The sequence below is a fragment of the Rhodobacteraceae bacterium IMCC1335 genome (genome assembly GCA_039640495.1).
Taxonomy (GTDB): domain Bacteria; phylum Pseudomonadota; class Alphaproteobacteria; order Rhodobacterales; family Rhodobacteraceae; genus Thalassovivens.
The window spans coordinates 346,030-807,402 of the sequence record CP046864.1 but is presented as its reverse complement, the minus strand read 5'-3'; the positions used below and the strand labels follow the sequence as shown (position 1 = coordinate 807,402).

Genomic DNA, 461,373 nt, shown 5'->3' with positions numbered 1-461,373 from the left:
CATGTCGATTTTGCGGCTTTGGTATCGAACCTAGCCTGCAAACACAGCCGGCTGACCCCGCAAGGCGTTCTGCTCGAGCGTCTGGGAATAACCGCCCGCGCGCAAGCTTTGGCCAAACGCTTAAGCGGCATGGCGCTTGATCAACATATCGCAGCGCATAAGCGCTTGACCCATCCTGCAGAAATGGGAAACCTATTCAAAGCGATCGCGCTATATCCATCTGCAACCCGCGCGCCTGCAGGATTCACTGAATGAATTTGAAACGCCTAACATCTCCGCTTTTATCAACGGTAAATCACGGGTTTTATACGCGGCTTGGCGGCGCCTCTTCTGGTATTTTTGAAGGGCTGAACTGCGGCACCGGATCTTCGGATCAAGCTAAAAGCGTGCAGATCAACCGACGCCGCGTGGCAGAAGATATGGGCGGTGATTTAAGCGATCTTGTCACAGTTTACCAAACCCATTCCGCAACCGCGCTGACAATCACCTCAGCCAGAGCCCCAGAAACCGCAGCAGATGCCATGGTTTGCGCATCGCCCAATATCACCTTGGCTGTGCTGACCGCCGATTGCCAACCCGTGCTGTTTGCCGACCCCAATGCCAAAGTCATTGGGGCTGCCCATGCCGGCTGGCGCGGCGCTTTGAACGGTGTGCTGGAGGCCACAATCGATGCTATGGAGGAGTTGGGCGCACAGCGCGAAAACATTCTCGGGGTGATCGGGCCCTGCATCAGCCAGCCTGCTTATGAGGTCGGTCAAGACTTTATCGAACGCTTCTTAGAAGCAAGCCCCGATAACCACTGCTTTTTTAGCAACGCCAAATCCCCCGAGAAATATCTATTCAACCTGCCAGTCTACGGACTTTTCAGAATGCGAAAAGCGGGAATAAAAGCAGCTGAATGGACGCAATATTGTACCTATTCAGACCCGAAACACTTTTTTTCATATCGGCGTGCCACGCATGCGAAACAGGCGGATTACGGGCGTTTGATTTCCACCATCCGGCTTTCTTGAACACACACCGCGTCTTTCAAAGCGGCGTTACGCTTTTTTGGCCAATCGCTCTTCTAAAACGTCAAAGGGTACGCCAGGTTCTTCCTTGGCGCCTCGAATAACCAAGGATGTTTTAACGCTTCCCACATTCTCTGCGGTGAGCAAATCCGAGGTCAGAAATGTTTGAAAGCTGCTCAGATCAGGAGCAACGCATTTAAGCATGAAATCTACTTCGCCGTTCAGCATATGACATTCGCGCACCAACGGCCAGTCAACGCAGCGATCTTCAAAAGCCCGTAGATCTGCCTCTGCCTGGCTTTGCAGCCCTACCATGGCAAAAACTTGAACTTCAAAGCCCAATTGCCGGCTGTCAACTTTGGCATGATAACCTTGAACAAAGCCCTGATCTTCCAATGCGCGCACGCGGCGCAAACATGGCGGCGCCGAAATTCCAACGCGGCGTGCCAACTCTACATTCGTCATTCGGCCATCGGCCTGCAACTCAGCCAAAATGAGCCTATCAATAGGGTCTAAACGGGTTAACGGCATTTAAATTCTCCACAAGCTACGTTTTTCTTACAGCAAGCAAGCTCTATGCGCAATAATATTTCAAAAAACCGCAAGATTGTTCCAACTCTTTAAATTATTGGTAACAGCGAGAGTTTTAAATATCTTGGGGGTTTTCCAGCCTAAAAGACACCGTTATACCGTTCCGAGCAGAATTTAAATGATATCGGAATCATCATGTCAGAGACCCGCCACACCAAAGTTTTGATCATCGGATCAGGCCCCGCAGGCTATACGGCCGGTGTTTATGCCAGCCGAGCCATGCTTGAGCCCATTCTGGTGCAAGGGATCGAGCCGGGCGGTCAATTGACCACAACAACCGAGGTGGAAAACTGGCCCGGCGATACGGAAGTGCAAGGCCCCGATTTGATGATCCGTATGGAGGCGCATGCAAAAGCGATGGGATGCGAAATTATCGGAGATATCATCAGCAATCTGGATCTAAGCCAACGCCCCTTCATCGCCAAAGGCGATAGCGGGGCGGTCTACACAGCAGATGCCGTGATATTAGCCACCGGCGCACGCGCGAAATGGCTTGGCCTACCATCAGAGGAAAAGTTCAAAGGATTTGGTGTATCGGCGTGCGCCACCTGCGATGGATTTTTCTATCGTGGCCAGGAAATTGTGGTGATTGGCGGCGGCAATACTGCGGTGGAAGAAGCATTGTTTCTCACCAATTTTGCAAGCAAAGTCACGTTAATCCACCGCCGTGATGAATTACGCGCAGAGAAAATTCTTCAAGACCGTTTGCTCAAGCATCCAAAAATCGAACCTTTATGGTTTCACCAATTGGATGAGGTGATCGGGACCGACAGCCCGCTCGGCGTTGAAGGCGTGCGAGTGAAGAACGTCAAAACCGGAGAGATCACGGAAATTGCGTGTAAAGGCGTGTTCGTGGCCATCGGGCATTCCCCCGCGACAGAGCTGGTTAAGGATGTATTGGAAACCCATAGCGGTGGCTATGTGGTGGTCGAACCGGGCAGCACCCGCACCTCAATCCCTGGCGTATATGCGGCGGGTGATCTGACCGATGATACCTACCGGCAAGCGATCACCAGCGCGGGCATGGGATGTATGGCCGCCTTGGATGCGGAAAAATTTCTGGCTGAAAACGGCTAAAATACTCCGCTTAGATTATGATATGACGCAGAGCGGGGCTCGATATCTGAATCTCAACTCTGCGCGTCAAAACGCGTATTACCGCTTGGCAATGAATATATAACGGGGCCTTGCCACGGCAAAATCGCCTGTCATAGGCCCAGCATGATCGGTCGCCTGATCTTCAACACATCTGCATAAAAAGCTGAGACGCGTGATTTCGCGTTGTCTTAGCGCCGCAAATCATCCCTCAACGCTGCGCCTATTTTCTCGCTTTGTGAATTTTAATCTTTTGCACAACGGTTTCAGGTTGAGTTTGCGTTAAATCAATATGCAGCAAACCATTTTCCATGAGCGCTTCGCCCACATCCACACCGTCGGCCAAAACAAAACTGCGTTGAAACTGCCGCGCCCCGATCCCGCGATGCAAAAACACCCGCGCGTCGCTTGTCTCTTGCTGCCGCCCCCGAATAAGCAATTGGCGATCCTCAAGCGTGATCGATAAATCTTCCTCGCGAAACCCCGCAACGGCAAGCGTAATCCGATACGAGCTGGCCGAGGTTTGCTCAATATTAAAAGGCGGATATCCTTCATTTCCAGATTTTGCCGCGCGCTCAAGCAAGCGTTCCAGCTGCTCAAACCCCAGCATATGCGGATAAGACCCCAAATTTAATTTTGCCATCGACACGTCCTTTTTAGAAGCGACAGTCCGTAAAAAGCCCCAATCTGGCGGCTCTTGCAGTAGATATGGGAAACCAAAATGATAAAGACAAGGGCTTTGCAGCCCAACGCCTTTCCGGTAAACTAGAAACGTAACAAGCCAGTAGATGTGAATGATCAATACCAGCGACCCCGCCTTAGAAAATGATGAGGTTTTACAGATCCAATTGGCGGTGTTTAAACGCGAACACCGCGATCTGGATGATGCGATCAGCGCTCTGGTTGAGAAGGGCACCGCAGATCAACTGACCCTGCAACGGCTTAAGAAAAGAAAATTGGCGCTTAAAGATAAAATATCGCGTTTAGAGGACCGTTTGACCCCTGACATTATTGCCTAAGCTTGGGCAATCCTTATACTGCGCGTTTGAAGCCAAGGACCAAAGAATGACACAGCCGGACATCGGAATAATTATGGGCAGCCAATCAGATTGGCCAACACTGCGCAACGCTGCCGAAATTTTGGATGATTTACATCTTCCCTATGAAACCAAAATCGTATCGGCCCATCGCACCCCAGACCGTTTGTGGACCTATGGTAAAACCGCGATCGATCGGGGTTTAAAGGTGATTATTGCCGGCGCTGGTGGGGCAGCGCATTTGCCTGGCATGATGGCGTCAAAAACCCCGTTGCCGGTGATTGGCGTCCCGATACAAACGAAAGCCTTATCCGGTGTGGATAGCCTCTATTCGATCGTCCAAATGCCAAAAGGCTTTCCCGTAGCCACGATGGCGATTGGGGCTGCAGGGGCTCAAAACGCGGGGCTGATGGCCGCTGCAATTTTGGCCTTAAGCGATCCGGAGCTTGCGGCGCGTTTGGCGCAGTGGCGCGCCAAGCTCACCGCTTCAATCGCGGATGAGCCCGTTGATGAATGAACCTTTAAAAACCGGCGCCGTGATCGGTATCTTGGGCGGCGGACAATTGGGCCGGATGCTGTGTATTGCCGCCAGTAGATTAGGGCTTCGTGGCCATATTTTTGATCCATCTTCCGCGCCTCCAGCCGCCGATGTGGCTTACGCCACCACCAGCGCCGCCTATGAGGATGAGGATGCGTTGCGCCGTTTTGCGGCCGAGGTTGATGTGATCACCTATGAGTTTGAAAATATCCCCACATCGGCTTTGGATATTTTAGAAAATCTTCGCCCAATTCGACCCGGGCGTGAAGCCTTGCGCATTTCCCAAGACCGATTGACGGAAAAAGATTTCCTGACGGGCTTGGGATTGAAAACAGCCCCCTATCGCGCAGTTGACACGCGCCAAGACCTGACCGAAGCCGTGGACGCGCTAGGGCTGCCCGCCATATTGAAAACCCGGCGCTTTGGCTATGATGGCAAAGGTCAAGCGCGCTTATCCACCCAAGAAGATCAGGCCACGGCAATCGCCGAAATGGCCGGGCAAGCGGCAGTTTTAGAGGGCTTCATTTCCTTTTCAAAAGAAATTTCAATTATTGGCGCGCGCAACAGCGCTGGTGATGTGGCGTGCTTTGATCCGGGCGAAAACATCCATCAAGCGGGGATTTTGCGCACGACCACCGTACCGGCGCAAATCAACGCCACCCAGCGGATGGATGCGGTGCTTTTGGCCGCGCAAATTATGAATGCGCTGGATTATGTAGGCGTTATGGGCGTTGAGCTTTTCGTCACTGAGCAGGGTTTAATCGTCAATGAAATCGCGCCACGGGTTCATAATTCAGGGCATTGGACGCAAAATGGCTGCGCGGTTGATCAGTTTGAACAGCATATACGCGCCATCGCAAATTGGCCGCTGGCTGATGGCAGCCGGCATAGCGATGTCACGATGACAAATTTGATCGGAGATGATCTTGACGCGCTTGAAGCCCTGTCTTCGCAAGCCGGCACCGCGCTGCATTTATATGGCAAAGCCGAGATAAAACCGGGCCGCAAAATGGGTCATTATAACAGCGTGCGGCCGAAAAGCTAACGCGCCGATGGGCGAAAGGCCGCTAGGAGTGCGCGTCACCTGACACGAGCCCCGTCATCCTTGCCGCCAAACCCCCTGTAAGATGTACAGGTCGACCCTGCGCAAACGTGCCTTCGACTGCATGACTGCGTCGATCCAAAACCACCATATCAGCCCGTTGGCCAAGGGCCAGATGCCCCCGATCACCGAGGCCCAGAATCTTGGCAGGCCGCGAGGAGATCAGCGCCCAAGCCTTGGCGATGCCAATATCAGCCTCTAAGCTTAGCGCCGCGTGGCAAAGCGATGGGTAATGGTAATCCGAGGCCAAAGCGTCGCAAAGCCCCTCTGCCAACAAGGTCGCAACGCTGATATTGCCTTTATGCGATCCACCCCGTAACAAATTTGGCGCACCCATTACCACCGGCGAACCAAGAGCATTGGCTAGTTTTGCAACCTCATAAGTTTCCGGAAATTCACAAATCGAAACGCCCATCTGCGCCCAATTCTGGCGCTGCTGAGCGCTGCGGTCATCATGGCTGCCCAGTATCGTATGCGCGCTGAGCAGCGTTCTTAAACGCAACAGCGCGGCAGGAACTTGGCCATGGGCGTCATGCATCTGCTTTAACAACGCCAGATGCGCATCTGGATTGCGGCCACTTTTTAAGGCCTGACCCGTCAATCGGGGGGGGCGTTTTCCTGCCGCCAGTGCCGCATGGGGAAGATGATCATTGAACACGATATAGGGCACTTGGAACCTAGTGCACAAATCCGCAAAACGCTCATAATGATCCAACATATGCGTTTCAAAGCGCAACTGCGCGCGCAAGGTTAACGGGCTGCTTTGTTGAAAACATTGCAAGGCCTGCAAGAATTTTTCAGCGAATTCGGGGCCGCGCATACCCCCTTCCCAGCTGTAAAACTGCGCCAGACACGCTGTGGTAATCCCATGCGCCGCCAATTCAGATTGCACGGCAGAAAATCCTGTTTGCAAATTTTTCACCGCACCCCGCCTTGGCGCAAGATGGCGCTCAAACCCATCGCCATGCAGATCAATAATCCCCGGCAGCACAAGAAATCCGTCAAGATCAAATGCAACGCTTTGCGGGGCGCTCGCCACGGCGCCCTTTTCAATGTGCAAAGGTGCCCGCGCCACGCCCGTTGGCGTTAAAATATCGGCATTGTAAAAAGAGAAAGAACTACCGCTCATAAATCAGCACGTTTTGCAACGCCTCAAGATCACTCATCTCAGGATCAAACCGGCCCGTTTCAAGATAAACAAGCGTTTGCGCCAAAACATTTGGGGTATTCATGATGAATGTATGCGTGACTGGCAGGATGATATGATCGCGCATCCCTTCAACCTTGGTAGCTGCAACCGATACTTTCCCGTCATCCGCCCCATCAATTAGCGCGGAATACGCAGGGTTTAGCGTGTGAGATCCGGCAATAATTCCCAAATCAAACGTGACCGCGGGCAAGCTCAATACCAAACCATCGGTCCCCAATTGCGCCCCCGCCGGGCCATTGATCCACTCAAAAGGCGGTAAGGGCCCCAAAATATCAACCAACTCACTGCCCTGATTGGGCGGTGCCAGCATAACCACGCGGCCAAGATTCTCGGGGGTTTGATGGGCCAGCCAATAACGGGCCAAGATGCCCCCCATGGAATGCGTTACCAAATGGGTTTTTGCGGTTCCACAGGCGGCAAACCCCTGCGGCAATGCATAATCAGACAAAGCCTGAATAGTTTGTTTTTTTGAGGGATAATTTACTTTTACCGTTTTATACCCGTGCCGCTGCAACACCTCTTCCAGCAACACCAGCGAAAACGCCGACCGTCCCAACCCATGCAACAACACCACACAATCTGCGGAAACCGGCTGTATGAACCCCATCGTAAAGAGAAAAAGATACCGGATCATTTTGCCCTCGTGGCGGTAGATACGCGATCACCGCCTTTGCCCTCTGCATCAAAAGACCAGGTTGCAAAGCCAATACCGCCCAAGACCACCACGCTAGCAAGGATAAACTGCCAAGTCACGGCTTCGGTTAAAAACACCATGCCGCCGAACGCTGCCAAAACCGGCACGCTTAACTGCGCTATCCCCGCCACTGCAGTAGATAAACGCGGCAATATTGAATACCAAAGCGCATAGCCCATTGCTGACGTCACCGCGCCGGAGGCCACCGCCAGAACACCCCCGTATAGGCTAATCTGCGCAGGAAGCAGATATAAGACGGCCGCCGCAAAAAACCCTGTATAAAAGAAATTAGCGCCGGTATCGGCCAAAGCATCAAGGCTTGCGCGCCCCAACAGCGAATACACCCCCCAGCCGATACCGGCTGCCAGCATCAGCGCAGCGCCCCATGGATCAATGCCAACGGGCTGCATCGGCCAAAGCAGCCAGACCAAACCCGTGCAAGCGATCGAAGCGCCAATCCATTTTCGCGCTGACAGATGCTCTTTTTTAATCAATGCGCCTGCAAACATCACAAGCTGGATCACGCCAAAAAGGATCAAAGCGCCAATCCCTGTTTGCAGCGAAATATAAGCCAGCGAAAATGCAACCGCGTATACGCTCAGGCTGATCACACCCCAAAAATTGAAATCTGGAATCTGGAACCGCTTATCGCGCCACCCAATCAACAGCAGCAAACAAAGCGCCCCCGACAGTAAACGTATCGCGGCAAAAACCCAGGGCTCAAGCCGCTCAGCTCCAAGTTCGGGCGCAAGCGCCGCTCGATTCAAAACTGAGTTGGCCCCAAATGCCAGCATCGTCACTGTGGTGAGTAAAAATAAACGCATCCAAGTTTTCCTCAACCGCTCAGCTTTATAGGCCCTAGCGCAAGTCGGGGCAAAAAAAAAGGCCCAGCTACATAGCTGGGCCCCATTCTTTTTTGCGTTTAAGCAGCTTACATCATGCCGCCCATGCCGCCCATGCCGCCCATGTCGGGCATGCCGCCTCCGGCGCCGCCGGCACCTTCTTTGGCAGGCTTATCTGCAACCATCGCTTCTGTTGTGATCAACAGACCCGCGATTGAAGCGGCGTCTTCCAACGCTGTGCGCACAACTTTGGCAGGGTCAATAACACCATAAGCGAACATATCACCATATTCTTCGGTTTGAGCGTTAAAGCCAAATGCCGGATCGCTGCTTTCGCGGATTTTGCCAGCAACAACGGCACCGTCAACGCCTGCGTTTTCAGCGATCTGGCGCAAAGGCGCTTCGATTGCTTTGCGCACGATCGTGATACCCGCATCTTGGTCAGAGTTTTCACCAGTCACACCAGCCAACGCATTAGCCGCTTGCACCAGCGCAACGCCGCCACCGACAACAACGCCTTCTTGAACCGCAGCACGGGTCGCATTCAGCGCATCATCAACGCGGTCTTTGCGCTCTTTCACTTCCACTTCGGTCATTCCACCAACGCGGATCACGGCAACACCGCCAGCCAATTTGGCAACGCGCTCTTGAAGCTTTTCACGATCGTAATCAGATGAAGTTTCTTCGATCTGATTGCGGATCTGCGTCACGCGTGCTTCGATTTCAGCTTTCGCACCGGCACCATCAACAATGGTTGTTTCGTCTTTGGTGATTTGAACCTTCTTGGCCGTGCCAAGCATGTCCATGGTCACTGATTCAAGCTTCATGCCCAAATCTTCGCTGATCACCTGGCCACCTGTCAAAATTGCGATATCCTGCAGCATCGCTTTGCGGCGATCACCAAATCCAGGCGCTTTCACAGCCGCGATTTTCAAGCCGCCGCGCAATTTGTTCACCACCAAAGTTGCCAAGGCTTCGCCTTCAACATCTTCTGCAATGATCAATAAGGGTTTTTGCGATTGGATCACGGATTCAAGCAATGGCACCATTGGCTGCAAAGAAGACAGCTTCTTTTCGTGCAACAAGATCATGCAATCTTCCAACTCAGAGGTCATTTTATCTGCATTGGTCACAAAGTAAGGTGACAGATATCCACGGTCGAATTGCATGCCTTCAACAACGTCGGTTTCTGTTTCCAAGCCTTTATTCTCTTCAACAGTGATCACGCCTTCATTGCCCACTTTTTGCATCGCATCCGCGATTTGGCGGCCGATTTCGGCTTCGCCATTGGCAGAGATTGTGCCAACCTGCGCCACTTCATCGCTATCTTTCACTTCGCGAGAAGCCGCTTTGATTGATTCAACAACTTTCGCTGTTGCTACATCAATACCGCGCTTCAGATCCATGGGGTTCATGCCCGCAGCAACTGATTTCAAGCCTTCGCGAACGATCGCTTGCGCCAAAACGGTTGCTGTGGTTGTGCCGTCACCGGCTTCGTCATTGGTGCGGCTGGCCACTTCTTTGACCATTTGCGCACCCATGTTTTCGAACTTATCTTCCAGTTCGATTTCTTTGGCAACTGACACACCATCTTTGGTGATCCGTGGCGCGCCAAAAGATTTATCCAGAACAACGTTCCGACCTTTTGGACCTAAAGTTACTTTTACAGCGTCAGCTAAAATATTTACGCCATTGAGCATGCGATTGCGTGCATCTGTGGCGAATTTGACGTCCTTAGCAGCCATGTGCTTTTCCTCGTCTTAATAAATTGAAATTAGGGGAGTGCGATTTAGGACAGAACGCCCAAAATATCGCTTTCTTTCATGATCAACAGCTCTTCGCCATCTACGGTAACTTCTGTACCTGACCATTTACCAAACAAAATTTTATCGCCATTGCTGACCGCCATTGCGATCAATTCGCCGCTGTCTTTGCGAGCACCCTCACCGCAAGCGATTACAACGCCTTCAGCAGGCTTTTCTTTTGCACTATCTGGAATGATCAATCCGCCAGAAGTTTTTTCATCGCCTTCAAGGCGACGGACCAGAACGCGGTCGTGAAGCGGTTTTAATGCCATCTCTTAGGCTCCTTACGCTCAAATTAGAGTTGACCTTCGCAGGCCATTAGCACTCACCTAGCGTGAGTGCCAACAGACGTCATGTAAGGAGCGACCTCTACAGAGTCAACCACGCCCACTACAAATTTTTATCCAAATTCAGGTTTTTTTTATACGCAGCGTCGAGCGCAATCGATTTTTGGCAAAACGCTTTCAAATTAAGGCTTTTGATACCAATCCGCGCCCCTGCAAAAGCGCTTGCACCCCCGGCAGACGCCCCCGATAGGCCTGATAAAGAAGTTCGGGATCTTTCGAGCCACCCGCGGCTAGGATATTTTCTTCAAGCGATTGCGCCAAACTTTGGTCAAACGGGTCTCCTTTTTCCTCAAACGCGGCAAATGCATCGGCATCCATCACTTCAGACCACATATAGCTGTAATAGGCGCTGGCATAATACCCCCCTGAAAATACATGGGCGAATTGCGGTGTTGCATGGCGCATTCCAATCGCTTTGGGCATATTAATTTGATCAAGAATATCTGTCTGCCGCCGCATGATGTCAGTTGGTATATCACCGGTATGATAAAACAAATCTACCATCGCAGATGCCACATATTCAACGGTTTGGAACCCCATATCATAGGTGGCCGCGGCCAAAACTTTTTCAAGCAAGTCTTGCGGCATTGCCGAGCCTGTTTCGGCATGCGTTGCAAATTTTGCCAAGACTTCAGGCACATCAAGCCAATGCTCATAAAGCTGGCTGGGCAATTCCACAAAATCTCGGGGCACTGAAGTGCCAGAAATCATCTCATAAGTTACGTTGGACAGCATCTGATGCAAAGCATGGCCAAATTCATGAAATAAAGTGCGCGCATCATCATAAGACAGCAACGCAGGATCGCTTTTGGCAAAATTGCACACGTTGATCACGATCGGCGCTTGCGCTTTTGGGAATTTTGCCTGAGCGCGCATCGCGCTGCACCAAGCCCCCGAGCGTTTTGAGCCCCGCGCAAAATAATCGCCAATGAATAGCGCCACATGCGCGCCATCGCGGCGCACCTCCCACGCGCGGCAATCCGAATGATAGAGCGGCAGTTTCACTTCTTCGAAACTTAACCCGAATAAACGGTTCGCGCAGTCAAACGCGGCGGCGATCATCTGATCCAGTTGGAAATAGGGTTTTAATTGCGCCTCGTCCAAATCGAATTCTGCACCGCGGCGTTTTTCGGCATAATAGCGCCAATCCCATTTTTCCAAATCGCCATTAACGCCTTCTGCGCGCATCATCTCCTGCAAAACGCCTGCATCCTGTTCGGCACGGGCCTTCGCCGGTTGCCAGACGTCTTTAAGCAATTTTAACACATTTTCTGGCGTCTTCGCCATTTCAGTCTCAAGTTTGAAAGACGCAAAATCAGGATATCCCAAAAGCTCTGCCATCTCTTGGCGCAGGACAAGCATTTCCAAGGCCAAGGATCGGTTATCATGAGCGCCGGCATGCGCGCCGCGCGCCGCCCAGGCCTGATAAGCCTTTTTGCGCAAGTCGCGCTGCGCAGAGAATTGTAAAAACGGCACAATAATCGATCGCGACAAAGTCACAATTGGCGCTTCAACACCTCGCTCAACGCCCGCGGCCTTGGCCGCATCAATCAAAAACTCTGGCAGGCCGTTTAAATCTTCAGGCCCCAATTCCAAATGCCAGCTACGCTCATCATGCAAAAGATTTTGCGAAAACTCGGTACCTATTACAGCCAAACGCGATTTGATTTCTTTCATACGCAGCTCGGCCGTACCGCTCAACGCAGCGCCGGCACGAATGAAATTGCGATGCGTCAGCATCAAGACGCGCTGCTGTTCCTCTGAAAGATCCAATTCGGCGCGGCTGTTCCAAAGCCGATCAATACGGCCGAACAGCGCTTTATTTGCATAGATTTCGGAACTATGCGCAGAGAGTTTGGGGGAAAACTCTCGCATCAACGCCTCGCGTTCAGCGTTACTATCGGCCCCTGAGAGGGTATAGAACACCGATAATACCTGATGTAACGCTTTGCCTGTTGCGGCCAATGCCTCAATGGTATTGGCAAAACTGGGGATTTGGGGGTTATTCGCAATCGCTAAGGTTTCAGCGAGATCTTCTGCCAAAGCCGTTTCGAAAGCTGGCGCAAAATCAGCATCAGAAATTTCAGCAAAAGGCGCTAGGCCAAAGGCGCCAGTCCAGTCAGATAAAAGGGGGTTGCTCATATTCTTTTTTCCTTCAAAAAATCATCGCAGCATAGACCCGGCGCCAAACCAAAGCCCCAATGGCGCGCGCGCTGTCGAGCAAGCATTTAACCACCGCAGATCGCGCAGTTCGTGCGGGGCGTCATTTTTAGCTTTCTCGTCTCACCATACAGCGCATCATAGATCAGCATATCCCCCCGCAGCGCCGTGCCAGCATCACTTAGCAGCTTCAGCGCCTCTGCGGCCATCATCGCCCCAACCACGCCCGGAAGCGGCGCGAAAACGCCAGCTTCTGCACAGCTGGGCGCCAAACCTTCCGCCGGAGCAGAGGGAAAAACACAAGCATAGCAGGGGCCAAAGGTTTTGGGATCAAACACCGCAACTTGCCCCTCCCATTGGCTTAACGCCCCAGAAATCAGAGGCATTCCCAACGCCACTGCCGTTTCATTGGCCAAATAGCGGGTGTCAAAATTATCGCTGCCATCCAATAGCAGATCAAACTCGCCGCATAACTCGGCAGCGATATCCTGGGTGAAGCGGCGGTGATAGGGGCGTATATCGATATAAGGGTTTTGCGCCAGCATCATTGTTTGCGCCGAAAACACCTTTGGCGTACCAATCGCGGCATCTTGGTGGATAACCTGTCGTTGCAAATTTGAATTTTCCACCAAATCATCATCAATCACGCCAATCGTTCCAACCCCAGACGCGGCCAAATATTGCAAAGCCGGTGCCCCCAGCCCCCCAGCCCCGATGACCAGGATTTTTGCTTGCTTAAACTTTTTTTGTCCAACACCGCCAATTTCGCGCAACATGATGTGACGCGCATACCGCTCTAACTCTGTGGCGTTAAACTTGTCCGATTGGCCAGGCGTGCTCGCCCCTGCGCTTTGCGCGCGTTCCGCGCGCCGCCGCAAGGCCCGCAATCCCAGCCGATAGATTAAAATAAGACCGATAAACCCACCCAACAAGGCTAAGGGAGCGACAGAACCACCCGTCGCCAGAATTAAGGGATGCTGATCTGGCAAAACCAAATGGGCAAGTATTAATGCCGCATAAAGCGCTGCAATCACCCAGAACCGCACTTCAGATGGCACTTTCAAGCGTGCGCCAAAAACCCAAAACCCCAGCGCTAAAATAATCAGCCAAAGCATCAGCTGCGCCCCGTAGACCCAAAGCCGCCCGCATTGCGCTCGCTGCCGGCCAGCTGGTCTACATTGACAAACCGCGCTTGTATGACGGGCGCCACGACCAGTTGTGCGATCCGATCTCCATGTGCAATCAGAAACGCTTGCGACCCGCTATTGTACAAAATCACACCGATTTCTCCACGGTAATCGCTGTCAACCGTTCCCGGTGCGTTCAAAAGCGTAATCCCATGCTTTAAAGCCAGACCAGATCTTGGCCGCAGCTGAACCTCAAAACCCGGCGGTATGGCAACGTGCAACCCAGTGGGCACAAGCAGGCGGTTGGCGGCCTTCAAAATCATCCCCGTTGCGCGCAAATCAGGCGCTAAATTAGCCCGAATATCTGCACCGGCTGCACCTTCAGTTTCATAGCACGGCGCGCCAAGCGTTTGATCTGCGCCCTCAGACCATGCAAATTGGACCTCAACCATGCGCCGTTGACGCCTTTTCAACATGGTCAATGATCTTTTGCACCAAACGCTCCGCCACTTGCGCCTTTGAAGCTCTGGGCCATTGATCCACCCCAGCCTGTTCAATGCACAAAATCGCGTTTTCGTCGCCCCCCATAATACCGGTTTTGGCTGAAACATCATTTGCTAAAAGCCAATCACAGCCCTTTCGCATGCGTTTTGCCTGTGCATTCTTCTCAAGCGCTTCGGTTTCAGCCGCAAAGCCGATCACCAAATCCGGGCGATTGTCGCGGCGTTGCGCCACCGAGGCCAAAATATCGGGATTTTCCACAAAGCTTAAGGTTGAAAGCCCCCCCGCCTGTTTCTTGATCTTTTCCTCGCCGGGCATGTCTACACGATAATCGGCCACTGCCGCCACAAAGATCGCGATGTTGCACGGCAGGGCTTGCTCAACCGCTTGCGCCATCTCTAAGGCCGTTTCAACGCGTTTGATCTGCGCGCCAAGGGGCGGGTCTGCTGCCGCCGGCCCCGAGATGAACACCACCTCAGCACCTTGATTGACCAAGGCTTGTGCAATAGCGCTGCCCTGCCGCCCTGAAGAGCGGTTCGCAATATAGCGCACGGGATCAATCGGCTCATGGGTTGGGCCGGACGTGAGCAGCACGCGCTGGCCTGTCAGCGGGCCGCGGGTAAAATGCATTTGCACAGCGGTCAGAATATCGACGGGCTCAGACATACGACCGGGCCCAAATTCACCACAGGCCATATCTCCGGCGTCGGGCCCGATAATTTTCACGCCATCGGCCTGAAGCTGGCGTAAATTGCGCTGCGTGGCAGAATGTTCCCACATCCGCACATTCATAGAGGGTGCAATCAGTACCGGCGTATCCGTCGCCAAAATAAGCGTAGAGGCAAGATCATCGGCCCGCCCCTGCGCCATTTTTGCCATCATATCGGCCGTGGCAGGCGCGACCAAAATAAGATCAGCGCTGCGCGATAATTCGATATGGCCCATTTCTGCTTCCGAGGTTAAATCGAACAATTCAGAATATACTGTTTCACCGGCCAGAGCGGCCACCGAAAGCGGCGTCACGAATTCTTTCGCCGAGCCTGTCAAAACAGGGGTCACAGCTGCGCCCGCCGCGCGCAATTTGCGTATTAAATCCAAGGATTTATACGCAGCGATGCCGCCCGTGATAATTAACAAAATGCGCTTTGAGCTTAACATTCACGCTCCAGACCTTAAAGATCTTTATGTAAAAGGTCTCTTGCGACTACGCAAGGGAAGCCACTCAGATAAAAATCACGGCAACTTTTTAAAACACAAAACCTAACCGCCCGCCACCTCACCATATAGCAAGCGCTGCGCAACGAAACGCCTAACAGACGCATAATAGGGGCGAATAGATCAGAAAAAGCTCACCACTTCTTGCGAGTTTTTTTCAAGAAATTTGCGCATTTTAGAAAAGGCCGCCGCCTCTAGCTGCCGCACTCTTTCTTTGGACAGCCCCAGCTCTTTGCCCAAACTTTCTAGCGTGCGCGGCTCTTCTTGCAACTTGCGTTCGCGCACGATGAACCGTTCGCGGTCATTCAGGGCGTGCAAGGCCTGTAAGAGCCACTGCCGCAATTGATCCGTGTCGTGTTCGTCTTCGAACATATGCTGGGTTTGCGCGCCTTCATCTTCGATCGTGTCAATCCACTCGCGGCCTTCATCCTCGCTGGACTGCGTGGCATTCAGCGAATAATCCGAACCTGACAGTCGGCCATCCATCATTTCAACATCGTTGAGCGGCACGCCAACTTCCGTCGCAATAAGTTGGTGTAACTGATGGCGATCAAGCCGATCACCGCGCTGCGATGCTTCGCGCTCTAGCTGCGCTTGTACACGGCGCAAGTTGAAAAACAATGATTTTTGGCTGCTGGTCGAGCCTGTGCGCACCATCGACCAGTTGCGCATCACATAATCCTGCACGCTGGCTTTGATCCACCACACGGCATAGGTCGAGAACCGCACGCCCCGATCCGGATCAAACTTATCGGCAGCCTTCATAAGGCCTAAACCTGCCTCTTGAATAAGATCATTCATCGGCGCACCGTAGCGCTTAAACTTTGCCGCCATGGAAATAGCCAATCGCATATAAGCGTTTATTAGCCGGTGAAGCGCTTGCTCATCTCGATGATCTCTCCACGCGTACGCTAATTTCAATTCAGTTTCCGCATCAAGCAATTCAGCCTTCATCGCACGGCGTGAAAAAGACATATCGGAGCCAGCATCTAAAGCCATTAAACTTACCTTTCCGAACGAAAGCGCTCTAAAGCGATCTTATATTGCGTTTACTGACAGAGTTACGCACGATGAGACCGTTTGGATCACTTTGGAAAATGAATGCAGCATCACATCACATTGATTATCGGCGGGGCGGCCTCTGGCAAGTCGCTTTGGGCTGAAAATTATACACTGAGCGTAACCAAGCGGCCCCTTTATATCGCAACGGCGCAGCCATTTGATACCGAAATGGAAGAGAAGATTGCCGCACATCGCGCGCGCAGAACCGCGCAGTGGGAACTCAAAGAAGCCCCGCTGGATTTGGTGGAGGCTCTGTCAGGCCTAACGTCTGAAAGCTGCGCTTTGATTGACTGTCTTACCATGTGGCTGAGCAATCATCTTTTGGCAGATACGCCTTTAGAACCTTTGGAAACAGATTTATTAAAGGCTCTGAGCATATGCCCAGCCCAGCTAGTATTAGTGACCAATGAGGTAGGATATAGCGTGGTTCCAGAAAACGCTTTGGCGCGTAAATTCCGCACCGCGCAGGGGCAGTTGAACCAAAGGCTTGCCGCAGCGGCGAATAAGGTAGTGTTGGTCACCGCTGGCTTACCGTTGGTTCTAAAAAGCGCGGATCCATGATGAGCAGATTGTTTCTGGTGCGCCATGGCCCGACCCATGTCAAAGCAATGGTTGGCTGGACGGATGTTAAGGCAGACCTCACGGATAGCGCGGCACTGGCGCGTTTGCGGGCGAGCCTGCCACAAAAGGCCCTGATGATTTCATCAGACCTGCGCCGGGCAATCGATACAGCCGATGCGTTGCAACTGAGGCAAAGGCGCCTGCCGCATGCAACGGGTCTGCGCGAGATGCATTTTGGCGATTGGGAAATGAAAACCTTCAATGATGTCAATGTCACCGACCCGGATGGCATTTTTGCATTTTACGACACGCCCGGGGATGTCGCCCCGCCCAATGGCGAAAGTTGGAATATGTTCTCGGCGCGCGTCGATACGGCCCTCGATACTTTGCGGGCCGAATATCATGGCAGCGATTTGATCATCGTTGCGCATTTTGGCGTAATATTGCGGCAATTTCAGCGCGCCAAAGCAATTTCTGCCTATCAGGCTTTTGGTCAAAAAATAGAGAACCTATCGCTCACAGAGATTGAGATCACGGACCATCTCTGGCGCGTTAACCGGGTGAATGCGCTTATTTAAGCCCTTTTGCCATTTTAAACCCAGTAGCCATTGTTTTTTGCAAAGCGCGCAACCGATTATGTTGTGACACGGCATCCCCGATCGCCCAGCACGGACAGTCGCGTTATACCACCCCACAAATGGCTCGAAGCGTATGGACAGCAGATGACCAGATCATAAGTCCGCATAGCCAAAACAAATCAAAATTCGCACCCTGCCGATGCAAGGTTGCATAAAAAATTTAGCCGGTATTCAAAGGTTTGATCCAACCCAGCGCGCGGCAGTTTCTTCAGCGCGTTGCAACAGGGCTGCCCAAAGAAAGAACAACGCCCGTCTCACACGCATAATTTTAATTCTTAAAAAGCCTTATGAAGAAACGGTCCAAACTCTTTTAAGGATTTGATAAGGTTTATCAAACACCATGGCCGCTTATGAGGAATCTGTAAGCGATGATTGCGCGGGTTGTTACAGTTGCGTTTTGTGGTCTGGATGTCCGCTCGGTTGAGGTGGAATGCGCTGTGGCGGCAGGGCTTCCGGGCTTAACCATCATTGGATTGGCCGATAAAGCCGTCAGCGAAGCGCGTGAACGCGTAAGATCTGCATTGCACAGCTTGTCTTTGGCATTGCCGCCGAAGCGGATTACCATCAGCCTTACGCCAGCCGACTTGCCCAAAGAGGGCGCACATTTCGATCTTGCAATCGCGCTGGCGATACTCAGCGCGATCGAGGCAATTCCCGGCGATTGCCTGCAAGAAACTTTAGCCATCGGCGCTTTGTCTTTGGATGGCAGATTGAACGCCGTGACCGGCGCGCTGCCCGCCGCGCTACATGCGGCCGAAAATGGGTTATCACTTTTATGCCCGCAAGCCTGCGGAGCAGAAGCGGCATGGGTTGAAACAACGCCTGTCATATCAGCGGATACATTGGGCCGTTTGATACAGCATTTGAACGGTCAAGCCGTCATATCCCCTGCGGCGCCTGGTTTGGTTTTTCTGCAAAACTCCACCACGGATTTTGCGGATATCAAAGGCCAAGAGCGCGCCAAACGCGCCTTGGAAATCGCTGCAGCCGGGCGTCATCATACCTTTCTGATTGGAACGCCCGGTTCGGGGAAATCAATGCTGGCAGCCCGGTTGACAGCCCTTTTGCCCGAGCTTAACGCCAAAGAAGCGCTGGAAACTGCGATGATACACTCGGTCAGCGGCTTACTGAAAGAAGGGGGTATTTCACGCTCTCCACCGTTTTACGCCCCCCATCATACGGCGTCTAAAGTGGCGCTGGTTGGGGGTGGGCGCAAAGCCCAACCAGGCGAGATTTCGCTTGCCCATAACGGGGTGTTATTTTTGGATGAGCTGCCCGAATTCTCACGCGAAGCGCTTGAAACCTTGCGCCAGCCGCTTGAAACGGGGGAAATTTGGATTGCCCGCGCCAGCGCACATATTCGCTACCCGTGCCGTTTTTTATTGATCGCCGCCGCCAATCCCTGCAAATGCGGATATTTGTATCAAGCTGAACGTGCCTGTAACAAGGCTCCCCACTGCGGCGCACATTATTTTCAACGCTTATCAGGGCCGCTTTTGGATCGCTTCGACCTTTGCGTGCATGTAGAAGCCACCTCATTCACCTCTTTGCAAAATCAAGATCTTGGTGAAACCACCGGCGATATTGCGGCCCGCGTGCGGGCTGCACAGCGCTGTCAGAGCCTTCGGTTTTCCGCCCATGACGGGATTCACACCAACGCAGATGCTCATGGCAAAGTGCTGACCCAAACATGCGCTCTTGCACCTGAAACCATCGGCTGGCTGCACAAAGCCTTGGATCATTTTCAACTTTCGCCGCGCGGCTATCATCGTATGCTGCGGGTCGCGCGAACCATCGCCGACCTAGACGGCAGCGACGCAATCGAAAAACCACATTTGAGCGAGGCCTTGGGTTTTCGCCCCTTCCCGGCGTCTGGAAAGTCGGCAAAGCAAGCAGGCTGACCCAGCTTGGCTGCCCAGGGCCTATGAACAACGTTGCGAAAAACCTTCGAACGGCATCTCATGCGCCGCTTCAAACGCGCTCTTCTTTGGCAACTCGGATCGGGCCTCACACGAGTTTGTATTCAATCGCCTGCCAGATTTTTGCAGCAATATTTATGCCATCAAAGCGCTCCAGCTCTTGAATGCCTGTAGGTGATGTGACATTGATTTCGGTTAAATACTGCCCGATCACATCGATGCCCACGAAGACCTGACCTTTTTCGCGCAAAAGCGGGCCAATACGCGCGCAGATTTCTAAATCGCGCGGCGTAAGCTTAATCTTCTCAGGCCGCCCGCCTACATGCATATTAGAACGCGTTTCGCCCGTAGCAGGCACCCGGTTAATCGCGCCCACTGGCTCTCCATCCACCAAAATCACCCGTTTATCCCCTTTGCTCACATCCGGCAGGAACTTCTGCACGATCAACGGCTCGCGCGAGAAACCGCTGAACAATTCATGCAAAGACGTCATATTGCGGTCATCTTCTTTGAGCAAAAAAACGCCTGCCCCGCCATTGCCGTAAAGCGGCTTTAAAATAACATCGCCATGGGCTTGGCGAAACGCTTTCAAGATTTCCAAATCGCGGGCAATCGCCGTTGGCGGCGTTAAATCCGGAAAATCAAGCACCAATAGTTTTTCGGGATAATTGCGCACCCAAAACGGATCATTTACAACGAGCGTTTGACCTTTTAACCGATCCAATAAATGCGTTGTCGTAATATAATGCATATCAAATGGCGGATCTTGGCGCAGCCAAACCACATCAAATTTTGCCAGCTCCACCTCTTGTTCTGGCCCAAAATCCACATGCGCCCCAGCAACCCGCTGTACGGTCATGGGATATCCGCGCGCAGTGATTTTTCCGTTTTGATAGGCTAGCGTGTCAGGTGGGTAATAAAACAAGCTATGCCCTCGTGCTTGCGCCTCTTCAGCAAGACGAAACGTGCTGTCTGCTTCAATATTAACCGCCTCAATAGGGTCCATCTGAAATGCGATTTTCACGGTGCGCTCCTGCGATATGTTTTCGGCTTTGATTACAACTTGAGCCGACTAAATAAAACCCATCTCTGAAGGTTCCTGAAAATCCTCTGAAAAAAATGCGTTTTCTACAATCAATATGGTGCCAAAACGATCGATCAAAGCAAGATCAAAGCGCATCGCCAAGCAGGGCGCAGATCGCACCTGCCCCATAAAAACCTGCGCGGCGGCAATAATGCGGCGTCTTTGAAACGCTGTTAACAGCTGTGCGGCTCTTTCATGATTTTGCGATTTCTTGACCTCAACAAAAACCCAAGAGACCGAGGTTTTAAAAATCAGGTCTATTTCTCCGGCCAAAGATCTCCACCGATGCGCCTCCAAGTGATATCCGCCTGCTCTATAGGCTTTTGCTATTTTGTGTTCAGCAGCTAAGCCTGAATAATAAGCCTTGTTTCCTTTAAGGTTTTCGCTCAATGTCCAAAGCCATCTGATAAATTTTGCGTTTCGCTACGCCATGCGCCTGTGCCACAAACTCAGCCGCGTCGCGCACCGACATTGATTGCAGCGCTGTTCTCAACTGCGCTTCTATATCACTTTCATTAACAGGAGATGACTGCGCCCGATCAATGATCACGACAATCTCGCCTTTGACGGGCCCAGTTTGCGCCTTGGCCAATAACTCTGCCAATGTTCCGCGTTGGATCTCTTCAAATTTCTTGGTTAATTCGCGGCAATATGCAGCCTGCCTATTTTCGCCATAAACCGTGCATGCATCCTGCAAAAATTGCACCAGGCGTTTAGGAGATTCGTAGAACACCAAAGTTGCTGGCACGTTTAACAAATTTTTCAAAGCGGCAAGCCGCGCCGATTTTGCGTTGGGAACGAAGCCTTCAAATAAAAACCGATCGGTGGGCAAACCGGCCAGCGTCAGCGCGGTTATCACCGCGGATGGCCCAGGCGCTGTGGTGACCAAAATACCCGCCTCAGCAGCTGTTTTGCTCAGATCAAAGCCCGGATCAGCAATCAGCGGCGTACCCGCCTCCGACGCATAGGCAACAGACCGGCCTTCTTGTAAATATTCCATTAATTTAGGCCGCATGCGCGCGCCATTGTGATCATGATAGGCCAATATCGGGCGTTCATTCACAGCCACGCCATGAATATCCATTAATTTGCGCAGGCTTCTGGTATCTTCAGCCGCTAAGATATCAACATGTGCTAGAATATCGAGCGCACGCAAGGTGATATCGCGCGCGCTCCCGATCGGGGTGGCAACAAAATAGAGCCCTGGTACCAAATGGATGTTGCGCTTACTCACGACTTTGCCTTTATCATTCTCAGCTTTCTTGTCGCACCGGCGAAAGAGCTGTGCTAAACCCCTGTCAAAGGAGCGTATGTATGAGAGTATCTATTTCATTTCGTCATAAAGGTCTACGCGCGTTGGCCGGGATCTCGCTGGCAGCTGTTATAAGCGCCTGCACACCTGACACATCAACCATTGGCACCGCTCCCAGACTGACTCCGCAAGAGCCCATTCCAGTCGCATTGTTGGTTCCAACATCTTCACGAAACGCCGCCGAGATCGCCGGGAGTTTAGAGCAAGCGGCGCGTATGGCGGTTTCTGATTTGGATCCGGTCAAAATTGACCTGCGCGTTTATGACACGGCAGGGCGCAGTGATATCGCCGCACAGCAGGCCCAAACCGCGGTTGATGAGGGCGCGAAAATTATCATTGGGCCGCTTTTTGCGGAAGCCGCAAATGCCGCGGGCCTGGCTGTCGCGGATGAAGGTGTGAACGTTTTAAGCTTTTCAAACAGCAGCGCCATTGCCGGTGGAAACGTCTTCCTGCTTGGAAAAACCTTTGACAATACGGCCGAAAGAGTGATCGCGTATCTCGCGCGATTGGGCAAACAACGCGCTGTGATTGTTTATCCGGATAATCTGGAAGGGGAGGCAGGGCGTAGCGCTTTGGAAAAAGCCGCCCAATATTCGAGCCTCAAAATCGCGCATAGTCAGGCTTTTGAGTTCTCGCAAGAGGGGGTCGTTGCCGCGATCCCGCTCATTCGCGCTGCCGTCGAGATTGAAGAGGCCGATACTATTTTATTAACCTCAACCACCGCCGGCGCTTTGGGGCTGTTGGTGCAATTGCTGCCCGAAGCTGGGATTGATCCCGCCAAAGTGCAATATGCAGGCCTTGCACGCTGGGATGTGCCGGCGCAAACTCTGGCGCTCTCAGGCGTGCAGGGGGGGCTCTTCGCTTTGCCCGATTACGCGCGGGCTCAAAGTTTTTCAACGCGCTATGAAGAACAGTATTCCAGCAAACCGCACCAGCTTGCGGGCCTGGCCTATGACGGCGTTGCCGCAATTGGCGCATTGGTCGCCCGTGGTACCAATAACGCGTTAGGCGCAGCAGCCTTAACCCAAACAGCCGGCTTTGAAGGCGTCGATGGTATTTTCAGGCTTAGGAAAGACGGCACCAACGAACGCGGTTTGGCTGTCGCAACGATCCAAGATAAACAGGTGGTGATTCTTGACCCAGCGCCCTCAGCATTCGAGTTCTTCAGCTTCTAATCTGTCGATGCTTCACTTCGACAAGCCCGATCTACCACTGATTTTGCCAGCTGAGATGATTTTTGACTCTGAAACTATGGTTGCGTTTATCAAAGCCAACCTAGCCACGGCGTCAGACAGCAAAAACATAAGGACGGCCTTGGCCACAGAGCTGAAAGCGCGTCAAATTGCGGGTATGGAACATATTGCCCATGCTTTTTCCAAAAGTCCGTTCAGCGCCCATGAAGTAACCAGATCTTACACTTACCTGACCGATTGTATCGTTAAAACAACCTGGTTTGTCGCCTCAACCTTCGTGCATCCCCTCGCCAATCCCACCGAAAGCGAGCGGCTTTCTGTTGTTGCGGTCGGGGGGTATGGCCGCGGCGAAATGGCTCCGTTTTCCGATGTCGATTTGCTTTTTTTAACACCGTATAAAATCACGCCTTGGGCCGAAAGTTTGATTGAAACGATGCTCTATATCCTTTGGGATCTTAAGCTGAAAGTGGGGCATTCATCGCGCACAGTAAAAGATTGTCTGCGCTTGGGCGCGCATGATTATACGATTCGCACCGCCATGCTGGAACAACGCAACCTTTGCGGTAATAAAAGCCTTGCCGACACGTTATCCGCCAAGCTTTGGAGTGATTTATTCTCGGGTAGCGAGAAAGAATTCATTGAGGCAAAATTACAAGAACGCGAGGCCCGGCATGAAAAGCAAGGCGGCCAGCGATATATGGTCGAGCCGAATGTCAAAGAGGGAAAGGGCGGCTTGCGGGACCTGCAATCGCTGTTTTGGATCACCAAATATGTATATCGATCCGCCTCAACCGCAGATCTGGTCTCGCTAAATGTTATCACGCCGGAAGAACATCAAATTTTCGTCAAGGCAGAGGCTTTTTTATGGGCGGTGCGCAGCCATTTGCATCTTGTAAGCGGGCGCGCGGTTGAAACTTTATCCTTCGATATGCAAATCGAACTGGCAGATCGCATGGGCTATCATGACCGCGCAGGCCGGCCAGCGGTTGAAATTTTCATGCAAGATTATTTCCGCCAAGCAACCAGCGTTGGAGATTTAACCCGTATTTTTTTAACGGCTCTCGAGGCACGTCATGTCAAAAGCGAGCCGCTTTTGGAACGGATTTTTCGCAAACGCCCCACCGTGAAATCCGATTATATGGTGCTGCACAACCGGCTGAGTATTTCCGCGCCTGATAAATTTCTGAACGATCCGCTTAATCTGCTGCGGCTATTCGAAGAAGCCCTGCGCACTGGCCTACTTATACATCCTAATGCGATGCGGTTAATCTCGGCCAACCTCCATTTATTTGACGAAACCCTGCGTCAAACCCCCGAAGCACAACGGATCTTTCTGGATCTGCTCTTGAAACATGGCAATCCAGAACGTGCACTGAGGCGGATGAATGAATTGGGGGCCTTGTCAGCCTTCATCCCCGAATTTGAGCCCATCGTCGCGATGATGCAATTCAATATGTACCACAGCTACACGGTGGATGAGCACACGATTCAATGTATCCGGAACCTTGCCCAGATCGAGCGCGGCGAATTGATCGAAGAATTACCTATTGCCAGTTCGATTTTGAAAGAGGGTGTGAACCGAAAGGTGATCTATGTTGCCCTTTTGCTGCATGATATCGGCAAAGGCCGCAATGAAGATCATTCGGTGATTGGAGCACAAATTGCGCGCAAGGTGGCTCCGCGGCTTGGCTTGAACAAAGCTGATGTGGAAACCGTAGAATGGCTTGTGAGATACCATTTATTGATGTCTGACTTGGCGCAAAAACGCGATATTGCGGATCCTCGAACGGTGCGCGATTTTGTCAAAGCCGTGCAAACCTGCAAGCGCTTGGATCTGCTGACCGTGTTGACCGTCTGTGATATCCGCGCTGTTGGCCCCAACACTTGGAACAATTGGAAAGCGGTTCTGATCCGGGCGCTCTATCGGCAGACCCGCCGCGCGTTAGAAAATGGCCAAGACGCTTTGAACCGCGAATCGCGTGGCACCGAGGGTAAGAAAAACCTACGTCTGCATTTAAAAGATTGGGATACCAAGGACCTAAAATCCGAAGTCGCGCGCCATTATTCTCCCTATTGGCAGGGATTACATGTCACCGCGCATGTGGTGTTTGCCGGTTTGCTCCGCGATTTAAAAGAGGATGAAATTGCCATCGACTTCTATGCAGATGGAGACCGCGCAGCAACCCGCGTGTGTTTTGCCTGCGTCGACCATCCCGGCATTTTTTCCAGTTTGGCAGGCGCTCTGGCACTGGTGGGGGCCAATGTCGTTGATGCGCGCACCTATACCACCAAAGATGGGTTTGCGACGGCAGCGTTTTGGATTCAAGACGCGGCGGGAAACCCTTATGAGCCGGAAAAGTTCAACCGTTTGAAACAAATGATCAATAAGACATTGATGGGCAAAGTGGTGGCGCGAATTGCGATTCAGGATAAAGACAAATTCAAAAAACGCGAAAAAGCCTTTAAAGTTCCAACCTCCATCAGCTTTGATAATGACGGCTCCGAAATTTACACGATCATCGAAGTCGACACGCGGGATCGCCCCGGCTTGTTGTTTGATCTGACGCGCACCTTGGCCAATACAAACGTCTATATCGCATCAGCAGTCATCGCCACTTATGGCGAGCAAGTTGTTGATAGTTTTTATGTAAAAGACATGTTTGGTCTGAAATTTTACAACCAATCCAAGCAAAAAATGCTGGAACGCAAGCTACGCGAAGCAATCGAGCTGGGCGTTGAGCGCGCCTCAACATGAGTGGGGCGCGACTGCTCAAAGGCATTATGACGGTCGGTTTTTGGACTTTGCTCAGCCGCGTGCTGGGCATGGCCCGCGAGGTTCTACTGTATATGTTGATAGGCGCAGGGCCGGTATTGGACGCGTTTGTGGTTGCGTTTCGTTTGCCCAATATGTTTCGGCGCTTCTTTGCAGAGGGCGCTTTCAACGCCGCTTTTGTGCCCTTGTTTTCAAAGCGCCTTGAAGCGCAAGACAATCCGATCGGATTTGCCAGCCAGGCGATGGGCGGGCTTGCCTTTGCGCTGGCGCTTTTGACGGCGCTGGCGCTGATTTTCATGCCAGCGCTTGTCTGGCTGACCGCGCAGGGGTTCATGGGCGATGCCCGCTTTGATATGGCGGTTGACTATGGCCGCGTGATGTTTCCTTATATTTTCCTTATCTCGCTCAGCGCTCTGCTGTCTGGTGCGCTGAATGCCCAAGGGCGCTTCGCAATGGCAGCCGCCGCGCCTGTCTTCTTAAATATCATCATCATTTGCGCGCTTTGTCTGGGATGGGTGATGAACCATGCGGTCATCTATTATCTGATTTGGGCGGTTCCAATTGCGGGGGTTGTGCAATTGGCCGCGCTGTGGCGGGCAGCACAGGCCGCCGGGCTTCCTATTCGTTTGGGGCGGCCCAGCTTTAGCCCCGAAATGCGACAGCTGGTGCGGATTGCGCTACCTGCAGCTTTGGCCAATGGCGTGCTACAAATTAATTTATTGGTCGGACAATTGGTCGCCAGCCAACATCCCGGCGCTGTCAGTTGGCTATATGGGGCTGATCGTTTGTATCAGTTGCCCTTGGGCGTGGTTGGCATTGCTGTGGGTATTGTGCTCTTGCCAGAATTGTCACGACGCCTGCAGGCAAAAGATCAAACAGGGGCAAAACAAGCCTTTGCAAGCGCAACCGAAATCACATTAGCGCTCAGTTTACCGGCTGCAATGGCGCTTTGCGTGGTGCCCTATCCTTTCGTCTCTGCGCTTTTTGAACATGGCGCAACCTCCCTCCATGACGCGCAAGCGATGGCGCTTGCAACCGCTATCTACGGATTGGGCTTGCCCGCTTTTGTGCTGCAAAAGCTCTTGCAGCCATTATATTTTGCGCGCGAAGACACGCGCAGGCCCTTTCGATTTGCGCTTGTGGGGATGGGGGTCAATGCCGCCTTAGCCGTCGGTCTTATGCCCTTTATTGGCTGGCTGGCCGCAGCCATCGCCACAAGTCTTTCGGCCTGGGCGATGGTCGGGCTGCTGTTTTGGGGCGCACGCGGCTTTGACGATATTTTGAAGCAGGACGCCGCTTTGAAGCATCGTTTGCTGCGCATGTGCATTGCCAGCCTTTTCTTGGGAGTTGCTCTTTACGGCATACAATTTTTCATCAGCCCCGCTATCACCAGCGTTTCTGGGCGAATTGTCTATGCGCTCTTCCTGGTAATTGCTGGCGCGGGATTATATCTTTGGCTGGGTGAAAGATTAAAAGCCTTCTCGCTGCAAGAGATAAAAGCCAGTTTTAAAAAGCATTAATCACGACGCAACGCTTGCGCCAAACGCGCAAGCCCGCCTGGAAGCAATAAAACAGATAAGGTGAAGCCACCTATAAATCCGGCCAAATCGGCGATCCACAATAATCTGCCGCTCAAGAATATTCCAAAGACAAGCTGGATCCCGATCAGCATCGCAATCATGTTAAACGCTTTGCCTGCCGGCGCCTGCTGCGCTTTTAACGACACCCAGAGCAGAAACGTATAGGCCCCGATTAATCCATAAATCCCTGGGAAAGCTCCGAATAACCATCCCGCCTCTGGCGAGATCAGGCAATAAACCAACGCGCCCAGCGCCGCTGGCACAAAAAAGAACAATAATAGGGCGGGGGCGGAAAACACGCTGCCAACCATTTTGCCCATCGCCAAAAACAACGCGCAAGCGATCGCTGCCTGCATAAAAGACGCATGCAAGAAGGAAAACGTAACGAAGCGCACCAAATGTTCCGCGCCGTAATCCTGAGTTTCGCGCATCCATGACACAAGCTTCGTGTTCATGCCATAGCGCTCAATCGCCAAAAACCGCCAGGAAGCGTCAAACCCCTCACCCAAAACCCCAATCGATGCTAAGGCAAATAGCGCCTCTACCCCCGCAATCATCAAGAAAAGCGCCATGACGACGGGCGGCATCGGGTTCAAGGCCGCAGCTTTGGGGGTTTCCGGATTGAAAGACATCGCATTCCCTTTGCTTGACGGGCCTTGAAGCTGCCGTTAATCGACACGCAGTAGATTGCCCTTTGGAGAACATTTATGTCGGATGCCGCTCAAACACCATCCCCAAGCCCATTTGAAAAGCGCGTTTTTTCAGGTGTTCAGCCATCGGGCGGATTAACGCTTGGCAATTATTTGGGCGCCGTGAAGCGTTTTGTCCATATGCAAAGCCCTCACCATGCATCTTTATATTGCATGGTGGATCTACACGCGGTGACCGTCTGGCAAGATCCGGCCAACTTGCGCAAAAACACCCGCGAATTGGCAGCGTTTTTTATTGCCGCTGGGCTAAAACCGGAGCAGTCAATTTTATTCAATCAATCCGCGGTTCCTGAACATGCCCAATTGGGTTGGATTTTCAATTGTATCGCCCGCATGGGGTGGATGAAGCGGATGACCCAATTCAAGGACAAAGCTGGAAAAAATGCTGAGAATGCATCGCTTGGTTTATTTGGATATCCCGCATTGATGGCCGCAGATATTTTACTATATCACGCAACCCATGTGCCCGTGGGCGATGATCAAAAGCAACATCTTGAATTAACCAGAGATATTGCAACCAAGTTCAACCATGATTTCGGGGTGGATTTTTTTCCAATTACCGAGCCGGTGATCGGGGGGCCTGCAGCCCGTGTGATGAGCCTACGCGACGGATCAAAGAAAATGTCAAAATCAGACCCTTCCGATCTGAGCCGCATAAATATGAGCGATGATGCAGACAGCATTGCCCAGAAATTCCGCAAAGCCAAAACCGACCCCGATGCCCTACCTTCCGAAGAAGCCGGATTGGAAAATCGCCCCGAAGCGCGCAATTTGGTGGCGATCTATGCCGCGTTGGAAGATCAATCCCTTGACGAGGTTCTAAATGACATTGGTGGCAAACAATTTTCCGAGTTCAAACCAATGCTGATTGACCGCGCGGTCGCCACGCTTTCACCAATCTCGGCTGAAATGAACCGGTTGATGCAAGAACCGGACGAGATCGACCGCGTCTTGGCCGATGGGGCCGAGCGGGCTCGAAAAATTGCTCAGCCCATTTTGAACCAAACCTACGATATTATGGGTTTGCTGCGCAGTTAAGCCCTGCCGCCTGCGCTTACGGAGCAAGCAGTCTCATAAACCTCTTAGTCTTGCTAAGGCCGCGCGAATAGGGTCGGGCAGGCTCTTGCATGCGAACCCGTCTTTTGTCAGGGTGCAACACAGAATGCCTCGTCCTGAGCCGGGGTATCCAAAAGGAGACCTCAATGGCGACGGGCAGCAACATCAAAACCTATTTCAACGGCCAATGGCATGATGACGATATTGCCGTGATGAAAGCCGCCGACCATGGGGCTTGGTTGGGCTCAGGCGTCTTTGATGGGGCACGCTATTTTAACGGTGTTGCGCCTGATTTGGAGGCGCATTGTGCGCGGGTAAACGCTTCGGCAAAGGCCTTAATGCTCACTCCAACATATAGCGTTTCTGAGATGAAAGCCCTGATCTGGGAAGGGCTTTCGCGCTACGCGACATCCGCCGCGGTTTATATTCGCCCGATGTATTGGGGCATCGATGGGGATCTGACGGCCATCGTTCCAAACGCTGAAACCACAGGGTTTGCCATTTCGCTTGAAGAAATTCCCTTTGCAGCCCCCAAAACCAGCGCAACCTTGGGCCGTACGCAATTTCGTAGGCCAATTTTAGAAAGCGCCGTGGTAAATGCAAAAGCCGGCTGTCTCTATCCCAATAATGCGCGCATGCTGGTAGAAGCGCGCTGCAAAGGATTCAGCAATGCGTTGGTTGCAGATGCTATGGGCAATGTAGCAGAAACCGCCACGGCAAATATTTTCATGGCGCGCGATGGCGAGGTATTTACCCCCGCGCCAAATGGCACGTTCTTAGCCGGTATCACGCGCGCACGCCACATCAAGCATTTAAAAGATATGGGCATTCCTATTCATGAAACCGTTTTGAGTTTTGATGATTTTTATGCCGCTGATGAAGTTTTTATGACCGGAAATATGCAAAAAATCACACCCGTCACAGCGATTGAAGAAACGCATTTTCAAATCGGCCCGATTGCCAGGCAGCTTAAAGAGGCTTATTGGGACTGGGCCGCATCAACCTCGGCCTAAGCGCCTTTGCGCAACAAACAGCAGGCTGCTGAAATCAACCTTGCGTTGGGTGACGCCATCGCGCATCATATACAGCTGAGGAGATCACATAGATGCGTAAGTTTTTGGTAATACTCGACGACAGTCAAGAATGTCTGAACGCAATGCGTTTCGCGGCAATGCGCGCTGCACGAACCGGTGGCGGCGTTGAAGTGCTGGCCGTGATCCCACCTGAAGAATTCAACCATTGGATCGGCGTCAGCGATATCATGCGCAGCGAAGCGCGCGAACGCATTGAGGTGCATTTTGAAGTCTTCGCCAAATGGATGCGCGATCGTCAGGGGATAGATCCTGAATTGGTGATACGTGAAGGTGAACCAATTCAAGAGATTTTGGCGCAGGTTAAAGATGATCCTGAAATTGGCGTGTTGGTTCTGGGGGCAGGCACGGATAAAAAAGGCCCCGGCCCGCTTGTAAGTCAACTGACCAAAAACGCCGGCTCTCTGCCCGTTCCAATAACCATTGTGCCGGGAGATTTATCCAAAGAGCGACTCGAAGCAATTACCTAAAGCCATACCGCGCCTAACCATCGCGCTCGTTGCAATTTTGCGTCCTGGTCGTCATTCAGACATCGTTTATATTTCAAAACCCTACTGTTTAAGCTGGTTCAAGGCGTGCTTTTAGCCCCTCTAAAGATTGCATGTTATTAAACCGCACCGCGCTTATGGTTACACTCTGCTGCTTTGGGTAGCCTCTACGCGTCAACAAAAAACACAAATCAACCGGCAAGGCGGCAAGCGCTTGATGTTGGTCGAACAAACGGATGATTTGATCGGCCCCTATGCGCTCATCCGCAACGCCACGGTTGATTTACCAAAGCTGCTTAGACCCGACACCAACGAAAAAACTGTGAAGTTTAAAGATATCTTTGGCACTGTCTAAATATTTACAGACCCATTATGAAATTAAATTAGAACGATTCTAAACATTGACGAACACGGGGGCTCTCCATATAAAGAGCGCAGAAGAGAGGCGTTCAAAATGTTTATCCAAACCGAATCCACCCCCAATCCTGCAACATTAAAATTCTTGCCTGGGCAAACCGTCTTAGAAGCGGGGACAGCTGATTTTCCCAGCAATGAGGGCGCCGAAAAATCGCCTTTGGTGCAGCGTATTTTTGCGGTAGACGGCGTAACAGGCGTTTTTTTGGGGCGTGATTTCATCACTATCACCAAAGAGGATGCGGTGAATTGGGATCACGTAAAGCCGGCTTTGCTGGGCGCAATCATGGAGCATTTTCAATCAGGTGATGCGGTGATGACGGATGAAGGGCTAGGCTCGGGCCATGCTGAGCATAGCGGAGAAGATGAAGTTATTGTAGGACAGATCAAAGAATTGCTGGACAGTCGCGTTCGCCCTGCTGTGGCGCAAGATGGCGGTGACATCACATTTTACGGATTTGAACGTGGGATTGTGTATTTGCAAATGCAAGGCGCTTGCGCGGGTTGCCCATCCTCAACCATGACGTTGAAAATGGGAATCGAAAATCTGCTCCGCCATTATATTCCCGAAGTCACTGAAGTGCGCCCTGTCGGTGGCTGATCAAACGGTTCTCGCTTTTGATACATCGGCCGCGCATTGCGCGGCCGCTTTGCTTTGCAATGGCGCAATCCTGGGCAGCACGTTTGAAGCAATGCAAAAAGGCCAAGCCGAAGCTTTGGTTCCACTTATCCAAACCCTTTTGGCCGAAACGCAAACCAGCTTACACAAAATTGGCCGGATTGGCGTCGGCCTTGGGCCTGGTAATTTTACCGGCATCCGTATTTCCATCAGCCTTGCTCGAGGGCTGGGCCTGTCTTTGGATTGCCCTGTGATCGGCGTCGACAGCTTCGAGGCCAGCATAGAGGGAAAAACCAAGGAAACCCTGATCGCGATACCCGCCACCCGAGATCAGTTTTATACGCGCAGCAGCGCAAATTTACAGGCCACCCCTCAAATGAGCGATGCGCCAACGCTGGCCACGAGCCCGATCCCAGTGCTCTATCGGCCAAAGCCGGATCTACTGGTCGCAAACATGGCCCGCATTGCCGCCCGAAGAGATGTAAAAACTGTAATGCCCCCTGCCCCTTTATACGTAAAACCGGCAGATGCAGCGCTGCGCCGCGATCCTGGACCAAAGATCCTGCATCCAAACGCATCCTGAATTTGACGGGCCAAATGCAACAGAATACCATCTTTCAGCCCGCAGATATGGCCAAACTTCACGCGCAATCAGGGCTTGACCAACGCCCTTGGACGGCGCAGGAATTCGCCCAGCTATGCGCTGCAGAAAATTCCCTACTGATCGAACAGGACTTTGGTTTTGCGCTGGGACGGGTAATACACACCGAGGTCGAATTGCTGCTGCTCATCGTATCACAAGCGCAGCGAAAGCAAGGATTGGGAAAAACCTATTTGCAGCTTTTTGAAGAAGCCGCGCGCCAGCGCGGTGTCAAAATCTGTTTTTTGGAAGTTGGCGCCGAAAACAAGGCAGCGCGCGCATTATATCAAAAAAGCGGTTACGTAGAGCAAGGCCTGCGCAAAGCCTATTACCACAAATTGAATGGCAGCCGCGAAGATGCTTTGGTTCTGGCGAAAACTTGGGCCTAGCGCATTTTATCATTGGTTTTATATCGGTTTGCATAAAAATCGGTTGACCCTAGCAAAGAGTTTCGTCCTTAATGATGGATGATCTTAGAGTAAGGCAACGCATTCCGCTTTTCCTATGGACACAAAACGCAAGATGGGGAGACATCCATGAAGATTATACAGAAATTTTTAGGCGCAACCGCAGCGCTTGCATTAACAGCTGGCGCAGCATTGGCAGATCCTGCGCTGATTTATGACTTGGGCGGTAAATTCGACAAGTCTTTCAACGAAGCTGCGCATAATGGCGCTGAAAAATGGAAAGCCGAAACCGGCGGCAATTATCTTGATATCGAATTGCAATCAGAAGCCCAGCGCGAGCAAGCGCTGCGCCGCTTTGCCGAATCTGGCGCCAACCCAATCGTTGTTACAGGGTTTGCCTTTTCATCGGTGCTTGCCGAAGTCGCCCCCGATTATCCAGATACAAAGTTCGGTATCATTGATGGCTGGGCACCCGCGGATAATGTTTTGAATATCGGCTTTTCCGAACATGAGGGCTCATTCCTTGTTGGCATGATCGCCGGCATGAAATCCGGCTCAGGCGTAGTTGGATTTATTGGCGGAATGGATATTCCTTTGATCCGCCGCTTTGGCTGTGGATATGCACAAGGTGTTGCGCATGCAAATGCCAATGCAAAGGTGGTTGCCAATATGACCGGAACAACCCCATCCGCGTGGAACGATCCGGTCAAGGGCTCTGAACTGACCAAAGCGCAAATCTCGCAGGGCGCGGATATTGTTTACGCTGCGGCGGGCGGAACCGGTGTTGGGGTTCTGCAAACCGCCGCCGATGAAGGTATTTTATCTATCGGTGTTGATAGCAACCAAAACTACCTGCATCCGGGCAAAGTGCTCACCTCGATGATGAAGCGCGTTGACGTGGCCGTTTATAATGCATTTTCAGATGGCGCTGATATGCAAAGCGGCGCGATCGGGCTGAACTTGGCCAATGAAGGCGTTGGCTATGCAATGGATGAGCATAACGCCGATCTGGTAAGTGCGGATATGGTTGCAGCGGTTGAAGCGGCCAAAGCCAGCATTATCTCAGGCGATCTGGCCGTGCATGATTACATGTCTGATAACTCATGCCCGGTTTTAAACTTCTAAAATGACCGAAAATGGCACAACGGGGCGGCAGGTTTCTGCCGCCCCAGCTATTGAGCTGGTCGGAATTTCCAAATCATTCGGGCCGGTTCAAGCAAATAAAAATATTTCAATTCGGGTGATGCCTGGAACCATCCATGGAATTATTGGTGAAAATGGCGCGGGAAAATCCACGCTTATGTCAATTCTTTATGGGTTTTATAAGGCTGATAAAGGCGACGTGCTCATCGCTGGAAACAAGATGCAAATCCCCGACAGCCAAGCCGCAATAGCCGCGGGTATCGGAATGGTGTTTCAGCACTTCAAACTGGTGCCAAATTTTTCAGTTTTGGAAAATATTATCCTTGGCGCGGAAGATGGCGCGATGTTGCGCCCCTCGCTGGTCAAGGCCCGCGAAAGCCTGCTCTCTTTGGCCCGCGATTACGAGATGAACGTTGATCCGGATGCCATCGTTGAAGAGCTTTCGGTGGGGCATCAACAGCGCGTTGAAATCCTGAAAGCCTTATACCGCCAGGCCAATATTTTGATCTTGGACGAGCCGACCGGCGTGTTAACACCATCGGAAGCCGATCAGCTTTTCCGCATTTTAAAACGCCTGCGCGACGAAGGCAAAACGATCATCCTGATCACCCATAAATTGCGCGAGATTATGGAGATCACAGATACGGTTTCGGTGATGCGCCGCGGCGAAATGACCGCAACGGTTAAAACAGCCGATACCAATCCCGAAAAGCTGGCCGAGCTAATGGTCGGGCGCAAGGTTTTGCTGCGCATTGATAAATCCGCAGCAAAGCCGGGCAAAGAGATGTTGCACGTTAAAGACCTGCAGGTCACAGATGAGGCCGGTGTGTTGCGCCTGAAAGGCGTCAGCTTTAATATCAGAGCCGGAGAAATTCTTGGAATTGCCGGGGTGGCCGGTAACGGCCAATCAGAACTTTTAGAGGTTTTGGGCGGCTATCGTACAGCGCAAGGACAGATATTAGTCAATGGCGCGCCCATTGATATCAGTGGTCAGAATGCTGATGGTCAAAGCCGGCGTAAATATGGCATTGCCCATGTGCCAGAAGATCGGCAGCGCGAAGGGCTGATTATGGATTTCGCCGCTTGGGAAAATATCGCCTTTGGCTATCATACCGATAAAAAATACCAATCGGGTGTTTTTATGAACAATGCGGCGATCAAGCAAGATGCCAGCGAAAAGATGCAGCGCTTTGACGTGCGGCCGCCCAATCATAATTTAACGGCAAAAAGCTTCAGCGGCGGCAATCAGCAAAAATTGGTTTTGGCGCGCGAAATCGAGCGGGACCCAGATATTTTATTGGTTGGTCAGCCCACACGGGGTGTGGATATCGGCGCGATCGAGTTCATTCACCAACAAATCATGACGCTGCGCGAGCGCGGCAAAGCGATTTTACTGGTTTCTGTCGAGTTGGAAGAGATCATGTCATTGTCGGATCGGATTGCGGTAATGTTTGACGGGCAGATCATGGGCGAGCGCCTTCCAAGCGAGACCAATGAAAAAGAATTGGGGCTTTTAATGGCCGGCATTACCGAAGAGGTGGCATGATGGAAAAAATGCCAGCTTGGGCTGATGTGGTATTGGTTCCGTTGATTTCGTTGCTCTTGGCAGCGACGATTTCTGCCTTGGTGATCATGGGGATTGGAGAAGACCCGGTGGCGGCGGTGAAAATGATGGTATCGGGCGCGCTTGGCTCCACCTATGGCTGGGGCTACACCTTATATTACGCCACAAATTTCATGTTTACTGGCCTGGCGGTCTCCGTGGCGTTTCACGCCAAAATGTTCAATATTGGCGGCGAAGGCCAAGCTATGATCGGAGGCTTGGGTGTGGCGTTGATGGCCTTATTTATTCCTTGGCCACATTGGTCATTGGCGCTGATATTCTGCACCATAGGCGGGGCTGTGTTTGGTGCGTTATGGGCCTTGATACCGGCAATTTTGCAAGCCAAACGCGGCAGCCATATCGTAATCACGACGATAATGTTTAATTTCATGGCTGCGGCTTTGCTTAATTATCTTTTGGTCAGTATTTTGCGCCCTGTTAAGTCGATGGATCCAGCAACAGCCTCGTTTCCAGAGCCGACGCATTTGCCAACCTTGCACGATATACTGATGCCGCTGGGCGTAGAATTTTCCAAATCCGCGCCAGCTAATATTAGCTTGCTGCTGGCCCTTGCCGCGGCGGTTTTTGTTTGGGTGCTGATTTGGCGCACCCGCTTGGGCTACGCGCTCAGAGCGTTTGGTCATTCGGATACGGCCGCGCAATATGCGGGCATAAACCCGGTTAAAATCACCATTCTAGCGATGCTTATCTCCGGGGGGTTGGCCGGTATGATGGCGGTAAACACCACATTAGGTGAAGCCGAAAGATTGGTTTTAAACGCCACCGAAGGCGCGGGCTTTATCGGCATCGCGGTCGCTTTGATGGGGCGCAGCCATCCTTTCGGGGTGGTGCTCGCCTCAATCTTATTTGGGTTCTTATATCAAGGCGGTGCTGAATTGGCGCTTTGGACATCGATCCCGCGCGAGTTAATCGTGGTGATACAAGCCTTGGTTATCTTATTCACTGGTGCGCTGGATAATATGGTGCGGATGCCGATTGAGCGGATTTTTATCGCCTTGCGCGGGTCAGGAGACCGGAATGGTTGATGTCTTAAATGATCTGCTCACAGTGCTGGATTCCACCTTACGGCTGGCAACCCCATTGCTTTTGGCCTGTTTGGCGGGGTTATTTTCAGAACGCGCTGGCATTTTTGACATTGGATTAGAAGGTAAAATGCTCGCAGCTGCCTTTTTCTCGGCCGCGGTTGCCGCATTAACCGGCTCAGTTTGGATCGGCTTGGCCAGCGGCATCGCGGCCTCATTGGCGTTATCCGCAGTGCATGGTCTGGCCTCGATTACGTTTCGGGGTAATCAACTCATCTCGGGGGTTGCTATTAATTTTCTGGCCGCTGGAATGACCGTGCTGATCGCGCAAAGCCTGTTCCAACAAGGCGGGCGGACGCCTTCGCTTTCTGGTCAGGCGCGGTTTAACCCGGTGCATCTGCCCTTTGCCGAGCATATAGAAAAGGTGCCGTTGCTCGGGCCTATCTATGCCGAGCTTTTTTCTGGCCACACAATTTTGGTCTATGCAGCTTTGGCCATGGTGCCCTTGACCTGGTGGCTTTTATACCGCACCCGGTTTGGCTTGCGCTTGCGCGCCGTTGGGGAAGCGCCCGAAGCCGTTGACACGGCGGGCGTTTCGGTCATTCGCCTGCGCTTTACAGCGGTTGTAATTTGCGGCGTTCTATGCGGCATTGCGGGGGCGTATCTGTCCACCGGGCTGCAAGCGGGTTTCGTAAAAGATATGACCGCAGGGCGCGGATATATTGCTTTGGCTGCATTGATTTTTGCCAAATGGCGGCCATGGTACGCGCTTATATCTTGCCTGCTATTCGGGTTTTTACAGGCCCTCGCCTTACGTCCTGACCTGATCGAGAAATATCTATTCTTCAAAGTGCAAATTCAGTTGCTGGATGCGCTGCCCTATATCCTTACAGTGATCATTCTGGCCGGGTTTGTTGGCAAAGCAATTCCACCGCGGGCAGGCGGCGAGCCTTATGTAAAGGAAAGATAGATCCAGTTTTGAGCTTTTCTTAAGGCCTAAGCTGCTAAAGTCGCAACGGATGTTGCAATTGCAGCAGAGAGTGGTTTAGGAGGGCACATGTTGATTTACCTTCCTATCGCTGAAGTTTCTGTAAACGCCTTTTTGCTGCTCGGACTCGGGGGACTGGTGGGCGTGCTGTCTGGCATGTTTGGCGTCGGGGGGGGCTTTTTGATGACGCCTCTGCTGTTTTTTATTGGTATCCCGCCGGCGGTTGCCGTGGCGACGGAAGCCAACCAAATTGTTGCCTCATCATTTTCTGGTGTTTTGGCGCATTTAAGGCGTAAAACCGTCGATTTTAAAATGGGTACGGTCTTGATGCTGGGGGGGCTTTTGGGAGCCGCAATCGGGATTGTGTTGTTTAACCATTTGAAAAGCCTTGGCCAAGTTGATTTATTGGTAAAACTTTGCTATGTGGTGTTTCTTGGCATTATTGGCGGGCTGATGTTTTTCGAAAGTCTGCGCGCCATCCGCAGAACGTCGCACAATGTGGCACCCCCTAAAAAATCACGCCAGCGCGGCTGGGTGCAAAAACTGCCCCTCAAGATACGTTTTCGCACGTCTGGCCTTTATATTTCGATTATCCCGCCCCTGATCGTGGGTGTGTTTGTCGGCATATTAGCCGCAATAATGGGTGTTGGCGGTGGGTTTATCATGGTACCCGCTATGATTTATATTTTGGGCATGCCCACAAAAGTGGTGGTCGGGACCTCGCTCTATCAAATCATTTTTGTCACCGCTTTCACCACATTGTTGCACGCAACAACAAACTACACCGTCGATGTCGCACTGGCCGTTTTGCTTTTGGTAGGCGGCGTGATTGGCGCTCAAATTGGAACCCAAATCGGGACCCGCTTGAAAGCCGAGCAGTTGCGCATTTTATTGGCCATTATGGTGCTGATGGTCTGCGGCAAGCTGGCCTTAGATCTGCTGATCCAGCCCAGCGAGCTGTATTCCATTGGATCGGCAGGGGGTCACTGATGCGCCTGTTCGTTTGTTCCGCCCTGATCATGCTTCTAACCAGCCCCTTTGTTCTTGCAGAGAAGGTTGTTTTGGGTATGAGCCAAGATGAGGTGGCCATCACGGCCACGTTCGATGGCTCAAATATTTTGGTTTTTGGCGCAATTCAGCGCGATGCGCCAATCCCTGAAACACCCATTGACGTGATCGTAACCATCTCGGGGCCCAGCGAACCTTTGGATGTGCGGCGCAAAGCCAAGCGTTTTGGGATTTGGGTCAATACCGATACAGTGCAAGTGGATGCGGCGCCCAGCTTTTATGCAATCGCGACAAGCGCGCCTTTGAGCGATATTTTATCCGAGACAGAGGACCAGCGGCATAAAGTGTCGATCAACCGCGCCATCCGCTCCGTAGGCGCACCAATGAATATTCTGGATGCACAAAGCTTTACAGATGCCGTGATCCGCATTCGAGAGGCAAACGGCCTCTACACATTGCAGGAAGGCTCTGTGTCAATAGATCAACAAACCTTGTTTCGGACCTCAATCAATATGCCCGCCAACCTCACCGAAGGCGATTATAGCACGCGCATTTTTATCACGCGCGATGGCGCTGTTGTGGATCAATTATCCACCAAGATTGACGTGCGCAAAGTGGGTTTGGAACAGTTTTTATTCTCGCTGTCGCGCGAGCAACCCCTGCTATACGGGCTGATGTCCTTGGCGATTGCGATTTTCGCAGGATGGGCGGCCTCGGCGGTGTTTCAAGTGATTAGAAACCGCTAGACGGTTTAGCGAGGCGCCATTCTGATTGCGCCATCAAGGCGGATCACCTCACCATTCAACATGTCATTCTCAACAATGTGGCCAACAAGGTTGGCGTATTCTTCCGGTGCGCCCAAACGCGAGGGAAACGGCACTTGTTGACCTAAAGACTCTTGAACCTCTTCTGGTAAGCCCTGTAACAAAGGGGTCAGAAAGAGGCCTGGCGCAATGGTGCAAACGCGGATTCCGCTGGCCGCAAGGTCACGGGCCATGGGCAAGGTCATCCCCACAATACCGCCTTTAGACGCCGCATAGGCAACTTGCCCGATTTGCCCGTCATACGCGGCCACCGAAGCGGTATTGATGATAACGCCGCGACCTCCATCAGCAGTGACAGGCACCGTTTTTGCCATCAGAGCAGCGGCCTGCGATGCGCAATTGAACGAGCCGGTCAAATTTACCCCGATCACCTTTGCAAACAAAGCTGGATCATGCGCCACGCCGCGCGAAACAGTTTTCGCCGCGGGGCCAATTCCGGCGCAATTTACCAGAATATGCAAGCCGCCCGCGCGCGCCTCCAGCGCGGTCATGGCCCCCGCCACCTGCGCCGCATCTGATACATCCACCCGCTGGAACTGACCAGAAACCTCTGCGGCGGCGGCCTCGCCCTGCGCCGCATCCATGTCAAAAATTGTGACCTGCGCACCGGCCTTCGCCAAAGCCCGCGCCGACGCCGCGCCCAGGCCAGACGCGCCCCCTGTCACCACAGCGATTGTCTTGTTGTTTATCTGCATAAAAATATCTTCAAGCTTTGTGACTGAAGCAGAGTAATGCGCTTCGCGCGATAAGGTCAATATTGCAAAGTTAACGCCGCGTTTGCTGCTCTTTTCTTCTGGCTCAATCTGCGCCAGACTGCGCCTTAGTCAGCACAACCGACGAGATGAAAATGCCGCGTACACCCCCTGCAGCTCGAAGCGCCTATCCAGCTTTTTACCAACTTCCCACGCGCTGGATGGATAATGATCAATATGGCCATATGAATAATGTGATCCATTATTCCTTAATCGACACGGCTGTAACACATTGGCAGCTTGAACAAGCGGTGTTTGATATGTCAGGGGCAAAAACGCGCTTCTTGGTCGTAGAAAGCGGATGCATCTATCACGATGAGGCTGGATTTCCCGATCTTATCCATGCGGGCATTCGTGTGGGTCATATCGGCACCTCTTCTTGGCGTTATGAGGTGGGTTTGTTTCGAAATCAGCAGCAAACCGCCTTTGCTGAAGGTTTTTTTGCGCAGGTGCAAGTGGGCTCCGAAAGCGGCGCTCCACTGCCTCTTGATCCTGAATTCCGCCGCTGTTTGGAAACGCTCCGCCCTGCGCAAAAGCCGCTTTAACCCGATCTATTAGATATGACAGCCTGCGAAAATGCTCTGGCATCCAGATGAAACCCTCTATTAACATTAATGCCAAACCCTAGAGCAATTTCATTATATGCTGGTGAGCCTTTACATCGCATACCCACACCCGGCATCGTGCATGAGAAAAAGAAGCAAATGACAAAAATCTTGAAATACAATCCAAAGGCAACGCTCCGGAAAGCCGCCTAGCCTGGCTCCAAAAGCGAAACAGTGCAGCAACCCGCCTTAGGAAAATCCAAATATAGTCTAGCCGCTGATCCCCAAGACTTGCTATTTCTTACCGAAGTTAAGCCGTGCTTAAACCCAGAGGCGCTGGCGGCCACATGAGTGTAATATGGTCGCGCCAAAGCGGCTGTGTTAAGCCGTTCAACACCCGACATGTTACTGGTAACCAGAACAAGTTATAAAGGTCTCTACCTGACAGAAAAGCGGGTTCTTTTAAACGCTATACTGCAAATCCAAAGGCTCTAAGGGCTTTCTTTTCAAAATAAAATCTGCCGCACGTGCCGCCATCATTTGCACTGGCGCATTCAGATTTGCGCTTACAATCCGCGGCATGGCGGATGCGTCGATCACGCGAAGCCCCCTAATCCCATGCACTTGAAACTGGCTATCCGTGACCGCCCGATCATCACCCCCCATCGGACAAGTGCAGCTTGGATGATAGGCCGTTTCAATTGAACCCCGCAACATATCGGTAATCTCTTGATCGGTTTGAAATTGGTCGCCGGGCTTCATTTCAGCGCCCCGAAACCCGTCAAAGGCGGATTGAAACACAAGCTCTCTGGCCTTTTTTACCGCATCAACCATTTCGATAAGATCATGCGGATGGTGCATATACCGAAAGGCAATGATCGGCGAGCGGTGAATATCAGCCCTGTCTAAACGCACAGAGCCGGTACTTTTAGGGCGCATCTGATCAACATTTAAGGAAAAAGCTTGCTCAACGTTTATTTTTCCATCCAAGACCGTAAAGCCAAGCGGCCCAAAATGATATTGAAGATTTGCATGGCTAACCCCGGGGCGCGAGCGGATCAAACCGCCCGCCTCCCAAATATTTGAAGCGGCCATACCGCGGCGCGTTAAGAGCCAAGCGAGGCCGTGTTTAAGTTTACTGGAAACCCTGCCTATATCGTGAAACGGCAACCGCTTTTTTGAGGCAAATTGCAGCCTAATTTTCGCGTGATCCTGCAGGTTTTTTCCCACCCCAGGCAAGTGTAATCGAAGCGGAATATCACAATCTTTCAAATGCGCCGCAGGGCCAATTCCAGATTTCATCAACAAGGCGGGTGAATTGATTGAGCCTGCGCATAACAACACTTCTTGGCCTGCAAAAGCTGTAATCGTTTCCCCTGAATGGGTAAATACCACCCCTTGAGCTTTGCCATTATTGAGAATGATATTCCGGCTTTCGGCCATCGTGATCAGCGTTAAATTGGCGCGTCCAAGCGCCGGCCGCAGATGGGCAGTTGCTGAGCTGCATCGTTTGCCATCCAAAATGGTACAATCTAGCCGTGCCAAACCTTCCGGATTAACGCCATTCAGATCATCCGATCGCCCCTGCCCTGATTGCGTTCCGGCCTCTAAAAATGCATCAAACAAAGGATCAGAAGAACAGGCTTGTTTTACGGCAAGTCTACCTGCATTGCCGCGCCATGGATTGCGCGCAGATTTATAATTTTCTCCCTGAATAAAATAAGGCAAACATTTATCGAACCGCCACTCAGGAAGGTCAAAATCTTCCGCCCATCCATCATAGTCAAAACGATGCCCCCGCATATAGACCATCGAATTTATAGAAGAGGAGCCGCCGACAACGCGCCCGCGCGGCGTGAAGATAGAGCGCCCATGCAAAGCGTTTTCATTTGCGCTAAAGTAATTCCAATTCAGCGAACGCTCTCGGAACACGCGATAAACGCCTGCGGGCATATGAATGAATAGGTTTTTATCCAGCGGGCCGGCCTCAAGCAGTAAAACCCGACAGCTGGAATCAGCGCTCAATTCATTGGCAAGAACGCAGCCTGCGGATCCCGCTCCTAGAATAATAAAATCAAATTCTAACTTTTTGTTCATGATGTCTTTCACAAAAGTATTACATTGCTGCGTCTATCTAAGCTTACTCAGAAAAGTGATTTCAAACACGAGGAATCTGTTATGCCAGGCGCGAAGGTTCAAACGGAGGCAAAGATGACATTAGCAAGACGGCTTGCGGCAGAAGGGTTAGGAACGCTTTCGCTTCTGACAACTGTGATCGGATCGGGTATTATGGCGGAGCGTCTGGCGGATGGAAATTTGGGCTTGCCTTATTGGGAAACACCATTCCCACAGGGGCGATCCTCGTGGTTTTGATCACTGTTTTTGGGCCTATTTCAGGCGCACAATTCAACCCCGCGGTTACGCTTTGCTTTTGTTTGCGCGGTGAGATGAAAAGGCAAGAGGCGTTATTTTACATATGCGCCCAGCTCGTTGGCGGAATTTTAGGTGTTTTTGCCGCGCATATGATGTTTGATCATCCCTTGATTGACCCCTCTACAACCACGCGCAGCGGGCTTGGCCAATGGATCGGTGAATTCATCGCCACTTTCGGCTTGATTGGCACAATCCTCATTTGCGTAACGCTCCGCCCCGCTACACTTGCCATGACGGTCGGGCTTTATATCACCGCTGCCTATTGGTTTACCTCCTCGACATCCTTTGCAAACCCTGCGGTGACCATAGCAAGGGGATTTTCGGATAGCTTTGCCGGAATTGCACCCTCTGACATACCAGCGTTCATTGCAGCCCAATTGATCGCCGCCGTCTTGGCGACGTTGTTTTTTGCTTGGCTGTTGCGCGGGTCAGAGACGCCAACTAGCCAGTGACCAAACAGACATCATCGAAGGCGTGGACCTATCAAAATCGATGGTTGAGCAAGCTGAACGAAAAAATATCTATGATAGGCTGATTATTTCAGACATTAATGCGTATTTAGCAAAAACCAGCTTGGATTTTGACTGTATCATGGTAGCGGATGTGTTCATTTATCTTGGTGATTTAAGCGAAACTTTCGAGCTGATAAAAGCCGGCAAAAAGCGGCCGGGCAAGCTTGCTTTTTCAACAGAGCATCTTGAAACGGGATCGTTTAAACTTGAACGATCGGGACGTTACGCGCATTCAAAACATTATATAATCTCGCTTTGCAGTCAATTTGGCTTCGAGCTGTCGCATTTCTCCACCATAAAGCTAAGAAAAGACAAAGCTGCCTTCCTCACTGGCGGGCTATATATACTTGATTTCTAACGTGGAGCGGGTGAAGGAACTCCGTTTGGCCAGCCAAGACAATTTCAGCGAATGTATTTAAAGTTGAGGCCCAGTTGATATTTTCTATAACTGCCCCTAGCAAACTTTATTAAGATGCATAAACTCTGCGGTTCATAAGAGTCATCAATGGGTCAACTCGGATGCCTAAATCAGCCCCTTTATCCACGCGCATTGACAAAGCGCGGGTCACATCTGCGCCAGAGGTAGCAGCGCGCGCAAAGCGCGGCATCGAGGCCTATACGCAAACAATGGCCCAAAATGGCACCCCAATGGCAAATATCATAGAGAAATTGGCAGATGGAACGGTGGCGCAGGGCATAGGCCAGATCGGCCTATCTGCGCTGAACCCAAGCGGTTTGGCTTGCGCGAAAGGCTGCGCATTCTGCTGCATTTTGAAGGGCGAAGACGGGGGCACGATCACGGAAATTGAAGCAATCGAGATATATAAAGCGCTTTCTGTTTTGCAAGATGATCCAGATGGGCGCAATTGGGCACCTAAAGCCTGCCCATCGCTGGATCCAGAAACCCTTGCATGCCGGGCATATGAAGCACGCCCTGTCATTTGTAGATCTTACATTTCAACAAGCGTCAAAGCCTGTGAAAAAGCGATCAAAGGTGAGGTGGCAACCGGACAGGGCACGCTGCCCCCCTATCACACATATCTTGCGGCGCATGGAATAAGCCGGGCTGCGCTGAAAGGAACCAAACGCGTTTCGACTTATTCCTTGTTTGAACTCGCGTCTCAGGCGATCGACGGCGCATCGCTCGAAACCGCCTTGGCCAGATCCAAACATTCTGCTTCAGAGCTAGAGGCCGAGCTCAAACGCAGTAAACAAGATCTCTCCCGCGCAAGATAATTAAACTCCATGTACAACATGGCGAAATAGAGCGCTGCATTTGTGAATGCTTGGTATGGCAGGTTCAAGCAGCCTTTTAATCTGTTCCAAAATTAAAAATCGCAACCCTAAACTGCTGCTAAACCAGAAAACCGCTAACAAGATTTTAACCCGGCAAACACCACAAACTTGCTTTTCAAAGTTTTGACCCGCGCCAAAGCTCGAGTTTTAAAACTACTTCATTGAATGATTTGTTTCAAAATCTGCCAAAATTCGTATGATATATCTGCAACATTAGGCGATGGCGCATTATATGGCAGACAATGAAAACGAATATGATCACATTGTAATCGGAGGCGGCTCAAGCGGCTGCGTGGCAGCAGCCCGCCTCGTCTCGGAAGGCGGGCGCCGCGTGTTGTTGTTAGAGGCAGGGCATTCACATCGCCATCCATTATTAGACATGCCACCGGGTATTTTTAAGCTCATCAATGGCAGCAAATATATGACCTATCATCAGACGGTGCCGCAACCGCATTTGGCAAATCGTGTGCATGATATTCCACAAGGCAATGTGCTTGGAGGCGGCTCTTCCGTTAATACGCAATGCTATATCAGAGGTAGGCCGTCCGATTATGATGAATGGGATCGCATAGCGCGCGGTAGCAATGATGGGGCTGATTGGACCTGGGACATGGTGCTGAAGCATTTTACGCGGATGGAAAACAACAACCGCCTGCAAAATCATCTTCACGGTGTTGAAGGCCCCTTACTGGTGTCTGATCCTGGGCATGTTGATGCGATCTCAAGATGGTTTGTGCAAACGGTTCAGGAAAAAGGCGAACCCTTTAATCATGATTTCAATGGCGAGACGCAGCGCGGTGTGGGATTTTATCAATTTATGAACCGCAGCGGAAAGCGCAGCAGCGCTGCATATGCCTATCTTGCACCCTTAGCAAAAGAGTCCAGAATTACAGTTAAACTTCGCAGTAAAGTGAGCAAAATAAACATTGAAAACGGACACGCGCGCAGCGTCACATATGTTGATAAAGCCGGAGTCCAAAAAACAGCTTATTCGAATTCGGATATTATTTTAGCGGCTGGCGCTTTGATTTCGCCTAAATTGCTAATGTTGTCTGGTTTGGGCCCTGCCGATCATCTTGCATCGCATGGGATAAATCCGATATGCGATCTCCCCGGCATCGGCCAAAATTTAATTGATCACCCAGAAGTACCTGTTCTCTCTTTGGCAAACGGCCCTTTTGGTTACTACAAGCAAGCCAAGGGCTGGCGTATGTTGAGAAATAGTCTGCAATTTTTGCTGTTCGGGAGCGGCCCAATCACAACCACAGGCTTTGAAGCCGGTGCGTTCATCAACCCAACAGATCCTGACCAACCCCCGTCAATCCAGGCGTTTTGCGTACCCGCAGTATATTTAGACAGAGACCTTTTACAAGTTTTTGATGAGGATTATGGTGTCACCATTACCACCGTATTGATGAAGCCGAGATCGCGCGGAACCGTTGCATTGCGCTCATCCGATCCAAATGACATGCCCCTCGTCTCACCGAATTTACTTAAAGATCCAAGAGACATGAACATAATGATCGACGGCCAGCGTTATTTTCGCGACGTGTTACAATCCGGGCAGCTTGGAAAGCGCATTAAAACTATTATTGCGCCCGCCGGACCAGATTTAAGCGATGCGGCAATGGCCGCGCATTGCCGAAAATTCGTCAAAACAAATTATCATCCAAGCGGGACTGCGCGTATGGGGGCCCATGATGATCCACTTGCTGTTTTAGACAGTCGGTTGTCCGTGCGCGGCATCGAAAATCTGAGAGTCTGCGATATGTCAGCTGTGCCGAACATTACGGCCGGCAATACAAATGCGGCCGCAATGATGCTGGGCGATCGCTGTGCAGATTTTATAATGGGCACAACTTAAAAGAAAAAAGACTTGCACCTTATTGAACAGATTTAATGCCGTAATAAGCGCGTTGGAACTTCCTATATTCTTCGTTAAAGCTGTCCGATAGTGAATAATCCGCCTCAATCACCTCACTGATCTGCAGCGCGCCCATTGCCTCTTCGCTGTCATACTCACCGCAGGCAACCATCCCAAGGCGAACCGGCCAAAGTGCAGCCCCGAATTCACCCTGTCTGGGCACCTCAAAAGGCACGCCAAGCACGGTGGCAACCAACTCCGACGTCCGACATCAAGCCACAATGTGCCCGCGCTATCAGACATATCAGCAATATATTCGCCGGTAAGGTAAAAATTCAAAAAACCAGCGGGCAAAACAAGCTTTGCAACTTGAGCGCAGATTTCAGGTTCATTTTCGCGCACCCAAACCAGCTTGGGCGCTGTAAACCCCAAAAATACAATATTGCCCGAAGGGTCTCGTATTCTTTTATGTGCATCAAGTTTGGCGGTTTGATGGTTTGATCGGGTGTCATTCCACAAAATGCACAGGTGTAAATCGATTTTCTGAATAGCGATAGTTGCGACTGCCTGCTTTCCGGTATTTTACAAAAGCTGGCCAATTGGACATTTTTCATGCAAATGGCGCCTCTTATATCGGCGGCGACTTAACCAAAATAAAAAACTCCACCGCGATAGATCAAATGCTCAATCTTAACCTCACCGCCATCATCCAAAATGTTCATAAGGTGAGGTCAGACATGATTGACCGCGGCACGGGCGATATTGTAGCCACCGCTTGAGTTACAGACCATTTCCCGATTCCATAGGAACCTGTTTATTCCGCGTCAAAAATGGGAAATTAAGTCTTTTATACAGACGCTGCGCCGCCAGCTTTTCAAATATGGTATGCGCGTTGGCTCTGTCTCACCAGGGCCAGTGGTCAACGCGTTGCTAGCCGGTTGGCCAGAAGAAAACCTAAAGAAAGCAAAAGAGAATGGCAGCTTGATCGATCCAAGCGAAGTTGCCAATGCCATCCTCTACATGCTGACGCGCCCGCGCACTGTTACGATCCGCGACATGGTGATTCTACCAACGCAATTTGATATTTAAGCAGACCGTCTTAGCAGGTTTTTATTCAAGGGATATCACGGTTCCTGACCAGAGCGGTCGATATAACCGAACCTCTCGATCTTCAAGCTGGGCGCCAAAGCCTGAATTTGTGGTATTCTTCCGCGCTCTCATTTTGGGCTTTATGCCTTGGTAAAATTTAAGCCCGCTTGGCGGCCCGACCATACGCTCACGTAAAGGCGTTCTGGCAAACCTCAAGTAGCTTAATAAATACGCCGCAAAGCGCCAGCTTTGCCCGTTGCGCTGAGTTCTCAGTAGATTAGGTTCTGCAGCCCCTGCAATATATTTGCGCAGATCCGTAGGATCTATAACGCTCAGAATACGAACAAAGCCTTTGCGGCTAGATTATTCGCGTAAGCCTGCTTTCTTTACAAAAATAGAGGTGGAAAAGCGTTAAATTTTAGGATGAACGATCTCGGCCTGGATAAAAGAACCGGAAATGAAAGTTTTCAGTATTGCCGCGAAATATCGTTTTTTGCTATATCCGTTATTATGGAAAATCTTGACACAATATTATCTTTTTTGCCAATGCGTTTAAAAAAGGCACGCCGTGCCAAAGGATTATCGCTTGACGCCGTGGCCAAACTATCTGGTGTCTCGCGCAGCATGGTCAGTCAGATCGAGCGCGGCGAGTCTTCGCCAACGATTTCAACCTTGTGGAATTTGACCAAAGCGCTGCAAGTAGATTTCGCCGGACTGCTTGAAGATGATCAGGAAAGCCGCATGGAAATTCTGCGCAGCAATGATGTCCCAACGATCGAGAATCATGGCAATGGGTGCTCTATCCGTATTCTCTCACCCCCCGAAGGTGCTGGGCGGCATGAAGTCTATGAGTTGCGATTTAGCGCTGGCGGGGCGTTGGACAGCCTGCCTCACGCGCAAGGAACGCGCGAACATCTAACGGTCATTGAAGGGCAGTTAAAGGTGACCAGTGGCGAGGCTGCCGAACAAGTATTCAAAGGTGACACCGCGCGCTACGCGGCGGATGTTGCGCATAATATCAGCGCTGATAGCGCTGCGTGCGCATTTTTGGTGGTGCATGGGAGTTGAGATTTCTTTCTTTACGGATTTTTATCCAATTTAACATAAATCCAATATTGCGGAATAATTTCTAATATGATATCCTCCATGCATAGAGAGGACGCTAAAATGACCGCATTTTTAAATCACATAACGGAAACCCTTTCGCATATTGATGCGGAGGGAATGATGAAGCGCGAGCGTCTTATCTCCTCACCTCAAGCTGGAAAAATTACAGCAAACGGTAAGTCAGTGATCAACCTCTGCGCCAATAACTATCTTGGATTGGCGGATCATCCTGACCTGATTGCCGCAGCAATAAACGCCATGGGCTCCAAAGGGTTTGGAATGGCCTCTGTTCGGTTTATCTGTGGTACGCAAGATTTGCACCGTGAATTGGAAAAGCAGCTCGCCCGTTACTTGAATAAGGATGACTCGATCCTATTTGCAACCTGCTTTGACGCAAATGCGGGAGTGTTTGAGCCCCTGCTCGGGCCAGAGGATGCGATCATTTCGGACGCGCTAAACCACGCTTCAATCATTGATGGCATAAGATTGTGCAAAGCCAGACGCTATCGTTATGCAAATTCTGATATGGCGGATCTTGACGCGCAATTGAAAGAAGCGAAATCGGATGGCGCTCGCTTTATAATGATCGCCACAGATGGCGTATTCAGCATGGATGGAACGCTTGCAAAGCTTCCCGAAATCACCAAGTTGGCGGAAAGATACGGCGCAGTTGTGATGGTGGATGATTGCCACGCCACAGGTTTTATGGGCCCAAAGGGGGAAGGCACCGCTGTGCATTTTGGCGTTGAGGTCGATCTTATAACCGGCACGCTTGGGAAAGCCCTTGGCGGTGCGATTGGTGGCTACATTGCTGGATCGCAACCCGTCATCGATCTGCTGCGCCAACGCGCGCGCCCCTATCTATTTTCCAATTCTCTGCCACCCTCAATCGTAGCAGCAGGCATTGAGGCCGTTCGACTGGTTGCAAAGGGCGATGCCTTGCGTGCACAACTTTTTGAAAACGCTGCCTATTGGCGCGCCGGTTTGACCCGCTTGGGCTTTGATCTGCTGCCGGGCGAACACCCTATCATTCCCGTAATGTTGGGAGAGGCGCATCTGGCGCAGGATATGGCCGCCGAGCTGTTTGAAGAAGGGGTCTATGTCAGTGGCTTCTTCTATCCCGTTGTGCCTCGAGGCCAAGCCCGAATTCGCACACAAATGAACGCTGCCCTGACAAAAAATGATCTCGAGCATGCATTAGGCGCGTTTGAGCACGCTGGCAAAGCGGTTGGAGCGTTAAAATGATCTCTGAAATGAGCGCATTGATTAAAGCCCACGCCTGCGAGGGCCTATGGCTACAAACGGCTCCAGTCCCGGAGATCCAAGCGGATGACGTGTTGATACGTATCCATAAAACGGGCATTTGCGGCACGGATATCCATATTTGGAACTGGGATGAATGGGCCCAAAAAACAGTTCCGGTTCCTTTGATCACCGGCCATGAATTTGCCGGAGAAATCGTTGAGATTGGGCGTAACGTCCGAGGGCTAAATTTAGGGCAAAGATGCAGCGGTGAAGGCCACCTTATCGGTAAACAATCGCGTCAAAGCCGCGCCGGTAAATTTCACCTCGATCCGGAAACACGCGGCATCGGCGTAAACGAGCAGGGCGCGTTTGCAAAATACCTGCGTCTGCCTGCATTCAACGTTGTACCTTTGCCAGATGACATCAGCGACGATATCGGCGCGATCCTAGATCCTTTGGGCAATGCCGTTCACACAGCCTTGTCGTTTGATCTGTTGGGCGAAGATGTGCTGATCACCGGCGCAGGGCCGATTGGTATCATGGCGGCGGCGATCGCACGGCATGCAGGGGCGCGCAATGTGGTGATCACAGATATAAATCAAAACCGTCTTGATCTTGCGGCAACACTCGCAGACGTGGTTCCCGTAAATGTGAGTAAACACGATCTGTCTGACATTCAGGCCCATTTAAAGATTGCGCAGGGCTTTGATATTGGGCTTGAAATGTCCGGCAATCAGATCGCTCTCACTCAGATGATTGAAGCGCTGGTGATGGGTGGGCGTATTGCTCTTCTTGGAATTCCACCTGGCAAAAGTTCTGTGGATTGGAGCCGCATTGTGTTTAAGGCCATCACGATCAAGGGTATCTATGGGCGCGAGATATTTGAGACCTGGTATAAAATGATTGCCATGCTGCAAAACGGATTGGACGTGTCTGGAATTATTACGCACCGGTTTAAAATGAAAGACTACGCCAAAGGATTTGCCACAATGAAATCTGGGCAATCAGGCAAGGTTGTGTTGGATTGGCGGGATTGCTGACGCGCTCAACCTTGCCTGCTGTATTCGCTTTTGGTTCAGAGCGCCTTGCCGCTTCGCTTTGGCTTTACAGGCACATGTTCTAACGCCCCCCTAGGCCCACTCACCGTTTCTAAAGACAGGGGTGGGATTATTCGCGCCATCAAGGCCATCTATATTCATGGATTGAGATCCGATCATCCAATCAACATGGATCATGCTGCTATTACCGCCCCGCTCAATAACCTCATCATTGGATAATTTATCGCCCTGCTGAAAACATTTTGAATAACATTGGCCAAGAGCAATATGGCAAGCGGCATTTTCATCAAAAAGCGTATTATAAAAAAGAAGGTTGCTTTGTGATATCGGCGACCCATGGGGCACCAAAGCCACCTCGCCAAGGCGGCGCGCCCCTTCATCGGTATCAAGAAGCTTCAAAAACACGTCTTCACCCTTGGAGGCGCTGGCTTTTGTTATAACACCATCTTTAAAAGTAACCGAGATATCTTCGATTAACGTGCCTTGATGCGAGAGCGGTTTGGTGGACCTCACATACCCGTTCACCTTCAACGCATGTGGGGTAGTAAACACTTCTTCTGACGGAATATTCGGATTACAGGTCACCCCGTTTCGGGCGGTGGATGCGCCTCCCATCCATTCGTGACCATCTGCCAGACCCACGGTAAGATCCGTTCCCTCCCCATAAAAATGAAGCGCCGCAAAGTTTTTTTTGTTGAGCCACTCGGTGCGTGCGCGCAAGTTTTTGTTATGCACCGCCCACGCTTCATTCGGGTCTGATGTATTCACCCGTGACGCCTTAAAGATAGCCTCTGCCAGAGCAATTTGTGCATCCGCATCGCTCATCTGCGGGAAAACAAGCTTTGCCCACTGCAGGCCGGGCCAGGCTATAATATTCCAGTTGATATCAAAGCGCGTAATTCTTTCTCGAAGCGGCGATGAGGCTTTCGACATCGCTTGGTTGGCCCGGCCCACATGTTCTGGATTTTGCCCAGAAAGCAGCATTGGATCTTCACCAACCACAGCAAGCCGTGCGGTATTTTTATCGAATGCAGCAGCCATTCCTTCAAAAAGCCAATCCGTCGTTTTGTCAAAAGACTCGGGGGCTGCGTGTTGATATCGGGCAAGGGTAATTTCCGGATCAGTATAAAAAGGGGTGACGAGCCCAGCCCCTGCTTTATAGGCATGATGCGCAAGACGTCTAACCAATGGCGCCGCTTCCATTGGAGCGGTTATCAACAGGTCTTGGCCCGGCTGCAGAGCAACCCCTGTTTTAATCGACAGCGCTGCAAGCTTATCGAGCGCCTGATTTTCATCCCAATTCATTTTTGTCATAACCCTCGCCCTTTCACCATTTAACCCCGCGCTGATAATGCAAGTTTCTCAAGGATGATCAACCGCTGCGAAATAGTTTCGCGCCTTCTTTGACCGCGTCTTTTCCAATCTTAGCGCAAATAAACATGATCTGCGGGTGATTGATAAAATGATTTAAGCTTTGCGCGTTGAGAGGTGACACGTCTGGGGCGGCGCTGCGTTGTACGTTTACACAGCTTTGATTGCTCTTCGTTCTCCCCCCGTCAGATCGGTGCCAAGGGCTTTGACGCAAAGCAAAGCATTGATTTTCAGGCGCGCAAGCAATTGGGAAACCCGCCACCGCTGGCCTTTGTGACCTCCAATTGCCACAGCCCCGCCGCGCTAGACTCCCCTGAAAAAGAACGCATTCATCACCGGTCTCGCCGCGCAGCCTCAAGGCTGGCGCTGCATGCCAGGTTTTGCGTGGCTATACCGATTTTGCGCCTTAGCCTGCGGCGATCTGTTTGGCTTTTTCAACCAAGACTTCGGCCTGACGGATCGAGGCATAATCGATCAGACGACCGTCAAGGGAAACCGCCCCCTTTCCACTGGCTTCAGCTTCTGCCATGGCATCCAAAATTCGGTTGGCGCGGGTGATCTCTGCTTCAGAGGGGCTCATAACTTCATTGGCCAATGCAATCTGACTTGGATGGATCGCCCATTTGCCTTCGCATCCCAAAACAGCAGCCCGTTTTGCAGCCGCGCGATAGCCGTCAGCATCTTGAAAATCGCCAAACGGGCCATCAATCGGGCGCAAGCCATTTGCCCGGGCGGCAACCACCATGCGCGCTAAAGCATAATGCCACATATCACCCCAATGCACGTTTCGGGATCCGTCTTGTGCCGGGTCAGTAAGCACCGAGTAATCCGGATTAACGCCCCCAATTATGGTCGTACGCGCACGCGTCGAGGCGGCGTAATCCGCCACGCCGAAATGCAGGCTTTCATTGCGCTTTGAGGCGGCGGCGATTTCGGATACGTTTTGCATGCCCAATGCCGTTTCAATTATATGCTCAAACCCAATACGTTTCTTATAGCCTTTCGCATCTTCAATCTGCGTGACCATCATATCAACCGCATAGACATCCGCAGCCGTTCCAACTTTTGGTATCATAATCAAATCCAACCGTTCGCCAGCTTGTTCAACTATATCCACCACATCGCGATACATGTAATGAGTGTCCAATCCGTTGATCCGGATTGACATCGTTTTACGCCCCCAATCAATCTCATTTAAAGCCGCAATAATATTTTTACGCGCCTGCTCTTTTTCATCCGGAGCCACCGCATCTTCGAGGTCAAGAAAAATAACATCTACATCAGATTTTGCAGCTTTTTCAAACATTTGAGCTTGTGACCCGGGCACAGCCAGTTCAGATCGATTCAGCCGCGCCGGAGCTTGTTCAACAGGAAAAAAAGACATGGTTCGAAACCTTTCGTTGTGAAATATTATTCCAATTATGGTTCAATAAGTGTAAAAAAATTACCCTGTCAATTAAAAATTAATCAAACGACCTTGGATAACTTTTGAAACTATTCGTCTATTTTAGATCGAGACACATAGTAGTGTGCGATCGCCTGCGCGCGATTGTTCACACCCAATTTGTCAAAAATATTCGACATATGAAATTTAACGGTATTAATCGAAAGTTCCAATCGGCTGGCAAGTTGCTTATTTGTCAAACCCTCTGCAAGCGAGTCAAGAATAAGCCTTTCCTTGCGAGATAAGGTGGTGATCGGATCGTTGCGCAGTTCTCGAATATCCAGGAACGGAAACACCATTTTGCCCGCCGCAACTTCAATGCATGTTTGCACCAGCGCGTCTATCGGTGCAGATCTTGAAACGAACGCGGCGGCCCCTGCCGCCATTGCTTGCCGGGGAATATCGCTGTCTTTATCATCGCCATAGATCAAGATCCGCGGCGGCGCGTTTTGGCTGCGCAAAACATCAATCAGTTTCGCCGCTCCCAAATCTCGTATGGTCCAGTCAATCACGCAAATCTGCACGTCGATGCGCAAAATAACCGCCAGAAAGCTTTCTGATGTGCCGCTGGTTGCCACCAATGAAAAACGATCATCATCTTCGAAGACTTCCGACATGGCGGAAAGCACCAACGGGTTTCCATCCGCAATCATTATATCGATTGGTCGCTCTTGTTCAGTCAACATAGTCTTCTCTTCCCTGAATTTACCACCCGTTTGGCGTTAAAATCAAAGCTTTAATCTAAATACAGTTATTATGGGTAGCTTATTTCCCATACTATTAGATGTCCAAAGGCAGGAAGTACTGATGTTTGTTTCCATTGTCAAACAAAATACTTTGCCCCCAACGCAATGCGAATCGGTTCTTTAGGAGGCATCATGTTAGAGACCCAAATTTTCAAAAAGTTAGAAATCCCAAATACAATCGCAGCGGGGCCCGGACCAGGAAATACCGACGAGCGCGTTCTGGCCGCCTATGCGGGCGCCGGGCTTGCAGACCATATGCATGCAGATGTGTTGCGCGGGATGGTCGAATGTAAAAAGATGTTGCGTCAGGTCTGGGGAACGCAAAACGTACATACTTTTGGCGTTGCTGGAACCGGATGGAGCGGTCTTGACATGATGTTCAGCGGCGTGCAGCCGGGCGATAAAGTGGTGATGTTCGTCAATGGAACCTTTTCAGGGATTGACGGATTAACAGCGCGGATGCGCGCCGCAACCGCCGAAGAGCTTGCGCAAAATCCGCTAGACCCTCAAGCTGCATCGGTATTTGTGGTAACCATCGAGCATGGAACCTCAGTGAGCAGTGATGTGATTGAAGCGGCATTACAAGAACATAAACCTAAATGGGCGGCTATGGCGCATTGGGAAACCGGATCTGGGCGGATCAATGATCTTGAGGGGTTCAGTGCCGCCTGTGAAAAATATAACGTACTGGGCCTTGTAGATGCAGTGTCATCTTTGGGGGTTGGAGCCTTCCGGATTGATGATTATCCGGGCATCCATGGATGGGCTTCTTGTCCGCAAAAAGGTTTGTCATGTTTGCCCTTGACCTATGCGCCTGTCTCATTCTCGGACAGATTCATTGAAACGCTCAATACCACCGGCACGCGCAGCTTTGTACATCATCCAGTGATGGAAGCCCGTCACTGGGCAATTATAGAGGGAAAAGATGTTGAAAAAGGCACCTATCATCGCACCCATTCCGCTTATGCCGTGGCCGCGTTTCATGAAGCGCTTCGGATCACGCTGAGCCAAGGTTTGACAGCCCGCGCGCAGGAATACGCCTATCACGAAGCAGCTTTGCGTATCGCGGTTGAAGCGATGGGCTGCGAGGTGACCTCGAACATGACATCATTGGTTGTGTTAAACCTGCCAAAGGCTTTGGCAGGGCGCGAAATGGAGCTTGTGCAACATTGCCGGGCGCAAAATTTTGGAATATGGCCCACGCTTTCTGAGCCAGTGCAAGTGCGTATTGGCATTTTAAACCTACTCTCGCAATCCGCAGTAACTGATATCGTGTTGCGTTTTGCGCAGGCGATCCGGGATTTGGGTGGCGAAGTGAATGATGCGCGCGTGATGGCGGCACTGGATGAATCCTATAAGCCAGCAGTCGCCGCCGAATAACACCCCACTCTGTTGCCCCAGTCTTAAGGAAAAGATCATGGATATCCACGAATACCAAGCGAAAGAAATCTTGGCAAATTTCGGCGTGGACATACCGCCGGGCGCTTTGGCGTATAGCCCAGAGCAAGCCGCCTATCGCGCCCGCGAATTGGGGGGCGAGTGTTGGGTTGTAAAAGCTCAGGTACATGCGGGCGGTCGCGGAAAAGCCGGTGGCGTAAAGCTTTGCCGCAGCGATAATGAGATCTTCACAATCTGTGAATCTTTGTTCGGTCATAAACTTGTGACGCATCAAACGGGCGCCGAGGGCAAAGGCATTTACCGCGTCTATGTCGAAGCGGCAGTGCCTATCGAACGTGAGATCTATCTGGGCCTCGTTTTGGATCGCACCTCGCAACGGGTCATGATTGTTGCATCTGCCGAGGGCGGTATGGAAATCGAAGACATTTCTGCGGAGCGGCCAGACAGTATCGTGCGGGCGACTGTAGAACCAGCCGTTGGCTTGCAGGATTTTCAATGCCGTCAGATAGCATTTAAATTGGGGATCGATCCGGCGCTGACGCAGAGCATGGTGCGCACCCTGAAAGGCGCTTATCGGGCCTTTCGGGAATATGACGCGACAATGGTCGAAATAAACCCTTTGGTGATTACGGGGGATAACCGCATTTTGGCCTTAGATGCGAAGATGACCTTTGATGACAATGCCCTTTTTCGTCACCCAAATATCAGCGAATTACGGGATAAAAGCCAAGAGGATCCCCGCGAAAGCCGAGCCGCAGATCGAGGCTTAAGCTATGTCGGGCTTGAAGGGAATATCGGCTGTATCGTCAATGGCGCGGGTTTGGCCATGGCCACGATGGATACCATCAAATTGGCGGGGGGTGAGCCGGCGAATTTTCTAGATATTGGTGGAGGCGCTACGCCCGAACGGGTGACCAAAGCCTTTCGACTGGTCTTATCGGACAACAATGTTCAGGCGGTGCTGGTGAATATATTCGCTGGCATCAACCGCTGCGACTGGGTCGCGGAAGGCGTCGTGCAAGCCTTACGGCAAGTCAGTGTAAACGTGCCCGTGATTGTCAGATTGGCGGGAACAAACGTGGAAGCAGGGCAAAAAATACTTGCAAAATCGGGGCTTCCGATCATTCGCGCAACAACTTTGAATGAGGCTGCCGAACGCTCCGTTGCTGCCTGGAAAAGCGGCAATTCGGATTTAAAAAAATTGAGGGCCGTCACATGAGTATTCTTATCGATCAAGGTACCCGCGTCATCGTTCAGGGCATTACCGGAAAAATGGCACGTTTTCATACGGCTGATATGCTGGCCTATGGCACCAATGTGGTGGGGGGCGTCGTGCCCGGAAAAGGTGGTCAAACCGTTGAGGGGCTGCCGGTTTTTGACACCGTAGAAGAGGCCGTTGCGCAAACAGATGCAGAAGCCAGTTTGGTCTTTGTACCCCCCCCCTTTGCCGCTGACAGCATAATGGAAGCCGCAGATGCTGGCATTAAATACTGCGTTTGCATCACCGATGGCATCCCTGCGCAAGATATGATTCAGGTCAAACGGTATATGTATCGATATCCCAAAGATCGGCGGATGGTCCTGACAGGGCCAAATTGCGCCGGCACAATCAGCCCTGGCAAGGCTTTATTGGGGATCATGCCCGGCCATATCTACCTACCGGGTCATGTTGGCATCATCGGGCGCTCTGGCACCCTGGGATATGAGGCTGCGGCGCAGCTAAAAGCCCATGGTATAGGAGTATCTACATCGGTTGGGATTGGCGGAGATCCGATTAACGGATCTTCATTTAAAGACCTATTGCAGCGCTTTGAGGAAGATGATGACACGCATATCATTTGCATGATCGGCGAAATTGGTGGGCCACAAGAAGCCGAAGCAGCGGCCTATATCCGCGACAATGTGAAAAAACCAGTCGTGGCATATGTGGCGGGTTTAACCGCGCCGAAAGGGCGCACGATGGGCCATGCGGGGGCAATAATCTCGGCCTTTGGCGAAAGCGCAAGTGAAAAAGTTGAAATCCTGTCTGCGGCGGGCGTTACGGTTGCCCCTAATCCCGCGGTTATCGGTGATACAATCGCAGATGTTTTGAAAGAGGTCGCGTGATGAGTGGAGGCTTAATCGTGAATAAAAAACCACGCGTTTTGGTAACGCGGCGTTGGCCATCGGCAATCGAAAGCAAATTATCGGTGGAATTTGACGCTGTATTCAACCGCTCAGACACCCCCCTTAGCGCAACCGATTTTCGTCAGGCGTTTTCGGATTTTGATGCAATTTTGCCAACGGTTACCGATAAATTGGGCCCCGAAGTGCTGGATATGGCGCAGGCGCGCACAAAAATATTGGCAAATTACGGTGTTGGCTATAGCCATATTGATATCCATGCGACCCAGAAATTGGGAATAACCGTCACGAATACCCCCGATGTTTTGTCAGATTGCACCGCAGATCTTGCGATGACGCTTTTGTTGATGGTTGCGCGGCGGGCCGGCGAGGGCGAGCGTGAAATCCGCTCTGGCAATTGGTCAGGTTGGCGCCCCACGCATATGATGGGGTCTAAGGTGACAGGAAAGACATTGGGAATTGTCGGCTTTGGCCGCATCGGACAGGCGATGGCGCAGCGCGCGCATCATGGCTTTGGGATGAAGATCGTGGTGCATAATCGCTCTCCGATTAAACAGGCGATTCTCAAACGGTATAATGCCACGCAAGTTGCGACGCTTGATGATTTATTGCCGCAAAGCGATTTTGTGTCCCTGCATTGTCCGGGCGGCGCTGAAAACCGCCATCTGATGAATAACCGCAGGCTCGAATTGATGAAGCCAGAGGCTTTTTTAATAAATACGGCCAGAGGAGAGGTGATCGATGAATATGCGCTCGCGCAATCGCTGATGTTTGGATGTATCGGCGGCGCAGGGTTGGATGTTTATCAAGGCGAACCAAAAATTTCATCCCATTTATTACAATGCGATAATTTGGTCGTACTTCCCCATTTAGGCAGTGCCTCAACCGAGACCCGCAACGAGATGGGAAATAGAGTGTTTCAAAATCTGATAGAATTCTTCAACGGCCGCGAACCTCTGGACAAAGTTGCTTAAAAGCTTTCAGGCGTGATCATTCAATTTAATCTATCAAGATAGAGTGCACCTGCTTATTTGAATTGCTCATAGCTGCGTTTTGCGCCCACATACCCAAGATCGGCAAAGAAGCGATCGCAACCAAAACGCAGCGCAAGCCGGTTCACGACAAGCACGTCTCGAATGGCCTCGGCCTCCTTGTCGAAGATTGCGTGCATGGCTTAGGTGCCCAGAGATTGTCTTGCCAAAAAGGTTTCGATTTCCAACGAATAGACGGCGCCGGGGATTCAAAAAATCAATTTCGAATCAGCTTGGAACTATCGAATTTCATATCCAGATTGTGCAATGGAAAACCTTTGCTACCATTCTCTCAACATTCTTCTAAAAATCCGACTTCGGCCGGGCGAAACAAGCAAAAGTGGTGACGATAAACGTTTCGCCTTTGCGCGCAAGCTCCTGCCTTTTCGAATTAACAATACTTGGCAGACACGCTCGATATTTCTTGAGAAAAAGTTTTTTCAGATGCGTTAAAGGTGAGCTTCGTTATTTGTCTATCTGGGGGTATTTCTGATGGCCAAACGCAATACGAGCATAGCCAATCAACGCAAGGAATTGCCTCTATCAATAGTCTGGCGGGTGAATGATAAAAATTGAGTGATAAGTTACTGTCACGCTAGCGATAGAGCATTCAAACTGCACCATGTTGCGCAGTATTTTCTTCAACCATAGTAGAAATTTGAGTGCACCTTATATGCTAGAGTTGCCTCAACGAAATCTGAACCGATCTCAAAAGCTATGTTGCAAACGGATAAAACATCCAAAAACATCACATAAAAATTTAAACCCAAGGAAACTTAATACTGTCGTAATCTGCACATAAAATTTAAGAAATAGCATTTATGTAGATTGGCCAGATTGGTGGTAATGGTCCTGCAGCAACTGATTTTTTTATCTGAGTTTAATACAGAAATTTGAAGCTGCGGATGCGAAACTGGACATGAGGATCGTTCATGCAGACGCTTCTACACTGATGAAAAACTTGATGCGTGATAATAAGGATGCACAAGCCGAGATATATGAAGGGTTAACCCAAAGACCAAAGCAAGCAGGTACAGATTGCATTGCCATCCCTTCAATTGCAGGTCACTTTTGCATTAAAAACTTTAAAGTGAAGTCGAGTCTTCCATCGTAAACATGCTATTTTGCATTCAAAAAGAGGTTAGAGAACGCGGCTATAATAAAATGGAAGTTTTGAGCACTTAACCTGTGATGAAAACCAAGTTTTATTCAGACATAACATCGGTAGAAGTCATCCTGCCTGAAGAAACCCCATTTGAAAATATGCATAAAGCATAGGTGGATATGGCAAAATTGGGTTCTGCGAAAGACGCACAAAAAGGTCTTTAACGCAACAAGCAACCAATTCATTCACAAAATTAAGGCAGAGGCAATTTCGTTACGTAGCGCGGATCTGGCATTGGTTTATCATGCACGCAATGTAGAATTTAAACGCGTAGATCATGCTGAAATTCAGGCGCAAAAGCTATTTGACTTTCATCAGAAATAGTTTCTTCTCCAGTGAATATTATCACTTGGGTGGCGGTGTTTTCTCAAAACTTGGAACATCTTTGGGTATGATGTGATACGGTTGTTGATCAATGCAAAAAATTGCTGCCTTCGGACTAAACCAAGAGTGATCGTCCAATGTGCCAATTTTTAAAACCAACATGCCCGGTCGAGGAGGGCTTTTGACACAGATATGCGTGCCACAATTTCCGCAAAAATACCTGATCCGCGGGGATTCTAGATCACGCCTTGAAAATGTTTTCAGTTCCCCCTTTGTGACACGAAACGTTTCTTCCAAAATTACGATAGAGGCATTTGCTTCACCGCCTGAAAGATAGCGGCATTCTCTGCAATGGCAGAGCAATTGAGACTGTATCGGATCCTCAAACTCAAACCGAATATCTCCACAATAACATTTTCCAGTATGGATCATCTAACCACCTTTTCTGCGTTTGGGTTCTTCAATTTTTGGGTCGTAATATGCAATTGTTTCATGGGTATCTTTTGCAATTATGTCTCCCACGAAATGTGCTTTGGAACGGGTGAATGCTTCTCTGTCTAATTCAAACCAAAATGTGGGTGGATCAAGCGTGCCTGCGGTTACCCCGGTTAATCCTGCTCTTACTTCTAGTTTGATAAAGACAGTTGTCGCGCAGGTATCGCAAAAGAATGTTTTCCACTGCGTACCACTTTCGCTCGTAAAGCTGTATTCCTTAGCTTTACCTGCGGTGATTTTAACGTTTTCATCTTTAAAATACGCCAGCGTGCCAAATGCTGATCCCGTTCGAAGTTGACAATATCGGCAATGGCATACGGCACCAATTTCAGGGTTTCCCATCACTGTATATCTTAGATCACCACAAAGACATCCGCCGCTATGTTCTGACATCGCAAAACCCCTCTTGGTCCAAAATTGCTTGGCCGAATACTCTGTTACACTGGGGATCATCCTAACCACTTTAATTGCAAGTTGAACACCCAGTTCTGCTGTGGGGCGGTTAAAACTATTCCGCATTTGTAACGTGAATTTTATATTATACCTTATACAGCACCATATTCATGCAGAGAGGTCTTCCGTCGGTCACCCCATAGTTGACTTTTTGACGCGCAGAAATTTCGGAAATCAATTCTCTAAATTCAGGATCACCTTCTAAATCATCAAGGTCCATAAATGACAGCAGATTAAAAACGGTTTCTTCCTAACCTGTTATGAGGGTGAACTTACCTTTTATGCTCTGGAAGTTCTGCAGCAGTTTCCCAATCTTTTCATCTATGATTGGTTGAGATAGGGCGACTGTTCATCTTTTTTTGTGTGAGACAGAGGCCTGCCATATTTAAAAGAGACGCTGCTGCATCTGTGTTGTTACTTGAACTCAAACAGTTGCCGACCAGGAACGCTCTTTATGAAAGCTCTTCAGAATTCCAATACCCTTTGACCACCGACAGGCGGGGAATGCGTGTATATCCAGATTACATGGAGGTGATTGGTATATAAAATGTCTTCTCCCTAGTTAAAGAAGAGAGATAATTGTGGAGGCAATACAGGTAAAAACAAAAAGTCTTCAGGGAATTTTACTAGAAAACTTTGTAAAAAATATCAGTCAAACTGCATTGAGTCAGCAGCGTCAAGCTTTTTGGACGGCTTTCAGGCCTGTTTGTGATCCGTGCATTTGAAAGCGGCTATCTTGACGCTAACGGGCGCCGCCTAATTCCAAGCACCCAGAGTGCTTGATTGAGAATTTATTTGATCTAACCGCTCTAAATTAACGATTGTAGATAGCATGAGCCTATCTTGACTCCAATCTCCTGAACGCTGGATCGCCACTGCACATAACAGCACAGACGCCACAAGCGGCACAATGAAACAGAGGGTCAAAATACGCGAGCGCCGCAGATGATTGGCATGAAGAAGCGACACGACTCGCTGTTCTAAAAAGCTTTTTCTACCTTCTCGCCAAGACAAACGATCTGCCGTTACCAAGGTGACCTTTGGAAACGCAATCAAAAAGCTGCGATCTTTGCGCAGGCTTCTTTGACAAACAGAGAGCAAAGTTTCGCAATAAGAAACGATATCAACCCGACCTTTTCTAAGCACTTCGCTGTCACAGCTTAATTCGCGCAAATGTTCAACTTGCCGCTTCCAGGCGTGATATGCTGGGTTCCAAAAAAAGATTGGTTTTAAAACTTCGAGTAAAATCTCCCATTCGATATCGCCTTGCCGCAAATGCTGTAGCTCATGTGCCAAAGATACTTTCATCTCATCCTTTTGGCCAAGCATATGGGACGGGATCACAATATAATAATTTCGCAAACCACGCGTTGAGAAAGGCACCAATATCCTGTCAGATAAACCGATTTTTATCCGCCCCAACTTACGCCACGCGTGGCTTTGACGCACTATTCTGTAAAGACAAAATGCTGAAAAAATCAGCCTCCAGACAGAGATCGCACACCCCAATAGAAACACAGCAATTATGCTTGACGCGCCCCATCCGACAGCGTTTGCTACATTTTCAGTCAAGGTGCCCCGGACTGCCAAAAGACGCTCTAGATCGGCCGCTTTCATATCAAATCCACCGCTTAAGTAATGCGAGACAATTTGATCCGAAAGATTGAATTTTAAATGCGCGGTAAACCCTTGTGTTTGCAGAGCATTCAACGTTAAAATCAAAGCGGGAGAAATAAGAACGGCCAAGAATAAGGCGTTCAACAGTTTCAAATGGCTTCGATAAGCATGCTGTAAGCCAAAGGTTTGCAATAGATAGCGACAGATCCACCACCCCGAAAATGCCACCAAAATCAGAATATTTAATGTGATGAACACATCTAAAATAGCACTAATCGATATCATTTTTTAACCTCTTATCCACAAGTTCACGGATTTGAGACAAGGCTTCTTCTGTCAGAGATTCGTCATTCACCAAACGTGCAACCAAAGAAGCAGGCGCATCGTCAAACAGTTTGGTGGACAGATCTTTTAGCGAGCGCGCTTGATAAGCATGTTTTGCCAAAGCCGGTTGATAAACATGGCTTTTGCCCTCTTTGCGGCTGGTAACAAATTCTTTTTGCTCTAAAATCCGAAGGATTGTTGCTGCGGATGTATAGGCCAAATCACGCTCATTCGGCAGTTTGTCCAGCACATCGCGCACGGTGGCTTCCCCTAGGGCCCAAAGCTTGTTCATAAATTCCAACTCAACTTCAGTCAGAAATTCATGTTTTTTCTTTTCTCTCATTAAATTCGGTCCTCGGGCTATGTACGCCTTGCTTCTAAATCAGTAAACACGAAACATCATTAATTCCAAAGTGAAATTTCAAACTTTCCAAAAACAGAAAACCATCCACCCAATACTTATCGCCACTGGCCACCATAATGGTTGCCCCATCAGGCCAAGCCACGCCAAAAAGATATAAGCTGCCCCCAATAACGAAATAAACAATCTATCACCGCGCGTGGTCGTTAAACCCAAGACACCGCGCCGCTCATCGCCACCCGGTCGGCGTATTTCCAAAACAGTGATCACTGCCATCGCTGAAAAGATTCCGCAAAATAATAGAAATGTGGCCGGTGTCCATGCCATCCAAAAATCTGGCCATAATGGGTCCGTCCAAGAAAGCCCAACCTCTTCTTTTTTTGCCGCCACTTTTCCCCAACCAGAGGCTAGCGCTTGATTCAATGGCAAGGCCAAGAATATGAATAAAAGAAAACGAAACATCACACCCTTCCCAGGGCAAAACCCTTAGCAATGTAATTGCGTACAAAATAGATAACGATTGCCCCCGGAATGATGGTCAGCGTTCCGGCCGCCGCCAGCAAACCCAATTCATATCCGGCAGAAGAAGCCGTTTTGGTCATCGTTGCCGCAATAGGCTTTGCCGCAACGGCAGTCAGCGTTTTGGCCAATAAAAGCTCGACCCATGAAAACATGAAGCAAAAGAAGGCAGCAACGCCAACTCCAGCTTTGATTGTTGGTAAAAAGATAGAGATAAAAAACCGCGGAAAAGAATACCCGTCAACATAAGCGGTTTCATCAAGCTCTTTTGGAACCCCCCCCATAAAGCCTTCTAAAATCCAAACCGCTAAGGGGATATTGAACAAGCAATGCGCCAGCGCAACGGCCAAATGGGTATCAAATAAACCAACCGAGGAATAAAGCTGAAAAAATGGTAGGGCGAATACAGCCGCCGGAGCCATACGATTTGTCAGCAACCAAAAAAACAATTGTTTGTCACCTAAGAACCGATAGCGCGAAAAAGCATAGGCCGCAGGCAGCGCCACGCTGACGGAAATAACTGTATTGAGCGATACATATAGGATCGAATTATAATAGCCCCAATACCAAGTTGGATCGGTGAAAATGACACGGTAATTGTCAAAGGTTAATGTTTGCGGGAACAGGCTAAACCCAGACAGAATCTCGCCCGTGGTTTTAAAGCTCATCGCCACCAACCAATAAATAGGCAACATCAGAAACAGAATATAGATAATCGGAATTAATGACCGTTTTCTCATTTTCGATCATCCTTTGTCATCAAAGTGTAGAACAGCCAGCTCACCAACAAGGTGATGGCGAAATATATTAAAGACATTGCCGCCGCAGGGCCCAGATCAAACTGACCAAGCGCTATTTTCACCAAATCGATCGACAGCAAGGTGGTTGAATTGCCCGGTCCACCACCGGTTAAGACGAAAGGTTCCGTGTAAATATTGAAGCTGTCCATGAAGCGCAGAAGAATGGCGATGGTCAACACCGTCTTCATTTTTGGCAATTGAATATAGCGAAACACTTTCCAAGGTGATGCAGCATCGATTTTAGCCGCTTGATAATAGGCGTCGGGAATAGAGACCAACCCAGCATAAGATAAAAGCACCACAAGCGAGGTCCAATGCCAAACATCCATCACAATAATGGTTACCCATGCCGCAAAGGGATTTTGCGTCATATCATAGGTGATGCCCAAAACATTGTTCATCAAATATCCCAAAAGGCCGATTTCAGGCAGGGTAAAAATATTCCACATGGCCCCAACCACATTCCATGGGATCAACATCGGCAACGCCATCATGACCAAGCAAACCGAAACCCAGATCCCCTGGCGCGGCATAGAAAGTGCAATGATAATGCCCAAAGGCACTTCAATAATTAAAATTGAGGCTGTGAATAAGAATTGCCGCCCCAACGCGGCTTGGAAACGCTCAGAGCGCAAGATTTGTTCAAACCAATCTACGCCCTGCCAAAAAAATACATTGTTTCCAAAGGTTTCTTGCACCGAATAATTCACAACCGTCATGATTGGAACCAACGCATTAAAGGCAACCAGCAATAAAACAGGCAAAACAAAAAACCATGCTTTCTGATTTTCAGTTTTCATGCCTGTGCCTCCGATGCGATCCAACCATCCCGATAAAGCCGCGTTTGATCTTGACGAAATGCCAAATTTACCCAATCGCCTTTCGCGGGCATCTGACCTGCACCAACGGCTTTGACATGACTGGAACCTACAACAACTTCTACGATGGAATGACGCCCAACATCAGAAACTTTATGAACTTGGCCCCGAATGCCCTGATCGTCAAAGGAAATAAATTCCGGACGTATTCCCAATTGAAGCTGGCCGCCTGATCCAATTACAGGGCCTTCCAACGCCATCACATGGTTTTCAAAAAGCACATCGCCATCTTTTAGCGTGACCGGCAGGATATTCATGCCCGGCGATCCGATGAAATGCCCTACGAAAACATGTTGTGGACGTTCGAATAATTCCACCGGGGATCCGATTTGTACAACCTCGCCCTCTTGCATCACAACCACTTGATCGGCAAAGGTCAAAGCTTCCGTCTGATCATGCGTAACATAAATCATCGTGGCCCCAACCCGCTGGTGCAGTTCTTTAAGTTTGGACCGTAATTTCCACTTCAAATGAGGATCAATGACGGTCAGAGGCTCATCAAACATCACCACATTCACATCTTCGCGCACCAACCCGCGCCCCATAGATACTTTTTGCTTATTATCGGGAGATAAATTTGACGCCCGGATATCGAGCATGTCTTCAACCTCTAACAAGGCGGCAATTTGCTCCACCCGGCTGACGATTTTTTCTTCATCGACGCCGCGATTGCGCAGCGGAAAAGCAAAGTTTTCGCGCACCGTCATCGTGTCATAAATGACTGGGAATTGAAAAACCTGCGCAATATTGCGTTGATCAGGTGGCAGATCGGTCACATCGCGATCGTCGAATAAAATGCGCCCCGATGAAGGTTTTAACAACCCCGAAATTATATTCAGCAAGGTGGATTTGCCGCATCCCGACGGCCCCAACAGCGCATAGGCGCCACCGTCTTGCCAATCAAGGTCGATTTCTTTAAGCGCATAATCCTGAATATTTGCAGGGTGAGGCAAATAAGAATGGCGCAATTTGGACAGCGTTATTTTGGCCATCAAGCAACAAGCCTCCCATCCGGGTCGAAGTAAAACGCTTGGCTCACATCCATGAAAAATTCATGCTCCTGACCCACATGATAGCGATAGACACCATGGGCAAGAGACACCCAGCTATCCGCCCCCATTTGGAAATGCGCACTGGAATCCGAGCCTGACAACTCTGTTACCAAAACGCGCCCTGGAACGGCGATGCTTTGCGCATCTTGGGCCGTAGGGGTGACGTGGTGGGGGCGAATTGCCATTGTGTAAGTACCATCGGGTAAAACTGCCGCATCTCCGCTTAGCGGCCAACTGGGGCCTTCATCGATTTGCGCCAAAGTGCCTTTTTTAACCACAAGGGCCGTGTTGATTGGAGGGTCGGAAAAGACCCGAGCTGCGGCAAGGCTTTGCGGAGAACGGTAAATTTCCGCCGTCGGACCGAATTGGGTTGTAACCCCATCATCCATAAGCACCGTCTTTCCACCCAACAGCAACGCCTCTTCTGGCTCAGAAGTCGCATATACCACCACAGCTCCGCGGCCGGCGAATAATTCAGGCAACTGTTCGCGCAGTTCTTCGCGCAACTTATAATCCAGATTTGCAAGCGGTTCGTCTAAAAACACCGTGCGGCTTTCCTTGGCAATGGCGCGCGCCAAAGCGCAGCGCTGTTGTTGGCCTCCGCTTAATTCATGGGGCCGGCGCGCCAACATTGGGCGCAGCTGTAAAATATCCGCCGCCTCTTCCACACGCCCAGCGATTTCTGACTTGGCCATACCCGCCACGCGCAGCGGAGATGCGATATTGTCAAAAACGGTCATATGGGGGTAATTCACAAAGAACTCATGCACCAAACTGATATTTCGCTTTTGCGTTGACAGCTTTGAAACATCTTCTCCATTCATCAATATTTGACCCGTTGCCAAAGGGTCCAAACCCGCCATCAATTTGATCATCGAGGTCTTTCCAGATCCTGTCTGACCAAGAAGTACGTTAAAGTGACCCGGTTCAAAAAGCAGCGATGTTGGTTTGATATGGGTGATCCCGCGGATCACTTTACTCGCCCCTCTGAGCTCTAAGGTCATTGGTTATCTTTCTGAATTCGATGTCTGTGTATCATTATGAAATGGCCAGAGCTTGGCAACAGCTCTGGCCTGAACCGGCCCCATTTAGGTGGGGCCAAGCCATGTTACTTATTCCAACGGGCTACGAGTTCATCATAGTTTACCGTCTGGCCTTGTGGTTTTTCGTTGTCCAGCTTCGCTTTCGCGCCGCCTTTACCCAACCACACAGATGGATCTTGCTCTTCATTCAACCGAGGACCACATCCACCATAGACATTGGCAGCTTCATCAGCAGCTTGCATCCGTGCCATGGTGATATCCATTTCTTCGGCCAAGCGATCCATCGCTTCTTGTGGCGTAAACGCGCCTGAGTTCACGTCTCCGATTTGCTGCCACCAAATTTGGGCCAGCTTTGGATAATCAGGAACGTTGATCCCTGTGGGTGACCAAGCGACGCGATCCGGTGAGCGATAGAATTCGACCAAGCCCCCCAGTTTCGGAGCCCGCTCAGTGAAAGAGGCATGATTAACCGAGCTGTCGCGGGTGAATGTCAGACCAACATGTGATTTTTTCACATCAACAGTTTTTGACGTCACGAATTGGGCGTAAAGCCAGGCTGCTTGCGCACGCTCAGATGGGGTGGATTTCAAGAATGTCCAAGATCCCACATCTTGATAGCCCACCTTTTGGCCTTTTTCCCAGTATGGGCCATGCGGAGAAGGTGCCATCCGCCACAAGGGGTTCCCGTCGCTGTCAACCGTGTTATTGCCTTCTGACCGTGGCTTCACCATATCGGCCGTAAACGCTGTATACCAGAAAATCTGCTGGGCCACATTGCCTTGCGCCAAGGCTGGCAAAGATTGGTAGAAATCGTAGGATGCAGCACCGGGAGGGGCATAGTTGCGCAGCCACTCATCCCATTTGCGGATCGCATATACCGCCGCTGGGCCGTTTGCCGCCCCGCCACGTGATACAGAGGCACCGGCAGGGTTACACGATCCCGCTTCCATGCGAATGCCCCATTCATCAATTGGCACACCGTTCGGCTCACCTTTGGAACCGGTACCCGCCATTGACAGCCACGCATCCGTCATCCGCCAACCAAGATCTGGCGCGCGTTTACCGTAATCCATATGGCCATAAATAGCGACGCCATCCACTTCTTTCACATCATTTGAAAAGAAATCGGCAATGTCTTCATAGGCAGACCAGTTTACTGGAACACCCAGCTCATACCCGTATTTTGCTTTAAACGCCGCTTTGTTATCGGCATCGTCAAACCAATCCTTGCGGAACCAGTACAAGTTGGCAAATTGCTGGTCGGGCAATTGATACAAATTGCCATCGGGACCCGTGGTGAATTGAATTCCCATAAAATCGTCTAGATCAAGCGTGGGTGAGGTTGTTGCAGCCCAGTCGCCGGCCATTTGTTCCGTTAAGTTATACGCCAATTGCAAACGTGAATGGGTTCCAATCAAATCAGAATCGTTCACATACCCATCATAAAGGTTGCGCTGCGTTTGCATCTGCGTTTGCACCGCTTGCACCACTTCACCTTCGCCCAGAATCTGGTGGTTCACCTTAATTCCAGTAATCTCTTCGAACGCCTTGGTCAGCACTTCACTTTCATATCCATGGGTTGGAATGCCCTCGGATAAAACATTTACTTCCATGCCACTATAAGGCTTTGACGCTTCGATAAACCAGTTCATTTCTGCCATTTGCTCGTCTTTTGACAAGGTCGATGGCTGGAATTCTTGGTTGATCCATTTCTGGGCTGCTGCCTGATCGGCAATAGCAGTCCCATGCCCTGCAATGACAGCCAAAGCCGCCGTTGCAGAGAGTAAATACTTACGCATAGTATATCCTCCCGAAAAATTTATAACCGGTCTTTGCCGGATATCGATATCGTAATATTATGGAAATATAACTGTCAAACTAAAAATTTAGTAGATTTAAAATAAAATTTAAATCAATAAAAAACAATAACTTAATTGGTTAATCTTCAAAGTTTTTTTAACTCTGCTTGGAAAATCAAAACAAATGAGTCGTCCGGTCACAACAATTGCCTACCCTATGAGCCCGCGATGCTCAGAACTGGGAAGGCGCTCACTCATACGTATCTTTGTTTTAGCAAAGCGCGGCAGTCAACCATACAAAACCTTAGCTGAAACCAACTGTTCAGATTCTAAACGAGACGAAGCTTAACGATGGTTTTGCCAAGCCATGAGCTGTAAAATCGCAATCCAACCCGGCTTTTAAAAGCACTTTGGAAAAACGTGTGAATGTTCATCAAGATCAGGCTTCTTGCGGGATGCAATGGCAGGTATCCAGCTGTTCCATTATCGCATCTGATGAGATTGGAAGGCGATCTTGGAATTTAGACGAGGCATCAACAGCATCGTTCATTTTAAAGCCTTTTCCTGATACTCGGCTCTACTGAGTTCATATCTCTTGCCCGTGAGCATGTCTTTCTTGAGCCTTGGCGTAAGATGGCTGTAGTGGCGCTCAATCATGCCAATGCTGGTGCCCATCTGTATGGCTAAGGCGTGAATATCCATACCATCGTTGATTAATGCAAATGTCGCGTAAGTATGGCGCAGGCTGTAGAGCGTTCTGTTAAGGCCTGTGCGTGGGCATTTGATCAGCTCGCTCTCTTTCATGAATGCGCGGAAGGTCTGGTGTATGTTCTTGCTCACAGTCCCATCAGGCAATCTAAATACTGGCAGATCTAAGCGCTCTTTCAGCAACTGCTCAAAGCTCATGTGATTGAGGTCTTCTGAGCGTTCATGGATGCGTGTGAGATAGTTGATCGTTCCGCTTCTGCAGATGATATCCCGCCTGCCCGTTTTCCCTGTCACGCTCATTTCAAGGTATTGAAGATCATTTTCCTCAAACAGCGTGATGTGTTTCCAGTTTAGGTTAAGTGCTTCAGTTCCGTGGCGCATCCCTGTGTTGGCCAATATGAGCACATAATCCCGCATGAGATATCGCATGTCGGTGGGTTTGCCTGCCTTACCCTGTTTGATCCAATGCGGCAGTTTGCGGATCATGGTTGCGTATTCTTCGCGCGTGAAGTCTGGACGCCGTTCGCTTTTCTCACCCTTATTCACAAGCATTGGCACATTCTTATGTGCCAGAAAGCCCCTTGCCACAGCTTCATCAAACACGCGGTTCATTGCAGAGTTATGTGTGTTGAGTGTACTTACTTTTGGCTCCCTGCCCATCTTAGCTCTGCGCCACTCATAGAAGCTTTGCACCTTCTCATAATCAACGGAGGTTACATACTGCTAACCAAAGTAGGGAATGAGGTAGCGTTCGATGCAAACGATGTAATCTGCATAGACTTTCTTGCCCAATCCAGCATCCAGCTGTGTGCGCATGTCGGCAATTGCCAGACGCGCTACATCTGAGAACTTCTTGGTAATCACAGGCAGGTCGTTCTTGTGTCTGAACTTATATTCTAGGTAGGTGTCGCGAGCGATTTCTTTGGCCTCATTAAGATCTTTTTTCCCAGTGCTAATGCGTATGGGCTTACCATCAATGCTGAATGCAGCCTGCCATCTACGGCTACGTTCGCGACGATAAACACGGACCTCTCCGTCCAAGATCAACACAGTATCATCTCGCAAGTGTCGCACGCCAATCTCCTTGCCAAATTATATGGCTCGCAACACTGACAAGTCTACCAAACTGTGTTTTTGATTAAGAGAAATCCAAAGACCAAAGACTCTGTTCATTCTTTTTAAACACAGTTTATTATTCGTGTTACTTTCAAAAATTCTTTTTTAAAACTCAAAATCTGACGCATCGTGCCTCTCAAGAAGTTGACTAGAAGGGTCGCCGGAAGTGCGGTTCACCATCCGCCCACGTTGAACTGCAGGTCGCTCGTTGATTTTCTCAGCCCACTCTAAAACATTCTTGTAACTGGCTACATCCAAAAATTCCCCAGCTTTATACAATCTACCAAGCACCAACTGTCCATACCAAGGCCAAATAGCTATATCTGCAATGGAATAGCTTGAGCCACTTACAAATTGTACTTGAGCCAGACGCTGATCGAGAACATCTAGTTGTCGTTTAGCCTCCATAGCAAAACGATCAATCGCATATTTTATTTTTTCAGGCGCATAACTATAAAAATGACCAAACCCTCCACCAAGGTAAGGCGCACTACCCATTTGCCAAAAAAGCCAAGATAAACACTCTGTTCTTTCAGTTGGGTTCTCAGGAATGAATCTACCAAATTTCTCGGCCAAGTATAACAGAATTGCCGCAGACTCAAAAACTCGTTGTGGGTTTTCTAAACTGTAATCCATTAGAGCTGGAATTTTAGAATTTGGATTAACTTCCACAAATCCCGATGAAAACTGATCTCCATCGTTAATCCGACAAACCCAAGCATCATATTCAGCTCCCGAGTGCCCCAATAACAATAACTCCTCTAGCATAATAGTTATTTTGACTCCATTTGGAGTTCCTTGAGAATAAAGCTGAAGAGGATGGCGCCCCACAGGTAAATCCTTCTCATGTGTCGCGCCGGCAGTAGGACGGTTAATGCTGGAAAATGTGCCTCCATTATCGCCAGCCATAGTCCATATTTTAGCAGGCTCATAGCCAGTTGGATAGCTCATGTTTGTTGTCCTTTGTTTTGAACTGAACCTTCTCCGACTAAAGTCGAAGAGTTCAGTCTTTAAGATCGCCTGCGGCGCACAGTAGGGTCTTTTCCGACTGAATTCGGAGGTTTTAAAGCAGATTTTAGAAAATAAACTTCTGTAACCGCCTAGATGCTAATTATGTTGCTATGACACCTCTACTAATCTTTTGTTCACGATGGAAAGTGTAAATACCCGTCATCACTATAATCACCGTCCCAGCTAAAGTTGGTTGATCAGGCCATTCGCCAAACATTAAAATCCCGAACCCTATGGCGCCAAGCATAGAAGTGTATCTGAAAGGAGACACAAAACCAATCTCTCCCGTCCGCATCGCCATTACACTGAGTAAAGTAGCAATCAAAACTGCGAAAGCTGCGCCTATGAGCAACATCCATGATGATGTACTTACTGCATGCCATTCTGCCCCAACCATCATGATTCCAGCAAATACAGCACTGCCGATAGCTGTCGATAGAACGACAGTAATTGTGGGCACTTCCTGCGCAAGTTTACGCGTCGCAATTTCTCTTATGGTAATGAAAATAATTGCTGCTAAAGCTGATAATGAATAAACATTAAAACCGTCCAGACCAGGTCGGACAACGATTAGAACACCCAGAAATCCTACGAGAATGGCGCTCCACCGCCGCCACCCAATGGGCTCTGCAAGAAAAAGCGCTGCCGCCATCGTTACGGCTAGAGGTAGTGCTTGTAAAATAGCTGTGACATTGGCTAAAGGCATATATTTAAGGGCTGTCAAAAAAGCGACCGTCGTGCAAATCTCAGCACCCACCCGCAACCATATTAGGCGTATGTCCTGTTTGGCTAAGTTTCTAAGTGTGACTTTGGTAACCCAGACCATCAGCAAAACTGGTGGAACTGTAATGATACTGCGTAAAAATACTGCTTGGAACAATGCGATCTCAGAAAATAAAAATTTCATAAAGGCATCATTGATAACGTAGGCAAATACGCAGCCAGTCATCAGAGCCGCGCCTTTCATGTTATTATTAAGACGCATCAATAATCCCAAATCATGTTTTCATTCTGTTTTGATGTTCAAACAATGCAATGCCACCAAATACAAAGATCATCGCAGAAAGGTGGTAAAGACTGAAAATTTCGCCCAAGAGTATCACCGCAATGACGGCGGAAAATACAGGTACTAGATTAGCATATAATCCAGCTGATCCAGAGCCTATCAGATCCACACCACGCATGAAAAATACCTGTGAAACAAATGATGGAACGAGAGCAATGTAAAGAATAATCAACCACCCCTTTGGTCCAGGCATGATGGTTCCATATACTGCGTTTTCAATTACCATTAACGGTATTGTCATCACGAAAGCAGCAATCGAGAAATAGCCCAACATAACCAGCCCTGAAACCTTTGGCCTGTTTTTCAGTCCGATAGCATACCCTGCATAAAAGACACATGCGACAAGCATCAACAAGTCACCAGTGCTAAAGGTTAAGAGCAATAGGTTTTCGATTGAGCCTTTAGACACCATTACAAGCACACCGATGAACGTTATTATAAGTCCGAAAATTTGTAATATATTTATGCTAGACCCAAATATGAAAAATGAACCAAGTAGGATCATGCCAGGCATCGTGCTTTGTATAATACCCAAGTTTACTGCGGTCGTGCTATGTGCTGCGATATAGAAAAGCGCATTAAACATGCTCAACCCAAAACCACCCATCAGAAAAACCCATTTAAGCCTATTACGAATGGCGGGCCATTCTTTGATCATCTCTTTTCCATGCAAAGAAAAGATTAGTAGAACAACTAGTCCCCAACGCAAGAAAATCAGCATCATGGGTGAAACTTCCCCAACCGCAAGGCGACTGGCAACGGCATTACTGCCCCAACCTAATGTAGCGAGACAAAGCACTATCGGAGCATTTGCATAAATACGAGAAACAAAGGAGACAGCCATATGTTGTCTCTAGATCATACGCAAGTTTGAGCAAGTTATTTTATAGTAAGTAACAATCAAAAGCATGCCCCACTGCTCAGATTTTTTTAAAGAACACGTTTACATACTAGTCGTTTTTTCACAATTCGTATGTCGTTTAAATTGGTGCGCGCACAGATTGGATGCTTACGCTGAGTATTGCCGATCGCGGAGAGTATGATGCCAGAACATTCCGAAACCTCATCAAATTCAAATTGGAATTATCATCCAGAGTTACCACTGGCCGATAGTTCTATATTCAAATGGCCTCCAGATCCAAGCTTTGCAGCCAACTGGCTCAGAACTAACTGGTTAAGCCTATCCGAACGTGTTCTGATGTTGCTGCTCGCCATTTTACTATGGATTTGGGTTTATCCAGATTTGGAAGCCGCTAAGGAATTTTCTTTTGGCTGGATAGCCCAAGTTTGGATAATCAACCTTGCCCTGGTGAGCAGTATTGCCGGAGGGCTGCATCTTTGGTTCATCAAGTACAAGAAGCAAAACAAGAGCCTTAAATTTGACCGTCGCGACCAAGGAAAAAATAACAAACTTTGGAGTTTCTCTGATCAGGTTAAAGACAATATGTTTTGGTCGCTTGGCTCAGGCGTTACTCAACTAACCGCCTTTCAAGCGGTTACAATGTGGATGATGGCCAATGGATATGCGCCTACCGTAACGCTAAGCTTAAACCCTGTTTGGTTTCTTCTGGCATTTCTACTGCTCCCGATATGGTCGGCCTTTCATTTTTATTGGGTGCACAGGCTGTTACATGTTCCGCTCCTTTACAGAAAAGTGCACTCTCTACATCATCGCAACGTCAACATTGGCCCATGGTCTGGATTATCCATGCATCCAGTTGAGCATTTTCTTTATTTGTCATCCCTATGCATTCACTGGTTTGTTGCCAGCCACCCAATACACTTGATTTTCCATATTATTTACCAAGGGCCTGGTGCCGCTATGACCCATACAGGTTATGAAGATCTGCTAATCAAAGACAAACGCCGATTAGCATTAGGGACGTTCTATCACCAACTGCATCACCGCTATTACGAATGCAACTATGGTAATCAAGAAATGCCTTGGGATAGATGGTTTGGAACTTTCAATGACGGAACCGAGGAAGCAACGCGTGTCACCCGTGAACGCAAGAAAACGATGCATACATAAACTACATCAAAATCTTAAACGCTTAGATTTTATATCCGTATCCAATCATAGGATATGCAATATTGGCAAAAAACCTTTCATAGTGGCACTGAAGGATCTAGCGGTTTTAAACTGTTGGATTTGTATGGGGAGTAATTGAACGGTGACCAACATGAATTCTCGAATAAATAGACCAGCAATGGGAATTGCTACGCTAGTAAGTTCTCAAAACAAAAGAACCTACTGGGAATTTCTGAAAACGTTTGAAGCTGGTAATTTGCAGGCAATAGAACTCGGTGTGAACGAAAATTTTAGTGAGGTCGCGGAAATAAATGGTAGCCATCCGATTAATGAAGCAGAGTCTGGGGTCGGATATTATTCAGATATAATTGCACCAATTGCGCAGTCACTGGATGGTTTTACCCGCCAAAATTACATTGTTCTTGCAGGGGAATACCAGGGCTCCGAGTGGGTTACTTCTACGGGCTATTTTTACGGGCACTTTCGAAAACCGTTGTTCGGTATTCCTCCGAGTAACAAAATGGCGTTTTTGCGTTTTGGCGAATTTCACAAAATGGAAGACGGGAAAATCACCGAAACATATGTGTATTTGGGTCTTGCAGAATTAATTATCGCGTTGGGTCGATGGCCATTGGCATCTAGCAGCGGATATGAGGGCCTCGTTCCTGGGCCTGCTTCGCATGACGGTATCTTTATTGAAAGTTCCGAGGCAGATATATCAAGAGCCAGCGCGGACTTGGTAGAGGGAATGCTTAAACGATTAGCAACCGAGGACGCTCAATGGAAACCTTATTGGAGCAATAATATGGTCTGGTATGGTCCTGGTGGAATGGGCACATACTCAACTATTGATGCTTTTGACACATTTCAGCGCCCATTCGAGAAAACCTTTGCAGGCTGGGGTGATGGGAAAAAAGATGGAATTACTGGGGTTAGTGCTGACTGCAAGGCAGGAGACGGCGAATACGCATTTCTCCATGGTTGGAAAATGATCACGGGTGTTCATGTGAAACCATTTCTTGGTATTGAGCCTACAGGCAACCGAGTATTCATGCGTGATTGTGATTGGTGGCGATGTTCAAACGGTAAAATAGTTGAGAACTGGTGCATGCTGGACACATTGCATCTCGCTTTACAGTTGGGCAGGGATGTCATTAGTGAAATATCATAACGACAGAATAGTGTCTTCGATAAACCCATCACCAAGAAAAATAGTCATCGAAGTTCCAGCAAGTCTATGGTCAGTTGTAATATCCTTATACAGAAGAAAGAACTGTGTCCTACCAATAGGGTTAAGACGTAGTGTTTGAGCCCGAAATCTAGCCCTACAAACACGCAAAAAAGTGTGTGTTTGGTGTGTTTTTGAAATACACACGCATAGCGTTAGTAGCGAAAAATTAAGTCATTGATATTACATTTAAAAGTGGTTCCCGGTGGCGGATTTGAACCACCGACACACTGACTAATAGATCTCAGGAACATTAGTCTTAGAGTCAAATACTGATTTGCAATCACTATCTTAACATACTTGGCAACCAAGTTGAGGCCACGGGTAGGAATATCATCAAAACACCATAGATAATTCCAACCCCAACAAAGAGTGGTACTTCTTTAAACGCTTTGGCAGGATCTTCTCGTATCACACCAGCTGCTGTATATATTCCAACACAAACGGGCGGTGTAATCATTCCAATACCTGCAAAAGCTACAAATACAACATAAAGATGCAAAAGGTTTTGATTTAAAGACAAAACAAGGGCGGCAAATACCGGAACTGTTAAGTAAAACACCGGAACGATTTCTATGAAAGTTCCTAAAATCAAACAGATTAAAGCTAAGGCAAACCAAAATACATATATACCAGCTCCCATATCAGTGAAAAAACTGATTATTTTTTGGGGCAATTGAGTATAGGTCAGCACCACGCTGAGAAAGGTTGCTGTAGCAATGATTGAAAAAATCACTGCCGTTATTGCCGCTGTCTCTTTTAAGCATTTCAAAAGGCCTTCAATTGTTAACTCACGATATATTATAAAACCCATAATGACTGCCCAAAGTCCTGCAATTGCCGCTGACTCAGAAGGCGTGAGTAAACCGGCATAAATCCCACCTAAAATGATAATTGGGGTGATTAACGCTGGTAACGCTTTTTTTGCTGCTTCGAGCCTTTCCATCCCAGTTGCTTTATCTGTACCCGCTATATCTCTGCATTTGATCAAAACAATCGCGATCATAAAAAGTAATAAAATCAACCCTGGAATAACACCTGCAGCAAAGGTTTGCGAAACGGGAACATTCGTCAGCGCACTGAATAAAATTGCGGCATTCGAAGGTGGAATAAGGGCCTCTAATAATGCCGCTGATGCAGCCAAAACGACGACGAAAGGCTTCGGGTACCCATGCTCTATCATTTTTGGCATCATAATTGTTCCAACCGCCGTTATAGCAGCCAAAATCGATCCACAGAACGCAGCAAAAAAGCCCATAGAAATAACCATGGCTATTGCCAGCCCACCGGGCCAATGACCTACTAGAGAAGTCGCAAAACTAACCAATCTCGTAGCGGCACCACCCCTGAGCATCGCTGTGCCCGCAAATACAAAAAGAGGCACTGCTATTAGTATATGTTTGGTGAGTGCACCGAATGACACTTGAATTAATACTGACCAAGGCAGGCTTAACCCCAAAATTGCTGCTATAGAGCTTCCAATCCCAAAAACTAGGAAAACTGGAACAGAAAAAGATAGCAAAACCAACGCTACTATAAATGCCAAAAGATACATTAATTAGCCTCTGACGCTCGAGGTTTCAGATCGGAAATTGCTTTAAATGTAAGCTCAAGTGCAAAAGAGCCTAAAATTAGGAATCCTATCGGAAAAGACAAATACATCCACCAAATCGGAATATCTAATTCTAATTCCATCATTTGGCCCAGATTATAATATAGAAGTGTGGCATCCAAACCCGCCTTAAAAAATATAATAGAAGCAAACAAAGCGGTTAGATTTATTAGGACTTTCAGTATTTTTGTTTGCTTCAACGATGCAACTGACGAAATGAAATCAACCTGTATATGATTTCCCTCTCTTAAAAGTGGTCCTAAAAGAGGGAAAACCAACCAGCAAACCAATACTGGAGGTAATTCAATTAACCAGTCATAGCCGGTACCTGATAAATAGCGAGTAATGGCACTAGTGCTAAGTGCCACTACCATTATTGCAATAATCGTCATACCCAAGAAGTAAGCAATTTTTGTTAGAATATTGTTGATCTTCGTTAAAATCGACATTGCTTATTTCCGTAACCGCCTCGTTAAAGAAACGGCTTATTGACGTGCAAACTTTTCTGCCTCTAGCAAAACTTCGCTATCGAACATATCTGCCATCGCAGGCATCACTTTATCGGCCATCATCGCGTTGAATTTTGCTTTTTCGGACCCACTCAGAGTAGTTACGATGCCACCGCGATCAACAAATTTGCTCAGTGTATTTTCACCGGCGTCCAAAATTGTATTCGTGGCAAGCTCTCCAACTTCAGCTCCAACTTCCATTACCAAGCTTTGAAGATCTTCTGGCAATGAATCGAACCAGTCTCGGTTGGCCATGATATATGCATCTGCAAAATATTGGTACGGCTTTTGAGCATATTCCAAATATTCCCACCAACTGTATGCTTCGATGCTTCCAGGAGGACTATTTATGGTATCAATCATACCCGTTTGCAAAGCCGTATAAACTTCACCAGTGGGTAATGAAACGGTATTTGCTTCATAGGCATCCCACATGGGACGTTCACTTTTCAAGAGAGCTCGGGCCTTAAGCCCCTTCATAACGTCAATTCCTGTTAGCTCACGCGCACTAGAAAAAGTCATTACAGGACCAACCGGATTATACATAATTAGCTTAGAATTACTCTTTTTTGTTAAATCTTCCCAAACCGCTTTGCCTGCTTCAGATTCTTTAAAGAAGGCTCGCTGCTGGTCATATGAAGAAAATAACCCTGGATAAGAAGCAACATTAAAGTTTTTATTAATGGGTGGAAAACTCACCACACCAACAACTCCACCCAACTCTACCGCGCCAGAGGTTATGGCTCCCATAACCTCTCGAATACCGAAAAGTTGTTTTGATGGATAAAATTGAATCGTCAATCGTCCATCCGAGCGTTTTGTCACTTCATCTGCGAAAATCTGTGAGTGAATTGCGCTCTGGTGCTTAGGACTCCAATGTCCGGACATCCTCGCTACAAAATTTTCTGCAAAGGCAGACGAAGTCAACGTTGTCAGAGCTATCGAAGCTAAAACGCCAAATGGCATGAAATCATATCGAGGACTTTTTCTTTTTGATAAAGCTTTAATCATCTTATGTTCTCCCTTTTTAAAACTATTCTCTCTCTGGAGAAGTTGACAAGCATGACACTATTAGAAATTAGGTTTTAAGGAAGAAAAATATTTCTTATTTCCGTAACGTAAACTGCAAACTCAATGAGTTCGAAATAAACCGAAGTTATGTTCAACAAGTGGTTTAGGCATACTTTGGACAGAAAAAGCGCGCTACTTAGTGCAAGTTCCAGCTAATTTTCTATGCATCTTAGCAGTGCCAAATACGGCCTGATCTTTATTCAATAATAGAAAAATGTTTTCTTAGAATTGTTCTGTCACTCAGCCGTTTCTTCAGTCATCTTCATACCAGAAGACGCAGGCATCGGTACACTAGAAGCCACCTCGATCTGAAGTTTGCGCTCTCGATACACAGTATAGACTCCACCAAATAGAATAAGAAGCATTCCAATCCAGGAAAGCGTATCTGGCCATTCATTCCATATGAAAATACCCCACAGAACGCTAACTGGTATTGCCACATATTCAAACGGCGCAATAAGAGATGCTTCAGCGTTTCTATATGCATAGGATGATGCAAAAGAGAGAAATAGCACTGCGAAGGCACACACAATAAAGAAAGCGCATTCTAAAAACGTCGGAAAAACTGTTTGCCTAAGCAAAAAATCTACTGATTGATTACCAGACTGCTCCCAATTTCCAGTTAAATTGTAAGCAAGAAGCGGTAACGCAGAAACCAGATAACATAAGTGCTGTATAGTTATCAGACCCGGTAGATCTCCCACCCCTTTCAATCGACGCGTAACAACTTGGAATATCGCGTAACTTACTGCAGAACCAAGCGCCAAAAGCATTTCCAATTTAAAAAAGCTTGTCCCTGGTCTCATAATCAGTGCAACGCCCAATAAAGCCAACACGACAGCAGTGATACGATGGGAACCAATCTTCTCTTTTAAAAAAACAGCGGATAACGCAGTAATTAGCAACGGTGATAGAAAGAAAATCGATACTACTGTTGAAATAGGCAAACTTGATAGCGCTAAAAAATAAAGATACATGGCTGCAACCAAACACATTCCGCGCAAAACAAATAACAAGATTGTCCTTGAATTCAGCGCTAACATGGAGCGTAATCCATTTGTGAAGACTGCCAAGATGGCGAGAGATATAACAGCTCGCATAGCCACAATTTCGGCTAAAGGCAGACGCTGACTCATTACTTTAATAAGCGCGTCGTTTAATGGAATAAATGACATGCCTAAAACTAGAAGCAGTATTGCTTTCAACGCATGTTCCTGTTGATTAGCTGCTTGTTGCAATTTGAATTATCCTAGAAAATAAGTTCAAATATTAGTGTGAACTCTTAACTATAGAATACTTTACCATATGCGACTGCTAGATGCGTCGCAATTCAATCAGGCACGAGACTATGTTCTCCCAATAGGGTTAAGACACAGTGTTTAAGCCCGAAATCCAACCCCAAAAACACGCAAAAAAGTGTGTGTTTGGTGTGTTTTTAAAATACACACGCATAGCGTTAGTATCGGAAAAATAAGTCATTGATCTTTTGTTGAAAATGGTGCCCGGGGGCGGATTTGAACCACCGACACGAGGATTTTCAGTCCACTGCTCTACCCCTGAGCTACCCGGGCACTGAAGCGCCTGAGCCTTCAGTGCGGCGGTTTTAGGACCTGTAGCACAAACTGTCCAGAGCTATTGCTATAAATTCTTGTTTCTAGATCAAATTTCTACCGCTATCCGATCAAATCAATCAAACGGCCCCGCGCCGAGGGTAAGCGATCAATCCCCAAATTCGCGCATACATGGCCTGCCAGAAAATACTCGGTGACGCGCAAGCCCGAACCAATCTCTTTATCCTCAAAAGCAGGTGCGCCCAACATCACGGGCGGCAGAGGCAATAAGCGCTGCGCCCAAGCGCCCGCCCCTTCGGCAGAGACTGCCCGCCCTGTTTTTGGAGAAACATAGATTAAATTTTCAAGCGCACCCGTGACCGCGCAGCGGCTAAGATCCAGTCCATAGCCAAGACTATCCAATAACAACATTTCCCACTGCAGATAGGCGAGCGGCCAAACATTGCCCTGCCCTAAAAGATCTAGCAATTGCTCGCTGCGCTGATAAAGCTCTGGCATGGCTTCACGCTCTGGCATCAAGCGCGACAGCAGGGCTGTAACCGCATTCAAGCCCGCCAAAGCCAATCGATCGCTCAGAGCCGCGGCGCTGCGACTACGCACAGGCTCGATTGTGAACTTTCCCAAATGCGTCTCTAACCTAGCCCGCCAATGAATATCAACTTGCGAACCGGGCTGCAAAACCGCCGCCATTTTGCGCGCCCGCCCGCCCGGCACAACCCCAGATGCCGCCCTTGGCTGGGCGTTAGAACATCTACAATGACAGAAGTTTCACCATGCAAACGGCGGCTTAAAAGGATTCCCGTATCGCGCCATTCCATTTTGATACCCTATCTCACCGCCGCCCCTTTGCGAAAGCTTAGCATAGCGGTCTGCGCTTTTACACATAGTCATCTAAAAAATGCCGGCCTGCACGGTCTTCAACTTCGATCACCCAAAGATCCGGATCAAATCCCAATTGCCGCTGCAGCGCTTTATCAATTTGTTCTTCTGTGCCTTGTTCCAGCTGTTGCCAGACACGATCGCCAGTTTGCAGATCAAACCCGCGCTGAAACAGGCAGGCCTCGCCGTCTAATTTTGCCAATTTAACGAGCACCGCGCCAGCGGTATCATCCCCATGGGCCAATATATAGGCCGGGATGTTTTCAAGCGTCAGACGGCGCAGATAGGCTTGCACCCAAAAGACAGCCGTCAGCCGGGTCATCCATTTCCATCCTTAAAATCCAAGCCCATTTCACTGTAGCGCGCCGCATCTTCCAGCCATTTCTGCCGCACTTTCACTTTGCAAAATAGATGGACGCGACGCTCTAGAAAGCCTTCCAGCTCTTCGCGCGCCGCTTTTGATACGGCCTTTATAGTTTCGCCTTTATTGCCGAGCAAAATACCCTTATGCCCATCACGCACCACATAGATCACTTGATCCACGCGGGCACTGCCATCGGGGCGCTCTTCCCAGCTTTCTGTTTCAACCGTCAGCTGATAGGGCAGTTCCTGATGCAATCTCAGCGTCAATTTCTCCCGCGTCATTTCAGCCGCAATCATGCGCAGTGGCAAATCAGCGATCTGGTCTTCCGGATAGAGCCATGGGCCTTCGGGCAGCTCTTGCCCCAGCCAGGCCCGCAAATCCGGCACACCATGTCCCCGCTCCGCAGAAATCATAAAGGTTTTCTCAAACGCAAAGGCCGCGTTCAGCTGCTGCGTCAAGGCTAGAAGCGCGTCTGATTTAACCCGATCAATTTTATTGATTGCCAAAATAACCCGACGATCCCCTAATTCTTTAAGCTGGTCTAAAATGCTCTGAACACCAGAGCTGATGCCGCGATGCGCTTCCACCAGAAGCACCACGATATCTGCATCCATCGCGCCGCCCCAAGCCGCCGCCACCATCGCCCGATCAAGACGCCGCCGCGGTTTGAAAAGCCCCGGCGTGTCCACGAACACCAATTGTGCGGACCCTTCCATACAAATTCCACGAATACGCGCGCGCGTTGTTTGCACTTTATGCGTAACAATCGATACTTTCGCACCAACCATTCTGTTCAAAAGCGTCGACTTCCCAGCATTGGGTTCACCAATCAGCGCGATAAAGCCTGCCTGGGTCACGTGTCCGCCTCCATTGTGTTTAAAAGGGCTTGCGCCGCTGCTTGTTCTGCGGCGCGTTTGGTGCCGGCTTTGGCCCGCGCCGACGGGCCGTCGGAAAGTTGGGCCTCGATTTCAAAGACTGGCGCATGATCCGGTCCATCGCGCCGCTTGGTTAGATAGGTTGGAGGCGGCAATCCGCGCGCCTGTGCCCATTCCTGCAGGGCAGTTTTTGCATCGCGGGTGTCCTGCCCGTCAACGGTTTGCAAACTGCGGTGCCAGAGGCGCAACACAAGCGCCTGCGCCGCCTCCATGCCACCATCAAGATAAACCGCCGCAATCACCGCTTCCATCGCATCGCCCAGCAAGGTTTGCTTGCGCCGCCCCCCCGTTATCATTTCTGATCTACCCAGTTTTAACACCGCTCCCAGATCAATATCGCGTGCGATTTCGGCGCAGGTTTCTTTGCGCACCAACGCGTTATAACGCAAAGCCAAAATTCCCTCAGACGCCTCTTGATCCTGCGCCAACAAAGCCTGCGCGATCACCAACCCAAGCACGCGATCGCCCAAAAACTCCAAACGCTGATAATCCCGGCGGGTGCTTGTGCCTTTTGAAGCATGCGTGACGGCTTCAATCAAACCAGACGGCTGTTTAAACCGATAGCCCAGCCGGGTTTGAAAAAGCGCCAGATCACTAGCGATTTTCACTGAACCGCCTTAAAAAACCGATCTGCGCGCCAGGTCCAAAAATACAACATTGAGCGCCCAGCCGAAGAGAACATGATGCGATCAGCGCGCCCAATTAAATCCTCATATTTCACAAATCCAACACCATTGCTGGCTTGGTGTACCCGGCTATCTGTTGAATTATCCCGATTGTCACCGATGAAAAAATATTCACCCTCTGGCACGGTGAAAATGCCTGTATTATCCAATGACTGTTTCCCGATATTCAGCGTTGTATATTCCACACCGTTGGGCAGGGTTTCAATAAAACGTTGCTTTTCACAAACACCGCCTAACCCGACGGCGCCGTTAAAACACCGCGGCCGATTTCCAAAGTAGCCTTGCGGCTCCATAATTTCCTTAAAAAGACCATCTGGTTTTTGATCAACGGCTTGCCCGTTGATCAACAGTTGGCCGTTTTTCATTTGCACTTTATCACCGGGCGTTCCGATCAAACGTTTGATGTAATCGCGCCCGGAAACCGGATGACGAAACACCACCACATCGCCTTGTTGAGGCGTGCCTCCAAACAAGCGCTTATTGTCGTTTCGGGTAAACCCGCAGAGATCTTTTGCATCGACGTTCAATCCCAAACGCGGAATGATCAGGCTGGGGCAAGATGCATAGGAATAGCCATAGGCCATTTTATTCACAAAAAGAAAATCACCGATCAACAGCGTTTCTTTCATAGACCCCGATGGGATCCAAAATGGCTGAAAAAATAAAGACCGAAACACCCCTGCAAGAAGCAAAGCATAAACAATTGTTTTTATCGTTTCAAAGATAGAAGCCAGCGGTGATTGGGCTTCAGTGGTCATGACGTTCTCCTGCATCCAAATTTTGGCTTAAATGGGCCTTTGACGCATGCGTGTCAAGGCAAGAGGCGAGCCTCAATCACCACGAAAGCTTGGGCCCAAGGATGATCATCGGTCAGCGTCACATGCACCACGGCCTGATGCCCCTCGGGAGTGAGGCTGTTTAACCTTTCAAGCGCCCAGCCAGATAATGCCATCACCGGTTGGCCCGTTTTCAGATTGCTGACGGCCATATCCTTCCAGCTTATCCCCATGCGCAAGCCGGTGCCCAGCGCTTTTGAGCAGGCTTCCTTTGCGGCCCACCGCTTGGCATAGGTGCCCGCTTCATCTTTGCGGCGCTTTGCCTTGGCTTGTTCGATATCGGTAAAGACGCGGTTGCGAAACCGGTCACCATGGCGTTCAAGAACCCCTGCGATACGCTCAATATTCGCAAGATCTGTTCCGATCCCCAAAATCATGCCGGCGCGCGCGCTGCATCCATCAGACGGCGCATTTCTTCAATCGCCGGTGCAAGCCCGCGAAAAATTGCCTCACCGATCAGGAAATGACCGATATTCAACTCTATAACTTCGGGAAAGGCTGCCACAGGTTGTACGGTATCATAGGTCAGGCCATGACCCGCATGCACTTCTAAACCAATACTATGGGCAAAGCTGGCCATTTCGCCCAACCGCTCCAACTCTGCATCGCGCTCCGCAAAGCGCCCCTCCGCGTGCAGATCGCAATACGCCCCGGTATGCAATTCGATCACTTGCGCCCCGATACGGTTTGCGGCTTCGATCTGCTGCTGGTCCGCGGCAATGAAAATGGAGACGCGACATCCGGCTTCGCGCAATGGCGCAATATAATGCGCTAGTTGGTTTTCTTCGCGCGCGACCTCTAGGCCGCCTTCTGTGGTGCGTTCCTCGCGCTTTTCAGGCACTAAACAAATGGCATGCGGCTTATGGCGCAGCGCGATTTCTTGCATTTCTGCGGTTGCCGCCATTTCAAAATTTAGCGGCACGCGCAGAATATCCATCAATCCATCAATATCCGCATCAGAGATATGCCGGCGATCCTCGCGAAGATGCGCCGTAATACCATCCGCCCCCGCCTCTTGCGCCAATTGCGCCGCCCTCAGCGGATCCGGATAGGCGCCGCCCCGCGCATTGCGCACGGTTGCAACATGATCGATATTCACACCCAGCCGCAGCTGCCCTACAGGCTTCATGCCGCTCTCCTTCGCTCTATATAGCGTAAACTAGTGCGGACGATGCGTTTCGTCATCAGATTTCAAAGCTTTTTTTCGAAGCGCAATTAATTTTTCACGCAAGGCACCTTTTCGGCGCTTTTGATAGGCCCGAATGATCGGCACGCTGAGATAATATCCAACCGCCCCGGTCACAACGCCCGGAAAAATACCACCCACCATATAGGGAAAGAAAATTTCGTTATAAAAGGTCATGAGATTGGTCCAATCAACCTCTTCCCCAGAATAACCTGCTAATAAATTATCTCTTAGATCGCGCCATGCATCTAAAAACTTACCCCCAAAGGAGCGGGTGCTTTCCACATTTTCCGCTCTGCTACCCAAGATGAAATGCCCGGTCTGCAAGGACACAAGCCCAATCGGGATATAGGTTAGCGGATTGCCGAAAAACGTCGCGAGCAACGCAGCCAGAGCATTGCCATTAAACACGCGCGCCAGAAGAATGGCGGCAACAAAATGCAAACCGTAAAACGGAGTGAATGTTGTAAAAACGCCAACCCAAATGCCGCGCGCAATGCGCTCGGGCGTATCGGGCAAGCGCCGAACCCGATGTTTCACGTATTGAAACGCCCGTGACCAGCCACCTTTGGGCCACAGCAAGTCGCGCATGATGTTTATCACCGCTCGCCTGTCACGTCGTTTAAATACCACTGAGCACCTCTGATTCTTCTTAGCTTTCGTTTACGCCGCGATGCGCAGCGCGTAAACGACGAACTGAGGCCACTTCACCTTCTGCCTGCAAAACCGTGGTGACCGCATGAAGATGTTCGATATCGCGCAGATCCACGTCAATATTCAGGCGATAAAAATCAGGGTTTCGATCGATAAACTCGAGATCCGAAATATTGGCCCTCTGTTCCCCGATCAACGTACAGACGCGCCCCAAAACGCCCGCATCATTGCCCAGCGTCATCTGCAGCGTCACCGGATACACAGCCGCGTGCTGCCCAGAATGCCAATGCAAATCCAGCCATAATTCGGGCAAATCTTCATAATCTACCAGCATTTGGCAATCAATTGAGTGCACTGCAACGCCATGTCCATGCGCTGCAATCCCGACAATCCGCTCTCCTGGCAGGGCCTGACAACAGGGCGACCGGTTGAAGGATTGCCCCGCCGATAAGCCGATCACCGCGCGGCGCATATCAACATCAACAGCTTCTTTTCCGCCCAGCTTAGGATAGACGCTGCGCACCACATCGCGGGCGCTGAATTCAGCGCTTCCCATCCGCGCCAATAACTCATCAAGATCGCCGACACCCATTTTCTTAGCCGCCGTTTCAAGCACTTTATCCGTGGCGCGCTTGCCCACATGCTCAAAAGCCGCGCGCGCCAATTCCTGACCCATCACGATGAATTTTTTACGATCTGCATCTCTGAGAGCGCGTCGAATGGCGGTTTTGGCTTTGCCAGTCTCGGCCATTTGCAACCAAGTGGGTTGCGGATTTTGACCTTGCGCAGTGATGACCTCAATCGATTGGCCATTGCGCAGACGGGTCCATAGGGGCACTCGCAGCCCGTCAACTTTCGCCCCCACGCAAGAATTGCCGATTCGCGTATGAATGGCATAGGCAAAATCAATCGGCGTTGCACCTTTGGGAAGCTTGATCACATCACCCTTTGGCGAAAAGCAAAACACCTTATCCGAATACATCTCGAGCTTTACAGCTTCGAGAAAATCAAAATGATCATGATCGGAATCAAACTGCGCGATCAGAGAGTTAATCCATTGAAAGGGATCCACAGTGAATGGATTTTCACTGCGCACGCCATCCCGATAAGACCAATGGGCTGCCACGCCGCTTTCCGCAACATCATGCATTTGCTGGGTGCGGATTTGTACTTCTACGCGCTTACCATCCCGCCCAGACACCGTGGTGTGAATTGATCGGTAGCCGTTGGATTTTGGTTGGCTGATATAATCTTTGAACCGCCCTGGTACGGCCCGCCAACGCTGATGGATAACCCCGAGCACGCGATAACAATCGGCTTCACTCTGGGTGAGAATCCGAAACCCATAAATATCGGATAACCGCGAAAAGGCCAAATCCTTTTCCTGCATTTTACGCCAGATCGAATAGGGCTTTTTGGCCCGCCCAAACACTTGCGTTGAGATATTGGCCTTGTCCAATTCATGGTTCATATCGCCGGTAATGCGCAATACCACATCGCCCGTTTCTTTTTGCAATTTGATAAAACGGCGCATGATGGACGAGCGCCCTTTGGCGTTCAACACTTTAAACGACAAATCTTCCAAATCTTCGCGGATCGATTGCATGCCCATGCGGCCCGCAAGGGGCGCAAAAATATCCATGGTTTCACGGGCTTTTTGAACCTGTTTAGCCGGGCGCATTGCGCGGATGGTGCGCATATTGTGAAGCCTGTCCGCCAGCTTAACCAAAATAACCCGCATATCCTGCGCAATCGCCATCAACAGTTTGCGGATATTCTCGGCTTCTTTGGTTTCAGTGGAACTGAGCTGCATATTGGTTAACTTAGTGACGCCATCCACCAATTTGGCAACTTCTGGGGTAAAGCGGTCCGAAATATCCTGAAGCGTTGAGCCTGTATCTTCAACTGTGTCATGCAATAGGGCTGTCACAATCGAGGCATCATCCAACCTCTGACCGGCCAAAATTTCGGCCACGGCGACGGGATGCGTAAAATACGGCTCTCCAGATTTACGCAGCTGCCCCTCATGCTTCATCCGCCCATAGGCATAGGCTTGCATAATCAGCTTTGAATTTGATTTAGGATTGTATTGAGCAACCTGTTCAGCAAGGCCTTCAGCAGACAGCATAAGCTCATGAACCCTTAAGGCAGATTACCCTTGGCCCTGAGCGGCCATCAAAGCGCGAAGCAGTTTTTCTTCTGACATATCATCATCCGCAGGCTGATCTGCTTCACCGCCCATCAGCAAGGCCATTGCGTCGTCTTCAGGCTCATCCACTTCGATCTGCGTCTGGTTTGATTCGATCAGGCGTTCCTTCAGGGCGCCGGAGGATTGCGTTTCATCTGCAATCTCGCGCAAAGACACCACAGGATTTTTATCGTTATCGCGATCAACCGTAATCGGCGATCCGGAAGAGATTTCGCGCGCCCGGTGAGCTGCCAGCATCACAAGGTCAAACCGGTTAGGAACTTTGTCGACGCAATCTTCTACGGTAACCCGGGCCATTCTCTACTCCGCTTCAATTTGATCAGAAAAAGTCTCATTACGCCCAGATGCCCCAAATTACAAGAGCCAATCAAAGGGCGCGTAATTCCGCGCGCAAAGCCTTTGGCAAAGCGCCAAACATCTGCGCCACGCTCAATCCCAGCACCGGATGACGCCATTCTGGTGCAATCTCCATCAGCGGGCCCAGAACGAAAGCCCGCTCATGCAGGCGCGGATGCGGTAAAATCAGGGTGTCGGGCGCTATGCTTTGTTGTCGCGCCGCGTCTAAGTTATACCAACGTTGAAATTCAGCCGTATTCGGCAAAACAACATCCGCGCAAAATAACAGATCCAAATCCAAACAGCGTGCGCCCCAACGCTTGATCCGGCGGCGCCCAAAATCAGCTTCCACTTTGTGTAAGGCACTTAAAAGACCCTCCGCAGGCAGGGGCGAGCGAATCAGGGTTGCAGCGTTTACGAAATCGGGGCCGCTGCCTGCGGGAAAGCTTGCTGTCTGGTAATATCGACTCACCCGCACGACCTCAATCTGAGGCAGTTGCGAAAGGGCCTTTAACGCCGCATTTAATAGCTCGGCCGAGGTCAGACCTTGCCAAGTTTCATTGCTTCCCAATGCAATCGCGCTACATTTCGAGAAGGGGTGATTTGACCAATCCTTTGGCGTGTCCATTTGACTTGCAAGCCCGTTGAAAATACTTAAGTTAAGCTACCGAAACGGCGACTTTGATGCGAAGGCTCACCGATATAAGAGCCGCTGTTTATTTGAAAGGAAATTAAATGTTTTACAAGGACGAACGGCTGGTGCTGTTCATTGATGGATCCAATCTATACTCGGCAGCAAAATCGCTTGGCTTTGACATAGATTATAAACTATTGCGCACAGAATTTATGCGCCGCGGCAAATTGCTGCGCGCATTTTATTACACGGCATTGCTTGATAATGAAGAATATTCGCCAATTCGTCCGTTGGTCGACTGGCTGAATTACAACGGCTTTACCATGATCACAAAAACCGCCAAAGAATTCACCGACAGCCAAGGCCGTCGCAAGGTCAAGGGCAATATGGATATCGAATTGACCGTGAATGCAATGGAACTGGCACCGCATGTCGATCACATCGTTTTGTTCTCGGGGGATGGAGATTTTCGGCCCTTGGTTGAAAGCCTGCAGCGCCAAGGGGTACGCGTGTCCGTTGTGTCGACGGTTCGCAGCCAACCTCCAATGATTGCCGATGAACTTCGCCGCCAGGCGGATAACTTTATCGAGCTGGAGGGTCTCAGGGATGTGGTGGGTCGGCCTGTGCGCGAAGACGATGGCACAGACGAAATTTATACGCCTGAATAACGCTTATTTCTGGGCATTTGGATCAATCGGGCCGCGCCAGCGGTCCACCATCTGCGCCAATTCCAACGTCGAAACAGGCTTTTGCAACTGCGCGTCAACCCCTTGCAAGACCGTCGCAGTGGCTGACGCGCTGCGGCCTACAGCAATCAACGCTGTTTGAGTTTCGTGGCGCTCCGATTGAAGCGCGCGTATCTCAACGATCACGCTCTGGCTGCTCGCGTCGATAAGCACCGCATCAATGAGGATCAGATCAAAGGCTTTATCTCGCAAGACTAGCAAAGCATCTTGAAAATGTGCAGCTTCGGCAACCACGCAGCCCAATTTTTCAAGCTGATGTTTCACAATCAGCCTGCTCACCTCATTTTGATCGATCAATAAAATATGTGCTTGTGCCGGCCCCTGAGTTGGGGTGATAGGTTTGATTTTTTGTAACCCTGACTGGGTGCGTGACAACTGCGCGGCGTGCATCTCAGAGAAGGCGCGCCACACCTCTGAGGGCAACATGGGACGGCGCGCAAGAACGCGACGCCCTGAAAATATCTTTTTAAAATCAGGATGCGCACGGGAAGCAAACGTCGCCACAGGCAGATCTGGGTCATGCATCGCTATATCACGAAACAACTGATCTTTTTGTAAATCTCCTAACCCAGAATTTGCAATTACAATAAAGGGCGGTGACGCGGTGGTTTTAAGAAATCCAAGCAACGCGCTCGGCTGGTCAAAGCTGTGCCAAATGGCACCTGATGCCCGCACATAGCGCTCAAATGCCCTTGGTGGTTTCCCTGGCTGGTGTAAACAAAGAACCTGTTCAGACTCCAAGCATGGAATATTCACTGACCCTTCCGGATTGACCATCGGCAGCGTAATTTCAAACGTCGCTCCACTGCCCTTCATGCTGTCAACTTTTATCGTCCCGTTCATTTTACTGACCAGTTGGTAGACGACAGACAGCCCCAACCCGGTTCCGCCAAAATCCAACCCTGCGCCGCTTTCCACTTGCAGAAACGGCTCGAAAATATCTTGATGATTTTTCACATCAATGCCAATGCCGTTATCCGACACAACAATTAGCAAATGATCCTTTTCATCCCGGGTTAAACATAACGAAACCGCCCCGGTCTTGCCCGCTAGGCTCGGTGTCGAAAATTTGATAGCGTTGGTGAGTAAATTCAGAATAATTTGCCGCAAACGACCAGGATCAACGTCAATTCTCTGGGGCAATTGAGGATCAAAATTCAATGAAAATTCAACGTTGCGAGATTGCGCAAAGGGCAGTATTCCCTCAACAATATTTTCAAATAGCTCTAAAAGAGCCGTCGGTTCAAGATTTAACGCAACCCGGCCCGCTTCAACTTTTGAACTGTCTAGAATTTCATCGACCAGCCGCAACAGCACCGCAGAGCTATCACGCATAACTTTGATCAACCGCGCTTGCTCATGATCAAGTTGTTTCGCTTCAAACAACTCTAAGACGCCCATGATCCCATTCATTGGGGTGCGGATTTCATGGCTCATATTTGCAAGGAACCTCGTTTTGGCAATATTCGCGGCAGAAGCCTTCTTATTAGCCTGATAAAGATATAGGCTGTAGGATTTACTGATCGTACCGACGGCATAATATTGAATAATCAAAATAATAAAAACCGACAGCACCGCCAATAGGTCTACATATCGCAGGGCCAACGGGTCAGACACGACCATTATGCCCAGAAGATCATCTTCCAGCCCCCAGCGGGTGATCCACGCCATTATGCTGATCAGAACAAAAAATATAATATAAGCGCGTTCTTTCTTTACCGAAAAAACTAAGAATGCCCCACCGGCAAAGCCGGTATAGAGAATGGCAGCGCTACTGTTCTTACTTACGAGTAAAATCCCGATCGTGACCGCAATCCAAGTAAACCCAACCCAGAGCAATCGCACCAAGAGATGAAAGCGCGTATTCAAAAAGACAACGGCAAGTAGCGATGCACATATCGTGATTGCCGCGGGAATATAAAAAATTAATTGCTGCAAAAAAAAACCCATTGCAGCCCACATGATCGATAAAACAAAGGTGACCCATGCGGATATTCGAACAATCTCAAACCGCCTTGCCTGGGTTAATTCTTCTATCTTCAAATCAATTTCTAAGGCATTCGCCATTTTAAATACTCAAAGTCAAAAAATCTTTAAAAAATAATTCCAGCTCGTATATCACAGTTGCACAAACATGCAAAATTTTCAGCCATCGCCGTGGCCGGTGAAATTAAATATTTACGCTGCGCTTAAGCTTAATTAATCTATGCCCAACAACAAAAAGATTTCTTTGGAAAAGGGATAGAGCGGTAATGCCGTTAAAGGATCTGACTTTATATCTTGCGGCACCCCGTGGATTTTGTGCCGGTGTGGATCGGGCAATTCAAATTGTTGAGCTTGCTTTGGGAAAATGGGGGGCCCCGGTCTATGTGCGCCACGAAATCGTGCATAATAAATTCGTGGTCGATGAATTGCGCGAAAAAGGCGCCATTTTTGTAGAAGAATTAGATGAATGCCCAGATGATCGGCCGGTTATTTTTTCTGCCCATGGCGTGCCAAAAGCAGTGCCAGCAGAAGCTGCAAAGCGGGAAATGATCTATGTCGATGCCACCTGCCCTTTGGTGAGCAAAGTGCATATTGAGGCCGAGCGTCATCACGCGGCGGGTTTGCAAATGGTCATGATCGGCCATGAAGGGCATCCCGAAACGGTCGGGACAATGGGCCAATTGCCTGAGGGAGATGTCCTTTTGGTAGAAACCTCCGAAGATGTGGCCAAGCTAAACATCCGAGACCCCGAAAAACTGGCATTTGTCACCCAAACAACCCTTTCTATTGACGATACGGCGGATATTGTTGCTGCCCTGAAACTGCGGTTTCCATCCATTGTAGGCCCCCATAAAGAAGATATTTGCTATGCTACAACCAACCGTCAAATTGCGGTCAAAGAAATCGCGCCTTTGGTGGATGCATTACTGGTGGTCGGAGCTCCCAATTCTTCCAATTCAAAACGCTTGGTCGAGGTAGCCTCGAAAGCCGGCTGCACTTACGCGCAGCTCGTTCAGCGCGACACCGAAATTGACTGGCGCGCTTTGGAGGGCATTCAATCGGTAGGGCTTACGGCGGGGGCATCTGCACCTGAGGTTTTGGTCAATGAAATCATCGAGGCGTTTGGTGCGCGCTACAAGGTGACGATTGAGCATGTTGAAACCGCGCAAGAAAACGTAAATTTCAAAGTTCCTCGCGTGTTGCGCGAAGCCGCCTTATGAGCGCTATTCAGCCCGCCCAAAATAAGGGGCTTCGAAAAGCTTCACCCTCTCGTTTAAAGCCGATGGCCAAGGCCAAAGCCCGAGATCCTCACAAATGGTAAACATCCCACGCTCCGCGTTGGTTTTGGGCTTGGCCGGCCTGCTGCCATTTTTCTGGGGCGTGGCAACGCTTTATTCTGATGCTTTAAGCCTTTGGACCCTGCGCACAATTGGTCCGCGGTTCAACGGCCCCTATGTGCAAGTTTATTACGGGGCAATTATCCTGTCCTTCATGTCTGGCGTACTTTGGGGCTTCGCGACAAAAACGTCCGGCCGACAGGCCACAATTGGCTATATATTATCTGTTTTACCCGCCTTATGGGCGTTTTTTATGACTGGCAATGGCCCGAGCTCGGCCTCAATAAACCTAATGACTGGATTTGCTGGCCTGCTGCTTTTGGATTGGTTTTTTTGGGCCCAATCTTTGGCACCGCCATGGTGGATGCGCTTGCGGGTGTTACTGACTGCTTTGGTGCTTGGCTGTTTGGGCTTAGGGGGTTTGTAATGGCAGCCGATCAGGAAACCATCGCTGTTTATGATTCCAAGATACAAGATTACGCCGCGTTGAAACCTGATCCTCAGCAGGATAAAGCAATGCGTGATTTTTCAGCTCAACTCCCTCCCGGAGCAAGGGTTTTGGATTATGGTTGCGGGCCCGGCGCCTTTGCTCGCGCCTTTGCAGATCAGGGCTTTGAAGTTGAGGCTTTTGATGCTTCAAAAGAGATGGTTGCACTGACACAAGCCGATCCAAGAATAAAGGCATGGCAGGCGCGTTTTGAAGAGTTTCAAGCGCTGCATCACTATGATGGGGTTTGGGCCAGTTTCTCCTTGTTGCACGCCCCTCGTGACCGAATGCCAGATTTGTTAATGGCCATTCAACATGCGCTTAAACCCAAGGGCTGTTTAACGCTGGCCTTAAAACTGGGTAGCGGATCGCGGCGCGATAGCCTAGGGCGGCTCTATACCTATTATAGCCTGCCAGAGTTGCGCGGCTTGCTGACAGAGGCAAAATTTGACTGGCTGAACCATATAGAGGGAAAAAGTATTGGGCTGGATGGCACCCAATCAGATTGGGCAATTGTCCATACGCGCGTTTTCGATGACTGAGCTTTTTGCCTATACCGATGGCGCCTGTTCGGGCAATCCGGGCCCCGGTGGATGGGGTGTTTTGTTGCAAGCGATCCAAGCCGGTAAAATCGTTAAAGAGCGCGAATTAAGCGGTGGCGATGGTGCAACAACCAATAATCAAATGGAGCTGATGGCCGCGATCATGGCGCTTGAAACGCTGGATCGCGCCAGCACGCTGACCATCGTGACCGATAGCACTTATGTTAAAAATGGTGTCACCCAATGGATTCATGGCTGGAAGCGCAACGGTTGGCGCACCTCGGCGAAAAAACCGGTCAAAAATGCCGAGCTATGGCAACGGCTTGATCTGGCGCAAAGCCACCACCAGGTAACATGGGAATGGGTCAAGGGCCATGCAAAGCATTCGCAAAATGAACGGGCGGATGAATTGGCCCGCGCCAGTATGGCCCCTTTTAAAATATGAGCAAACCTATCGTGCAAAAGGTTTGCCCTATTGTTTCACGATGCTCAAATGCGACGCCAGAAATCTTAATGCTCCGGCATCCGCTTGCCGGTATCCAGCTGGTCAAAGGCACCGTTGAACCGTCAGAAAGTCCAGAAGATGCAGCGCGGCGCGAACTCTTTGAAGAAAGTGGTATCGATACAAAACAGCCATTATTTTTCATTGGAAAAAACACCCGAATGGTTTGCGGACAAATTTGGTATTTTTATAGCCTCGATCTGCTTTGCAAACGAAATCAATGGATCCATTTCGCCCCAGATGATGGGGGCATCGAGCTGCAATTTTATTGGCTTGCCCTGCTGGCGCCACCGCCGCAAGATTGCGGCGCTTTATATGCGCGCGTGTTAAATTATGCGCGACCACAGTTACTCAGGCGGCTGCAGCTTTAGGGGCGTTTACGGCGAAAAACCGCGCGACTCCAGTTTTGGATGTGCCGCGTCATGCGCTTCGACAGCCTTTCCGGGTTGAGGGATGGCTTTGGCACTGGTTCATGCTTTTGGCGCGCCAGATCACTTGGATCAGCCGGCCTGAACATACGAAGCGCATTCTTACCCTGTAACAGGCGAAAATGCTCAAACATAACAACTCATAATTTAAAAGGGGCTCTGGCCTCTTAAAGGCAAATTAAGCGGAACGTTATCACCAACAAGCAGGGTAAAAAGCATCCAGGCTGGCGAACTCTCTCGAACATCGTTTGATCATGGTGCGCTCTCCATAGAAAGTTGAACAATACTATACCGATCACCGCCGAAATTACAACTATAAATAATAAATAAATAAATATTTCTACTTTAGGGTGAAATCGGCAAACTCGCCTGCGCCTTTTTCCGTGGTGAATCGTATCTTATCGCCATTCAATGCGACTGCTTGGCAATTATGCTCGAATGTTTTTCCACCCCAGTATAACACGCGGCAAAAATACCGATCTTCCCAAACCCAAGTGCCCGTCACTTTCATAGCCGCCGCTTTGCCCGTTATTGTTCCATCTGGCCTCACCTGCAAACTGATCAGCGGGCGCTTTAAGTCTTTTCCTTCAATGACAGATAAAAAATGATCACGCTTGGACAATACAACAAATTCGGCCCAGGCGCTGACCGGCAAAAAGAGCACCATACCGACGCTGGTAAATATTCCAAAAAATAAACCACGCATGCTGTTTACCCTGAAACGTTTGTTATGATGGTGACGTATTTCATTGATCCGATGAAGCAAATCACATTTGCGTGTTGCATGAGACTAAAGGCCCAAAACATCCAGCATATTATATTCACCTACGGGTTTATTTTGCGCCCATCGCGCAGCTTTCAACGCGCCTTTGGCAAAAAGCAACCGGTCAGTGGCCACGTGGCGCAGGGTGATCCGCTCGCCAGCCCCCGCAAAAAGCACATCATGCTCTCCAACAATATCCCCCCGCGAATGGCGGAAAACCCGATATGGCCTTTTTGGCGCGCACCGGTGATACCGTCGCGGCCGCTATCGCGCACCAGCGCCAGATCAATGCCGCGCCCCTCTGCAGCCGCTTCGCCCAGCATCAGCGCTGTGCCAGAGGGCGCATCGACTTTCTTGTTATGATGGGCTTCGATCACTTCAATATCAAAATCTTCATCTAACGCAGCTGCAACTTTCTTCGTAAGCTGCACCAACAGATTTACCCCCAGAGACATATTTCCTGCGCGTACAATCACCGTTGCTTCGGCGGCTTTTGCCACAACTGCAAGATCCTCATCGCTCAGCCCCGTGGTTCCAATCACATGGGCGGTTCCAGTTTGAGCAGCTTGCTTTGCAAACGCCACTGTTGCCGCAGGGCTGGTAAAATCAATAACAACATCGGCTTGGGCAAATATGTTTTCCGCGTTATCCTGCACAATCAAACCTGTTTCCGATTTCTGCATTACCCGCCCCAGATCTTGGCCAACCCATGGATGACCGGGCCGCTCTAAGGCCCCAACCAATCTAGCGGTGTCGCTGGCATGCACGGTTTCAACAAGCATTTGGCCCATACGCCCAGACACTCCGGTTATGGCAACGCCAATCAGATCTGACATAATACGCTCCTGTTTTTCTGACTTTCTTCCTCATAACCTGCCAAAGCTGGCTTGGCAAAGCCCAAGGAAGCGCGTAGAGCAAATCTATGGGAAAGAATAAATTTCATGATGGGCTTGGCCCGTCTCAACGGCAATTGCGCGTCGGCGAATTGATCCGCCGCACTTTGTCAGACATCCTGATACGCGGCGATATTCACGACCCAGACCTCAACAGGATGTCAGTGACTGTCGGCGAGGTCAGCACCTCACCTGATTTGAAAATTGCCACCGTTTATGCCTGCCCATTGGGCGGCAATGGAGGGCCGGAAATGATCGCCCTTTTGGCCAAAAATAAACATGAGATACGCCGTGCAATTTCAAAAAACCTATCGCTGAAATACACGCCGGATCTACGGTTCCGATTGGATGAAACCTTTGATCGGATGGATGAAACCCGCCGTTTAATGTCGCAAAACGCCGTACGCCAAGATCTGGAAGACGAATAGCATTTCGTAAAATGCCAGCATGATCCTAGGGCAAGAACCGCTATTCGCAATTGGTGTCTAGAGCATAGCCTGCCGCAATCCATATCCCATAACCCGACCGGCTTTGGGTTTGAACATAATGTCTTCGTTGTTTTTACGCGCCCGCGCCGCAATATGAAGCGTTGCTTTATCTATAATACGCGCGGTTTTGCAGCGCGCTGATCATCCCCCGCTGAACGACAAAGGGCCCCTAAAAGGCCCTTTTCAAAACATTTAGACCGCGCCATGGCATGGTTCATTTTTCACCTTGAGCACATATCAATTCAAAGCGGGGCGCGGCGCATTTGCCCCGTCACCCGAGGAAATTTCGATCCTGCGCGGCTTCAAAGCTTCTGGAATTTCGTGCTTCAATTCAATATGCAACATACCGTCGGTATGGCTGGCACCATTCACGCGGATATGATCCGCCAAATGGAAATGGCGTTCGAAAGATCGCGTGGCAATACCGCGATGCAAATAACGCCCTTCCGCCTCGGTCTGCGGCTTCTGTGCAGTAATGCTCAGTGTGTTTTCTTTAACATCAACGTTTAAATCCTGATCCGAAAAGCCGGCCACAGCCAAGGAGATCCGATAGGTTTCTGCATCGGTTTTCTCGATATTATAAGGCGGATAGCTTGATTGCGTGGTCTGATTTGAGGCCAGCCGATCCATAAGTGCGGCCATGTGATCAAAGCCAACGCTGGCACGATAAAGCGGTGTAAAGTCAAAATCTCTCATAGGTTGTCCTTTCTGAAGCAACAACGTGGGGCCCTGTCTTTTGTAGACCAGAGCGGTTAAAAGCAGGCCCTTTGCGGCGCCTGTGATGGATAAGTGGGAATGTACTTTTACAGTTTCAAGCCCCCCAGAAGCCAAAAAATAATCCGGAAAGTTATGGACGGGCGTAAAGCCGCGCATACATGCGCGCCAAAGCTGGCTGCAGCGCCGGGCCCAGCGCAACATCCCGACCATTCAATTGTGCTTTGGCAGAAATCAGCGAGACCATGGTAAAACGCCCATCGGGATATTTGTAAAAAACCGGGGCCCCAGAAGATCCGAATGTAACCTCGCAGGCCAATACAAGCATGCCAATTTGATCACCCGCTGCGCGGCAATTTTGTTGTATATGCGGCCCGTCAGATTCACCGCGTTGGTAAGAGACCAATGCCAAAGCAGCACCCAAAGCGGGGAAATCATCCACCTTGAACGGCATGGCTTCCCCGACAGGTACTGCCTCTTTCAATTCAAGCAGCGCAATATCGTTACGGATCCGGCGAGTCTCAAAAAACATATCTTCAAACTGATAATCCGGATGCGTAACAGCGCGCTTGATCGCTGTTGTGAAATAGGCTTTTCCTGCGCTCCACCCAGCCTGAAAGTGCAGTTTTTCTGCAGAAAATGGCTGCCCTGTGGCGCTGTCAAAAAGACAATGCGCGGCCGTTACAATGATTTTATCTGACACCAAAGACGCCGTACAAAACCCGTCACCCTGATCAATTGACAATCGCCCAACCGAGGGCAGAAGGGTCGCGATTTCTTTTTGCGAGAGCAGATGGCTTTCTTCGGCGTGGCTGGGCAGTGCCAGCCCAATATAGCAGATAAGGCACCACGCCAGCATCCAATAATATGTTGTTAAAAACCAAGAGCGCATGCACCCATGGCTAAACGATGATCGGAGGCTCCGAAAGGGCAAACTGCTCAGCGCAGACGTGGAATTCCATCACCATGCGAGGCATAGCCTTCCTGCAACGCCGCCGGTTGCGGCCCCCCGGTCGCCCAATCCAAAAGCTCAACGCTATGCACAACAGGCACGGCGGTTCCAGATCCAATTTGCATCATGCAGCCAATATTACCCGCAGCGATGATATCGGGTTGCAAGGCTTCAAGATTTGCCACTTTGCGCGTTTTCAATTGGCTGGATATCTCTGGTTGCATCAAATTATAGGTGCCCGCCGATCCACAGCATAAATGCGGATCTGCAGGTTCCAAAACCGTAAAACCAGCCTTTTGCAAAAGCGTTTTGGGGAATGTTTTGATTTGCTGACCATGTTGAAGCGAACAGGCCGCATGATAGGCCACCTTGATATTTTTCTGCTCTAGCTCGGGCATTTCAAGCTGCATCAAAAGCTCGGATACATCCATCGCAAGCTTTGAAATCTGCGCGGCTTGTTCCGCCAAATCACTGTCGCGGAACATGTGGCCATAATCTTTTACCGTGGTGCCACAGCCGCTTGTATTGATCACCACAGCGTCCAAACCGCCCTGGTCTATTTCGCCTTGCCAGGCCCGAATATTTTGCGCGGCTGCCGCATGGCTTTCGGTGGTTTTGCCAAGATGATGCGTTAAGGCACCGCAACACCCCTGCCCCTGCGGAATAACAATTTCGCAGCCCAACCGCTGCAGCAGACGAATGGTCGCATCGTTTATATCCGTATTCAGCGCGCGTTGTGCGCAACCAGTCATCAAGACAACGCGTTTCTTGCGCGCGATGCTTGGCGCAAAGCTTTGCGGATCATCATTGCGGCTGACAGGAGGGACCTGTTTTGGCGCCATCGCAATCATCGCGCGCAGCCGTGGATCGGGCAAAAACCGAGCAATAGGCCGCGCTATTTTCGCCCCCAAAAGAGCAAGTCTAAACCGCGTCGGATAGGGTAAAATTTTTACCAGAGCCCAGCGTAACAGGCGCTCAAAAAGCGGACGTTTATACTTGTCTTCGATATAAGCGCGCGCATGATCGATCAGATGCATATAATGCACCCCCGAGGGGCATGTGCTCATACAAGCCAGACAGGACAGGCAGCGGTCGATATGTATTACGGTTTTTTGATCTGGCACACGGTTGTTTTCAAGCATGTCCTTGATCAGATAAATGCGCCCGCGCGGACTGTCTAATTCATCGCCCAATACTTGATAGGTCGGGCATGTCGCAGTACAAAAACCGCAATGAACACAGGCGCGTAAAACCTCATTTGAGCGTTTAAAATCGGTTTCCAGCAACTGGTCTTCGTTGAAAAAAGTTTGCATATCTCAGTCCATCAAGCCAGTGTTTAAAATCCCGCGCGGATCAAATTTCTGGCGAATTTTTTTGCTCAGCATGGCAAGCTGGGGAGCCTCTGGCTGAAACCGGGGAAGCGCACCCTTTTGGCCACGGATGCAGGTCGCATGGCCCCCAAACCCCTGCAAAGCTGGGCGCGGATTGGCACCGGCCTCCAAAACCCCCCAGATCAACCCACCTGACCAATCCAAAAAGCCCTTCTGCAGGCCTGCTGCCTGACACACCGCAGGCGCATCACTAGGTTTGACAGAAATGCGCCAAATATCGCCTGGAAGATCGGCCAAGGCCTCAAGATTGCGTATAGAATGCCATAAATCAGCAGAGGCGTCTTTTGGCAGGCGCGATATCTGGGCGCCAAAACGACCCAACATTTCAAAAAGTTTTTCAGCCCGATACCCAACCGACTTCAAAAAACCTTCAATGCGGATATATGTTTTCTGAGCCATCATGTCATACGCGGCGCCAGACACATCATAGGGGGTGGCCAAAGCGCCAGTCATCGCTTTGACCGCCTGCTGACTATCAAGCCCTTCCAAAACAAAGGTGGTTTCGGTTTCTGAGGCGGGCAGCACTTTAAAGGCCACCTCGCTCAGCACGCCCAAAGTGCCACAGCTGCCAGAGAGTAATTTCACCAAATCATATCCGGTGACATTCTTCATCACCCGACCGCCATTGCGAATAACCTGACCCTGGCCGTCTACGCATTCGATGCCCAGCAAAAAATCCCGCGCCGCGCCCGTCTGAATACGCCGCGACCCACTGATATTGGCCGCGAACACCCCCCCGATGGTAGAGCTCTTTTGGCTGCCCAGTATTTTGTGATAGCGCATCGGCTCAAACGCCAATCGTTGACCCTGCGCAGCAAGCGTATCTTCAACCTCTTGCAGCGAGGTGCCCGCCCCTGCGACCATAGTCAATGCGCCCGGCTGATAGGCTTTGATTCCCGCCAAACCCGTGGTCTGAAGAGTCGCCCCCGCGTTGGGCGCAATGCCGCGGCTATCGCCGCCAACGATCCGCAAAGGAGCCTCTGCAGCGCGCAAAATATCTGAAAGATCAGCTGTGGTTTGCGGCGTCATAATCATGCTTCCAACGTTGGATTATTCAGCAGCAAGCTGCGCTGCGCGATGCGCCTGCGCGCTTTCAAGCGGAAAAACTTTGGCTGCATTGAGCAACCATTTAGGATCAAAAACATCCTTGAGCCACATTTGTGCCTCTAGATCAATTGGATCAAATTGCACATTCATCAAATCACGTTTTTCAACACCAACCCCGTGTTCTCCGGTCAAACAGCCACCAACTTCGACGCATAGTTTTAATATCTCAGCGCCAAAGGCTTCGCAGGTTTCCAGATCCCCCGGCTTATTGGCATCATACAAGATCAGCGGGTGCATATTGCCATCACCCGCATGGAAAACATTGCCAACGGCCAGGCCAAATTGTTGACTTAACTCGCTTATGCGGCGCAAAACATAAGGCAATTCGCTCACCGGAATTGTGCCATCCAGGCACATATAATCATTTATCTGCCCCATGGCGCCAAAGGCAGATTTACGCCCCAACCAGATGCGTGCGGCCTCATCCTGATCCCGCGCCTGCCGCAATTCTACCGGATTATGGCGGCTGGCAATCGCCGTGATTTTTTCCAATTGCTCTTCAATTTCCAAACCGCTGCCTTCGACCTCAACGATCAAAAGCGCTTCGCAATCAGGATAGCCGGCGCCGGAAAACGCATCGGTCGCTTCGATGCAGGGGCGATCCATAAATTCGATTGCCACGGGCAAAACCCCCGCCTGAATAATATCCGACACGCAGGCCCCAGCCACTTCATTGCTGTCAAAGCCCATCAAAACCGGCAGCGCGCCTTCTGGCTTGTGTAAAATCCGCAGCGTTGCTTCCGTCACCACGCCCAATTGCCCTTCCGAGCCACAAATCACCCCCAAAAGATCCAAACCGGCCGCATCAAGATGGGCACCACCAATTTCAATAATATCGCCTTGCATGGTGACCATTTTCACCCCCAGCAAGTTATTCGATGTCACGCCATATTTGAGACAATGCGCGCCGCCAGAATTCATCGCAATATTACCGGCAATCGCGCAGGCCAACTGGCTGGAAGGGTCCGGGGCATAAAAGAACCCTTGCGCCTCAACCGCGCCGGTCACGCTGAGATTGGTGCGCCCCGTTTGAACCTTGATAACGCGGTTCTCATAATCGGTTTCAAGCACGTCATTCATCCGCGCCACGCCCAAAATAAGACTATCTGCGGTTGGCAAGGCCCCGCCGGCCAATGACGTTCCCGCCCCGCGCGGCACAACGGGCACATTCATCTCGTGACATAGCTTTAAAACGGCAGCGACTTCTTGCGTGCTGCGGGGCAAGACCGCAGCCATAGGGGGGCACCGATAGGCCGATAACCCATCGCATTCATAGGCTTTGGTTTCCACAGGATCCGAGATCACAGAATCGCTTGGCAATAGAGCATGCAACCGGCGCACCAATTCAGCTTTGCGCGTCAAAACATCGGGATTTGGCCGGGGCATCTGCATAAAACTCTCCTTATTGGTAAGCTTTTATAACCAATTTTGGCTATTTACAATATGTTTGCTTAAAAAGAAAGCATCATCCGCTCTTCCCCGGCGGAGCTTCCGCTGAAGGTTTACGGGGTGGCGTAAAGATACCAGCACCAGATTAACATTGAGATCCGGTGCCGGCTGCGGCATGCGACAGATCAATCAGGAACGCATCGGCACAACAAAAAAGACTATGCGCGTTTTCGACCCTCGCGCAGCCAGGCCAGCACCCCAATTAAAGACACCAAAAACGCCGCCAGCCAGCCCGGAACCAATGAAAACTGGCTCAATTGTACATTTTCATAAGCCTGCCGGGGCGTGATCCCAAGCCAACCGCGCCCAGCGGCGGTACGCCCTGTATTCACGGCTCTTACCCGCGGCAGACCCTCCTGCAGCCAAAAAACGCCCCCCGAATTTTCTTTTATGATTGGCAACACCAGGCCGGCAGTGCTGAGCGGGTTTTCAAACTCTTTGGGGGTGGCGCTGCCAATCGCAAAAGCGCGCGCGAGCGCTCCGTCCGACATCTTAAAAAGCCCGGTTTGGGTGTTTTTATAAAGGCCTTGAAACTGACCCGGCGCGCGTTCTTCTAGGAAAAGCTTTTGAGAAATTCCAGACGGCGCAACAACTTCAACCGGATCTACCACGGCGTTTAGACTGCGTCGCGTGATCAAAACACCCTCCTCCAATTGCTCTGCAAGCAGCGCCTCCTCTTCCAATTCTGGCTCACTCATCAGCCAATGCGCCAAGCGGCGCAGCAATTCCTGTTGCGGCCCTCCCCCTTCGAAATTGCGATCCCACAGCCAGGCGTGATCAGAGGCCAATAAAGCCACGCGCCCGGCTTTAAACCGGTTTAACGTCAAAAGTGGTAGGCCTTGAACGCCCTTTAAAATCACATCGCCTTCAAGCGGCAGCAATTCAATCTGGCGCATCCAACGCCCCCAATCGCCAGTCTCTGGCAATTGCGCCGTCACCGGGTGGCGCTGCCCAAATTCGGTTAAAGCCGGCAAAAACCCGTTTTCAATCACCTGCGCGGTGGGTGCCCCCGGAAGAATCGGCTGCAAGGGAGATCGAAACAACGAATTGGCTGAAGCATATTCAGGCCCTGCCGCCACCAAAACAGCACCGCCATCGCCGACATAGCGCACAATATTCTGCAAATAGGCCGGTGGCAGGATACCGCGCCGCTTGTAACGATCAAAAATAATCAAATCAAAATCGTCAATTTTTTCTAAGAAGAGCTGGCGGGTTGGAAAGGCGATTAAGGATAATTCATCAACCGGCACACCATCTTGTTTTTCCGGCGGGCGCAGAATTGTAAAATGTACCAAATCCACCGAGCTGTCCGATTTCAATAGGTTGCGCCATGTGCGCGTGCCCGGATGCGGCTCGCCCGAGACAAGCAAAACCCGCAATCGCTCGCGCACGCCGTTCACGGACAGCATCGCTGCGTTGTTGCTTTCACTGACTTCTCCCGCCAAGGGCTCTACGCGAAATTCAAAAATATTTTCACCACCATGCAGGGCTGATAATTCCACATCAACCTCGGTTCCGACCGGCAGGTTAAACTGCGTTGGCGGCGCACCATCCACCGAGATGAAAACATCTGCGCGCGGATCGGCCCGGGTTACAGCCCCGCTCTCTTCAATTTTCAACGTCACCGTGACCGGCTCACCCAAAATAGCAAAAGCCGGGGCATTTTTAATCTCTAACTTGCGGTCAAACTCATCCTTTTCGCCCGTGAGCAGCATGTGAAAAGGCGCTGGGAAGGAAAATCCGGGCAGCGGGCGATCATGCACTTGCCCATCAGACAAGGCGATCACCGCGGCGATTTGGCCCGCGGGTTCTTGCGCCAAGGCTTCGCGCAACGCCGCAAACAGCGCAGTGCCCTCTTCTTTGCGATCCTCTATAGAAATTTTACGCACCTCGACGCCGAATTGGCGTTGAAGCGTCTGCTCTAAAACCGTTTCGGCCGCCTCTAAGCGCGCAATGCGGCCAGCCAAACGGTTCGAAGCCGTTTGATCCTTTAAAAGCAGCACAATATCGGGTTTCAGAATTCTTTCCTCGCGGAGCAATTGCGGGTTTAGCAAAGCCCCGAGCAAAAGCAAAAACGCAGCCATACGCCACGCCCAGCCCCGCAATCCCCGCAGCAAACCAATCCCACCCGCCAGCGCGCAGATCACCAACAGGCCGATCCAAACCGGCAGTGGCAATAAAGGATCAAGGAAAACGCTATAGCTCATTGCCCAAGCCGCTCAAGCAATGCAGGAACATGCACCTGGTCGGATTTGTAATTTCCGGTCAACACATGCATCAGCAGATTAATGCCAAAGCGAAACGCGATTTCGCGCTGTCTTTCCCCGATATATCCGCGGCCCACGGGGTATAAGGCGCGCCCCTGCCTATCGACCGCCCAGGCCGCGGCCCAATCATTGCTGCCAATCAATATCGGGGTCACTCCGTCATTGCGCACTTGAAAGGGCAAGCCGCTTTCACCAGCGTCACTCGCCATGCTTTTAGCCAGCCAAAGCGGGCCATTTCGAAACCGGCCCGGAAAATCCTGCAATAGATAAAAACTGCGCGTCAGCACATGCCCCTCTGGCACCGGCTCAAGCGCAGGCACATCCAAGATGCGCGCGAGGCGCCGCAACACGTGGTTTTCGCGGCTTTGGCTTGTGATCTGGCCAAGATCGGCATCGCGCGTATCGATAAACAGCACACCGCCCGTTTGCATAAATCCGTTCAATTTATCAGCCGCTTTAGCGCTCAGCGCTGGCTGATCGGGACTGATCAACCAGTATAAAAGCGGGAACAGCGCCAGTTCATCCTCGTCCAAATTCACGCCCCGCGGTTGCCCTGGCTCAACCGATGTGCGCTCGCCCATTCGGCGCGATAGCCCATCCAGGGCTTGAAAAGCCAAAAGATCCAGCTTTGAATCCCCCGTTATGACATGCCCCAACGTCACCGTTGAGCTGGCCGCTGTGACATCACTGGGCAGCCTGTCTTGGGCATGAACAGCGATTGGATTATGAACCAAAGTGACGGTGGCCAAAATCGCCCCCGCGATTATGGTGCGGCCACTCAGCGCCAAACTGGCCAAAACATCCACCGCCAGAGCAATAAGGGCCACGCTTAAAAACCACCCGCTGAGATCCCGTGTCTGTTGCGTGATATCCACTTTTTGTACCCAGTCCGGCCAGATCATGGGCACCAAATCTGCAGATTTTGGCTCAAGATTGTGAGACGCCAGCTGCCCCTTAAATTCATATAAGCCCGGCGGGCTAAGCGCGCCAAAGCGCCGCTGCTGTAACAACTCAGCAGCGATTCCTGGCAAGTAATCCGCATCCACTATTTCACCAAGGCCATCCAGAACCTGAACCGGGCTCCATACCGAGCCCGCCGCCAACGGCACCTCATCCTGCCAGCCCCGCGCCGCGTTCAGCCGGTTTAGCATATCCAAGAATAAACCACTTAGGGGTAAGTTGCTCCAGTCTGTATTGGCAGTGATATGCCAGAAGACGATCTGCCCCGAACCAGCTTCTTTGCGGGTGATCAGTGGCGTTCCGTCTTGCAACCGGGCGATAACGCGCGCGGCCAAATCTGGGCTGGGTTGCGCCAAAACCTGGGCCCTCACGCGAATATCAGGGGGAAGGGTCAAACCGGAAAACGGACCATCAAGCGCGAAGGGCTCAATTGCTTTGGGTTGGTCCCAACTCATTGCGCCGCCAAGCTGGCGCCCGCCTTGCCGCAACACGACCGGCAGCAAAGGATCTTCGCGCAAGGCCGCTGGATTTGCAGCCGCCAATCTTGGGCCCGCAAACCGCACCAATGTCCCCCCAGCTTTCACCCAATCCAGCAGCGGTTCAGGATCGGCCAAAGGCAGCATATCGGTCCAAATGATAAGATCAGGATTGGCCAGTAAAACCTGCTCTAACGCCCCTGTAATAAAGGCCACTTTTGGCGCCAACGCCTTTTGAACAAAATGCAGCGGATCTAAAAGATCCAAGTTTTCGGCGCTTGCCGGCCCGCCAAATAGGGCCACTTCGGCGCGCTTAATTTGATTGCCCAATAAATAAAGCGCCGCCGCATGATCTTGCCCCTCAATCTCAAACCTTTCAAGCCGTGATAAAATTTCTGCTGGCGCTTTAAACCGTATCTCCTGCTCTGTTTCGCCGGCGATCAGGTTAACCGTTTCGCGCAGCAAGACCGTTCTTGTTCCTGCAGGATCGCGGCCAATTCCCAAAATAGCCACCGACCGATCCGATCCATGCGCGCTCCGGCGCAGGCTAAGAGAGACCTGTCCTGCCGCGTATTGCAAATCGCCCAGCGCTAAAATTTCACTCTGCGCAGAGATCAAACGCACCGCGCCTGCCGCGCGCAACCGCTGCAGGATGTCTTGACGCGCGCCGTCATAGCCCAAACCATCTGACAGCCAAAGCGTGTCAAATTTGGCGCCTCTCAAACCCTCAAGCTGCGCGTTGACCTGCGCCCATTCTGGGGCATAGGGGCGCGGCTGCAGCGTTTCGACTTCATGCGCCAGCGCCTGCGCGCTTTGAAACGCAATCGGGTTTGGAGCGGTTGCCAGCATCACGCCAACCCGTTGCCCCGCCCGCGCAGCTTTGCGCAAATCGGCCTTTAACACATCCCGGTGAAACTCAAACTCGGGCGCTGAAGCCCATCCGCCATCCACCACGATCAAAAGGTCTGGACCGCGATCAAGCTGCGTTTGCGGATTGAGAATCGGGCCTGCAAACCCAATCAAAACCGCCGCAATTGCCAGGCTGCGCAAAACAAGCAGCCACCAAGGCGCATGCGCGCTGGTTTGGGTTTCATCTTCCAACCCCAGCAACAAACCCACCGCCGGAAACAACTTTTGTACGGGCGACGGCGGCAAAGCCCGCAGCAAAATCCAAAGCAGCGGCAGAAGCAGCAACCCCCAAAGCACCCACGGGGCGTTGAACGCGATGACACTCCAACCCGGCATCAGCGGCGGCGCCCCTCTTGGCCAAGCGCTTTATGCAATTGTAAAAGGGCCGATATTGGATTTGCATTGCTGACATAGCTGATCAGCTGCCAGCCTGCGGCTTTTGCCAAATTTGCCAACCCGTCGCGCCGCGCCGCCAGGCGCTCTAAATATTGCACGCGCAAATCTGCCGCCTGTAAACTGTCATGCTGCAGGCGTTTCAGCGGGCTTTGAAAAACAGCCCGCCCGCGATAGGGAAACTCAACCTCTGCGGAGTCTAAAACCTGCAATATCACACCATTAATTCCGGCATCGACAGCTTTGCTCAACGCCAGTTTTAACGGATCTAAATCTCCTAAGAAATCTGATATGAAAACCGCGCGGGCATTCGGTATGAAAGCCGGGTCCAAAGCTGTGGTATATTCTTCAAAGCCAGGTTTTAAAAAGGCATCCGCCAATCTGAAAATCTGTTTACGGCCGCGCGCTGGGGGCAAACCTGTGGTCGCCAAACCCACTTTTTCACCGGCTTTCTCAGCTGCAATCGCCAGCGCCAAAGCTAAAACACCCGCCTGCTGGAATTTTGAGGGGGCCGTTTGAGATGAAAATTGCATCGAGCGCGCGCTATCCACCCAAATCTGAAGCGCTTGCGCGGTTCTCCATTCTTGATGGCGCACAAAATACCCGTCACTTTTGCCCGAGCGGCGGTGATCTATTGCCTGCAGCGTATCCTGTTGCGGTTGATAGGGCCGATATTGCCAGAAATCCTCACCGATACCCGACCGGCGGCGGCCGTGCCCGCCCATCAGCGCGTTTTGCGCCAAGCGGTCAGCAGCCAACAGCAACGCCCCTAATGGGTCCGCCAATTGCCCCGCATTGCCATGAAGAGAGGCCGCTAAACTCATGCCGCAGCGCGCGCGTGATCAAGCTGATCTGCAATACGGCGAATAAGCTCCGGCAAATCCACACCATTGGCCTGCGCCGAATAGCGCAACGCCATGCGATGCGCCAAAACGGGAACCGCCAATGCCAGCACATCCTGCACCGAGGGCGATAAGCGGCCTTGCAAAAGCGCCCAGGCGCGTGCAGAGAGCATTAAAGATTGCGCCGCGCGCGGCCCCGGGCCCCACGCAACCGTCTCGCGTAACTCTTTTGACGAAGAAGCATCCTCGGGGCGACACGCGCGCACCAAATCAAGGATAAAGTTAACCACACTATTTCCTATTGGCATTTGGCGAACCACTTTTTGCGCCGCCATTAATCGAGCCGGATCAAACACCTGCGCAACCCCCACCTGCCCCACCCCGGTGGTTTCAAGCAAAATCTCGCGTTCGGTCTCGCGATCTGGATAATCCAAAGTGATTTGCAGCAAAAACCGATCCAGCTGCGCCTCTGGCAACGGATAGGTTCCTTCTTGTTCAATTGGGTTTTGAGTGGCCAAAACATGAAACGGCTGCGGCAGCGGGCGCGTTTGTCCGGCGATCGACACTTGCCCTTCTTGCATCGCTTGCAGCAAGGCAGATTGCGTGCGCGGGCTTGCGCGATTGATCTCATCTGCCATTAAAAGCTGGCTGAAAATCGGCCCCTCAATAAACTTAAATTGCCGCGTCCCATCAGGCTTCGTTTCCAATATTTCAGACCCTAAAATATCAGCCGGCATCAGATCAGGTGTAAATTGCACGCGTTGGGTGTGCAGCCCCAGCACATCCCCCAAAGTGTTCACGAGCAGGGTCTTTCCCAGCCCAGGCACCCCGACCAGCAATCCATGCCCCCCCGATAACAGCGCGGTCAGGCTTAGATCTATAACCGATTTCTGACCGATGAATTTCTTAGCAATTTCGGCCTTCATCTGGGCCAAATCTGCCGTTAGATCCTCTATCTGATCCGCAATATCTCGTGACGACGACATGGCTTTTTCCCCTTTGACAAATATATAGGTGTTATTGAGTGTATTGCGACAAAACAAAATGGCAAAACCAATGAGTGCAGAAAAAATGGCATCGCCCAGCGCCGAAGGGCTGGCGCAGGCTGCAAGAGCCGCCAGCGATGGGCGCAAATTGCCGCCCGTCCACTTGTGGAATCCACCGTTTTGCGGGGATTTGGATATGCGCATCGCCCGCGACGGCACCTGGTTTTATCAAGGCACGCCCATCGGCCGCTTCGAGCTGGTGCGGCTATTTTCATCCATCCTGCGCAAAGATGGAGATAGCTACGTCTTGGTTACCCCAGTTGAGAAAGTGGGAATCACCGTGGATGACGCCCCTTTTGTGGCTGTGGATTTTGAAAATATCGGCACCCCAGATAGGCCCGTTTTGTGCTTTGAAACGCATGTTGGTGATTTTTCGCAAGCCGGGCGGGAAAACCCAATTCGCGTTGAAAAGCACCCAGAAACTGGAGAGCCCGCGCCCTATATTCATATCCGAGCCGGGCTAGAGGCTTTGATCGATCGCAAAAGCTTTTACCGCTTGGTCGAGCGGGGCGAACAAGCCGAGCATCAGGGCCAAACCTGGTATGGTATTTATTCCGATGGGGTGTTTTTTCCGATCATTCTGGCGGATGAACTCAATTAACTTAGCTGGCTGCACACCGAAGCGGTTTTAACAAGGGCTTTTAGAAAGACCTTTTACCTTTTAGAGCGGAGGCAAGTAAATTTTATTCGTCGATTGGCACCAGGTCGAACTCAACAAAATCGTTCCAGCGTTCAAACCAAAGATCGAACAAAACAGAGCTCTACATCTCCATCAGCAGATCGCAGATCGCAGATCGCAGATCGCAGATCAACCAATCTTAATGTAGCCAAGAATTCAAATAATAAAGCCCATTCGGAAGCAATCGACCCTGCCTGTGAAACCTTTCATGGGCTGCGTCCCGACACCTCGCTTTAAACCGCTCTATCACCATATATTTTTGCATGACCACGCCTAAAACCCCCATATCTGCCAGTTCTTCCAGCCTGCGCAATGGAGGATAAAGGCCCGGCTTGCGAAAAAAAAGATCCGCCATTTTAACGCAGCGCTCTCAGTCACCTACGATCAAGGCGCAGCGGCTTGATCCAGCTCCGCTTGCCGGTGGTGTTTTTGTAGATTTTAAGCCGAATTATAAATTTCCCAAAAGGCTTACAAATGTTGGACCCGGTGATTAAACCTTAGCCCACTGAGAGAGATCGTGCTAAAATTTTATGTTTGCAAACCTTTTCCATCCTTAGGGTGCCAGAGGAAGACACCTAAATTTAGCCCTAAAAAACACTGAAAAACTTTAGCTTCGCATAATAGAAAATCTCTGGCTATAGGCGGTAAACTGCTTCTAAAACATAAGTCGAAAGACACGCGACCAAGTTTTCAAAACGCGATCCGCAGCCCATCATGACCCAGATAAAACGGACCATCCCATATCGGGCGAATGGCGGCCAGCCACTCAGCTTCGCCAAAATCTGGATCGTCCGACGGGATAAGGTGGTTCAGCGCCAAGGCTTTTACGTTGGCAGCCACCGCAATCTTTGCAGCCTCTGCCGCCGTGCTATGCGCGGCATAAAAATGCGCCCGCAAGCGTTCATCACCATTGCCAACCCGCGCCAGCAACGGCTCAATCGCCGCCTCCAGCATCGCCTCATGCACCAACAGATCAGCGCCTTGCGCAAAACCGGCCAAATCCGGAAAATAGGCCGTATCGCCGCTAAACACGATATGCGAGCGCGCAGTTTTAAACGACAGCGCAAACGTATCCAGTAATGGCGGATGGATATTGCGCAACGCCGAAACCTGAATATCGCCCAGTTGCACCACATCTGGTGTATCGATCCCATGAAAACGCACCAGCCCGCGCAAATCCGGGCGCCCTTCATCCGCGATCCGCAGATCGATATCCGCCTGCATCGAGGCCAGAAACCCCGCCCAATAGGCATCAAGCCCGACAGGTCCGTATATCTGCACGATGTTGCTGAGTCCGGCTGTCCAAGCCGTGTGCAACAAAGGGCCCAGTTCTAAATAATGATCCGAATGCAAATGCGTGATGAAAATATGACGGATATCTTTCAACGCCACGCCTTGATCGATCAAGCCCCGGGCCACGCCCAAACCGCAATCTATGATAATCGGGCAGCCCTCTAGGTGCAGAAGATGCGCGGTGGGCATTGTAGAGCCGGGGCGGATCGCAGGGCCACCTTTGGTGCCAAGTAACGCCAGATAATTCAAAGCAAAGCCCCCTTGTTTACATCCCCGCATGTGCGTTTCTTGGCCATCCAACCGCTTTTACCAGATGACCTATCCGCCAATTTTAAAGCGACTGCACAAAAACAGCGTGCAAACGGCTCTGTTGCAAATCAGAAACTACGCTTTAGCGCCAAAATTTTCCTGATAAAACCGATACCAGTTCTCGCCCATAATACCAGCCACTTCCGCTTCTGACATGCCTGTTTTGCGCAGCCCTTCGGCGATATTTCCAAAATCACGATTGTCTTGAAACCAGCTTGGCATTGGCGGAAATCCCGGCGCGCTGGCAGAGCCTTCGCCATAATCAATCGCTTTGCTCCAGCGGCCTACGCGCATCCATTCCACCACGCGATCGGGTTGATCTTGGCACAGATCAGAGCCAAGCCCCAAATGCTGCGCCCCATAGCGCGCCGCCGCCTCGGCGATCATCTGACAAAAACTTTCAAGCGTGCAGGCCGATTTATCTTTTAAATGATGCGGATAAAGTGAAAATCCGATCATGCCGCCCGCCTCGGTAACGGCTTTGATCACCTCAGGGCGCTTATTGCGCAACGCGGGCTGCCACTCATAAGGGTTGGCATGGGTGATGGTGATCGGGCGCGTTGAAATCTCGGCCGCCTCAATGGTTGAGCGATCCGCAGAATGACTCATATCCACCACAAGACCAACGCGATTCATTTCACCAATCACCTGCCGCCCCATACGGGTAATGCCGGGATCCGCCGCTTCATAACAGCCCGTGGCCAGCAGCGATTGATTGTTATAACTCAGCTGCATAAACCGCGCGCCCAAATTATGCACAATTTCCACTAACCCGATATCATCTTCAATCGGGCTGGGGTTTTGAAACCCGAAGAAAATAGCCGTGCGGTTGCTAGTGCGAGCGCGATCGACATCTTCAGCTGTCAAGCCTTTCATGATTAAATCGGGATAGGTCTCAAACCAACGGTTCCATTGCTCAAAATTCAAAACCGTTTCGCGAAAATTCTCATGATAGGCAATCGTGACATGCACCGCATCAACGCCGCCCGCCCGCATTTGGCGAAAAATCTTTTCCGACCAATTTGCGTATTGCAGATTATCAATGATCCTCATGCAGGCATACCCGAGGAAATATAGGCCGTTTTCACCGTTGTATAAAATTCAGCCGCATAACTGCCCTGTTCGCGCGGCCCGTAAGAGCTTTCCCCTCTGCCGCCGAATGGCACATGATAATCGGTGCCAGCGGTGGGCAGGTTTACCATCACGCAGCCAGTTTTGGCATTGCGCCTAAAATGCGTAGCCCGCGCCAAATTGGTGGTAACAATACCAGAGGTCAACCCGAAGCGCGTATCATTAACCACGCTCAGCGCTTCGTCATAGCTGCCCACTTTGATCACTGCCGCTAACGGGGCGAACAGCTCTTCGCGGTTGATCTGCATGGCATTGGTGCTGTTGATGAACAGCCCAGGAGACATGTAAAATCCCTGGCTTGCGCGCTCAACTTGCTGGCCGCCGCAGACCAATTCGGCGCCTTCCGATAACCCCAAGGCTACGTTAGCAAGGTTTTCCTGCAATTGCTGGGCACTCACCACAGGCCCGATTTGAGTGCCAGGCTCAAGCGCATGACCCACCACCATCGCCTGGGCACCTGCAATCATTTTTTCAACAAACGCATCGTGAATTCGCGCATGCACCACCAATCGCGAGGACGCAGTGCATTTTTGGCCGGATCCCCCATAGGCCCCGCCCAGCGCCAAAGAAACGGCCAAATCAAGATCTGCATCTTCCATCACCGCTAGCGCATTCTTTGATCCCATCTCCATCTGCACTTTCGTCAGGTTTTGCACTGCCGCCGCCGCAATGCCTTTGCCCACAGGCACCGAACCGGTAAAGGATATTGCGTTTACTTTCGGGCTTTCCACCAAGGCCTGCCCGATGCTGCCCCCGGCACCCATAACAAGGCTGAACAAGCCCTTTGGAATATCCTGGCGGGCAATAATCTCGGTCAGCGCCACGGCCGAAGCAGGGGTTAAATTCGCTGGTTTCCAAATCACAGCATTGCCATAGGCCAAAGCCGGAGCGATTTTCCAAGAGGCGGTAGCGGTTGGAAAATTCCACGGCGAAATGATCGCCACCACCCCAACAGCCTCGCGGCGCACGTCAATTTCAATGCCCTCGCGCACCGAATCTGCCGTATCGCCCATTTGGCGCAGGGTTTCTGCCGCATAATAAGTGAAGAACTGGCCGGCGCGGTACACTTCGCCCTTGCCTTCGGCGACGGGTTTACCCTCTTCGCGCGACAATAATGTGCCAAGCTCTTGGGCGCGCGCCATCATTTCGGTGCCAATCGCCATCAGCACGTTATATTTGCGCTCGATCCCATAGGCTGCCCATTCGCGCTGCGCCTGCTGCGCTTGCGCCAAGGTTGCATCCAATTGATCTGGCGATGCCTGCGCGAACAAGCCGATTAAATCCGAAAGATCAGACGGGCTTCGATTTTCAATTTCACTGCTGCCAGCAACCCAGTCTCCCGCGATAAAATTTTTATTTAACCCTGACATTCTTATCCCCTTTACAGATGACTGTTTTGCTTCAATGCGCTTCTGCCCAATGCGCCCCTTGCCCCGCATCAACGATCAAGGGAACGTCCAGCTTCACGATTGGATCTGCGGCGTTTTCCATAACCCCACGCGCAGCATCAATCAATTGATCCACCGCGTGGTGTTCCACTTCGAATAGCAGTTCATCATGCACTTGCAAAAGCATCTTCGCCGGCAAATCAGCGATCGAATGCGGCATTCGGATCATCGCTCGGCGGATAATATCCGCCGCAGTGCCTTGGATCGGCGCGTTGATCGCCGCGCGCTTGGCAAAGCCCGCGGTTGGACCTTTGGCATTGATCTCTGGCGTATGGATGACACGGCCAAACAGGGTTTCCACACGATTATTGGCTTTGGCGAAGGCAACCGTATCGTCCATATATTCTTTGATCCCCGGAAACCGCTCAAAATAGCGATCGATAAACCCTTGTGCCTCGCTGCGCGGAATGCGCAAATTGCGCGCCAACCCAAAGCCTGAAATACCATAAATAACGCCAAAATTAATCGCCTTGGCTTGCCGGCGAATATCCGGCGTCATCTCGTCCAAGGGCACATCAAACATTTCCGAAGCCGTCAGAGCGTGGATATCTTGGCCCTCCCGAAAGGCTTGCTTGAGACTGTCAATGCCCGCCACATGCGCCAGAATGCGCAATTCGATCTGGCTGTAATCCAGGCTGACCAAAACCTTGCCCTCTTCGGGAATAAAGGCTTCGCGAATGCGCCGGCCATCCTCACTGCGCACCGGAATATTCTGCAAATTGGGATCTGTTGAGGCCAAACGACCAGTATTGGCCCCGGCGATTGAGTAAGAGGTATGCACGCGGCCCGTTTCGGGGTGGATATGATCCTGCAGCGCGTCGGTATAGGTGGATTTGAGCTTGCTCAATTGGCGCCAATCCAGCACCCGCTTGGGCAAGTCATGAATGGTGGCCAAATCTTCCAAAATATCCGCGCCGGTGGCGTAAGCGCCCGTTTTACCTTTCTTGCCCCCCTCATAGCCCAACTTGTCAAACATAATCTCGCCCAGTTGCTTTGGACTGCCCACATTAAAGCTTTCACCCGCCATATCGTGAATTTCGGCCTCAAGACCTGCCATTTTCTGCGCAAACGCGTTGGACATACGTGACAACGTATCTCGATCCACTTTGATCCCGGTCATCTCCATCTGGGCCAGAACCGGAATCAAAGGCCGCTCAAGCCCCTCATAAACACGAGTCACTTTCTGAAGATGCAATTTAGGCTTCAAAAGCTGCCAAAGGCGCAGCGTGATATCAGCATCCTCAGCGGCATATGGTGTGGCCTCTTCAATCGGCACAAGATCAAAGGTAACCGCCGATTTCCCGCTTCCTAAAAGTTGTTTGATCGGAATAGGCGTGTGATCCAAATAGCGCTGTGATAGACTGTCCATGCCATGGTTATGCAAGCCCGCATGCAATGCATAGGATAACAGCATGGTATCGTCGATCGGCGCGATGCGAATGCCCTGCCGCTCAAGAATTTTGGCATCATATTTCATATTTTGGCCAATTTTCAGGATCGCCGGATCTTCCAAGATGGGTTGCAAAAGCCCAATCACCTGATCGATCTGCATTTGGCCCACAGCTAATTTTGACGAACCGAATAAATCATCGTTGTTGCCGTCTTTATGCGATATCGGAATATAACAGGCCTCCCCCGGCTCGACCGCCAAAGAAATCCCCACCAGCTCAGCGCGCATTTCATCCAGAGACGTGGTTTCCGTATCGATGGCCACGTAGCCACGCTGGCGGATTTTATCGATCCACGCTTGAAGAGAGGCAAGATCATGTAGCGAGTAATAAACGCTCCGGTCAAAGGCCGGCTGTTCGATACGCGTGGGCGTTTCAAGCGCAGTGGCGGTGGCAATTTGGGGCGGTTCCGCGCCCAGCTTGCTGGCGATACGCGCCGTTAATGTGCGAAATTCCATTTCCGCCAGAAAACCCAATAGGGTTTCGGGATAGGGCGCGCGCACTTCTAAATCATCCAGCGTGAAGTCTAACGGCGTGGCGCAATCCAGCTCGACCAATTGACGTGAGAGGCGAATTTGCGCAGCATGATCGATCAAGGTTGCGCGGCGTTTGGGCTGTTTGATCTCTTCAGCCCGCTCTAACAGCGTTTCAAGATCCCCATATTCATTGATCAAAAGCGCGGCAGTTTTCACCCCAATGCCTGGTGCGCCGGGAATATTATCCACGCTATCTCCGGCCAAAGCCTGTACATCCACAACCCGCTCGGGGAAAACACCAAATTTTTCAAACACACCATCGCGGTCAATATGGCGGTTTTTCATCGCATCAAACATATCAACGCCGCCGCCAACAAGTTGCATAAGATCTTTGTCTGAACTGATAATCGTCACCCGCCCACCTGCATCGCGCGCCTGAACCGATAAGGTTGCGATGATATCATCGGCCTCATAGCCTTCGACCTCTTCGCAGGCGATATTGAACGCGCGCGTTGCGGCGCGCGTCAGGGGCATTTGCGGGCGCAGATCTTCGGGCATTTCATCACGATTTGCTTTGTATTGATCATAAAGATCATTGCGAAACGTATGGCTGCCCTTGTCAAAAATCACCGCAACATGGGTGGGCGCATCGGGACCAGTATTGCCTTCAACATAGCGCTGCAGCATGTTGCAAAACCCGCTCACCGCGCCCACAGGCAATCCATCTGATTTACGGGTTAAAGGTGGCAAAGCATGATAGGCGCGAAAAATGAAAGCCGAGCCATCGATCAAGTGCAAATGGTGCCCTTTGCCAAAATTCATGCTGGGTTTTCCTTTTTGAACAAATATTTTTACAAGAGGATTACATGAGCAACGGCAGCTTGACCATCATCTTTGTGATCCTTTGAACATGCTCTCCACTTGGCCTGCGTGCAAAAGAATGGCCGCCCAGCGCCCGCTTGGCGGAAAAAGCAAAACCGCGAGGCAGGAAGGAGCCGCAAACGAGAACCTTCTTATTATCTTATAGGCACCGCCCGCAACCAAGCCAAAGCGACCGGCTTCATTCGCGCCGCCCGTAGGCGCTAATATATTGCAGATTTAAAACCAGAAAGATGCATTTCGGGCTGGTCGGCTTTGCCCCTGGTAAGGCCCGGCCGGGGGCAAGCCTCAGCTTGTCTGGTTTGCAAAAGCCAATACCATTGCCCTTTGGGCATAGTCGCTTTTAAGATGGCGCCGTTGCGCAATTCAGAGGCGGGTAAAATTAAGCGACATTACTTTGAAAGATATGTCCCGCGTTAAAAGCAATTCAGACGCAGAACCTGCGCCGCGCTTCTGATGGAGAGATCCCTCAGCCCCCATCTTGGTGACCCCTGGGCGGCCAAGGTCGCGCCTTATCCCAGCGTCGCCTCTGCAAAATCGCGATGTATGATTTTACAATCGCAATAAGGGCATTCTACCCATCCGGTTTCTTTGGGTATCTGCAGCCAAACACGCGGATGGCCAAGCGCCCCTCCACCGCCATCACAGGCGATGCGAAACTGATCTACCACTCTGGTTTCTGGTGCGTCTGTTGTCATTTCCCATTCCCTTTTTTTCGTGCTTAGGCTACCTGCCTTATGAGCGATCATGGATCAAAGGGTCAAGAGCATGTTACCACATACCGCAGTGGAAATTTCTGGGCTGTCAAAAATTTATAACGCATATAAGAACCAACCAGCTCGGCAAGCCCTTTATGATTTAGATTTAGCAATCCCGGCGGGAGCCGTTTTCGGGTTACTGGGCCCGAACGGAGCGGGCAAGTCAACCTTAATCAATATTCTGGCCGGTCTTGTGCGGAAAACCTCGGGACAGGTGAAAATTTGGGGATTTGACCAAGACAAGAACCCAAGGCAATCGCGCGCGGCGATCGGTGTTATGCCTCAAGAGCTGAACCTTGATCCCTTTTTTACCCCACGCGCCGCGTTGGATGTGCAAGCCGGACTTTACGGAATTCCAAAATCGCAACGTCGTAGCGACGACATTCTTGCAATGGTCGGCCTTAGCGAAAAAGCCGATGCCTATTCGCGGTCATTATCCGGTGGCATGCGCCGGCGCCTGCTTTTGGCAAAAGCCTTGGTGCATAGCCCACAAATATTGGTTCTGGATGAACCCACAGCCGGCGTTGATATCGAATTACGGCAAACACTTTGGGACAATGTCCGCCGATTGAACCAAGAAACCGGCATGACGATCATTCTGACCACGCATTATTTGGAAGAAGCCGAAAAAATGTGCGATCAGATTGCAATTATGAACCATGGAAAATTAATCGCGCAAGACAGCACGCCAAATCTGCTGGCGCAGCTCGATGGCAAAACCATGCATATTCAGCCCGAAGAGCCGGTTCAAACGCTTCCAACCCATCCGGATATGACCAGCGGCCTGAATAAGGATGGATCTTTGAATATTCGCTACAGCGCTACGAAAACCTCAGCCGAAGAGGTGTTTCAAATGCTACGCCAAAATCAAATCGCCATTCGTGATGTCAGAACCTCGCAAGCCGATCTTGAAGACGTATTTTTAGAGCTGACCAAATCGGCTTAAACAAAAAATGTTCAGCTTAAAAGGCTGACAGCATCCGCCCCAAGCCATGCCCGCCCAAAATATGCAGATGCAAATGCGGCACTTCCTGCACCCCATCTGCACCGGCATTGGAGATCGCCCGAAAGCCACCGCCGCTTGGCAGATCCACCCCCATTTGCTGGCACACCGCCGCAATGGCGCGCGTGAAATCAACGATCTCATCGGCGCTGGCCGCCGCAGAAAAATGATCGAAACTCACATAGGGGCCTTTGGGAATAATCAGCACATGCACCGGTGCCTGGGGCTGAATATCTTCAAACGCCAAACTATGCTCGGTCTCTAGCACCGTTTTATTAGGGATTTCACCCCTCAGAATTTTTGCAAAAATATTATTCGGATCATATGTATAGCCCATTTCACCCCCATGGCTTCACTCTCAAAATTTGGGCAAATCCTAACAGGATGCGCAAAAGGGCAAAAGCGTTAAACGGGCTCTTTTAAGGAAAAATTAGTCAGGATCGGAGGCTACAACAAAAATACCGCGCGCAGGCTAAACTATGCTAGCCTGTTTTTATAGTTCGTTTTGAACCACCTTTGAATTTTTATATTGAGATTTTAGAAATGGATTTACCAGGGCTTTGGATGCCGAAAAGCGAAACAGCTTTATACCGCTCGCTGCCCAAATGCGCCTGTTCCAGCATCGGGCAATTGTTGTATTTTTCTGACCATGGTCACTTTTTAAAGGGGGAATTTCACAGGTTAACAACCGGCCTTCATAAATGGGATTTTGAGGCCAGTCGCAACATATTGATGACGCATGTGACAGCGCGGACAACATTCACATTCAGCTGCGTGAGAAATCCCTATGCGCGCATCGTTTCTGCATTTTTAGACAAAATTTGCAGCCCACAAGATGATGGCATGTTTTACAGTCAAAAGATTCATGAGATCTTAAGCCAAAGCTATGGTCTTGATCCAAATATGATAGAGCGCGCGTTTTATGGCGACTCCGAGGCCCGGATCAAAGCCTTTCGTCGCTTTTTAGTCTTTGTCCACGATTGTACCCGCAGTGATGGCCCGGGCCAGCTTGATATTCATTGGCGCCCAATGGCCACGCATCTCGGTGACTTTATTCGGCAGGGCGGGCGCTTTGATAAAATCATCTGGGTTGAGTATTTTGATCATGGTATGAGTTATATTTTTGATCACCTTTCACCAAATCATCGGCCACAACACGTATCACATATCAAGTTTAACAAGGCAGCGACCGCCTCAAACCTACCGATAGAGGCCTATTTTGATCAAACAGCCCTTTTCCTGATGGAACGCATTTACCAGCAGGATTTTGAGCTTTTTGGCTATCGATTAAACGATCCCAAAAACGCGAGTCCAGAGCGCGAAATCTATTTAGACCACCTGCATACCACCCTCTTGGGAAACCTGGGGTAAGCTTACAACAGCGCCGCCGCCTTAAACAAACCACGCACCGAGGTTTCGGGCCGGGCGCCAATATGGCGAATAACCTCGCCTGCCGCGATGCATCCCATTTTACAACAAATATCGATGGGCTGTTTTGTCACCAATCCATAAAAAAACCCAGCGGCGAATTGATCGCCCGCGCCCGTCGCATCCACCGGGGTGATTTCATCAACCGGTACATCCACGCGCACATCATTGGCGATCACGCTCACGCCTTCACCGCCTCTGGTGCAAACTACCAGCTCGCAAATCTCTGCAGTTTTCGCCAGCGCCGTTTCAAGATCATCAGTTTGAAACAAAGATTTAATCTCAGCATCATTGCCAATCACGTAATCCAACTCATGCTCGATCAAATCCAGAAAATCCGCGCGGTGCCGTTCAACGCAGAAGGGATCGGAAATCGCGATTCCGGCCTTGCCACCGGCTGAACGACAAGCCCGCGACAGCTCAACAAAGGCTTGTTTGCCCTTATCCTTATCGAACAAATAGCCTTCCAAAAACACATATTCAGCCTCTTGTCCCACGCTGCCTGAAACATCTTCGGGGCCCAGCTCGGAAGAAATTCCCAAATAGGTGTTCATCGAGCGTTCCCCATCGGCAGAGGTGAAGATCATCGAACGTGAGGTTGGTAGATGCGCATTCTGAACTGGTGGGTTCACAAAATCGGTTCCACCTTCCTGCATGGCTTGCGCGTAAAACCGCCCCAGCTCATCATCTCTGACGCGCCCCACAAACGCCGTTTCAAGGCCCAGCGCGCCCAAACCTGCTAACGTGTTCGCCACCGCGCCACCCGCCGCTTGAACGCGGTTTTCCATTGCATCATAAAGCGCTTCCGCACGCTCTTTTTCGATCAGTTGCATAATGCCTTTTTCAATACCCATCCGCTGAAGAAACGCATCGCTCGATTGGCTGATCACATCAACCACGGCATTGCCAATACCCACAACTTTGTATTTTTTCACAAAAACTGCTCCTTAAGCATTATAGATCTTTTTCTTCATAGGCGCATAGGTCGCGGATCAAACAGGTTGCGCATAAGGGTTTACGCGCTTTGCAATGATACCGGCCGTGTAAAATCATCCAATGATGCGCGTGCAATTGAAAATCAGCGGGAATATGATCCTCCACTGCCCGCTCGACATCCTCCACGGTTTTACCAGGCGCAATTTTTGTTCGATTTCCAACGCGAAATATATGCGTGTCAACGGCCTGCGCCGGATGCCGCCACCACATGTTTAAAACCACATTCGCCGTTTTACGCCCCACGCCGGGCAAAGATTGCAGGGCCGCGCGTGAATTGGGCACCTGGCCGTCATACTCCTCAACCAATATCCGGCTCAGTTTGATCACGTTCTTGGCCTTATTGCGATAGAGGCCAATTGTTTTGATATGCTCAATCAGCCCCGCCTCGCCCAATTCCAGCATTTTCTGCGGCGTGTCAGCGCTTTTAAACAATGCCCGCGTGGCTTTGTTGACCCCCGCATCGGTGGATTGCGCGCTCAGCGCCACGGCGACGACAAGCGTGTAGACATTCACATGATCAAGCTCGCCCACAGGCGCGGCATCAGCCGCTTGAAACCGCTGAAAAATTTCCCGAATGGTTTTATAATCAAGCTGCTTTACCATATCGAAGGCATATGCCGTTTAATCGCCCGACTCACAAGAGCTTTGCAACATTTTAGGCAAGAAACGGGTCGCCTTTCGGCCCGAAGGTTTCTACTCTGAGCGCATATAGTGACAAGGTACCGCATGAGCAAAAATTCTACAGCCTATTCATATCGCGTGATAGAACGGGCGTTAACCGAAATAGACGCGGCGGATCACCCGTTGAACCTGACAGAATTGGCGCGGCGGCTGCAATTAAGCCCGGCGCATTTTCAGCGATTATTTTCAGAATGGGTGGGCGTTTCGCCCAAAAAGTATCAAGAATATCTAACGCTGGAACATTCCAAGCACTTGCTGGCAACGCGCCACAATCTGCTGGAAACCAGCCTCATAACGGGCTTATCCGGCACCAGCCGACTGCACGATCTTTTTATCCGCTGGGAAGCCATGACCCCGGGCGAATTTGCTGCAGCCGGCGCCGCTTTGGAGATTACGTATGGTTGGGCTGCGTCTCCGTTTGGCGATACGTTGGTGATGCGCACAAATCGGGGGATCTGCGGCCTTGCATTTGCCACTGATATTGGTCGAGAGGCTGCATTTCAGGATATGGCCACGCGCTGGCCAATGGCTGCTCTAAGAGCAGATCAAACGGGTCTTTCAAGCGTAATTGAGGATCTGTTCAAACCCAAAAGCAGCGCCAAGCTGCACTTAATCGGGGCCCCGTTTCAAATCAAAGTGTGGCAGGCATTGCTGCAGATCCCCTCGGGGCATGTTTCAACTTATTCCGATATTGCGCGCGCGATCCAAGCTCCCAAAGCCGTTCGGGCCGTTGGCACAGCGGTCGGCCGCAACCCGATAAGCTGGTTGATCCCCTGCCATCGGGCGCTGCGCAAAACGGGTGCTTTGGGCGGGTATCATTGGGGTTTGCCAGTCAAACGCGCGCTTCTGGCCTATGAAGCCGCCCGCCAAGACAGCGCCGACCGCAGCGAGCGACCTTCATAAAGAGCCCTTTAAAAAGGCGACTGCCTGTGAACAGCCCATGAGCACAGCCCTGGAAGATTATGGCCGCTCAAGTGCAATCGCAGTGCCCTCGCCGCCCCCGATACACACAGCAGCAATACCCCGCTTCACATCGCGCCGCTCCATAGCATGCAGCAACGTCACGATAATCCGTGCGCCTGAAGCCCCAATTGGGTGTCCAAGCGCGCAGGCTCCACCATGAACGTTGATGATATCTCCGGAAATATCCAGCTCTTTCATGAAGGCCATTGGAACAACCGCAAAGGCTTCATTGACCTCCCATAAATCGACATCTTCCACCCGCCAGTTCAAACGATCTAACAATTTACGCGTTGCAAAAATTGGCGCGGTTGAGAACCATGCAGGCTCTTGCGCGTGGCTGGCATGGCCCAAAATACGCGCGCGGCAAGGCAAACCCGCCTGCTGCATATGCGTCTGGCTTGATAAGATCAGGGCTGCGGCCCCATCAGAGATAGAAGATGCGTTCGCCGCGGTCACGCTGCCATCTGCCCGAAAGGCGGGTTTCAGATGCGGAATTTTTTCAGGCTTTGCGTTTAAAGGCTGTTCATCCTGCATCACAGCATAATCGCCTTTTTTACGCGCCAGCTTGAGTGGGGTGATTTCATTCTCAAAGGCCCCTGAGCTTTGAGCCTCACGCGCCCGCATCAGCGAGCGCAACGCATAATCATCCTGAGCTTCTCGCGTGAATTGGTATTTTTCAGCGCAATCTTCAGCAAAACTGCCCATCAAGCGGCCTTTCTCATACGCGTCCTCTAGCCCATCTAAAAACATATGATCTGCCACTTGGCTATGCCCCAAACGGGCCCCGCCGCGCATCTTGGGCAATAGATAGGGGGCGTTTGACATGCTCTCCATCCCGCCAACCGCCATCACCTGTGTTTGGCCAAGCGCGATCTGGTCAAAGCCGATCATCGTTGCCTTCATCCCCGAACCGCACATTTTGTTCAACGTTGTTGCAGGCACCTGCGTGCCAAGGCCGGCGTGAAAACTGGCTTGTCGCGCCGGCGCTTGCCCCTGCCCTGCGCCAAGCACATTGCCCATCAAAACCTCATCCACCGAACTCAGAGAAGTTTGCAGCAAAGCCGCCTCTATCGCCGCGCCCCCCAGCCTTGCTGCGGGCACAGCATCAAACGCACCTTGAAACCCACCAATCGGCGTTCTGGCCGCGCCGCATATCACCACGTTTTCCATCAACTCTCTCGCTTTTTGCATAGGCATACAAAAAAGTAACCTTTGCCGTCTAGTGTTGCCGCAGCGCATAACACAGAAGTCAGCGATGCAACTTAAAATTATTGATCAGCCCGGATGCCTTTATCTGAAAGTTCAGGCAGAGCGGATTGATGCCGCCGCCGCGATTCAATTTAAGGATTTGGTGCGCCGCGCACTAAAGCCAAGCCTGCAGCGAAAGATCATCGATTTAGAGCAGGTGAATTTTATTGATTCTACGGGGCTTGGCGCGCTTATCAGTTTGCAAAAGACCCAGCAAAACGCACAGCAAAACGCGCCCAACCTTGCCATTTGTAGCCTGCATCCACAGGTGGCCAAAGTCTTCAAACTGACTCGTATGGACGAAGTTTTTGATATTTATGCCACTGCTGAAGCCGCGCTGAAAGCGGCCAGCGCATCGCCCGCTTTCAAGGCAGATGAGGATTGAATATCCGCATCAATTTTTCCTTTGATCAAAGGCAAGGGTTTTGGCCGGTCCGGGGTATATTAGAACGAATGGCCGAAAAGGTGAACGAAACGCAAGGCGCTGCATTTGCATTTTTCCCGATATCATTGGTTGTCGCAGAGATTTTAAACAACAGCATTCAGCATGGGATGACTTTTAAAAGCGCCGGTCAACTTAGGGTACGGCATCTCAGCTGCCAAAACTGCATTGAAATCACGCTGATCGATACAGGTTGCGCGTATCACCCCCCCAAAATGCCCTCGGGCACAGACCCGCTGAACCCCTCTGAAAGCGGATATGGATGGATGATCCTCTTCCAGCTTTGTACAAGGATCCAGTATCGCCATAAAAGCGGGCGAAATCTTTTGCGACTCTGCCTGCCCATCAACGCGCCTTGAGCGCAAAAGCCCTTCCTGCGACATCGCGGCACCCAAATAGCGCGGTTTCATGTTGTTTTAAAAGCCGACCACGTTACATAGAGTTACGGTGTGATAAAAAGGTGACCTCATGCGCGATTTCCATTTTCCCGGTCGTTCCGCAGTTTACGCAGAAAACGGCATGTGTGCGACATCACATCCTTTGGCTGCAAAAACCGCGCTCGAGATATTGCAGCGTGGCGGCAATGCCATGGATGCGGCGATTGCAGGGGCCGTCTTGCTGGGGCTTTGCGAGCCGCAGATGACCGGGCTTGGCGGAGATTGTTTTGTTCTCTTTTCACCCGCGGGCAGCGATGACATTCGCGCCATGAACGGATCGGGAAAATCACCGCAGGCGCTGCAAGCCCAATTGCTGCGCGACCAAGGTTATAAGGTGATCCCGCAGCGCGGCGTGGAGGCGATAACCATTCCCGGCGCCGTGGATGCATTCTGTAAGTTGAGTGATGATTGGGGTAAGCTTGGCCTTGATGCGCTGCTGGCGCCAAGCATTCACTATGCCGAAGCGGGCATTCCCGTCGCCCCGCGGGTTGCCTATGATTGGGCCGGCAGCGTGGATGTGCTGCAAGGCAGCGCTAAAGCAGATTACTTACTATCGGGAAAAGCGCCTCAGGCAGGGCAAAAAATTGCCTTTCCAAAACAAGCTGAAGTTTTGCGCGCCATCGCAAAAAATGGCCGAAGCGGCTTTTACGACGGCGCCGTTGCAGAGGATATCTTAGCCACGTTGACAGCGCTTGGTGGGCTACATTCCCAGGAAGATTTCAGCGATCAAATCGCGTTTTACACGGATCCGATTTCGGGCCATTATCAAGGAATGGATTTGGTTGAGCATCCGCCCAATGGTCAGGGCGCTACAGCCATTTTGCTGTTAAACATATTATCGCATTTTGATCTTGCCGCTCTGCCCCCCTTCAGCGCTGAGCGCACGCATATCGAAGCTGAGGCCACCAAATTGGCCTATGATGCGCGCAACCGCTTTATCGCGGATGCGCGGATGAGCGATGCCAGCGCGCATTTACTTGCGCCAGAAACCGCAGAAAAGCTGGCGGCTTTAATCAATCCAAATGCCGTAATTCAGGATGTGACAGCGATCAGCGAGACGGTTCATAAAGATACCGTCTACATTACGGTTGTGGATAAAGACCGCATGTCGGTTTCGTTGATCTACTCAATATTCAACACATTTGGCTCTGGCATCTCGAGCGATAAATTCGGGATTTTGATGCATAATCGCGGAGCAGGTTTCAACCTTATTCCCGGGCATCCCAACGAATTGCGGGGCGGGCACCGCCCGATGCATACCATCATCCCCGGCATGCTGTGCAAGGATGGAAAGCCTGTGATGCCCTTTGGCGTCATGGGGGGGCAATATCAAGCGAATGGACATGCGCGCGTTTTAACGAATATGCTCGATTACGGCATGGCGCCGCAGGCGGCATTGGACGCGCCGCGCAGCTTTGCTGAATTGGGCCATTTGAAAGTTGAGCGCAGCTATGACCCAAAAGAGGTGCAAAAATTAGCAGATATTGGCCATAAAATCGAACAAGATATTGAACCAATCGGCGGCGCTCAGGCGATTATGATGCATGAAAACGGCGTGCTAGAAGGCGCCTCGGACCCCCGAAAAGATGGCTGCGCGCTGGGGTATTAAGCCCGCGTTTTATCACGCGAAGGCGTCACTGACCCGGCGCTCTCGCAACGAATCAATTCAGTTGAAAATGCAGCGGGTATTGGCCATTTTCGAAGGGGCCGAAAAGATCGGGAATATCGGGGTGATCGACCGGTTCGCCGGAAGGGTCTTCCACAAGATTTTGTTCTGACACATAGGCCACGTAGAAACTGTGTTCGTTTTCTGCCAGCAAATGATAATAGGGCTGCTCTTTGACCGGACGATGATCCTCTGGAATCGACTCATACCATTCATCCGTATTGCTGAATTCTGGATCAACATCAAAAATCACCCCTCTAAAAGGGTGTTTTTTATGGCAAACAACTTGCCCGAGGCGATATTTAGCATTTTTCAAATACATCAGGCGTTCACTCTACGCGTTGCGCGTTCCGGCTTCAAGTGCCCAGCAGTAAATTTGCCCGCGCTTCGATCCAAGCGGTTTTCACGATTGCCAAAGCGCGAAAATCTTTTTTAGGGCCGCGCTGCAAAATATGACGCTGTTTAAATGTGCCAAATAGAGGCATAATAATGCGCTGGCGCCACTGGTTTGACCTTTTGAAACCACCCGAAATTTGATAACGTGCAAAAAAACAAAGTTGAGATGACCATGAGCAGAACGATCATCGCCATATGCCTGGTTTTTTCGCTGGGATCCTGCAGCATATTCAGCACCGGCGATGTAACGGGCAATCTTGACAATGCCTGCTCTATTTTAGATCAAAAACCGCAATTTGCCCGCGCCTTCAAAGCAACTAAGCGCCGTTGGGGCATACCCGTCAACGTTCAAATGGCAATCATCCATCAAGAAAGCCGTTTCAAAAGCAAAGCAAAAACGCCGCGAAAATATATTCTGGGCTTCATTCCAAATGGCCGCCAAAGTTCGGCATATGGCTATGCGCAAGCCCTAGATGGCACTTGGAGCGAATATAAAGATGATACAGGCCGGATCTTAGCCCGCCGCAGCAATATTCGTGACGCGTCTGATTTTATGGGCTGGTATATGACCAAAACAAAGCGGCGAAATGGGATCTCTCTGGCCGATGCACGCAATCAATATCTAGCCTATCATGAGGGGCAAACCGGATTTGCCCGTGGCAGCTATAAGCGCAAAAAATGGTTGATCAATATCGCGGACAAAGTGGCCAATCGCTCGGATATGTATAAGCGGCAATTGTCACGCTGCGGGCGGCTTTAACGCAGCTTGCGCTTTTCAATGTTGAGAAAAATGTTGAATATAGAATCTTTAAGCGAGACACCTTTCTGTAAATCCTCAAGCGCAAGTAACGTTTGATCACCTTCAGGCGTTTCAATAATCCATTGCGCCAACTCTAATGGGTTATGGCGCAACACAAGCGTGATTTGCCCGCGCTCGGGATGTTGGGGATGTTGCAAAGACAGAGTTGTTCGCTTCCCGTCATAACGATGATCCGTAATCAAAGCAGATTTTTGAAGATCAATCCTATCCTGCAAAATCAGGGAAAGCGGCGTTCCAGATGTTGTGAAACTGGTTGGCTCGCCATCACCTTTAGGATCAAAAATCGCCATTTGTCCGGCAGAGACCAGCACCAATACTTCCGATGGGGTTTGATATTCAAAGCGCAAGCGCCCTGGACGCTTCATAAAAAACTGTCCCTGCGCAGAGGATCCGTCAGCGCCAATTTGAACAAACGTCGCCTGAATGCTGCGCAAACTATTTAGGTGCGCAGAAATAGCTGCCAAAGAGGCTTTTTCTGCGTGACCAACGCCCGCTAACCCCAAAAAAATACCAAAGGAAATTGAAAATATACGTGTCATATATGCAGTCTAGTCATCCCAGAGGCCACCGCCAGCGAAAGTCGCGATTTTGTGACCGCCCGCGCGGAATTACGGTTGTTCTGGCACCAAAATATCACGCTTTCCAACGTGGTTTGCAGGGCTAACAAGGCCTTCCTCTTCCATTTGCTCAACCAAGCGGGCCGCCTTATTATACCCTATGGCAAGCTTTCTTTGGATGTAGCTGGTCGAGCATTTGCGATCCTGCAAAACGATGGCCACGGCTTGATCATAGAGCACATCCTCGCCCTCAGATACCCCGGTTAACCCCAGCACAAGGTCAATTGACTCAGATTTATCGTCGTCTGGCCCTTCAACAACACCGCTCTTGTAATCGGGCGGACCAAAAGATTTTAAATGGCTGACCACTTCTTCAACTTCAGTGTCGCTCACAAAAGGCCCATGGCAGCGGGTGATCTTTGAACCGCCCGCCATGTAGAGCATATCCCCCATACCAAGCAGCTGCTCGGCGCCCATTTCACCCAGGATCGTGCGGCTGTCGATTTTACTGGTGACTTGAAACGAAATCCGGGTGGGAAAGTTGGCTTTAATTGTTCCCGTAATCACATCAACTGATGGGCGCTGCGTGGCCATAATCAAGTGAATACCCGACGCACGCGCCATCTGAGCAAGGCGCTGAATGCAGGCTTCAATTTCTTTACCGGCCACCATCATCAAATCCGCCATCTCATCCACAATCACCACGATATATGGCATTTTTTCGGGCAGAAATTCTTCGGTTTCAAAAATTGGCTCGCCGGTCGCATCATCAAATCCGGTTTGGATGGTTCGGCTGAACATTTCGTTTTTGCCTAAGGCCTCCGCCACGCGCCCATTATACCCATCAATATTGCGCACGCCCATTTTTGACATTTTCCGATAGCGCTCTTCCATTTCGCCAACCACCCATTTCAATGCCACAACAGCTTTCTTAGGGTCGGTCACAACTGGGCTGAGCAAATGCGGAATGCCATCATAGACACTGAGCTCCAGCATTTTCGGATCGATCATAATCATCCGGCACTCATCGGGCGTAAGCTTATAGAGCAGAGACAGAATCATCGTATTGATCGCGACAGATTTACCGGATCCGGTGGTGCCCGCTATCAGCAGATGCGGCATTTTTGCAAGATTGGTCACCATCGGCTCGCCGCTGATATCCTTTCCCAGCGCCAATGGCAGGCGGTGGCTGCTATCGCCAAAGGCTTTGGCCGAAAGAATTTCGCGCAAAACCACTTTTTCGCGTATGTCATTGGGCAATTCTATCCCGATGATAGACCGGCCCGGTACCGTTGAGACACGGGCTGATAAGGCCGACATTGAGCGCGCGATATCATCGGATAAGCCGATCACACGGCTGGCTTTTAAACCCGGTGCCGGCTCTAATTCATACATCGTGACCACCGGCCCAGGCCGCACGCTGACAATATCCCCCTTCACCCCATAATCATCCAATACAGATTCGAGCAACCGCGCATTTTCTTCCAGCGATTCATCAGACAATTGATGCCGCGCCACGTTGATCGGGCTAGCCAAAAGGCCCAAAGGCGGCAATTCAAAATCGGTTTTGGGATCTTCAAATTTCAAGCTGGGCTGCGCTTCTTGCTGTGCGCGTAGCGATTGGGCTTGAGACACTTTTAGTGGCGGGTGAACGATTGTGCGCGCCTCGGGGCGGGGGATCGCAGAGCGCAAAGAAAGATTAACATCCTGCTCGCCATATTCGGGCTCTGGATAAAGCGGTGGCGCATCTTCATCTCCAGCACTTGAGGCCAAAGCTTGCCCTTCAGTCTGAAAGACTTGCGAAGATCGATCCGCCGAAAGCTGCGGCTCCCGGCGCAATCCGGTTAAAAGCGGCTCGCCCAGTGCAAATTGCGAGGGCATTCCAACGGCGCCTTCTGGCGAAGCGTCTTGAGGCTGAAACACGTGCGACTGAGCCTCAGATGCGGCATCCTCAAAGGCGGGTTCAACCCGTAATCGCGATTTCACAGCATCACTGATCCGCGCCTGCAAACGGTCTTCCGGGCCAGCCGGCGCAGAGCTTGGCGCATGGCTGTTAAGCGGTGGTTCTAAGGGCGAGGCTTCTTCTTCGCGCTTGATAAATCCAGGCAATCTGGAAAATAAACCCCGCTTTACCTCAGTGAGGGGCACGGCCAAATCTTGGGAAAACTCAGATGGGGCCTTGGGCACGAATGTAGCGGAATCTCCGCCTCGGCGGATAATATCCGAGGGTGCAGAGGCCTCACCCCTTTGGTCACGGGCTGCAAGCACGCGCAAACCTCCTCGGCCAAGACCCCTTGCGACTGCGCGTCCGGTTTGCAACACCCCCCCGCGCAGGAACCCCAGCGCATGGCCAAGCTCGCGCTTCGAGGCGCCCAGACAATACAGCCCGATCAATACTAAGGTGATCCCCGTTGCCAAAGATGTATAGGTTAAGGTGGGTTGCGCTGGCAAAGGTGACAGCCGCAAAAGCGTTTTCAAAACCATATCGCCAAACAAACCACCAAGGCCAAAATTATTACCCCAGCTGGCAGGTGGCACAAGCCCTGCGGCGTAAATCGCAAAAACCGCAACGCCGAAAGGCGCAAAAATCAACCGCCCCAACGCCCGATGCGCGCCGCAATGCAACAGGCAGCGCAGACCCCAGACGGCCTGTAGCGCAACCAGCGACCAAGCGGACAGACCGAAAATCAGCATGATCGGAGCCGCAATCATCGCCCCAAGCGAACCCAAGATATTTTGTACCGGTGCGTCAGAGGCGGAAAGCCAACTGGGATCTTCAGGTGCATAGCTGGTGAACATCATGGCGGTCAGCCCGCTTAGAACCAAAAGCCCTAGGCCCAAAACCTCTACCGCGCGCCGTTCCAGAGCGGCCTGCAACGCGCTGTCAAAAATGGGGGGTCTTACTCGTGCAGAAGGATATGCCATTGGGGCCTCTTAGGTGTAAAGACATGCATGCAGCCGCGTCAGCGCCTGCTCGGTGATTGATTTTGGGGCCACCAAGGCAACCCGAATGAAACCATGCCCGGGATTTCCATCGGCCGTGTCGCGCGCCAAATAGGCCCCCGGAAGAATGCGAATGCCGGTTTCACGCCATAATTTAAGCGCAGCCTGTTCTCCATCCTCAACAGGCAGCCAAAGAAAAAATCCAGCCTCTGGGCTGATATAACCGGGCACAGATCCGAAAAGCGCATCCGCTATATCGAATTTTTCTTGGTATAAGCCGCGATTTTCGATCACATGTTGCTCATCTGCCCAGACCGCTTCTGCCACCCGCTGCAATGGCAATGGCAAAGGCGCCCCCGAATAGGCCCGCAAATGTTTCATTCGCGCGATTGTTTGTGGCCCCGAAGCGGCAAAGCCCGAGCGCAGCCCAGGCAGGTTTGAGCGCTTTGACAGCGAATGGAAAACCACCACCCGTTCGGGGTCAGCCCCAATCTGCTTTGCAATCTGCAACGCCCCTGACGGCGCGCCGTTGCGATAAATCTCCGAATAACACTCATCCGCGAAAATTTTAAAATCGTAGGTTTCCGCCAATTCAATTAGAGATTTCAGATAGGCGGGCGGGGCCACCGCCCCCTGCGGATTAGAGGGCGAGCAAATATAGGCAATGGCAGTTCGATTAAGAACGTCAGGGCTTAAACCAGCATAATCGGGTAAAAAACCGTTTGCAGCACGCGCGGTCACTAAATGCGGATGCGCCGCGACCGAAAAGGTCGCCGCAAGATAGACCTGATAAAAGGGATTGGGCAGCAAAACCAATGGCGGTTGCCCAGCTTTGGCTTCTGGGCATAGCGCCATCGCGGCGTTGTAAAGCCCCTCGCGGGTGCCGTTCAAAGATAAAATATCCGTCAGCGGATTGACGCAAACGCCATATCGCCGCGCAATCCATGCCGCGATATTGCTAAGCAATTCGGGACTGCCATCATTGGGCGGATAGGCGTTGAATTCAGACATATGCGCGACCAAGATGTCTTGAATCCACGCAGGAAAAGCATGTTTGGGCTCACCAATTGACATGGCGATGGGCTCGCCACCTGCCGGATGCGAGTCTAACAGCGCGCGCAGGCGCGGAAATGCATAAGCGGGAAGGTTCGAAAACCGCTCAGGAAACGCCATATATGCCTCAATCAATCGGGATCATTTTGCCCCGTTATCTGGCAGACTACCGAAGCAAAGCGCTTTCGTCTACACAAAGCCAATAAAAATCAACAAATAGGGCAAAAAAACATTTTTTCCGCCTAGGGCGCGCTGTTTTAAGCCAAAATTGCCGCCTCAGCAGCCTGTGCAAGGCGCAAAAGACCCTCTTCTGCGCCCGGCCGGCCCATCAGCATCAGCCCACAACTTGGTATGCCACTTGGTAAGGTGATCGCGCATAATCCCATAAGATTGCCAATCCGTGTATTGCGCAGCGCCAACAGGTTTTCACTCACATAATAGTCGGCATCTTCCATCAACCGTGCGGCATTAGGCGGTAAAATCGGCGCTGTTGGGCATAAAATGGCATCATATCCAGCCGTAAGCGCAAGATAGTCCTGCCGCAACGCCGCAAGCATTTGCGCGGCAGCGATATAATCACACGCGGCAAAATCAGCCCCCCCCCGAAAACGATTTAAAATTTCTTCAAACATCACCTCGGGTTGCGCTTCAATCACCGTTTTCCACGTGCCATAGGCCTCTGCAGCGAACAATATCGGGCTTAGCGGCATCGCCTTGGCAACCGCTTCAATTTCAATATCCTCAACAATTGCACCCGCTTTGGTCACCTTTGCCAAAGCCGTTTCAAACCCTATAGCTGGGGCCTCTCGCAGCTCATCAAACGCAACCGTTTGCAATATGCCAAGGCGTTTGCCACGCAAACTGCTTGCGGTTAAATCCGCTGGGCTCCGGCCTTCCAAAGCCGCGAATAGCAACCCGGCATCTTCAACCGTTTTGCTGAGCGGGCCAACCGTGTCAAACGTAGCACATAGCGGCACCACCCCATGAACCGAGACCCGACCCGCTGTGGTTTTCAAGCCCACCAAATCATTCCAGGCCGCCGGAATGCGCACGGAACCGCCCGTATCCGATCCGATCGCTCCGGCGGCCAAATCACAGGCGATAGACGCCGCTGCCCCTGAAGAAGATCCACCCGCCACCGCCGCTGCATCATTAATACAGGCTGGTGTCGCGGTGACTGGATTCAAACCCAAACCACTGAAAGCCAGCTCTGACATATGCGTTTTGCCTAGGCAGACCAAACCTTGCGCCGTTGCATTTGCCAAAACCTCGGCATCATCCGCCGGAACCCGCCCTGCCAAGAGGGCCGAGCCCGCCTCGGTTGGATATTCTGCGCTGTCAAATAGATCTTTCCAACTGATCGGCACACCATCCAATGGCGATCTCAATCCGCCGGTTTTCGCCCGCTTTTGTGCCGCTTCAGCCTCAGCGCGCGCGCGCTTGGGCGTTTTGCAAGCATAAATGCGGCTTGTATCTGCATGCGCGTCCATCTGCTCAAGATAGGCCTCGGTGAGCTCAACCGGATCCAGACGGCCTGCGGCAATCGCTCTGCCTTGCTCTGCAGCACTCATCTTTAAAACTGCGCTCATTTTTTTATCCCCATCATATGTTAGCCCTAGATTAGCGTCATCACCGCACATGGACAATGCGTAGAAAAAGCCCATATTACATCGCATGAAGAAGAACGCAGATATCGCAATTGTAGGCGGCAGTTTAACCGGCGCCGCCACGGCCTTAGCCGCTGCGCAAGCCGGGTTTCGGGTGGTTGTTGTTGATCAGCTTGCGGCACAAAAGCAAATCGAGCAAGGCTTTGACGGGCGCTCTTACGCGATGGCTCTTACCTCTGTGCGTTTGCTTAAGGCCTTGGGGCTTTGGGCGGATCTTGCAGAAACGGCGCAGCCTATTTTGAAAATCAAAGTTGCCGATGGCAGCCCTAGCACAGGCCCCTCGCCTTTGTTTATGCAATTTGATCATGCCGAAATTGAAGAAGGCCCGATGGGGCATATGGTAGAGGACCGTTTCTTGCGGCCCCTGCTTCAAAAGACGATGGCACGCTATGAGACCATCGAATATATCGCTGGCACCGCGTTGATCGAGCAATCAATATCGGGTAGTGAAATGCAGCTGACCCTGTCAGATGGTTGCCAAATTTCAACCAGCCTTTTGATCGGGGCAGATGGGCGCAAAAGCCCCTCTGCAGGCCGCGCCGGAATCAAACGCATCGGCTGGGACTATGGGCAAACAGCGCTTGTTTGCGCAATAGAGCACGAGATCCCGCATGATGGGGTGGCGTGGCAATATTTTTTACCGGCCGGCCCCTTGGCGATCTTGCCTTTGACAGAAAACCGCGCATCCATCGTATGGAGCGAAACCGCGCAAAACGCCAAACAGATCATGGCGCTGAACGAGGCCGATTATCTGTCGATATTACAGCCACGCATTGGCGATTACCTTGGCAAAATAAGCATGGTCGGTAAGCGCTACAGCTACCCGCTTGATCTGACTTTGGCCCAAAGTTTTATTGCGCCAAGGTTGGCTTTGATCGGTGATGCCGCGCATGGCGTGCATCCCATTGCGGGCCAAGGTCTGAATGCGGGCCTGCGCGATATCGCGGCGCTTGTGCAAGTTCTGAAAGAAGCAAAATTGCGCGGCGAAGATATTGGGGCCAGCGCTACCTTGATGCGCTATCAAGAATGGAGGCGCTTTGACGCGACCAGCCTGGCTTTGGCAACCGATACATTCAACCGTCTATTCTCAAATGATAATAGCCTGTTAAGATTGGGGCGTGACATAGGGATGGCCATGATCAACGCGGTGCCTAAAGCCCGCCGCAGCTTCATCCGCGAAGCCGCAGGTTTGACAGGCACATTGCCCGATTTGATGCGCTGACAGAGCATCCTGAAACGCCTGTTTGAAAAACATTTTTCAAAGGCGCCCCACAGCCATAATCACTGCAGCTTGAGCCTTGAGGCAAGCATAGATCAAGCTTAACTCTAAGATTGTGGCTTGATTAAAATAATTTATAACTGCCATAGCCCAGCAACCAAACAGCGTGTTTCTTATGACCCAATCTGTGGACAAAACATTGCGCGATGCGGCCGCATTGCACAAAGCCGGCCGCATCGCTGAGGCTGTAAAACTGTATCAAGCGGTGTTAACAAAATTCCCCAAAAACCCGCGCGCATTGAATGCCCTTGCTCAGCTTAAAGCCGTATCAGCCCCTGCAAGGCCAGGGCAAATGCCCCTGGCAGAGTTCAATGCGCTCAAAGAACGGTATCAAAAAGGAAATTTCCTTGACTTGGCAAATCAGGCACAGGGGCTGGCGAATGCTTTTCCAAAAGACAAAGCTTTGCTCAACTTGCTTGGCTCTGTTTTCAACCAATTGAACCAAGCTCAAGCGGCCATCACATTGCTGAGTGGCGCTTTGCGCTTGGATAAGTTTTTTATCGACGCCCGATTCAATCTGGGCATCGCCCACCAAAAAAATCAGGATCTGGAAAACGCGATTGCCTGCTTTCAAAAAGTCGTCGAGCTTGCGCCAAATAACAGCGCGGCGCATTTCAAATTAGCCAATGCCTTTCGGGCAAGTTCCAAATTTGAAAAAGCGATTCTGCATTATAAAAAAACGCTTGCTTTGGAACCGAACCATGCCCCCGCGCATTGCAATTTAGGGCTCTCATTACAGGCAAGCGGCGAGATCGCGCAAGCCATCCGCCAGTATCAAGCAGCGCTTGAAATTGACCCCAAATTTGTTCCAGCGCAGGGTAATTTGGGCACTGCAATGATGGCTCAAGGCGCGTTTGAAAGTGCAATTAACGCATTTTTGAAAACCCTGAAATTGCAACCGGGAAATTATATCACCTTTTTAAACCTTGGCCGCGCCTATAAAGAAAACGGTGATTTCCAAGCTGCCTTTGACGCCTTTAGCAAAGTGATTTCGATGCAACCGGACTTTTCTGAGGCGCATAACGATCTTGGCTTAACGCTTTATGGCCAAGGCAAATTGGAAAACGCGCTTAAAAGCTATCAAAAGGCTGTGGATCTAAATCCAAATTACGCCGATGCCCATAACAATATGGGTGTTGCCCATCAAGAATTGGGCGCAGTGACGCGCGCGATTGAAAGTTATCAAAAAGCCATAGCGATAAACCCGAACCATCTCGTGGCATATGGTCAAAAAATGTTCCAGCAAGCCAGCTTATGCGATTGGAGCGCGTTGCAGCAAGACCGAGCGATGATTGCAACGCTGGGCGTGAACACACCCGATGTTACGCCTTGGAATATGTTGGGGTTTGAAGATCATCCAATGCGCCACTTGCAGCGTTCAAAACTTTTCGCTGAAAAAAAATATAATCGACAACCCCTTGCCGAAACCGCGCGCCCTGCACCGCGCGCTAAACCAGTACGTATCGGATATTTCTCGGCAGATTTTCATGATCATGCAACCATGTATTTGATGGCGGGCGTTTTTGAAAAGCATAGCAAATCAGACTTTGAAATATACGCCTATTCTTATGGGCCAAACACCAATGATTGCATGCGCAAAAGGCTTACAGCCGCCGTGGATAAATTTCACAATGTGCGCCAGTTGAGCGATTTTGACATCGCCGCTTTGGCGCGCGACCATGAAATTGATATAGCGGTCGACCTAAAGGGCTATACGCAAAATACCAGACTTGGCATTTTCGCCTTCAAAGCAGCCCCTATACAGATCAGTTATATCGGGTATCCGGGCAGCCTTGGAGCGCCTTTCATCGACTATATTATTGCCGATCCGGTCGTTATCCCTCGCGCATATGAAAGCGCTTATGCTGAGAAAATTATCTTTTTACCGCATAGCTATCAGGCCAATGATGATATGCGCCCAATCGCAAACACCGTGTATAGCCGATCCCAGCTTGGCTTGCCTGAAGACGCTTTTGTGCTCTGCTGTTTCAACAATTCGTATAAAATAACCCCGCGTGAATTTGACATTTGGATGCGCGTGCTATCGCAAATCGAGGGCAGCGTGCTCTGGCTGCTGGAGGCAAATAAATGGGTCTCGCAGAATTTGCGCAGCGCCGCCCAAGCCCGCGGGATTGATCCAAGCCGTTTGATCTTTGCGCCAAAGCTTGCCCATGACGAACATTTGGCCCGCCATAGCTGCGCGGATCTTTTCATAGATACGTTCAATGTGAACGCCCATACCACGGCCAGCGATGCGCTTTGGGCCGGCCTTCCGCTGGTCACAAAAGCCGGTAAAGGTTTTGCAGCGCGGGTTGCCGCCAGCCTGTTAACCGCCATCGGTTTGCCCGAGCTAATCGTAGAAACCGAGGCGGCCTATGAGGCGCTCATTCTTGATCTGGCACGCTCGCCCCAGCAGCTTCAGGCGGTTACAAAAAAGCTTGCGCAAAACCGCAGAACCAGCCCGTTATTTGATGCAGCGCTGCTTACCAACCATTTGGAAACGGGCTATCGTGCCGCGTATCAGCGCTGGGCTGAACAGAAACCACCCGCGCATATACGCGTTGGCCCCTGAGCTTTGGACAGATCCCGTGCAGGCTTACTTTGAGAGCAACCTAGCGGTTGCACGCGCTTGTCTTGCCGCCAGATAGGCTTGTTCTCATTTTACCGGCGCTTCGATTTCCGCGCCGAACCAGATGCATAATCTCGGCGCGCCGCGCGGCAAAAACCTCACGCCAAAGGCCGCGCTTCATCAAGCAGCAAGACCGGAATACCATCGCGAATTGGATAGGCCACGCCCGCAGCTTTTGACACCAATTCTTGACGATCGGGCAAATATTCAAGCCTTGTATGCGTTTGCGGGCAAACCAAGGCTTCGAGCATCCGCCGATCTGCCTGCGCTGCCGCATCAGTCATTGCAACATCTCATCAGAATTGCCACCGCGCATACTGTATTCAATCAAGGTGATCAGCGTTTCCCGGCGCGTCATCAATGAGGGGGCTTCGAGCAAGGCTTGCTTATCTTCGCTTTCAAACTCAAGCAGCATCGACAAAGAATTGATCAACAATTCATCATCAGCGTCTTTCAAGGTTTCCCAATCCGTCGATAAACCGCGATTTTCAAAGTAACGCTTCAACAGCTTGAAAAACGTTTGCCGTTTAAACCCTGGGTCTTTTTCAGATTTGGCAAGATCACCTTCAAAGCCCGCCCAAGAGGTTTCAAAGCGTCGATAAGGGGTAAACCCGTCTACTTCTGCGCCGATGCGATAGCGCGATACCCCGCTGAGGGTCACCATATAACGGCCATCTTCAGTTTCCGAAAATTGGGTCACGCGGCCGGCACATCCAATCGCTTGCATGCGATCCGAGGCTTTTTTTCCGCGGGGCTGTATCATACCAATCAAGCGATGCGGCGTTTTCAAAACATCTTCGATCATCGCAAGATAGCGTGGCTCAAAAATATGCAAAGGCAAACGCGATCGAGGCAGCAAAAGCGCCCCGGGCAGAGGGAATACAGGTATAATATCGGGAAGATCAGAAGTTTTTGTCATAAGCAAACAGTAGCGCCCGATACCGCTCAGGCAAATATCATCGAGCTTAATTTGCGTCGGCCCGCCAAAACGATCGGATCATTTGGCTTTAATGCATCAAATATGGTGAAAAGCTGCGCACGGGCGGCGCCCTCATTCCACTCAGAATCGCGGCGAAACAGCTCTAAAAGCTCGCTCACAGCCGGTTCAGCCTCACCAGCTGCATAGAGCGCCTGCGCAAAATCTAACCGCGCCTGATGATCATCCGGATTTGCCGCAACAGCGGATCGCAAATCCTCAAGTGGGCCGGCATTTTGACCCTGCTTGGCCAACTCAAGCTGGGCAAAGGCGGCTTCCAATTCAGGGCTCTGCGCAATTTCAGCAGGGGCTCCGTTCAACACAGCTTCTGCCTGGTCCAGATCGCCCAAGGCAATATGAGCACGCACCAAACCGCCATAGGCAGCTGGATTATTTGGCTCTTCCTCCAGAACGGCGGCAAAAGTTTGGGCCGCGTCCTCGGCAGAACCATCAGCCAGCATCTCTTCCGCCGCCTCGATCGCATCGGCCAAACCGCCCCCCGGCGCCCCATCGCCAGCCGCCACCACGCGCTCTACAAATGCTTTCACCTCCGAGGCGGGAACCGCGCCTTGGAAACCATCAATCGGCTGGCCTTTCCAAAACGCATAGACCGTCGGAATTGATTGCACCCGCAGCTGCTCAGACACCATCGGATTTTCGTCAACATTGACTTTTGCCATTTTTACCGCGCCATTGGCGGCTTTCACCGCCTCTTCCAATTGTGGACCCAATGTTTTGCAAGGCCCGCACCATGGTGCCCAAAAATCAACAATCACAGGAATTGTATTGCTGGCCTCGACGACCGCGGTCATGAACTCGCTTTCGCTAACATCAGCAATCACATCAGCCGCTGCCGGCGCGCTGGGTTGTCCTAATTCAAGCATTTGCTACCTCTTTAATTGTCTTAAACGTTTATATGGCGATTATAGCGCGAAATTCAAAGGTCAAAGCTGGCAAAAACCGGCGCATGATCACTGGGTTGCTGCCATCCGCGCACGTCGCGCAGAATTTTTGACGAATGTGCAAGCGGCGCAATATCTTTGCTGGCCCAGATATGATCCAATCTGCGGCCCTTATCCGCTGCGTTCCAATCCTTGGCGCGATACGACCACCAGCTATATAAAAGCCCCTCCGGGATATCTTGGCGGGTGACATCCACCCAATCACCCGCAGCTTGAGTTTCAGCCAGAGCAGCCACTTCTATCGGCGTGTGGCTGACCACTTTCAGCAATTGCTTATGGCTCCAAACATCATCTTCGCGTGGCGCGATGTTTAAATCCCCCACAAGTATTGATTTTTGCGGCTTGGCAGCGCCGAAATAATCACGCAAATCCGCCAGATAATCCAGTTTCTGGCCAAATTTTTCATTCACAATCCGATCTGCAACATCGCCGCCTGCCGGCACATAGACATTATGAATCGTCACCCCGTTTTCCAAACGCCCAGCAATATGACGGGCATGGCCCAATCCTGCGAAATCTTCCCCAGCAGCTTCTTCCATCGGTCGTTTGGACAAAATTGCAACGCCATTATATCCCTTCTGGCCCCGTGCAACCATGTAAGGATAACCAATTTTGGCAAAAACCTCGGCCGGAATTTTCTCAACCGGCGATTTACATTCTTGCAAACACAGCACATCCGGCGCCTCTTCTTGCAGCAGGCGTGCCACCAGATCAACGCGCAGGCGAACAGAATTAATATTCCAAGTGGCAAGCGTAAAAGACATCACAAGGCTCCTTTCAAATGTGCTAGAAGGCCTCTAGCACAGGGCCTGTTGATGCAACAGCGTTATTCAAAGGAATAGCTGACCACTTCATACTCAATGCCATCAAAATCATGAAAATAAAACCGCGACCCTGGTTCATATTCTGCATGGTCACGGGGTGTAAACCCCGCTTTTTTCGCGCGGGATTCGCAGGCCACAAGATCGCGCACGCAGATTCCAATATGATTCAATCCGCCCAAAAAACCATATGGATCAGACGGTGTTTTCTGCCAATCTGCAGGACAATACAGCGCCAGATACTGAGCGTCTGTTCCAACGTGAACCGTATACCCAGTATTTAGCGCCGGGCCCTGCCAGCGTATCCGCCAGCCAAAAACTGCTTGCATCCAAGCCGCGGTTTTTTCAGGGTCAGAAACCGTAATATTCGTATGCTCTAAACTAATATGTTCCACCTTATACCTCGCGCCATAAAAATACCTGATTCCTCGGATAGCGGTTCAACCATGGTTTAAGACAAATGGTTTTTGAAAGATGCAGGAAATTTCTATCCGCTTTTTGGCAAGGCGCACGGGCATTTCTGCCTCGGCATTGCGCTATTATGAAACGCGCGGCCTGTTAAAGCCGCAGCGCAACCGCGCCGGTCAACGGCGCTATCCCCGCTCGGATATCCGGCGCGTTTCAATTGTAATCATAGCCCAAAAATGTGGTTTCCGTCTGCGCGACATCAAAGAGTTGCTTGCAGCTTTGCCACAAAACCGATCTCCAACCGCCGCTGAATGGGCCTTGGTCTCGCAGGCCATGCGGGCCACATTGAATAAAAAAATCCAGCAAGCCACCAACTTACGGGATCAATTGGAAAGCTGCATTGGCTGCGGTTGCCTTTCGATGAACGCCTGCCATTTGCTCAATGCACAGGATCATCTGGCCAATAAAGGGGCCGGTCCAATGCGGCTTGCAATGCAGGCCGCGCCACTACCGGCATCCGATTCGGGTTAAAACCCACCAAACCGCTCGGCCGAATAGATCAGGCCACCAGCTTATATCCGCCCGCCGCTGTCACCAACAGACAGGCCTGCGATGGATCCACTTCAATCTTTTGCCGCAGACGGTAAATATGCGTTTCCAGCGTATGGGTTGTGACGGCCGCATTATAACCCCACACCTCATGCAATAATTTTTCTCGTGGCACGATCACAGCGCCGGCGCGCAGCAGGAATTTTAATATATTGGTTTCCTTTTCAGTCAGTCTGACTTTTTGGCCATCCGCAGCGGTCAAGATCTTATGGGAGGGTTGGAACGCGTAGGGCCCCAGCGTAAAACTTGCATCCTCTGACAACGCATGTTGGCGCAATTGAGCGCGCAAACGGGCCAAAAGCACAGCCATTTTGAAAGGCTTTGTAATGTAATCATTGGCCCCTGAATCCAAACCAAGGATCGTATCCGCATCACCATCATGGCCGGTTAACATCACGATCGGGCATTTCACATTCTGCTTTCGCATCACCTTGCACAGCTCGCGACCATCCGTATCTGGCAACCCAACATCCAGGATAATCAGATCAAAGCTTTTTTGCGCGATATGCTGCAGCGCCTCTTGCCCGTTTGCAGCCTGCGCCACCATGAATTCCTGCGTGACGAGCAGTTGATCTGAAAGGGCATCTCTCAGGTCATCCTCATCCTCAACCAATAAAACCGAACTCACCTGCGTCATTCAAACCATCCTTCTTCTGGCCCTTTAGACATGGGAAACTTTAAATCTTTATGCAAGACTTCTCTCGGGTTGTTCACGCGGACGTGTGGGATTGTGAGGGTTTTGCCGCCAAATCACCCAAAAATGAAACATTGACCCGCTTCTGCGTTTCCAGCACAACCCAAACGAAGCAATGTAAGGGGTTTGCAGGCGCAAAATGAGGGTCGCGTTAACAATCATAGAACAAATAGCGCGTGCGCGCACTGATTTGCGCATGGGCGTGCCCGTGATCTTAAGCGCAGGGCCTGCGCAAACCTTGCTGGTGCCCATCGAAACGCTGAGCCAAGCACGGCTAGATCAGATGATCGCGTCCAAACATCCCCTGCATATGGTGCTGACCAAGCAGCGCGCAGAAACGCTAAAAATTGCCGCCTATGACGGCGATCTGGCGCGGCTTGCGTTGCCTGCAGATCGCAATTTGGCCTGGCTTCGAAGCCTTGCGAACCCGGTCGATGACCTCAGTGTTCCGTTGAAAGGCCCGTTTCAAACTCTGCGCGGGGGAGAGGTTCAACTGGATCGAATTGCGCTGGCTTTGGTAAAATCGGCGCATCTTTTGCCGGCTGCGCTGATGGCCAGCCTTCCCGGATCAATAAGCGGGCCGGATCTTGCGATGCTGACGCGCTTGAACGCCCAGCAAGCCAAACCGTTTTTAGAGGCGCAAAGCGTGTTATCTTCGGTTGCAGCGGCGCACATCCCTACCGCCCCTGCAGCAAACACCCGCTTGCATGTGTTTCGACCTGATGACGGGGGTGAAGAACATTACGGGCTGGAAATCGGTCTTCTTGACCGTGCGCAACCCGTCTTGGTGCGTTTGCATTCGGCGTGTTTTACCGGCGATGTTCTGGGCAGTTTAAAATGCGATTGCGGCCCCCAATTGCAAGGGGCGCTGCAGCAAATGGGGCAAGAGGGCGCGGGCACTTTGCTCTATCTCAATCAAGAGGGGCGCGGCATCGGCCTGACAAACAAATTGCGCGCCTATGCGTTGCAAGATCAGGGCTTTGATACGGTGGAAGCCAATCACCGCTTGGGGTTTGAAGATGATGAGCGTGATTTTCGCCTCGGCGCTTCAATCCTGCGAAAATTGGGCATTTCGCAAATCCGCTTGCTCACCAATAATCCGGCAAAAGTGGCGATGATGGAGCAACAGGGCATCACCGTCGCAGAGCGCGTGCCCTTAAAGCGGGGCGAAAACCCGTTCAACGCAAGCTATCTGTCGACAAAGGCGCATAAATCGGGGCATCTTTTATGAGGGTGCGGCCAACAGATATGGTGCTCACCAAACGCGGCCTGCGGTTTCAGGGGCACTATTACCCTTGCAGCATTGGGCGCAGCGGCGTCAGCGATCGCAAACGCGAAGGCGATGGGGCAACCCCGTCTGGCCGCCATGAAATCATTGGCCTGCTCTATCGCCCTGATAGGTTGGCACCACCAACCGACTGGGCGCGCCCGATTGGCCCAAGCGATCTTTGGTCGGATGATCCAACCGATCAAGACTATAATATGATGGTGCGGGCGCCCTATTCAGGCGGCCATGAAAAGTTGATGCGGGCGGATCCGCTTTATGATCTGATAATCCTCACCAATTGGAACTGGCCCTATGCTGTAAAAGGCCGCGGTTCAGCGATCTTTTTGCACCAATGGCGGCGTCCGCATTATCCGACCGAAGGCTGTATCGGCCTGTCGCGCGCGAATCTGCGCCGCATCGCCAAAGGCCTTAGATTAGGCACTAAGCTGGTGATTGCGTAGCCGCTGGCACCCGGCTGCCAAAAATAGCTGATCCGACGCGGATATGCGTGGCGCCATGGGCAATGGCCAGTTCAAAATCTGCCGACATACCCATCGACAAGCCTGACAAACCGTTGCGCGCCGCCATATCGGCCAAAAGCTGAAAATGGGGGCCGGCCTCTTCTTCAACCGGCGGAATACACATCAGACCGATAATCGGCAAATCAAGCGCGCGACAATCGGCGATAAACGTATCGCAATCGGCGTTTAAAATCCCCGCTTTTTGCGGCTCTGAACCCGTATTAACCTGAATAAACAGCTTTGGACATTGCCCGAGTTCCTGCGCCAATCGGACCAAGGCGGCTGCCAGTTTTGGTCGATCAAGCGAATGTATCACGTCAAATAGCTGCATCGCTTGGCGGGCTTTATTGCTTTGCAATGGCCCCAAGAGGTGCAGATCTATGCCGGGGAACTCAGCGCGGAAATTCGGCCATTTTTGCGCTGCCTCTTGCACTCTATTCTCGCCAAAACACCGATGCCCCTGCGCCAGCACCGCGCGCACGCGCTCCTCGGGTTGCACTTTTGACACGGCGATCAATTCAGGAGGGGTTTGGATGCCCGCCACGGGCGGCGCAACCGCCTCAACCGCGCGTGTGATCCGTTGTTTAATCTGATCCAGGCTCATGCGCTTTTCTCTTCGCTCGTGGTTCATCCTTAATAGGATAGGGTTTTACGGGTGATTTCAACCTGCAACGCTGTTTTAAAACCTAAAGGCGCGCGCAAGATAGCCCGTATAACATGCCGAGCCAAGCTCAAGAGCCACATGCAATCAAACGGCGCATCGCGGCGTTACACAGGCGCCCTGCCGCGCATCACCCCGGGTAGAACCAGCCCGCACATTCAATTGCACCAAAAACTGAAAAGTAGGGCCTCCATACAAAAAAGAGCAGCCTTTGGGCTGCTCTTTCCATCCAAACCAAGTTGTTTAACTTAGAATGAGAATGCTGCTGAAACTTCTGTTTCGTCTTGGTCGTTGCCTTTGGCAACCAGTGTGATACCGCCCAAGTCATAAGTGATTGTTGTCAGCGTTTCGGCTTCATCACCAAACAACCCGTTGTCACCTGTGTCTTTCGCATAGGCAACAGTCAAAGCACCCATTGTGTATGACACTGAAAGCTCGTTTTCACCTGTCACACCTGATGCAGTAGATCCGTCGGCTTCTGAACGCGCTGTCAAAGACAGACCGCCAAAGGACGTTGAGATGCCTGCATAGTGGCTTTCGGATTCATCTGTACCAGCAGACAATACCGTGTCACCTATTGTATAGGTCACTTCGGCGTCATAATCTTGATCGTCTTGGTCATCTACATCATATGATATACCGATTGCACCCATTGTATAGCCAAGAGAAACGGTGTTTACAGTACCTAATGTTGGGTCCTCTCCGTCGTCATCACTCACTTCAAGACCAAGTGAAATTCCGTTTGCGCTATAACCCAAAGTGGTCAAATAGCGGCCTTCAACATCTTCGTCTACTTCGTAACCTGCTGAGAAGCCATTTCCTGCATAAGCGATTTTCTAATCACCCGCTGCTTCATCAAGACCATTGCCGTTGGCTGTTTCCAAGCCACCGAGGTCATTCGCGTCATAAGTGTATGACAAGCCGTTTGAGCTCATTGAGAACGCGCCCAAAGAGTTGCTTCCGCCGCCGTTGGCTGCGCCTGCGTCGCTTGAGCTTGCAGTGTTTTCGTCAATTGTCATGCTTGCTGAGTAAGAAACACCGCCAGCTTCACCTGAACCAGTTACAACGAAATCGAATGTGTCACTGTAGCCGTAGGCAGCGCCTGCTGTGTTTTGCTCACCAAAGTTGCCATATGACAATTTTGCTGAAGCGCTGTAAGATACGTCCGCTGCTGCATAACCTGCAGTCAACGCAATCGCTGTAGTCGCGAGAAGATGATATATCTTTCACGTCAGAGACTATGCAACAATGCTCATCAATGACCGCATATCTGTATTATCGGTCGCCCAGCTGTTCATATGACAGTACTGCTTGCGTATTCTATGCAGGAGTAAGAGATGTTGTCCTTTATAAAGCGTACGCAGCCTACTAATTCAAAGCATAATCGATTGCGCGAGAAGCTCACACTTAATCAGTTCTGGCGTACATTTATTACAAGCCTTGCCGACAAAGGCATAGGCGTACGTGTACTTGCAGAGCTTGCAGGAGATAGCAGTATAGCCGTCACTCAACGCTATATTGATGTTAATGATACTCAGTTAGCTCAAGCAGTAGAGCTTGTCTAATGCGTAAACTCTCACTGCATGCTTTACGCAAGCAGCTACGCAGCGAATATGCGCACGCACAGTGGCTTATAAAGCAGCGAGCTATGCACAAACAACTTACTGGCTGTGAGCTGCGTATAGCAAAGCTCTGTGTAGAACTTGATGCCACTAATGCGTCTGCACAAACAAAAAAAGAGCAGCCCAAAGGCTGCTCTTTCCATCCAAACTAAGTTGTTTAACTTAGAATGAGAATGCTGCTGAAACTTCTGTTTCGTCTTGGTCGTTGCCTTTGGCAACCAGCGTTACGCCACCCAAGTCATAAGTCAATGTTGTCAGCGTTTCGGCTTCATCACCGAATTTGCCTACATCGCCAGTGTCTTTCGCATAAGCAACGGTCAAAGCGCCCATTGTGTACGACACCGAAATCTCATTTTCGGCAGTAGCATACGGAGTAACACCGTCGGCTTTTTTCTTACCGTCTTGCTCACTACGCAAAGTCAAAGACAGGCCAGCTACTGACGTTGTCAAACCAACATAATGTGACTCTACTTCGTCTGTACCTGCTGACAGAACAGTATCGCCCATTGTATAGGTGATTTTTGCATCGTAGTGGTTACCCACTGGATTGTTAGCAGTGGTTGCTTTGTCATCTGAGTCGTATGAAATTGACATCGCGCCCATTGTATAACCAACAGACACTGTATTTACTGTTGAGCCTGCTCCACTACCGTCTGTGTCGGCTGTTTCCAACCCGACTGTTAAGCCCGCGCCAGTGTAGCCTGCACGCACGTAGTAAGGGTTAGTTGACGCTTGATCGCCCTCATAACTTGCTGACAAACCGTTGGCAGAATATGAAAGTTTATAGTCGCCAGCGCCCTCTTCCAAACCGTTTGAGTTATCAGCAACCAGATCGTCGAAGTCATCATCGCCATAGGCAAAGGTGAATCCGCCAGTAGACATTGACATTGTGCCTACAGTATTTGAATCAGCATCTTCGTCAATTGTCATGCTAGCTGTGTAAGCGATTCCACCAGCTTCGCCGGAACCAGAAACAACTACGTCGAATGTTTCAGACCATGCAAAACCAGCACCCGCTTTACCAGAAGCGCCCGCCCCGGTTTGCGTGTGGTCAGATTTGTTTGCACCTAATTTATTTGCACTACCTGCCTTCCACTCTTCACCAAAATTGCCATAGGCAAGTTTAGCTGAAGCTGAGATTGACATTTCCGCTGCTGCATAACCTGCAGTCAACGCAATCGCTGTAGTCGCGAGAAGAATGTTTTTCATCTTTTTTTTCCTCGAAGTTAAAACTTACATAGCCACGCCAATAGCCGGCGCAGCGTATATATTCCTCATGTCGTGTTTCGGGGGTGTTTTGCAAGCTTTGCCATGCGCAGCGGGCAAGAGCGGCTTCAATATGATGCAGGAATGCCACAGTTTGCCAAACCGGCCCAGCGCTGCATGTCGCGATTCTGCGTGCCTTTGCAAGGAACCACGGCCTGAGGCGCAAAGCCAGTAGATACCCGATCAAGCCCTTGCAAGAAAGCCCAGCGCAGCTCTGGACGCTGCGCGCCGAAACCACTATCACCATAACAACCGAAATGCTTGCAAGGAATTCCAAAAAGATGCGCTATGAGGCGGTTGAAATAGAAGCGAAATGGCAACAAAGCTGGGAAGAGGCCGGCGTCTTTACCGCCACGCGCGATCAAAGCAAACCGAAATATTACGTGCTTGAAATGTTTCCCTATCCTTCGGGGCGGATCCATATGGGACATGTGCGCAATTACACGATGGGCGATGTGATTGCCCGCCATAAAATCAGCACCGGGCATAATGTGTTGCACCCGATGGGCTGGGATGCGTTTGGTATGCCGGCTGAAAACGCGGCGATGGCAATAGGCGGCCATCCTAAAGATTGGACTTACAGCAACATTGCCGATATGCGCGCGCAAATGAAACCGCTTGGCCTGTCGATCGACTGGTCGCGCGAATTTGCCACCTGCGATCCGGAATATTATGGGCAACAACAAGCGCTGTTTCTCGATTTTTTGAAGGAAGATCTTGTTTATCGGAAAAACGCCGTGGTCAATTGGGATCCGGTGGATATGACCGTTTTGGCCAATGAACAGGTGGAAAACGGCCGCGGGTGGCGCTCGGGCGCGTTGGTCGAGCGGCGCGAGCTCACGCAGTGGTTTTTCAAAATATCCGAGCATGCCGAAGACCTTTTGCAAGCGATCGATGGGCTGGATGATTGGCCGGCCAAGGTCAAGCTGATGCAATCCAATTGGATCGGGCAATCGCGGGGGTTGGAATTTGCCTTTGATGTGATTGACGGGCCGACCGATCATGCGCAAATTGCCGTTTACACCACGCGCCCGGATACATTGCTTGGCGCATCTTTTGTCGGGATTTCGGCCGATCACCCGCTGGCCCGGCAGCTCGAGGCCTCAAATCCCCAGATTGCGGCCTTCAACAAGGAATGCCGGCAGATGAGCACTTCCGAAGCCGATATGGAAAAAGCCGATAAAAACGGCCTTGATACGGGGCTGCGCGTGCGCCACCCTCTCAACCCTGACTGGACATTGCCCGTTTGGATCGCGAATTTCATCTTGATGGATTACGGCACCGGAGCGATTTTCGCCTGCCCCGCGCATGATCAACGCGATTTGGATTTCGCCCGCAAATATGACCTGCCCGTAATCGATACATTCTTTGCGCTGGATGACGATAGGCCGGTTACAGATCAGGCCTTTGTGCCCCCCAAATCTGAAAAAGTGAAATGGGCAAATCATTTTGCTGGGCTGGATATAGCCACCGGGCAAGAGGCTGTGGATGCCACGATTGCCTTTGCCGAAGCGCAAGGCTGGGGCAAGGGCGTTACCAATTACCGCCTGCGCGATTGGGGCTTGTCTCGCCAGCGGTATTGGGGCTGCCCGATCCCCGTTGTGCATTGCGATGCCTGCGGCGTGGTGCCCGAGAAGAAAGAAAACCTGCCGGTGATCCTGCCCGATGATGTCAGCTTTGACAAACCCGGAAATCCGCTGGATCGCCACCCAACATGGCGCAATTGTGCCTGCCCCGCCTGCGGAAAACCGGCTTTGCGTGAAACCGACACGATGGATACATTCGTTGACTCGTCTTGGTATTTTGCCCGCTTTACCGCGCCGCATGCCGCGCAGCCCACCACGGCCGAAGATATCGCCTATTGGATGAATGTGGATCAATATATTGGTGGCATTGAACACGCGATTTTGCATTTGCTCTATTCCCGTTTCTTTTCACGGGCAATGCAGCTTACCGGGCATTTGCCAAGCCGCGCAAATGTTGAGCCGTTTAATGCGTTGTTCACGCAAGGCATGGTCACGCATGAAATCTATCAGACCCGTGATGGCAAGGGCCGCCCCGTCTATCATCTGCCCGAAGATGTGCGCGATGGAAAATTGGCAGATGGAACCGCTGTAGAAATTATTCCCTCAGCAAAAATGTCAAAGTCAAAGAAAAACGTGGTGGACCCGGTGCATATTATTTCAGCGTATGGCGCGGATACCGCCCGCTGGTTCGTGCTCTCTGACAGCCCGCCGGAACGCGATGTGGAATGGACCGCCAGCGGCGCAGAGGCCGCGCATCGCCATCTTAGCCGCGTTTGGTCGCTGAGTGAAAAGATCGCGCAAATGGATATGGCAGAGGCCGGAAAGGGCGATGAGGACCTGCTACGCGAGATGCATAAAGCCATCCGCGATGTCACGCTGGGTGTGGAATCATTTGGCTTTAACGCGGCGATTGCAAAGCTATACGGCTTTACCAACACGCTGGCCAAATCACAGGCGGGCGGGCGGGCGCAACGCGAGGCGATGCGGATATTGGCGCAGCTCATGGCGCCCATGACCCCGCATCTGGCAGAGGATATCTGGGCCCGGCAAGGCGGCGACGGCTTGGTTGTAAACGCCGCATGGCCGCAGGCGGATGAGGCCATGCTGGTTGAAACCACGCTCACGCTGCCGATACAGATAAACGGCAAGCGGCGGGCCGAAATAACCGTTGCGAAGGATCTCGCAAAAGACAAGATCGAGGCCCTGGCTTTGGCCGAAGAAGCGGTTCAGCGCGCCTTAAACGGGACTGCTCCAAAGAAAATTATTGTGGTGCCGGGGCGTATTGTGAATGTGGTGGTTTAGCCGCAATATCCTTTACAGCGCAAGCCTTTTGATAGGGCTGGCGCTTGCTGGATGTACGCTCGAGCCGCTCTATAAATCGGGATCAGAAACCGCAGATTTTCTACAAAATATCAAGCTTGATGCGCCCAAAGATCGTGACAGCTACGTGCTCTATAACCGCCTTGCAGAGCGGCTAGATGGCGGGCAAGGAACCCGATATCTACTGAGCATTACGCCGCGCAAAAGCGAAGCCAGAGCGGGCATCGCTGCAGATGGGCGAGCGCAACGCAAGATTGTAACCGGCTTTGCTGATTATAGCATTGTTCAAATAACCGATGGAAAAGAAGTGCAATCGGGCAGCGTAAAAGCGTTTACCGGCTATGCACAAAGCGCCTCTAATGTGGCAATTCTCGCCGCGAGCAATGATGCCTATGACCGGCTGATGATCCAGCTGGCCGATAAAATATTGGATGCCCTGATCTTGATCCAGGCCCAGGTCCAGGCCCAGCCATGAAATTGCCCGCGCGCGATATTGCCACATATTGCGCCAAACCCGACCCCAATCGGGCAGGGGTTTTGATCTATGGCGCCGATGCGATGCGCGTAGCGATGCGCCGGCAAAGCATGATCTTGGCGCTGTTAGGCCCCCACGGCAGCGAAGAAATGCGCCTCACACGCCTCTCTGGCGCAGACTTGCGCAAAGACCCGGCCGCCCTGATTGACGCGGTGAAAGCGCAGGGGTTTTTCCCGGGTCAACGGGGGGTATTTTTGGAAGACGCGGCCGATGGGTTGACCAAAACCATCGCAGCCGCTTTGCAGGATTGGCAGCAAGGCGACGCCCAAATTATCGTGACCGCAGGGCAATTGCGGGCCTCTTCAAACTTAAGAAAAACCTTTGAAACGCATCCCAATACCTATGCGATTGCAATTTATGATGATCCGCCCAGCCAAGCTGAAATAGCCGCTGAATTGCAAAAGGCCGGGCTACAAAATCTGGGGGATATCGGCCTGAAAGCGCTTAGCGCTTTGGCGCGCGAATTAGAGCCAGGCGATTTTCGGCAAACGCTTGAAAAGCTTGCGCTTTACAAACTGCATGATGCAACGCCTCTTGGGCTTGAAGATATCCAAAACTGTGCGCCAAATTCCCAAGAAGCTGCGCTAGATGATATTTTATGGGTGGTCAGCGAGGGGCGCGCAGAGGCGATCGGGCCCTTAATGCAGCGCTTAAAATCACAGGGATTGCAGCCCGTAACCTTATGCATAAGCGCGGTGCGGCATTTCAAAATTCTATTCAGCATCGCCAGCGATCCTGCGGGTGCCAGCGCGGGCATTTCAAAGCTTCGGCCACCTATCTTCGGCCCACGGCGAGACCGCTTTCAACGCAACGCGGCGCGCTGGACCCTGTCTAAATCCAAAATGGCGCTTCAAACTTTAACCGACCTTGATCTGCAATTGCGCTCGGCCAATCAACACGCGCCCGCTTTAGAGCTTGTTGAGCGCAGCCTCATCCGGCTGGCCATGGCAGTCCAAAAATAAAAAGGCCCGCCAAAAGCGAGCCCTTAACACTTATACGATATCGAAAACTTAGCGGGTGCCTGATAATCCCATTTGATCACCAACAGCCACCATATCCGACAGCATTTTAGCGGCATCATCAACAGGGCCGGGCTCGTTTACAAACGCTTCCTGCGCCTTCCCATAGGCAGATTTGGCCTCTTCAACCAAGGCCTCAAAGCCCTCTTGAGTCAGCTCAGCACTAAGCACCGCTTTTTCGGCCAGAACCGACACGCTTTCGCCGATTTCAGCAAAGCCGCCCGTGACAACATATTCCTCGCTACCGGCTGCGGTTTGAACCCGCAAAATACCGGGGCGCAAAGACGTGATCACCGGCGCATGACCCGGCATCGCCATCATATCCCCATCCGAGCCTGGAATCAAAACCGCTTCCACTTGCTGAGACGATAATAGCTTTTCTGGACTTACCAGATCAAATTGCATCGTATTCGCCATAAGAGGCTCCTTTAAGCCGCGCTTGCAGCCAGTTTTTCGGCCTTAGCGATTACTTCATCGATGCCACCAACCATATAAAATGCTGCTTCTGGAAGATGATCATATTCGCCAGCGACAACAGCCTTGAAAGAGGCAATGGTTTCGTCCAAAGGCACCTGAACACCATCAGAGCCCGTAAACACTTTCGCCACGTCAAAGGGCTGCGACAAGAAACGCTCGAGCTTACGCGCCCGGGTCACCGTCAGTTTATCATCTTCGCTCAATTCATCCATGCCCAAAATCGCGATGATATCTTGCAATGATTTATAACGCTGCAGCACCTGCTGCACATCAGTCGCAACGGCGTAATGCTCTTCACCGATGATCATCGGATCAAGCAAGCGTGATGTCGACCCCAGAGGATCCACCGCTGGATAAATACCTTTTTCCGAAATCGCACGATCCAAAACTGTGGTCGCATCCAAATGCGCGAAAGAGGTGGCCGGCGCGGGGTCAGTCAAGTCATCCGCGGGCACATAGACCGCTTGCACTGAGGTGATTGAGCCCGATTTCGTCGAGGCGATGCGCTCTTGCATCGCACCCATATCGGTCGCCAATGTGGGCTGATATCCCACCGCTGACGGGATCCGACCCAAAAGCGCAGACACCTCAGAACCCGCTTGCGTAAAGCGGAAAATATTATCAACGAAGAACAGCACATCAGATCCCGTATCGTCGCGAAACTGCTCGGCCAAAGTCAGACCAGATAAGGCAATCCGCATCCGCGCTCCGGGAGGCTCGTTCATCTGACCATAAACCAACGCGATTTTTGACTCTTCGAGATTGTCGGGCACAATCACGCCCGATTCAATCATCTCATGATACAGGTCGTTGCCTTCACGCGTCCGCTCGCCCACACCGGCAAAAACCGACACACCCGAGTGCACTTTGGCGATGTTATTGATCAATTCCATGATCAAAACGGTTTTGCCAACGCCGGCACCGCCGAACAGACCAATTTTCCCACCTTTTGTATAGGGGGCTAGAAGGTCAATCACTTTGATCCCAGTGACCAAAATTTCGGTTTCTGTAGATTGCTGGTCAAAATCCGGCGCATCGCCATGGATCCCGCGCGTTCCGGTTGATTTCACAGGCCCCTGCTCATCGACCGGATCCCCCGTTACGTTCAAAATCCGGCCCAATGTTCCATTGCCAACGGGCACTTGAATGGTGCCGCCTGTGTCAGTCACTTGCTGTCCACGCACCAATCCTTCGGTCGCATCCATCGCGATCGCCCGCACAGTGTTTTCACCCAAATGCTGCGCAACTTCTAAAACCAGATTTTTACCGTTATTGTCCGTGGTCATCGCGTTCAAGATTGGCGGTAAGTCTTCGCCAAATTGAACGTCGACAACGGCGCCGATCACCTGGGTGATTTTGCCTTTTGAGTTTGCCATAATTTCGTCTCCGGTCTTTAGAGCGCTTCTGCGCCCGAGATAATTTCAATAAGTTCATTGGTGATCACGGCTTGGCGTGACCGGTTAAACTCGATGGTAAGTTTGTCGATCATATCGCCTGCATTGCGCGTGGCGTTATCCATTGCTGACATGCGCGCGCCTTGCTCGGACGCACCATTTTCAAGCAAAGCGGAAAAAATCTGCGTTGCTACGCCGCGCGGAAGAAGGTCGCTTAAAATCGCTTCTTCGCTGGGTTCGTAATCATAAACCGTGCTATCCGCTTCGGCTTCTTCCTCAAACGCGGCTGGAATAACCTGCAGTGCTGTCGGCACTTGCGTCACCACATTTACGAATTTTGAATAGAAGAGCGTTGCAACATCAAACTCTCCGGCATCAAAGCGAATAACCAAATCGCGCGCGATGGCTTGGGCATCGCTATAGCCAACCCGTTTCACCTCGGTCAGATCAACATGGTCAATAAACGCAGCGCCAAATTCACGTTTCAACTGATCACGACCCTTTTTGCCCACTGTCAGGATTTTTACGGTTTTTCCCGCCTCCTGAAGCTTTGCGATATGGGTCCGCGCGCGTTTCGCAATGTTGGAATTGAATCCCCCACACAAGCCCCGCTCTGCGGTCATCACAACCAGCAAATGCACCCGATCTTCGCCCGTACCACGCAACAATTTTGGCGCGCCCTCGCTTTTGCCGACAGACGCTGCCAAACTCGATAAAACACCCATAAATCGCTCGGCATAAGGGCGCGATTGCTCGGCACTTTCCTGCGCCCGTCGCAGCTTTGCAGCTGCGACCATCTGCATGGCTTTGGTGATCTTCCGCGTATTTTTAACGCTGGAGATGCGGTTTTTAAGATCTTTTAGATTTGCCATCTAGCAGATCTCCTACGCGAAATCGGCGGCGAACTCATCAAGAGCAGCTTTGATTCTATCTTGGGCTTCGCCTTTGATCTTTGGATCCTCATCGGTGATGAAGGCCAATAGATCTGCATGCTTGCCGCGCAAATGCGCCAAAAGCCCTTTTTCAAAGCGACTAACATCGCCCACGCTGATCCCATCTAAATAGCCATTAGTTCCCGCGAAAATCACGCAGACAATCTCGGCATTGGTCAAGGGTGCATATTGGGGCTGCTTCATCAGCTCTGTCAGGCGCGCGCCACGGTTCAGCAATTGCTGCGTGGCCACGTCAAGATCCGAGCCAAACTGGGCAAAGGCTGCCATTTCGCGATATTGCGCCAATTCCAGCTTGACTGGGCCGGCGACTGTTTTCATCGCTGAGGTTTGCGCCGAAGATCCAACGCGTGACACCGATAGACCCGTGTTCACCGCGGGGCGGATGCCCTGATAAAACAGTTCGGTTTCCAAAAAGATCTGGCCATCCGTGATCGAAATCACGTTGGTTGGAATAAAGGCTGACACGTCGCCGCCTTGCGTTTCAATTACCGGCAGCGCCGTCAAAGACCCCGCACCATTGTCTTCGTTCAGCTTTGCAGAGCGCTCGAGCAGACGTGAATGCAAATAGAAAACATCGCCCGGATAGGCTTCACGTCCGGGTGGACGGCGCAGCAGCAATGACATTTGGCGATAGGCCACAGCCTGTTTGGACAAATCATCATAAATGATCAGCGCATGGCGGCCATTATCGCGAAAATGCTCGGCCATAGCTGTGGCTGAATAAGGCGCCAAAAATTGCAAAGGTGCCGGGTCCGACGCGGTCGCCGCAACCACGATTGAATAGGCCATCGCACCGGCTTCTTCCAGTTTCTTCACCAATTGGGCAACCGTTGAACGCTTTTGACCCACGGCCACATAGACGCAATACAATTTCTTGCTTTCGTCGTCGCCAGCCGCTTCATTATAGGATTTCTGGTTCAAGATCGTGTCCAGCGCAATCGCCGTTTTACCGGTTTGGCGATCGCCAATGATCAACTCACGCTGGCCGCGGCCAATCGGGATCATCGCGTCAACAGATTTCAGACCCGTGGCCATCGGCTCATGCACCGATTTACGCGGGATAATACCCGGCGCCTTCACATCCGCAACGCCCCGCGTTTTGGTTGCGATCGGCCCTTTGCCATCCAACGGGTTGCCGAGACCGTCAACCACGCGGCCCAAAAGCGCGTCACCAACGGGAACATCCACGATTGATTTGGTGCGCTTGACGGTATCGCCTTCAACAATATCGCGGTCAGATCCGAAAATAACCACGCCCACATTATCGGCTTCTAAGTTTAATGCCATGCCTTGGATGCCGCCGGGAAATTCAACCATTTCGCCCGCTTGCACATTATCAAGACCATGAACCCGTGCGATGCCATCTCCAACAGAGAGCACGCGCCCCACTTCTGCCACTTCGGCCTCTTGACCAAAGTTTTTAATCTGCTCTTTGAGAATTGCAGATATCTCGGCTGCTTGGATACCCATTTATCCGACCTCTTTCATTACGTTCTGAAGGGCGTTAAGTTTGGACCTGATCGACGTATCGATCATCTTAGATCCCACCTTAACAATTAAACCGCCGATAAGATCTTTATCGACAGCAGCATTAATTTTCACATCCTTGCCAATCTGCGCTTTTATCGCGGCAGTCAACTTGTCGGTTTGCGTTTTGGTAAGCGCTTTGGCGGATGTCACATCCGCCGTTTCTTCGCCCTTTTGCTCAGCAATCAGCGCGCGCAACTGGCCAATCAAGGCCGGCACAACAAACAAACGCCGCTTGCTGGCCATCAAAGCCAAGGTGTTTGACAGATCCTCCGACAGCCCCAATTTCGCGGCCACAGCCCCTATCGCCTGACCCTGCGCCCCACGGCTCAACAAGGGCGATTTGAGCATCGCGTTCAAATCCGCGCTCACATCAAGCGCCTCGGATAAAACATCAATGTTTTTTTCAAGCTCAGCGACTTGATCCGCCTCTTGAGCGATTTCGAAAACTGCCAACGCATAACGGGCAGCGATGCTGGACGTAAAAGAAGCTGGTTCGGACACTGTTATCCTTCCACTGTCAGGCCAGATCAGACCTCGCATCACGCGATCATCACTAAGCGTTAGAAGATCTGCGCAAAGCAAATCAATAAAATCGGGGCACGTTTAGCAGAGCCTTCAGCGCCTAGCAACCTCCCTTATTACATTTCCCAAGGTCAAAAAATTCAATAAAAACAAAGTGTTTTTTAAAAACACAAGCTATTGCCTATTTTTAAGCCAAAAAAATCACACCGTGATATCGAAAAACACGATTCCTCAGCCAAACTCAGCAGCCTTCTTTCGCCCGTTCTAAGGCCGGTTTCGGATCAGCGGCACGCAACCCTTCTAGAACGCGCAAGGGTCGGGCGCGCAAGGCGGGGGTTTTCAGCCCCGGCAGTGGCGGCGTGCGCGTTGAAACTTCCAGCATCAATACGCCGCCGGCAAGCCGCGGCAGGCGATTGCCAATACGTTCAAGAAACGGTCCCATTTTTTGCCAACTGCGCCGATTGGAGGGGATCTGAAACAGAGCAGCCGAGGCTTTTTGCGGCAAAAACCCGTGAAGCCGCAACTGTGTTTCCAGCTGGCTGGTGCTGTAAGGCCTGCCAAACCCCATTGGCGTTTTGTCACTGCGCGACCACAATCCGGCCCGGTTGGGCACGATAAAAAGCGCCCGCCCACCCGGCCCCAAAACACGGTAAGCTTCTTGTAACACGGTATTGGCATCCTCGCTGGTTTCTAATCCGTGTAAAACGATCAACCGATCCACATGCCCCGTTTCAAGCGGCCAAAACCGCTCGTCGGTCAGAACCGATACGTTCTGTGACGGGTTGGGCCAAGCCAGCACCCCCTGAGGGCCTGGCATTAAGGCAATCACGCGGCGCGCCTGGGGCAAAAAGGGCCGTAATAAAGGGGTTGCGAACCCAAAGCCGGCAATGGTTTGGCCGCTCAGATCTGGCCAAAACTGCAAAACTTTATTGCGCAATGCGCGCTGCGCGGCGCGGCCAAGCGGCTCACGATAATAAAAGTTTCGAAGATCTTGTACATCAAGATGCATTGCACCGACCTCTCGGATACGCCAAACTTAGATCAGTGTAGCAAGTGAAAGAAGGATTGCCTATGCCATATGAGCTGATAACCATCCCCTGCCGATCGGATAATTACGCGTTCCTTTTGCGCGATCACGCCAGTGGTGAAACGCTTCTGGTTGATGTGCCCGCCGCAGCCCCAATCCTTGCAACCTTGACAGAAAAAGCGTGGTCTCTCACGCATATTCTATTAACGCACCATCACGATGATCATGTTGCGGGCTTGGCAGATGTTTTGGCTGCGCATCCGGCGCAAGTGATCGGAGCCGCCGCGGATCAACATAGATTGCCCAGCTTGAACCGAGCGGTTGTCGCGGGGGATACGCTTGCTATCGGATCGCAAAGGGGGCGCGTGATGGATGTGCCCGGGCACACGGTGGGGCATATCGCGGTTTATTTCGAAGCGGCCAAGTTACTCTTCTCTGCTGACAGTCTGATGGCACTGGGTTGCGGCCGCTTATTTGAAGGGACGGCAGAGCAAATGTGGCAAAGCTTGGATGCGATGCGCAACCTGCCGGCAGACACGCTGGTATGCTCGGGGCATGAATACACGCTGGCCAACGCGAAATTTGCAATCACTATAGAACCGCAAAATACGGATTTGATCAAACGCCATGCAGATACGATCGCGGCCAATCAACAGGGCAAGCCAACGGTTCCTTCGCGTCTATCCCTAGAGCGCGCCACCAATCCATTCTTAAGGCCTGAAAGCCCCGAGATCCGAGAGCGGTTGCAAATGCCCGGCGCCAGCAATGCGAAGGTTTTTGCCGAGATCCGGCGTCTAAAAGATAAGTTTTAGTTATTAAATTCGCTATGAAAACGGGAAAAATGAACAAACTGGCACAGTTTTCGCAAAAAAAGACTTGAAGCCGCAAAAATAACGACCACACTTTAAGATAAAGCAATCATGTTGGGGTCGACCCTCGACGCAACTTAACAGGAGCACCCAACGTGCCTTCATTTTCAACCACGCTCGAACAGGCAATCCACGCAGCTCTTGGCTTAGCAAATAAGCGATCGCATGAATTTGCAACGCTTGAGCATTTGCTCTTGGCGTTGATGGATGAGCAAGACGCAGCGCGGGTGTTGCGCGCCTGCGACGTGGATACAGAAGAGTTGCGTGAAACCTTGGTTGAATTCATCGAGACCGATCTGGCATCTTTGGTGACCGAAGTGGAAGGATCAGAGGCGGTGCCCACTGCTGCATTCCAGCGGGTAATCCAACGCGCTGCGATCCATGTACAATCGTCGGGCCGCACCGAAGTGACCGGCGCAAACGTCTTGGTTGCGATCTTTGCTGAACGCGAATCCAACGCCGCCTATTTTCTGCAAGATCAGGAAATGACGCGCTATGATGCGGTTAATTTCATCGCGCATGGCGTGGCCAAAGACCCCAATTTTGGCGAGGCGCGGCCCGTCTCTGGCTCACCCGAATTCGAAGAGGAAACCAATGCGCCTGAAAACGTAAAAGAAGAAGAAAAGAAAGAATCGGCGCTGGCCAAATATTGCGTTGATTTGAACGCCAAAGCAGGAGAGGGCGATATTGACCCGCTGATTGGCCGCAGCCATGAGGTTGAGCGCTGCGTGCAGGTTCTGTGCCGTCGGCGCAAAAACAACCCGCTTTTGGTCGGCGATCCCGGCGTGGGCAAAACGGCCATCGCCGAAGGCCTGGCCCGCAAAGTGGTTTCCGGGGAAACCCCGCAAGTTTTGGCCAACACCACGATCTTTTCGCTTGATATGGGCGCCTTACTGGCCGGAACCCGCTATCGTGGCGATTTTGAAGAACGCCTCAAAGCGGTGATGAATGAATTGGAAAGCCATCCGGATGCGGTCTTGTTCATTGATGAAATCCACACCGTGATTGGCGCAGGTGCCACCTCGGGTGGCGCTATGGATGCCTCAAACCTGTTGAAGCCCGCGCTGCAAGGTGGAAAATTGCGCACAATGGGTTCGACCACTTACAAAGAATACCGCCAACATTTTGAAAAGGATCGTGCGCTCAGCCGCCGCTTCCAAAAAATTGATGTAAATGAACCCAGTGTCGATGATGCGGTGAAAATTTTACAAGGTATCAAAGGCTATTTTGAAGAGCATCATAGCATCAAATATACCGGTGATGCGATCAAATCAGCGGTTGAGCTGTCAGCGCGCTATATCAATGATCGCAAGCTACCAGACAAAGCCATTGACGTGATTGATGAAGCCGGCGCCGCGCAGCATTTGGTTGCAGAAAGCAAGCGGCGCAAAACCATAGGGATCAAAGAAATCGAAGCGGTGGTGGCGAAAATTGCGCGTATTCCACCCAAAAATGTCAGCAAAGACGATGCTCTGGTGCTGAAAGATCTTGAAACCAGCTTGAAACGGGTGGTCTTCGGGCAGGATCCGGCGATTGACGCGCTGGCCTCAGCAATAAAACTTGCGCGGGCCGGATTGAGAGAGCCGGAAAAACCCATAGGCAGCTATTTATTCGCCGGGCCTACCGGTGTTGGGAAAACAGAAGTTGCCAAACAACTGGCCGATAGCCTTGGCGTCGAGATGCTGCGCTTTGACATGTCCGAATATATGGAAAAACACGCGGTCAGCCGGTTGATCGGCGCGCCTCCGGGTTATGTTGGGTTTGATCAGGGCGGGCAATTGACGGACGGGATTGACCAACATCCACATTGCGTTTTGCTGTTGGATGAGATCGAAAAAGCCCATCCGGACGTATATAATGTGCTGTTGCAAGTGATGGATCACGGCACTCTCACAGACCATAATGGCCGCTCGGTTGATTTTCGCAACGTGATTTTGATTATGACCTCGAATGCCGGTGCGGCTGAACAGGCGAAATCGGCGATCGGATTTAACCGCGACCGCCGCGAAGGCGAAGACACTGCCGCGATTGAACGGCAGTTTACGCCCGAATTTCGCAACCGGTTGGATGCTGTGATAAGCTTTGCACCATTGCCGAAACCCGTCACCATGCAGATTGTTGAAAAGTTTGTTCTGCAACTTGAAGCGCAATTGATGGACCGGCATGTCTCAATCGAAATCACTGAAGCCGCCGCCGAATGGCTTGCAGATAAAGGCTATGATGAAAAGATGGGTGCCCGCCCATTGGCCCGGGTGATCCAAGAGCATATCAAAAAGCCTCTGGCCGAAGAATTGCTCTTTGGAAAGCTGGCCAAGGGCGGCTTGGTGAAGGTTGGCGTGCGCAAAGGCGAATTGCATCTTAAATTGGAAGGGCCGCAAAATCCGCGCCTGACAAATAATAAGCCGCCTTTGCTGACCGCAGATTAAAACAGCGCGCATCTGACCGGCGGGTTCAAAAGCGGCCGGTTATGCTGCCAAAGGCCCAAGGGCTTGGGCTAGCAAACTAGGCCGCGTTCTGTCTCTTTAGCGTTCGGTTAATTTCAGCTCAATGCGCCGGTTTTGGCTGCGGGCCTGTGCGGTGTTTGCCGTATTGACGGGTTGGAATTCAGCAAAGCCATTCGCCGCCAAACGGTCAGCCGGTATATTAAGCTGCGAAATCATGAATTTGACAACGGATAAAGCGCGCGCCTGGCTCAGCTCCCAATTGTCTTTGAATTCTCCCGTGCCGCTCAGCGGTTGGTCATCCGTATGCCCATCAACGCGGATAATCCAATCTATATTCTGCGGAATTTCCGACATAATCTTATTCAATATGCTGCCCACTTTTACGATTTCGCTCTGGCCAAGCTGCGAAAGCTCGGCCGCGCCGGGGGCAAATAACACCTCTGAAGAAAACACAAACCGATCGCCGACAATGCGTACCCCAACTTGATCCGCGAGCAATATGCGCAAGCTTCCAAAAAATTCTGATTTATATTTGGCCAGATCTTCGGCCTGGCTGGCCAAAAGATCGCGCTCGGCCTCTAGTTTAAGCTTTTCCGCCTCGAGCCTTTGTCGCTCGGCCTCTTCCAGTTTTAAACGGCGCCGCTGCTCGGAAGCGGCCCGCGCCAAAGCCGCATTGAGCCGGTTACCAAGGTTTTGCAGCTGCGCCTGACTTTCGATATCTTTCTCTTCGGAAATCTCCAATAAATCACTCACTTTCGCCAATTGCTGCCGCAATGCGGTAACCTGCTGGTTCAACGCGGCAGCTTGGCGCTCTGCCTTCAAAAGCTGCGCGTCGCTTTGTTGCAACTCTTGCGACGTGTCCAGCAAGGTCTGCTGGGCTTGCTGTAGCAAAATTTTCTGCTGTTCGCGCGCATCAAGCTGCGCGGCAAGATCCTGATCGGCTGCGAGTTTCGCCGCCAAGGCAGCCTTTAATTGCGCGGCCACTTTGTTCATATCGGTTTCGGCGGCCAATTTCGCGGCAAGCGCCGCCGCTAGGTTTTCTTCCAAGCTGGCTTTTGCCGTTTCAGCCTGCGCGATTTGAGCGGCCTGCGCGGCGGCTTGATTTGCCGCCTGGCTCGTCGTCGCGTCAAGCTGTTTTGTCGTCTCATCGACCTTCGCTTGCAGAAGCGCGCGCGCATCTTCTGCCTGCGCAACGGCAGCCAAAGCTGCGCTGAGCTGCGCCTGTAAGGCTTTTGCCAACTCAAGCGCGCTGGATTGATTATCTTGGCTTTCCGTTCGACTTTTTTCGCTGTTGGACAGCGCAGTTTGCAAACGTTTGATCGCATCCGCTTGCTGGGCCTGGGTTTGCGATAAAGTGCGTTCTTGTATTTCCAACTGCGCCCTTTGGCGCTGCAAGGCGGCGATTTGATCTTCCAACAATACTTGCCGCGCAAGCGCTGCGGCCAAAGCCACTTCGGTTTGATCCAGCTCTGCAGCGCTATCGGTAACCTTCGATTGCAGGCGCTGAATATCTTGATCGCGATCGGCCAGTTGCAGCTGCGCTGCATTTAACGCCAACACGCTGTCTTGCAGACGCGCCGCAACGAGTTCCTGCGCGGCTCCGGCCGCCGCCAACATGGTAAGCGTTTCTTCCGCTGCGCGGCGCTGTTCTTCCAAAGCCAAGCTCATCGCTGTTAATTCCGCATCGGCATTTTCAAGCTTTTTGCGCAGCGCCTGCGCCGTCGCAGCTTCCAAAAGACGGGCTTCCTCCTCGGCGCTTAAGCGCTGCTGGAGCGCTTGCAGATCCGCAGATTGCTGGTTTAAAAAACTTTTTTGATCGCTATTTTCGGTTTTCAGCGAAGCAATCAAGGCTTCAAGCGCATCGCGCTCTGCCGCTTTGCGGCGCGCTTCTTCCACCGATTTGTCAATTTCTGAGCGCGCCGTTGCAAGGGCCAAATTCAACGCCTCTTGCTGAGACATCAAAAGAGATTTTTCGCCTTCCAAATCGACAATCTGCGCGGTTTTCTCGCTTTGGCTTTTTAAAAGGCCGGCAACCTGCGCCTCAAAAGAGGTAATTTTCGCCTGCGCACTGACCAATTGTTGCTGCGTTGAATCGCGCTGAAAAGTCAGTTGATCGATCAAATTAGCCTGCGCCATCAATTCGGCTTGGGTATCGCTTAACGTAGAGGTCAAGGCGCCCACTTCGCCATTTAAAGCGCTCACTTTTTCTTGCTCAAGGCCAAGCGCTTCTGCAATCGCAGCGATCTCGGCACTTAGCAGGTTAAGTTCATTTTCTTGCCCTGTGATGGTTTCACGCAAAACGAATTGAACAACCATAAAAATGGTTAAAACAAACATCAGCACCAAAAGCAGGCCGGTCATCGCATCCACAAAACCCGGCCAGATTGAGGCTTGAAATCGATGACCAGTTCGGCGGGAAAGTGCCATAATCAGCCCTTATCATCAGAGCTGGTTGATGCGCCGTCACCCGATGGCCGGCTGGCGCTGGCATGCAAAATTGCAGCGCTCAAAGCGTTTATTTCTGCGCGCAACGCCACGGTGCTTTCCTGGCGGCCCGCGGCCATTTCTTCGGTCAGGTGCAAAAGCTGAACATCAATCGAGCGCAAACGCATGCGGCTTTCAGCATCCGCCGCCTCGCTATTTTCAATATTGCGCAAGACTTCAAGCAGCTTTTCTTGGCCGCCCGCCACCCGCAATAACGCCTCATTGCTGGGTGCGTTGGCCTCGATCCGAGCGGTCAACTGGTTCAGGCTTTCCGACAAGCCCCGCAACCCATCATCCACCATGGCCCGCCCCGCATCCGCTTGCGTAAACATCATTTGCATGGCTTCCATATTCTCGTTCATTTGATCCAGCACGGTGCCCAGAATATTTTGTTCATGGCTGGCTTCGCCATCCCCGTCACCGGACGAAAATCCCAAACGCGTGATCGATGAAAGCCATTCCTCCAATTCCCGGTAAAAGCGGTTTTGGCCGTGGCTGGCAAACAGCTCTAAAAGTCCCACCACCAAGGATCCAGCCAATCCCAGCAACGAGGATGCAAAAGCAATTCCCATACCGCCAAGCTGGCTTTCCAGCCCGTTCATCAACCGGCTGAAAACGGCAAAACCCGACTCGCCCGCTTTAGGGGCCAAAGATCGGATGGTATCAACCAAGGCAGGCACCGTGGTTGCCAACCCGTAAAACGTGCCCAAAAGCCCCAGAAAGATCAGTAGATTAACAATATAGCGGGTGATCTCCCGCGCTTCTTCGATCCGCGTTCCAACCGAGTCTAGGATCGAGCGTGTTGAAGAGGCAGCAATTTGCATCCGCGCGCCGCGATCACGCAACAAAGTTGCCAGCGGTGCCAGCAGCTGCGGGGCCTTTGACCCGGAAATACCTTGATTGCGCACAAAGCTTTCGATCCAGCGCACCGATGAGGCCAACTGAAACACCTGCACAAAGCAACTGATCACCCCGATACAAAACACCAAACAGATAAAGCCGTTCAGCCAAAGGTTGGATTGCACCACCGGCATGATGCGCGGCGCGGCAATGACCGCGCCAAAACCGGTTAAGCCAACCACAAGCAACATCAGCATACCTTGGCGTATGGGTCGCGAGAACTGAAGTTTGAGCTCTAGATCAGCTTTATGCATGATGTTTTACCTTGATTGGGAAACAGAGCCTATCCATGGCTGACACCGGGGGAGGCCCCCCGACCCTTTTCGGCAAGCCTTGCACGGACATTTTGTGCAAGCCATTGAAGATCAGCATCCTGGATCGACAACTTCTCCATTTGTTCAACCGTTTTAAACAGATATTCACTATTATCGCCACGCCCACCGCGCGCCGTTGCAATAATGCGAGCTTGCTCCTCCAATGACAAGCCTTGGCAGTATTGATCATTGGTTTGATCGATCACATAGGCCAAAGCCTCAAGCTGCCCGCCCTCTGGCAAATCTAAACGCACGGTTTTTTCGTAATACGCGGATGAGACCAGCTCGCGGTCTCTCAAATAGGCAAGAACTTGTGTTTCATCTTCGGGCGCGATGCGAAAGGCCAAACCATCACAAATCGCCGCGTTGGCAGCGTCTAATGCCAACACCAAACCGGGCATAGCAGGCGTGCCGCGATGATGGATCGACCGCATGCAAAAATTACGGCGATAGCCACTCAACCGCGCCAACCGCTTTTCCACATAGTCAAAGCCCGGGTTCCACAATAACGACCCATAGCCAAAAACCCACATCTGCATTTGTCTGGCCCTTCCAAGTTAGTGTCTGTAAATACTAATTTGCCGCGATCGGAAAGGGGCCAAGAATGCAACGTTTGATTATTCTCGTATTGGGTATCGCGATCCTTTGGTCCGGGTTTTGGTTCTGGGGGGCGGAACGCAACAAGGCCGCTATTGCGGCCCTGGTCGCGGGGGCTGAAAAGAGCGGATGGCAAGTTCAGTTTGACCAGATCAGCCAAATGGGATTTCCAAATCGCTATGATGTCACCTTGCGTAACCCGCAAATCGGCAATGCTGCGGGTACATTCGATTGGCAAGCAGCGTTTTTGCAAATCATGCGCCTGACCTACACCCCGACCCATTGGCTTATTATTTGGCCCGACATGCATGATTTAACGATTGCAGGTCAGCCCGTGCGCCTCAACAGTCAAACTTTGCGCGCCTCGGTAACCCAGAGCGAGGGCGCGCAATGGCGCGCAACGGCAACCGCCGAAAATTTAACCTTTACCGCCAGTTTAGGCTTAAGTTTACCCATTGAAAACGTACAAATTTCGATCGAACAACGCTTGGAGAAAACACGCGTTTACGCTAAGGGAACCACCGCGCAACCGCTCAGCCCCAACGTAGAGATGACGCTAGAGCTTTTCGCCGACCTGCCGGATATGCGCGACAATAAGACCACGCTATCAGCCCAAAATATTATTATAAAAATGAATGGGAAAACGCTTATTTCTGATGGTATGGTCAATTTTTATGGGGACATGCCGCCCCAAGGCTGGCTTGGCATTAAAGTGGCAAACCTAAACAGCGGCTGGGCCGTTCTAACCGCGCTAATGTTGCCCTTAAAAGCCCTTTTGGGCGATCAAGTGGCCGATATTTCTTTAAAATTTGATTTGGGCAGCTGAAACTTTTGGCGCCAAACAGATTTATTTTCTAGCCTAAGATAGAATTTTATTCCTATAGTTTAGCATAAGCTGCGCCGGTCAAGCCGCAGCATCTCAGGCCCATAGGGCCGATTTAATAGGGAGAGTAACATGCCAATCAAGACTGGAAAACTTCTAAGAATCAGCGCCGCAGCTTTGGCTTTGACGAGCGGCGCCGCTGCCGCCGCGCAAAGCGATCTCACCGTTGCCCTGCAACTCGAGCCCCCGCATTTAGACCCCACCAGCGCTGCCGCTGGCGCAATTGACAGCGTGCTTTATTCAAATGTGTTTGAGGGGCTTACCCGCTTTGCCTCTGACGGATCTATCATTCCCGGCCTCGCAAAATCATGGGAGATTTCCGAAGATGGCACCAGCTATACATTTTATTTAAACGCCGGCGTCACCTTTCATGATGGCACCAGCATGGATGCCGAAGACGTCAAATTCTCATTAGATCGGGCGCGCGGGGAAGACAGTGCCAATGCCCAAAAGGCGCTGTTTGCTGGCATTACGGATGTAAGCGTTGTTGATCCGCTGACCGTCAAAGTCAGTTTGGAGGCCGCCAATGGCAGCTTCTTATTCAACATGGCTTGGGGCGATGCGGTGATTGTTGCCCCTGAAACGATCGAAAATATCAAAACGAACCCAGTGGGAACCGGAGCGTTTCAATTCAGCAATTGGGTGCAGGGTGATCGTATTGAGCTGACCCGCAACGCTGATTACTGGGGAACCCCTGCGGCCCTAGAAAGCGCAACGTTTAAATTCATCTCCGATCCCACAGCGGGATTTGCAGCGATGATGGCCGAAGATGTGGATGCGTTCGTGAATTTTCCAGCCCCTGAAAACCTACCGCAATTTGAGGCGGATCCGCGCTTTCAAGTGATTGTCGGCTCCACAGAAGGCGAAACTATTCTTTCTACCAATAACAAAATGCCGCCTTTAGATAATGTAAAAGTGCGCAAAGCCATCGCGCATGCGATTGATCGCCAAGCGATCATTGACGGGGCAATGTTTGGCGTTGGCACTCCGATTGGCACGCATTTCGCGCCGCACCATCCAGACTATCTCGATCTGACGGCAAATTCGGCTTATGATCCTGATTTGGCCAAACAGCTTTTGGCAGAAGCCGGGTTTGAGAATGGCTTTGAAACCACATTGAAACTGCCGCCGCCCTCTTATGCACGCCGCGGCGGCGAAATCATTGCAGCGCAGTTGCGCGCGGTGGGGATTCAAACCCAAATCAGTAATTTGGAATGGGCGCAATGGCTCGAGCAAGTGTTCCGCGGCAAGGATTATGGGCTCACAATCGTCAGCCATACCGAACCGATGGATATCGGAATTTATGCGCGTCCGGATTATTACTTCCAATATGACAATCCGGCCTTTCAAACTTTGATGACCGATCTCAGATCACAAAGCGATCCGGCGACCCGCAGCGCAATGTTGCAAAAAGCCCAAACGATCATTTCCGAAGATTATGTGAATGGATTTTTGTTCGAACTGGCCGTACCAACCGTTGCCAATGCCAAAATCCGCGGTCTATGGGAAAATGCCCCTACGCAAGCCACAGATCTGACAGGGGTCAGCTGGTCGAATTAAACCGGCGCGAAAACAAGGCGCCAAAGGGGGCTTTACGGCCCCCTTTTATTTCGCTGGACCCGCGCATCGCCTGTGCCTAATCTGAGCCAATGATACCCTATATTTTCAAGCGGTTATTATCCTTACTGATCAGCCTATGCCTGGCCTCTATCGTGATTTTTACGGTGGTCGAAGTGGCGCCCGGAGATCCGGCCGCCTTCATGCTTGGAATCAACGCCCAAGACGATACCATTTTGGCGCTGCGCAAAGAGCTGGGATTGGATCAGGGTAAATTTGCGCGTTATCTTGCTTGGATCGGCGGGATGCTGAGCGGTGATTTTGGCCTCTCTTATACCTATCGCAGCCCAATCGCCGATATGGTGGGGGAACGTCTCTGGGTGTCGTTGCCATTGGCGCTTTATGCGCTTGGATTAAGCATTCTCATCGCTTTTCCAACTGGGCTTTATGCAGCAGCGCAGCGCGGCAAACGCGGCGATGCTATGGTCATGGGCGCCACGCAATTGGGGATTGCTATCCCGAATTTTTGGTTTGCGATGATCCTTGTGGTGATTTTTGCAATTAAGCTGCGCTGGTTTTCAGCCGGTGGCTTCGCCGGATGGGATGATGGTCTGTTCAGCGGGTTAAAATCGCTGACCTTGCCGGCGATCGCATTGGCCCTGCCGCAAGCGGCTATCCTGTCGCGCGTGATGCGCAGCGCGTTGATCGAAACCTTAGGCGAAGATTATATTCGAACCGCACGCGCCAAGGGCTTGAGCAAACGCGCCACGCTGTGGCACCACGCCCTGCGCAACGCCTTAATCCCGGTTTTAACGATTATTGGATTGCAATTTTCCTTTCTGATGGCTGGCGCCATTATTATCGAGCAAGTGTTCTTTCTGCCCGGGTTGGGCCGTTTGGTGTTTCAGGCGATCACACAGCGCGATCTGATCGTGGTCGAAAGCGTGGTTATGCTTCTGGTCTTTGCAGTGATCATGGTCAACTTTCTGGTCGATCTGGCCTATGCGGCGGTTGATCCGCGCTTGCGGAGCCAAGCATGAAACTGGGGGGCTCATTTCTCATCGGCCTACTGCTCAGCGCAGCTATTGCCAGCACCGCGCTGCTTTCTTTTATTTGGGTGCCTTATGATGTGACCGTGCTCTCCATCGGCGAAAAACTGCAGGGCGCATCACAAGCCCATTGGTTGGGCACCGATCATTTCGGGCGCGATTTGCTGTCAATGATCATGGTCGGGGCCCGCACCTCACTGGCAGTGGCATTGGTGGCCGTGGGCATTGGCATTGGGCTTGGCGTGCCCCTCGGGCTGGCAGCCAGCGCAAGGCAAGGCGGCTGGCTGGACGAGGTCATCATGCGGAGCAATGATTTGATCTTTGCCTTTCCTTCTTTGGTGATTGCGATATTGATCACCGCGCTTTTTGGCGCAAGCGCGGTGAATGCAATCATCGCGATTGGGATCTTTAATATCCCGGTCTTCGCCCGCGTGACGCGCGGTGGCGCGCTCAGCCTTTGGCAGCGCGAGTTCATTCTGGCCGCACGGGTCTGCGGAAAATCGCCCGGTCGCATCGCGATCGAGCATATTCTGCCCAATTTGAACAATTTGCTGATCGTGCAGGGCACGATCCAATTCAGCCTTGGCATTTTGGCAGAAGCCGGCTTGAGCTATGTGGGTTTGGGCGCCCAACCGCCCACGCCCAGTTGGGGGCGGATGCTGGCAGATGCGCAAACCATGGTCAGCTTCGCCCCGCATCTGGCGCTGGTGCCCGGAAGCGCGATCATCCTTAGCGTGATAGGGCTTAATCTGATGGGTGACGGTTTGCGCGACTTGCTGGATCCAAAACTGCGCGAGGCCTCCCGATGAGCCTTCTTAACGTACAGGATTTGACCCTAACGCTTTACGGGGCCCCAATTTTAAAACAGCTTAATTTCACCTTAGAGCCCGGCGAAATTCTGGCGCTTACAGGTGAAAGCGGCTCGGGAAAATCGATGACTGCGCTTAGCCTGTTGCAATTACTGCCCGATGCCGCAGGGTTGAGCGGAAACATTACCCTGGATGGTACAAACCTGTTGCGCCTCACCGAGCCGCAGCTTTGTGCCCAACGCGGCGGCAGAATGGGGATGGTGTTTCAAGAGCCGATGAGCGCGTTAAACCCCGTACAAACCATTGGAGCGCAAGTCGCTGAGGCGCTTCGACTGGATCCAAAGACAAGTGCGGCAGCGGCCCAAAACCGCGCCGGCGCGATCCTGGGCCGGGTTGGACTGGCGCCCGAACACGTGCCCCCAAGCCGCTATCCGCATGAATTATCAGGTGGTCAAAGGCAGCGCGTGGTGATCGCCCTGGCGATTGCGCGACAGCCAAAATTACTGATCGCGGATGAGCCGACAACCGCGCTTGATGTCACCACGCAAGCGCAGATTCTGGCGCTGCTCAAACGCTTGGTGCGCGAGGATGATATGGGGCTGATCATGATCACTCATGATTTGGCTGTGGTGGCCGATATGGCGGATCGCATCGCAGTGATGCATCGGGGTGAAATTGTGGAACAGGCCGCTACAAGCAAAATTCTAATGGCAAGCACGCATCCTTACACGCAAAAGCTGCTGCAAGCAGCCAGCCATATGGCGCGGCAACCGGGCGCCGAACACAGCCGTAAGCCGTTGCTAGAGGTGGCAAATGTCCAGCGCAGTTATCCGGCCAAGCGGCCATGGCCCTGGATAAAACCGCCCCGCAATATTGCCGTCAAGAATGTGAGCTTTTCGCTTCAGACAGGCGATCGGATGGGGTTGGTGGGGGAATCAGGCTGCGGAAAATCTTCGTTAACGCGGGCAATATTGGGATTAGATCCGGTCGAGAAGGGCACAATCACCCTGAATGGAAAGCCAGTTTGGGGCGCTTCATCCGCCATCAGGCGGGATCTGCAAGTGGTCTTTCAAGACCCCTACGGCTCTTTCAATCCGCGCCATAAAGTGGCCAAGCTTATTCAAGAGGCTTTTCATCTCTATGAGCGTCCACCGCTGCGTGAAGATCAAGAGCAACGCACCTGCGATGTCATGCGTGCGGTTGGCCTAAACCCGGATGATCGTGGCCGCTATATCCACGAATTTTCAGGTGGCCAACGCCAGCGCATCGCAATCGCCCGTGCCTTGATAACACGCCCGAAACTGGTGATTTTTGATGAGGCGGTTTCGGCGCTTGACGTCTCGGTGCGGGCGCAAATTCTTGATCTTATCGCAGATTTGGCCGAGCAATACGGCCTCAGCTATCTGTTTATCAGCCATGATCTTTCGGTTGTGCGCAGCATCACCGATACCTGTATGGTTATGAAGGAGGGAGAGATTGTTGAACAGGGGCCAACCGCCTTTATCCTGAACACCCCCACCCATCCTTACACCCAGCAGCTGCTCAGCGCAGCGCCAAAACTGCCCAAAATCTCGATAGGAGCTTAAGCCATGCCGCTTCCAAACTTGCCCTTTAACCCTGCTTTTTGCTTTATTGATGGCCAGTGGCAACCAAGCAGCACCGCTCAAACGCTCGCATTGATCAACCCTTCAAACGGGCAGGCCTTATCTGCGATTGCCGATGGCAGAGCTGAAGATATCGATTTGGCTGTGGTAGCGGCGCAGCGGGCGGCGCGGGGCGAATGGGGGCGCAGCAGCGCGCTGGAGCGCGGCCGGCTGCTCTCGCGGCTTGGCGCTTTGATCTTAGAACATGTCGAGCTGTTGGCGCAGATTGAAGCATTGGATGTGGGCAAACCGCTTAAGCAAGCGCGCGCGGATGCTGTTGCCATGGCGCGTTATATGGAGTTTTACGGCGGCGCCGCCGATAAGATCCACGGCGAAACCCTACCATATCTTGAGGGGTATACGGTTTATACATTGCGCGAGGCGCATGGCGTGACCGGGCATATCGTGCCTTGGAATTATCCCATGCAAATCATTGGGCGTTCGGTGGGGGCCGCCTTGGCGATGGGCAATTGTTGCGTTCTCAAACCGGCAGAGGAAGCCTGTCTTAGCGCGCTGATGTTCGCCGAATTAGCGCGGCAGGCCGGCCTACCCAGCGGGGTTCTGAACGTGGTGCCGGGGCTGGGCGCGCAAGCTGGCGCCGCGCTTGCGGCGCATGGCGGCATCAATCATCTTAGTTTCACCGGCTCGGTGGCCACCGGGCGGCTGGTACAGGCAGCAGCGGCGCAAAATGTTGTACCGGTGACCTTGGAGCTGGGGGGGAAATCTCCGCAAATCCTGTTTGAAGATGCAGATATCGCTGCAGCGCTGCCCTTTTTGATCAATGCGGGCATTCAAAATGCCGGGCAAACCTGCTCGGCCAGCAGCCGGATTCTTGTACAACGCGGCCTTTATGACGCGATTGTTGAGGCAATGGCCGCCCGCTATCAGGCGCTGGTTGCAAAGCCGGCGATAGAAGATGGCGATTTGGGGCCGCTGATTTCGCAGCGGCAAAAAGCGATTGTCGAAAACTTCCTAAGTCAGGGCCATGACCTAACTTTGGCGGCGACAGGTCAAATTTCAGACTCAGCCCCTGCCGCGGGGGCCTATGTCAAACCGCACCTGTTTTGCGATGTCGCCCCGAGCCATACGCTTGCCCAACAAGAGATTTTCGGACCGGTACAGGTTATCATTCCGTTTGACAGTGACGAGGACGCGCTAGAGATCGCCAATGGCACTGATTATGGATTGGTCGCCAGCCTTTGGACACAAAACGGGGCGCGCCAAATGCGCTTGGCCAAAACGCTTAAATCAGGGCAGGTCTTTATCAATAATTACGGAGCTGGCGGCGGTGTCGAATTGCCCTTTGGAGGCCGCGGCCTGTCCGGCCATGGGCGCGAAAAAGGCTTTGAAGCGCTTTATGGGTTTTCATCTTTAAAAACTGTGGCAAGCTATCACGGATAGTTGAAGAAAAAGGGAGCGGCCAATATGCGACTTGCAGGAAAAACAGCCATCGTAACGGGCGCAGCCTCGGGCTTTGGCTTGGGCATTGCCGAAAAGTTCTTGGCCGAGGGCGCCAAGGTCCTAATGGCCGATATCAATGGCGAAGCCGTGGCCGACCAGGCCTCGCGCTTGGGACAATTGGCGATTCCAATACACGCAGATGTGGCAAGTTCCGCGTCAATTGCGCAGATGCATGATGTGGCGCAGACAGCGCTTGGCGCGGTTGATATCATCGTCAACAATGCGGGCGTTACGCATCTACCCAGCCCGTTGGAAGACATCAGCGAAAAAGATTTTGATCGCGTCTTTGCGGTGAATTGCAAATCTATCTATCTGATTTCGCGCGCGTTCGTTCCAGCACTGAAGACCCGCCGCAGCGGCGTGATTTTGAACATCGCCTCAACCGCCGGTATCTCTCCGCGGCCAAATTTGAATTGGTATAATAGCTCAAAAGGCTGGGTAAACACCGCCACCCGCACGATGGCGGTTGAGCTGGCACCCTTTGGGGTGCGGGTGAATGCGCTGAACCCGGTGGCCGGGGAAACACCGCTTCTTACCTCATTCATGGGCGAAGACACGCCCGAGATGCGCGCAAAGTTCCTTTCTACCATTCCACTTGGGCGGTTTTCGACCGCAGAGGATATGGGCAATGCCGCCTGTTATTTATGCTCGGAGGAAGCCAGCATGGTAACCGGGGTCTGCATGCAGGTAGATGGCGGGCGCTGTATTTAACCATGACACCAGGACCCAAAAACCTGATCACAGATATCGCGGGCATAATGGTGGGCAATGCCGAAGACCAGCGGCTGAAATCCGGCGTCACGGTGCTGCGCGCCGCGCAGCGCTTTACCGCCGCTTATGCGGTGATGGGCGGTGCGCCGGGCACGCGCGAGACGGATCTGCTGGAACCGGATAAATCTTTGCAACAGATTGATGCTTTGGTGCTGTCGGGTGGCTCTGTCTATGGTCTGGATGCGGCCAGCGGTGTGGTCGAGCGTTTGCGCGCCCAGCAGGCGGGGTTTGCGGTTACTGGCACGCAGGTTCCAATTGTTCCAGCAGCGATTCTGTTTGATCTCAACAATGGCGGCGAAAAAGAATGGGCGCTATCGCCCTATCCCGCGTTAGGGCGTCAGGCTTTTGACAATTTGAGCGCGGAATTCCAACTGGGCAGCGTGGGCGCGGGATGCGGTGCCACCACAGGGCGCCTAAAAGGCGGCCTTGGCTCAGCCTCGTTCATTCTGTCAAATGGAATTCATGTGGGCGCAATCATGGCGGTCAACGCCGTCGGCAATGCAACAGGCGAAGATTTACGGCATTTCTGGGCGGGGCCTTTCGAGGCAAATGGTGAATTTGGCGGATTGGGCGGGCCACAAGCCGAGCCACAGGCGCATAATTTTAAGCTGAAGAACCTTGGCCCCTTGGTTGAGGGAGAAAATACCACAATCGGAATAGTCGCCACGGATGCTAGCCTCAGCAAAGCAGCAGCCAAACGCCTTGCCATCAGCGCCCATGATGGTGTGGCGCGCGCGCTCATTCCTTCGCATATGCCCCAAGATGGCGATTTGATCTTTGCAGCGGCAACGGGATCAGCGCAGAGGCAATTGAGTCCAACCGACATGGCCGAGCTGTGTCATGGCGCCAGTCTTTGCGTTGCGCGCGCCATCGCGCGGGCCATATATCATGCTGAAAAAGCGCCCAATGACCGTTTGCCAACATGGCAAGACTGCAATCGTTAATCAGCCTTTTTCGTGGAAAAAATCATAGATCTTCTGCGCTAAAGAGGCCGATACACCCTCAACCGCTTTCAGATCGGCCAAATTGGCACGCCCCACGGCTTTTGCCGATCCAAAATGCGCCAAAAGCGCCCGCTTGCGTGCGCCACCGACACCGGCAATTTCATCCAAAGGCGAGGCCCCAATGGCTTTGCTGCGTTTGGCGCGATGGCTGCCAATGGCAAAGCGATGAGCCTCATCGCGCATGCGTTGAATGAAGTATAAAACCGGATCATTGCGCGGCAAACCAAAGACTGGCTTGCCAATGCGGTAAAACTCTTCCTTACCCAAATTGCGATCAACGCCTTTTGCAACGCCGACCATCGGAATATCTTGCACGCCAAACTCGGCCATGATCTGCGCCACGGCCGAGACTTGCCCCGCACCACCATCAATCACCAGTAAATCAGGCCAATCCCCGCTTTGCCGCGCCGGGTCTTCTTTGACCAAGCGCTTAAACCGCCGCGTCAGCACTTCTTTCATCATCCCAAAATCATCCCCCGGCGTCAGATCATCGCCGCGTATATTGAATTTACGATAATTGTTTTTGGAAAACCCATCCGGGCCTGCAACAATCATCGCCCCAACCGCAGAACTGCCTTGAATATGCGAGTTATCATACACTTCGATCCGTTTTGGCGGGGACTCAAGCTCAAACAGTTCTGCAACACCACGCAACAATTTGGTTTGCATCGCTGTCTCGGCGAGTTTGCGCGCCAAACTTTCTTTTGCATTGCGCAACGCGCCAGAAATCAGCTCTTGCTTTTCACCGCGCTGGGGTACCAAAATTTCCACCCGCCGGCCGCGTTTATCGCTGAGCAGTTCAGTCATCAGATCCATATCGTCAAACCCATGCGAAAGCAGAATCTGCCGCGGCGGCTCTTTGCTGGCATAAAATTGGCCCAAAAACGCCTCTAGAACTTCATCATGGCCCATATCGGCGCTGATGCGCGGGTAAAAATCACGGTTTCCCCAATTTTGATTGGCGCGAATGAAAAACACCTGCACGCAGGCCTGCCCCCCCTCAAGATGCAAGGCGATTATATCGGCTTCGCTGACGCTGCGCGGGTTGATGCCCTGCGTGGTCTGCACCTGCGTTAAGGCGCGAATGCGGTCGCGCAGCGCGGCCGCTCGTTCAAACTCCATTGCCTCAGAGGCCTGCGCCATGCTAGTGGCGAGCGTTTCCTGAATTTGCGTTGATTTGCCCGATAAGAATTTTTGGGCATCCTGCACGGCGGCACCATATTCTTGCTTGGACACGCGCTCCACGCAGGGGCCGCTGCAGCGTTTGATTTGATATTGCAGACAGGGGCGGGTGCGGCTTTCAAACATCGCATCTGAACAGTTTCTCAACAAGAACACCCGTTGTAACTGAGCGAGTGTACGATTGACCGCCCCTGCCCCGGCAAAAGGGCCATAATACGCCCCCTTTTCACTTTTTGCGCCGCGGTGCTTTTTAATTTGGGGAAAATCATGCTCTGTGGTCACAAGGATGTTGGGAAAAGATTTATCATCGCGCAGCAAAACATTATAACGCGGTTTTAACTGCTTGATTAAATTTTGCTCAAGCAGCAATGCTTCGGTCTCGGTCTGCGTGGTTAAAAACATCATCTGCGTTGTTTCAGAGATCATACGCGCAATGCGCGCCGAATGTCCGGTTGGGCGCGCATAACTGGACACGCGTGCCCTAAGGTTGCGTGCTTTGCCCACATAAAGCACGCGCGATTGATCATCGAGCATCCGATAGACGCCCGGCGAGGTTTCCAGCGATTTTATATACTTTTGTATCAGCGCGTAGCCTGTATATGCCATTTTTATCGCCTTCGTCTGGTCTGGCTACCGATCTGGCCATGATTCTGTTTGTCCTGCAATGATCTGGCGTCGGTTTCAAGGAAAAAGCTGTCCACTGATCCTGTGGATAACATTGGGGTTAACTCTGGATTATTGGAAATTTTCCTTTGCTTTTTCGTAACTTCCCCTATTTGCCTAAAAAATAGGCATTTTTCTAAAGCATTGTTATCATTTGATATTTTAATTAAATTACATGCAAATGACTGAAAATAAACCATTTTTGTTAAAACGCTGTCACATTTATGAACCCACGTGTACAACTTTGGCCCCGTGGCTTACTCAACCCCAAGCACATCTGGCGTTTTCCAAGCCAAATGTTGGCCCCCATCTGCGCAAATCAACTGCCCCGTAACCGCGGAAGCATCCAAAAAATACCCCAAAGCGGCGGTGATATCAGACGCATTTGCGCCGCGCCCCAGAACCGTGTGTTTCCGCTGTTCTTGAAAATGATCCGCCGATTGGCGCGCGCCCTGCAAAGTCGGCCCGGGCCCAATCGCATTCACCCGAATATCAGGGGCCAAACCCTGCGCGGCCGTTTGCGTTAAAGCCCAAAGACCCATTTTAGCGATGGAATAGCTGGAAAATTCGGGCGTCAATTTGCGCACGCGTTGGTCCAACATATTGATCACCAAAGCCTGCGCCAAAGGCTCTCCTTGGTCATCCTGAACGGCGCGGGGGGCCTGTCGCGCAAAACATTGCGTTAATACAAATGGTGCCCGTAAATTGCTTTCAATATGGCGATCCCAACTGCGCCGCGTGGCGCTTGCCAGCGTGTCATATTCAAAAATAGAGGCATTATTGATCAGGCAGGTTAAATTGCCCCCAAGGCCGTGTACCGCCCGATCAATCAGAGTTTCAACTTGATCTTCTTGTAGCAAATCGGCCTGTAACGCGATGGATTGCCGGCCTTTGGCGATAATCTCATGCACAAGGCTCTTTGCGGCTATTTCAGAGCTGGCAAAATGCACAGCCACGTCATAGCCACGATCTGCAAGATAGAGCGCCATTGCGCGCCCAAGCCGTTTTCCTGCACCCGTTACCAAAGCCCGCATCATTCAAATCCCTTTGCGTTACATAACCACCAACCAAACATAGACCAGATATGCGGCAGTCAAGAGCGCGCCCACCAAGCGGTTGATCCGCAATCGGTAAACCACAAAGGGGGCAAGGCTCAAAGAGGCAGCCAGCATCACCCAAAGATCAACCGATAAAAGCTGCGGGGAAACCGGAATCGGGCCCACAAAAGCGGTAACGCCCATAATTGCCAACAGGTTAAAAACGTTGGATCCGATCACATTGCCAAGCGCCACATCCGCTTGCCTGCGTATCGCGCTAGCCAAAGTAGTTGCCAATTCAGGCAGCGACGTTCCCAAGGCAACCAAGGTCAACCCGATGGTGGTTTCGCTGATTTGATAGCTGCGGGCAATTTCAGTGGCATTATTCACCAAAAGATTTGCTCCATAGGGCAACCCAAGCAACCCGATGCCGATCAACCCTGTTATTTTCCAAGCCGGCAGCACTACATCTTGCGCGCCGCCGCCCTCAAGGCCGATTTCAGCCGCCTCTGCACGCATTGGCTCCTGCAGCGCATCGCGTAAAGCCAACCCCAGCACGACTGCCAGCGCCGTCAGCAAAATCATCCCGCTGCCATAGGAAAACACCCCAAGCGACGCCAAATAAATAAACAAGAGGCTGCCACCGATCATGAGCGCGTAGTTTTTTCTTAAATCTGTCTGTGCCGCATCAAGCCCAAACATCAATGCAGGCAACCCCAAAACCATCAGAATATTTGCTGTATTTGATCCCACCACATTCCCGATGGCAATTCCTGGCACCCCAGACAGCACCGCTTGAATAGAAATCAAAAGCTCGGGCGCTGATGTTCCAAAAGCCACAATGGTCAATCCAACGATAAATGCCGGAATCCCAAGCCGATCGCTGAGCGCAACGGCGCCTTTAACCAGAAAATCTCCAGACATCACCAAGATGATCAGCGCCAATGCAGAGAGCAGCCAGGTCATCAGGCCTGTCTATTTGGATCCGCAAGAGCAGCCGGATGCGCCCAATCGAAAGCGGCCACACGCATTGCATCTCATCGCTTCTAATTTGCTCTGTCCGGGCAGTTTGATCCGTCCAAACATCGCCAAAACGGCAATCCCAATCAAAAATAGGAAAACGATTTTTACGATCATATCACAAACCAAAGCGGCCAAACGCCGCCCTTTCTTCAAAATACAGATCCGCAGATTGGACAAGCGAGGATGAAAACCTTTGCAAGACGCCTTTTTTCTGCCCGTATGTTCGAAATTTCACGTTTTCGCCAAAACGCTGTTTCATCACCGGCACCAGATGGCCAAGCCCATCCGCTAGGCCGACGGATACAGCTTCTTCACCCACCCAAATTTCACCCGTAAACAAATCTTTATCATCGCTCAATTTAGCGCCACGCTGCTTGGTGACATGCGCGATAAAAACGCCGTGTATCTGCTCAAGTAGTTTTTTCAACCGATCAACATCTTCGGGTTTTTCCGGCTTAAAAGGATCCAATGTCGATTTTGAAGCGCCTGCGGTATAAACGCGCCGTTCAATCCCATAGCGCTGCAAGAGATCATGCGCTCCAAAGCCAGCCGAAATAACGCCGATTGAGCCCAAAATTGAACTGTCATCTACGTAGATTTCATCGGCGGTGACGGCCAACCAATAGCCACCTGAGGCTGCTACATCTTCCACAAAAGCAAACACTGGAAGGCTGTTTTCAGCCGCCAACCGGCGGATCCGCGCACCGATTAAAGACGATTGTACCGGCGAACCGCCGGGCGAGTTGATCACCAGCGCCACCGCATCCGGTTTGCCTTTGCTGAACGCTTTTTCCAAAACAGGCGCCAGCGCCTTATCATTCAACTGGCCGCGTGATCCACCCGAAATCACCCCAGAGAGATGCACCACAGCAACGGATTTTTTGGCTTTCACAAAAGGTAGTTTAAACTTCATACCCTCTATGTAGGGCCCTTGCCGCACGGGCACAAGACGCGCCGCGCAGGAAGGTTGCAAAATCCCTGCAAAGATGGCTTTTTAGCTGCGCACCCGCCAACCCGTTCTAAAAATCCACATAATCGCGGCAAAACACAATAAAATGAAGCCAAAAACTGCTAGCAAGCTGACCATGATGGGCACGTCCGCGGTTCCAAAAAAGCACCACCTAAACGCAGATACCAAATAGACCACGGGATTAAACAAGGAGATCGTCTGCCAAAACGGGGGCAGCATGGAAATCGAATAAAACGTTCCGCCCAAAAACACCAAAGGGGTGATGATCAGCATCGGTACCATTTGCAATTGTTCAAAATTACCCGCCCAGATGCCGACAATAAAGCCCAATAAAGCGAAGGCGATGCTGGTCATCACAAGGAAAAACAGCATGGCCAAAGGATGTATGATCGTCAGGTCAACAAATAATAATGAGGTCAACAGAATAACCAGACCGGTAAAGATCGCCTTGGTGGCCGCAGCGCCAACATATCCCACCACGATTTCCGCAGCGCTGATCGGCGCTGACAGCACCTCATAGATACTGCCAATGAATTTTGGAAAATATATTCCAAAAGCACCATTTGAAATGGCCTGTGTAATCACCGTTAACATGATCAAACCCGGCACAATAAAGCTGCCATAGGCAATACCCTCAACCTGCGAAATCCGGCTGCCCATGGCGGCGCCAAACACGATAAAGTAGAGCGAAGCGGATAAAACCGGCGAGACAAAGCTCTGCAGAATTGTACGAAAAAACCGCTGCATTTCAAATTTATAAATGGCTTTTACCGAGTGAAAATTCATGCCGCCTCGCTGACCAGCTGTAGGAAGATTTCTTCCAAAGATGATTCGCCTGTTTTAAGATCTTTGACTTTGAGCCCCAAGGCCAAAATTTCCGAAAACAGCTTTTCGATCTCCGGTCCAGCCCCCGTCAAATCATATTGGTAAATCAACGACAGACCATCCGCAGCCAAGGTCACACCCAAAGCCAAAAGCGGCGGCGGCAGTATTGGTAATGGGCGCAACAAATCGATCTGCAACTGTTTTTTACCCAGCCGCTGCATCAACGAGTCTTTTGCCTCGACCAGTTGCAACGCACCTTGATCGATAATCCCTATCCTATCTGCGATGGCTTCGGCCTCTTCGATATAGTGCGTGGTAAGAATGATCGTTACGCCGCTGGCGCGCAGCCGCTCAACCAGCGCCCACATATCTTTGCGCAATTCAACATCCACACCGGCTGTCGGTTCATCTAAAAACAACAGGCGCGGTTGGTGGCTCAAGGCCTTGGCAATGCTCAACCGGCGTTTCATCCCCCCCGATAAGGTTCGGATTTGGGCCGTTTTTTTATCAGATAATGACAACGCCTCTAGCAATGAAGACAGATACCCCTCATCTGGTGCTTTACCGAACAAACCACGCGAAAAGCGCAGCGTATTTTCCACCGTTTCAAAAGGCTCCAAGGCCAGTTCTTGCGGCACCAAACCGATCAAACTGCGCGCAGCGCGATATTGCTGCACGATATCATAACCGGCCATTTTTACCGAACCCGCGCTGAACCGCGAGATGCCACAAATTGTTGAGATTAAAGTGGTTTTACCCGCCCCATTCGGCCCAAGAAGCGCCAAAATCTCTGCCTCGTGAACGTTCAAATTTATATTTTTGAGCGCGTGAAACCCGTTCGCGTAAAATTTCGACAGGCCGCTGATTTGCAAAATATCCGACATTCATCTCTTTTCATGTCATCAAGCTACGGCCCGATGCCGGCTTTGGAGTCAGATCTAATCCAGAACGCAGAAATTACAAACACGGCTGTGCAAAATAACCGCCCTAACCTCAACCATTTTGCCCCTGACGGAACAGGCTTAACCAGACGCCCCTTCGCGCACGGTCTCGATCATCAACTTCACATTTTCTGGATCTGCGTCCGGTGTGATCCCATGCCCTAAATTGAAAATATGAGGCCCCTTGCCCAGCGCTTTTACGATTCGCCTCGTGTCATCAATAAGCTCTTGCCCCCCCGTCACCATATGCGAGGATTTCAAATTGCCCTGCACACAGCCATCAACTTGCACATGGCTGGCAGCCCATTCCGGTGTAACCGAATTGTCAATCGCCACGCAATCCGCGCCGGTTGCCTTTGCAAAACCGATATAATTATCACCAGCCTCGCGGGGAAAGGCGATCACCGGCACCTGCGGGTGACGTTGCTTTAGAGCTTGCGTTATGCGGCGCGCCGGCGCCAAAGCATAATGTTTAAAATCATCTCCGCGCAAGGATCCCGCCCAACTGTCAAAAAGCTTCACAACTTCGGCCCCTGCGTCGATCTGGGCACTTAAATACTCGATCGTCGCATTGGTGAGCAGGTCAATTAAGCGTTCAAACAATTCTCGGTCTTGGCGCTTCAGCGCATGTGCAGGCGCCTGATCTGGGGTGCCCCGCCCCGCAATCATATAGGTCGCAACGGTCCAAGGCGCCCCAGCAAATCCAATCAGCGTTGTTTCAGCAGGAAGCTCTTTTGACAGAATTCTCACCGTCTCATAAACCGGATCCAAGGTTTTATGAATTGCCGAAACCGGCTTCAGCGCATCAAATTCAGCGCTTTTGGTTAAGGTGGACAAGCGTGGTCCTTCTCCGGTGACAAACCACAGATCAGCCCCCAAAGCTTGTGGCAGCAGTAAAATATCGGCAAAGAGAATCGCCGCATCAAACCCATAACGGCGAATAGGTTGCAACGTCACCTCTGCGGCTAGCTCACTGTTATAACAAAGTGAGAGGAAATCGCCCGCCTCAGCCCGCGTAGCTCTATACTCAGGAAGATACCGGCCCGCTTGCCGCATCATCCAAATCGGTGGTGTTTCCAACACTTCACCAGCCAATGCACGCAGTATTTTTTTATTCTCAGCCATAAATTATCCTTCTTTCGTGCCTAGCTCACCACTTCCAACATTAATGTCAAGCATCGGTTCTTGTCATGTGTAGTTTACACTATTAAAACGATAATTATGACTCAGCAATACCCCACCCCCGCTTCACCGCTGCGCATAGGCACGAGAGGATCCCCTCTGGCGCTTGCCCAAGCCTACGAAACCAGAACACGCCTCTCTCAGGCGTTTGACATTGCAGAAGAGGCGTTTGAGATCGTTGTGATCAAAACCACGGGTGATAAAGTGCTCGACCGACCACTCAAAGAAATCGGTGGCAAGGGCTTGTTCACGCGTGAAATCGAAGACGACATGCTGTCAGGAAAAATTGACATTGCAGTGCATTCAATGAAGGACATGCCGGTTTTGCAGCCCGCTGGTTTGGTTTTGGAAACCTATTTGCCGCGGGAAGACGTGCGCGATGCCTTTGTATCGCTGCATCATGACGATCTGGCCAGCCTGCCCGCGGGCGCTTTGGTCGGCAGTTCATCATTGCGCCGCAAAGCCCAACTCACCCATCGGCGGCCTGATCTTGAAGTGGTGGAATTTCGCGGCAATGTGCAAACCCGTTTGAAAAAACTTGAAGCCGGCGTGGCAAGCTGTACGTTTTTGGCAATGGCAGGTTTAAACCGCTTGAACCTATCACATCTGGCAAAATCAGCGCTTGACGTCTCTGACATGCTGCCGGCGGTTGCACAGGGGGCGATTGGTATAGAACGGCGCGCGGATGATATGCGGGCCGCTGCGATGTTAGAAGCAATTCATCACGGGCCAACAGGGCAACGTTTGGCCGCCGAGCGGGCATTTCTGGCAGGTTTGGATGGATCTTGCGAAACCCCGATCGCGGGTCTGGCCGAGCTAAAGGATGGACAGGTGCATCTACGCGGCGAAGTCTTGCGCCCAGACGGGTCAGAAACCTTGGATGAGGCGATGAGTGCGCCCATCGAAGATGGTGCTTTGCTTGGGACAGAAATGGCCAATAGGTTGCTAGAGCGGGCCGGCCCCGGTTTTTTTGACTGGCGCCACGCATAATCGGATTTAATTCGCCGCGGGCACCACTTTGCCTGGGTTCATGATATTATTAGGATCAAGGCTGTGTTTAATCGCCCGCATTGCCTGCAAAGCCGCTTTATTTTTACGGCGCCGCATCGACGGTAATTTTGTTAAGCCAATGCCATGTTCGGCCGAAAAGCTGCCCCCCATGCTGAGCGTGACATCTTCAACCGCTTCGATGATATCATCGTGCACGGCTTTGTCGTGGCTTGCGGGCCAAACCGCATAATGCACATTACCATCGCCCAAATGCGAGACCACCAAAGCTTCAGCCTGCGGATCTATCGCTGCCAGACGTGTTTTCATCAGGTCTAAAAACGCCGCAACAGACTCGAGCGGAAGCGCGATATCATTATTAACCAATCTTGGATGGCTGGCCGTTACTTCTGCCGCCTGCTCGCGGCGCTCCCAAAATGCAACGCGCTGGGCTTGATTCTGCGCCACCACCGCATCAAGAATCGCACCCGCTTCAAGATGCGCTGCCAGCAGCGCCTCAAATTGTTGCATCAATTTGGACTGGCCCGCCGCATCCTGCGCTGCCAAATCCGCGCTGGTGCTGGCAAGCTCAATCAAAATATTGGTATCATGAACCTGTGCAAAAGGCTGGCGGGCATTTGGAAACAGCTTTTGGTGCTGCTCCATATAAAACCGTGGCATATATTCAAACGCCTCAACCGCGCCGCCCGTCGCGTGCTGCAGATCATTTAGCAGCGTCAGCGCGGATCCAAGCGATGTAGTAGCGATCATTGCGGTTGCATATACTTTGGGCTTTGCCTGCAATTTCATCACCGCAGCGGTGATAATCCCAAGCGTGCCCTCAGCACCGATCATCAAATGTTTCAAATTATAGCCAGAATTGTCTTTATGCAGCTCTGACATCAGGTTCATAATTTCACCATTGGGCAGCACAACCTCTAGGCCAAGGCACAGATCGCGCGTGTTGCCATAGCGCAAAACGTTTGATCCACCCGCGTTGGTGCTAAGAACCCCTCCAAGCGTTGCTGACCCGCGCGCCCCGAAAGTCAGCGGAAATAAAAGGTCTTCGGCATCTGCTGCGGCGTGAAGGTTCGATAAAATCACACCCGCCTCAACGATTGCCACTTTGGATTTGGGCCGAATTTCACGAATAGCGGCCATCCGCTCTAGCGATAGAACAAGCGCCGCCTCGCCGCAGGTGCCCCCGGCAAGGCCCGTATTCCCCCCCATCGGGACAAGTGGAATCTTCATCCGATTGGCCAGTTTCACCACCTCTGACACCTGCTCTGCGGTTGCTGGGCGAATGATCGCCCGGGGTTGCCATTTATATTGATGAAGCCAATCGCTGCTATAGCGCGCCATATCTGTGCCGGTCAAAACATGGCTTGGCCCAACGATCTGCCCCAAATCAGAAACCAGTTGATCCATCGTCACTGCCTCGCACAGAAAGAAAAGCAATCAAGCCCTTGCCAGGCGCATCTATCGTGTAGCTCCATAAGGCCTAATACCATTTGGCCACCGGCGGCAGACTCATCAAAACCGCATCCGCATCATGGCCGGTTGTCAGGCCAAATTTTGTTCCGCGATCATACACCAAATTATATTCTGCATAAAGCCCGCGATGGCGCAGTTGAGTCTCTTTGTCCTGCGCATCGAAGGCTTGCTGAAGATGTCTTTCAACCAGCGGAATATAGGCGGGCAAAAAGGCCCGACCGATATCTTGGGTCAAAGCGAAATCTGCAGCCCAATCCCCGCTATTGCGATCATCCATAAAGATACCTCCCACGCCGCGCGCCCGTTTGCGATGCGGGATATAAAAATACTCATCCGCCCAAAGCTTCAATTTCGCATAAAGCGCGGGGTCGTGAGGATCCAGATGCGCTTTTTGTGTGGCATGAAAATGCGCAGTGTCTTCGGCATATTCGATACAAGGGTTCAAATCAGATCCACCGCCAAACCACCAGGCATGCGGGGTCCAGAACATCCGTGTGTTCATATGCACCGCCGGGCAATGCGGGTTTTGCAAATGCGCCACCAGCGAAATCCCTGCCGCCCAAAACCGCGGATCCTCTTGCATGCCAGGAATGCCCATGCGCGCCGCCATGGCTTTTTGCGCTTCCGCCCCCAGCTGCCCATATACGGTTGATACATTGACCCCCACTTTTTCAAAAACGCGGCCATTGCGCATCACGCTCATCAACCCCCCGCCTGCATCCGAGCCATCTTCCGAGCTGCGTTTGGTTTCTGTCACATCAAATTGGCCAATCGGTGCCTCCGCAAAAGGCCCCGCCGCATACGCAGATTCAAGCGTTTCAAAGGCCGAGACGATTTGATCACGCAAGCTGCGAAACCAAGCGCTCGCCTGTTGTTTTTCAATCTCTGTAATATCGCCCATGATTTCTTATCCGCTGCTCTTGATGATTTGGTGCACACCATTGCCTGTGAGGCAGGCACCGTCAAGCAAAACACAAGGCATTTTGATCAGCTGCGGAGGTTAATGCGCGGGCACCTCAACGGGATCAATCAAGGTTCTTCCACCATCCACGGTAAGAATTTGGCCCGTCACAAAGCCAGAACTTTCGGAGGCTAAATATTGTACGGTTTCGGCCACATCTGAGGCGGGCGCAATCCGCCCCATCGGTGTGTGGTTTTCAATATCTTTGCGGAAGGATGGTTGTTCTTTTAGAGCCATTTGCAAGCTTGAGGACATCACCGAGCCAAAGGCAACCGCATTCACGCGGATCCGATGCGGCGCCAAGCCAACCGCCATCGAGCGCGTCATCTGATCCAGCGCCGCGGTCGACATGGAGTAAGCCAGCAAATCAGGATGTGCACGGCGCGCCGCGACGGAAGATAAGTTCACAATTGATCCCGCCTGACCCAACTCTTGACCCACGCTTTGCTTAATCATGCGCTTGGCCACCAATTGTGATAGGCGCAGGCTGGTCATAACATTTTGTTCCAGCATTGTTTCAACGGATCTATCATCTTGGCTCAGAACATCAGATGGCATCACCTGGCGCGATGCATTGACCAAAATATCCACTTGGTCAAAACTGTCTAAAGTAGCCGAGAGCAAATTTGCGATGGTCAATTTTTCGCGCAGATCCCCCGCGAAATATTCAACCTGAGCCCCATCTGGCACGGCGGCAACCTCTTTGGACAACCCCGCCTCGTCCATATCAGCGCACATCACATTTGCCCCAAGCGCCGAAAAATGCCGCGCAATAGCGAGGCCGATTCCATGTGCAGCCCCCGTCACAATGGCGGTTTTTCCATCAATTGAAAAAGACATGAGCGCCTCCGATTCTCTACGCATAGTACCGGATTTATCCCTGACGAGCGAGGGGCCGTTCTGCGGTAAGGACTTTAAACCCATTTGCCTGCGCCAGCGTCTGCCACTGCTTAAAACAGGTCGATAAAGTGATTTCGTAAGGCAATGACCGGTTCGCCACCAAGAACAAACGCCCCCGAGGGGTTAAATTGGCCGCAGCAGCGCGAATAAAATCTTGGCCCAGTCTTGGCTCAGCAGCGCGGCCAATATGAAAAGGCGGGTTCATGATCACAGCATCCAGTTTTCGTGGTGCCCGCCACTGCGCCACATCCTGCCATTCTGCCTGCATCCGCGGATCGGGGCAGTTTTTGTTCAGGCAGTCCAAAGCGGCACGATCTGCCTCAACGCAATACAGCGTTTTGAGCGCCGGCGATTGCAATAAATGCCGGCTTAAATACCCCCAGCCTGCCCCAAAATCTGCCACATGTCCTGAAATATCATTAGGCAACGTCTCGGCCAAAAACCGCGAGGCCCGATCAATCGCATCGGCAGAAAATACGCCCGGGCGGGTGACAAACCCCCCTTCGATGGGCTCAAACGCATCCGCCTGCCATTGGGGCAGACCGGTTTCTGGGCGAAACCATACCAGTTTACCATGGGCTTTAGAAACTGAACCCAAAAGGGTTTCATGCCCTTTCAGCGCTTTGATCAGGCTTTCGATGCCTTGGCTCTTGGACCCGTCAACCAGAACCACGCCATCTGGAGCGGCGCGGCTGGCCGCAAACACCAAATGCCGCGCCAAACGCTTTGAACGCGGCACATATACCACGGCCAGATCAACTGGCGCTTCAGGCCGCTCGCGCCATGTATAGCCTGCGGCTTCAAGGGCAGTGATGTGCGGTTTAAATCGGTGCAGGAATTGAAGATCCAACTGCTTCAAAGGGGCCAAATCCAGCGCCTGTTCCGGGTGCAAAGCTAAGCAACGGGCGCGCGCGGGTAAGCACAGGCCACCCTGCCCCAGCGCATGATCTAAACGGGAGTGGAACATAGAAAAAAGCGCCCTGTATTGGAATGTTTAGGCGCCGCCTACTCTTTTTCCATTGTGCATTGCAAGGGGTGTTGGTTTTGGCGCGCCGAATCCATCACTTGGGCAACTTTGGTTTCGGCCACCTCATGGCTGAACACCCCCACAACCGCCAAGCCTTTTTTGTGAACTGTCAACATTATATCGAATGCTTGCGCGTGATTCATGCCAAAGAAGCGCTCAAGCACCAACACCACGAATTCCATCGGCGTATAATCATCATTTAACAGCAAAACTTTATAAAGCGGAGGCCGTTTGGTCTTGCTGCGCGTATCAACCAAAACATTCTGATCTGTGTCATTCTCAGATGAAGCGATCACATCAAGATCAAACCCTATCATATCATCCTCGGACTAAAGCTGCACTGCGTGTGGTTAATATAACGTGTCCTGCTTAAGAGAAAAGGGGTGAGGCTTCTATAAAAAAACAAACCGAGCCCTCCCGTATATGCGCTCTGCTTCAATTTTATCGTACGGATAATTACAAATGAACCGTTTCTCGAACGTCACGCACATTATTTTGAAACCTACCCAACCAGATCCTACGCGCAAAATCCAAATCTTTAAAACCAAGACGGCGCCAACGACCCTAACGGCCTGCACTGCGTTTTTGAAGCTTCCTGATTTTAGCACAACAGGGTAGCGCAAAAGGATAGCCGCGCGGCTCCAGACCCTGCGCAGCCATTCTCTTAAATTTCTATTTTAACCATAGAATTGAAAGCTTTATTCGTAGAGTCTGATGTGTTACACATAAAAAAATATAAAAAGTCAGCCAAAAAATTGGCGGCATGAGGCAGATAAGGACGATCAGAATGGTAAGACGGCATAAAAAGCCGGCTCGTATCGGGCTATGTATTGCAGCAGCGATTTGGATGATGATCATCGTACCGCTCAGCGCCAGCGCCGCCCCTTACGCCGCCATGGTGATCGATGCCCGCACGGGCAAAACCCTACATTCAGAAAATGCCGATACGCGCTTACACCCTGCCTCCCTCACCAAGATGATGACGCTTTATGTGGTTTTTGAGGCCGTTGAGGCTGGCGAGATCTCGCTTGACAAGAAGGTGCGCATTTCGCGCGCAGCTGCCTCCGAGCCGCCCTCAAAACTGGGGCTTCGCGAAGGCCAGCGCGTGGCGTTGCGCCATTTGATACGCGCCGCGGCGATTAAATCTGCCAATGATGCCGCAACCGCGCTTGGTGAAGCGATCGAGGGCTCGGAAGCGGCCTTTGCGCGGCGAATGAACCGAACCGCAAAAGCCTTGGGCATGACCCGCACAACCTTCAAAAACGCCCATGGCCTGACCGAGAAAGGGCATTTGTCAACCGCCAGGGATATGACCATTTTGGGGCGACACTTATTTTACGACTATCCCGACTATTATCATTTATTTTCACGGATCACGCATAAAGCAGCAAATAAAAATGTGCGCAATACTAACCGTAAATTCTTGCGAAATTATAAAGGCGCCGACGGTATTAAAACCGGCTATACGCGCGCTGCCGGTTTTAATCTTGTGGCCTCAGCACAGCAAAATCAAGAACGGGTCATCGTAACCGTTTTTGGTGGAAAATCCACCAAGACGCGCAACGCGCAAGTGGCAAAGCTGATGGATTTGGGCTTTCGCGAAGCGCCAAGTAAAGCGCGGGTTTCAAAGCCCACCAAACCAACCTATGCGCAAGCGGGCCTTATCACGCGCCAGCACATGGCTCCAAAAACCAGCCTGCGCCCCAAAGCGCGGCCCATACTGGGCAACACAGGCGACAACCTTGCCAATCAAAACCTGCAAAAATACGTGCAAAAAGCCTTAGAAGAAGCGCAAAATCAGAGTGATGAAAACCCAGATGTTAAGCTAGCAGTCTTAGAGCCCAAACCGCGCCCAGGCGATACCAGTCAGAGCACACAGGGCGCGGCCGAAATCCGCGAAATTGTCACGCGCATTTCAGCCCAGAGCGGCCAGTCGGATTGGGCAATCAATATTGGCCGGTTCGCAAGCCGGTTCGCCGCTGAAAAGATGCTGCTACGAACCGCGCTCTCGGAAATGGCCACATTGCAGGGCACACAGCGCAAGATAATGATCCAAAAATCCGGTTATGATGCAAATTTTGTGGGTCTAACGCGCGAAGGCGCCGATCTGGCCTGCCGCAAGCTGCAGGCGCGCAACATCAATTGTTTGATGATTGGCCCGAGCTAAAGCGACCCGGTATCCAAGGGCATTTGGGCAGAAGATCCAAAGGCCGCTGCCATCAAACCGCGGGTATACTGAGTTTTGGGTGCCTCAAACACGTCAGAAACCGGGCCATGTTCGACCACGTCGCCCTCTTTCATCACGATCACAGAATGAGACATAGCGCGTACAACGCGCAAATCGTGGCTGATGAATAAATATGCCAGCCCATGGGCTTTTTGCAGATTACGCAACAGATCAACAATTTGCACTTGCACCGTCATATCCAGCGCCGATGTGGGTTCATCCAAAACAACCAGCTTTGGCCGCATCACCATCGCGCGGGCAATCGCAATGCGCTGCCGCTGGCCCCCCGAAAACTCATGCGGGTAGCGATGCTGCATCTCAGGGTCTAGCCCAACCTCCTGCAAAATCTCGTCCACCAGATCCTCTTGCGAGCTGCCGCGTGGCGTGCCATGCACCCCCAACCCTTCTGCAATGATCTGCGCGCAGGTCATTCGCGGCGACAGGGACCCGTATGGATCTTGAAACACGATCTGCATATCCTTGCGCAGCGCGCGCAAATCGCGGGTTTTCAGCGCGCCAATATCGCGCCCGTCAAACACGATCTTTCCCTGGAAAGAAATCAACCGCATGATGGCCATCGCCAAAGTTGATTTCCCCGAGCCACTTTCCCCCACGATGCCAATGGTTTCACCCGCCCGCAGCGTTAAGCTGACATCATTCACCGCCTTCACATGTCCAACGGTGCGCTTCAACAAGCCACGCTGGATGGGAAACCAAATCTTTACATTCTTGGCTTCCACAATCACAGATGCAGATGGATCAAACGGTTGCGGCGCCCCGACCGAATGCGCATTTAGCAATTTTTGCGTATAGGAATGCTGGGGGGCGTTGAATATATCTTTGGTAGGGCCGGTTTCTACGATTTTCCCATCCTGCATCACGCATACGCGATCCGCGATCTGACGCACAATTCCAAGATCATGGGTGATGAACAGCATCCCCATCCCATCCTGTTGCTTTAACAGCATCAATAAATCGAGAATCTGCGCTTGAATAGTAACGTCCAGCGCGGTGGTCGGTTCATCCGCGATTAAAAGCTCAGGTCCATTCGCCAAGGCCATCGCAATCATCACGCGCTGGCGTTGCCCGCCCGATAATTGATGCGGATAGGCACCCAAGCGGGACGCGGGATCGGGCAGGCCAACGCGCTCAAGCAAAGCGATAATCCGCGCCTCTATCTCTGCGCCTGTCAGGCTTTGACGCGGATCCTGATGCAGCTCGATTGACTCGCGCAATTGCTTTTCAATCGTGTGCAATGGATTTAAAGAGGTCATCGGCTCTTGAAAAATAAAGCTGATTTCATTGCCGCGCACTTGCTGCAGCAAATCCCGGCTTGCCCCAACCATTTGCTGGCCATTGTAGCGGATAGAACCCGTGACCTTGGCATTCGCCCCCAGCAACGCCACGCTGCTCATCGCGGTCACAGATTTGCCAGATCCGCTTTCGCCAACCAAAGCCACCACTTCACCGCGGGCCACCTCGAAACTGACCCCGCGCACCGCGTCAACCTGCCGCCCATCCTGCGAAAACGCCACGTTGAGATCTTGGATTTGCAGCACGGCGCTCATTGAAACGTCTTTCTGGGGTCAAACGCATCGCGCACCCCTTCGAAAATAAACACCAGAAGGGCGAGCATAATGGCAAAGGTGAAAAAGGCGGTGAACCCAAGCCAAGGCGCTTGCAGGTTTTGCTTGGCTTGCAACGTCAATTCGCCCAAAGACGGGCTGGAAGAGGGCAGGCCAAAGCCTAAAAAATCTAAACTGGCCAAGGCACCGATGGTCCCGGTCACGATAAAGGGCAGCAGAGTTAAAGTGGCCACCATCGCATTTGGCAACATATGGCGAAACATGATCGTCCAATTGCTGACACCCAGCGCCCGCGCCGCGCGCACATATTCCAAATTGCGCGCCCGCAAAAATTCAGCGCGCACCACGCCCACCAACCCCATCCAACCAAACAATACGGTCAACACCACAAGCAAGGTAAAGCTTCGCCCTAATATGGCAAACATGATGATGATGATGAATAACGAGGGTACGCCGCTCCAAATTTCGATAAAGCGCTGAAACAAAAGATCGGTCAAACCGCCAAAAAACCCCTGCACAGCCCCCGCTAAAATACCAAGCAGGCTGGACACGGTGGTGACGATAATCGTGAACACGATCGACAAGCGAAACCCATAGATCACCCGTGCCAGCACATCGCGCTTGGTGTCATCCGTGCCCAGCCAATTTTGCGCATTCGGGGGCAAAGGCGCCGCACCCGGCCGCTCGACAGACGTATCATAAGAATAAGGGATCAGCGGCCATAAGGCCCAACCCTTTTCAAAACCTGGGGTTTCGGGATCAAGCGCACCGCTTGCAATTTGCGCGATCACCTCTTCTGGCGTGTCAAAGCAAATCTCCAGCCCGCCGCTGCGGATTAAGCATTGCACCACAGGATCACTATAGACCGCTTCGGTTTTGAAATCGCCACCAAAGGCGGTTTCGGGATAAAAATTTGTAATCGGGGTGAAATATTCCCCGCGATATTGCACCAAAATCGGTTTGTCATTGGCGATCACTTCTGCAAATAGCGACAGCCCAAAGATCACGCTAAAGATCCAAAGCGACCAATAAGCGCGCCGGTTGCTTTTGAAATTGCGCCAGCGACGTTGGTTGAGCGGCGATAAACGGCTCATCCTTCGCGCCTTTCGAAATCAATCCGCGGGTCTACAAAAACATACATCAGATCGGATAAAATACCCACGACCAACCCCATCAAGCCAAACACAAATAATGTGCCAAAAATGACCGGGTAATCCCGCGCAACCGCCGCTTCAAACCCCATGCGTCCAAGCCCATCGAGCGAGAATATGGTTTCAATGATCAAAGACCCGCCGAAAAATACCCCAATGAACACCGCCGGAAAGCCCGCAATCACGATCAGCATCGCGTTTCGAAACACATGCCCCCACAGCACCCGGCGATCGCTTAACCCTTTGGCCTTAGCTGTAATCACATATTGCTTTTGGATTTCATCCATAAAACTGTTTTTGGTGAGCAAAGTCAGCGTGGCAAAGGCCGAAATGGTTGACGCAATAATTGGCAAAGTGATGTGCCAGAAATAATCCACGATTTTTTCGCCCAGCGAAAGCTGCTCAAAATAATCCGACGTGAGCCCCCGCAGCGGAAATATTTGTAAAAAAGAGCCCCCAGCAAAGAGCACAAGCAGCAAGATTGCGAATAAAAACCCAGGGATTGCATAGGCGATAATAATCACCCAGCTGGTCCAAGTATCAAAACGCGAGCCATCCAGAACCGCCTTCCTGATCCCCAATGGAATCGAGATCAGATAGGCCAGTAGCGTTGACCACAGCCCCAGCGAAATCGAAACAGGCATTTTTTCCAAGACCAAATCCACCACGCTGATCGACCGAAAATAACTTTCGCCAAAATCAAACCGCAGGTAATTCCACAACATGGTTAAAAACCGCTCTAGGGGCGGCTTATCAAAGCCGAATTCCTTTTCAAGCTCGGCGATAAATTCTGGGGGCAGCCCGCGTGCGCCAACGTAATCGCTGGTTTCACTGGCTTCTGCCACTTCGCTGCTGGTGCCTGAAAAGCTTTCAAACACATCCCCTTGGCCTTCCATATTGGCCAAAACCTGTTCAATCGGCCCACCGGGCACAAATTGCGTCAGCGCAAAATTGATCACCAGGATGCCAAACAAAGTCGGAAGCACCAATAACAGTCGCCGCGCGATATAAGCGCCCATGGATTACGTTACCTCAATACACCGGCCGATTTTAACGCGGCGGCTTTCTCTTCATTATACCACCAATAATCCAAGTACCCCAACGAATATGGCGCGATGATGTCGGGATGCTCATACATATCCCAATAGGCAACCCGATGCGTGGCGTTATACCATTGAGGGATCCAGAACCGGTAGGCCCGAAGCGCGCGGTCAAGCGCTTTGACCGCTGTGCGCAATTCAGCTTTGCTGCTGGCGGCGGTGACATGATCGATCAACGCATCAATGCCAGTCGATGAGATCCCAGCCGAGTTAAACACGGAGACATCCGCCGTTTCAGACCCAAAATACTGCTTTAAGCCTGCCCCGGGCTCTAAACTCATTGAGAATTGATCCGTGATAATATCAAAGTCAAAATTGCGCGTACGATCGGTATATTGTGCCGGATCAATGCGGTTATAAATTGCGTCTACGCCGGCGGCGCGCAGGTTTTCAACAAAAGGCAAAACCACGCGATCAAAGGCCGGGCTGCGTTCGATAAATTCGATCTGTAACGTCTCGCCTGCCGCGTTGCGCCGCAAGCCATCTTCGCCAACGATCCAACCTGCAGCCTCCAGCAAAGCTGAGGCTTTGCGCAGGTTTTTACGATCTGTTGCCCGCGGTCCCGACTTGGGCGCCATTACCGCTTCATCCGTTAAAATACCTTCCGGTAGTTGGTCGGCAAGCGGGGTTAGCAAGGCCAATTCATCGGCACCGGGAGGCCCCGAGGCAGCCATATCAGAATTTTCCCAAAAGGAATTAATCCGCGCATATTGCCCATAAAACAGCGATTCATTCGACCATTCGAAATTGAACAATAGGCTCAGTGCTTCGCGCACTTGTGGGTCGGAAAATTTATCTTTGCGCAGGTTCATCGCAAAACTTTGACCCGTGGCCATACCCCCGTCAGGCAAGGTTTTTTTGATCATATAACCGTCATCTAGAGCAGAAAAATCATAACCGGTCGCCCATGTTTTCGAGGAGTTTTCGATACGCACCGTGTAAGCGCCCGCTTTGAAAGCCTCAAAAGCTGCATTGCCATCTGCAAAATACTCAACGCGGATTTGGTCAAAATTGCTGCGGCCGAGATTGATTGGAAGATCTTTGCCCCAATAATCGGGGTTGCGCGTGTAAATCACGTTGCGGTTTATCTCATAGCGATCGAGCAGATACGGCCCAGAGCCGATCGCGGGCTCCATGCGGCTTTCATCCAGCCTCGCACCCGTGCGCTCAAACCACGCCTGCGACATGACCGGCAACCCCCCCACGGTGGGGATCCGATCGCGCAGCGGCGAGTCGGGCAAGAACGTGTATTGCACCGTCTTGCTGTCGAGCACTTCGACGGTTTGAACAAATTCACCCAGCACGGCGCGAAAGCTCACCAGCCCCTGCTCCAGAAACAAATCATAGGTGAATTTCACATCCTGCGCGGTTACCGCGCTGCCATCGGAAAACCGCGCTTCGGGGCGAATATGAAAACGCACCCAGCTGACATCTTCGGGATATTCAAGGCTTTCAGCCAGCAACCCATAACTCGCCCCAACCTCATCTGCCGTGCCCTCAAGCAAGCTTTCAAATGGCGCAGACGCCAAGGCCGCAGCGCGCCCTTTACGCGAATAAGGATTCATTGAATCAAAGGTGCCGAAGCCCCAAATCGAAATTTCACCACCTTTGGGCGCATCTGGGTTGACATAGGCGAGATGCTCAAAATCTGCTGGATAGTTCAATTCGCCAAAAAAGGAATAGCCATGGGTTTTTGTGCTATGGCTCCCTGCCCAGAGGCTGCTGGCCAAAAAGAGCGTTGCCCATCCCAGGCATAACCCAATCCAAACTCGGCTGTTTTGAACGTTCTGTGATTTAGCTTTTACCACCGTTTTGATTGAATTCCCTACCACGGGCCGCACCTCCATCCTACGCTTTGCATAAACATAGGCTACAACTCAAAATATCCAAGCCACAAAACAACACAAAGTTTTGATGGATAGATTTCATTGCGAACTGATACTTTCAGCCATTCTACAATCCTTCCTACAGGCTTTTTAAATATAAAAACGCTTGTAAAACTGATTCATTATTTTGATCATCGTCTTCCGATAAGAAAAATGTAAGCTCATAATAAGGCTTGAAAAAACTTTTGTTTTCTTTGAAAAAACCTACCTCATTTCTGAAACTAATGGTTAAGCTTCCACCTTTATTACTCTCATTATATGAAAAGCGACTATCTGTTTTTATACTTGCAATAAATTCTGTCTGGTCAATTTCCGCAATGTATCTATCAACAATTTCAGTAATGTCCCAGCTCCAATGACTTTTTCTTACCTCACTTAAATGGTTGGTATTCATTGGGTCGCTAACGAATACACTGTCGTTTAGATAGTTCAGAAACTCTTCGCTAACCGCATTTTTCTCCTCCGCTTTGGATGAAATGGGCAAACAAAAAAGAAAACCTAATAAGCCAACAAACGATATAGTGATTACAATTGATTTTATTGTCTTATTTAATAAGACTGCCATACTTCCTTCCTAAAATTGTCATCCCAATTTTTCGAAAAAACCTGTCGATGTTGGCAACATTTTTTCCAGATGTAACATGATAGAGTATCACATTCGCTCTTTGTTTTCGCGCCCAAACCTCAATACCACGCACAAGGCGAAGCGCAACTTTACCGCCAAGCACATCTGAACGGGCGGATTGATCCACATTGATTGTGTTTACAGTAACCCCTCTCGCACCCTCACCAATGAATTATCCACCAATATACGCATAAGAAAATCCTAAAATTTTATCACCAAGAAATACCTTGAGACCAAGATACGTATCAGGTTGATCAATCGTATTTTGAAAATATTTGTAAAATTTGCTCTTGGAAAAAGGGATCTAAGAAAAAATCCCCTCCTCGTAAACATTACGTGCCAGTGCCCATATCTCTTCCCCAAACGCACTGATAAAACGGTATTTCTGCGCAATATGCGCGCCGTGAAGCCTAAACCCTCACGCCGTTCACAGGCATAGAAGCGATTGCGCTGCGGCCTCCCGCAACGCATCAATGGCTCGTACAGGAATTGATACTTAAACGTTTACTGGGCAGCTTCGGCTAAATATGCGATCACATTGGCACGGTCTTGAACTTTCTTAAGACCCGCAAAGCCCATTTTTGTGCCGGGCGCATATGATTTTGGATTTTCCAGAAACCCGTTGAGGTTTTCGATCGTCCAAACATCCGCCACTTCGATCAAGGCGCCTGAATAACCATATCCATCTGCGGCGGCTACGTCGCGATCCACCACTTGATACAAATGCGGCCCAGTGCCATTGGCACCGTCTTCCAGCTTGTGGCAGGCTTTACATTTGCCAAAGACCTTGGCGCCTTTGCCAGTATCGGCCATCGCCACCAATTCGGCAAAATCAACTTCTTCTTCCTCTTCGGATTCCTCTTCAGCGGTTTCCACTTCGATGTAATAGCCAGCCGCGTGTTCTTCGCCGTGCCCACCCCCCATATGATAGACTTCCTCGGCAACCCAATTGCCAAGCAAAAACACCAACAATGCGCCGCAAAGGCTGCCCACAACTTTGGTAAGTGTCATCGTGTCTAGCATTGCGTGAACTCCATCTGAATATGCCTGAGCGCTTTCTAATCGCTTCCACTCGCGGTATGCAAGGTGTAGAAACCGCGACGAAACGACCAATTTGAAGAAAAGCAGAGAAAAATGACCGGAAAAATCGCATTTCAGGGCGAGTTGGGAGCGTATTCCCATGAAGCCTGCCAAGAGGCGCGCCCCGATATGACACCTTTACCCTGCCGTAGCTTTGAAGATGTGATCGAAGCGGTGCGCAGCCATCAAGCGGATTTGGCTATGTTGCCGGTGGAAAACTCAACCTATGGACGGGTGGCCGATATCCACCGCCTCTTGCCCGATTCGGGGCTGCATATCATTGGCGAAACGCTCACCCGGGTACGGATCAGTTTGATAGCCTTGCCCGGTGTGCCCTTATCCGCGATTACGCAGGCGCTGGCGCATCCGGTCTTACTGCCACAAGCGCGGCGCTTTTTAAGCGACCATGCGATTACGCCGGTCAGCGCGGTTGACAGCGCGGGCGCTGCGGCTGATCTGACGAAGAGCCAAAACCGTGAACGCGGCGTTTTGGCCAGCGCTTTAGCTGCCGAGATCTACGGTTTGAATATTTTAGCAAAAAATATCGAAGATCACGGCCATAACACGACCCGGTTTTTGCATATGGCCCGCACCCCAGATTTCACCCATCGTGGCTCTGGCAAGATGATGACCACGTTTGTCTTTCAAGTGCGCAATATTCCGGCCGCCCTGTATAAAGCGATGGGCGGGTTTGCCACTAATGGCGTGAACATGACCAAATTGGAAAGCTATATGGTGGGGGGCAGTTTTCAAGCCACCCAATTTTACGCCGATATTCAGGGACATCCCGAGGATGAGAGCGTGCAATTGGCCTTAGAAGAATTGGCGTATTTTACCTCAGAACTCAAAATATTGGGGACTTATCCGGCCGATACAGCGCGCTGAGCCTTTTAGCTTCTACTTTTGGAAGCGGGCCATGCGCCTGCTGCTTTAGGGCAGCGCTAAGGCCAAATTGATATAATGCTCACACCCGGCTTGAAAGCGCTTTTGGGTTTTATGCGCTGCCAGTTGGATCGCTTGCAAGCGCATAAACATGCCCAGGTTTAGCGGGCGAAGCGTACAGGAAATGCGCAAAAAGCTATGCGTTTCATCGCCCGCCTCAAGCGCCATATCACACCGAATGAATAATGCGGCCTCCTGCAGCTCAAAGCTCCAATCTTGCGGCGTATCAAAGCGCGGCACGCTGAGCTCAGGATATCGCATTTTACCGCGAAACCAAAATTCCAAAGCCCAGTTGCAAGTTACAGGTTTCTGCAAATCGCCCCGCCGATTCTGCAAAATGCCCTTCGCCTCAGCAAGCGTTTCAAAGCGTTGGAAATCTGTCAGCCTTTGGCTAACGAACTTCAACGAATGGTTCAATCTATGTCGCGCCGTTAAATGCATCGGCCTATGATGATTAAAATCAAGTTAGTCTAAACGATCTGCAAGCCAATGCTGTAAAAGAAAATGCGCAATAGATCCAGCCCGGGCGGGCAGAATATCGGTGCGGATCCCCGCTACGATATCATTCAGCTCAGCCTTGCTGATCCAAAGCGCATCCTGCAATTCATTGGGATCTATGGTGATATCAGTGTTCAGCGCCTCGCCATGGCAGCCAAACATGAGCGAATTTGGGAAGGCCCAGGGCTGTGATGCCAAATAGCTTACCGACCCCACTCGGATGCCCGATTCCTCCAAAACTTCCCGCCGCACCGCCGCTTCGATGGTTTCGCCAGGTTCCACAAACCCCGCCAAAAGCGAATACATCCCCTCGGGCCAATGCGGAGAGCGCCCCAAAAGGACGTTTTGTCCTGAGGTAATCAGCATGATCACAACAGGATCCGTGCGTGGAAAATGGCTCGCCGAACAGCGCGGGCACACCCGCTGCCAGCCCGATTGTGCGCTGTCGCTGGCCGCCCCGCAACGGGCACAAAACCTATGCGATGCGTGCCAATGAAACATCGCCTTTGCAGTTGCGGATAATTCTGCATCGCGCGGCGATAACGAGGTCATATATGAGCGCAGCTCGCAAAATCGAAGCCCTTCTGCCAATTCTGGATGATATTGCTCTGACGGATCGTTAAAGGCGCCCTCTGGCGGAAGGTCCTGATCGTTTGGCGTCCAGCTTGAAATATCAAACGCAAAGATACGCTGCCCTGCCTCTTGACCCAAAAAAATCCAAGGCGCGCCCACCGTTAAAGGCTGCGGCAGGCGCAATCGCACCAGGGGGTTTTCTGCGGCTTTATCAACCAGAATTTTACCCCGCCATAAAAGAATGACCTGATCGCCAGCTTGCGGTTGGCCCTGTGCGCTGCCCCGCAATTCTGCTGCACGATCAAGGGCCGACCCTCCAAATGTCACGGTTTCTGCCAGTTTCATTCTTTGCCCTCTCTTTGCCTAACCGCCCTGATGACATGATGATCAAGGCAGAGCAATCACCCGCGCGGGGAGGTTGCAGTTTTTTTTAAAATCCCCTAAAGGTGCGCCTGAGAGGTTGGCGCGGGCAGGCGCCTCGCCAACCCGGTCAGATCCGGAAGGAAGCAGCCGTAACGAGCCCCGCTTGGGTCGTTGTCCAGCCTCTCACTTTTTTCTCACTCTTCAAAGGCGGCGCGCGCCCAACGCTCTTGCTCGGGCGTTTCAATGGCACAGGGCCGGATAGCGCGCAGATGCGACAGCGCCACATCAGCGGATAGACCCATCCGGCGCATAAGCCGCAAAGCGACCATCCCCGAGCGACCGCAGCCACCGAAGCACTGCACCAAAACCCGCCCCCCTTGGCCAAGTATACGACCTGCCTTTGCCTCAACCGATTGCCATCGCTTGGCATGTTCCGGCTTTGGCGTTTGATAATCTAAAATTGAAAAATGGCAGCACTGGATGCCTTGGGCCTTTAAATCTGCCGGAAAATCTGCGGCGCCCAAAGGTTCCATTTCACAGCGCTCCGTCAGGCTCAGCACCAAATCCGGACGCCAGGCCAGAATCGCCGTAAAATCCTGCGCATAGGGCGAAAACCGCCCCGGAAGCGGGCATAAGGCCAGCGCTGCATCGCCAATCGCAAGGTCAAAAATTGAAAACATGCGCAGGCTTCCCTTTTTCGATCAGCCGCCTCTGCAGCCCCTAGACCTTCGCGTCACAACAGCTTAGCGTAGTAGATAAGAGTATAACCGAGACCCAGCATGAGCGAAACCCCGACCCAAGGCTATCAAGTTCTAGCGCGCAAATATCGGCCAGAAACCTTTACCGATCTTGTTGGCCAAGAGGCGATGGTGCGCACGTTGCGCAACGCCTTTGAGGCGGATCGGATCGCGCAAGCCTTCGTGATGACAGGGATTCGCGGCACCGGCAAAACAACCACCGCGCGGATCATTGCTAAGGGTATGAATTGCATTGGCGCCGATGGCCGCGGCGGGCCCACCACCGAGCCCTGCGGCACATGCGAGCATTGTGTGGCGATTATGGAAGGCCGCCATGTGGATGTGCTGGAAATGGATGCGGCCAGCCGGACCGGCGTTGATGATATTCGAGAAATCATCGAAAGCGTACAGTATCGCGCCGCCAGCGCACGCTATAAGATCTATATCATCGATGAAGTTCATATGCTGTCGACCAATGCGTTCAATGCGCTGCTGAAAACGCTGGAAGAACCCCCGAGCATGTGAAATTTATCTTTGCCACAACCGAAATTCGCAAAGTACCGGTCACGGTGTTGTCGCGCTGCCAGCGGTTTGACCTGCGTCGGATCGAGCCGGATGTGATGATCGCGCTCTTGAAAAAAATTGCCGCAGCCGAGCAGGCAGAAATTGCTGCCGATGCCCTAGCCCTTATCACGCGCGCCGCTGAAGGCTCAGCCCGGGATGCCACATCGCTTCTGGATCAAGCGATCAGCCATGGCGCTGGCGAAACCTCGGCAGAGCAAGTGCGCGCTATGTTGGGGCTGGCAGATCGCGGGCGGGTGATGGATCTTTTCGAAATGATTATGCGCGGTGATGCCGCCTCTGCGCTGAGCGAACTGGGCGGACAATATGCCGATGGTGCCAATCCTCTGGCCGTAATGCGCGATTTGGCTGAGGTTACGCATTGGATTTCGGTTGTGAAAATAACCCCAGATGCCGGAGAGGATCCAACCGTTTCTCCAGAGGAACAGATGCGCGGTTTGAGCTTGGCCAAGGCCTTGCCAATGCGCGCCCTGACCCGCATGTGGCAAATGTTGCTGACCAGTATCGAAGAAGTGTCACAAGCCCCGAACGCCATGATGGCGGCCGAAATGGCGGTGATCCGGCTGACCCATGTGGCAGATCTTCCCAGCCCCGAAGAGTTGGTGCGAAAATTACAAGACATGTCACCCCCTTCCGCAGGGGGCGGTTTAGCCAGCAGTTCAGGCGGCAGTTCGGGCGCTGGCGCGGGCGCCGGCGCGGGGCTGAGCGCAGAAACCGCTTTAACTGGCAGTACGGGCGCGATTACCACCACCTCTGCGGCGCAGTCCGGGCAAAGCCCCAGCGGCAATCAAAATATCTCGCCCCCAAGCGCTGTTCTTGGCGGGGCTGAACAGGCTTTGGCCCTCAATACGCAGCAGATGCTGGCCGCCTATCCCAGTTTCGATCATATTATAGATCTGATACGCGCGCAGCGCGATGTTCGGCTTTTGGTCGAAGTGGAAAATTGCGTACAGCTGGCGCGGTATCAACCGGGGCGGATTGAATTCGTGCCCACCGCTGATGCGCCCGCCGATCTTGCCCAACGGCTGGGTAGCCGGCTTCAATTATGGACGGGCCAGCGCTGGGCGGTGAGCTTGGTGAATGATGGCGGTGCCCAGACCATTGCGCGCATGCGCCGCAGCGCAGAAGAGGCCCTGAAGACAAAAGCCTTGGCGCATCCGCTTGTAAAAGCCGTGTTTGACAGCTTTCCAAAGGCGCAAATCATCGAAATCCGCACCCCTGAAGATTTGGTAGCTGAGGCGGAGACCGACGCGCTGCAGCCCGTCGAAGACGAATGGGATCCATTCGAAGAATAAGGCGAGTTGTCGTCTATTACAAAGTTTTAGATCCGTCCTGATAGGCTGAAAAAGGCGTTTGAGACGTCACCCAAGACGCTGCTCTAACACATGGCGCATGATCTTGCCGGTGGTGCTGCGGGGAAACTCGGATTCGGCGATAAAATGAAAGGCTTTCGGCAGCTTGTAGCGCGCAAGCCCTGTACATAGATGCGCCAGAATATCTGCCTCGCTCAAACTAGCATCTTTGCGGGCAATAAAAGCAATGGGAACTTCCCCCCAATGGCGGTGTTTCTGACGCACAACCGCGGCCTCTAAAACCCGCGGATCTGCTAGAATAAGCCGCTCGATTTCGGCCGGGTAAATATTTTCTCCGCCCGATTTGATCAGATATTTGCGACGATCGACAAAGCGCAATCCCCCCTCTGGGCTGCGCTTGAACATATCCCCCATATGAAACCAACCATTTCGGAAATCCTCTGCATTGGCTTTGGGGTTATTCCAATAGCCGCTGAACAATGCCGGGCTGCGGATCGCCAATTCTCCGGCCTCTCCTTCGGGCACCTCTTGATCTTGCGCATCAACCAATTTGATTTGGCAGAGCGCGCTTTGTTTTTTGTCCAAGCTGGTCGCAATGTCACCGATCCCAATATGGCCTGCAGATGCGGGGGCAAAGCCGGTTTCGGTGGCGCCGAATGTGTTTAAATAAGGCGCCTGAAAAAGCATTGTGACTTCGGCAATTTGATCCAGCGGCACCAAATCCGCCATAACGCCAACCCATTTCACAGATTTCACCCGCGACTCTTTGGCCCGCATCGCCGCAAGAAGCGGCGCAATCATTCCGGGCATCAAAGTCAATCGCCCCAAGTTTTCGGTGGCGATCAAATCTGCAAGATGATCCGGTTGAAACCCATCCACCACAATAACGGTTCCCCCAAGTATTAAGGTTTTAAACACCGTATCCGTTGAGACCATGTGGAACAAAGGCGCCCAAGCAATAAACGCATCCTCGGGATCTGCTGGCATATCCAGCATTTGCGTCGCGGCCCGCGCGATTTCCGCCCGATGGCTGATCAAAGCGCCTTTTGGCAGGCCGGTGGTGCCGCTTGTATAAAGAATGACGACGCCGTCTTCGGGCGTGGCACATTCCGGCACAGCGCTGCTGGAATAGCCCATCAAGGCTTTAACCCAAACATCATCGATCATTTGAACCGGCGCGATATCGGCCAAGCTTTCTGCCTGCGCCTGATTGCGCGGCGAGGCCAGCAAAAGTCGTGGTTCAACCAAGCTCAGGCAATGGCGCAGCTCGCCAAGCGTCAAACGCCAATTCTGACAGGCCACGATGGCGCCAATTTTAGCAGCGGCCAGAAACACTTCGATATATTCAATCCGGTTTTCTGATAAAATCGCGATACGGTCTCCGCGTGCGATGCCGCGCGCTGTGAAATAATGCGCCATGCGATTGCTGCGTTGATCAAGCTGGCGATAGCTATAGCCAGTGACGGCATCCTTCACAGCCAGATGATCCGGACGCAAGCGGGTTTGCACCTCAATCAAGGCGCTCAATGTCAGACCTGCCGCCTGAGCGGCCAGATTGGGATCAATCCCCGTCAATATTGCCTCTTGGCCCTGCATATCCCTCTTCTTCCTGGGCGGTTGCGCTCACCCATAGGCTAACGTTAAATCCTGCAAGAGTGGTTTGTAAATCACCTGCAGCGCAGATTGGCGATGAGCGGGGCTAGCGGCCCCGTCAAAACGCTTGTTTTTGGGCGTGACACTGCGTAGGAAAGAGCATCGAAGTCAAAGGGGAAAGAACATGTTCAAAGGCTTAGGCGGCATGGGCGATATGGCCAAAATGATGAAGGCTGCAACCGAAATGCAAGGCAAAATGGCCCAAATGCAAGAGGATATGCACAACATTATCGTTACCGGTGAAGCCGGCGCAGGCTTGGTAAAAGCCAGCTGCACGGCAAAGGGCGATTTGACCGGTTTGGATATCGATAAATCTATATTTTCGGGTGATGATAAAGAAGTTGTTGAAGATCTGATTCTGGCGGCGATCAAAGATGCCCAGCAAAAAGCGGCTCAGCGCGCCAAAGATGAAATGGGCAAAATGACAGAAGGCCTTGGCTTGCCCCCTGGGATGAACCTGCCGTTTTAAAAGGGCGCCATAGATTTTCAGACCATATCAAAAAACGGGTAAGCGCTTGCGATGAGCAAAACCAAAGATATTGATGCTTTGATAGAGCTCATGGCGAAACTGCCCGGCTTGGGCCCGCGCTCTGCCCGCCGCGCCGTGTTGCATTTGATCCGCAAGCGCGCCTTATTGCTGAGCCCGCTTGCCGACTTGATGCAAACGGTTGCGGTAACCGCGCAGGAATGTCTGAACTGCGGCAATATTGGGACCGAAGATATTTGCGATATTTGTCGCAACGAGCGGCGCGCCACGGGGGAACTTTGCGTGGTGGAGGATGTCGCCGATCTCTGGGCGATGGAGCGGGCGCAGGTTTTCAAAGGCCGCTACCACGTTTTAGGCGGATGCCTCTCGGCGCTGGATGCGATCGGGCCCGATGAATTGCGCATCCCTAAACTTATTGATCGCGTTAGCAGTGAAAATATCACCGAAGTGATCTTGGCGCTGAACGCCACCATCGAGGGGCAAACCACAGCGCATTATCTGGCAGATCAATTGGAAAGCCGCACCAAAGTCACCACGTTGGCGCAAGGCGTGCCCATAGGCGGTGAGTTGGATTATTTAGATGACGGCACCATCACGGCCGCCTTAAAGGCGCGCAAAGCAGTCTGATTCAAAAGCGTCGCAGCGGCATCCGGCGGCTTGGGCCGAATGCGCGCAGAGAAAAGCAATCAATCGTCCAGTTCAGGCTGATCGCCCTCGGGCAAATTGAAAAAGCTATCCGCATCCAAAAAGTCATCTTCTGGCGTGTCAACAGGCTCATCTTCGCGCAGCGAAAAGGATTCCAACCCTCCAATCGCAGCCGGGATTTTCGGTTCTGCCGGCATTGACAAAGATTGCTCAGTGCTCACCAATTTGCGACGCTCATCATCGTCCATAACGGGACCATCGGCGGCTTTTTTCGCAGCGGCTTTTTGAACAATCGCATCGAGTTCAGATTGTTTGCACAGGCCCAGCGCAACCGGATCAATCGGCTGGATGTTCGAGATATTCCAATGCGTACGTTCGCGGATGGCTTGAATCGTAGGTTTGGTTGTGCCCACCAGCTTGCCAATTTGCCCATCGGTTAATTCGGGGTGAAATTTCACCAGCCACAGAATTGACGCCGGTCTGTCCTGGCGTTTGGAGAGCGGCGTATAGCGTGGGCCGCGGCGTTTTTCTTCCCCCTGCGCGGCGGCGTTGAATTTCAGCTTCAACTTATGCAAAGGATCAGCCTCGGCCGCCGTAATCTCGGATTGCTCAAGCTGATTATTCGCAACCGGATCAAATCCTTTCACCCCAGTGGCCACATCACCATCTGCAATGCCTTGCACTTCGAGTTCGTGCATTTGAACAAAATCTGCGATCTGCTTGAACGTCAGCGTGGTATTATCGACCAGCCAAACCGCGGTCGCACGGGCCATAATTGGTTTTGACATAGGGTTACTCCTTGCTACATCTGGCGTCACGTAAACCTCTCCCGGTGCCTGAAAGTCAGGCTGCCTTGCATAAGGCGGGCTTCCGGTGTCGGGGAACTTGCTTATGCTATATATAAGGCATATCGAAAAGAAAAGAGGCCATGCAGAAGTTTATACAGATCCTATGTGTTGGGCTTTGGGTCTTTGCGGGCCATAGCGCAAAAGCGCAGACGTTTGATTATTACGTGTTATCGCTCAGCTGGTCGCCCAGTTGGTGCCAGTTAACCGGACTCAAGCGCGGTGCTGAACAATGCGATGCCACGCGTGACCTTAGGTGGATTTTGCACGGGCTCTGGCCACAATATGAGAATGGCTGGCCAAAATTTTGTAAAACGACGCAGCCCGCGCCAACGCCGAAAGAGCTTAAAACCATGCGCCCTATCATGGGCAGCGAGGGCTTGGCGTTGCATGCTTGGCGCAAGCATGGCACCTGCGCGGGCCTTTCTCCGGATGATTATTTTCTGGCCTCGCGCGCCGCGTTTGAGGCAATTCGAAAACCAGACCCGCTGGCCCTGCCGCTTTCCGAGCAGCGCTTTGCACCGGCCAGTCTGAAAGACAGCGTTTTGCGCGATAATCCCCAATTGCAACCCAAAAACTTGCTGGTGACCTGTCGAAAAGGGTTATTGCATGAGCTACGGATCTGTTTGGATAAAACACTATCCCCGCGCCACTGTGGACGGGATGTTTTGAACGGCTGCTCAGAGTCTTTTATCAGCGCGCCAACGCCGCCCTAGCCAAACGCGGCGCGGCGCAGCAAAACCAAGCCCATCACAAGCAAAACCAGCAGCGTAACCCGCCGAAACAGAGTTTGATCGATGCGCGTTTGAATCTGCACCCCAAGCCACATCCCAAGCGCCGCGGGCAGGACAAGAAGCGCCGAAAACTGCGCCGTTGCGAGGGTCAATATACCCGATCCTATATGCGCCACCACCAAGGCCACCGCGCCCAATCCGTAAATCACGCCTTGCACCCGCATTTGTTCGAATTTATTAGTATTCAAAGCGGTCAAATACGCCACAGTTGGCGGTCCCCAAATGCCCGAAACGCCCCCCAAAAGCCCCGCGATACTGCCAAAGATAATGCTGGCCTTAGGCCCCGCGCGCATCACGGGCAAGCCAAGGCCGCATAGTTGCAAAAGTGAGAAACATACGATCAGCCCACCCAAACTGCCCAAAAACAACATGTCTGGAAGCACCGAGGCCAGCTGAGCGCTGATCAAAACGCACACCAAGCCGGTGATCAAAAAAAGCCGAAAGCGTGTAACGGATTGCCAGGCTGCGGTGCGGCCCTGTGCAAAAGCCTGCCAGATATTGGTGATTAAGGTTGGCAGGATAAGCCCTGCCAAAGCCAATTCTGGTGGAACGATTAAGCTGAGCCCAGCGATGAACACCATCGGCATGGCAAATCCAACCACGCCCTTGATGAACCCCGCGCAGCATCCCACACCGATCGCAACGAACCAATGCCACTGCGACATATTGCTGACAATCACATCCATCATGGGGCTTTATCACAGGTAATTCAGAGCAGTTAGGGCAATAATCAAGTTTACTGCGAAATTTTTGAACAAATTTCAACATTATTTTGAATTTATATTGCGCTGCAGTTGCAAAAGGCTTATCAGAGGCGCAAGCAAAAGGAGCCGTGTCATGCCAGATGGATCGAAGCGCAATTTTTCAGATGAAAATGTAATATTGAAAGATTTGCTCACGCTGACAAAAGCCGCAACGCAACGCGTAGAGCAATTGCTGCAACGGGCCAAGGTACATTGCCAAAGTGTGATCTGTGATGACGGGCGCGTTGATCCAGTTCGGCTTGAAACCCATCAGCTCCAAGCGCATGGCTTGGCTTGGCTGGCCACCTATACCGAATCGCTGCGTCAAATGCACAATTGGGCCGCCTCTCTGGCAACTGAAGACCAGTTTTCATTGCCAAACCAGTTGATTTTACAAATTGGATTTGCCGAATATCTGCAGCAAATCATCGGCGGTATCCCGATGAGTCAAAACGAAATCTTGCGGCCGCAAGATATCGGGTTAACCCCAGAAGACGTAGGGGATTTTCAGCAAAGCGCTGTTGTGCAGTTGATGCAAAGTGGCAATAGCCAAGCCGCAAAAACTCTTTTGGTGACGCTGATGCAAGAGGATCAAGGCAATTTGATTTTCGGCAACAGCGGGCTTGATGAAGAGCTGGAAATGATCCGCGAACAATTTCGCCGGTATACTTTGGAACGCATCGAACCGCACGCGCATGACTGGCATTTGCAGGATGAGCTTATTCCGATGGAGGTTATTGGCGATTTGGCAGAGCTGGGTGTGTTTGGCCTGACAATTCCGGAAAACCTTGGCGGGTTTGGCCTCTCCAAAGCGTCGATGGCGGTTGTTTCAGAAGAGCTATCGCGCGGCTATATAGGGGTTGGGTCTTTGGCCACCCGCTCTGAAATCGCAGCTGAGCTGATTCTATGCGGCGGCACAGAAGACCAAAAAGCAAAATGGTTGCCCAAAATCGCCAGCGGCGAAACGCTTCCCACTGCGGTTTTCACAGAGCCAAATACCGGGTCTGATTTGGGCGCCTTGCGTACGCGCGCGGTAAAATCTGACGATGGCTATCGCATTACCGGCAATAAAACGTGGATCACCCATGCCTCGCGCACGCATGTGATGACCCTTTTGGCGCGCACCGATCCGCACAGCAGCGACCATCGCGGCCTGTCGATGTTTCTGGCCGAAAAAACCCCCGGCGACGATGCAGACCCATTTCCTACCCCCAATATGACCGGCGGCGAGATTGAAGTTTTGGGCTATCGCGGGATGAAAGAGTACGAACTCGCGTTTGACGGGTTCGAGGTGACATCAGAGAACCTGCTAGGTGGCGAAGAGGGTAAGGGCTTTAAGCAATTGATGCACACTTTCGAGAGCGCGCGCATTCAAACAGCGGCCCGCGCTGTGGGTGTGGCGCAATCGGCCTTGGATATATCGCTGCAATACGCGCAGGATCGCAAACAATTTGGCAAACCCATCATCGCCTTCCCGCGGGTTGCCAATAAATTGGCGATGATGGCGGTTGAAATTATGATCGCCCGCCAGCTGACCTATTTTAGCGCCTTTGAAAAAGACAATGACCGCCGCTGCGATGTAGAAGCGGGCATGGCCAAACTGATTAGTGCCCGCGTGGCCTGGTCAGCGGCGGATAATGGATTGCAGATCCATGGCGGCAACGGCTTCGCGCTGGAATATAAAATCAGCCGCATTCTTTGCGATGCTCGGATTCTGAATATCTTTGAAGGCGCTGCAGAAATTCAGGCGCAAGTGATCGCACGGCGGGTATTGGAAGCCGCCTAAAGCGCGGGCGCACCCAACTGCCATGTCTATAGGGTCGGCGGGATATCAATGCCGCCGCGCCAGGGCTTAATATCCAAAACCGGGGTGCCGTCAAACCCGTCGGTGGCATCGATTTCAAACCTGCCAGATGCATGATCAATGGCTAGGATTTGAACCGCCTCCATTGCGATTGGATTGGGGCGCACCGGGCTGCGCAGCGCAAAGGCACCGCGCAACCCATCGGCATGCGCCGGTGCTTGAAGAATAATATCACGGCGCGCGCGATAAAACCAAAGCAGCAGCCAAATCAGATCACCCACCGCCAACCCGGTTAGACCCGGGCAGAATTCTGGCTGTATTTCCACCACCGCCCGCCCCGCATCACGTAGGCGGGCTTGGGTTAGGTTTTTTGGACAATTTTCCCGCTGCCAGGGCGAACGGATCACCCCAATAAAAGCCAGAGTTGCATCCGCACGCTCGGCCGGATCGGGCATCAGCACCACTTCTTGTGGACGCAGCGTTGGGTTTGGCGGCATGCGAACCTCTTGGATGAATGCGCTCTCATATCAGTGTCAATAAATCTGAGCAAAAGTCAAAACATGCCGCAGCCGGTTTTTCGGCCAGAACGCACCCAAAATGTAAAATTCCGCCCCTTAAAACGACGCCTCTGGCCGAAAGGCCTCTGGAATATGATCTTGTTCCAATAGCATCAAATCCGCCATAACCTGCGCAATTTTGGGCGCCATGCCAAACCCGATCTTGAATCCACCATTGGCAATGAAGGCCTCCGGAAGCAAAGGATGCCGGCCCAAAACCGGAGCTCGACTACGGCTTCTGGGGCGCACCCCAGCCCAGCGCGCAATGACAGGCGCACCCGCGAGAGCGGGGAAAATCGCATAGGCTTTATTTAGCAAGGCCTCAAGCTGCGCATCCGTGCTGGTGGCGGCGCTGAATTCGCGCTCTGAAGTTGATCCGATCGCAAGCGTTCCATCTTCATGCGGAACAAAATGCAAAGCCTCTGCGAAAACCTGCGGATGCTCTGCACGATCGACCTGTAGCAACGCGGCTTGGCCTTTCACAGCGCCTCCGAATGAGCGGTTGTGCGCCGCGCTGATCCGCGCCAAATCATGCACGCCGCTGGCCCAGAGCACGCGGCCTTGATCAACCCCCTGCGTTGAAATGCTGGCCCCTAAGCGGCGCAACGCCTCGGCCAAAGCCAAACAAGCCGCATGCGGATTGATGCGGGCCGATAAATCATCAAAGATCCAATATCCAGACGCCGAGTCTGGCGCCCAACTGGGGCGCTCGTTAAGCACATGCCAGCCCGCTTGCCCCTGCCAGAGCTGACGCGCATTTTCGCCCCTCGCCAGGGCCAGATCAAGCGACGCATCCGCGGGCAAGGGTTGCACGCGGCCCAAACGCGCATACCCGGCTGATAGGCCAGAGGCAGCCTGCACAGAGGTCCAAAAGCTATCAGCCATCATCAGACTTTCAAATTGAAAGGCTTTTTTGGAATTCCAGTTTTCGGGCACATGCGGCGCCAATGCCCCAACAATGCCGCCGCTGGCCCCCGAGGCCACTCCATAAGGATCGATCACCTGCACAGAGGCGCCGCGCTGCAAGCATTCCCACGCGATGGACAGGCCCAAAATACCCGCCCCTCTGATCGTTACATCGAGCATTGCCAACCCTCATGCTTCTGGTGCATTGTCCCTATCGGCGCAGCGCGTCATTCACAAGGCCTCTGAAATGACACCCCAAGATCCCAAACTTGAATGGCGCGCGCAAAATGTGCCCGTCTCTTTGCAATTTGATGACCCCTATTATTCATTGGAAAGCGGGTTTGACGAAAGCAAGCATGTGTTTTTAAACGCCAATAGCTTGCCAGAGCGTTTGCATGACGGGTTCTCGATCGCCGAATTGGGGTTTGGCACAGGGCTTAATTTTCTAACCCTGTTAGAAAGCTGGCGGCGCATAGATCGCCCAGGCCGTTTGCTGTTCACCAGTTTTGAAGCCTTTCCGTTAAGCGCGGCAGATATGATCAAAGCGCAGGCTGCTTTTCCCATGCTGCAAACGCTGAGCGCAGAATTCGCACCGCTTTGGGAAACCCTTCTGACCACTGGACAAATTGAAACCACCGATATTACGCTCAGGCTTGTGCAAGGTGATGCACGGCTTAGCCTGCCCCTGTGGCAGGGGGCAGCGGATTGCTGGTTTCTTGACGGGTTTTCACCGGCTAAAAACCCCGAATTATGGCAAGCAGATCTTCTGCAAGCGATATATAACAAAACTCAGGCAGGCGGCAGCGCCAGCACCTATAGCGCCGCGGGCGAGGTACGGCGCAATCTTCAAGCGGCAGGGTTTAAGGTGGCTCGATTGCCCGGCTTTGGCCGCAAACGGCATATGAGCTTGGCCACCAAAGGATTGATTGATGCAGAATAACCCCAATTTTGGGATTTTTTTGATGATCCTGACCACCTTGGTGTTTGCGGTGCAAGATGGAATATCGCGGCATTTGGCAACGGAATATAACGTCTTGATGGTGGTCATGATCCGCTATTGGTTCTTTGCCGCTTTTGTCATCGCCCTCGCCAATCGCAAGCCCGGGGGGCTGCGAAAACAGGCCTATACCCGCCAGCCGGTATTGCAAATCTTTCGCGGAGCGCTTTTGGCGTTGGAAATCTGCGTCATGGTCAGCGCCTTCGAGCTGCTGGGTTTGATCGAAAGCCATGCCGTTTTTGCCTGCTATCCTTTGTTGATCGCCGCTTTGTCTGGACCGATCTTGGGCGAACAAGTGGGTTGGCGGCGCTGGATTGCGATATTTGTCGGATTTATCGGCGTTGTTATCATTCTCAATCCAGGCTCGGATGTTTTTTCAACCACCGCGGCGATACCGCTTTTATCCGCCATCTTATTCGCGCTTTACGGCCTGCTGACGCGCTATGCTGCCCGTCAAGACGCGGCGGAAACCAGCTTTTTTTGGACCGGAACAATCGGCGCCATCGTAATGAGCACGATCGGTATCTGGTTTTGGCAACCAATGGTGCAAACTGATTGGCTGTGGATGGCCGCGCTTTGTATCACTGGGGTTTTGGGACATTGGCTGTTGATCAAATGTTACGAAGTGGCTGAAGCCAGCGCAGTGCAGCCTTTTGCCTATTTGCAACTGGTCTTTGCCTCTTTGATCGGTCTAAGTGTGTTCGGCGAAACCTTAAAGCAGAATGTCCTGATCGGCTCAAGCTTGGTGATCGCGGCCGGTCTTTTCACCCTTTGGCGCGAGCGGCTAAAAGCCATGCCCTGAAAGCTCCGCCAGAAAGGCTTTTGGCAAAGGCGTTTTTCCGAGCCGCGCGCGGTAGACAGGCAGGCTTTCGGTAACCCGCATCACATAATTCCGAGTTTCTTGAAATGGTATCATCTCAATCCAATGAACGATATCCTGCCCTGGATTGCGCGGATCGCCGGACGCTCGGATCCAAGCATCCACGCGGCCAGGCCCGGCATTATATGCCGCCGCCACCAACACAATATTGCCATCATATTTTTTATTCAACTCTGCCAAATATGCCGAGCCGAGGCGGACATTATACGGCCAATCATCACGCGCCCGCGCGCTGCGGTAGCGCAACCCAAGCTTTCGGGCCATTTCGCGCCCGGTGAGCGGCATCACCTGCATCATACCCAACGCCCCAACGGGCGAGACCACGCCGGTCCGAAATTCGGTTTCTTGGCGGGCGATCGCCAGCGCCAGCTCGCCTGAACTGCCCGCAACCACAAGCTCACTCAACGGATGCATCGCAAATGTGGGGCGTGGAAAATAGCGGCCTTGGCTAGCGGCGCGCTTGCCAAGCATCACCAGAACCCGTGGTTTTTCGAGCTCTTCCAAAAAATCGGCCAAATATAAAATCTGCGGATCCGGCAGAGTTTCTGCCATATGCGTCAGAAAACGTTCGGCCAGCAGATCCTGCTGGGCGGCAAATAAAACGATGGACGCTTGAAAGACTGAGCTGCCTTGAAAAGAAGCGCCGCGCCAATCAGGCAAAGAGCTGCGCGCAAAATCTGGCCCGTTTAAGGCACGACCCGCCAATCCAGCGCTAAGCAATCCATAAAATGTTGTGGGGTAGCTGGCAGCGCTCTTGATGCTTACAGCCATGGCCTGATTGCGCCCCATTTGCGATTGTGCCAAGGCCAGCCAATAATGCCCGCGCGCCAAGGAAATTGGCGTTTCCACCGAGGTGAGAAAATCTTTGAAATGCTTTTCTGCAGCGTCCGGCTTTTCCAAGAATTTCAGCGCGGTATAACCAGCAAGCCAATCAAGCTCGGCCTTTTTACTGCCCGCGCTTAAATGGTGCTGCGCTGCGATTTTATAGGCGGTTGCATAGGCGCCCTTGCGCAATAAGTCACGCGCCAAATGCCGGCGCCTTTCGGCCCAAGCGGGCGGATCACCAAGCGTTTTTGCCGAGCTGCTTTGTTCTAAAATCAGCGCCAAGGCCGCATCCGCGCGCCCCTTTCGCGCGCGCCAAACAAAGCGCGCATGCGCCAATAGGGGATCCGATTGTAACGATTTTGGGACCTGGGCAATCAATCCGTCAACGCCCGGCTGCTGTTGCATCAACGCCAACCGCGCCCGCGCCAAAGCAGCCTCAGGCTTGGGCACCAAGGCCAGCATATTGCGCGCTTGCGAGTTATGATTATGCCAGAGCAACCAGCGCAATCGTGAGATATGCAAGCCAGATAGATCCGCTTGGTAACGCGCCAAAAACTGCGCTTGAACAGCTTGTGACATCGACAGCCCCAGCCAGGCTTCTTGCACCACCAGCCTTGCCGTCTCTGGGCGGTTCATCGCCTCTAAAGCCCGGGCATGTATCAAGGCGCCCTGGGCCGTTTGAGCGGCGGTCTGTTGAAAAAACGCCAGCACTTGCTCGGGGCTGGCATCGGCAAAACTTGCTTCGGCATTTTTACGCAAATAGGGCAGGCCCGGCCAATCCGGACGACGTTTCAAAAACGATAAGGCCGCAGGCGCCGTCCCCTTCCCGGCACGGTGCAAATGCCATTCAATCACATCCCGCGCAACCGGCCCTTCTTTTGCCGCAAAGCGCAGCGCCAGATCCCATTTTTCCGCCGCCATCGCCGTGAGGGCTTGGGAGAACGGGCGCGGCACGTCGGTCAGCGCAAAGGACGCGGCTGGTAAGAGCAAAAAAAACAGGAAGACACGCAACATTGCTTGCAACTTTTGCTCCAAAAAGGCTAGACACTGGCAGTGTAGCGCAGCCATCGCCCGAAACCAATTGCCTCTTTTACATCGGCGAAGCGTTGCCTAATATCAATCTGGGATCAAAGAGCCGATGCGCTGCCCGATCCAACCAGCTAGTCAAGGACGCCCGTCATGTTAAAAGGATCTATGCCCGCTTTAATCACGCCCTTCAAAAATGGTGCCGTGGATCTTGAGGGTTTGAAAGCATTGGTTGAGTGGCATATTGCTGAGGGAAGCCATGGTTTGGTGCCGGTGGGCACGACCGGAGAAAGCCCCACCTTAAGCCATGAAGAACATGAAGCGGTGGTCAGCGCGGTTGTCGAGGCCGCGGCCGGGCGTATTCCGATTGTGGCCGGCGCGGGCTCGAACAATACCGCCGAATCATTGCGGTTTATGCATCACGCCAAGGACGTGGGCGCAAGCGCCGCTTTGGTGGTTACGCCCTATTATAACAAGCCCACGCAAGAGGGGCTCATCGCGCATTTTAAAACATTGCATGATGCCTGCGATCTCCCGATTGTGATTTATAATATTCCGGGCCGCTCGGTGGTGGATATGTCACCCGAAACAATGGGGAAATTGGCCAAGCTGCCGCGTATTATCGGCGTCAAAGACGCAACGGGAGATTTGGAGCGCGTCTGCCAACAACGCATCACATGCGGGCCGGATTTTCTGCAGATCTCGGGCGAGGATGCAACGGCGCATGGGTTCAATGCGCAGGGTGGTATTGGGTGTATTTCAGTTACAGCCAATGTTGCGCCCGCGCTGTGCGCGCAATTGCAAGAAGCCTGTTTGGCAGGGGATTATTCCGCTGCCCTAACCCTCCAAGACAGGCTGATGCCGCTGCATCAGGCAATTTTCACCGAGCCTGGTTTGGTTGGTGCAAAATACGGCTTATCGCTTTTGGGCCGCTGCGACGATAGCGTACGTTTGCCGCTTACCCCACTGAGCGAGGCAACGAAAGCGCTGATCAAGCAGGCAATGGAGCATGCGGCACTGCTGAGCTAGCTTTCCGCTCGCTCTCCGAGGCAAGTGTAACCGCTACGGAATGTGAAACCACTCTCTTTTTTCTGGGCTGCGCTTACTGCAGCGCGACACGCAAGGGCATGTGCTCGGTGGCGTTTCGAAACCAGCGCCGAATTTGTGCACGTTCGCCCTCTTCCATCCATGTGACATTCGCCGGAGGCATCGCGTGACTGGCCGCCGATTGCAAAAACACGGCCCTGGCCTCTGCCGTGATGTCAAATTCGGTTTCCAGATATATGTGTTTAGGTGCGCGTCGGATCCCATCATAAACCGGCTCGCGCGCGTGGCACATCGAGCAGCGCCCCACCACGATATCATGAACCGCCGCATACCCGTCAGCATTGGCAAACAGCGTTTGCTGTTCAGACATCCCGCGACTGTCCAAATCTTCGTCCTGCCAAAGCGGCAGCCCTGACAGCCAAATCACGCAAATAAACAAAATAACAGTGGCCGGCCATGTCCAAGTTGGGTTCCCCGCGCGCGCATGGCGCGTGTTAAAATAATGGCGAATAGTGACCCCCATCAAAAATACCAAACCTGCTATCAACCAATTATACTGGCTGGCAAAAGCCAGCGGATTATGATTGCTCAACATCAAAAAAATCACCGGCAAAGTTAAATAATTATTATGGGTCGATCGCAGCTTGGCGATTTTACCATATTTTGCATCAGGGCTGCGCCCCGCCTGCAGATCTGCCACCACAATGCGTTGATTTGGCATAATTATAAAAAACACATTGGCCGACATGATGGTGGCAGTGAAGGCTCCCAAATGCAACAAAGCGGCGCGGCCGGTAAAAATCTGATCATAGCCCCAAGCCATCGCCACCAAAAGAATGAACAGTAAAACCATCAAAGCTGTTGGAGTATTTCCAAGCCGCGATTTGCATAAAGCATCGTAAATAACCCAGCCCACAGCCAAGGATCCAGCCGAGATCAAAATAGCCTGAACAACGCTGAGTTCAGCTTTTGCCAAATCAATCAGATACAGCTCAGCACCCGCCCAATATACCACCATCAGCAATGCCGCGCCCGACAGCCAAGTTGCGTAGCTTTCCCATTTGAACCAGGTTAAATGCGCGGGCATATCGCTGGGGGCCACCAAATATTTGCGCACATGGTAAAAGCCACCGCCATGCACTTGCCATTCTTCGCCATGCGCGCCTGCGGGCAAATCAGGTGCTTTGCGCAGCCCCAAATCAAGCGCGATAAAGTAAAACGAAGAGCCAATCCATGCAATCGCCGTGATCACATGCAACCAGCGCAGGGCAAATTCAAACCAATCCCAGATTAGAAACAGCTCATACATTCTTATTCTCCACAGATCTTGCTAGCTGCCGCGATAGGTTGAATACCCGTAAGGAGACAGCAATAACGGCACGTGATAATGATCGTCGCTGCGCATTTCGAATCGGATCGGAATCAAATCCAGAAAAACCGCAGCCTCCTTAACCTGCCCCTGCGCGCGCAGATACGCCCCCGCGTGAAAAATCAATTCATAACTGCCTAATTCAAAGGCATCTTGCGGTAAAATTGGTCGATCAGTGCGACCATCCGCATTTGTTATTGTGGTTTGTAATGGGATCGGGCCCGTTTCCGGCATATGGCGGATTAGCTCTATTTTCAGTCCTGCAGCGGGGCAGCCCCGCGCGGTGTCCAAAACATGGGTTGTCAAATAGCCTTGCATAAGTACTCTTTTCACAAATCAAATCCCAGCTATATTGGCTGAATTTTCGAAAGGCACAAGCCTGTGGGGCAACTGGCCCTAAGCAGAAAAAGACTTTAACATGTATTGCACCGGTCGGCCCATGATTGGCAGCAGTAAGGAGAGCAGAAAATGAACCGCTATACACGCGACATGCGCGGATACGGCGCCACACCGCCCCATGCCAACTGGCCAAATAACGCGAAGATTGCAGTGCAATTCGTGATTAATTACGAAGAGGGCGGCGAAAACTGCCTATTGCATGGCGATGCGGCTTCGGAAGCTTTTCTGTCAGAGATCGTTGGCGCTGCGCAATGGCAAGGACAACGCCATTGGAATATGGAAAGCCTTTATGAGTACGGCGCGCGGGCCGGATTCTGGCGCGTGCACCGATTGTTTACCGAACAGCAGATCCCAGCGACAATCTATGGCGTTGCCACCGCTTTGGCGCGCAATCCCGAGCAAATGCGGGCGATGCGAAGCGCAGAATGGGAAATTGCCAGCCATGGCTTAAAATGGATTGAGCATAAAGACATGCCGCGTGCAGAGGAACGCGCGCAAATCGCCGAAGCTGTGCGGCTGCACACAGAAGTGGTGGGCGAGCGGCCGCGTGGCTGGTATACGGGGCGCTGCTCAATGAACACAGTAGAGCTGGTGGCTGCGGAAGGCGGATTTGATTATATTTCGGATGAATACGCGGATGACCTGCCTTATTGGCGCAAGATTAACGGGCGTGACCAGCTGATTATTCCCTATACGTTAGATGCCAATGATATGCGCTTTGCCGCCCCCCAAGGGTTTAATTCAGGTGATCAGTTTTACAGCTATTTGAAAGATAGTTTTGATGCGCTTTACGCCGAAGGGCGCGCGGGCGCTCCCAAAATGATGTCAATCGGGCTGCATTGCCGGCTGATCGGACGCCCGGGGCGCATTATGGCGCTGCGCCGCTTCATGGATTATGCAAAGAGCCATGAAGATGTGTGGTTTGCCCGCCGCATTGAAATCGCCGAGCACTGGGCCAAGCATCACCCCCCGCAGCCGTTTGAGCGGCCCTCCTCGATGCAAAAGGATCAATTTATAGCGCAATATGGCGGGGTATTTGAACATTCGGCTTGGATTGCAGAGGGGGCGTTTGATCTGGAATTGGGGCCTGCGCATGACAGCGCGATCGGGATGCATAACGCGCTGGCACGGATCTTCAGATCCGCCTCTGCTGAAGCCAGGCTGGGTGTTTTGCGCGCGCATCCGGATCTGGCGGGAAAACTGGCCCAAGCAGACCGTCTCACCGCCGAGTCGACCTCAGAGCAAGCCTCGGCGGGCCTAGATGCATTAACCGAGGCAGAGGATGCCGAATTTACCCAATTAAACGCAGCCTATATGAAAAAGTACGGCTTCCCGTTCATCATTGCCGTGCGAGATTTTAGCAAGGCGGAGATCTTATCAGCCTTTCAAACGCGGCTGGCACATGACAGCGCCGATGAGTTTGAAACCGCATGCCGGCAGGTCGAGCGCATTGCCGAGCTGCGTTTGCAGCAACTGTTGCCATGAGCCAAGAGATCATCGCCCAGCCCCTTACGGCCACCGCATTTGCTCCATTTGGCGATATCTTAGAGGCAAAGGGCACAGCCGATAAAATCATCAATCAGGGGCTTTGCGGGCGCTTTCATGATTTGGCGCGTTTGGATTTTTCCGATGGCAGGGCCGGCATCAGTCTTTTTGACGCCACGCCCCGCAATCTGCCCTATCAATTAACGATGATGGAACGCCACCCGGAAGGCTCACAAGCTTTTATTCCGATGAGCATGAACCGCTTTCTAATTATCGTGGCTCCAGACAAAAACAACCGCCCCGGAGGGCCCCTTGCCTTCTTATCAGATCCCGGTCAAGCGATCAATTTCCGTCGTAATATTTGGCATGGGGTATTGACCCCGCTAGAGACTCCCGGGCTATTTGCGGTGGTAGATCGGATCGGATCAGGAGAAAATCTAGAGGAGATTTTCTTTGACATACCATATATAGTTGTACCACAACATCCCTAACCGCCCAAAAGAGGCGGTACTCTAACTATTGAATCAATAGGAGAACATGATGACTTCTACATCACATAACAGCTACAGCGATCCGAATATAACACCGCCGCTGGGGCAAGCTGTGCCGCTTGGCCTTCAGCATGTATTGGCAATGTTTGCCTCAAATGTCACCCCAGCGATTATTGTTGCCGGCGCCGCGGGGCTTGGTTTTGGCAGCCCAGAGCAAATCTATCTGATCCAAATGGCCATGCTTTTTGCAGGTATTGCAACATTGTTTCAAACCATTGGCATTGGCCCAGTTGGAGCGCGCCTGCCAATTATGCAGGGCACAAGCTTTGCCTTTGTCGGCGTGCTCGCTGGGCTGGCAGCCACGCAAGGGTTAAGCGTGGCGCTCACCTCCTGCATCATCGCAGGCCTGATCCATTTTGCACTAGGCTCGGTAATTAGCAGCATTCGCAGTTGGTTCCCGCCTTTGGTGACTGGCTTGGTGATTTTGGCAATTGGCCTTTATCTTATCCCTGTGGGGATTAAATACGCCGCGGGCGGCGCCGCAGAATTCCAGATGACAGCAGACAGCTTTGGTTCGCTGAAACATTGGTCGGTCGCACTGACGGTGATCATCGTGGCGCTTTTGGTTAAATTCCGTACCTCGGGCGCATTGTCCAATGCAGCAATCTTAATTGGCTTGCTGGCAGGCTATGCACTGGCCTATATGCTTGGCATGGTATCCTTTGGCGGGGTAGCCAAAGCCAGTATGATCACCAGCTTGCAAGTCATGCCCTACGGATTCGAGTTTAATCTTGGCGCGGTGATCGCGGTGACTTTGATCTCGATTGTCTCGGCGGTCGAAACAGTTGGCGATGCGTCGGCCACAACAAAGGCTGGCGCCGGGCGCACGGCAACAGATGAAGAAATTTCCGGCGCAACCTATGCGGATGGTCTGGGCACGGCGGTAGCCGGGGTCTTTGGCGGCTTGCCAAATACCTCTTTTAGCCAGAATGTTGGGATTGTTGGCATGACCGGCGTGATGAGCCGGCACGTGGTCACGATTGCCGGGATTATTCTGATCTTGGCCGGCTTGCTGCCGAAAATCGGAGCCATAATCGCCTCGATGCCAATGCCAGTTTTGGGCGGCGGTGTGATTGTGATGTTTGGGATGGTGGCCGCTGCGGGAATGAACGTGTTGTCTGAGGTGAAGATGACCCGCCGCAACATGATCATCATCGCCATCTCACTGACAGCTGGTTTGGGACTGAACTTGGTTCCAAGCGCGGTTCAGTATTTGCCAGGCGTTTGGAAAACACTGGCCACCTCTGCCGTTGCACCAACCGCTTTCTTGGCGATTGTGCTGAACCTGCTGATACCAGAAGAGGATTAAATCCCCCCATTTGGGATAAAATATTCCTATGTCCGCCGCCTTTGCGGCGGGCATAGATCTTAAAACTCTGTCTTAATATGAACTATTTTTTCAATTCAGTTCCAAACCGCTTGATTTCATGCGCAAAGGCAGCAAGATTTAAACCATGAACAGTATCACCGCCTTCCCGCAGGAGCGATCCAGCGAAACCGTATCCTTCCAACGTTTAGAGCTAAACATCATCTTATCGCTTTATGGCCGTATGGTGGCGGCTGGCGAATGGCGTGATTATGGCATTTCCGCGCTGCGCGATGTGGCAATTTTCTCGGTGTTTCGCAGAACCGCAGAGCATCCGCTCTACCGGATTGAAAAACGCCCCAAGCTGCACCAACGACAGGGCCAATATGCGGTGATTGGCATGGATGGTCAGATTTTGAAACGCGGCCATGATCTGGCAACCGTTTTGCGCGTGCTCGAGCGCAAATTAATCCGTGCCGTGGATTAACCTGAATGTGTGAAATGCGCCTCGATGTATAAAAACGGCATCACGCTTCTGGGCGGAGGTTTAATAGGAGCCAGCTGGGCAGCGCTTTTCCTAAGCAAAGGTGCCCGCGTTACGGTTTATGAGCCCAGAGCGACGGCCGAAGAAGAGATCACCGCCTATATAAAAACCGCCTGGGCAGATTTGGCGAAACTCAACCCGCTTAGCGCTGCAGTGCCTTGGGCGCAGCTGTCAATAACCACAAACTTAAAAACAGCCTGTCAAAACCCCGATTGGGTTCAGGAAAACGCACCAGACCGGCTTGATCTAAAGCAAAAGCTGTTGAAAAAGGTTGAAGCCTACCTTCCCGCTGATACCCCGATCGCCTCGTCAACAACAGCGCTGCTGCCCAGCGCTATTCAAGAAAAAATGCGATATCCAGAGCGGCTTTTGGTTGGCCACCCGTTCAACCCACCCCATTTGATCCCCTTGGTGGAAGTGGCAGGCGGTGCGCGAACCGATCCAGCGCTTCTGCAACAGGCTAAGCAGTTTTATGAACATTTCGAGCGCGAAGTGATTGTGTTGAAAAAAGAAGCTATCGGACATGTTGCCAACCGCCTCAACGCAGCGCTTTATCGCGAAGTGGTGAATATCGTGGCCAATGATATCGCCAGCGTTGAGGATGTTGACCGGGCGATGGTGCACGGGCCCGGCTTGCGCTGGGCATTTTTAGGGCCCAATCTGGTCTATCATCTGGGAGGTGGCGCGGGCGGCTATGCCCAATATTTGCAACATCTGGGGCCCAGCCAAGAAGCCCGCTGGCGCGATCTTGGAACGCCAGAGCTGTCAAACGACATAAAAGAAAAACTCGTGAACGGGCTTGAAAGCTGCCTAAACGACGCTTCTCCTGCACAATTAAGAGCCCAGCGTGATGCCGCTTTGGTGGCGCTGCTGCACCTTAAGAAACAGCTTCGTCCCCCTTCTGAAAACGCATAATGCGCAAAAGAAACAAACCTATCCAAATACACCCTAGAAATAGAACAAATAGTGAACATATAATGGGATATGTTCGCGGAACTCTCGATAACATCCAATTTCACCTTCCTCACCGGAGCCTCGCATCCCGAAGAATATATGGAGCGGGCGGCTTTGCTCGGCTATCCGGCGATCGCCATTGCCGATGTCAATTCGGTTGCGGGGATCGTGCGCGCGCATAGCCAAGCGCAAAAAATTGCGCGCCAAGTCAAACTCAGGCAAGCGGCGGATGTTTACGGGCCAGCGGCACCGGCTCAGGAGCAATTCTACGTTTCGGCAGCCATTTTAAATATACCGCGCGTATTGCCCGCCGCGCAATTGGTGCTGCAAAGCGGATTGCGCGCGACCACGCTTTGCCAAACCCGCCTTGGCTGGGCAAATTTATGCCGGATATTATCAAAGGGCCGATTGCGGGCAAAAAAGGGAGCCTGCCTTTTGGACGTAAAGGATCTGCTGGAACATAGCGCCGATCTCCATCTGCTGCTGCATCCGCCACAAGCGCTTCACCAGCAAGGCGGCGGGCAAGACTGGTGGGAACAAGCGCATCAGCTGACCCGCCGCTTTGACACCAGAATGCATATGCTCATGGCGCCGGCCTATGACGGGCAAGATACGCGTCGTTTTGCGGCCATCGCCGCCCTCGCCCAGCAGTTGGGCCTGCCGCTTTTGGCCAGTGCCCGCCCGATTTTGCACCATGCCAGCCGGCGCCGGCTGGCCGATGTTTTAACCGCTATTCGCAGCGGTAAAACTGTCGAGCAGCTGGGGCGCTCGGCCCTCGTCAATGCCGAGCAGCGGCTGCGCTCCGAGGCTGAAATGCAACAGATATTCCACGATTATCCAAAGGCACTTTCCACCTTGCCTGCGCTCTTGAAAACCCTGCAATTTTCTCTTTCAGAGTTGCGCTATGATTATCCCTCAGAGCGCGATGGCCATGAAACCCCCGATCAACGTTTGCGTCGCTTGGCCTATAATGGCTTGGCCTGGCGCTATCCAGATGGCGCCTCGCAGAAAGTAAAAACACTGCTTGAGCATGAGCTTAGCTTGATCGCAAAATTGGCGTATGCGCCGTATTTTCTTACCGTGCATGATATTGTAAAATTTGCCCGCGACCAAAATATCCTCTGCCAAGGGCGCGGCTCTGCGGCCAATTCCGTGGTATGTTATTGTTTGGGCGTTACCTCGGTCAGCCCGGAAATTGGCACGATGGTGTTTGAGCGTTTTGTCTCGGAAGCCCGCGACGAGCCCCCCGATATTGATGTTGATTTTGAACATGAGCGGCGCGAAGAGGTGATCCAGTATATTTACCAACGCTATGGCCACCACCGCGCTGGGCTTTGCGCCACGGTGGTGCATTACCGCGGCAAACGCGCCATTCGCGAAGTTGGCAGCGCAATGGGGCTCAGCCAAGATACGCTGGCTCTGATCGCCTCCCAGTTATGGGGGTTTTTCAGCAGCGAAGGGCCAAGCGCGGAGCGGTTGCGCGACATCGGGCTCGACCCGAGCGACCGCCGATTGCGTCAAACTTTGGCCTTGATCGAAGAGATTATTGGGTTTCCACGCCATCTCAGCCAGCATGTGGGCGGGTTTGTGATCACCGAAGGGCGGCTGGATGAATTGGTGCCGATTGAAAATGCCAGCATGGAGGATCGCACCGTCATTTGTTGGGATAAGGATGATATTGATGCCTTGGGTATTTTAAAAGTGGATGTGCTGAGCCTGGGCATGCTCAGCTGTCTGCGCCGGTCCTTTGAGTTGATCCGGCAGCATTTGGGCCAAGACTATACGCTGGCCAGCCTGCCGCCCGAGGATCCCAAAACCTATCAAATGCTCTGTAAAGCCGATAGTATTGGCGTATTCCAAGTGGAAAGCCGCGCGCAGATGAACTTTTTGCCACGGATGCAACCCCGCTGTTTTTATGATTTGGTGATCGAAGTGGCGATTGTGCGGCCAGGCCCCATTCAGGGGGATATGGTGCATCCTTATCTGCGCCGGCGTAACAAAGAGGAAACCGTTGAATTTCCCTCGGATGCATTGGGGGATGTGCTTGGCAAAACGCTTGGCGTGCCGCTGTTTCAAGAGCAGGCGATGCAAATCGCAATTATCGGAGCGGGGTTTAGCCCCGATGAGGCCGATCAACTGCGCCGCGCATTGGCCACGTTTAAAAAACACGGCAATGTTGGCGCGTTAAAAAGCCGGTTTTTAAATGGTATGCGCAAAAATGGCTATGAAGCCGAATTTGCCGAGCGCTGCTTTTCTCAAATCGAAGGCTTTGGCAGTTATGGCTTTCCCGAAAGCCATGCCGCCAGCTTTGCGCTGCTGGTCTATGCCAGCGCTTGGATAAAATGCCACCATCCAGGGATTTTTGCCTGCGCGCTTTTGAATTCGCAGCCCATGGGGTTTTATGCACCAGCTCAAATCATTCGTGATGCCCAAAATCATGATGTGGCTATCCGGCCTATTTGTATCAATACCAGCCATTGGGAAAATAAGCTGGAGCCGGATGGGCGTGGCGGTCTGGCTTTGCGGCTTGGCTTTCGCCAAATTAAAGGGCTGCGCGAAGAAGAGGCTGGCTGGATCGCCGCCGCGCGGGGCAATGGCTATCAATCTATCGAAGATATCTGGCGCCGCGCCGGCACCCCCCCACACGTCTTGACGCGCTTGGCCGAAGCCGATGTTTTTGCATCTTTAGGCCTCTCACGTCGCGCGGCGCTTTGGCAGGCAAAAGCCATCACAGCCCCCAATCAATTGCCGCTTTTTGCGCATGATATGGATGGTGAAGCGATCCAAGAACCGGCTGCCAATCTGCCTAAGATGGGGCTGGGGGAAGAGGTGGTCGAAGATTATATTGCCACACGCTTCAGCCTAAAGGCCCATCCCGTTGCGCTGATCCGCCCGCTTCTTACCCCAGAATACAAAGAAAACAATTGACCGATGCAGAGGAAACACCACGTATGTTCAGGCTGCTCAAGACCGGCTAAAAAGTTAAAACGGCGTGGGGCTGCGAAATTTCAGCCCTTTGCCCGTTTCAGGATGTTTGAGGCGAAGCTCTTCAGAATGCAGCATCATCCGCGGATATTCTGCCGCGGCGTCGCTGGCGTAAAACGGGTCGCCTAAAATCGGATGACCAAGCGCCAAACAATGCACGCGCAATTGATGCGAACGCCCGGTTTTGGGTTTTAAACGCAAACGGGTTTCCGTGCCTTTCGCATGCATCACCTGCCATTCGGTGAGAGCCGGCTTTCCGGTTTCATGGCACACCATCTGACGCGGCCGGTTGGGCCAATCCACAATCAGGGGCAAATCCACAATGCCCATTTTATCCTGTACCTGCCCAGCAACAAGCGCAATATAGGTTTTTTGGGTTTTACGCTGCTCAAATTGCAGCGATATATGACGCTGCGCATGTGCACTCAGCGCAAAGACCATCACGCCGGATGTATCCCGATCAAGCCGATGTACCAATAACGCGCTGGGAAACACCGCTTGGACCCGGGTGATCAGACAATCGGCCAAATGTGGCCCGCGCCCGGGCACGGATAGCAGGCCCGCCGGTTTATCCACCACAACGATCTGATGATCATCATAAAGGATATTCAACGGCTCAACAGGGGGAGAATACGCACTGCTCATATCAGGGGCATAGCGCGCGCGCTGCACCCTGTCTATCCCCAAGGCTTTGCGTTGCCATTAGGAAGGGATTTGCCCATCAATAACACAAAATATAGCAAAAAAGAGATCACTGCTGCCTATCCAGGTTTCAACACCCTGTTTGATAGATCAGCTGTTGCCCTCTGATCAGAACTTCACATGACCAATGAAATACCCAAGTCATGATAATAAACAAAGGTACCACTATCCCCTGCACAGATGCGATGATATTTATGATCCCAATAGGATTGACGCGTGCCACACCGACCAAACTGAATTTTTGAATAATTTTTAATATCTAAAACGTTTTCATAGATTTTTTTTTGAGTTCATGCAGCTTTTAAGTCTTTAGGTAAATTAGGCCTGAAATAAAGAACCAATACGGCGCTGAATATCCGTATTCAGACCGCCATGGTTGCGCAGCCAATCAAGGCCAAAACGGCTTTTGTAAAACAAACCCTGTTTGGAATTTGTTCCTCGGCTTAAACCCGCCAAATCTTAGCGTGCGAAAAAATGAAAAAAGGGTTGATTTTTTCATTAACGTCTGAAAAATGAAAAAATACTGATTTTTTTCACGGAGCGCCTATGGCCGCGGCAGTCGCATCATCACTTAAATCCTTAGGGGCGGATCTGCGCGCGCTGCGCAAAGCGCGCGGCCAAACTTTGGCACATTTGGCAGAACAGCTTGATAAATCAGTCGGATGGCTGAGTCAGGTCGAACGCGATATTTCGCAACCCTCTATCGACGATTTACGCGCGCTTGCAGCGGCGCTTGATGTATCAATCTCAGTGTTTTTTGGCCAAAGCGATCCCCCCACCGATGAGGCCGGTTTCATCGTACGCCATGGCGCGCGCCGGCCTTTAGGCTCGGGCGAGGCGGGCTTGGTAGAAGAGCTGTTATCGCCCGATTTGACAGATGATTTTGAAATGCTCCATTCTACGTTTGAACCTGGCGCTGCGTTAAGCGCCCCGATCAGCCGCCCCACGCAAGAAGTGGGGTATTTGCTATCGGGAAAACTGGATATGGTGATTGCGGGCAAAGCCTTTACCATCCACCCAGGCGACAGCTTTCGCATCCGCGGAGAAGCGTTTCAATATGCCAACCCCTATAAAACAGCGGCTATTGCGATCTGGGTGATCGCGCCGCCCGTCTATTGAGGCGCTGATGAGCTTTGAAGCCTGGATCATATTTGTCAGTTTTTGGGCCTTGTTTGTGACCACGCCAGGGCCAAACGCGCTGAACTGTATCACGGTGGCCCTGCATTACGGCTTTAACACCGCGCTTTTTTGCGTGCTGGCGATACTGACACAAGCGTCGTTATTTCTAACCCTCTCGGCCTTTGGCATCACCGCGCTCATCGCCGCCTCGCCTTTGGCATTTGAGTTATTCAAATGGCTGGGCGCAGGATTTTTGATCTATTTGGGTCTGCGGGGGTGGATCAGCGCGGCGCAACCCGTTGCTGCGCAAAAACCCGATCACCGTAAAGTCTATGTCAAAGCCTTTATGATCGCCACGATTAATCCCAAATCAATCGCCGGATATCTGGCGGCTTTCAGCCAATTTGTTCAGCCGGATATTCCGATATGGGCGCAAATGGGCACGATTTTTCCAACCGCGCTTTGCCTGACCACATGCTCTTACCTCTGCTATTGCGCCATCGGGGTAAAGCTAGGCCAAGCCGCAATAAATGCCGTTTTCAGCACAAATTTGCGCCGCATTATGGCGCTGTTTTTTGTGTTTTACGGGGTTCTATTGGGCAGTAGCCAAATGGGAAAAGGGGTTTGAGCATGAGCGCGCGCATCAAAGGCGCCTGCGGGTGCGGAGCAATCGAATTTGAAATTCACAAACCCTTGCGCGATGTCATCGCCTGTCATTGCGGCCAATGCCGCAAACTGACCGGCCATTACTGGGCCGCAACGGCAGTGCCGAAGGAAAGATTGGTTTTTCAATCCAATGCGCGCTTGCAATGGTATCAATCCTCGCGGCATGTTCGACGGGGATTTTGCAACATCTGTGGTTCAAATTTATTTTACGATCATGAACAGCGCCCTGAAATTGCCATCAGCCCTGGCGCGCTTGAAGACCAAGTGGAGCTGTCTTTAACCGCGCATATTTTCACCGCCTCTAAGGGCGTTTATTATAAGATTTGCGATCAATTGCCCCAGCATCAACAGTGGAGCGGTAGATGGTCAGACTAGCTCAAAAGGCTGCAAATAACCCCAATTCACAGGCACAAAGCCGCGCCATTCGGGAAGCAGCCCAGCAGATGTGCGCCCTCAACAGTCTCACATCACAGATCCTAATATTTGGCCTTAAGGAGTAAGGGGACCATGTCAGAATTTCCATCAACAGCACGCGTCGTTATCATCGGAGGAGGCGCCGTGGGCGCGTCATGCCTTTATCATTTGGCCAAAGCCGGCTGGCGCGATTGTGTTCTGTTGGAAAAAAACGAATTGACGGCGGGCAGCACCTGGCATGCGGCGGGCAATGTGCCCACCTTTTCAACCTCTTGGTCGGTGATGAATATGCAGCGCTATTCCACCGAACTTTATCGCGGGCTTGGCAAGGCTGTGGACTATCCGATGAATTACCATGTCACCGGCTCGATCCGGCTGGCCCATTCGGACGCGCGCATGCAAGAATTCCAGCGCGCCAAAGGCATGGGCAAATCCCAAGGGATGGAGCTGGAGATTTTGGGGTTGGATGAGATCAAAGCCCGCTATCCCTTTCTCGAAACGCATGACCTGAAAGGTGCGCTATACGATCCCAATGATGGCGATATTGATCCGGCGCAGCTGACTCAAGCCTTGGCCAAAGGCGCGCGTGATCAGGGGGCAAAAATTTTACGCTTCACCCCCGCCACTGGGGTTGCGCGCGAAAATAACGAATGGATTGTAAAAACCGAAAAAGGCGATATTCGCTGTGAATATGTGGTGAATGCAGCGGGCTATTACGCCCAGCGCGTTGGCGAATGGTTCAAACCTTATGGCGGACGTACGCTGCCAATGATGGTGATGAGCCACCAATATATGCTCACCGATGAAATCCCCGAGCTTAAGGCCTGGAGCGCTGACTCAGGTCACAAGCTGCCGCTGCTGCGCGATGTCGATAGCAGCTATTATCTGCGCCAGGAAAAACACGGGCTGAATTTGGGGCCTTATGAGCGCAATTGCAAAGCCCATTGGATAAACCCCGAAGATCCAATGCCCGAGGATTTCAGCTTTCAGCTATATCCGGATGATTTAGAACGCTTGGAATGGTATGTTGAAGATGCGATGGCGCGGGTGCCCTTGCTGGGCTCTGCCGGTGTGTCAAAAGTAATCAACGGGCCCATCCCCTATGCGCCAGATGGAATGCCTCTGATCGGGCCAATGCCCGGCGTGCCCAACGCGTTTGAGGCCTGCGTCTTTACCTTTGGCATCGCGCAGGGCGGCGGCGCCGGCAAAGTGCTGGCCGAATGGCTGACCGAAGGCCAAACCGAATGGGATATGTGGTCTTGCGATCCGCGGCGCTACACTGATTACACAGATCCAGATTATTGCGTGCAAAAAGGTATGGAAGTCTATGGCCATGAATATGGCATGCATTTTCCCTGGCATGAATGGCCCGCCGGGCGCGATAAAAAGCTTTCTCCCAATCACCAGAAAATTTTAGAGCTGGGCGGCGTTATGGGTGCCTATAACGGCTGGGAGCGCGCCAATTGGTTTGCCAAACCCGGCGATGATACCAGCGAAGAAACCACACAAACCTGGAACCGCGCGGGGCCATGGGAGGCGCGTATCCGCGAAGAATGCGAGGCCGTGCGCGATCATTGCGGCGTGCTTGACCTGCCTGGGTTTTCGCGGTTTTGGATTCAAGGCACCGGGGCTGATGCTTGGCTGCGCGGGTTTTGCACAGGCGCCATTCCAAAAATCGGGCGGATGAATTTGATCTATGTGGCGGATCGCCGTGGGCGGATCCTTACCGAATTATCCTGCATTCGGCTAGACGTGGATAATTTTGTGTTGATCACGGCCGCCACGGCGCAATGGCATGATGGGGAATTGATCAAGAACAGCCTGCCGGCCGAGATTTCATTGCGCGAAACCACAACCGAGCGCGATACACTCATCGTCACCGGCCCCAAATCGCGCGATCTCTTATCCACCATCAGCGATGCGGATCTATCGCGCGGTTGGCTGACCCATCAATGGGCAAGTGTGGCGGGAGAAAAAGCCTTTTTGATCCGCGTGTCTTTCGCCGGCGAGCTGGGCTGGGAGATCCATGCCGAAAACGCGGCGATTCCGGCAATTTATGCGGCCGTGCTGGAGGCCGGCGCCAAACCTTTTGGAATGTACGCGCTGAATTCCCTGCGCATCGAAAAAGGCTATCGGGCCTGGAAGGGTGATTTATCCACCGATTATTCGATGCTGGAAGGCGGGCTTGAGCGGTTTGTGAAATTTGACAAGCCCGAAGCATTCAACGGCAAAGCCGCACTTCTCAGCGAAAAACAACAGGGCAGCAAAAAACGTTTTGTCACTTTACGCGTTGATGCGGGTGCCTGCGATGCACCCTATATGTCAACGCTATGGCACAATGGTAAGATCGTTGGGGAAACCACCTCTGGGGCATGGGGCTATCGGGTGAATGCCTCGCTGGCCTTGGGGATGCTGCGCAGCGATCTATGCGCGGCGGGAACCGAAGTTGAGGTTGAAATTTACGGTGAACGGCGTAGAGCAATCGTACAAACGGATGAGCCAAGTTGGGATCCGCAAAACGAAAGGCTGCGTGCATGAAAGACATAACCCTATTGGACGGATCTATTGGCCAAGAACTGGTAAAACGCGCCGGTAAAAAACCCACAGCTATGTGGTCAACCGCGGTGCTGATCGATCAACCTAATCTGGTAAGAGAGGTTCATAACGACTATTTTTCAGCCGGTGCGAGCGTGGCCACGACGAATACATATCCGGTTCTAAAAGACCGGCTCGAGCGCGAGGGATTGGCCGATCAGATCGAAACCCTTTGGGCGCGCGCGGTGCAAACCGCCTGCGCGGCGCGCAAGGCCCATGGTTCTGGCCGTGTTGCCGGTGCAATTGGCCCTCTGGTGGCCTCGTATCGCCCTGACCTCTGCCCGCCCCCAGCAGAAGCAGAAACGCTCTATGCAGATATCGTTGCGGCGCTCGCACCAAAAGTAGATGTTTTTCTTTTGGAAACAATGTGCTCGACTGATCAAGCCGAGGGGCTGCTCAGAGCCACGGGTAAAACCGATAAGCCCAGCTGGCTGGCGGTTTCCGTGGATGATTTCAATGGCAAAACCCTACGATCCGGCGAGCCGCTCGCGGCTTTAAAACCCGTGCTCGACCGCCATAAGCCTGACGCCGTTTTGATCAATTGCGCGCGCCCCGAAGCGGTCAATGAGGGCCTTGAAATTCTAAAAGATTTTGGGCTGCCTTTTGGCGCTTATGCCAATGGATTCACCAAAATAACAGATGCGTTCCTGACCGAAGCACCAACTGTGGATGCGCTGCAAGAGCGGCAAGATTTAGACCCCACAGCCTATGCGGCCTTTGCAATGGGCTGGGTTGCTCAGGGCGCCAGCATCATTGGCGGCTGCTGCGAAGTTGGCCCAGCGCATATCGCAGAAATCGCAAAGCAACTTTCGCAACATGGCTATAGTATAATTTAAACCGCTGACTGCGCGCGCCTGGGCGCGCCCAAAAAACGAGGTCTCCGCATGACAAACCTTCCTTCTCACGCGCGTGTCGTCATCATCGGTGGCGGCGTCATCGGCTGTTCTGTCGCCTATCACCTGGCCAAACTAGGATGGAAAGATGTGGTGCTGCTCGAACGCAAACAACTGACCTCGGGCACCACATGGCATGCCGCCGGATTGATCGCGCAATTGCGCGCCAGCTCGAATATGACCAAACTGGCAAAATACACGCAAGAGCTCTACGGGGCATTGGAGGCTGAAACCGGCGTCTCTACGGGGTTTAAACGGGTTGGATCGATCACGGTTGCCTTGACTGACGAACGCAAAGAGGAAATTTTTCGCTCCGCCGCAATGGCGCGGGCCTTTGGCGTCGATATTGACGAAATCACCCCGACGGAAATCGGCGAAAAATACCCCCATCTTAACTTGGAAAACGTGAAAGCCGGCGTATTTTTAGACAAAGATGGCCAAGGCGATCCGGCAAATATTGCCTTGGCTTTGGCAAAAGGGGCCCGCCAAGGTGGCGCCCTGATCCAAGAACGCGTTAAAGTCAGCGCGATTGCCCGTCAAGGCCGGCGGGTGACCGGTGTTGACTGGCGGGCGGAAGATGGCAGTAGTGGCCATATCGCCTGCGATATGATCGTGAATTGCGCTGGTATGTGGGGGCATGAAGTGGGCCGTATGGCGGGGGTCAACGTACCGCTGCATGCATGCGAACATTTTTACATCGTCTCAGAACCCATCAAAGGGCTAAGCCAACTTCCCGTTCTGCGGGTGCCCGATGAATGTGCGTATTATAAAGAAGATGCCGGAAAGATGATGCTGGGTGCCTTTGAGCCACAGGCAAAACCTTGGGCGATGAATGGCATTCCTGACAGCTTTGAATTTGACCAATTGCCCGAAGATTTTGATCATTTCGAACCAATTTTGGAAATGGCGATCAACCGCATGCCAATGTTAGGTGAAGCCGGCATTCATACGTTTTTCAACGGCCCGGAAAGTTTCACGCCCGATGATGCCTATCATTTGGGCCTTGCACCTGAAATGGATAATGTCTGGGTGGCGGCGGGGTTTAATTCGATCGGCATTCAATCGGCCGGTGGCGCCGGTATGGCGCTAAGCCAATGGATGGAAAGCGGTTCAAAGCCCTTTGATTTGGGGGATGTCGATATCAGCCGAATGCAACCTTTTCAGGGCAATAAACATTATTTATTCGAGCGCTCAAAAGAAACGCTGGGCCTGCTTTATGCCGACCATTTTCCCTATCGTCAAAAAGCGTCTGCGCGCCATATCCGGCATTCCCCATTTCATTCAAAACTCGACGCTGATGCCGCGGTTTTTGGCGAAGCCGGCGGTTGGGAGCGGCCCAACTGGTTTGCCACGCCAAGCCAAGAGCGCTCCTATGACTATAGCTGGAAACGCCAGAACTGGTTTGACAATGCCGCCCAAGAGCTGGCCGCCTTAAGAACCGGCGTGGGCATGTATGATATGTCATCATTTGGAAAATTGCGCGTCGAAGGCCCCGATGCAGAGGCATTTTTAAACTATATCTGCGGCAATGATTTATCGGTTCCAATTGAAAAAATTGTATATACGCAGTTTCTCAATCACGCAGGGGGTGTTGAAGCGGATGTCACGGTCACCCGGCTCAGCGAAACCGCCTTTATGGTGATAACGCCCGCCGTAACACGCTTGGCCGATGAAACATGGATGCGCCGCCATTTGGACGGCCGCGCCGTGGTCATCACCGATGTGACCGCGGGCGAGGCGGTGATGGCGGTGATGGGGCCGCAAGCACGCCAGCTGTTGCAAGCCGTATCTCCTAATGATTTTAGCAATGAGGCCAACCCCTTTGGCACGATGCAAGAGATCGAGATCGGCCTAGGTTTGGCGCGCGCGCATCGCGTCAGCTATGTGGGTGAGCTGGGCTGGGAAATTTACGTCAGCAGCGATATGGCGCTGCATCTTTACGACACGCTCAGCGCAGCGGGCAAAGCCTTTGATCTAAAACCTTGTGGCATGCATGCGATGGATTGCGGGCGCATTGAGAAGGGCTTTCGCCATTTCGGCCATGATATCACTTGCGAAGATCATGTCTTAGAGGCCGGTTTGGGGTTTGCCGTTAAAACCAGTAAACCCGAATTTATCGGCCGCGATGCGGTGCTGCGCAAGAAAGAGGCGGGGCTGAACACGCGCCTGCTGCAATTTCAACTGCAAGATCCAGATCCGATGCTCTATCACAATGAACCCGTGCTGCGCGATGGCGAAATTGTAGGCTATCTCAGCTCGGGCGCTTATGGCCATTACCTCGGGGCCGCGATTGGGATGGGTTATGTGCCTTGCAAGGGCGAAACCGGACAGGATCTTTTGGCCTCGGCCTATGAAATTGACGTTGCTGGTACGCGCGTAAAAGCCACAGCCTCACTGCGGCCGCTCTATGATCCAAGCGCCACGCGGGTGAAAGCTTAACGATCCTATTACGAATGAAACCTTTCACTGATGCAGGCTATTACCCGAGCAAAGCCGTTAAAATGCAGTTCACGTCTGCATGACTGATAGTGCAGCTTAGGCTTTTGCGCCTTGCAAAACGAAGCTTACCATCGCGGTACATATGCAAACAGTAGATCACGTAAAATGGCTGGCCACAGCCGTTCAATTGGTGGGGTATGGTTTAACCGGAATGGGGATCACCCTTTGGAATATATATTTTTTTGCCAGTATTCCGCTTTGCTTCGCAGTGGCTGTGATCTGGGTGTGATGTGGAAAGATCGAGCCATCAAGCTGGTGCATATTGGGGCGTTCATCTCGCTTCTAGGCGGGTATCTCAGCGCCGCTTAAACCGTCAGTTTTTTTTGAATTTCTGTGCTCTCCCTTTGCGCCTCTTACAAATTTAACCCTATAATATTACGCGCTTTAAAAGCCGAGCACGGCTAAATCACACCAGCCAAAAATACCGGGAAATACCGAATACATAGAGGCAAAAAAATACAATATTGATCCATTTTAACTGCGGTTCGCTACGCAGCCACGCGCAATAAATCCAAATCGCACAAAAGGGCAGTGAAAAGAACATCGTATAGGGGTAAAAATCAAAAACCACCGCTGCGACGCTTAACAGACCAAACACCAAGGCAATATTTTTCAACCGTTGTTCGGCCGTTTCTGACACTTCAAACGCCCCGCGACGCACATCTTGCATAAGCAACTCCTTCTTCTTTGCTGCCGGCCTTTATAGGCAAGGCCAAGATTTCGTAAATAAAAGCGCCTAGCGGCGTCAATGATGACCGTGTCCAGTTTTAAAGGTTAGGGCACACTTTAATGCATGTTCTTTAACCGCACCCTATTGCTTAACTCATATGCAGAGACCCGATTATAATGTGCGACCGGCCACCCTCAAACCGCCATGGCCTGTCGCTATATCTCGCAAACCGCCCTCTTGCATGCTGCGGCAACACCTAGGATAACACAGCCCACCCCACATGTCTTCTGCTCTTAAAAAGCCCCACGCAAAATAGGCGTGCACGGGCTGTTTGAGCCTGCACAACGCGAGCTGCGGCTTTATGAAACCTGAAGCACAATCTTACCGATATGGGCGCTGCTTTCCATCCGCTCATGCGCGGCTGCAGCCTCTTCCAAAGCAAAGCTGCTATCCATCACCGGTGCGATCCGTCCCTTTTCCAGAAGCGGCCATACGTTGTGCAACAAGCTTTGGGCAATCCGCGCTTTTGCCAGATCAGACTGCGGGCGCAGCGTGCTGCCGGTTAAGGTTAAGCGCCGCGTCATCATCTGCACAAAATTCAATTCTAGTTTGGGACCTGCCAAGAAGGCAATCTGTACCAACCGCCCATCATCGGCCAAAGCTTTGAGATTGCGCGGGATATACTCGCCTCCAACCATATCCAAAATAAGATGGGCGCCGCCCTCTGCACGCAGCGCCGCCACAAAATCCGCCTCGCGGTAATTCACCGCTTGCTCAGCCCCAAGATCCAAACAGGCCTGACATTTTGCAGCGCTGCCCGCGGTCGTGAAAACCCGCGCTCCAAACGCATGCGCCAATTGAATCGCTGTGGTGCCAATACCGGAAGATCCACCATGCACCAAAAACCGCTCACCGGCCTGCAATCCCCCGCGCATAAATACATTTGACCACACGGTGAAAAAGGTTTCAGGCAAGCAGGCCGCCTGCTTTAAATCCATACCGGCTGGGATCGGCAAGCAATGCGCAGCAGGGGTGACCGCATATTCTGAATAGCCCCCACCTGGCAGTAAGGCGCATACCTGATCACCCAGCTGCAGATTATGCACGCCAGTCCCCAATGCGCAGATCGTGCCCGAGGCTTCTAATCCGGGCAAATCGCTGGCCCCTGCCGGTGGATCATAGAGACCCGCACGCTGTAAAGCATCGGGGCGATTGACCCCGGCATAGGCCAATTTGATCACCACATCGCCATAATTTGGTTGCGGCACAGGGCGGTTGCAGAGCCGCAGCATAGACGGGCCGCCCGGTTTCTCAATTTCAACGGCGCGCATTCTTGAAAGGGCCGCGAATGCCGGCTCCTGAACCGCGCTCATGATCGGCCGCGCCATTGACCAGGCAAAGAGCTCACTGCAGAAGAAGAGGGCGCTTTGATTTTGCTGAAAATCTTGCTTGGGCCAGCGCTTAAACGGCTGAATACAGGGTTTTCCCGCATCTTATGTTTGAAGCTTTCAAACTGCATGACATTGGCGATACGCCGCTCTAAAAAATCCCATGTTGCTTGATAATTGACGCTGTCATCGCCCAACCAATATAAAACGCAAGAGGTATAAACCGCGCTTAACGTTGCGCGTTTGCTATACCAATTGAGATCGCGCGAGCCATCCCCAATCGCCTGCCATATGGCATCGCTTGTGCCCCAGATTAATTTGGCGCCTTCAAGCGAGTTTTGTGGCAGAGCAAATAAGGTTGTTCCACGTCTGACCGCTTCTTTATCCGGCACCGCCTGCAACCGAGTTCGCACCGCATAGATGATTTTCTCGCGAATTTTCAATTCTGACAGATCCGCAGCCTGCATCGCCTCTAGCATCGCCTGATCGCCTGCACGATGAAAAGCAACCGCCAGATCCAGGGCCCCGCGTGGAAAATGCAAACGCGCCGCAGGCTCGGATATCTGGGCATCAGCACACGCCGCCCGGAAGCTGGTTTCAGACCAACCGTCAAAGGGCACATGCATCAACATTGCCGCCAGCAACGCTTGTGTTGCGTCATGTTGGGGGTCGTTCATATTCTTTACCGCCTTCTCTAAATGCCAACACTAGACAAAATAGCCGCGCCTTGCTAGGGGACCAGCTCCTGCGACTTTATGCAACTTTAATCTAGAAAGGTGGTGACAACCACATGCAGGTAAGTGTTCGCGAAAACAATGTTGATCAGGCGCTACGGGTTCTGAAAAAGAAGCTGCAACGCGAAGGCGTTATTCGAGAAATGAAGCTGAAGCAGCATTTCGAAAAACCGTCTGAGAAACAGGCGCGCGAAAAAGCTGAGGCGATTCGTCGTGCCCGCAAACTGGCCCGTAAAAAGGCCGAACGCGAAAATATGATGTAAAAGCCCAGATGTTTGGGCAAATGAGTTTGACCCCCATGATTAACGTCGTGGGGGTTTTTATTTTACCCGTGACGCAAATGGCGCCCCAGATTTACAATGCGGGATGAAAAAGCCCGTTGCCCCCCTTCCAACCTTGTGACCCCGGACTTGTGGCGCATATCAGCTTTGAGTAGATTTGCCCAAATTAGACAATCAAGGATATTACGATGGATTGGCCCAATCTTATAAAAAACGCGAGCGCCCGCGTGGCGCCCTATATTCGACAAACGCCAATTGTGACATTTGAAACCGGCACTCTAACACAGCCTGTGGCGCTTAAATTAGAGCAATTACAACACGCTGGCAGCTTCAAAACCCGCGGCGCTTTTAACACTTTGCTTGGCACAGCACCGCCCGCGGCCGGGCTGGTGGCGGCCTCGGGGGGCAACCATGGTGCCGCCGTGGCTTATGCAGCGCAAAGGCTGGGCTTTCCCGCCCGCGTGTATGTACCGGAAATTGCCGGCCCAGCAAAGATTTCCCTTATCCGCGCCTGCGGCGCAGATCTTCAGGTGGTGCCAGGGGCCTATTCAAACGCCTTAGAACAAGCCAAAGCCTGGGAAGAAAAAACCGGCGCGATGCAAATTCACGCATATGATGCTGAGGCCACGGTTGCAGGCCAAGGCAGCTGTTTCGTTGAATGGGAACAGCAGGGGCTAAATGCCGATACAGTGCTTATCGCGGTGGGCGGCGGCGGGCTGATCGCCGGCGCTTTGGGATGGTTTCAAGGGCGGTGTAAAATTGTTGCCGTTGAACCAGAACGCTGCGCGACGTTACACGCGGCACTGGACGCAAACGCCCCTGTTAATGTTGAGGTCTCGGGCGTTGCGGCAAATGCTTTGGGCGCACAAAAAATTGGCACGATCTGCTTTGATCTGGCGCAATCTACCGGCATAGAATCTGTTCTTGTTTCTGATGCTGCGATCACGCAGGCCCAGCGCAGGCTTTGGCAAGATCTCAGGCAGGTGGTTGAACCCGCAGGCGCTGCCGCTTTGGCGGCTGTGCTCAGTGGCGCCTATACACCTGAGCCAGACGAGCGTTTGGCGGTTTTGGTCTGCGGGGGCAATATTGCTTCAGACCCGCTTGCATAACGCCGCTCAATAGATCTTTGGCACATATAATTCATCGGGCAGCACGCGGCGTTCATAATCAGGATTAAACACCCGCTCTGGCAAAGTGATCTTTTCAGACGGCATATCTTGATAGGGAATCTTGCCCAGAATATGTTCAATACAATTCAGCCGTTCGCGTTTTTTATCGTTGCCTTCCACGATATACCAAGGCGCTTCAGGAATATTGGTACGGGCAAACATATCTTCTTTGGCTATTGTATATTGCTCCCAACGAATGCGGCTTTCCAAATCAATCGGCGAAAGCTTCCATTGTTTCATCGGATCATGGATGCGCATCAAAAACCGCATCTGCTGCTCTTCATCTGAAATAGAAAACCAATATTTCAAAACAAGAATACCCGAACGCACCAACATGCGTTCAAATTCAGGTACATCGCGAAAAAACTGTTCGACCTGATCTTCTTCAGCAAAACCCATCACCCGCTCAACACCGGCACGATTATACCAGGAACGATCGAACAAAACGATTTCTCCACCCGCCGGCAAATGCGGAACGTAACGCTGAAAATACCATTGCGTCTGCTCGCGCTCTGAGGGTTTGGGCAACGCCACAACCCGGGCAACCCGTGGGTTCAAGCGTTGCGTAATGCGCTTTATCACCCCGCCTTTGCCGGCGCTATCGCGCCCCTCGCAGATGATTAGGATTTTGGCACCGGTGGCTTCAACCCAATGCTGCAACTTGATCAGCTCCATCTGCAAGCGCAACAGGTTGCGATAATAGACCCGCCGATCCAGCATATCCGGATGCTTATCCTTGTAAATCTTGCGGATCTCTTCAGTTAGCATCGGTTCGCTGAACTCGTTTTCATAGAGCTCATCCAGCGTATCTTCCAATTCGGCTTCCAGCCAATCGCGCGGGGTTGAGGAGGTTTCGTTCATGCTCATTCCTTTGTAATGCCAACTATAATAAACACTGCAATGGCAGATGTCACTGAGGTTACAATTCTTGGCACGACAAGCGCGCTTGGCGCGGTTATTCTTGCGCTCCTGCGATCGTCAAAGCGTTGACAGTCTGCAATCCAACCCAAATACGCCAAACAGAGCCACCCACAGAAATCCCTCGGTTAATATGCAACGGGCTAGTTTTAGCTTGCGCGATCTTTAGAAAAAAAATACACTTTAAAAGTGTTTTATGGGTGTCGGTTTGCCCTTTAGGTTTTGCAGTGTATTTTTTTAAATTTCTAAAATCCGCGATACTTTCCTTGGCACTCGCGGTTTCAACCCAAGCCGTGTCGGAAAGCGCCGCGGATCTCGTTTCCACGATACAGCATCCGAATTTTCAACATATCTATCTCATCACCGATCGCGACGCGCGGTCTTTTGAGGCCAGATTGATTTTCCAAAACGGTGAATTAGACAACCCCTACGCTGAAGGACTTGCGCATTATGTCGAACATTTGGCTTGGCTTAACGTAACGCAAAGCAAAGATTTTGAGGCCCTTCGCCATTCTAATGCAGGGACCAATTTAACCAGCACAACCTATGTTACGCATAGTTCTGAAACGCGGTTAAACAAAGAGTTGCAGCGCTTGGTCGAGGTTAGCGCTCCCTTCACCTTGGCTGAACGCTTTATGTTGGAAGAGCGGGATATTATCCTGCGCGAATATGAGGCGAACGTTGCAGAAAACCCTTATTTCGAAATTGAACAAAATATAACTAAAGCACTTTACCCAAGCTCACCATGGGCGAGATCGGTACTTGGATCCCCGGCTGAAATAGGAAGTTTCAACTTAAGCAACGCTAAAAAATTACACCGTAAAAGCCATGAGTTGGGCAATGCCGTTTTAATCGTTACCGGGAATATTTCAAAGACCACCTTACAAAAAGCATTAAGAAACTTAAATTTTCCAAAACCTGCCGCTCCCATTGCGCCGTCACCTCTGCCCACTCCTGAGGTCGGAAACAAACGTGTCGCTGCGGATATACAAGTTGCAAGGCTTGGCAGCCCGACTTTATTCTATCGAAAACTAATTAAACGCCCCCCCTGCTCGGATGCGGCCTTTTGCGATCAAACAGTTCGAGTTTTACGCGCAGCGCTCGACTCATCTTTACCCGGCGGGATAGCCGGCCCTTTACGGTTTGATGATTTTTTCGCGCGCAGCTTCTGGTTTGATTTGCGCGCCATAGGGTCAAAGCATCTGCTAATTGAATTCACAGCAGAACCCGATTTGAATGTTTCTTTAAGCAAACTCGAAACCGAATTTGCCAAAGTTTTCAACGAAATCGTCCAGCAAGGTATCCCCGAAAAAACAATCAAACAGATCAAAAAGCGATTTCAAGGTCACCTTAACGACGTTTTAAAACGCAAAAATTACAGAAAAAACCTTCTTATTGATCGGGTGTCCAACCGTCAGCCTTATTACGGGCTCACAGCTGAACAGCGGGCTCTGCGAAGCGTCACCGCGCAAAAGATCAACGATTTGTTAAACGCCCTCGGCCAATCCGGACGCACAGTTATCTACCGGGCAAATGAATTATGAAAAAGGAAAGTCCAAGTGATAAGATATTTTCTAATTTTTGCGACAAGCATGCTTTTGAGCTGCCAAGAGGATGATCTAAATGCAGATGCCAGTGGCGAACCACGTCCAGCAGAATTCAAAATGTTACCAGAAGAAAACCGCAGCGTTATTTTGGCCACGACCCCGCGGGGGCATACATTTCATTTTATGCCGATCTATGAACCCGGTGTAACGGATATAACGATCACGATTGCTTGGCCTTCCAACTGGGCTTATGAGACATCGCGCAATCCGGCCGTTCCATATATTGGCACAGAAACCCTTTTAAGTGGAGGAACGGAAGATATTTCTCCAAAGGAATTGAATGAATTTCTATCGGACAGAAATTCAGGCGGATCGCTCATTCCCACTGCAGACTACGTGTATGGCGAAATCAACTTTCCGAAAGAATACCGCGAAGACGTCATTAAACTTGCTGCAGATGCGCTGCGCAGGCCACAATTCGATCCACGTTGGATTCACAGAATTAAGGGTTCAATACGCCAAAACATACAGTCTGCGCATTTAAAAACAGAAACAAAAATGTGGAATTTAGCTCGAAAAGCGAATTTGGGCGATAGCCCGCTATATCACTTTCTGACGCTGCCCGATCCTGGGGTGATTGATGATGTATCTGTGGATATGTTACGCCAATGGCATAAGCAAACCTTCACCCAATCAGGCTTAACAATCGTGGTCACTGGCGCCATTTCTCGGCAAGATGCTGGCAGATCAGTGGATACCTTGCTCTCTGATCTGCCCAAAGGGCCCGTATCTCAGCCGCCAGACATTAACGCAAAGATAAAACCGCAAAACCGTTTTTCTGCATGTACCAGAGGCTGAGAAAACAACAATCGGGATATTAGGCCGCCTTCCTCCCACCTCTCAGGGCAATGACTTAACCGACCTCTTAGCCTTATCGTATTTTTCGCAAAACGGGTCAGGCCCTTTATTTTCTGCTCTGCGCACCGAAAAGCGCGCGAGTTACGGCTTTCAGGCTGGATTTTTCGACTATAATCGCAAAAATAGGCTCCTGTTTATAACCGGCGCCGTTGCCGCAGAGCAAGCCGCAGACGTGGCGGCAGATATCCTCGAAATATATGAAGAATATCGCTTAGATCCCAATTTTGAAACCTTGGCAGATCTGCGAAATGGCATGGTTAATCAGACACAAAAAAATGTCACCTATGTAAATATCGCCGCCCGAACAATTTTAGAATTGGCCCTCGATAAACGCGATCCAAAAATCGCTCCAAAACTACATAACGAATTGGCAAAACTACATTCGCAAGATTTGAAATCAAGAATGAAAACAATATTTCCACCCAAAAGTGAATTGGCGGTTTTCGCAGCAGGGCCAAGCAAAATGGGCTGGTCGGATGCCTGCGTTATTTCAAAAATCGAAGCGCTTGATGACTGTTAAGGCTGAAAGAAATCTAGCAGATATTTTTCATCTCTCGATGCACAAATATTCCATAAAACCGCGCGGTCAGCACGCGCAAATTTACAAAGGCAAGGCCGTGGTTTTAAAAACAGTGCGCAGCGCGAACAAAGATTGCATCTGCGCCACGCCGGGCAGCCGAGCCAAAGATTGACGATGGATGCGGGCATAATCCTCTGTGCTATCAGCCACCACTTTCAGCAAATAATCAGCGCTGCCCGCCATCAGATGGCACTCTAAAACATCAGGTACCCGCGCAACGGCTTTTTCAAAGCTGTCCAAAATCTCATCCGCTTGACCCGATAAGGTGATTTCTACAAACACCGTGGTTGGCTTTTGCAATTTGCGCGGATCCAGCAAGGCGACATAATCTTTTATATAGCCCTCAGCCTCCAGCCGCTGGATCCGCCGATGACAGGCTGAGGCAGACAGGTTTACCCGTTCAGCCACATCCGCATTTGACATTCGCCCATGCCGCTGCAGGATAATCAAGATTCGACGATCCGTTGAGTCAATCTGCATAACTTGCAATAATCTTCTAATATTTTATCAATTAGTTACAGTATATTTGAAAAACACTGGAATTCAATCACAATCTTTTCAAGAAAATTGCGTGCGATACCTGTCATAATTTGTTCAAAGCAAAAAGGAGCTCAACATGCATATAGGATGTCCTACAGAAATTAAGCCGCAAGAATTTCGCGTTGGAATGACACCAAACGCGGTAAGCGAAGCCACGCGGCACGGGCATAATGTGATGGTTCAGGCAGGTGCAGGGGCTGGATCGGGCTTTTCAGATACTGAATATCAAAGCGCCGGGGCGCAAATTGTTGAGACAGCGGAAGAAGTCTTCGCCAGTTGCGATATGATCGTAAAAGTCAAAGAGCCTCAGGCCGTTGAGCGCGCTCAATTGCGCGAAAACCAGCTGTTATTCACCTATTTGCATTTGGCACCAGACGCTGCGCAAACGCAGGATCTTTTGGCCTCTGGTTGCACCGCAATTGCTTATGAAACAGTAACCGACCAAGCAGGCGGATTGCCTCTATTGGCGCCCATGTCCGAAGTTGCGGGGCGCTTGGCACCGCAAGTTGGCGCATGGACCTTGCAAAAAGCCAATGGCGGGCGCGGCGTGCTCATGGGCGGCGTGCCGGGTGTTTTACCGGCTAATGTCTTGGTCATTGGGGGTGGCGTTGTCGGCACACATGCCGCTAAAATTGCTGCGGGTATGGGCGCAGATGTAACCGTGCTTGACCGCTCTTTGCCACGCCTACGGTTTTTGGATGATGCCTTTGGCGGACAATTTAAAACGGGATATGCCAGTAGCGCATTGACCGCAGAGCTGGCCAGCGCCGCCGATATGATCATCGGCGCCGTATTGGTACCCGGCGCCACAGCACCAAAATTGATCACAAAAGATCAATTGAGCAGCTTAAAATCCGGGGCCGCATTGGTAGATGTGGCGATTGACCAAGGCGGCTGCTTTGAGACATCGCGGGCCACAACGCATCAAGATCCAATCTATCAAGTGGATGGGATCCAACATTATTGCGTGGCCAATATGCCAGGCGCAGTTGCGCGCAGTTCTACGCAAGCTTTGGGCAATGCGACATTGCCATTCTTATTGGCGCTGGCCGATAAAGGCTGGCAGGCCGCTTGCGCTGACGATCCCCATCTTTTGAATGGCTTGAATATTCACGCCGGAACGGTAACCCATGCCGCTGTGGCAGACGCATTGGGCTATGCACTTAGCCAGCCCAATCTAACGCTTAAAACAGCAGCCTAAAACTCAGACCTCCCGCTGAAGGGCCGTGCGAATATCGATCAACACATCTAATTCGCTCGGCCCTGAAGGCGCGGCAGCGGGCGCGATCTCTTCCGCCTGGCTTTGCACCTCTTTAAGCTTATTGACGTAACGCACCAGCATAAAAACCACAAAAGCAATGATCAAAAAATTGATCACAGCCATGATGAAAGCCCCATAGGCAAACACCGCAACCCCCGCCTCACGCGCCGCTGCAAGAGATACGAAATCGCCCTCTCCCCGCAGAACCACGAATAAGTTACTAAAGTCGACCCCGCCCAAAAATAGCCCAATCAACGGGTTGATCAAATCCCCTACCATGGATTTGACGATCGCTGTAAATGCCGCACCGATAATGATGCCAACTGCCATATCCATCACATTGCCTTTGGCAATAAACCCTTGAAACTCTTTCAGCATAACGTGCCTTTCAAAAATAAATTTTAACAATAAAATAAAAAATCAGCGCTCAGGCTGCGCGTCTTTTAAGGCATATTTAGCGCCCCTTGTATATTTTTAATTGCTTTTAAGGCCATAAAAAAGGGCCCAAAGGCCCTTGATCACTCTGCTTAAAATCCACTCCGGCGCTGTTAAGCCGGTAAATCACCTGAAAGAATATAGGTTAATATTGCAACGACTTGGCTGGGATCTTGCGCAACGGCCAGAGCCGCTGCGTCGACTTCTTTCAACGCATGCTGATGCTCTGCCCCATGCAGTACGATCAAAGATTTTCCCAAAGCGGCCGCATAGCCTGCATCAAAGGCCGCGTTCCATTGCTTATATTTCTCGCCAAAGCGAACCACCACAATATCAGCCTCTTCGATGCCTTTACGGGTGCGCATCGCGTTCAACTTTGCGCCTTTGTGATCGTGCCAAAACTTGTTGGATTCTGCGCCCAAAATGGCAACGCCGCAATCATCACTGGCGGCATGATCCGTGACCGGGCCGGTAAACACAACATTAAGATCCCGCGCACCATGCGCGATTTGATCGCGCCAATCTGTATGAATTTCACCAGATAAATAAACTGTTAGCATCATGGCCGTTTCCTCATCCAAAGGTTATACTTAGGCAAATTTGCAGTTTACACCCGTAAAACGCCGCCCGTTGCAGAGGCCACTTTGGCCACAATTTTGGACCCCACGGCTTCAATCTCGGCATCTGTCAGCGTCACCTTTATGGGCTGTAAGCGCACGCGAATAGCGATTGATTTTCGATCAACCCCCAAGCTGCCACCGATAAATTCGTCGAACACGCGCACATCGGTAATCAGCGTTTTATCCGCGCCTTGCGCCGCGTTTACCAAATCCATTGCCTCAGTTTTATGATCGACGACAAAAGCAAAATCACGCTCGACCGCTTGTAAATCTTTTAATTCCAGTGCGGGCCGCGTGGCCGAGCTGTTGCGCGGCAAAGGCACCTCATTGGGCCAAATGGTGAAGGCAACGGCCGGCCCTTTAATGTCAAAAGCCGCCAATATTTTGGGATGCAGCTCACCAAATACCGCCAATGTTTTTTTCGGACCCAAACAAATCTGACCATGCCGCCCCGGATGCCACCAGGAAGCCGCGCCGCGCCGTATCTGCGTTTTCGCAGGCGCTCCAATTGCACCAAGAATCGCCAGAGCATCGGCTTTAACGTCAAAAAGATCCACATCGCGATCAGAGGCATGCACGTCTTTGGGAGCGCTGCGCCCAATCAAAAGACCAGCAATTTGCAAATCTTGTTCCTCGGGTTCACCGCCGCTAAAGACGGGGCCAATTTCAAACAAGGCAAGATCTGCAAACCCCCGCGCTTGGTTGCGCCGGGCGGCAGCCAATAGCCCGGGCAACAGATCAGGGCGCATATGGCTCATATCCGCGCTGATCGGGTTTTCAAGCCGGGTTGCATCACTACCAGCGCCAAAAAGCGCGGCGGCGGCTTGATCGATAAATGAATAGCTTACGCATTCGTGAAAGCCCAAAGCCGCGCCTGCGCGCCGGGCAGCTTGCTCGCGTTTTTGCACGGGCGATAAAATCGGTTTGGGCACACCTGGTAAGACCCGGGGCAAGGGCTTGCCCTGCAATTTTGTTAAGGAGGCTATCCGCGCAACCTCTTCCACCAAATCCGCCTCGCCCAGAACATCCGGGCGCCAACTGGGCACATGCGCCGTTTTGCCATCCAGCACAAAGCCAAGCGCTGTCAGGCTTTGGCGCTGCGTAGCCTCGGGGATTTCCATACCAACCAAAGATTGAATACGATCCGTATCCAACCGATAGGCGCGCGCATGATCTGGCATCGCTCCCGCCATCACCACCTCAGAGGCTTCACCGCCGCATAAATCTAGGATCATCGCCGTGGCAGATTCAACGCCTAAGGGTGTCCAAGCCGGATCGATACCGCGTTCAAACCGATAACGCGCATCAGAGTTAATTTTCAACGCGCGCCCCGTATGGGCGGTACGCACCGTTTCAAAAAACGCCGCTTCCAGAAACACAGACGTTGTGCTCTCAGAGCAGCCACTATGCAATCCCCCCATAATTCCGCCCAAGCTTTCCACCCCGGCGGCATCGGAAATCACCGTCATACCTTCGCTCAAAGTATATTCTTTATCATCCAAAGCGGCGAAAACTTCGCCGCCCGTCGCGCGGTGGACACGCAAGGCTGAACCTTCAACCTTATCCGCATCAAACACGTGCAAGGGCCGGTTGTTATCATAGGTGAAAAAATTCGTGATATCGACCAGCGCCGAGATCGGACGCAGGCCGATCGCTTTCAGCCGATCTTGCAACCAGGCAGGGCTGGGGCCATTTTTGACCCCGCGAATAACCCGGCCAAAAAACACCGGGCATTGCGCTTGCGTATCCTCATCAATCGTAACCGAGATTGGGCAGGGAAACTGGCCCATAACCGGTTCGACCGGATAGGGTTTCAACGCGCCCAGCCCGCGGGCGGCCAAATCGCGCGCAATCCCCCGCACGCCCAGCGCATCTGGGCGATTTGGCGTGATCGCAATTTCAATCACTGTATCCACTTTCGATGGATCATTTTCAGCCAAATAATCGACAAAACTTTGCCCGACTTCGCCAGATGGCAATTCAATAATCCCGTCATGCTCGTCGCTTAATTCCATTTCGCGCTCGGAACACATCATGCCAAAGCTTTCGACACCGCGAATTTTGCCGACCCCGATCGTAGTATCTATGCCTGGCACATAGGTTCCCGGCGTGGCAACCACCACGGTGATGCCCGCGCGCGCATTTGGCGCGCCGCAAATAATCTGCAACTCACCCTGATCAGTGCTTACTTGGCAGACGCGCAGTTTATCCGCATCCGGGTGTTGCTCGGCCGCAATCACCTTGCCAATGCGGAAATCACTCAACCGATCCGCCGGGTTTGACACCTCTTCCACTTCAAGCCCGAGATCGGTCAAGGCGTATAAAATATCGTCTAATGCAGCATCAGTTTCCAGATGCTCTTTCAGCCAAGAGAGCGTGAACTTCATGACAGGCCTCCGTGTAAATTGGGCTGATCTAGGCTGGAAAACCCGTAATGACGCAGCCATCGTAAATCACTATCGAAGAATGCCCGTAAATCCGGAATTCCATATTTCAGCATGGCGATGCGATCGATGCCCATACCAAAGGCGAACCCCTGCCACTGCTCCGGATCGATGCCACCGGCTTGCAGCACTTTGGGATGCACCATGCCAGAGCCCAGAATTTCCAGCCAGTCATCACCCTCGCCAACTTTCAACTGCCCGCCGGCCCAACTGCAACGGATATCCACCTCGGCTGAAGGTTCCGTAAACGGGAAATGCGAGGCGCGGAATCGCAACTCAACATCCTCAACTTCAAAATAGGCTTTTACAAATTCTTCCAAAACCCATTTGAGATTGGCCATGGAAATATCTTTATCAATTGCCAAACCTTCTACCTGATGAAACATCGGGGTATGGGTCTGATCATAATCTGCGCGATACACGCCGCCCGGGCAAATCACCCGCACTGGCGCGCCCGTTTTTTCCATCGTCCGAATTTGTACCGGGCTGGTATGCGTGCGCAGCACGTGGGGGGGGCGATCATCACCCTCTGCGCGATGCATGTAAAACGTATCCATTTCAGCCCGCGCCGGGTGATGCCCGGGGATATTCAACGCGTCAAAATTATACCAATCTGTATCAATCCGCGGGCCTTCAGCCACGCCGAAACCCATATCGGCAAAAATCGCCGTGACTTCTTCGGTTACCTGCGAAATCGGATGGATCGTACCGCGGCGCTGATCGCGCGCTGGCAAAGTAACGTCCAACCATTCAGTGCGCAGACGCTCGTCCAACGCGGCATCAGCCAGCGCAGCTTTACGCGCCGTCAGCGCCGAATTCAGCTCTTCTTTTAACGCGTTCAGCGCCGGGCCCGCCACTTGCCGCTCTTCGGGTGTCATCTTACCCAATTCGCGCAGCTTCAGACTGACCTCGCCTTTTTTTCCAACTGCTGCGAGGCGGGTTTCTTCCAAGGCGCTTTCATCCTGCGCAGCCGCGATCGCCGCTATATATTTTTCGCGTAGACCATCCATAGATCTTCTCCATTTCCAGACGCCCTCTGCTATCATATTTGGAACCGGGTGCAACCCGCTTAGCAGCTCAGCCCCAAGCCTGGCAGGCTTTGTGAAATAAGAAAGCCTCCGATCAAATTGGTGGCCTTTGCCGACATAAAAAAGCACCGCAAACGCTGTTTGAAGTGCTTTGAAACTCGGTTTTTAAACGCTGGCTTAGGCCAAGGCCGCCTTGGCTTGCAAGACAATTGCCTCAAACGCTGCCGGCTCATGCACGGCCAGATCGGCCAGAACCTTCCGGTCAACTTCGATACCGGCCAGTCCAAGCCCATTGATAAAGCGCGAATAGGTCATCGCCTCATCATTGCTACGCACGGCCGCGTTGATCCGCTGGATCCACAATGCCCGGAAGTTGCGCTTCCGGTTATGCCGGTCGCGAGTTGCATATTGATTGGCTTTATCAACCGCCTGCGCCGCGACTTTAAACGTGTTTTTACGGCGTCCATAATAGCCTTTTGCAGCTTTTACGATTTTCTTGTGACGGGCGTGGGTTACGGTACCACCTTTAACGCGTGACATATCTTATCCTCCTCAGCGCGAATAGGGCATCATCGACTTGACGATTCTTTCGTCAGGCGTTGACATCACTGTTGTGCCGCGGGCGTTGCGGATAAATTTACGGGTCCGTTTGATCATTCCGTGGCGTTTGCCGGCTTGACCGGTTTTCACACGGCCATTCGCGGTGACTTTGAACCGCTTTTTGCAGCTCGATTTGGTCTTCATCTTAGGCATTTCCGTCTCCTGTCTTAACAAAGGTCGGTTTATACGCGACTCGGCATGCCCTTTCGGCCGGCCACGTTGAAGAGATGCCGATATAGGGCGCTCTTTCTATAAGCGCAAGTGCAAATCGGGCTATTCTGGATCGGTGGAATAAATCATCCGCTCATTGCACGGTGCCACACGCAAAATATTCGTGGTGCCCGGAATATTGAACGGCACACCCGCTGTTACAACCACCTGATCATTTTCTTCGGCAAACCCTTGTGACAACGCTGCCCGCACGGCGCTGACCACCGCTTCCTTAAAGCGTTCTTTGGGGCCTGAGCGCACACAATTGATACCCCAGCTTAGCGCCAAACGCCGCGACGTTCCGATTTCTGACGTCATCGCAATAATGGGCACACGCGGACGCTCGCGCGCGGTTAACAGCGCGGTTGTGCCCGATTGCGTATAGCAGCATATCGCCTTCACATCCGTGGTTTCGGCAATTTCCCGCGCCGCGGCGACAATCGCATCTGCCACCGTATGGCGTTTGGCTTTGCGCGAGGATTCCAAAATTTCAGTATAAGTTGGATCGCTTTCCACCTCGACTGCGACATTGTTCATTGTGGTCACGGCCTCAACTGGATAGCCACCGGCTGCCGATTCAGCTGATAGCATAATCGCATCCGAGCCTTCGTAAATCGCCGTGGCCACATCAGACACTTCAGCCCGCGTGGGCATTGGGCTCTCAATCATCGACTCCAGCATTTGCGTGGCCACAATCACCGGTTTCGCCGCTGCGCGACATTTGCGCACCAAACGCTTCTGGATCGGCGGCACATTCTGTACCGGTAATTCCACCCCAAGATCTCCGCGCGCCACCATAATGCCATCAGAAACTTTCAAAATCGCGTCAAATTGCTCAACCGCTGAAGGTTTTTCAATTTTTGAAAGCAAGGCCGCGCGACCGCGCACCAATTCGCGCGCCTCGGTTAAATCTTCCGGGCGCTGCACAAAAGACAAGGCCAACCAATCCACGCCCAAATCGCAGACGAAATCTAAATCGGCGCGATCTTTTTCTGACAAAGCTGCCAAAGGCAAAACCACATCCGGCACATTCACGCCCTTGCGGTTTGAAATCGTCCCACCGTTCAACACCCGACAATCGGCAAAATCGGCGCCGCACTCTTCCACTTTCAATTTGATTTTTCCATCATTCACTAGCAGATGAGCTCCCAGTTTAAGCGCTGAAAAAATCTCTTCATGGGGCAGTTGTACGCGGGTTTTATCCCCCGCCGCCGGATCAAGATCCACCCGGAACCGATCTCCTTCGACCAAATCTTCAGCGCCTGAGGCAAATTCTCCGACCCGCAATTTTGGGCCTTGTAAATCGGCCAAAATGGCGATCGGGCTGGACAGGTCATCTTCAACCTTGCGGATGATTTTATGACGTTCGGCGATCTCGGCATGCGTGCCATGGCTCATATTCAACCGAAAAACATCTGCCCCTGCTTCATGTAAAGCGCGGATCATGTCATAACTTTGCGAGGCAGGCCCCAGCGTGGCTACAATTTTTACATTGCGCAGGCGTCTCATGATGTATTCCCTTCAATCCCTTTGGCGTCTCTTATAATCTTGCGCTCCGCCAAGCCACCAGCAAGAAATTAAGATCAGAGATCCAGTTTGAGGCAAGCTGTTAGCGTTAACATTTCTGCTGCGCTTATGGCGAAGAATTTCAACAATCACAACCGTTATCCTTACTGCAACTTGCGACCAACGCTTTATTCAAAAGGCAGATCGCTTTAAAGCGCTTGCGAGCCAAGCGGGAACTAAGTTAGGAGATTGGGGAGGACGTACAAGAAATCGCGCATAATATGCCGCGTGTTTGGCAAAGGAAATGACCATGGATGATCAAACGCAGCTTGAATTAGACGCCGCCGCCTTTCGGGCTCTGCGCGCACATTTGATGGAAAAGCGCCCAGATGTTCAAAATATTGACCTGATGAACTTGGCAGGGTTTTGCAGAAATTGCCTTTCGCGTTGGTATCAAGAGGCGGCCCAAGACCGAGGGATTGAGATGTCAAAAGACCAAGCGCGTGAAGCGTTTTACGGCATGCCGATGGAGGTTTGGAAAGCCCAGCATCAAACCGATGCCAGCGCTGAAAAACAAAAGGCCTTCACGCAAGCTTTTGTAGAGAACGTCAAAGCCCCTGATTAATCAGACCTGCCACATATGCCAAACCCTACTCATTCAAGGCTTGGCGTTGATAACTTGCAGCAAAGGCAGCACGGCCGACATATCTGGCCCGTGGCTTTGCCCCGTTAAGGCCAAACGCAGCGGCATAAACAAGCTTTTGCCCTTGCGCCCTGTCGCTGCCTTGACGTCTGCGGTCCAAGATGACCAGCTTTGCGCGTCATAAGGGCCATCGGGCAAAAGTGCCATCGCTTGCGCTACAAATTCTTTGTCTTCTGGGTTGATTACTGGGGCTGCGCCTTTCGAAAACAACTCCCACCAGGCGGGTAAATCATGCAAAGTGGTGATATTCTCGCGCGTCACCTGCCAGAATTGCGCGGCCAGTTCATCCGGAACCCCCAACCGCTCGATCTGATCAGCCACATCTTCCAGCGGTAGCGTTTGTAGATAGCGCGCCGTCAACGGACGCAAATCCTGCACATCCAATTTGGTCGGCGCAGAGCCAAAATGCGCCAGCTCGAAGCCGGCGGCCACGGCAGCTAAATCGGTTTGCAGCTCAACCGGTTGGCTGGATCCCAGACGCGCCATCAAGCTGATCAAAGCGGCAGGGGCGATGCCCTCGGATCGCAAATCGCGCAAAGCCAAGGTGCCAAGCCGTTTTGATAAGGCTTCGCCAAGCGGGCCTGTCAGCAATGAGTGATGGCCAAATTTTGGGATATTCCCGCCAAGCGCCTGCATCATCTGAATTTGCGTAGCCGTATTGGTCACATGGTCAGATCCGCGCACCACATTGGTGATCTCCATTTCGATATCATCTACAACCGAGGCCAAAGTATAAAGATATTGACCATCGCCGCGGATCAAAACCGGATCAGACACGCTGGCCGCGTCGATTGAAATATCACCCAAAATTGCATCGGTCCATTCAATTCGCTGGTGCTCTAGCTTAAAGCGCCAATGCCCCTGCCCCCGTTCTGCGCGCAGCGCCGCTTTTTCAGCCGCGCTTAGGCCAAGCGCGGCGCGATCATAGACAGGCGGCTTGCCCATATTCAGTTGTTTCTTGCGTTTTAAATCCAGCTCGACCGGAGTTTCAAAACATTCATAAAGGCGCCCGCTATCTTTGAGGCGCTGCGCCGCTGCATCATAGGCGGCCAAACGCTCGGATTGGCGCTCGATACGATCCCATTGCAAGCCCAACCACGTTAGATCTTCTTTGATCGCCTCAACAAAGCTTTCCTTTGAGCGTTCAGGATCCGTATCGTCGATGCGTAAAATAAACTGGCCGTCATCTTTGCGCGCAATCAGGTAATTCATCAAAGCAGCGCGCATATTGCCAACGTGCAAATATCCGGTCGGGGAAGGGGCAAAGCGTGTGATGGTCATTTTGATCTCCTGTTGAGGGTCGTTTTTCATAGCGCCAAGGATTTGTCCAGCAAAGGCGGATTTTTTATAGAAGGGCGAAAAAACCATTGCACCCTGTAGCGAAATCCGAATTAGTCGGAACAAAGACAAAGGGAAATGGCAATGGGGCTACCGATTGTGGTAATTGGCGCGGGCATTTGTGGCGTGTCCAGCGCGCTTTGGTTGCAACGCAGCGGCCATAGGGTGATTTTAATCGATAAAACAGCGCCTGGAATGGGGGCTTCATTTGGCAATGCTGGGTTGCTGGCGCAATGGGCGGTAACGCCCGTCACCACGCCGGGTCTTTGGCAGGCGCTACCGAAATACGCGCTTAACCCGGCCAGCCCTTTATTCATCAAATGGCAATATCTGCCCAAATTGGCGCCTTGGCTGTGGAAATTCCTGCAACAGGCCAATGACAGCAGCGCCAAAGCTGCCAGCGCGGCTTTGGGCCCAATTGTATTGGATGCTGTCGACCAACATAAGGCACTGGCACGAGGCAGCTCGGCCGAAAGCTGGATCGCTGACAGCCAATTCAGCTACGCGTATCGCGATCACAAAGCCTTTCAAAAAGATCGCTATGCATGGGATTTGAAACAAGCGGCCGGTCTGGTGCCCGACGTTCTAAACGGCGCAGATGTGCAAGATGCAGAACCAGCTTTGGGCCCTGCCATTCAATGTTTGGCGATCTTGAAAGGCCAGGGGCATATTCTTAACCCTTTGGGATATATCACGGCTTTGGCCAAAGCCTTTGAAGCGCAAGGGGGCGTGTTTCGCCAAACAAGCGTCACGGGTTTTGAAAAACAAAACGGGCGCATACGATCCGTTTTAACCGAAGGGGGCCCGATTAACTGTGACAAAGCCGTGATCACTGCCGGCATTTGGTCAAAAGAGTTGATGGGAAAATTGGGGCTGAATATCCCCTTAGAAACCGAACGCGGATATCACGTGATGTTTAAAAACCCATCACAGATGCCGCGCAATCCGATGATGATGACAACTGGAAAATTTGCAGTGACCCCGATGCAAGACGGGTTGCGCTGCGCCGGTACGGTCGAGTTTGGCGGGATTAAACTGGGGCCCAGCAAAGCGCCAATTCAATTGCTGCGCCGCCGCATGGCAGAGGCTTTTCCACAGATGACCTATGACAGCAGCGAAGAATGGATGGGCTTTCGACCGTCAACCCCAGACAGTCTGCCGCTGATCGGAGAGCTGGCCAGCAGCGGGATTTACACCGCCTTTGGCCACCAACATGTTGGGTTAACCGCAGGGCCTAAAACCGGGCGATTGATCGCAGATTTGATCACTGGGCGTTTGCCAAATATCGATATGCGCCCCTATGACCCGGCGCGCTATGCGGCGATTGCGGCGCGCTAACGCGTGCAGGCGCGCGCCGACATCGCTACTCGTATACGCGTTGGTCTTCGATCACCAAACCGTCGCGCGGTAAGCTGCCGGGGGCCACAAGCTCAACATTGCCCGTCAGCTTAAGGTGACTTTTCACCAAACCGTCAAAATCAGAGGCCGCGGATAGGGTGGTTTCCAGCTGCACTATCATTTCATCCATAGCACCGTTTCGCCGGGCAATGATGCGCGCACGATCCAAAGCATGATGCGAGGCCACCAATGCCGCCACTTGTTCGGGGCGCACGAACATGCCCTTTATTTTGGTGGTTTGATCGGCGCGGCCCATCCAGCCCTTTATCCGCAGATTGCTGCGCCCGCAGGGTGATTTACCGGGCAATACGGCGCTAAGATCACCCGTTGCAAAACGAATAAGGGGATAATCAGGGTTCAGGACCGTAGCCACAACTTCTCCCACCTCGCCATCCGCGACTGGCGTGCCAGTCCCGGGCGTCACGATTTCCACCAGCACACCTTCATCAACGATCATACCCTCTTGGGCGGGTGATTCATACGCGATGTTGCCAAGATCCGCCGTTGCATAACATTGCAAACAGGCAATACCGCGATCGGTATATTCCTGCCGCAGCGCGGGGAATAACGCTCCGCCACCCACAACCGCTTTGCGGATTGATAAGCTTTCCCCCATCTCATCGGCTTTATCCAAAATAATCTTTAAATAATCCGGAGTGCCCGCATAGGCGGTTGTGCCAATATCGACCGCAGCGCGCACCTGCAGATCGGTCTGCCCGACGCCCGCAGGTAAAACCGCAGCACCGACCGCCCGTGCGCCATTTTCAAAAATCATTCCAGCAGGGGTTAAATGATAGCCAAAACAGTTCTGAACGATATCCCCCCGCCCAATGCCTGCCGCGTGTAAAAACCGGCCCATGCGCCACCAATCATGCCCGGTGCCGCCCGGTTCATAAAGGGGGCCCGGGGATTGGAATATATGGCTGAATTCGAAGAGGGGTTTTTGGACAAATCCGCCTAAAATATTTCCCGGCTTTTGCGCTTTGCTTAATTCTGATTTTCGCAAAATTGGTAGGCTTGCCAATGCGTGCAGATCCGTAATTTCGCTGGCCGTCACCCGCTTGAACCGATCCGCGTAGCCCGGCAATTGCTTGGCATGGGCTATTTGTGCGGGCAAAGCCTCCGCAATATAGGCGGCACGTTGCTCTGATGTTTGGGTTTCAAGGCCGTCGAAATAGCGCATCTTTACACTCCAGATCCCGGCCTGCGCTTTTCGGCAGGCCCAATCATGATAAATTTTACCAAACCGCACATTGGCTGGCGGCCCTACAATTGCCCCTTAAAATTGGGGTTAGTTTAGCCAACGCTTGCGCCGCCGATAGCTGCGCACATTGCGGAAGGATTTGCGGCCTTCATCCGACATGCCCAGATAAAATTCTTTTACATCAGGGTTTTCGCGCAATTCCGCAGCAGGTCCATCCATGACCACACGGCCAGATTCTAAAATATACCCATAATGCGCATAGCGCAGTGCTACATTGGTATTCTGCTCAGCAAGAAGGAAGGTCACCCCTTCCTTTTCATTTAAATTGCGCACAATTTGAAAAATCTCTTCCACCAATTGCGGCGCCAACCCCATAGACGGCTCATCCAGCAACACGGTTTCAGGTTGCGACATCAAAGCACGGCCAATTGCACACATCTGTTGTTCGCCACCAGAGGTATATCCAGCTTGGGATTTGCGGCGCTCTTTCAAACGCGGGAAATACGTATAGACCATATCCAAATCGGCTTGGATATCGGCTTTGCTATCGCTGCGCGTATAAGCGCCAGTCAACAGATTTTCTTCGACGGTCAAATGCTCAAAACAATGCCGCCCTTCCATCACTTGAATCACGCCACGCTTAACCATATCCGCCGGATCTGCGCCGTGAATTTCAGCCCCGCGATAGCTGACAAAGCCTTTTGTCACTTCGCCGCGCTCAGAATTTAAAAGATTTGAAATCGCTTTCAAAGTGGTGGTTTTGCCGGCTCCATTTCCGCCAAGCAACGCCACGATCCCACCTTTTGGAACGGCAAGCGACACACCTTTCAGAACCAAAATTACGTGATTATAGATCACCTCTATATTGTTCACGTCCAAAAGCACTTCTGACTTTTCAGTTTCAACAACCATTGTGTCACCTTTGTAAAGAATGAACGGCTGCAATACCTGCAGCCGTTCAACTGGTTTAGTTACATCTTTCGGAGATGTTATTTTCTTTGGCGAAGGCTTGTGAATCCGCTTGGATTAGCGGGTTGATCAAACCCATATCCGCCTCAAGATAGCCAGAAATCAGCTTCCATTTTCCTGCGCTTGCATCCCATTGCGACACAGCGCCAAGGCCGGGCCCACCATGGTTTTCGCATGATACAGAGAAGGCCGGACCAACATTGGCCAATCCATGCTCCGCCATCAGCGCGTCGGTGATGTCCAACGCTTCCATGCCTTTGATCATATCAGCCTGAGAAATATCTGCCGTTCCAGTGATTTCCTGCGCTTTCACAATCGCCATATGGGTCAAAAACGCCATGTAAAGCGACCGATTATACATCACGGTGCCCAGATTATCCCCCGCTCCTGCTGCCTTTCCGGCATCAACAACGTATTTTTGGATATCCGCATAGATGTCAAAATCGCGGCCTGTGTCATTCATCACCAATGACTTATAGCCATCTGCAACATCCCCTGCTGGGATCACATCATGTTCTGCGCCAGCCCACCAGTTTCCGATGAAGTTTTCCATCGGGAAGCGCACATTTGCCGCTTCTTGAATGGCAACTTGGTTCATCACGCCAAAGCCCCACATGATCACATAATCAGGGCGTTCACGGCGGATCTGCAACCATTGTGACTTTTGTTCTTGGCCAGGGTGATCAACCGGGATCAATGTCAGCTCGAACTTATGCTTTTTAGAAAGCTCTTCCAGCGTACGAATAGGCTCTTTGCCGTAGGCTGAGTTGTGATACAGCAACGCGATATGCTTGCCGTCAAGGCTACCAGAATTTTCATTCAGCAGATAATTCACCCCAGCTGATGCCGCCGTCCAGTAATTTGCTGGATAATTGAAAATATTGGAAAATATCTTCCCGTTTGCGGCAGATGTCCGCCCGTACCCCATGCTGTGCAGCGCGATACCATCCGCTGTTACTTTGGGGATCAGCTGATACGTAATACCGGTGCTTAAGGGATGATACACCAAAGAGCCTTCCGCTTTGGTTGATTCATAACATTCCACACCTTTTTCGGTGTTATATCCGGTTTCGCATTCCAGCAAACGAACCGGAACACCGCCAATACCACCATCGCGCTCATTCAGCAGCGTTAGGTAATCAGCATATCCATCCGCCAATGGAATACCGGCAACCGCGTAGGGTCCAGTACGATATGACATCCACGGCAAAACCAAATCTGCAAGGACCGGGGTTGCCATAGCTATACTGCTTGCTGCAGCAGCTAGAAGTTTAAATTTCATCGGTTTTCCTCCCATTTTTATCCGACGTTGGTCTTTTAGAGGCGAGAGCCTCAATGGTAATTTCTCCTTTGAACGCTCAATACGGAAACGGCCAAAGTCTCAGTTTTTCTTTTGCAAGCCGCCATAATTGAGCGATGCCATGCGGCTCAACCACCAAGAACAAAATGATCAAGCCACCGACGATCATAAACTCAAGATGCGTGGCGAGATCTGGTTGCCAGCCCAAACCGGCTACAAACAGATTTTTCAATAAGACCGGCAAAAGTACGAGAAATGCAGCGCCTGCAAAGCTGCCAAAAATTGATCCAAGCCCGCCAATAATGATCATGAACAGCACCAAAAAGGATTTATTGATCCCAAAGGCTTCGCCCACTTCAACAGCCCCCAGATACACCCCAAAAAACAACGCCCCGGATATGCCAATGAAGAAAGAACTAACCGCAAAAGCCGAAAGTTTTGCGCTGAGCGGGTTCACTCCAATGATCTCGGCCGCAATATCCATATCCCGGATCGCCATCCATTTTCGACCGATCGAGCCTCGCGTCAAATTGCGGGCGACAATGCCACAGACGGTTAAGATGATTAAGCAAAAGAGATAGGTCGCCCAGCTATCGGCATTGGCCCCGGTGACGGGTACGCCAAAAAATGTGCGCTCGGGCGCATTGATCTGCCCTGAGGCTGAATAATTATAAAACCAAGGAACCCGGTTAAATATCCAGACGAGGAAAAATTGCGCCGCCAATGTTGCGACGGCAAGGTAAAAGCCTTTGATCCGCAGCGAGGGCAGCCCAAATAACACACCCACACAAGCGGTGATCGCACCTGCCAGCACGACGTGGATCATAATACTCACATCTGGAAAAGCCGTCATTAATTTATACACCGCATAGGCGCCCACCGCCATGAAACCGCCAGTACCCAGCGAAACCTGCCCACAATACCCCACCAAAATATTCAACCCAATCGCGGCAATCGAATAGATCAGGAAGGGTAGGAAAATTGCATTCGCCCAATAGTCATTAATCCAAAACGGGATGATCAAAAAGGCCACGATCAAAACGAAATAATAGCGGTAACGGTCAAATTTGATCGGAAAGGTTTGGTTGTCTTCTTTATAGGTGGTTTTGAAATCACCGGCTTCGCGATACAGCATGATTTAAACCCTTTCGATAATTTTTTCGCCAAATAGGCCTTGGGGTCGAAAGACGAGAAACAACAGGGCCAAAACATAGGCAAACCAATTTTCGGTTGCTCCCCCGATCAACGGGCCAACCAGAAACTCAAACATTTTCTCGCCCACACCGATGATCAAACCGCCCACGATCGCCCCCGGGATTGACGTGAACCCCCCCAGCATTAACACCGGCAAGGCTTTCAACGCGATCAAAGAAAGCGAGAATTGAACCCCGGATTTTGTGCCCCACATAATTCCGGCAACCAGAGCCACAAATCCAGCCAGCGACCAGACCATTACCCAGATAAAATTCAAAGACACTCCAACCGACAAGGCCGCCTGGTGATCATCGGCCACGGCGCGCATCGCGCGGCCCTGTTTTGTATATTGAGAGAAGGCGACCAATGCCAAAACCAGAATAGCGGCAACGATGGTTGCAAAAATATCCAGATTGTCGATGAAAAAGCCGTAATCAAATATATTATACGTCGCTTCATCTATCCAAAGATTGATCCCTTGGGGAATGCCAACATCTAGCTTTTTAATCTCTCCCCCCCACATCAGGTCGCCGAAACCTTCCATGAAATAGGCCAGACCAATCGTTGCCATGAATAAGATAATCGGTTCCTGATTGACCAAATGTTTGAAAATGATTTTTTGAACAAGCCAGGCGAGCAAGACCATAATCGCCATGGTCAGCAAAATTCCGATAAGCGCGGGTAAATGCCAACCGAAATGATGGATATCGGTGCCAAACACAGCGTTGATCAAATGGCTGAAGGGCACTTGCCCGTTCATCATGCCCACCAAGGTCATGGCTGAAAACAGCGCCATAACGCCCTGAGCGTAGTTGAAAATGCCCGATGCTTTGTAAATCAACACAAACCCCAGCGCCACCAAAGCATAAAGAACGCCCGCCATCAGGCCGTTCAAAAACACTTCCATTCCAAAAATCAGCTGTTCTGGCATCAGATTGTCCTTTCAGACTTTGCAGATTTACGCATCGGTTTCATCGCATCCGATCGCGCGTCGGTCTCAATCATGGCTCACCCCTAAATACGCATCAATTACATCTTGATTGTTGCGCACCTCATCCGGTGTGCCATCGCCAATTTTGCGCCCATAATCCATCACGACAACGCGATCAGATAAATCCATCACCACGCCCATATCATGTTCAATAAGCGCAATCGTGGTGCCAAATTCATCATTCACATCCAGAATAAAGCGCGACATATCTTCTTTTTCTTCTACATTCATGCCGGCCATCGGCTCGTCAAGCAGCAGCAGCTTTGGCTCAGAGGCCAGCGCACGGGCCAGCTCTACGCGCTTTTTCAAACCATAAGGCAAACGCGCCACGGGGGTTTTGCGGATCGATTGAATTTCCAAGAAATCAATCACCTTTTCGCATATCTCTCGATTTTCCAGCTCTTCGCGCTCGGCGGCGCCCCACCAGAGCGCCTGTTGAAACACCCCCGATTTCATCTGCGTCAACCGGCCCGTCATCACATTGTCCAGCACCGTCATACCTTCGAACAACGCAATGTTTTGAAAGGTGCGCGCGATGCCCTGCCGGGCCACTTCATAAGGCTTCACCGCAGGGCGTTTTTCTCCATGAAACCACACTTCCCCATCCTGGGGATGGTAAAATCCAGAAATCACGTTAAGCATTGATGATTTGCCGGCGCCGTTGGGCCCTATAATGGCGCGGATCTCGCCTTCAAGAATATCAAAGGAAATATCCTTGATCGCCACCACGCCTCCAAAGCGCAGGGTGATATTTTTCATTTCCATCATGACACCGCCGATTTTACGCCCATCAGCCGTGGTTTGCGTTACCTGACTATCCAACACCTCTGCCCGCCTTATTCTGCTGCGATGCGGCCCGAGACCGCTACGGTTTTGACATCTCGAATTTCCAGAGTGGCCGAAATTTTACCTTTTCGTCCGTCTTCATAGGTGACCTCTGTTTCGGTAAAGACATTCTGAGCGCCGCTATACAGCGCCTCGACCAGATCCGAGAATTTTTCTGAAATCACCCTGCGGCGCACTTTGCGCGTGCGGGTCATTTCCCCATCATCCGCATCCAGCTCTTTATGAAGCACCAAAAACCGATGTACTTGGCAGCTCGACAACATCGCATCCTGCGCAATTTTAACATTCACCTCTTCGATATGGCCCTGGATAACGCGCAGCACCTCTGGATGGCCCGCCAATTCCTGATAGCTTGAATAGGCAATATTATTGCGCTCGGCCCAATTGCCAACAGCGGCCAGATCGATATTCACGAAAGCCATGCACCGATCTCGGCCCGCACCAAACACCACGCATTCCAAAATATTTGGGTAAAATTTCAGTTTATTTTCAACATATTTCGGCGCGAACATTGACCCATCAGTCATTTTAGCAACGTCTTTTGCACGATCAATAATTCTAAGATGGCCATTTTCAGGATCAAAAAAGCCCGCATCGCCCGTGGCCACCCAACCCTCGGGATCTTTCGTTTCGGCCGTGCTTTCAGGGCTTTTGTAATATTCGACAAAGGCCCCGGGCGAGCGATAGAATACCTCTCCACTCTCCGCGATTTTCACTTCAACGTCCGGCGCTGGCACCCCAACCGTATCGGAATAAACTTGCCCATCAGGTTGCACAGTTACAAAAACCGACGCTTCCGTTTGCCCATAAAGCTGCTTCAGATTGATCCCCATAGAGCGGAAAAAATCAAATATTTCGGGCCCGATAGCCTCGCCTGCAGTATATCCAACGCGTACCCGGCTAAGCCCAAGCGCGTTTTTAAGCGGGCTGTAAATTACCGCATCACCGATCAGATAGGTCAATCGATCCAAGGCCGAAACCGCGTTGCCATCCAGAATATCCTGACCCACCTTGCTGGCATGCGCCATGAAATATCGGTAAAGGCCTTGCTTAATGCGGCTTGCATCCTGCATCCGCAACACCACCGACGTGAGCATGCTTTCAAAAACCCGCGGTGGCGCAAAATAATAGCTGGGTCCGATTTCACGCAAATCAGACAAAACCGTTTCCTGGCTTTCGGGGCAATTTATGCACAAAGCCGCATAAAAAGATTGCCCGACCGAGAAAATGAAATCCCCCACCCATGCGATCGGCAAATAAGACAGCAAACTATCGGTTTCCTTCAGCCCATCAAATTCGCAGGCATTCTTCGCCGAAATGATGATATTTCGGTTGCTTAACACAACCCCTTTGGGCTTACCCGTCGTGCCAGATGTATAAAGCATCACGCATGTTTTCTCAAAGGTTTGCGCCTCAACGCGCGCATCAAGTTCTTTTTGCAACCTGTCCGCCGCGGCCAGACCACTTTGCTGCAGTGCCATTAAATCATGCAATCTGCTGTGATCATATTTGCGCATGCCCCGCGCATCGAGATAAATCAGATGTTCAAAATCTTTTAAATCATCCTGAATCTCTAGAACTTTATCAACCTGCTCTTGATCGCCTGCAATCACAAACCGAGCGCCACAATGTTCTAAAACATACAACATTTCTTCGGCCACAGCGTCTTGATAGAGCGGCACGGGCACAGCGCCCGCCATTTGAACGGCCACAAGCGATCCGTAAATATAGGGTCGATTGCGCCCGATCACCGCAACATAATCGCCCTCTTTGACCCCAAGCTCGATCAAGCCCAATGCCATATTCGTGATCTCGCGCTCTGCCTTCGCCCACGTCCACGTTTGCCAAATACCCAATTCCTTCTCCCGCAAGGCAGGGCGATCAGGAAATCGGCTGGCATTTCTGCGCAACAAATGGGGCAAAGAGCGCAGATCATGAAGCGCCTGTGACGTCTGTGTCAAATGTTTATCCTCCCATGCGAACAAGGCTGCGGCTTTTGCCATCTTTTCTGTTCAGATAGGAGAGTGCGCGACAATCGTTTCTTGATAATTTCTGAAATCTTACAAATTGTTTCAATCTGTAGTTTTTTTTTGAGCAGCCACTTGTTTTTTTGGCATGTTTCACGTTTCCCTTTGGGGCAACCGAAGGACATTGCCATGGAGCACCGCTTTACCGACCCCAATGCCATGACGCAGGCGGGACTAAATTTGATTCAACAAGCGCTATCGATCTATGACAAAGATCTTGAGCTTGCTTTATGCAATCAACGCCACGGGGAAATGTTTAACCTCCCTAAATCCCTAACAACACCGGGTGCCAAATTTGAAGACACGATCCGCTATTTGGTTGAAAGCGGAGAATATGGTAATGTGGAAGATGCCCAAGCCTTTATTCAGGAAAAAGTTGATATCGCAAAAGCCTTCGAGCCGCACTACGTAGAACGTATCCGCGCCAATGGGCAAGTGATCAGCATCGAGGGCGCTCCTCTGCCGCAAGGCGGTTGGGTCACCGTCTATACGGATATAACGCAAACAAAAAAGCAGGAAAACTTATTGCGCTTGCGCTCTGAAGAGCTTTCAGACCAACTTTTATCCTATTCAGAAGAACTGGCGGCGAAAAACCGCCAATTAGAGGCCAGTATTGCAGCGCTCGAAGAAGCCAAGCGCGAACTGACAGAAATCGAATCGCGCACCCGCCTGACAAGCGAAATGATTCCGGCCCATGTGGCGCATGTGGATCGCCAAGGGCGATATCAGTATTCCAACCGACGTCTATCTATGGTGTTGCCGGAAAGACCGAATGACATTATTGGCCGGCATATTTCCGAGGTGCTGGGCGCGCCCACCTATAACCAAATTTCGCCAAAATTACGCGAAGCGTTTTTGGGGACTCCAAGCGTACTGGAATTCACCGATGATCTCAGCGCCAGGCGCATTCGCGTGGCCTTCACGCCGGATGTAAAAGAAACGGGCATCGAAGGCGCCTATATTCTGTCAATGGATATCACCGAGGAAACGCAAGCGCGCAACGCCTTGCAACAGGTTGCCAAACGCGAACTTGCCGCCCAGTTGACCAGCGGTTTAGCGCATGATTTTGCAAATCTTCTTACCATTATTTTGGGCGCACAAAGCCGGCTCACGGGCCGCGTGCAGGATGCAGATTCGCTGGCTCTGATCGAGGCCACCAAAACCGCAGCAACCCGCGGCGGCAGCCTGCTGAACACGATTGGCGATATGACAGGAACCCGCAATTTAAACCCGACGCCAACCCATATTGAGGCACTTCTTGAAAAACTGTTTCCATTGGCCGAAGCTGCGCTGCCCAAAAGCATCACTTTGAAAATCCATAACACAGTGCCGGATGAAGCGTATTTTCTTGATGCTGGGATGCTTCAAGATGCGCTGCTCAATCTGATTTTAAACGCCAAAGACGCTTGTGGCGCGGGAGGGCGGATCAAGCTTTCGATCCGCCCTGTTGCGGATATCTGGCTCGATTTTATCGTCACGGATTCTGGATCTGGATTTAGCGCAAAAGCCTTAAAGCACGCTTTAGACCCGTTTTACACGACCAAAGGCTCCGATGGGAACGGGCTTGGCCTGACCATGGTTTATGACGCCGCCAAGCTCGCCGGGGGTGATTTGCGGCTTAGCAACAGCTTTTCTGGAGCCCGTGCACAATTGCGCCTACCGCTGCGCAAAGTGCCCGCAATGCCGCATAAAGCAATGGTCTTGATCGTGGAAGATGATCCCAGTTTGCGCAAAGATATGCGCGTCATGCTGACAGATCTTGGGCATTTGGTAATTGAGGCAAGCTCGGTCTGTGAAGCCTTGGACCTGTGCCAGAACCTGCCCGACATAGCGCTGATTTTATGCGATTTAAACCTTGAGGGTGAGGAAAACGGCACCGCGCTTGTCAAAGCGCACCCGCACCCATCGGCCGAATTGATTTTTATGACATCGCTGCCGATTGCAGATCCATTGCATCAAGAAGCTTTGACTTTAGCGCCCGTTTTGTCCAAACCGTTTTCACAACGCACCCTTGAAACTATTTTATCCGGCGGGCCCTCTTTATGACTCTTCCTTTGGTGTCTATTCTCGATGATGAGCCTGAAATCAGAGCCATGTTGGTCAAAGCCTTGGAAGAGGCCGGGTTTCGCACCATTAGTTTTTCGCGCGCCACCGAATTTGAAGCCGCGCTGCAAACGGCCACGCCCGATGTCTGCTTGGTAGATCTCAGCCTGCCCGACCGCGACGGGTTAACGCTGGTGCATCGCTTGGCGCTTGAACAAGGGGCGGTGGTGATCATTATTTCGGGGCGCGCGCAGGTTCAAGATCGGGTTACAGGTTTAGAGTTGGGCGCGGATGATTACATCATCAAGCCGTTTGATCCGGCCGAAGTGGTGGCGCGCATTCGCGCCCGCCTGCGTCAAGATCGCACCGGCGCGCATACAGGAACAAGCGCCTATTTTTCAACTTGGGTGGCGCATTTCGATCGCTATAGTCTGGAAGATGAAAATGGGCTTGAAACCCCCTTCTCACACGCTGAATCCGAAGTGTTACGAATGTTTTTACAAAGCCCCAAGCGCTTAATAAGCCGTGCCCAAATGCAGGAAACGCTGGGCGGCGGGGCCAGTGAAAGCTTCGATCGGGCGATGGATGTTCGGATCTCGAGATTGCGCACAAAATTGCGCGAAGACCCCAAAAACCCGCAGCTGATCAAAACCATCTACGGGGCCGGATATATTTTTTTAAGCGATGTCAAATGGGTGACGCAGAGCCCCAAGCCCGCTTAACGCAAAATCGGCGGCTTGGCGGGGTCGCGGCCCGGCGCCGATGGGTTTTGCGCCACCGCTGGCTCTGGCTGCGGTAAATCAAACCTAAGCCCATGCGCGGCTAAGGGTTTATACACTTTATCCTCCGAGGTGAAAAACCCCACATCGATGCTGCCCGCCTCGATACCGGAAAAGGTCAGCGCCTCTTGCGCCGCCGTTGTCAGCGCCGGCTCGGCCCCGGCAACCGCGTCAATAAACGCCAAAAGATGGCCCCTTTGATCCCCCGCATAGGTCACAGAGGTCAGCCAAACCTCTTTCACCAGACCCGCCGCAGACACCAATTTGCTATCCAAACTTTCCAAGACCGCTTGCGGAATATCGGCTGGCGTATAAAACGCCATAGGCTGCAGCGAGACTTCCTCAGCTGTTTGCGCCAATGTTTGCGACAACCAGCCAATCGCCTCGGGCGGCAAGAGCATTTGCGAGGGGGCCACGTCTAAATTCACCCCCAGGCCAAGCTTTTGATCCACCAGCATCGCGATAACCGCGCGCCCAGAAAGCGCCAAATAAGGCGAAATTTGGCCGGTAAATTCTGACAACCGGTCTTCACGGTCAAAAACCAAAACATAAGAGTGCTGCTGCAGATCGAAAACCTCTGGTTCTACATCCTCTCCAACCGGCGGCTGCGCCAGCAGCAAAAACAATTCGGCATCCGCCAGCCGCTCGTAAAAGCCCAACCGCGCCGCATCTTGATCAGATGCAGATTGCATCTTGGCATGCGCCCGATCAAGCGGCGTTTCAACGCTCATCGCATCAGCTCCTTCACGCGCCGCTGCAACTCGGGCAGCAGATCGGCTTCAAACCACGGGTTTTTCTTGAGCCATGCATTATTGCGCCAGGACGGGTGCGGCAAGGGTAAAATTGCCGGTAGCTCGCGGCGCCATTGCGCCATCACCTGCCCCAAACTGGCCTTGGTGTTCAAATGCCATTTCTGCGCATAGCCCCCACCAGAAGCTGCAGTTTGAGCTTTGGATAACGGGCAAGCATCTGCGCGCGCCACGTGGCCGCGCAGATTTTGGGCGGCGGCAAATCGGCGCCTTGCGCCGAATAGCCCGGAAAGCAAAACGCCATTGGCAAAATCGCAATACGCTCTGGATCATAAAATTGGTCGGGCGCAAGCCCCATCCATGCCCGCAAGCGATCACCCGAGGGATCGCTAAACGGAACGCCCGAGCGATGCACCCGCGCACCCGGCGCCTGCCCTGCGATTAAAATTTGCGCGCACGGATTACCCTGAAAAATCGGCCTTGGCTGATGCGCGCTTTGCGTAGCAGCAAAGCGGTCTGCACAGAGGCGGCAGCCAAGCAGCGCGTCAATCTGAAAATCCGTCGGGTCTTCCACGATAGCCTTACATATTCTGCGATAGATAAGAGACGCTATGTGATATCGCTAATTTCAATATTTGCAACCGGCGGGCTGGTGGGCAGCAGCGGCGGCGCGCAAGCGCTGGGCGGGATGAAGGTAAATATTTACAATCAAGCCTCGCATACAGAGGTTGAATCGCGCCCCAGCGCCGATGGCCAAAGCTTGGATATCACCATTTTGGATGTGGTAAAGGGCGGAATAATGGCGGGGCAATTGGATCGCCCGATGCGTCAGCATTTCGGGGCCAGTCCAAAACCGCAGGGCGGTTAAACCGGCTGGCCCCCAATTTTATACAAATAGGCTTGCGCATTATTAGTGTAATAAGGCGTATTATAGTCTTTGCGCCGGATCTGCCCCCTTGGCATTTGCAGCTGCATCCATTCAAGCATTTGCACATGCGTATCCGCGCCGCGTTTGATCAGATTAAATTGAATATAAACATGGATATCGCTGGAATGGCCCGTGCCCAGAAACGCGCGGCCCCAGTTTTTCACGCCTTCGGAAATATTTTCATCGCATTTCACGCGGGTTTCGGATTCTTCGACAATCGTCGCGCCAAGCTTAGCGCAATGAACAGCAAAGGTTTCGGATAATGATTTTCGGCTTTTGTTTTTAAAAATAGCCTCGGGCCAACCGGACGGTGTAATGGCCAAAGGTTCGATGACCTCTTTTTCCTCGCAACCCATTAATGCGCAAAGCGCCAAGATGAAAATATACCGCATAAACCACCACTCGTTAAAAACGCATCAGTTAAAGCAAAGAATAATGGCCGTTTTAGGGCAGGGCACACCGGCGCTTTGATATTAGCGCGCCTGAACACAGCGCACTGGGCCGTGAGTTTGCGCATTGCTGATTGGCAGAACCGCGCTAACTCGCCTCAAACATCAAAGCGAGAACCACAGTAACTCAGCCACATTTGGAATAGCCGCAACTGGCGCAGGTCATGCAGCCTTCCACCATGCGCAAATCATATTGCCCACAGCTAGAACAGGCTTTGCCCTTGCCCGAGGCCCCTGCCGGCATCACGGCCTGCGGATCTTGCTTGAGCCCCAGCCCTTCACCTTCCAGAAATCCGATCGCCACCATATGGGTTTCCAAAACACCGCCAATCGCCGCCAGGATCGAGGGGATATATTTGCCTTTAATCCAGGCGCCGCCACGCGGATCAAACACGGCCTTCAGCTCTTCCACCACGAAAGACACATCGCCCCCGCGCCGGAACACGGCGGAAATCATCCGCGTCAGCGCCACCGTCCATGCAAAATGCTCCATGTTTTTCGAATTGATAAACACTTCAAACGGGCGGCGGTGGCCATTCACCACCACATCATTCACCGTAAGATAAATTGCATGCTCGCTATCGGGCCATTTCAGCTTATAGGTCTGCCCTTCTAAGGCCTGCGGGCGGTCAAGCGGCTCGGACATATAGATCACCTCGGCGCCGTGATCGGTTTCGGGCGTTGCCTCGCTGCTTTCGGACACGCTCAGCACCGATCCGGTCACCGCGTTGGGGCGATAGGTCGTGCAGCCTTTACAGCCGCTTTCATAAGCCGCGCTATAGACTTCTTTGAAGGCCTCAAAGCTGATATCTTCGGGGCAATTTATGGTTTTCGAGATTGAGCTATCCACCCATTTTTGCGCCGCGGCCTGCATTTTCACGTGATCTTTTGGGGCCAGGGTTTGCGCATTGACAAAATAATCGGGCAGATCGGCATCACCGAATTTGTCGCGCCACATTTGCACGGCGTAATCCACAACTTCTTCTTCGCTGCGTGATCCGTCTTTTTGCAGCACTTTGCGCGTATAGGCATAAGCAAAAACCGGCTCGATCCCCGAACTGACATTGCCGGCATAAAGGCTGATCGTGCCGGTTGGGGCGATGGAGGTAAGCAAAGCGTTTCTAATGCCATGCCTTGCAATTTCGGCGCGCACATCCTCATCCATTCCCTGCATCGCGCCCGAGGCCAGATAAGGATCTGCCTCAAAGAGCGGAAACGCGCCTTTTTCCTTGGCCAATTGCACCGATGCCAGATAGGCGGCGCGCGCGATCGCGTGCAACCAATCTTCGGTTTGCCGCGCCGCTGCCTCGGAGCCATAGCGCAAGCCAAGCATCAATAACGCATCGGCCAAGCCGGTCACCCCAAGCCCGATCCGGCGCTTGTTGCGCGCCTCCAGCGCCTGCGCCTCAAGCGGAAAATTTGAGGCATCCACCACATTATCCATCATCCGCACGGCGGTTGCCACCAGATCCTGAAGCGCCGCCGCGCTCAAATGCGCGCCGCGCTCAAAGGGCGCCTCTACCAGACGCGCCAGATTGATCGAGCCCAGCAAACAGGCCCCATAGGGTGGCAGAGGTTGTTCTCCGCAGGGGTTCGTGGCTGCGATGGTTTCGCAATAGCTCAAATTATTGGCCTGATTGATCCGATCGATGAAAATCACCCCCGGCTCGGCAAACTCATAGGTCGATTGCATAATTTGATCCCAGAGCTTGCGCGCCGACAGCGTTTTGTAAATTTGCCCTTCAAACACCAAATCCCAATCGCCATCCGCCTTCACCGCCGCCATAAACGGATCCGTTACCAGCACCGAAACATTGAACATGCGCAACCGCGCCGGATCCGATTTCGCAGAAATAAAATCTTCAATATCCGGGTGATCACAGCGCAACGTGGCCATCATCGCGCCACGACGCGATCCCGCGCTCATAATGGTGCGGCACATACTGTCCCAGACATCCATGAACGAGAGCGGCCCCGATGCATCCGCAGCCACGCCCTTGACCAAAGCGCCTTTGGGGCGGATCGTGCTGAAATCATACCCGATGCCTCCGCCCTGCTGCATGGTCAGCGCGGCTTCCTTGAGCATATCAAAAATACCACCCATATCATCGGGCACCGTGCCCATCACAAAGCAATTGAACAGCGTGACTTTGCGCTGCGTCCCGGCGCCAGCGGCAATACGCCCGGCGGGCAAAAATTTAAAATCTTCCAAAGCGGCGTAGAATTTTTCCTCCCAAATACCAGGCTCTGCCTCAACGCGGGCCAGATCCTTGGCAACGCGCCGCCAGCTTTCTTCGACGCAAGCATCGATCGGTTCATCATCCGCCGTTTTCAAGCGATATTTCATATCCCAAATCTGTTCGGCAATCGGCGCAGAAAATCGGCTCATATCAGATCCTTTGGCTTATGTGCAGCCGCGCGTTCCAAAAGGGCAACGCGGCGGATGACTATCATTCACGGGGCCTCTAGCCTAAAGCGGCATCTGCGTCAGGTCAACTTGCCAAATCATCTGAAAAAGTTAACTTACGATTCAGGTATTTTTGGGAAATCAAATGGCAGGTATAATCCATCTTGTAAAATTGAGCGTTGGCAGCGAAGGCGTTGAGGATCTGCGCGCCTGGCAGGCCACGAAGCGCGCGCAAGCTGAAGATGGAGCGCCCCGCCATGTCACGCGGATGTGGCCCAAACGCGAGGCGGATTTGCTCAAAGGGGGCTCGATCTACTGGGTCATCAAAGGGCAGCTGCAATGTCGTCAAAAAATTTTACGCCTGGATGAAATATATCGCGAAGACGGCATCAGGCGCTGTGCCATCGTGCTTGACCCCGAGATTATCCGCACCCGTTTGGCGCAAAAGCGCCCCTTCCAAGGATGGCGCTATTTAAAACCCGAACAGGCGCCAGCCGATTTACCTGGCAACCGTCAAGACGAAGAGGATTTGCCCGTCGAATTGGCAGGGGCTTTGGCCGATATCGGAGTGTTTTAAAGCTGCAAGCGGGCTTTCAATGCCGCTAACGCCTCAGCCCTCTGCGCGTTCAATAACGTGCCGCGGGCGCGAAACAGCGTGGCCTGCGATTTCAGCACCAACCCGTCTTGCAAAATGCGCAAGTGATTGGCCCGCAGCGTTTCCCCACTCGAGGTTATATCGGCGATGGCCTCAGCCGTTTGATGCTTGATCGTGCCTTCCGTGGCGCCTTGACTGTCCACCAAACGATAATCAGCCACGCCGGCACCGCGTAGAAATTCCCGCACCAAACGATGATATTTTGTGGCGATCCGCAACCGAAATCCGTGGGTTTGGCGAAAGGCCGCGGCCGCGCCATCCAGATCATCTACCGTTTCCACATCCACCCAGCAATCCGGGACCGCGATGATCAGATCCGCATGTCCGAAGCCCAATTCAACCAGCGGTTCGACCCGCTGCTCCCAATTGACCAGCTTTTCGCGGATAAGATCGGTGCCGGTTACACCCAGATGGATGCGCCCGGCTTGCAGCTCTCGTGGTATTTCGCCTGCGGATAATAAAACCAATTCCAACCCGTCGATTCCGTGCACCTCGGCGGCATATTCGCGGTCGGACCCGCTGCGCGAGAGCATAATGCCATGCGCCCCAAACCAGGCGAAGGTTTTCTCCATCAGCCGCCCCTTGGAGGGGACTCCCAATCGCAAACTCATGCTGCACCTCGCAAGGCAACCACCAAATCTGGGCGGATAACCCCGCCAACTGCTGGCATTGTAACGCCCTTGCCAAGTTGCTTGGTTAAAGCATCATATCGCCCGCCACTGGCTATAGCGGAAAGACCATTCTGCCCATTTTGAGCATAAAACCCGAAGACAAACCCGTCATAATATTCCATCGAGCTTCGCCCATAGCTGGTCTCAAACGCCAATGAAGATACATCCACACCCTTCGCATCAAGCGCGTTCAAGCGCCGTGAAAACCCTTCCACCGCGGTTGAAATCGCCGGCATATCCACCACCAGATCGCGCAATTGTGCCAACGCATAGGGACAGCTTTCTTTGATTTTTAACAAAGCTTCCAGCAAATCCACTTCAGCTTGAGACAAAGCGGGGGTCTCAACCTCGTGGCGCAACGCCTGTATTCTCTGTTCAATTTCCCCTTTGCTGCGCAGGCCAATTTGGGGACCGCATTGCGCAAACGGATCCGAGGTGAACAATTTTTGTTTTTGCGCTTTGCGATCAGCAGACGCCAAGGCAAAACGTTTCAAAAGCGCCCGAAACCGTTGCGGACGCCATAAATGGCGCATCAAGGCGGCTTTGCGCGCGGCTGTTGTAGTCAACCCCCGCACAGCCGCGCTGAGCAGATTGATATCGCCTGTGGCAATCCGAAGCGGCAAATCAGACAGCGCTTTTGCAATCGCCAAAAACACTTCGGCATCAGCGACCGCAGGATCCCCCTGTTCGAACAGCTCATAGCCCACCTGAATATATTCATTCGGCCGCACGGCATCGCTTTCCTGCATCCGAAACACTTTGCCAGAATAGGTGTAACGCGCCGGCATCAAATCATTCGCCATATGTTGCTGCACCACTGGCACGGTGAAATCAGGCCGCAACACCATATCGCCGCGCAAGGGATCAGGCGTCACATAAGCGCGGCTTCGAATATCTTCTCCGTATAGATCCAGAAGTATTTCCGCCGGTTGCAGCACCTGCACTTGCGCATCTTGTGCCCCCAGCGCCTGAAAATACTGGTGTAGCCTTTGCGCTTCTTGCAAACTGTCTTGCGCGCTCTGCATCACCCTTGCCTCACCCTTGCCCAGCTAGAATTTCGCGGATCTTCGCCAGCATATCGCCGCGCGCAACCTCATATTGGCTGGGGCGGTCTTTCCATTCATCCAACGTGGCGCTTTTGGCAATCTGCGCACCCAGCACCAGGTCTTTGATCTGCACAACGCCGCGCTCCCGCTCATCCTGACCTTCAATAATCGCAATCGGCGCGTCGCGTTGATCGGCATATTTCAATTGATTGCCAAAGTTTTTGGGATTGCCCAGATAAACTTCGGCGCGCAACCCCGCGCTGCGCAACTCTGCTGCCAAAGCCTGATAGGCAGACATCTTGTCCCGATCCATCACCGTTACCACGATCGGCCCCCGCCCAGCGCTGGAAAGCCGCCCTTTTGCGCGCAGCGCGGCCAGCAAACGATCCACCCCGATCGAGACGCCGGTGGCCGGCACCGATTGGCCGGTGAAGCGTTTGACCAAATCGTCATAACGCCCGCCGCCAGAGACGGATCCAAATTGCCGCTTACGGCCCTTTTCATCCAGTATTTCAAAGGTCAGTTCGGCTTCAAAAACCGGTCCGGTATAATAGCCCAAGCCGCGCACCACCGAAGGATCAATTTCAATTTGCTCGGGTCCATAACCAGAGGCTGCAAACAGATCTGCCATTGTTTCCAGCTCAGCAAGCCCTTCTAAGCCAATCGCTGACCCGCCGATGGCGCCGCGCAAATTACGCAAAGTAGCCGCCCCATCTGCGCCTTTCGACGTTAGGAATGCCACCACCGGGGCCGCTTGATCAGCGCTTAATCCAACTCCGTCAATATAAGCCCCTGACGCGTCTAATCGGCCCTTTCCAAGCAGCTCTTGCACACCTGCAGCACCGATTTTATCAAATTTATCGATTGTGCGCAGAACAGCATCCCGATCTGCACTTTCGATCAGCCCTGCCGTTTCCAGAACACCATTTAAAATCTTGCGATTATTCACCCGCACGAGGTAATCGCCACGCGGAATCCCAACGGTTTCCAGCGTATCTGCCAGCAGGCTGCAAATTTCGGCATCCGCCGCCACATTTGCGGAGCCCACTGTATCAGCGTCGCATTGGTAAAATTGCCGAAACCGCCCGGGTCCTGGCTTTTCATTGCGCCAAACCGGGCCCATCGCATAGCGCCGAAACGGGCTTGGCAACTCATTGCGAAACTGGGCGTAATAGCGGGCCAAGGGCGCCGTCAAATCATACCGCAGGGCCAGCCAATCGCCTTCCTCTTCCTGCCATGCAAAAACTCCCGCATTGGGGCGCTCCACATCTGGCAGAAATTTGCCCAAAGCCTCAACCGTTTCCACCGCGCTAGTTTCAAGCACCTCAAACCCGTAGCGGTGATAAACCTCTGCGATTTGCCCCAGCATTGCATCGCGTTGCGCCACCTCGGGTCCCGCATAATCTCGAAACCCTTTTGGGGTTTGCGCCTTGGGGCGCGGGGTTTTCTTCACTTTGGCCATACGGTCCATCCTGATCTGGGCGTTTGATGCGCGGTGTAGCCCAGCCTCTAAGAATGAGCAAGCCAAAGGCCGCGCTTTGCCTACCCTTGAACTGCCCGTTCGCTCTTCTAGTTCATGCCCATGAACTCGATACTTTTAATTGGAAATAGCGGCGGTATAGGCCATGCGCTGCAAGGCGCGCTGGAAGCGCGTGGAGCCAGCGTTACCGGCCTGTCACGGCGAGATACCGGCTTAGATTTGAACGATGAGGCAAGTATAGAGGGGCAGTTATCCGCCCTGAGCGGGCCTTTTGACGCTATTCTCGTGGCCAGTGGTGCTTTGGAAATAAACGGCGCACGCCCCGAAAAAGCCTTGTCTCAGCTGACTCAATCCGCGTTTCTCGACCAATTTATCGTGAACGCCGCCGGCCCTGCATTGATTTTGAAACACGCGCCGCGCCTGTTGCCAAAAGACCGCCCGAGCCAGTTTGCAGCATTATCCGCAAGGGTTGGATCGATCGGGGATAATAAAATCGGCGGATGGTATTCTTATCGCGCGGCAAAAGCGGCGTTAAACCAAATTATCCATACGGGCGCCATCGAGTTGGCCCGGACGCATAAACAGGCCGTTTGTGTCGCCCTGCATCCGGGCACGGTGCAAACGCCCTTTACAGCCAAATATCTGGGCCGTCACCCTTCAGTTCCTGCATCCCAAGCCGCTCTTAACCTCTTATCCGTGCTCGAGGGCCTTGGCCCCGATAAGACGGGCCAGTTCTTTGACTGGGCAGGAAAACCCGTGCCATGGTGAAACGGCTCGTTGTTATTCTGGGCGACCAGCTTTCGCATAATATTGCGGCCCTGAAGCAAGCGGATAAAGCCAAGGATTTAATCGTGATGGCCGAAGTCAGTGATGAAGCCGGTTACGTGCCGCATCATCCTAAAAAGATTGTGCTGATCCTGAGCGCAATGCGCAAATTTGCGGCGCAACTCAGGCAAGAGGGTTGGCAAGTTGCGTATACGCAACTGGAGGATGCCCAAAATAGCGGCAGCCTAAGCGGCGAAATTTTGCGCCAAGCCGCTTTGGCTGGCACGGATCAAGTCGTGGTGACCGAACCCGCTGAATGGCGGGTTATTCAAGCCTTTGAGGCGCTGCCCTTGCACGTCACCCTGCTGCAGGATGATCGCTTTATCGCCAGTCATGCTGAATTTGATCGCTGGGCAGAGGGGCGCAAAGCCCTGCGGATGGAATATTTCTACCGCGATATGCGCCGCAAAACCGGGTTTTTAATGGAAGAGGGGCTGCCAGCGGGTGGCAAATGGAATTTCGACCATGACAACCGCAAAGCCGCGCCGAAAGACATCACCTATGCCGGGCCCGAAAAGTTCGAACCCGATGCGCTCACGCAACAGGTAATCGATCTAGTAAACCGGCGCTTTTCAGACCATTTTGGAACCACCGAGGGATTTTGGTTTGCCACAGATCGCAGCCAAGCCTTGCAGGCATTGGATCGCTTTATTAACAACGCTTTGGCAAGTTTTGGCGATTATCAGGACGCGATGCTGAACGACAATAAATTCCTATATCACGCCTTTTTATCGCCTTATTTGAATATTGGATTGCTGAGCCCGATAGAGGTGTGCCAAGCGGCTGAAGCGGCCTGGCAGGCGGGTTTGGCGCCGTTAAACGCCGTAGAAGGGTTCATTCGCCAGATCATCGGGTGGCGCGAATATATGCGCGGGATCTATTTTCATGAAGGGCCAGATTATACGGCGCGCAATGCCTTGAACCATTCTCACCCATTGCCCAAATTTTACTGGGACGGCGCAACAAAAATGAATTGCCTTTCAAAAGCAGTTGCTCAAACGCAGAGTGAAGGCTATGCCCATCATATTCAACGCCTGATGGTGACCGGCAATTTTGCGCTTTTGGCTGGCATTGATCCGCACGCGGTTCACGAATGGTATCTTGCGGTTTATGTAGATGCGTTTGAATGGGTCGAGGCCCCAAATACGATCGGAATGAGTCAGTTTGCCGATGCCGGCATTATCGCTTCAAAACCCTATGTCAGCTCGGGCGCCTACATCAATCGCATGTCAGATTATTGCAAGACATGCGCGTATAAGGTTGCGCAAAAAACTGGCGAATCCGCCTGCCCGTTTAACCTGTTATATTGGGATTTTCTTCTGCGGAACGAGGAAAAATTTGCCCAGAACCCTCGGATGGCACAGATGTATCGCACATGGGCACGCATGGATGAGACGCGAAAAGAAACCGTGCTCAGCGATGCCGCAGGCTTTTTAACGCGCCTGCGCAAAGGAGACCTTGTTTAACGCAAATATGCAGTGGCAGATCCGGGCCTGCGCCACCCTTTCGAAAAGATGGGCGCGCGCTGCTTGCTGAATGATCAAGCGCGCCGCACTCTTATGGTGAATATTTAATTTTCGTCTTCGATAACGCCGTCTTTATCCGTGGCAACCAAGGCGCCATTTTCCCATTCGCCCGTTTGTTCTTGGCCCGTTGCAAAGGTAATTGTGCCTTCGCCTTGCCGCTTGCCCTTCACAAAAGTGCCTTCATAGACATCCCCATTGGCATAGGTTGCCACACCGTTTCCGGTGATCTCGCCATTCTGCCAATCGCCTTCATAGGTAAACCCATCAGCAAGCGTTATTTTGCCTTTGCCATTGCGCTTCCCGTCCACATAATCGCCCTCATAAACCATACCATCAGCAAATGTGGCCTTGCCGGACCCGTGCCGCATACCCTCGTGCCACATGCCATCATAGGTATAGCCATCTGTATAGGTCATCACACCCATGCCATGATTTTTTGCGTTCCGGAACCCGCCTTTATAGGTGATGCCATTGGCGTAGGTGGCCACCCCCTCGCCTTCAATCACACCTTGGCTCCATTCGCCCTGATAGCTTGAGCCATCCGGGTAGTCGATTTTACCAACACCGTTTGCCAAGCCTGCTTCAAACGCTCCGACATAAACCGATCCGTCGGGATAAATCACTTTGCCTTCGCCTTTGATTTGGCCATTTTCCCAATTGCCATTATATTCGTAGCCATCTGTCCCGATAAATTGCCCCAGCCCTTGGCGCTGATCTGCTTCAAAATTGCCATCATAGATATCACCATTGGCATAGGTTACCCGGCCCGGGCCCTGACGGCGCCCCGCAACCAACATACCTTCATAAATATCGCCATTCGGCTGAATAAGTTTGCCAAGGCCTGTTATTTCGCCATCTTTCCAAATGCCATCAAAAATCAACCCCTCTGACATTTCCAACACGCCGCGCCCCTCGCGCGCCCCGCGCACGATTCCGCCTTTGTAAATGGCGCCATCCGGATATGTGATTTCCGCGGTACCTTCCTTTACACCATCTACCCAATCCCCTTCATAACGATACCCATCTGGATTCGTCATCACACCGCGGCCATGATGCATGGCGTTTCGAAAGGCACCTTCATAAATTGACCCATTGGCATAGGTCGCGATGCCGGATCCGGTTATTTTACCGTCAGCCCAACTGCCAGAATAGGTACCGCCATCGGCAAAGGTGATTTTACCTTGGCCCTCGGGCTTCCCTTGGGCAAAGCTGCCTTCATAGACCGACCCATTGGGAAAATTTGCCACGCCTTCGCCCAAGATTTCACCATTTGTCCAAGTGCCGGTATATTCATAGCCATTGGGCAGGCGATAGGTTCCGGTACCATGCTGCAAACCGTTCTTAAAGGTTCCCTCATAAACCCCGCCATCATCATATTGCTTGGTCACCACGCTGGTGCTCTGCGCCAAAACAGGGCTTAATAACCCCAATTGCACGCCAACCAGTGAAACCAATAGGAACCGATATTTCATAACGAGTACTGCCTTTTATCCCTTGTGGACATGTGGAACCTAAAGGACCAATAAAGATCTGACAAATAAAATTTGCATTTAATAATGTGGCGGCGGCCCATCCGCGATCACTTCCGCGCCTTGCGCCTCACGCTCCGCTTCACGCGCCGCGAGCATTTCAACCATACGAGTCAGGCGCGCCAAATCCTTTTGATGCTGCGCCACCATATCCGATAGATCCTCATTGGCCTTGCTAATATGGGCCAGATGTATTTCTAACCCTTCCAAACGATCCGCGAAGGCGGCAGCTTCTTGTTCCATCATTTTCCTTTTTTCGCACCATCCATACCGATATTTTAACCGCGCAGCACCGCTAACTAAAGGCCCGTCGGCACGCGGGCGCAGTATTTTCACAGCTTGCCGGCATCATGGCGTGCGTAAAAACGCAAACAGCTCATGTAATCTATGCCATGTTGCCTGATCGCAAGCGGCCAGCAAATACCCATCTTTATGGGCAGCGGAATATTCCCGACCATCAAGCATTTTCACATAACCACCGGCTTTCTGGCATATCAAGACCCCTGCGGCATGATCCCAAGGCTTCACGATTCCGGCCAGACAAAAATCAAAACTCCCTTGCGCCAGAAGACGGTATTCATGGCAAGAGCAGCGCAAATTTGACATATTGCCAAAATGCGGCAAGCACGCAGCAAGCCTTGCCTGTTTCCGGGCAGGCACTTGATAGAAATGGATGAACCCATTTAACTGGCTCAGCGCGCCCCCGGCTGAGGTTGCGAGTGCTTTTTTGGCACCGCAAGAGGCCACAAACCGCGCACCTTCCACGCCCTGCTCAGCGATCATGTAATCATCTTGCAACGGATCATAAAGCACGCCGAAGATAGGCTGCCCAAACCGCGTGGCAGCAACTATTACGCCAAAGGTCGCCAATCCGTTGGCATAATTCCACGTGCCATCGATGGGGTCTATAATAAAGCATAATGGGGCAGCTTCGATATCATCCAAAAGCCCGGGGCTGCGCGCAACGGCCTCTTCTCCGATAATGAGGGCATCAGGAAACAAAGCTGACAAAGCCTCTGTGATCAAAGCTTCAGACGCCAAATCGGCCGTTGTTACCAAATCCAACGCATCGGATTTTTGCGCAATCTGCTCTGGCTGCAAGGCGCGAAAATGAGGGAGGATTTCCTGCCGCGCCGCAAGCCGTATAGCTTGAATAATCCCATCCGTGATCTGTCGAGAAAAGGCCACGCTATCGCTGCGATCCGATTTTTCAGACATAAACGAGCCCTTTCATATTTAACACACATATATAGGACAGCTATCCTCATCTATAACATGCGATGGGCTGGCGCTAAACCTCAAACAGATGGCTTATTCAACACCCTATTCGTTAAGATCGCGATTGCGATGAAACGATCGCATCCCTGAAACTCGCGCTAGCCCACGCCTTCACATCAAGTTTCTCAAGGCTGTATGTTTCGATGTCCAGCTGCGTTGACACTCAGTGAAAGGCAAAAGAACCATTCGGTGCCGGTAGCAAAACATTCCGAAGCCGAGACGTTTAACGATAAAATGATGGGCGTAAATATAAAAAATTTAACAATGTGGACCACCGCCAGAAAAGCGATGTTTTTGAGCTTCAAAATACGCACGAGCGCCCTCACGGGCGCTCGGAATTCTCATCACTCTGCGCTTATGCGACAGAGATGTTCACCGCTGCCTCGCGGCCATCACGGCCGGGTTCGATGTCAAAGGTCACTTTCTGATTGTCGGCCAAGCCAGTCAGCCCTGACCGTTCTACCGCAGAAATATGCACGAAAACATCTTTGCTGCCGCCATCAGGGGCTATAAAGCCATAGCCTTTGGTGTTATTGAACCACTTTACTGTCCCAGTTGCCATTGGGTCATCTCCTAAATTATCTGCCCACATCATGCGGCAGCTCGGCTCAGTCAGAACAAGATCGAAAGACTGGCCGTTTGGAGCAGTAGGTCGATAGAAATAACGTCGCTGGGTGTGTATGCTGGGTTTTTTGTAATAAATCAAGGGCTTTTCCATATGGCGCAGCAAAGCACTTAATGCAAAGGCGCCGGTTGCGGTAAAGCGACGGGTCAATATAAAAACCGCCGATAAACCCTTTTTCAGGCGCAAAATAGGCCTGAATACGATGCGCTTGGGCAACATATCCGCGGCAGATGCGATTGAAGGCTTGAATTAAAGGCAAAATAGCTTCATTGGAAGGCGGCGCTCATTGCAAGGGCGCAGCGGATAAAAAGGAGAGACCATGGCCAAGGAAGATACGCTCGAATTTCCAGGTGTCGTTAAGGAACTCTTGCCTAATGCGACGTTTCGGGTCGAGCTTGAAAACGGCCATGAGATCATCGCACATACGGCAGGAAAAATGCGCAAGAACCGTATTCGGGTTTTGGCAGGTGATAAGGTGCAAGTTGAAATGACTCCTTACGATCTGACCAAAGGGCGCATCAACTACCGGTTCAAATAACAACCTTGCGGCTTATTCTTGGATCTGCAAGCCCGCGCCGCAAAGAGTTGTTGGCCCAAATTGGCGTGCGCGCGGATGCGATTATGCCGCCCGATGTGGATGAAACGCCGCTGAAAGCCGAGCTGCCTAGGGCCTATTGCCGCCGCATCAGCTTGCTTAAAGCCCAGGCGATTGTAGCCGATCCAAGCGATATCATTTTATGCGGCGATACAACTGTGGCGCTAGGGCGGAGGATCATGGGAAAGCCCGCAGACCGCACCGAGGCAGACCGGTTTTTATCCGCCCTTTCGGGGCGCCGCCACCGCGTGATTACCGCAATCACCCTGCGCAAAGGTGAAAAAATTTGGCAAAAAGAGGTGCAAAGCGCAGTCAAAATGAAGCCCTTGTCACAGCTTGAAAAACAGGCCTATTTAGACAGTGAGGATTGGCGCGGCAAAGCCGGGGGCTATGGCATTCAAGGGCCGGCAGCGGCCTTTATCCCTTGGATCAGCGGATCCTTCAGCGCAATAGTAGGCCTGCCACTGGCGGAAACCGCAGGGTTGCTGCACAGCGCCGGTTACCCGGTATATCAGGGCATATCATGATCGGGCGTTTGATTTTACTTGACCATTTAGGAGGTCAGCCCGCGGCCGCAAAACTGCTGGATGGGCGCTTAGAAGACCTGCTATTTGAGGGTATCGGCCCCGCCCCTGGCACGGTCTATCGCGCAATTGCGGACCGCCCTGTGAAAGGCCAAGGCGGTATGTTCCTGCGTACCCCCGATGGCTCTGCATTTTTGCGCCAGATAAAAGGGTTGGCGCCAGGCCAGGCGATAAATGTACAAGTGACAGGCTATGCCGAGCCAGGAAAAGCCATTCCGGTGACAGCCAAGCTCTTGTTCAAAAGCCGCTACGTTATTGTCACGCCAAAGGCGCCCGGATTAAACGTTTCGCGCAGCATTCGCGATGAGGACCGGCGCGAGGCTTTGCAGGCCCTGATACATGATGCATTGGGCCCTTTGGAAATGGGAATGATTTTGCGATCAGCCTGCGCCGAGGGTAACGATACAGATATTTTAGACGATGCCGAAACTATGCTGGCGCGCGCTCAAGAGATATCGGAGCAGACGTCAAGTACCCCGCTATGCTTGGCGGCCGCAGATGGCGTGCACCTGCAAGCCTGGCGGGATTGGTCAGAGCCAGCCGAGATTATCACCCATGATGGCTGTTTTGCGGAATACGGCGTGCTGGATCAGCTTGGCGACTTAACCAAAGCCGACACCCCCATCGCGCAGGGCCGATATTATATCGAGCAAACCCGCGCTTTTACCGCCGTGGATGTGGATACAGGCAGCGATGGATCACCCGCAACAGGACTAAAAACAAATCTAGCGATGGCGCGCGATTTACCGCGCCAGCTTCGGCTGCGCGGCCTTGGCGGACAAATCGTGATTGATCCGGCGCCCATGGCGAAAAAAGATCGCCGGCAAGTTGAAACTGCGCTCAAAGCCGCTTTGCGCGCCGAACCTATTGAAACCAATTTCGTTGGCTGGACCACGCTTGGGTTGATCGAATTGCAGCGCGCGCGGGTCCGTGCCCCGCTCAAAGCTGCGCAGCTGGACGCGTGGCTCAGCTAAGGCGCCCAGCTCCCCCCGACGGCATCAAAAAAGCGAGACGCGGGATGCTTTACTCTTTGCAAGGCGTCTGCGCGCCTTGTTGACATAAACCCCTTTTACGCGCCCGGCAAAGCGGATTTAAGACTTTGCCTGACTCCTTTGTCGGCCCAAAAGAAGCAAGAAAATCAGACTGATCAAAATTAAGCTGCCGCCCATCATCATATAGGGCGCAATTTTTTGCTCTAAAAATTGCAGACCAAGCAACGCCACCCAAAACGGTGTTAAAAATGTATAGGCGGTCAGTTGGCCGCTCGACAAATAGGCAGAGGCGTAATTCAAACAACTGAAACTGCAAATACTTGCGAAAACAGCCAGATATACCAAAGACCAATAAACTGGCGCCCCCAATTGTGTCACATCAAGCGCCAAAATCGGGCGCGGCGCCGCGATAAAAATCAACAGGGTTGCCGCCACCATCACGCCGAAGCTGAACACCAGCGCCGATTCTCCGCGGCGCAGCTTTGGCACCATCACCGCATAAAACGCATGCGCCGCCGTGCCTAGAAAAAACAGCCCCTCGCCGCGCTCAAGACTAAGCGCCAGCAGGTTGGAAAGCTCGCCTTTAAACACGACAATCAAGGCGCCCCAGGCGCCAAGCATCAAAGACAGCAGCAGCGGCCACCCTGCACGCTTGGCAAAAAATGCACGATCCAAGCAGATTGCGATGAAGGGCATCAACGTGAAAATGCTTGAAGTCGACACAGGTGTCGCGGTTTCCAGCGCTTCGAACATGAAAATAAAATAAAAGGAAAAGCTTCCCCCTAATAGAAGAAAGCGCCACAAAGGACGAAAATCAGCGCTTCGAAACGCGCCGCGCCAGGCTAAAAACGCGCCCAGCAAAACAGAGGCCAGCAAAAACCGCAGAAAGGTCAGCGCGATTGGATCGATCTGATAAGCGATCACTTGCCCGATCGGAAAAGACCCGGCAACCAAAAGCGAAAACAAAACCATGCTCGCATGCGCGTATAAGGTGGTTTTGTGCAAATTAACCTTCATTCCATTTTCGCTGCATCTGCGGGCAGCATAACCCAAAACAGCTTTGATTTCTCAATTTTTTTACCAATTGATAAAAATTTTATTATGTGCCACTATTCAGCGTTCGTTAGACTGAAGGAAAGAGCAGCATGTCACACTCGCATTCTGAATCCGGCATTGCAACACATCGCCTCAGCGCTGAGGCCTATCAACAGAACTTTTCTGATCTGCATCCCGCTTTGGACGGGCACGAGGCGCTGGTCGCCGCAGATCGCTGTTATTTTTGTTATGACGCGCCCTGCATAACCGCTTGCCCCACCGATATTGATATTCCTCTATTCATTCGTCAAATCGCCACTGGTACCGCGGATGCAGCGGCAAAAACCATATTTACGCAAAATATCCTTGGGGGCATGTGCGCCCGAGTCTGTCCAACAGAAACGCTATGCGAGGAGGCCTGCGTGCGTGAAGCCGCAGAGGGCAAGCCGGTCGAAATCGGGCGTTTACAACGCTATGCAACAGACAGTCTGATGATCAAAGGCACCCACCCGTTTAAGCGGGCTGCAGAAACCGGCAAAACAATCGCCGTGATCGGCGCTGGACCCGCCGGATTGGCCTGCGCGCATCGTTTGGCGATGCATGGCCATAAGGTCAGCCTATTTGACGCCCAGCAAAAAGCCGGCGGTTTGAACGAATTTGGAATTGCCGCCTATAAATCGACCAATGATTTTGCGGCTGCCGAAGTGGATTGGTTGCTTCAAATCGGAGGCATTCAGCTGCATCTGGGCCAACGGCTTGGTCAAGACCTTCAATTACCGCAGCTGCTTGAGGATCATGACGCTGTCTTTTTAGGCATGGGGCTTGGCGGCGTGAACGCGCTTGGGCTGCCCTCAGAGCATATTGATAACGTCGAAAATGCAGTCGAATTCATCCATGAATTGCGCCAATCCGAGAATTTGGCCGCGCTTGAAATAGGCCGCAATATCGTGGTGATCGGGGGTGGAATGACCGCGGTGGATGCCTCGGTGCAGGCAAAATTGCTTGGGGCAGAGCATGTCCATCTGGTGTATCGACGGGGGCGCGCACAAATGAATGCCTCACTGTATGAGCAGGATTTGGCGGCAACCAAAGGCGTGAATATTATCGCCAATGCAGAGCCCATCGCGGTGCATGGCAATGGCGCCATACGCGAAATTGAATTCGCCTATACGCGAAGTTCAGAAAACGGCCTTGAACGCACCGGTGAAACCTTTCGGCTGGCCGCAGATCAGGTGTTTAAAGCAATTGGACAAACTTTACATGACGCCCCCGCAGAGCTGACGCTTGAGGGGCGAAAAATCGCGGTTTCCGAAAATGGCCAAACCTCACATCCTAAAGTTTGGGCCGGAGGGGATTGCGCGGCGGGCGGCGATGATCTGACAGTGACTGCCGTGGCGCAAGGCCGCGATGCCGCCGAAAACATTCATCAAACGCTTATGGGCTGACGCCCTGAGACGCCGCTTTGAACACGCGGCAAAGAAAGGACATAGACGATGGCAGACTTAACCAGCAATTTTATTGGCATCAAATCTCCCAACCCTTTCTGGCTGGCCTCAGCGCCACCGACGGATAAAGAATACAATGTCCGCCGGGCGTTTGAAGCCGGCTGGGGGGGCGTGGTTTGGAAAACCCTCGGCTCAGAGGGCCCTCCGATTGTGAATGTCAGCGGGCCGCGTTATGGCGCGATATGGGGCGCGGATCGCCGCCTTCTGGGCCTCAATAATATTGAACTGATCACCGACCGGCCATTGGAAATCAATCTGCGAGAAATCAAATCGGTGAAACGCGATTATCCGGATCGCGCTTTGATCGTCTCGTTAATGGTGCCATGCGAGGAAGAGGCGTGGAAAGCCGTTTTGGCGCATGTCGAAGAAACCGAAGCCGATGGGCTAGAGCTGAATTTTGGCTGTCCGCATGGTATGGCCGAACGCGGTATGGGATCCGCCGTGGGCCAAGTGCCAGAATATGTAGAAATGGTCACGCGCTGGGTCAAACAGCATAGCCGGATGCCCTGTATTGTAAAACTAACGCCAAATATTGCCGATATATGCCAACCGGCGCAGGCCGCCATGCGCGGTGGCGCGGATGCGGTCAGTCTGATCAACACCATTACCTCGATCACAGGTGTTGATCTTGACATCATGGCCCCGACCCCAACGATTGACGGCATGGGCACCCATGGTGGCTATTGCGGGCCTGCCGTGAAACCGATTGCGATGAATATGGTAGCTCAGATTGCCCGCCATGCAGATACCCAAGGCCTGCCGATTTCAGGGATTGGCGGGGTTACAACTTGGCGCGATGCGGCTGAATTTATGGCTTTGGGGGCAGGAAATGTACAAGTTTGCACGGCGGCAATGACCTATGGGTTCAAAATCGTGCAAGAGATGATTTCGGGCCTGTCTGAATGGATGGATGAAAAATCTTACACCGCGGTAGATGACTTTATCGGCAAAGCCGTTCCCCAAGTCATCGATTGGCAATATCTCAACCTCAATCATGTGACCAAAGCGCGGATCAACCAAGAAGATTGCATTCAATGCGGGCGCTGCTACGCGGCGTGCGAAGATACCAGCCATCAAGCGATATCGATGAGTGCCGATCGGGTGTTTGAGGTTAAGGATGACGAATGCGTGGCGTGTAATCTCTGTGTGAATGTTTGCCCTGTCGAAGATTGTATCACAATGGAAACTCTTCCCGTTGGCGCTTTGGATGAGCGCACCAACCGGGTGATCACACCAGAACCTTTGAATTGGACACAACATCCAAACAATCCAAGCGCGCAGGCGGCTGAGTAAAAGAATTACGGGGTCAGGAGTTTTTGAAACACCTGATCCAAAAAATCTTCTGACCCATCATGCGGCTGCACGATATTAGGACCGCGCACCAAACGAATCTGGGCTTCAAAATCAGCATAATGCTGGGTCAGTGCCCAAATCGAAAAAATCAGGTGAAAAGGATCCAACCGGGTAAGCTTGCCTTCCTCCATCCAAGCTTGGATCACGGACGCTTTTTCATCAACCAAATCTCGCAGATCCCCCTTTAAAAATGCCTCCATACGCGGCGCACCTTGAACGATTTCATTGGCGAATAACCGGCTCTCACGGGGAAAGTCGCGCGACATTTGCAACTTATGGCGGATATAGCGCATCAATTCGGTTTTGGGATCGCCCTGCGGGTCAATCGCGCGCAGCGGATCCAGCCAGGTTTCCAAAAGCTGGCTTAGCAACGCCAAATGGATCGCTTCTTTGCCATCAAAATAATAGAGCACATTGGGTTTTGACAAACCTGCCTGACGCGCGATTTGATCCAGCGTGGTGCCCCGAAACCCATAGGTTGAAAACACATCGAGCGCTGCATCAAGAATGATCATGATATTGCGTTTTTGAATCCGCGTTTGCGGCTTTGAGGGAGAGGTTGTTTTGCTCATAAGCTCTGTTTGGGCTCCAAGCCGTTCCAAATCACCTCAAACACCGTCTCGCTGGCCGCCTCCCATTGCGCCTCGCTAAGCGGCGCATCCGCGTTCAAGGTTTCTATCTGATGTCCAAAATCAGCATAATGCTGCGTTGTCGCCCAAATCATATACATCACCCAACGCGGCTCGACCGGTCGAATTTTTCCCGCTGCAATCCATGCTTGAATACTTTCGATGCGTCCATCCGTCCAACTGCGCAACTGCGTTTCTAGAAAATCCTGGATTATAGGCGCGCCTTGCATCACCTCATTGGCCCAAACTTTTGATCCATAAGGATGCCGGCGGCTGATTTGCATCTTTTCATAAATATAGAGTTTCAACGCCTCTTTCGGTTCATCCGAATTTTCAAAACTACTGGCCGCTTGCAACCAGATCTCAAAAATTTTTTCAACCACACGGCGATATAATTTTTCTTTTGAATCAAAATAATAATGCAGATTGGCTTTGGGAAGGCCCGCCTGATCCGCAATCATTTGCATGGTTGAGCCGCGAAATCCGTGCTGCGCAAATATGCGCTCGCCTGCTTCCAGAATCAGCCGTTCATTTTCCGCTCGAATATGCGCTTTTGCCGCTTTCAAAATAAGCACTTTCTTAATTTGGAGCCCAAGTCATTCGCTGCAAAAGAAACAATCTTGACTAGATGGTCAACCGTGTTACGCTCTAGTTTAACAGAGCAATCGCAAATTAAAAAGTCTGCGAATTACCAACCGATCGGGGCTTTGGCACAATCAAGCCTTTGCTTGAAACACGCCAAAGATCGCGCATTTTGCGCAAGCTTGATCATAGATGTTCGAAACGGCTGTGATCAAGCTTGCGCAGCATGGCAAAAGGAGGCACAGATGGCCGCACCCGGAGAAAACCTTAAGATCAATGGCGACCGGCTTTGGAACAGCCTGATGGATATGGCTGAAATTGGACCCGGGGTCGCGGGTGGCAATAATCGTCAGACCCTCACCAATGAAGATGGCGAGGGGCGTCATCTCTTTCAAAAATGGTGTGTTGCAGCAGGCTGCAGCATGGGCGTGGATCAAATGGGAAATATGTTTGCCATGCGCCCTGGAACCGACCCCGATGCTTTGCCGGTCTATGTCGGCTCACATCTCGACACGCAGCCCACGGGGGGCAAATATGACGGCGTGTTAGGGGTATTGGGCGGTTTAGAGATCATTCGAAGCCTCAATGATCTGGGCATTCGCACGAAACACCCCATCGTTATTACCAATTTTACCAATGAAGAAGGCACCCGCTTTGCGCCGGCCATGCTGGCTTCGGGTGTATTTGCGGGGATCCATACGCAAGACTGGGCCTATGCCCGCACCGATAGTGACGGCAAATCTTTCGGCGATGAGCTCACCCGCATCGGGTGGCGCGGTGAAGAAGCGGTGGGCGCGCGCAAAATGCATGCGTTTTTCGAATTGCATATCGAACAAGGACCGATTTTAGAGGCTGAAGGGGTGGATATTGGCGTGGTTACGCATGGCCAAGGCCTCAGCTGGACGCAAGTGACCATCACTGGCAAAGACGCCCATACCGGCTCTACTCCGATGCCAATGCGCAAAAACGCAGGCCTTGGTATGGCGCGGGTCTTAAATTTGGTCGATGAGATCGCGCTGAGCCATGCCCCAGATGCTTTGGGGGCAGCAGGCCATATTGATGTGTTTCCCAATTCCCGTAATGTGATACCTGGGCAGGTTGTGTTTACCATCGATTTCCGCAGCCCAGATTTGGCGGTCATCGAAGATATGGAAACCCGCCTGAAAACCGGAGCGCAGAAAATTTGCGGTGACATGGGGCTTGAAGTCACGTTTGAAAAGGTTGGTGGGTTTGATCCAGTGGCCTTTGACGAGGGATGTGTCAGCACTGTGCGCAATGCCGCAGAGCGCTTGGGCTATAGCCACAGGAATATCATTTCGGGTGCGGGGCATGATGCCTGCTGGGTCAATCAAGTGGCCCCAACCGCGATGATCATGTGCCCTTGCGTCGATGGGCTCAGCCATAATGAAGCCGAAGATATAACAAAAGACTGGGCAACAGCGGGCGCCGATGTGCTGTTTCATGCGGTTGTCGAAACTGCCATCATAACAGAGTAGCCGCGCATAAAAGGAGAACCAAGATGAGCAAAGTGATCAAAGGCGGAACCGTTTGCACGGCCGACCGCGCCTGGAAGGCAGATGTCCTTATCGAAGGCGAGACCATCAAACAAATCGGTGAAGATCTGACCGGCGATGAATATATCGATGCCGCCGGCGCTTATGTTATTCCTGGCGGAATTGATCCGCATACGCATCTTGAAATGCCCTTCATGGGCACAACTGCGGCCGAAACCTTTGAAACGGGCACATGGGCCGCCGCCGTAGGCGGCACAACGATGGTGGTGGATTTCTGCCTGCCAGGGGCAGATGGGTCGATCAAAAACGCAATCAATGAATGGCACCGCAAATCCGCGCCGCAAATCTGTTCGGATGTCGGCTATCATATGGCCATCACCGGCTGGAATGAAGATATCTTCAACGGGATGAAAGATGCGGTTGATATGGGGGTCAACTCGTTCAAACATTTCATGGCCTATAAAGGCGCCCTGATGATCGAAGATGATGAAATGTTTGCCAGCTTTAAACGCTGCAAGGAAATCGGAGCACTGCCGATGGTGCATGCCGAAAACGGCGATTTGGTGGCCGATATGCAACAGCAAATGCTCGAACAAGGCATAACAGGGCCCGAAGGCCATGCCTATTCGCGTCCGCCTGAATTTGAAGGCGAAGCCGCCAATCGCGCGATCACCATCGCGGATGCCGCCGGCGTGCCGCTTTATGTGGTGCATGTCAGCTGCGAGCAGGCCCATGAAGCGATCCGGCGGGCGCGCCAAAAAGGCATGCGCGTCTATGGCGAGCCGTTGGCACAATTCCTAACCTTGGATGAAAGCGAATATTTCAAGGGTGATTGGATGCATTCGGCGCGGCGCGTGATGTCACCGCCATTTCGCAATAAAGAGCATCAGGCCAGCCTTTGGGCCGGCTTACAATCCGGCTCTCTACAAGTTGTGGCCACTGATCATGCCGCCTTTACCAGCGAGCAGAAACTGATGGGCAAGGATAATTTCTGCTTGATTCCAAATGGCTCAAACGGCCTTGAAGAACGTTTGGCGGTGCTGTGGACCGAGGGCGTTGAAACCGGGCGATTGACCCCCAGCGAATTCGTGGCCGTCACCAGCACCAATATTGCGAAAATTCTGAATATCTATCCAAAGAAAGGGGCAATTGTGGAAGGGGCAGATGCTGATATTGTGGTTTGGGATCCAAAAATTTCTAAAACCATTAGCGTCTCGAACCATCATTCAATCTTGGATTATAATGTATTTGAGGGCTTCAATGTCAGCGCACAATCGCGCTTTACGATCAGCCGCGGCGATGTGATCTGGGCCTGGGGTCAAAACAGCCAACCCAATCCCGGCCGCGGCCGCTTCGTGCCCCGCCCTGCCTTTCCAGATGCCAATGCGGCCTTGAGCAAATGGAAAGCCCTAACAGCCCCAAAACAAATCCATCGCGATCCAATGAATATTCCAGCCGGGATTTAAAAAAGCGTGGAGAGCAAGTCGAAAGACCAGCGAAAGGACAATATGTTTTTGCCACAAGTAGAAACCCCCTAAAATGGCGCAGGAAATAGTGATCTCTGCCAATGATTTATCCCTTACATTTGCAACGGGGGATGGTGCCGTTCATGCGCTGAAAAACGTGAGCCTTGATGTTAGGAAAGGGGAATTTGTTAGCTTTATCGGCCCATCAGGCTGCGGCAAAACCACGTTTTTGCGGGTAATGGCAGATCTCGAACAACCTACTGGCGGCAGCATCACCGTCAATGGCGTCTCGCCAAGCGCCGCGCGCCAGGCCCGCGCCTATGGCTATGTGTTTCAAGCCGCAGGCCTTTATCCTTGGCGCAGCATTGGCGGCAATATCCGCTTGCCGCTTGAAATCATGGGGTTCAGCAAAGCCGAACAGGCCGAGCGGGTAAAAAACGTTCTGGAACTGGTCGAACTGTCCGATTTTGAAAAGAAATTTCCATGGCAATTGTCAGGCGGGATGCAGCAGCGCGCCTCCATCGCCCGGGCCTTGGCTTTTGATGCCGATATCCTCTTGATGGATGAACCTTTCGGGGCGCTGGATGAGATCGTGCGGGACCATTTGAACGAGCAATTGCTCAAACTTTGGAAACGCACGCATAAAACCATCGGATTTGTCACCCATTCAATTCCCGAAGCTGTGTATCTATCAACAAAAATTGTTGTCATGTCGCCGCGCCCGGGGCGGATTACGGATGTGATCGAGAGCAGCCTGCCAGAGGAACGCCCGCTGAATATTCGCGATTCAGAAGATTTTATCGCGATCGCGCAACGGGTGCGCGAAGGCCTTCGCGCGGGGCATGACGCAGAATGACACAAAAGCTGCTGCCCATTCTAACGGTTATATTGGCTTTGCTGGCCGCTTGGTATGTGGCGGTGGTGCCCATGAATATAAAATCCGCCCTCACCACCGCCGAGCGCGCAGGGGCTGACGTGGTTCCGGCCGGTGCAAAAGAGCGGAGGGATCTCTCGGCTATTGGGCTTGTGGCGACGAATAGTTTCGCCATCGCGGCAACCTTTTCGCAAGACCGCCCGCGGCTTCCTGCACCCCATCAAGTGGCCAGCGAGCTTTGGAAAACCACGGTTGAGAAAAAAATAACCTCGAAGCGAAGCCTGGTGTTTCACGCATGGATCACCCTGAGCGCTACCTTGCTTGGCTTTGCAATCGGCACCGGCATGGGTATTTTGCTTGCCGTGGGGATTGTGCATAGCCGGGCGATGGATATGAGTGTGATGCCTTGGGCAATCGCCTCGCAAACCATTCCGATTTTGGCCATTGCACCGATGATCATCGTGGTGCTGAATTCTATAGGCATCCAAGGCCTATTGCCGAAAGCCTTTATCAGCGCCTATCTGAGCTTTTTCCCCGTGGTCGTTGGAATGGTGAAAGGATTGCGCAGCCCTGATCGGATGCAGCTTGATTTGTTGAAGACCTATAACAGTTCTGCGCCTCAAAGCCTGCTGAAATTGCGCCTGCCCGCCTCGTTGCCTTATCTTTTTGCATCGCTAAAAATTGGAATTGCCGCCAGTTTGGTTGGGGCGATTGTTGGCGAATTGCCCACAGGCGCCGTGCGCGGCCTAGGGGCCCGACTTTTGGCTGGGTCTTATTATGGGCAGACCGTGCAAATCTGGTCGGCTTTGTTCATGGCCGCGATTGTAGCCGCCAGTTTGGTGGCGCTGGTTGGATTGATCCAAAGACTAACGTTGAAAAAAATGGGAATGTCATGAGCATTGTTTTTTTCAGCATTGTGGTCTGGATCGCGGCTTGGGCGCTCAATGTCAAACTGGCCAATGGCACCGCCTCCGGCACGCGATTGGTCAAAGTGATCGTACCAACGTTGTTTGGCCTGACCTTATTGCTGGTTTGGGAAATGCTGGTGCGCGGCCTCAACGTGCCTTTGGTGATTTTACCACCACCCTCCTTGGTGGTCGACACTATGGCAGATAATCTGGCAATTCTTTGGAAAGACTTTGTACAAACCTTTCTCAAAGGCGCTCTGCGCGGATATCTGATTGGCTGCAGCGCCGCGATTCTCACCGCATTTCTGGTGGACCGGTTTGATTTTTTAAGCCGAGGGCTGTTACCCGTGGGAAATTTTATCGCGGCGCTTCCAATCATTGGTACCGCGCCAATTTTAGTGATGTGGTTTGGCTTTGACTGGCAATCGAAAGCCGCAGTGGTGGTGGTCATGGTGTTTTTCCCAATGCTGGTGAACACCGTCGCCGGATTGCGCGAAACCACAGCCATGCAACGTGATTTAATGCACACATACGCCGCGCGCCCGGCGCAAGCGTTTTTAAAATTGCGGCTACCCGCCGCGATGCCTTTTATGTTTAACGGGTTAAAAATTTCAACCACGCTAGCCCTGATCGGCGCCATTGTTGCCGAGTTTTTCGGCTCACCCGTCGTGGGTATGGGGTTTCGAATTTCCGCCTCTGTCGGGCAATTGGCGCTTGATATGGTCTGGGCAGAAATCGTGGTTGCTGCGCTGGCGGGAAGCGCATTTTATGGCGCCGTCGCAATAATAGAAAAGGGGGTCACCTTTTGGCACCCCTCGCAAAGAGGCTCGTAGCAGAGAAAATGATAAACCACCAAAACCAACTAGGAGAAAAATGATGAAAACCATTCTATCAAGTGCCCTGGCGCTGATGGCTGCAGCCGCAGCCACCACCGTGCAAGCCGCCGATGATGTGAAGCTGCAATTGCAATGGGTGACGCAGGCCCAATTTGCTGGCTACTACGTGGCGTTGGACAAAGGATTTTACGCCGCAGAAGACCTGAATGTCACAATTTTGCCAGGTGGGCCCGATATCGCCCCCCCGCAAGTTCTGGCCGGCGGCGGCGCTGATGCGATGCTGAATTGGATGCCCTCTGCTTTGGCAGCGCGCGAAAAAGGTCTGCCTGTGGTGAATATTGCCCAGCCCTTTAAAAGCTCAGGTTTAATGCTGACCTGCTGGAAAGATACAGGGATCAAAAGCCCCGCCGATTTCAAAGGCAAAACCATCGGTGTTTGGTTCTATGGCAATGAATACCCTTTCTTAAGCTGGATGAGCCAGGAAGGTATTTCCACCGAGGGTGGCGATAATGGGGTTACCGTGTTGCGCCAAGGCTTCAACGTGGATCCACTGTTGCAGCGCCAAGCCGATTGCATTTCCACCATGACCTATAATGAATTTGGACAGGTTTTGGATGCCGGAGTATCCGAGGATGAATTGGTCACATTTAAATATGAGGATCAGGGCGTCGCCACTTTGGAAGACGGAATCTATGCTTTGGAAGATAACCTGAAAGATCCAGCCTTCGCCGATAAAATGGTCCGCTTCGTACGCGCCTCGATGAAGGGCTGGAAATATGCGGAAGCCAACCCTGGTGAGGCCGCAAATATCGTGTTGGACAATGATGAATCAGGCGCCCAAACCGAGGCACATCAAGTGCGCATGATGGGGGAAATCGCCAAACTCACCGCCGGCTCAAACGGCACATTGGACCCGGCCGATTACGAGCGTACAGTGGCAACCTTGATGGCAGGCGGGTCAGATCCGGTGATCACCGCCAAACCAAGCGGGGCTTGGACGCATGCAATCACCGATAAAGCCCTTAAGTAAAACTTGAAAACACGCGGCCAGAAATGGCCATGCAAAGGTTTTTCACTTCGGCCAGCTGCGCATTTATAACGCGGCTGGCCATTTTTTATCAAATACAACGGCCAAGCAAAAGGGCAGCCGCGCCAACATGGTGCGCGTTCCTGCCTTCTCCTCTCAGGCGTATTTAACGCCTGCCCTGCGCTGATCAAGCATCTCAACACGCGCAAGCTCTGCAGTCCTGATCCCGCCGCCAGTAGAAAAATTTACATTTTTCTCATCCCGAAAGGTTTTCTGCTTTATTTTTGCTTTTTTCTTCTGTAAAATTCAGTTTTAGAGGTGTTTATTTTAGCCTCGTTCTAGTATTTTTTTTATTTTTTTAGGGTGACCAGTTTGAGACATTTCACACAATTAATTCATTTGCGCGCCATGATTAAAGATATGGAAAAGAATGAGGGGTTGCATACGCTTTCCCAAACCGAGCGCGATATCTTATATGCAGCAACCGACGTGGCCGGTGAAGATGGAGAGTTTGTCGCGCATGATCTTTCCCGCCATACTTTGGCGCGCGATATTTCGCATGCAACCTATCACCGTGCATTCAAATCGCTTTTGGGCAAAGGGTTTATGAAACCCGCTCGCGGTTTCAAAACACGAAATTATGTTTTGCAGGAAGTGCAGGCACAAGGCTGATGGCTTGGGCTCTGCCCATGAGCCGCAAAAACGCTTTGACAGCGGGCGGTCAAGAATGAGGCTTTTGCAAAACCACATAGGCCGGTCTTCCTACAAGACCGGCTTAATAAGTATAACGCTGCAGATATTGCAGCATAATACAAAGGATTGGGAGCTGGCTGTGGTAGGCAACAGGGCATTGACTTGGCAGGCGTGCGAGCCCCTTAGCCTCATGCGTACGCAGGGTCTGCAACATTTTGGGTCACTGAGCACTGAGCACTGAGCACTGAGCACTGAGCACTGAGCACTGAGCACTGAGCACTGAGCACAATTGTACGACAGATCAAGCTGTGTAAGTACCCTTAGATCGAGATCTGCTTTTTTTCTCGTACAATCGGACGCCATGCTCAAGGAGGTGGTAGCTGCAATTTATCAGGCACATCCTTACGAAGAGCCCGTGATGTTCAGGCAGAACTGCCTCAGAACATTGCATATACGCCGCCCCGACATCGATAATCTCAACCGGTTTTAAAATCGGCAGGATGTTGGCAGGCTGCCAAAAGCGGTCGACCAAAAGCATGAGCAGGTTTCAGGCGCCCTGCGATTTAGACAAATCGGTTAACGTAATTTTCCAAAACCTCTTGCCGCCCTGATTTCGGTTCTGGGTTGATACCCTCGTTAAAAACACGCGCGGTGATTTGATCAAAATCACTGGCCAGCATGTTTTGCGCCTCTTGCGTTTGCCAGCCCGCATAGCGCTGTTTCAAGGCCGTTTCCAATCCGCCATCTTCCAACATCGCCGCGGCGGCTTTCAAGCCGCGCGCGCAAATATCCATCGCACCGATATGGCTGGCCAGCAGGTCTTCAGCCGTTAAGGATTGGCGCCGTAATTTCGCGTCAAAATTCGTACCACCCGTGCTGAAACCACCGCTTTTTAGTATATGATAATAGGCCAGCGCCACTTCCGGGACGTTATTGGGAAATTGATCCGTATCCCAGCCCGACTGGTAATCATTGCGGTTCATATCGATCGACCCCAACATGCCTTCTGCCGCCGCCACAGCCAACTCATGTTCGAAAGAATGCCCCGCAAGGATCGCATGGCCTTGCTCGAGATTAAGCTTCACCTCATTCTCAAGCCCGTATTTGCGCAAAAAACCGATACATGTGGCCGCATCATAATCATATTGATGTTTCGAGGGTTCTTGCGGTTTTGGTTCCACCAAAATGGTGCCTTTAAAACCAATTTTATGTTTGTAATCGACAACCATGTTCAAAAACCGCCCCATATGGTCCAGTTCTGCGCCCAAATCGGTGTTGAGCAGGGTTTCATAACCTTCGCGCCCACCCCACAAAACGTAGTTTTCTCCGCCAAGTTTATGCGTGGCATCGATGCAGGATTTGACCGTTGCCACCGCAAAAGCGAACATATCAGGATCAGGATTGGTGGAAGCCCCGGCCATCCAACGCCGATGGCTGAACATATTCGCGGTGCCCCAAAGCAGTTTCGGCCCCCCCGCTAGCATTTTAGCGCCAATATAATCGGTGATCTCGTTCAAACTTGCCAAATTATCGGCAAAATTGCCTTGATCAGGGCGAATATCCGCATCGTGAAAACAAAAATAGGGCTGCCCCAAAAGCGCAAACATATCAAAAGCGATATCGGCTTTCAGACGCGCTTTTTCCATCGAATTTTGTGGGTGCCACGGCCGCTCAAACGTCGGGCCACCAAAGGGATCGCCGCCTTCCCAGGCAAAACTGTGCCAATAAGCAACCGCAAAGCGCAAGTGATCTTCCAGCCGCTTGCCCAGCACCACTTCATCGGGATTATAATGTCGAAACGCCATCGGGTTCGTGCTGTCCGGACCTTCATATTCTATGGGCGAAAACCCTTCAAAAAACGGATGTTTCATTGCAACTCCTTCACATATTCAAACCGGGTCGCGAAATGGCGATAGGCTTTCTCATATTCTGTTTGTAACGCCGCATTGGGCAGGATGCGGCGGGCAATTTCGGGTTTGGTCATCACCTGTTCAGGGGGTAGTTTGGTGATCCCCACGATGGCAAGTCGCGCCGCGCCAAGCGCCGCGCCAAACTCACCCGATTTAGGCAGATCAAGCGGCAGATTCAAAACGGTTGCCAGCGTTTGCAGCCAAAAATCGGACGCTGTGCCCCCGCCAATCGCCAGCAGGGATTGTGGATTCGCACCGGTTTTTCGCAACGCCTCAAGGCAATCACGCAATGCAAAACTGACACCTTCCAAAACCGCTTGCGTCATATCCTGCTGAGAGCTGCGGTGCCCAATCCCGGCAAAACCACCGCGAATTTGCGCGTCATTATGTGGCGTACGCTCCCCCGAAAGATAGGGATAAAATTTCACATCTGAGGGGCCTGTAAGCGTCTTACCCAAAGCCTGCGTCATTTTTGCAGGGCTGCAGCCCGTTATATTTGACAGCCAGTTCAAACTATCAGTGGCCGAAAGGATAACCCCCATCTGGTACCAGCGATCGGGCACCGCATGGCAAAACGTATGCACCGCCGAAGCCGGCAAAGGTGCATAGCCATCGCGCGCGGCCAGCAACACGCCCGAAGTCCCCAGCGACACAAAACCATCGCCCTCATCAAGCGCCCCGACCCCGCAGGCGGCCGCGGCATTATCTCCCGCTCCGCCAACAACATGCGCCTCTGGTGATAAGTGCAATTCGGCGGCGCGCGCGGGATCCAGCTTAGCCGCGCAAGCACAGCCTTCGACCAGCCGTGGCATCTGACCCAATGTCATGCCAGAGGCCGCCAAAAGCGCCGGCGACCAATCGCGCGCCCCCACATCCAACCACGCGGTACCAGCGCTATCTGATAGATCTGCCACGGCTTCACCGGTTAACCAAAAACTGAGATAGGCGGCGGGCAGCAAAACGCGCTTTATTTTGGCAAAGATCTCAGGCTCATGCCGCGCAACCCACATTAATTTTGGCGCGGTGAAGCCAGGAAAAACAATATTACCGGATAAGGCGCGCAGGTTTTCCACAGCGTCTAATGCGGCGGCCTCGGCATGGCTGCGCGTGTCATTCCATAAAATGCAAGGGCGCAGCACCGCGCCGGCCGCGTCAAGCAAAGTGGCGCCATGCATATGCCCTGCCACGCCAATACCAGCAACGCTGCGATACGCTTCTGGGAAGGCCTGCCGCAGCGCGCCCAAGGCGACTTGGCAGGCCAAAACCCAATCTGCAGGATCCTGTTCACTAAAGCCATCGGCCGGGTTTGAAACGCTATAATGCGCCTCTCCCTCGCCAATGATTTCACCCGATTTCGTGACAAGCAACGCCCGAAGCCCCGACGTACCCAAATCAATCCCAAGAAAGCATGCGTCCATCTGCGCCCCCAGATAAGTCTCAGCTTATGGAAACCACGTTCCCAATCAGGGTTCAAGTCTCTAACTGCGCCAGCAAAAATAAGGCACCATGCCGCCGCCAAACAAACAGTTCAGCGGCGCCAAGCGCGGGCTTGCAAAATCAAGGCCTTATTCTGCCGCTTGCGCATAATCTGACATTGGCGGGCAGGTGCAAACCAGATTGCGATCCCCGTAAACATTATCGACACGGTTCACCGGTGGCCAATATTTATCAACGCGGAACGCACCGGGCGGGAAGCAGCCTTGCTCGCGGCTATACGGGCGATGCCAATCGCCAATCAGATCATTCGACGTATGCGGCGCATTTTTCAGCGGGTTATTCGTCGGATCCATGCGGCCCGCCTCGATCTCGGCAATTTCGCTTCTGATCGCAAGCATCGCATCACAAAAGCGATCTAGCTCGGCTTTGGTTTCAGATTCCGTCGGCTCAACCATCAGCGTGCCCGAAACCGGCCAGCTCATCGTTGGTGCGTGAAATCCGCAATCAATCAGGCGTTTTGCAATATCGTCCACGCTCACATCGGCGCTATCGGCAAAGGGTCGTACATCCAAAATGCATTCATGCGCCACGCGGCCCGTTGGACCTTTATACAAAACATCAAACGCGCTTTCGAGCCGCTTGGCGATGTAATTGGCATTTAAGATCGCAACCCGCGTAGCTTGGGTAAGGCCTTCACCGCCCATCATCAAACAATAGGCCCAGCTGATTGGTAATAATGACGGCGAGCCGAATGGTGCTGCAGAGACCGGCCCCACCTCGCCTTCACCTTCTGGATGCCCTGGTAGATGCGGCGTTAAATGCGCTTTCACGCCAATTGGGCCCATGCCCGGCCCGCCCCCGCCATGGGGAATACAAAAGGTCTTGTGCAAATTGAGATGGCTGACATCACCGCCCAAATCACCCGGGCGCGACAGGCCAACCATCGCGTTCATATTCGCGCCATCGATATAGACCTGGCCGCCATGCTGATGAATGATCCCGCAGACTTCATGCACGGTTTCTTCAAACACGCCATGGGTTGAGGGATAGGTGATCATGCAACCTGCCAAATCCTGGCTGTACTGTTTCGCTTTGGCCCTAAAATCTGCAACATCAATATCGCCGTTTTCAGCCGAGGCGACGGGCACAACCGTCCAGCCCACCATTTGGGCGCTGGCCGGGTTAGTGCCATGCGCCGAGGTTGGAATCAGGCAGATATTGCGATGCCCCTCACCGCGCGACCGGTGATATTCAGCGATCGTTAATAGACCCGCATATTCCCCTTGCGCGCCTGAATTTGGCTGCATTGAAATCGCATCATAGCCGGTAATTTGGCACAATTTATCCGATAGATCCGCAATCATTTCTTCATAGCCCAGCGCCTGATCTTTTGGCGCAAACGGATGCAGCAAAGAGAATTCGCGCCAGCTTACCGGCATCATTTCAGCCGCTGAATTCAGCTTCATCGTGCAGGAGCCTAAGGGAATCATCGCCCGATCTAGCGCCAGATCACGATCGGCCAAGCGGCGCATATACCGCATCATCTCGGTTTCCGCACGATTCATATGAAACACATCATGTTCCAAATATTTACTGCGTCGATGCAGGGTCTCTGGCACCCGATAATCGGGGCTTAAATCATCATCTGCATGGGTGATTCCAAAGGCCCTCCACACCGCTTCAGTGGTGGCGCGGCGCGTCCGTTCATCCAGCGAGATGCCCACTTTATCCGCGCCCACGGCGCGCAAATTAACCCCTTCGGCCACCGCGGCCTGCATCACCGTTTTTTGCAGTACCCCGACATGCACAGTGATGGTGTCAAAAAACGCCGCCGGCTCTACTTTGAACCCCGCAGCTTCCAAGCCTTTGGCCAGCCGCACGGTTTTACGATGGATCCGCTGCGCGATCGCTTTCAAGCCTTCAGGGCCATGAAACACTGCATAGAAAGACGCCATCACCGCCAACAGCGCTTGCGCTGTGCAGACGTTTGAGGTGGCTTTCTCGCGGCGGATATGTTGCTCGCGGGTTTGCAAAGACAGGCGATAGGCTTTGCCCCCATGGCTGTCGATCGACACGCCCACAATGCGCCCCGGCATGGCCCGTTTATAAGCTTCTTTGCTGGCCATATAGGCCGCGTGCGGACCGCCATAGCCAACCGGCACGCCAAAGCGCTGCGTGCTGCCAACGGCGATATCAGCATCCATAGCGCCGGGCTCTTTCAAAAGCGTCAACGCCAACGGATCCGCGCAGATTATTCCGATGGCTTTTGCCGCATGCAAATCGGCAATCGCTTGCGTGAAATCATGCACATGCCCATAGGTGCCCGGATATTGAAAAATCGCGCCAAATACCTGATCCGCAACCATACGTTCAGGCGCATCTACAATCACCTCAATCCCCAGGGGTTTGGCCCGGGTTTGCATCACGGCTATATTTTGCGGATGGCAATTTTCATCCACGAAAAACGCTTTGACTTTTGATTTGGCAACGCGTTGCGCCATTGTCATCGCTTCCGCGCAAGCCGTCGCTTCATCCAGCAGCGAGGCATTGGCAATTTCAAGCCCGGTTAAATCGGTGACCATGGTTTGAAAATTTAACAATGCTTCCAAACGGCCTTGGCTGATTTCTGGCTGATAGGGGGTATAGGCCGTATACCATGCCGGATTTTCTAAAATATTCCGCTGGATCACCGGTGGCGTAACGGTGCCGTAATAGCCCTGCCCAATCAAGCTGCTAAGCACTTTATTTTTTGACGCGGTCAAGCGCATGTGATGCAAAAGCTCGCGCTCAGATTTGGCCTTGCCAAAATCAAGTGGCTGGCTTTGGCGGATCGATTTGGGCAGCGTATCATCGATCAACGCATCCAGCGTATCGCACCCAAGCAGCCCAAGCATTTTCTGCATTTCCTGCGGCGATGGGCCAATATGGCGGCGATTTGCAAAGTCATAAGGCAGATAGTCGGTTGGGGTAAAAGGCACGAGACACTCCAGTTTTCATAGGTTTCAGCAGCGGTGCCAAAACAGGTGAGGCACCACGAAAATTCATCGCGCACAGACCGCGCGCAAGACCTCAGCCGATCAGCTTATTATACGCGGCCTCATCCATATATTCATCCATTTGGCTGGGATTGTCCGCTTTGACTTTGAAAAACCAAGCGGCGCCCAATGGATCATCATTCACCATCGATGGTTCATCCATCAGGGCTTGGTTCACCTCGACAATCTCGCCATCAAGCGGAGATAGGATATCAGAAGCAGCTTTTACGCTTTCAATCACCACCACTTCATCATCCTTTGAAACGGTGGTGCCTTCTTCGGGAAGCTCAACAAACACCACATCGCCCAATTGGGTACTGGCATGCTCGGTGATGCCAACCACCACCACATCGTCTTCAACGCGCAGCCATTCATGCTCTTCGGTAAATTTCATCGTTATCTCTCCTCAATTTTTATCGTTTAAAATTGGCAGCCACAAATGGCAGGTCCACAACTTCAATCGGCAATCGTTTGCCGCGCATCTCACCATATAAAAGCGTTCCAACCGCGGCATGGGTAACGGGCACATAGCCCATCGCCACGGGGTGATTGAGGCTTGGCGCAAACCCGCCCGAGCTGATTTCGCCGAGCGCCGCGCCGCCTTCAGCGCTGTCATAGAGCGCTACGCCATGGCGCATCGGCGCCCGGCCCTGCGGTTTCAAGCCCACGCGTTTGCGCGCGATAGCCTGCGGAAATTCGGCCAAAATACGCGCTGCGCCTGGAAAACCGCCCGCGCGGGCACCGCCAGAGCGGCGCACTTTTTGAACCGCCCAGCCCAAAGACGCCTCAACCGGAGTGGTTTGTGCATCGATATCTTGCCCGTATAAACAAAGCCCGGCTTCAAGGCGCAGCGAATCGCGTGCACCAAGACCGATCAGCGCAACATCGCGATTGTCCAACAGCGCATTTGCCACATCGTGAACGGCGCTTTCTGGCACAGAAATTTCAAACCCATCCTCACCGGTATAGCCAGAGCGCGACACCCAGCATTCAGCGCCCGCCAAAGGCAAGGTTGCCACATCCATAAAAGCCATCGATGCAAACGCAGGGTGATGCTCGGCCAAAACCGCCTGCGCCAACGGGCCCTGCAAGGCAAGCAAAGCCCGGTTGGATAATTCTTTAAGCGTGACCTCCGGTTCAAGATGCTGGCGCATATAGGCAATATCGGCCTCTTTGCAGCCCGCATTGACCACCATGTAAATGTGATCCTCGCGATTCGCGAACATCAAATCATCGCGCAGACCGCCTTCCTCATTGGTCAACAGCCCGTATCGCTGCCGCCCCACAGGCAAGCCCAGCACATCCATCGGGATCAGTTTTTCCAGCGTCTTAGCAGTGGCCTCGTAACTTGATCCGCGCAAAATCACCTGCCCCATATGGCTCACATCGAAAAGCCCGGCCTTGCCGCGCGTATGAAGATGTTCTTGCATCACCCCCATCGGGTATTGCACGGGCATCTCATAGCCCGCGAAGGGCACCATTTTGGCCCCGTGTTTAACATGTAAGTCATAAAGCGCTGTGCGCCGTAATTCTTCGGTCATCGCAACCTTCTACGTGTTGACCGGCATATCATCTGCGTTGAAACGACCGGCATCCTGTGACGCATAGGCAAACCTGCCCATACCCTGATGCCCCCTCTGTCCTTTTGCCTGAGATCGCTATCCCTTCGGCCGATGCTTGCGCATCTCTCTCCAGAGTTCTGTTGTTCAGAGCGGTCCTGCTGCCTGAGAGTTTCCGGGGGCGGTTGCTCCTTCGGCACTGGTTTATCCAGTTCTCCCGTTCTGATAAAGACATCATAATCCAGCTGCGGCGACAGAACAAGCATTTACTTCACAAGCGTAGCCCGATCTAAACAGAGTCTAAACTTGCAACCGCCAAGGGTAAAGATACGCGTATGATACAAGATTATGTTTTTGGATATGGCAGCTTGGTAAACGCATCCACGCATGATTTTCTTGCGCCTAGCCCCGCGCGGCTCAGCGGATGGCGGCGATATTGGTGCCAAATAGAAGCAACAGATCACGCGTTTTTAAGCATTCGCCGCAGCGAGGGCGATATTATTGACGGGTTATTGGCACGGGTCGAGCCACAGCAATGGCCCGGTTTGGATGCCAGAGAAGCGGGTTATGATCGTTTAAGCTCTGTCGCCGCGATCTATACGGGCGATCACGCAGACCACGAAACCGCCTGCGCAGTTTATGCCGTGCCCCCAATCACATCCCCTACCCGCCCCTGCGACATGCCAATCCTGCGCAGCTATCTCGATGTAGTTTTACAAGGCTATTTGACCGTTTTCGGTCCGGATGGAGCCAAACGATTTATGGCAAGCACGGATTGGAATTGCGCCGTTTTGGATGATCGCACCGCACCGCTTTATCCCCGGCATCAGCGAATCAGCCCAGCCCAAAATTCGGTGATCACCGAACTGCTGCACAGTTTTCAGCTGACCCTTCTTTAGCTCGTAAACCTGTTTTTGAGCGCAGCGCGTGCTAATCTACGTTAAATCGTTTGTTTTAGGCTTTCTTCCAAATAAATCTCACGCAGCCGCGCCGCGATCGGTCCGGGCATGCCCGCGCCCAGCGCTTTACCATCGATTTCAACCACTGGCATCACAAAGGTACTGGCCGAGGTGACAAAAGCCTCATCCGCGCTTTGTGCCTCATCGATGGTAAAATTGCGCTCTACCAGCTCCATTTGCGCTTCTTGGGCAAAGCGCAGAACAGCGCTACGCGTGATACCGTGCAAAATATCATTCGACAGCGCCCGCGTGATGATCTGGCCATTTTTCACGATATAGGCGTTGTTACTGGTGCCTTCAGTGACGAAACCGTCTTGAACCATCCACGCATCATCAGCGCCCGCTTTTTTCGCCATCATTTTTCCCATGGACGGGTATAGCAATTGCACCGTTTTGATATCGCGGCGGCCCCAACGAATATCATCGATGCTGATCACTTTAATCCCGGTTTTTGCCACGGGACTATCGGCTAGGCCTGGTTTGTTTTGCGTGAACATCACTAAGGTCACGGGCGTTTCTTCGGGATCGGGAAAGGCAAAATCGCGATCGCCCGCCGAGCCCCGCGTTACCTGCAAGTAAATCATCCCCTCCTCGATCCCGTTGCGCGCAACCAATTCACGATGCACGGCAAGCAACTCATCAATCGGCATTGGCATTGCCATATCCAAAGCGTCTAACGAGCGTCTGAGCCGTTGCGCATGGCCCTCAAAATCGATCAATTTACCCTGTAAGACCGAGGTCACCTCATAAACGCCATCGGCCATTAAAAAGCCCCTATCGAAAATTGACACGGTTGCCTCTTGTTCGGGCATATAAGCCCCATTCACATAAACAATCCGGTTCATCTTACTCTCCTTTTCGGGTTATCCCCAAAGATCCGCTTGCGGGGGATGCAGGCCTTTTTCATCATAAATCAAAGCATTTTGTCGGTCTTCTGCCAAAAACAAAGACCCGTCAAGATCAATCATATCCGCATCTTGGGTCAACAAAGTCGCAGGGGCAATTGCCAATGAGCTCGAAACCATGCAGCCGATCATGATGCCAAACCCCTGTTTTTGCGCCGCCGCGCGCAAGGCCAAGGCTTCTTGCAGCCCCCCGGTTTTATCCAGTTTGATATTCACTATGTCATATTTGCCTTTCAACCCCGCAAGGCTGCGCCGATCATGGCAGGTCTCATCCGCACAAAGGGCAATCGGGCGCGGCAAATCGCGCAAAGCATCATCCTCGCCTGCGGGCAAAGGCTGTTCGATCAATCGCACCCTGGCAGCCTGTAACTCCGGCAGCAAAGCCAGATAGCCGTCTGCGCTCCAGCCTTCATTGGCATCAATGATAATATCAGATTGCGGCGCGGCCTTGCGCACAGCCTGAAGGCGGGGCAGATCCGTTTCAGCGCCCAGTTTAATTTTCAACACCGGATGATGGGCATTTTTTAGCGCCTGTTGATGCATAGCCTCTGGCGTATCAAGCGAAATGGTCATCGCCGAAATCACCGGTTGTGGCGCCGCTATGCCTAGCAAATCCCAAACCCGGCAGCCCCGCTGCTTGGCCTGTAGATCCCAAAGCGCGCATTCCACCGCATTGCGCGCGGCACCGGGGGGCAAGGCCTGCGATAAGCCTTCAAGCGCGATATCGTTGGGCAATGCTCGGATCTGTGCCAGAACCGAGGCCGGCGTTTCGCCATATCGTGCATAAGGCAGGCCTTCGCCGCGCCCGGTTACGCCATTCTTCTCAACATTTACCGTGATTACCTGCGCGCTGTCTCGTTGCCCACGGGCAATTCGAAACACCTGCGACAAAGGAAACCGGTCTTGCTGCGCTTTAATGACCTGCATTGATGCGCCCCCTATCGCGCGCTCAAAGGTTAAAAAATTTCACCCGCTTTTGCCAGCCATGATGCAGTTCTGAACCCGTATTTAAGCCCTGTAAGCGAAAAAACGGAATCGCTTTCCAGCGCGATCATTCCCATTATGCTGCTTCTGCAAAATAAGCTTGCAATATCAATGGCAACAAAATAACCAACACGGCGTATAAATTGAAATATCATTGCTTTTCCCGAGGTTGATATCATGTCATTTCGTTTGCAACCGACCCCCGTGGCCCGCCCCAATCGATGCCAGCTTTTTGGCCCGGGCTCGCGCCCGACGCTGTTTCCAAAAATGGCCAGCAGCGCGGCAGATGTGATCAACCTTGATCTGGAAGATTCGGTTGCGCCCTCGGATAAAGACAGCGCCCGCGCAAATATCATACAAGCTCTTGCTAACGTGGATTGGGGACAGAAAACTCTATCAGTGCGGATCAACGGCCTTGATACACCCTATTGGTATCGCGATGTGGTGGATCTATTGGAACAAGCCGGGCCGCGGCTTGATCAGATTATGATCCCAAAGGTGGGGAATGGCGCTGATATTTATGCCGTTGATGCTTTGGTCAGCGCGATTGAAACGGCGCAGGGCCGTGAAAAGCCAATCGGCTTTGAAGTGATTATCGAAAGCGCTGCGGGAATTTCAAATGTAAAAGAAATTGCCGCTGCCAGCCCGCGTTTGCGCGCCATGTCGCTTGGCGCCGCAGATTTTGCAGCCTCGATGGGGATGGCCACAACTGGCATCGGGGGCACGCAGGAAAATTATTACATGCAGCATGAGAATCAACGCTATTGGTCAGACCCTTGGCATTGGGCCCAATCCGCAATCGTGGCGGCCTGCCGCATGCATGGGATTTTACCCGTCGACGGGCCGTTTGGAGATTTTTCCGATGATGCCGGGTTCATCGCGCAAGCCAAACGCTCTGCCACTTTGGGAATGGTTGGAAAATGGGCGATCCATCCCAACCAAATTGGCTTGGCCAATCAGGTATTTACCCCATCCGAAGACGACGTCAGGGAAGCCCGTGCCATATTGGACGCCATGCAAACGGCCAAGGCCAATGGCGAAGGGGCAGCCGTTTATAAAGGCCGTTTGGTCGATATCGCATCGATCAAGCAAGCCGAGGTCATCGTCCACCAAGCCGAAATGATCGCCGCGTTTTAAAGCCATTATGGCCTGCATATGCCCGCTTCGGCGCGGCCCCTTTGAGCGCATGCAAATGCTTGAAACTTAGCGCAGGAGAATGCTAAAGCTCAAGCCAGCGGGTCTGGGCTGTCTGATTGATTGCTCTTGATTCGCGACATGTTTGCGCGGCTTTAGGAGAGCTGAATGACCCATTACCTCGAATTTGAAAAACCTTTGGCAGAAATTGAAGGCAAAGCTGAAGAATTGCGCGCTTTAGCGCGCCAAAATGAGGAAATGGATATAGAAGACGAAGCCCAAGCGCTTGATGCAAAGGCCGAAGCCTTACTGAAAGATCTATATAAAAGCCTGACACCCTGGCGCAAATGTCAAGTGGCCCGCCATCCGGAGCGGCCCCATTGCAAAGATTACATCAAGGCCTTGTTCAGCGAGTTTACGCCCTTGGCTGGCGATCGGAATTTTGCCGATGATCATGCCGTGATGGGGGGCTTGGCGCGGTTTGAAGACATGCCCGTGGTGGTGATCGGTCATGAAAAAGGCAATGATACGAAAAGCAGAATCGCGCGTAATTTCGGTATGGCCCGCCCAGAGGGATATCGCAAAGCCATCCGGCTGATGGAGATGGCCGATAAGTTTAATCTACCGGTGATCACCTTGATCGACACCCCGGGGGCCTATCCTGGGAAAGGCGCCGAAGAGCGCGGACAATCTGAAGCCATCGCCCGCTCAACGGAAAAATGTTTGCAGATCGGCGTGCCCGTGATTTCTGTGGTGATCGGAGAAGGCGGGTCGGGCGGCGCGGTGGCATTTGCCACAGCCAATGCTTTGGCGATGCTAGAGCATTCAATTTATTCTGTGATCAGCCCGGAAGGCTGCGCCTCAATCCTTTGGAAGGATTCGGAAAAAATGCGAGAGGCGGCGGAAGCCCTGCGTCTAACGGCGCAAGATCTCACCAAGCTGGGCGTGAATGATCACGTCATCGCTGAGCCAATGGGCGGGGCGCATCGTGATCCCGATGCCGCACTTGCCAATGTTAAAACCACGATCGCCAAAATTCTGAAAGATTTAGCCGGCAAAGATCGAAACGCTTTGATCAAACATCGGCGCGAAAAATTTTTAGCATTGGGATCCTCGCGCCTGAACGCTTAAGCCTTGAGCATCCTTAGGCCTTTGGTTACATCCGAGCGAACTGCAATACGCAAACTGGGCTCATCACCCGATTTTAACGCTTCCAAAATAACGCGGTGAAAATGGGGCGGCTCTTTGCGACGCAGGCGCCCGTACAGTGCGCGCATCGTGGGCCCCAATTGCAGCCAGACCGTTTCTGCCATCGCCAACATAGCCGGGGCCTGCGCGCGCAAATAAAGCGTGCGGTGAAATTCTAGATTGGTGCGAATATATGCCACCGCATCTTCTTGGATTACGGCCGCGGCAACGAATCCGTTGATTGCCTCCAAACGGTCAATCAACGCCAAATGCGCCCGCGGCAACGCCCGGCTCGCCAGCTCAACCTCGATCAAGGCGCGCAGCGCTGCAAGCTCTTCAATCCGCTCATTGCTCAATTCAGGCGTTGAAATACGGCCCGATGCCGAAATCGATAAGGCCCCTTCAGCCGCCAAGCGGCGAATGGCCTCGCGCGAGGGCGTCATTGACACACCAAACTCTTGCCCCACTCCACGCAGCGTCAACGGCGTGCCCGGGCTAATCTGACCGTGCATGATGCGGCTGCGAAGCCCGCGATAAACGTGCTCATGCGCGGAGGCGCCCGCATCAGTTTTTTGAAAAGCTTTCCTCATAGGTCTGTGTGATCACAAATAATCCAAAGGTCAATCAACAAATTGGAAGCGATGCAAACTGGCGCCCTGCGCCTTTAGCCAAGCGCGCGGCGCGTCATACTCACCATATAAATCACCAACCTGATTCCAAAACTGCGCCGAATGATCCATAAATTTCAAATGCGCCACCTCATGCGCCGCCACATAAGACAATACTTCAAAGGGCGCCAAAACCAATCGCCAGGAATACATAAGCGCTTTATCTTGGGTGCACGATCCCCAGCGCGACCTCGTATCGCGCAAACTTAACCGCGCATATTCTATGCCGAGACGCGCCGCAAACTTATCCGATTCTCCCACAAGATGATCGCGCGCCAAAGCTTTTAAATAGCCCTGCAACCGCGCGGCAGGCTTGGGCTTGTCAAAGGGTACGTGCACAACGCCATCACCATGAGTAACGCGATGGCTGGCGCCGCTAGCGATCTGATGCGCAACACCCAGAATGGGCAGGCTTTTGCCCAGCGCAATCGCGCTTGGCGCGGGCAGTTTATCTAAATTCTGGCGCAGCCAGACTTCTCTTTCCGCGATAAAGGCTTGTAATTGGCGTTCTGGTACTTTTGGCGGTGCGGTTAATGTAATCCGCCCATCTAACGAGGAGACCCGAAGGCTCAGCCGCTTAGAGCGCGCCGATCGTTTCACTTGGATAACAATATCGGACCGGCCAGACAGTATTATCGCACGCATATTTGACCCGTTTTTAACGAAAGATAACCTTTGTACCGCTTTTCGGGCTTAAAGCCTTTGACACGATGGCTTGGTTATGGCAGTTGCCCCAGATATTTCGCAAGATAAAAGTTTAGAAAGAAGAGCACATGCCAAAAGAAGAATGGGGTGTAAAACGTGTTTGCCCCACGACAGGCAAACGGTTTTATGACCTGAACAAATCGCCCATCGTCAGCCCCTACACGAATGAAGTTGTAGAGCTGGATCAAAATAAAAATCGCATGATCGCAGCGGATGCCGCAGATATGTCGACGCTGCGCGATAAAGAAGCAGATGTTGACTCAGAAGATATAGTTCTGGATGAAGATGAAGATGATGTAGAAGTTGATCTGGCGGATGACATCCTAGAAGATGACGAAGAAGATACGGTTCCTTTGGAGGACATCGCAGATATTTCATCGGACGACGATAATTAACAAAAAGAATATAGCAAGGGGCGGAATTTAGCCTTGATAACGCCCCCTGCTTTGCCTAGACAGCAGATAAACGTGTTTTAAACGGGGCCTTAGCTCAGCTGGGAGAGCGCTACAATGGCATTGTAGAGGTCAGGGGTTCGATCCCCCTAGGCTCCACCAAAACACCTGCTTTCAAAAAATTAAAGTTGCTTGCTAAGCGAGTAAATTCTTTGGGTTTGATTGGTTGATAGACCACAGCCAAACCATGTTCGTCCTGCCCATTATTCTGATGCAGGCGGCCCATTGAACCATCCGCGCCTGCGAGGGACGCGGCAGCTCATCACACTCAATTTTCTTCAACGCTAAAAAAAAGCAGCTTGCGCTTGATAAAGAACGCAGCCCGCATGATCGCGTCAATTTCAACACATCGGATTATCAGAGGGCGCGGTTCAAACCGCAGTTGCAACCAAGGCTTCTGACGCAGCCCAAACGCTAGAATAGATCATATAAAGCAAATCCACTTTATCACAGAGCGCTCTTGAAAGCGGCGGCGCCCTTTCCCCGCGCGCACGAGGATAGGCCCATCAAAAAGGTATTTCATCATCCTCAAAAGATCCGCTGCCAGATTGCGCTGGAGGATAACCATCTTGATTGTCAGAGCGTCCCAGGCCATCAGCACCCAAACCATCTTTGGATACTTTCCAGGCTTTCACGTCAGTGTACCAACGACCATTATATTCCCGGCTTTCAAGATCGATAGAAACTTCTACTTGGTCACCCATATTAATATTGAACTGATCAATTTTATCACCCCACGCCATAAAGCAAATCTTTTTGGGATAATTGGCGTCAGTTTCCAAAACATATTCTTGTTTGCGCCATTCACCATTGGCTGATTGCCCCGATTTTAAGGGCAATAATTCAACAATCTTTCCTTTAATTTCCAACGTCACACCTTTTGTAAAAACTTCAAGTTCCAGATTTTCGCAAACTTAATTTGATTGCCTAGGATACACAACGCCAGAGCGATAAATGATCCAAAATCTTAGCGCCGGCGTATTCTTTTTAAAATGTAACAAGGTCGTGTCTGAAAACGCGCGCTTTGGCAAAAGGTAAGGCTTCAAAAAGACGGAGATAAATATGAATTGCAATTGTGGTCGCTCACCAACTGGAAAATGTGTTGGTTGGCACAAGCTGGATGAAGATTAGTATCTTGAAAAGAAAGCTGCCTGGCAGGCGAAACAGGCCGCAAAGAAAGACGCGGCTTGAACCGACCACTCGCATCATCAACCCTATTGGACATAGCATGAACGAATATAGCAGCATAAAAAGCACAGAGGTTGTTCTAAAGCCTTGTTTCAAGAAAAATAAGAATACTGACATAAGTCAAGCGATGCATTGCAGGCGTTTATCCGGCTATTTTGACGAGACAAATGGACTGATGCGCTCGGGAAGATATCTAGCGCAATTTTTACGATTGGACTTGGCTCATGAGAGAGCCGGTTAAATGATTACAATCGACGCTTTTCGTGGATTTTCAGGACCAGATAAAACGCCTTGCGATTGCGGAATGTGCGCAGCGATTACAATTGATTGGAGCGCGCTGACAAGCACCGAAAAAATGGTGAAAGCCATCCTTTTAAAGGCCCAAATAACGGCTGAGTTAGAGGCCACCGCGCCGACCAAAACAGGAGATTTATGATGTTGAATTACACGCTATTGAATGAACGAAACGGCGATGCTTTTGATATGGCCTTTAAAAATGAACAAATACTTCAGCAATATCTTGAAGCGAATGAAAATATAAAAATCGTTGGCAGCAGCAAAGCCTATCTTCCAACCCGCCATATCAGAATGAAAAGCGAGCAGCAGATAGCCGAATGAGCTAGTCGCTCCAGACGCGTTGCAGATCAGCCTCAAGATTTTCCCAAAAGCCGCTACAACTGAGCGCAACGCATTGCTTAAACCATTTTTGAGAGAACTCTAAAGCGAGGTTTCGCTTTTCCTCAAAACCGCTCACCACCCTAGATTCATAGGCATCCGTGATTATTTCCAAAGCGGCCGGACTTCCCAGTTCTACGCGATCATAATAGCTGAAAGGTCTGGCGCTGTTTCTTTTTTCTATAACAAATTTTGCAAAGGCTTCTGTGTTGTTACACGTCTCCAAAGCCAATTCTAACGCATGCGCGCCCGCAAAAGCTTTGCTTGGCACGCATACAGGCAGCGACAGAGCGAGCGCCATCAAAAACCAGATGATTGGAGTAGGCATATTTTCTTAGCGATCTTCCATCTTTTCTAACATCGCCATCAGACGCTCTGCGATACCGCTATCCTCAAAACTTTCTGAAATGCATTGATCTGTTCCAAGAAATGGCAGCTTCTCTGATGTCCAGATTTCGGCTTTTGGCGACAGGTCTTTTGCTGTGTTAAAAAGCCCTAATGGAATGCCAACCATGCCTTCCATCACTTCAGGCGCAGGATGGGTTTTACAACGAACATGACAATTTTTACAAAAATGCGCCGTATTTAAATAACCACTGCCACCTTCAAACTGATAGGTAACCGTTTCACCTGATTGCGTGATCTCCGTAACCGCATATAAGCAGCCTAACTGATAGCTGCCCGATAATTTCCGGCAATTCATACAATTGCATTGAATAATCAACATCGGGTCTAAGTCGCTTTGAAATTGAAACTGACCACAAAGACAAGAACCTTGATGTTTCAAACTTTTTCTCCCTTGATGTTATACAACAATAGCCCAAAGCAGACCTATGTGAAATCAGAATTAACAATGGCCCCGGTTCAGCATATATAAAAGTAACACCAAGCACCCGTCACAGCGCCCCGCATCCCACCACGGGCCAAAACCCCGCCCGATCACCAGCGTGTAATTATAATGAGCGAAACCGCGTTGTTTATTTCTATGCAGGGCGGCATCCACAAAGAACATCTCATTTGCGCAATCCCTTCTGCTATCGCCACACAAAGCCCACCTGCGCCATTGAGAAGATCAAGGCTAAAGTCAGCAATGGGGAAGAAACAATAGCAACTCTAGCGCGCAAAACTGTTGAAACTTGAAATTAAAAGTTTCAAAAAACGCCGCTAAGAATATAGCTTGGTCAATCTAAACAGAGTATCTTGAGCGATGCCTCAAAGCAGAAACACGAAGAACATATGCGTGCGCAAAACACGTTCAGCGAGTTAGGCGGTCAAAACGCTCTCTGCCCATCACAGAATACAGGGCGCGAGATAGGTAAAATTACGTCCACCCATATTCATCGAAAATCAATGCCCAGCCATCTACTGCCAGCCATAGCGTGCAAGCGGTTTCACACTTTTAGACGATCTGGCGGGCGAAAAGATCACCACCCGTCATCCAGCCAAAAATACCTTTCGTCGGCATAAACCCAGGGCCCCGGCGTCGCGCAAAGCATTTCATTCACCTCCGCAATTGCAAAAGCTTGGATGGCCAGAAAATGAACTGCACGAAGACGATCTACATGTCTTGCGGTTTAAAATTATCCGCCTGTTCAGCATGGTTCAGGCGTCTGATTTCACGCGTTATAATATCTATCGAAGCGAGCAGGAATTGCGCATAAAGCTCGCCCTGCAGGGACTTTAAATATGAAGAGGAACCAATAGCTCGGGTTCGATCACCCGCGCATTTGAAACCGCCTTAATCAAATTATCCGCAGATTGTTCAAGAAATGGGAATGGTTTTTAGCGCAATGAAAATTTTAATTGTGATTTGAAGAAATTGGTTGATGTGAGGCAATTCTAAAAATTGCAGCTGTTGCATTTGAAATAGGTAAGTGGTTTGTAACATGGGATGAATATTTCGGGCTTTGACCTTACACATATTCTGGCCTTTGTTTTTGATTTAGACGGCACGCTGGTTCAGTCTGAACAAGTCTGGTCAAAAGCAAAACACACTGCAGCTCAAAAGAATGGACTAAAACTAACTGAGGCTGACCTTGACCCATTTGTGGGACGAAGTTTGTATGCTTTTGTCAGTCATTTTTTTATGAATTTTTCCGATGAACAAAAAAATCACCTAATCAATGAAATTCAAACAAATGCACTATCTTCTCTTGATTTAGAACTCAAACCAATCAAGGGCGCATCTGAGTTGATCAAAGAGATTTTTGAAAATGGCTTCAGATTAGCATTATGCTCATCAGCCTCAAGACAGGCTATTTTTCTTGCACTTCGCAAGCTTGAGGCACAAGAATATTTTGAAATTATCGTTTCAGGTGATGACGTACAGAATAGCAAACCGCACCCAGAGCCGTATGCGAGAGCTTTAGAGCAACTTCAAATTCGTGCAGATCAAGCCTTAGCAGTTGAAGACAGTCAATCTGGGTTCCAATCTGCAATCGCCGCAAAAATTCCAACAATTGTTGTTCATCAAAATAATCCCTATATTTTTAAAGAAGCGTCCTAATCGTTCAGAAAACTTAGTCAGATTAAATTATCTATTTGAAAATGATAATTTACTGATTTGCTTCATGCTTTTTGTGTAACTATCTTAGCTTGAATTCATTTTGATTTTTTAATTGCTGTTTTTGAATGAAAAAGTTGAGAGTGTTTCAGTTTCGGCAGTTTGCCAGGGCAGTTAAAAAACTGCATACAATCTGGAAGTGTGATTTTGACAAGGCCTGCAGGTTCTAATTCAGGATCACGCATTGGTGATCGTAAATCTAGAGATAGATGTGACGTTGGTGTGTACAAATTTAAAATGGTTAATCAGTTTAATCTTTTGGCTAACAGCTATGAAGATTAAATTTTGACACTGACACCGCTAGCTCTGGAGTCCCATGAGAATTTCTACCGAGATCTCTAGCAATCACTGTGAATTTTAGGGTGATATGTGTTTTCAGCCCTCCACTTGCATACATTGGTTTAAATAGACAGGAGCAGCCTAGGCAATTATTGGAGAGCTTACAATGAAGACTTTAAATTATAGGCTAATCGGAACCCATAAGCCCCTGATTAGCTGCGGCTTTCTATTTTACCGCGAATGCAACCAACGGCGGCCCGCGCTTGCCTTTGCTTCGCTCGCCCGCTACACCCCGGCGGATGCGCAAGTACCTCGACATCCCCCTCACGATCGCCGTGACGCTCACCCTGACCGTCGCGATGCTCTGGCCCATGGACCAGCCGCCGCCTGCGCCGGAGGGAAGCGACAAGCTGGTGCACTTCATAGCCTTCGCGGCGCTCGCCTTCCCGCTGGCGCGCACGGGCCGCATTGGCCTGCTCCCCGTCTTCATCGGCGCGTCTGCCTTCGGGGGCGCCATTGAATTCATCCAGCCGAGCTTCAACCGAAGCGCGGACGTCAATGACTGGGTCGCCGACGTCGTGGGTGTCGTGTTGGGGATTGGCTGTGGCTTGCTTTATCGGCGCATTCGCAAACGCTAAGCTTATTCTCCTTTCAGTTGTAATTTGAGTTCGTTTCGGGAATTTTGATTTTTGTCTTGGTGAAAGGTACACCAAGCCCTCAAGGCCTTCACGCGCTGCGCCCGCGCCTCGGCTGCGCTTGGTCCCTCCTAGTCGTCTCCTTTGTTATTCAAAATGACATTAAACCAGCGCGAGACGATGGCGTCACCGGGTGGCGCGTTTAGGCCGTGTTTGCGGGCATTCTGAGACGATGCCGCCTACCCGCTTTAGTGACGGGCCCGGTGGCGCCACGCAAACCCCTATTAAGCCTGCGAGACTGGAACGACATCGATTGGCCTCGCCTTCTGAACTTCTCGGTACTCTGCGGACAGCTGGCGGGCGGGTTTCTCCAAGTTGGGGAGGGTGTCCGAGTGGCGCCGATAGTTGAAATTATCAAAGTATTGCTGGCTGAGGATGAGCCGGGGATCGACACCAATCGAAATAGCCTCAGCTGTCGCTTTCCCGCTGGTTGGAGGATCTGCAGATTTAAGATAAATTACCAATTTATCAACACAGTAATTGGACTTGCTGTACCACTGAATCCACATATCGTATTGATTGTGCGAGTTCCAGGCGTTCGCGAAAACTTAGTAGCGGCGGTCGACCCTTTTGTTGTTCTATTGCTTCATCTGAAACTATACCAACAACCAGTCGTCCATCAGGTCCAGCAATAGCTTTTGAATTTTTAAGCATGAGTAAGTGACCTGTGTGAAGCAAGTCCATAACATAATAGGAATAAACGATTTTCATACAATCCTCCAATTGTGAGTAAGCCCCACTCAAATCGCCCACGAGCTTTTCGAAGGGGGGCGGATTTTGCCAAGGGTCTTGTTCGAGTATTGCCAATAGCGCTTGCGCCTTGGCTTTGAGGCCAGAGGACGCGAGTTTTTTCGCATCTTTCTGGGCCTGCTTTGTGTAGTGAAGCGTCCAAGTCACCACTCTAACTCAGTTGATGTCTCGTCGAGGTTTTACCTTGTCATAATCAGCTTGTGAGATGCTGGTGCTGGTGGCTTGAGGCATGCCACTGACAGAGTCCTGCGGCTTTGGTAAGTTGCTTGACTTTGGAATGGGAGGTGGCGCTGGTTTCGATGGCCCTATTCCCTTGCCCGACTTTGCAGGCTTTTTCTTCTTCACCTCGCCTGCCTTCAGCCTGCTATCGAGTTTGTTCGCCAAAAAGCTTGCCGTATTCGCAAAGGTCTTAAGATCATCGACTGCTTGCTCAATTGTGTTGGATCCTGCAGATTTTTCGATCATGTCAATAAGACGACGCATTTCTTCACGATCATCCATAAGCAGCTCCTTGGTTTACATAATGGGGTGATCCAAAATCACCACCCAGAACTGAGAAGTACTTCCCTAGAAAAAGCCGTAGCGCAGATTTTTGGGCTGCAGGACCCAATTCGAGCGGTGTCATTGCCCCATCCTTTCGGGCTGCATCCATTTATCACGCGCCTTTTGGTCGAGGGCGCCCTCACTTAATTTTTGATGTTTTCTGAGCAAGCGTGCGAGCGTTTGATGCTGGCGTTCGCCTGTGTGCTCCAAGCGCTCTGCGTAATACCTCAACTTGCTCGCAAAGGTTGAAAGTGCATCGGCACTGGGATCAATGTTTTGAATGCGCAAAGTACGCAGGTAACATTCGCTCTTTCCAAGCCAAGCGCGGCAAAACTCCGTGGAATGCTGCACAAGTCCTGCAGATATAAGCTCGCGGCGCGCTGTTTCTAAAATATGTCGTGACATCTAAAATTCCTCAACTGTTCGGTAGGAAGACCTGCCTCACAGTTATTTATCACTAAAGCATCTGTTTTTATGAGGATTACACCAAAAAGGTGTGCTTGGTTCTACTTATTGATGTGCAGGCAAACACTGCATGTTAACATGGCATTTATTTACAAATGACCAAACAGTACTGTTTGAACAAAATGGGCAAACAGTACTGTTGCAAACACAGTGTTTGATTAGCGAAGCTGTGGATAAAATACAATCTATGATTGTTTTTATGGTTTTAACGGCCCGCAGATTTTGGAAACTCACCCTTGCCCACATTCTCAATATACTGCCGTGCTGTGCGCAGATATCGACTGGTCTGATTTGCAATGCTTATGCGCGCACGGTGATTGTGTGTTTTGACCTGCATCGCCTGTTTGGTGCGTTGTTCACCGAATTTGGTTTCGGGCATGAGATTAGGCTTGAGGCCCGCTTTTATGCCCAAGTCATATTTTGACATGTCTGGATAACACAGGTGCAGATCCCAGAGCGTCAGCGTTTTGTGCAGTGTGTGCGAGGAGACGTTTTTATAGATTGGGTAAGCACATTCGAGCTTCCCACCTTCATTCAGCCAAACACAGACTATGAAGAAGATTATGCGGTTGCTCTTGTGCGCTGTCATGATGATGGCACAGGTACAATCGTCTATGGCTGCAACGAAGCAGGCGTGATTGATGCGGTCCTTATATATTCTGGCAAAGACCTCGATCAGCGTGCCCAGGACAGCAAAGCGCAAGTGGACGCAGGTGATCTTGCAGAAAGACGTGCACGCGATGTACGCGAATTTACCTCCAAAATGATCACTCTCGATTCAATGCCGAATGCAACTGTCAACGGCGGCGCATTACGTACAAATGGGGCTGCAACCCCGCATTACGGCTATTCGCTTCATTGCCACCACTAACCACAAGTCGCAGATACTTGGCGCCATTCTCAGTAGGTTCCGCGTGGTCGATCTTAATCCGCCAACACATCAAGACTGGGTGCCCCGCGCAAAAGCAATTCTAGAAGCGGAAGGCATGTCGCCAACCACACAGGACGTCGCACTTAAGCTATTGATATCATTTGAGGATAATCAACGCCACAAATGGACCTCACAATAAAATCTCACGATTTGTATTTAAAGCTAACAGAACATGAGATTTCAGCCGAATTGGCCTTACAAAATAAAGTGTTTCTTTGAGCAGAAACCGGTCGCCCAACCCAAACCTCAGACTTTATAATTAATATAACTAGATAATGAGATTTGAGGGTTTTACACCATGAGACACGCACAATCACTGAATGAAGCCCAGTTTCGCAAGGTCCTGCACTACTGTCGCACAAGACGTCACGCCAATCGTGACACGGCAACTTTCATGGTAAGCTTTTTTGCAGGACTTCGTGCTAAAGAAATAGCTGCATTAAAACTGGGTGACGTATTTGACGCTGAAGGTCGCGTACGTGAACAGTTTACACTTGAGAGTAACCAAACCAAAGGTGGGCAGCGGCGCAGCGTGTTCATCAATACGCACGCTGTCCCGCCCTTTATTCACCAGCACAGGGATCTGAGATTTATTCATGTATCCCCGTGCCACAGCTTCATCAAAGATCCGATTGAGTGCAGAGTTATGAGTATTCAATGTAGAGGCTCTGGCTCTCGACCTATCTTCTCTTCACGCCAGCGCGCAAACTTTTGCAGCATCTCTTAATCAATGCTGGTGACAAAAAGATCTCCAAAGAAGGAAACCAAATACTTATCAATCACAATGATGTAATCACGAAAGCTTTTCTTGCCTACACCATTCTCAAGTTGCTCTTTCATGGTTGCTCTACACAGTGCAGCCACATCTGCAAACCGCTTAGAGATAACAGGCAAGCCGTTCTTTTGGCGAAAGCGATAGTCTAGGTAAATATCGTGCGCTGCGTCTTTAGCATCCTGCAAGATGCGTTTTTTGGTGCTCACACGGACTTGTCGTCCGTCCATCGTAAAAACAACTTGCCAGACTGAGCTGTGTTTACGTTTAAAAAGACGAACCTCACCATCCATAAGCGTGGGCGTATTTGGGTTCAGTTTAGGCAATACAATCACCGTGTTTAACACTGTGATTCTGCACTCATAAATCTCAGAAAGCGAGAAAAAACTGTGCTAGGGGTGTGCTAAGCGTAAAACGCGTCAACCAAAAGATTAAGTCATTGATTTTAATGGTTTTTTGGTAGCGGAGAGGGACTTGAACCCCCGACACGCGGATTATGATAGTATTAATTATTAAAGAATTATTTAATTACAATGACTTATGCAGAAAACTTAGTGGTGTGCTAAAAAGTGCGCTAAACTACGACACTTGGACTAGACGATCTCCGTGTTCAACACCGTAATCATGCCCCTGCTAAACTCAGAACGCAAATAAATATGCTGTTTTCCAGCAAATTTTTGCGCTCCATTCCGATTGGAATTTCAACCTCAAGAATTTCAACTCTCTTTATTGGTGTGCACCCAAACACTGCATGTTAACATGGCATTTATTTACAAATGACCAAACAGTACTGTTGCAGCCTTGACCACATCAGCCGTCGCAGAATGCTTTTCTGGCAAAAGCGGATTGGGGATGCCATTGGGGAACGTTGCATCGGGCGTGTGATGCACTCGGATAAATTCTAAAGGGGCACCAAGCTCCGTCAATCGATCTGCGATTGCATCAAAAGTTGGACCCGCCGCCCCGTTGCCAGAGTTCACAACAATTTTCAGAGGCCGCAAGGATTTGACATCAACGAAATTGAGGAGACGATCCACGTACGCCTTGCGCGCCTCATCTGAACGATTCAGCTCTTTGCCGATTTCAGCACAACTCGACCACTCTTGAGAACCTGCCAGAGCCTTGATCACTTGAAAATCACCCGCGTCATCCAATGGGCGCGAGCGCGATTTGACTATTTTCATGCCGTTATAGTTGATCGGGTTGTGCGAGGCAGTGACTTCTAAGCTTGAAAGTACTGCGTTTAGAAAGTGACCTTTGAGAGTTGAACAGATTTTGAACCGAGGCGTGGATTGAAGCGAACTTTTGTATACTGTGCATGCGCCTAAATCTAAGCATTGCCCTTTCTCGTCGTCGAAAGGGTACCCGTGAGGCGCTCTGCGTGGCAGTGCGATCCAAAATGAATGCGAACGACGTTTTGGAGACACTGCACCCGCTGCTGATTAAACATGGTAAGCCAGAGTTTATTCGCTCTGACAACGGACCCGAGTTTATTGCCACGCATCTACAGGACTGGCTGAAGAATGTTGGGATCAAACCAATGCAAATCTATCCGGGCAGCCCTTGGGAAAATGGGTATAACGAGCGCTTTAACGGCACCTTGCGAAAAGAAGTCCTCAACGCTGAATGGTTCCACACCACACGGCAAGCCCAGGTCGCTATCAATGTTTGGCTCAGGCAATACAACCAGATCAGACCTCATCACGCATTAAACATGCGCCCACCCGTCCCTGAAACCCTATTAGAGAAACCAAAAATCAATGGACGAATTTAGGGGGCTAGACAAGGGCAAAGCCTATCCCGGTGAACATGATGCCATAATCGACGCGGACCTCTGGGATCGGGTCCATGCCATCCTGCAAGAAAGCCCCCGTAAGCGGGCCAACAACAGCCGCGCGCAGACGCCCGCGCTACTGAAAGGTCTGATATTCGCCGAAAATGGCGCCGCCATGACGCCAACCAGCACGAAGAAGGGCGCGAAGCTCTACCGCTACTATGTATCCATGGACGTGATCCGAAACCGCGAGACAGGCGACGAGACCGTGCTGATGCGGCTCGCCGCCGGAATGGTCGAGGACGCGGTCGTGACCGAAGTGCGCCGCATCCTGCAAACGCCGGAGGTGGTCACGCAGGTCTTGGCAGCTCTGAAACGCGATTGCGGCGGGACATCTGAAACAGACGCCATCGCGGCCCTTCACGAGTTCACGGCCCTCTGGTCGCAACTCTTCCCCGCCGAACAGGCCCGCATCATCCAGCTTCTGGTGCGGCGCGTGACGGTCACCGCCGCTGGGCTCGATGTCGATATTCGGCGCGAGGGGATTGCGGGTGTCATCCGCGAGATGGTAGTGCCCCGCAGGCTGGAGGCGGCGGAATGACCAAAGCCAACGATACGATCCGCGTGCTGATCCCGCTCAACGTGCGCAAGAAGAACGGGCGGCCGAAAATCCTGCCGCCCGCCGACTACCGTGCCAGCGAAGATCAGAGCCAAGACCCGCACATCCTGCGCGCCATCGGCCGGGCGTGGGGGTGGCGGCGGCGGGTGGAAGCGGGCGACTTCGCTACGATCCAGGAACTGGCCGAGGCCGTGGGGCTGGCCGAGCGCCATGTCAGCCGCCAGTTACGGCTGGCTTATCTTGCGCCAGAGGTGCTGAAGCGGCTGACCTGCGGGCGGGAGGCTTCATCGGTCAGCTTGTATGATCTGTGCTTTCTGGCGGGTGAAAGCTGGACGGAGCAAGTGGAGCGCGTGTTCGATTGACGGCTGGCTTTTGGCCTCAAACGAGGCAGGCACCGTTCCTGTTTCAGGTAGAGCGGACGTTCGTGCATTTTGGAGCAAATGCCTGGTGAGAGCCCAAACTGCACGTTCCTGCGGTAATAACTATCGACCGCTTTGCGCCTTAAGCCATTCCATGACGTCATCTGCGTTTCGGTCAGGGGGAAAGACTGGGTAGAATGTCTTGATTATCTCTCCGTCTCGAAGGATCAGCGCCATCCGCTTGAGTAGCGTCATACCCTCAACCTCGAAGGTCGGAAGCTCAAGAGCGTTTGCGAACGTAAGATCAGCGTCCGACAAGAGCGGAAAAGGCAGGTGCATCCGTTCTGCAGCTTCCACTTGATATTCTGTCGTCTGGGTCGAGAGACCAAAGAGATGATCTACCCCAAGAGCCTTCAAATCAGCGTAATGATCGCGGAAAGCACAAGACTGTGGTGTGCAGCCCCTTGCACCGGGAATGCCGTCCCAACCGTCCGGCAAAGGCACGTCAGGTCGACCTGTCATGGGGTAGATGTACAGGACGACTTGCCCCTGCAGGCTCGCGAGATCAACCTGAGATCCGTTGGTCGCCGGAAGCGGCAAATGCTTCAATGCAATACCAGTAAGGTGCGCCGCCGCGCCGTCGTCCTCTGGTCTCGGAAGCTGTGACCAATCGACTTCGTTCAGGTTTACCATATTATGCCATCCTCTCCGTTTCTTTGGTTCATTTAGTTCATCCAATTCTAGAAAGCCAACATTCACGTTTTCAGCATGAACGTAGGCTTCGTTCCGCATCTCGGTCCTTACAGCAAGCTGCAGCGAATGACTGGTCCAGGATCCATCGACCACTGTCGCGTGAGCAGTGTAGCCCGACTTGGTTGTGGCCCAACCTACCAAGGCCTTCTCATCACCTCGCACAACCACGCCGCCTTCGGGTGTCTCTGTTCGCACCGATAGCAGACGAACCCGCTTCAACTGCAGCGCAAAGCAATTTTCGTGAGGTGCTGAACGTCTTTAGCCGCGCTTGGTGGTGGCGGCGACGCATGGAACCTGGCGAACTTAGCAATATCCAGGAATTGGCTGAGGCAGTCGGGCTGGCCGAACGACATGTCAGCCGCCAGTTGCGGCTGGCATATCTCGCACCGGAGATACTGAAACGGCTGACCTGCGGGCGCGAGGCATCGGCGGTCAGCCTGTATGATCTGTGTTTTTTGGCCGGGGAGACTTGGGGGGAGCAGGAACAGAGCGTCTTCGATTGACCACTGACGTCTCGCCTTCAACGAAGCATGCCCCGGGCCTGTTTTTTGGTGGAGCGGACGTTCGTGCCTTCTGCAGCTAATGCCGGGTGAGAGCCCACCTTTCGGTTTTCTGTACCGCAGCTAAAGTCTGCTTTCAGGAAAGCAAAAGATCTTCCGCAGAAATCACGCCTCTCCCGGCAGAAATTCAGCGTCCTCGAGAGTTCACTCGCCCGACTCTTGAGAGCTGCCATTCGCTCAAAGTGCAGCATTCCGGATTCGTGGACTGCTCCATAGCCAGGCTTGCGGCCATTGCTCATGCGAAGATTGCGCTTACTATGTAGTCGGTATCCATGAGAACTGACCTGAAAAGGAATGGTCTATGCCTGCCATACCTACTTTGGAAACAGAGCGACTGATCTTGCGGATGCAAACGACTGAAGATTGGCCGGAATACTGTTCACTGATGATGTCTGAACGCTCGAAATTTATGGGCGGCCCTTTTTTGCGCGACGCCGCTTGGGGTTTGTTCTGTCACGATGTCGCGCAATGGACGCTTATGGGGCATGGTGCACTCATGATAGAAGATCGACGGTCAGGGCAGTGTTTGGGGCAGGTCGGCATCAATTACGGACCCCTTTTCCCTGAGCATGAACTTGGGTGGCTATTGTATCAACATGCGGAAGGCAAAGGATATGCCCACGAAGCAGCGCTTGCCTTGAGGCATTGGGCATTTCATGAACGAAACCTTGAAACATTGGTCAGCTATGTCGATCCACCCAATCTTCGTTCACGCACGCTCGCCGAAAGGCTAGGCGCAGAGTTGGACGAGAATGCAGCGCGCCAAGACCCGACGGATTTAGTTTACCGTCACCCAAAACGATAGGCCGCACTGAACTTGGAATTGACCTCTATTCAATCATCAGAGGTTTCCCGCAGTCTTGCCATGGCGACACCCGAGAAGTCAGCGCGTGCGATCTACGTTGCCTTGGAAGAAAACAGGGTTTGCCAAGCAATGCAGTGCGCCTGATCCATCACGTACTTCGATAGCCGCCCAATCATAATCCGGCTTTGGTTTAAATGGCACCAGGGCCCTACCGCGCGCGCCGTGCGCTATCACATCAGACCTGACCGCAGAACCGGGATCATCCGTGGGACGTTTGAGCAGGACAATTGCGTCCTCCGGGCAAGCGTGCCACTCGACCAACAAGCGGGTTGGTTTAATCGCCAGTTCCTGTCCCATGAGCGTTGTGTTTTCGCTGTCTGGATGCGTCACACCAAGCTTCGGGCCGGAACTGAGATAAAGCCGACCGGCTTGAATGGCGGCACAGATGGCATCTTGTGAAAGTGCCTCGGCCTGCACCACGTTGTAACCGGGGCGCTGATCCTTCTCGAAGGGAGCGTGGATGTCACTGCCCGCGGTCGCCACTAGCCGGTGGCCGAGGGAGAGCCAGCCGTAGTAAAGCGACAGAGCCGCATCGTTGTTCGCTATGCCCGACCAATCGCCGTTCCAGACCTCGACCACTTTCGCAACACCCGGCATCACTTCAGGGTATTTCCAGTCGCAGCCCGAACAATAGGGGAAGCCCACATGGGTGGGGTGCGCGATGATGAATAGCTTACCTTTGTCGATCTCTTCCGCGGCGATGGATCCTATGGTGCGATCCTTGCTGACACGCCAATCAACAAAGTCATGCTCTCCAATCGTCAGGCAATGGCCCCAGAATGTCGTCAGCTCGGTGCCACCCATGACCAGCAGATCGTCATCGGCGAGTGACTGGCATTCCGCGATGCCCGAGGGGGTGTTGTGGTCTGTCAGAGTTGCGAAATCGAGGTTCTGTTGCCGCGCGTAATCCACGAAGTCGAGGACGTCCCAAGGGGCATCGGAATGGAGCGAATGCCCATGCAGATCGCCGCGATACCAACCTGGCCCGCGCGGGTTGCAGGCTGCTGGGACGAAAGGGAGGGCGGGTGCGGTTTGCGGCGCGCTGTCGGTTCGGATCGAAAGGCGGTAGTCGACGCTGCTCGGTGGCATGATGCGGTGAACGTCGATGCTGACTGTCCATGTGCCGGGATGCAGGGGGCCGGGGACGTAGCCTTTGGAGGCCCCCATGTCTTTCAGAACGATGTGATGATCGGGATTGTTGTGCCGCGCGCCGCGTCCCGTGAAAGGATCATAGAGACTGAGGCTGACTTCGTTCGAAAACGAACTGCCAACAGGCGTTACGGGTGCATAGTCGAAGTCGATCTCGATCACCGTTGTGCCGGGTGGCACCTCGAATTGATGTTCGATATGGGACTGCATCTGATCGGGCGTGATCCTGCCGCTCTGACGCATGGCGATGCCGGCGTCCTGCTCCATCAGATCAATCCGTCGCCCTGTGCTGCCGCGAACAGGGCGCACTTGGTGCCGATGAAATTCTTGCCGCGTTGGCCAAGGAATGCATCTTCGATGATGGCTTCCGCTTCGGGTCGATCAACGCCGTAGTCCTTGAAGCTGAGGCCAACCCCCATGCCGCGCAACGCGGCGGCGAGTTGATCGGCGCCCGCATTTCTCTCTTGCCCGAATAACTCGTCAAGGGCCGTGTCACGGAATCCGCACAGTGGCGGCAGTGATCTCAGGATCGTCGGCAGGGTGAACGAGCAGGCAATGCCATGCGCCACGCCATAGCGCAGCGTGACGGGATAGCTGATGTTATGGGCAATCGCGGTTTTTGTGTTCGAGAATGCCAATCCAGCGCTAAGCGCAGCCTCGGCCATGCTGGTGCGTAAGGGCAAGTCATCGGGGGATGATAGCAGCTTGGGCAAATCTCGAAGGATCGTTCGTGCCGCAAAAACCGCATGGCGTGCCGACACCGGGTTGGCGTTCTTGTTCCAGATGCTTTCCAGGGCATGGGACAGGGCGTCAAGCCCGGTGGTTCGTGTCAGTTCACGGGATTTGCCAAGCGTGAGTGCTGGATCGACAACGGCGGTGCGAGGATAGAAATCAACATGGGCTAGCGAATATTTCGCACCCTCCGCCTCGTCCCAGATCGTGGCCCAGCAAGTGACTTCGCTGCCAGTACCCGCCGTGGTGGGCACGGCGATCAACGGGGGTGGTGACAGGTCGCCGGAAACCACGCCCGCGCGAACTTGGGTCATGAGCGCGTCAAATCCGTACCGTCCGGCGGCAAGCACTTTCGCCGTGTCGATGACCGATCCGCCGCCGATTGCTACGATCAGGTCCATGGCGCCTTGTAGGCCCCAAAACCGGTCTATCTGTGCTTTCAAGTTGCTGCAATCGGGATTGGGAAGCACGTCATTGACGGTGATCGCGGGCGCATGCGCCGCCTTGGCCAGTTGCCCCGTCAGACCTGCAAAAGACGGTTCGTCATAGGTCACCAGAGCATAACGCGCGGTGCCGATGCATTCAGCCAGGGTTGCTATCGCATCACCGCCAAACCTTACATCTACGGGGTTGTGATAACTCCAGCTATGAGTCATGTCGGGTGGTCCCTCTCAGCACGGGGGTCAGTTCCTGATTATGCACGCGGATCGGAAGCGAACTGTCCAACAGGCGATCACTCAAAAGCCGTATCACCGCTTCGGCCTGGGCTTCGATGTTCTGGCGGATGGTCGACAAGTTGTATGCCACCCAGGCGGCCTGTTCGATGTCGTCGTAGCCCAGAACCTGGATGTCCTTCGGCACATTCAGCCCGAGATCGGTCCGTAAACCGTCCAACGCGCCAATCGCCATCAGGTCGGTTGCGCAGAACAGCCCGTCTATACTTTTCAAATCGGCCCGGCCAAAGCGCGCAATGGATGATCGCGAGTCGTCGTAGGTTTGGTCCGTCGCCAGAATTTCCACGCAAAGAAGGTTCTGGGCTTTCGCCTCGGCGACGAATGCATCTGCCCGGCCGGACACCGAATAGGTTCGGTTCCGCGGCATCAGGCAGCCCAGTCGGGTCGCGCCGCATTTCACCAGAAGGTCAACCGCCAGCGCGCCGCTTTCCTCGTTGTTGGCAATCACGCGGTCCCCCCAGTTTGAAGCACCGGCCCGGTTCACCATGACGACCGGAAGTCCGAAAACGCGGCATTCCTCGATCAGAGCGCGGGGTGGAGAACCATCGGTCACGATGATGCCTGCAACACTGTAACCCAGCAGGGATTCGATCAGGCGTGCAAGGTCATCGGGCGTCTCGGCGGTGATCAGCATAGGTTTCAGGTTTTGACGGATCAGCGCCTCGCTCAACAATCGCACCTGCCGTGACCTCAGGGGCGTGTCGAGCAGTGAGCAGACGATGCCGACAATACCGGAGTGCTTTTGCTGCAATCCCCGTGCCAGAGAATTGACGCGATAGCCCAATTCTGACGCGGCTCGTTCAACCTTCTTGCGGGTTTCTGTCGAAATATGCGCGCCTGGCGTGAAAGCACGGGACACCGCTGAGCGTGATACGCCCGCCAGTTCTGCGACGTCAAACGACGTCGGTTTGCGATTGAAGGCTTTAGCCATCTCGAAGCTGGGATCGCACAAAACGGGCGAATTCAAACGGATGATTTAGGTTGAACCGGTTAGGGCGCATGGCCAGCATCTGGCCGAACACCTCCGGATCACTTTTCATATACGCGATCATCGAACGGATCTTGCTGCCTCGCAGGCTGGCGATTTCGGCTGGATTGTCGCCGGGAAGAAACTCGATCAAGTCGGCATCGAAATCAGCGATGCTGTCGGCCAGCGTCGGATAATCCTGCCGTCGCGACATTATCTGAGCGTCGGCGCTGAGATCACGCAACTCAAGCAGATAATCGCGGTTGAACGACCAGAAGAACACGCGATCCAGCAGGCCAGCCTCGATCACCTTGGCCAGAACCGGCCCCGGGGGGGCAGATTTGAATTCGAGGTAGGCACGCCCGTGATAGCGTTGCAGCAGAGCCAAGACCTCGTTGAGGATCGGGATCTTCGTGCCCGCGAAATGCGGATCGAACCACGCCCCGGCGTCCAGGTCGCGCAGTTCAGCCAACGAGCGGTCGCAGACCGGGCCGGTGCCGTTGGTGGTGCGGTCCAACGTCGGGTCGTGGATCACCACGATCTCTCCGTCCGTGGTGATGTGCAGATCGACCTCGATGAAATCGAACCCACCAGCCAGCGCGCATTCCAGCGCGGGCAGCGTGTTTTCCGGCGCGATCCGGTTTGCGCCGCGATGGCAGACAATCTCGAAAGGCTGATTGGCGGGCGCGCGAAACGGGTTCACCAGTTCTGGCATGTCCGAACAGATGCCAGTGACCGGTTTGGTGCGAATCGCGGCCATGCGATCCGGGTCTTCTTCGTGCCAAAGAACCACCCCTTTGCCGTCAGCGAAAGCGCGGTCGAACAGGGCCGGGGTCAGCGTGTCTTGCGGCCGCGGCAAATGCTCCCAGCACAGATGGATGATATCGGCGTCCGGCGCGTGCTCATGCAGGTCGGCCCCCATCGGCACCAGCCCGGCGACCGGATAAGTGCTGCCTGCGTCCTTCAGGGTCTGCACAATCTCGGGGCTGAAGGCACCGATGATGACCGGTTCGATTTTCGCATCCTGTAACAGGTGCAGCGTCGCCAGCGCCGCGTCGGCGTCCTTGATGTCCGCGTAAATGCCTGCGCCAAGCTCTGCTGCCAGCGCAACAACTTCGGTCAGGTCAGGGCAGTCGGGCATGGCGGTGCGCAACTCATCGCGGGTCATCTCGGCCAGTTTCGCGCCATCGGCGAGCGTCGCATCGTGATGCACCACGGGTTGCCCGTCAGCTGTGGCGCGAATGTCGACTTCCCACATATCCGCACCCAGATCGGCGGCCTTGCGGAAGGCGGCCAGCGTGTTGGCGGGCGCATAGGCCGAGGCGCCGCGATGCGCTATGGAATAGGGGCGTGGTGGGATCGGCTGGCTGGTCACAACCGTTGTCCGTCGGGCGCGAAGGCGAGGATGCGGTCGGTGGCGACGCCCCAGTTCACCCTCTGGCCGATCTTGAACGGTTCTCCGGTCGGCAGGATCGCGCGGATATCGCCGCCGACGTCCAGCCGCACATCGACCAGTTCTTCGCGGCCCTGCGGTTCGACAAAGATGATCTCTCCCTTCAGCCCGGACCCGTGTTGAGGGCCGAAGTGTTCCGGCCGGATGCCCAGAACCATGTCGCCCACTGCGTCCAGACCAGCAGGGCGGGCGAGCGTTTGTTTGCCGCCCAACGTCAGGGCTTCACCAGCCTCAGCCGATAGGAACGAAATCGGCGGGTTGCCCAAGAACCCGGCGACGAATTGCGACTGCGGGTTGGCGTACATCTGCTCGGGCGTGTCCAACTGGACAATCTTGCCGTCCCGCATCAGGGCAATGCGGTCGCACATCGACATCGCCTCGACCTGATCATGGGTCACGAGGATCGCGGTGATGCCCGTCTCTCGCTGGATGCGCCGGATTTCCGATCGCATTTCCAACCGCAGTTTCGCGTCGAGGTTCGCCAGCGGTTCGTCCAGCAGCAGAACTTCTGGCTTGCGGATCATTGCGCGGGCGAGCGCGACGCGCTGTTGCTGGCCACCGGACAGTTGCGCCGGGCGACGGGCCAGCAACTCACCGATCTGGACCAGCTCGGCCAGCCGGGCGACCTCCTTCTTGATCTCGGCCTTGGCGAGCTTCTGCACTTTCAGCGGAAAGCCGATGTTCTGTTCCACGGTCATATGTGGGTAGAGCGCATAATTCTGGAACACGACCCCGACCGAGCGCTGCTGCGCCGGCACCGAGGTGACGTCATTGTCGCCGAAATGAAGCGTCCCGCCCGACATCTTGTGGATGCCGCAGATCGCGAACAGCGTTGTCGACTTGCCGCACCCCGATGGGCCGAGCAGGGCCATCATCTCGCCGCTGTTCACGGTCAGATCCATGTCCTTGATAACCGTGACGTCGCCAAAGCTTTTGGTGAAATTGTCTAGCCTGAGTTCCATCAGCCCTTCGTGCCTCCGCCATAAATATTCATGAGCTGTTTCTGAAACAGCAGGTACACAACGATGACCGGGATCGAATAAAACATACCGATCGCTTTAAAGAGGCCAAAGTCAGCTGTGGTGTCGTCTTGGATAACCGCGTTCATGTAGGTGGCCAGCACCTGCGTGCTTGACCCCGGTGCCAGCACCAATGGCAGCACAAACTCGGACCAGCCCGACAGAAACGAGATGATCAGCAATGCGGCCAGCCCCGGTTTCACCTGTGGCAGCACCAACTCCCACCAGACGCGAAAACGGGACGCGCCGTCTTGTACGCCCGCCATCTCGATCTCCCACGGGACGGTGTCGTAGAAGCCTTTCATGATCCAGACGCCGAAGGGCAGTTCCAGCGAGGCTTTGACCAGAATGATGCCCAGAAGGCTGTCGAACAGGCCCATGAATTGCAGGATGATAAAGATCGCGATGATCAGGGTGATCGTCGGGAACGCGTGCAGGATGATCAGGCCACCCAGGAAGTAAGGCCGCCCGGGCATGTTCAGCCGCGACAGCGCATAGCCCGCCGTGGTCGACAGTCCGGTAACGCCGATTGCAGTCGCCGTGGCGAACAGGAAGGTGTTGAAGGTGACCTCCCAGATCGACGGACGCCCGGGGTCTATCCGCTCCCAAAGGAAGCGCCAGTTAGAGACATCGATTTTGCCCGGCCAAAGTGAACCGGCATCCGGGCGGGCGATGCTTTCGATGACCTGAAAGACATACATAATGACCAGCGGGGTCGAGAATACCGCGAGGATCGCGACCAGATGCCAGATGCGCGAATTGCCGGTCATTGCTCGATCCTCGGCTTGGCCAACAAGTCTTTGAAGTTGAACAGCCGCAGGTAGAGGGCCGACAGCGCGATGCCGATGAACACCAGCACCAGTGCATAAGCCGCGCCCAGCCCGTACTGCAGGTTGCCGCCGTAGTTATTGAGCGCGGTGTGGAAGGCCGCGAGCGCCCAGACTTCGGTTCCGCGCCCCGGTCCACCATCGGTGGCCAGCAGGATGTACTCGAACGAGGTCAGCAGGCTGAGTGTTTGGTACGAGGTCATGAACAGGATCGGCCAGCGCATTTGCGGCAGGATGATATGGCGCACCTGCTGCCAGCGGTTCGCGCCGTCCACTTCCGACGCATATAGCATCGAAGTCGGGATCGCCTTGATCGCCGAGGAAAACAGGATCATGCCCAGCGAGGCTCCGACAAATCCGTTGATCAGGACCACCACCGTCCAGGCGTGCCCGGTTGTCTGCATCATCCAGTTCTGCGGCGGCACTCCGAACCAGCCGGTCACGGTCGAAAGAAAGCCGGTGTCCCAGGTGAACCAATTCCACATCAGCACATAGAGGACCGGCGGCAGGATGCGCGGCAGGAACCAGATCGCGCGGAATGTATTGGCCAGTTTGCCCGGCAGATAAAAGGTCGAGATTGCCAGGAACAGACCGAACAGGATGTTGAACGCCAGCGTGCAGACGACGTAAAACGCCGTGTTCAAAGCAAATCGCAGTGTCGATGGCAATTCGAGCAGCAGTTTGAAGTTGTCGTTCGTCCAACCCCAGCCTGTATAGGCGACACCGGTCAGGGCATCATGGTCAGCAGCGTCGATCCCGGTTGAGGTCAGAGCTTCGCGAAATGCGACCTCGTCGGGATAGCGTTCGCCGACGATGGTGACCGCGAACAGATCGGCGGCGGCTTTGCGGTCGCGGGTGCGGCGGATCGGGTCGTCGAGGTCTTTTAGCAAGCGCTCTAGCTCGCGGCGCGAGCCGAAAGTCGCGTCCATATGATCGTCGCGCAGCTCGTCCGCTGCATCGTCGCTGAATTGGTCGGCCAGTGCAGTCAGACCCGCCTCGGTGATCTGAAACCCGGCGGATTCAAGTTTCTCGACCGATGGCGCGCTGATCCCGGCCTCGGGTAGGCTGCGCAGCTGGTCGGTATTGATCCGGTAGTCCCCACCCATGATCCCGGTCGAGGTCGACATATTGGTGAACGCGAACACCACAGTCAGCAAGACCGGCAGCAGGAAGAAGATGAACACGGCAATCAGTGCAGGTGCAAGAAAGCCGATCCCCAAAGCACGAGAGGTCATGTCGCTTGGTCCCCTGGATTAGGTGGAGTGGTTTGGCAGGCGCGTGTCGAATGGCAGGCCTTGTTGGGCAAGGCGCAGGTTTGCGCCTTGCCCGATGGGTTTAGATCAGCGAACGATCAGGTCGTCGCCAATGGTGGCACGCATCTGCGTCTCGACCTCGGCCACGGCTTCTTCCGGAGTTTGCACGCCGGTCCAGGCTGCTTCCAACCCACGGAACATCGCTTCCGAGAAAGCGCCATACTGCAGGTGGTTGGGCTGTGCATTGGCAGACCCAAGCAAAACCTCGGTCGCCTCGGATGCCCAGCGGTTGCCACGATACAGGTCAACACCTTCCTGTGCCTGCGCCACCGCCAGGTGGTTCGACTTGATCGCGTGCAGCGTGTTCAGGCGCGGCTCGGTTGCGATTGCAATCAGCTGTGCCGCAACTTCTTCGATCCGCTCATCTTCCTGGTTCATCACCAGATAAACCAGAGGATGGGTGATCGTGTTCGCACGTCCAGCGTCATTACCCGATGGGATCAGCGAAAACTGGATCGTGTTCCAGAAGTCGTCGTTGCCTTCACGCGCATAGCGCCCGAAGTGCCAGGTGCCGCCATGCCAGAAAGCTGCACGACCGTTGGCGACCTCGTTGTACCACTGGTCCCACTCGGTCCCGATGTGGTTCTTGCGGGTCACCCCTGCGGCAACGGCATCGACAAAGAACTGATAGAATTCAGTCATCGCAGCTTTGTCGAGCACCAGCTTGCCGCTGTCTGCATCCATCAACTCACCGCCAAAGGACTGATAGAACTGCGCATAGTCCGGGCCGTTGGAGACGCGCGGATAAAAGCCATAGCCTTCTTCCACAGCGCCCATATCGACCGCCTTCTTGGCGTCTTCTAGAACGTTGGCCAGCGTGTACTCGCCACTGGCAACCTTGCCGGGCAGAGCGTCGATGTCGTCTTCGCTATACCCGATCTGGGTCAGCGTATCGCGCCAGAAGAAGAACGGACGCGACTCGGCGTCCTGCGGAACACCCCACTGGGTGCCACCGGATGCGGCGATCTCCATCAGGTTCGGATAAACGTTGCTCAGCGGCCAGGCGTCGAGGTCTACGTAGTCTTCTACTGCGACGATATAGCCAGCCTGGCTCCACGGAGTGATGTCCAGGTGCGAGGTCACGACAATACTTGGCGCGGTGCCTGCTTCAGCGCCCAGTGTCACGCCCTGCTTGAATTCGTCCCAGCCGGTGAAGTCACGTCGGCCATCGACTGTGATGTTCAGCTCTTGCCCAAGGATCGCAGCTTCGCGTTCCAGAATGTCGGCGGCAATTTCGATCGCTTCGATGCGATAACTGTCCCCGTCGTTCGAGCCACCGGCCCAAACTGTAATGTTGATATCTTCTGCGCTCGCGACGCCAGCAAGCACCGACATGGCGCCAGCAAGTGCGATACTGTGTGATATGGTTTTCATTTCAACCTCCCTAGATGGCTATTAGCTGCACATGTGTGCAACAAGCTAGCAGATTCGGGTTGATCTGGGAAGACGTTCATTCGCACCACGCCGAATGTTTTTAATGTCGCGTGGTTCAACCGCCAGAGGTAGACTTCAAAAACCTGTCGTAAATGTCTGGAATGTCTATGTTAAAATGTTGGCATAACAGCCGGACATCGTGCCAATCCTTATCGTTAATTTCATAGCCGGTGTGAAATTGAACCAGCCATTCGGGCGGAACACAGCGAATCAGATGCCCCTGAATACGCCCCTCGCCCCTCAGGTGCTGCGCCTCGTAAGGCACGCCGCCTGCGCTGGTTTCGTCGTCATTCAGAATGTAGGAATGCACGTCGATACACCTGCCGGTGTCGTCCTCCAGCACAAAATTATGCGCCCAACTGTCCGGGCGATCCACTATGTGAAACCCGTCAGCGGTGAGCAGTGCCATTAATTCCGGCACCTGGTCTGCGGGCAGGGCGATGTCGAGATCGTTGTGTGGCCGGGTCTGACGACCCAGAAGCGCATCAACGGCCCAGCCCCCATCAATACAGATGTCCAAGCCTTTCGCGCGCGCGGCCTGCCAGAAGCTGATGACGGATGCGGCGTCCAATGTGAGCCCTCTCAAACTTCGTGCCCAGCTTTGTTTGCCCCAAGCGGTTCGCCAAGCATAGACAATCCTAGCGGTCCTCCAAAGCAACGTTCACTGAAATTCCTTGCGGCAGGAAAAATCCGGCCTTAGTCTTGTTGAGTTGAACCGCAGCCATTGCAGCCGGGAAGATGATAAACGGGGGGCACATTGAAATCCATTGTCCTGCGCCGCGACAGGTTGGCATGGCTGAAATCACAGCGCGCCCAGGCGGGCGAAAAGCCTGTGCATGGCCTCAAGCACCAACCGCCGTTCGATATCGGGGTCGCTTTCGTCGGCGGCATCAAGCTACAGAACAGGAACGTATTTGCGCGCGCGCTAACCTCAGGCGCGACTATCCGGCAGGCCAACTACGGCCATGGTCTCCGCATCACCCGCGTGCATTTTGATGCACTCCTTCACAGCAGATCCCTGGCGGCAAGCTAGCGTTGGAGATCGGCTGGATCACATTGGTGCTTTTGTCAGCAGCGCTACATCCGTTGCGCGATGTGGCGCTGAAGGGGGTTCTGTATCCAATTGCCGCATATATCGGGGTTGCGATCTGCTGGATTTTTCTCGCATTGATCCACAGCCAGATCGAGGGTCATGACCTTTCGCTTCCAGACGAGACTTGGGGATTGGTTGCGCTCTCTGCGCTCGGGCTGGTGATTTATTACTATGGAACGCTTTCGGCGCTCCGCCGAGGGGATCTTTCGGCATATTACCCGATCGTGCGCTCATCGCCTGCGGCCATCGTTGTCTTCAGCTTCCTGTTTCTGGATCAAACCTACTCTTGGATGGCGATCCTCGGCATCGCACTGGTGATTGTCGGAAGCCTGATGATCCAAAAGCCCGCGCGCGGTTTCGCCATGGATCGCCGTGCCCTGATCTTGACCGTGCTAGCGATGCTGGGTTCCGCCGCTTACACATTAACCGATTCCATCGCGATGCAGGACGTCCAGCCAGCCCTGTTTCTGTTTTACGTCTATATCATTGTGTCCGGCTTACTCTTCGCCCTCTGGTGTCGCGAAAACGCCGGACTGGCGCCCGCCTTGCGCGCAACGCTTGAGGGCTGGAAGCAGGCGCCGGTCAGAATACTTCTCGCAGGCACGATCTCATACCTTTCCTATGCGATGATCCTTTTCGCGTTTCAAAAAGGCGCAGAAGCCGCCGCCGTCAGTGCAGTGCGTCAGGTGTCGATACCAATCTCGGTCATTCTGGCCGCAGTCGCGCTGCACGAAACCCAAATTCCAAAGCGCCTCGGCTGGGCCAGTATGATTGCACTCGGGATCATTTGCATTGTGCCGCTTTGAAATCAGTGCGGCAACTGCACCGAGTTGAGCAAACACATACTCCGCATTCCCGACTGAACTCTCGAAAATGTGCCACAGCTGCCAACATCATCCGTGGTGATCGAAGGCAGGTGCCCATTGAATTCGCGACATCAACACGAATGACCGAGAGCGGCTCTGCTACAACGCTGAGAAAGGCGCGGTTTCGAAAACACCGGAATGCCGGCTTGCCGTTTGAGTCACCTCCACTTGAGCTTTCAACGAAAGCCAGAAATCCACCGAAAGCATTCTTTTTTGAAGCGCGAATCTTATTCAAGAAGCAGCCGTTGACCATGTGGACGGCAAGGTCGGGTTTGTCCGCATCTCGGTGGTCGCTGCAGACTGCAGCGAATGAGAGGTCTCGGATCCGGTGACCGCTGTCCCAGCGACGTCGCCGCCCGTTCAGGGTACTGCCTAACCCACTCAAGCCTTCGCACCACTCCGCACAACCACGCCGCCTTCAGGTGTCTCTGACCATTTCGATAGCGGTCGAACCAACCTCAACTGCGGCGCAATTCATTTTGGGCAAGCACCTGAAATAACGCGCATTTTTGAATGCGTCTCGATTTAAGTGAAGGGCGGGTGAATAGAGACGCGGGGCGTTCGGAGACCGATTTCGGCCAAAACGCCAGTCTCCGAAAGTCGGATGGCTCAGCTAAACCCCTTTGAACCAAAAAGAAAAAAGGCCCACGCTAGGGCCTCGTCTTGAGTTCGCAAATGGTTTGTGGCGGTGCTGTTAGACAAATCGGCTCAAGCATCAAAAGCCTTGAGAGCGTGCATTCTACTAAGCCATAAGAGAGCGCCACTCTGTTAGAACGGTATCTGTGTGTTTAGTCTCGTTATGCAATTTTCGTGATTGTACATTCCAGTTACAAACGCAGCTCTACCCGGCATTCAGATGGCGTTTGTCACACAGCAATGATTTAATCCCATGCCTTGGTGTGCGAAGCGATCGATATTCGGCATCTGATTTATACCGTAACCGTAAGCACTGATGGCTTTGGAAGCATGTTCGCCGGCCATAATGAAAATGATGTTTGGCGGTATTGCCCTGCTCGTCTCCAGCTGAAAAAGCCTCAAAAATCTTTCATTTGAGGTATATTTTTTATGCCCTTCAGGGTTGAGTCGATGCTCCGCTGATATTTACCTTCCCTTGGAGCACGGCCCCAGAGCTGACTTGCAGATTGGCGCTTTCCAAATTAGTCTTAGTTGTCGAGCCTTCTTTCAGATCAACACTTTTGGCGTGAATCTCTCCTGAAATACTTCCAAGGCTGACAAGATGATGCGCTTGTATGTTTCCTTGAATAAAACCACCCGAATTTATGGTCACATTTATGCAGCTGACATTCCCGACTACTCTTCCATCGACAGTCAAGTTTCCATCACTTTTAATGTCACCTTCAATAGTTAAATCTGCGCTTATTAGGGAGTCTGACATTTTTTCGATCCTTTATTGCTTTATCTTCTTGGTGAGCAAAAAATGAGCCAAAAATTCAATTGCCCAGCCATCTCCTCAACTACTACCCTGACAAATATAATAACTAGCTGCATAGCCGCTCGCCGGACTTCTAGCAGGCCATGACAGGTGTTTATAACTCAGCCAGAAGACTTAGCCGTCGTAAATTTGCGATCTAAATCGTTGCTGAGGTGCTGTCAGAATAACGAGCCCAAGCATGATTATTCATTTGACGTCTACGCATGCCCCCTGCTCTTCGCTTTTTAATTTCGCTTGCAAATTGAGAGCCAAACCTGTGCCACCAGTAGCGGACAGATTCATAGCTTACATCTACTCCACGCTCATGAGGCAGGTCCTCCACATTTCTCAAAGAGAGTGGAAATCTCACATAAAACACCACCGAAAGCTGGATGATCTCAGGGCTGGTTTTGAAATAGCGGAACGAAATTCGCATGCCTAGCCAAATAGCTAGTTACCTAGGATCGCCTCAACAAGGTGGTTTATTTTGACAGTGCAATGTCACAAAATGCATTTATTAACTTGGAGTCTTTTCGTTCTTTTAAATACGCCAAAAAATATTGAGTGCAAATTTTTACGTCATGAATAGGTATTGCACGTAGATTCGAATGGGGAATAAATTCAAAATCGGCAACAAACCCAATTCCAATACCTTGTTCTACTGCTTTCCAAATCCCCTCTCTACTACCAATTTCAAGCACCGCATGCATTGAAATTTGGTGTTCTAACAAAGCATGTTCAATCGCATTCCGAGTGGTTGACCCGAGTTCTCGTTGTATAACTTTTTGATTTTCTAGTTCCCTGATTGAAATGCTATCTTTCTCAAAAAAACAGTGGTCGGAATTTACAAAAGCCACGACATCGTGAGAGCTATATGGTATTGTTATGACATTAGAATCTGCCTTCACTTCTGCTATTATTCCCACGTCAGATTCATAATCAATTAAACGTTCAAAACTGCGTTGAGAGTTTCCTAATTGAATACTCAAATCAATGGATGGGTGTTGAGCTTTAAAAGCAGCAACCATATCCGTGGCATGAAAAGGCCCAACTGCTGCAATCCTCAAAGAGCCAGATTCCAAACCCTTGAATGAATTTAATAAATCTTTTGCTTCTGACTCATTTTGTATTAGCTGCAACGTTTTTTTGAATAGATTCTGGCCTGCAGGCGTTAATCGGCTTTGCCGCCCAACGCGCCAGAATAGTTCCACTTCATAGAAACTCTCCAAGGCCTTTACTTGCATAGAAAGTGTTGGCTGGCTGATGTTTAAAGCTCTAGCGGCAGATGAAAAACCCCCGTTTAGTGCTACAGCATGAAATGATCGCAACTCAGTGTAAAGCATAGATTTTTTATATATAAATTATTAAATTAATCAATTTGAAATATAGATTAGCTTAAGCAATAGTCTTCTTAATTCGATCCTACTATCGGATTGACCAAGGAAGATTATTATGTGGACTTATCAAAACCCGGTAGAAATGATATTTGGTAATGGAGCGTTTGCCTTGCTGCCAGAATTAATCGCCGGTCGCAGTTATGCCTTAATAACCTATCCAGACAAGTTCTTTGCTGACATTGCAGCTGAAATCAGCGCGAAAGCAGGCGATGCCCTTTTGACAATAAAGGATGTTGCCCCCAATCCAGATACAAGTCTTCTTACCGAACAATCAAAGCGATTTAAGAAACTGGCAAAAAAACCAGAGGTGATTGTTGCGCTTGGAGGAGGCTCGGTGATTGATTCTGCAAAAGTATTCGCGGCGTCCGATGGCGATTTTAATAAAGTCCTTAACATACTCCAAATGAATGATTGTGATGGTACGCTGAACACCATCCCTCTTATTGCAGTTCCAACAACTGCTGGTACTGGTAGTGAAGTGACTTGTTGGGCCACGTTGTGGAGCAGTGAAACTCAGCAGAAGTTTTCTTTGGCAGATAAAGAGCTTTATCCGGAAAAAGCGCTGATCGATCCGACATTAACACTGAAAAAGCCTCGCGATCTTACTCTTGTAACAGCACTTGATGCTTTATCGCATTCATTAGAAAGCATCTGGAACATTAATGCCAATCCTGTTTCGGCAAGATTTGCAGTTGAAGCAGCAAAAAGCATATTGCGTGATTTACCAACGCTTTTGGACAACCTAGACGATTTGGAGTTACGTACGAATATTGCGGAAGCTTCTTTAAATGCGGGTTTAGCATTTTCTAATACAAAAACGGCTATAGCCCATAACATGTCTTACCCCTTAACACTTGGTTGGGGAATACAACATGGGATCGCGTGCTCATTTACATTACCCTCTGTTTTGCAATCTGTAATTGGCATCGGTGGATTTCGTGAAAATAGCCTTAAGCAGATTTTTGGCGAAGATTTAGCCAAAGGTACTGATGACCTCACTACTTTCTTGAAGGATGTGGGAGTAGGACATCGATTTGCAGATCACCAAATATCTCCTTCAAGTTTTCAAGATATAATCGACGAAGCCTTTAAGGGTGATCGTGGTAAGAATTTCGTTGGATTAAAGGACAAACTTATGGAGGCAGCACGAGAAAGAGGCATGGTATAAAAAAGCCTTACAAATCGAGCATGATTAGAAGACTACAACTTATTTACAATTTGGGAGAAGGAAATGAATTTTTTTGTTAAAACCTTGTTGATCTCAATTGCCGTGTCGTTGCGGAAAGTGTTGAGCCGACAAACTCCTTCGGTGGAGCAAGCATCATTACGCAGATAGGACGCCTTTGTGCGGCTGCGGCACGGAAAGCTGGTGTTGTAAAAGATAGTGTGCGCTTTGCTGTAATCGGTGTGCCGGGTGTACACGACCCCGCCGATGGATCGGTGCAAATGGCACCTAATATTCCGGGCATCGACACGATTGATTTCCACTCCAGTGTAAGCGTTGAGCTTGGCTGTGATGTTGTTCTTGAAAATGATGTAAATCTCGCAGCCCTTGGCGAACAGTGGGCTGGATCCGGGATTGATTGCGATAATCTAGCCTTTATCGCAATGGGAACTGGGATCGGTGCTGGTCTAATTCTGAATGGCCAATTAATTAGGGGTGCTGCTGGAGCTGCCGGCGAATTGGGCTACGTGGCGTTTGGCGCGGACCCGTTTGATCCTGAGTCACTTCGGGTTGGCGCGTTCGAGCGCGAAGCGGGATCAATTGCACTAAAAACACGATATATGGCCTTGTCTGGCAAAAGTCTGGGCGTTCCAGAAATCTTCAACAAGGCGAATGAAGGTGATGAAAATGCGAAACAAGTGTTGCGCGATACTGCGCGGCTTGTTGCGCGTGGCATTGCCACGCTTGCTGCCATTACGGACCCAGATATCGTTGTGCTTGGCGGTTCAATTGGGCATCGATCAGAGCTGCTTATGGAAATACAAACGGCCCTAGCATTATGTTTTCCGCGCCCTCTACGCATCGAAACAAGTAAACTTGGTAAACATGCCGCCTTGATTGGTGGCGCGGCTCTTGGGCTGTCTCATTTGCATCATACGCTCTTTGCTGACGGCTTGGCTGGTGTTGATATTTCACTTCCTGAACTCCGCGCACCTGATTGGGAAGGCGCCGCGTAATGTCTGGTGGTCAACATCAAGGTATAGCGATTGCTCGCGCGACACATTGGGCGAACAAATTGATTCTCCTTAACGAACTAACGGCCGCGCTCGGCGTTGCTGAGACTGCAAGTCGGATGACTTTAGGGCTGGTTTTAAAGTAGAGAAATGGAGAATGTTTTATCATTAGAAAACGCTATAAAGTCGCTCATCCGATCTCAAGTAGTTTTCTCTGACAGTGCCCCTGCGCCACCATGATGGCTTCAGAAAAACCTGTGAAAGTTTGGGAAATGGCAAGTATGCTGAACTCTGCGCTGACTTCGGTAATGTTCACAAAAGAGATTTTTGAGCTTGGTGGACTGAACCTGCTGAATTGTTTGCTGAACCACCCATCAGACGTGTGTCGGTTAAACACAGTGTTTCACAAGAACAAAACACGCTAACAGTGTCCGTACCATTGGAGAACAAACTGCCTGTTTCAAGGAGGCAGATTCGGCGTGTGTTGGAGCGTCAAGTTCAAAAAGTGGCGCGCAAGAGAACGCAGAGTTTGGCTAGATATCCTATGGCTACGAAGCCTGTGTAAAGAACGCCACACGAGCATTTGCTTGTTTTGGATGCAAAGCAGCAGAACCCAACTGCGCAAGACAGTGGGTTAACCGATATAGCAGGTATTAGAGTAAATGAAGTTGTGGATAGTGAAACTATCGAGGAGCTAAGAGCAGAAGATTTGCCAACCAGAAATTTAGAAAGTGTGGTCAAGCGTCGAAAATAACTAGCTGTGCAGAGAAATATATCAAGAATGTTGTTTTAGGAGAGTTCCCAAAGAGGGACGGGTGATAAAATGTTTGCCTATTTCAAGGTCATGCTGAACATATTCCTGAACTAGTTCACGGCCGCTCTAGGAATATTTTTGGCAGATTTATAATACCCTCTCTCCAAAAATACTGTATTAGCTTCTGCTAGGGTGAGCAAAGTATGATCATAAACCTCAATGCCGTCCTTTGTCTGCAAGTTCGAAGAGTCCAATCTCATCGACCTTTGAAGATGTCGACTTTAGTCTCTAGCCACTTTCTCTGGGAAAAGTCTTTTGCAAAAATAAATTCTGGCTCAACCATAATGGGTGCGACATTCTGTCTGTAATGGTGAAGAAAGCGAGGCATCACATCATGGACGTCAAAGTATTTGCTTCTCGGGATATGACCGAAGCAATGTCCCTAAATGACTAGATAGATACAATCGGCGTGGTCGATATCTTTGCTGTGGATGATGCCCAAAAACCCAGCCTTTTCCCTAATCAGACAAATAATCAGGCATCCGGCCGGAAATTTACCGCGCAACCTGAGAGAGGTATAAAATTGCGGCTTGGTAAATTATGGCTGATTATTCCAGCCATTTCAGTTGCCAGCCTGTGGCTATCCAGCTGTCAGGGCGGCGGCTACTAGCCCTAATTATACATATGATTATACGGTATTTGCCGTCATATGATATTTCCCATTTTATTCCATACGTTTACCAGTTTTATCGTCAAAGAAATGCAGCTTGTCGGACGCCACATGAAACTGCAATTCCCGGCCCACGCGCAGCTTTACTTCTTCGGTAATTCTACTGGTTATCTCGCCAAAAGGTGCATTGCAAGTAACGATCGTTTCATGCCCCATTGGTTCGATTACCGAAGGGGTGACGGACACTGAAATAGCCGATTTCGGCTTGGTTGTAGTGCTGGCCAGTTGCATATGTTCAGGCCGGAAACCGACCGTCACACGCTTGCCCACCTTGGCCAGACATTTCGGCATCGCAATAACAGACCCATCATCCGTTTTCAGCGCCGTCCCGCGTCCAGCAGCCTCGACTATGCCGGTCACAAAATTCATCGCTGGCGAGCCAATAAACCCAGCCACAAATTGAGTTTTTGGGGTTTTATAAACTTCATCCGGCGTGCCGACCTGCTCAATCCGCCCGTTACACATAATCACAATCCTGTCGGCCAGCGTCATTGCCTCAACCTGATCATGCGTCACATAAATCGTGGTCGTTTGCACCTGTTGATGCAGCAGCTTCATTTCGGCGCGCATTTTGTGGCGCAACTTGGCATCAAGGTTCGATAACGGCTCGTCAAACAAAAACACTTTTGGCTTGCGCACGATGGCGCGGCCCATGGCAACGCGCTGTTTTTGCCCGCCCGACAGCTCGCCCGGCCGCCGCGCCAGCAACTCCTCAAGGCCCAGAATAGCCGCCGCCTCATTGGTGCGTTTCTCGATCTCCGGCTTGCCAAGCTTTTGAGCCCGCAACCCAAACGAGATATTATCAAAGACGTTCATATGAGGATACAGCGCGTAACTCTGGAACACCATCGCAATATCACGGCTTTTGGGGTGGACGTTATTGACCAGCTTGCCATCGATTACGATATCGCCGGAGGTGATTTCCTCCAGCCCCGCGACCATACGCAATGTGGTAGATTTACCGCATCCTGACGGCCCAACGAAAACCACAAATTCACTGTTCTTGATGGTCAGATCAAAATCCTGCACCACAACTGTATTTCCAAACTTTTTGGTCAGCTTGGTAATTTTTACCTCGGCCATGATTATTCCTTCCCGCCCGCCAGCTTGCGCGCCTGTTCAGTGCGATCAACATTCGCCCTGTCTATCTGCAAGCGAAGGCGTTCGATCTCATTCTGCAAGGTCTGCAATGTCACGCTGTATCCAGCCAGAGAAGCAGCCATTGGTTTTGCCCCCGGTCCGCCGGGCAAATCACGAATCTCAATAAAATAGGCAGCGCTTGTCGCCTGTTTCAGCTTGTCTTTTGATAGTGTAGGAAGTTTGCCAATCGCCGTTTCAAACGCATTTGCAAAATCCTGATAATCAACCTGATCTAGGGGAACCCCTTGGGCAAGTGAGCTTTTTGATAGCGCGTGCGCAACCCCGTGCGCCGCCCGAAAACTGATGCCCTCTTCGCGGACCAGCGTGTCGGCCAGTTCGGTAATCGTTGCCATCGAAAGCTGGATCCGGCGTTGGACGGACTCCCTGTTGATCTCCATCGCAGTGATGAAGTCGCCAAGCAAAGGCAGCGCGTGCGATAGCCTGTCAAATACGGCAAAACCGGCAGCCTGTGTTTCGCGCTCGGAATCATTCATGTCGGCAAAAGGTGTGTTATGCATCGTCTGCACAATCTGTTCCGCACCGCCCGCCGCCAGCGACAGCTTTAAACGCAGATGCTCCAGCGGCACCGGATTACGCTTTTGCGGCATGATCGACGATATCTGCACAAATCCATCAGGAACATCAATCTGGCGAACCTCAAAACCGGTCCATGTCACCAAATCCTGCACAAGGCGCCCAAGATGCAGACAGCCCAGCCTGATCGAACTGTAGCAACTGGTGATATGGTCGACACCGGCAATGGCCCCATAGGAATTTTCAACAATATCGGAAAAGCCCAGCAGCCGAGCAATCTCGGCCCTATCCAACGGAAATCCAGACGTTGTAATGGCGGCAGCCCCCATCGGACACAAATCTATATCGCCCAGCGCGCTGAGGATACGCCGCATGTCGCGCAAAACAAATTCAATCGCCGCACCCAGATAATGCCCAAGAACCGATGGCTGGGCCGGCTGTCCGTGCGTGTATAGCAGGACCACCTCGTCCTTACCTTTTTCAGCCCGGCGGATCAGCTTTTCTGCCAGCGCGGAAAATTCATCCAGCATATTCAATAGCCGCAGACGAAGCTCCATCCGAAACATCGTGTGTTCAATGTCATTGCGCGACCTGCCGGTATGTAATTTACCCGCAACCTCGGCGCCAACAATCGTGCCTAATTCCTGCTCTACGAGGAAAAACAGATCTTCAAAGCTGCCATCAAACGGTACATTTGCCCACGGCTTAGTGCGGTGAATTTCATCCAGAGCGGCCAGAATGTCAGCGCATTCACTGGCAGATAATAGCCCCTGTTTCGCAAGCATAATTCCGTGCGCAACGTTGATATCATGCAACGCATCCGAGAAAAATGTGCGATAGATGTCAAGGTCCGGCGCAAGCACGGACCGCGCGTAAACCTCGGCAGGAAACTTATCAAAGTTCTGATCCATACGGCTACCCTTTTAATCCGGCAAGCATGACGCCGCGAATGATGAATTTTTGTAAAAGCAGAAACACCAACAATGTTGGAATTGTCGCTAGACACGACGCGGTCATTACGATTTCCCAATCCTGCTGAAACTCTCCGTTGAAAGATGCAAGCCCAACCGGGATGGTGTAGATATCAGGATCGTTACTGACAATCAACGGCCAAATGAACGCCGTCCAGTTCCCCAGAAAATGAAAAATAGCCAAGGCTGACAACGCAGGCACCACTAACGGCATGGCTATGCGCCACCAAATAGCAAATTCGGACCAGCCATCAATGCGCGCAGCATCAATCATCTCGTCGGGCAAATTCATGAAAAATTGCCGCATCAAAAACGTGCCAAACCCCGTCATCAAACCGGGAAAGGCTATCCCCCAATATGTATCAATCCAACCGAATGTGCGGGACATCATATACCACGGAATAATCAGCATTTCGGTCGGAATCATCAACGTGCTGAGGATCGCAATGAAGACGAATTGACGCCCCCGAAATTCAAACTTGGCAAGCGTATAGCCAACCAACGAATCGAAAAACAGCACTGATACCGTACTGAAAGTGGCCACCCAGAGCGAGTTCAGCATCCACCGCAGAAATTTCGATTCATTCAGTATGTAGATATAGTTTTCGAGACTTGGTTGATCCGGGATAATGCTGAGCGAATAGATTTCCTGGCCCGTTTTGAAGGAGGTAGAGGCCATGAAAACAATCGGCGTTATCATGACAATTCCGCCAAGAAACAATAGCGTCCAAAGAACGATACGTCCCGGTCTCATGCGTTCTAGCCGCTGGATTATAGCCGTATTATCAGTCATCATTTTTTCCGCATAAGCCAGAGTTGCAATCCGCTTACTGTCAGCAAGATTAGGAACAGGATTACGGTCAGCGCAGACGCATACCCAAGCTTGAATTCATCAAATGCATATTCATAAATCATCAGCACAAGCGGCTTGGTAGCGTTCAACGGACCGCCGGCGCCATCCGCACTCATGGTGTAGACCTGATCGAAAATCCGTAAAAATCCGATCGTCGAAACAATCGTCAGGAAAATCACCGTTGGCTTGAGCGATGGAAGGGTTATTTCACGCAGGATTTGCCAACGGCTGGCCCCATCAATCTCCGCCGCCTCAAAATAACTTTTCGGAATGGCCCGGATACCAGCAATGAAAATCACGATCTGAAAGCCAAGACCAGCCCAGACAGCCGGGGCCATAATCGCGTACAGCGCTTGTTCAATCGATTTTAGAAACGGCTGCTGCGGGATGCCCACCCATGACAGCATGATGTTGAAATACCCAATCGGCATCGGTTGATAAAACCATCGCCATACCCACGCCATTGCCACCGAAGTGGTCAAAAACGGAATGAAATACAGCGCCCTGATCCAGTCATGTCCGAAGGTAATTTCGTTCAGCCAGTAGGAAATGAAAAACGCCACAACCAGACTGATGGGAACGCCGATAGCCGCGTATTTAACGGTATTCCACAGAACCAGCCAGAAATCCTCATCGCCCAAAATCTTCTCGTAGTTGCGAAGACCAATGAATTTTTTGGCGCCCAGCAAGTTCCATTTCAGGGTCGATACATAAAATGCCTCAAAGGTCGGATAGAACCTGATCGTCGTATAAAACACAATCGGAACCAACAAAAATAGCCATGCAGTGACAGCCAGTTTCTGATTGATCGTCAGCCTATTCCAGAATGCCAAAAACATGAGCCAGATAACACCTATAAAGAGAGGAACGCGAAAATTCTCAAGCCAAAATTCTGAAATTCAAATATTCAGGAATTCCGAAATTCGAATGTGAAAGTGTGGGCGAAACAGAGAAGGCCTTAAATAAATGGACAACACCGCACTGAATTTACCAATTGGTGTTGCCCACTTTTTACGCCAATTCAACTAGCGTACCGGCTTAGTTATCGTAGAATTCATCAAGCACTTCCTGCTCGTCTTCGGCAACTTCTGCAAGGGCTTCTGCTGGTGTCATGCCTTTCAGAACCACCATGTCATAGGCATCGATAAGCGCCTGACGCTGTGGCTTTTCTGAAATAAAGTTGGTTGCAGTCGCATAGGAAAGTCCACGAATGAACGGCCCATACATCGGGTGTGATGTGTTCGCATCAACCAGTGCAACCGACGGCTTGGCTGGCAATTCGCCGACTATGTCCAGCCAGACCTGCATCGCCTCGTCAGAGGTCAGGTACTGCATGAACTTGTTAGCAGCAGCCAGTTTCTCGCCTTTGGCCTTGGAGCTAATGCCGTTGACCCAGTAGGAGGAAAAGTTGTAGCGCGCCCCGTTATGACCCGGCAATTCTGCAATCGCAAAGTTCAGCCCGTCCTGCTGTTCGAAGCTGGAAATACGGAAGGATCCGTCAATAATCATGCCGGCATTGCCGGCTTTGAAGGCGTCCTGACCGCGATTCATAAAGCCGTTTGAACCAACTTTATGCGTTGTTTCCATGTCCGTAAGAAAGGCCAGCGCTTTTGCACCTGCATCTGAATTATAGGCGACTTTTGTGCCATCATCAGAATAAGGCTGACCGCCGTAAAGGCGTGTCAGAACTTCACGCCACCAATGGTGATCCTGCCCGTCCGTATCAATCGCATAGCCAATATTCAGATAGTTGCCATCAGCATCTTTTTTGGTCAGCTTTGCTGCATATTCAACCATCTCGTCCAATGTTTTTGGCGGACCTGAAAGACCGGCTTCTGCAAGCAAATCTGTGTTGTAGAACAGTGCCAGCGATCGCACAGCCGTGGGCAATCCCCAATATTCGCCATCAGATTCCATTGACGAAACCATCGGGAAGAAGTTCTTTTCAATCTCTGAATGAGAGAAAACCGACTTGTCTAGCGGCTGAATCAGCCCTGAATCACGGTAATCGTTCAACCATCCATAAAACAACTGCACGACATCTGGACCGTCGCCCGCAGATACAGCAATCGCCACTTTCTTGCGGTAATCAGCATATGGGAAATGTGTCTGCTTGACGGTGATATCCGGGTTGGCCGCTTCAAAATTCGCAATCAGCTTGTCAATCGCATCCACGCGGCTTTGGTATGTGTACTGCCAGTATTCGATTTCAACTGCCGACGCCATACCGGCCCACAGAAACGCTGTACCGGCAATTGTTGCGGCAAGCGCTGACTTAAACAACTTTTTCATTTTACTCTCCGTTGCGTTTTCTGTCATTTAAAGGTAATTACAACTGGTAATATTAGACACCTATGTGATAGCGTCAAAGCTTGTCAAATGAAATGTATGATCACGGAACTAAAAAATGTATAATAACCTGCCTAAACATGGCCTTCTATCCCCCTTCACCAGTCTGACCGGCTGCTTTTTGAATTGATTTAACGATGACTACAGAACCCAGATACGCCGTTTTATATGGCGCTTTAAATCAGCGGATCTCCGACGGGGAGTTCGCGGTCGGGGATTATCTGCCGTCCGAGGACACCCTTGCAAAGTCTTATAGGGTTAGCCGTCCAACGGTGCGCCGGGCGTTGGAGCAGCTCGAGAGAATCGGCCTTATTGACCGGCGGCGCGGTGATGGCACGAGGTTATTATCGTTAAAACCCACCCCAAATCTTCAATACACCACCCGTCCGGCAGATGATTTGCTGTATGGGCGCGGCGCCGAAAGGGTCGTTCGCAGGATAAGCATGATGAGCGCCAATGCGCCACTGGCCGCCAAACTGGACAACCAGCCTGGCAAGGAATGGATGCACATCCAGCAGCACCGTTGCGACAAGGACACCGGCAAGATTGTTGTCTGGGGCAATGTCTATGTGGACAGCAAATATCGTGACATCGCCGATGAGATTGGCACCTATGACGGGTTTATCTGTGACCTGATCGAAGAGCGGCACGGCGTTACGATCTCCGACATTCATCAAGAACTTATCCCGCTTATTATTCCAGACGAGATTGCCGAGGAAATGGGATTGCCCAAGGGCGCGCTGGGGCTGGAGATGATCCGGCGCTATCGCAATTCAGCCAAAAAAGCGATCGAGGTTTCCATCAATATTTTTTCCGCTGACCGCACCAATTATCAATTCACCCTCAAGCGAACCAGAAAAGTGAGTGACGCGTGAAAAAGTCCTATATCATTAATCAAGAAACGCGCAACCCGATCCGTGAGCTATATAGCTGGCTGAAATCTCTGCAATCTACATTGTGCTTTATGCAGACCGGTGCCCACCCCGATGACGAAACCACGCGGTTGCTGGCTGCGCTTTCACTGGGGCAAGGCGCTCATATTGTCTATGTGAATGCGGTGCGCGGCCAAGGCGGGCAGAATGCTTTGGGCCCGGAACGCGGCGATGCGCTGGGCTATCTTCGCACTGAAGAGCTGATCGCAGCGATGGCGTTGATCCGCGCTGATCTTGCATGGTTAGCCGAAACTGACGATGACCCAATCAGGGATTTTGGCTTTTCAAAATCCGACAAGCAGACTTTCGGTTATTGGGGCGAGGCACATTCGCTGCGCCAAATGATCAAGATTGTCAGAATGTTCAAGCCGGATATTCTGCTCCCGACATTTCTGGACGTTCCAGGCCAGCACGGACATCACCGAGCCGTGACCCAAGTGACCCTTTCTGCGTTCGATTTAGCCGCCGACGACAGCGTTTACCCTGACCTGAATTTGGGAAGCTGGCAGACCAATGCGCTGTATCTTCCAGCATGGGGCGGCGGCGGCGGATCCTATGATGATGAAGTCCCCCCACCCAACGCAACGCACCAAGTTGATACCGGCGAATTTGATGCAGTTTACGGCGGCACATACGCACAAATCGGCGAATGGTCACGGGCCAGTCACGCCACCCAAGGCATGGGACGCCTGCTGGACGAAGAAAACTGGCCAGTGCAATTGCACCAGCTAAAGACCGCATCAAACACCCCGTTTGCGGATAAGTTGACTGAAAATCTACCAACAACGCTGGCAGAGATGGCTGAATTTTGTAGCGGAGAGCCTGGCAAAAAGGCGGCCCTAAAGGCATCCGAATTGGCAGCAGAGGCACTGGCGGCGTTTCCAGATATCGCCAGCGTCATCCCGGCTTTGTGTGAATTGCAGACCTGTCTTGATGTGATGGAGGGCGAAGTTACCCAACCTCATCGCCACCGCATCCAGTTGAAAAAGACACAAAGCGCGATGGCCATGAGCGAAGCCTGCCAGATGCAGATATCCTTTGGTGTGACCCCTGAAATACCGGTAATTGGCGCCGCCGCAACTGCGCGTATCAGTTGGCATCAGGCCGAAAAGGCCGGTCTGAAAATAAATAATGCCAGTTGGCAGGATCCGCTAGGAGCCATTGATGCGTCTGGTTTTGTTGCTGATACGGAGGATGGCAAACGCCGGAGCCTTTCCTCTGAATTCAGCTTTACTGGCGACACACCGACACCTGTGATGACGGGTTGGCACGGCGTTTCGGTGCGGCCATCAACGCTGCACGCGCAAGTGGAATTCACCGTGCGCGGAACAAAGTTCCAGCGTACATTAATGCCAGATCAACCGCTTGGCAGTACGCCGCCCCTGACCGCTGCGATTAATCCGGCCAAGCAATTGGTCATTCTGAACAAGCCTGAAAACCTGTCGCTGCAACTGGCGGTTATGCAAGATGCCGCCGCGGGGGTTTCTCTTACCACAGACGAAATTACCCTGAACGCAGCACCAAATTTTGCCGATGCTTTAATAGTGAATACTGCCAACACTTTGCAAAAAGGCGCCTCTTTCACCTTTGATGTGGCACTGGCTGATAATCTGCGCCAAGGCCGCTACAGTCTGGCTGCGCAGGCTGGCGGTGTGCCTTTGCTATCATCCCAGACCCTTGCCTATCCGCATATCCGCACACAAACTCTTTTTCAGCCCTGCAAGACCGACATTGTTGCCGTCGATACTGCCTCTCTTCACGGCATTCGGGTTGGCTGGATTGATGGCGGCGTTGACCGCGCGTGGTTCTGGACCGAACAGTTGGGTGCAAGCGTGACTCAGCTGGATGATGACGCCCTTTTATCAGGTAATCTAGATGGATTTGACGTCATTGTTAGTGGTGTTTTTGCTGGCGGTACACGCCCCATTAATCAGGCTATGGACCGCCTTAAAGGATGGATGCAGGCAGGCGGGCGTTATGTCAGCCAGTATCACCGTCCGCAGGATAACTGGATTTCGGGGCAAAGTGCGCCTTATGATCTGATGCCGGGCAGCCCTTCTATCAGATGGCGGGTGACGGACGCCGACGCGCCAGTAAAAATTCTGGTGCCGGACCATGAGTTAATGGCCGGGCCTAACCAGATCACTTTGGCAGATTTCGACGGTTGGGAAAAGGAACGCGGCCTCTATTTCGCATCCGAATGGGGGGATGAATACACCCCAATTTTGGCGATGTCCGACGCTGGTGAAGACCCGCTATATGGCAGCCTTGCCCATGCACCCGTAGGCGATGGTTCGCACGTCCACTGTGCCTTGAACCTGTTTTATCAGATGGACCAGCTTGTACCCGGAGCGTTTCGCATTTTCACCAATCTGTTACAAGTCGCCCGACATTAAGCGTGCAAATGAAAAACAATAATCTTGGCGGAGTGCGGTATCTCGTTTTTAACGAGGTATTCATGCTCCTCCACATCCTGATTGTCAAAATTATCGTGGGTGATTTTCCAGCAATTCAGATCGTGTTTATCCGTTGCCTTGCCAGCAGCATCATTCTGCTGCCCCTATTTATCACGCAAAAACGGCTATCCGAAATGAACCAAGATTTAGGGCTGAATGCGCTGCGCGTGGGATTCACCACCTTGGCAATTACGATCAACTTTTTCACGATTTCACAAATCCAATTGGCACAGGTCAGTACCATCGGATACCTGCGCCCGGCAGTGGTATCTGTAATTGCATGGTGTTTCCTTGGCGAACAGCAAAGCTGGTATCGCTGGGGGGTGATTGCGGCAGGTTTCGCCGCCATTTGGCTAATATTCAGTCCCGAAAGCAGCTTTCTGCAACTGGTGGCATTGCTGGCGGTTGCGGGAATGTTTTGCGGTAGCGCCGCGACTATCTTGCAAAAACATTTATCAAAAACGATGCGCGACTTGCCGCTGATGGGCTGTTATTCAATCGGCGTCGCCATCACATCATGCCCATTTGCGCTGTATTTTTGGAAACCCCCAAGCGTCGAAGCCTGGATATTGATGATTATGACCGGGCTATTAGCAACCAGCGCCCAGCTATTTTTCATCCGCGCATTTCGTAATTCCGAAGCATCATTTCTGGCCCCGATGTTTTACTTTCACATCATTCCCGTCACCGCCATCGGCTATTTCTTTTTCGATGAATTGCCAAGCAAAAACACGGTCATCTGCGCATTATGTATTCTTGCAAGCCTGATCGGCATGGCCGTGTTGGAAAAACGGCGCTCCACATCAATGGCTTTGATTTCAGGATCTTCCAATATCACTTTGGGTTTTCTCAGAAAATCCACTGAGTAACTTCTGTACCTGAGCATGTTTTTCCCATGGTTTAATTACAGATAATTAGAAGAAAGTATCACAACGTCTTAAGTCAATGTTTCAGAGGAAATGAACTTGTAATCAAAGTAAATACTCCAAAACACTTTTCCAATCAGGAAACCTCTTGGTTCCAAAGTGAATATGCTCACCCTGAAACTCTGCTGCCCCATTCACCGTTCTATCATCAATCAAATAGTCACCTAGATTGAGATGCTTGTGTTGGGAAAGTATCAGTCTCTTTCTTGCAGACACACCTAGATGTTTTTTGACCCATTGATGCTTGTCGCTCCATGCACTCGTATTATCCCATGGTGGCGTTGAAAGGATGTAACTGTCATAAACCTTCGAAAGTGTTTCAAATGCGTCCAGAGCACCCTCTAGCGGTTTCATGAGTGAGAAAACTCCAGGCACTGCATACAATCTTCTCTCGTATTCTTTTTGCGTTTCTTGAGAGAGTTGAGCGATCCCAGAAGGATAATCAACAAGGACACCATCCATATCAAAGTATAAGATTTTCTTTTTCATGTGAGGTGCCTTTTTACCTGATTAATTACTTAGAGTTTGGAATTGATGCAGTTTGCAACATCGGAACATATTGTCCAAGGCATGCATTCCGAATGAGTTCACTCTGAGAGAGGTTCGTGAGTTTCCCCGCTCTGTCCAGAATGTCTTTGAGGTAATCATCATGACGGAATGATGTTTTGATGTAGTGGGTTGAATTCTTCATTTTGAAACTCCTTTTCTTGCTATTTAGGAGCAAATGAATTCACTGGTGCCAAAAGATACATACCTCAGGGAAATGCTTTTAAGATGAGTTTCTAAACACAGTCTTTTGACTACAGATTGAGTGAACAGTTCAAACTGCAGTTTCTGCAGCAGGTTCCTGCATAACTGAATCAGTAACTAACAAAAATCGAACAATTCAAGAATACTCAAGAAGAACCCTGTACCTCATCAATCACGCGTGACTGATGTTTAAAAACTCTGCTGCAGATTTTGTTTCATAGACAAATTTAGTGTCTTCAAAGGTTGTCAGGATCTGTCGCATTGCATCAGGTTCTGACTTTGCAAACACCAGTTCTTCATCAATTTCTTGATTGTCTCCATTCACATACGAAACATAAAACGGTTGCAGGAACGGTTGAGTCATTTGAATGTCCTTCCTGAACATTGTTGCAATGAACATATAAAGAATACGCAATTGGTTCAGGATTAGATCAGTCTAGGGATCTCTGGAGTGGGTTTACTTAGTTGACTTACTTATCTGTTCAGCAAGTTCTTCATTCTGTTTTGACATCAAAGAAATCATGTTTCCTAAGTTCATAACTTTATCCTCAAGAGACTTTGATGATTTCATTCTAGAGAACTCACTAGAGATTTTTGATGTTAGGTTTTTGATTGTAGAAATATTCATTTGAAAATCCTTAATTTGAAATTGATTGCAGAGGTGTTTTGAAGACACACTAACCCCGTTGCGGGATTAGCATGTCTTAGAGGTTTGCATATGGCATCTCTTCAACACATCTGACTTACGAACCTACCGAAGTAGGGAGGAGGGTAATCCGATTTCCTTTACCGCATCTAACGCGTAACTACGGGAGCAAGAGAGTGCATGTCAGATAGCATCTCTCCCACCACAGGTATTTTTCACCTGAATCCTGACAAATAATTCTTAGGCACCGATTTCTGTCTTTGGTGCATTTCATAATAAAGTAGATTTCAGTCACCCACCTGCGATGGAACTTCAATTAATGACTGAGAATTTCAAAATTGGTTTTGGTCACCACCCAAGTCCAACGAGGACGTACATTACTATATATAAAAAATTATTCGTTAAATTTTCTGAAATTAGACATAATTTACAATATGTTACAATAATGCAACAAAGATTTACTCAGGTGATTAAAATTCGGTTTTCTGCTCTTCAGGAGGTGCTCTAGCAATCTTACAAAGCGAAATATGGGACCCACAGATTTAAACCTTCACCAGTTTTAGGAGGGGGTATCCCAAGAATACTTTTGTTCTTATTCTATCAGTCTCACTCTCCTAGTATCTGTTTTTAAGAGTTGGGTTTAAAAATGAGGAAATTACTTTTTTCTTTCTAATTACTTTTTCTAATTCCTAATATTGTGTTGGGAGGAATAGTAGAAATTTATTCTCTCAATCAGATGGATGATGATAGAGGGTTTTGCATCGATATCAGAGGGCACAAATCGAAAGCGAAAGTAAATCGAGGACTGCAAGCGCATACTTGTTACTCATACCAAGGAGAGGTTGCTGTCGATCAAGGGTTTGACACTAGTAAGTTGATGGAGAACCAATTTCACTTACCCGCATTTAATGTCTGTATGGAAGCGGCATCAGTTACTGCATCGGCATCTTTACAACTGACCAAATGTCGGGATCGACAACTCCAGAGGTTTGATTGGGATAAGGAAGGTAGAATTCATCTTATGGATGATGAGAATCTATGTCTTACCGTCGCTCAGAGAGAGTCTAGGAAAGGTGGGGGCGGGTCTCCTGTTTATCTCATCAGAAACCTCTCAATGGAAATTTGCAGCGATACACTCAAACCATTTCAAAGGTGGGGCATGAGAGCGGCAGACTAGGTAACCTCCCTAATTCCGACAGTGTCACAATTAAAAGTTACTCAGACGCGAATGTTTGCAGGTTTTTAATCTGTGCAGGACTTCTCTCCATGAACTTTAGATAGAACCTTTCGAGTTGATTTACGGAGGTTCCTGCGTTCTTTGCAAACTCATAGATGTTGATTGCACCCCCACTCTTTCTCAAGCGTGTCTGGAGTGCATAATGCCTCAGTGAGTAGAATGAGCGTGGGTTTCCATCCTTATCAAACTTGAGATTTTCCTTCTCAACCACATGATTGAAAAACCTCTGTCCAATTCTGGTCGCAGTCTCTCTATTCTTCATCTTTGGCAAAAAGATGTAATCCTCTGGAGAATTGTAGTCGGGATTGCATGCTTTTAATTTCTGGTAAAACTCCACACCATATTCTGTGGACGCACTCAATCGCTTGCCGGTCTTTCCATCGACATCAAGTTGAATATGTGGTGGGTTGTCTTTGATCTCAATGTCGTGGTGTTTCAGACCAAATGCTTCTGTCTTAATTGGACGAAGATAAGAATGAACAATCAAAAGAGAGAAATAATAAAATTCAAGCATCAAGCGATTACCCCTAATGACATCGCCTCTTTCCGCTGCACTTTTAATGCCCCGCACAAATTTTTTATATTCTGCCTCTGTGAATGTGACCCTTGGATTGTCTTTGATGGAGAACTTCGGAATTAAAGGGATGCTCAGGATGACGCCTGCTTCTGCTGCAAACTTTAATACTTTTCTAATGACCACACCGTGTTTGTTCTTAGTGGTTGCAGCAAGCGGTTTCTCTCTATTTTGATCCAGAAGACTAAAATAATCTCGCATTAGGGGCGTTGTTATTTCGGTTACTTCTTTGCTGCCAAAGAATGCATTTAAACCATCAACGGGTCGCTCAATAAGTTTAAGATCATCTATCAAGAAACGTTCACTACGCTCCTGCCCTACCATTGATTTCTGGTGCTCAGATAATTTGGCGGCATAATTTTTAAATGATGTGAGCGAATTATGGCGGGTGTATTTACCTTGATTAGTTTTGAAATCTAAAAGGATTTCATATGCAACTTCTTCCGCAGTAATTCTCGATTTTTCTTTGGTAGATTTCCGCACATATTTCTTTGTTTTGGGAATTAAAATCCGTGCAAACCAGTACTGTGAATTACCAGTTTTATAGATCGCTAAACCGGACTGTAATTTCTTCAGATGTGTAACTTTGTTCTTCGACATTGAGACCCACACGAATCTGTTTTCTCATATGATCTTAACATAAATACTGTGTAACTCTGTGTAACTTTATGAATTACCATTGCATTTCTATTATTATATTGTTTTTAATGGGATTTTTGGTAGCGGAGGAGGGACTTGAACCCCCGACACGCGGATTATGATGTAATGCGTCATAATTTAAACACATAAAAACATATGCTTACAACATCATTATCATGATGTGCTAATAAATGCGCTAAACTCTACCACACGGAGTGCAGAATCTCCCTGTTCAACACGCACAATCTGCCTCAAAATCTGTATGGCGTCCAGCAAATCATGTTGCGATAACTACCTATAAAGCCGCCCTGCCCGCTTCAAGTGGTTTTATCTGATCGTGCCTAAATGCGGAACTGATGATCAAATTATGCAAAAATGAAGGCAAGATGTGCAGTAGATTACGAGTTTAAGATTTTTTTTCGAAAGGCAAATAATTGCTTATTACCGAACGCAGAATTAAATTTATTGCCAACATTCGGAAAGTATCGCTTTCATAGCACAAGGCGGGCAAAAACACCGTCGAAACGAGCAGCAATCGACCTAAGGCTTTCCTTTCTCCCACGGGAAGCCTTTATTTTTGGTAACTCCACCAAAACCGAACCGTTACATGACTTACGCCAACGCACCGTTCATGAAGAAGGTCCTCCACATTACGAAGAGAAAGCGGAAATCGAACGTACATCATTACTGCAAGTCGGATGACTTCAGGGCTGGTTTTAAAGTAGCGAAATGGGGAACGTTTTGTCATTCGGCATGGTTACAAATTAGCCCTGCCCGCTTCAAGCAAGTTTACTCTGACAGTGCCCCGCGATCTGTGTAGAGCGGGCTTTTCCGTGGCCGAATTCAGATCTGAGTCAAATTTGATTGTCCCGCTGGATCGTCAAAGGGATTGCCGTTGGAGACATTCGGCAAAACTATCGCTCAAATTTCCTTCCAGATAGCGAGGCAGCTGACCCGATGACCTGATCCCTGGGACTCCAGTCGCGGTGCCAGTGACCGGCATTCTTCCATAGCGATGGGGCATCTAGGATGGAACCTACAGCCTGACGGGGGCGACAAGGGCGAAGGCAATTCTCCTTCTAGTGCATGTTCCTCGGACAAGGTTTGGTCCAGTGTGGGAACTTCGCTTAGCAAAGCCTGTGTATAGGGGTGTAGGGGGTTTTCCAAAAGATCAGAGGCTCGCGCAATTTCTACAATCTGCCCAAGATACATTACTGCAATCCGATCGGAGACATGTTCGACCACGTGTCTTAGCCCCCTAGAACTGTGCCAGTATATTTTGGCAAAGGGAGTAAGGAAACATGGCTCGGAAGCGATATTCTGATGAAGATGTATTGAAGTTGTTACGCGAGATTGATGTTCATTTACATGATGGTTTGGACGTTGTGAGTGCGTGTCGCAAAGCTGGGATTTCAGATAAGAGTTATTATTACTGGCGTAAGAAGTTTGGAGGTCTTTCTCGTTCACAGGTTTCTGAGATGAAATCGCTCAAGAAAGAAAACGAGCGCTTGAAGAAAATCGTCGCTGACTTGCAGTTAGACAAATTGATCCTCAAGGAGAGCCTTGATCATCTAAAGCCGCGGGCCTGACGCGGGCTCAGCTTCGTCAGGCTGTCATTCATACGCGTCAAAAGCTGGATATTTCTGAGCGGCGTGCTTGCGCTGTTCTGGATGTAGCCCGCTCAAGTCTGCGCTATCAAGCCCAACCCACAGATGACAACGAACTTCGCTTGGCGATGATCCGGCTGGCCAAGCAATATGGGTGGTATGGTTATAGGAAAGTCACAGCTCTGCTGCGCATGGAAGGCTGGCGTGTTAACCACAAGAGGATCGAGCGCTTATGGATTGAAGAAGGTTTGCAGCTGCCGCGCCGGCACAACAAGCGCAAACGGCTTTATCATAAAGACAGCTCCATCATCAGGCTGCGGCCCACACACCCCAACCATATTTGGGCGATCGACTTTGTGCACGATAAGCTTAGCAATGGGCGCAGCTATAAAATGCTCACGGTTCTAGATGAATATACCCGTGAAGCGCTCTGCGTGGCAGTGAGACCCAAAATGAATGCGAACGACGTTTTGGAGACACTGCACCCGCTGCTGATCAAACATGGTAAGCCAGAGTTTATTCGCTCTGACAACGGACCCGAGTTCATTGCCACGCATCTGCAGGACTGGCTGAAGAAGGTTGGGATCAAACCAATGCAAATCTATCCGGGCAGCCCTTGGGAAAATGGATACAACGAACGCTTTAACGGCACCTTGCGAAAAGAAGTGCTCAACGCCGAATGGTTTCACACCACACGGCAAGCCCAGGTCGCTATCAATGTTTGGCTCAGGCAATACAACCAGATCAGACCTCATCATGCATTGAACATGCGCCCACCCGTACCAGAAACCTTATTAGAGAAACCAAAAATCAATGGACGAATTTAGGGGGCTAGACATCTACCTACAGGCGAAGGCGACGCAGTCCTTAAGCTGCTCTTTGAGCATTGCAACCAACCTCAGTTTCAGGCGCGTTTCAGATGGAAGAAAAACTCGGTCGCTTTCTGGGACAACCGTTGCGTGCAACATATCGCAATGTGGGACTACTTTCCGCAAACTCGCTCCGGGAATCGGATTACGCTCAAAGGTGACAAGCCTTTTTGAGGTGCTGTCAGACAAAGTAGCCCAAGCATCAGTATTGGATTGTCGACCCTTTTCTATGAGATCAGTAAGGAACGCCACTCGGTGAGATGGGATGGTTGCCGCCCTCCCCAGACGGCATCGCAATGTGCCAATATTGTGGTGTTGAACGCCACACGAAGAGGAGGACGGCAAGATGCAGAATATGATGATTGGGGTCGATCTGGCAAAGAATGTTTTCCAGGTTCACGGAGCTTCGCAAACAGGCGAAGTGCTCTACCGAAAGAAACTGAGCCGAAAGCAATTCAGTGCGTTTATGGCGCTGCAAGAGCCAAGCTTGGTCATCTTTGAAGCCTGTGGGAGCGCTCACTATTGGGCGCGTGAAATGGAAGCGCTTGACCACGAGGTGAGGCTGATCGCACCGCAATATGTACGCCCGTTTGTGAAGCGCCAGAAAAATGATGCGGCCGACGCCGAGGCGATCGTGATCGCGGCACGCCAGCCCGAGATGCGTTTTGTTGAACCCAAGACCATCGAGCAGCAATCTCGCGCAGCGGTGTTCCGCGGCCGGGAACGCCTGGTGCATCAGCGGACCGCTGATGTGAACGCGCTGCGCGCACTTTTGTATGAGCACGGCCATGTTTTTCCTGCTGGGATACGTCACCTCAATCGCATGACAGCGCTTATTGAGGACGAGATCTCTGGCCTGCCAATGCTCATTCGAGAGGAGTGCAAGGACCTACTGGCGCAGATTGCAGAGAAAACAGCACGTATCATCGAGCGTACCGCGAAACTGAAAACATTAGCCGCGCAGTCAGACAAGGCGCGCCGGCTTCAGACCATGCCTGGTGTTGGACCGCTCACGGCCGTCGCGGTGGAAGCGTTCGGCCCCGACATGGCGCAGTTCAAAACCGGTCGTGACTTTGCAGCTTGGCTGGGGCTCGTCCCCAAGCAGCATTCCTCTGGCGGCAAGGAGCGTTTAGGGCGGATGACCAAGGCAGGCCAGGCAGATATCCGACGCCTTCTGATCATTGGGGCAATGTCGCGATTGACCTGGCTTGGACGACGAACGATTCCGGCAGGCAGCTGGCTGTCGCGGATGTTGGCACGCAAGCCCAAAATGCTGGTCGCCATAGCGTTGGCCAACAAGATGGCCCGACAGATCTGGGCGATGCTGACGAAGAACGAGAATTACAGGGATCCGGCGCTGGCAGTTGTGGCATGATATGTATGTCTAGACGCTAGCGGCGGTGCCAAGGGGGTGTGAGAAGACGACGACCTGAATGGGCAAAACGATCGAACAGATCCGGAGTGGGAAAACCAGGGCTGCTCTCAGTGCAACAAGCACGACGGTAAGATTTGGACCCGATCCGCAGATCACCATACCGGCCTGCGGCTTTTGAAAAGCCCACATCTCAAGGCCTTACAGAAGACCGCACTCGATCACGCGCTAGAAAGGTAGAAAACTTCTTGCATTACGGGCGGCAACCACAGAAGAGCAGCGTCACGGTTTAGCTTGAAAGTACTGCGTTTTGAGAGTGACCTTTGTGAGTTGAAGTGATTGTGAAACGAGGCATAGATAGATAGCTAAGTTTACAGTCTATTCTGAACAACTTGGATTATTCTGACAGAGCCCGGCCAACCAGACAATCTGGCCGTTTCAGTGGGGGATTATTGCACCGGCGTTCTCACGACAAAGGGCCGTATGAAAAGTCTGTATCTTGGGACTTTTACCATCCCTTGTTTGCTTTTCCTGCATATGCTGTTGGATTGGTGACATCATGTATGGGCAACGCGGCAGCGCCAAGCTCTGGCAAGTCATCCCTTGATGCACGGACTATATTTGGAATGGAGTGTTGATAGTCGTCACCAAGTAAACTCACCTGTACCATATGTGCAACAAGCCCATCCAGAATTTGTGGATGAAGCGTTCCACCGATTACTATGGTTTTGGGATCAAATGTTCTCGCAATAACAAGGCACAGCCATTGGATCTGCTTTGCGGCGCGCTCGCGCCAAGAATGAACGATTGGCATTTTTAGATGTTCCAGTCCGATATCGTTCAGCTTGCCAATCGGCACACAGGCCTCTTTCAGAGTATCAAACAAATCTTGACCAGATGGGCGAGAGTTGGATTTTGGAAAGAGGCCGCCCCATTCTCCTGCGCCCTTTACGCGCCCCAGGTACAGGTTTCCACCAATGACGGCGCCGCCACCAATACCATATGAGAGCCAGATGTAGCAAAAGTCTTCAACATCAGTGCAAACACCATGATAGAGTTCCGCTAGGCAGGCCGTTTTAGCGTCGTTCGCGTGTTTGACCGGCATTCCGAAATAGGGTTTGAGGAGATCTTGTTCAATGCTGACATTAGGCCAATCTTTAAATTGCGGGATACGTTGAACTCTTAAAGAGTCTTCTGTGTATTGGCCGGGATAGCTTACTCCGCAACCTGCAACACGGTTTTGGTCAAGTCCAAGATCGTTGATTTGTTCTTTGACGCTTTTTGCTGCTGCTGACATGACTGATTGAAAAGACCGATCAGGCAGCGCAAGTTCATCATTCGCCATTATTTCCCCTGCTGCATTGATAACACACGTCCGGATCCGATCAGGATCCAAGTAGACGCCAGCTGAGTACAAGCCTGTAGGTTCTATCTTGAGAATTTTTGCAGGATAGCCCTTAAGTCCTTGGCGTCTTGGGTCAACCTTCTCGGTAAGGAGTCCATCACCCACCATTGCGGTAGTCAACCTCGTCACTGTCGCTGGATTTACGCCAAGACTGCGAGCGAGATCAGCCCGCGATTGGGAGCCTGATGCGCGAATAGACGCCATAATACGTCTAGAATTATATCCTAAATTTAAATTGTTTGCCATATTAACTGCTTTACCATTCTTAATGAGTTATCAGTCCCATCTGAAAATTAGTAGTCTAGTTTTTCCTTGACAACTCATGAGGGTTTGGAATTTATTTGTATAATGCAATATAATAATTGTAGTTTAGCAAATTTTTTACAACAGAAAAAAGGTGTTATATTCACCTTAAATGGAGGAAAAGATGAAGAAATTATTGATGGCTACTGTGGTGACATCCTGCATGGCGGCGTTGTCAACTACTGCCAATGCAGATGGGACTGTGACGGTCTATACAGCCGTTCCACAGAACTTTATTGATTCGCTTGTACCGATGTTTGAAGCACAAACGGGCACGACAGTCGAAATTATCAAAGCTGGGTCTGGTGATCTTCTTAACAGGTTGACTGCAGAAGCTGATAATCCTGTGGCGGACGTTCTCTGGAGCGTTGATGGCACTGTCATAGATTTTAACCCGGCTCTTTTTGAAGCTTATGAAGCTGCTGGCACCGATGCACTTGCCGAGGGAATGAAGCCAAGCGAACTTTGGAGCCCGTTCACAGCAGTTGTTATGGCGTTTATAGTAAACGAAAATAAGCTCAACGGTCTGCCAATTCCCAAAAGCTGGTCAGAATTGGCGGATCCTAAATATGATGACGTAGTCTCTTCTGCAAAAGCGAATGCTTCGGGTTCTTCCTATATTCAATTGGCAACCGTGTTGCAGGCATACGATACGGAAGAGGCTGGTTGGAAGGTCTATAAAGGACTTTTGTCTAACTTTGTACTTTCAGACAGCTCCGGTGCTGTTCCACGTTTTGTCAATGATGGTGAGCTCGCTATTGGTGTGACCCTTGAGGATGCAGCATTGCGCTATGTTGAAGGTGGTGGTCCAGTCCAGATTGTCTACCCATCCGAAGGGACAGCAATTGTCCCTGACGCTATGACCTTGATTGCAGGTGCACCAAACGCAGATAACGGCAAAGCCTTTTTAGATTTCATGTTGACCAAAGAGGCGCAGACTGTTGTGGCAGAACAAGGCCGCCGGCCAGTACGCGCTGATGTGGCATCAAACCCTGCACTTCAGGCGATAAGTGAACTTCCATCTGTTGGTTACGACGGTGCTTGGGCAGCTGAGAACCGCAAGGCTCTCGTCTCAGCCTGGGAGGATCTGGTACTCGACGTACAGTAGCAGCGAAAGTAGTGCTTGCCGATTGTCATCTCTATAATTGGCAAGCATCACCAAAAAAACTTCAAATTGTTAGGAAATGATAATGGCGCTGGTTGAAATTTCCGAGCTAAGGAAGCTATACGGTGAAGTTGTAGCCCTCTCAGATATAAACATCTCAATTCCGTCAGGTAAGTTTTTCACGCTCCTTGGGCCATCAGGGTGTGGTAAGACGACTCTGCTGCGAACAATCGCAGGGTTTCATCAACAATCAGCCGGTCGGATTACTATCGACGGTAGTTCCATCGAGCATCTGCCTGCGCATCGAAGAGATGTTGCAATGGTTTTCCAAGACTATGCAGTATTCCCCCACTTAAGTGTACGAGAAAACGTAGCTTTTGGACTGAAACAACGTCGCATCCCAGCGAAGGAAATCACCCGTCAAGTAGAAGAAGTCCTTGAGGTTGTTGAACTTGGTAAATTCGTGGATCGAATGCCCCATGAACTATCAGGCGGTCAGCAACAACGTGTTGGGCTCGCACGAGCAATTGTAGTGCGGCCAAAAGTTTTGCTCATGGACGAACCTCTTTCCAATCTTGACGCAAGACTGCGTGTTGATCTGCGTGCCGAACTCCGCCGGATCCAGCGTGACCTTGGTATTACTACAATTTACGTGACGCACGACCAAGAAGAAGCCCTCGCGATGTCAGACATAGTGTGCGTCATGGAGGGTGGTATCATACAGCAAGCAGCTACCCCTTTAGATGTATACTTGCGTCCTTCAAATCGATTTGTTGCATCTTTTGTTGGTGCAAACAATTTCCTCCAAGTAGGAAATTTAAAAGGCGAGACTGTTCTCAAATGCTGTGGTGCTTCAGTATCACAGCACCTGCCTGCTGGTCCTGTAGTTTGTGCACTGCGTCCAGAAGACATATCAGTCAAGGTCGATGAGGACCCGTCTTCTTTATTAAATACAGAAATCTCAATTCCAGTCCAAATCAAAGAAGTCAGCTTTCTAGGTCGCGAAATGGAGATATTTGCTACCACGGATAATGGTGAAGCACTTAAGGCTGTTGGTCGATCTGACTCCCAGGTTATTGCGCTGCCAATAGAAAGTAGGGCTTGGTTCTGTGTTGAGAGAAAAAACCTATCTTTTTTTGAAGACAACGAGCTTGGGGAGCGTGTTTGATGGCCTTCTCGATCCCACGCCATAAGTCAGATTTCTGGACATGGATTACCATATCAATAATAGCCATACTTTGCATTCTTCTTATTTTACCAATCCTGCGTGTATTGACATTGGGATTTGTTGATCCGGACACCGGCAACTTGACGCTTGGCAACTTCATCGAAGTGTTCACCCGAAACTATTATCTGAATGGTTTAAAAAACACGCTTTTTGTTGGAGTAGCCGGTACACTCGGAGCTTGCCTAATTGGAATTCCACTCGCCTTTTTCACAACGCGATTCTTAATCAGAGGAAAGACCCTCATCTCTACTCTCGCTATTTTGGTGCTAGTATCCCCTCCGTTCATCAGTGCGTATGCTTGGATTATGATGATGGGATCCAATGGGGTCATCACGAACTTTTTTGACGGTATTGGCATTAACATACCCACCATCTACGGTGCTCACGGGATCATTCTTGTCTTCTCATTAAAGTTTTTTCCGTTCATTTTTCTAATGACACAGACTGCCTTGAATGCGGTCAATAAATCTTTTGAAGACGCTGCAGAAAATCTAGGGTACAGCCCTTGGCAACGCTTTGTAAAGGTGACGCTCCCACTTGTTTTTCCAGCGGTCAGCACCGGAGCCATCATTTGCTTTGTGCTTTCAATTGCTGACTTTGGAACGCCCGCCATTCTCGGTCGTGGGTTTCGGACACTGTCCACAATTGCCTTATCAGCCTATCGCTCAGAGTTGGGTGGGCCCCCTACCATGGCCGTCACAGTATCAATTTTGATGATGGCAATTTCAATGATTGCCCTCGTTGCACAACGGAGAATTCTTGCTAATCGTCGCTATGCCAGCTCTCTTACAAATCTGCCGGTCGCTGTTAAGTTATCGGGTTGGAAGAACGCAGCAGTTCATTTTTTTAGCCACGGCATTGTGTTTTTGGCTATGCTGCCATCAACAGTTGTTGTGTATACATCGTTTCTGAAGACGAAAGGCCCTGTTTTTGTTGGGGGATTTGGCTTTGAGAGCTATGATCGGATTTGGCGAGATGCGCCGGATGCTATCTACAACAGCTTTCTCTTCGCAATAATCGCGGTGACATTTATCACAATTACCTCGGGACTAATAAGCTATGTTATTGTCCGAAGAGATACAAAGGCGGCGGCGGCAATCGACTTCCTAATGATGGTGCCTTACCTCGTGCCAGGTGTTGTCATGGCAATCGGTTTTGTGACCGTGTTTAGAAATGGGATGCCAAACTTCTTTGACCCCGCAGTTCTTCTAGTTATGATCTATTTTATTAGACGGCTTCCTTACGGTGTCCGCTCGACAACATCCAGTTTACGGCAAATCAAACCTTCACTAGAGGAGGCTGCCGTAAATCTTGGCGCAACACCTCTTGGTGCATTTATAAAGATCACCGTACCGCTTATTTTCCCTGGAATTGTGGTTGGCGCATTGATGAGTTTCATAACCGCTATCAACGAACTCTCATCGACTTTGATCCTCTACGACGCTGGAACAATCACCATGCCCGTTAAAGTCTATGTAGCGGTTCTTGATGGCGAATTTGGACTGGCTGCGGCATTGTCCACAATTTTGCTTTTGAGCACAGGAGCCTGTGTCTATGCAGTCTTCCGCTTTGCCGAAAACCGTAATTCCGCATTTCTTTAGGATAACTCATGAATATTGAAGCATTTTCACGTTGCAAATACCGAGCAGTTGATCGCCAAGGCGACGACGTGCCGTTTATTTTACCAGGTATCGCAATAGGCCTGTTCGACGGTGCGACCGACGCGAAAGGAACTTTAATCAACAGCACGCCTGCAGGTCGGATGGCCGCATTAAATGCCGCAGAATGCGTGGCACAACTGCTAGCACCTACCGAGAACCGGAAGCTGCCAGCTCGAGAACTTGTTAATAAACTCAGCACGCTCTACGCAAAAAGTTTTGAAAAACATTCTGTCTCACCTCTTCCAGCGACGACACTTGCTTTAGCTATCGACTGTGGCGAGAATTGGAGATTTTTCTGTCTTGGTGACAGTGGCATAAGGATCAATGGTTCAGAGATACTAAGGCACACAAAGCTAATTGATGATGTCTCTACTTTCGCTCGCGTTGCCCTTTTCCGCGACCAGTCTAAGAGACTGCCAGATTTAGACTCTGCCGAAATGGCTGCTAGGCGTGCTATTTTTCTGGGTTTTGATGATGCGGTGGAAAAAGGAATTATGGGCCGCGAACTAGCAGACAATATAATTACCAAGACCATCGTGGGGCTGAGCCTTCAAAACGAAGGTGCTATTGTGAGAGATTTTCTTACCGCCGGAATCTGTATGCAGTATCGTTTCGCAAATGAAGTTGGCAATTCGCTTTGCTATGATGTGTTAGCTGACGGTACGCCTCAAATTGGTGATTGGGTCGACGCATGGCGACCAAAAGAAGACGTGCAAACCATCGAAGTGTTCAGCGACGGGTACGCCAAATTACCAGACAACCCAACTGTTGCGGCTTGGGAGGCGGCTTTTGAGGAATCGGATAGACAGGATTTCCACAGAATTAGTGAATACGCGACTGTAAAAGGGGGAACCGAGGACGAGTTCTTTGATGACAGGACCGTTGTGATTATACAATGCCCTCGAATTCAACCCACTTGACGATGTTGTCAGACAGAGACGAACCAGTCTCAGCATGGCCTAAAATTGATCAATACGGATTAAATCATGACACCAGAAAACACAGCACCAGGCCGTTTTATGACGGCAGAAGCTGCCCAAAGCATGGGCGTTTTCGCGCAGGCCGCGACCCAGCAGGTTAACAATGATGTTTTGGGCAAGCCACGTGCAATCTTTACAATTGCGCGCGGATCTTCAGATGCTGTGGCCAACATACTGTCTTATGAATTCATGCGCGAACTGGGGGTTCCTGTCACATCCTTGCCGCCGTCTATTTTCTCAATCGGAGCAGGAGTTTCGCTTGAAGAGGTTACCGTCTTGGTGATCAGCCAATCAGGGGCCAGCGACGATCTTGTGCTGTCCGCTAAGGGCGCTTCAGCTCAAGGGGCAACAGTGGTGGCAATTACCAACCAACGAGACAGCTCGGTTGAATTGGAATCGAAGATGACCCTATCGGTTTGCGCTGGACCTGAATTGGCTGTCCCAGCCACCAAGTCGGTCATTGGATCTATTGGAGCTGGCATGGCGCTGCTGAGCGCATTGAAGCCCGGTTATGCGTTCAAAGCAAGGAATGCTGCTGATAAATTGAAAGATCTTTATGTGCAGCATCCACGCGTATGTGCCTTGCAATCGGCATTCCTGCGTGCGCGTCATATTTATGTAATCGGTCGAGATACAGGCTATGGCGCCGCGCAAGAGGTTGCGTTAAAACTCAAGGAATGTTGCGCGCTGCACGCCGAAGCCTTTTCTAGCTCTGAGGTTTTGCATGGTCCGCTCCAATTGGCGACCAACCCCTTGATGGTGCTGATGCTGGACACAGATATGACCGCAATCCAAGACAGCCTAGATCAGGCTGAAGCGAGGTTTAGTGCGGTGGATTGCGATGTACATCGCATCCGTATTTCGGAATTTTGTTGTGATGAAATTGCACCCGCCGCCGCCGCTGCGGTTTTGTTGGCCGCTATGTATCCTGTTATATTGGACACAGCTTTGGCTTTAGGGCTAGACCCCGATGTGCCGGAAACCCTTTCAAAAGTGACGCAAACCAGATGACACAAAACCTTGATCAATGGGCCACTTGGGGCGAAATTCACAGCCAACCTGCAATTTGGCGCGCATGGGGCGCACAACTTAATGTTGCGGATCTTCGGGCATGGGTTGCGGCGCAATCATTTGATGAGGTCTGGTTTTGCGGCGCAGGAACAAGTGCCTATATTGGCGATATCATTGCAGCGGCCGTTAAATGCACACGCTCAGTTCCAACAACGGATATCGTGGCTAATCCGTCGCATTTTTTATCTGGAGCAAAGCCTTTGGTCGTCAACTTCGGACGTTCTGGGAATAGCACTGAAAGCATCGGTACGTTGGATGCTTTGGATGCCTTTGCCCCACACGCGCCACGCATAAACATCACCTGCAACAAAGATAGTACTTTGGCGACACGGAAGTCAGGTGCGCCGACCCAAGTTATTGTGCTTCCCGATGCCACCCACGATGCAGGTTTCGCTATGACATCGAGTTTTTCAACCATGTTACTTACAGCATTGGCGTTGTTCGATGCGCCTTGCAATTTACCAAACCGTATGATCGCTTTGGCTAAACAGCTAGACGATTTGTTATCTAAATTCGCTGCTGGCCCACGCCCTGATCGGGTTGTGTATGTCGGGGCGGGCCCTTTGGCATTTGCAGCGCGCGAAGCGGCACTGAAGGTTATGGAATTGTCCGCAGGGCGGATTCCCGCATTGTGGGATAGCACGTTGGGATTTCGCCATGGGCCAAAAGCATTTGTTACTGATGGAACTGATATTACTGTTTTCACCAGCCCCAATACACCAACATCACGCTACGACGCAGACCTCACGGCTGAGTTGCGAACGCAGTTCCCTCAAGCAAGTGTAGAAACAATCGGCGCAGGTGGTGACATCGATATTGCGATGCCTTTTGGGGCAGCTTGGGCAGCACCGTTATGTGTGGCGTCCGCTCAGGTGCGCGGTGTTGTTTGGTCTCACAATCTTGGTCTAAATGTTGATGACCCCTTTAGCGGACAGTCGACACTCAGCCGCGTCGTGTCGGGCGTAAAATTATACCCGGTGGTATCTTGAACGCGATCGGGATTGATCTTGGCGGAACCAAGATGGAAGCACAGGTGTTTGATGATACTTGGTCAGTCGCGGCACGCTGCCGGCGTGATACCCCAAAAGACTACGCAGAACTGGTAACCGAGTTGGCTGATTTGATCCGTTGGGCCGATGCCCAAACAAGCGGAACTTTGCCCGTCGGAATTGGCGCAGCTGGCCTTGTGAACCCCAAGACCGGACTTGCGCGGACGGCCAATCTTGTGGCGACGGGACAACCGTTTCCAGCCGATATTGCCCGTACTGTTGAGCGACCTGTGACCTATGTGAATGACTGTCGTGCCTTGGCATTGTCTGAGGCTATTTTCGGGCGGGGCAAAGGCCGTCATACTGTTATGGCTTTGGTTTTAGGCACGGGTGTGGGCGGAGGAATCGCTGTTGATGGCTCGATATTGCAGGGGCCGACCCATACAGGAGGCGAGTTCGGGCATACTTCCGCGCCCGCACATCTGGTCGCAAAGCATGATCTTCCGATCTGGCGTTGTGGCTGCGGGCGAATGGGTTGTATCGAAACCTACATTGCGGGACCCGGGCTTGCACGATTGGCCAAACACATTTTGGGTACTGATCTGACCACCGTTGAAATAGCCGCGCGCAGGGACATCGATACAGGCCCTGTCTGGCAGGTCTGGTGTGACTTTGGCGCTGACTTGCTGCATTCCCTGACATTGACTGCTGATCCGGACCTGATCGTTTTGGGCGGCGGGTTGACCCATATCGACGGTCTTGTCGAGGATTTGAGTGCGACGGCCAGACGCGCGCAGATCGGTGATTTCGCCGTTCCAGAAATTGTATTGGCCCAAGGCGGTGACACAAGCGGCGCACGCGGTGCCGCCTATGCCGCATGGCAGGCGCACCATGACTGAAGCATTGCGAAATATCATCGCTCGAAACCGCGCTGGGCGTCGTGTTGCGATTGTCTCGGTATGTTCAGCGCAACCAGATGTTTTGCGCGCGTCCATCGTTATGGCACAGCGGTTGGACCGCCAAGTCGTAATCGAGGCAACGTCCAATCAGGTCAATCAGGACGGCGGCTATACTGGCATTACGCCATCTAAATTCATCGGGTATCTGCATGGTCTGTCCGATGATGTGGGCGTGGATCGTGGGCGGATCACTTTTGGTGGCGATCACCTTGGCCCACAGGCTTGGCGCCATATGAACGCTAAGGCCGCAATGGCCAAAGCCGAAGTTTTGGTGCGTGACTACGTTGCGGCGGGGTTTCAAAAAATTCATCTTGATTGTTCGGAAGGCTGCGCTGGGGATCCTGCGCAACTAGGCGATGACGTTACTGCGGAGCGTTCTGCGCAATTGGCGCGGGTGTGTCGTGAAGCGGGGGAAGATCTGCTGTTTGTCGTTGGCACTGAAGTCCCGCCACCAGGTGGCGCGCGCATGGATGAATACGGTGATATCCCCCCAACGAAACCCGACGCGGCTCGCACGACATTGTTGGCTCACGATGCGGCTTTCGGTGATCTGGCTACGCTGATTGGTGGCTTGGTTGTGCAGCCGGGGCTCGAGTTCAGCCCAACAGCAGTACACCCGATGCCAATTGAGCGCGATCCACACTTGTTAGACGCTTTGCGCTATCATCCCCATGTCTGCCTTGAGGCGCATTCAACCGACTATCAGGACTCTGCCGTTTTTCCTCGGCTGGCCGATCTTGGTTTTGCCTTTCAGAAGGTCGGTCCCGCGCTAACATTTGCCTACCGCGAGGCGATATATGCGCTCGACCGTTTGCGCAACCCAAAAGGCGGGTTACAAGCCGTCATGGAGAAGGTAATGCAAGCCGACCCAGCAGAATGGCAGGGGCACTATTCTGGCGATGCCGCCGCGCTTTATCAGCAGCGTCATTTTGGGTTGGCGGACCGGATCAGATACTATTGGCCTCATGCTGACCCGCAGGCCGCAGTTGCAGATTTAAAACAGAGCTTTACGAATACAATAACCGATGCAAGCTTAACCAAAATTTTTAGTGCAGACATTCTAGAACGTGCAGAAATGTTGAACGGTACACAAGTTCAAAGGTTGATAGATGCACATATCGAACTGGCATTGCAGCCTTACTTCTTTGAGGAAATCTGATGACTGACTGCTGGATCGCCCCCAATTCCTTGTTTGACGGGCAAGATATCGTGTATGGGCAGGCGGTACGGATCGTTGACGGGCGGATCACTGAGATTGCAAAAACGCCGGTCTCAGCGGTGCGAATCAAAGGTTGCCTGACACCTGGTTTCGTTGATTTGCAGGTCAACGGCGGTGGTGGTGTGATGCTCAACACTACGCCGACGCGGGGCGGTATGGCGGATATTGCGGCGGCCCATCGTATATTCGGAACAGTAGCCATCATGCCTACCGTCATAACGGATCACTGGGCTGTTTTGGACCAAGCCGTCGAAGCTGCCATCGCCGCCAAAGGGGATGATGGCATCATCGGGCTGCATATCGAGGGCCCCCATATTTCTGTTGCCCGACGTGGAACACATAATGCAATTCACGTCCGGCCCATGGACGATCGCACGCTAAATGTCGTTGAAGCACTGCGCCGCCACGATATTGCCGTGATGATCACCATTGCACCCGAAGCCATCACTCACGATCAAATCGCCGCCCTGGTCCGAATGGGGGCCGTGGTTTCCATTGGTCATACTGATGCAACGTGCGAAGATACCGAGGCTGCGATTTCAGCAGGGGCAAGTTGTGCAACTCACCTGTTCAATGCAATGTCACCAATGGTCGGCCGTGAACCGGGCGTTGTTGGCGCTGTTATCAATTCGCATGTGTGGTCTGGCATTATTTGTGACGGCTTTCATGTGGATGATCGGATGATTAAATTGGCACTTCGTGCGAGACCTGAAGATGACCTGATGTTTCTGGTTTCGGATGCGATGGCCACCGTTGGGGGGCCAGCGCTATTTGATCTTTATGGTCAGAATATCCACCTTGAAAACGGGCGACTTATCAATGCCGAAGGACACCTTGCAGGGGCCCACGTTACTCAGGCCGAAGGCGTCGCCCGACTTGTGCATGAAATAGATGTTTCACTGGCGCAGGCCTTGCGGATGGCGATTACTGTGCCCGCTCTTGTTATGGGACAAGCGAACCTCGCGCAGCTGATCGGTCGCCTCGTGCGCGATGTTTTGGTTTTGTCGGATGATCTCAAGGTCGATGGAACGCTAGGGCAGACTCTATCGCAGCCGTCAAACTAATGAAAACAAGCATCAGATTGCTTGCGCAGCCTAAATCTACGCGCTCAATAATTGACGCCACTTAGCGAGAGCAATTGCACGGTTTAGCGTGTACTTGGTGGCTTAATAGAGATGCGGTTACCAAACAAAACCACCCCCGAATGAATTTACTAATCTAATAATAAAGGCCCGTGGTCCTAGACGTGGGGCCCTGGGATAGGAGTCCCCGGTCCATGGTCCTGAATCTCTGCTGTAAGGATTAGGTGGAGTAACCCTTTTCAGCGATCAAATATCTACTCATGGGGCACTGCCCCTTAGGTTCGAATCTAAACGTAGCTTCCGTCTTCGATGAGATATGGGTTTTGACCTGCCTGGTCGTACCAAAAAGACCCTAATTTACTGTCAAACAGATGTTTTTTGTAACCCATTTGTAACCCAAAACAATAATGGGTTCAGATGTTTATCTTTTAAGTTATTGATTTAAATGGTGCCCCCCACACGGACTCAAATCGCGGACCTACTGATTACAAATCAGTTCTTCTGTTTCTTTGTTATTCATCTGCCTAATTCCATTCTAACTATGCATGTCGACATAAAGTTCCACAAGAAAATCAAACACACTTCTTTGACCAAAAACCATACATTTGTGCCCTTAAATCCTGCGCAATACACCAACCCGCGTAGGCTGCCACACTTAGCGGCACGATTAAGTTCGAGCCCGCAAACAGCAGCCTAGACGGCAACAGACACTATTGCGATCAACTTGCCTTAGCAGGTGGCTGTGACGCTTGTGGTTTTAGCCTCTCAAAATCAGCCTGTGATGTTGCAATACTGGTCGCTTTTGGCATTCCAGATGTATTTGTCGAAAGCGGATCGGACCTCGAACTTGGTGCCTTTTGTATATTGGGCTTGGGTACTGACGCTATTGCTTTTCCCATGCGCGATTTGGGTTTACTCTTTGCCTTGACCTCACCACCTTTGAGCCGTGTATCCAGCTTGTTGGCTAGAAAGCTTGCAGTGTTGGCAAAGGTTTTGATGTCATCAATGGCCTGCTCAAGACTGCCACTGCCAGAGCCTTTCTCAATAACATCAATCAGGCGGCGCAGCTCTTCACGATCATTCATAGCGGTGCCCCCTAACCCGCGCGCTTGGGGCCTGCAAAAGACCACCTCGGATTGTTAAGTACTGGCCTGTAAAAAACCACAGCGCAGATTTTTGAGGCTGTATAAACCATTTTGGATGTGCACTCATGGCGCCATCCTTTCTGGTGCACGCCACACAGCCTCAGCTTGCCTAGAAATGGCGCTGTCACATAGGGCTTTGAGGTTGATCAACTTAAGTGCCCACACTTTATGATCGTTAGCATCTGAGCCATTTAGACGCGCTGCATAGTGGCCTAGCTTGTTAGAGCAAATCGCCAGCGTCTCTACACTTGGATCAATGCGGTTATAACGCAGCACACGGATATATCCTTCACTGCGCCCAAGCCAGCTGCGACAAAACTCTGGGGTGTTCTGCACAATGCCAGTGGCGATCAATTCGTCTCTTAGGTGTTCTAGTAATCTTATGCTCATATGTTGCCTCCAATGCGCTGCTTGCACTGGTATTTATCTCGATTGAGCGAAGATGCGGTGTTTGTGAGCCATTTGCTGCGCTGTTCATAAGTTACAGCCGTTTTTGCAGGGTTTTCTTGTCTCGTTGATAAATACATGCGGAGACGAGCATGATATATGAACAGCGCAAACAAGAACGACAGGCTTTGATTGATCACTTGCTGACACAAGACTGGAATGTGTTCGGCACACTCAAGTTTGTGAACGGCAGAACCATTGGACGTAGCAGCGCTGATAAACTCCTGCGCAGCTACTGGAACCGGATTGATCGTATGTTCTTTGGCAAAGCTGCTGAACGTCAGAACATGCGCGTGCCGCGCTGGTGCTTTGCCCACGAAGGCTCAGATCATGAGAACTATCACGTTCACTTTATAATGAAGAGCGCACCGAACAACACAGAGAGCATGTGCTGTTTACTCAACGCTGTGTGGGCGCAACACCATACGCAAACAGCGCCATTGGCTAAGAACTGGATCATGCCAGTGCAGGACCGTGCCGCAGTGGCCAGCTACGTCACACACGAGTATTGGCGCAGGGGCAGTGATACTATTCTGGACGAGCTCAGTTGGACTGTAGAGCAGTCCTATTACCTCACGGATCATGCATTGGATGAGCACTATACTCAACAACAGGCACAACGCATTCAAAGGGCAGCCAGCCCACTCTGGCTTAGGCAAGCGCAACAGGCATTAGAAGATCAAAAGGCAGCATATGAGGCATGCAGTGATTTGCAGATGATGGAGCGTGGCTAAGCCCCTTCGCGCAGCAACCACCTGAGCAGTTTGAACACGGCAGATGCCAAAGGCGCAGGTCTTGGCACATCTTTGCTCACGAGCAGTTGTTCAAACTACAGTTAATAAACAACACAGAACATCTACAAAGCTCAAACGAAGATGATCGAACAAAGGCCGTAACACACATAGTATGATATACAGCGTCAGCGGAACAAACCGTTAGACGCTTTTTTTATGGGCGTAGGGTCGGTGTATATGCGCTGGTTAACCATATGCAATTAAATAGCATCGATCCTGCACCTATTCACACCATCTCCTGCAATAAGATATTATTACATAAAATCATATGCTTGACTGTATTTTCGGTAGTCCAATTATCAACTTGAACATACGCTTTAGCTGTAACCAAACAGCAAGATGCGCAGATGACACATTTGGCAAAATTAACATTCAAAACAGTCGATCGCAGTATGAAGCGTGATCCCATCATAGCGCGACGAGACAAGCTAATGGCAGGCCGCAAACCTGCAGTCAAACCAAGTGCTGACAAAGCTGCAGCACATGCCTGACGCTACCACGGCAAAAATAGCAGAACTTAATGATCATGCACGGCAAACATTTGGTGAGTGTCGTGTGGTGATCACTCAAGGCGTTGCTGAGCTGGGCAAGGATGATGTCGCCTACATTCTGGACAAGGTACGTAAATACAAAGACTTCACGCCCATCAACGATCCATATTTCGAGCATGACTTCGGCTCAATTCAATTTGGGGAAAGCACAATCTTTTGGAAGATCGATTACTACGACATTGATCTACAGATGCACTCACCCGATCCTAGTGATCCAGCTGTCACAACACGCATACTCACTATTATGTTAGCGGAGGAATATTGAAGCCAAACACAGACCATCTCAACACAAACACAGTAAATCTGCCCTCAACAAAGTGAGCACTGTCACACTGTCGAGCTGGTAAATTTTGGAGCAAACACGCTGTTTGAACATGCCGTGTTAACACGGCGTTTATTCGCAAGTGACCAAACACTCCTGTTGCAAACAGCGTGTTTGACAAAAAACTCAAACATGGCGTTTCCAAACAGCGTGTTTGGATTATTAATCAATAAAATCAATATAAAAATATTAACGGCGCAACGCTTTAGGGAATTCACCAAGCCCAACATTCTCAATGTATTGCGCCGCAGTTCGCAAATATCGGTTGGTTTGATTGGATATGCTAATGCGTGCGCGCTTGTTGTGCCGCTCAATCTCAAGGGCTTTTAGCGTGCGTTTGGCGCCGTACCTAGACGGAGGCATCAAGTTCGGGCGTAGCCCTGCCAATATGCCCAGATCATAAGCTCGATGTGCAGGGTTAGTTTGTTTGAGATCCCATATGGTCAAAACGCGGTGGAGCGTATGCGCAGAGACATTGGTGTAAATTGGATATTGAGCAGTTGAGTTGGACCTAGAGCTCAACCTAGGCATTATTGCGTGCGCGCGCATGTGAAGTGCTTTGATCTCTTCTTGGATGTGATGAAGTGGGCGATAAGGGTCAATATGATATACTATTTCGTGATCGTTATCGCCGTGTGTATTAAAATGTCGCTGCTCTGCGAACAGTGTCTTGTGGCCCTTCCACCATTCTAAAAAAGTGCCTTCAAAGATGTTTCCAAAGTCTCGATAAAGACGCGCGAGTTTGCCTGTGCCGCATTCCCGGCATGTTTGCCTATAATCTTTGTTGCGCTTCAAAAATGCCCACCACCAATAATAAAGAGAAGATTTATATGGCTCAGCATCTTTATAAGGCATGTTTCGGCTGCCTTTGAAGCGAGTGTGCGCAAGTTCTGCGTTGTTAGGCGGGGCTGTAACAAAGCTCAGTGCCTCCGCGTTTTCATAGGCCCAGTCTTTAGGCATGACTCCATCTCCATTTGTTGCGTTTGGAGTCAAAAACTAGCCCGATAGCTCAACTATACAAGTATTAGCATGACACTTAAATGCTGTGGCCCATCACCTGCCGATGGCAATGTTTATCGGCGGCGGGCTTTTACTCAACGGTTTGCACAACCCTGCAGGCCCAAATTGAACGGAAGAACCATGTCTGTTCAAACACAAATTAAAATTGATATCCACAAGCGGCTAGACGCAATGCACACAGCACGCGCTACTTGGGAAGAAGGTTACGCTGCGCGCATCTAATGATGAGCTCTACGCAATACTAGAGAGCGTGTACGCGCTCTATGCCGAGCTTAAAACAGAAGTTGGAAAGCGCCGTGCGTTTGCGGCTTTGCTAACGGACCTCGAAGTAAAAACACAAGCCAACACCAGTTTGGCGCTCAAAGTGATCCGCTATGTGTTCGCAAGCCAAGGACGCCGTGAAGAGGCCTACGCCCGCGTGGTTGCTATTGCTCATGACATGAAGAGCCCTGATCAAAGCTTCACCAGTTATGTGCAAGAATGTGGTGGTATAGAAGAAGTGCGCCGTGTGTCTACAACTACAAAATCAAGCTCTATGTCTAAAGAAGACTTCAAAAAGCTTGCCCTTGAAGGACTGCAGGAGGTTCAAGTTGGTGTGTCGACGTTTGATCTGCCAACGTTCATCCAGCCAAACACCGACTACGAGGAAGACTACGCAGTTGCCCTGGTGCGCTGCAATGACAACGGCACCGGCACTATTGTGTATGGTTGCAATGAAGCCGGCATCATCGATGCTGTACTCGTATCCTCCGGAAAGGACCTTGATGAGCGCGCCCAAGAAAGCCTCGCCAAGCTTGATGCAAGCGATCTTGCAACCAAACGAGCACGCGATGTCAAGGAGTTCGCCGCTAAGATGATCCGCGTGAGCCCTACAGCAACGATATCGGCTTCAGGTGACAACACTTACACCAACGGCGCTGCAAGCCAAGTATATGGCTAATTTCTGCCAACCTATGGGGCAGCATTGCGCTGTCCCATAGATCTGCAACTTCACTGAAAGGATCTGAGGATGTCATTTGACCTCAAACATTTACCGCGGACTTTTGCCGATTTGGTAATTGCAAATCCGCTGAATGCGGCTGTAATCAAATCTTATTGCGAGCAACCACCAGCTAAGCCTTTATTGTTGGCTGGCCCACCCGGCGCAGGAAAAACAGAAGCAGCCCGCGTGATAGCTCAAAGTCATTTTCTGCGCGCGCAGGATCACTACATGCATTGGGAACACAATGCTGCAAGCCTCGGTAAAAGCTTTGAAGATAAAATTATGGCCGAAGTGAACTATCAAATGTTTGGCAACTCAGACAAAGCGCTGATTGTCATTAATGAGATTGACGAGCTGGATCTGCGCAGTGTGCAACCAAAGTTTCGTGAGTTCATGGATACCAAACGCCATCTGATCCGGTTTGTCGCAACGACCAACCATAAAAACAGAATGATGGGTGCGATGCTGTCACGCTTTCGAGTGCTGGATATAGATCCACCCTCAAAAACAGATTGGGTGCCACGTGTATTAAGTATGTTGCAGGCAGAAGGCCTAAATCCAACACAGCAGGATGTGACGCAAATGTTGCAAAGCTTTAATGGCAGTGCTCGCGATTTAATCGATCTCGTCGAAGAGACAGTTATGGCCAGCAAAGTTGCAACGCTTTGACCGCTGATATTACCTTTAGCGCAACCACACAGCCCAAAACCTCATATAACGTACATAGTATGAGGTTTTAGCTTAACTCATTGAAAAATATAAGCTTCAGGCCAGGCGTCTTTTCGGTAGGAAGACCAATACCTCAGACTTTATATTCAAAGCTAACACAACGTTAGGTTTTGAGGGGAGTTTGCAATGCGCCAGGCACAAACACTAAATGAAGCTCAACTGCGCAGGGTTATACATTACTGCCGCAGCAGACGTCATCCAATTCGTGATGAGACCATTATACTGGTTAGCTTCTACGCAGGGCTCCGAGCCAAGGAAATTGCAGCACTCACAGTGGACAACATATTTGATGAAGACGGTGCTGTTCGCACACAGTTCATCTTAAGCGCACAGCAGAGCAAAGGTGGGCAAACACGCACAGTGTATCTTAATCAGCGCTTGCGAAAGGCTCTCCGCGAGTATGGTGACTACATACGCCTCGCAGATCCACAGCGTCCGCTGTTTGCCAGTCAAAAGGGCGGTCACTTCTCGGCCAACACAATGTGTCAGCTGTTCTTGGACATATACAAAGCAATTGGCCTCAAGGACGCCTCAAGTCATTCAGGCCGCAGGACATATATTACCCGTTTGGCAAACAAGGGTGTAGGCGTGCGATTGCTTGCGGCGCTTGCAGGGCATTCACATATATCCACAACACAGAGGTACATAGATGTGAACTCTGACCAGTTGAGCGAAGCAGTGGAGCTGCTTTAGCAATCAGACCTTAGCGGACCTTCAGGCAAGGTGCAGCGAATGGCGGCTTAGAGCCCAAAGTGCCGGATACTCTAGGTTGCGCGAAGGTCCGCTTTGATCATTCTGTACGCTCAGGAGAGCCTAGACTTGGCAGTAGACCAATCATCTTGGTAGCGGCATTACGTACCGCTTATCAGTTCTTGTTAACCACGTTTAAAGCGTTACTGTCATCTTATGGGATTAAAGAGTCTTCTTTCTGCGCGATCATCTGCGAAAAATGCAACCCTGCGTTTGCTTGCAGTGCGCTCAAGACGTCCCGGTCGTATTCCTTTTGCTAGAATGCGTGCGGGGCCGGGTAACAAGTAACTAGACCCACCACTTCAAAGCATTCAAAAGGAAATATTATGTCATCCCATGACCGTTCACTCTATCTGCGGTATGCAGAGGCCCTAAGTCATCCAAATGATTTTTCCGGCGCAATTGCCGCGTTCTTCGCCGCGGACGCCAACATCAATGTTGTTCACCCTTTCAACGAACTGCAGGGGGCAGACACATATCTCAACAAATTCATGCGTCCGTTACAGAAGTCGTTTGATGGACTTTACAGACGGAACGACATTTTCATGGCTGGTCAATTTGAAGGACAGGACTGGATCAGTTCTACAGGCTACTATGTCGGACGGTTTGCCCAAGACTGGATCGGCATCAAGGCAACCGGCATGCTTAGCTATCTGCGCTATGGTGAGTTTCACCGCGTTGAGAAAGGCAAGGTGCTCGAAAGCTACATCTACCTCGACATTCCGGAATTGATGATCGCCTGCAATCAATGGCCATTGTCGATGGGGCCGGGAATGTCGCGCGGCCACACCGGGCTAATCCAAGGACCGGCGAGCAGGGATGGCGTCATCATAGACGCTACCGATCCTATCGAAGACCAACGCAGTTATCAGATAGTAACAGATATGCTGGCTGGGTTGGCGACCAAGGATGAAGCTTGGCGGCCCTACTGGCACGAGAACATGATGTGGTATGGTCCAGGCGCATTTGGCAGCTTTGTTGGTATCGATGAATTTGCATCTTTTCAGGTTCCGTTTGAGTCCCAGTTTGACGGATGGTCTGGCGGATCCAAGGGTAATGGAATGACCAAGCATTTCACAAGGTATGGAGAAGGAAATTACACGTGTTCAGGAGGTTGGCCATCCCTGACTGGTGTCAACGTGAAACCATTCTTGGGACAAGGTCCCACAAATAAGAGGGTCTTTATGCGGGTCTGTGACTGGTGGCGGCGGGAAGATAGCCTTCTTATCGAAAACTGGGTATTTGTGGATGTCCCGCATGTCTTGCTGCAATTGGGATTTGATCCGTTACCCAACTGGCAGAGTCGGCAAAACTAATGCTCTTTACTTGATGCGTTGAAAAATTCGCTGGCAAACTAGCGTCTAAGTTCTGAATGTCTGCAGTCAATTGCGGACATTCAAATTGAACCGGGCAATGGCAGCTTTGTCCGCATAGCAGACATCCATGCATAGTTCAGCCAACGGCCGTAATCCATTCGTCATTCGGATATACTTACGACAACAAGATATATAGATAAAAACTCTCTATAGTTAAGCACTGCGGTGGAGCTGCTGTAAGCGTTGGTCCCTTCACAAAATGCTTAAACGCCCAGAATAGCAATAAGCCCTCGTTCTGACAGTTTACCATGCTCAACAAGTTCAAGGGCTTTGAGGCGTATGTCTGGCGCAACACTGTAGGCGTCTTGATATGTCCCAATCACAGCTAGAGTGGCCTTTTCAGTCAGGAGCCCTTTGTCGAGCATATCCAGTGCCTTGAGACTGGCTTCGGTCTTTTTATCGATTGGCTGCTGGTCGTGTGAACTTACCTGCAGTTCCTCTGTTATGGCTTTTTCAGGCTGCTCTTCTGGCTCGTTTGGCAGACTTTCTTCAATAACTTCTCCCACGGGACTATGCAGATCATCATCTGATATTGAAAAGCCCTGCACGCGCTCTGCTTTGTACTCTTCGTATGGCGTGTCATACCTCTTGCCCGTGAGCATTTCTTTTTTTAGACGGGGCGTGAGATGACTGTAGTGGCGCTCTATCATCAAAATAGAGGTCCCCATTTGTACAGCAAGCGTGTGCACGTCCATGCCATCGTTAAGAAGCGAGAATGTAGCATAGGTATGGCGTAAGCTATATAGCGTGCGATCCTGCCCTGTTCTTGGACAAGTGAATAATCCAGTATCCCTCATGAGGATCCTAAACGTCTGCCGCAAGTTGGCGCTGGCAGTCCCATCGGGCAGTCGGAAGACAGGCTCGTCTCGTTTTGACTTAATCAGTTGCTCAAAACTCAAATGCGCAATATCGGGGCATCTGCTTTGAATGCGCTTGAGATAGTTTATGGTCCCTGCCCGACAGATAATGTCACGGCGACCTGTTTTGCCCGAAACACTCATTTCCAGGTATTTAAGGCCCTTGTCTTCAAAGAGGCTGATGTGTTTCCAGCGCAGGTTATTAGCTTCTGTTCCATGCCGCATGCCCGTGTTTGCCAGAATAAGAATGTAGTCACGCAGCAGATGGCGCATGTCACGTGACTTACCCTCTCGCCCTGCATCAATCCAACTGGGCAGTTTGCGAATGAGCGTCGCATATTCTTCTCTGGTGAAATCAGGCCGACGAACGCTATCCCGTCCCTTATTCACCAATACAGGGATCTGAGACTTATTCATGTATCCACGTGCCACGGCTTCATCGAAGATCCGATTAAGTGCAGAGTTATGGGTATTTAATGTGGACGCTCTTGGCTCTCGCCCCATCTTCTCTTCACGCCAGCGCGCAAACTTTTGCAACATCTCATAATCAATACTGGTGACAAAGAGATCTCCAAAGAAGGGAACCAGATACTTATCAATCACGATGATGTAATCACGAAAGCTCTTCTTGCCTACACCATTCTCAAGCTGCTCTTTCATGGTTGCTCTACACAGTGCAGCGACATCAGCAAACCGTTTGGAGATAACAGGCAAGCCGTTCTTTTGGGGAAGCGATAATCAAGGTAAATCTCGCGCGCCGCGTCTGTAGCATCCTGCAAGATGCGCTTCTTGGTGCTCACACGGACTTGTCGTCCGTCCATCATAAATACAACTTGCCAAATTGAGCTGCGTTTACGTTTAAAGAGACGAACCTCACCATCCATCAACGTGGGCGTATTTGGGTTCAGTTTAGGCAATACAATCACCGTGTTTAACACTGTGATTCTGCACTCATAATTCTCAGAAAGCGAGTGAAAAAGTGTGCTAGAGGTGTGCTACGCGCAAAACGCGTCAACCGAAATATTAAGTCACTGATTATAAAGGGATTTTGGTAGCGGAGGAGGGACTTGAACCCCCGACACGCGGATTATGATGAAATATATTTTAAATAAACTATATAACTACAATGACTTATTTGCATATTCCTACGGTGTGTTAAAAAGTGCGCTAAACTACGACACGCAGACTATGCGATCACCGTGTTCAACACGAAAATCATGCCCCTGTTAAACTCAGAACGCAAATAAATATGCTTTTTTCCGTCAAATATTTCCCCGCCATTGCACGTCTCAATTTAACCCAAAGAAATGTGACTCTCGCTAACCGCGCGTCGTTTGGATTCCGTGTTCTGTTGCTTGCTCCAAAGACAAGAACGCAGGGCTTTCATCTCAGCTGTATCACAGGAACCAAAATCTCATGTAACGCATATTGTATGAGATTTTCGCATAAGCTATTGAAATAATTAAACTTTAATAAGATTTAAAAAGTGAGCTCAAAATGAAATCTCATCATGTGCCATTGAACCATACATATTGTGAGATTTTCCCCGAAAAACACCCAAAAAAGGTGGCGCTGCGGAGCAGATTTCGGTCGCCCAGCCCAAACCTCAGACACTACAGTGTTTGCAAGTAGAAGATGAGATTTTCGGGGAACTGCACATGAAACACGCACAAACACTGAATGAGGCACAGTTTCGCAAGGTACTGCACTACTGCCGCACAAGACGGCACGCCAATCGGGACACAGCTATTTTTATGGTAAGCTTTTTTGCTGGACTTCGTGCTAAAGAAATAGCTGCACTTAAACTGGGTGACGTGTTTGACGCCGAAGGTCGTGTGCGTGAGCAGTTTACTTTAGAAACGGACCAAACCAAAGGCGGGCAGCGGCGCAGCGTGTTTATCAATAAGCGTCTGGCAAAAGCACTCGATGACTATGGGCTCGATAAAAACCTGAGCAACTTAGATCGTCCACTGTTTGAAAGCCAAAAAGGCGGTCACTTCTCACCCAATACAATGTGTCAGCTGTTTTTGGACATTTTGAAAAACTGTGGGTTTAAGGATGCTTCAAGCCATTCGGGACGTAGAACCTATATTACCAGATTGGCAAACAAGGGAGTGGGTGTACGATTACTCGCAGCACTTGCGGGGCATTCTCATATCTCCACTACTCAGAGATACATCGACGTAAATGCAGATCAGATGAAAGAGGCTGTGGAGCTTTTATAACATGCGCTTATTTAGCGGCAATTCGATATGCCAACTGGCCCACAAGTTCTCGAATGACAATATTGAGGTTGCGCATGTTTCGTCCAAAATTCCATCCAATATGATCAGCAAAGGCGGCTGTGCGATAATCAACTGGGTAGGCCGTCAAATTGGGCCAGCCCGCTGTTTCAAAACTGCGCATTGCACGCGGCATATGAAATGCGCTGGTTATTAGGATCCAGTGCGTATCAATCTTGGGCTGGACTATGTCATAACTAAGTTGGGCATTTTCAGCCGTATTACGTGACTGTCCTTCAATTAATAATCGTGGTTCTAGGATACCATGCGCAGCAAAAAACTCCCGCGCTAAGTCGCTTTCAGATTTTGCTGCGCTCAGTGCATGGCGTAGCGCTCCACTACCGCCTGTGAAAAAAATTATAGCTTCTGGATATTTGCGTGCCAGTGCTAAAGCGGCGACATAGCGATCACCCCCTTCGCTCAGTTCGGGTCGACCCCAGCGGCGTGACACATTGAGGTCTCCACCACCACCTAGCACAATGATGCCGTCTACACGTTCAGGAGCGGAGTTTGCTGAGTAGGTTTGCTCAACCCTAGCCAGAAAGGGATCTGCAAGCGGGAAAACGGATAAGACAACCACACTGAGCAGCGTTACACCCGTAATCCATAGAGCGGTACGGTAACTTTGACGTAGTAGTGCAACCATTAAACCGACCAAAGCCAGGACAAGCCAAGTTTCTACGAGCAAGAAAGCACCTACAATTTTTGCAATGATGAAAAATCCAGTATCCATGCGTCGTCATAGCATATTTATATTAATCGACTATACATTGTTATGGGTTCAGATCAGACTTAAAAAGCAGTAGAATTGCTGTGAGGGCAACATCAAACCCCTAAAATAGCGACCAACCCTCGCTCGGATAATTTCCCATACTCCACAAGCTCGAGCGCTTTAATCCGAACGTCAGGCGGAACACTGTAACTTTCTTCATGTGTCCCAATTGCAGCTAATGCCGCTCGCTCTGTGAGCAGCCCTTTGTCGAGCATATCCAGCGCCTTTAGGCTGGCTTGGGTTTTTTTATCGCTTGATTGGTTGTCTGCTAAAGGTGTTGGCTCTGAACCCTTTGTGATTTCTTCGGGCTGTTCTTCAGGTTCATCGGGTAGGCTTTCTTCAATGGCATCATTTACGGGACTGTGTAAGTCATCCTCGGATATGGAGAAGCCCTGTACCCGCTCTGCTTTGTATTCATCATAAGGCGTGTCATAGCGCTTGCCCGTAAGCATTTCTTTCTTAAGGCGCGGTGTGAGATGACTGTAGTGGCGCTCTATCATCAAAATAGAGGTCCCCATTTGTACAGCAAGCGTGTGCACGTCCATGCCATCGTTAAGAAGCGAGAATGTAGCGTAAGTATGGCGTAAGCTATATAGAGTGCGATCCTGTCCTGTTCTTGGACAGGTGAGTAATCCAGTATCCCTCATGAGGATCCTAAACGTCTGCCGCAGGTTCGCACTGGCAGTCCCATCTGGCAGCCGGAAGACAGGCTCGTCTCGTTTTGACTTAATCAGTTGCTCAAAACTCAAATGCGCAATATCGGGGCATCTGCTTTGAATGCGCTTGAGATAGTTTATGGTCCCTGCCCGACAGATAATGTCACGGCGACCTGTTTTGCCCGAAACACTCATTTCCAGGTATTTAAGGCCCTTGTCTTCAAAGAGGCTGATGTGTTTCCAGCGCAGGTTATTAGCTTCTGTTCCATGCCGCATGCCCGTGTTTGCCAGAATAAGAATGTAGTCACGCAGCAGATGGCGCATGTCACGTGACTTACCCTCTCGCCCTGCATCAATCCAACTGGGCAGTTTGCGAATGAGTGTCGCATATTCTTCTCTGGTGAAGTCAGGCCTGCGAACGCTGTCCCGCCCTTTGTTCACCAGCACAGGGATCTGAGACTTGTTCATATATCCACGTGCCACGGCTTCATCAAAGATCCGATTGAGTGCAGAGTTATGGGTATTCAATGTAGAGGCTCTTGGCTCTCGACCCATCTTCTCTTCACGCCAGCGCGCAAACTTTTGCAACATCTCATAATCAATACTGGTGACAAAGAGATCTCCAAAGAAGGGAACCAGATACTTATCAATCACGATGATGTAATCACGAAAGCTCTTCTTGCCTACACCATTCTCAAGCTGCTCTTTCATGGTTGCTCTACACAGTGCAGCGACATCAGCAAACCGTTTGGAGATAACAGGCAAGCCGTTCTTTTGGCGAAAGCGATAATCAAGGTAAATCTCGCGCGCCGCGTCTGTAGCATCCTGCAAGATGCGCTTCTTGGTGCTCACACGGACTTGTCGTCCGTCCATCATAAATACAACTTGCCAAATTGAGCTGCGTTTACGTTTAAAGAGACGAACCTCACCATCCATCAACGTGGGCGTATTTGGGTTCAGTTTAGGCAATACAATCACCGTGTTTAACACTGTGATTCTGCACTCATAATTCTCAGAAAGCGAGTGAAAAAGTGTGCTAGAGGTGTGCTACGCGCAAAACGCGTCAACCGAAATATTAAGTCACTGATTATAAAGGGATTTTGGTAGCGGAGGAGGGACTTGAACCCCCGACACGCGGATTATGATTCCGCTGCTCTAACCACCTGAGCTACTCCGCCAACGCGCTCGATTTAGGCTTATTCCTAAACTAGGTCAAGTTCATTATCCAACATATGCCGCTTAATACAGTTCTCAAGGCTGCAAACCGCTGGGAACACTGATTAAGGCAGCGGCTTTCCTACATAGACCAACTGCTAGCGGATAGCTTAGCAAAAATTCACACTTTTTTATTAGGGCGCAGGGTTGCCCCTGATTATCGCTGCAAACTTCACTAAAAATCACATCAATTCGTCACGTTTAAAGCAAATCACGCTTTTTTATTCCGCGCAAATTTGCTCAACCGTTCAACTTTGCCCGTTCTCCACCGCTACGTCAAAGGAACAGCCGCTTTTTCAAAATAACATCGCCCTCACCGGCCAATGCGATACGAGAGATAGCCTCTGATAAAGTTTCATAAGTTACAGACATTCGATGCGCATTGGCATGAATCAACTTTGCTTCGCTGACCATCAGCGCCACATGGCCTTTCCAAAACACGAGATCGCCGCGTTGCAACGCTGCATCTGGCGGTAAAACGGCCCCCAACGCGCGCTGTTGTAAATCACTGTCAGCCGGGCAGTTATACGCGCAAATCATGTGACTCAATCGAACAAGGCCCGAGCAATCAATTCCCAATGCGCTGTCGCCCCCCCAAAGATAGGGAACGCCGAGCAATTGTTCCGCAACGGCCACCGGGTCTGACGGCGGATCGGTTAGCGCCTGAACATGTTGTTTGGGCACCCAGCCGAACTGGGTTTTTATAAAACCAGTCTCCTCCTGTAGGTTTTGCAGTTGACTGCCCATCACCAAGAGCCCTGTGATGCCCGACTTCATATCACACTGCCCATAAGAATGGCTGATTGGCACCGAGATATAATGCGTGCTTGGCGCTTGGTTTGGGGGTCGAAGTTGCTGTGATTGTATATATCCAACATAACCATGCGCGCGGGCTTTTACAAAACTCCACCCCGCATGCTCGTCATAGACGGTTACTTGTTCTCCGGGATAGAGTTGCCGCTGCAGCGCGCCCGCAGGGGCGCTGCATAAATTGCCAAGGCCACCCGCAACTTGTTGCGGCCAGCCTTCAACAAATCGCTCGGCCTGCACTTTGCCTTTCAGGTCAAGCGCAGCCACGCGGCCGTTACAGGCTAAAAGTCTGGGATCTCTCATAACGAAAGAAGTTTCGGCAAAGCCGAGGCGAGCGCACGGATGCCTTGCGATGTTCCCCCCTTCGTGATGCCTGCGGCGGCCTTTGGCGCCCAACCGTAAATATCGAAATGTATGTATTTATCGGCCTCTGCGACAAACCGCCTTAAGAAAAGGGCCGCCGTAATCGAGCCTGCAAACCCGCCTGCGGGCGCATTGTCTAGATCCGCAATACCAGGTTCAATCATCGGCTCATAGCCCTCCCAAAACGGCAGTCGCCATAGCGGATCAAGACTGGTTTTACCCGCCTGCATCAACATCTCGGAAATTGCATCCTGATTGGTGTAAAAAGGCGCCAGCTGCGGGCCCAGCGCCACCCGCGCGGCGCCCGTCAATGTTGCCAGTGAAACAATTAAATCCGGCTGGTCTTCGCTGGCATAGCTCAGCGCATCGCCAAGCACCAATCTTCCTTCTGCATCTGTATTGTTGATTTCAACGCTAAGCCCTTTGCGCGAGATCAAAATATCTTGCGGTCTGAAAGATGCCCCCGAGACCGCGTTTTCAACCGCCGGGATCAAGACCCGCAACTGCAGGGGTAAATTTAAATCCAAGATTAACTGCGCCAAAGCCAGCGCATGGGCGGCGCCGCCCATATCCTTTTTCATCAATCCCATCGAGGATCCGGGCTTTAAATTTAGGCCTCCTGTATCAAAGCATACGCCTTTGCCCACCAATGTCAGTTTCGGCCCCGTCGTTCCAAAGCCCAGATCGATTAAGCGCGGCGCGTTCGGCGAAGCCCGCCCAACGGCGTGAATCATAGGAAAATTCTGATCGATCAAAGCCTCGCCAATGATCACATCCAAAGTTCCGTGATATTGCACCGCCAGCTGACGGGCGACCACCTCAATCTCGGCGGGGCCCATATCAGACGCGGGCGTATTGATCAGATCACGGCACAGAGCTTCAGATTTTGCCAAGCTTTCGATATGCCCTTTATCCATACCGGACGGTGCGATTAATCGAGGCAGCACCCGTGACGTTGAGCGATACCGCTCAAACGCATAGCCCAAAAGCAACCAGCCTAAAACTTCATATTCCGCGTTCTCTAAAGGCACGGGCTCGGGCAGCTTATAGACACCGCCTGGTAATTTTGCAGCGGCGGCGGCCAATACAAAGCGGTTTCGCGCCCGGCTTTGCGTATCGCCCAGCCCCAAAATTGCAAGTTCTGCTTCACCGCTCGCAGTTGGGCACAGCACAGCTTCACCAAAACCGCCGGTAAACCCCTGCTGGGCGATCCAGCGCTGGGCGGGCGCCGCTAGGCCCGCCACTACCTCATTAATAGTGTCACTGTTGCATAACAGAACAGGAATAGAAGCGTGATCTTCTGATATAAACTCGAGCGTCATAGGGCGCGTTTCCTTCGGTTTGGCGCAGAACGCGCGCTTAGTCTTTGCCGCCGCGGTCGCATGTCAAATACGATCAGACAGCAGGGGTTGAAATATTTTAACACCGTCTGATAGTAACAATGACGGTGGCAAAAGAACAGATATGGCAGATCATCTTCGCCTCTGTTATCGCCACTGCGTAGATGCGTTTATCTTTGTCTAGAAAGGCCCCCGCTTATGGATTTTGTCAAACCGCTTCCCGCCTATCTCATTCAACGCTATCATGGATGGTTCGCGACGAACTTTTCCGAAAACCAGGCCTGGTATAAGCGATTGGCCACTGAGGGCCAGCGCCCAAGAGCCATGATTATTTCCTGTTGTGACTCGCGGGTGCATGCCACATCTATCTTTGGCGCAGAGCAAGGTGAGTTTTTTATTCATCGAAATATTGCGAATTTGGTGCCGCCTTATAGCCCGGATGGGTCGCAACACGGAACCAGCGCTGCCGTCGAATACGCGGTCACCGCGCTCAATGTCTCGCAATTGATCATTCTGGGGCATTCAAATTGTGGCGGTGTAAAAGGATGCTTGGATATGTGCCGGGGCCACGCACCGCAGCTTGAAGAGAAAACCAGTTTTGTTGGGCGTTGGATGGATATTTTGCGGCCGGGATATGAGGCGATCAAAGATCATTCTTCCGAAGAGGAGATGGCTCAAAATTTGGAAAAGCAGGCGGTGCTGACATCTTTGACAAATTTGATGACCTTTCCTTTTGTAGAAAAGGCGGTTCAAGATGGTTCGCTATCCTTGCACGGCTTATGGACGGATATTGGCGAGGGCAGTTTGGAAGCCTTTGACCCGACGACGCAAAGATTTAAGCCTGTCTAAGCTTTTCAGAATAAATTTAAGCAACAAAAACACTTCCATGCGCTGCCGCAAAGACTTGTTTTGAGTTTTTCTGCGTGCCTATGAGGCAAGCAGATCACGCCGCGTTATCGTTTTTCGTCTGTCTTAATCGCATGATCGCAATATTTGCGTTTTGAATATCCTGCGAAAATTGACGTTTGACCTCATCACTCGTCATTTTCGGTGTGGCCAGTGCGCGCAGTGATTGTGCAATTAAATTATGGGTCTGCTCTGTTTTCTCTTTATCAGCCGACATGTTCTTCGAGTCCAAAAATTCTCATACGTTACTGTATAGCAAACTGCAAATACTATCAAAGACGAACATTCGGATACGTTTTAACTCCTTAATATAATCTCTATATGCTGATGAATCTCTTTATCAAATTGATAATACTTAAGGAAGAGGATTTTTACAAAACGCGTATTTTGCGATAATCTGAAACTATCTAAAAGCGCAGATATTTTGGGATCAGGCTTTTTGGAGCACGCGCTGGCCTAACACTTCGGCGATTTGAACCGCATTGAGTGCCGCGCCTTTGCGCAAATTGTCAGACACGCACCATAGGTTCAACCCATTTTCTAAGGTGCTATCCTGCCGGATGCGGCTGATAAATGTTGCGAAATCACCAACGCATTCCACGGGTGAGACATAACCCCCATCCTCGCGCTTATCGATTACCATCAAGCCAGGCGCTTCGCGCAGGATGTCGCGGGCCTCATCCTCATCCAAGAACTCTTCAAATTCGATATTAATCGCTTCGGAATGCCCCACAAAAACCGGAACCCGCACGCATGTTGCGGTGACTTTTATTTTCGGATCAATAATCTTTTTGGTTTCGGCAACCATTTTCCATTCTTCCTTGGTGGTGCCATCTTCCATAAACACATCAATATGAGGAATGACGTTAAAGGCGATTTGTTTTGGATAGACTTTTGGTGCCACTTCCTGGCCCGGCACATACATGCCTTTGGTTTGGTTCCAAAGCTCGTCAATCGCGTCTTTGCCGCTGCCCGACACTGATTGGTAGGTGCTGACCACCACGCGCTTGATGGTGGCACGATCATGAAGCGGTTTGAGCGCAACCACCATCTGCGCGGTTGAGCAATTGGGGTTGGCGATTATATTTTTTTTAGAATATCCAAAAATCGCATCCGCATTTACCTCCGGTACGATCAACGGAACATCTGGGTCATAGCGATATAAAGAGCTGTTATCGATCACAACGCAGCCGGCCTTGGCTGCGCGCGGCGCGTGCAGTTTTGTGGCTTCAGAGCCCACGGCAAAAAGTGCGATATCCCATCCAGAAAAGTCAAATTGTTCCAAATCTTTAGTTGATAAAATCTGATCGCCAAAACTCAATTCGGTTCCCAAGGAGCGTCTGCTTGCAAGCGCAACGATTTTATCGATTGGAAAATGCCGTTCTGCCAAGATATTCAGAATTTCTCGGCCAACATTGCCCGTGGCGCCAACAACAGCAACTTTATAACCCATAATTTAAGCTCCTTACCCCGTCTAAACGGCTTGCGATCTTAGTTAGGCGGTATCTAACGCAACAAGTGTGGTTAGGAAAGGCGAAAGCGGCCCTTTCAAATTGAATATCACCCCCGTCAAGCAGGCCTTTCAGCCGCGCCACAGCGCAGGGCCTGCCCGGGCCGCCCAAATCGGAGGCAAAATACTTACTGGGTTAAATTTTTGGCCGAGGACTTAATCGCCGCATATTGGCCAGAAGGGCGAAAACACCACAGATATTCTGGTAAAATCGCCTCAAGGGATGTGGGCTCAATTCCCATATCTGCAAATCCTTTAGCGGTTTCGGAGACGATATTATCAACCGTTAAATCTTTCAGTTGATCCCGCGTTAAGATCCCGTTTTTGAAAAGCCTAAGCGTGACCGTTTCTAAAAAATCGAACCCGGCCGCCATCGGCCGCGCCATGAAAAATGGAATATTCACCAAAAGGCGGCGACGCTCAATCACCGCTAACATACGAGTCATCAAACCCGCAAAATCAATGATTTCTGGCCCGCCAAGCTCATAAGTCCCGGCAGGTGTTTCCCGCGTCAGCGCGATTTCAACGGCTTGGGCAATATCATCCACATAAACCGGTTGGAAGCGCGTTGCCGCTCCGGCAAAGGGCAAAATAGGCCCTGTTTGGGCCATTGAGGCAAAGCGATTGAAAAACTGATCTTCAGGTCCAAAAACAACAGAGGGCCTAAAAATATAGGCCTTTGGCATATGTCTCAATACGGCCTCTTCGCCGGCGCGCTTACTCTGCGCGTACTCACTTTCCGAAAGGCTTGCGCTGGCCAAGGATGAGATATGCACCAAGCTTTGCACACCGTTTGCCGCCGAAAGCCTGGCAATACGCGCGGCGCCGTCTTCCTGAACCGCTTTAAAATTATTCTTTCCCAAGCGATCAAACGTTCCAACGCAATTCACCGTCGCATCGGCGTTTTCCAAAGTGGCTGTCACGCTGCCATCGTCGCGGATATTGCAAAAAACAGGTTCAACTTGCCCGACCGCTCCGTATGATTTGACGAATAGAGCCTCATTCGGACGCCGCACAGCAACCCTGACGCGCCATCCTTGTTTCGCCATACGACGTGCAATATAGCGCCCGACAAACCCCGAGCCTCCAAAGATGGTTACCAATTGCGACATAGGCTTCTCCAACGATTGTTCCTTGCGGGCTTGAATACTCTGGCTATCGCCTCTGAGCAAGATGCAAATATCTGAGGAAAACCCAGAAACGCGTTGACTCCACAAATCGCTATAGCTACACGCACAAAGATGGTGAGTGCCCAGGTGGCGGAATTGGTAGACGCGCTAGCTTCAGGTGCTAGTGTCTGTATGGACGTGGAGGTTCGAGTCCTCTCCTGGGCACCAAAATTCTATTAGAATATGAAATAAAACAAGCAAAAACAGTAGGATAAATCTATAGAGGACCACTTTTGGGACCGCTTGCAGGACCAGTTTGTCGAAACTGTTCGTTAAATAGTCAGCGTTAAACCACCGGTTTTACTTGCAACAGGGCAGCTAAGTCTCAAAGCTAACAGCTATGAGTGATGATATGCCGCTTAAACTCCCACGCTATGTATTTCGCCGTGCCAATGGCAGCTTTCGATATAAACGCAACGTTCCTTTGCATCTTAGAGCCCTGATCGGGAAAGCAACGCTCTATCGCCAGCTTGGGGATAGCTACAAAGAAGCCATGCAAAACCTGCCGCTGATACATGCTCGAATCGAAGCACTGCTAGAAGGTGAGAAAGAGAAGTCAGCACGAGAGCGCAGTATTGAGATTATTAGGGGTGCGCTGGGCGATGAAGTGGCCGATATGGTACTGGCCAATGCCGTACCTGAGTATTCTGAGATTGAGGATGCGCTTAATGAGTTGGGTAAGGCTCTGCATAAGCAAAAGCTACCTTCAGAGATTGTAGAACAGGTGTATTCAGGCAAGTTAAAGCAAGAGGTCATAACGCTTGAGACGGCACTTAAAGACTACGTTGCTTATAAGTCAGATACACCCAAAGCAGAAAAGGAAATTACGCAGCGGGTTGAAAGGCTGCGCAAAGACATGCAGCACATCTATGGCAAGCAGAAGCTTAAGTATGTCTCGCTTAGTAACATCAGCAGGCAAGATGCCAATGACCTTCGGGATCACCTACTAAGCCGTCTGTCTGCCAATAGCGCTGTTAGAATGCTGGGGGTTGTGAGAACGGCTATTAACCATGCAATCGTGGAGCATAGTCTCAACATCCCCAATGTTTTTACCAACCTTCGCATTAAAGGTGCGGGTGCAAGTAAGCTAGATAGGCTACCGCTGAGTGATACTCAGGTCGTTCATTTAGAGACAGCTTACTCGAATGATACAACAGCTTGGGCGCTGTTTGTTTTTCTGAGAGATACCGGTTGTAGAGTATCAGAGATAGCAGGCCTGAGGATCAAAGACTGTGACACTGAAAAAGAATGTTTAATCATATCCCCCACCCCCTGGAGAACACTAAAGACCAATAACTCGCAGCGCTCTGTGCCACTCTCGCCAGAGGCTATTAAAGCCCTTGAGGAAGTATCCCAAGGCAAAGATCCTGAGGCACCTCTCTTTCCCCAATACGCAAAGGAGCGTGGAGGGGATAACTGCTCAGCCATGCTCATGAAGCGCCTCAGAACCATAATCACAGACAAGAAGCTCACGATGCATTCGCTACGCCACCGCATGAAGGACAAGCTGAGGAATACAGGCTGCCCGGAGGCCATCTCCATGGCCATACTAGGGCATGGTTCAAACACAGTCGCTGCGAACTATGGCTCAGGCTATGCCCTAGATGTCATGCGAGGGCATATGAAGAAAGTGTGGGCTTAAAACGCTTTAACCCAAATCAGCATCGAACAAGAGATTTTTACCCTATTCTAGAAAACTTTTTTCCAACCTACTTCAATCAGTTTATCAACTACATCTTTAATATCTAATTTTGACAACTCTGCTTGAATTTTGGCATCATTAATAAGTTGGCAAGCTACACAAGGTGAGCCCCCCAAACCTCCACAGGTCCGTTCTTTCATTAGTTTTCCCTTTAGCTAGAAGTGGCTAAACTTCTATTCCCAGATAAAGAGTAACAGGTTTAAAATGATAAGTATGCTTTTTATTTTTTCTACGTCTCATTTTTAAACATATAAATAAATTAAGAACTCTCACTTAACGGCACCACTGTGCTAAGGGCCCATATCCTAAGCGAAAGCGCATAGAAGAGGTGTGTTATAGCTCCCAAGACATCCATAAGTGAGCATTTAAGTAGCGATCCCATCGCCCTGTCCAGCCACCTATATTTACCCATTCATTTTGTATTCTATGGTAAGGGTTCTGGAATAAGTAGTTTCATGTTTAGGGCATGGTGCAGCCTGATAAAATTATATTGCGTAAACCAAAAATTGATGGCGACCGGGGCTAATTAAGAGTTTAATCTTCGACCCACCAGTCTTTATATACAGCTTTCAAAAAAACTATTTTTAGTTCTGGTGCTAGATACTCAGGAGGGCATATCGGCCCTATAAAATCTGATTTTTGTTTCATTTTTTGCATCACAAGCCTCCCATAGCTTGCTAAGACAATTAAATGATAGAGGTGAGATATCAGAATTGAACTGATAGTATAACAGTGGGTACAGCTGATTTGCCGCAGTTTGGAGCTTAAAGTTTATTCAAAATTTCATGCTAAGATTAATAAATGATCATAAATTGCATATAGATTTTGACGCTAAGCTGAAGTTTCTAGGTTTGACGAAACATTAACAAAGTCTGACCTGCGGAAGTTACATTACCTTCGTCATCCAAAAATTGCCTGCGTTTGGCATAAGCAAGAGCTTCAAGATCATAATCGGTTTTAAGAACCTCTTTGCAATGATCAAGTATAAGATATTTAAGATCCAAGTTTACAGACTTATTCATACGACCAACTCCTTATCGCTGGTATGCATTCAAAATATCTGTTGGCTACTGGTACAATGTATAATTCACTGTATTTATTTTGAAAAGAAGTGACCTTACGTCGCAAAATTTACGTTCACTAATCGCGCCCTGAAAACCCCAATTAAGTCTAAGAGTTCATGCGGTAACACATGGAAAAGGTATGGGCTTAACGGAGCTAATTGGCGTCTTCAGCTTCTGATTTGCTACCAAATGTATCTCGATACCAAACATAAAAACCAGAAATAGCAATGATGATGGCTCCAATAATTGACCATTCATCTGGAAATTCTCCAAAGAATACCAAACCCCATATGGTAGCGTAGATAAGCCCAACGTAAGCGAATGGGGCCAATAAACTAGCCTCGCCGATGGCCAGTGCTCTTATAAGAAAGAGCTGAGAAAAGGTCCCGCAGAGGCTGAGTAGTACCATTAGGCCAGCTGAAAATAGGCTTACAGGTTGCCAGAAGAATGGTACCATGCAGCTAAATACTACGGCTCCAAACAGAGCGCTATACAACAAAGAGGTCCAGGGGCTTTCCCGGTTTCCTACGAAGCGAGTGGTAAGATTGTACGTCGTGTAGCAAACCGCTGCGACGAGAGGTAGAACTGCATAGACTGTAAATACATCAGTACCGGGACGGATAATAATTAATGCTCCAATCATAGATGCAATGATACCTAAAATCCGCCTGGGACCAATTTTCTCGCCGAGAAAGAGAAAAGCTCCTAAAGTGATTAAGACAGGATTAATGTCCATAATAGCGGTAGCTTCTGCCAACCCAATCTTTGAAATGCTTAAAAAGAATAAGCAGGTGGCAGCCATTAAAACGACAGAACGTAATAACTGAAGCTTGGGATACTGAGACTTAGCCACCTCTCGAAGTCTTGGCAGAACAATCAAAAAGACCAGCAGAGCTTGTCCTGTGTAACGCACCCAAATGGTCTGTATGAGCCCAACCTCTTTGGTGAGCTGTTTGGCAATAGCATCCATAACCGTGAACAAAAACACGGCTCCCAACATGAATAAGATGGACTTAGCATTTGATGACAAGAAATGAACCTAAAGCGATACAGATCAAGCCATGAACTAAATCTACCATTCCCGCAATCACAATAGTCTAGAGACCGTAAAGCCGCTTAAAATTAGACCTACACCAGCGTACTCCAGGGTAGCCAGGGAAGACACCTAAAAGATTAAGCGAAAGGGAACAGAAAAAGGAATGTGAAGATAGTTATAATTCAATCCATTTATCCGAGAGTGTAAGTTAATCTCGTTCGTCGATCCGAGGTAAGAACCAGGTAAGAAGTCCAGCAAGGGGTATGAAAGAACAGATCAGATATACTGTCTCGACACCGTAGTTTTCCGTAAGCATCCCAAGAAAACCAGCTGCTACGCCTCCAAGTCCAAAGTTTAATCCGTAAAATAGCCCGCCAATTAATCCGATCCGATTGGGCAGAAGGTCTATCGCGTAGATCAAGATTGATGCGAATGCACTGGCCATGATTAGGTTGATCATGACCGTAAGCATGCCGGTCCAAAAAAGGTCAGCGTAGGGCAGGACTAACGTCAGCGGCAATGGACCCAGTATCGAAATCCATATGATGCGATAACGCCCGATCCGATCGCCAATGATGCCACCAATCAAGACGCCCAAAGCCGCTGAAATCAGAAACACAAATAACATCATCTGTGAAGCGGGAATGGAAAGCCCGAAGCGTTCGATCAAGTAGAATGTGTAGAAGGAACGGAAGCTTTCTCCGTACAGATTTTTAGAAAACATCAAGAAAGTTAGAACAGCAAGACCAATACTAATGATTACAGGCGGGTGGACTGGCTCCCCGAACGCCGATTTGCGGTGGGTCAGCATGTTCAAAAATTCGGCGCTTATCTTGCGCTGTTTACTGCCGATCCAAATTAAAAATATGCTCGCTAAAAGGGCAAGAACGGCAAACCAAGCTAAGCTAGGCTGTCCCCATGGCACGATAACCAGCGCGGCAAACACTGGGCCAAGTGCTCCACCAGCTTGCCCGCCCACTTGAAAAATGCCCTGTGCCAAACCTTGTTGGCTCCCAGCGGCATAGCGAGCCATTCGCGTTGCCTCAGGGTGAAAAATTGACGATCCTATTCCGATTAACGCTACGGAGATAAGGATCATCTCATAAGTCTGTGCAAAAGCGAGGTTGACGAGACCTGACAGAGTGAACATCATTCCTGCCACCGGCGAATACGGTGCTGGATATCTGTCAGTTGCCATGCCGATTATCGGTTGTAATAGGGCACCAGCTATCTGAAACGTAAAAGTGATGAGGCCGATTTGAATAAAATCAAGTCCATAGGATTCCTTGAGAATTGGATACGAGGCTGGAATCAGTGATTGCATCAGATCGTTAAGAAGATGCGTTGTTCCTAGTATTACCAGCACGGAGAAATATGTCTTGGAGCGTGTTGCCGGCGTCAAATTATTTATCCTTAAAGTGCTTGGGATGTACCGCTATTAATGACATCAATACATAAGATGTTTAAAGCCTCAAACATTTCGTCCGATAATTCAGCCAATGTTATGCCAGAGGAAATTCAGTTGTAAAAGTCAGTGCTGATCGTAAGTGAAAGAAAACCAAAGTGCCCCAGAGTGGCACGAGGAGACAGCTGAAGGGCTAAGCATAAGAGGGGTATCAAAAAAGGAAGTGCTTAAAGAGGGCATCAGAGAGCAACCCCAGTGACGTAGAAAAAATATGCTAAAGCTATGGCAATAAAGACAGCTCTAATGGCAGACGATAAAGAATAAATTGTAGTGTAGTTTGTTCTAAGCTGACAGGGTGTTGGGAACACCCAAACCCTTATGTATTATATATTATATATTACGACTTACATACTACGTCTTACGAATTACCCCTTACAGCTTATCCCTTAACCCTGCCTTAGGAGCCTTTCCTGAGGTGTTTTTTATTTATGTATTAAGAATAGAAAGATAAATTAGTGTCTAACGTCAGCGCCTTTGGGGCAGATTTGACGATTTGATCGAGGGGGTGCCAGCGGATGATCTAAGCCACTTTACCAATCGTGCGCCCTATCCAATCATACATATTCTGCGGCAAGCTCACCTGAGTAGAGCCCTGGCCCATGTTTCAGAGCCTGAGAAGATTTACGCAGAAAACATAAAAACATTGAATAAACTGGGCCGCCAAAAGGTTGAAGCTCTTTGTCCTTGGGGGAAATAAAAAAATTTTGGGCATTGTGAAGCATATCAGAATGCGGCTTTGAGTGCCCTTATCGTATAACGCGGCGCGACAAGGTTTATTTTTTTAAACAGCTTGGTGCCACGACTGAAAAAATTATTTCTGTATTCAGTGGGTAAATCCCAAAAAGTAGTATCGCGATCTTTTACAAAGAAAGCGATAAAACATAATGGCTGTTTCATCGCTGTGAAGCGCCCAAATGAGCGTTTTCTATACCCTCGGTTTTTTACTCCGGTTTTGTTTTGTTGTCAGGTTTCTGACTATTTACGCATTCAAAAAGCTTAACTGGTCAATTTTTGAGTATTTTTCTTGCTCAAAAAAATTGAATTTTTGGTTCGTTGCAAAGGCCTAAAAAAACTATTTGTGAATTGTAATGTTATATTATAACTATTAACGCATTGAGTCGCTATGGAGCACGGTATGGGTAAGCGTGGAAAGCAAATGCAAACGGAAATCCTTTCCATTTTGCGCGATAGTAAGAGCCCGCATTCTGCGTATACGTTGCTTGACCGTCTGCAGGAAACATATCCGAAAATTGCGCCTCCAACCGTGTATCGGGCGCTTGCTGCGCTGGGGGAGCGTGGCCAGATACATCGTTTGGAATCGTTGAATGCCTATGTCGCGTGCCAAAGCGAGGCGCATCATCAAACCTCGGTGCTTTTAATATGCGAAGATTGTGGCGTTGTAGAAGAGACTTTTGAGCCTGATATCTTCTCACGTCTGAGCGCCGCGTTGCGAAAGTCTGGCTTTTCTGCCCAACGCCATATCATCGAAATGAACGGGATCTGCGCAAGCTGTGGACCCGCGCAGGCCGCAGTATGATAAAAGACAAGCGTCCCTTCCGCCTTTTACTTATTGGGATGGGGCCTAGATTGGGCGTGGCCAGCCTGATTGCCGCCGCGCTATGGCTTGGCTTTTTTTGGGCAACCAATCCTTTGAGCGCCTTATGACAGGTGCGATTAAGTTTCAGAACCTGACCTTGGGTTATGACCGGCTGCCTGCTGTCCAAGAGTTGGACGCAGAGGTTCAAGAGGGCAGTCTTACAGCGATTGTTGGCCCGAATGGGGCGGGAAAATCAACCTTGCTAAAAGGTGTCACCGGCGCAATTTCCCCCTTAAAGGGAGGTGTTTTGATCGACGGGTTTCGCCAAGATGAGATTGCCTATCTGCCGCAACAATCCCAGATTGACGGAAGTTTTCCGATATGCGTGATTGACCTTGTGGCGATGGGGCTCTGGCGCGAGGTAGGCGCTTTCGGCCGGTTGACCCGCAAGATGCGCGCGAAGGTGGATGCTGCCCTTGCTGTGGTAGGTTTGACCGGGTTTGAAAAACGCACCATTGGATCCTTATCGGGGGGGCAAATGCAGCGGGCTTTGTTTGCTCGGCTGCTTTTGCAAGACGCGCGTCTGGTTTTGTTGGATGAACCCTTCGCCGCGATCGATGCGAAAACGATGGCCGATTTGATTGATGTGATCAAACGCTGGCATTCGGAAGGCCGCACCATCTTGGCGGTTCTGCATGATTACGCCACCGTGGGCACACATTTTCCATTCACCATGATGCTTGCGCGTGAGCTTGTGGCGCATGGGCCTACGGCACAAGTTTTAACATCCGAAAACCAGTTTCGTGCCCGCCAAATGTGCGAGGCCTGCGCCGCAACCCCACATACTTGCGGAAAGAGCGCGGCGTGATCTGGGATGTGCTCTTGGCGCCCTTTGTGGATTTCGGCTTCATGCGCCGTGCGCTTTTGGGCTGTATCGCCGTGTCGGTGGGCGCCACCCCTGTGGGGGTATTTTTGATGCTGCGGCATATGAGCTTGACTGGCGATGCAATGGCGCATGCAATTTTACCAGGTGCGGCGACGGGTTATCTGGTTTCAGGTCTTTCGCTTGGCGCGATGACGGTTGGAGGTTTGATCGCAGGCATGCTGGTTGCATTGGCTTCTGGTTTCGTGGCGCGGGTAACGTCGCTGCGCGAAGATGCAAGCTTGGCTGCGTTTTATCTAATTTCATTGGCCATCGGCGTGTTGATCGTATCAACGCATGGTAATAACGTTGACTTGATGCATGTGCTGTTTGGAACGGTGCTGGCGTTAGACGATACCGCGCTTATTCTGCTGTGTTCCTTCGCCAGCGTATCGCTTTTGGTTTTGGCGCTTTTGTTTCGACCCTTGGTGCTAGAATGCGCCGATCCACAATTCTTGCGCTCTGTCAGCAAGTTGAGTGCGATTACCCATTTTGTTTTCTTGGCGCTTGTGGTGATGAACTTGGTCGCCGGGTTCCATGCGCTTGGAACTTTAATGGCGGTGGGTATTATGATTTTACCCGGCGCTGCGGCGAAGTTTTGGGCGGAAACAATCGCTGGCCTGATCGCTGTTGCCGCGTTGATCGCGATGCTCTCAAGCGTAATCGGGTTACTCTTATCGTTTCATTACAGTCTCCCATCGGGGCCAGCAATCATTTTGGCGGCCGGTATTGGCTATGGACTATCAATTATCTTTGGGCCGGTGGGGGGCGCAATTGCGCAAAACCTACCACGCCGTAACTTAAAACCTTGAAAGGACTATTATGACGTCTCTACGTTTTGCGCTGAAATCTGCTACGGCTCTTGCCGCTTTTTCGTTATCGTTTCCCTTGGCCTCATGGGCTGAAGAACCCCTGCCCGTTGTGGCAACCTTTTCAATCCTTGGGGATATGGTTGAGCGCATCGGCGGCGAACATATCGCACTTACAACGCTGGTTGGACCAGATGGCGATACGCATGTCTATCAACCAACACCAAAGGCGGCGCGCTCGGTTGCAGAGGCTGATGTGTTGTTTTTGAACGGCCTTGAGTTTGAAGGTTGGTTAGAACGTCTTGCCGAATCCGCCTCCTTCGACGGCGCGATGGTCGTGGCGACAAAGGGCGTTGTCCCAATAGCCTTTGACGATCACGACGATCACGATGACCATGACGATCATGACGATCATGATAAGCACGATGATCACGACGATCACGACGACCATGATAAGCACGACGATCACGATGATCATGACGATCACGCTGACCATGACGATCATGACGACCATGATAAGCACGATGATCATGATGGCCACGACGATCATGACGAGCATGATAAGCACGATGATCATGACAATCATGACGACCACGCGGGGCATGATCATGGCGCATTTGACCCGCATGCGTGGCATAGCCTCGAAAATGCTGTGATCTATGCCAATAACATTGCCGCTGGGCTTGCTCAGGCCGACCCTGAAAACGCCGGAGATTATTATGCTAATCGCGCCACTTTCATATCCGAGATAGAGACGCTTAGTGCTGACATTGAGGCGATGATGAAACGTTTGCCCGCAGATAAAAGAACGGTGGTAACGGCGCATGATGCCTTTGGATATTTTGCGGCAACGTATGATCTGACCTTTGTTGCGCCCCAAGGAATGAGCACTGAAAGCGAAGCTTCGGCTGGCGATGTGGCCGCCTTGATCACGCAAATTCGCGAAGACAGTATTTCGGCCGTGTTTATCGAATCGATCACAGATAATCGTATGATGGAGCAGATCGCAAATGAGACGGGTGCGACGATTGGGGGAACGTTGTACTCAGATGCGCTTTCAGCGCAAAGCGGGCCTGCATCCACCTATCTTGATATGATGCGCCATAATGCAACGACGCTTTTTGACGCTTTGGGGAATTAACCGATGGCAGATCCACGCGTTCCAGTTACATTGCTCACAGGATTTCTAGGCGCTGGCAAAACCACTTTGCTCAATGCCGTTTTATCCGATAGTTCTGCTGGACGCGTGGCTGTTATCGTCAATGAATTTGGCGAAGCAGGGTTGGATCACGATCTGATCGAAGAAAGCAGTGAAGAAATTATTTTAATGCGGTCGGGGTGTCTATGCTGCTCGGTGCGTGGTGATCTCTCTAAGACCATCGCGGATTTGTTTGAGCGCCGCGTTCAAAACGAAGTTGCATTTGAACGTATCGTTATTGAAACCACCGGATTGGCGGATCCCGGCCCGATCTTGCAGACTTTACTGGTGGATGATTTTCTTGCAAAAAACACCCGGATGGACGGGGTTGTAACGGTTGTGGATGCTGCGCATGCGGCCGCCACGCTTGATGCACAATTTGAGGCCGTCTCACAAGCGGCTATGGCGGATCTGATTGTTCTAAGCAAAACCGATCTCGTAAGCCCTGCTGATGTGCAGAGTTTGGAAAGCCGCCTATATGCTTTGAATCCTGGCATAACCATCATCCGTTCCATCTTGGGAAAGGGCTTGTTTGGAAAACTTTGGGGGTTAAGCGCGCTTCACAACAACGCCACAAAGCAGCAAGCTTTGAATTGGACAGTTGGCGAAAAGCCAAAATTTGAGGCGCTTGCAAATCTGTCAGGTTTTGCCCCCGCCGCTCAAATAACAGCGCCTTTGCCAGCGCATGATACGCGGATTGGATCAGCTTCGATCATTTTGGATGATCCACTACCGGATGCCGCTTTTGATCTTTGGCTCGACACGCTTATTGCGATCAGAGGCCCTGATATATTGCGAGTGAAAGGTATATTGTTCCTCGAAGGCATCGAGGCCCCTTTCGTTATCCATGGGGTACAGCATATTTTTGCACCGCCTGTGCAGCTTAAAGACTGGGCGAAAGAGGATCGTAGAACGCGCATTGTGATTATTGCGCGTGATTTATCCCGACCCGAGCTGCAGCGGAGCCTTGATATGCTGCGCGTGCGGGCAACTGAGCCTGCCTTAACATCCTAAATAATAAGGTGTTTTTATGACTGATAAACGACTTCCGGTTACGGTTTTATCTGGCTTCTTAGGCGCTGGTAAAACCACTCTTTTAAACCGTGTGTTGAACAATCGTGAAGGTCGCCGCGTTGCGGTGATTGTCAACGATATGTCAGAGGTGAATATTGATGCTGATCTCATTCGCGCGGATACCGAGTTGAGCCGCACGGATGAAACATTGGTTGAGATGTCAAATGGCTGTATCTGTTGTACGCTGCGCGATGATTTACTTGATGAAGTGCGCCGCTTATCTGCAGCGGGCCGATTTGATTATTTATTGATCGAATCCACGGGTATTTCTGAACCGCTTCCGGTTGCGGCGATGTTTGATTTTCGTGATGAATTTGGGGAAAGCCTGTCCGATGTGGCGCGGCTGGATACTATGGTAACGGTGGTGGATGCGGTCAATTTGCTAAATGACTTTTCCAGCCATGATTTCCTGCGTGATCGCGGCGAGGTGATGGGTGAAGAGGATGAGCGCAGCTTGGTGCATTTGTTGACCGATCAGATAGAATTTGCAGATGTTGTAATCTTGAATAAGGTTTCTGATGCCAGACCAGCGCAGGTGGATGCAGCGCGCAAGATCATTCGCAGCTTGAATGCGGATGCCGAGATTATTGAAACCAACCGGTCTGAAGTTGCTGCCGAAAAAATACTTAATACTGGCCTATTTGATTTTGATAAAGCCCATGAGCATCCGATGTGGGCCAAAGAACTTTATGGGTTTTCTGATCATGTGCCCGAAACCGAAGAATATGGCGTGAGCAGCTATGTTTATCGGGAGCGCCAGCCATTTATCCCGGAAAAAATCCTTGCGGCATTGAATGGGGATCTGCCCGGTGTGATCCGTGCGAAAGGGCATTTCTGGATCAGTACGCGGCCAGATTGGGTGGCTGAGTTTTCGCTGGCCGGTGCGCTGTCAGACATACTTTAAGTAGCCTTAAATCATTTATCATCTCTAAATATAGAAGGTATAAAAAGCTTTAAGGTGAGCTGTAAGATCCAACTTTAAGTACCCAAGGCTCCCATCCAAAGACACTCTTTTGTTTCTTCTGTCGTACCCCCCGATGTATTACATATACCATACTAGGAATGATAAGGATCAAGTAGGTGCCTTTAAACAAGCCTATTACATTACTCAGACGTTGTTGATGGTGCCCAGTAAGCAATCTCAGGAATACTGGTTAACACACCCACAGCTCACCTCACTGTCAAAGTCCGAGTATATATAACGGGCATAGGGGGTGTGGCCCATGCGTAGCAGGCTCGTATTAGTTAGAGTTGGTACGAAAAGGCAGTAATTGAAGGTAAAGATGTTGGCAACGATTGCGCTAATGTTAATCTAAAATTAGATCGCTCAAGTTCAACAAGCTAGACTAAAATTTAATCAAAATAGATTTGATCGCATAAATTTTCATCAGGGAATTGGAGGCTACGAATTTTAGCGTGCACCAGAATTTACAACAATCAAGTTGCATGATGGCTTCGTCCGATGGAACTTCGTTTTTTTGAAATATACAGATCTAGCGAATACGTTTTACTGTTGGTTCAGGGCGTCGCAAATAGTCTATCTCTTACAGTCCTAGCGGGAATATCCGGCTTTATATTCGCAACTATTTTGGCAGGGACGAGATATTTTAAAATTCCACTGTTGAGACAGATTTGTACATGCTTCGTAGAGTTCACACGAAACACACCCTTGATAGTGCAGTTATTCTTTTTTGCTTTTGGTCTACCCATTTTACTGGGGTATCAATGGCCGTTCTGGGCCCACGCTCTTCTGGCTTTAACGCTAAATTTTTCTGCATACTTTTCAGAAATATTAAGGGCGGGCTTCCAAAGCATAGAAGACGGCCAAAAGGAAGCCGCTCTATCGCTGGGTATTTCTCCCACCGTTCTTTTTTTTAAAATTATTTTCCCACAGGCTGTCAGCAAAACATTTCCCTCTTTAAACAGTCAATTTATATTTTTGTTTCTGACGACGGGCATCATTTCTGAAATTGGCGTTGTAGACCTTACACAGGCAGGCATTTTCATTGATAGCAGGACGTTCCGGTCATTCGAAGTATTTATTACTCTTACTGTTCTTTATATTTTTCTGTCGATTTTTCTAAAATTGCTTCTTTCAATTCTCCAAAAATACTTTTTTAGGTGGAGGTTCGTGGCGTGAAAAATACGTTTATTGAACTCTTTGGCAAGCCTGAAGGTATTGTTTTATTCCAACTGCTAGAAGCAACTCAGTTCACTATTTATCTTTCTCTAATCGCATTTATGGGCGGTGGAATACTCGCACTCGTTCTGGCCTTTATGGCCACTGTTCACAATCGTGTGTCAAATATAACTTCAAAGACATACATCTGGTTTTTTCAATCAACACCGTTGCTTATGCTGTTGTTCCTTTTCGGCTTAGGTATACCCAGACTGTTGGGAGTGAATGTCAATATCTGGTTAGCTGCATCAGTCGCTTTGGTGCTTTACTCGTCAGCCTACATTGGTGAGGTTTGGCGAGGCTCTATAGAGAGTATTCCCAAAAGTCAGTGGGAAGCAGGCGAGGCGCTGGGCTTAAGCTTCTTTCCCATCTTCTTTCTTATCATTCTTCCACAAGCAATCAGAATTGCGATAGCTCCCACTGTGGGTTTCATGGTGCAAATTGTTAAGGGCACATCGCTTGCTTACATAATTGGTTTTCACGACCTGATGTCTATCGGCAAAAGGTGGGCTAATGCTCCCGTCACTGGTACTGAGCCCTATGTGATCTTCCCTCTGATGGCTTTGATTTACTTCTCACTATGCTTTCCACTTTCTCAATTATCTCAATGGTTGGAACGCAAAACAAAGATGGCATCGTGAATGTAAAAACCCCTAATCACTTAAACTTTCAAAATGGAGATAAATATGAAAAATGTAAGATCTTGGTTAAGAATGGCGGCTCTAGCTATCACTCCCGTTTTTGCCATTCCTGCTCATGCGGACCTTTCTGAAATTCTTGCTTCGGGAAAAGTAAAAATTGCAATCGGTGAAAACTTTGCTCCCTTCTCTTCTTTAGGAGATGAAGGCGAACATGTGGGCTTTGATGTCGATGTAGCTAAACTTATAGCGAAAGACTTAGGCGTCGAATTAGAGCTCGTACCCGTTACTTCAAAACAAAGAATACCCTACTTAGAAACAGATAAAGCTGACCTTGTGATTGCAAGCATGGGGGCAAATCCAGGTAGAGCTAAATCAATATGGTTTTCATCTGCTTACGCTCCATTTTTCTCAGGAGCTTTTGCGGCTGAAAGTTTGACCATCGGCTCTATATCTGACCTTTCTGGATTCAAAGTAGGCCTCACCGCAGGTACGTTAGAAGATCTTGAATTAACCGAAAGCGCACCGGAGGGCACAGAAATTATTCGTTTCGGCGATAACGCAGCAACGCAATCAGCATTTTTGTCCGGCCAAATTGACGTGATCGTAACGGGTAATACTGTCGCTGCTAAAATGGGCGCAGATAATCCCGATTTAGATATGTCAACCAAGTTCATAATGAAAGATTCCCCATGTTTTATTGGTATCAAGAAGGGTAACTTGGACCTTTTATTATGGACTAATGTTTTCATTCTACACAAAACTTTAGGTGGTGATTTAAATACACTGTCAGAAAAGTGGTTCGGTCAGTCATTACCGCCTCTACCAACAATGTAGATTAACTAAGATTGGGGTGGTGTATTAACTACGCCACCCATTTCCTCAGGCTGAAAGAAGAATGAATGAACATAGTAAAAGCGAGCTATGGAAAAGCCGTAGAATTGACCGGTGGTGCTTCCTTAAGAATTATAAACACTTATGGAACTCAGGTAGTCGATCTTTGGGCGTGGAATAAAATTGACCTGAACGAATATTTGTCAGTAGAGGCGACCAGAGTTTGGAGCCAGAAATTAAATCCACAGCTCGGTGATACTCTTGTGACAAACCTACGAAATCCTATATTGACGATCGTTGAAGATACGTCACCTGGAATACATGACAGCTTCATGGCTTGTTGCGACCAACAAAGATACGAGCGTTTGGGTGTCAAGGGTTATCACCGTAATTGTTTTGACAACATGCTGGAGTCAGTTAGCGATCTCGGATTCGTAATCCCGAACCCCACGTTAGCATCACTGAATGTTTTCATGAATATCGCAGTTCTGGAGGATGGAATATCTCTGGCGACACGTCCAGTAGAAACAAAACCGGGAGACTTTATTACTTTTAGAGCTGAAATGGATTGCGTTATCGCCTTGTCCTCATGCCCCCAGGACATAGTACGAATTCAAAGCGATATAGAAAATAAGCCGAAGGATGTCGCTTACGAAGTATTAGAACAAGAGTTCAATGATGTTGGAATTAAATCTACTTGGGTTCCAAATTATTCTTAAATTTAAATGGATAGTGTTCATTTATAATCCCACAGCTCACCTCACTGTCAAAGCGCAAGTGTATATAACGGCTATCGGGGGTATGGCCCATGCGTACCCTCATCTGGTAACTACTTATTGTATCGAAACAGACAGCTCATCTTTTGGAATGAGTTTTTCGTAATAGCTACATCGAGTGGTCTTCTGTCGTCCCACCTCTTGGACACATCCTGTCACATATTAAGGTGTAGGTTTTGTGCCGACAGGCTATCCTCACCGTGTGGCACTCACTTCATTACTCTACGAAAGAGTGTCTCATCCCATGTATGGTAGGGATTGCGACTTTTAAACTTGTAACCATAGTGATTTGCTAGAAAGCGCATAACGTGTAGTGCTTTTGCTGTGTTTCCTGTTGTGCGTCAATTTAAGCGAGAAAATACTCACAAGTGATCAAGCTAATGCAATTGTATGTGAGACATACAGGGAACATGGGTATTCTTGTGGTTTAAGTTTAAATGGGGTTTCAGGCAGATGAGGTTTTAATATTAGGTGATTTTGTTTTTTGAGCGTTTTTATTAGCCTTCAACGCATAAAAACATGCCAGGTGGGGAGCCAGCTGTATCTCTTCTTCAATTTTTAAGTATCGCATCATAGCAGTTTTCTCGCTTTGCCTATTAGACTTGCAGTTTTGTATTCATCTTTCACGGTTAACTCTTAAGTATTAAAGTTAGTCTCATTCAGTTATCGGCACGCCATCGGACGTTTCACAACTCTCGATGCTTCTTCCAACAAACTCTACTTTGAAAGCTCCACCGATTATGCCTAGAGCAAGTGTTGCCTCTGCGACAATTTGGAACAAACACTCAAGCAACGGAGCTTAAAATTTGTTCAAAATACTTAACCTTGACTACAAAAGGCACTCGTTCGAAATATAAATTATAGCAAAAAGGCTAGTGCTAGGCATTTTGTAAAGAACACCGCAGTCAGTGATAAACTATGATAGACGATATTCCAGGTTTGAACATTAAGTGAGCTAACACAGCCACAGTTCCCCCACTGTCAAAGCTCAAGCAGATAAAACGGACACAGAAGGTGTGGCCCGAGCCTACTACGCTGGGGTTCGTGATCGTTGGGACGAAAGGGATGTGATTGAAGTTAACGATAAGGACGTGCTCTTCTAAAGGGTGTCACCGATGTCAGGTGAAAACAAAGTTTTTATACTATTTTTTTCAGAAAACTTTTGATTTTACCTGACACACCTGACACCAGCCTGCTTTCGCTAAGCCTTTTGAGGGATCTAAATCATTCCAAGTCTTCAAACAGGATTTCCTCTTTCGTACCATTCCAATTCCTCCTTAAGAGAGTTTTACCAAATTCGTGGCACTAATTTAGGAGGCTAGACAAGTTGGATCTGGGACGCATCTGGTATGGACACTATATCCAATTTTTCATTCCTGCCTCGCACCTCTACCGCTTCCTCAACGAAATCGCCTTTTTTAAGCTTTGCTTTTTCGGCAACCTGCTTAGAGATAATTAGCTCGGAATTATAAGCTTTCGTCATTTGTTCCAAACGGCTCGCCACATTGACGTTATCACCGATGGCAGTTCGGCTAACCGTATCTCCATACCCCATCAAGCCGACAATACTTTGCCCAGTATGAATACCCATTCCGCATTTCAACTCCGCAGAAAACTCTTTGCTCAAATCTGTGCTTAGCAGTTTAATTTGCTTCGAAATTTCAGAAGCCGCTTTGACTGCCTCTTTACAGTTCTTTTCAATACTATCGCTTGCCTCAAATATAGCCATAATTCCATCACCGATGAATTTATCAAGGCGTCCGCTATTCGCCTCAATTGCCTTTCCACACGTGGCGTAATACTTGTTTAGAATATAGACTACATCATAGGGCAAAGTCGTTTCAGACAGCTTCGTAAAGTTTCTTAAATCGACGAATAAAATGACCGTTTCCTGCTCTTTCCCAGACAGCTCATGCGCCTTTCCCACTACATCAAATTCAATTTCGGTATTCATCAGTGGCGTAACAGATAAGTTCGCAACAGGCTTTAACTGGCATGCCAGCCGAATAGACTGATCCAGCCCAGCCCGATCTAAAGCCCTTTGTTCGTGTATGCTTGGCTGAGGTAAACTTCCATCGCTAGATGCAACTTTAATCCTGCAAGTTGTACAGCGCCCCCTGCCACCACAGACAGATTTGTGAGGAAGCTTCGCCGACCTGCTGGCCTCTAATACTGAGGTGCCCTTTGGCACTTTAATAGCCATATTATTGGGATAAGTTATCTGAATTTGTCCAAAGTACTTTGTCCTTAAAACATTAAAAAGTCCCATCGCTAACAGTGCTAAAACAAAAACTGGATAATATTTTAATGTTAATGCTTCGACCATTTCCAAGCTTGGGAACGCTTCCATAGGTACAGCCTTGGAAACTACCGACATCAAAAAGTTTTCATTGCCAGCTTGTATATTGAAAAACATCGCCAGACTTTGCTCTTTTAAGCCTGCCCAAAACCCAAATAGTCCTAAAATCGGAACCCCAAGATATATAATCAAAAACTTTCTAAAGTTTTTTGAATAACTCTTCATTCTGAACGTAAGTGCATTGTGCATGCCGATGGATCCGTGCACCCAGATAAACACTGTCATTAACGTGTAAAATATCGTTGAAGCAACCATCTCATTCGGATCAAATAAAACAAAAGAATAAAGAACTTCATAAGGAAGCTGTGATTCAAATGTTCTAGTCAGAAGGTACATTGATGCGACGTGCTGAACAAAAACGAACAGTGCCAAAATTATGAATATGATTTGCAGCCATTCTCTTGTTGAGATCTTAAACGACTTTCGGCTAATAATAGACATTACTCCAAGAGGCACATGTACAATAAATGACCCATATAAAGCTATGGTACCAACTTGGCTTTTCCAAATTGGTCTGAAGTAATGTTCTTTTGCATAGCTGGCCGCATCTAAAGAAAAAACATTTAAAGAGTGATTGAGCAGGTGAGTTATTGCATAGACAAATAAAACTACTCCAGAATAGAGTCTGACTCTCTTCAAAAAAGCATTGAGATCATCTGTCATCTTCGTTTTTTCCTACGCTATAATTTACGACATCAAGGCTGACCCTAGCAATATTAAATGTATTTGAAATCGTTTTCTCGACTAATTTTTCATATCGTTACGTAACTTGATCCCCATCCGTTACTCATCCCATGCACATATAACGTACACCCACTGTATGGCCCCCTGTATCTCAATTCCATAATCTCACTTTGTCCAACCCGAAGGGCTATCGCTTTAATTAATCCAGACAATAAAGAGTTATTTTCTCATCCTTACCCTTAAGCTGTACCTTTTCTTCGATCCTTGCTCGGATATCTTCCAACAACCTCACTTTAACCTCGTTAGAAAAGACCAATGTAGCCTTCAATGCTTTTCCAGCGTCACAAATTCTGCTTGCAACATTTACGGCATCACCGATTACAGTATACTCTTTTCGTTCCTCAGTTCCAATATTACCGACAATACATTCACCGTAGTGAATCCCAATCCTGTGCGTTATCACGGGCAAACCTGCTTCAGCTCGCTCTTTAGCCCACTGGTTCATGGCTATTTGCATTTGTCTTGCGCATTCGAATGCGTTTTGTGCATCGTTGCCCTGAGACACTGGCGTGCCAAACGTTGCCATAACTGCATCCCCGATAAATTTATCCACCGTTCCCATGTTCTCAAAGATGGGCTTGACCATTTTTTCTTGGTATTCTGACAAAAGTTTTATGATTTCGTCTGCTTTCATCGTCTCTGAAAGCGAGGTAAATCCATCGATATCGGTGAATAGAATAGCCACTGCTTGGTTCCTATCACCTACGTTTTCAACCAAAATATCTTGCTCTTTAATTTGATCCCTGATGGTTGGTGAAAAGTAACGGCTTAGGTTTTTTGTAGACTTTTCAAACTTAACAGCATCATCCAGTAAACGATCAGTTAAATAAACTACTGCCCAACACATAATCGTGATAGTTATGTAAATATTTAACCAAACCCCAAAAAATGGTAGATTTATGGCATTACCGTCTGCAATCAATTCAGTCCAGACTGTTGAAAAGTATACAGATTTTGAAGTAACAATTTCGTATACGTTTAAAAATAAACCTCCCGAGTATACTATTATGGCAAAGTACATAATCGATTTACGAAAAAATAAGGTGTGGGCTACGATAAAGAAAAGTGGAGCAAGAAATTGATAGTCCAGAGTGCGTCCAACGCCTATGTCAGATAAATTTTGAAGTCTGGCATCATAAGAGCCCATAGTTTCAACTGAAAAGTAATACGCAAACGCTACTGCTAGCCCGATTAACACAAGAAGGTCATAATTCTTTTCATTTAACTTTTGATATACAAAACCAAAAAAAACCATTGCTACTAAATTGAGCATTAAATTGCACTGGTTTATAAGTTCAACGACATAGGAAGGTAAAAAAATTGATTTAATTAATGTAATCGTCGAAACGGCCAAAAATACAACAGCTGCAACTCGAAACCCAGCAATACGTCTTACTAGCAAATGATCCATCTAAGAAGGTCCTTGTGCCGTCAAAACCCTATTTGTTAATGCTAGACAAAACTCACATTATTTTTCAATAATTCCCTTACGGCAATCTCTCGAAAGTTATCTGAAGCAGATGAATTATTGTTCGCTTGAAAGTTCCACCTCACTGTCAAAGCCCAAGTATATTCATCGGGCATAGGGGGTGTGGCCCGTGCGTACCACGCTGGGGTTAGGTATCGTTGGGACGGTTCAAATCTGTATTAACATAACATTAGTAAATATGCCTTCAACCTTAAGGGGTATCATGTTGATATGTAAACTCTTCTTCAGGAAAACACCCTTAATTGGGAGCCGCTCTGATTGCCATAGTTTCCGCTGGCAGCGAAGCCGTCCGCTCAATCACAAAGCCAGAGCGCTTTAGCAACTGCCCAAAACTTTCGAGTGTCCGATGTCTGCCTCCTATCATAACAAGTAAATGAAGATCCCACAGTGCAGGAAGTACTGTCGAATTTTGATCTTCGATCAAACGATCAAAAATTAATGAGCGTGATGAGGTTTTACCCATAGCACTTAGGCAATTTTCTAATACTCTAACGATTTTCTCATCACTCCACCCCCCAAGCACTCGAGAAAACAAGTATACATCTCCACCTGGAGGTAGCCCATCAAACATGTCGCCTGCTGTCAGTTCAACTTAAAGGGGATATCAATGCCACTGCTGATAATGCCCATGTGCTTGTACCCACAGATAAGGAGCTACTTCATCTGGTGCTTGATACGCTAACCCACCAATGGCAACTACCAGCTAAAGTCATAAACGCCTTACTAACTGCAAGTGGTCCCAAGAAGGGACGCAGTGCTATCTTCAATGAGTACATGGCCAGCTATCAGCATGACTGGGTGGATATAATCTTCACTGAGCAGGACTACAGAGACGGGTGTCGTGCAGATACAGTTAGTAGATCTGTTCACCAGGTCAGTCATCAAGAAGATGACTTTACGTTCTAAACCAAAAAGGCCCTACAATCCAACTGGTGGGCTTGAGGGCTATAACGTTCACTTTCAAAACTTAGAGAGCGAAGCAGACCTTCGCTGCAGTGGACCCCAATGTCTGCTATGCGGGACAAAGGGTGAGTTCGCTGCTTTTGCGCAGAAGGCTGCTTCCATGCGCTTTGCAGACCTTCACCTTGGATTGCACACGGGGCACATAGAACCAGCGATTAAAGCGCTGATTCAAAGTGATAATCTGTCTATTCCTCCATCGCCTTCCGGGCGCTAGACCCGTAGGCCTTTTCAACTGGCCCCTAGAGGCATCGGCAGCAAATGCTTGGTCTGAGGCCATTCCTTGGCATCTATGTGCCACGAACAGTTTTGGTGTCGCAAACGGAAGGCTAATGCGACAGCCATTTCGCTAGCAATGAGACAGAATTGCCGTACGGAACCCAAATGACTATCATAAGCCAACCGTCAAACAATACGGACGGGCATCGGTTCGGTGTCCTGTTTGTCTTTGGCGCTGGCGTGCTTTGGTCGACCGTCGGGCTTGGAATACGGCTGATCGAAGACGCGGTTGTGTGGCAGATATTGCTTTACCGTTCGGTTAGCCTGTCACTTCTGCTTTACGTGTTCATTCGCAGGCGGTCCAGAGAAAGTCCCTTTGCCCAGATACGCCGCACCGGGTTTCCAGCGGTGATCGCGGGGCTGTCGCTGGTTGCTGCTTATTCCGGCGGGATATACGCGATCCAGTCGACATCCGTGGCAAACGCCATGCTTTTGTTTGCAACAGCACCCTTCATGGCGGCAGTTCTGGGGTGGCTTGTTCTGCGTGAACCTGTGCGCCTTGCCACCTGGGTAGCGATCGCCGTTGCCATTGCCGGTATCGCGATCATGGTCGCAGATAAATCCGGGGGCGTTGCCGTGACGGGCAGCCTGGCGGCTTTAGCATCCGCCTTTGGGTTTGCGGTCTTCACTGTGGCGCTGCGTTGGGGGAAATCGGATGAAATGCTGCCGTCGGTTTTTCTGTCCGGATTATTCGGCATTATCGTGACATCCGGCACATGCCTGTTTTTGGAATTGTCTCTGGTGTTGTCAATCCGGGATGGCGGCATTGCAATGGGCATGGGGGTGTTTCAGGTCGGCGCAGGGTTGATCCTGTATACTCTGGGGTCTCGCAGCCTTCCTGCTGCGGAACTTGCGCTGTTGTCACTGGCTGAAGTTCTGCTTGGCCCGTTATGGGTCTGGTTGTTTATCGGCGAAACGGCCACGCTGAACACATTGACCGGAGGCGCAGTTTTGCTTGCGGCCATTTCTGGGAACGCTCTGTCAGGCAAGCGACGCAAGCCGCCGCCGATCACGTCACCCTAGGCGATTGGGTGCAACCAATTCCTGATAGAGCGGCCGTGGGTGGATGCGTTACAAGTGCGATCAGATACACTTGCACATGATAAGTGTTGCGCTTGGGGTTCCGATATATGTGTTGCTATTGTCCGTCTTTAGCCCTATGACTCATGGAGCGCCTCCTTGGCGTGCGGCAGTATTTTTTCGGCCAATCTTGATCGCTCATCTTATCCTCCTGCGTTGACCCAAGCATTTGCACCCGGGCGACGCTGGTCAGATGACGATCATGAGCCGCATAGCTAACGACCATTTCTGATCGACCCTACGACACCGTCGCCAAGATGCTGCCTAGCAGCATCTGAGGCGTCCCTGATCCGTCTATATTGGCAGGATTAGGTATAACAAAGTTTTTCCATACCCGTCCAATTTTCGGACGACACGACTACGGCCCCCAATAGGGCTGTGTTTTCGAACTCGATTTGTGCCCTCTCGACGTCTCTGCGCGGTTCGCGCTCAGGGACACATCATGGGCGTACCGGCGTTGCAACCAAGGAGTTGTAGCGTCGTTGGAGCATGGCCTGAATTTGGACAAACAACTGCTTTTCACCCCCGGCCCTGTGAATGTGGCCGAGAGCCTGCGTACCGCAATTTGCAAAAAGGATATCTGCCATCGGGAAACTGATTTTGATGCCCTTCTTGCGGGTATCGAGCAAAAAATACTCTCACTTTTTCAGATAAGAAAAAGGGAACGTTACCGCGCGGTGGTGATCACCGGCTCCGGCACAGCGGCGAACGAGGCGATACTGTCCTCAGTTGTCGGAGATGGTGCCATTCTGATCTTGTCGAACGGAGAGTTTGGCGGGCGATTGCACAAGACATCGGTGATCCACAACAAGCAGACCCATCTGATCAAAATGCCCTGGGGCGTTGCCTTCGACATACCGCAGATTGCAAATTACCTTGCGACACAAAAGATCGATGTGGTGGCCATGGTCCACCACGAGACATGTTCCGGCATGCTGAATCCGCTGGCACAGATCGGAGCCCTGGTCAAAGCTAGCGGCGCGCTCTTTGTGGTGGATGGGGTCAGCTCGGTTGGCGCCGAGGTGATCGACATGGAGGCCTGTCATATCGCATTTGTTTCCAGTTCCAGTTCCAAGGCCTTGGGGTCCTATCCAGGGCTGTCTTTTGTCGTGGGTCGAAAGAAACAGTTCAAACGGCTCAAGCACCATGCAGCCAAGACCACTTACCTGAACCTCGCGACGTTCTACGCATTCCTCAAGACCCACAGTCAGACGCCAAACACACCCGCCGTACCGTTGTTTTTCGCACTGGATCAGGCGCTGACAGACATTCTGCGCGAGGGCGTGCTTAAGCGATATGCCCGCATCAGGGGGCGGGCTGATATACTGCGGAACGGCATGCGCAGGCTCAATCTCGACTTTTTGGTTGATGAGGCGGATATGTGTTCGATTCTGACCACGGTCCTCATTCCGGCATCAGTATCCGTGCATGATCTGCGCGCGCGTCTACGTGATCATTCCATCATCATCTATGAAGGTAAGGGATGCTTTGCGGGCAAAGTTTTTCAGGTCGGCAATATCGGTGAACTTTCGGATGACGACATCCGATACTTCCTGTCCACCCTCGAGGACGTGCTGCTAACGCTTCAAGCTGATGCGGCAGACCTTGTAATTCCGGTCAGCCCAAAGCAAAAGCCCCCCGCCGTGTTGCCAGTGCCTGCAGATCTGTGGGTGGTATTTTGAACGATAAGCTCAAACGGCTCTGGGCGACCAAGACCCGCGATGACGAATGGTGGTCGTCCTTTGTCACGGCACCACTGGCTATCGCTGTCAATTATGGCGCTGTCGACATCCCCTGGATTACACCGAACCGGCTCACAGCGGCTTCGTTCCTTGTGGCTATCGCGGCAACCTTTGCAATTCTGATCGGGGGGGCTGCTTGTTTCATCGCGGCAGCCATCCTGATCCATATCAGCCACGTCCTGGATTGCATGGACGGTCAGATGGCGCGCTATAGAAAGGTTTCGTCCCCAGTCGGCAGTTATTACGACCGTATCACCGATCAAATACAGGTCACGTTATGGTTCGCGGCGGCAGGCTTTGCTGCATTTGCGCAGACAAACAGCGTCACACCAGTTTTTCTGTCGCTACTCGGTATCGCGTTCTACGGATTGCGTGGCTACGCCAAATACGTGGCGTTAGAGATCGAAACGGCACGCAACCCGGATTATCCTGCTCAGATCGCGCAAATGAAACAAGTACAGCCCACCGCAGGGCCAGGATTTGATCTGAAGGCAAATATAGCCTGGCTCGGGCGAGAACAAAGCAAGGTGCTCGCCTTTGACGAAGGCGTATTCATCTTCATGCTGTCTGCGGCACTCATCTTTGACCAACTCATACCTATGCTTTGGGTGTTTGCGGCAAGCCAATTGTTTTGGGGCCTCTACAAATCGTGGCTTCGGGGAGAAAACATTGACGAAAATCTGAAGGTTCCAACGCAAAAATAGCCTGCTTCAATATGGCTTATATAGGATTCAAGTATAATGAAATATGAAAAATATCGTGCGCCGTTTGCCGTTATTTTGGCCGCTGGTATTGGCTCGCGCCTTAGCCCACTGACCGACACTTATCCAAAAAGCCTTCTATCCGTCGGCGGATCTGTCATCCTTGAACGCATGATCCGCAATTGCCTGAGCTGCGGAATGTCGCAATTCGTTCTGGTTCTGGGGCACCGGGCTGATGAAATTAAGAAATTTGTTAAAAAGACATTTCGCGGCATTCGCGTCACCTATGTGATCAATGATCGATACCGCGAAACGAACACAGGCTATTCCCTGATGCTGGCGGCCAAAGCGATTGGTACAGCAGAGTTTGTGAAATTTGATGCGGACGTCGTGTTTGATGTCAGAATTCTCCGCCGCCTTTTGGACACCAGCCACGCAAACATCTTGTGTATCGACCGCAACATTCCGCTTGAGGACGAAGAAGTTAAGGTCATCGTAAACGATCAGATGCAGGTCATTGAGGTTGGTAAGTCCGTCGATCCCAAGCGCGCCTTGGGTGAGTCTATCGGCATTGAAAAGATTAGCGCCGAAACGGGTGCACTGCTGTTCGCAGAGCTTTTAAAAATGATGGAGAGACGTGGAAACCTTCAGAATTATTACGAGGCAGCTTACGCGCAATTGGTCGACAAAGGTACGCAGTTCCATGCTCTTGATATCAGCGGTCTGGACTGGACTGAAATCGATACAGCCATAGACTTTGCCGCTGCAAATGCTAAGTTCAGCAGCCCTGTCACCACCATATCCCGTGGCCAGCAAAAGGTGCTGGACGAGGCTGTGGAAGAAGCGGCCATCCAGGCTCGCGTCTGATGTATCTATTACTGCACGTCATGAATTTGGCGCGCGGTTCACGGCTCAGTACTACCTTTGCCATCCCGGCACAGGATTGCTGCAATTGAAAGGATCTCTCATGGCCAAAGGCAACAACCGCAAGCGTGGCAACAAAGAAGCCAAAAAACCCAAGCAAGAGAAGCCGAAAGTGTCTGCAACAGCCAATTCCCTTGCCGGAAAACCTCCTCTGGCGATTGGCGGCAAGAAAGTGAAGTAACCAAAACTTATCGGATTTCGTTCGCCCGAGGTCTTCAACTTAGCTTAGTTGCGCGCCTTGGCACGGGCGGCGTCCGAGACTTTTCTCAAGACGCCTATGATTTAGATTTGGAAGGCCCGATGAGCGAAACAGAAGAATCCGGGACAAAGGCTCACTATGTCTGCCAGACATACATTGCCAAGACGACTGCGCGGGGACAGCAAGGCAATCTACAAATCGACAAGCAGCTGCAGTATTCTACACCTCATGAAGCTCAAGAGCGGGCAGAACGGGAATTTCGCGCGGAAAATTGCGTCGGTGCCGACGCCTATATGGTGATAGAAGATAGCGATTCCGGCGAAGTCGGAGACCCTACATTTTTAGTAAGACTTGGGTCTGTCCCTGAGCAGGATTGACTTCAAAATCGTCAGTGCGTTGAAGACATAGGTTGGCCCGCAAGCGTTTACCTGCGGGCCAGTAGGTCGTGATTTACATCATGCCGCCCATACCACCCATACCGCCCATATCAGGCATGCCACTGCTGTTTGCTGCCGTAGGTTTGTCTGCAACCATCGCTTCGGTCGTGATCAGCAAGCCTGCAACAGATGCAGCATACTCAAGTGCTATCCGAACGACTTTGGTCGGATCTATAACACCGGCCTTTAACATGTCGCCGTATTGCTCTGACTGTGCGTCGTAGCCAAACGTCTTGCTGGTATTCTCAACGATCTTGCCAGCTACGACCGATCCATCGACACCAGCATTTTCGGCAATCTGGCGTAGAGGCGCTTGGAGCGCCTTGCGAATGATCGCGATACCAGCCGCCTGATCTGCGTTGTCTCCTTTGAGACCTTCGAGGACTTTACCAGCATGCACCAGCGCGACGCCGCCGCCCGGTACAACACCTTCTTCGACAGCGGCCCGTGTTGCGTTCAGCGCGTCATCCACACGGTCTTTCCGCTCTTTCACTTCGATCTCAGTTGCGCCACCAACCTTGATCACAGCAACGCCACCCGCAAGTTTTGCGAGGCGTTCTTGCAGTTTTTCTTTGTCATAGTCAGATGTGGTTTCTTCGATTTGCGCACGTATCTGAGTAACACGCGCAGCAATTGCGTCCTTGTCACCCGCCCCGTCGATCACAGTTGTTGTGTCTTTGGTAATTGTGATCTTCTTCGCGTCGCCAAGCATGTCCATCGTGACACTCTCCAGCTTGATCCCCAATTCCTCAGAAATCACTTGGCCGCCTGTCAAGATTGCAAGATCTTCCAACATTGCTTTGCGACGATCCCCAAACCCAGGCGCTTTGACACCGGCTACTTTGAGGCCACCCCGAAGTTTGTTCACCACAAGCGTCGCGAGTGCTTCGCCATCAATGTCTTCAGCGATAACCAAGAGCTGCTTATCTGCCTGCATAACAGCCTCAAGCAAAGGAACCATAGGAGCCAATGATGTCAGCTTTTTCTCATGAAGCAGAATGACGCAATCTTCCAGGTTTGCGGTCATCTTGGTTGGGTCCGTAACGAAGTACGGGCTGAGGTAACCACGATCAAACTGCATACCCTCGACCACTTCAGTTTCAGTCTCCAGGCCCTTGTTCTCTTCGACAGTGATAACGCCTTCGTTGCCGACTTTTGCCATCGCGTCCGCGATCTGTTGACCGATGGCCGCTTCGCCGTTGGCAGAAATGGAGCCGACTTTGGCTATCTCAGCTGTGTCGCCTACAGGACGGGACATGGATTTGACTTCGGCGACAACCGCGGTAACCGCTTTGTCGATACCGCGTTTAAGATCCATTGGGTTCATGCCAGCGGCGACTGACTTCATGCCTTCTTTGACAATAGCCTGTGCAAGTACGGTAGCAGTCGTTGTGCCGTCACCTGCCTCATCGTTGGTGCGCGACGCGACGTCTTTGACTAGTTGCGCGCCCATGTTCTCAAATGGGTCAGACAGTTGAATTTCCTTGGCGACTGTAACGCCGTCCTTGGTGATACGCGGCGCACCATAGGATTTGTCGATCACCACATTGCGCCCTTTGGGGCCAAGGGTGACTTTTACAGCGTTGGCGAGCGTGTTGACGCCCCGGAGCATGCGGTCACGGGAGTCCGTGCCAAATTTTAAGTCTTTTGCAGACATATCGGTATTCCTAATTGAAAATTATGTGAAAGTTGCAGCGTCGTTCAGACCATAATGCCAAGAATATCGCTCTCCTTCATGATCATCAGTTCTTCGCCGTCGATCTTGATTTCTGATCCGGACCATTTGCCGAACAGAATCTTGTCACCGGCTTTGACGTCCATGGCGATACGTGCGCCAGCTTCGTCCTTTATACCTGCACCAACAGATACCACTTCGCCTTCTTGCGGCTTTTCCTTGGCGGTATCGGGGATAATCAGACCGCCTGATGTCTTTTCGTCACTTTCAATGCGACGAACCAGAACGCGGTCGTGGAGCGGAGTAAATAACATAGGTATGCTGCCTTTCAAGATTTACGGGGGTGGATGGCGTGCTTAGAAACCGATTGGCACTCGCCACACCAGAGTGCCAATACGACTGAGATGGATATCGTTGAGGTTGGTTACAATAGACTAGTCGTAAGTATTTTAGAGCCTAGCAGAGAATTGGGCGCGCCCGAACATTGATCTCTGCAGCCGCTCCAGACCGGCGTCACCTCTTCAGCCGCCAGCAATCTCTACCCACTCAAAGAGCAGGGTACTGCTTTGGATTTAGCTCGTATTCCCGCGCTTTGGTCGAAAATGGATAAGCATGGCGTGCAAAATGACCTACATTGTCGAGTACAATTCAGGACAAGGAACTTAGCAGGTGAACGTACATTCTATTGACGATGGATTTACGCCTGCCGAATGCAGCGCAATCGTCAACGCCGTGGCATCAGCTCCAGCGAGAGAAGCTTTGCTTGTCGGCCAGAACCGGGATCATAATCTGCGCCGCGCTCAGCTCGTTTGGCTGGATGAGATAGACGGCATGGCATGGGTCATGGAGCGACTTATCGACGTTGTGAGAACCTCAAACCGAAACTGGTTCGACTTTGATCTCAGAGAATTTGCCGAGAGCCCACAGGTTGCCAGCTACGATGCCACGGATGGCGGTCATTTTACATGGCATTCCGACATCGGTGATGGCCCAATGGCACAAAAACGAAAACTGACGTTGGTCGCGCAGCTTTCCAAGCCCGGAAGCTATGATGGCGGTGATCTGGAAGTTATGCCGGGCGCGCATATCATCGCCGCAAACCGGACGCAGGGCTCAATCACTATTTTCCCAAGTTTTCATCTGCATCAAGTGACGCATGTGTCACGAGGGATCCGACATTCTTTAACCGTCTGGGCGCACGGCCCTAAGTTTCGGTAGATAGAAGAACGTAGAGTTACGTTTCGCGTTCCAGTTTTTTCCGCGTCAGTTTGCGGGCACGGCGGATTGCTTCAGCTTTCTCTCGTGCCTTTTTTTCAGAAGGTTTTTCGAAGTGTTGCTTCAGCTTCATTTGCTGGAAAACACCTTCGCTCTGGAGCTTGTTTTTCAAAACTCTGAGTGCTTGATCGACGTTGTTGTCGCGAACACTGACCTGCATTTGGTTTTCTCTACTTTTGAGGACTTACCAGAATGACAGTTGCTAGAACCCGCATCTTGTCAAGATTATTTCGGCGACATCGCACGTTTCAGCATCGGCGTTCCGCGAGCCTCGCTGTTTTCGAGCGCGACAAGGGAAGTCGAAGGGAGCGATTCCGCTAGCATCAGGAAAAGGGCATAATTGGCGACTGGCCTCAGGTCTCATGAAAAAGGATCCGCTGCTCAATTTGCAATGGTTTCACTGGCTTCATACGGTTTTCGCCCAAGCGCGGATGCAGCCGCCCGGCAATCCCCCAAGCCAGCAGGCTTGCCACTCCTGCAGCGGCAAAAATGCCCGATATCGGGGCGGCCAACAGGATCAGCCATGCCGCGCCTGGTGTCAGGATACCGGAGACATCCCGGTAGGACGAGTAGACGGCCGACATTTCGGTGCGTTCCGACGGTTTAACAGCCATAAGGAATGGCAGTCCGGCACAAATATCCAAGAGGATAAGAAAGAAACTGCCGGCAAAGAGCATGCCGACAGTTGCAGACGGGGCTACAGAAACCAGACTGGCGGCACAGAACAGCAGGGCGACGGCCATGAAGCCGGTTTGAACTGTGCAGCGCACGGAGTGTTTCTGCATCCATCTCAGCATCACCGGCGACAAGAACAATCCAGCATTTGTGATCGACAAGAGTGTGCCGCCCAGCGTTTCTCCTAGACCATTCTCGACGGCGAATATAGGCAGATAGACAACATAGGCCCACCAACCGCATGAGCGGATCACCGCAAAGAGCCAACCAGCGATCAGGCGGGGTTGGCGCAAGAAACGCCCTAGAAATGCCAGCGGATTGACAGGTGCACTCTGCGCCCGGGTGATCTGTTTGCCGTTCCCCAGCCGCAGAAAGATAAACGCTCCCAGCATGGCAGCCGCCGCCACGCCCGAAATCACGAACGGGGCGGGCTTCCACCATTCCCACAACAGCACGCCCAGCATAGGGCCAACGGTCCATCCAAGGGCCGAATAGAACATGCGCAGCGTTTCGCATTTCCCCAACTCGACCCGCGCGATGTAATCCAGCACATAGGCGTTGAAACACACAAAGGTTACGACCGTGGCAAGCGAATTCAGGACAAGCCCCAGAACGATCATCTCTGGAGAGCCCAAGGTTGCAAGGCCCGATCCAATGACGAACGCCATCGCCCCGATGCCATACATCCATCGCCTCGCTATCCAGCGATTGAGAAAGGGAACTAGAAGCCCAGTCAGCAATGAGATGATACCGATCACGAAGTAAATCGAACTGATCAGAACCGCGTCCTGGAGCGCGTCATACATCGCAACCGGAAAGACGGAAATCAGGAGGCCACGTGCAACTGCCTCAAATGCGGCAAGGGTCGCAAAACCCCGCACTGATGGTGCGGGTGCATGACGTAGCCATTCAGGGATTCGACGCTCAAACATCTCTAACGGGCCTAAAAGTATGGCTGGAAAAGTACGCAGTGCTCTTTGCGTGTCTGTTCGAAAGGCGACACCGATGATGGTTCACGACCCATTTTGAGTTTGACGGTCATCTCTTTGTGGTCTCAGCTATCGGACATGAGCCAATGACTGAGCTGGGAAGAAGCAAACGAAGGCTACGAATGGCTTTCAGTGTTTGCTGGATCCCTCGATTTTCGAAACATGGTCCTAGACCGGAGCGCTAAGGCCATTGTTGCCCACTTCCCCAAGTCGACCGGGAAATCGCCAAACCTTGATCACTGCGCCTCGGGAGAAATTCCCATGCCCTGCTATCAGCCTCGCGCAGCCCTTCCATCACGATGGATCCGGTGCTCTTCAAATCTCACCAATTCGCACAACCATCAAACAGCCGACTGAACGCGACGAAAGGCCATTCCACGTTGCACATACAGTGCACACGGCACCAATTAAGCTATTGAATTTAAAACTGAATCAATCCAGCTATCTCAAAATTGACGCAAAGCGCAGCTTCGAATGGCGGTTTTGTAGCGATGTTCAGACCTTGGCGAATGTTGCAGCAATTGAGCGGTCTGGGCTCCTAGCAGTCATTCGTCGGAATGCGATTAAATGTCTGCTTTGCGTAAAGCGTGCCAATTGCCTTGTAAATGTTGATGCATAATCCAAAATAGCCTCCCCCCTTTCTTCGGTGGAGGTTTTTTTTAGCTTTGCGTCAGTTGAAAAACCCGGACTTGATGAACGCGATGTCCTGATGCATCATTCAAAGTGATACTTTAGAGCTTATAGAGCTAAAAGGCTGTGAATGGGTGAAAAAGAGAAAACTAACTTCAGCCTGACTGGAATAGAAGATGATCTCATTAAGGCGGCGGTACAGGAAACAATTGGCCGAGAGCATACCGAAGAAGAGCTGGAACTGCTTGGATTAGAAGCGGCTGAAAATAGTCCTGAATTTGCAATTTTAGAACAACGTCAAAAGCAAGGTCTGTGGAACTACCCCTTTGATGGCAGTGAGGTATTTTCGCCGCTCGATGAGAATGGTGATGAAATTATCCCAACTGATATAGAGATCTTAAGGTTTGTCGCTGCAAAGTTTGTAAAGCGCGAAATGAATTTTTTCGAGCTTGCGAAACTTGAAAAGCCAATAACAAAATTCGATCTTCAGCCCATAGTTTTTACGTTAATCCGTTCGACTTTCCCAAAATATGAATTGCCCAAAGAAAAACTAAAATCGCTTATGGATGCGCTAACAAGTAATCCCACGGCTGAGCCAGGTTTAAGCATTCCTGTTTGGAATGGGAAAACAATGACAGAGCCTGGAAATACAGAGAGCTTAATCTTTGATACTCGTATTCACTATTGCTCACCAAACGCAATTTCGAGCATCGCTTTCTGAATAGCGTCGGGCATGCCCGGGTCGTATTGAGTATGGGAAGCTCCCTTTACAATCTGACATGTTTTCTTCAGCGCAAAACTTTCACTTTCAGTTCGCTCGTCCGTATCTGCTTCGCTCTCTAATAGCTTTTCGATAACTTCGTAGGCAAAAGCGGGGGGGCAGAGCATGTCGAATTCGCCTGTGATCAATCTTATTTTTTTCCGTAAAGAGCGAACAAGTTCCTCGCGACTTTCAATAACACGCTCACCATTTCCGTTGATTTTCGCAACTACTGTCTCCAGAAAGTTTTTCGAGTTAATTGAAGACGCATGCGAATTCAAACTCTTGTAAAAGGTCAAACCCAACCTAACGATATCCTCATCTGAAGTCAGTAGCTCGATACTGGTTGCGGGGGAATTAGCATTGTCGGCACCTACAGTTGCGCCCAGAGCATCCCACTTCAACCAGCTTACCGCTGCTTTTCGACTTTTTTCTGGGCTGTCGCCTGTCATCAACTCCCAATATTTGTTTACGAGTTCTAACCCAGGATTTTCAGATCTTTCCAATCTTTCCAAATCAGCTCGTGTCTTGTACCCAACATGCCCGATGAATCGGCGCCACTGCGCAGGATAATACTTTCCCTTGCCGTTTTTACCGTCCCCATAGTCGTGGTCCAAATCCTGCTCCCGAATCAGCCACAATCCGCGCAATACCAAACCGGAAACAGCACTCCCAAAATATTTGGCGGCATACGCCAAGCCTAGAGTAGCGCCATTCGAACCGCCATAAACAACTGCCCATTTGTCGATACCAAAATGCTGCCTTAACACTTCACAATCGTCGATGTTTGCGTCGATGCCAGTGGAGGTATCGGTCCCAGTAACCTCTTCAATTTTCGACCGTCCCCACCCGCGTTGATGAAAGTAGATTATTCGAAACTTAGAACGTATCTCTTCGCTCAAAATATCTAACCTGTGCTCTTCATTGTCCGCTGGTCCCCAGCCGGCGTGCAGGACCAGCATCGGTGCGCCATCTGGGTTACCGAGTTGGACGGTATACAGCGAGAGACCGGTTTTTACTTCGACCATTGATGTTTGTGAGTTGTGAGCAATCTGAGATACCATCCTAGATTTCCTGAACAATTTTCGACAAGGCACTTTAGCTTTACTACGAAGCTTGCAGGTATGTTATCATATAATCTTGGCGACAGATTACTTATGCATCCCCATTCTCACTTGGCGGAGCGAAAGCTAAAGAATGATATACTCCTCCCACCGCAGCGGCTTGTTGCATAAAGCAATCACTCCACTATACATCGGGAGGACCGTTTTCGGGACCGCTTTATAATTTCATGTTGAAAATAAGTATATGTAATAAAATAGAAGTATATAAAGTACGACGTCTTCTCCTGGGCACCAAGTATTCAACTTAGTTAATTGATATCATTTAATTATTATTTCTAAATTGAAAGCAGGTCCCACGCTTAGTCCCACAAGTAACTTAGGCCGAATCGCGTAAACAAAGCGTTAGAATAAAAAGAAATTTAATGGCGACAGATCCGACCATTTTAGCAGTCTAGGATATGATAGGTTTGGTAAAACAAAATATTGAATTCACTTTGAAAAAGACAGATTTTTATATTGTCTGAAATATAAGCAGCCATTCGGAGCACAAGTTAAAAATCCGGCAAATTCCCGCACAGCAGTCGTTAGATGATCCCGCAGCGAACGGCTGTTTAGAACGGATTGTGTTGAAAAACTCGTTGTTTTTGGGCCATTGATACTGGTTACTACGTTGATTTCATTTGGCTGTTCGTAGCCAGCCTGCCTTTCACCCTGCGGCTGGTCCCATGGGTTTGAGCTGAGCGAGTTTTCGGAGGTTTTGGGCGGTTGCTGCGAGGGTAAATTCGTCCTGGACGCCGTATGGGCCGCGTAATCGGAGCCTGGGCAAACCAAGGATGCGTTTGAGGTGGGCGAAGAGCATCTCGACTTTCTTTCGTCGGTTCGAAGCGGTCTGATTGAAGTCTGATGCAATGCATTGACGTGCAAATTCTCGGACGATCTCGTATTTCTCCCGATGAATCGCACGCGTCTCTGATTTGGGGCAGCATTTGGCTTTTAATGAGCAATCGATGCAATCGGATTTAAGGGCCCGGTATTTGCGCGCTTTCCATTTTGGAGCGTTCCGAGCGGGATCGGAATAGGTGCGTCGCGTATGCTTCATCTCTTTGCCGCCAGGACAGATATAGCGGTCGTTCTCATCATCCCATGTGAAGTCTGATCTGGAGAATGTCCTATCAGTGCGCTCACCCTTATCAAAGACGGGAATGAAGGGCAGGATTTGTCGCTTGAGTGCCAGCCAAACAAGATTGTCAGATGAACCGTAAGCCGTATCAGCAGCGATCCAATCCGGCTTCAGGCCAAAGCGTTCTTCGGTCCGGTCAATCATCTTGCGCATGGCTCCAACCTCGGCGGTTCTGTTCGAACGGCTGGCGTCGACATCAACGATGATACTGTGATCTGTATCGATCAGATAATTGGTGGAATACGCAAAGAACGCCGGGCCTTTACGCGCTGCAGTCCATTGGCTGGCCGGATCAGCATGAGCAGTAAACTTGGGGTTGGTCGTGCTGGCCGCACCAAAGGCCTCGTCGTCTAGCGTGTCGAGATATTCCTGCACCGCGCGTGGTGCGTCATCGATGTCGGCCACACGGGCTGCCCAGTCTTCAGGGTTGCTGGAGTTCTGTCTTTGGACATCTGCACTGATCAAGCTGGCATCGATTGCAAATCCTTGGCCGCCCACCAGTCCTTCTTCCATGCAGCGCGCAACAGTCGTCTCAAATACATGGCGCAGAAGGTCACTCTCGCGAAAGCGTCCGTGGCGGTTCTTGGAAAACGTCGAATGATCCGGGATACGCTCACTAAGGTCCAGGCGGCAGAACCAGCGATAGGCCAGGTTCAGATGAACCTCTTCGCACAAGCGGCGTTCCGACCGGATGCCGGAGCAATAGCCCACAAGCAACATCCGGATCATCAATTCAGGATCAATGGATGGGCGACCAGTATGGCTGTAAAACTCGGCAAGATGCGCACGAATACTCCTCAGATCAACAAACCGATCAATCGAACGCAACAGGTGGTTTTGGGGAACGTGATCTTCCAGCGAAAACTCATAAAACAGTGCTGCCTGCGCCTCCTGCCTTGGTCCCAACATCGCAAATCCCCCTGTCCAATACACAGATTGAATCAGCGATTGACCATTCAATCAAGCAAGAGTTTTTCAACACAATTGGCTCGGTACTGCCATTCGATGCAATTTGAAAGAATGACCGCTTTAGCCCAAGAGAAAAATCTGAGCCGCTAGGCCATTAAGTTTAAAACGTTTGGCAAAGACGTCTAGAGTCCAAAATACTAGCATGGATATTTCGGCTCGCCACCGCATCCCCAACCCTGAATAGGTTATGACCTCCATAATTAGATATGCTCGGTTGCGCCTCACCTGCTATCAACGCCGGAATATCAACTATTCCATGGTTTGCCGCGTTGGCCACCAGCTCATAGTAAAGCTCGTCATTCGGCAATGTGCCGTGTTCGACCACAATATAATCTGCCTTTAATTTATGGGGATGGTCGCCGTAATCAGAGTTAAATTCGGCTAGTACACCGTTACCTTCACTGCTGATACTGTTCAACCTGAAATCAGGCGTCACCTCAACCTGATGGTCATGAAATGCTTTAATATACATCGGGAAGTTTGATGCCCCCATTTCATGAACCGCATGGCGGTCAGGCGTTACCAGCCGCACTTTAAACCCGCGCTTTGCCAGTTCAACTACTGTTGATGCAGCTTGATGCTGTCCGTGGTCATCATAAACCACAACCATCTCTTCACCCGAAGCTATCTTGAGCGCCTCCCCTGACAAAACATCCCATGTTGAATGCGCCAGTTCACCACCCTTAATATACTGAAGGTCAGGCACACCACCTGTTGCTACCACCACAATATCAGGCTTGAGCGCTTCGATCATCTCATGATCTGCAAATTGTTGCCAATGGATATCAACCCCGAGCCTCATTACTTCACTGCTCAGCCAATCAACAATGCCGATCAGGTCTTTACGTACCTGACTTTTTGCAGCAAGGCGAACTTGTCCCCCTAATTCAGAAGACGCTTCGATCAACGTCACCTCGTGCCCTCGCAAGGCTGAAACACGGGCCGCTTCTAACCCTGCAGGCCCGCCACCGACAACCACAACCTTTTTTGATGTGCCGCTAGATGGTGGAGTGATATGTGGAATACTTTGTTCTCGAGTTGTCGCAACATTATGGATGCACAACATCTCACCTTCATTATAGATGCGGTCAATACAATATCCTGCCCCCACACAAGGTCGGATTTCTTCGGCGCGGCCCTCTTTAAGTTTATTGACCAAATGCGGATCAGCGATATGCGCCCGCGTCATGCCCACCAAATCAACCAGCTTTTCTTGGATGGCATATCGCGCGGTTGCAAGGTCAGAGATGCGCGCCGCGTGGATGGTTGGCGTTTTCAGCTCAGCCTTAAACGTCCCCGCCAATTGTAGGAACGGAGCCAGCTCTTTAAACATTGCAGGTACCGGATAATTTGCCAGCATATATTCCGTATCTGACCTCCCTACATTTAGATTGAAATAATCAATCGTACCGTCTGCTTCAATAATCTTCAGGGCTTCTAACGCTTCTTCTTTTTGCAAGCCTTCTGTTAGCTTACTGTCCATTTCAACCCGCGCGCCAATCACAAAATCAGTGCCTAATTCCTCTTTAACCTTGTCATAAAGTTCACGCAGAAAACGCATCCGCCCTATTAAATCGCCGCCATATTCATCATCACGCAGGTTTGTATCAGGCGAAAGAAACTGCCCGGGCAAATGCCCATTTTGCAAAATCTCAACACCATCAAGCCCCGCATCACGCATACGGCGCGCGGCGGCAACATAATCACCAATAACGCGTTTGATGTCGGAATGGTCCATCACTTTCGGAAACCCTCGATGGGCAGGTTCACGCACGCGTGAAGGTGCAATCACTGGCAGCCAATCGCCGTCATTCCATGTTGTTCGGCGTCCCAAATGCGAAATTTGGCACACAATACGGCAATCTTCTTTATGGATGCGCTCAGCAAATTCTCTAAAATAAGGGATCATCCGATCAGACGACACATCTAGCTGACCGAAGACAGAAGGTGAGTCAGGGCTCACGCAAGATGACCCACCTATCATCGTCATCCCGATCCCGCCTTTGGCTTTTTCCAAATGGTAACGTTGATATCGCTCTTTTGGCATACCATCTTCTGCTAATGCAGGCGCATGGCACGTGCTGACAATACGATTTTTAATGGTCATCGCTCCCAATTGAAACGGCAATAAAAGCGGGTCTGACATGGCACACTCTCAATTGAAAATTTGAGTTCAAGTATTCGCAAATATGAATTTAGACGGCGCACGAATGTGCCCTTTTTAGGCTAAACCACCTTAAATTTTTGTCAATTGTCTAGCCCCTATATTCGCCCAGTCATTTTAAGTCGGTTGTACTAAGTAAGAATTACTGTTTTTTGTTCAGGCATAGCTACACACAGGTTTGTGGAGCCAGGAAAGTCCAGTGAAAAGAATTTTTTATGACAGCAGAGCTCTGTCGAAAGTCATAATTTTGGGTGCGTCTTGTAGCTCTACTTTAAAAAACCAAAGAACGAAAAAAGAACTTTACTCTTTAGCTTTCGGCAGGCAGAGCGTGTTTTCGCGCTCATGGACCCCAAGGTCAGCGTTGCGGACAAAGCCGACTTTTAAGCCCAAAGCCTTAATGTTGATTTTAGGCCTATTGATAATTTCAGGATTGCAAAATGCTAAATGGCCTTTCCATTACCGATATTCTTATTAAGGTTGAGGTTGCGTGTAATGGTATCATCCAGCCAAGCCACTTGTGCGCTTAAAGGAAACTTCTATGCCGGTTGATTTTGCAAATGCCCAATCAACTGACACTAAAACGATCCCTGTGATCGACGTTTCAGGTGCGGTTTCTGGTGACGGCATCAACGGTGTTGCAGACGCGATTTACGCTGCCGCGATAAACCATGGTTTTTTTTATATCTCGAACCATGGGATAGAATCTGCCCTGATGGAACAGGCATTTGCAGTCGCCAAAGCATTTTTTGAACTACCCGAAAGCGAAAAACAAGCTGTCGCTGTGGACAAAAATCAACGCGGCTGGCTGGCGCAAGGGATGTCGCGTTTGCAGGGGTCAAAGACCCATGACCTAAAAGAGGTCTTCTTTTGGGGCGCCCACACGGCGGCAGATGACGCGGACGTGCTTGCTGGCAAACCGCTATGCGCTCTGAACCAATGGCCGAAAGATTTTCCCCGCCTCTATGCAGATTTGGTTCCTTACTACGACGCCGTTTGTAAAGTGGCTCGCTGCGTCATGGCGGCGGTGGCCGTCAGTCTTGATCAGCCCGCCGACTTCTTTGATGAAGTTTATGCTAAACCCCTCGCGCGCGGGCAGATGGTTTATTACCCAGCATCAACAGCGCGAGACGAAGCAGAGGCCCGCTTCGGCGTTGCCCCACACACCGGTTTCGGTGTGCTGACCGTTTTGATGCAAGACAGCAGTGGCGGGCTTCAAGTGCGAGCTAAATCTGGCGACTGGATCGAAGCGCCACCTATTCCTGGCACTTTGGTTTGCAATATCGGTGATCTGTTGGCGCGATGGAGCAACAAACGATTTGCCTCAGCTGTACATCGCGTGATTAATCGTACCAGCCACGCGCGCTATTCCATACCCGTATTTTTTGATCCGCATACAGATACAGTCATTGATCCGGTCGATCTTGGCGTATCCGCCCACAATAGCCTGTTCGACCCCGTCCGCACCGGGCAATATATCATGGAACGCAATGCAAAGAGCTTTGCCCAATATAAAAAATAGGGAAATCGAGACGGCTAATCCATTTTTAACGCAAACAGATTGACGAATATCATTGCGGTTCTTCTTGCCTAAATCTCAACCTTAAGAGCAGCCATTGATAAAGAGTGCAAAATTAGTCACTTTGCGCCAATTGTGTTGAAAAACTCTTGCTTGATTGAATGGTCAATCGCTGATTCAATCTGTGTATTGGACAGGGGGATTTGCGATGTTGGGACCAAGGCAGGAGGCGCAGGCAGCACTGTTTTATGAGTTTTCGCTGGAAGATCACGTTCCCCAAAACCACCTGTTGCGTTCGATTGATCGGTTTGTTGATCTGAGGAGTATTCGTGCGCATCTTGCCGAGTTTTACAGCCATACTGGTCGCCCATCCATTGATCCTGAATTGATGATCCGGATGTTGCTTGTGGGCTATTGCTCCGGCATCCGGTCGGAACGCCGCTTGTGCGAAGAGGTTCATCTGAACCTGGCCTATCGCTGGTTCTGCCGCCTGGACCTTAGTGAGCGTATCCCGGATCATTCGACGTTTTCCAAGAACCGCCACGGACGCTTTCGCGAGAGTGACCTTCTGCGCCATGTATTTGAGACGACTGTTGCGCGCTGCATGGAAGAAGGACTGGTGGGCGGCCAAGGATTTGCAATCGATGCCAGCTTGATCAGTGCAGATGTCCAAAGACAGAACTCCAGCAACCCTGAAGACTGGGCAGCCCGTGTGGCCGACATCGATGACGCACCACGCGCGGTGCAGGAATATCTCGACACGCTAGACGACGAGGCCTTTGGTGCGGCCAGCACGACCAACCCCAAGTTTACTGCTCATGCTGATCCGGCCAGCCAATGGACTGCAGCGCGTAAAGGCCCGGCGTTCTTTGCGTATTCCACCAATTATCTGATCGATACAGATCACAGTATCATCGTTGATGTCGACGCCAGCCGTTCGAACAGAACCGCCGAGGTTGGAGCCATGCGCAAGATGATTGACCGGACCGAAGAACGCTTTGGCCTGAAGCCGGATTGGATCGCTGCTGATACGGCTTACGGTTCATCTGACAATCTTGTTTGGCTGGCACTCAAGCGACAAATCCTGCCCTTCATTCCCGTCTTTGATAAGGGTGAGCGCACTGATAGGACATTCTCCAGATCAGACTTCACATGGGATGATGAGAACGACCGCTATATCTGTCCTGGCGGCAAAGAGATGAAGCATACGCGACGCACCTATTCCGATCCCGCTCGGAACGCTCCAAAATGGAAAGCGCGCAAATACCGGGCCCTTAAATCCGATTGCATCGATTGCTCATTAAAAGCCAAATGCTGCCCCAAATCAGAGACGCGTGCGATTCATCGGGAGAAATACGAGATCGTCCGAGAATTTGCACGTCAATGCATTGCATCAGACTTCAATCAGACCGCTTCGAACCGACGAAAGAAAGTCGAGATGCTCTTCGCCCACCTCAAACGCATCCTTGGTTTGCCCAGGCTCCGATTACGCGGCCCATACGGCGTCCAGGACGAATTTACCCTCGCAGCAACCGCCCAAAACCTCCGAAAACTCGCTCAGCTCAAACCCATGGGACCAGCCGCAGGGTGAAAGGCAGGCTGGCTACGAACAGCCAAATGAAATCAACGTAGTAACCAGTATCAATGGCCCAAAAACAACGAGTTTTTCAACACAATTAGCCCATACTGTGAGTTCGTCTATTGTGCTGCGCGCGCTCGCAGCGAAAAACTACCGTGCCTGCTGACGCCTTTTTTAAAGGGTGAATACTTCTTTCATGTCCAAGGCGCGATCCAAATTTAGAATGCGTGTATAAAGAGCATTGCTTTTTGCGATGCTCCAACGGCGGGCGGTTAAGCTAGTATATTTTTCTTTTAATGCAGCTTCAGAATAAGGATCTCGCCAATCCCCACGGTTGGTTTTTACACTCGCGCGATAGGTGCTTCCATTTTGCATAGTAATGCAGATACTGGCAGGGCGATAATCGGGTAATTGCGCTGACATATCGGCATTTTCTTTAATCGATGTTTTTGCAGCCAGTTCCAATATTTTGGTCTTCCTAAGCATATCTTGGGTAAAGCTCTCAATTTTTGAGGATCTATTGACCAAACTTGTGGCCACAGCAAAGGGAACAGAAAACCGTGCCGCCAGCATATTGCGCGGTTTTGGATCGGTCAATTCGGCCGCCAGAAAATAGCTTTCAACATTGATATGTGCAATGTTTTCGGGATCTTGAAGCTCTGAATATTGTTCCATTAAGAGCCAGAGTGCGTCCAAAGCTGCATGATTATAACGACAGCACGCGTGAAGCTTGAAATAGTTTCGAGTTACCTCAAACCGCGTTCCCAACGCGTCCAAAGCTGCAGCGGTATCAAAGCCTGAAGAAACAATATTTCCAAAAACAGAGCCGATTCCATCTTTTTCTCCACTGAAACCGGCTTGTAAAATTTGATAAGCCAAATGCGCCATTTGACTGGAAATACCCGTGTAGGAATTGCGAACCGTGCCCCCTTCCAGCATGGTTTTTCGGCTGGTCGTTAAGCTGAAGTTTGAAGAAATATTGATCAGTTCTATAATTTTTTGTCTGTCTAAGCGATTTAAGACGCCAATCGCGCAAGCAGCGCCGATAACGCCCCAGGTGCCATGCGGGTGCATATGGGGGTTCAGGTTTGTTGCAAGTCCGATACGCGCGGCAATGTCATATCCAAGGATAAACGACTGAAGAAATTCTTGCCCTGTGACCGGCGCATCCGCGGTGTCGGAGGCGGCAAGCAATGCTGGGAAAACATGCATACCAGGATGTCCTCGTGCAAATTGATGACCTTCATCCATTTCTAGCGCGGTGCCCGCTGTTCCGTTCATCAAGCTTGCCGATTGTGCATCGCTGAAGTTTGAGCCGCCTAAGATACGCGCACATCCGTGGCGCATGATTGAGGTTTCCAGGGCTTGATTTTCGGCCTCAGCGCTGCCGCCTACAATGGCCGCAATGCAATCGGCTATAATCAGTTTTGCCCGTTTTACAGCCGGTTCAGGAATATCATTGAATTTTGTTTGCGTAAGGAAATCAGCAAAAGCGTGAAGGTGATTTGGCATAAGTTTGTTCCAACTTTACAAATTTGATTATCTGCGTTGCGTGCTATTTTATCATTATTGGTTGGACACAAGAAGAGTTTTACGTGTCTAATCAAAGTATAAGGGCCAAGTAATGGCTTATGTAAAACCGACAGGAGGGTTTAATGACTAAATCAAAGGATTTGTTTACAGGCTCGCGCCGTAAATTTATGAAAGGGGCCTCGGCAACATTTGCACTTGCCGCAGCAGGTTTATCAGCTCCACAAATCGCGCGTGCCGCTGGTGCCGTTAAAATTGGCTTGATCCATCCCGCAACGGGCTGGGCTGCCTATCCGGCCGCACAATTGCGCTATGGTGCGCAAATGGCCATTGCCGATCTCAACGCCGCGGGCGGTATAAAATCTATGGGCGGCGCGGCATTAGAAGCGGTTTTGGGAGATTCGCAGACAAAACCAGAGATCGGCGCCGCCGAAGTTGAAAAAATGAACGAGGCAGGTGTGCACGCCATTCAAGGCTGTTATCAATCAGCCGTTGGACTTGCGGCCTCTGCAGCGGCGGCCAAATATAATATACCGTTCTCGGTTGATGTTGGTGTTTCGGATAAATTGGTGCAGCGCGGTCTGAGCAATGTCTTTAGAATGGCGGATGGATATGGCCGGATTGCGGCAGATGCATCCGTTAATCTTGCCGAGATTAACAAAGCCGCAGGCTCACCTGCCAAAACGGTTGCAATCGTGCATGAGGAATCAGAATTTGGTACAGGAACAGCCAAACTGGTGACCAAAGCCCTTGCCAGTCATGGTTTGGAGGTGATTGAAACGATCAAACATGCCAATCCAACGCGAAATTTTGATAATATCGCATTGCGGTTAAAATCGGCCAAGCCGGATATCATCATGCCGATCAATTATCCTGGTGAATATATCCTACTTGCGAAAACCTTGCGTCAACAGCGGGTTGATTTTATGGCCAGCTATTCTGTGCTTGGAGGCGGTTTCAACTTCAAGTTTGTGGATGAAATGCCTCAAATTGCAGAAAATATGATCGATGTGAACCATTGGTATGATCCGAGCTCGGCATCGGGGCAACAGATGCGTGCGCGCACCGAGGCAGATGGTAAGTATTTCACCTTCGAAGTATATTGCGCTTACATGTCAATCATGTTCCTTGCCGATGGGTTTGAGCGTGCAGGCTCCACCGATAAAGAGGCTGTGAATGCAGCTTTGGCGAGCTCAACGCTGGATATTGACTTTATGCCTTACGGACCGACTAAAATGGTTGATGGTCAAAATATGGGGTCGCGCGCAGTTGCCATTCAAGCACAGAAGGGCGATGTGCAAATTATAGCACCCTCTGACTACGCGTCCGCCTCTGCGGTTTTCCCGCGTAGTTAAAAGAGTAGTATGAAATGGAGGCAGCCTTTTGTGAATTAAAGGCTGCCCCCCACAACAAACCGTCATCGAGCAAAGAAATTAGATGTTATCAACCAGTCTTTCACTGCTTCCAGCAGGCATCATTAATGGGTTTATGTTTGGCGCTATTTACGCGCTGGTCGCTTTGGGCTTAACGCTGATTTACGGTGTGCTGCACATTATTAACTTTGCTCATGGTGCGATGTTGATGCTGGCGCTGTATTCTGCTTATTTTCTGTTTAAAATCTTGAATATAGATCCTTACGTGGCGATCCTTATTGTGACGCCGGCGAGCTTTATTTTTGGCTATGTCATTTATCGATGGGGGATCGGGAAGCTTTCCGGCGGCAAAGATCAAAATATCCTGCTGATCACGCTGGGTTTATCGATTATACTTGAAAACGCAGCTTTGTTTTTTTTCACAGGCGATCAACAAACGATAAGCCTTTCTTATAGTTATGACTCACTCGATTTAGGCTTCTTGTATCTGTCATATCCCAAGCTGATCTCTTTCATCGCCTCGCTTGTGATCTGTGGATTTCTTTGGATGTTGATGTCCCTCACAGATTTAGGAAAGGCAATACGCGCCGTTGCGAAACAGCGCGAAGGGGCCAGATTGGTTGGGATCGATGTTGAGCATGTTTTTGCAGTAACATTTGGCATTGGTATCGCTTGTTTGGGCGCCGCTGGTTGCATGTTACTGCCAATTTTTTACGTAGACCCCTATACCGGAAACGTATTTGTCATAATCGCTTTTACAATCGTTGTCTTAGGAGGGATGGGCAGTATCGTTGGGGCTTTGCTGGGCGGTTTTATTATTGGAATAACAGAATCTGTTGGGGGGCTGCTTCTGGGCGAAAGCCTGGGGCAGATTGGAATTTCTCTTATCTTTATCTTGATCCTGATTTTTAGACCGACGGGTATTTTCGGGAGCAAGGCATGACTTTTAAGGCTAAAAATGCATTGTTGTTCGGGTTGGCTTTTCTGGTAGCTGCGCTTGCACCAGTTGGTATCTCAAGCAAATTCTACCTCGATGTTCTGACTTTGATTTTTTTTACTGCCTATATCGGGCAGTCTTGGAATATTTTGGGTGGGTACGCAGGTCAGTTTTCTTTTGGTGGTGTTATGTTCTTTGGAACCGGGGCGTATACATCTTCCATTCTTTTGATCACGTTTGGTATACCTCCTATCTTTGGCATTTTTGTGGCCGTGTTGATGGGAGCACTTTTAGGATTTCTGGTCGGATATTTAAGCTTCAGATCAGGCTTGCGTGGATCATATTTCGCGTTGATCACGCTGGCTTTTGCAGAGCTTTTGCGCGTTTTGGCAAATTCGGTTGAATTTACGGGCGGAGGTGTTGGGCTTTTCCTCACCTATGCGCCCGGGTTAAAGAATTTGCAATTTGTTTCGCCCACGGGCTTTTACTATTTCTCGCTTTTCTTGCTGGTGATTTCTTTGGCGATTGCCCTGTGGTTGGAACGATCACGATTTGGCGCGCAGCTTGTTGCGATCCGAGAGAATGAAGAGGCCGCGGAAGCTTTGGGCATTGATACGCTGAAATGCAAGCTCTATGCGATTATGATTATGGGGGGTATGGGCGGCGCTGCGGGAACATTTTATGCCCAGAAATATTTATATATTGACCCGCCAATTTCATATTCCATCGCCTTATCGGTTGAAATGTTACTCGTAAGCATCGTTGGAGGGCTGGGCACAGTGTTTGGACCGCTTATCGGATCGGTTGTGTTGCATGTTGTGAATGAAGTCGCCCGACATTTTATTGATACCCCGGGTTTGAGCCTGATCGTTTATGGGGTGATTTTGATTTTTATCATCTCGTATCTTCCAAACGGCTTGGTCGGGCTTTTTCGCAAGACCCGCGGCAAAAAGGAGGACGGTGGTGCTTGAAGTAAAGCAACTTACAAAACGCTTCGGCGGTTTGATCGCCGTTTCTGCGGTGGATTTATCGGTGATTGAAGGTGAGATTGTATCTTTGATCGGGCCCAATGGGGCAGGCAAAACAACATTATTTGCGAGTATTGCCGGTTTTTTGAAGCCCGATGGCGGTGACGTGCAGCTGCATGGGCAGTCGATTTTAAATCTGAAACCGCATAAAATCTGCCAGAGAGGCATGGTACGCACGTTTCAAATCACTCAACCATTCGCGGCTTTGAATACGCTGGAGAATATTATGGTTGGGGCCTATTCTCGAACCGGCGATAAAGCCTTGGCGCAACGTGAGGCGGAACGCGTGGCTGACATTGTTGGCATGACCTCGCAATTGCATCAAAAAGCAGATGGATTGACCGTTGCGGCCCGAAAGCGCCTTGAACTGGCACGGGCCTTAGCCACCAAACCAAAGCTGCTTTTGCTTGATGAGGTTATGGCGGGCCTTAACCCGACCGAAATCGACGAAATTGTCGACGTCATTAAGGGTATTCGCGATACAGGCGTGACGATTTTTTTAATCGAGCATGTGATGAAAGCGGTCGTGAATTTATCTGATAGAACATATGTTTTAAATGATGGAAAACTGATCGCCCAAGGCACGCCGGAATCGGTGGCATCGAACCCAATCGTTATTGAGGCCTATCTTGGCCATGGGGCGGCCGCGGCGATGGCTGGCGAGGGTGCAGCATGATCAGGATTGAAGGTTTAAACGCGGGCTACGGTCCGCTGCAGGTGTTGCGCGATGTCACGCTAGATGTGGGTGCGGGAGAAATTGTCGCGGTTCTGGGTAGTAATGGTGTTGGAAAAACCACGCTGAACAACACAATTTCGGGCTTGATCAAGCCAAGCTCTGGTTCGATCTATTTCGATGATGTTTTAATCTCGGGGTGCGACCCGGTTGAGATCGTTGATATGGGCCTGATACATGTCCCCGAGGGGCGCAAGTTATTTCCCAACCTATCCGTGAAAGAAAACCTTGAATTGGGCAGTTATCGCCGGGGCAAGCCCAATCGGGCCAGCAATCTTGAGCGGGTTCTGGGCGTTTTTCCTAAACTCAAAGAACGCCTATTTCAAACCGCTGGTACGCTTTCGGGGGGCGAACAGCAGATGGTTGCCATAGCGCGCGGTCTGATGGGAGAGCCACGCGTGCTGCTATTGGATGAGCCATCGTTGGGCCTTTCTCCTTTATTGGTGGAGCAGATGTTCACATTGATAAAACAGATTAATGAAAGCGGTCTCGCCGTGATATTGGTGGAGCAGAATGTCATTCAATCGCTCGCGATTGCAAATCGGGCTTATGTGATTGCAGAGGGCACGGTCGCTATGTCGGGTCCTGCTGCCGACTTACGCGAAAACAGTGATTTGAAAAGGTCATATTTGGGCTTGTAAGTCATTGCGCGGTGAAACCGCCATCTGCCACTATCACCTGACCGGTTATGAATGAGGCCGCGTCCGAAAGTAAAAACGCCGCCAGATTGGCGATTTCTTCGGCGCGTCCAAAACGGCCCAAAGGTATCGCTTGCCTCAAGGCTTCGAAGCGGGGTTTGTTGGCGCGCGTCGCGGCTGTCATATCGGTTGCGATTGGGCCCGGTGCAATGGCATTCACCCGTATGTTATCTTCCGCAAGCTCAAGCGCCATCGATCGGGCCAAACCATTAATCGCGGATTTTGAGGCGGCATATGCCGCTGCATTTTTATGCCCGACGAGGCCAATTTGACTTGAGATCATCACAATGGCGCTTGCTTCATTTTGGCGCAAATAGGGAATAGCGCATTTGGCAAGCTGAAAGCTCGCATTCAAATTTACATCCAGAATGCGGGCCCAATCTGGCGGGCTGGTCTCTTCGCTGCGCAGCAGTTTAATCATACCAGCTGAAGATAAAATCCCGTCTAACCCCTCGGATGTCTCTGCGGCTTGCCGTATTGCGCTGTGCAATGCGTTTTCATCGGTGATGTCCAGCTCAAAGCAGTGATCAGCAGAGACTATCGGCGCGACTGCGTCACGTTGTGCCTTGTTGAAAACAGTCCCTGAAACATGCGCGCCAAGGCTCTTGGCAAGGCGCGCACTTGCAAGGCCGATGCCACTTCCCATCCCGGTTATGAATAGACGTCTATTGACAAGCGATATCATTGGTGGCGTCCTAGATCGAGGAAATCTGTTAGAAGAGTTGCACAGTGGTATGAATATATGAAGCAAATTTTGGTGATTGTTCCGTTTCCAATGTCAAAAGACAATTTGGCCCTGCGCAAACAACAGCTCGATGCGGTTCAAATATCCGAGCAAATGGCATTTACGTTCAAAGCGGTGAAAGCTGCGCCTAAAAACTATATTTCAGAGGCCGATATGGTGCTTGCGGATATGGCCATTCTGGAAGCTGGTCAAAGCGCTGAACAAGATGGGTTTGATGCCGTTTGCGTGGATACGATGAGTGATTCCGGAGTGGCTGCGTTACGCTCGGTTTTATCGATCCCGGTTGTCGGGCCCGGACGGGCTTCCATGTTAACCGCCCTGATGTTGGGGCGGCGGTTTTCAATTCTGACAATGTGGAAAAAATGGGATCATCTTTACCAAAAAACGGCAAAAGACTTGGGTCTTCAGATGCAGATGGCCTCGATAAGATCGATCGACGTGGCTCCGGACAATCAAGTCTTATTAGAAGGTAAAGAAGAAGAGATTTTTTCAAAATTATTGTCTGCAGCGCAGCAAGCGATTGATCAAGACGGCGCTGATGTTATTTTGCTGGGATCAACAACAATGCATCAAGCCCATGCGTATCTTGCTGATGCATTAGATATCCCGGTGATCAATCCCGGCCCATTGACTTATAAACTGGTGGAAACCTTACTAGGTTTGGGGCTTACGCAAAGCGCGCGCGCCTATCCAACATCGCCAGCACCGCGCGATGCTATGGTGCAGGCAATGATGGACGCTGCCGGTGAATTTAATCACTAATCTGCATCAGCATGGTTCAGCGTGTTTTCGCCGGCCATATAAACGCGCACAGTGTCAAATTTTTCATCCTTAAGGGTGAAAAAGTTACAATTGGATTTATAGACCAGCTGTCCCGTTTTTAGCATATTGGTTACCCTGAACCGGGTTGCAATTTCGGCATTCGTTGTATTTTCCACAAATGAAAACTGGTCATGGCGCACCCATTTGTGCTTGGACCATAGCCGCTGGAACATTCCGCTAATCTCTTGATGCCCTTTTAGCGCGATTCCATGCGTTTCGACCGAAAACAGACAGTCTTTGCATAATGTTGTTAATATAAGGGGCAAATCTTCTTGGTCGACACCACGAAAATAGTCCAACACACGTTTCTGAAGGATTGTCTCGGCCATTGCTGTAGCGCCTCTAATGTTGATGCTTGTTCTCTGCCAAGTCATTCCAGACCTGCTGCTCTGTTATTTTGCCACCGCATATCATGAACCTGTCGATAAAACGAATGCCCGTAAAGCTTTCGCCATTCAGCCAAGTACCTTGCAGCGTTCCAAAGCAAAATACGGACGCGCCCTCGCCTTCAAAAGCCGTTTCTATGTTTTCTATGGTTTTAGAAACGGATTGATATCGCGTTTTTGCCCATGCCACCACTTGGTCAGGATGTCTGAAACTTACCCCGCCTGGGAATATCAGTTTGACGTCGTCCGCTAGCCAACCAGCTGCCTCATCTATCGCGCGCTTTTCCATTGCCGCAAGAAACGCCCTTACAATCTGATCGGGCTGTTTCGGCGCGGCGGCGGGTTTTTTTTGGCTGCGCCCGCGCATGTAATTTTCGGGCGCAACTTCCTTTACCGTTACGATTACAAATTCAGGTGATGCCCCAATGGCAGAACAGGCCGCATCGGTTATTCGTTCGCAAACCAAACGGCGCGTCGGCGCATCATAGCCTTCGATCAATGTACATTCTATCAGCGGCATTCCATCTTCCTTTGCATTTTTGCCCGTTGAAATCCGAGCAATCTCCGTATCTTAATAGCAAGAAGCCGAGAAGGCCAAAGAAGATTAGAGACATGCGACAATTCTGTGATAGGCAGTTTGGATGGATACTTTAGCAAAAGCGCTTATTTCTAGAGCCTCTGGCCAGTCAAAGCTGCGCGTTGGTGATGTTGTGATCTGCGCGGTTGATCTGGCTATGATCCACGATTCTGGCGGCCCGCGGCGGGTCAAACCGATTTTAGATCGTTTGCAGCGGCAGGTGTGGGATAAAGATAAAATCGTTGTGGTGACGGATCACTATGTGCCGGCGGATAATGCGGAAACGCAAGCCATTCAAGCTTTGACAAAACAATGGGTCCAAGACCAATCTATAGATAAATTTTATAATGAGCAGGGCATTTGCCATGTTGTTCTGCCCGAACGAGGTCATTTGGCTCCAGGGCTTTTCTGCGTTGGGGGGGATAGCCATTCACCGACCGGCGGCGCCTTTGGCGCCTATATGTTTGGCATAGGCGCGACTGAAATGGCCGGGGTGCTTGCAACAGGCGAAATTTGGATCAAGATTCCAGAGACAATTCTTATGTCATGGCGCAATCAGTTAAGCGCTTATGTCACTGCGAAAGACATGATGCTGGCGATGTGTCGTAAGATTGGTATGGGGGGCGGGCGGTATCAGGCTATTCAATATGCGGGGGAAACCATTCAAGCGCTTTCTATGCAAGAGCGGATGACCTTATCTAACATGGCGGCAGAGCTGGGCGCGCAAGCGGGTTTAATTGCGCCAGATGAAGCTACCGTCGCTTTTGTGCAGGCCGCGGGTGGTAAAGTGCCTGCAAATTGGCGCGATTTTCAGATAGAGGCGGCGGAAAGCGCTGAAAATGTAATGCAATTTGATGCCGCCAGTTTAGAGCCGCAAATTGCGGCTCCGCATTCCCCTGAAAACGCTGATGCAGCAGACGCTTTTCGTAACATTTCCTTTGATGTGGCCTATATTGGGGCCTGCACGGGTGCAAAGTATGTAGATCTGGCTGCGGCCGCAGAGGTTCTAAAGGGGCGGCGTATTGCAAAAAACGTGACGTTGAAAGTTGCGCCGGCCAGTTTGCGAGATCAAAACCGAGCCGCGCAAGATGGAATAATGCAAATTTTGCAGGATGCTGGCGCCGAGTTCTTGGCCAATTCCTGCGGTATCTGCGCGGGCTATGGAGACGATCGTTTGGTAGAGAACCAAGTTTGTCTATCTTCGACGGCGCGTAATTTTAAAGGCCGCATGGGCGCGCCAAGTTCACAAGTTTATTTGGCCTCTCCTTATACAGTCGCAGCTTCGGCCGTTACGGGCAAATTGAGTGATCCCAGACAGGTTATGGGGGGCGGATAAATGGCGCGCTTGTGGCGGTTTGACACAACGATTGATACGGATGTTCTGGCGCCGGGCTTTTATATGAAAAAGCCCTTGGAAGAGCTGGCGCGCCATTGCCTTGAGGCGGTGCGGCCTGAATTTGCCGCTTCTGTACGGCCTGGCGATGTGATGTTGGCCAATGCCAATATGGGGGTTGGATCTTCGCGTGAACAAGCAGCTGAAGTTTTGAAATATTTAGGTATAGCTGCAATTATCGCCCCTAGTTTTGCAGGTATTTTTTATCGAAATGCCATAAATTTAGGATTGCCTGTTTTGGTAATAGATGCAGCGCTTATGGGTTTGCCAGAATTGGTTGATGGAGCAAATGTGGATTTTGACTTTCACGCGGCTACATTGAACTTAGATGGGCGAGGCACGAACATTCCGCTGAACCCGTTGCCAGACTTTTTGAAACGCCTCATTTTGGATGGCGGCCTGGTGCCGCATTTAGAGAAGCGGTTTCAACGTGAGGAGAGCGGCCAATGAGTTTGCGCGACGCGCTTGAAAAAGACGGTCTTATCATTGCGCCAGGTGTATATGACGCCTTGTCGGGTTTGATCGCAAGCCAGTCGGGTGCTCAGGCTCTTTACTTATCGGGGGCCAGCTTGGCATACACGCGGTTTGGAACTTCTGATATTGGCCTGATCAGCGTTTCTGAAGTGAATGATACGATGGCCGCAATTACCGATCGCATAAATACTCCGATAATTGTCGACGCAGATACAGGTTTTGGCAATGCGTTGAATGTACAGCGCACGGTGCGCAGTTTTGAACGTTCAGGCGCGCACGCGATTCAACTTGAAGATCAGTCTTTTCCTAAGAAATGTGGGCATTTGGATGGAAAGAAATTGGTTTCAACGCAGGAGATGGTTGGAAAAATTAAGGCTGCGCTTGACGCCCGTGCTAGTGAGGAGACGTTGATTATTGCGCGCACGGATGCGCGCGCGGTTGAGGGGTTTGACGAAGCGATTGAGCGCGCTTGGGCCTATAAAGAGGCGGGGGCCGATATATTATTCGTCGAAGCCCCCCAGTCGCTTCAAGAAATGCAACACATATGCGCAGAATTTTCAGCTCAGATCCCACTTTTGGCAAATATGGTCGAAGGCGGTAAAACACCTATTTCTTCTGCCGGTGAACTGGCAAAGCTCGGTTATAAAATAGCCATATTTCCTGGAGGAGCTGTGCGCGCGATTGCGCATCATTTGCAGGCCTATTACAGCGGCTTGCTGACCCATGGAAATAACCAGAAATTTTCAGATAAAATGCATGACTTTAAAGGTCTGAACGATTTACTCGGCACAAAAGACTTGATTGAGCTCGGGCGCAAATATGAAGATCAAGGGAATATTTGAACCTATTATGACGGATATTAGTTTAGACCCGGTCACCCTTGCGATTTTGAAGGGTAGGCTTGAACAAATCGCCGATGAGATGGATGCCACTTTGTTTCGATCTGCGTTTAACCCGATTATCGCTGAAGCACATGATGCCAGCCATGGCATCTACGATGCGATCACCGGTGAAACCTTGGTACAAGGCAAGTCTGGGCTGCCGATTTTTGTTGGGGTGATGGCTTTCGCGGTCAAGGCGGTGATTGAAAAAGTTGCGCGCGATGGCAATTTAAGCGACGGAGATGTTTTCATCTTCAACGACCCTTATGAGGGGGGGACGCATCTGTCTGATTTTCGACTGGTCAAGCCGATCTATCGAAATGGAACCGTCTTTTGTTATCTAGCTTCGGTTGGCCATTGGCATGATGTGGGTGGCAATGTCCCTGGAAATTATAACCCGGAAGCCACTGAGTCTTTTCAAGAAGGCATGTTGATTCCTCCAGTAAAACTTTTTTCAGCCGGAGTTTTAAACAAGGATATTGTGGATATTCTTTCCGCCAATTCGCGCTTGCCAAATTCCCTTTATGGGGATCTTAACGGCCAAATCAATGCGCTCGATTTAGGCCATCAACGGTTAGACGACCTGCTTGATCAATATGGCGAAACCGATATACAAATCGCGCTGAGCCTCCTTAAATCGCGTGCAGATCGTATGATGCGGGACCATTTGCAGGCTTTGCCAAATGGTACGATCTCTGTCGAAGACTTTCTTGACAATGATGGCGTGAATGATGTGGCGCTTAAACTGGCGGTCGATCTGAGCATTGAAGGCGACCGCCTCAAGGTGGATTTCAGCCGTTCGAGCCAAGCCTGTGCAGGGCCAGTGAATATTTCCCGATCAACAACGATTGCAGCAACCTATGTAGCATTGAAACACATCTTCACCGATGTGCCGGCGAACGCGGGTGTTTTACAGCCCGTTGAGTTTATCATACCCGAAGATAGCTTTTTAAGCGTGAAAGCGCCAAAGCCTGTCGGTGGCTACACAGAAACCATCCTCCGCCTCATTGATGTCTTGTTTTGTGCTTTCGAGCATATTGCGCCCGAGCGGGTGAATGGCTGCGCCTATGGAACCATAAATGCCTTATCTATGGCAGGGCATCGCTCAAACGGCGCGCGTTGGGTGATGTTTTCGTTTTTTGGCGGTGGCCATGGTGGGCACCCAGAAGGAGATGGCTTGAACCATGGTAATGCGCCCATTTCAACCGCAACGATCCCGCCATTGGAAATCCTTGAAGCGGCCTATCCGGTGGCCTTCACGCAATGGGCGCTCCGTCCGGATTCGGGCGGCGTTGGGAAGCATCGTGGCGGGTTAGGGGCCATCTATGAAATTGAGTTGCTGGAAGACAGTGCCACGGTGTTCTTATTTGGCGAGCGCGGTAAATTCCCGCCTCCTGGAGTCGTTGGCGGAGGCGCTGGGGCGATGAATAAATTTACTTACCAAAGCGCTGATGAAGAGACTGCTTTTCCCGATAAAACGCCGCCTTTGGCCTCAAAAATCACAGGCGTGAAACTGCGCAAAGGTCAACGAGTTCGTTTGGAAACTCCGGGCGGAGGTGGCTATGGTAACGCGCAAGAGCGCCCTGAAGAGCTGATACGCAATGATCTTGCGCAAGGTTACGTTTCTGGAAAAAAATCATGAGTAAATCAATCGTTATTGGCGTCGATGTTGGCGGTACATTCACTGACACATTGGCGCTTGATGAGGCGACTGGCGCGGTCAGAGTTGAAAAGGTTCCCTCTACCAAGGGCGATCAGTCCAATGGATTTCTAAGCGGCATACTGGCGGCAACCGATCATGATCTCAGTTCTGTATCCACGATCATTCACGGAACCACGGTTGCAACCAACGCTTTGTTAGAGCGCAAGGGGGCAAAGGCAGGCATCATAACCACCGAAGGGTTTCGCGACGTTCTAGAAATGCGGCGGCGCGATCGCCCTTCAACCTGGGGGCTTTGGGGGCAATTTACACCGGTCATTGAACGCAAATGCCGTCTGGAAGTGTCCGAACGTACCTTGGCAAATGGTACGGTTGTGAAAGATGTGGATGAAGCTTCAATTAAAGCGGCGGCGCAGGAGTTGATTGCTCAAGGTTGTGAATCTGTGTGTCTGTTTTTTATCAATGGCTATGCAAATAGGGATAATGAAATCAAAGCTGCAAGGATATTGCGGCAGGTTTGGCCTAATGATTATGTGAGTGTCGCGACAGAAATCCTTCCTGAAATTCGCGAATTTGAACGCTGCTCTACGGCGAGTTTGAACGCCTATCTGCAGCCGGTTGTTGCCAATTACTTGGCGCGTTTGGAAACCCGCATTGCAGAGGATGAGGCTGGCTCTGAAATATTAATCGTTCAGTCTAATGGCGGAATTATGTCGGTTGATACAGCCAAAGCGTTTCCTGTGCGCACGGCGCTGTCGGGCCCTGCTGCAGGCGTTGTGGCGGCGCGGCAAATTGCCAAGGCTGCTGGATTTGAAAATGTGATTACCTGTGATATGGGGGGTACGTCATTTGATGTATCGCTGGTGGCCGATGGCCAAAACATGCTGACATCACAAGCCAGTATTGATTTTGGAATGGTTATACGAACCCCGATGATTGAAATGTCAACGATTGGGGCAGGGGGCGGCTCAATCGCGCATATCGACGAAACTGGCCTGCTTGAAATAGGAACCGATAGCGCGGGCTCTGATCCAGGCCCGGCGTGCTATGGCTTGGGAAATGAACGCCCGACCGTTACAGATGCAAATTTGGTTTTGGGCCGCATTGATGCGCGAAAACCGATCGGCAACAAGCTCGAGGCATTAGATCGCGACGCCGCAGTGGCCGCAATAAAAACGCATATTGCTGACCCATTGGGAATGGATGTCGAAGAGACCGCAGAAGCGCTTATTAAAGTGGCCAATTCCAAAATGGCGGGTGCGATACGGCTTATTTCGATTGAGCGCGGTCATGATCCCAAAATATTTGCTGCGATGCCTTTCGGGGGCGGTGGAGCGCTTCACGCAGGGGCCCTTATGCAAGATATTGGTTTGGCAGCGGCGGTTATTCCCCGCTACCCGGGCGTAAACTCGGCCTTGGGTTGCGTGATGTCTGACCTTCGCCATGATGAAGTGCGCACGTTAAATACGATGCTAGACGCCCTTAATTGCAAGGAGGTAAACGGGCTGATCCAGGCGATGACGCAGATGGGACATTCGATCATCAAAAAATCAAAAGCGAAGTTGGTGGCGACAGAAACCGTGATCGAATTGGATATGCTCTATATGGGTCAAACCCACGCTGTTGCGGTGCCGGTCCCCAGCGATAAACCTTTAAGCCCGGATCTTATTCGAGACGCATTTGAGGCAACCTATCTCAAAACCTATGGCCGATTGTTAGATGAAATCCCAATTCGAATTTTAAACCTGCGCCTGTCGGTGATCGGGAAGCGTCCGCAGATTGACATTAAAATGCTCGCACGAGGACAACGTGCTGAAAGCGTTGCAGCCTGTTATTTGGCAGATCAAAAGATATTTGCAAATGGTGCCTGGCATGACGCGGGTATTTACGACCGTCTTTTATTGCCTCAGGGCAGCAAAATTTTAGGCCCCGCGCTGTTGGTGCAGCCAGATGCCACAATTTACGTCGACCCTGGTCTGAGCGCAGAGGTTGATGATTTTGGTAACATTATTATGAAATCAGAAGAGGATTAAATGTCTCAACATAAATTTATTCCCTCGCAAACGGCAGTGCTTATCGTCGATCTACAGAACGATTTTTTGCACCCTGAAGGGGCCTATGGGCGCTCTGGAACCTCTAATTCGGCGATTGCAGCCTTGCCCAAAAAGATTGCCCCTTTGCTCGATGTTGTACGAAGCGCTGACGGCTGGATCGTTTCCACGCAGTTTACTTTGGTGCCCGGAAAAAAAGGCGCGCCTTTTATCTCGACACATCTGAAAAAATTAAGGCCGTTTCTCACGCAGGGTGATTTCAAGCCCGGTGGTTGGGGGCATAGTTTGGTCGATGAGCTTCAGCCTGCGGATATTACGATCGAAAAAGTAGCCTATTCGGCGTTTTATCAATCGCGCTTGGAGTTTGCGCTTAATCGCGCTGGGATCACAACCTTAATGGTCTGTGGAATTGTTACCAATGGCGGCGTCGCATCAACGGTGCGAGAGGCGCATGTGCGTGATTTCCAAACCATTATATTAGAGGATGGTTGTGCCGCCTTTAGTGCCGAAACCCATGATATCTCGATTGCATCACTAGCCACGGTTGGGGATGTGATCTCTATACGGGATGCCATAAATTTATTTGCAGGATGAAAACCAGTGCCCGGCATTATCAGAAGAAACGAGTTTCCATCTGATATAGATGTTGATTGCCTTATCGTTGGCGGCGGCGCCGCCGGTCTGACGGCGGCTCTTGCCGCGCATGAGGCGGGCGCGACGGTTCTGATCGCCGAGCGTGAAACGCGCCTGTCCGGTTCAACCGCGCTGTCATCTGGGCTGATTCCCGCAGCTGGGACCCGCGCGCAACAGGCGCAACAGATCGATGACAGCGAAGATGTTTTCTGTGCTGATATTTTGCACAAAAACCGTGACAGCGCGGATCCAATTTATGTGCAACAAATCGTTCAGCAAATTTCTAAAACGATTGATTGGCTCTCTGAAAGCTATAATGTTCCATTCCATGTATTGGATAACTTTCTTTATCCGGGGCATAGCAATCACAGGATGCATGCAGTGCCTGAAACCACTGGTATTGGTCTTATAAACCGGCTTGAAGCTGCCGTGGCTGCTAAAGGTATTTTTGTGGTAACCGATGCGCTCATCACCGATCTTATTGTGAATCAAAATGATATGGCGTTGGGCGCTTTATGCCAACGGCCCAATAAGGATGTTGAACATATCGCGGCGTCATCTGTGATTTTGGCCTGTAACGGGTATGGTGGCAATCCTGATTTGATTGCAAAGCATATTCCTGAAATGAAAGATGCATTGTATTTTGGTCATCCTGGAAATCAGGGGGAAGCGATCATTTGGGGCGCAGCTTTGGGGGCTGAGCTTGCGCATCTGTCAGGGTATCAGGGCCATGGCTCGGTTGCGCATCCGCATGGCATTTTGGTGACATGGGCTTTGATGATGGAAGGTGGAATTCAAATCAACAAGAATGGCCTGCGCTTTTCAAATGAACATCAAGGCTATTCGGAGCAAGCGGTATCGGTAATTGGACAACCTGATCAAGTCGCATTTAACATTTTTGACCAGCGGCTTTTGGACTTGGGGCGGGGCTTTGATGATTTTGTGAAGGCTGAAGAAAATGGCGCGGTTCTGCGCGCCGAGAGCTGCGATGCACTTGCAGAAATGCTGGTAATAGATCGCGCGGCGCTGAAGCATACATTGAGGGAATGCCAAGATTATGCTTCACAAGAAATTCTTGATCCCTTCGGGCGTAGGTTTAAACCCGAAAAAATGCTTAAGCCGCCCTATTACGCGGTTAAAGTGACCGGGGCACTTTTTCATACGCAAGGCGGGTTGAAGGTGAATGCGCGCGCTCAGATTCAAAAGCCAAATGGCGCAGCGTTTGAAAATATCTTTGCCTGCGGCGGAGCCGCTTGTGGTGTGTCAGGCCCGGATGTTTCCGGCTATTTGTCGGGTAATGGGTTGTTAACCGCGTTGAGCCTTGGTGAGATCGCAGGGCGCTTTGCAGGAGGCCGCGTTTAAAAACTTACCTGTTACCATCGGAACGGGTCTCCGATTAGCATATGTGTATTCGCGGATCTCGAAGAGAGTACACATTTGAATATTATCTATCCTTTTCAAATTTTAGCGTCGAGTTTCGCTCTTAAAAACAATTGCAAAAAAAATCAAAACCAGTCAGCTTTACATCTTAAATTTTTATTCAAGGGGCGCAAAAATGAAAATTATTTGGTTGGGCCATGCGTCTTTTAAAATAGAGATCGCGCAGCAGGTCTTATTGATTGATCCGTGGCTCACTGGCAACCCCATTTTGCCGGAAGAAAAGCACGCAGAGGCGATTCAGGGCGCTACTCATATTTTGCTAACGCATGCACATTTCGATCATATCTGCGATACGCTGCCGATCGCGAGGGATAAAAATATACCCATTGTCGGGCAAGTTGATCTGATCAGTCATTGGGTGAAAACCGAAGCAATCGAAGGTCTCGGGTTTAATAAGGGTGGCACCGTGATGTTGGGAGATGTTGCTGTAACGATGGTGCATGCGGTGCACAGTTCAACAATTTCTGGGCAAGATGGGCCTCGTTGTATTGGAAGCGAATGTGGATTTATGATCTCTGGCGAAGGGCACACGATTTATATTTCTGGTGATACGGATGTGATGGCCGATATGCAGATATTTAATGATCTTCACGCCCCTGATATCGGAATCTTATCGGCGGGGGGGCATTTCACTATGGATATGAAGCGCGCAGGCTATGCAGCTGCAAAATTTTTTGATTTTGAAACTATTATTCCCTGCCATTACAAAACGTTCCCACTCCTTGAGCAATCTGCGGATAATTTGATTAAGGCGGTTCCAAATGCGCGGGTGATTGAGCCCGAGCTATTGGTTCCTATTCATATTTAATGTCCCCGCAGCGCGGGGGCTCTTCGATCTGGCAACCTCGACATTATTGAGGGGCGGATTATCACACGTGACACGCTCGGTCTGTCGTTCGAGTCCTTATACGAAGAATTGATATCAGCCGTGGCGTCGGCACGCCACCCGCTGACCAATGGTGGGATTACCGTATTACTTCTGGAAATTTAATTTTATCAGTTGCGATCAGATCGGTTTTTTATTTCTGCTGTAGGAAGGTTATAAGTACACCACCACTCACAAGATTATTGTACAAAAACACAACACTTACAGATAAAAACACACCGGAAAGAATCCATTGGGACCATGCTCTGTTGAGCGGTCCCCGATCATTTAAGAATGAAAAGCTAGTGCCGATAAATCCAATTGCTGTATTCACAAACAAACCAAATGAGCACAAAAGCGTTCCAAGCCCCAATGCCCACAGTGAGGGCTGAATAGCGGCGGTGGGAATGAACTGAGGAATAAATGCGCTAAAGAATACAGCGGCTTTAGGGTTAGCCAAATTTGTTACAATCCCGTTTAAAATTAAATTTCCCTTGGCTGGTTGTGTCTCGACCTCAATATCAGAATACGGCGCGACAATTACTGTGTAAGCCAACCATAGCAAATAAGCGGCTCCACAAAGCTGTATGCCCGTCAGAATCTTTGGGTGCAGAGCAGAAGATGCCACTAAAAGCGCCACAAATATTGCCCAAACCATCCCGCCAATACTTACCCCAACAGATGTAAAAAAAGCCCCGCGGGCGCTATATCTCAAACCATTGGCAATAAGAACTGCCATGTCGGGACCAGGCAAAATAAGCAATAAAAGAACTGCGCCAATAAATGGAATTAGTGTATCAAACACTTACAATCTCCTTACCATTGGCGTGCCCCCATTTGGTGATCCGGTTTGAATGTTATTGCATTATTGGCCTTTGCTCCATCCGAACGATGCTTTCCGGTGCAGGCGGACGATAGCCCAATGAACTGTGCGGCCTGACTGTGTTGTAGTGAATGCGCCATTTCTTGATCAGGATTTGGGCCTCCTTTAAGCTGTAGAACAGTTCGCCATTAAGCAGCTCGTCGCGGAACCGGGCGTTGAAGCTTTCACAGTATCCATTTTCCCAGGGTGATCCAGGTTCGATGTAAGCCGTCTTGGCGCCAACGGCAGCGATCCAGTCCCGCACTTTCAGGGCGATAAATTCCGGCCCATTGTCGGATCTTATGTATTCTGGAGGGCCGCGCAGGATGAACAGGTCTGTCAATGCATCCAGCACATCGGTTGAGTTGAGTTTGCGATCGACGCGGATCATCAGCGCCTCCTTTGTGTATTCATCGATGATGTTCAGTGTCCGATAGGGCCGCCCGTCAGCAGTGCGATCCTGGACGAAGTCATAGGACCAGACATGGTTCGCACGTTCAGGCTTGAGGCGCACGCACGCTCCATCGTTCAGCCAAAGCCGCCCCTTCTTTCTCTGCTTTTGTGGGACCTTCAGCCCTTCACGTCGCCAGATGCGCTCGACCCGCTTGTGGTTCACATGCCAGCCAGCGTTGTTCAGCAAACCCGTCACCATGCGATAACCATAGCGGCCATATTTGTCGGCCAGTTCAATGATATCATCGGTCAGCCGCTCTTCATCAGCCCGGCCTTGCGGAACCTTTCTTTGTGTCGAACGGTGCTGCCCCAAGGCGCGGCAGGCACGACGCTCAGACACGTCCAGCTCCTGCCGTACATGATCGATGCACTTGCGACGACGCGAAGGGCTCAGAAGTTTCCCCTCGCAGCTTCGCTCAATATGAGCTTGTCCAATGTCAGATCGGACACCGCCCGCCGCAGCCGTTGGTTCTCCTTCTCAAGCTCCTTCAGACGCTTGAGCTGAGACCAACCCATCCCGGCATACAGTTTCTGCCATCGATAGAACGTCTGTTGTGTCACGCCGATCTGGCGCACCGCATCCGCTATCGTCATCCCTTGCCCTTGCAGAACTTCAACTTGCCGAAGCTTCGATACTATCTCTTCGGCCTTCTCTCGTTTCCCAGCCATCGCTGATCCTCCAATTTGTGGAACAAAACTATCCCAGTTGGTGGACCACTTGCAGGGGGCTATTCCACTTCGCTGTAAGCACATGCAGCACAAATTTGACACTTCTGCTCTGAGCCAATTGTGTTGAAAAACTCTTGCTTGATCGAATGGTCAATCGCTGATTCAATCTGTGTATTGGACAGGGGGATTTGCGATGTTGGGACCAAGGCAGGAGGCGCAGGCAGCACTGTTTTATGAGTTTTCGCTGGAAGATCACGTTCCCCAAAACCACCTGTTGCGTTCGCAAGAGTTTTTCAACACAATTAGCCCAAACTTCAAAATGCTGCGACGTCGTTGAATGACCGTGAACAAATCTCAAGCGAATATGTCTGGCTGGTGTGAACGCGCTGCGAATTGTGGCGAAAGGAACAATCGCTGTATGTCAGTAGCAACTATTCTGAAATGAACCGGCTCTCCATCTCGACCTCTTGCTGGCGCATGAGCTTCCAGGCCGTCTGCATGTGGTCGAACATGATGGCTCTGGCCTTGTCGGCATCGCCACCACGCAAGGCCGCGATTAGTTGCTGCTGGTGATCGCGGCCCTGTTTCCAAAGCTCAATGTTGGGCGGAGAATAGAGGCGGCGATAGACCGTCAATTCAGTCAGCAGGTTTACCATGAAGTCGATAATAAAACCGAGCAGCGGGTTTTGCGACTGTTCGGCAAGAATGGCGTGGAAACGCAGCGATGCGACGTGCTGATCACGTTCCTCATCAAGTGTTACAGCGGGCGCGGAGTATTCGGCCGTGTTCCTCTCAAGCGACTCAAGGATGCCTTCGGAAAGCTTTCCGGCAAGGGATGCGGCCAATTCAGGTTCTAGCGTCAGGCGCAGCTGGTAGATGTCACCGATGGTCAGATCCTTGAAGTAGAAATAATTTCCCAAGAGAGCCTTGGCGCGCTGTCGACTGACCTCGTGCACGAAGCTGCCACCACCGGGACCGGTGCGGGTTTTGATCAGTCCTTGCGCCTCGAGAATGCGCATCGCCTCGCGGATCGTGCCTTTGGCCATGCCAAAGCGTTCAATCAGCTCAACCTCGCCGGGCAGACGATCACCAGCTTGCATCCCCTGCTCCACGACCCAATCCTTGATCGCCTCGGCGACATGTACAGGGCGGCTGGGCTTGGGTTCAGCTTTGGAGCGGATGGTGACAGGCGGCAAGTTGGTCTTCTCCCATTTCTTTCAGCTCCGGCACATTTGTGCGGCAAATTTCGGTCGCGCGGGGGCAACGACCCACAAAGGCACAGCCCGGCGGCGGATTGAGCGGATCGGGCAGTTCCGATCCTTTCTGCTCTAGCGCGGTGGGTGGTTTTCCAACCACCGGCGCACTCTCCGCAAGGAGCCTTGTATAAGGGTGGCGGGGATTTGCAAAGATGCTTTCAGCGCGACCTATTTCTACCACCGCCCCGAAATAAAGAACGATGATCCGGTCGCTGACCGCCTCAACCACCGCCAGATCATGGGTTATAAAAAGATAGGTTAGCCCGAACTGCGCCTTCAGGTTAGCCAGCAGGTTTAGCACCTGAGCCTGCACTGAGACATCCAGCGCTGAGACTGGCTCGTCCAGGATGATGATCCTTGGATTTGCCGCGAGTGCGCGAGCGATGCCGATACGTTGCGCCTGCCCGCCGGAAAACTCGTGCGGATATCGGTCGAGAAAATCTTCGCGCAGATTGACGCTCGCGAAAATCTCACTGATGCGCCGGTCACGGTCTGGTTTAGTCATACCATGCAGACATTTCAACGGGGCCTCCATCACCTGACGGATCGTTTTGCGCGGATTGAGCGAGCTTTGCGGATCCTGAAACACGTATTGGATCAGCTTGCCGAACTCTGCCGAGTCGGAAGTATAGAGCGCTTGGCCTTCAATTTCGATCGTGCCCTCTGAAGGGTCCAGCAGCCCCACCAGCATCCGCGCCAGAGTGGACTTGCCGCAGCCGGACTCGCCCACAACGCCAAGGGTTTCGCCTGTAACCACCTCAAAACTCATGGGCCGCACCGCGCGCACCCCGGGCGGGGCCGGGCCGAAAAGTGGCTTTTTCAACGGAAAGGTCTTGGCGAGGTTATTGACTTTGAGCGCGGGCATCAGAGGGCCTCCTCCGGGTAGAGACAACGTACGAAGCGCAGCTCAGTGCCCTGCAACATAACATCGCCAGCGCGGCAGCTCTTTAGCGCCTTCTCACAGCGAGGCGCAAAGGCGCAGCCCTCTGGCAAGTCGTCAACGACGGGAGGCAGGCCCGGAATAGCGGTCAGTTCACGCCGTCCGCCGCCCAATTCGGGTACGCAAGCGATCAGCCGTTTTGTGTAGGGATGGGCAGGTGCGTCAAGCACCACCTGCGTCGGACCCTCCTCGACGATCTGGCCCGCATACATCACGGCCACGCGATCACAAATCTGGCCTACTACGCCGAAGTCGTGGGTGATGAAAATGATCGCCAGTCCCCTGTCAAGGCGAAGGTCATCCAAGAGCGAAAGGATCTGAGCCTGTACGGTGACATCAAGTGCTGTGGTTGGTTCATCCGCGATGATTACATCTGGTTCGTTGGCCAGCGCCATGGCAATCCCTACGCGCTGTCTCATCCCACCCGACAATTCGTGCGGGTAGTAGTCCACCCACGCCTCGGAATTGGGGATACGCACGTCTTTCAAGAGCTGGATGGCACGCAGCCGGGCTTGGGCTTTCGACACTTTGTGATGCGACTGGATCGCCTCGGCCAATTGTTGCCCGATCCGGTAGAGCGGATGCAGCGTACTCAGCGGGTCCTGGAAGATATAGGCCACCCTATCTCCACGCTTCTGGCGCAGCGTCTCATAGGGCGCGCCGATCAAGTCCTCGCCCTGAAAGCGCACCGCACCGCCGGTGATCACACCGGGGGGCGAGGCGACGAGGCCCATGACGCTGAGTGCAGTGACAGATTTACCCGAGCCACTTTCGCCGATCACGCCCAGGCATTCACCAGGTTTGACTGCCAGCGATACGCCGCCGACGGCGCGGTAGATGCGATTGCCGACATGGAATTGAGTCTGAAGCTCTTGAATGGCAAGCAGATCGTCCGTCGCAGCGGGTATATCCCCCTGACGCTGGATCAGTGTCGTGGCGAGGGGACGGCTGAGCGCGCCAGCGCGCAGGCGTGGGTCCAGTGCGTCGCGCACCCCATCGCCCAGCAGGTTGATGGACATTACGATCAGGAAAATCATGATCCCCGGCACGATTGACGTGTGCGGGTGCGAGATCATGGCCGAACGCGCCTCACCCAGCATCGAGCCTAGATCAGCCTGCGGCGGCTGCGAGCCCAGCCCGAGGAAGCTGAGGCCCGCCGTTTCAAGTATCATCCAGCCGACTGTAGTGGACATTGCGATTACAATGACCGGCAGAACATTGGGCAGAAGCTCGGTCAGGATGATCCGAGTGTGCCCCATCCCGGTTAGTCGTGCCGCGTCGATGAACTCGCGCCCTGTCAGTCCCACGGTAATGCCACGGATGTTCCGGGCAAAAAACGGCACGTTGACGGCGGCAACGGCGATGAGCGCGTTCATCAACCCGGGACCAAGCGCGGCAACAATGGCAAGCGCCAGCAGGATGTAAGGAAAGGCCATCAGCATATCGACGATGCGCATGACTATATTATCGGTCCGTCCCCCGAAATAGCCTGCGATAATCCCGATAGCTGAGCCGATGGTGGCGGCGATCAGGGCCGCGGCGATCCCGACGGCGAGGCTCAGGCGGGTGCCATGCAACAGTCGGCTAAGAAGGTCACGGCCCAGATGATCCTTGCCCAGCAGGTGGCCCTCGGTGAAGGGGCGTTTGAACCGGTCGGCGGTGGCGGTCACATCAGGATCGTGCAGGGGCAGAATGGGCGTCAACAGCACCATTATAAGGATCGCCGCCAGCACCACCGCACCTATCGTGGCTAACCGATTTCGGAACAACAATTTTAGAAAAAGGTTCATGTCTTGATTCTCGGATCAAGCAGGCTTTGAGCCACGTCAACCGCGATGTTAAAGAGCACGTAGCAGGCCGCTACAAAAACCACACCGCCTTGTACAAGCAACAAGTCGCGCTTCAGGATCGCATCGACCAGCATCCGGCCCACACCGGGCCACTGGAAAACGATCTCGATATATATTGCACCCGACAGCACGAAGCCCGCCTGAATACCAAGCACGGGAATGATGGACACCATGGCAGCACGCAAGGCATGGCCCATGATGACGCGGCGCTCGGGTACGCCTTTAGCGCGGGCGGTACGAATATAATCCTGCCGCAGCACTTCAAGCATGGCCGAGCGGGAGAGCCGGGCGATAACCCCCGTGGCCACCGCCGCTAGCGCGAGAGCAGGCATGATCAGGTGATCGAGCAGGTCGGGCAGATCGCCACCGCCATAGATCGCATACATACCCGACACAGGAAGCCAGCGCAGCTTCACCGCGAAGAGAAGGATCATCATCATGCCAAGAAAAAACGACGGCACAGAGATGCCAATGAGAACCACAAAAGTGATCGCCTTGTCAGCTAGACCATACTGTCGCGCAGCGGAAATAACACCTGCCAGAATGCCTAGCACGGAGCACAGGACAAAGGACGTTCCAGCAAGTATCAGCGTGGCATTGAACCGCTCAAGAATTTCGTCGAGCACAGGTCGGTTAAGCGAGTAGGAACGCCCGAAATCACCAGTCAGCATATTACCAAGCCAAATACCGTAGCGCTGCACCATAGGCTTGTCGAGGCCAAGGTCCTGGTTGAGCTTTTCTACGTTTTCAGGGGTGGCGTATGAGCCAAGGATCGCCGTCGCCGGATCGCCGGGGATGAGCGACATGATCAAAAAAACGATGATGGTAATCCCCAGGAGCACTGGGATCGCAGAGACCAGACGTTTGAGAATATAGCCGCCCATGTGTGTGTCCCGCTCACAATGCCTCAAGGGCCGGCGAGGACCGGCCCCAAAGCTTCATTTTAGTTTTTCACAACACCTTGTAGGTTCAACAGAAAGGACGGCTCAAGACCAAAGTTTTCTACTCGGTCGCTGGTTACCGCATTCTGCTTCCAGTTTGCGACAAAAACCCACGGGGCATCTTCCTGAACGATCTCCTGCATCTCACGATAGAGCCGGGCACGTTCGTCCTGATCGGTCGCAGTGCGGGCCGCTTCAAGCAGTTCGTCAACCTTCGGGTTTGCGTAGTAACCTGAGTTGAAACCGCCCTTGTCGGGCCATGCTTCTGAGCGCAGCGCCAGGTAGGGCAGCGTGTCTGGGTCGTTGGTCATCCATGCCATTTCGGCCATGTCTGCCTTGCCCTCGAGCCCCGGGTTCACCTCGCCCAAGAAAGTATTCCACTCGTAGGTTTTGATCTTCACGTTCAGACCAACGGCCTGAAGATCAGCCTGAATGGCAGTGCCCATCGGCACCGGATCAAGCATGCCCGAACCACCCTCGGTCACATAAAAGGTCAGCGTTGCGCCGTCGACACCCGCCTCGGCGATCAGCGCCTTGGCTTTTGCCGGGTCATAGGGATAGGGATCAAGCGCCTCGTTGTAAGCCCAGGCAAATGCCGGCGGGGTCGGACCTGCAGCCACGGTCGCGGTGCCTTCCAGTACGTCATTCACGATAGCTTCTTTGTTGATTGCGTAGTTGGCAGCCTGGCGCACCCGCTTGTCCGCAAAGGGGCCTTCCTTAGCGTTCAGTATCAGGAACCAGACATGCGGGCCAGCCTGCTCGCCAACGATGAATCCGTCCCCAGAAAACTGACCCAGCGAGGTGGGCGGCACTTCGACCATCATGTCGATGCCACCGGCCAGCATTTCGGCCACACGGGTATTGGCGTCGGTAATCGGGCGGAAGACCACGGCCTGCGTGCCTGCCGCTTCACCCCAATAAGCGTCGTTGCGTTCAACCACCACGGCTTCGTTCGAGCGCCACTCGGCAAATTTGAACGGCCCTGTGCCGGAAGGGTTGCGCCCGAACTCTTTGCCATGGGCTGCCACTGCGGCGGGCGATACCATCAGACCAGTCGGGTAGGCTAGGTTCGACAGAAAGGGCGCATATGGCGCGTTAAGGGTAAATTTCACCGTCATGTCATCGACTACATCCGTCGATTCTACCGCGCCGAAGAAGAAGGACAGCGGGAACGGGCCCGTATCGTGATATGGGTGCGATTCGTCCAGCATCCGGTCAAAATTGAATTTCACCGCCTCAGCGTTGAACGGTGTTCCATCGTGGAAGGTTACGCCGTTGCGCAGCGTGAACGTATATTCGGTGCCGTCCGCGCTGATAACCCAGCTGGTGGCCAGAGACGGTTCGACTTCCAGCGTACCGGATTTGTACCGGGTCAAGCCCTCGTAAACATTCACAAGAATGCGGAAATCATTGACTGCGGTTACTGCCGCCGGATCGAGCGATTTCGGTTCGGCGATCTGGCCGACGATCAGAACACCCGAGGGTGTCTGCGCGGCTGCCGGTGCAACAAGGCCACCCGCAACGAGCGCAGCCCCGGCAGCGGCCATCAGGCCTCGGCGGGTCCAGGATAATAGTGTCATTTCATGTTCTCCCTGTTAAGTTTCTGCACCTATATTTATCATGATAAATTGCAATCGTCAATTTATCATGATAAATAACAGAAACCCAGTTAAGGTGAGATATGACATTTTCAATTCTTGCACGTGATCCCGATACAGGCGCCATAGGAGGCGCTGCAGCCACCGGTAGCCTCTGCGTCGGCGGATGGGTGCTTCGCGGTGATCTAAACGCAGGTATGTCCGCTAGCCAGGGCGCGGCACCGTCCAC

At 51.2% G+C, this 461,373-nt stretch carries 433 protein-coding genes, 4 tRNA genes, 1 other RNA gene, 18 pseudogenes and 1 riboswitch (2 of these 457 cut by a window edge); of the genes and pseudogenes, 210 read left to right on the top strand and 246 right to left on the bottom strand.

Annotation, left to right across the window (positions count from 1 at the left end; translation table 11 throughout):
* Both GN241_03930 and pgeF read left to right on the top strand, forming a co-directional pair.
* Nucleotides 1-255: the 3' end of a class I SAM-dependent methyltransferase gene (locus tag GN241_03930; protein XAT56582.1), read on the top strand. Its footprint begins 810 nt before the window's first position; the window shows 255 of its 1,065 coding nt (coding positions 811-1,065); the start codon falls outside the window, past its left edge; the stop codon is at nt 253-255.
* Complete coding sequence (gene pgeF, locus GN241_03925; protein XAT56581.1) at nt 252-1,013, top strand: peptidoglycan editing factor PgeF; 762 nt, start codon at nt 252-254, stop codon at nt 1,011-1,013. Before GN241_03930 ends, pgeF begins: the two co-directional genes overlap by 4 nt.
* A 27-nt stretch (nt 1,014-1,040) precedes the next feature.
* On the opposite strand, the gene GN241_03920 is transcribed toward pgeF, so the two are convergent.
* The gene (locus GN241_03920; protein ID XAT56580.1) at nt 1,041-1,541 is read right to left on the bottom strand and encodes a winged helix-turn-helix transcriptional regulator; all 501 of its coding nucleotides are present in this window, start codon (nt 1,539-1,541) and stop codon (nt 1,041-1,043) included.
* 195 nt (nt 1,542-1,736) lie between these two features.
* Between GN241_03920 and trxB the strand changes: the two genes are divergently transcribed.
* A complete protein-coding gene (gene trxB, locus GN241_03915) occupies nt 1,737-2,678 on the top strand; it encodes a thioredoxin-disulfide reductase (GenBank protein XAT56579.1) in 942 nt (313 codons plus the stop codon).
* A 241-nt stretch (nt 2,679-2,919) separates the two neighbouring features.
* On the opposite strand, the gene GN241_03910 is transcribed toward trxB, so the two are convergent.
* Nucleotides 2,920-3,339 carry an Hsp20 family protein gene (locus tag GN241_03910; protein XAT56578.1) on the bottom strand — a complete coding sequence of 140 codons (420 nt, stop codon included), beginning with the start codon at nt 3,337-3,339 and terminating at the stop codon, nt 2,920-2,922.
* 151 nt (nt 3,340-3,490) lie between these two features.
* On the opposite strand from GN241_03910, the gene GN241_03905 reads away from it, so the two are divergent.
* From GN241_03905 to GN241_03895, 3 genes are read left to right on the top strand one after another with little or no spacing between them, the layout of a single operon-like run.
* Nucleotides 3,491-3,715, top strand: coding sequence for a DUF465 domain-containing protein (locus tag GN241_03905; protein XAT56577.1), 225 nt, complete (start codon nt 3,491-3,493; stop codon nt 3,713-3,715).
* 46 nt (nt 3,716-3,761) lie between these two features.
* Nucleotides 3,762-4,250 (top strand): 5-(carboxyamino)imidazole ribonucleotide mutase, encoded by a 489-nt coding sequence (gene purE, locus GN241_03900; GenBank protein XAT56576.1) that lies wholly within the window; start codon nt 3,762-3,764, stop codon nt 4,248-4,250.
* Nucleotides 4,243-5,316 carry a 5-(carboxyamino)imidazole ribonucleotide synthase gene (locus GN241_03895; protein XAT56575.1) on the top strand — a complete coding sequence of 358 codons (1,074 nt, stop codon included), beginning with the start codon at nt 4,243-4,245 and terminating at the stop codon, nt 5,314-5,316. The genes purE and GN241_03895 overlap by 8 nt, the downstream gene beginning before the upstream one ends.
* A gap of 22 nt (nt 5,317-5,338) precedes the next feature.
* Here the strand turns inward: GN241_03895 and GN241_03890 are convergent, their stop codons facing one another.
* The 10 genes from GN241_03890 to GN241_03845 form a co-directional block, all read right to left on the bottom strand.
* Nucleotides 5,339-6,502, bottom strand: coding sequence for an alpha-D-ribose 1-methylphosphonate 5-triphosphate diphosphatase (locus tag GN241_03890; protein XAT56574.1), 1,164 nt, complete (start codon nt 6,500-6,502; stop codon nt 5,339-5,341).
* The gene (locus GN241_03885; protein XAT56573.1) at nt 6,492-7,217 is read right to left on the bottom strand and encodes an alpha/beta hydrolase; all 726 of its coding nucleotides are present in this window, start codon (nt 7,215-7,217) and stop codon (nt 6,492-6,494) included. The genes GN241_03890 and GN241_03885 overlap by 11 nt, the downstream gene beginning before the upstream one ends.
* On the bottom strand, nt 7,214-8,101 hold the full coding sequence (locus GN241_03880) for an EamA family transporter (protein ID XAT56572.1): 888 nt from the start codon (nt 8,099-8,101) through the stop codon (nt 7,214-7,216). Before GN241_03880 ends, GN241_03885 begins: the two co-directional genes overlap by 4 nt.
* 107 nt (nt 8,102-8,208) lie before the next feature.
* Entirely contained in the window at nt 8,209-9,864 is a 1,656-nt protein-coding gene (gene groL / locus GN241_03875; GenBank protein XAT56571.1) for a chaperonin GroEL, read from the bottom strand.
* A 44-nt stretch (nt 9,865-9,908) separates the two neighbouring features.
* Nucleotides 9,909-10,196, bottom strand: coding sequence for a co-chaperone GroES (locus GN241_03870; GenBank protein ID XAT56570.1), 288 nt, complete (start codon nt 10,194-10,196; stop codon nt 9,909-9,911).
* Nucleotides 10,197-10,388: 192 nt separating this feature from the next.
* Nucleotides 10,389-12,413 (bottom strand): peptidase M3, encoded by a 2,025-nt coding sequence (locus tag GN241_03865; protein ID XAT56569.1) that lies wholly within the window; start codon nt 12,411-12,413, stop codon nt 10,389-10,391.
* An 86-nt stretch (nt 12,414-12,499) separates the two neighbouring features.
* On the bottom strand, nt 12,500-13,546 hold the full coding sequence (gene moeB, locus GN241_03860; protein XAT56568.1) for a molybdopterin-synthase adenylyltransferase MoeB: 1,047 nt from the start codon (nt 13,544-13,546) through the stop codon (nt 12,500-12,502).
* Nucleotides 13,546-14,010 (bottom strand): dUTP diphosphatase, encoded by a 465-nt coding sequence (locus GN241_03855; GenBank protein XAT59169.1) that lies wholly within the window; start codon nt 14,008-14,010, stop codon nt 13,546-13,548. Before GN241_03855 ends, moeB begins: the two co-directional genes overlap by 1 nt.
* Nucleotides 14,003-15,217 (bottom strand): bifunctional phosphopantothenoylcysteine decarboxylase/phosphopantothenate--cysteine ligase CoaBC, encoded by a 1,215-nt coding sequence (coaBC, locus tag GN241_03850; GenBank protein ID XAT56567.1) that lies wholly within the window; start codon nt 15,215-15,217, stop codon nt 14,003-14,005. The genes GN241_03855 and coaBC overlap by 8 nt, the downstream gene beginning before the upstream one ends.
* A 180-nt stretch (nt 15,218-15,397) precedes the next feature.
* Nucleotides 15,398-16,273, bottom strand: a complete 876-nt coding sequence (locus GN241_03845; GenBank protein ID XAT56566.1) for an RNA polymerase factor sigma-32 — start codon at nt 16,271-16,273, stop codon at nt 15,398-15,400.
* Nucleotides 16,274-16,375: 102 nt separating this feature from the next.
* Here GN241_03845 and cobU point away from each other — a divergent pair, with 102 nt between their 5' ends.
* From cobU to GN241_03830, 3 genes are all read left to right on the top strand, one after another.
* Complete coding sequence (gene cobU / locus GN241_03840) at nt 16,376-16,897, top strand: bifunctional adenosylcobinamide kinase/adenosylcobinamide-phosphate guanylyltransferase (GenBank protein ID XAT56565.1); 522 nt, start codon at nt 16,376-16,378, stop codon at nt 16,895-16,897.
* Nucleotides 16,894-17,475, top strand: coding sequence for a histidine phosphatase family protein (locus GN241_03835; protein XAT56564.1), 582 nt, complete (start codon nt 16,894-16,896; stop codon nt 17,473-17,475). The genes cobU and GN241_03835 overlap by 4 nt, the downstream gene beginning before the upstream one ends.
* Nucleotides 17,476-17,903: 428 nt before the next feature.
* Entirely contained in the window at nt 17,904-19,436 is a 1,533-nt protein-coding gene (locus GN241_03830) for a YifB family Mg chelatase-like AAA ATPase (protein ID XAT56563.1), read from the top strand.
* Nucleotides 19,437-19,542: 106 nt separating this feature from the next.
* Here GN241_03830 and gshB read toward each other — a convergent pair whose 3' ends face one another.
* Genes gshB through rsmI form a run of 3 tightly spaced genes read right to left on the bottom strand, consistent with a single transcriptional unit; the run spans nt 19,543 to nt 21,772 of the window.
* Nucleotides 19,543-20,478: a glutathione synthase gene (gene gshB, locus GN241_03825; GenBank protein XAT56562.1), complete on the bottom strand. Its 936-nt coding sequence runs from the start codon at nt 20,476-20,478 to the stop codon at nt 19,543-19,545.
* Between the two features lie 48 nt (nt 20,479-20,526).
* Nucleotides 20,527-20,946, bottom strand: a complete 420-nt coding sequence (locus tag GN241_03820) for a hypothetical protein (protein ID XAT56561.1) — start codon at nt 20,944-20,946, stop codon at nt 20,527-20,529.
* A complete protein-coding gene (rsmI, locus tag GN241_03815) occupies nt 20,912-21,772 on the bottom strand; it encodes a 16S rRNA (cytidine(1402)-2'-O)-methyltransferase (GenBank protein XAT56560.1) in 861 nt (286 codons plus the stop codon). The genes GN241_03820 and rsmI overlap by 35 nt, the downstream gene beginning before the upstream one ends.
* Before the next feature lie 80 nt (nt 21,773-21,852).
* Here rsmI and GN241_03810 point away from each other — a divergent pair, with 80 nt between their 5' ends.
* The 3 genes from GN241_03810 to murJ are packed head-to-tail and all read left to right on the top strand — an operon-like array spanning nt 21,853 to nt 27,336.
* Nucleotides 21,853-23,025: an ABC transporter substrate-binding protein gene (locus GN241_03810; protein ID XAT56559.1), complete on the top strand. Its 1,173-nt coding sequence runs from the start codon at nt 21,853-21,855 to the stop codon at nt 23,023-23,025.
* A gap of 7 nt (nt 23,026-23,032) precedes the next feature.
* Nucleotides 23,033-25,798 carry a [protein-PII] uridylyltransferase gene (locus tag GN241_03805; protein ID XAT59168.1) on the top strand — a complete coding sequence of 922 codons (2,766 nt, stop codon included), beginning with the start codon at nt 23,033-23,035 and terminating at the stop codon, nt 25,796-25,798.
* Nucleotides 25,795-27,336 carry a murein biosynthesis integral membrane protein MurJ gene (gene murJ, locus GN241_03800; protein ID XAT56558.1) on the top strand — a complete coding sequence of 514 codons (1,542 nt, stop codon included), beginning with the start codon at nt 25,795-25,797 and terminating at the stop codon, nt 27,334-27,336. The genes GN241_03805 and murJ overlap by 4 nt, the downstream gene beginning before the upstream one ends.
* On the opposite strand, the gene GN241_03795 is transcribed toward murJ, so the two are convergent.
* On the bottom strand, nt 27,333-28,028 hold the full coding sequence (locus GN241_03795) for a rhomboid family intramembrane serine protease (GenBank protein XAT56557.1): 696 nt from the start codon (nt 28,026-28,028) through the stop codon (nt 27,333-27,335). The two genes, murJ and GN241_03795, sit on opposite strands and share 4 nt — an antisense overlap.
* A 75-nt stretch (nt 28,029-28,103) precedes the next feature.
* Between GN241_03795 and trpS the strand changes: the two genes are divergently transcribed.
* From trpS to GN241_03730, 13 genes are all read left to right on the top strand, one after another.
* Nucleotides 28,104-29,144 carry a tryptophan--tRNA ligase gene (gene trpS, locus GN241_03790; protein XAT56556.1) on the top strand — a complete coding sequence of 347 codons (1,041 nt, stop codon included), beginning with the start codon at nt 28,104-28,106 and terminating at the stop codon, nt 29,142-29,144.
* A gap of 164 nt (nt 29,145-29,308) precedes the next feature.
* Entirely contained in the window at nt 29,309-30,175 is an 867-nt protein-coding gene (locus GN241_03785) for a branched-chain amino acid aminotransferase (protein ID XAT56555.1), read from the top strand.
* A gap of 92 nt (nt 30,176-30,267) precedes the next feature.
* On the top strand, nt 30,268-30,723 hold the full coding sequence (locus tag GN241_03780) for a universal stress protein (protein XAT56554.1): 456 nt from the start codon (nt 30,268-30,270) through the stop codon (nt 30,721-30,723).
* A 235-nt stretch (nt 30,724-30,958) separates the two neighbouring features.
* Entirely contained in the window at nt 30,959-31,096 is a 138-nt protein-coding gene (locus GN241_03775; protein ID XAT56553.1) for a hypothetical protein, read from the top strand.
* A gap of 99 nt (nt 31,097-31,195) precedes the next feature.
* Nucleotides 31,196-31,756, top strand: coding sequence for a NifU family protein (locus tag GN241_03770; protein ID XAT56552.1), 561 nt, complete (start codon nt 31,196-31,198; stop codon nt 31,754-31,756).
* Entirely contained in the window at nt 31,749-32,357 is a 609-nt protein-coding gene (gene tsaB / locus GN241_03765) for a tRNA (adenosine(37)-N6)-threonylcarbamoyltransferase complex dimerization subunit type 1 TsaB (protein ID XAT56551.1), read from the top strand. The genes GN241_03770 and tsaB overlap by 8 nt, the downstream gene beginning before the upstream one ends.
* Before the next feature lie 14 nt (nt 32,358-32,371).
* Nucleotides 32,372-32,803, top strand: a complete 432-nt coding sequence (locus tag GN241_03760; protein XAT56550.1) for a GNAT family N-acetyltransferase — start codon at nt 32,372-32,374, stop codon at nt 32,801-32,803.
* 147 nt (nt 32,804-32,950) lie between these two features.
* Nucleotides 32,951-33,946: a BMP family ABC transporter substrate-binding protein gene (locus GN241_03755; GenBank protein XAT56549.1), complete on the top strand. Its 996-nt coding sequence runs from the start codon at nt 32,951-32,953 to the stop codon at nt 33,944-33,946.
* Nucleotide 33,947: 1 nt separating this feature from the next.
* Nucleotides 33,948-35,510 (top strand): ATP-binding cassette domain-containing protein, encoded by a 1,563-nt coding sequence (locus tag GN241_03750; GenBank protein XAT56548.1) that lies wholly within the window; start codon nt 33,948-33,950, stop codon nt 35,508-35,510.
* The gene (locus GN241_03745; GenBank protein ID XAT59167.1) at nt 35,510-36,613 is read left to right on the top strand and encodes an ABC transporter permease; all 1,104 of its coding nucleotides are present in this window, start codon (nt 35,510-35,512) and stop codon (nt 36,611-36,613) included. Before GN241_03750 ends, GN241_03745 begins: the two co-directional genes overlap by 1 nt.
* Complete coding sequence (locus tag GN241_03740) at nt 36,606-37,580, top strand: ABC transporter permease (GenBank protein ID XAT56547.1); 975 nt, start codon at nt 36,606-36,608, stop codon at nt 37,578-37,580. Before GN241_03745 ends, GN241_03740 begins: the two co-directional genes overlap by 8 nt.
* 87 nt (nt 37,581-37,667) lie before the next feature.
* Nucleotides 37,668-38,588: a TSUP family transporter gene (locus tag GN241_03735; GenBank protein XAT56546.1), complete on the top strand. Its 921-nt coding sequence runs from the start codon at nt 37,668-37,670 to the stop codon at nt 38,586-38,588.
* Nucleotides 38,588-39,352, top strand: coding sequence for a hypothetical protein (locus tag GN241_03730; GenBank protein XAT56545.1), 765 nt, complete (start codon nt 38,588-38,590; stop codon nt 39,350-39,352). Before GN241_03735 ends, GN241_03730 begins: the two co-directional genes overlap by 1 nt.
* Before the next feature lie 5 nt (nt 39,353-39,357).
* On the opposite strand, the gene GN241_03725 is transcribed toward GN241_03730, so the two are convergent.
* Nucleotides 39,358-40,125, bottom strand: coding sequence for an SDR family NAD(P)-dependent oxidoreductase (locus GN241_03725; protein ID XAT56544.1), 768 nt, complete (start codon nt 40,123-40,125; stop codon nt 39,358-39,360).
* Nucleotides 40,126-40,277: 152 nt separating this feature from the next.
* Here GN241_03725 and GN241_03720 point away from each other — a divergent pair, with 152 nt between their 5' ends.
* On the top strand, nt 40,278-40,727 hold the full coding sequence (locus GN241_03720) for an acyl-CoA thioesterase (protein ID XAT56543.1): 450 nt from the start codon (nt 40,278-40,280) through the stop codon (nt 40,725-40,727).
* Between the two features lie 462 nt (nt 40,728-41,189).
* On the opposite strand, the gene GN241_03715 is transcribed toward GN241_03720, so the two are convergent.
* Nucleotides 41,190-42,824: a choline dehydrogenase gene (locus tag GN241_03715; GenBank protein ID XAT56542.1), complete on the bottom strand. Its 1,635-nt coding sequence runs from the start codon at nt 42,822-42,824 to the stop codon at nt 41,190-41,192.
* Between the two features lie 114 nt (nt 42,825-42,938).
* Between GN241_03715 and GN241_03710 the strand changes: the two are divergent.
* The 4 genes and pseudogenes from GN241_03710 to GN241_03695 all read left to right on the top strand — a co-directional run bounded on the left by GN241_03710 (nt 42,939) and on the right by GN241_03695 (nt 46,832).
* Nucleotides 42,939-43,612: pseudogene (locus GN241_03710) on the top strand (aquaporin family protein).
* On the top strand, nt 43,569-44,030 hold the full coding sequence (locus tag GN241_03705; GenBank protein XAT56541.1) for a methyltransferase domain-containing protein: 462 nt from the start codon (nt 43,569-43,571) through the stop codon (nt 44,028-44,030). Before GN241_03710 ends, GN241_03705 begins: the two are co-directional and overlap by 44 nt.
* A 161-nt stretch (nt 44,031-44,191) precedes the next feature.
* Entirely contained in the window at nt 44,192-44,908 is a 717-nt protein-coding gene (locus GN241_03700) for a hypothetical protein (protein XAT56540.1), read from the top strand.
* Nucleotides 44,909-45,200: 292 nt separating this feature from the next.
* Nucleotides 45,201-46,832 (top strand): GMC family oxidoreductase, encoded by a 1,632-nt coding sequence (locus GN241_03695; protein ID XAT56539.1) that lies wholly within the window; start codon nt 45,201-45,203, stop codon nt 46,830-46,832.
* Between the two features lie 108 nt (nt 46,833-46,940).
* Here the strand turns inward: GN241_03695 and GN241_03690 are convergent, their stop codons facing one another.
* Entirely contained in the window at nt 46,941-47,387 is a 447-nt protein-coding gene (locus tag GN241_03690; protein ID XAT59166.1) for a hypothetical protein, read from the bottom strand.
* On the opposite strand from GN241_03690, the pseudogene GN241_03685 reads away from it, so the two are divergent.
* The 4 genes and pseudogenes from GN241_03685 to GN241_03670 all read left to right on the top strand — a co-directional run bounded on the left by GN241_03685 (nt 47,367) and on the right by GN241_03670 (nt 51,313).
* A pseudogene (locus GN241_03685) lies at nt 47,367-47,921 on the top strand (SDR family NAD(P)-dependent oxidoreductase). The gene GN241_03690 and the pseudogene GN241_03685 overlap by 21 nt on opposite strands.
* Nucleotides 47,922-48,428: 507 nt before the next feature.
* Nucleotides 48,429-48,989 carry a helix-turn-helix domain-containing protein gene (locus GN241_03680; GenBank protein XAT59165.1) on the top strand — a complete coding sequence of 187 codons (561 nt, stop codon included), beginning with the start codon at nt 48,429-48,431 and terminating at the stop codon, nt 48,987-48,989.
* Nucleotides 48,990-49,088: 99 nt separating this feature from the next.
* Complete coding sequence (locus GN241_03675; protein XAT56538.1) at nt 49,089-50,273, top strand: glycine C-acetyltransferase; 1,185 nt, start codon at nt 49,089-49,091, stop codon at nt 50,271-50,273.
* Nucleotides 50,270-51,313: an L-threonine 3-dehydrogenase gene (locus GN241_03670; protein ID XAT56537.1), complete on the top strand. Its 1,044-nt coding sequence runs from the start codon at nt 50,270-50,272 to the stop codon at nt 51,311-51,313. Before GN241_03675 ends, GN241_03670 begins: the two co-directional genes overlap by 4 nt.
* A gap of 90 nt (nt 51,314-51,403) precedes the next feature.
* Here the strand turns inward: GN241_03670 and GN241_03665 are convergent, their stop codons facing one another.
* The 3 genes from GN241_03665 to GN241_03655 form a co-directional block, all read right to left on the bottom strand.
* Nucleotides 51,404-52,645 (bottom strand): aminopeptidase, encoded by a 1,242-nt coding sequence (locus GN241_03665; protein ID XAT56536.1) that lies wholly within the window; start codon nt 52,643-52,645, stop codon nt 51,404-51,406.
* 463 nt (nt 52,646-53,108) lie between these two features.
* A complete protein-coding gene (locus GN241_03660) occupies nt 53,109-54,086 on the bottom strand; it encodes a CoA ester lyase (GenBank protein XAT56535.1) in 978 nt (325 codons plus the stop codon).
* A 110-nt stretch (nt 54,087-54,196) separates the two neighbouring features.
* Nucleotides 54,197-54,799 (bottom strand): response regulator, encoded by a 603-nt coding sequence (locus GN241_03655; protein ID XAT59164.1) that lies wholly within the window; start codon nt 54,797-54,799, stop codon nt 54,197-54,199.
* A gap of 225 nt (nt 54,800-55,024) precedes the next feature.
* Here GN241_03655 and GN241_03650 point away from each other — a divergent pair, with 225 nt between their 5' ends.
* From GN241_03650 to GN241_03635, 4 genes are read left to right on the top strand one after another with little or no spacing between them, the layout of a single operon-like run.
* The gene (locus GN241_03650; protein ID XAT56534.1) at nt 55,025-56,272 is read left to right on the top strand and encodes an aminotransferase class V-fold PLP-dependent enzyme; all 1,248 of its coding nucleotides are present in this window, start codon (nt 55,025-55,027) and stop codon (nt 56,270-56,272) included.
* 37 nt (nt 56,273-56,309) lie between these two features.
* The gene (locus GN241_03645) at nt 56,310-57,509 is read left to right on the top strand and encodes a malate--CoA ligase subunit beta (protein ID XAT56533.1); all 1,200 of its coding nucleotides are present in this window, start codon (nt 56,310-56,312) and stop codon (nt 57,507-57,509) included.
* Entirely contained in the window at nt 57,506-58,396 is an 891-nt protein-coding gene (gene sucD, locus GN241_03640; protein XAT56532.1) for a succinate--CoA ligase subunit alpha, read from the top strand. Before GN241_03645 ends, sucD begins: the two co-directional genes overlap by 4 nt.
* Nucleotides 58,396-59,388, top strand: coding sequence for a D-glycerate dehydrogenase (locus GN241_03635; protein XAT56531.1), 993 nt, complete (start codon nt 58,396-58,398; stop codon nt 59,386-59,388). The genes sucD and GN241_03635 overlap by 1 nt, the downstream gene beginning before the upstream one ends.
* Before the next feature lie 53 nt (nt 59,389-59,441).
* Here the strand turns inward: GN241_03635 and GN241_03630 are convergent, their stop codons facing one another.
* From GN241_03630 to GN241_03555, 16 genes and pseudogenes are all read right to left on the bottom strand, one after another.
* Nucleotides 59,442-59,585: a hypothetical protein gene (locus GN241_03630; protein XAT56530.1), complete on the bottom strand. Its 144-nt coding sequence runs from the start codon at nt 59,583-59,585 to the stop codon at nt 59,442-59,444.
* A 1,370-nt stretch (nt 59,586-60,955) separates the two neighbouring features.
* A complete protein-coding gene (locus tag GN241_03625; GenBank protein XAT56529.1) occupies nt 60,956-61,366 on the bottom strand; it encodes a hypothetical protein in 411 nt (136 codons plus the stop codon).
* On the bottom strand, nt 61,367-61,948 hold the full coding sequence (locus tag GN241_03620) for a GFA family protein (protein ID XAT56528.1): 582 nt from the start codon (nt 61,946-61,948) through the stop codon (nt 61,367-61,369).
* A gap of 690 nt (nt 61,949-62,638) precedes the next feature.
* Nucleotides 62,639-63,784, bottom strand: coding sequence for a biotin transporter BioY (locus GN241_03615; GenBank protein ID XAT56527.1), 1,146 nt, complete (start codon nt 63,782-63,784; stop codon nt 62,639-62,641).
* A complete protein-coding gene (locus GN241_03610) occupies nt 63,771-64,166 on the bottom strand; it encodes a BlaI/MecI/CopY family transcriptional regulator (GenBank protein ID XAT56526.1) in 396 nt (131 codons plus the stop codon). The genes GN241_03615 and GN241_03610 overlap by 14 nt, the downstream gene beginning before the upstream one ends.
* A gap of 78 nt (nt 64,167-64,244) precedes the next feature.
* Nucleotides 64,245-64,646 (bottom strand): hypothetical protein, encoded by a 402-nt coding sequence (locus GN241_03605; GenBank protein ID XAT56525.1) that lies wholly within the window; start codon nt 64,644-64,646, stop codon nt 64,245-64,247.
* Complete coding sequence (locus GN241_03600; protein ID XAT56524.1) at nt 64,646-65,443, bottom strand: ABC transporter permease subunit; 798 nt, start codon at nt 65,441-65,443, stop codon at nt 64,646-64,648. The genes GN241_03605 and GN241_03600 overlap by 1 nt, the downstream gene beginning before the upstream one ends.
* Nucleotides 65,440-66,303, bottom strand: coding sequence for an ABC transporter permease subunit (locus tag GN241_03595; protein XAT56523.1), 864 nt, complete (start codon nt 66,301-66,303; stop codon nt 65,440-65,442). Before GN241_03595 ends, GN241_03600 begins: the two co-directional genes overlap by 4 nt.
* Nucleotides 66,300-67,373: an ATP-binding cassette domain-containing protein gene (locus tag GN241_03590; protein ID XAT56522.1), complete on the bottom strand. Its 1,074-nt coding sequence runs from the start codon at nt 67,371-67,373 to the stop codon at nt 66,300-66,302. Before GN241_03590 ends, GN241_03595 begins: the two co-directional genes overlap by 4 nt.
* Nucleotides 67,373-68,437, bottom strand: coding sequence for an ATP-binding cassette domain-containing protein (locus GN241_03585; protein XAT56521.1), 1,065 nt, complete (start codon nt 68,435-68,437; stop codon nt 67,373-67,375). The genes GN241_03590 and GN241_03585 overlap by 1 nt, the downstream gene beginning before the upstream one ends.
* Nucleotides 68,438-68,541: 104 nt before the next feature.
* Nucleotides 68,542-70,275, bottom strand: coding sequence for an extracellular solute-binding protein (locus GN241_03580; GenBank protein XAT56520.1), 1,734 nt, complete (start codon nt 70,273-70,275; stop codon nt 68,542-68,544).
* A gap of 469 nt (nt 70,276-70,744) precedes the next feature.
* Nucleotides 70,745-70,825, bottom strand: a pseudogene (locus tag GN241_03575) (prolyl-tRNA synthetase associated domain-containing protein).
* Nucleotides 70,822-72,057 (bottom strand): annotated as a pseudogene (locus tag GN241_03570) (tyrosine-type recombinase/integrase). The pseudogenes GN241_03575 and GN241_03570 overlap by 4 nt, the downstream one beginning before the upstream one ends.
* Nucleotides 72,058-72,204: 147 nt before the next feature.
* On the bottom strand, nt 72,205-73,050 hold the full coding sequence (gene yghU, locus GN241_03565; GenBank protein XAT56519.1) for a glutathione-dependent disulfide-bond oxidoreductase: 846 nt from the start codon (nt 73,048-73,050) through the stop codon (nt 72,205-72,207).
* A 160-nt stretch (nt 73,051-73,210) separates the two neighbouring features.
* Entirely contained in the window at nt 73,211-74,107 is an 897-nt protein-coding gene (locus GN241_03560) for an EamA family transporter (GenBank protein ID XAT56518.1), read from the bottom strand.
* A gap of 1 nt (nt 74,108) precedes the next feature.
* A complete protein-coding gene (locus tag GN241_03555; protein ID XAT56517.1) occupies nt 74,109-75,020 on the bottom strand; it encodes an EamA family transporter in 912 nt (303 codons plus the stop codon).
* A 198-nt stretch (nt 75,021-75,218) separates the two neighbouring features.
* Between GN241_03555 and GN241_03550 the strand changes: the two genes are divergently transcribed.
* Together GN241_03550 and GN241_03545 are read left to right on the top strand one after the other, a co-directional pair.
* Entirely contained in the window at nt 75,219-76,208 is a 990-nt protein-coding gene (locus tag GN241_03550; GenBank protein XAT56516.1) for a sterol desaturase family protein, read from the top strand.
* 151 nt (nt 76,209-76,359) lie between these two features.
* The gene (locus GN241_03545) at nt 76,360-77,379 is read left to right on the top strand and encodes a hypothetical protein (GenBank protein XAT56515.1); all 1,020 of its coding nucleotides are present in this window, start codon (nt 76,360-76,362) and stop codon (nt 77,377-77,379) included.
* Nucleotides 77,380-77,722: 343 nt separating this feature from the next.
* Here GN241_03545 and GN241_03540 read toward each other — a convergent pair whose 3' ends face one another.
* The 16 genes and pseudogenes from GN241_03540 to folK form a co-directional block, all read right to left on the bottom strand.
* On the bottom strand, nt 77,723-78,991 hold the full coding sequence (locus tag GN241_03540) for a TRAP transporter large permease subunit (protein XAT56514.1): 1,269 nt from the start codon (nt 78,989-78,991) through the stop codon (nt 77,723-77,725).
* On the bottom strand, nt 78,991-79,497 hold the full coding sequence (locus GN241_03535) for a TRAP transporter small permease subunit (protein XAT56513.1): 507 nt from the start codon (nt 79,495-79,497) through the stop codon (nt 78,991-78,993). Before GN241_03535 ends, GN241_03540 begins: the two co-directional genes overlap by 1 nt.
* A 36-nt stretch (nt 79,498-79,533) precedes the next feature.
* Nucleotides 79,534-80,568, bottom strand: a complete 1,035-nt coding sequence (locus GN241_03530; protein ID XAT56512.1) for a hypothetical protein — start codon at nt 80,566-80,568, stop codon at nt 79,534-79,536.
* A 296-nt stretch (nt 80,569-80,864) separates the two neighbouring features.
* Nucleotides 80,865-81,866: an EamA family transporter gene (locus GN241_03525; GenBank protein ID XAT56511.1), complete on the bottom strand. Its 1,002-nt coding sequence runs from the start codon at nt 81,864-81,866 to the stop codon at nt 80,865-80,867.
* A gap of 258 nt (nt 81,867-82,124) precedes the next feature.
* Nucleotides 82,125-82,199 (bottom strand) — tRNA-Phe (locus GN241_03520).
* A gap of 102 nt (nt 82,200-82,301) precedes the next feature.
* A pseudogene (gene recO, locus GN241_03515) lies at nt 82,302-83,017 on the bottom strand (DNA repair protein RecO).
* 59 nt (nt 83,018-83,076) lie between these two features.
* Complete coding sequence (locus GN241_03510) at nt 83,077-83,400, bottom strand: DUF1491 family protein (protein XAT56510.1); 324 nt, start codon at nt 83,398-83,400, stop codon at nt 83,077-83,079.
* Entirely contained in the window at nt 83,397-84,299 is a 903-nt protein-coding gene (locus tag GN241_03505) for a GTPase Era (GenBank protein XAT56509.1), read from the bottom strand. The genes GN241_03510 and GN241_03505 overlap by 4 nt, the downstream gene beginning before the upstream one ends.
* The gene (gene rnc, locus GN241_03500) at nt 84,296-84,985 is read right to left on the bottom strand and encodes a ribonuclease III (GenBank protein ID XAT56508.1); all 690 of its coding nucleotides are present in this window, start codon (nt 84,983-84,985) and stop codon (nt 84,296-84,298) included. Before rnc ends, GN241_03505 begins: the two co-directional genes overlap by 4 nt.
* Nucleotides 84,982-85,821 carry a signal peptidase I gene (gene lepB / locus GN241_03495; protein ID XAT56507.1) on the bottom strand — a complete coding sequence of 280 codons (840 nt, stop codon included), beginning with the start codon at nt 85,819-85,821 and terminating at the stop codon, nt 84,982-84,984. Before lepB ends, rnc begins: the two co-directional genes overlap by 4 nt.
* Before the next feature lie 53 nt (nt 85,822-85,874).
* Complete coding sequence (locus tag GN241_03490) at nt 85,875-86,276, bottom strand: holo-ACP synthase (GenBank protein XAT56506.1); 402 nt, start codon at nt 86,274-86,276, stop codon at nt 85,875-85,877.
* Nucleotides 86,273-87,028, bottom strand: coding sequence for a pyridoxine 5'-phosphate synthase (locus GN241_03485; protein XAT56505.1), 756 nt, complete (start codon nt 87,026-87,028; stop codon nt 86,273-86,275). The genes GN241_03490 and GN241_03485 overlap by 4 nt, the downstream gene beginning before the upstream one ends.
* Before the next feature lie 30 nt (nt 87,029-87,058).
* Nucleotides 87,059-87,718 carry a DUF2062 domain-containing protein gene (locus tag GN241_03480; GenBank protein ID XAT56504.1) on the bottom strand — a complete coding sequence of 220 codons (660 nt, stop codon included), beginning with the start codon at nt 87,716-87,718 and terminating at the stop codon, nt 87,059-87,061.
* 19 nt (nt 87,719-87,737) lie between these two features.
* Nucleotides 87,738-89,867, bottom strand: coding sequence for a RelA/SpoT family protein (locus GN241_03475; GenBank protein ID XAT56503.1), 2,130 nt, complete (start codon nt 89,865-89,867; stop codon nt 87,738-87,740).
* Nucleotides 89,868-89,891: 24 nt separating this feature from the next.
* The gene (locus GN241_03470; protein ID XAT56502.1) at nt 89,892-90,245 is read right to left on the bottom strand and encodes a DNA-directed RNA polymerase subunit omega; all 354 of its coding nucleotides are present in this window, start codon (nt 90,243-90,245) and stop codon (nt 89,892-89,894) included.
* A 70-nt stretch (nt 90,246-90,315) separates the two neighbouring features.
* Complete coding sequence (folK, locus tag GN241_03465) at nt 90,316-90,912, bottom strand: 2-amino-4-hydroxy-6-hydroxymethyldihydropteridine diphosphokinase (GenBank protein XAT56501.1); 597 nt, start codon at nt 90,910-90,912, stop codon at nt 90,316-90,318.
* Nucleotides 90,913-91,019: 107 nt separating this feature from the next.
* Between folK and GN241_03460 the strand changes: the two genes are divergently transcribed.
* Nucleotides 91,020-91,586, top strand: coding sequence for an NYN domain-containing protein (locus GN241_03460; protein XAT56500.1), 567 nt, complete (start codon nt 91,020-91,022; stop codon nt 91,584-91,586).
* Between the two features lie 3 nt (nt 91,587-91,589).
* On the opposite strand, the gene GN241_03455 is transcribed toward GN241_03460, so the two are convergent.
* The gene (locus GN241_03455) at nt 91,590-93,731 is read right to left on the bottom strand and encodes a response regulator (GenBank protein ID XAT56499.1); all 2,142 of its coding nucleotides are present in this window, start codon (nt 93,729-93,731) and stop codon (nt 91,590-91,592) included.
* 185 nt (nt 93,732-93,916) lie between these two features.
* On the opposite strand from GN241_03455, the gene ispH reads away from it, so the two are divergent.
* The 5 genes from ispH (at nt 93,917) to GN241_03430 (ending at nt 96,889) form a co-directional block, all read left to right on the top strand.
* Nucleotides 93,917-94,870, top strand: a complete 954-nt coding sequence (gene ispH, locus GN241_03450; GenBank protein ID XAT56498.1) for a 4-hydroxy-3-methylbut-2-enyl diphosphate reductase — start codon at nt 93,917-93,919, stop codon at nt 94,868-94,870.
* Between the two features lie 94 nt (nt 94,871-94,964).
* A complete protein-coding gene (locus GN241_03445; protein ID XAT56497.1) occupies nt 94,965-95,414 on the top strand; it encodes a DUF3429 family protein in 450 nt (149 codons plus the stop codon).
* On the top strand, nt 95,414-96,016 hold the full coding sequence (locus GN241_03440) for a methyltransferase domain-containing protein (protein ID XAT56496.1): 603 nt from the start codon (nt 95,414-95,416) through the stop codon (nt 96,014-96,016). Before GN241_03445 ends, GN241_03440 begins: the two co-directional genes overlap by 1 nt.
* A complete protein-coding gene (gene rnhA / locus GN241_03435; GenBank protein XAT56495.1) occupies nt 96,009-96,461 on the top strand; it encodes a ribonuclease HI in 453 nt (150 codons plus the stop codon). The genes GN241_03440 and rnhA overlap by 8 nt, the downstream gene beginning before the upstream one ends.
* Nucleotides 96,458-96,889, top strand: a complete 432-nt coding sequence (locus GN241_03430; GenBank protein ID XAT56494.1) for an NUDIX domain-containing protein — start codon at nt 96,458-96,460, stop codon at nt 96,887-96,889. Before rnhA ends, GN241_03430 begins: the two co-directional genes overlap by 4 nt.
* Before the next feature lie 397 nt (nt 96,890-97,286).
* Here GN241_03430 and GN241_03425 read toward each other — a convergent pair whose 3' ends face one another.
* Entirely contained in the window at nt 97,287-97,613 is a 327-nt protein-coding gene (locus GN241_03425) for a dihydrodipicolinate reductase (protein XAT59163.1), read from the bottom strand.
* 123 nt (nt 97,614-97,736) lie between these two features.
* A pseudogene (locus tag GN241_03420) lies at nt 97,737-98,545 on the bottom strand (4-hydroxy-tetrahydrodipicolinate reductase).
* An 86-nt stretch (nt 98,546-98,631) separates the two neighbouring features.
* Here GN241_03420 and rbfA point away from each other — a divergent pair.
* Nucleotides 98,632-99,030: a 30S ribosome-binding factor RbfA gene (rbfA, locus tag GN241_03415; GenBank protein XAT56493.1), complete on the top strand. Its 399-nt coding sequence runs from the start codon at nt 98,632-98,634 to the stop codon at nt 99,028-99,030.
* A 297-nt stretch (nt 99,031-99,327) separates the two neighbouring features.
* On the opposite strand, the gene GN241_03410 is transcribed toward rbfA, so the two are convergent.
* From GN241_03410 to GN241_03370, 9 genes are all read right to left on the bottom strand, one after another.
* Nucleotides 99,328-99,786: an Hsp20 family protein gene (locus GN241_03410; protein XAT56492.1), complete on the bottom strand. Its 459-nt coding sequence runs from the start codon at nt 99,784-99,786 to the stop codon at nt 99,328-99,330.
* Nucleotides 99,787-99,937: 151 nt separating this feature from the next.
* Entirely contained in the window at nt 99,938-100,696 is a 759-nt protein-coding gene (locus GN241_03405; GenBank protein ID XAT56491.1) for a trypsin-like serine protease, read from the bottom strand.
* A 47-nt stretch (nt 100,697-100,743) separates the two neighbouring features.
* The gene (glcF, locus tag GN241_03400; protein ID XAT56490.1) at nt 100,744-102,069 is read right to left on the bottom strand and encodes a glycolate oxidase subunit GlcF; all 1,326 of its coding nucleotides are present in this window, start codon (nt 102,067-102,069) and stop codon (nt 100,744-100,746) included.
* 3 nt (nt 102,070-102,072) lie between these two features.
* Nucleotides 102,073-103,176 carry an FAD-binding protein gene (locus GN241_03395; protein ID XAT56489.1) on the bottom strand — a complete coding sequence of 368 codons (1,104 nt, stop codon included), beginning with the start codon at nt 103,174-103,176 and terminating at the stop codon, nt 102,073-102,075.
* A gap of 21 nt (nt 103,177-103,197) precedes the next feature.
* Nucleotides 103,198-104,646: an FAD-binding protein gene (locus GN241_03390; GenBank protein XAT56488.1), complete on the bottom strand. Its 1,449-nt coding sequence runs from the start codon at nt 104,644-104,646 to the stop codon at nt 103,198-103,200.
* Between the two features lie 215 nt (nt 104,647-104,861).
* A complete protein-coding gene (locus GN241_03385; protein ID XAT56487.1) occupies nt 104,862-106,910 on the bottom strand; it encodes a hypothetical protein in 2,049 nt (682 codons plus the stop codon).
* Nucleotides 106,907-109,651, bottom strand: coding sequence for a DUF4159 domain-containing protein (locus GN241_03380; GenBank protein XAT56486.1), 2,745 nt, complete (start codon nt 109,649-109,651; stop codon nt 106,907-106,909). Before GN241_03380 ends, GN241_03385 begins: the two co-directional genes overlap by 4 nt.
* Nucleotides 109,651-110,532 (bottom strand): DUF58 domain-containing protein, encoded by an 882-nt coding sequence (locus GN241_03375; GenBank protein ID XAT56485.1) that lies wholly within the window; start codon nt 110,530-110,532, stop codon nt 109,651-109,653. Before GN241_03375 ends, GN241_03380 begins: the two co-directional genes overlap by 1 nt.
* Nucleotides 110,529-111,536 carry an AAA domain-containing protein gene (locus GN241_03370; GenBank protein XAT56484.1) on the bottom strand — a complete coding sequence of 336 codons (1,008 nt, stop codon included), beginning with the start codon at nt 111,534-111,536 and terminating at the stop codon, nt 110,529-110,531. The genes GN241_03375 and GN241_03370 overlap by 4 nt, the downstream gene beginning before the upstream one ends.
* Before the next feature lie 70 nt (nt 111,537-111,606).
* On the opposite strand from GN241_03370, the gene GN241_03365 reads away from it, so the two are divergent.
* On the top strand, nt 111,607-112,197 hold the full coding sequence (locus GN241_03365; GenBank protein ID XAT56483.1) for a DUF1285 domain-containing protein: 591 nt from the start codon (nt 111,607-111,609) through the stop codon (nt 112,195-112,197).
* Between the two features lie 768 nt (nt 112,198-112,965).
* Here the strand turns inward: GN241_03365 and GN241_03360 are convergent.
* The 5 genes from GN241_03360 to GN241_03340 all read right to left on the bottom strand — a co-directional run bounded on the left by GN241_03360 (nt 112,966) and on the right by GN241_03340 (nt 119,957).
* Nucleotides 112,966-113,847, bottom strand: a complete 882-nt coding sequence (locus GN241_03360) for an MBL fold metallo-hydrolase (GenBank protein XAT56482.1) — start codon at nt 113,845-113,847, stop codon at nt 112,966-112,968.
* Nucleotides 113,848-113,952: 105 nt separating this feature from the next.
* Nucleotides 113,953-114,930, bottom strand: a complete 978-nt coding sequence (locus GN241_03355) for a membrane dipeptidase (GenBank protein ID XAT56481.1) — start codon at nt 114,928-114,930, stop codon at nt 113,953-113,955.
* Nucleotides 114,927-116,378, bottom strand: a complete 1,452-nt coding sequence (locus GN241_03350) for an aldehyde dehydrogenase family protein (protein XAT56480.1) — start codon at nt 116,376-116,378, stop codon at nt 114,927-114,929. The genes GN241_03355 and GN241_03350 overlap by 4 nt, the downstream gene beginning before the upstream one ends.
* 31 nt (nt 116,379-116,409) lie before the next feature.
* A complete protein-coding gene (gene polA, locus GN241_03345) occupies nt 116,410-119,202 on the bottom strand; it encodes a DNA polymerase I (protein ID XAT56479.1) in 2,793 nt (930 codons plus the stop codon).
* Between the two features lie 569 nt (nt 119,203-119,771).
* Complete coding sequence (locus GN241_03340; GenBank protein XAT56478.1) at nt 119,772-119,957, bottom strand: zinc-finger domain-containing protein; 186 nt, start codon at nt 119,955-119,957, stop codon at nt 119,772-119,774.
* A gap of 49 nt (nt 119,958-120,006) precedes the next feature.
* On the opposite strand from GN241_03340, the gene GN241_03335 reads away from it, so the two are divergent.
* Nucleotides 120,007-120,963 (top strand): ATP-binding cassette domain-containing protein, encoded by a 957-nt coding sequence (locus tag GN241_03335; protein XAT56477.1) that lies wholly within the window; start codon nt 120,007-120,009, stop codon nt 120,961-120,963.
* Nucleotides 120,964-120,979: 16 nt separating this feature from the next.
* Here GN241_03335 and GN241_03330 read toward each other — a convergent pair whose 3' ends face one another.
* Nucleotides 120,980-121,357 (bottom strand): HIT domain-containing protein, encoded by a 378-nt coding sequence (locus GN241_03330; GenBank protein ID XAT56476.1) that lies wholly within the window; start codon nt 121,355-121,357, stop codon nt 120,980-120,982.
* A gap of 179 nt (nt 121,358-121,536) precedes the next feature.
* Here GN241_03330 and GN241_03325 point away from each other — a divergent pair, with 179 nt between their 5' ends.
* The gene (locus GN241_03325; protein XAT56475.1) at nt 121,537-122,391 is read left to right on the top strand and encodes a hypothetical protein; all 855 of its coding nucleotides are present in this window, start codon (nt 121,537-121,539) and stop codon (nt 122,389-122,391) included.
* 2 nt (nt 122,392-122,393) lie between these two features.
* Here the strand turns inward: GN241_03325 and GN241_03320 are convergent, their stop codons facing one another.
* Nucleotides 122,394-123,383 (bottom strand): adenosine kinase, encoded by a 990-nt coding sequence (locus tag GN241_03320; protein XAT56474.1) that lies wholly within the window; start codon nt 123,381-123,383, stop codon nt 122,394-122,396.
* Nucleotides 123,384-123,402: 19 nt separating this feature from the next.
* Nucleotides 123,403-124,047 carry an endonuclease III gene (gene nth, locus GN241_03315; GenBank protein XAT56473.1) on the bottom strand — a complete coding sequence of 215 codons (645 nt, stop codon included), beginning with the start codon at nt 124,045-124,047 and terminating at the stop codon, nt 123,403-123,405.
* A gap of 123 nt (nt 124,048-124,170) precedes the next feature.
* On the opposite strand from nth, the gene GN241_03310 reads away from it, so the two are divergent.
* Nucleotides 124,171-125,028 (top strand): methylated-DNA--[protein]-cysteine S-methyltransferase, encoded by an 858-nt coding sequence (locus GN241_03310; protein XAT56472.1) that lies wholly within the window; start codon nt 124,171-124,173, stop codon nt 125,026-125,028.
* Between the two features lie 57 nt (nt 125,029-125,085).
* Here GN241_03310 and GN241_03305 read toward each other — a convergent pair whose 3' ends face one another.
* Nucleotides 125,086-126,258, bottom strand: coding sequence for an acetyl-CoA C-acyltransferase (locus GN241_03305; GenBank protein ID XAT56471.1), 1,173 nt, complete (start codon nt 126,256-126,258; stop codon nt 125,086-125,088).
* 85 nt (nt 126,259-126,343) lie between these two features.
* Here GN241_03305 and GN241_03300 point away from each other — a divergent pair, with 85 nt between their 5' ends.
* The 3 genes from GN241_03300 to ggt all read left to right on the top strand — a co-directional run bounded on the left by GN241_03300 (nt 126,344) and on the right by ggt (nt 128,824).
* Nucleotides 126,344-126,721, top strand: coding sequence for an anti-sigma factor antagonist (locus tag GN241_03300; GenBank protein XAT56470.1), 378 nt, complete (start codon nt 126,344-126,346; stop codon nt 126,719-126,721).
* Nucleotides 126,718-127,137, top strand: coding sequence for a hypothetical protein (locus GN241_03295; protein XAT56469.1), 420 nt, complete (start codon nt 126,718-126,720; stop codon nt 127,135-127,137). The genes GN241_03300 and GN241_03295 overlap by 4 nt, the downstream gene beginning before the upstream one ends.
* A 109-nt stretch (nt 127,138-127,246) precedes the next feature.
* Nucleotides 127,247-128,824 (top strand): gamma-glutamyltransferase, encoded by a 1,578-nt coding sequence (ggt, locus tag GN241_03290; protein XAT56468.1) that lies wholly within the window; start codon nt 127,247-127,249, stop codon nt 128,822-128,824.
* A gap of 52 nt (nt 128,825-128,876) precedes the next feature.
* On the opposite strand, the gene hspQ is transcribed toward ggt, so the two are convergent.
* The gene (gene hspQ, locus GN241_03285) at nt 128,877-129,203 is read right to left on the bottom strand and encodes a heat shock protein HspQ (protein ID XAT56467.1); all 327 of its coding nucleotides are present in this window, start codon (nt 129,201-129,203) and stop codon (nt 128,877-128,879) included.
* 246 nt (nt 129,204-129,449) lie between these two features.
* Here hspQ and GN241_03280 point away from each other — a divergent pair, with 246 nt between their 5' ends.
* Nucleotides 129,450-130,037: a transglycosylase SLT domain-containing protein gene (locus tag GN241_03280; GenBank protein XAT56466.1), complete on the top strand. Its 588-nt coding sequence runs from the start codon at nt 129,450-129,452 to the stop codon at nt 130,035-130,037.
* Here the strand turns inward: GN241_03280 and GN241_03275 are convergent.
* From GN241_03275 to GN241_03260, 4 genes are all read right to left on the bottom strand, one after another.
* Nucleotides 130,034-130,636 (bottom strand): outer membrane lipoprotein carrier protein LolA, encoded by a 603-nt coding sequence (locus GN241_03275; protein ID XAT56465.1) that lies wholly within the window; start codon nt 130,634-130,636, stop codon nt 130,034-130,036. The two genes, GN241_03280 and GN241_03275, sit on opposite strands and share 4 nt — an antisense overlap.
* A 69-nt stretch (nt 130,637-130,705) precedes the next feature.
* On the bottom strand, nt 130,706-133,579 hold the full coding sequence (locus tag GN241_03270; protein XAT56464.1) for a DNA translocase FtsK: 2,874 nt from the start codon (nt 133,577-133,579) through the stop codon (nt 130,706-130,708).
* A 9-nt stretch (nt 133,580-133,588) separates the two neighbouring features.
* Nucleotides 133,589-134,770 carry an aminotransferase class I/II-fold pyridoxal phosphate-dependent enzyme gene (locus GN241_03265; GenBank protein XAT56463.1) on the bottom strand — a complete coding sequence of 394 codons (1,182 nt, stop codon included), beginning with the start codon at nt 134,768-134,770 and terminating at the stop codon, nt 133,589-133,591.
* A gap of 137 nt (nt 134,771-134,907) precedes the next feature.
* The gene (locus GN241_03260) at nt 134,908-136,239 is read right to left on the bottom strand and encodes an amidase (protein XAT56462.1); all 1,332 of its coding nucleotides are present in this window, start codon (nt 136,237-136,239) and stop codon (nt 134,908-134,910) included.
* An 85-nt stretch (nt 136,240-136,324) separates the two neighbouring features.
* Here GN241_03260 and GN241_03255 point away from each other — a divergent pair, with 85 nt between their 5' ends.
* Nucleotides 136,325-137,539: a 2-octaprenyl-6-methoxyphenyl hydroxylase gene (locus GN241_03255; GenBank protein ID XAT56461.1), complete on the top strand. Its 1,215-nt coding sequence runs from the start codon at nt 136,325-136,327 to the stop codon at nt 137,537-137,539.
* 172 nt (nt 137,540-137,711) lie between these two features.
* Nucleotides 137,712-140,168, top strand: coding sequence for a tetratricopeptide repeat protein (locus GN241_03250; protein XAT56460.1), 2,457 nt, complete (start codon nt 137,712-137,714; stop codon nt 140,166-140,168).
* A 155-nt stretch (nt 140,169-140,323) separates the two neighbouring features.
* Here the strand turns inward: GN241_03250 and GN241_03245 are convergent, their stop codons facing one another.
* The 5 genes from GN241_03245 to GN241_03225 form a co-directional block, all read right to left on the bottom strand.
* Nucleotides 140,324-140,509 (bottom strand): Trm112 family protein, encoded by a 186-nt coding sequence (locus tag GN241_03245; GenBank protein XAT56459.1) that lies wholly within the window; start codon nt 140,507-140,509, stop codon nt 140,324-140,326.
* Entirely contained in the window at nt 140,506-141,144 is a 639-nt protein-coding gene (locus tag GN241_03240; protein XAT56458.1) for an ATP-dependent protease, read from the bottom strand. Before GN241_03240 ends, GN241_03245 begins: the two co-directional genes overlap by 4 nt.
* A 26-nt stretch (nt 141,145-141,170) precedes the next feature.
* Nucleotides 141,171-142,085: a tetratricopeptide repeat protein gene (locus tag GN241_03235; protein ID XAT56457.1), complete on the bottom strand. Its 915-nt coding sequence runs from the start codon at nt 142,083-142,085 to the stop codon at nt 141,171-141,173.
* Between the two features lie 53 nt (nt 142,086-142,138).
* The gene (locus GN241_03230; GenBank protein ID XAT56456.1) at nt 142,139-142,927 is read right to left on the bottom strand and encodes an exodeoxyribonuclease III; all 789 of its coding nucleotides are present in this window, start codon (nt 142,925-142,927) and stop codon (nt 142,139-142,141) included.
* Nucleotides 142,928-142,989: 62 nt separating this feature from the next.
* Entirely contained in the window at nt 142,990-143,370 is a 381-nt protein-coding gene (locus GN241_03225; protein XAT59162.1) for a VOC family protein, read from the bottom strand.
* An 88-nt stretch (nt 143,371-143,458) separates the two neighbouring features.
* Between GN241_03225 and soxR the strand changes: the two genes are divergently transcribed.
* Complete coding sequence (soxR, locus tag GN241_03220) at nt 143,459-143,923, top strand: redox-sensitive transcriptional activator SoxR (GenBank protein XAT56455.1); 465 nt, start codon at nt 143,459-143,461, stop codon at nt 143,921-143,923.
* 28 nt (nt 143,924-143,951) lie between these two features.
* Here soxR and GN241_03215 read toward each other — a convergent pair whose 3' ends face one another.
* Nucleotides 143,952-144,638 (bottom strand): response regulator, encoded by a 687-nt coding sequence (locus GN241_03215; protein XAT56454.1) that lies wholly within the window; start codon nt 144,636-144,638, stop codon nt 143,952-143,954.
* Between the two features lie 196 nt (nt 144,639-144,834).
* Here GN241_03215 and ribA point away from each other — a divergent pair, with 196 nt between their 5' ends.
* Nucleotides 144,835-145,926: a GTP cyclohydrolase II gene (gene ribA, locus GN241_03210; GenBank protein ID XAT56453.1), complete on the top strand. Its 1,092-nt coding sequence runs from the start codon at nt 144,835-144,837 to the stop codon at nt 145,924-145,926.
* Between the two features lie 2 nt (nt 145,927-145,928).
* Nucleotides 145,929-146,423, top strand: a complete 495-nt coding sequence (locus GN241_03205) for a L,D-transpeptidase family protein (protein XAT59161.1) — start codon at nt 145,929-145,931, stop codon at nt 146,421-146,423.
* On the opposite strand, the gene GN241_03200 is transcribed toward GN241_03205, so the two are convergent.
* The 3 genes from GN241_03200 to GN241_03190 all read right to left on the bottom strand — a co-directional run bounded on the left by GN241_03200 (nt 146,404) and on the right by GN241_03190 (nt 148,334).
* Nucleotides 146,404-147,087: a YggS family pyridoxal phosphate-dependent enzyme gene (locus GN241_03200; protein XAT56452.1), complete on the bottom strand. Its 684-nt coding sequence runs from the start codon at nt 147,085-147,087 to the stop codon at nt 146,404-146,406. The two genes, GN241_03205 and GN241_03200, sit on opposite strands and share 20 nt — an antisense overlap.
* A gap of 305 nt (nt 147,088-147,392) precedes the next feature.
* Nucleotides 147,393-147,911, bottom strand: a complete 519-nt coding sequence (locus GN241_03195) for a hypothetical protein (GenBank protein XAT56451.1) — start codon at nt 147,909-147,911, stop codon at nt 147,393-147,395.
* A 69-nt stretch (nt 147,912-147,980) separates the two neighbouring features.
* Nucleotides 147,981-148,334, bottom strand: coding sequence for a hypothetical protein (locus tag GN241_03190; GenBank protein ID XAT56450.1), 354 nt, complete (start codon nt 148,332-148,334; stop codon nt 147,981-147,983).
* A gap of 147 nt (nt 148,335-148,481) precedes the next feature.
* On the opposite strand from GN241_03190, the gene GN241_03185 reads away from it, so the two are divergent.
* Nucleotides 148,482-148,709: a tyrosine-type recombinase/integrase gene (locus GN241_03185; GenBank protein ID XAT56449.1), complete on the top strand. Its 228-nt coding sequence runs from the start codon at nt 148,482-148,484 to the stop codon at nt 148,707-148,709.
* A gap of 219 nt (nt 148,710-148,928) precedes the next feature.
* Here GN241_03185 and GN241_03180 read toward each other — a convergent pair whose 3' ends face one another.
* Entirely contained in the window at nt 148,929-149,975 is a 1,047-nt protein-coding gene (locus GN241_03180) for a hypothetical protein (GenBank protein XAT56448.1), read from the bottom strand.
* Between the two features lie 338 nt (nt 149,976-150,313).
* On the opposite strand from GN241_03180, the gene GN241_03175 reads away from it, so the two are divergent.
* The 3 genes from GN241_03175 to GN241_03165 are packed head-to-tail and all read left to right on the top strand — an operon-like array spanning nt 150,314 to nt 154,375.
* Nucleotides 150,314-152,860: a leucine--tRNA ligase gene (locus GN241_03175; protein ID XAT59160.1), complete on the top strand. Its 2,547-nt coding sequence runs from the start codon at nt 150,314-150,316 to the stop codon at nt 152,858-152,860.
* Nucleotides 152,847-153,353: a hypothetical protein gene (locus GN241_03170; GenBank protein ID XAT56447.1), complete on the top strand. Its 507-nt coding sequence runs from the start codon at nt 152,847-152,849 to the stop codon at nt 153,351-153,353. The genes GN241_03175 and GN241_03170 overlap by 14 nt, the downstream gene beginning before the upstream one ends.
* Nucleotides 153,350-154,375: a DNA polymerase III subunit delta gene (locus tag GN241_03165; protein ID XAT56446.1), complete on the top strand. Its 1,026-nt coding sequence runs from the start codon at nt 153,350-153,352 to the stop codon at nt 154,373-154,375. The genes GN241_03170 and GN241_03165 overlap by 4 nt, the downstream gene beginning before the upstream one ends.
* Before the next feature lie 48 nt (nt 154,376-154,423).
* Here the strand turns inward: GN241_03165 and GN241_03160 are convergent, their stop codons facing one another.
* The 6 genes from GN241_03160 to GN241_03135 all read right to left on the bottom strand — a co-directional run bounded on the left by GN241_03160 (nt 154,424) and on the right by GN241_03135 (nt 160,317).
* Nucleotides 154,424-154,849 carry a F0F1 ATP synthase subunit epsilon gene (locus GN241_03160; GenBank protein XAT56445.1) on the bottom strand — a complete coding sequence of 142 codons (426 nt, stop codon included), beginning with the start codon at nt 154,847-154,849 and terminating at the stop codon, nt 154,424-154,426.
* A gap of 11 nt (nt 154,850-154,860) precedes the next feature.
* Nucleotides 154,861-156,285: a F0F1 ATP synthase subunit beta gene (atpD, locus tag GN241_03155; GenBank protein XAT56444.1), complete on the bottom strand. Its 1,425-nt coding sequence runs from the start codon at nt 156,283-156,285 to the stop codon at nt 154,861-154,863.
* A gap of 17 nt (nt 156,286-156,302) precedes the next feature.
* Complete coding sequence (locus GN241_03150) at nt 156,303-157,175, bottom strand: F0F1 ATP synthase subunit gamma (protein XAT56443.1); 873 nt, start codon at nt 157,173-157,175, stop codon at nt 156,303-156,305.
* Nucleotides 157,176-157,187: 12 nt separating this feature from the next.
* Nucleotides 157,188-158,726: a F0F1 ATP synthase subunit alpha gene (locus GN241_03145; protein XAT56442.1), complete on the bottom strand. Its 1,539-nt coding sequence runs from the start codon at nt 158,724-158,726 to the stop codon at nt 157,188-157,190.
* Complete coding sequence (locus tag GN241_03140) at nt 158,727-159,287, bottom strand: F0F1 ATP synthase subunit delta (protein XAT56441.1); 561 nt, start codon at nt 159,285-159,287, stop codon at nt 158,727-158,729.
* Between the two features lie 262 nt (nt 159,288-159,549).
* Nucleotides 159,550-160,317, bottom strand: a complete 768-nt coding sequence (locus tag GN241_03135; GenBank protein ID XAT56440.1) for a methyltransferase domain-containing protein — start codon at nt 160,315-160,317, stop codon at nt 159,550-159,552.
* Nucleotides 160,318-160,379: 62 nt separating this feature from the next.
* Here GN241_03135 and gloB point away from each other — a divergent pair, with 62 nt between their 5' ends.
* Complete coding sequence (gene gloB / locus GN241_03130; GenBank protein ID XAT56439.1) at nt 160,380-161,147, top strand: hydroxyacylglutathione hydrolase; 768 nt, start codon at nt 160,380-160,382, stop codon at nt 161,145-161,147.
* 152 nt (nt 161,148-161,299) lie between these two features.
* Nucleotides 161,300-163,630, top strand: coding sequence for an ATP-dependent Clp protease ATP-binding subunit ClpA (gene clpA / locus GN241_03125; GenBank protein ID XAT56438.1), 2,331 nt, complete (start codon nt 161,300-161,302; stop codon nt 163,628-163,630).
* Nucleotides 163,631-163,726: 96 nt separating this feature from the next.
* On the opposite strand, the gene GN241_03120 is transcribed toward clpA, so the two are convergent.
* Genes GN241_03120 through GN241_03110 form a run of 3 tightly spaced genes read right to left on the bottom strand, consistent with a single transcriptional unit; the run spans nt 163,727 to nt 167,885 of the window.
* Nucleotides 163,727-166,075 (bottom strand): peptidoglycan -binding protein, encoded by a 2,349-nt coding sequence (locus GN241_03120; protein ID XAT56437.1) that lies wholly within the window; start codon nt 166,073-166,075, stop codon nt 163,727-163,729.
* A gap of 2 nt (nt 166,076-166,077) precedes the next feature.
* Entirely contained in the window at nt 166,078-167,286 is a 1,209-nt protein-coding gene (locus GN241_03115) for a biopolymer transporter ExbB (protein XAT56436.1), read from the bottom strand.
* Nucleotides 167,287-167,315: 29 nt separating this feature from the next.
* A complete protein-coding gene (locus GN241_03110) occupies nt 167,316-167,885 on the bottom strand; it encodes a gamma-glutamylcyclotransferase (GenBank protein ID XAT56435.1) in 570 nt (189 codons plus the stop codon).
* A 65-nt stretch (nt 167,886-167,950) separates the two neighbouring features.
* On the opposite strand from GN241_03110, the gene GN241_03105 reads away from it, so the two are divergent.
* The 8 genes from GN241_03105 (at nt 167,951) to GN241_03070 (ending at nt 177,060) form a co-directional block, all read left to right on the top strand.
* Entirely contained in the window at nt 167,951-168,769 is an 819-nt protein-coding gene (locus tag GN241_03105) for a DUF2125 domain-containing protein (protein XAT56434.1), read from the top strand.
* A gap of 129 nt (nt 168,770-168,898) precedes the next feature.
* Nucleotides 168,899-170,386, top strand: coding sequence for an ABC transporter substrate-binding protein (locus GN241_03100; protein XAT56433.1), 1,488 nt, complete (start codon nt 168,899-168,901; stop codon nt 170,384-170,386).
* An 89-nt stretch (nt 170,387-170,475) separates the two neighbouring features.
* Nucleotides 170,476-171,423 carry an ABC transporter permease subunit gene (locus GN241_03095; protein ID XAT56432.1) on the top strand — a complete coding sequence of 316 codons (948 nt, stop codon included), beginning with the start codon at nt 170,476-170,478 and terminating at the stop codon, nt 171,421-171,423.
* A gap of 2 nt (nt 171,424-171,425) precedes the next feature.
* Nucleotides 171,426-172,241 carry an ABC transporter permease subunit gene (locus GN241_03090; GenBank protein XAT59159.1) on the top strand — a complete coding sequence of 272 codons (816 nt, stop codon included), beginning with the start codon at nt 171,426-171,428 and terminating at the stop codon, nt 172,239-172,241.
* Complete coding sequence (locus GN241_03085) at nt 172,238-173,827, top strand: dipeptide ABC transporter ATP-binding protein (GenBank protein ID XAT56431.1); 1,590 nt, start codon at nt 172,238-172,240, stop codon at nt 173,825-173,827. The genes GN241_03090 and GN241_03085 overlap by 4 nt, the downstream gene beginning before the upstream one ends.
* A 3-nt stretch (nt 173,828-173,830) precedes the next feature.
* The gene (locus GN241_03080) at nt 173,831-175,285 is read left to right on the top strand and encodes an aldehyde dehydrogenase family protein (protein ID XAT56430.1); all 1,455 of its coding nucleotides are present in this window, start codon (nt 173,831-173,833) and stop codon (nt 175,283-175,285) included.
* Nucleotides 175,286-175,309: 24 nt separating this feature from the next.
* Nucleotides 175,310-176,056: a glucose 1-dehydrogenase gene (locus tag GN241_03075; protein XAT56429.1), complete on the top strand. Its 747-nt coding sequence runs from the start codon at nt 175,310-175,312 to the stop codon at nt 176,054-176,056.
* A gap of 2 nt (nt 176,057-176,058) precedes the next feature.
* Nucleotides 176,059-177,060 carry a peptidase T4 gene (locus tag GN241_03070; GenBank protein XAT56428.1) on the top strand — a complete coding sequence of 334 codons (1,002 nt, stop codon included), beginning with the start codon at nt 176,059-176,061 and terminating at the stop codon, nt 177,058-177,060.
* Here the strand turns inward: GN241_03070 and uvrC are convergent, their stop codons facing one another.
* From uvrC to GN241_03035, 7 genes are all read right to left on the bottom strand, one after another.
* Nucleotides 177,061-178,908 carry an excinuclease ABC subunit UvrC gene (uvrC, locus tag GN241_03065; protein XAT56427.1) on the bottom strand — a complete coding sequence of 616 codons (1,848 nt, stop codon included), beginning with the start codon at nt 178,906-178,908 and terminating at the stop codon, nt 177,061-177,063.
* 314 nt (nt 178,909-179,222) lie between these two features.
* Nucleotides 179,223-179,999 (bottom strand): SDR family oxidoreductase, encoded by a 777-nt coding sequence (locus GN241_03060; protein ID XAT59158.1) that lies wholly within the window; start codon nt 179,997-179,999, stop codon nt 179,223-179,225.
* Between the two features lie 18 nt (nt 180,000-180,017).
* On the bottom strand, nt 180,018-180,971 hold the full coding sequence (locus tag GN241_03055; GenBank protein XAT56426.1) for a calcium/sodium antiporter: 954 nt from the start codon (nt 180,969-180,971) through the stop codon (nt 180,018-180,020).
* Between the two features lie 169 nt (nt 180,972-181,140).
* Nucleotides 181,141-181,938 carry a S49 family peptidase gene (locus GN241_03050; protein XAT56425.1) on the bottom strand — a complete coding sequence of 266 codons (798 nt, stop codon included), beginning with the start codon at nt 181,936-181,938 and terminating at the stop codon, nt 181,141-181,143.
* Nucleotides 181,939-182,019: 81 nt separating this feature from the next.
* Nucleotides 182,020-182,781 carry an ABC transporter permease gene (locus GN241_03045; protein XAT56424.1) on the bottom strand — a complete coding sequence of 254 codons (762 nt, stop codon included), beginning with the start codon at nt 182,779-182,781 and terminating at the stop codon, nt 182,020-182,022.
* Nucleotides 182,778-183,704, bottom strand: a complete 927-nt coding sequence (locus GN241_03040) for an ATP-binding cassette domain-containing protein (GenBank protein ID XAT56423.1) — start codon at nt 183,702-183,704, stop codon at nt 182,778-182,780. The genes GN241_03045 and GN241_03040 overlap by 4 nt, the downstream gene beginning before the upstream one ends.
* A 138-nt stretch (nt 183,705-183,842) precedes the next feature.
* The gene (locus GN241_03035) at nt 183,843-184,886 is read right to left on the bottom strand and encodes a uroporphyrinogen decarboxylase (GenBank protein ID XAT56422.1); all 1,044 of its coding nucleotides are present in this window, start codon (nt 184,884-184,886) and stop codon (nt 183,843-183,845) included.
* A gap of 96 nt (nt 184,887-184,982) precedes the next feature.
* On the opposite strand from GN241_03035, the gene hemC reads away from it, so the two are divergent.
* Entirely contained in the window at nt 184,983-185,933 is a 951-nt protein-coding gene (gene hemC, locus GN241_03030; GenBank protein ID XAT56421.1) for a hydroxymethylbilane synthase, read from the top strand.
* Nucleotides 185,934-185,939: 6 nt separating this feature from the next.
* Here hemC and GN241_03025 read toward each other — a convergent pair whose 3' ends face one another.
* From GN241_03025 to clpS, 5 genes are all read right to left on the bottom strand, one after another.
* On the bottom strand, nt 185,940-187,358 hold the full coding sequence (locus GN241_03025) for an FAD-binding protein (GenBank protein XAT56420.1): 1,419 nt from the start codon (nt 187,356-187,358) through the stop codon (nt 185,940-185,942).
* Nucleotides 187,359-187,431: 73 nt separating this feature from the next.
* Nucleotides 187,432-188,325, bottom strand: a complete 894-nt coding sequence (gene hemF / locus GN241_03020) for an oxygen-dependent coproporphyrinogen oxidase (protein XAT56419.1) — start codon at nt 188,323-188,325, stop codon at nt 187,432-187,434.
* Between the two features lie 99 nt (nt 188,326-188,424).
* Nucleotides 188,425-189,225, bottom strand: coding sequence for an SDR family oxidoreductase (locus GN241_03015; protein ID XAT56418.1), 801 nt, complete (start codon nt 189,223-189,225; stop codon nt 188,425-188,427).
* Between the two features lie 34 nt (nt 189,226-189,259).
* Nucleotides 189,260-190,252 (bottom strand): methyltransferase, encoded by a 993-nt coding sequence (locus GN241_03010; protein XAT56417.1) that lies wholly within the window; start codon nt 190,250-190,252, stop codon nt 189,260-189,262.
* 38 nt (nt 190,253-190,290) lie between these two features.
* Nucleotides 190,291-190,629 carry an ATP-dependent Clp protease adapter ClpS gene (gene clpS, locus GN241_03005; GenBank protein ID XAT56416.1) on the bottom strand — a complete coding sequence of 113 codons (339 nt, stop codon included), beginning with the start codon at nt 190,627-190,629 and terminating at the stop codon, nt 190,291-190,293.
* 470 nt (nt 190,630-191,099) lie between these two features.
* Here clpS and GN241_03000 point away from each other — a divergent pair, with 470 nt between their 5' ends.
* On the top strand, nt 191,100-192,479 hold the full coding sequence (locus GN241_03000; protein XAT56415.1) for a serine hydrolase: 1,380 nt from the start codon (nt 191,100-191,102) through the stop codon (nt 192,477-192,479).
* Here the strand turns inward: GN241_03000 and GN241_02995 are convergent.
* From GN241_02995 to GN241_02970, 6 genes are all read right to left on the bottom strand, one after another.
* On the bottom strand, nt 192,476-194,107 hold the full coding sequence (locus tag GN241_02995) for a dipeptide ABC transporter ATP-binding protein (protein XAT56414.1): 1,632 nt from the start codon (nt 194,105-194,107) through the stop codon (nt 192,476-192,478). The two genes, GN241_03000 and GN241_02995, sit on opposite strands and share 4 nt — an antisense overlap.
* Nucleotides 194,104-195,219 carry an ABC transporter permease subunit gene (locus GN241_02990; protein ID XAT56413.1) on the bottom strand — a complete coding sequence of 372 codons (1,116 nt, stop codon included), beginning with the start codon at nt 195,217-195,219 and terminating at the stop codon, nt 194,104-194,106. The genes GN241_02995 and GN241_02990 overlap by 4 nt, the downstream gene beginning before the upstream one ends.
* A complete protein-coding gene (yejB, locus tag GN241_02985) occupies nt 195,216-196,295 on the bottom strand; it encodes a microcin C ABC transporter permease YejB (protein XAT56412.1) in 1,080 nt (359 codons plus the stop codon). The genes GN241_02990 and yejB overlap by 4 nt, the downstream gene beginning before the upstream one ends.
* A gap of 8 nt (nt 196,296-196,303) precedes the next feature.
* Complete coding sequence (locus GN241_02980) at nt 196,304-198,223, bottom strand: ABC transporter substrate-binding protein (protein XAT56411.1); 1,920 nt, start codon at nt 198,221-198,223, stop codon at nt 196,304-196,306.
* A 118-nt stretch (nt 198,224-198,341) separates the two neighbouring features.
* On the bottom strand, nt 198,342-198,827 hold the full coding sequence (locus GN241_02975; GenBank protein ID XAT56410.1) for a hypothetical protein: 486 nt from the start codon (nt 198,825-198,827) through the stop codon (nt 198,342-198,344).
* Nucleotides 198,828-199,391: 564 nt separating this feature from the next.
* Nucleotides 199,392-199,910 carry a c-type cytochrome gene (locus GN241_02970; protein XAT56409.1) on the bottom strand — a complete coding sequence of 173 codons (519 nt, stop codon included), beginning with the start codon at nt 199,908-199,910 and terminating at the stop codon, nt 199,392-199,394.
* A 111-nt stretch (nt 199,911-200,021) separates the two neighbouring features.
* On the opposite strand from GN241_02970, the gene GN241_02965 reads away from it, so the two are divergent.
* Nucleotides 200,022-200,852 carry a prephenate dehydratase gene (locus GN241_02965; protein XAT56408.1) on the top strand — a complete coding sequence of 277 codons (831 nt, stop codon included), beginning with the start codon at nt 200,022-200,024 and terminating at the stop codon, nt 200,850-200,852.
* Nucleotides 200,853-200,897: 45 nt separating this feature from the next.
* Here the strand turns inward: GN241_02965 and GN241_02960 are convergent, their stop codons facing one another.
* Both GN241_02960 and nudC read right to left on the bottom strand, forming a co-directional pair.
* Nucleotides 200,898-201,314, bottom strand: a complete 417-nt coding sequence (locus GN241_02960; GenBank protein ID XAT56407.1) for a hypothetical protein — start codon at nt 201,312-201,314, stop codon at nt 200,898-200,900.
* A gap of 60 nt (nt 201,315-201,374) precedes the next feature.
* A complete protein-coding gene (gene nudC / locus GN241_02955) occupies nt 201,375-202,325 on the bottom strand; it encodes an NAD(+) diphosphatase (GenBank protein ID XAT56406.1) in 951 nt (316 codons plus the stop codon).
* A 108-nt stretch (nt 202,326-202,433) separates the two neighbouring features.
* Here nudC and ffs point away from each other — a divergent pair.
* An RNA gene (gene ffs, locus GN241_02950) (signal recognition particle sRNA small type) lies at nt 202,434-202,532 on the top strand.
* Nucleotides 202,533-202,537: 5 nt separating this feature from the next.
* On the opposite strand, the gene GN241_02945 is transcribed toward ffs, so the two are convergent.
* A complete protein-coding gene (locus GN241_02945) occupies nt 202,538-203,023 on the bottom strand; it encodes a protein phosphatase (GenBank protein XAT56405.1) in 486 nt (161 codons plus the stop codon).
* 99 nt (nt 203,024-203,122) lie between these two features.
* Here GN241_02945 and GN241_02940 point away from each other — a divergent pair.
* Nucleotides 203,123-204,957 (top strand): annotated as a pseudogene (locus GN241_02940) (DNA polymerase III subunit gamma/tau).
* A 66-nt stretch (nt 204,958-205,023) separates the two neighbouring features.
* Here the strand turns inward: GN241_02940 and GN241_02935 are convergent.
* The gene (locus tag GN241_02935; protein XAT56404.1) at nt 205,024-206,571 is read right to left on the bottom strand and encodes an AMP-binding protein; all 1,548 of its coding nucleotides are present in this window, start codon (nt 206,569-206,571) and stop codon (nt 205,024-205,026) included.
* Between the two features lie 181 nt (nt 206,572-206,752).
* Between GN241_02935 and GN241_02930 the strand changes: the two genes are divergently transcribed.
* Together GN241_02930 and recR are read left to right on the top strand one after the other, a co-directional pair.
* Nucleotides 206,753-207,097: a YbaB/EbfC family nucleoid-associated protein gene (locus tag GN241_02930; GenBank protein XAT56403.1), complete on the top strand. Its 345-nt coding sequence runs from the start codon at nt 206,753-206,755 to the stop codon at nt 207,095-207,097.
* 51 nt (nt 207,098-207,148) lie between these two features.
* Nucleotides 207,149-207,742: a recombination protein RecR gene (gene recR / locus GN241_02925; GenBank protein ID XAT56402.1), complete on the top strand. Its 594-nt coding sequence runs from the start codon at nt 207,149-207,151 to the stop codon at nt 207,740-207,742.
* 59 nt (nt 207,743-207,801) lie between these two features.
* Here recR and GN241_02920 read toward each other — a convergent pair whose 3' ends face one another.
* Nucleotides 207,802-208,548 (bottom strand): DUF1013 domain-containing protein, encoded by a 747-nt coding sequence (locus GN241_02920; GenBank protein XAT56401.1) that lies wholly within the window; start codon nt 208,546-208,548, stop codon nt 207,802-207,804.
* A 140-nt stretch (nt 208,549-208,688) separates the two neighbouring features.
* Between GN241_02920 and GN241_02915 the strand changes: the two genes are divergently transcribed.
* Nucleotides 208,689-209,321, top strand: coding sequence for a ribonuclease T (locus GN241_02915; GenBank protein XAT56400.1), 633 nt, complete (start codon nt 208,689-208,691; stop codon nt 209,319-209,321).
* Here GN241_02915 and GN241_02910 read toward each other — a convergent pair.
* Nucleotides 209,318-210,088: a TSUP family transporter gene (locus GN241_02910; GenBank protein XAT56399.1), complete on the bottom strand. Its 771-nt coding sequence runs from the start codon at nt 210,086-210,088 to the stop codon at nt 209,318-209,320. The genes GN241_02915 and GN241_02910 overlap by 4 nt on opposite strands.
* Nucleotides 210,089-210,236: 148 nt before the next feature.
* On the opposite strand from GN241_02910, the gene GN241_02905 reads away from it, so the two are divergent.
* Complete coding sequence (locus GN241_02905) at nt 210,237-211,928, top strand: acyl-CoA dehydrogenase (protein XAT56398.1); 1,692 nt, start codon at nt 210,237-210,239, stop codon at nt 211,926-211,928.
* Between the two features lie 26 nt (nt 211,929-211,954).
* On the opposite strand, the gene GN241_02900 is transcribed toward GN241_02905, so the two are convergent.
* Both GN241_02900 and GN241_02895 read right to left on the bottom strand, forming a co-directional pair.
* The gene (locus GN241_02900) at nt 211,955-212,443 is read right to left on the bottom strand and encodes a tRNA (N6-threonylcarbamoyladenosine(37)-N6)-methyltransferase TrmO (GenBank protein ID XAT56397.1); all 489 of its coding nucleotides are present in this window, start codon (nt 212,441-212,443) and stop codon (nt 211,955-211,957) included.
* A gap of 117 nt (nt 212,444-212,560) precedes the next feature.
* A complete protein-coding gene (locus tag GN241_02895; GenBank protein XAT56396.1) occupies nt 212,561-213,589 on the bottom strand; it encodes an FAD-dependent oxidoreductase in 1,029 nt (342 codons plus the stop codon).
* A gap of 67 nt (nt 213,590-213,656) precedes the next feature.
* Here GN241_02895 and mnmD point away from each other — a divergent pair, with 67 nt between their 5' ends.
* Together mnmD and GN241_02885 are read left to right on the top strand one after the other, a co-directional pair.
* Nucleotides 213,657-214,349 (top strand): tRNA (5-methylaminomethyl-2-thiouridine)(34)-methyltransferase MnmD, encoded by a 693-nt coding sequence (mnmD, locus tag GN241_02890; GenBank protein ID XAT56395.1) that lies wholly within the window; start codon nt 213,657-213,659, stop codon nt 214,347-214,349.
* Nucleotides 214,339-215,208 (top strand): EamA family transporter, encoded by an 870-nt coding sequence (locus GN241_02885; GenBank protein XAT56394.1) that lies wholly within the window; start codon nt 214,339-214,341, stop codon nt 215,206-215,208. Before mnmD ends, GN241_02885 begins: the two co-directional genes overlap by 11 nt.
* Here GN241_02885 and GN241_02880 read toward each other — a convergent pair.
* Nucleotides 215,191-217,179, bottom strand: coding sequence for a transglycosylase SLT domain-containing protein (locus GN241_02880; GenBank protein XAT56393.1), 1,989 nt, complete (start codon nt 217,177-217,179; stop codon nt 215,191-215,193). The two genes, GN241_02885 and GN241_02880, sit on opposite strands and share 18 nt — an antisense overlap.
* A gap of 111 nt (nt 217,180-217,290) precedes the next feature.
* Between GN241_02880 and GN241_02875 the strand changes: the two genes are divergently transcribed.
* Nucleotides 217,291-218,166, top strand: coding sequence for a 4-hydroxy-tetrahydrodipicolinate synthase (locus tag GN241_02875; GenBank protein ID XAT56392.1), 876 nt, complete (start codon nt 217,291-217,293; stop codon nt 218,164-218,166).
* A gap of 73 nt (nt 218,167-218,239) precedes the next feature.
* Here the strand turns inward: GN241_02875 and GN241_02870 are convergent, their stop codons facing one another.
* Both GN241_02870 and uraH read right to left on the bottom strand, forming a co-directional pair.
* On the bottom strand, nt 218,240-219,493 hold the full coding sequence (locus tag GN241_02870) for a cysteine desulfurase (GenBank protein ID XAT56391.1): 1,254 nt from the start codon (nt 219,491-219,493) through the stop codon (nt 218,240-218,242).
* A gap of 21 nt (nt 219,494-219,514) precedes the next feature.
* Nucleotides 219,515-219,871, bottom strand: coding sequence for a hydroxyisourate hydrolase (uraH, locus tag GN241_02865; GenBank protein ID XAT59157.1), 357 nt, complete (start codon nt 219,869-219,871; stop codon nt 219,515-219,517).
* A gap of 150 nt (nt 219,872-220,021) precedes the next feature.
* Between uraH and puuE the strand changes: the two genes are divergently transcribed.
* From puuE to dnaE, 6 genes are all read left to right on the top strand, one after another.
* On the top strand, nt 220,022-221,437 hold the full coding sequence (gene puuE / locus GN241_02860; GenBank protein XAT56390.1) for an allantoinase PuuE: 1,416 nt from the start codon (nt 220,022-220,024) through the stop codon (nt 221,435-221,437).
* A complete protein-coding gene (locus GN241_02855) occupies nt 221,434-221,928 on the top strand; it encodes an ureidoglycolate lyase (protein ID XAT56389.1) in 495 nt (164 codons plus the stop codon). Before puuE ends, GN241_02855 begins: the two co-directional genes overlap by 4 nt.
* A 49-nt stretch (nt 221,929-221,977) precedes the next feature.
* Nucleotides 221,978-223,297, top strand: a complete 1,320-nt coding sequence (locus GN241_02850; GenBank protein ID XAT56388.1) for a purine permease — start codon at nt 221,978-221,980, stop codon at nt 223,295-223,297.
* Between the two features lie 145 nt (nt 223,298-223,442).
* Entirely contained in the window at nt 223,443-223,781 is a 339-nt protein-coding gene (locus tag GN241_02845) for a DUF2794 domain-containing protein (protein XAT56387.1), read from the top strand.
* 24 nt (nt 223,782-223,805) lie between these two features.
* Nucleotides 223,806-224,753: a 3-hydroxybutyryl-CoA dehydrogenase gene (locus GN241_02840; GenBank protein ID XAT56386.1), complete on the top strand. Its 948-nt coding sequence runs from the start codon at nt 223,806-223,808 to the stop codon at nt 224,751-224,753.
* Between the two features lie 69 nt (nt 224,754-224,822).
* Nucleotides 224,823-227,720: a DNA polymerase III subunit alpha gene (dnaE, locus tag GN241_02835; GenBank protein ID XAT56385.1), complete on the top strand. Its 2,898-nt coding sequence runs from the start codon at nt 224,823-224,825 to the stop codon at nt 227,718-227,720.
* 54 nt (nt 227,721-227,774) lie between these two features.
* On the opposite strand, the gene GN241_02830 is transcribed toward dnaE, so the two are convergent.
* On the bottom strand, nt 227,775-228,422 hold the full coding sequence (locus GN241_02830; protein XAT59156.1) for an RluA family pseudouridine synthase: 648 nt from the start codon (nt 228,420-228,422) through the stop codon (nt 227,775-227,777).
* A 603-nt stretch (nt 228,423-229,025) separates the two neighbouring features.
* Here GN241_02830 and GN241_02825 point away from each other — a divergent pair.
* The 7 genes and pseudogenes from GN241_02825 (at nt 229,026) to GN241_02795 (ending at nt 236,974) form a co-directional block, all read left to right on the top strand.
* Complete coding sequence (locus tag GN241_02825; GenBank protein ID XAT56384.1) at nt 229,026-229,598, top strand: helix-turn-helix domain-containing protein; 573 nt, start codon at nt 229,026-229,028, stop codon at nt 229,596-229,598.
* Between the two features lie 7 nt (nt 229,599-229,605).
* Nucleotides 229,606-230,226, top strand: a complete 621-nt coding sequence (locus tag GN241_02820) for a LysE family transporter (protein XAT56383.1) — start codon at nt 229,606-229,608, stop codon at nt 230,224-230,226.
* Between the two features lie 2 nt (nt 230,227-230,228).
* Nucleotides 230,229-230,639: a GFA family protein gene (locus tag GN241_02815; protein ID XAT56382.1), complete on the top strand. Its 411-nt coding sequence runs from the start codon at nt 230,229-230,231 to the stop codon at nt 230,637-230,639.
* A gap of 132 nt (nt 230,640-230,771) precedes the next feature.
* Nucleotides 230,772-233,216 (top strand): FAD-dependent oxidoreductase, encoded by a 2,445-nt coding sequence (locus GN241_02810; GenBank protein ID XAT56381.1) that lies wholly within the window; start codon nt 230,772-230,774, stop codon nt 233,214-233,216.
* On the top strand, nt 233,213-234,109 hold the full coding sequence (locus GN241_02805) for a homocysteine S-methyltransferase (GenBank protein XAT56380.1): 897 nt from the start codon (nt 233,213-233,215) through the stop codon (nt 234,107-234,109). The genes GN241_02810 and GN241_02805 overlap by 4 nt, the downstream gene beginning before the upstream one ends.
* Nucleotides 234,110-234,157: 48 nt before the next feature.
* Nucleotides 234,158-236,605 (top strand): FAD-dependent oxidoreductase, encoded by a 2,448-nt coding sequence (locus GN241_02800; GenBank protein XAT56379.1) that lies wholly within the window; start codon nt 234,158-234,160, stop codon nt 236,603-236,605.
* Nucleotides 236,606-236,747: 142 nt separating this feature from the next.
* Nucleotides 236,748-236,974 (top strand): annotated as a pseudogene (locus GN241_02795) (ubiquinone biosynthesis methyltransferase UbiE).
* 97 nt (nt 236,975-237,071) lie between these two features.
* Here GN241_02795 and GN241_02790 read toward each other — a convergent pair.
* From GN241_02790 to GN241_02780, 3 genes are all read right to left on the bottom strand, one after another.
* Nucleotides 237,072-237,335: a peptidase gene (locus GN241_02790; GenBank protein XAT56378.1), complete on the bottom strand. Its 264-nt coding sequence runs from the start codon at nt 237,333-237,335 to the stop codon at nt 237,072-237,074.
* Nucleotides 237,336-237,694: 359 nt separating this feature from the next.
* Nucleotides 237,695-238,666, bottom strand: coding sequence for a zinc-binding dehydrogenase (locus tag GN241_02785; GenBank protein ID XAT59155.1), 972 nt, complete (start codon nt 238,664-238,666; stop codon nt 237,695-237,697).
* A 38-nt stretch (nt 238,667-238,704) separates the two neighbouring features.
* Nucleotides 238,705-239,400, bottom strand: coding sequence for a COQ9 family protein (locus GN241_02780; GenBank protein XAT56377.1), 696 nt, complete (start codon nt 239,398-239,400; stop codon nt 238,705-238,707).
* A 113-nt stretch (nt 239,401-239,513) separates the two neighbouring features.
* Between GN241_02780 and rpsU (GN241_02775) the strand changes: the two genes are divergently transcribed.
* Both rpsU (GN241_02775) and GN241_02770 read left to right on the top strand, forming a co-directional pair.
* Nucleotides 239,514-239,720: a 30S ribosomal protein S21 gene (gene rpsU, locus GN241_02775; GenBank protein ID XAT56376.1), complete on the top strand. Its 207-nt coding sequence runs from the start codon at nt 239,514-239,516 to the stop codon at nt 239,718-239,720.
* 206 nt (nt 239,721-239,926) lie between these two features.
* Entirely contained in the window at nt 239,927-240,847 is a 921-nt protein-coding gene (locus tag GN241_02770) for a pyridoxal-phosphate dependent enzyme (GenBank protein XAT56375.1), read from the top strand.
* A gap of 6 nt (nt 240,848-240,853) precedes the next feature.
* On the opposite strand, the gene ppk2 is transcribed toward GN241_02770, so the two are convergent.
* Nucleotides 240,854-241,768, bottom strand: coding sequence for a polyphosphate kinase 2 (ppk2, locus tag GN241_02765; GenBank protein XAT56374.1), 915 nt, complete (start codon nt 241,766-241,768; stop codon nt 240,854-240,856).
* 113 nt (nt 241,769-241,881) lie between these two features.
* Here ppk2 and GN241_02760 point away from each other — a divergent pair, with 113 nt between their 5' ends.
* Genes GN241_02760 through GN241_02750 form a run of 3 tightly spaced genes read left to right on the top strand, consistent with a single transcriptional unit; the run spans nt 241,882 to nt 244,810 of the window.
* Nucleotides 241,882-243,369: a hypothetical protein gene (locus GN241_02760; protein ID XAT56373.1), complete on the top strand. Its 1,488-nt coding sequence runs from the start codon at nt 241,882-241,884 to the stop codon at nt 243,367-243,369.
* 15 nt (nt 243,370-243,384) lie between these two features.
* Nucleotides 243,385-244,230 carry a hypothetical protein gene (locus tag GN241_02755; protein XAT56372.1) on the top strand — a complete coding sequence of 282 codons (846 nt, stop codon included), beginning with the start codon at nt 243,385-243,387 and terminating at the stop codon, nt 244,228-244,230.
* Complete coding sequence (locus GN241_02750) at nt 244,211-244,810, top strand: hypothetical protein (protein XAT56371.1); 600 nt, start codon at nt 244,211-244,213, stop codon at nt 244,808-244,810. The genes GN241_02755 and GN241_02750 overlap by 20 nt, the downstream gene beginning before the upstream one ends.
* 81 nt (nt 244,811-244,891) lie before the next feature.
* Here the strand turns inward: GN241_02750 and GN241_02745 are convergent, their stop codons facing one another.
* Complete coding sequence (locus GN241_02745) at nt 244,892-245,350, bottom strand: winged helix-turn-helix transcriptional regulator (protein ID XAT56370.1); 459 nt, start codon at nt 245,348-245,350, stop codon at nt 244,892-244,894.
* Between the two features lie 136 nt (nt 245,351-245,486).
* Here GN241_02745 and ald point away from each other — a divergent pair, with 136 nt between their 5' ends.
* Complete coding sequence (gene ald / locus GN241_02740; GenBank protein ID XAT56369.1) at nt 245,487-246,611, top strand: alanine dehydrogenase; 1,125 nt, start codon at nt 245,487-245,489, stop codon at nt 246,609-246,611.
* A 3-nt stretch (nt 246,612-246,614) separates the two neighbouring features.
* Here ald and mscL read toward each other — a convergent pair whose 3' ends face one another.
* From mscL to pyk, 7 genes are all read right to left on the bottom strand, one after another.
* Nucleotides 246,615-247,049 (bottom strand): large conductance mechanosensitive channel protein MscL, encoded by a 435-nt coding sequence (gene mscL, locus GN241_02735; GenBank protein XAT56368.1) that lies wholly within the window; start codon nt 247,047-247,049, stop codon nt 246,615-246,617.
* A gap of 170 nt (nt 247,050-247,219) precedes the next feature.
* The gene (locus tag GN241_02730) at nt 247,220-247,669 is read right to left on the bottom strand and encodes a YtoQ family protein (GenBank protein XAT56367.1); all 450 of its coding nucleotides are present in this window, start codon (nt 247,667-247,669) and stop codon (nt 247,220-247,222) included.
* 44 nt (nt 247,670-247,713) lie between these two features.
* Nucleotides 247,714-250,113: a phenylalanine--tRNA ligase subunit beta gene (locus tag GN241_02725; GenBank protein XAT56366.1), complete on the bottom strand. Its 2,400-nt coding sequence runs from the start codon at nt 250,111-250,113 to the stop codon at nt 247,714-247,716.
* Nucleotides 250,110-251,180, bottom strand: a complete 1,071-nt coding sequence (gene pheS, locus GN241_02720; protein ID XAT56365.1) for a phenylalanine--tRNA ligase subunit alpha — start codon at nt 251,178-251,180, stop codon at nt 250,110-250,112. Before pheS ends, GN241_02725 begins: the two co-directional genes overlap by 4 nt.
* A gap of 195 nt (nt 251,181-251,375) precedes the next feature.
* On the bottom strand, nt 251,376-251,738 hold the full coding sequence (gene rplT, locus GN241_02715) for a 50S ribosomal protein L20 (GenBank protein XAT56364.1): 363 nt from the start codon (nt 251,736-251,738) through the stop codon (nt 251,376-251,378).
* Between the two features lie 12 nt (nt 251,739-251,750).
* A complete protein-coding gene (gene rpmI, locus GN241_02710) occupies nt 251,751-251,951 on the bottom strand; it encodes a 50S ribosomal protein L35 (protein XAT56363.1) in 201 nt (66 codons plus the stop codon).
* Between the two features lie 120 nt (nt 251,952-252,071).
* Entirely contained in the window at nt 252,072-253,517 is a 1,446-nt protein-coding gene (pyk, locus tag GN241_02705; protein ID XAT56362.1) for a pyruvate kinase, read from the bottom strand.
* A 307-nt stretch (nt 253,518-253,824) separates the two neighbouring features.
* Here pyk and GN241_02700 point away from each other — a divergent pair, with 307 nt between their 5' ends.
* On the top strand, nt 253,825-254,139 hold the full coding sequence (locus tag GN241_02700; protein ID XAT56361.1) for a DUF1244 domain-containing protein: 315 nt from the start codon (nt 253,825-253,827) through the stop codon (nt 254,137-254,139).
* 33 nt (nt 254,140-254,172) lie between these two features.
* Here GN241_02700 and GN241_02695 read toward each other — a convergent pair whose 3' ends face one another.
* Nucleotides 254,173-255,498, bottom strand: coding sequence for a glutamate--tRNA ligase (locus GN241_02695; GenBank protein XAT56360.1), 1,326 nt, complete (start codon nt 255,496-255,498; stop codon nt 254,173-254,175).
* A 141-nt stretch (nt 255,499-255,639) separates the two neighbouring features.
* Here GN241_02695 and GN241_02690 point away from each other — a divergent pair, with 141 nt between their 5' ends.
* Nucleotides 255,640-256,893, top strand: coding sequence for an FAD-dependent oxidoreductase (locus tag GN241_02690; protein XAT56359.1), 1,254 nt, complete (start codon nt 255,640-255,642; stop codon nt 256,891-256,893).
* 25 nt (nt 256,894-256,918) lie between these two features.
* Here the strand turns inward: GN241_02690 and GN241_02685 are convergent, their stop codons facing one another.
* The 7 genes from GN241_02685 to GN241_02655 form a co-directional block, all read right to left on the bottom strand.
* A complete protein-coding gene (locus GN241_02685) occupies nt 256,919-258,136 on the bottom strand; it encodes an AMP-binding protein (GenBank protein XAT56358.1) in 1,218 nt (405 codons plus the stop codon).
* A gap of 108 nt (nt 258,137-258,244) precedes the next feature.
* Entirely contained in the window at nt 258,245-259,069 is an 825-nt protein-coding gene (locus GN241_02680) for an ATP-binding cassette domain-containing protein (protein ID XAT56357.1), read from the bottom strand.
* A 55-nt stretch (nt 259,070-259,124) separates the two neighbouring features.
* Nucleotides 259,125-260,408 (bottom strand): ABC transporter substrate-binding protein, encoded by a 1,284-nt coding sequence (locus tag GN241_02675; protein XAT56356.1) that lies wholly within the window; start codon nt 260,406-260,408, stop codon nt 259,125-259,127.
* A gap of 76 nt (nt 260,409-260,484) precedes the next feature.
* Entirely contained in the window at nt 260,485-261,561 is a 1,077-nt protein-coding gene (locus GN241_02670) for a branched-chain amino acid ABC transporter permease (GenBank protein XAT56355.1), read from the bottom strand.
* Nucleotides 261,562-261,564: 3 nt separating this feature from the next.
* Nucleotides 261,565-262,551, bottom strand: a complete 987-nt coding sequence (locus GN241_02665; GenBank protein XAT56354.1) for a branched-chain amino acid ABC transporter permease — start codon at nt 262,549-262,551, stop codon at nt 261,565-261,567.
* A 66-nt stretch (nt 262,552-262,617) separates the two neighbouring features.
* Nucleotides 262,618-263,436, bottom strand: a complete 819-nt coding sequence (locus GN241_02660; protein XAT56353.1) for an ATP-binding cassette domain-containing protein — start codon at nt 263,434-263,436, stop codon at nt 262,618-262,620.
* Nucleotides 263,437-263,447: 11 nt separating this feature from the next.
* Nucleotides 263,448-265,460, bottom strand: a complete 2,013-nt coding sequence (locus GN241_02655) for an AMP-binding protein (protein XAT56352.1) — start codon at nt 265,458-265,460, stop codon at nt 263,448-263,450.
* A 153-nt stretch (nt 265,461-265,613) separates the two neighbouring features.
* Between GN241_02655 and GN241_02650 the strand changes: the two genes are divergently transcribed.
* Together GN241_02650 and GN241_02645 are read left to right on the top strand one after the other, a co-directional pair.
* The gene (locus GN241_02650) at nt 265,614-267,530 is read left to right on the top strand and encodes a response regulator (protein XAT56351.1); all 1,917 of its coding nucleotides are present in this window, start codon (nt 265,614-265,616) and stop codon (nt 267,528-267,530) included.
* Nucleotides 267,527-268,249, top strand: coding sequence for a response regulator (locus GN241_02645; protein XAT56350.1), 723 nt, complete (start codon nt 267,527-267,529; stop codon nt 268,247-268,249). The genes GN241_02650 and GN241_02645 overlap by 4 nt, the downstream gene beginning before the upstream one ends.
* Here GN241_02645 and GN241_02640 read toward each other — a convergent pair.
* Together GN241_02640 and GN241_02635 are read right to left on the bottom strand one after the other, a co-directional pair.
* Nucleotides 268,246-269,037, bottom strand: coding sequence for an SseB family protein (locus tag GN241_02640; GenBank protein ID XAT56349.1), 792 nt, complete (start codon nt 269,035-269,037; stop codon nt 268,246-268,248). The two genes, GN241_02645 and GN241_02640, sit on opposite strands and share 4 nt — an antisense overlap.
* Nucleotides 269,034-269,629: pseudogene (locus tag GN241_02635) on the bottom strand (uracil-DNA glycosylase family protein). Before GN241_02635 ends, GN241_02640 begins: the two are co-directional and overlap by 4 nt.
* 39 nt (nt 269,630-269,668) lie before the next feature.
* On the opposite strand from GN241_02635, the gene GN241_02630 reads away from it, so the two are divergent.
* Entirely contained in the window at nt 269,669-269,923 is a 255-nt protein-coding gene (locus GN241_02630; GenBank protein XAT56348.1) for a hypothetical protein, read from the top strand.
* Here the strand turns inward: GN241_02630 and GN241_02625 are convergent.
* Nucleotides 269,920-270,375 (bottom strand): hypothetical protein, encoded by a 456-nt coding sequence (locus GN241_02625; protein ID XAT56347.1) that lies wholly within the window; start codon nt 270,373-270,375, stop codon nt 269,920-269,922. The genes GN241_02630 and GN241_02625 overlap by 4 nt on opposite strands.
* 184 nt (nt 270,376-270,559) lie before the next feature.
* Nucleotides 270,560-272,821 carry an adenosylcobalamin-dependent ribonucleoside-diphosphate reductase gene (locus GN241_02620; GenBank protein ID XAT56346.1) on the bottom strand — a complete coding sequence of 754 codons (2,262 nt, stop codon included), beginning with the start codon at nt 272,819-272,821 and terminating at the stop codon, nt 270,560-270,562.
* A 163-nt stretch (nt 272,822-272,984) separates the two neighbouring features.
* On the opposite strand from GN241_02620, the gene GN241_02615 reads away from it, so the two are divergent.
* Nucleotides 272,985-273,416, top strand: a complete 432-nt coding sequence (locus GN241_02615) for a DUF1489 family protein (GenBank protein ID XAT56345.1) — start codon at nt 272,985-272,987, stop codon at nt 273,414-273,416.
* On the opposite strand, the gene GN241_02610 is transcribed toward GN241_02615, so the two are convergent.
* The 3 genes from GN241_02610 to GN241_02600 are packed head-to-tail and all read right to left on the bottom strand — an operon-like array spanning nt 273,413 to nt 276,673.
* Nucleotides 273,413-274,105, bottom strand: coding sequence for an ATP phosphoribosyltransferase (locus GN241_02610; protein XAT56344.1), 693 nt, complete (start codon nt 274,103-274,105; stop codon nt 273,413-273,415). The two genes, GN241_02615 and GN241_02610, sit on opposite strands and share 4 nt — an antisense overlap.
* Complete coding sequence (locus tag GN241_02605; protein ID XAT56343.1) at nt 274,102-275,190, bottom strand: ATP phosphoribosyltransferase regulatory subunit; 1,089 nt, start codon at nt 275,188-275,190, stop codon at nt 274,102-274,104. The genes GN241_02610 and GN241_02605 overlap by 4 nt, the downstream gene beginning before the upstream one ends.
* A 10-nt stretch (nt 275,191-275,200) precedes the next feature.
* Nucleotides 275,201-276,673, bottom strand: a complete 1,473-nt coding sequence (locus GN241_02600) for a histidine--tRNA ligase (protein ID XAT59154.1) — start codon at nt 276,671-276,673, stop codon at nt 275,201-275,203.
* 120 nt (nt 276,674-276,793) lie between these two features.
* Here GN241_02600 and GN241_02595 point away from each other — a divergent pair, with 120 nt between their 5' ends.
* Both GN241_02595 and GN241_02590 read left to right on the top strand, forming a co-directional pair.
* Nucleotides 276,794-277,459, top strand: coding sequence for an SDR family NAD(P)-dependent oxidoreductase (locus GN241_02595; protein ID XAT56342.1), 666 nt, complete (start codon nt 276,794-276,796; stop codon nt 277,457-277,459).
* On the top strand, nt 277,453-278,982 hold the full coding sequence (locus tag GN241_02590) for a cryptochrome/photolyase family protein (GenBank protein XAT56341.1): 1,530 nt from the start codon (nt 277,453-277,455) through the stop codon (nt 278,980-278,982). The genes GN241_02595 and GN241_02590 overlap by 7 nt, the downstream gene beginning before the upstream one ends.
* A 104-nt stretch (nt 278,983-279,086) precedes the next feature.
* On the opposite strand, the gene GN241_02585 is transcribed toward GN241_02590, so the two are convergent.
* The 4 genes from GN241_02585 to GN241_02570 form a co-directional block, all read right to left on the bottom strand.
* Nucleotides 279,087-280,514: a 2-isopropylmalate synthase gene (locus GN241_02585; protein ID XAT56340.1), complete on the bottom strand. Its 1,428-nt coding sequence runs from the start codon at nt 280,512-280,514 to the stop codon at nt 279,087-279,089.
* A gap of 78 nt (nt 280,515-280,592) precedes the next feature.
* Nucleotides 280,593-280,814 (bottom strand): SlyX protein, encoded by a 222-nt coding sequence (locus tag GN241_02580; protein ID XAT59153.1) that lies wholly within the window; start codon nt 280,812-280,814, stop codon nt 280,593-280,595.
* A 105-nt stretch (nt 280,815-280,919) separates the two neighbouring features.
* Complete coding sequence (locus GN241_02575) at nt 280,920-281,789, bottom strand: inositol monophosphatase (protein XAT56339.1); 870 nt, start codon at nt 281,787-281,789, stop codon at nt 280,920-280,922.
* A 415-nt stretch (nt 281,790-282,204) separates the two neighbouring features.
* Complete coding sequence (locus GN241_02570; protein ID XAT59152.1) at nt 282,205-282,411, bottom strand: cold-shock protein; 207 nt, start codon at nt 282,409-282,411, stop codon at nt 282,205-282,207.
* A gap of 382 nt (nt 282,412-282,793) precedes the next feature.
* On the opposite strand from GN241_02570, the gene infA reads away from it, so the two are divergent.
* The 3 genes from infA to GN241_02555 are packed head-to-tail and all read left to right on the top strand — an operon-like array spanning nt 282,794 to nt 284,627.
* Nucleotides 282,794-283,012 carry a translation initiation factor IF-1 gene (gene infA, locus GN241_02565; protein XAT56338.1) on the top strand — a complete coding sequence of 73 codons (219 nt, stop codon included), beginning with the start codon at nt 282,794-282,796 and terminating at the stop codon, nt 283,010-283,012.
* A 5-nt stretch (nt 283,013-283,017) separates the two neighbouring features.
* Nucleotides 283,018-283,596, top strand: coding sequence for a septum formation protein Maf (maf, locus tag GN241_02560; GenBank protein XAT56337.1), 579 nt, complete (start codon nt 283,018-283,020; stop codon nt 283,594-283,596).
* On the top strand, nt 283,593-284,627 hold the full coding sequence (locus GN241_02555; protein ID XAT56336.1) for a ribonuclease G: 1,035 nt from the start codon (nt 283,593-283,595) through the stop codon (nt 284,625-284,627). The genes maf and GN241_02555 overlap by 4 nt, the downstream gene beginning before the upstream one ends.
* Nucleotides 284,628-284,744: 117 nt before the next feature.
* On the opposite strand, the gene GN241_02550 is transcribed toward GN241_02555, so the two are convergent.
* Complete coding sequence (locus GN241_02550) at nt 284,745-285,662, bottom strand: EamA family transporter (protein XAT56335.1); 918 nt, start codon at nt 285,660-285,662, stop codon at nt 284,745-284,747.
* Between the two features lie 128 nt (nt 285,663-285,790).
* Between GN241_02550 and GN241_02545 the strand changes: the two genes are divergently transcribed.
* Both GN241_02545 and preA read left to right on the top strand, forming a co-directional pair.
* Nucleotides 285,791-287,125 (top strand): NAD(P)-binding protein, encoded by a 1,335-nt coding sequence (locus GN241_02545; protein ID XAT56334.1) that lies wholly within the window; start codon nt 285,791-285,793, stop codon nt 287,123-287,125.
* A 48-nt stretch (nt 287,126-287,173) separates the two neighbouring features.
* On the top strand, nt 287,174-288,478 hold the full coding sequence (gene preA / locus GN241_02540; protein XAT56333.1) for an NAD-dependent dihydropyrimidine dehydrogenase subunit PreA: 1,305 nt from the start codon (nt 287,174-287,176) through the stop codon (nt 288,476-288,478).
* A gap of 5 nt (nt 288,479-288,483) precedes the next feature.
* Here preA and GN241_02535 read toward each other — a convergent pair whose 3' ends face one another.
* Entirely contained in the window at nt 288,484-289,110 is a 627-nt protein-coding gene (locus GN241_02535; protein XAT56332.1) for a TetR family transcriptional regulator, read from the bottom strand.
* The gene (locus tag GN241_02530) at nt 289,107-289,742 is read right to left on the bottom strand and encodes a TetR family transcriptional regulator (protein ID XAT56331.1); all 636 of its coding nucleotides are present in this window, start codon (nt 289,740-289,742) and stop codon (nt 289,107-289,109) included. Before GN241_02530 ends, GN241_02535 begins: the two co-directional genes overlap by 4 nt.
* 252 nt (nt 289,743-289,994) lie before the next feature.
* Here GN241_02530 and GN241_02525 point away from each other — a divergent pair, with 252 nt between their 5' ends.
* The 7 genes from GN241_02525 to GN241_02495 all read left to right on the top strand — a co-directional run bounded on the left by GN241_02525 (nt 289,995) and on the right by GN241_02495 (nt 297,046).
* The gene (locus GN241_02525; protein XAT56330.1) at nt 289,995-291,245 is read left to right on the top strand and encodes a hydantoinase/carbamoylase family amidase; all 1,251 of its coding nucleotides are present in this window, start codon (nt 289,995-289,997) and stop codon (nt 291,243-291,245) included.
* Between the two features lie 23 nt (nt 291,246-291,268).
* Nucleotides 291,269-292,729: a dihydropyrimidinase gene (gene hydA, locus GN241_02520; GenBank protein ID XAT56329.1), complete on the top strand. Its 1,461-nt coding sequence runs from the start codon at nt 291,269-291,271 to the stop codon at nt 292,727-292,729.
* Nucleotides 292,730-292,802: 73 nt separating this feature from the next.
* Complete coding sequence (locus GN241_02515; protein XAT56328.1) at nt 292,803-293,585, top strand: ATP-binding cassette domain-containing protein; 783 nt, start codon at nt 292,803-292,805, stop codon at nt 293,583-293,585.
* Entirely contained in the window at nt 293,582-294,499 is a 918-nt protein-coding gene (locus tag GN241_02510; protein ID XAT56327.1) for an ABC transporter permease subunit, read from the top strand. The genes GN241_02515 and GN241_02510 overlap by 4 nt, the downstream gene beginning before the upstream one ends.
* Complete coding sequence (locus GN241_02505) at nt 294,496-295,344, top strand: ABC transporter permease subunit (GenBank protein ID XAT56326.1); 849 nt, start codon at nt 294,496-294,498, stop codon at nt 295,342-295,344. The genes GN241_02510 and GN241_02505 overlap by 4 nt, the downstream gene beginning before the upstream one ends.
* 43 nt (nt 295,345-295,387) lie before the next feature.
* Complete coding sequence (locus tag GN241_02500; GenBank protein ID XAT56325.1) at nt 295,388-296,377, top strand: ABC transporter substrate-binding protein; 990 nt, start codon at nt 295,388-295,390, stop codon at nt 296,375-296,377.
* Nucleotides 296,378-296,746: 369 nt separating this feature from the next.
* Nucleotides 296,747-297,046 (top strand): hypothetical protein, encoded by a 300-nt coding sequence (locus tag GN241_02495; protein ID XAT56324.1) that lies wholly within the window; start codon nt 296,747-296,749, stop codon nt 297,044-297,046.
* Between the two features lie 584 nt (nt 297,047-297,630).
* On the opposite strand, the gene xylA is transcribed toward GN241_02495, so the two are convergent.
* The 5 genes from xylA to gcvT all read right to left on the bottom strand — a co-directional run bounded on the left by xylA (nt 297,631) and on the right by gcvT (nt 304,990).
* The gene (gene xylA / locus GN241_02490; protein XAT56323.1) at nt 297,631-298,938 is read right to left on the bottom strand and encodes a xylose isomerase; all 1,308 of its coding nucleotides are present in this window, start codon (nt 298,936-298,938) and stop codon (nt 297,631-297,633) included.
* Nucleotides 298,935-300,395 carry a xylulokinase gene (xylB, locus tag GN241_02485; GenBank protein ID XAT56322.1) on the bottom strand — a complete coding sequence of 487 codons (1,461 nt, stop codon included), beginning with the start codon at nt 300,393-300,395 and terminating at the stop codon, nt 298,935-298,937. Before xylB ends, xylA begins: the two co-directional genes overlap by 4 nt.
* Nucleotides 300,396-300,542: 147 nt before the next feature.
* Nucleotides 300,543-303,392, bottom strand: coding sequence for an aminomethyl-transferring glycine dehydrogenase (gene gcvP, locus GN241_02480; GenBank protein ID XAT56321.1), 2,850 nt, complete (start codon nt 303,390-303,392; stop codon nt 300,543-300,545).
* A 91-nt stretch (nt 303,393-303,483) separates the two neighbouring features.
* Nucleotides 303,484-303,843, bottom strand: coding sequence for a glycine cleavage system protein GcvH (gene gcvH, locus GN241_02475; GenBank protein ID XAT56320.1), 360 nt, complete (start codon nt 303,841-303,843; stop codon nt 303,484-303,486).
* A 19-nt stretch (nt 303,844-303,862) separates the two neighbouring features.
* Nucleotides 303,863-304,990 carry a glycine cleavage system aminomethyltransferase GcvT gene (gcvT, locus tag GN241_02470; protein ID XAT56319.1) on the bottom strand — a complete coding sequence of 376 codons (1,128 nt, stop codon included), beginning with the start codon at nt 304,988-304,990 and terminating at the stop codon, nt 303,863-303,865.
* 161 nt (nt 304,991-305,151) lie between these two features.
* A riboswitch (glycine riboswitch) is annotated at nt 305,152-305,238 on the bottom strand.
* A gap of 105 nt (nt 305,239-305,343) precedes the next feature.
* On the opposite strand from gcvT, the gene GN241_02465 reads away from it, so the two are divergent.
* Nucleotides 305,344-305,907: a gamma-glutamylcyclotransferase gene (locus GN241_02465; protein XAT56318.1), complete on the top strand. Its 564-nt coding sequence runs from the start codon at nt 305,344-305,346 to the stop codon at nt 305,905-305,907.
* Between the two features lie 41 nt (nt 305,908-305,948).
* Here GN241_02465 and GN241_02460 read toward each other — a convergent pair whose 3' ends face one another.
* Together GN241_02460 and GN241_02455 are read right to left on the bottom strand one after the other, a co-directional pair.
* Entirely contained in the window at nt 305,949-306,812 is an 864-nt protein-coding gene (locus GN241_02460) for a D-amino-acid transaminase (GenBank protein ID XAT56317.1), read from the bottom strand.
* An 18-nt stretch (nt 306,813-306,830) separates the two neighbouring features.
* Complete coding sequence (locus tag GN241_02455) at nt 306,831-307,799, bottom strand: dipeptide epimerase (protein ID XAT56316.1); 969 nt, start codon at nt 307,797-307,799, stop codon at nt 306,831-306,833.
* Nucleotides 307,800-308,033: 234 nt separating this feature from the next.
* On the opposite strand from GN241_02455, the gene GN241_02450 reads away from it, so the two are divergent.
* Nucleotides 308,034-308,993 (top strand): CoA ester lyase, encoded by a 960-nt coding sequence (locus GN241_02450; GenBank protein XAT56315.1) that lies wholly within the window; start codon nt 308,034-308,036, stop codon nt 308,991-308,993.
* Between the two features lie 165 nt (nt 308,994-309,158).
* Nucleotides 309,159-310,121, top strand: a complete 963-nt coding sequence (locus GN241_02445) for an acetyl-CoA carboxylase carboxyltransferase subunit alpha (GenBank protein ID XAT56314.1) — start codon at nt 309,159-309,161, stop codon at nt 310,119-310,121.
* Here the strand turns inward: GN241_02445 and GN241_02440 are convergent.
* Both GN241_02440 and GN241_02435 read right to left on the bottom strand, forming a co-directional pair.
* The gene (locus GN241_02440) at nt 310,118-310,768 is read right to left on the bottom strand and encodes an FCD domain-containing protein (protein XAT56313.1); all 651 of its coding nucleotides are present in this window, start codon (nt 310,766-310,768) and stop codon (nt 310,118-310,120) included. The genes GN241_02445 and GN241_02440 overlap by 4 nt on opposite strands.
* A gap of 30 nt (nt 310,769-310,798) precedes the next feature.
* The gene (locus GN241_02435) at nt 310,799-311,491 is read right to left on the bottom strand and encodes a DUF45 domain-containing protein (GenBank protein XAT56312.1); all 693 of its coding nucleotides are present in this window, start codon (nt 311,489-311,491) and stop codon (nt 310,799-310,801) included.
* A gap of 128 nt (nt 311,492-311,619) precedes the next feature.
* On the opposite strand from GN241_02435, the gene GN241_02430 reads away from it, so the two are divergent.
* Both GN241_02430 and GN241_02425 read left to right on the top strand, forming a co-directional pair.
* Nucleotides 311,620-311,946 (top strand): TIGR02300 family protein, encoded by a 327-nt coding sequence (locus GN241_02430; GenBank protein XAT56311.1) that lies wholly within the window; start codon nt 311,620-311,622, stop codon nt 311,944-311,946.
* Between the two features lie 83 nt (nt 311,947-312,029).
* Nucleotides 312,030-312,105: transfer RNA gene (locus GN241_02425), tRNA-Ala, on the top strand.
* Nucleotides 312,106-312,509: 404 nt separating this feature from the next.
* On the opposite strand, the gene GN241_02420 is transcribed toward GN241_02425, so the two are convergent.
* Nucleotides 312,510-312,872: a DUF3127 domain-containing protein gene (locus tag GN241_02420; GenBank protein XAT56310.1), complete on the bottom strand. Its 363-nt coding sequence runs from the start codon at nt 312,870-312,872 to the stop codon at nt 312,510-312,512.
* A 560-nt stretch (nt 312,873-313,432) separates the two neighbouring features.
* Here GN241_02420 and GN241_02415 point away from each other — a divergent pair.
* Both GN241_02415 and GN241_02410 read left to right on the top strand, forming a co-directional pair.
* Nucleotides 313,433-313,627: a hypothetical protein gene (locus GN241_02415; protein XAT56309.1), complete on the top strand. Its 195-nt coding sequence runs from the start codon at nt 313,433-313,435 to the stop codon at nt 313,625-313,627.
* Nucleotides 313,627-313,809, top strand: coding sequence for a hypothetical protein (locus tag GN241_02410; GenBank protein XAT56308.1), 183 nt, complete (start codon nt 313,627-313,629; stop codon nt 313,807-313,809). The genes GN241_02415 and GN241_02410 overlap by 1 nt, the downstream gene beginning before the upstream one ends.
* 1 nt (nt 313,810) lies before the next feature.
* On the opposite strand, the gene GN241_02405 is transcribed toward GN241_02410, so the two are convergent.
* Entirely contained in the window at nt 313,811-314,194 is a 384-nt protein-coding gene (locus GN241_02405; GenBank protein ID XAT56307.1) for a hypothetical protein, read from the bottom strand.
* Between the two features lie 6 nt (nt 314,195-314,200).
* Complete coding sequence (locus GN241_02400) at nt 314,201-314,593, bottom strand: hypothetical protein (protein ID XAT56306.1); 393 nt, start codon at nt 314,591-314,593, stop codon at nt 314,201-314,203.
* A gap of 1,164 nt (nt 314,594-315,757) precedes the next feature.
* Between GN241_02400 and GN241_02395 the strand changes: the two genes are divergently transcribed.
* Entirely contained in the window at nt 315,758-316,372 is a 615-nt protein-coding gene (locus GN241_02395) for an HAD-IA family hydrolase (GenBank protein XAT56305.1), read from the top strand.
* Between the two features lie 95 nt (nt 316,373-316,467).
* Here GN241_02395 and GN241_02390 read toward each other — a convergent pair whose 3' ends face one another.
* Nucleotides 316,468-316,614, bottom strand: coding sequence for a hypothetical protein (locus GN241_02390; GenBank protein ID XAT56304.1), 147 nt, complete (start codon nt 316,612-316,614; stop codon nt 316,468-316,470).
* A 393-nt stretch (nt 316,615-317,007) separates the two neighbouring features.
* Here GN241_02390 and GN241_02385 point away from each other — a divergent pair, with 393 nt between their 5' ends.
* Nucleotides 317,008-317,346: a VanZ family protein gene (locus GN241_02385; GenBank protein XAT56303.1), complete on the top strand. Its 339-nt coding sequence runs from the start codon at nt 317,008-317,010 to the stop codon at nt 317,344-317,346.
* Between the two features lie 525 nt (nt 317,347-317,871).
* Here the strand turns inward: GN241_02385 and GN241_02380 are convergent.
* The 4 genes from GN241_02380 to GN241_02365 form a co-directional block, all read right to left on the bottom strand.
* Nucleotides 317,872-318,300: an adenylyltransferase/cytidyltransferase family protein gene (locus GN241_02380; GenBank protein XAT56302.1), complete on the bottom strand. Its 429-nt coding sequence runs from the start codon at nt 318,298-318,300 to the stop codon at nt 317,872-317,874.
* Between the two features lie 9 nt (nt 318,301-318,309).
* The gene (locus GN241_02375; GenBank protein XAT56301.1) at nt 318,310-318,654 is read right to left on the bottom strand and encodes a hypothetical protein; all 345 of its coding nucleotides are present in this window, start codon (nt 318,652-318,654) and stop codon (nt 318,310-318,312) included.
* A 120-nt stretch (nt 318,655-318,774) separates the two neighbouring features.
* Nucleotides 318,775-319,101, bottom strand: coding sequence for a hypothetical protein (locus tag GN241_02370; protein XAT56300.1), 327 nt, complete (start codon nt 319,099-319,101; stop codon nt 318,775-318,777).
* Between the two features lie 265 nt (nt 319,102-319,366).
* Nucleotides 319,367-319,540, bottom strand: a complete 174-nt coding sequence (locus tag GN241_02365) for a hypothetical protein (protein ID XAT56299.1) — start codon at nt 319,538-319,540, stop codon at nt 319,367-319,369.
* Between the two features lie 126 nt (nt 319,541-319,666).
* On the opposite strand from GN241_02365, the pseudogene GN241_02360 reads away from it, so the two are divergent.
* Both GN241_02360 and GN241_02355 read left to right on the top strand, forming a co-directional pair.
* Nucleotides 319,667-319,963 (top strand): annotated as a pseudogene (locus GN241_02360) (hypothetical protein).
* A gap of 427 nt (nt 319,964-320,390) precedes the next feature.
* Nucleotides 320,391-320,819: a tyrosine-type recombinase/integrase gene (locus tag GN241_02355; GenBank protein ID XAT56298.1), complete on the top strand. Its 429-nt coding sequence runs from the start codon at nt 320,391-320,393 to the stop codon at nt 320,817-320,819.
* On the opposite strand, the gene GN241_02350 is transcribed toward GN241_02355, so the two are convergent.
* Nucleotides 320,816-321,211: a hypothetical protein gene (locus GN241_02350; GenBank protein XAT56297.1), complete on the bottom strand. Its 396-nt coding sequence runs from the start codon at nt 321,209-321,211 to the stop codon at nt 320,816-320,818. The two genes, GN241_02355 and GN241_02350, sit on opposite strands and share 4 nt — an antisense overlap.
* 423 nt (nt 321,212-321,634) lie before the next feature.
* Nucleotides 321,635-322,096, bottom strand: a pseudogene (locus tag GN241_02345) (phosphomannomutase).
* A gap of 86 nt (nt 322,097-322,182) precedes the next feature.
* Here GN241_02345 and GN241_02340 point away from each other — a divergent pair.
* From GN241_02340 to GN241_02330, 3 genes are read left to right on the top strand one after another with little or no spacing between them, the layout of a single operon-like run.
* Nucleotides 322,183-322,638 (top strand): transposase, encoded by a 456-nt coding sequence (locus tag GN241_02340; protein ID XAT56296.1) that lies wholly within the window; start codon nt 322,183-322,185, stop codon nt 322,636-322,638.
* Nucleotides 322,625-323,239, top strand: coding sequence for a hypothetical protein (locus GN241_02335; GenBank protein ID XAT56295.1), 615 nt, complete (start codon nt 322,625-322,627; stop codon nt 323,237-323,239). The genes GN241_02340 and GN241_02335 overlap by 14 nt, the downstream gene beginning before the upstream one ends.
* Nucleotides 323,236-323,619 carry a hypothetical protein gene (locus GN241_02330; GenBank protein XAT56294.1) on the top strand — a complete coding sequence of 128 codons (384 nt, stop codon included), beginning with the start codon at nt 323,236-323,238 and terminating at the stop codon, nt 323,617-323,619. The genes GN241_02335 and GN241_02330 overlap by 4 nt, the downstream gene beginning before the upstream one ends.
* Nucleotides 323,620-323,739: 120 nt before the next feature.
* Here the strand turns inward: GN241_02330 and GN241_02325 are convergent, their stop codons facing one another.
* A complete protein-coding gene (locus tag GN241_02325; GenBank protein ID XAT59151.1) occupies nt 323,740-324,309 on the bottom strand; it encodes a redoxin family protein in 570 nt (189 codons plus the stop codon).
* 239 nt (nt 324,310-324,548) lie between these two features.
* Between GN241_02325 and GN241_02320 the strand changes: the two genes are divergently transcribed.
* Nucleotides 324,549-324,872, top strand: a complete 324-nt coding sequence (locus GN241_02320; protein ID XAT56293.1) for a hypothetical protein — start codon at nt 324,549-324,551, stop codon at nt 324,870-324,872.
* Between the two features lie 358 nt (nt 324,873-325,230).
* The gene (locus tag GN241_02315) at nt 325,231-325,734 is read left to right on the top strand and encodes a GNAT family N-acetyltransferase (protein ID XAT56292.1); all 504 of its coding nucleotides are present in this window, start codon (nt 325,231-325,233) and stop codon (nt 325,732-325,734) included.
* Between the two features lie 78 nt (nt 325,735-325,812).
* On the opposite strand, the gene GN241_02310 is transcribed toward GN241_02315, so the two are convergent.
* The 9 genes from GN241_02310 to GN241_02270 form a co-directional block, all read right to left on the bottom strand.
* Complete coding sequence (locus GN241_02310; GenBank protein ID XAT56291.1) at nt 325,813-327,210, bottom strand: phosphotransferase; 1,398 nt, start codon at nt 327,208-327,210, stop codon at nt 325,813-325,815.
* A complete protein-coding gene (locus GN241_02305) occupies nt 327,210-328,331 on the bottom strand; it encodes an iron-containing alcohol dehydrogenase (GenBank protein ID XAT56290.1) in 1,122 nt (373 codons plus the stop codon). The genes GN241_02310 and GN241_02305 overlap by 1 nt, the downstream gene beginning before the upstream one ends.
* On the bottom strand, nt 328,321-329,340 hold the full coding sequence (locus GN241_02300; protein ID XAT56289.1) for a LacI family DNA-binding transcriptional regulator: 1,020 nt from the start codon (nt 329,338-329,340) through the stop codon (nt 328,321-328,323). The genes GN241_02305 and GN241_02300 overlap by 11 nt, the downstream gene beginning before the upstream one ends.
* The gene (locus GN241_02295; GenBank protein ID XAT56288.1) at nt 329,333-330,751 is read right to left on the bottom strand and encodes a hypothetical protein; all 1,419 of its coding nucleotides are present in this window, start codon (nt 330,749-330,751) and stop codon (nt 329,333-329,335) included. The genes GN241_02300 and GN241_02295 overlap by 8 nt, the downstream gene beginning before the upstream one ends.
* On the bottom strand, nt 330,748-331,791 hold the full coding sequence (locus GN241_02290; protein XAT56287.1) for an ATP-binding cassette domain-containing protein: 1,044 nt from the start codon (nt 331,789-331,791) through the stop codon (nt 330,748-330,750). The genes GN241_02295 and GN241_02290 overlap by 4 nt, the downstream gene beginning before the upstream one ends.
* Nucleotides 331,791-332,618, bottom strand: a complete 828-nt coding sequence (locus GN241_02285; protein ID XAT56286.1) for an ABC transporter permease subunit — start codon at nt 332,616-332,618, stop codon at nt 331,791-331,793. Before GN241_02285 ends, GN241_02290 begins: the two co-directional genes overlap by 1 nt.
* Nucleotides 332,615-333,910, bottom strand: a complete 1,296-nt coding sequence (locus GN241_02280; GenBank protein ID XAT56285.1) for an ABC transporter permease subunit — start codon at nt 333,908-333,910, stop codon at nt 332,615-332,617. Before GN241_02280 ends, GN241_02285 begins: the two co-directional genes overlap by 4 nt.
* 105 nt (nt 333,911-334,015) lie before the next feature.
* Nucleotides 334,016-335,362 carry an extracellular solute-binding protein gene (locus GN241_02275; GenBank protein XAT56284.1) on the bottom strand — a complete coding sequence of 449 codons (1,347 nt, stop codon included), beginning with the start codon at nt 335,360-335,362 and terminating at the stop codon, nt 334,016-334,018.
* Between the two features lie 115 nt (nt 335,363-335,477).
* Entirely contained in the window at nt 335,478-336,080 is a 603-nt protein-coding gene (locus GN241_02270; protein XAT56283.1) for an aminoglycoside nucleotidyltransferase, read from the bottom strand.
* 99 nt (nt 336,081-336,179) lie between these two features.
* On the opposite strand from GN241_02270, the gene GN241_02265 reads away from it, so the two are divergent.
* The gene (locus tag GN241_02265) at nt 336,180-336,455 is read left to right on the top strand and encodes a hypothetical protein (GenBank protein XAT56282.1); all 276 of its coding nucleotides are present in this window, start codon (nt 336,180-336,182) and stop codon (nt 336,453-336,455) included.
* A gap of 2 nt (nt 336,456-336,457) precedes the next feature.
* Complete coding sequence (locus GN241_02260) at nt 336,458-337,321, top strand: EamA family transporter (protein XAT56281.1); 864 nt, start codon at nt 336,458-336,460, stop codon at nt 337,319-337,321.
* A 1,132-nt stretch (nt 337,322-338,453) separates the two neighbouring features.
* On the opposite strand, the gene GN241_02255 is transcribed toward GN241_02260, so the two are convergent.
* Nucleotides 338,454-338,777, bottom strand: a complete 324-nt coding sequence (locus GN241_02255) for a hypothetical protein (GenBank protein XAT56280.1) — start codon at nt 338,775-338,777, stop codon at nt 338,454-338,456.
* 518 nt (nt 338,778-339,295) lie between these two features.
* Entirely contained in the window at nt 339,296-340,156 is an 861-nt protein-coding gene (locus tag GN241_02250) for a LysR family transcriptional regulator (GenBank protein ID XAT56279.1), read from the bottom strand.
* Nucleotides 340,157-340,262: 106 nt separating this feature from the next.
* On the opposite strand from GN241_02250, the gene GN241_02245 reads away from it, so the two are divergent.
* The 4 genes and pseudogenes from GN241_02245 (at nt 340,263) to GN241_02230 (ending at nt 343,812) form a co-directional block, all read left to right on the top strand.
* Nucleotides 340,263-341,378: an iron-containing alcohol dehydrogenase gene (locus tag GN241_02245; protein XAT56278.1), complete on the top strand. Its 1,116-nt coding sequence runs from the start codon at nt 340,263-340,265 to the stop codon at nt 341,376-341,378.
* Nucleotides 341,379-341,530: 152 nt separating this feature from the next.
* Nucleotides 341,531-342,391, top strand: coding sequence for an ROK family protein (locus GN241_02240; GenBank protein ID XAT56277.1), 861 nt, complete (start codon nt 341,531-341,533; stop codon nt 342,389-342,391).
* A pseudogene (locus tag GN241_02235) lies at nt 342,385-342,501 on the top strand (sugar ABC transporter ATP-binding protein). Before GN241_02240 ends, GN241_02235 begins: the two are co-directional and overlap by 7 nt.
* Before the next feature lie 1,110 nt (nt 342,502-343,611).
* The gene (locus GN241_02230; GenBank protein XAT56276.1) at nt 343,612-343,812 is read left to right on the top strand and encodes a hypothetical protein; all 201 of its coding nucleotides are present in this window, start codon (nt 343,612-343,614) and stop codon (nt 343,810-343,812) included.
* A 54-nt stretch (nt 343,813-343,866) separates the two neighbouring features.
* Here the strand turns inward: GN241_02230 and ugpC are convergent, their stop codons facing one another.
* From ugpC to GN241_02205, 5 genes are all read right to left on the bottom strand, one after another.
* Complete coding sequence (ugpC, locus tag GN241_02225; GenBank protein ID XAT56275.1) at nt 343,867-344,955, bottom strand: sn-glycerol-3-phosphate ABC transporter ATP-binding protein UgpC; 1,089 nt, start codon at nt 344,953-344,955, stop codon at nt 343,867-343,869.
* 2 nt (nt 344,956-344,957) lie between these two features.
* Nucleotides 344,958-346,457 (bottom strand): argininosuccinate lyase, encoded by a 1,500-nt coding sequence (gene argH, locus GN241_02220; GenBank protein XAT56274.1) that lies wholly within the window; start codon nt 346,455-346,457, stop codon nt 344,958-344,960.
* A gap of 4 nt (nt 346,458-346,461) precedes the next feature.
* Nucleotides 346,462-347,310, bottom strand: coding sequence for an ABC transporter permease subunit (locus GN241_02215; GenBank protein XAT56273.1), 849 nt, complete (start codon nt 347,308-347,310; stop codon nt 346,462-346,464).
* Nucleotides 347,310-348,209, bottom strand: a complete 900-nt coding sequence (locus GN241_02210) for an ABC transporter permease subunit (protein ID XAT56272.1) — start codon at nt 348,207-348,209, stop codon at nt 347,310-347,312. Before GN241_02210 ends, GN241_02215 begins: the two co-directional genes overlap by 1 nt.
* A 199-nt stretch (nt 348,210-348,408) precedes the next feature.
* Nucleotides 348,409-349,662 (bottom strand): extracellular solute-binding protein, encoded by a 1,254-nt coding sequence (locus tag GN241_02205; GenBank protein XAT56271.1) that lies wholly within the window; start codon nt 349,660-349,662, stop codon nt 348,409-348,411.
* Between the two features lie 194 nt (nt 349,663-349,856).
* Between GN241_02205 and GN241_02200 the strand changes: the two genes are divergently transcribed.
* From GN241_02200 to GN241_02190, 3 genes are read left to right on the top strand one after another with little or no spacing between them, the layout of a single operon-like run.
* The gene (locus tag GN241_02200) at nt 349,857-350,594 is read left to right on the top strand and encodes a GntR family transcriptional regulator (protein ID XAT56270.1); all 738 of its coding nucleotides are present in this window, start codon (nt 349,857-349,859) and stop codon (nt 350,592-350,594) included.
* Nucleotides 350,591-353,047, top strand: coding sequence for a PIG-L family deacetylase (locus GN241_02195; GenBank protein XAT56269.1), 2,457 nt, complete (start codon nt 350,591-350,593; stop codon nt 353,045-353,047). The genes GN241_02200 and GN241_02195 overlap by 4 nt, the downstream gene beginning before the upstream one ends.
* Nucleotides 353,048-353,055: 8 nt before the next feature.
* Complete coding sequence (locus GN241_02190; protein ID XAT56268.1) at nt 353,056-353,976, top strand: EamA family transporter; 921 nt, start codon at nt 353,056-353,058, stop codon at nt 353,974-353,976.
* 102 nt (nt 353,977-354,078) lie between these two features.
* Here the strand turns inward: GN241_02190 and GN241_02185 are convergent, their stop codons facing one another.
* From GN241_02185 to GN241_02175, 3 genes are all read right to left on the bottom strand, one after another.
* A complete protein-coding gene (locus GN241_02185) occupies nt 354,079-354,522 on the bottom strand; it encodes a hypothetical protein (GenBank protein XAT56267.1) in 444 nt (147 codons plus the stop codon).
* A gap of 433 nt (nt 354,523-354,955) precedes the next feature.
* Nucleotides 354,956-355,147, bottom strand: a complete 192-nt coding sequence (locus tag GN241_02180) for a hypothetical protein (GenBank protein XAT56266.1) — start codon at nt 355,145-355,147, stop codon at nt 354,956-354,958.
* A 93-nt stretch (nt 355,148-355,240) separates the two neighbouring features.
* Nucleotides 355,241-355,411, bottom strand: coding sequence for a hypothetical protein (locus tag GN241_02175; protein XAT56265.1), 171 nt, complete (start codon nt 355,409-355,411; stop codon nt 355,241-355,243).
* A 754-nt stretch (nt 355,412-356,165) separates the two neighbouring features.
* Between GN241_02175 and GN241_02170 the strand changes: the two genes are divergently transcribed.
* Nucleotides 356,166-356,606, top strand: coding sequence for a hypothetical protein (locus GN241_02170; GenBank protein XAT56264.1), 441 nt, complete (start codon nt 356,166-356,168; stop codon nt 356,604-356,606).
* Between the two features lie 37 nt (nt 356,607-356,643).
* Here GN241_02170 and GN241_02165 read toward each other — a convergent pair whose 3' ends face one another.
* The 3 genes and pseudogenes from GN241_02165 to GN241_02155 form a co-directional block, all read right to left on the bottom strand.
* Nucleotides 356,644-357,840 carry an integrase gene (locus GN241_02165; protein XAT56263.1) on the bottom strand — a complete coding sequence of 399 codons (1,197 nt, stop codon included), beginning with the start codon at nt 357,838-357,840 and terminating at the stop codon, nt 356,644-356,646.
* Between the two features lie 622 nt (nt 357,841-358,462).
* A pseudogene (locus tag GN241_02160) lies at nt 358,463-358,627 on the bottom strand (IS6 family transposase).
* A gap of 173 nt (nt 358,628-358,800) precedes the next feature.
* A complete protein-coding gene (locus GN241_02155; protein ID XAT59150.1) occupies nt 358,801-359,091 on the bottom strand; it encodes a peptide ABC transporter ATP-binding protein in 291 nt (96 codons plus the stop codon).
* A gap of 89 nt (nt 359,092-359,180) precedes the next feature.
* Between GN241_02155 and GN241_02150 the strand changes: the two are divergent.
* The 3 genes and pseudogenes from GN241_02150 to GN241_02140 all read left to right on the top strand — a co-directional run bounded on the left by GN241_02150 (nt 359,181) and on the right by GN241_02140 (nt 361,730).
* Nucleotides 359,181-360,313 (top strand): annotated as a pseudogene (locus tag GN241_02150) (IS3 family transposase).
* Between the two features lie 45 nt (nt 360,314-360,358).
* Nucleotides 360,359-360,529, top strand: coding sequence for a hypothetical protein (locus tag GN241_02145; protein XAT59149.1), 171 nt, complete (start codon nt 360,359-360,361; stop codon nt 360,527-360,529).
* A gap of 172 nt (nt 360,530-360,701) precedes the next feature.
* On the top strand, nt 360,702-361,730 hold the full coding sequence (locus GN241_02140) for an IS110 family transposase (protein ID XAT56262.1): 1,029 nt from the start codon (nt 360,702-360,704) through the stop codon (nt 361,728-361,730).
* A 505-nt stretch (nt 361,731-362,235) separates the two neighbouring features.
* Here the strand turns inward: GN241_02140 and GN241_02135 are convergent.
* Nucleotides 362,236-363,378 (bottom strand): ROK family protein, encoded by a 1,143-nt coding sequence (locus tag GN241_02135; protein ID XAT56261.1) that lies wholly within the window; start codon nt 363,376-363,378, stop codon nt 362,236-362,238.
* A 181-nt stretch (nt 363,379-363,559) separates the two neighbouring features.
* Here GN241_02135 and GN241_02130 point away from each other — a divergent pair, with 181 nt between their 5' ends.
* The 9 genes from GN241_02130 to GN241_02090 all read left to right on the top strand — a co-directional run bounded on the left by GN241_02130 (nt 363,560) and on the right by GN241_02090 (nt 373,711).
* The gene (locus GN241_02130; protein XAT56260.1) at nt 363,560-364,543 is read left to right on the top strand and encodes an extracellular solute-binding protein; all 984 of its coding nucleotides are present in this window, start codon (nt 363,560-363,562) and stop codon (nt 364,541-364,543) included.
* Nucleotides 364,544-364,625: 82 nt separating this feature from the next.
* Nucleotides 364,626-365,708 carry an ATP-binding cassette domain-containing protein gene (locus GN241_02125; protein ID XAT56259.1) on the top strand — a complete coding sequence of 361 codons (1,083 nt, stop codon included), beginning with the start codon at nt 364,626-364,628 and terminating at the stop codon, nt 365,706-365,708.
* The gene (locus GN241_02120; GenBank protein ID XAT56258.1) at nt 365,708-367,369 is read left to right on the top strand and encodes an ABC transporter permease subunit; all 1,662 of its coding nucleotides are present in this window, start codon (nt 365,708-365,710) and stop codon (nt 367,367-367,369) included. The genes GN241_02125 and GN241_02120 overlap by 1 nt, the downstream gene beginning before the upstream one ends.
* 8 nt (nt 367,370-367,377) lie before the next feature.
* Nucleotides 367,378-368,349, top strand: coding sequence for a hypothetical protein (locus GN241_02115; protein XAT56257.1), 972 nt, complete (start codon nt 367,378-367,380; stop codon nt 368,347-368,349).
* 66 nt (nt 368,350-368,415) lie between these two features.
* Complete coding sequence (locus GN241_02110; protein XAT56256.1) at nt 368,416-369,420, top strand: SIS domain-containing protein; 1,005 nt, start codon at nt 368,416-368,418, stop codon at nt 369,418-369,420.
* Nucleotides 369,417-370,469 (top strand): SIS domain-containing protein, encoded by a 1,053-nt coding sequence (locus GN241_02105; GenBank protein ID XAT56255.1) that lies wholly within the window; start codon nt 369,417-369,419, stop codon nt 370,467-370,469. Before GN241_02110 ends, GN241_02105 begins: the two co-directional genes overlap by 4 nt.
* Entirely contained in the window at nt 370,466-371,368 is a 903-nt protein-coding gene (locus tag GN241_02100; GenBank protein XAT56254.1) for an ROK family protein, read from the top strand. The genes GN241_02105 and GN241_02100 overlap by 4 nt, the downstream gene beginning before the upstream one ends.
* Nucleotides 371,361-372,587: a tagatose-6-phosphate kinase gene (locus GN241_02095; protein XAT56253.1), complete on the top strand. Its 1,227-nt coding sequence runs from the start codon at nt 371,361-371,363 to the stop codon at nt 372,585-372,587. Before GN241_02100 ends, GN241_02095 begins: the two co-directional genes overlap by 8 nt.
* Entirely contained in the window at nt 372,587-373,711 is a 1,125-nt protein-coding gene (locus GN241_02090; GenBank protein ID XAT56252.1) for an amidohydrolase family protein, read from the top strand. The genes GN241_02095 and GN241_02090 overlap by 1 nt, the downstream gene beginning before the upstream one ends.
* A gap of 737 nt (nt 373,712-374,448) precedes the next feature.
* On the opposite strand, the gene GN241_02085 is transcribed toward GN241_02090, so the two are convergent.
* Together GN241_02085 and GN241_02080 are read right to left on the bottom strand one after the other, a co-directional pair.
* A complete protein-coding gene (locus GN241_02085; protein XAT56251.1) occupies nt 374,449-374,814 on the bottom strand; it encodes a hypothetical protein in 366 nt (121 codons plus the stop codon).
* 252 nt (nt 374,815-375,066) lie between these two features.
* Nucleotides 375,067-375,264: pseudogene (locus GN241_02080) on the bottom strand (hypothetical protein).
* 149 nt (nt 375,265-375,413) lie between these two features.
* Between GN241_02080 and GN241_02075 the strand changes: the two are divergent.
* Nucleotides 375,414-376,055, top strand: a complete 642-nt coding sequence (locus GN241_02075) for a hypothetical protein (GenBank protein XAT56250.1) — start codon at nt 375,414-375,416, stop codon at nt 376,053-376,055.
* 543 nt (nt 376,056-376,598) lie between these two features.
* Nucleotides 376,599-376,931 (top strand): DUF3768 domain-containing protein, encoded by a 333-nt coding sequence (locus tag GN241_02070; protein XAT56249.1) that lies wholly within the window; start codon nt 376,599-376,601, stop codon nt 376,929-376,931.
* A gap of 246 nt (nt 376,932-377,177) precedes the next feature.
* Here the strand turns inward: GN241_02070 and GN241_02065 are convergent, their stop codons facing one another.
* Nucleotides 377,178-377,981 carry a hypothetical protein gene (locus GN241_02065; protein XAT56248.1) on the bottom strand — a complete coding sequence of 268 codons (804 nt, stop codon included), beginning with the start codon at nt 377,979-377,981 and terminating at the stop codon, nt 377,178-377,180.
* Nucleotides 377,982-378,258: 277 nt separating this feature from the next.
* Between GN241_02065 and GN241_02060 the strand changes: the two genes are divergently transcribed.
* The 4 genes from GN241_02060 (at nt 378,259) to GN241_02045 (ending at nt 381,785) form a co-directional block, all read left to right on the top strand.
* Complete coding sequence (locus tag GN241_02060; protein ID XAT56247.1) at nt 378,259-378,948, top strand: hypothetical protein; 690 nt, start codon at nt 378,259-378,261, stop codon at nt 378,946-378,948.
* A gap of 69 nt (nt 378,949-379,017) precedes the next feature.
* Nucleotides 379,018-379,659 (top strand): AAA family ATPase, encoded by a 642-nt coding sequence (locus tag GN241_02055; protein XAT56246.1) that lies wholly within the window; start codon nt 379,018-379,020, stop codon nt 379,657-379,659.
* Nucleotides 379,660-379,845: 186 nt separating this feature from the next.
* Complete coding sequence (locus GN241_02050; GenBank protein ID XAT56245.1) at nt 379,846-380,412, top strand: tyrosine-type recombinase/integrase; 567 nt, start codon at nt 379,846-379,848, stop codon at nt 380,410-380,412.
* A 383-nt stretch (nt 380,413-380,795) separates the two neighbouring features.
* Complete coding sequence (locus GN241_02045; GenBank protein ID XAT56244.1) at nt 380,796-381,785, top strand: hypothetical protein; 990 nt, start codon at nt 380,796-380,798, stop codon at nt 381,783-381,785.
* A gap of 263 nt (nt 381,786-382,048) precedes the next feature.
* On the opposite strand, the gene GN241_02040 is transcribed toward GN241_02045, so the two are convergent.
* Together GN241_02040 and GN241_02035 are read right to left on the bottom strand one after the other, a co-directional pair.
* Entirely contained in the window at nt 382,049-382,975 is a 927-nt protein-coding gene (locus GN241_02040) for a tyrosine-type recombinase/integrase (GenBank protein ID XAT59148.1), read from the bottom strand.
* 12 nt (nt 382,976-382,987) lie between these two features.
* Nucleotides 382,988-383,619 (bottom strand): annotated as a pseudogene (locus GN241_02035) (site-specific integrase).
* Between the two features lie 741 nt (nt 383,620-384,360).
* On the opposite strand from GN241_02035, the gene GN241_02030 reads away from it, so the two are divergent.
* The gene (locus tag GN241_02030) at nt 384,361-384,927 is read left to right on the top strand and encodes a tyrosine-type recombinase/integrase (protein XAT56243.1); all 567 of its coding nucleotides are present in this window, start codon (nt 384,361-384,363) and stop codon (nt 384,925-384,927) included.
* Nucleotides 384,928-384,934: 7 nt separating this feature from the next.
* On the opposite strand, the gene GN241_02025 is transcribed toward GN241_02030, so the two are convergent.
* The 6 genes and pseudogenes from GN241_02025 to GN241_02000 form a co-directional block, all read right to left on the bottom strand.
* A complete protein-coding gene (locus GN241_02025; protein XAT56242.1) occupies nt 384,935-385,717 on the bottom strand; it encodes a YdcF family protein in 783 nt (260 codons plus the stop codon).
* A 92-nt stretch (nt 385,718-385,809) separates the two neighbouring features.
* Nucleotides 385,810-386,736 carry a tyrosine-type recombinase/integrase gene (locus GN241_02020; protein XAT59147.1) on the bottom strand — a complete coding sequence of 309 codons (927 nt, stop codon included), beginning with the start codon at nt 386,734-386,736 and terminating at the stop codon, nt 385,810-385,812.
* A gap of 12 nt (nt 386,737-386,748) precedes the next feature.
* A pseudogene (locus GN241_02015) lies at nt 386,749-387,381 on the bottom strand (site-specific integrase).
* 132 nt (nt 387,382-387,513) lie between these two features.
* A tRNA-Met gene (locus GN241_02010) sits at nt 387,514-387,590 on the bottom strand.
* A gap of 313 nt (nt 387,591-387,903) precedes the next feature.
* The gene (locus GN241_02005) at nt 387,904-388,740 is read right to left on the bottom strand and encodes an NLP/P60 hydrolase (protein XAT56241.1); all 837 of its coding nucleotides are present in this window, start codon (nt 388,738-388,740) and stop codon (nt 387,904-387,906) included.
* Entirely contained in the window at nt 388,737-390,122 is a 1,386-nt protein-coding gene (locus GN241_02000; protein XAT56240.1) for a leucyl aminopeptidase family protein, read from the bottom strand. The genes GN241_02005 and GN241_02000 overlap by 4 nt, the downstream gene beginning before the upstream one ends.
* A 216-nt stretch (nt 390,123-390,338) precedes the next feature.
* On the opposite strand from GN241_02000, the gene GN241_01995 reads away from it, so the two are divergent.
* Nucleotides 390,339-390,989 (top strand): carbonic anhydrase, encoded by a 651-nt coding sequence (locus GN241_01995; protein XAT56239.1) that lies wholly within the window; start codon nt 390,339-390,341, stop codon nt 390,987-390,989.
* Nucleotides 390,990-391,083: 94 nt separating this feature from the next.
* Here the strand turns inward: GN241_01995 and GN241_01990 are convergent, their stop codons facing one another.
* From GN241_01990 to GN241_01980, 3 genes are all read right to left on the bottom strand, one after another.
* The gene (locus GN241_01990; GenBank protein XAT56238.1) at nt 391,084-391,263 is read right to left on the bottom strand and encodes a hypothetical protein; all 180 of its coding nucleotides are present in this window, start codon (nt 391,261-391,263) and stop codon (nt 391,084-391,086) included.
* A gap of 213 nt (nt 391,264-391,476) precedes the next feature.
* Entirely contained in the window at nt 391,477-392,499 is a 1,023-nt protein-coding gene (locus GN241_01985; protein XAT56237.1) for an aspartate-semialdehyde dehydrogenase, read from the bottom strand.
* 185 nt (nt 392,500-392,684) lie between these two features.
* Entirely contained in the window at nt 392,685-393,668 is a 984-nt protein-coding gene (locus GN241_01980; GenBank protein XAT56236.1) for an NAD-dependent epimerase/dehydratase family protein, read from the bottom strand.
* A gap of 138 nt (nt 393,669-393,806) precedes the next feature.
* Between GN241_01980 and GN241_01975 the strand changes: the two genes are divergently transcribed.
* Both GN241_01975 and GN241_01970 read left to right on the top strand, forming a co-directional pair.
* Nucleotides 393,807-393,893: transfer RNA gene (locus tag GN241_01975), tRNA-Leu, on the top strand.
* Between the two features lie 184 nt (nt 393,894-394,077).
* The gene (locus GN241_01970) at nt 394,078-395,367 is read left to right on the top strand and encodes a tyrosine-type recombinase/integrase (GenBank protein ID XAT59146.1); all 1,290 of its coding nucleotides are present in this window, start codon (nt 394,078-394,080) and stop codon (nt 395,365-395,367) included.
* A 47-nt stretch (nt 395,368-395,414) separates the two neighbouring features.
* Here GN241_01970 and GN241_01965 read toward each other — a convergent pair whose 3' ends face one another.
* From GN241_01965 to GN241_01950, 4 genes are all read right to left on the bottom strand, one after another.
* The gene (locus tag GN241_01965) at nt 395,415-395,567 is read right to left on the bottom strand and encodes a hypothetical protein (GenBank protein ID XAT56235.1); all 153 of its coding nucleotides are present in this window, start codon (nt 395,565-395,567) and stop codon (nt 395,415-395,417) included.
* A 705-nt stretch (nt 395,568-396,272) separates the two neighbouring features.
* Nucleotides 396,273-396,449 (bottom strand): hypothetical protein, encoded by a 177-nt coding sequence (locus GN241_01960; GenBank protein ID XAT56234.1) that lies wholly within the window; start codon nt 396,447-396,449, stop codon nt 396,273-396,275.
* 196 nt (nt 396,450-396,645) lie between these two features.
* The gene (locus tag GN241_01955; protein ID XAT59145.1) at nt 396,646-397,491 is read right to left on the bottom strand and encodes an EamA family transporter; all 846 of its coding nucleotides are present in this window, start codon (nt 397,489-397,491) and stop codon (nt 396,646-396,648) included.
* Between the two features lie 244 nt (nt 397,492-397,735).
* Complete coding sequence (locus GN241_01950) at nt 397,736-398,929, bottom strand: MFS transporter (GenBank protein ID XAT56233.1); 1,194 nt, start codon at nt 398,927-398,929, stop codon at nt 397,736-397,738.
* Between the two features lie 556 nt (nt 398,930-399,485).
* On the opposite strand from GN241_01950, the gene GN241_01945 reads away from it, so the two are divergent.
* Nucleotides 399,486-399,689: a DUF1415 family protein gene (locus tag GN241_01945; GenBank protein ID XAT56232.1), complete on the top strand. Its 204-nt coding sequence runs from the start codon at nt 399,486-399,488 to the stop codon at nt 399,687-399,689.
* A gap of 26 nt (nt 399,690-399,715) precedes the next feature.
* Here the strand turns inward: GN241_01945 and GN241_01940 are convergent, their stop codons facing one another.
* The gene (locus GN241_01940; protein ID XAT56231.1) at nt 399,716-399,889 is read right to left on the bottom strand and encodes a hypothetical protein; all 174 of its coding nucleotides are present in this window, start codon (nt 399,887-399,889) and stop codon (nt 399,716-399,718) included.
* A gap of 226 nt (nt 399,890-400,115) precedes the next feature.
* Between GN241_01940 and GN241_01935 the strand changes: the two genes are divergently transcribed.
* The 10 genes and pseudogenes from GN241_01935 to GN241_01890 all read left to right on the top strand — a co-directional run bounded on the left by GN241_01935 (nt 400,116) and on the right by GN241_01890 (nt 408,902).
* Nucleotides 400,116-400,529, top strand: a complete 414-nt coding sequence (locus GN241_01935) for a transcriptional repressor (GenBank protein XAT56230.1) — start codon at nt 400,116-400,118, stop codon at nt 400,527-400,529.
* Nucleotides 400,530-400,653: 124 nt separating this feature from the next.
* A complete protein-coding gene (locus GN241_01930) occupies nt 400,654-401,397 on the top strand; it encodes an ATP-binding cassette domain-containing protein (GenBank protein XAT59144.1) in 744 nt (247 codons plus the stop codon).
* Nucleotides 401,394-402,263 (top strand): metal ABC transporter permease, encoded by an 870-nt coding sequence (locus GN241_01925; GenBank protein XAT56229.1) that lies wholly within the window; start codon nt 401,394-401,396, stop codon nt 402,261-402,263. The genes GN241_01930 and GN241_01925 overlap by 4 nt, the downstream gene beginning before the upstream one ends.
* 10 nt (nt 402,264-402,273) lie before the next feature.
* On the top strand, nt 402,274-403,401 hold the full coding sequence (locus GN241_01920; GenBank protein XAT56228.1) for a zinc ABC transporter solute-binding protein: 1,128 nt from the start codon (nt 402,274-402,276) through the stop codon (nt 403,399-403,401).
* 3 nt (nt 403,402-403,404) lie between these two features.
* Nucleotides 403,405-404,472, top strand: coding sequence for a GTP-binding protein (locus tag GN241_01915; protein XAT56227.1), 1,068 nt, complete (start codon nt 403,405-403,407; stop codon nt 404,470-404,472).
* Nucleotides 404,473-404,488: 16 nt separating this feature from the next.
* A pseudogene (locus GN241_01910) lies at nt 404,489-405,424 on the top strand (GTP-binding protein).
* Nucleotides 405,425-405,994: 570 nt separating this feature from the next.
* Nucleotides 405,995-406,672 (top strand): ABC transporter permease subunit, encoded by a 678-nt coding sequence (locus GN241_01905; GenBank protein ID XAT56226.1) that lies wholly within the window; start codon nt 405,995-405,997, stop codon nt 406,670-406,672.
* Complete coding sequence (locus GN241_01900) at nt 406,654-407,352, top strand: ABC transporter permease subunit (protein ID XAT56225.1); 699 nt, start codon at nt 406,654-406,656, stop codon at nt 407,350-407,352. Before GN241_01905 ends, GN241_01900 begins: the two co-directional genes overlap by 19 nt.
* A gap of 45 nt (nt 407,353-407,397) precedes the next feature.
* The gene (locus GN241_01895; protein XAT56224.1) at nt 407,398-408,186 is read left to right on the top strand and encodes a transporter substrate-binding domain-containing protein; all 789 of its coding nucleotides are present in this window, start codon (nt 407,398-407,400) and stop codon (nt 408,184-408,186) included.
* A gap of 65 nt (nt 408,187-408,251) precedes the next feature.
* Nucleotides 408,252-408,902: a DUF1989 domain-containing protein gene (locus tag GN241_01890; GenBank protein ID XAT56223.1), complete on the top strand. Its 651-nt coding sequence runs from the start codon at nt 408,252-408,254 to the stop codon at nt 408,900-408,902.
* A gap of 1,375 nt (nt 408,903-410,277) precedes the next feature.
* Here the strand turns inward: GN241_01890 and GN241_01885 are convergent.
* The 3 genes from GN241_01885 to GN241_01875 all read right to left on the bottom strand — a co-directional run bounded on the left by GN241_01885 (nt 410,278) and on the right by GN241_01875 (nt 414,122).
* The gene (locus GN241_01885; protein ID XAT56222.1) at nt 410,278-411,981 is read right to left on the bottom strand and encodes a 2Fe-2S iron-sulfur cluster binding domain-containing protein; all 1,704 of its coding nucleotides are present in this window, start codon (nt 411,979-411,981) and stop codon (nt 410,278-410,280) included.
* A gap of 220 nt (nt 411,982-412,201) precedes the next feature.
* Nucleotides 412,202-413,473 carry a hypothetical protein gene (locus GN241_01880; protein ID XAT56221.1) on the bottom strand — a complete coding sequence of 424 codons (1,272 nt, stop codon included), beginning with the start codon at nt 413,471-413,473 and terminating at the stop codon, nt 412,202-412,204.
* A 316-nt stretch (nt 413,474-413,789) separates the two neighbouring features.
* Nucleotides 413,790-414,122: a hypothetical protein gene (locus tag GN241_01875; protein ID XAT56220.1), complete on the bottom strand. Its 333-nt coding sequence runs from the start codon at nt 414,120-414,122 to the stop codon at nt 413,790-413,792.
* Between the two features lie 773 nt (nt 414,123-414,895).
* Here GN241_01875 and GN241_01870 point away from each other — a divergent pair.
* From GN241_01870 to GN241_01845, 6 genes are all read left to right on the top strand, one after another.
* The gene (locus GN241_01870) at nt 414,896-415,813 is read left to right on the top strand and encodes an EamA family transporter (protein XAT56219.1); all 918 of its coding nucleotides are present in this window, start codon (nt 414,896-414,898) and stop codon (nt 415,811-415,813) included.
* 452 nt (nt 415,814-416,265) lie between these two features.
* Nucleotides 416,266-417,552, top strand: a complete 1,287-nt coding sequence (locus tag GN241_01865) for an aminotransferase class V-fold PLP-dependent enzyme (protein ID XAT56218.1) — start codon at nt 416,266-416,268, stop codon at nt 417,550-417,552.
* Nucleotides 417,549-418,316, top strand: coding sequence for a CDP-alcohol phosphatidyltransferase family protein (locus GN241_01860; protein XAT56217.1), 768 nt, complete (start codon nt 417,549-417,551; stop codon nt 418,314-418,316). Before GN241_01865 ends, GN241_01860 begins: the two co-directional genes overlap by 4 nt.
* 36 nt (nt 418,317-418,352) lie before the next feature.
* The gene (locus GN241_01855) at nt 418,353-419,180 is read left to right on the top strand and encodes an NTP transferase domain-containing protein (GenBank protein XAT56216.1); all 828 of its coding nucleotides are present in this window, start codon (nt 418,353-418,355) and stop codon (nt 419,178-419,180) included.
* On the top strand, nt 419,083-419,418 hold the full coding sequence (locus GN241_01850; protein XAT56215.1) for a hypothetical protein: 336 nt from the start codon (nt 419,083-419,085) through the stop codon (nt 419,416-419,418). The genes GN241_01855 and GN241_01850 overlap by 98 nt, the downstream gene beginning before the upstream one ends.
* Nucleotides 419,419-419,432: 14 nt before the next feature.
* Nucleotides 419,433-419,813 carry a hypothetical protein gene (locus GN241_01845; protein ID XAT59143.1) on the top strand — a complete coding sequence of 127 codons (381 nt, stop codon included), beginning with the start codon at nt 419,433-419,435 and terminating at the stop codon, nt 419,811-419,813.
* 73 nt (nt 419,814-419,886) lie between these two features.
* Here the strand turns inward: GN241_01845 and groL (GN241_01840) are convergent, their stop codons facing one another.
* Nucleotides 419,887-421,530 (bottom strand): chaperonin GroEL, encoded by a 1,644-nt coding sequence (groL, locus tag GN241_01840; protein XAT56214.1) that lies wholly within the window; start codon nt 421,528-421,530, stop codon nt 419,887-419,889.
* 44 nt (nt 421,531-421,574) lie between these two features.
* Nucleotides 421,575-421,862, bottom strand: a complete 288-nt coding sequence (locus GN241_01835) for a co-chaperone GroES (GenBank protein ID XAT56213.1) — start codon at nt 421,860-421,862, stop codon at nt 421,575-421,577.
* Nucleotides 421,863-422,217: 355 nt separating this feature from the next.
* On the opposite strand from GN241_01835, the gene GN241_01830 reads away from it, so the two are divergent.
* A complete protein-coding gene (locus GN241_01830; protein ID XAT56212.1) occupies nt 422,218-422,766 on the top strand; it encodes a 2OG-Fe(II) oxygenase in 549 nt (182 codons plus the stop codon).
* Nucleotides 422,767-422,782: 16 nt separating this feature from the next.
* Here the strand turns inward: GN241_01830 and rpsU (GN241_01825) are convergent, their stop codons facing one another.
* A complete protein-coding gene (rpsU, locus tag GN241_01825; GenBank protein XAT56211.1) occupies nt 422,783-422,983 on the bottom strand; it encodes a 30S ribosomal protein S21 in 201 nt (66 codons plus the stop codon).
* A gap of 193 nt (nt 422,984-423,176) precedes the next feature.
* Nucleotides 423,177-424,430 (bottom strand): MFS transporter, encoded by a 1,254-nt coding sequence (locus tag GN241_01820; protein XAT56210.1) that lies wholly within the window; start codon nt 424,428-424,430, stop codon nt 423,177-423,179.
* Between the two features lie 817 nt (nt 424,431-425,247).
* Between GN241_01820 and GN241_01815 the strand changes: the two genes are divergently transcribed.
* Complete coding sequence (locus tag GN241_01815; GenBank protein ID XAT56209.1) at nt 425,248-425,838, top strand: hypothetical protein; 591 nt, start codon at nt 425,248-425,250, stop codon at nt 425,836-425,838.
* Here the strand turns inward: GN241_01815 and GN241_01810 are convergent.
* The 3 genes from GN241_01810 to GN241_01800 all read right to left on the bottom strand — a co-directional run bounded on the left by GN241_01810 (nt 425,799) and on the right by GN241_01800 (nt 431,236).
* Entirely contained in the window at nt 425,799-426,941 is a 1,143-nt protein-coding gene (locus GN241_01810; protein XAT56208.1) for an alpha/beta fold hydrolase, read from the bottom strand. The genes GN241_01815 and GN241_01810 overlap by 40 nt on opposite strands.
* Before the next feature lie 706 nt (nt 426,942-427,647).
* Nucleotides 427,648-429,030 carry a transposase gene (locus tag GN241_01805; GenBank protein XAT56207.1) on the bottom strand — a complete coding sequence of 461 codons (1,383 nt, stop codon included), beginning with the start codon at nt 429,028-429,030 and terminating at the stop codon, nt 427,648-427,650.
* A 160-nt stretch (nt 429,031-429,190) separates the two neighbouring features.
* Entirely contained in the window at nt 429,191-431,236 is a 2,046-nt protein-coding gene (locus GN241_01800; protein ID XAT56206.1) for an FAD-dependent oxidoreductase, read from the bottom strand.
* A 556-nt stretch (nt 431,237-431,792) separates the two neighbouring features.
* Between GN241_01800 and GN241_01795 the strand changes: the two genes are divergently transcribed.
* A complete protein-coding gene (locus GN241_01795) occupies nt 431,793-432,773 on the top strand; it encodes an isopenicillin N synthase family oxygenase (GenBank protein ID XAT56205.1) in 981 nt (326 codons plus the stop codon).
* 205 nt (nt 432,774-432,978) lie between these two features.
* Nucleotides 432,979-434,361 carry a transposase gene (locus GN241_01790; protein ID XAT56204.1) on the top strand — a complete coding sequence of 461 codons (1,383 nt, stop codon included), beginning with the start codon at nt 432,979-432,981 and terminating at the stop codon, nt 434,359-434,361.
* A 162-nt stretch (nt 434,362-434,523) separates the two neighbouring features.
* Here GN241_01790 and GN241_01785 read toward each other — a convergent pair whose 3' ends face one another.
* A complete protein-coding gene (locus GN241_01785; protein ID XAT56203.1) occupies nt 434,524-435,861 on the bottom strand; it encodes an MmgE/PrpD family protein in 1,338 nt (445 codons plus the stop codon).
* Nucleotides 435,862-436,004: 143 nt separating this feature from the next.
* On the opposite strand from GN241_01785, the gene GN241_01780 reads away from it, so the two are divergent.
* The 5 genes from GN241_01780 (at nt 436,005) to GN241_01760 (ending at nt 440,591) form a co-directional block, all read left to right on the top strand.
* Nucleotides 436,005-437,234, top strand: coding sequence for an ABC transporter substrate-binding protein (locus GN241_01780; protein XAT56202.1), 1,230 nt, complete (start codon nt 436,005-436,007; stop codon nt 437,232-437,234).
* 82 nt (nt 437,235-437,316) lie between these two features.
* Complete coding sequence (locus GN241_01775; GenBank protein XAT56201.1) at nt 437,317-438,195, top strand: branched-chain amino acid ABC transporter permease; 879 nt, start codon at nt 437,317-437,319, stop codon at nt 438,193-438,195.
* Complete coding sequence (locus tag GN241_01770; protein ID XAT56200.1) at nt 438,192-439,160, top strand: branched-chain amino acid ABC transporter permease; 969 nt, start codon at nt 438,192-438,194, stop codon at nt 439,158-439,160. Before GN241_01775 ends, GN241_01770 begins: the two co-directional genes overlap by 4 nt.
* On the top strand, nt 439,153-439,893 hold the full coding sequence (locus tag GN241_01765) for an ATP-binding cassette domain-containing protein (GenBank protein ID XAT56199.1): 741 nt from the start codon (nt 439,153-439,155) through the stop codon (nt 439,891-439,893). The genes GN241_01770 and GN241_01765 overlap by 8 nt, the downstream gene beginning before the upstream one ends.
* Entirely contained in the window at nt 439,890-440,591 is a 702-nt protein-coding gene (locus GN241_01760) for an ATP-binding cassette domain-containing protein (protein XAT56198.1), read from the top strand. Before GN241_01765 ends, GN241_01760 begins: the two co-directional genes overlap by 4 nt.
* A 1-nt stretch (nt 440,592) precedes the next feature.
* Here the strand turns inward: GN241_01760 and GN241_01755 are convergent, their stop codons facing one another.
* Nucleotides 440,593-441,333: an SDR family oxidoreductase gene (locus GN241_01755; GenBank protein XAT56197.1), complete on the bottom strand. Its 741-nt coding sequence runs from the start codon at nt 441,331-441,333 to the stop codon at nt 440,593-440,595.
* 90 nt (nt 441,334-441,423) lie between these two features.
* Between GN241_01755 and GN241_01750 the strand changes: the two genes are divergently transcribed.
* The gene (locus tag GN241_01750) at nt 441,424-442,155 is read left to right on the top strand and encodes a hydrogenase expression protein HupH (protein XAT59142.1); all 732 of its coding nucleotides are present in this window, start codon (nt 441,424-441,426) and stop codon (nt 442,153-442,155) included.
* Here the strand turns inward: GN241_01750 and GN241_01745 are convergent.
* A complete protein-coding gene (locus GN241_01745) occupies nt 442,152-442,544 on the bottom strand; it encodes a hypothetical protein (GenBank protein ID XAT56196.1) in 393 nt (130 codons plus the stop codon). The genes GN241_01750 and GN241_01745 overlap by 4 nt on opposite strands.
* A gap of 13 nt (nt 442,545-442,557) precedes the next feature.
* Nucleotides 442,558-443,121: a DUF4440 domain-containing protein gene (locus GN241_01740; GenBank protein XAT56195.1), complete on the bottom strand. Its 564-nt coding sequence runs from the start codon at nt 443,119-443,121 to the stop codon at nt 442,558-442,560.
* Between the two features lie 121 nt (nt 443,122-443,242).
* Between GN241_01740 and GN241_01735 the strand changes: the two genes are divergently transcribed.
* The 8 genes from GN241_01735 to GN241_01700 all read left to right on the top strand — a co-directional run bounded on the left by GN241_01735 (nt 443,243) and on the right by GN241_01700 (nt 452,518).
* Nucleotides 443,243-444,514: a homoaconitate hydratase family protein gene (locus tag GN241_01735; GenBank protein XAT56194.1), complete on the top strand. Its 1,272-nt coding sequence runs from the start codon at nt 443,243-443,245 to the stop codon at nt 444,512-444,514.
* Entirely contained in the window at nt 444,515-445,021 is a 507-nt protein-coding gene (locus tag GN241_01730) for a 3-isopropylmalate dehydratase (protein ID XAT56193.1), read from the top strand.
* Entirely contained in the window at nt 445,018-445,887 is an 870-nt protein-coding gene (locus tag GN241_01725) for a carboxyvinyl-carboxyphosphonate phosphorylmutase (GenBank protein XAT56192.1), read from the top strand. The genes GN241_01730 and GN241_01725 overlap by 4 nt, the downstream gene beginning before the upstream one ends.
* Nucleotides 445,888-445,894: 7 nt before the next feature.
* Nucleotides 445,895-447,568 carry a hydantoinase B/oxoprolinase family protein gene (locus GN241_01720; GenBank protein ID XAT56191.1) on the top strand — a complete coding sequence of 558 codons (1,674 nt, stop codon included), beginning with the start codon at nt 445,895-445,897 and terminating at the stop codon, nt 447,566-447,568.
* Nucleotides 447,565-449,619 (top strand): hydantoinase/oxoprolinase family protein, encoded by a 2,055-nt coding sequence (locus GN241_01715; protein XAT56190.1) that lies wholly within the window; start codon nt 447,565-447,567, stop codon nt 449,617-449,619. The genes GN241_01720 and GN241_01715 overlap by 4 nt, the downstream gene beginning before the upstream one ends.
* Nucleotides 449,620-450,231: an isochorismatase family protein gene (locus tag GN241_01710; protein ID XAT56189.1), complete on the top strand. Its 612-nt coding sequence runs from the start codon at nt 449,620-449,622 to the stop codon at nt 450,229-450,231. It begins immediately after the preceding gene.
* Between the two features lie 15 nt (nt 450,232-450,246).
* A complete protein-coding gene (locus GN241_01705) occupies nt 450,247-451,632 on the top strand; it encodes an FAD-dependent oxidoreductase (protein ID XAT59141.1) in 1,386 nt (461 codons plus the stop codon).
* A gap of 193 nt (nt 451,633-451,825) precedes the next feature.
* Nucleotides 451,826-452,518 (top strand): metal-dependent hydrolase, encoded by a 693-nt coding sequence (locus GN241_01700; GenBank protein ID XAT56188.1) that lies wholly within the window; start codon nt 451,826-451,828, stop codon nt 452,516-452,518.
* 211 nt (nt 452,519-452,729) lie between these two features.
* Here GN241_01700 and GN241_01695 read toward each other — a convergent pair whose 3' ends face one another.
* Nucleotides 452,730-453,380 (bottom strand): LysE family transporter, encoded by a 651-nt coding sequence (locus GN241_01695; GenBank protein XAT56187.1) that lies wholly within the window; start codon nt 453,378-453,380, stop codon nt 452,730-452,732.
* 52 nt (nt 453,381-453,432) lie between these two features.
* Nucleotides 453,433-454,559 (bottom strand): IS3 family transposase gene (locus tag GN241_01690; protein ID XAT56186.1). Its coding sequence is split into 2 segments (ribosomal slippage): nt 453,433-454,295 and nt 454,295-454,559, totalling 1,128 coding nucleotides; the frame shifts between segments, so codons are not numbered across the junction.
* A gap of 193 nt (nt 454,560-454,752) precedes the next feature.
* Here GN241_01690 and GN241_01685 point away from each other — a divergent pair.
* Nucleotides 454,753-454,896 (top strand): hypothetical protein, encoded by a 144-nt coding sequence (locus tag GN241_01685; GenBank protein ID XAT56185.1) that lies wholly within the window; start codon nt 454,753-454,755, stop codon nt 454,894-454,896.
* A 94-nt stretch (nt 454,897-454,990) separates the two neighbouring features.
* On the opposite strand, the gene GN241_01680 is transcribed toward GN241_01685, so the two are convergent.
* From GN241_01680 to GN241_01660, 5 genes are read right to left on the bottom strand one after another with little or no spacing between them, the layout of a single operon-like run.
* Nucleotides 454,991-455,755 (bottom strand): FCD domain-containing protein, encoded by a 765-nt coding sequence (locus GN241_01680; GenBank protein ID XAT56184.1) that lies wholly within the window; start codon nt 455,753-455,755, stop codon nt 454,991-454,993.
* Nucleotides 455,724-456,683 (bottom strand): ATP-binding cassette domain-containing protein, encoded by a 960-nt coding sequence (locus tag GN241_01675; GenBank protein ID XAT59140.1) that lies wholly within the window; start codon nt 456,681-456,683, stop codon nt 455,724-455,726. Before GN241_01675 ends, GN241_01680 begins: the two co-directional genes overlap by 32 nt.
* Nucleotides 456,680-458,545, bottom strand: a complete 1,866-nt coding sequence (locus GN241_01670; GenBank protein XAT56183.1) for an ABC transporter permease subunit — start codon at nt 458,543-458,545, stop codon at nt 456,680-456,682. The genes GN241_01675 and GN241_01670 overlap by 4 nt, the downstream gene beginning before the upstream one ends.
* The gene (locus tag GN241_01665) at nt 458,542-459,489 is read right to left on the bottom strand and encodes an ABC transporter permease subunit (GenBank protein XAT56182.1); all 948 of its coding nucleotides are present in this window, start codon (nt 459,487-459,489) and stop codon (nt 458,542-458,544) included. The genes GN241_01670 and GN241_01665 overlap by 4 nt, the downstream gene beginning before the upstream one ends.
* A gap of 59 nt (nt 459,490-459,548) precedes the next feature.
* Entirely contained in the window at nt 459,549-461,126 is a 1,578-nt protein-coding gene (locus GN241_01660) for an ABC transporter substrate-binding protein (protein ID XAT56181.1), read from the bottom strand.
* Between the two features lie 101 nt (nt 461,127-461,227).
* Between GN241_01660 and GN241_01655 the strand changes: the two genes are divergently transcribed.
* A protein-coding gene (locus GN241_01655; protein ID XAT56180.1) for a DUF1028 domain-containing protein crosses the window boundary here: on the top strand, nt 461,228-461,373 show its beginning. Its footprint extends 520 nt past the window's final position; 146 of the gene's 666 nt are visible here — the first part of the coding sequence; the start codon lies at nt 461,228-461,230; its stop codon lies beyond the right edge, outside the window.

Excerpts from the sequence above, each read along its gene's own strand:
- pgeF (XAT56581.1), top strand. The coding sequence starts at position 252 with ATGAATTTGAAACGCCTAACATCTCCGCTTTTATCAACGGTAAATCAC.
- GN241_03920 (XAT56580.1), bottom strand. The coding sequence starts at position 1,541 with ATGCCGTTAACCCGTTTAGACCCTATTGATAGGCTCATTTTGGCTGAG.
- trxB (XAT56579.1), top strand. The coding sequence starts at position 1,737 with ATGTCAGAGACCCGCCACACCAAAGTTTTGATCATCGGATCAGGCCCC.
- GN241_03910 (XAT56578.1), bottom strand. The coding sequence starts at position 3,339 with ATGGCAAAATTAAATTTGGGGTCTTATCCGCATATGCTGGGGTTTGAG.
- GN241_03905 (XAT56577.1), top strand. The coding sequence starts at position 3,491 with ATGATCAATACCAGCGACCCCGCCTTAGAAAATGATGAGGTTTTACAG.
- purE (XAT56576.1), top strand. The coding sequence starts at position 3,762 with ATGACACAGCCGGACATCGGAATAATTATGGGCAGCCAATCAGATTGG.
- GN241_03895 (XAT56575.1), top strand. The coding sequence starts at position 4,243 with ATGAATGAACCTTTAAAAACCGGCGCCGTGATCGGTATCTTGGGCGGC.
- GN241_03890 (XAT56574.1), bottom strand. The coding sequence starts at position 6,502 with ATGAGCGGTAGTTCTTTCTCTTTTTACAATGCCGATATTTTAACGCCA.
- GN241_03885 (XAT56573.1), bottom strand. The coding sequence starts at position 7,217 with ATGATCCGGTATCTTTTTCTCTTTACGATGGGGTTCATACAGCCGGTT.
- GN241_03880 (XAT56572.1), bottom strand. The coding sequence starts at position 8,101 with ATGCGTTTATTTTTACTCACCACAGTGACGATGCTGGCATTTGGGGCC.
- groL (XAT56571.1), bottom strand. The coding sequence starts at position 9,864 with ATGGCTGCTAAGGACGTCAAATTCGCCACAGATGCACGCAATCGCATG.
- GN241_03870 (XAT56570.1), bottom strand. The coding sequence starts at position 10,196 with ATGGCATTAAAACCGCTTCACGACCGCGTTCTGGTCCGTCGCCTTGAA.
- GN241_03865 (XAT56569.1), bottom strand. The coding sequence starts at position 12,413 with ATGAGCAACCCCCTTTTATCTGACTGGACTGGCGCCTTTGGCCTAGCG.
- moeB (XAT56568.1), bottom strand. The coding sequence starts at position 13,546 with ATGCTTTGGCTGATTATTTTAGCGCTGGGGTTTTGGGTTTTTGGCGCA.
- GN241_03855 (XAT59169.1), bottom strand. The coding sequence starts at position 14,010 with ATGGTTGAGGTCCAATTTGCATGGTCTGAGGGCGCAGATCAAACGCTT.
- coaBC (XAT56567.1), bottom strand. The coding sequence starts at position 15,217 with ATGTTAAGCTCAAAGCGCATTTTGTTAATTATCACGGGCGGCATCGCT.
- GN241_03845 (XAT56566.1), bottom strand. The coding sequence starts at position 16,273 with ATGGCTTTAGATGCTGGCTCCGATATGTCTTTTTCACGCCGTGCGATG.
- cobU (XAT56565.1), top strand. The coding sequence starts at position 16,376 with ATGCAGCATCACATCACATTGATTATCGGCGGGGCGGCCTCTGGCAAG.
- GN241_03835 (XAT56564.1), top strand. The coding sequence starts at position 16,894 with ATGATGAGCAGATTGTTTCTGGTGCGCCATGGCCCGACCCATGTCAAA.
- GN241_03830 (XAT56563.1), top strand. The coding sequence starts at position 17,904 with ATGATTGCGCGGGTTGTTACAGTTGCGTTTTGTGGTCTGGATGTCCGC.
- GN241_03810 (XAT56559.1), top strand. The coding sequence starts at position 21,853 with ATGAGAGTATCTATTTCATTTCGTCATAAAGGTCTACGCGCGTTGGCC.
- GN241_03805 (XAT59168.1), top strand. The coding sequence starts at position 23,033 with ATGCTTCACTTCGACAAGCCCGATCTACCACTGATTTTGCCAGCTGAG.
- murJ (XAT56558.1), top strand. The coding sequence starts at position 25,795 with ATGAGTGGGGCGCGACTGCTCAAAGGCATTATGACGGTCGGTTTTTGG.
- GN241_03795 (XAT56557.1), bottom strand. The coding sequence starts at position 28,028 with ATGTCTTTCAATCCGGAAACCCCCAAAGCTGCGGCCTTGAACCCGATG.
- trpS (XAT56556.1), top strand. The coding sequence starts at position 28,104 with ATGTCGGATGCCGCTCAAACACCATCCCCAAGCCCATTTGAAAAGCGC.
- GN241_03785 (XAT56555.1), top strand. The coding sequence starts at position 29,309 with ATGGCGACGGGCAGCAACATCAAAACCTATTTCAACGGCCAATGGCAT.
- GN241_03780 (XAT56554.1), top strand. The coding sequence starts at position 30,268 with ATGCGTAAGTTTTTGGTAATACTCGACGACAGTCAAGAATGTCTGAAC.
- GN241_03775 (XAT56553.1), top strand. The coding sequence starts at position 30,959 with ATGTTGGTCGAACAAACGGATGATTTGATCGGCCCCTATGCGCTCATC.
- GN241_03770 (XAT56552.1), top strand. The coding sequence starts at position 31,196 with ATGTTTATCCAAACCGAATCCACCCCCAATCCTGCAACATTAAAATTC.
- GN241_03760 (XAT56550.1), top strand. The coding sequence starts at position 32,372 with ATGCAACAGAATACCATCTTTCAGCCCGCAGATATGGCCAAACTTCAC.
- GN241_03755 (XAT56549.1), top strand. The coding sequence starts at position 32,951 with ATGAAGATTATACAGAAATTTTTAGGCGCAACCGCAGCGCTTGCATTA.
- GN241_03750 (XAT56548.1), top strand. The coding sequence starts at position 33,948 with ATGACCGAAAATGGCACAACGGGGCGGCAGGTTTCTGCCGCCCCAGCT.
- GN241_03745 (XAT59167.1), top strand. The coding sequence starts at position 35,510 with ATGGAAAAAATGCCAGCTTGGGCTGATGTGGTATTGGTTCCGTTGATT.
- GN241_03740 (XAT56547.1), top strand. The coding sequence starts at position 36,606 with ATGGTTGATGTCTTAAATGATCTGCTCACAGTGCTGGATTCCACCTTA.
- GN241_03735 (XAT56546.1), top strand. The coding sequence starts at position 37,668 with ATGTTGATTTACCTTCCTATCGCTGAAGTTTCTGTAAACGCCTTTTTG.
- GN241_03730 (XAT56545.1), top strand. The coding sequence starts at position 38,588 with ATGCGCCTGTTCGTTTGTTCCGCCCTGATCATGCTTCTAACCAGCCCC.
- GN241_03725 (XAT56544.1), bottom strand. The coding sequence starts at position 40,125 with ATGCAGATAAACAACAAGACAATCGCTGTGGTGACAGGGGGCGCGTCT.
- GN241_03720 (XAT56543.1), top strand. The coding sequence starts at position 40,278 with ATGCCGCGTACACCCCCTGCAGCTCGAAGCGCCTATCCAGCTTTTTAC.
- GN241_03715 (XAT56542.1), bottom strand. The coding sequence starts at position 42,824 with ATGAACAAAAAGTTAGAATTTGATTTTATTATTCTAGGAGCGGGATCC.
- GN241_03700 (XAT56540.1), top strand. The coding sequence starts at position 44,192 with ATGCCTAAATCAGCCCCTTTATCCACGCGCATTGACAAAGCGCGGGTC.
- GN241_03695 (XAT56539.1), top strand. The coding sequence starts at position 45,201 with ATGGCAGACAATGAAAACGAATATGATCACATTGTAATCGGAGGCGGC.
- GN241_03675 (XAT56538.1), top strand. The coding sequence starts at position 49,089 with ATGACCGCATTTTTAAATCACATAACGGAAACCCTTTCGCATATTGAT.
- GN241_03670 (XAT56537.1), top strand. The coding sequence starts at position 50,270 with ATGATCTCTGAAATGAGCGCATTGATTAAAGCCCACGCCTGCGAGGGC.
- GN241_03665 (XAT56536.1), bottom strand. The coding sequence starts at position 52,645 with ATGACAAAAATGAATTGGGATGAAAATCAGGCGCTCGATAAGCTTGCA.
- GN241_03660 (XAT56535.1), bottom strand. The coding sequence starts at position 54,086 with ATGTCTTTTTTTCCTGTTGAACAAGCTCCGGCGCGGCTGAATCGATCT.
- GN241_03655 (XAT59164.1), bottom strand. The coding sequence starts at position 54,799 with ATGATTGCGGATGGAAACCCGTTGGTGCTTTCCGCCATGTCGGAAGTC.
- GN241_03650 (XAT56534.1), top strand. The coding sequence starts at position 55,025 with ATGTTAGAGACCCAAATTTTCAAAAAGTTAGAAATCCCAAATACAATC.
- GN241_03645 (XAT56533.1), top strand. The coding sequence starts at position 56,310 with ATGGATATCCACGAATACCAAGCGAAAGAAATCTTGGCAAATTTCGGC.
- sucD (XAT56532.1), top strand. The coding sequence starts at position 57,506 with ATGAGTATTCTTATCGATCAAGGTACCCGCGTCATCGTTCAGGGCATT.
- GN241_03635 (XAT56531.1), top strand. The coding sequence starts at position 58,396 with ATGAGTGGAGGCTTAATCGTGAATAAAAAACCACGCGTTTTGGTAACG.
- GN241_03630 (XAT56530.1), bottom strand. The coding sequence starts at position 59,585 with ATGCACGCAATCTTCGACAAGGAGGCCGAGGCCATTCGAGACGTGCTT.
- GN241_03625 (XAT56529.1), bottom strand. The coding sequence starts at position 61,366 with ATGATCCATACTGGAAAATGTTATTGTGGAGATATTCGGTTTGAGTTT.
- GN241_03620 (XAT56528.1), bottom strand. The coding sequence starts at position 61,948 with ATGCGGAATAGTTTTAACCGCCCCACAGCAGAACTGGGTGTTCAACTT.
- GN241_03615 (XAT56527.1), bottom strand. The coding sequence starts at position 63,784 with ATGATATCGATTAGTGCTATTTTAGATGTGTTCATCACATTAAATATT.
- GN241_03610 (XAT56526.1), bottom strand. The coding sequence starts at position 64,166 with ATGAGAGAAAAGAAAAAACATGAATTTCTGACTGAAGTTGAGTTGGAA.
- GN241_03605 (XAT56525.1), bottom strand. The coding sequence starts at position 64,646 with ATGTTTCGTTTTCTTTTATTCATATTCTTGGCCTTGCCATTGAATCAA.
- GN241_03600 (XAT56524.1), bottom strand. The coding sequence starts at position 65,443 with ATGAGAAAACGGTCATTAATTCCGATTATCTATATTCTGTTTCTGATG.
- GN241_03595 (XAT56523.1), bottom strand. The coding sequence starts at position 66,303 with ATGAAAACTGAAAATCAGAAAGCATGGTTTTTTGTTTTGCCTGTTTTA.
- GN241_03590 (XAT56522.1), bottom strand. The coding sequence starts at position 67,373 with ATGGCCAAAATAACGCTGTCCAAATTGCGCCATTCTTATTTGCCTCAC.
- GN241_03585 (XAT56521.1), bottom strand. The coding sequence starts at position 68,437 with ATGACCTTAGAGCTCAGAGGGGCGAGTAAAGTGATCCGCGGGATCACC.
- GN241_03580 (XAT56520.1), bottom strand. The coding sequence starts at position 70,275 with ATGCGTAAGTATTTACTCTCTGCAACGGCGGCTTTGGCTGTCATTGCA.
- yghU (XAT56519.1), bottom strand. The coding sequence starts at position 73,050 with ATGAGCTATCCAACTGGCTATGAGCCTGCTAAAATATGGACTATGGCT.
- GN241_03555 (XAT56517.1), bottom strand. The coding sequence starts at position 75,020 with ATGGCTGTCTCCTTTGTTTCTCGTATTTATGCAAATGCTCCGATAGTG.
- GN241_03550 (XAT56516.1), top strand. The coding sequence starts at position 75,219 with ATGCCAGAACATTCCGAAACCTCATCAAATTCAAATTGGAATTATCAT.
- GN241_03545 (XAT56515.1), top strand. The coding sequence starts at position 76,360 with ATGAATTCTCGAATAAATAGACCAGCAATGGGAATTGCTACGCTAGTA.
- GN241_03540 (XAT56514.1), bottom strand. The coding sequence starts at position 78,991 with ATGTATCTTTTGGCATTTATAGTAGCGTTGGTTTTGCTATCTTTTTCT.
- GN241_03535 (XAT56513.1), bottom strand. The coding sequence starts at position 79,497 with ATGTCGATTTTAACGAAGATCAACAATATTCTAACAAAAATTGCTTAC.
- GN241_03530 (XAT56512.1), bottom strand. The coding sequence starts at position 80,568 with ATGATTAAAGCTTTATCAAAAAGAAAAAGTCCTCGATATGATTTCATG.
- GN241_03510 (XAT56510.1), bottom strand. The coding sequence starts at position 83,400 with ATGACCCGGCTGACGGCTGTCTTTTGGGTGCAAGCCTATCTGCGCCGT.
- lepB (XAT56507.1), bottom strand. The coding sequence starts at position 85,821 with ATGACCACTGAAGCCCAATCACCGCTGGCTTCTATCTTTGAAACGATA.
- GN241_03490 (XAT56506.1), bottom strand. The coding sequence starts at position 86,276 with ATGATTTTGGGGATCGGAACAGATCTTGCGAATATTGAGCGTATCGCA.
- GN241_03485 (XAT56505.1), bottom strand. The coding sequence starts at position 87,028 with ATGAAGCCTGTAGGGCAGCTGCGGCTGGGTGTGAATATCGATCATGTT.
- GN241_03475 (XAT56503.1), bottom strand. The coding sequence starts at position 89,867 with ATGCTGTCTGCTGAAGGCCTTGCTGAACAGGTTGCTCAATACAATCCT.
- GN241_03470 (XAT56502.1), bottom strand. The coding sequence starts at position 90,245 with ATGGCCCGGGTTACCGTAGAAGATTGCGTCGACAAAGTTCCTAACCGG.
- folK (XAT56501.1), bottom strand. The coding sequence starts at position 90,912 with ATGGACACGCCAAAGGATTGGTCAAATCACCCCTTCTCGAAATGTAGC.
- GN241_03460 (XAT56500.1), top strand. The coding sequence starts at position 91,020 with ATGTTTTACAAGGACGAACGGCTGGTGCTGTTCATTGATGGATCCAAT.
- GN241_03455 (XAT56499.1), bottom strand. The coding sequence starts at position 93,731 with ATGGCGAATGCCTTAGAAATTGATTTGAAGATAGAAGAATTAACCCAG.
- ispH (XAT56498.1), top strand. The coding sequence starts at position 93,917 with ATGCCGTTAAAGGATCTGACTTTATATCTTGCGGCACCCCGTGGATTT.
- GN241_03445 (XAT56497.1), top strand. The coding sequence starts at position 94,965 with ATGGTAAACATCCCACGCTCCGCGTTGGTTTTGGGCTTGGCCGGCCTG.
- GN241_03440 (XAT56496.1), top strand. The coding sequence starts at position 95,414 with ATGGCAGCCGATCAGGAAACCATCGCTGTTTATGATTCCAAGATACAA.
- rnhA (XAT56495.1), top strand. The coding sequence starts at position 96,009 with ATGACTGAGCTTTTTGCCTATACCGATGGCGCCTGTTCGGGCAATCCG.
- GN241_03430 (XAT56494.1), top strand. The coding sequence starts at position 96,458 with ATGAGCAAACCTATCGTGCAAAAGGTTTGCCCTATTGTTTCACGATGC.
- GN241_03425 (XAT59163.1), bottom strand. The coding sequence starts at position 97,613 with ATGGTGCTCTTTTTGCCGGTCAGCGCCTGGGCCGAATTTGTTGTATTG.
- rbfA (XAT56493.1), top strand. The coding sequence starts at position 98,632 with ATGGGAAAGAATAAATTTCATGATGGGCTTGGCCCGTCTCAACGGCAA.
- GN241_03410 (XAT56492.1), bottom strand. The coding sequence starts at position 99,786 with ATGAGAGATTTTGACTTTACACCGCTTTATCGTGCCAGCGTTGGCTTT.
- GN241_03405 (XAT56491.1), bottom strand. The coding sequence starts at position 100,696 with ATGCGCTCTTGGTTTTTAACAACATATTATTGGATGCTGGCGTGGTGC.
- glcF (XAT56490.1), bottom strand. The coding sequence starts at position 102,069 with ATGCAAACTTTTTTCAACGAAGACCAGTTGCTGGAAACCGATTTTAAA.
- GN241_03395 (XAT56489.1), bottom strand. The coding sequence starts at position 103,176 with ATGACGCCGCAAACCACAGCTGATCTTTCAGATATTTTGCGCGCTGCA.
- GN241_03390 (XAT56488.1), bottom strand. The coding sequence starts at position 104,646 with ATGCAGATGCCCCGGCCAAATCCCGATGTTTTGACGCGCAAAGCTGAA.
- GN241_03385 (XAT56487.1), bottom strand. The coding sequence starts at position 106,910 with ATGAGCTATAGCGTTTTCCTTGATCCTTTATTGCCACTGCCGGTTTGG.
- GN241_03380 (XAT56486.1), bottom strand. The coding sequence starts at position 109,651 with ATGCCGGGTTGGAGTGTCATCGCGTTCAACGCCCCGTGGGTGCTTTGG.
- GN241_03375 (XAT56485.1), bottom strand. The coding sequence starts at position 110,532 with ATGAGTTTAGCGGCCTCTCTTCATGGCAATGCGGGGCAATTGGCGGAC.
- GN241_03370 (XAT56484.1), bottom strand. The coding sequence starts at position 111,536 with ATGTCGTCGTCACGAGATATTGCGGATCAGATAGAGGATCTAACGGCA.
- GN241_03365 (XAT56483.1), top strand. The coding sequence starts at position 111,607 with ATGAGTGCAGAAAAAATGGCATCGCCCAGCGCCGAAGGGCTGGCGCAG.
- GN241_03360 (XAT56482.1), bottom strand. The coding sequence starts at position 113,847 with ATGCGGGGATGTAAACAAGGGGGCTTTGCTTTGAATTATCTGGCGTTA.
- GN241_03355 (XAT56481.1), bottom strand. The coding sequence starts at position 114,930 with ATGAGGATCATTGATAATCTGCAATACGCAAATTGGTCGGAAAAGATT.
- GN241_03350 (XAT56480.1), bottom strand. The coding sequence starts at position 116,378 with ATGTCAGGGTTAAATAAAAATTTTATCGCGGGAGACTGGGTTGCTGGC.
- polA (XAT56479.1), bottom strand. The coding sequence starts at position 119,202 with ATGAATTTTGGCAAAGGGCACCATTTGCACTTGATCGATGGCTCGGCT.
- GN241_03340 (XAT56478.1), bottom strand. The coding sequence starts at position 119,957 with ATGACAACAGACGCACCAGAAACCAGAGTGGTAGATCAGTTTCGCATC.
- GN241_03335 (XAT56477.1), top strand. The coding sequence starts at position 120,007 with ATGGATCAAAGGGTCAAGAGCATGTTACCACATACCGCAGTGGAAATT.
- GN241_03330 (XAT56476.1), bottom strand. The coding sequence starts at position 121,357 with ATGGGCTATACATATGATCCGAATAATATTTTTGCAAAAATTCTGAGG.
- nth (XAT56473.1), bottom strand. The coding sequence starts at position 124,047 with ATGGTAAAGCAGCTTGATTATAAAACCATTCGGGAAATTTTTCAGCGG.
- GN241_03310 (XAT56472.1), top strand. The coding sequence starts at position 124,171 with ATGAGCAAAAATTCTACAGCCTATTCATATCGCGTGATAGAACGGGCG.
- GN241_03305 (XAT56471.1), bottom strand. The coding sequence starts at position 126,258 with ATGGAAAACGTGGTGATATGCGGCGCGGCCAGAACGCCGATTGGTGGG.
- GN241_03300 (XAT56470.1), top strand. The coding sequence starts at position 126,344 with ATGCAACTTAAAATTATTGATCAGCCCGGATGCCTTTATCTGAAAGTT.
- ggt (XAT56468.1), top strand. The coding sequence starts at position 127,247 with ATGCGCGATTTCCATTTTCCCGGTCGTTCCGCAGTTTACGCAGAAAAC.
- hspQ (XAT56467.1), bottom strand. The coding sequence starts at position 129,203 with ATGTATTTGAAAAATGCTAAATATCGCCTCGGGCAAGTTGTTTGCCAT.
- GN241_03280 (XAT56466.1), top strand. The coding sequence starts at position 129,450 with ATGAGCAGAACGATCATCGCCATATGCCTGGTTTTTTCGCTGGGATCC.
- GN241_03275 (XAT56465.1), bottom strand. The coding sequence starts at position 130,636 with ATGACACGTATATTTTCAATTTCCTTTGGTATTTTTTTGGGGTTAGCG.
- GN241_03270 (XAT56464.1), bottom strand. The coding sequence starts at position 133,579 with ATGGCATATCCTTCTGCACGAGTAAGACCCCCCATTTTTGACAGCGCG.
- GN241_03265 (XAT56463.1), bottom strand. The coding sequence starts at position 134,770 with ATGGCGTTTCCTGAGCGGTTTTCGAACCTTCCCGCTTATGCATTTCCG.
- GN241_03260 (XAT56462.1), bottom strand. The coding sequence starts at position 136,239 with ATGAGCGCAGTTTTAAAGATGAGTGCTGCAGAGCAAGGCAGAGCGATT.
- GN241_03255 (XAT56461.1), top strand. The coding sequence starts at position 136,325 with ATGAAGAAGAACGCAGATATCGCAATTGTAGGCGGCAGTTTAACCGGC.
- GN241_03250 (XAT56460.1), top strand. The coding sequence starts at position 137,712 with ATGACCCAATCTGTGGACAAAACATTGCGCGATGCGGCCGCATTGCAC.
- GN241_03245 (XAT56459.1), bottom strand. The coding sequence starts at position 140,509 with ATGACTGATGCGGCAGCGCAGGCAGATCGGCGGATGCTCGAAGCCTTG.
- GN241_03240 (XAT56458.1), bottom strand. The coding sequence starts at position 141,144 with ATGACAAAAACTTCTGATCTTCCCGATATTATACCTGTATTCCCTCTG.
- GN241_03235 (XAT56457.1), bottom strand. The coding sequence starts at position 142,085 with ATGCTTGAATTAGGACAACCCAGCGCGCCGGCAGCGGCTGATGTGATT.
- GN241_03230 (XAT56456.1), bottom strand. The coding sequence starts at position 142,927 with ATGTCTTTTACGCTTGCCACTTGGAATATTAATTCTGTTCGCCTGCGC.
- soxR (XAT56455.1), top strand. The coding sequence starts at position 143,459 with ATGCAGGAAATTTCTATCCGCTTTTTGGCAAGGCGCACGGGCATTTCT.
- GN241_03215 (XAT56454.1), bottom strand. The coding sequence starts at position 144,638 with ATGACGCAGGTGAGTTCGGTTTTATTGGTTGAGGATGAGGATGACCTG.
- ribA (XAT56453.1), top strand. The coding sequence starts at position 144,835 with ATGAGGGTCGCGTTAACAATCATAGAACAAATAGCGCGTGCGCGCACT.
- GN241_03200 (XAT56452.1), bottom strand. The coding sequence starts at position 147,087 with ATGAGCCTGGATCAGATTAAACAACGGATCACACGCGCGGTTGAGGCG.
- GN241_03185 (XAT56449.1), top strand. The coding sequence starts at position 148,482 with ATGTTGTCCTTTATAAAGCGTACGCAGCCTACTAATTCAAAGCATAAT.
- GN241_03180 (XAT56448.1), bottom strand. The coding sequence starts at position 149,975 with ATGAAAAACATTCTTCTCGCGACTACAGCGATTGCGTTGACTGCAGGT.
- GN241_03175 (XAT59160.1), top strand. The coding sequence starts at position 150,314 with ATGCGCTATGAGGCGGTTGAAATAGAAGCGAAATGGCAACAAAGCTGG.
- GN241_03170 (XAT56447.1), top strand. The coding sequence starts at position 152,847 with ATGTGGTGGTTTAGCCGCAATATCCTTTACAGCGCAAGCCTTTTGATA.
- GN241_03165 (XAT56446.1), top strand. The coding sequence starts at position 153,350 with ATGAAATTGCCCGCGCGCGATATTGCCACATATTGCGCCAAACCCGAC.
- GN241_03160 (XAT56445.1), bottom strand. The coding sequence starts at position 154,849 with ATGGCGAATACGATGCAATTTGATCTGGTAAGTCCAGAAAAGCTATTA.
- atpD (XAT56444.1), bottom strand. The coding sequence starts at position 156,285 with ATGGCAAACTCAAAAGGCAAAATCACCCAGGTGATCGGCGCCGTTGTC.
- GN241_03150 (XAT56443.1), bottom strand. The coding sequence starts at position 157,175 with ATGGCAAATCTAAAAGATCTTAAAAACCGCATCTCCAGCGTTAAAAAT.
- GN241_03145 (XAT56442.1), bottom strand. The coding sequence starts at position 158,726 with ATGGGTATCCAAGCAGCCGAGATATCTGCAATTCTCAAAGAGCAGATT.
- GN241_03135 (XAT56440.1), bottom strand. The coding sequence starts at position 160,317 with ATGCATCTTGATGTACAAGATCTTCGAAACTTTTATTATCGTGAGCCG.
- gloB (XAT56439.1), top strand. The coding sequence starts at position 160,380 with ATGCCATATGAGCTGATAACCATCCCCTGCCGATCGGATAATTACGCG.
- GN241_03120 (XAT56437.1), bottom strand. The coding sequence starts at position 166,075 with ATGGCACTTTCCCGCCGAACTGGTCATCGATTTCAAGCCTCAATCTGG.
- GN241_03115 (XAT56436.1), bottom strand. The coding sequence starts at position 167,286 with ATGCATAAAGCTGATCTAGAGCTCAAACTTCAGTTCTCGCGACCCATA.
- GN241_03110 (XAT56435.1), bottom strand. The coding sequence starts at position 167,885 with ATGCAGATGTGGGTTTTTGGCTATGGGTCGTTATTGTGGAACCCGGGC.
- GN241_03105 (XAT56434.1), top strand. The coding sequence starts at position 167,951 with ATGCAACGTTTGATTATTCTCGTATTGGGTATCGCGATCCTTTGGTCC.
- GN241_03100 (XAT56433.1), top strand. The coding sequence starts at position 168,899 with ATGCCAATCAAGACTGGAAAACTTCTAAGAATCAGCGCCGCAGCTTTG.
- GN241_03095 (XAT56432.1), top strand. The coding sequence starts at position 170,476 with ATGATACCCTATATTTTCAAGCGGTTATTATCCTTACTGATCAGCCTA.
- GN241_03085 (XAT56431.1), top strand. The coding sequence starts at position 172,238 with ATGAGCCTTCTTAACGTACAGGATTTGACCCTAACGCTTTACGGGGCC.
- GN241_03080 (XAT56430.1), top strand. The coding sequence starts at position 173,831 with ATGCCGCTTCCAAACTTGCCCTTTAACCCTGCTTTTTGCTTTATTGAT.
- GN241_03075 (XAT56429.1), top strand. The coding sequence starts at position 175,310 with ATGCGACTTGCAGGAAAAACAGCCATCGTAACGGGCGCAGCCTCGGGC.
- GN241_03070 (XAT56428.1), top strand. The coding sequence starts at position 176,059 with ATGACACCAGGACCCAAAAACCTGATCACAGATATCGCGGGCATAATG.
- uvrC (XAT56427.1), bottom strand. The coding sequence starts at position 178,908 with ATGGCATATACAGGCTACGCGCTGATACAAAAGTATATAAAATCGCTG.
- GN241_03060 (XAT59158.1), bottom strand. The coding sequence starts at position 179,999 with ATGCGGGCTTTGGTAACGGGTGCAGGAAAACGGCTTGGGCGCGCAATG.
- GN241_03050 (XAT56425.1), bottom strand. The coding sequence starts at position 181,938 with ATGAAGTTTAAACTACCTTTTGTGAAAGCCAAAAAATCCGTTGCTGTG.
- GN241_03045 (XAT56424.1), bottom strand. The coding sequence starts at position 182,781 with ATGAATTTTCACTCGGTAAAAGCCATTTATAAATTTGAAATGCAGCGG.
- GN241_03040 (XAT56423.1), bottom strand. The coding sequence starts at position 183,704 with ATGTCGGATATTTTGCAAATCAGCGGCCTGTCGAAATTTTACGCGAAC.
- GN241_03035 (XAT56422.1), bottom strand. The coding sequence starts at position 184,886 with ATGGCTGAGAATAAAAAAATACTGCGTGCATTGGCTGGTGAAGTGTTG.
- hemC (XAT56421.1), top strand. The coding sequence starts at position 184,983 with ATGACTCAGCAATACCCCACCCCCGCTTCACCGCTGCGCATAGGCACG.
- GN241_03025 (XAT56420.1), bottom strand. The coding sequence starts at position 187,358 with ATGGATCAACTGGTTTCTGATTTGGGGCAGATCGTTGGGCCAAGCCAT.
- hemF (XAT56419.1), bottom strand. The coding sequence starts at position 188,325 with ATGGGCGATATTACAGAGATTGAAAAACAACAGGCGAGCGCTTGGTTT.
- GN241_03015 (XAT56418.1), bottom strand. The coding sequence starts at position 189,225 with ATGTCTTTTTCAATTGATGGAAAAACCGCCATTGTGACGGGGGCTGCA.
- GN241_03010 (XAT56417.1), bottom strand. The coding sequence starts at position 190,252 with ATGTTCCACTCCCGTTTAGATCATGCGCTGGGGCAGGGTGGCCTGTGC.
- clpS (XAT56416.1), bottom strand. The coding sequence starts at position 190,629 with ATGATAGGGTTTGATCTTGATGTGATCGCTTCATCTGAGAATGACACA.
- GN241_03000 (XAT56415.1), top strand. The coding sequence starts at position 191,100 with ATGGTAAGACGGCATAAAAAGCCGGCTCGTATCGGGCTATGTATTGCA.
- GN241_02995 (XAT56414.1), bottom strand. The coding sequence starts at position 194,107 with ATGAGCGCCGTGCTGCAAATCCAAGATCTCAACGTGGCGTTTTCGCAG.
- GN241_02990 (XAT56413.1), bottom strand. The coding sequence starts at position 195,219 with ATGAGCCGTTTATCGCCGCTCAACCAACGTCGCTGGCGCAATTTCAAA.
- yejB (XAT56412.1), bottom strand. The coding sequence starts at position 196,295 with ATGGGCGCTTATATCGCGCGGCGACTGTTATTGGTGCTTCCGACTTTG.
- GN241_02980 (XAT56411.1), bottom strand. The coding sequence starts at position 198,223 with ATGGAGGTGCGGCCCGTGGTAGGGAATTCAATCAAAACGGTGGTAAAA.
- GN241_02975 (XAT56410.1), bottom strand. The coding sequence starts at position 198,827 with ATGGCAGTCTTATTAAATAAGACAATAAAATCAATTGTAATCACTATA.
- GN241_02970 (XAT56409.1), bottom strand. The coding sequence starts at position 199,910 with ATGCTAGACACGATGACACTTACCAAAGTTGTGGGCAGCCTTTGCGGC.
- GN241_02965 (XAT56408.1), top strand. The coding sequence starts at position 200,022 with ATGACCGGAAAAATCGCATTTCAGGGCGAGTTGGGAGCGTATTCCCAT.
- nudC (XAT56406.1), bottom strand. The coding sequence starts at position 202,325 with ATGAAACTGGCAGAAACCGTGACATTTGGAGGGTCGGCCCTTGATCGT.
- GN241_02945 (XAT56405.1), bottom strand. The coding sequence starts at position 203,023 with ATGTTTTCAATTTTTGACCTTGCGATTGGCGATGCAGCGCTGGCCTTA.
- GN241_02935 (XAT56404.1), bottom strand. The coding sequence starts at position 206,571 with ATGCAGGGCCAAGAGGCAATATTGACGGGGATTGATCCCAATCTGGCC.
- GN241_02930 (XAT56403.1), top strand. The coding sequence starts at position 206,753 with ATGTTCAAAGGCTTAGGCGGCATGGGCGATATGGCCAAAATGATGAAG.
- recR (XAT56402.1), top strand. The coding sequence starts at position 207,149 with ATGAGCAAAACCAAAGATATTGATGCTTTGATAGAGCTCATGGCGAAA.
- GN241_02920 (XAT56401.1), bottom strand. The coding sequence starts at position 208,548 with ATGTCAAAACCAATTATGGCCCGTGCGACCGCGGTTTGGCTGGTCGAT.
- GN241_02915 (XAT56400.1), top strand. The coding sequence starts at position 208,689 with ATGCAGAAGTTTATACAGATCCTATGTGTTGGGCTTTGGGTCTTTGCG.
- GN241_02910 (XAT56399.1), bottom strand. The coding sequence starts at position 210,088 with ATGATGGATGTGATTGTCAGCAATATGTCGCAGTGGCATTGGTTCGTT.
- GN241_02905 (XAT56398.1), top strand. The coding sequence starts at position 210,237 with ATGCCAGATGGATCGAAGCGCAATTTTTCAGATGAAAATGTAATATTG.
- GN241_02900 (XAT56397.1), bottom strand. The coding sequence starts at position 212,443 with ATGCCGCCAAACCCAACGCTGCGTCCACAAGAAGTGGTGCTGATGCCC.
- GN241_02895 (XAT56396.1), bottom strand. The coding sequence starts at position 213,589 with ATGCTCGATGTAACGATCAGAGGGGCGGGTATTTTGGGCCTGTCCATC.
- mnmD (XAT56395.1), top strand. The coding sequence starts at position 213,657 with ATGACACCCCAAGATCCCAAACTTGAATGGCGCGCGCAAAATGTGCCC.
- GN241_02885 (XAT56394.1), top strand. The coding sequence starts at position 214,339 with ATGCAGAATAACCCCAATTTTGGGATTTTTTTGATGATCCTGACCACC.
- GN241_02880 (XAT56393.1), bottom strand. The coding sequence starts at position 217,179 with ATGGCTGCGCTACACTGCCAGTGTCTAGCCTTTTTGGAGCAAAAGTTG.
- GN241_02875 (XAT56392.1), top strand. The coding sequence starts at position 217,291 with ATGTTAAAAGGATCTATGCCCGCTTTAATCACGCCCTTCAAAAATGGT.
- GN241_02870 (XAT56391.1), bottom strand. The coding sequence starts at position 219,493 with ATGTATGAGCTGTTTCTAATCTGGGATTGGTTTGAATTTGCCCTGCGC.
- uraH (XAT59157.1), bottom strand. The coding sequence starts at position 219,871 with ATGCAAGGCTATTTGACAACCCATGTTTTGGACACCGCGCGGGGCTGC.
- puuE (XAT56390.1), top strand. The coding sequence starts at position 220,022 with ATGAACCGCTATACACGCGACATGCGCGGATACGGCGCCACACCGCCC.
- GN241_02855 (XAT56389.1), top strand. The coding sequence starts at position 221,434 with ATGAGCCAAGAGATCATCGCCCAGCCCCTTACGGCCACCGCATTTGCT.
- GN241_02850 (XAT56388.1), top strand. The coding sequence starts at position 221,978 with ATGACTTCTACATCACATAACAGCTACAGCGATCCGAATATAACACCG.
- GN241_02845 (XAT56387.1), top strand. The coding sequence starts at position 223,443 with ATGAACAGTATCACCGCCTTCCCGCAGGAGCGATCCAGCGAAACCGTA.
- GN241_02840 (XAT56386.1), top strand. The coding sequence starts at position 223,806 with ATGTATAAAAACGGCATCACGCTTCTGGGCGGAGGTTTAATAGGAGCC.
- dnaE (XAT56385.1), top strand. The coding sequence starts at position 224,823 with ATGTTCGCGGAACTCTCGATAACATCCAATTTCACCTTCCTCACCGGA.
- GN241_02830 (XAT59156.1), bottom strand. The coding sequence starts at position 228,422 with ATGAGCAGTGCGTATTCTCCCCCTGTTGAGCCGTTGAATATCCTTTAT.
- GN241_02825 (XAT56384.1), top strand. The coding sequence starts at position 229,026 with ATGGCCGCGGCAGTCGCATCATCACTTAAATCCTTAGGGGCGGATCTG.
- GN241_02820 (XAT56383.1), top strand. The coding sequence starts at position 229,606 with ATGAGCTTTGAAGCCTGGATCATATTTGTCAGTTTTTGGGCCTTGTTT.
- GN241_02815 (XAT56382.1), top strand. The coding sequence starts at position 230,229 with ATGAGCGCGCGCATCAAAGGCGCCTGCGGGTGCGGAGCAATCGAATTT.
- GN241_02810 (XAT56381.1), top strand. The coding sequence starts at position 230,772 with ATGTCAGAATTTCCATCAACAGCACGCGTCGTTATCATCGGAGGAGGC.
- GN241_02805 (XAT56380.1), top strand. The coding sequence starts at position 233,213 with ATGAAAGACATAACCCTATTGGACGGATCTATTGGCCAAGAACTGGTA.
- GN241_02800 (XAT56379.1), top strand. The coding sequence starts at position 234,158 with ATGACAAACCTTCCTTCTCACGCGCGTGTCGTCATCATCGGTGGCGGC.
- GN241_02790 (XAT56378.1), bottom strand. The coding sequence starts at position 237,335 with ATGCAAGATGTGCGTCGCGGGGCGTTTGAAGTGTCAGAAACGGCCGAA.
- GN241_02785 (XAT59155.1), bottom strand. The coding sequence starts at position 238,666 with ATGCGCGCCGTTGAAATTGAGAAACCGGGCGGCCCGTCTATGCTGCGG.
- GN241_02780 (XAT56377.1), bottom strand. The coding sequence starts at position 239,400 with ATGAACGACCCCCAACATGACGCAACACAAGCGTTGCTGGCGGCAATG.
- rpsU (XAT56376.1), top strand. The coding sequence starts at position 239,514 with ATGCAGGTAAGTGTTCGCGAAAACAATGTTGATCAGGCGCTACGGGTT.
- GN241_02770 (XAT56375.1), top strand. The coding sequence starts at position 239,927 with ATGGATTGGCCCAATCTTATAAAAAACGCGAGCGCCCGCGTGGCGCCC.
- ppk2 (XAT56374.1), bottom strand. The coding sequence starts at position 241,768 with ATGAACGAAACCTCCTCAACCCCGCGCGATTGGCTGGAAGCCGAATTG.
- GN241_02745 (XAT56370.1), bottom strand. The coding sequence starts at position 245,350 with ATGCAGATTGACTCAACGGATCGTCGAATCTTGATTATCCTGCAGCGG.
- ald (XAT56369.1), top strand. The coding sequence starts at position 245,487 with ATGCATATAGGATGTCCTACAGAAATTAAGCCGCAAGAATTTCGCGTT.
- mscL (XAT56368.1), bottom strand. The coding sequence starts at position 247,049 with ATGCTGAAAGAGTTTCAAGGGTTTATTGCCAAAGGCAATGTGATGGAT.
- GN241_02730 (XAT56367.1), bottom strand. The coding sequence starts at position 247,669 with ATGATGCTAACAGTTTATTTATCTGGTGAAATTCATACAGATTGGCGC.
- GN241_02725 (XAT56366.1), bottom strand. The coding sequence starts at position 250,113 with ATGAAGTTCACGCTCTCTTGGCTGAAAGAGCATCTGGAAACTGATGCT.
- pheS (XAT56365.1), bottom strand. The coding sequence starts at position 251,180 with ATGGATGGTCTACGCGAAAAATATATAGCGGCGATCGCGGCTGCGCAG.
- rplT (XAT56364.1), bottom strand. The coding sequence starts at position 251,738 with ATGTCACGCGTTAAAGGTGGTACCGTAACCCACGCCCGTCACAAGAAA.
- rpmI (XAT56363.1), bottom strand. The coding sequence starts at position 251,951 with ATGCCTAAGATGAAGACCAAATCGAGCTGCAAAAAGCGGTTCAAAGTC.
- pyk (XAT56362.1), bottom strand. The coding sequence starts at position 253,517 with ATGAGACGCCTGCGCAATGTAAAAATTGTAGCCACGCTGGGGCCTGCC.
- GN241_02700 (XAT56361.1), top strand. The coding sequence starts at position 253,825 with ATGGATGATCAAACGCAGCTTGAATTAGACGCCGCCGCCTTTCGGGCT.
- GN241_02695 (XAT56360.1), bottom strand. The coding sequence starts at position 255,498 with ATGACCATCACACGCTTTGCCCCTTCCCCGACCGGATATTTGCACGTT.
- GN241_02690 (XAT56359.1), top strand. The coding sequence starts at position 255,640 with ATGGGGCTACCGATTGTGGTAATTGGCGCGGGCATTTGTGGCGTGTCC.
- GN241_02685 (XAT56358.1), bottom strand. The coding sequence starts at position 258,136 with ATGCGCTATTTCGACGGCCTTGAAACCCAAACATCAGAGCAACGTGCC.
- GN241_02680 (XAT56357.1), bottom strand. The coding sequence starts at position 259,069 with ATGGTTGTTGAAACTGAAAAGTCAGAAGTGCTTTTGGACGTGAACAAT.
- GN241_02675 (XAT56356.1), bottom strand. The coding sequence starts at position 260,408 with ATGAAATTTAAACTTCTAGCTGCTGCAGCAAGCAGTATAGCTATGGCA.
- GN241_02670 (XAT56355.1), bottom strand. The coding sequence starts at position 261,561 with ATGCTGTATCGCGAAGCCGGTGATTTCAAAACCACCTATAAAGAAGAC.
- GN241_02665 (XAT56354.1), bottom strand. The coding sequence starts at position 262,551 with ATGCCAGAACAGCTGATTTTTGGAATGGAAGTGTTTTTGAACGGCCTG.
- GN241_02655 (XAT56352.1), bottom strand. The coding sequence starts at position 265,460 with ATGGCAAAAGCCGCAGCCTTGTTCGCATGGGAGGATAAACATTTGACA.
- GN241_02650 (XAT56351.1), top strand. The coding sequence starts at position 265,614 with ATGGAGCACCGCTTTACCGACCCCAATGCCATGACGCAGGCGGGACTA.
- GN241_02645 (XAT56350.1), top strand. The coding sequence starts at position 267,527 with ATGACTCTTCCTTTGGTGTCTATTCTCGATGATGAGCCTGAAATCAGA.
- GN241_02640 (XAT56349.1), bottom strand. The coding sequence starts at position 269,037 with ATGAGCGTTGAAACGCCGCTTGATCGGGCGCATGCCAAGATGCAATCT.
- GN241_02625 (XAT56347.1), bottom strand. The coding sequence starts at position 270,375 with ATGCGGTATATTTTCATCTTGGCGCTTTGCGCATTAATGGGTTGCGAG.
- GN241_02620 (XAT56346.1), bottom strand. The coding sequence starts at position 272,821 with ATGAGCCGATTTTCTGCGCCGATTGCCGAACAGATTTGGGATATGAAA.
- GN241_02615 (XAT56345.1), top strand. The coding sequence starts at position 272,985 with ATGGCAGGTATAATCCATCTTGTAAAATTGAGCGTTGGCAGCGAAGGC.
- GN241_02610 (XAT56344.1), bottom strand. The coding sequence starts at position 274,105 with ATGAGTTTGCGATTGGGAGTCCCCTCCAAGGGGCGGCTGATGGAGAAA.
- GN241_02605 (XAT56343.1), bottom strand. The coding sequence starts at position 275,190 with ATGCAGAGCGCGCAAGACAGTTTGCAAGAAGCGCAAAGGCTACACCAG.
- GN241_02600 (XAT59154.1), bottom strand. The coding sequence starts at position 276,673 with ATGGCCAAAGTGAAGAAAACCCCGCGCCCCAAGGCGCAAACCCCAAAA.
- GN241_02595 (XAT56342.1), top strand. The coding sequence starts at position 276,794 with ATGAACTCGATACTTTTAATTGGAAATAGCGGCGGTATAGGCCATGCG.
- GN241_02590 (XAT56341.1), top strand. The coding sequence starts at position 277,453 with ATGGTGAAACGGCTCGTTGTTATTCTGGGCGACCAGCTTTCGCATAAT.
- GN241_02585 (XAT56340.1), bottom strand. The coding sequence starts at position 280,514 with ATGAAATATCGGTTCCTATTGGTTTCACTGGTTGGCGTGCAATTGGGG.
- GN241_02580 (XAT59153.1), bottom strand. The coding sequence starts at position 280,814 with ATGGAACAAGAAGCTGCCGCCTTCGCGGATCGTTTGGAAGGGTTAGAA.
- GN241_02575 (XAT56339.1), bottom strand. The coding sequence starts at position 281,789 with ATGTCTGAAAAATCGGATCGCAGCGATAGCGTGGCCTTTTCTCGACAG.
- GN241_02570 (XAT59152.1), bottom strand. The coding sequence starts at position 282,411 with ATGGCAACTGGGACAGTAAAGTGGTTCAATAACACCAAAGGCTATGGC.
- infA (XAT56338.1), top strand. The coding sequence starts at position 282,794 with ATGGCCAAGGAAGATACGCTCGAATTTCCAGGTGTCGTTAAGGAACTC.
- GN241_02555 (XAT56336.1), top strand. The coding sequence starts at position 283,593 with ATGATCGGGCGTTTGATTTTACTTGACCATTTAGGAGGTCAGCCCGCG.
- GN241_02550 (XAT56335.1), bottom strand. The coding sequence starts at position 285,662 with ATGAAGGTTAATTTGCACAAAACCACCTTATACGCGCATGCGAGCATG.
- GN241_02545 (XAT56334.1), top strand. The coding sequence starts at position 285,791 with ATGTCACACTCGCATTCTGAATCCGGCATTGCAACACATCGCCTCAGC.
- preA (XAT56333.1), top strand. The coding sequence starts at position 287,174 with ATGGCAGACTTAACCAGCAATTTTATTGGCATCAAATCTCCCAACCCT.
- GN241_02535 (XAT56332.1), bottom strand. The coding sequence starts at position 289,110 with ATGAGCAAAACAACCTCTCCCTCAAAGCCGCAAACGCGGATTCAAAAA.
- GN241_02525 (XAT56330.1), top strand. The coding sequence starts at position 289,995 with ATGGCCGCACCCGGAGAAAACCTTAAGATCAATGGCGACCGGCTTTGG.
- hydA (XAT56329.1), top strand. The coding sequence starts at position 291,269 with ATGAGCAAAGTGATCAAAGGCGGAACCGTTTGCACGGCCGACCGCGCC.
- GN241_02515 (XAT56328.1), top strand. The coding sequence starts at position 292,803 with ATGGCGCAGGAAATAGTGATCTCTGCCAATGATTTATCCCTTACATTT.
- GN241_02510 (XAT56327.1), top strand. The coding sequence starts at position 293,582 with ATGACACAAAAGCTGCTGCCCATTCTAACGGTTATATTGGCTTTGCTG.
- GN241_02505 (XAT56326.1), top strand. The coding sequence starts at position 294,496 with ATGAGCATTGTTTTTTTCAGCATTGTGGTCTGGATCGCGGCTTGGGCG.
- GN241_02500 (XAT56325.1), top strand. The coding sequence starts at position 295,388 with ATGAAAACCATTCTATCAAGTGCCCTGGCGCTGATGGCTGCAGCCGCA.
- xylA (XAT56323.1), bottom strand. The coding sequence starts at position 298,938 with ATGAAACATCCGTTTTTTGAAGGGTTTTCGCCCATAGAATATGAAGGT.
- xylB (XAT56322.1), bottom strand. The coding sequence starts at position 300,395 with ATGGACGCATGCTTTCTTGGGATTGATTTGGGTACGTCGGGGCTTCGG.
- gcvH (XAT56320.1), bottom strand. The coding sequence starts at position 303,843 with ATGAAATTTACCGAAGAGCATGAATGGCTGCGCGTTGAAGACGATGTG.
- gcvT (XAT56319.1), bottom strand. The coding sequence starts at position 304,990 with ATGACCGAAGAATTACGGCGCACAGCGCTTTATGACTTACATGTTAAA.
- GN241_02465 (XAT56318.1), top strand. The coding sequence starts at position 305,344 with ATGATACAAGATTATGTTTTTGGATATGGCAGCTTGGTAAACGCATCC.
- GN241_02460 (XAT56317.1), bottom strand. The coding sequence starts at position 306,812 with ATGAACCGGATTGTTTATGTGAATGGGGCTTATATGCCCGAACAAGAG.
- GN241_02455 (XAT56316.1), bottom strand. The coding sequence starts at position 307,799 with ATGCAGGTCATTAAAGCGCAGCAAGACCGGTTTCCTTTGTCGCAGGTG.
- GN241_02450 (XAT56315.1), top strand. The coding sequence starts at position 308,034 with ATGTCATTTCGTTTGCAACCGACCCCCGTGGCCCGCCCCAATCGATGC.
- GN241_02445 (XAT56314.1), top strand. The coding sequence starts at position 309,159 with ATGACCCATTACCTCGAATTTGAAAAACCTTTGGCAGAAATTGAAGGC.
- GN241_02440 (XAT56313.1), bottom strand. The coding sequence starts at position 310,768 with ATGAGGAAAGCTTTTCAAAAAACTGATGCGGGCGCCTCCGCGCATGAG.
- GN241_02435 (XAT56312.1), bottom strand. The coding sequence starts at position 311,491 with ATGCGTGCGATAATACTGTCTGGCCGGTCCGATATTGTTATCCAAGTG.
- GN241_02430 (XAT56311.1), top strand. The coding sequence starts at position 311,620 with ATGCCAAAAGAAGAATGGGGTGTAAAACGTGTTTGCCCCACGACAGGC.
- GN241_02415 (XAT56309.1), top strand. The coding sequence starts at position 313,433 with ATGATTACAATCGACGCTTTTCGTGGATTTTCAGGACCAGATAAAACG.
- GN241_02410 (XAT56308.1), top strand. The coding sequence starts at position 313,627 with ATGTTGAATTACACGCTATTGAATGAACGAAACGGCGATGCTTTTGAT.
- GN241_02405 (XAT56307.1), bottom strand. The coding sequence starts at position 314,194 with ATGCCTACTCCAATCATCTGGTTTTTGATGGCGCTCGCTCTGTCGCTG.
- GN241_02400 (XAT56306.1), bottom strand. The coding sequence starts at position 314,593 with ATGTTGATTATTCAATGCAATTGTATGAATTGCCGGAAATTATCGGGC.
- GN241_02395 (XAT56305.1), top strand. The coding sequence starts at position 315,758 with ATGAATATTTCGGGCTTTGACCTTACACATATTCTGGCCTTTGTTTTT.
- GN241_02390 (XAT56304.1), bottom strand. The coding sequence starts at position 316,614 with ATGCGTGATCCTGAATTAGAACCTGCAGGCCTTGTCAAAATCACACTT.
- GN241_02385 (XAT56303.1), top strand. The coding sequence starts at position 317,008 with ATGCGCAAGTACCTCGACATCCCCCTCACGATCGCCGTGACGCTCACC.
- GN241_02375 (XAT56301.1), bottom strand. The coding sequence starts at position 318,654 with ATGGATGATCGTGAAGAAATGCGTCGTCTTATTGACATGATCGAAAAA.
- GN241_02370 (XAT56300.1), bottom strand. The coding sequence starts at position 319,101 with ATGTCACGACATATTTTAGAAACAGCGCGCCGCGAGCTTATATCTGCA.
- GN241_02365 (XAT56299.1), bottom strand. The coding sequence starts at position 319,540 with ATGCCCGAAACCAAATTCGGTGAACAACGCACCAAACAGGCGATGCAG.
- GN241_02355 (XAT56298.1), top strand. The coding sequence starts at position 320,391 with ATGAGACACGCACAATCACTGAATGAAGCCCAGTTTCGCAAGGTCCTG.
- GN241_02340 (XAT56296.1), top strand. The coding sequence starts at position 322,183 with ATGCGCCTAAATCTAAGCATTGCCCTTTCTCGTCGTCGAAAGGGTACC.
- GN241_02335 (XAT56295.1), top strand. The coding sequence starts at position 322,625 with ATGGACGAATTTAGGGGGCTAGACAAGGGCAAAGCCTATCCCGGTGAA.
- GN241_02330 (XAT56294.1), top strand. The coding sequence starts at position 323,236 with ATGACCAAAGCCAACGATACGATCCGCGTGCTGATCCCGCTCAACGTG.
- GN241_02325 (XAT59151.1), bottom strand. The coding sequence starts at position 324,309 with ATGGTAAACCTGAACGAAGTCGATTGGTCACAGCTTCCGAGACCAGAG.
- GN241_02315 (XAT56292.1), top strand. The coding sequence starts at position 325,231 with ATGCCTGCCATACCTACTTTGGAAACAGAGCGACTGATCTTGCGGATG.
- GN241_02310 (XAT56291.1), bottom strand. The coding sequence starts at position 327,210 with ATGGAGCAGGACGCCGGCATCGCCATGCGTCAGAGCGGCAGGATCACG.
- GN241_02305 (XAT56290.1), bottom strand. The coding sequence starts at position 328,331 with ATGACTCATAGCTGGAGTTATCACAACCCCGTAGATGTAAGGTTTGGC.
- GN241_02300 (XAT56289.1), bottom strand. The coding sequence starts at position 329,340 with ATGGCTAAAGCCTTCAATCGCAAACCGACGTCGTTTGACGTCGCAGAA.
- GN241_02290 (XAT56287.1), bottom strand. The coding sequence starts at position 331,791 with ATGGAACTCAGGCTAGACAATTTCACCAAAAGCTTTGGCGACGTCACG.
- GN241_02285 (XAT56286.1), bottom strand. The coding sequence starts at position 332,618 with ATGACCGGCAATTCGCGCATCTGGCATCTGGTCGCGATCCTCGCGGTA.
- GN241_02280 (XAT56285.1), bottom strand. The coding sequence starts at position 333,910 with ATGACCTCTCGTGCTTTGGGGATCGGCTTTCTTGCACCTGCACTGATT.
- GN241_02275 (XAT56284.1), bottom strand. The coding sequence starts at position 335,362 with ATGAAAACCATATCACACAGTATCGCACTTGCTGGCGCCATGTCGGTG.
- GN241_02255 (XAT56280.1), bottom strand. The coding sequence starts at position 338,777 with ATGTCAGACTCCCTAATAAGCGCAGATTTAACTATTGAAGGTGACATT.
- GN241_02250 (XAT56279.1), bottom strand. The coding sequence starts at position 340,156 with ATGCTTTACACTGAGTTGCGATCATTTCATGCTGTAGCACTAAACGGG.
- ugpC (XAT56275.1), bottom strand. The coding sequence starts at position 344,955 with ATGGCCGAGGTAAAAATTACCAAGCTGACCAAAAAGTTTGGAAATACA.
- argH (XAT56274.1), bottom strand. The coding sequence starts at position 346,457 with ATGGATCAGAACTTTGATAAGTTTCCTGCCGAGGTTTACGCGCGGTCC.
- GN241_02215 (XAT56273.1), bottom strand. The coding sequence starts at position 347,310 with ATGACTGATAATACGGCTATAATCCAGCGGCTAGAACGCATGAGACCG.
- GN241_02210 (XAT56272.1), bottom strand. The coding sequence starts at position 348,209 with ATGTTTTTGGCATTCTGGAATAGGCTGACGATCAATCAGAAACTGGCT.
- GN241_02205 (XAT56271.1), bottom strand. The coding sequence starts at position 349,662 with ATGAAAAAGTTGTTTAAGTCAGCGCTTGCCGCAACAATTGCCGGTACA.
- GN241_02200 (XAT56270.1), top strand. The coding sequence starts at position 349,857 with ATGACTACAGAACCCAGATACGCCGTTTTATATGGCGCTTTAAATCAG.
- GN241_02190 (XAT56268.1), top strand. The coding sequence starts at position 353,056 with ATGAAAAACAATAATCTTGGCGGAGTGCGGTATCTCGTTTTTAACGAG.
- GN241_02185 (XAT56267.1), bottom strand. The coding sequence starts at position 354,522 with ATGAAAAAGAAAATCTTATACTTTGATATGGATGGTGTCCTTGTTGAT.
- GN241_02180 (XAT56266.1), bottom strand. The coding sequence starts at position 355,147 with ATGACTCAACCGTTCCTGCAACCGTTTTATGTTTCGTATGTGAATGGA.
- GN241_02175 (XAT56265.1), bottom strand. The coding sequence starts at position 355,411 with ATGAATATTTCTACAATCAAAAACCTAACATCAAAAATCTCTAGTGAG.
- GN241_02170 (XAT56264.1), top strand. The coding sequence starts at position 356,166 with ATGGATGATGATAGAGGGTTTTGCATCGATATCAGAGGGCACAAATCG.
- GN241_02165 (XAT56263.1), bottom strand. The coding sequence starts at position 357,840 with ATGTCGAAGAACAAAGTTACACATCTGAAGAAATTACAGTCCGGTTTA.
- GN241_02155 (XAT59150.1), bottom strand. The coding sequence starts at position 359,091 with ATGTATCTTGGGCAGATTGTAGAAATTGCGCGAGCCTCTGATCTTTTG.
- GN241_02140 (XAT56262.1), top strand. The coding sequence starts at position 360,702 with ATGCAGAATATGATGATTGGGGTCGATCTGGCAAAGAATGTTTTCCAG.
- GN241_02135 (XAT56261.1), bottom strand. The coding sequence starts at position 363,378 with ATGGCAAACAATTTAAATTTAGGATATAATTCTAGACGTATTATGGCG.
- GN241_02130 (XAT56260.1), top strand. The coding sequence starts at position 363,560 with ATGAAGAAATTATTGATGGCTACTGTGGTGACATCCTGCATGGCGGCG.
- GN241_02125 (XAT56259.1), top strand. The coding sequence starts at position 364,626 with ATGGCGCTGGTTGAAATTTCCGAGCTAAGGAAGCTATACGGTGAAGTT.
- GN241_02120 (XAT56258.1), top strand. The coding sequence starts at position 365,708 with ATGGCCTTCTCGATCCCACGCCATAAGTCAGATTTCTGGACATGGATT.
- GN241_02115 (XAT56257.1), top strand. The coding sequence starts at position 367,378 with ATGAATATTGAAGCATTTTCACGTTGCAAATACCGAGCAGTTGATCGC.
- GN241_02110 (XAT56256.1), top strand. The coding sequence starts at position 368,416 with ATGACACCAGAAAACACAGCACCAGGCCGTTTTATGACGGCAGAAGCT.
- GN241_02105 (XAT56255.1), top strand. The coding sequence starts at position 369,417 with ATGACACAAAACCTTGATCAATGGGCCACTTGGGGCGAAATTCACAGC.
- GN241_02095 (XAT56253.1), top strand. The coding sequence starts at position 371,361 with ATGACTGAAGCATTGCGAAATATCATCGCTCGAAACCGCGCTGGGCGT.
- GN241_02090 (XAT56252.1), top strand. The coding sequence starts at position 372,587 with ATGACTGACTGCTGGATCGCCCCCAATTCCTTGTTTGACGGGCAAGAT.
- GN241_02085 (XAT56251.1), bottom strand. The coding sequence starts at position 374,814 with ATGAATGATCGTGAAGAGCTGCGCCGCCTGATTGATGTTATTGAGAAA.
- GN241_02075 (XAT56250.1), top strand. The coding sequence starts at position 375,414 with ATGATATATGAACAGCGCAAACAAGAACGACAGGCTTTGATTGATCAC.
- GN241_02070 (XAT56249.1), top strand. The coding sequence starts at position 376,599 with ATGCCTGACGCTACCACGGCAAAAATAGCAGAACTTAATGATCATGCA.
- GN241_02055 (XAT56246.1), top strand. The coding sequence starts at position 379,018 with ATGTCATTTGACCTCAAACATTTACCGCGGACTTTTGCCGATTTGGTA.
- GN241_02050 (XAT56245.1), top strand. The coding sequence starts at position 379,846 with ATGCGCCAGGCACAAACACTAAATGAAGCTCAACTGCGCAGGGTTATA.
- GN241_02045 (XAT56244.1), top strand. The coding sequence starts at position 380,796 with ATGTCATCCCATGACCGTTCACTCTATCTGCGGTATGCAGAGGCCCTA.
- GN241_02040 (XAT59148.1), bottom strand. The coding sequence starts at position 382,975 with ATGCGCCATCTGCTGCGTGACTACATTCTTATTCTGGCAAACACGGGC.
- GN241_02030 (XAT56243.1), top strand. The coding sequence starts at position 384,361 with ATGAAACACGCACAAACACTGAATGAGGCACAGTTTCGCAAGGTACTG.
- GN241_02025 (XAT56242.1), bottom strand. The coding sequence starts at position 385,717 with ATGGATACTGGATTTTTCATCATTGCAAAAATTGTAGGTGCTTTCTTG.
- GN241_02020 (XAT59147.1), bottom strand. The coding sequence starts at position 386,736 with ATGCGCCATCTGCTGCGTGACTACATTCTTATTCTGGCAAACACGGGC.
- GN241_02005 (XAT56241.1), bottom strand. The coding sequence starts at position 388,740 with ATGAGAGATCCCAGACTTTTAGCCTGTAACGGCCGCGTGGCTGCGCTT.
- GN241_02000 (XAT56240.1), bottom strand. The coding sequence starts at position 390,122 with ATGACGCTCGAGTTTATATCAGAAGATCACGCTTCTATTCCTGTTCTG.
- GN241_01995 (XAT56239.1), top strand. The coding sequence starts at position 390,339 with ATGGATTTTGTCAAACCGCTTCCCGCCTATCTCATTCAACGCTATCAT.
- GN241_01990 (XAT56238.1), bottom strand. The coding sequence starts at position 391,263 with ATGTCGGCTGATAAAGAGAAAACAGAGCAGACCCATAATTTAATTGCA.
- GN241_01985 (XAT56237.1), bottom strand. The coding sequence starts at position 392,499 with ATGGGTTATAAAGTTGCTGTTGTTGGCGCCACGGGCAATGTTGGCCGA.
- GN241_01980 (XAT56236.1), bottom strand. The coding sequence starts at position 393,668 with ATGTCGCAATTGGTAACCATCTTTGGAGGCTCGGGGTTTGTCGGGCGC.
- GN241_01970 (XAT59146.1), top strand. The coding sequence starts at position 394,078 with ATGCCGCTTAAACTCCCACGCTATGTATTTCGCCGTGCCAATGGCAGC.
- GN241_01965 (XAT56235.1), bottom strand. The coding sequence starts at position 395,567 with ATGAAAGAACGGACCTGTGGAGGTTTGGGGGGCTCACCTTGTGTAGCT.
- GN241_01960 (XAT56234.1), bottom strand. The coding sequence starts at position 396,449 with ATGAATAAGTCTGTAAACTTGGATCTTAAATATCTTATACTTGATCAT.
- GN241_01955 (XAT59145.1), bottom strand. The coding sequence starts at position 397,491 with ATGTTGGGAGCCGTGTTTTTGTTCACGGTTATGGATGCTATTGCCAAA.
- GN241_01940 (XAT56231.1), bottom strand. The coding sequence starts at position 399,889 with ATGAAACAGCCATTATGTTTTATCGCTTTCTTTGTAAAAGATCGCGAT.
- GN241_01935 (XAT56230.1), top strand. The coding sequence starts at position 400,116 with ATGGAGCACGGTATGGGTAAGCGTGGAAAGCAAATGCAAACGGAAATC.
- GN241_01930 (XAT59144.1), top strand. The coding sequence starts at position 400,654 with ATGACAGGTGCGATTAAGTTTCAGAACCTGACCTTGGGTTATGACCGG.
- GN241_01920 (XAT56228.1), top strand. The coding sequence starts at position 402,274 with ATGACGTCTCTACGTTTTGCGCTGAAATCTGCTACGGCTCTTGCCGCT.
- GN241_01915 (XAT56227.1), top strand. The coding sequence starts at position 403,405 with ATGGCAGATCCACGCGTTCCAGTTACATTGCTCACAGGATTTCTAGGC.
- GN241_01905 (XAT56226.1), top strand. The coding sequence starts at position 405,995 with ATGGAACTTCGTTTTTTTGAAATATACAGATCTAGCGAATACGTTTTA.
- GN241_01895 (XAT56224.1), top strand. The coding sequence starts at position 407,398 with ATGAAAAATGTAAGATCTTGGTTAAGAATGGCGGCTCTAGCTATCACT.
- GN241_01890 (XAT56223.1), top strand. The coding sequence starts at position 408,252 with ATGAACATAGTAAAAGCGAGCTATGGAAAAGCCGTAGAATTGACCGGT.
- GN241_01885 (XAT56222.1), bottom strand. The coding sequence starts at position 411,981 with ATGACAGATGATCTCAATGCTTTTTTGAAGAGAGTCAGACTCTATTCT.
- GN241_01880 (XAT56221.1), bottom strand. The coding sequence starts at position 413,473 with ATGGATCATTTGCTAGTAAGACGTATTGCTGGGTTTCGAGTTGCAGCT.
- GN241_01875 (XAT56220.1), bottom strand. The coding sequence starts at position 414,122 with ATGTTTGATGGGCTACCTCCAGGTGGAGATGTATACTTGTTTTCTCGA.
- GN241_01870 (XAT56219.1), top strand. The coding sequence starts at position 414,896 with ATGACTATCATAAGCCAACCGTCAAACAATACGGACGGGCATCGGTTC.
- GN241_01855 (XAT56216.1), top strand. The coding sequence starts at position 418,353 with ATGAAATATGAAAAATATCGTGCGCCGTTTGCCGTTATTTTGGCCGCT.
- GN241_01850 (XAT56215.1), top strand. The coding sequence starts at position 419,083 with ATGCTAAGTTCAGCAGCCCTGTCACCACCATATCCCGTGGCCAGCAAA.
- groL (XAT56214.1), bottom strand. The coding sequence starts at position 421,530 with ATGTCTGCAAAAGACTTAAAATTTGGCACGGACTCCCGTGACCGCATG.
- GN241_01835 (XAT56213.1), bottom strand. The coding sequence starts at position 421,862 with ATGTTATTTACTCCGCTCCACGACCGCGTTCTGGTTCGTCGCATTGAA.
- rpsU (XAT56211.1), bottom strand. The coding sequence starts at position 422,983 with ATGCAGGTCAGTGTTCGCGACAACAACGTCGATCAAGCACTCAGAGTT.
- GN241_01820 (XAT56210.1), bottom strand. The coding sequence starts at position 424,430 with ATGTTTGAGCGTCGAATCCCTGAATGGCTACGTCATGCACCCGCACCA.
- GN241_01815 (XAT56209.1), top strand. The coding sequence starts at position 425,248 with ATGGGTGAAAAAGAGAAAACTAACTTCAGCCTGACTGGAATAGAAGAT.
- GN241_01810 (XAT56208.1), bottom strand. The coding sequence starts at position 426,941 with ATGGTATCTCAGATTGCTCACAACTCACAAACATCAATGGTCGAAGTA.
- GN241_01805 (XAT56207.1), bottom strand. The coding sequence starts at position 429,030 with ATGTTGGGACCAAGGCAGGAGGCGCAGGCAGCACTGTTTTATGAGTTT.
- GN241_01800 (XAT56206.1), bottom strand. The coding sequence starts at position 431,236 with ATGTCAGACCCGCTTTTATTGCCGTTTCAATTGGGAGCGATGACCATT.
- GN241_01795 (XAT56205.1), top strand. The coding sequence starts at position 431,793 with ATGCCGGTTGATTTTGCAAATGCCCAATCAACTGACACTAAAACGATC.
- GN241_01790 (XAT56204.1), top strand. The coding sequence starts at position 432,979 with ATGTTGGGACCAAGGCAGGAGGCGCAGGCAGCACTGTTTTATGAGTTT.
- GN241_01785 (XAT56203.1), bottom strand. The coding sequence starts at position 435,861 with ATGCCAAATCACCTTCACGCTTTTGCTGATTTCCTTACGCAAACAAAA.
- GN241_01780 (XAT56202.1), top strand. The coding sequence starts at position 436,005 with ATGACTAAATCAAAGGATTTGTTTACAGGCTCGCGCCGTAAATTTATG.
- GN241_01775 (XAT56201.1), top strand. The coding sequence starts at position 437,317 with ATGTTATCAACCAGTCTTTCACTGCTTCCAGCAGGCATCATTAATGGG.
- GN241_01770 (XAT56200.1), top strand. The coding sequence starts at position 438,192 with ATGACTTTTAAGGCTAAAAATGCATTGTTGTTCGGGTTGGCTTTTCTG.
- GN241_01760 (XAT56198.1), top strand. The coding sequence starts at position 439,890 with ATGATCAGGATTGAAGGTTTAAACGCGGGCTACGGTCCGCTGCAGGTG.
- GN241_01755 (XAT56197.1), bottom strand. The coding sequence starts at position 441,333 with ATGATATCGCTTGTCAATAGACGTCTATTCATAACCGGGATGGGAAGT.
- GN241_01750 (XAT59142.1), top strand. The coding sequence starts at position 441,424 with ATGTCAAAAGACAATTTGGCCCTGCGCAAACAACAGCTCGATGCGGTT.
- GN241_01745 (XAT56196.1), bottom strand. The coding sequence starts at position 442,544 with ATGGCCGAGACAATCCTTCAGAAACGTGTGTTGGACTATTTTCGTGGT.
- GN241_01740 (XAT56195.1), bottom strand. The coding sequence starts at position 443,121 with ATGCCGCTGATAGAATGTACATTGATCGAAGGCTATGATGCGCCGACG.
- GN241_01735 (XAT56194.1), top strand. The coding sequence starts at position 443,243 with ATGGATACTTTAGCAAAAGCGCTTATTTCTAGAGCCTCTGGCCAGTCA.
- GN241_01730 (XAT56193.1), top strand. The coding sequence starts at position 444,515 with ATGGCGCGCTTGTGGCGGTTTGACACAACGATTGATACGGATGTTCTG.
- GN241_01725 (XAT56192.1), top strand. The coding sequence starts at position 445,018 with ATGAGTTTGCGCGACGCGCTTGAAAAAGACGGTCTTATCATTGCGCCA.
- GN241_01720 (XAT56191.1), top strand. The coding sequence starts at position 445,895 with ATGACGGATATTAGTTTAGACCCGGTCACCCTTGCGATTTTGAAGGGT.
- GN241_01715 (XAT56190.1), top strand. The coding sequence starts at position 447,565 with ATGAGTAAATCAATCGTTATTGGCGTCGATGTTGGCGGTACATTCACT.
- GN241_01710 (XAT56189.1), top strand. The coding sequence starts at position 449,620 with ATGTCTCAACATAAATTTATTCCCTCGCAAACGGCAGTGCTTATCGTC.
- GN241_01700 (XAT56188.1), top strand. The coding sequence starts at position 451,826 with ATGAAAATTATTTGGTTGGGCCATGCGTCTTTTAAAATAGAGATCGCG.
- GN241_01685 (XAT56185.1), top strand. The coding sequence starts at position 454,753 with ATGTTGGGACCAAGGCAGGAGGCGCAGGCAGCACTGTTTTATGAGTTT.
- GN241_01670 (XAT56183.1), bottom strand. The coding sequence starts at position 458,545 with ATGAACCTTTTTCTAAAATTGTTGTTCCGAAATCGGTTAGCCACGATA.
- GN241_01665 (XAT56182.1), bottom strand. The coding sequence starts at position 459,489 with ATGGGCGGCTATATTCTCAAACGTCTGGTCTCTGCGATCCCAGTGCTC.
- GN241_01660 (XAT56181.1), bottom strand. The coding sequence starts at position 461,126 with ATGACACTATTATCCTGGACCCGCCGAGGCCTGATGGCCGCTGCCGGG.